General features: G+C 68.5%; 333 protein-coding genes, 9 tRNA genes and 4 pseudogenes. 173 read left to right on the forward strand and 173 right to left on the reverse strand.

Going from position 1 to position 375,527, the window contains the following annotated elements:
• Window positions 1-223: 223 nt before the first annotated feature.
• Window positions 224-721: a MarR family transcriptional regulator gene (locus tag ASG72_RS14475; RefSeq protein WP_056713380.1), complete on the reverse strand. Its 498-nt coding sequence runs from the start codon at window positions 719-721 to the stop codon at window positions 224-226.
• Between the two features lie 133 nt (window positions 722-854).
• Here ASG72_RS14475 and ASG72_RS14480 point away from each other — a divergent pair, with 133 nt between their 5' ends.
• The 3 genes from ASG72_RS14480 to ASG72_RS14490 all read left to right on the forward strand — a co-directional run bounded on the left by ASG72_RS14480 (window position 855) and on the right by ASG72_RS14490 (window position 3,425).
• Window positions 855-2,051 (forward strand): amidohydrolase family protein, encoded by a 1,197-nt coding sequence (locus ASG72_RS14480; protein WP_056714736.1) that lies wholly within the window; start codon window positions 855-857, stop codon window positions 2,049-2,051.
• Between the two features lie 14 nt (window positions 2,052-2,065).
• A complete protein-coding gene (locus tag ASG72_RS14485; RefSeq protein WP_200939945.1) occupies window positions 2,066-2,653 on the forward strand; it encodes an amino acid synthesis family protein in 588 nt (195 codons plus the stop codon).
• 187 nt (window positions 2,654-2,840) lie between these two features.
• Window positions 2,841-3,425 (forward strand): amino acid synthesis family protein, encoded by a 585-nt coding sequence (locus ASG72_RS14490; RefSeq protein ID WP_056713382.1) that lies wholly within the window; start codon window positions 2,841-2,843, stop codon window positions 3,423-3,425.
• A 31-nt stretch (window positions 3,426-3,456) separates the two neighbouring features.
• Here ASG72_RS14490 and ASG72_RS14495 read toward each other — a convergent pair whose 3' ends face one another.
• Window positions 3,457-4,878 carry a M20 family metallopeptidase gene (locus ASG72_RS14495; RefSeq protein ID WP_056713384.1) on the reverse strand — a complete coding sequence of 474 codons (1,422 nt, stop codon included), beginning with the start codon at window positions 4,876-4,878 and terminating at the stop codon, window positions 3,457-3,459.
• Between the two features lie 206 nt (window positions 4,879-5,084).
• On the opposite strand from ASG72_RS14495, the gene ASG72_RS14500 reads away from it, so the two are divergent.
• A complete protein-coding gene (locus tag ASG72_RS14500; RefSeq protein ID WP_056713386.1) occupies window positions 5,085-5,297 on the forward strand; it encodes a heavy-metal-associated domain-containing protein in 213 nt (70 codons plus the stop codon).
• Here the strand turns inward: ASG72_RS14500 and ASG72_RS14505 are convergent.
• The 5 genes from ASG72_RS14505 to ASG72_RS14525 form a co-directional block, all read right to left on the reverse strand.
• Complete coding sequence (locus ASG72_RS14505) at window positions 5,276-5,677, reverse strand: LysR family transcriptional regulator (RefSeq protein ID WP_056713388.1); 402 nt, start codon at window positions 5,675-5,677, stop codon at window positions 5,276-5,278. The genes ASG72_RS14500 and ASG72_RS14505 overlap by 22 nt on opposite strands.
• A gap of 20 nt (window positions 5,678-5,697) precedes the next feature.
• Complete coding sequence (gene modC, locus ASG72_RS14510) at window positions 5,698-6,786, reverse strand: molybdenum ABC transporter ATP-binding protein (protein WP_056713391.1); 1,089 nt, start codon at window positions 6,784-6,786, stop codon at window positions 5,698-5,700.
• Window positions 6,783-7,478: a molybdate ABC transporter permease subunit gene (gene modB / locus ASG72_RS14515; RefSeq protein WP_056713393.1), complete on the reverse strand. Its 696-nt coding sequence runs from the start codon at window positions 7,476-7,478 to the stop codon at window positions 6,783-6,785. The genes modC and modB overlap by 4 nt, the downstream gene beginning before the upstream one ends.
• Window positions 7,475-8,266, reverse strand: a complete 792-nt coding sequence (modA, locus tag ASG72_RS14520; RefSeq protein ID WP_244488809.1) for a molybdate ABC transporter substrate-binding protein — start codon at window positions 8,264-8,266, stop codon at window positions 7,475-7,477. The genes modB and modA overlap by 4 nt, the downstream gene beginning before the upstream one ends.
• Before the next feature lie 142 nt (window positions 8,267-8,408).
• Window positions 8,409-9,647 carry an amidohydrolase family protein gene (locus tag ASG72_RS14525; protein WP_056713396.1) on the reverse strand — a complete coding sequence of 413 codons (1,239 nt, stop codon included), beginning with the start codon at window positions 9,645-9,647 and terminating at the stop codon, window positions 8,409-8,411.
• A gap of 322 nt (window positions 9,648-9,969) precedes the next feature.
• Here ASG72_RS14525 and ASG72_RS14530 point away from each other — a divergent pair, with 322 nt between their 5' ends.
• The 4 genes from ASG72_RS14530 to ASG72_RS14545 all read left to right on the forward strand — a co-directional run bounded on the left by ASG72_RS14530 (window position 9,970) and on the right by ASG72_RS14545 (window position 16,675).
• A complete protein-coding gene (locus ASG72_RS14530; RefSeq protein ID WP_056713398.1) occupies window positions 9,970-10,848 on the forward strand; it encodes a hypothetical protein in 879 nt (292 codons plus the stop codon).
• Window positions 10,757-12,349 (forward strand): DNA polymerase Y family protein, encoded by a 1,593-nt coding sequence (locus tag ASG72_RS14535; RefSeq protein WP_200939946.1) that lies wholly within the window; start codon window positions 10,757-10,759, stop codon window positions 12,347-12,349. The genes ASG72_RS14530 and ASG72_RS14535 overlap by 92 nt, the downstream gene beginning before the upstream one ends.
• Complete coding sequence (locus ASG72_RS14540; RefSeq protein WP_056713400.1) at window positions 12,346-15,768, forward strand: error-prone DNA polymerase; 3,423 nt, start codon at window positions 12,346-12,348, stop codon at window positions 15,766-15,768. Before ASG72_RS14535 ends, ASG72_RS14540 begins: the two co-directional genes overlap by 4 nt.
• Window positions 15,769-15,889: 121 nt before the next feature.
• The gene (locus ASG72_RS14545; protein WP_056714746.1) at window positions 15,890-16,675 is read left to right on the forward strand and encodes an SDR family oxidoreductase; all 786 of its coding nucleotides are present in this window, start codon (window positions 15,890-15,892) and stop codon (window positions 16,673-16,675) included.
• A gap of 84 nt (window positions 16,676-16,759) precedes the next feature.
• On the opposite strand, the gene ASG72_RS14550 is transcribed toward ASG72_RS14545, so the two are convergent.
• Window positions 16,760-17,800 carry a PAS domain-containing protein gene (locus tag ASG72_RS14550; RefSeq protein ID WP_056713402.1) on the reverse strand — a complete coding sequence of 347 codons (1,041 nt, stop codon included), beginning with the start codon at window positions 17,798-17,800 and terminating at the stop codon, window positions 16,760-16,762.
• 134 nt (window positions 17,801-17,934) lie between these two features.
• Complete coding sequence (locus ASG72_RS14555; RefSeq protein WP_056713405.1) at window positions 17,935-18,201, reverse strand: hypothetical protein; 267 nt, start codon at window positions 18,199-18,201, stop codon at window positions 17,935-17,937.
• Between the two features lie 129 nt (window positions 18,202-18,330).
• Here ASG72_RS14555 and ASG72_RS14560 point away from each other — a divergent pair, with 129 nt between their 5' ends.
• From ASG72_RS14560 to ASG72_RS14580, 5 genes are all read left to right on the forward strand, one after another.
• A complete protein-coding gene (locus tag ASG72_RS14560; RefSeq protein WP_082540356.1) occupies window positions 18,331-19,137 on the forward strand; it encodes a DUF2189 domain-containing protein in 807 nt (268 codons plus the stop codon).
• Between the two features lie 168 nt (window positions 19,138-19,305).
• Entirely contained in the window at window positions 19,306-20,325 is a 1,020-nt protein-coding gene (locus ASG72_RS14565) for an ABC transporter substrate-binding protein (protein WP_244488810.1), read from the forward strand.
• Window positions 20,322-21,194 carry an ABC transporter permease subunit gene (locus tag ASG72_RS14570; RefSeq protein WP_056713407.1) on the forward strand — a complete coding sequence of 291 codons (873 nt, stop codon included), beginning with the start codon at window positions 20,322-20,324 and terminating at the stop codon, window positions 21,192-21,194. The genes ASG72_RS14565 and ASG72_RS14570 overlap by 4 nt, the downstream gene beginning before the upstream one ends.
• A gap of 141 nt (window positions 21,195-21,335) precedes the next feature.
• Entirely contained in the window at window positions 21,336-21,878 is a 543-nt protein-coding gene (gene ssb / locus ASG72_RS14575; protein WP_056714756.1) for a single-stranded DNA-binding protein, read from the forward strand.
• Between the two features lie 235 nt (window positions 21,879-22,113).
• A complete protein-coding gene (locus tag ASG72_RS14580) occupies window positions 22,114-23,232 on the forward strand; it encodes a M20 family metallopeptidase (RefSeq protein ID WP_156395975.1) in 1,119 nt (372 codons plus the stop codon).
• A gap of 124 nt (window positions 23,233-23,356) precedes the next feature.
• Here ASG72_RS14580 and gyrA read toward each other — a convergent pair whose 3' ends face one another.
• Window positions 23,357-26,152, reverse strand: coding sequence for a DNA gyrase subunit A (gene gyrA / locus ASG72_RS14585; protein ID WP_056713408.1), 2,796 nt, complete (start codon window positions 26,150-26,152; stop codon window positions 23,357-23,359).
• Window positions 26,153-26,490: 338 nt separating this feature from the next.
• Here gyrA and ASG72_RS14590 point away from each other — a divergent pair, with 338 nt between their 5' ends.
• Both ASG72_RS14590 and ASG72_RS14595 read left to right on the forward strand, forming a co-directional pair.
• Window positions 26,491-27,123 (forward strand): MarC family protein, encoded by a 633-nt coding sequence (locus ASG72_RS14590; protein ID WP_056713411.1) that lies wholly within the window; start codon window positions 26,491-26,493, stop codon window positions 27,121-27,123.
• Between the two features lie 72 nt (window positions 27,124-27,195).
• Complete coding sequence (locus ASG72_RS14595; protein ID WP_082540358.1) at window positions 27,196-28,503, forward strand: mechanosensitive ion channel domain-containing protein; 1,308 nt, start codon at window positions 27,196-27,198, stop codon at window positions 28,501-28,503.
• 24 nt (window positions 28,504-28,527) lie between these two features.
• Here ASG72_RS14595 and ASG72_RS14600 read toward each other — a convergent pair whose 3' ends face one another.
• The 7 genes from ASG72_RS14600 to guaB form a co-directional block, all read right to left on the reverse strand.
• Complete coding sequence (locus tag ASG72_RS14600) at window positions 28,528-29,706, reverse strand: homoserine O-acetyltransferase (RefSeq protein ID WP_056713413.1); 1,179 nt, start codon at window positions 29,704-29,706, stop codon at window positions 28,528-28,530.
• Between the two features lie 146 nt (window positions 29,707-29,852).
• Window positions 29,853-31,610, reverse strand: coding sequence for an AsmA-like C-terminal region-containing protein (locus ASG72_RS14605; protein WP_056713415.1), 1,758 nt, complete (start codon window positions 31,608-31,610; stop codon window positions 29,853-29,855).
• A 126-nt stretch (window positions 31,611-31,736) separates the two neighbouring features.
• Complete coding sequence (locus ASG72_RS14610) at window positions 31,737-33,389, reverse strand: iron ABC transporter permease (protein ID WP_056713417.1); 1,653 nt, start codon at window positions 33,387-33,389, stop codon at window positions 31,737-31,739.
• Window positions 33,390-33,415: 26 nt separating this feature from the next.
• Window positions 33,416-34,429 (reverse strand): extracellular solute-binding protein, encoded by a 1,014-nt coding sequence (locus ASG72_RS14615; protein WP_056713419.1) that lies wholly within the window; start codon window positions 34,427-34,429, stop codon window positions 33,416-33,418.
• 180 nt (window positions 34,430-34,609) lie between these two features.
• Entirely contained in the window at window positions 34,610-35,680 is a 1,071-nt protein-coding gene (locus ASG72_RS14620; RefSeq protein ID WP_056713422.1) for a DUF2865 domain-containing protein, read from the reverse strand.
• Between the two features lie 216 nt (window positions 35,681-35,896).
• Entirely contained in the window at window positions 35,897-36,307 is a 411-nt protein-coding gene (locus ASG72_RS14625) for an MAPEG family protein (protein WP_056713424.1), read from the reverse strand.
• Between the two features lie 37 nt (window positions 36,308-36,344).
• Window positions 36,345-37,832: an IMP dehydrogenase gene (gene guaB / locus ASG72_RS14630; protein ID WP_056713426.1), complete on the reverse strand. Its 1,488-nt coding sequence runs from the start codon at window positions 37,830-37,832 to the stop codon at window positions 36,345-36,347.
• 281 nt (window positions 37,833-38,113) lie between these two features.
• On the opposite strand from guaB, the gene ASG72_RS14635 reads away from it, so the two are divergent.
• The 3 genes from ASG72_RS14635 to ASG72_RS14645 all read left to right on the forward strand — a co-directional run bounded on the left by ASG72_RS14635 (window position 38,114) and on the right by ASG72_RS14645 (window position 40,194).
• Window positions 38,114-39,553: an MFS transporter gene (locus ASG72_RS14635; RefSeq protein ID WP_082540360.1), complete on the forward strand. Its 1,440-nt coding sequence runs from the start codon at window positions 38,114-38,116 to the stop codon at window positions 39,551-39,553.
• A gap of 72 nt (window positions 39,554-39,625) precedes the next feature.
• Window positions 39,626-39,913, forward strand: coding sequence for a hypothetical protein (locus ASG72_RS14640; protein WP_056713428.1), 288 nt, complete (start codon window positions 39,626-39,628; stop codon window positions 39,911-39,913).
• On the forward strand, window positions 39,910-40,194 hold the full coding sequence (locus tag ASG72_RS14645; protein WP_056713430.1) for a type II toxin-antitoxin system mRNA interferase toxin, RelE/StbE family: 285 nt from the start codon (window positions 39,910-39,912) through the stop codon (window positions 40,192-40,194). Before ASG72_RS14640 ends, ASG72_RS14645 begins: the two co-directional genes overlap by 4 nt.
• Here the strand turns inward: ASG72_RS14645 and ASG72_RS14650 are convergent.
• Together ASG72_RS14650 and ASG72_RS14655 are read right to left on the reverse strand one after the other, a co-directional pair.
• Window positions 40,191-40,946: an RlmE family RNA methyltransferase gene (locus ASG72_RS14650; RefSeq protein WP_056713432.1), complete on the reverse strand. Its 756-nt coding sequence runs from the start codon at window positions 40,944-40,946 to the stop codon at window positions 40,191-40,193. The two genes, ASG72_RS14645 and ASG72_RS14650, sit on opposite strands and share 4 nt — an antisense overlap.
• A gap of 62 nt (window positions 40,947-41,008) precedes the next feature.
• Window positions 41,009-42,157 carry a Ppx/GppA phosphatase family protein gene (locus ASG72_RS14655; RefSeq protein ID WP_244488811.1) on the reverse strand — a complete coding sequence of 383 codons (1,149 nt, stop codon included), beginning with the start codon at window positions 42,155-42,157 and terminating at the stop codon, window positions 41,009-41,011.
• Between the two features lie 220 nt (window positions 42,158-42,377).
• Here ASG72_RS14655 and glpK point away from each other — a divergent pair, with 220 nt between their 5' ends.
• A complete protein-coding gene (gene glpK / locus ASG72_RS14660; RefSeq protein ID WP_056713435.1) occupies window positions 42,378-43,880 on the forward strand; it encodes a glycerol kinase GlpK in 1,503 nt (500 codons plus the stop codon).
• Between the two features lie 321 nt (window positions 43,881-44,201).
• Window positions 44,202-44,275 (forward strand) — tRNA-Gln (locus ASG72_RS14665).
• A 146-nt stretch (window positions 44,276-44,421) separates the two neighbouring features.
• On the opposite strand, the gene ASG72_RS14670 is transcribed toward ASG72_RS14665, so the two are convergent.
• Both ASG72_RS14670 and motA read right to left on the reverse strand, forming a co-directional pair.
• Window positions 44,422-45,288 (reverse strand): flagellar motor protein MotB, encoded by an 867-nt coding sequence (locus tag ASG72_RS14670; RefSeq protein ID WP_056713437.1) that lies wholly within the window; start codon window positions 45,286-45,288, stop codon window positions 44,422-44,424.
• A 22-nt stretch (window positions 45,289-45,310) separates the two neighbouring features.
• On the reverse strand, window positions 45,311-46,174 hold the full coding sequence (gene motA, locus ASG72_RS14675) for a flagellar motor stator protein MotA (RefSeq protein ID WP_056713439.1): 864 nt from the start codon (window positions 46,172-46,174) through the stop codon (window positions 45,311-45,313).
• 260 nt (window positions 46,175-46,434) lie between these two features.
• Between motA and ASG72_RS14680 the strand changes: the two genes are divergently transcribed.
• The 5 genes from ASG72_RS14680 (at window position 46,435) to ASG72_RS14700 (ending at window position 53,293) form a co-directional block, all read left to right on the forward strand.
• Window positions 46,435-46,905: a hypothetical protein gene (locus tag ASG72_RS14680; protein WP_156395977.1), complete on the forward strand. Its 471-nt coding sequence runs from the start codon at window positions 46,435-46,437 to the stop codon at window positions 46,903-46,905.
• A gap of 62 nt (window positions 46,906-46,967) precedes the next feature.
• Window positions 46,968-48,665 carry an HlyD family efflux transporter periplasmic adaptor subunit gene (locus ASG72_RS14685; RefSeq protein ID WP_056713444.1) on the forward strand — a complete coding sequence of 566 codons (1,698 nt, stop codon included), beginning with the start codon at window positions 46,968-46,970 and terminating at the stop codon, window positions 48,663-48,665.
• A 12-nt stretch (window positions 48,666-48,677) separates the two neighbouring features.
• Window positions 48,678-51,803: an efflux RND transporter permease subunit gene (locus ASG72_RS14690; protein WP_056713445.1), complete on the forward strand. Its 3,126-nt coding sequence runs from the start codon at window positions 48,678-48,680 to the stop codon at window positions 51,801-51,803.
• A 20-nt stretch (window positions 51,804-51,823) separates the two neighbouring features.
• Window positions 51,824-52,198, forward strand: a complete 375-nt coding sequence (locus tag ASG72_RS14695; RefSeq protein ID WP_056713448.1) for a hypothetical protein — start codon at window positions 51,824-51,826, stop codon at window positions 52,196-52,198.
• Window positions 52,199-52,363: 165 nt separating this feature from the next.
• Window positions 52,364-53,293 carry an acetamidase/formamidase family protein gene (locus tag ASG72_RS14700; RefSeq protein WP_056713450.1) on the forward strand — a complete coding sequence of 310 codons (930 nt, stop codon included), beginning with the start codon at window positions 52,364-52,366 and terminating at the stop codon, window positions 53,291-53,293.
• 32 nt (window positions 53,294-53,325) lie between these two features.
• On the opposite strand, the gene ASG72_RS14705 is transcribed toward ASG72_RS14700, so the two are convergent.
• On the reverse strand, window positions 53,326-53,646 hold the full coding sequence (locus tag ASG72_RS14705; RefSeq protein ID WP_156395978.1) for a hypothetical protein: 321 nt from the start codon (window positions 53,644-53,646) through the stop codon (window positions 53,326-53,328).
• Between the two features lie 183 nt (window positions 53,647-53,829).
• Here ASG72_RS14705 and ASG72_RS14710 point away from each other — a divergent pair, with 183 nt between their 5' ends.
• Window positions 53,830-55,806, forward strand: a complete 1,977-nt coding sequence (locus tag ASG72_RS14710; RefSeq protein ID WP_056713454.1) for an AI-2E family transporter — start codon at window positions 53,830-53,832, stop codon at window positions 55,804-55,806.
• Here ASG72_RS14710 and ASG72_RS14715 read toward each other — a convergent pair whose 3' ends face one another.
• The 3 genes from ASG72_RS14715 to ASG72_RS14725 are packed head-to-tail and all read right to left on the reverse strand — an operon-like array spanning window position 55,807 to window position 58,142.
• Window positions 55,807-56,253, reverse strand: a complete 447-nt coding sequence (locus tag ASG72_RS14715) for an RbsD/FucU domain-containing protein (protein WP_056713456.1) — start codon at window positions 56,251-56,253, stop codon at window positions 55,807-55,809.
• Between the two features lie 10 nt (window positions 56,254-56,263).
• On the reverse strand, window positions 56,264-57,103 hold the full coding sequence (locus ASG72_RS14720; protein ID WP_056713458.1) for an amidohydrolase family protein: 840 nt from the start codon (window positions 57,101-57,103) through the stop codon (window positions 56,264-56,266).
• A gap of 4 nt (window positions 57,104-57,107) precedes the next feature.
• The gene (locus ASG72_RS14725) at window positions 57,108-58,142 is read right to left on the reverse strand and encodes an aldo/keto reductase (RefSeq protein WP_056713459.1); all 1,035 of its coding nucleotides are present in this window, start codon (window positions 58,140-58,142) and stop codon (window positions 57,108-57,110) included.
• A 163-nt stretch (window positions 58,143-58,305) separates the two neighbouring features.
• On the opposite strand from ASG72_RS14725, the gene ASG72_RS14730 reads away from it, so the two are divergent.
• From ASG72_RS14730 to ASG72_RS14750, 5 genes are all read left to right on the forward strand, one after another.
• Complete coding sequence (locus tag ASG72_RS14730; RefSeq protein ID WP_056713461.1) at window positions 58,306-59,202, forward strand: dihydrodipicolinate synthase family protein; 897 nt, start codon at window positions 58,306-58,308, stop codon at window positions 59,200-59,202.
• Between the two features lie 13 nt (window positions 59,203-59,215).
• The gene (locus ASG72_RS14735) at window positions 59,216-59,893 is read left to right on the forward strand and encodes a GntR family transcriptional regulator (RefSeq protein WP_056713464.1); all 678 of its coding nucleotides are present in this window, start codon (window positions 59,216-59,218) and stop codon (window positions 59,891-59,893) included.
• A 172-nt stretch (window positions 59,894-60,065) separates the two neighbouring features.
• Window positions 60,066-61,052 carry a sialic acid TRAP transporter substrate-binding protein SiaP gene (locus ASG72_RS14740; protein ID WP_056713467.1) on the forward strand — a complete coding sequence of 329 codons (987 nt, stop codon included), beginning with the start codon at window positions 60,066-60,068 and terminating at the stop codon, window positions 61,050-61,052.
• 154 nt (window positions 61,053-61,206) lie between these two features.
• Complete coding sequence (locus ASG72_RS14745; protein ID WP_056713469.1) at window positions 61,207-61,704, forward strand: TRAP transporter small permease; 498 nt, start codon at window positions 61,207-61,209, stop codon at window positions 61,702-61,704.
• A complete protein-coding gene (locus tag ASG72_RS14750; RefSeq protein WP_056713471.1) occupies window positions 61,701-62,987 on the forward strand; it encodes a TRAP transporter large permease in 1,287 nt (428 codons plus the stop codon). The genes ASG72_RS14745 and ASG72_RS14750 overlap by 4 nt, the downstream gene beginning before the upstream one ends.
• 15 nt (window positions 62,988-63,002) lie before the next feature.
• Here the strand turns inward: ASG72_RS14750 and ASG72_RS14755 are convergent, their stop codons facing one another.
• On the reverse strand, window positions 63,003-64,142 hold the full coding sequence (locus ASG72_RS14755) for a serine hydrolase (protein ID WP_244488812.1): 1,140 nt from the start codon (window positions 64,140-64,142) through the stop codon (window positions 63,003-63,005).
• Window positions 64,143-64,380: 238 nt separating this feature from the next.
• On the opposite strand from ASG72_RS14755, the gene ASG72_RS14760 reads away from it, so the two are divergent.
• Window positions 64,381-65,397: an MBL fold metallo-hydrolase gene (locus ASG72_RS14760; RefSeq protein ID WP_056713474.1), complete on the forward strand. Its 1,017-nt coding sequence runs from the start codon at window positions 64,381-64,383 to the stop codon at window positions 65,395-65,397.
• Window positions 65,398-65,462: 65 nt separating this feature from the next.
• Here the strand turns inward: ASG72_RS14760 and cueR are convergent, their stop codons facing one another.
• The 5 genes from cueR to ASG72_RS14785 all read right to left on the reverse strand — a co-directional run bounded on the left by cueR (window position 65,463) and on the right by ASG72_RS14785 (window position 70,670).
• Window positions 65,463-65,894, reverse strand: coding sequence for a Cu(I)-responsive transcriptional regulator (gene cueR / locus ASG72_RS14765; protein WP_056713476.1), 432 nt, complete (start codon window positions 65,892-65,894; stop codon window positions 65,463-65,465).
• Window positions 65,895-65,897: 3 nt separating this feature from the next.
• Window positions 65,898-68,423 (reverse strand): heavy metal translocating P-type ATPase, encoded by a 2,526-nt coding sequence (locus ASG72_RS14770; RefSeq protein ID WP_200939947.1) that lies wholly within the window; start codon window positions 68,421-68,423, stop codon window positions 65,898-65,900.
• 96 nt (window positions 68,424-68,519) lie between these two features.
• Window positions 68,520-69,047 carry a cupin domain-containing protein gene (locus ASG72_RS14775; protein WP_056713480.1) on the reverse strand — a complete coding sequence of 176 codons (528 nt, stop codon included), beginning with the start codon at window positions 69,045-69,047 and terminating at the stop codon, window positions 68,520-68,522.
• 5 nt (window positions 69,048-69,052) lie between these two features.
• Window positions 69,053-69,910, reverse strand: coding sequence for a 3-mercaptopyruvate sulfurtransferase (sseA, locus tag ASG72_RS14780; RefSeq protein ID WP_056713482.1), 858 nt, complete (start codon window positions 69,908-69,910; stop codon window positions 69,053-69,055).
• Window positions 69,911-69,953: 43 nt separating this feature from the next.
• On the reverse strand, window positions 69,954-70,670 hold the full coding sequence (locus ASG72_RS14785; RefSeq protein WP_056713484.1) for an alanyl-tRNA editing protein: 717 nt from the start codon (window positions 70,668-70,670) through the stop codon (window positions 69,954-69,956).
• Between the two features lie 218 nt (window positions 70,671-70,888).
• Here ASG72_RS14785 and ASG72_RS14790 point away from each other — a divergent pair, with 218 nt between their 5' ends.
• The 3 genes from ASG72_RS14790 to ASG72_RS14800 all read left to right on the forward strand — a co-directional run bounded on the left by ASG72_RS14790 (window position 70,889) and on the right by ASG72_RS14800 (window position 74,007).
• On the forward strand, window positions 70,889-71,542 hold the full coding sequence (locus ASG72_RS14790; protein WP_244488813.1) for a ChrR family anti-sigma-E factor: 654 nt from the start codon (window positions 70,889-70,891) through the stop codon (window positions 71,540-71,542).
• Window positions 71,543-71,578: 36 nt separating this feature from the next.
• Window positions 71,579-73,144, forward strand: coding sequence for a cryptochrome/photolyase family protein (locus ASG72_RS14795; protein ID WP_056713487.1), 1,566 nt, complete (start codon window positions 71,579-71,581; stop codon window positions 73,142-73,144).
• A gap of 68 nt (window positions 73,145-73,212) precedes the next feature.
• Window positions 73,213-74,007, forward strand: coding sequence for an SDR family NAD(P)-dependent oxidoreductase (locus tag ASG72_RS14800; protein ID WP_056713489.1), 795 nt, complete (start codon window positions 73,213-73,215; stop codon window positions 74,005-74,007).
• Here the strand turns inward: ASG72_RS14800 and ASG72_RS14805 are convergent.
• The 6 genes from ASG72_RS14805 to ASG72_RS14830 all read right to left on the reverse strand — a co-directional run bounded on the left by ASG72_RS14805 (window position 74,004) and on the right by ASG72_RS14830 (window position 80,460).
• The gene (locus ASG72_RS14805; RefSeq protein ID WP_056713492.1) at window positions 74,004-75,332 is read right to left on the reverse strand and encodes an MFS transporter; all 1,329 of its coding nucleotides are present in this window, start codon (window positions 75,330-75,332) and stop codon (window positions 74,004-74,006) included. The genes ASG72_RS14800 and ASG72_RS14805 overlap by 4 nt on opposite strands.
• Window positions 75,329-76,603: a cyclopropane-fatty-acyl-phospholipid synthase family protein gene (locus tag ASG72_RS14810; RefSeq protein WP_244488814.1), complete on the reverse strand. Its 1,275-nt coding sequence runs from the start codon at window positions 76,601-76,603 to the stop codon at window positions 75,329-75,331. The genes ASG72_RS14805 and ASG72_RS14810 overlap by 4 nt, the downstream gene beginning before the upstream one ends.
• Window positions 76,600-77,460, reverse strand: coding sequence for a DUF1365 domain-containing protein (locus ASG72_RS14815; protein WP_056713493.1), 861 nt, complete (start codon window positions 77,458-77,460; stop codon window positions 76,600-76,602). The genes ASG72_RS14810 and ASG72_RS14815 overlap by 4 nt, the downstream gene beginning before the upstream one ends.
• The gene (locus ASG72_RS14820; RefSeq protein WP_056713495.1) at window positions 77,457-78,758 is read right to left on the reverse strand and encodes an FAD-dependent oxidoreductase; all 1,302 of its coding nucleotides are present in this window, start codon (window positions 78,756-78,758) and stop codon (window positions 77,457-77,459) included. The genes ASG72_RS14815 and ASG72_RS14820 overlap by 4 nt, the downstream gene beginning before the upstream one ends.
• Before the next feature lie 53 nt (window positions 78,759-78,811).
• On the reverse strand, window positions 78,812-80,257 hold the full coding sequence (locus ASG72_RS14825; RefSeq protein WP_056713497.1) for a deoxyribodipyrimidine photo-lyase: 1,446 nt from the start codon (window positions 80,255-80,257) through the stop codon (window positions 78,812-78,814).
• Window positions 80,258-80,385: 128 nt separating this feature from the next.
• Window positions 80,386-80,460: transfer RNA gene (locus ASG72_RS14830), tRNA-Asn, on the reverse strand.
• Between the two features lie 186 nt (window positions 80,461-80,646).
• On the opposite strand from ASG72_RS14830, the gene ASG72_RS14835 reads away from it, so the two are divergent.
• Window positions 80,647-80,720, forward strand: a tRNA-Cys gene (locus tag ASG72_RS14835).
• A 114-nt stretch (window positions 80,721-80,834) separates the two neighbouring features.
• Here the strand turns inward: ASG72_RS14835 and ASG72_RS21175 are convergent.
• Both ASG72_RS21175 and ASG72_RS20830 read right to left on the reverse strand, forming a co-directional pair.
• On the reverse strand, window positions 80,835-81,176 hold the full coding sequence (locus tag ASG72_RS21175; protein WP_156395980.1) for a hypothetical protein: 342 nt from the start codon (window positions 81,174-81,176) through the stop codon (window positions 80,835-80,837).
• A 240-nt stretch (window positions 81,177-81,416) separates the two neighbouring features.
• Window positions 81,417-81,659 carry a DUF6719 family protein gene (locus ASG72_RS20830; RefSeq protein ID WP_156395981.1) on the reverse strand — a complete coding sequence of 81 codons (243 nt, stop codon included), beginning with the start codon at window positions 81,657-81,659 and terminating at the stop codon, window positions 81,417-81,419.
• Window positions 81,660-81,909: 250 nt separating this feature from the next.
• Here ASG72_RS20830 and ASG72_RS14840 point away from each other — a divergent pair, with 250 nt between their 5' ends.
• From ASG72_RS14840 to ASG72_RS21305, 6 genes are all read left to right on the forward strand, one after another.
• Window positions 81,910-82,230 (forward strand): YdeI/OmpD-associated family protein, encoded by a 321-nt coding sequence (locus tag ASG72_RS14840; protein ID WP_056713499.1) that lies wholly within the window; start codon window positions 81,910-81,912, stop codon window positions 82,228-82,230.
• Window positions 82,231-82,325: 95 nt separating this feature from the next.
• Entirely contained in the window at window positions 82,326-83,312 is a 987-nt protein-coding gene (locus ASG72_RS14845; RefSeq protein ID WP_056713500.1) for a L,D-transpeptidase, read from the forward strand.
• A gap of 166 nt (window positions 83,313-83,478) precedes the next feature.
• On the forward strand, window positions 83,479-84,201 hold the full coding sequence (locus ASG72_RS14850; protein ID WP_162246254.1) for an extensin family protein: 723 nt from the start codon (window positions 83,479-83,481) through the stop codon (window positions 84,199-84,201).
• A gap of 136 nt (window positions 84,202-84,337) precedes the next feature.
• Window positions 84,338-84,976: a hypothetical protein gene (locus ASG72_RS14855; protein WP_056713504.1), complete on the forward strand. Its 639-nt coding sequence runs from the start codon at window positions 84,338-84,340 to the stop codon at window positions 84,974-84,976.
• A gap of 171 nt (window positions 84,977-85,147) precedes the next feature.
• A complete protein-coding gene (locus ASG72_RS14860) occupies window positions 85,148-86,560 on the forward strand; it encodes a TolC family outer membrane protein (protein WP_056714779.1) in 1,413 nt (470 codons plus the stop codon).
• A gap of 597 nt (window positions 86,561-87,157) precedes the next feature.
• Entirely contained in the window at window positions 87,158-87,379 is a 222-nt protein-coding gene (locus ASG72_RS21305) for a DUF2497 domain-containing protein (protein WP_244488841.1), read from the forward strand.
• Window positions 87,380-87,467: 88 nt separating this feature from the next.
• Here the strand turns inward: ASG72_RS21305 and ASG72_RS14870 are convergent, their stop codons facing one another.
• Window positions 87,468-87,692, reverse strand: coding sequence for a hypothetical protein (locus tag ASG72_RS14870; protein ID WP_056713508.1), 225 nt, complete (start codon window positions 87,690-87,692; stop codon window positions 87,468-87,470).
• Window positions 87,693-87,726: 34 nt separating this feature from the next.
• Window positions 87,727-88,212 carry a pyridoxamine 5'-phosphate oxidase family protein gene (locus tag ASG72_RS14875; protein WP_056713510.1) on the reverse strand — a complete coding sequence of 162 codons (486 nt, stop codon included), beginning with the start codon at window positions 88,210-88,212 and terminating at the stop codon, window positions 87,727-87,729.
• A 202-nt stretch (window positions 88,213-88,414) separates the two neighbouring features.
• Between ASG72_RS14875 and ASG72_RS14880 the strand changes: the two genes are divergently transcribed.
• The 13 genes from ASG72_RS14880 to ASG72_RS14940 all read left to right on the forward strand — a co-directional run bounded on the left by ASG72_RS14880 (window position 88,415) and on the right by ASG72_RS14940 (window position 103,434).
• A complete protein-coding gene (locus tag ASG72_RS14880) occupies window positions 88,415-91,231 on the forward strand; it encodes a valine--tRNA ligase (RefSeq protein WP_056713512.1) in 2,817 nt (938 codons plus the stop codon).
• 208 nt (window positions 91,232-91,439) lie between these two features.
• On the forward strand, window positions 91,440-92,021 hold the full coding sequence (locus ASG72_RS14885) for a DedA family protein (RefSeq protein ID WP_056713514.1): 582 nt from the start codon (window positions 91,440-91,442) through the stop codon (window positions 92,019-92,021).
• Window positions 92,022-92,301: 280 nt separating this feature from the next.
• Entirely contained in the window at window positions 92,302-94,032 is a 1,731-nt protein-coding gene (gene ilvD / locus ASG72_RS14890; protein WP_056713516.1) for a dihydroxy-acid dehydratase, read from the forward strand.
• A complete protein-coding gene (locus ASG72_RS14895; RefSeq protein ID WP_244488815.1) occupies window positions 94,019-94,969 on the forward strand; it encodes a tetratricopeptide repeat protein in 951 nt (316 codons plus the stop codon). Before ilvD ends, ASG72_RS14895 begins: the two co-directional genes overlap by 14 nt.
• Window positions 94,970-95,037: 68 nt before the next feature.
• Window positions 95,038-95,403 carry a hypothetical protein gene (locus ASG72_RS14900; protein ID WP_156395983.1) on the forward strand — a complete coding sequence of 122 codons (366 nt, stop codon included), beginning with the start codon at window positions 95,038-95,040 and terminating at the stop codon, window positions 95,401-95,403.
• A gap of 99 nt (window positions 95,404-95,502) precedes the next feature.
• Window positions 95,503-95,871, forward strand: a complete 369-nt coding sequence (locus tag ASG72_RS14905; protein WP_056713522.1) for a hypothetical protein — start codon at window positions 95,503-95,505, stop codon at window positions 95,869-95,871.
• A gap of 321 nt (window positions 95,872-96,192) precedes the next feature.
• Window positions 96,193-97,251 carry a septal ring lytic transglycosylase RlpA family protein gene (locus tag ASG72_RS21425; protein WP_082540365.1) on the forward strand — a complete coding sequence of 353 codons (1,059 nt, stop codon included), beginning with the start codon at window positions 96,193-96,195 and terminating at the stop codon, window positions 97,249-97,251.
• Between the two features lie 90 nt (window positions 97,252-97,341).
• The gene (locus tag ASG72_RS21315; RefSeq protein WP_056713523.1) at window positions 97,342-98,514 is read left to right on the forward strand and encodes a D-alanyl-D-alanine carboxypeptidase family protein; all 1,173 of its coding nucleotides are present in this window, start codon (window positions 97,342-97,344) and stop codon (window positions 98,512-98,514) included.
• A gap of 11 nt (window positions 98,515-98,525) precedes the next feature.
• Window positions 98,526-99,173: a dTMP kinase gene (gene tmk / locus ASG72_RS21320; protein WP_244488842.1), complete on the forward strand. Its 648-nt coding sequence runs from the start codon at window positions 98,526-98,528 to the stop codon at window positions 99,171-99,173.
• Window positions 99,173-100,243 carry a DNA polymerase III subunit delta' gene (locus ASG72_RS14925; protein WP_056713526.1) on the forward strand — a complete coding sequence of 357 codons (1,071 nt, stop codon included), beginning with the start codon at window positions 99,173-99,175 and terminating at the stop codon, window positions 100,241-100,243. Before tmk ends, ASG72_RS14925 begins: the two co-directional genes overlap by 1 nt.
• A 20-nt stretch (window positions 100,244-100,263) precedes the next feature.
• Window positions 100,264-101,823, forward strand: coding sequence for a methionine--tRNA ligase (gene metG / locus ASG72_RS14930; protein ID WP_056713528.1), 1,560 nt, complete (start codon window positions 100,264-100,266; stop codon window positions 101,821-101,823).
• Window positions 101,823-102,623 carry a TatD family hydrolase gene (locus tag ASG72_RS14935; protein ID WP_056713530.1) on the forward strand — a complete coding sequence of 267 codons (801 nt, stop codon included), beginning with the start codon at window positions 101,823-101,825 and terminating at the stop codon, window positions 102,621-102,623. The genes metG and ASG72_RS14935 overlap by 1 nt, the downstream gene beginning before the upstream one ends.
• A gap of 13 nt (window positions 102,624-102,636) precedes the next feature.
• Window positions 102,637-103,434 (forward strand): MBL fold metallo-hydrolase, encoded by a 798-nt coding sequence (locus ASG72_RS14940; RefSeq protein WP_056713532.1) that lies wholly within the window; start codon window positions 102,637-102,639, stop codon window positions 103,432-103,434.
• A gap of 15 nt (window positions 103,435-103,449) precedes the next feature.
• On the opposite strand, the gene ASG72_RS14945 is transcribed toward ASG72_RS14940, so the two are convergent.
• Window positions 103,450-104,085 (reverse strand): isochorismatase family protein, encoded by a 636-nt coding sequence (locus ASG72_RS14945; protein ID WP_056713534.1) that lies wholly within the window; start codon window positions 104,083-104,085, stop codon window positions 103,450-103,452.
• A 112-nt stretch (window positions 104,086-104,197) separates the two neighbouring features.
• Here ASG72_RS14945 and ASG72_RS14950 point away from each other — a divergent pair, with 112 nt between their 5' ends.
• The 3 genes from ASG72_RS14950 to ASG72_RS14960 all read left to right on the forward strand — a co-directional run bounded on the left by ASG72_RS14950 (window position 104,198) and on the right by ASG72_RS14960 (window position 106,063).
• Entirely contained in the window at window positions 104,198-104,848 is a 651-nt protein-coding gene (locus ASG72_RS14950) for a TetR/AcrR family transcriptional regulator (RefSeq protein ID WP_056713536.1), read from the forward strand.
• A 247-nt stretch (window positions 104,849-105,095) separates the two neighbouring features.
• The gene (locus ASG72_RS14955; RefSeq protein ID WP_056713537.1) at window positions 105,096-105,575 is read left to right on the forward strand and encodes an antitoxin Xre/MbcA/ParS toxin-binding domain-containing protein; all 480 of its coding nucleotides are present in this window, start codon (window positions 105,096-105,098) and stop codon (window positions 105,573-105,575) included.
• Entirely contained in the window at window positions 105,572-106,063 is a 492-nt protein-coding gene (locus tag ASG72_RS14960) for an RES family NAD+ phosphorylase (RefSeq protein WP_082540368.1), read from the forward strand. The genes ASG72_RS14955 and ASG72_RS14960 overlap by 4 nt, the downstream gene beginning before the upstream one ends.
• Window positions 106,064-106,117: 54 nt before the next feature.
• Here the strand turns inward: ASG72_RS14960 and ASG72_RS14965 are convergent, their stop codons facing one another.
• The gene (locus ASG72_RS14965) at window positions 106,118-106,612 is read right to left on the reverse strand and encodes a class I SAM-dependent methyltransferase (RefSeq protein WP_056713540.1); all 495 of its coding nucleotides are present in this window, start codon (window positions 106,610-106,612) and stop codon (window positions 106,118-106,120) included.
• Window positions 106,613-106,933: 321 nt separating this feature from the next.
• On the opposite strand from ASG72_RS14965, the gene ASG72_RS14970 reads away from it, so the two are divergent.
• A complete protein-coding gene (locus ASG72_RS14970) occupies window positions 106,934-107,842 on the forward strand; it encodes a tripartite tricarboxylate transporter substrate binding protein (protein ID WP_244488816.1) in 909 nt (302 codons plus the stop codon).
• 7 nt (window positions 107,843-107,849) lie between these two features.
• Here ASG72_RS14970 and ASG72_RS14975 read toward each other — a convergent pair whose 3' ends face one another.
• Both ASG72_RS14975 and arfB read right to left on the reverse strand, forming a co-directional pair.
• Window positions 107,850-108,413 (reverse strand): regulatory protein RecX, encoded by a 564-nt coding sequence (locus tag ASG72_RS14975; protein ID WP_056713542.1) that lies wholly within the window; start codon window positions 108,411-108,413, stop codon window positions 107,850-107,852.
• A gap of 2 nt (window positions 108,414-108,415) precedes the next feature.
• A complete protein-coding gene (arfB, locus tag ASG72_RS14980) occupies window positions 108,416-108,835 on the reverse strand; it encodes an alternative ribosome rescue aminoacyl-tRNA hydrolase ArfB (protein WP_056713545.1) in 420 nt (139 codons plus the stop codon).
• A 36-nt stretch (window positions 108,836-108,871) separates the two neighbouring features.
• On the opposite strand from arfB, the gene mazG reads away from it, so the two are divergent.
• The gene (mazG, locus tag ASG72_RS14985; protein WP_056714793.1) at window positions 108,872-109,726 is read left to right on the forward strand and encodes a nucleoside triphosphate pyrophosphohydrolase; all 855 of its coding nucleotides are present in this window, start codon (window positions 108,872-108,874) and stop codon (window positions 109,724-109,726) included.
• Between the two features lie 24 nt (window positions 109,727-109,750).
• Here mazG and hflX read toward each other — a convergent pair whose 3' ends face one another.
• The 7 genes from hflX to dusB all read right to left on the reverse strand — a co-directional run bounded on the left by hflX (window position 109,751) and on the right by dusB (window position 119,080).
• Entirely contained in the window at window positions 109,751-111,139 is a 1,389-nt protein-coding gene (gene hflX / locus ASG72_RS14990) for a GTPase HflX (protein ID WP_056713548.1), read from the reverse strand.
• 5 nt (window positions 111,140-111,144) lie between these two features.
• Window positions 111,145-111,393 (reverse strand): RNA chaperone Hfq, encoded by a 249-nt coding sequence (gene hfq / locus ASG72_RS14995; RefSeq protein WP_056713550.1) that lies wholly within the window; start codon window positions 111,391-111,393, stop codon window positions 111,145-111,147.
• Between the two features lie 210 nt (window positions 111,394-111,603).
• Window positions 111,604-112,971 (reverse strand): sigma-54 dependent transcriptional regulator, encoded by a 1,368-nt coding sequence (locus ASG72_RS15000; RefSeq protein WP_056713552.1) that lies wholly within the window; start codon window positions 112,969-112,971, stop codon window positions 111,604-111,606.
• Entirely contained in the window at window positions 112,968-115,265 is a 2,298-nt protein-coding gene (locus tag ASG72_RS15005; RefSeq protein WP_244488817.1) for a PAS domain-containing sensor histidine kinase, read from the reverse strand. The genes ASG72_RS15000 and ASG72_RS15005 overlap by 4 nt, the downstream gene beginning before the upstream one ends.
• Before the next feature lie 147 nt (window positions 115,266-115,412).
• Entirely contained in the window at window positions 115,413-116,861 is a 1,449-nt protein-coding gene (ntrC, locus tag ASG72_RS15010; protein WP_056713554.1) for a nitrogen regulation protein NR(I), read from the reverse strand.
• A gap of 19 nt (window positions 116,862-116,880) precedes the next feature.
• Complete coding sequence (locus ASG72_RS15015; protein ID WP_156396025.1) at window positions 116,881-117,990, reverse strand: ATP-binding protein; 1,110 nt, start codon at window positions 117,988-117,990, stop codon at window positions 116,881-116,883.
• A 46-nt stretch (window positions 117,991-118,036) separates the two neighbouring features.
• Window positions 118,037-119,080, reverse strand: a complete 1,044-nt coding sequence (gene dusB, locus ASG72_RS15020; RefSeq protein WP_082540369.1) for a tRNA dihydrouridine synthase DusB — start codon at window positions 119,078-119,080, stop codon at window positions 118,037-118,039.
• A gap of 167 nt (window positions 119,081-119,247) precedes the next feature.
• On the opposite strand from dusB, the gene ASG72_RS15025 reads away from it, so the two are divergent.
• Window positions 119,248-120,444, forward strand: a complete 1,197-nt coding sequence (locus ASG72_RS15025; protein WP_056713558.1) for a bifunctional 2-C-methyl-D-erythritol 4-phosphate cytidylyltransferase/2-C-methyl-D-erythritol 2,4-cyclodiphosphate synthase — start codon at window positions 119,248-119,250, stop codon at window positions 120,442-120,444.
• A 3-nt stretch (window positions 120,445-120,447) separates the two neighbouring features.
• Window positions 120,448-120,939 (forward strand): CinA family protein, encoded by a 492-nt coding sequence (locus tag ASG72_RS15030; protein WP_056713561.1) that lies wholly within the window; start codon window positions 120,448-120,450, stop codon window positions 120,937-120,939.
• 34 nt (window positions 120,940-120,973) lie between these two features.
• Here ASG72_RS15030 and ASG72_RS15035 read toward each other — a convergent pair whose 3' ends face one another.
• The 10 genes from ASG72_RS15035 to ASG72_RS15080 all read right to left on the reverse strand — a co-directional run bounded on the left by ASG72_RS15035 (window position 120,974) and on the right by ASG72_RS15080 (window position 130,440).
• On the reverse strand, window positions 120,974-121,432 hold the full coding sequence (locus ASG72_RS15035) for a type II toxin-antitoxin system RatA family toxin (protein ID WP_056713563.1): 459 nt from the start codon (window positions 121,430-121,432) through the stop codon (window positions 120,974-120,976).
• A gap of 13 nt (window positions 121,433-121,445) precedes the next feature.
• Entirely contained in the window at window positions 121,446-122,444 is a 999-nt protein-coding gene (lipA, locus tag ASG72_RS15040) for a lipoyl synthase (RefSeq protein ID WP_056713566.1), read from the reverse strand.
• 113 nt (window positions 122,445-122,557) lie between these two features.
• A complete protein-coding gene (locus ASG72_RS15045; protein WP_056713570.1) occupies window positions 122,558-122,830 on the reverse strand; it encodes a GlsB/YeaQ/YmgE family stress response membrane protein in 273 nt (90 codons plus the stop codon).
• A gap of 72 nt (window positions 122,831-122,902) precedes the next feature.
• Window positions 122,903-123,295 carry a hypothetical protein gene (locus ASG72_RS15050; RefSeq protein ID WP_056713572.1) on the reverse strand — a complete coding sequence of 131 codons (393 nt, stop codon included), beginning with the start codon at window positions 123,293-123,295 and terminating at the stop codon, window positions 122,903-122,905.
• Between the two features lie 51 nt (window positions 123,296-123,346).
• Complete coding sequence (gene lpdA, locus ASG72_RS15055; RefSeq protein WP_056713575.1) at window positions 123,347-124,786, reverse strand: dihydrolipoyl dehydrogenase; 1,440 nt, start codon at window positions 124,784-124,786, stop codon at window positions 123,347-123,349.
• Window positions 124,787-124,877: 91 nt separating this feature from the next.
• On the reverse strand, window positions 124,878-126,254 hold the full coding sequence (locus tag ASG72_RS15060) for a pyruvate dehydrogenase complex dihydrolipoamide acetyltransferase (RefSeq protein WP_056713577.1): 1,377 nt from the start codon (window positions 126,252-126,254) through the stop codon (window positions 124,878-124,880).
• Window positions 126,255-126,266: 12 nt separating this feature from the next.
• Window positions 126,267-127,688, reverse strand: a complete 1,422-nt coding sequence (locus tag ASG72_RS15065; RefSeq protein WP_056713580.1) for a pyruvate dehydrogenase complex E1 component subunit beta — start codon at window positions 127,686-127,688, stop codon at window positions 126,267-126,269.
• 57 nt (window positions 127,689-127,745) lie between these two features.
• Window positions 127,746-128,726 (reverse strand): pyruvate dehydrogenase (acetyl-transferring) E1 component subunit alpha, encoded by a 981-nt coding sequence (gene pdhA / locus ASG72_RS15070; RefSeq protein ID WP_244488819.1) that lies wholly within the window; start codon window positions 128,724-128,726, stop codon window positions 127,746-127,748.
• Window positions 128,727-128,993: 267 nt separating this feature from the next.
• On the reverse strand, window positions 128,994-129,305 hold the full coding sequence (locus ASG72_RS15075) for a septum formation initiator family protein (RefSeq protein ID WP_056713585.1): 312 nt from the start codon (window positions 129,303-129,305) through the stop codon (window positions 128,994-128,996).
• Window positions 129,306-129,339: 34 nt separating this feature from the next.
• Window positions 129,340-130,440: a hypothetical protein gene (locus ASG72_RS15080; RefSeq protein ID WP_056713587.1), complete on the reverse strand. Its 1,101-nt coding sequence runs from the start codon at window positions 130,438-130,440 to the stop codon at window positions 129,340-129,342.
• Window positions 130,441-130,519: 79 nt separating this feature from the next.
• Here ASG72_RS15080 and ASG72_RS15085 point away from each other — a divergent pair.
• Window positions 130,520-130,594, forward strand: a tRNA-Lys gene (locus tag ASG72_RS15085).
• 220 nt (window positions 130,595-130,814) lie between these two features.
• On the opposite strand, the gene ASG72_RS15090 is transcribed toward ASG72_RS15085, so the two are convergent.
• Window positions 130,815-131,240 carry a YidB family protein gene (locus tag ASG72_RS15090; RefSeq protein WP_244488820.1) on the reverse strand — a complete coding sequence of 142 codons (426 nt, stop codon included), beginning with the start codon at window positions 131,238-131,240 and terminating at the stop codon, window positions 130,815-130,817.
• 206 nt (window positions 131,241-131,446) lie between these two features.
• Between ASG72_RS15090 and ASG72_RS15095 the strand changes: the two genes are divergently transcribed.
• The 3 genes from ASG72_RS15095 to ASG72_RS15105 all read left to right on the forward strand — a co-directional run bounded on the left by ASG72_RS15095 (window position 131,447) and on the right by ASG72_RS15105 (window position 132,616).
• Window positions 131,447-131,635 (forward strand): DUF3606 domain-containing protein, encoded by a 189-nt coding sequence (locus ASG72_RS15095; protein WP_056713593.1) that lies wholly within the window; start codon window positions 131,447-131,449, stop codon window positions 131,633-131,635.
• Window positions 131,636-131,817: 182 nt separating this feature from the next.
• A complete protein-coding gene (locus tag ASG72_RS15100; RefSeq protein WP_056713595.1) occupies window positions 131,818-132,243 on the forward strand; it encodes a DUF1236 domain-containing protein in 426 nt (141 codons plus the stop codon).
• Between the two features lie 94 nt (window positions 132,244-132,337).
• Entirely contained in the window at window positions 132,338-132,616 is a 279-nt protein-coding gene (locus tag ASG72_RS15105) for a hypothetical protein (RefSeq protein WP_156395985.1), read from the forward strand.
• Between the two features lie 45 nt (window positions 132,617-132,661).
• Here the strand turns inward: ASG72_RS15105 and ASG72_RS15110 are convergent, their stop codons facing one another.
• From ASG72_RS15110 to ASG72_RS15130, 5 genes are all read right to left on the reverse strand, one after another.
• Window positions 132,662-133,831 carry a Gfo/Idh/MocA family oxidoreductase gene (locus ASG72_RS15110; RefSeq protein ID WP_056713601.1) on the reverse strand — a complete coding sequence of 390 codons (1,170 nt, stop codon included), beginning with the start codon at window positions 133,829-133,831 and terminating at the stop codon, window positions 132,662-132,664.
• Window positions 133,832-133,901: 70 nt separating this feature from the next.
• Window positions 133,902-134,867, reverse strand: a complete 966-nt coding sequence (locus ASG72_RS15115; RefSeq protein ID WP_056713604.1) for a substrate-binding domain-containing protein — start codon at window positions 134,865-134,867, stop codon at window positions 133,902-133,904.
• A 27-nt stretch (window positions 134,868-134,894) separates the two neighbouring features.
• A complete protein-coding gene (locus ASG72_RS15120) occupies window positions 134,895-135,908 on the reverse strand; it encodes an ABC transporter permease (protein WP_056713606.1) in 1,014 nt (337 codons plus the stop codon).
• Window positions 135,895-137,400, reverse strand: coding sequence for a sugar ABC transporter ATP-binding protein (locus ASG72_RS15125; RefSeq protein WP_056713609.1), 1,506 nt, complete (start codon window positions 137,398-137,400; stop codon window positions 135,895-135,897). Before ASG72_RS15125 ends, ASG72_RS15120 begins: the two co-directional genes overlap by 14 nt.
• Window positions 137,397-138,572, reverse strand: a complete 1,176-nt coding sequence (locus ASG72_RS15130; protein WP_056714799.1) for an ROK family protein — start codon at window positions 138,570-138,572, stop codon at window positions 137,397-137,399. The genes ASG72_RS15125 and ASG72_RS15130 overlap by 4 nt, the downstream gene beginning before the upstream one ends.
• 245 nt (window positions 138,573-138,817) lie before the next feature.
• On the opposite strand from ASG72_RS15130, the gene ASG72_RS15135 reads away from it, so the two are divergent.
• The gene (locus ASG72_RS15135) at window positions 138,818-139,873 is read left to right on the forward strand and encodes a sugar phosphate isomerase/epimerase (protein WP_056713612.1); all 1,056 of its coding nucleotides are present in this window, start codon (window positions 138,818-138,820) and stop codon (window positions 139,871-139,873) included.
• Between the two features lie 16 nt (window positions 139,874-139,889).
• On the opposite strand, the gene ASG72_RS15140 is transcribed toward ASG72_RS15135, so the two are convergent.
• Entirely contained in the window at window positions 139,890-140,225 is a 336-nt protein-coding gene (locus tag ASG72_RS15140) for a hypothetical protein (protein WP_056713616.1), read from the reverse strand.
• A 351-nt stretch (window positions 140,226-140,576) separates the two neighbouring features.
• On the opposite strand from ASG72_RS15140, the gene ASG72_RS15145 reads away from it, so the two are divergent.
• Entirely contained in the window at window positions 140,577-141,218 is a 642-nt protein-coding gene (locus tag ASG72_RS15145) for a PRC-barrel domain-containing protein (RefSeq protein ID WP_056713618.1), read from the forward strand.
• Between the two features lie 51 nt (window positions 141,219-141,269).
• Here ASG72_RS15145 and ASG72_RS15150 read toward each other — a convergent pair whose 3' ends face one another.
• Entirely contained in the window at window positions 141,270-142,796 is a 1,527-nt protein-coding gene (locus ASG72_RS15150; RefSeq protein WP_348271590.1) for an NAD(P)H-hydrate dehydratase, read from the reverse strand.
• Window positions 142,797-143,054: 258 nt separating this feature from the next.
• On the opposite strand from ASG72_RS15150, the gene ASG72_RS15155 reads away from it, so the two are divergent.
• From ASG72_RS15155 to ASG72_RS15165, 3 genes are all read left to right on the forward strand, one after another.
• Entirely contained in the window at window positions 143,055-143,393 is a 339-nt protein-coding gene (locus ASG72_RS15155) for a P-II family nitrogen regulator (RefSeq protein ID WP_056713621.1), read from the forward strand.
• Between the two features lie 96 nt (window positions 143,394-143,489).
• On the forward strand, window positions 143,490-144,899 hold the full coding sequence (gene glnA / locus ASG72_RS15160; protein WP_056713625.1) for a type I glutamate--ammonia ligase: 1,410 nt from the start codon (window positions 143,490-143,492) through the stop codon (window positions 144,897-144,899).
• A gap of 263 nt (window positions 144,900-145,162) precedes the next feature.
• Window positions 145,163-146,299 carry a glycosyltransferase gene (locus tag ASG72_RS15165; protein WP_056713629.1) on the forward strand — a complete coding sequence of 379 codons (1,137 nt, stop codon included), beginning with the start codon at window positions 145,163-145,165 and terminating at the stop codon, window positions 146,297-146,299.
• A 26-nt stretch (window positions 146,300-146,325) separates the two neighbouring features.
• On the opposite strand, the gene ASG72_RS15170 is transcribed toward ASG72_RS15165, so the two are convergent.
• Window positions 146,326-147,735 carry a hypothetical protein gene (locus ASG72_RS15170; RefSeq protein WP_156395986.1) on the reverse strand — a complete coding sequence of 470 codons (1,410 nt, stop codon included), beginning with the start codon at window positions 147,733-147,735 and terminating at the stop codon, window positions 146,326-146,328.
• A 111-nt stretch (window positions 147,736-147,846) separates the two neighbouring features.
• Window positions 147,847-148,044, reverse strand: coding sequence for a hypothetical protein (locus tag ASG72_RS15175; protein WP_156395987.1), 198 nt, complete (start codon window positions 148,042-148,044; stop codon window positions 147,847-147,849).
• Window positions 148,045-148,310: 266 nt separating this feature from the next.
• On the opposite strand from ASG72_RS15175, the gene parE reads away from it, so the two are divergent.
• Together parE and ASG72_RS15185 are read left to right on the forward strand one after the other, a co-directional pair.
• Complete coding sequence (parE, locus tag ASG72_RS15180; protein ID WP_082540371.1) at window positions 148,311-150,419, forward strand: DNA topoisomerase IV subunit B; 2,109 nt, start codon at window positions 148,311-148,313, stop codon at window positions 150,417-150,419.
• A 145-nt stretch (window positions 150,420-150,564) separates the two neighbouring features.
• Entirely contained in the window at window positions 150,565-150,825 is a 261-nt protein-coding gene (locus ASG72_RS15185) for a hypothetical protein (RefSeq protein WP_056713637.1), read from the forward strand.
• A gap of 15 nt (window positions 150,826-150,840) precedes the next feature.
• Here the strand turns inward: ASG72_RS15185 and ASG72_RS15190 are convergent, their stop codons facing one another.
• Window positions 150,841-151,536, reverse strand: a complete 696-nt coding sequence (locus ASG72_RS15190; RefSeq protein ID WP_056713640.1) for an alpha/beta fold hydrolase — start codon at window positions 151,534-151,536, stop codon at window positions 150,841-150,843.
• A gap of 162 nt (window positions 151,537-151,698) precedes the next feature.
• Between ASG72_RS15190 and ASG72_RS15195 the strand changes: the two genes are divergently transcribed.
• Window positions 151,699-153,297 carry a DEAD/DEAH box helicase gene (locus ASG72_RS15195; protein ID WP_056713643.1) on the forward strand — a complete coding sequence of 533 codons (1,599 nt, stop codon included), beginning with the start codon at window positions 151,699-151,701 and terminating at the stop codon, window positions 153,295-153,297.
• A 176-nt stretch (window positions 153,298-153,473) separates the two neighbouring features.
• Complete coding sequence (locus ASG72_RS15200; RefSeq protein WP_156395988.1) at window positions 153,474-154,535, forward strand: GGDEF domain-containing protein; 1,062 nt, start codon at window positions 153,474-153,476, stop codon at window positions 154,533-154,535.
• Between the two features lie 63 nt (window positions 154,536-154,598).
• Here ASG72_RS15200 and ASG72_RS15205 read toward each other — a convergent pair whose 3' ends face one another.
• Complete coding sequence (locus ASG72_RS15205) at window positions 154,599-154,982, reverse strand: iron-sulfur cluster assembly accessory protein (RefSeq protein WP_056713647.1); 384 nt, start codon at window positions 154,980-154,982, stop codon at window positions 154,599-154,601.
• Window positions 154,983-155,169: 187 nt separating this feature from the next.
• Between ASG72_RS15205 and ASG72_RS15210 the strand changes: the two genes are divergently transcribed.
• Window positions 155,170-156,246 (forward strand): malate/lactate/ureidoglycolate dehydrogenase, encoded by a 1,077-nt coding sequence (locus ASG72_RS15210; RefSeq protein ID WP_056713650.1) that lies wholly within the window; start codon window positions 155,170-155,172, stop codon window positions 156,244-156,246.
• Window positions 156,247-156,280: 34 nt separating this feature from the next.
• Here ASG72_RS15210 and ASG72_RS15215 read toward each other — a convergent pair whose 3' ends face one another.
• The 8 genes from ASG72_RS15215 to ASG72_RS15250 all read right to left on the reverse strand — a co-directional run bounded on the left by ASG72_RS15215 (window position 156,281) and on the right by ASG72_RS15250 (window position 164,115).
• Window positions 156,281-157,171 (reverse strand): PhzF family phenazine biosynthesis protein, encoded by an 891-nt coding sequence (locus ASG72_RS15215; RefSeq protein WP_056713652.1) that lies wholly within the window; start codon window positions 157,169-157,171, stop codon window positions 156,281-156,283.
• A 119-nt stretch (window positions 157,172-157,290) separates the two neighbouring features.
• The gene (locus tag ASG72_RS15220; RefSeq protein WP_244488843.1) at window positions 157,291-157,629 is read right to left on the reverse strand and encodes an SUF system Fe-S cluster assembly protein; all 339 of its coding nucleotides are present in this window, start codon (window positions 157,627-157,629) and stop codon (window positions 157,291-157,293) included.
• 76 nt (window positions 157,630-157,705) lie between these two features.
• On the reverse strand, window positions 157,706-158,959 hold the full coding sequence (locus tag ASG72_RS15225; protein WP_244488822.1) for a cysteine desulfurase: 1,254 nt from the start codon (window positions 158,957-158,959) through the stop codon (window positions 157,706-157,708).
• On the reverse strand, window positions 158,956-159,162 hold the full coding sequence (locus ASG72_RS15230; RefSeq protein WP_056713663.1) for a 4-oxalocrotonate tautomerase family protein: 207 nt from the start codon (window positions 159,160-159,162) through the stop codon (window positions 158,956-158,958). The genes ASG72_RS15225 and ASG72_RS15230 overlap by 4 nt, the downstream gene beginning before the upstream one ends.
• Window positions 159,162-160,514: a Fe-S cluster assembly protein SufD gene (gene sufD, locus ASG72_RS15235; protein ID WP_056713665.1), complete on the reverse strand. Its 1,353-nt coding sequence runs from the start codon at window positions 160,512-160,514 to the stop codon at window positions 159,162-159,164. Before sufD ends, ASG72_RS15230 begins: the two co-directional genes overlap by 1 nt.
• On the reverse strand, window positions 160,514-161,266 hold the full coding sequence (gene sufC / locus ASG72_RS15240; RefSeq protein ID WP_056713666.1) for a Fe-S cluster assembly ATPase SufC: 753 nt from the start codon (window positions 161,264-161,266) through the stop codon (window positions 160,514-160,516). Before sufC ends, sufD begins: the two co-directional genes overlap by 1 nt.
• Before the next feature lie 104 nt (window positions 161,267-161,370).
• On the reverse strand, window positions 161,371-162,843 hold the full coding sequence (gene sufB, locus ASG72_RS15245; RefSeq protein WP_056713668.1) for a Fe-S cluster assembly protein SufB: 1,473 nt from the start codon (window positions 162,841-162,843) through the stop codon (window positions 161,371-161,373).
• Window positions 162,844-162,909: 66 nt separating this feature from the next.
• On the reverse strand, window positions 162,910-164,115 hold the full coding sequence (locus ASG72_RS15250; RefSeq protein ID WP_056713670.1) for a cysteine desulfurase family protein: 1,206 nt from the start codon (window positions 164,113-164,115) through the stop codon (window positions 162,910-162,912).
• A 301-nt stretch (window positions 164,116-164,416) separates the two neighbouring features.
• Here ASG72_RS15250 and ASG72_RS15255 point away from each other — a divergent pair, with 301 nt between their 5' ends.
• Entirely contained in the window at window positions 164,417-165,088 is a 672-nt protein-coding gene (locus ASG72_RS15255) for an alpha/beta hydrolase (RefSeq protein WP_056713672.1), read from the forward strand.
• A 132-nt stretch (window positions 165,089-165,220) separates the two neighbouring features.
• Window positions 165,221-166,471, forward strand: a complete 1,251-nt coding sequence (gene tyrS / locus ASG72_RS15260) for a tyrosine--tRNA ligase (RefSeq protein WP_056713673.1) — start codon at window positions 165,221-165,223, stop codon at window positions 166,469-166,471.
• 51 nt (window positions 166,472-166,522) lie between these two features.
• Here the strand turns inward: tyrS and ASG72_RS15265 are convergent, their stop codons facing one another.
• Window positions 166,523-169,981: a hypothetical protein gene (locus tag ASG72_RS15265; RefSeq protein ID WP_056713675.1), complete on the reverse strand. Its 3,459-nt coding sequence runs from the start codon at window positions 169,979-169,981 to the stop codon at window positions 166,523-166,525.
• Window positions 169,982-170,273: 292 nt separating this feature from the next.
• Between ASG72_RS15265 and ASG72_RS15270 the strand changes: the two genes are divergently transcribed.
• Together ASG72_RS15270 and ASG72_RS15275 are read left to right on the forward strand one after the other, a co-directional pair.
• Window positions 170,274-170,744, forward strand: coding sequence for a peroxiredoxin (locus ASG72_RS15270; protein WP_056713678.1), 471 nt, complete (start codon window positions 170,274-170,276; stop codon window positions 170,742-170,744).
• Between the two features lie 178 nt (window positions 170,745-170,922).
• On the forward strand, window positions 170,923-172,185 hold the full coding sequence (locus tag ASG72_RS15275; protein WP_056713681.1) for a M23 family metallopeptidase: 1,263 nt from the start codon (window positions 170,923-170,925) through the stop codon (window positions 172,183-172,185).
• A 38-nt stretch (window positions 172,186-172,223) separates the two neighbouring features.
• Here ASG72_RS15275 and prfB read toward each other — a convergent pair.
• The 3 genes from prfB to ASG72_RS15290 all read right to left on the reverse strand — a co-directional run bounded on the left by prfB (window position 172,224) and on the right by ASG72_RS15290 (window position 177,327).
• A protein-coding gene (gene prfB, locus ASG72_RS15280; RefSeq protein WP_156395989.1) for a peptide chain release factor 2 occupies window positions 172,224-173,352 on the reverse strand; the annotation gives its coding sequence in 2 pieces (ribosomal slippage) (window positions 172,224-173,282 and window positions 173,284-173,352; 1,128 coding nt in all).
• Between the two features lie 122 nt (window positions 173,353-173,474).
• Window positions 173,475-175,922 carry a penicillin-binding protein 1A gene (locus tag ASG72_RS15285; protein WP_056713687.1) on the reverse strand — a complete coding sequence of 816 codons (2,448 nt, stop codon included), beginning with the start codon at window positions 175,920-175,922 and terminating at the stop codon, window positions 173,475-173,477.
• A 133-nt stretch (window positions 175,923-176,055) separates the two neighbouring features.
• Complete coding sequence (locus ASG72_RS15290; RefSeq protein WP_156395990.1) at window positions 176,056-177,327, reverse strand: N-acetylmuramoyl-L-alanine amidase; 1,272 nt, start codon at window positions 177,325-177,327, stop codon at window positions 176,056-176,058.
• A gap of 636 nt (window positions 177,328-177,963) precedes the next feature.
• Here ASG72_RS15290 and ASG72_RS15295 point away from each other — a divergent pair.
• Window positions 177,964-180,837 carry a ribonuclease E/G gene (locus ASG72_RS15295; protein WP_056713692.1) on the forward strand — a complete coding sequence of 958 codons (2,874 nt, stop codon included), beginning with the start codon at window positions 177,964-177,966 and terminating at the stop codon, window positions 180,835-180,837.
• A gap of 115 nt (window positions 180,838-180,952) precedes the next feature.
• Here ASG72_RS15295 and ASG72_RS15300 read toward each other — a convergent pair whose 3' ends face one another.
• A complete protein-coding gene (locus tag ASG72_RS15300; RefSeq protein WP_244488844.1) occupies window positions 180,953-182,080 on the reverse strand; it encodes an aminotransferase class I/II-fold pyridoxal phosphate-dependent enzyme in 1,128 nt (375 codons plus the stop codon).
• Window positions 182,081-182,352: 272 nt separating this feature from the next.
• Here ASG72_RS15300 and ASG72_RS15305 point away from each other — a divergent pair, with 272 nt between their 5' ends.
• From ASG72_RS15305 to aat, 5 genes are all read left to right on the forward strand, one after another.
• Window positions 182,353-183,168 (forward strand): DsbA family protein, encoded by an 816-nt coding sequence (locus tag ASG72_RS15305; protein WP_156395991.1) that lies wholly within the window; start codon window positions 182,353-182,355, stop codon window positions 183,166-183,168.
• Window positions 183,169-183,276: 108 nt separating this feature from the next.
• Window positions 183,277-183,735 (forward strand): type II 3-dehydroquinate dehydratase, encoded by a 459-nt coding sequence (gene aroQ / locus ASG72_RS15310; RefSeq protein WP_056714811.1) that lies wholly within the window; start codon window positions 183,277-183,279, stop codon window positions 183,733-183,735.
• 72 nt (window positions 183,736-183,807) lie between these two features.
• Window positions 183,808-184,275: an acetyl-CoA carboxylase biotin carboxyl carrier protein gene (gene accB, locus ASG72_RS15315; RefSeq protein WP_056714814.1), complete on the forward strand. Its 468-nt coding sequence runs from the start codon at window positions 183,808-183,810 to the stop codon at window positions 184,273-184,275.
• A 41-nt stretch (window positions 184,276-184,316) separates the two neighbouring features.
• A complete protein-coding gene (gene accC, locus ASG72_RS15320) occupies window positions 184,317-185,666 on the forward strand; it encodes an acetyl-CoA carboxylase biotin carboxylase subunit (protein WP_056714817.1) in 1,350 nt (449 codons plus the stop codon).
• A gap of 114 nt (window positions 185,667-185,780) precedes the next feature.
• A complete protein-coding gene (aat, locus tag ASG72_RS15325; RefSeq protein WP_056713699.1) occupies window positions 185,781-186,455 on the forward strand; it encodes a leucyl/phenylalanyl-tRNA--protein transferase in 675 nt (224 codons plus the stop codon).
• A 32-nt stretch (window positions 186,456-186,487) separates the two neighbouring features.
• On the opposite strand, the gene ASG72_RS15330 is transcribed toward aat, so the two are convergent.
• Together ASG72_RS15330 and ASG72_RS15335 are read right to left on the reverse strand one after the other, a co-directional pair.
• Complete coding sequence (locus ASG72_RS15330) at window positions 186,488-187,081, reverse strand: DUF2155 domain-containing protein (RefSeq protein WP_244488845.1); 594 nt, start codon at window positions 187,079-187,081, stop codon at window positions 186,488-186,490.
• A gap of 345 nt (window positions 187,082-187,426) precedes the next feature.
• Window positions 187,427-187,837 carry an NADH:ubiquinone oxidoreductase subunit NDUFA12 gene (locus tag ASG72_RS15335; protein WP_056714821.1) on the reverse strand — a complete coding sequence of 137 codons (411 nt, stop codon included), beginning with the start codon at window positions 187,835-187,837 and terminating at the stop codon, window positions 187,427-187,429.
• 711 nt (window positions 187,838-188,548) lie between these two features.
• Between ASG72_RS15335 and ASG72_RS15340 the strand changes: the two genes are divergently transcribed.
• The gene (locus ASG72_RS15340) at window positions 188,549-192,274 is read left to right on the forward strand and encodes a vitamin B12-dependent ribonucleotide reductase (RefSeq protein ID WP_056713704.1); all 3,726 of its coding nucleotides are present in this window, start codon (window positions 188,549-188,551) and stop codon (window positions 192,272-192,274) included.
• A 183-nt stretch (window positions 192,275-192,457) separates the two neighbouring features.
• On the opposite strand, the pseudogene ASG72_RS21470 reads toward ASG72_RS15340, so the two are convergent.
• Window positions 192,458-192,779: pseudogene (locus ASG72_RS21470) on the reverse strand (integrase); the annotation flags it as partial.
• A 211-nt stretch (window positions 192,780-192,990) separates the two neighbouring features.
• On the opposite strand from ASG72_RS21470, the gene ASG72_RS20835 reads away from it, so the two are divergent.
• From ASG72_RS20835 to ASG72_RS15360, 6 genes are read left to right on the forward strand one after another with little or no spacing between them, the layout of a single operon-like run.
• A complete protein-coding gene (locus ASG72_RS20835) occupies window positions 192,991-193,158 on the forward strand; it encodes a hypothetical protein (RefSeq protein ID WP_156395992.1) in 168 nt (55 codons plus the stop codon).
• 8 nt (window positions 193,159-193,166) lie between these two features.
• Window positions 193,167-193,256, forward strand: a complete 90-nt coding sequence (locus tag ASG72_RS20395) for a potassium-transporting ATPase subunit F (protein ID WP_082540375.1) — start codon at window positions 193,167-193,169, stop codon at window positions 193,254-193,256.
• Window positions 193,257-193,271: 15 nt separating this feature from the next.
• Window positions 193,272-194,963 carry a potassium-transporting ATPase subunit KdpA gene (kdpA, locus tag ASG72_RS15345; protein ID WP_056713706.1) on the forward strand — a complete coding sequence of 564 codons (1,692 nt, stop codon included), beginning with the start codon at window positions 193,272-193,274 and terminating at the stop codon, window positions 194,961-194,963.
• Window positions 194,964-194,971: 8 nt separating this feature from the next.
• Window positions 194,972-197,014 (forward strand): potassium-transporting ATPase subunit KdpB, encoded by a 2,043-nt coding sequence (kdpB, locus tag ASG72_RS15350; protein ID WP_056713709.1) that lies wholly within the window; start codon window positions 194,972-194,974, stop codon window positions 197,012-197,014.
• A 9-nt stretch (window positions 197,015-197,023) separates the two neighbouring features.
• Window positions 197,024-197,614, forward strand: a complete 591-nt coding sequence (kdpC, locus tag ASG72_RS15355) for a potassium-transporting ATPase subunit KdpC (RefSeq protein ID WP_056713711.1) — start codon at window positions 197,024-197,026, stop codon at window positions 197,612-197,614.
• 18 nt (window positions 197,615-197,632) lie between these two features.
• Window positions 197,633-201,019, forward strand: a complete 3,387-nt coding sequence (locus ASG72_RS15360) for an ATP-binding protein (protein WP_082540376.1) — start codon at window positions 197,633-197,635, stop codon at window positions 201,017-201,019.
• A gap of 378 nt (window positions 201,020-201,397) precedes the next feature.
• On the opposite strand, the gene ASG72_RS15365 is transcribed toward ASG72_RS15360, so the two are convergent.
• Window positions 201,398-202,189 carry a phytanoyl-CoA dioxygenase family protein gene (locus ASG72_RS15365; RefSeq protein WP_056714827.1) on the reverse strand — a complete coding sequence of 264 codons (792 nt, stop codon included), beginning with the start codon at window positions 202,187-202,189 and terminating at the stop codon, window positions 201,398-201,400.
• Window positions 202,190-202,562: 373 nt separating this feature from the next.
• Between ASG72_RS15365 and ASG72_RS15370 the strand changes: the two genes are divergently transcribed.
• The 4 genes from ASG72_RS15370 to ASG72_RS20405 are packed head-to-tail and all read left to right on the forward strand — an operon-like array spanning window position 202,563 to window position 204,481.
• On the forward strand, window positions 202,563-202,910 hold the full coding sequence (locus ASG72_RS15370; protein ID WP_056713712.1) for a metalloregulator ArsR/SmtB family transcription factor: 348 nt from the start codon (window positions 202,563-202,565) through the stop codon (window positions 202,908-202,910).
• Window positions 202,907-203,380 (forward strand): SRPBCC family protein, encoded by a 474-nt coding sequence (locus ASG72_RS20400; RefSeq protein WP_082540377.1) that lies wholly within the window; start codon window positions 202,907-202,909, stop codon window positions 203,378-203,380. Before ASG72_RS15370 ends, ASG72_RS20400 begins: the two co-directional genes overlap by 4 nt.
• Window positions 203,377-204,030 (forward strand): glutathione S-transferase family protein, encoded by a 654-nt coding sequence (locus tag ASG72_RS15380; RefSeq protein WP_056713718.1) that lies wholly within the window; start codon window positions 203,377-203,379, stop codon window positions 204,028-204,030. Before ASG72_RS20400 ends, ASG72_RS15380 begins: the two co-directional genes overlap by 4 nt.
• 49 nt (window positions 204,031-204,079) lie before the next feature.
• Window positions 204,080-204,481, forward strand: coding sequence for a cupin domain-containing protein (locus ASG72_RS20405; RefSeq protein ID WP_082540378.1), 402 nt, complete (start codon window positions 204,080-204,082; stop codon window positions 204,479-204,481).
• A 105-nt stretch (window positions 204,482-204,586) separates the two neighbouring features.
• Here ASG72_RS20405 and ASG72_RS15390 read toward each other — a convergent pair whose 3' ends face one another.
• The gene (locus ASG72_RS15390) at window positions 204,587-205,474 is read right to left on the reverse strand and encodes a LysR family transcriptional regulator (RefSeq protein WP_056713725.1); all 888 of its coding nucleotides are present in this window, start codon (window positions 205,472-205,474) and stop codon (window positions 204,587-204,589) included.
• A gap of 88 nt (window positions 205,475-205,562) precedes the next feature.
• On the opposite strand from ASG72_RS15390, the gene ASG72_RS15395 reads away from it, so the two are divergent.
• Both ASG72_RS15395 and ASG72_RS15400 read left to right on the forward strand, forming a co-directional pair.
• A complete protein-coding gene (locus ASG72_RS15395; RefSeq protein WP_056713727.1) occupies window positions 205,563-206,573 on the forward strand; it encodes an NAD-dependent epimerase/dehydratase family protein in 1,011 nt (336 codons plus the stop codon).
• Window positions 206,574-206,610: 37 nt separating this feature from the next.
• Entirely contained in the window at window positions 206,611-207,378 is a 768-nt protein-coding gene (locus ASG72_RS15400) for a DUF4386 family protein (protein WP_056713729.1), read from the forward strand.
• Here the strand turns inward: ASG72_RS15400 and ASG72_RS15405 are convergent.
• The 7 genes and pseudogenes from ASG72_RS15405 to ASG72_RS15430 form a co-directional block, all read right to left on the reverse strand.
• Window positions 207,350-208,483: an ABC transporter permease gene (locus tag ASG72_RS15405; protein ID WP_056713733.1), complete on the reverse strand. Its 1,134-nt coding sequence runs from the start codon at window positions 208,481-208,483 to the stop codon at window positions 207,350-207,352. The two genes, ASG72_RS15400 and ASG72_RS15405, sit on opposite strands and share 29 nt — an antisense overlap.
• Window position 208,484: 1 nt before the next feature.
• A complete protein-coding gene (rbbA, locus tag ASG72_RS15410) occupies window positions 208,485-211,229 on the reverse strand; it encodes a ribosome-associated ATPase/putative transporter RbbA (protein WP_244488823.1) in 2,745 nt (914 codons plus the stop codon).
• Window positions 211,219-212,319 carry an HlyD family efflux transporter periplasmic adaptor subunit gene (locus ASG72_RS15415; RefSeq protein WP_244488824.1) on the reverse strand — a complete coding sequence of 367 codons (1,101 nt, stop codon included), beginning with the start codon at window positions 212,317-212,319 and terminating at the stop codon, window positions 211,219-211,221. The genes rbbA and ASG72_RS15415 overlap by 11 nt, the downstream gene beginning before the upstream one ends.
• A gap of 8 nt (window positions 212,320-212,327) precedes the next feature.
• Window positions 212,328-212,984 (reverse strand): DUF6629 family protein, encoded by a 657-nt coding sequence (locus tag ASG72_RS15420; protein ID WP_056713742.1) that lies wholly within the window; start codon window positions 212,982-212,984, stop codon window positions 212,328-212,330.
• A 17-nt stretch (window positions 212,985-213,001) separates the two neighbouring features.
• Window positions 213,002-215,442: pseudogene (locus ASG72_RS15425) on the reverse strand (phosphoketolase family protein).
• 34 nt (window positions 215,443-215,476) lie between these two features.
• A complete protein-coding gene (locus tag ASG72_RS20840) occupies window positions 215,477-215,779 on the reverse strand; it encodes a hypothetical protein (RefSeq protein ID WP_156395993.1) in 303 nt (100 codons plus the stop codon).
• Between the two features lie 70 nt (window positions 215,780-215,849).
• Window positions 215,850-216,149 carry a SemiSWEET transporter gene (locus ASG72_RS15430; RefSeq protein ID WP_056713745.1) on the reverse strand — a complete coding sequence of 100 codons (300 nt, stop codon included), beginning with the start codon at window positions 216,147-216,149 and terminating at the stop codon, window positions 215,850-215,852.
• 182 nt (window positions 216,150-216,331) lie between these two features.
• Here ASG72_RS15430 and ASG72_RS15435 point away from each other — a divergent pair, with 182 nt between their 5' ends.
• The 4 genes from ASG72_RS15435 to ASG72_RS15450 all read left to right on the forward strand — a co-directional run bounded on the left by ASG72_RS15435 (window position 216,332) and on the right by ASG72_RS15450 (window position 220,621).
• Window positions 216,332-217,618 carry an FAD-binding oxidoreductase gene (locus tag ASG72_RS15435; RefSeq protein WP_056713748.1) on the forward strand — a complete coding sequence of 429 codons (1,287 nt, stop codon included), beginning with the start codon at window positions 216,332-216,334 and terminating at the stop codon, window positions 217,616-217,618.
• A gap of 33 nt (window positions 217,619-217,651) precedes the next feature.
• The gene (locus ASG72_RS15440; protein WP_056713751.1) at window positions 217,652-218,635 is read left to right on the forward strand and encodes a Gfo/Idh/MocA family oxidoreductase; all 984 of its coding nucleotides are present in this window, start codon (window positions 217,652-217,654) and stop codon (window positions 218,633-218,635) included.
• An 81-nt stretch (window positions 218,636-218,716) separates the two neighbouring features.
• Window positions 218,717-218,974, forward strand: a complete 258-nt coding sequence (locus tag ASG72_RS15445) for a YARHG domain-containing protein (protein WP_244488846.1) — start codon at window positions 218,717-218,719, stop codon at window positions 218,972-218,974.
• Between the two features lie 135 nt (window positions 218,975-219,109).
• On the forward strand, window positions 219,110-220,621 hold the full coding sequence (locus ASG72_RS15450) for an ATP-binding protein (protein ID WP_056713756.1): 1,512 nt from the start codon (window positions 219,110-219,112) through the stop codon (window positions 220,619-220,621).
• Window positions 220,622-220,664: 43 nt separating this feature from the next.
• On the opposite strand, the gene ASG72_RS15455 is transcribed toward ASG72_RS15450, so the two are convergent.
• A complete protein-coding gene (locus tag ASG72_RS15455; RefSeq protein ID WP_056713758.1) occupies window positions 220,665-221,237 on the reverse strand; it encodes a TIGR00645 family protein in 573 nt (190 codons plus the stop codon).
• 281 nt (window positions 221,238-221,518) lie between these two features.
• Here ASG72_RS15455 and ASG72_RS15460 point away from each other — a divergent pair, with 281 nt between their 5' ends.
• The 5 genes and pseudogenes from ASG72_RS15460 to ASG72_RS21475 form a co-directional block, all read left to right on the forward strand.
• Entirely contained in the window at window positions 221,519-221,974 is a 456-nt protein-coding gene (locus ASG72_RS15460; RefSeq protein ID WP_056713761.1) for a BA14K family protein, read from the forward strand.
• Between the two features lie 146 nt (window positions 221,975-222,120).
• Window positions 222,121-222,507 (forward strand): CidA/LrgA family protein, encoded by a 387-nt coding sequence (locus ASG72_RS15465; protein ID WP_056713764.1) that lies wholly within the window; start codon window positions 222,121-222,123, stop codon window positions 222,505-222,507.
• Complete coding sequence (locus ASG72_RS15470; RefSeq protein ID WP_056713768.1) at window positions 222,504-223,232, forward strand: LrgB family protein; 729 nt, start codon at window positions 222,504-222,506, stop codon at window positions 223,230-223,232. Before ASG72_RS15465 ends, ASG72_RS15470 begins: the two co-directional genes overlap by 4 nt.
• 14 nt (window positions 223,233-223,246) lie before the next feature.
• On the forward strand, window positions 223,247-224,029 hold the full coding sequence (xth, locus tag ASG72_RS15475; RefSeq protein WP_056713770.1) for an exodeoxyribonuclease III: 783 nt from the start codon (window positions 223,247-223,249) through the stop codon (window positions 224,027-224,029).
• A 169-nt stretch (window positions 224,030-224,198) separates the two neighbouring features.
• Window positions 224,199-224,753: pseudogene (locus ASG72_RS21475) on the forward strand (cell wall hydrolase); the annotation flags it as partial.
• A gap of 424 nt (window positions 224,754-225,177) precedes the next feature.
• Here ASG72_RS21475 and ASG72_RS15485 read toward each other — a convergent pair.
• Window positions 225,178-225,570 (reverse strand): hypothetical protein, encoded by a 393-nt coding sequence (locus tag ASG72_RS15485; RefSeq protein ID WP_056713776.1) that lies wholly within the window; start codon window positions 225,568-225,570, stop codon window positions 225,178-225,180.
• Window positions 225,571-225,823: 253 nt separating this feature from the next.
• Window positions 225,824-225,913: transfer RNA gene (locus tag ASG72_RS15490), tRNA-Ser, on the reverse strand.
• 347 nt (window positions 225,914-226,260) lie between these two features.
• Between ASG72_RS15490 and pepT the strand changes: the two genes are divergently transcribed.
• Window positions 226,261-227,508 (forward strand): peptidase T, encoded by a 1,248-nt coding sequence (gene pepT, locus ASG72_RS15495; RefSeq protein WP_056713777.1) that lies wholly within the window; start codon window positions 226,261-226,263, stop codon window positions 227,506-227,508.
• On the opposite strand, the gene ASG72_RS15500 is transcribed toward pepT, so the two are convergent.
• From ASG72_RS15500 to ASG72_RS15530, 7 genes are all read right to left on the reverse strand, one after another.
• Window positions 227,502-228,593 (reverse strand): alpha-hydroxy acid oxidase, encoded by a 1,092-nt coding sequence (locus tag ASG72_RS15500; protein ID WP_056713779.1) that lies wholly within the window; start codon window positions 228,591-228,593, stop codon window positions 227,502-227,504. The two genes, pepT and ASG72_RS15500, sit on opposite strands and share 7 nt — an antisense overlap.
• Entirely contained in the window at window positions 228,590-229,414 is an 825-nt protein-coding gene (locus ASG72_RS15505) for an energy transducer TonB (RefSeq protein WP_056713782.1), read from the reverse strand. The genes ASG72_RS15500 and ASG72_RS15505 overlap by 4 nt, the downstream gene beginning before the upstream one ends.
• The gene (gene exbD, locus ASG72_RS15510) at window positions 229,411-229,884 is read right to left on the reverse strand and encodes a TonB system transport protein ExbD (protein ID WP_056713785.1); all 474 of its coding nucleotides are present in this window, start codon (window positions 229,882-229,884) and stop codon (window positions 229,411-229,413) included. The genes ASG72_RS15505 and exbD overlap by 4 nt, the downstream gene beginning before the upstream one ends.
• A 4-nt stretch (window positions 229,885-229,888) precedes the next feature.
• Window positions 229,889-230,677 carry a tonB-system energizer ExbB gene (gene exbB, locus ASG72_RS15515; protein ID WP_056713790.1) on the reverse strand — a complete coding sequence of 263 codons (789 nt, stop codon included), beginning with the start codon at window positions 230,675-230,677 and terminating at the stop codon, window positions 229,889-229,891.
• 3 nt (window positions 230,678-230,680) lie between these two features.
• Entirely contained in the window at window positions 230,681-231,364 is a 684-nt protein-coding gene (locus ASG72_RS15520) for a Fe2+-dependent dioxygenase (protein ID WP_056713793.1), read from the reverse strand.
• 58 nt (window positions 231,365-231,422) lie between these two features.
• Window positions 231,423-233,783: a TonB-dependent siderophore receptor gene (locus ASG72_RS15525; protein ID WP_056713795.1), complete on the reverse strand. Its 2,361-nt coding sequence runs from the start codon at window positions 233,781-233,783 to the stop codon at window positions 231,423-231,425.
• A gap of 373 nt (window positions 233,784-234,156) precedes the next feature.
• The gene (locus ASG72_RS15530; protein WP_082540380.1) at window positions 234,157-235,017 is read right to left on the reverse strand and encodes a Ku protein; all 861 of its coding nucleotides are present in this window, start codon (window positions 235,015-235,017) and stop codon (window positions 234,157-234,159) included.
• 140 nt (window positions 235,018-235,157) lie between these two features.
• Here ASG72_RS15530 and ASG72_RS15535 point away from each other — a divergent pair, with 140 nt between their 5' ends.
• Window positions 235,158-236,123 carry a Ku protein gene (locus ASG72_RS15535; RefSeq protein WP_082540381.1) on the forward strand — a complete coding sequence of 322 codons (966 nt, stop codon included), beginning with the start codon at window positions 235,158-235,160 and terminating at the stop codon, window positions 236,121-236,123.
• Window positions 236,124-236,162: 39 nt separating this feature from the next.
• Here the strand turns inward: ASG72_RS15535 and ASG72_RS15540 are convergent, their stop codons facing one another.
• Window positions 236,163-236,456: a hypothetical protein gene (locus ASG72_RS15540; RefSeq protein ID WP_156395994.1), complete on the reverse strand. Its 294-nt coding sequence runs from the start codon at window positions 236,454-236,456 to the stop codon at window positions 236,163-236,165.
• Window positions 236,457-236,643: 187 nt separating this feature from the next.
• Here ASG72_RS15540 and ASG72_RS15545 point away from each other — a divergent pair, with 187 nt between their 5' ends.
• Window positions 236,644-237,528: a DUF6551 family protein gene (locus tag ASG72_RS15545; RefSeq protein WP_056713802.1), complete on the forward strand. Its 885-nt coding sequence runs from the start codon at window positions 236,644-236,646 to the stop codon at window positions 237,526-237,528.
• A gap of 82 nt (window positions 237,529-237,610) precedes the next feature.
• Entirely contained in the window at window positions 237,611-237,832 is a 222-nt protein-coding gene (locus ASG72_RS15550) for a hypothetical protein (protein WP_156395995.1), read from the forward strand.
• Window positions 237,833-237,844: 12 nt separating this feature from the next.
• Here ASG72_RS15550 and ASG72_RS15555 read toward each other — a convergent pair whose 3' ends face one another.
• Window positions 237,845-238,780, reverse strand: coding sequence for an NAD(P)/FAD-dependent oxidoreductase (locus ASG72_RS15555; protein ID WP_056713808.1), 936 nt, complete (start codon window positions 238,778-238,780; stop codon window positions 237,845-237,847).
• 281 nt (window positions 238,781-239,061) lie between these two features.
• On the opposite strand from ASG72_RS15555, the pseudogene ASG72_RS20855 reads away from it, so the two are divergent.
• The 3 genes and pseudogenes from ASG72_RS20855 to ASG72_RS15560 all read left to right on the forward strand — a co-directional run.
• Window positions 239,062-239,187: pseudogene (locus ASG72_RS20855) on the forward strand (TIGR04290 family methyltransferase); the annotation flags it as partial.
• Between the two features lie 63 nt (window positions 239,188-239,250).
• Entirely contained in the window at window positions 239,251-239,451 is a 201-nt protein-coding gene (locus ASG72_RS20860; RefSeq protein ID WP_156395997.1) for a hypothetical protein, read from the forward strand.
• On the forward strand, window positions 239,438-239,743 hold the full coding sequence (locus ASG72_RS15560) for a hypothetical protein (RefSeq protein WP_056713810.1): 306 nt from the start codon (window positions 239,438-239,440) through the stop codon (window positions 239,741-239,743). The genes ASG72_RS20860 and ASG72_RS15560 overlap by 14 nt, the downstream gene beginning before the upstream one ends.
• Window positions 239,744-239,745: 2 nt before the next feature.
• Here the strand turns inward: ASG72_RS15560 and ASG72_RS15565 are convergent, their stop codons facing one another.
• Genes ASG72_RS15565 through ASG72_RS21325 form a run of 3 tightly spaced genes read right to left on the reverse strand, consistent with a single transcriptional unit; the run spans window position 239,746 to window position 241,938 of the window.
• On the reverse strand, window positions 239,746-240,234 hold the full coding sequence (locus tag ASG72_RS15565; protein WP_056713813.1) for a DUF2269 domain-containing protein: 489 nt from the start codon (window positions 240,232-240,234) through the stop codon (window positions 239,746-239,748).
• Window positions 240,231-241,523 (reverse strand): SDR family oxidoreductase, encoded by a 1,293-nt coding sequence (locus tag ASG72_RS15570; protein WP_056713815.1) that lies wholly within the window; start codon window positions 241,521-241,523, stop codon window positions 240,231-240,233. Before ASG72_RS15570 ends, ASG72_RS15565 begins: the two co-directional genes overlap by 4 nt.
• Entirely contained in the window at window positions 241,456-241,938 is a 483-nt protein-coding gene (locus ASG72_RS21325) for a hypothetical protein (protein WP_056713818.1), read from the reverse strand. Before ASG72_RS21325 ends, ASG72_RS15570 begins: the two co-directional genes overlap by 68 nt.
• 359 nt (window positions 241,939-242,297) lie before the next feature.
• On the opposite strand from ASG72_RS21325, the gene ASG72_RS15580 reads away from it, so the two are divergent.
• Window positions 242,298-243,026 carry a Crp/Fnr family transcriptional regulator gene (locus tag ASG72_RS15580; RefSeq protein WP_056713820.1) on the forward strand — a complete coding sequence of 243 codons (729 nt, stop codon included), beginning with the start codon at window positions 242,298-242,300 and terminating at the stop codon, window positions 243,024-243,026.
• Window positions 243,027-243,074: 48 nt separating this feature from the next.
• Window positions 243,075-243,323 carry a hypothetical protein gene (locus ASG72_RS15585; protein WP_056713822.1) on the forward strand — a complete coding sequence of 83 codons (249 nt, stop codon included), beginning with the start codon at window positions 243,075-243,077 and terminating at the stop codon, window positions 243,321-243,323.
• Between the two features lie 52 nt (window positions 243,324-243,375).
• Here ASG72_RS15585 and ASG72_RS15590 read toward each other — a convergent pair whose 3' ends face one another.
• The gene (locus tag ASG72_RS15590; protein WP_156395998.1) at window positions 243,376-243,663 is read right to left on the reverse strand and encodes a hypothetical protein; all 288 of its coding nucleotides are present in this window, start codon (window positions 243,661-243,663) and stop codon (window positions 243,376-243,378) included.
• A 352-nt stretch (window positions 243,664-244,015) separates the two neighbouring features.
• Between ASG72_RS15590 and ASG72_RS15595 the strand changes: the two genes are divergently transcribed.
• The 5 genes from ASG72_RS15595 (at window position 244,016) to rimO (ending at window position 250,185) form a co-directional block, all read left to right on the forward strand.
• Complete coding sequence (locus ASG72_RS15595) at window positions 244,016-245,743, forward strand: Na/Pi cotransporter family protein (protein WP_056713828.1); 1,728 nt, start codon at window positions 244,016-244,018, stop codon at window positions 245,741-245,743.
• 125 nt (window positions 245,744-245,868) lie between these two features.
• Window positions 245,869-247,320 carry a siroheme synthase CysG gene (gene cysG, locus ASG72_RS15600; protein WP_056713830.1) on the forward strand — a complete coding sequence of 484 codons (1,452 nt, stop codon included), beginning with the start codon at window positions 245,869-245,871 and terminating at the stop codon, window positions 247,318-247,320.
• A 97-nt stretch (window positions 247,321-247,417) separates the two neighbouring features.
• Window positions 247,418-247,855 carry an OsmC family protein gene (locus tag ASG72_RS15605; RefSeq protein WP_056713831.1) on the forward strand — a complete coding sequence of 146 codons (438 nt, stop codon included), beginning with the start codon at window positions 247,418-247,420 and terminating at the stop codon, window positions 247,853-247,855.
• Window positions 247,852-248,718 (forward strand): sulfurtransferase, encoded by an 867-nt coding sequence (locus tag ASG72_RS15610; RefSeq protein WP_056713834.1) that lies wholly within the window; start codon window positions 247,852-247,854, stop codon window positions 248,716-248,718. Before ASG72_RS15605 ends, ASG72_RS15610 begins: the two co-directional genes overlap by 4 nt.
• A 147-nt stretch (window positions 248,719-248,865) precedes the next feature.
• Window positions 248,866-250,185, forward strand: a complete 1,320-nt coding sequence (gene rimO, locus ASG72_RS15615) for a 30S ribosomal protein S12 methylthiotransferase RimO (protein WP_056713836.1) — start codon at window positions 248,866-248,868, stop codon at window positions 250,183-250,185.
• Between the two features lie 4 nt (window positions 250,186-250,189).
• Here rimO and ASG72_RS15620 read toward each other — a convergent pair whose 3' ends face one another.
• The 3 genes from ASG72_RS15620 to ASG72_RS15630 all read right to left on the reverse strand — a co-directional run bounded on the left by ASG72_RS15620 (window position 250,190) and on the right by ASG72_RS15630 (window position 252,740).
• A complete protein-coding gene (locus tag ASG72_RS15620) occupies window positions 250,190-250,519 on the reverse strand; it encodes a hypothetical protein (protein WP_056713839.1) in 330 nt (109 codons plus the stop codon).
• A gap of 88 nt (window positions 250,520-250,607) precedes the next feature.
• Window positions 250,608-251,672 (reverse strand): hypothetical protein, encoded by a 1,065-nt coding sequence (locus ASG72_RS15625; RefSeq protein ID WP_056713842.1) that lies wholly within the window; start codon window positions 251,670-251,672, stop codon window positions 250,608-250,610.
• A gap of 93 nt (window positions 251,673-251,765) precedes the next feature.
• Window positions 251,766-252,740: a quinone oxidoreductase gene (locus ASG72_RS15630; protein ID WP_056713845.1), complete on the reverse strand. Its 975-nt coding sequence runs from the start codon at window positions 252,738-252,740 to the stop codon at window positions 251,766-251,768.
• A 160-nt stretch (window positions 252,741-252,900) separates the two neighbouring features.
• On the opposite strand from ASG72_RS15630, the gene ASG72_RS15635 reads away from it, so the two are divergent.
• Window positions 252,901-254,073 (forward strand): UbiH/UbiF family hydroxylase, encoded by a 1,173-nt coding sequence (locus tag ASG72_RS15635; protein ID WP_056713848.1) that lies wholly within the window; start codon window positions 252,901-252,903, stop codon window positions 254,071-254,073.
• Between the two features lie 27 nt (window positions 254,074-254,100).
• On the opposite strand, the gene ASG72_RS15640 is transcribed toward ASG72_RS15635, so the two are convergent.
• The 5 genes from ASG72_RS15640 to ASG72_RS15660 all read right to left on the reverse strand — a co-directional run bounded on the left by ASG72_RS15640 (window position 254,101) and on the right by ASG72_RS15660 (window position 258,896).
• Window positions 254,101-255,417 (reverse strand): FtsX-like permease family protein, encoded by a 1,317-nt coding sequence (locus tag ASG72_RS15640; RefSeq protein ID WP_056713851.1) that lies wholly within the window; start codon window positions 255,415-255,417, stop codon window positions 254,101-254,103.
• On the reverse strand, window positions 255,414-256,100 hold the full coding sequence (locus ASG72_RS15645) for an ATP-binding cassette domain-containing protein (protein ID WP_056713854.1): 687 nt from the start codon (window positions 256,098-256,100) through the stop codon (window positions 255,414-255,416). The genes ASG72_RS15640 and ASG72_RS15645 overlap by 4 nt, the downstream gene beginning before the upstream one ends.
• A gap of 3 nt (window positions 256,101-256,103) precedes the next feature.
• On the reverse strand, window positions 256,104-256,604 hold the full coding sequence (locus ASG72_RS15650) for a hypothetical protein (protein WP_056713856.1): 501 nt from the start codon (window positions 256,602-256,604) through the stop codon (window positions 256,104-256,106).
• Between the two features lie 90 nt (window positions 256,605-256,694).
• Entirely contained in the window at window positions 256,695-257,891 is a 1,197-nt protein-coding gene (locus ASG72_RS15655) for a CaiB/BaiF CoA-transferase family protein (protein ID WP_082540382.1), read from the reverse strand.
• 33 nt (window positions 257,892-257,924) lie between these two features.
• Window positions 257,925-258,896 (reverse strand): AEC family transporter, encoded by a 972-nt coding sequence (locus tag ASG72_RS15660; protein WP_056713859.1) that lies wholly within the window; start codon window positions 258,894-258,896, stop codon window positions 257,925-257,927.
• Between the two features lie 313 nt (window positions 258,897-259,209).
• Between ASG72_RS15660 and ASG72_RS15665 the strand changes: the two genes are divergently transcribed.
• Together ASG72_RS15665 and hspQ are read left to right on the forward strand one after the other, a co-directional pair.
• A complete protein-coding gene (locus ASG72_RS15665) occupies window positions 259,210-260,262 on the forward strand; it encodes a CoA ester lyase (protein WP_056713879.1) in 1,053 nt (350 codons plus the stop codon).
• Window positions 260,263-260,475: 213 nt separating this feature from the next.
• Window positions 260,476-260,805, forward strand: a complete 330-nt coding sequence (gene hspQ / locus ASG72_RS15670) for a heat shock protein HspQ (RefSeq protein WP_056713882.1) — start codon at window positions 260,476-260,478, stop codon at window positions 260,803-260,805.
• Window positions 260,806-260,913: 108 nt separating this feature from the next.
• Here the strand turns inward: hspQ and ASG72_RS15675 are convergent, their stop codons facing one another.
• Window positions 260,914-261,660, reverse strand: a complete 747-nt coding sequence (locus ASG72_RS15675; RefSeq protein WP_244488826.1) for an invasion associated locus B family protein — start codon at window positions 261,658-261,660, stop codon at window positions 260,914-260,916.
• Window positions 261,661-262,006: 346 nt separating this feature from the next.
• Here ASG72_RS15675 and ASG72_RS15680 point away from each other — a divergent pair, with 346 nt between their 5' ends.
• Together ASG72_RS15680 and ASG72_RS15685 are read left to right on the forward strand one after the other, a co-directional pair.
• Entirely contained in the window at window positions 262,007-263,857 is a 1,851-nt protein-coding gene (locus ASG72_RS15680) for an extracellular solute-binding protein (RefSeq protein ID WP_056713887.1), read from the forward strand.
• Between the two features lie 9 nt (window positions 263,858-263,866).
• Window positions 263,867-264,883 (forward strand): AMP-binding protein, encoded by a 1,017-nt coding sequence (locus ASG72_RS15685; RefSeq protein ID WP_056713889.1) that lies wholly within the window; start codon window positions 263,867-263,869, stop codon window positions 264,881-264,883.
• Between the two features lie 26 nt (window positions 264,884-264,909).
• Here the strand turns inward: ASG72_RS15685 and ASG72_RS15690 are convergent, their stop codons facing one another.
• The 4 genes from ASG72_RS15690 to ASG72_RS15705 all read right to left on the reverse strand — a co-directional run bounded on the left by ASG72_RS15690 (window position 264,910) and on the right by ASG72_RS15705 (window position 279,828).
• Window positions 264,910-266,259 (reverse strand): HlyD family type I secretion periplasmic adaptor subunit, encoded by a 1,350-nt coding sequence (locus tag ASG72_RS15690; protein ID WP_056713892.1) that lies wholly within the window; start codon window positions 266,257-266,259, stop codon window positions 264,910-264,912.
• Window positions 266,260-266,286: 27 nt separating this feature from the next.
• Complete coding sequence (locus ASG72_RS15695) at window positions 266,287-268,725, reverse strand: cadherin-like domain-containing protein (RefSeq protein WP_056713895.1); 2,439 nt, start codon at window positions 268,723-268,725, stop codon at window positions 266,287-266,289.
• The gene (locus ASG72_RS15700) at window positions 268,722-270,524 is read right to left on the reverse strand and encodes a type I secretion system permease/ATPase (protein ID WP_056713898.1); all 1,803 of its coding nucleotides are present in this window, start codon (window positions 270,522-270,524) and stop codon (window positions 268,722-268,724) included. Before ASG72_RS15700 ends, ASG72_RS15695 begins: the two co-directional genes overlap by 4 nt.
• Window positions 270,525-270,609: 85 nt before the next feature.
• On the reverse strand, window positions 270,610-279,828 hold the full coding sequence (locus ASG72_RS15705; RefSeq protein WP_082540383.1) for a peroxidase family protein: 9,219 nt from the start codon (window positions 279,826-279,828) through the stop codon (window positions 270,610-270,612).
• 368 nt (window positions 279,829-280,196) lie between these two features.
• Between ASG72_RS15705 and ASG72_RS15710 the strand changes: the two genes are divergently transcribed.
• On the forward strand, window positions 280,197-281,543 hold the full coding sequence (locus ASG72_RS15710; protein ID WP_156395999.1) for an ATP-binding protein: 1,347 nt from the start codon (window positions 280,197-280,199) through the stop codon (window positions 281,541-281,543).
• Window positions 281,544-281,576: 33 nt separating this feature from the next.
• On the opposite strand, the gene ASG72_RS15715 is transcribed toward ASG72_RS15710, so the two are convergent.
• A complete protein-coding gene (locus ASG72_RS15715) occupies window positions 281,577-282,239 on the reverse strand; it encodes a response regulator transcription factor (protein WP_056713906.1) in 663 nt (220 codons plus the stop codon).
• 410 nt (window positions 282,240-282,649) lie between these two features.
• Here ASG72_RS15715 and ASG72_RS15720 point away from each other — a divergent pair, with 410 nt between their 5' ends.
• From ASG72_RS15720 to ASG72_RS15750, 7 genes are all read left to right on the forward strand, one after another.
• Complete coding sequence (locus ASG72_RS15720) at window positions 282,650-284,110, forward strand: M81 family metallopeptidase (protein ID WP_162246255.1); 1,461 nt, start codon at window positions 282,650-282,652, stop codon at window positions 284,108-284,110.
• A gap of 43 nt (window positions 284,111-284,153) precedes the next feature.
• Window positions 284,154-285,779 (forward strand): amidohydrolase, encoded by a 1,626-nt coding sequence (locus tag ASG72_RS15725; protein ID WP_056713911.1) that lies wholly within the window; start codon window positions 284,154-284,156, stop codon window positions 285,777-285,779.
• A 152-nt stretch (window positions 285,780-285,931) separates the two neighbouring features.
• Window positions 285,932-287,515 carry an ABC transporter substrate-binding protein gene (locus ASG72_RS15730; protein ID WP_244488847.1) on the forward strand — a complete coding sequence of 528 codons (1,584 nt, stop codon included), beginning with the start codon at window positions 285,932-285,934 and terminating at the stop codon, window positions 287,513-287,515.
• 140 nt (window positions 287,516-287,655) lie between these two features.
• A complete protein-coding gene (locus ASG72_RS15735) occupies window positions 287,656-288,591 on the forward strand; it encodes an ABC transporter permease (protein WP_056713917.1) in 936 nt (311 codons plus the stop codon).
• A gap of 8 nt (window positions 288,592-288,599) precedes the next feature.
• Window positions 288,600-289,421 (forward strand): ABC transporter permease, encoded by an 822-nt coding sequence (locus ASG72_RS15740; protein WP_056713920.1) that lies wholly within the window; start codon window positions 288,600-288,602, stop codon window positions 289,419-289,421.
• Window positions 289,422-289,443: 22 nt separating this feature from the next.
• Window positions 289,444-290,952 carry a serine hydrolase domain-containing protein gene (locus ASG72_RS15745; RefSeq protein WP_056713923.1) on the forward strand — a complete coding sequence of 503 codons (1,509 nt, stop codon included), beginning with the start codon at window positions 289,444-289,446 and terminating at the stop codon, window positions 290,950-290,952.
• 13 nt (window positions 290,953-290,965) lie between these two features.
• The gene (locus ASG72_RS15750) at window positions 290,966-291,817 is read left to right on the forward strand and encodes a GNAT family N-acetyltransferase (RefSeq protein WP_056713925.1); all 852 of its coding nucleotides are present in this window, start codon (window positions 290,966-290,968) and stop codon (window positions 291,815-291,817) included.
• A gap of 78 nt (window positions 291,818-291,895) precedes the next feature.
• Here ASG72_RS15750 and ASG72_RS15755 read toward each other — a convergent pair whose 3' ends face one another.
• Complete coding sequence (locus tag ASG72_RS15755) at window positions 291,896-292,804, reverse strand: LysR substrate-binding domain-containing protein (RefSeq protein WP_056713929.1); 909 nt, start codon at window positions 292,802-292,804, stop codon at window positions 291,896-291,898.
• Between the two features lie 120 nt (window positions 292,805-292,924).
• On the opposite strand from ASG72_RS15755, the gene ASG72_RS15760 reads away from it, so the two are divergent.
• The 5 genes from ASG72_RS15760 (at window position 292,925) to ASG72_RS15780 (ending at window position 297,810) form a co-directional block, all read left to right on the forward strand.
• A complete protein-coding gene (locus ASG72_RS15760; RefSeq protein WP_056713933.1) occupies window positions 292,925-294,019 on the forward strand; it encodes an ABC transporter ATP-binding protein in 1,095 nt (364 codons plus the stop codon).
• Window positions 294,016-294,870 carry an ABC transporter permease gene (locus tag ASG72_RS15765; protein WP_056713937.1) on the forward strand — a complete coding sequence of 285 codons (855 nt, stop codon included), beginning with the start codon at window positions 294,016-294,018 and terminating at the stop codon, window positions 294,868-294,870. The genes ASG72_RS15760 and ASG72_RS15765 overlap by 4 nt, the downstream gene beginning before the upstream one ends.
• 2 nt (window positions 294,871-294,872) lie before the next feature.
• The gene (locus tag ASG72_RS15770; RefSeq protein ID WP_056713939.1) at window positions 294,873-295,676 is read left to right on the forward strand and encodes an ABC transporter permease; all 804 of its coding nucleotides are present in this window, start codon (window positions 294,873-294,875) and stop codon (window positions 295,674-295,676) included.
• A gap of 18 nt (window positions 295,677-295,694) precedes the next feature.
• The gene (locus ASG72_RS15775) at window positions 295,695-296,813 is read left to right on the forward strand and encodes an ABC transporter substrate-binding protein (protein ID WP_056713942.1); all 1,119 of its coding nucleotides are present in this window, start codon (window positions 295,695-295,697) and stop codon (window positions 296,811-296,813) included.
• A 67-nt stretch (window positions 296,814-296,880) separates the two neighbouring features.
• The gene (locus ASG72_RS15780; RefSeq protein WP_056713946.1) at window positions 296,881-297,810 is read left to right on the forward strand and encodes an arginase family protein; all 930 of its coding nucleotides are present in this window, start codon (window positions 296,881-296,883) and stop codon (window positions 297,808-297,810) included.
• A gap of 585 nt (window positions 297,811-298,395) precedes the next feature.
• Here ASG72_RS15780 and ASG72_RS15785 read toward each other — a convergent pair.
• The 7 genes from ASG72_RS15785 to ASG72_RS15815 all read right to left on the reverse strand — a co-directional run bounded on the left by ASG72_RS15785 (window position 298,396) and on the right by ASG72_RS15815 (window position 305,907).
• Window positions 298,396-298,472 (reverse strand) — tRNA-Asp (locus ASG72_RS15785).
• A 265-nt stretch (window positions 298,473-298,737) separates the two neighbouring features.
• A tRNA-Val gene (locus tag ASG72_RS15790) sits at window positions 298,738-298,813 on the reverse strand.
• A gap of 435 nt (window positions 298,814-299,248) precedes the next feature.
• Window positions 299,249-301,672 carry an endopeptidase La gene (gene lon / locus ASG72_RS15795; protein WP_056713948.1) on the reverse strand — a complete coding sequence of 808 codons (2,424 nt, stop codon included), beginning with the start codon at window positions 301,670-301,672 and terminating at the stop codon, window positions 299,249-299,251.
• Window positions 301,673-301,975: 303 nt separating this feature from the next.
• Window positions 301,976-303,244 carry an ATP-dependent Clp protease ATP-binding subunit ClpX gene (gene clpX, locus ASG72_RS15800; RefSeq protein ID WP_056713952.1) on the reverse strand — a complete coding sequence of 423 codons (1,269 nt, stop codon included), beginning with the start codon at window positions 303,242-303,244 and terminating at the stop codon, window positions 301,976-301,978.
• A gap of 285 nt (window positions 303,245-303,529) precedes the next feature.
• Complete coding sequence (locus tag ASG72_RS15805; protein ID WP_056713955.1) at window positions 303,530-304,153, reverse strand: ATP-dependent Clp protease proteolytic subunit; 624 nt, start codon at window positions 304,151-304,153, stop codon at window positions 303,530-303,532.
• Window positions 304,154-304,305: 152 nt separating this feature from the next.
• Window positions 304,306-305,736, reverse strand: a complete 1,431-nt coding sequence (tig, locus tag ASG72_RS15810) for a trigger factor (protein ID WP_056713958.1) — start codon at window positions 305,734-305,736, stop codon at window positions 304,306-304,308.
• 86 nt (window positions 305,737-305,822) lie between these two features.
• Window positions 305,823-305,907, reverse strand: a tRNA-Leu gene (locus tag ASG72_RS15815).
• 190 nt (window positions 305,908-306,097) lie between these two features.
• Here ASG72_RS15815 and ASG72_RS15820 point away from each other — a divergent pair.
• Window positions 306,098-307,510 carry a multicopper oxidase family protein gene (locus ASG72_RS15820; protein ID WP_056713961.1) on the forward strand — a complete coding sequence of 471 codons (1,413 nt, stop codon included), beginning with the start codon at window positions 306,098-306,100 and terminating at the stop codon, window positions 307,508-307,510.
• Window positions 307,507-307,905, forward strand: coding sequence for a DoxX family protein (locus ASG72_RS15825; protein WP_056713964.1), 399 nt, complete (start codon window positions 307,507-307,509; stop codon window positions 307,903-307,905). The genes ASG72_RS15820 and ASG72_RS15825 overlap by 4 nt, the downstream gene beginning before the upstream one ends.
• Here ASG72_RS15825 and ASG72_RS15830 read toward each other — a convergent pair.
• The 8 genes from ASG72_RS15830 to pstS form a co-directional block, all read right to left on the reverse strand.
• Window positions 307,902-308,429 carry a gluconokinase gene (locus ASG72_RS15830; RefSeq protein ID WP_056713967.1) on the reverse strand — a complete coding sequence of 176 codons (528 nt, stop codon included), beginning with the start codon at window positions 308,427-308,429 and terminating at the stop codon, window positions 307,902-307,904. The genes ASG72_RS15825 and ASG72_RS15830 overlap by 4 nt on opposite strands.
• Window positions 308,429-309,415: a phosphogluconate dehydrogenase (NAD(+)-dependent, decarboxylating) gene (gene gnd, locus ASG72_RS15835; protein WP_056714834.1), complete on the reverse strand. Its 987-nt coding sequence runs from the start codon at window positions 309,413-309,415 to the stop codon at window positions 308,429-308,431. Before gnd ends, ASG72_RS15830 begins: the two co-directional genes overlap by 1 nt.
• 513 nt (window positions 309,416-309,928) lie before the next feature.
• Window positions 309,929-310,648, reverse strand: coding sequence for a phosphate regulon transcriptional regulator PhoB (gene phoB / locus ASG72_RS15845; protein WP_056713973.1), 720 nt, complete (start codon window positions 310,646-310,648; stop codon window positions 309,929-309,931).
• 29 nt (window positions 310,649-310,677) lie between these two features.
• Complete coding sequence (gene phoU / locus ASG72_RS15850; RefSeq protein ID WP_056713976.1) at window positions 310,678-311,397, reverse strand: phosphate signaling complex protein PhoU; 720 nt, start codon at window positions 311,395-311,397, stop codon at window positions 310,678-310,680.
• Window positions 311,398-311,445: 48 nt separating this feature from the next.
• A complete protein-coding gene (gene pstB / locus ASG72_RS15855; RefSeq protein WP_056713980.1) occupies window positions 311,446-312,246 on the reverse strand; it encodes a phosphate ABC transporter ATP-binding protein PstB in 801 nt (266 codons plus the stop codon).
• Between the two features lie 44 nt (window positions 312,247-312,290).
• Window positions 312,291-313,175, reverse strand: coding sequence for a phosphate ABC transporter permease PstA (gene pstA, locus ASG72_RS15860; protein ID WP_082540431.1), 885 nt, complete (start codon window positions 313,173-313,175; stop codon window positions 312,291-312,293).
• Window positions 313,176-313,193: 18 nt separating this feature from the next.
• Complete coding sequence (pstC, locus tag ASG72_RS15865) at window positions 313,194-314,165, reverse strand: phosphate ABC transporter permease subunit PstC (protein ID WP_056713985.1); 972 nt, start codon at window positions 314,163-314,165, stop codon at window positions 313,194-313,196.
• Window positions 314,166-314,260: 95 nt separating this feature from the next.
• The gene (gene pstS / locus ASG72_RS15870; protein ID WP_056713988.1) at window positions 314,261-315,286 is read right to left on the reverse strand and encodes a phosphate ABC transporter substrate-binding protein PstS; all 1,026 of its coding nucleotides are present in this window, start codon (window positions 315,284-315,286) and stop codon (window positions 314,261-314,263) included.
• Window positions 315,287-315,740: 454 nt separating this feature from the next.
• Between pstS and htpG the strand changes: the two genes are divergently transcribed.
• Window positions 315,741-317,630, forward strand: a complete 1,890-nt coding sequence (gene htpG, locus ASG72_RS15875; RefSeq protein WP_056713989.1) for a molecular chaperone HtpG — start codon at window positions 315,741-315,743, stop codon at window positions 317,628-317,630.
• Between the two features lie 34 nt (window positions 317,631-317,664).
• Here htpG and ASG72_RS15880 read toward each other — a convergent pair whose 3' ends face one another.
• The 9 genes from ASG72_RS15880 to ASG72_RS15920 all read right to left on the reverse strand — a co-directional run bounded on the left by ASG72_RS15880 (window position 317,665) and on the right by ASG72_RS15920 (window position 325,808).
• Window positions 317,665-318,012, reverse strand: a complete 348-nt coding sequence (locus ASG72_RS15880) for a RidA family protein (protein WP_056713992.1) — start codon at window positions 318,010-318,012, stop codon at window positions 317,665-317,667.
• Window positions 318,009-319,154, reverse strand: coding sequence for an FAD-dependent oxidoreductase (locus tag ASG72_RS15885; RefSeq protein WP_056713995.1), 1,146 nt, complete (start codon window positions 319,152-319,154; stop codon window positions 318,009-318,011). Before ASG72_RS15885 ends, ASG72_RS15880 begins: the two co-directional genes overlap by 4 nt.
• Window positions 319,151-320,602, reverse strand: coding sequence for an NAD(P)/FAD-dependent oxidoreductase (locus tag ASG72_RS15890; protein WP_056713998.1), 1,452 nt, complete (start codon window positions 320,600-320,602; stop codon window positions 319,151-319,153). Before ASG72_RS15890 ends, ASG72_RS15885 begins: the two co-directional genes overlap by 4 nt.
• Complete coding sequence (locus ASG72_RS15895; protein ID WP_056714000.1) at window positions 320,599-320,907, reverse strand: (2Fe-2S)-binding protein; 309 nt, start codon at window positions 320,905-320,907, stop codon at window positions 320,599-320,601. The genes ASG72_RS15890 and ASG72_RS15895 overlap by 4 nt, the downstream gene beginning before the upstream one ends.
• Window positions 320,888-322,018, reverse strand: a complete 1,131-nt coding sequence (locus ASG72_RS15900; protein ID WP_056714003.1) for an FAD-dependent oxidoreductase — start codon at window positions 322,016-322,018, stop codon at window positions 320,888-320,890. The genes ASG72_RS15895 and ASG72_RS15900 overlap by 20 nt, the downstream gene beginning before the upstream one ends.
• Before the next feature lie 6 nt (window positions 322,019-322,024).
• On the reverse strand, window positions 322,025-322,825 hold the full coding sequence (locus tag ASG72_RS15905; RefSeq protein WP_056714006.1) for an ABC transporter permease: 801 nt from the start codon (window positions 322,823-322,825) through the stop codon (window positions 322,025-322,027).
• A gap of 73 nt (window positions 322,826-322,898) precedes the next feature.
• A complete protein-coding gene (locus tag ASG72_RS15910; RefSeq protein ID WP_056714009.1) occupies window positions 322,899-323,765 on the reverse strand; it encodes an ABC transporter permease in 867 nt (288 codons plus the stop codon).
• Window positions 323,762-324,796, reverse strand: coding sequence for an ABC transporter ATP-binding protein (locus tag ASG72_RS15915; RefSeq protein ID WP_056714013.1), 1,035 nt, complete (start codon window positions 324,794-324,796; stop codon window positions 323,762-323,764). The genes ASG72_RS15910 and ASG72_RS15915 overlap by 4 nt, the downstream gene beginning before the upstream one ends.
• 37 nt (window positions 324,797-324,833) lie before the next feature.
• Window positions 324,834-325,808, reverse strand: a complete 975-nt coding sequence (locus ASG72_RS15920) for an ABC transporter substrate-binding protein (protein ID WP_244488848.1) — start codon at window positions 325,806-325,808, stop codon at window positions 324,834-324,836.
• A gap of 181 nt (window positions 325,809-325,989) precedes the next feature.
• Between ASG72_RS15920 and ASG72_RS15925 the strand changes: the two genes are divergently transcribed.
• On the forward strand, window positions 325,990-326,901 hold the full coding sequence (locus ASG72_RS15925) for a LysR substrate-binding domain-containing protein (protein WP_082540388.1): 912 nt from the start codon (window positions 325,990-325,992) through the stop codon (window positions 326,899-326,901).
• A gap of 79 nt (window positions 326,902-326,980) precedes the next feature.
• Window positions 326,981-327,508 carry an isoprenylcysteine carboxylmethyltransferase family protein gene (locus ASG72_RS15930; RefSeq protein WP_056714020.1) on the forward strand — a complete coding sequence of 176 codons (528 nt, stop codon included), beginning with the start codon at window positions 326,981-326,983 and terminating at the stop codon, window positions 327,506-327,508.
• A gap of 6 nt (window positions 327,509-327,514) precedes the next feature.
• Here ASG72_RS15930 and ASG72_RS15935 read toward each other — a convergent pair whose 3' ends face one another.
• The 3 genes from ASG72_RS15935 to ASG72_RS15945 are packed head-to-tail and all read right to left on the reverse strand — an operon-like array spanning window position 327,515 to window position 329,407.
• The gene (locus ASG72_RS15935; protein ID WP_056714023.1) at window positions 327,515-328,585 is read right to left on the reverse strand and encodes a YeeE/YedE family protein; all 1,071 of its coding nucleotides are present in this window, start codon (window positions 328,583-328,585) and stop codon (window positions 327,515-327,517) included.
• A 31-nt stretch (window positions 328,586-328,616) separates the two neighbouring features.
• On the reverse strand, window positions 328,617-328,994 hold the full coding sequence (locus tag ASG72_RS15940; RefSeq protein ID WP_056714026.1) for a metalloregulator ArsR/SmtB family transcription factor: 378 nt from the start codon (window positions 328,992-328,994) through the stop codon (window positions 328,617-328,619).
• Window positions 328,991-329,407 (reverse strand): thioredoxin family protein, encoded by a 417-nt coding sequence (locus tag ASG72_RS15945; RefSeq protein ID WP_056714838.1) that lies wholly within the window; start codon window positions 329,405-329,407, stop codon window positions 328,991-328,993. Before ASG72_RS15945 ends, ASG72_RS15940 begins: the two co-directional genes overlap by 4 nt.
• Before the next feature lie 85 nt (window positions 329,408-329,492).
• Here ASG72_RS15945 and ASG72_RS15950 point away from each other — a divergent pair, with 85 nt between their 5' ends.
• Window positions 329,493-330,053, forward strand: a complete 561-nt coding sequence (locus tag ASG72_RS15950; RefSeq protein WP_056714027.1) for a thioredoxin family protein — start codon at window positions 329,493-329,495, stop codon at window positions 330,051-330,053.
• An 84-nt stretch (window positions 330,054-330,137) separates the two neighbouring features.
• Here the strand turns inward: ASG72_RS15950 and soxX are convergent, their stop codons facing one another.
• Window positions 330,138-330,752: a sulfur oxidation c-type cytochrome SoxX gene (soxX, locus tag ASG72_RS15955; protein WP_056714030.1), complete on the reverse strand. Its 615-nt coding sequence runs from the start codon at window positions 330,750-330,752 to the stop codon at window positions 330,138-330,140.
• Between the two features lie 12 nt (window positions 330,753-330,764).
• On the reverse strand, window positions 330,765-331,556 hold the full coding sequence (soxA, locus tag ASG72_RS15960) for a sulfur oxidation c-type cytochrome SoxA (RefSeq protein ID WP_056714842.1): 792 nt from the start codon (window positions 331,554-331,556) through the stop codon (window positions 330,765-330,767).
• A gap of 215 nt (window positions 331,557-331,771) precedes the next feature.
• Here soxA and soxY point away from each other — a divergent pair, with 215 nt between their 5' ends.
• The 8 genes from soxY (at window position 331,772) to ASG72_RS16000 (ending at window position 338,644) form a co-directional block, all read left to right on the forward strand.
• Window positions 331,772-332,236, forward strand: coding sequence for a thiosulfate oxidation carrier protein SoxY (gene soxY / locus ASG72_RS15965; protein ID WP_056714033.1), 465 nt, complete (start codon window positions 331,772-331,774; stop codon window positions 332,234-332,236).
• Between the two features lie 43 nt (window positions 332,237-332,279).
• Window positions 332,280-332,609, forward strand: coding sequence for a thiosulfate oxidation carrier complex protein SoxZ (soxZ, locus tag ASG72_RS15970; RefSeq protein WP_056714036.1), 330 nt, complete (start codon window positions 332,280-332,282; stop codon window positions 332,607-332,609).
• 103 nt (window positions 332,610-332,712) lie between these two features.
• A complete protein-coding gene (gene soxB, locus ASG72_RS15975) occupies window positions 332,713-334,410 on the forward strand; it encodes a thiosulfohydrolase SoxB (RefSeq protein ID WP_056714039.1) in 1,698 nt (565 codons plus the stop codon).
• 40 nt (window positions 334,411-334,450) lie between these two features.
• Window positions 334,451-335,716: a sulfite dehydrogenase gene (soxC, locus tag ASG72_RS15980; protein WP_056714042.1), complete on the forward strand. Its 1,266-nt coding sequence runs from the start codon at window positions 334,451-334,453 to the stop codon at window positions 335,714-335,716.
• Window positions 335,700-336,413 carry a cytochrome c gene (locus tag ASG72_RS15985; protein WP_056714044.1) on the forward strand — a complete coding sequence of 238 codons (714 nt, stop codon included), beginning with the start codon at window positions 335,700-335,702 and terminating at the stop codon, window positions 336,411-336,413. Before soxC ends, ASG72_RS15985 begins: the two co-directional genes overlap by 17 nt.
• A complete protein-coding gene (locus ASG72_RS15990) occupies window positions 336,413-336,763 on the forward strand; it encodes a c-type cytochrome (RefSeq protein ID WP_200939948.1) in 351 nt (116 codons plus the stop codon). Before ASG72_RS15985 ends, ASG72_RS15990 begins: the two co-directional genes overlap by 1 nt.
• Before the next feature lie 59 nt (window positions 336,764-336,822).
• Window positions 336,823-338,100 carry an NAD(P)/FAD-dependent oxidoreductase gene (locus ASG72_RS15995; protein WP_056714047.1) on the forward strand — a complete coding sequence of 426 codons (1,278 nt, stop codon included), beginning with the start codon at window positions 336,823-336,825 and terminating at the stop codon, window positions 338,098-338,100.
• Window positions 338,101-338,254: 154 nt separating this feature from the next.
• Window positions 338,255-338,644, forward strand: coding sequence for a cytochrome c family protein (locus ASG72_RS16000; RefSeq protein WP_056714049.1), 390 nt, complete (start codon window positions 338,255-338,257; stop codon window positions 338,642-338,644).
• Between the two features lie 63 nt (window positions 338,645-338,707).
• On the opposite strand, the gene ASG72_RS16005 is transcribed toward ASG72_RS16000, so the two are convergent.
• Window positions 338,708-339,379, reverse strand: a complete 672-nt coding sequence (locus ASG72_RS16005) for a hypothetical protein (protein WP_056714052.1) — start codon at window positions 339,377-339,379, stop codon at window positions 338,708-338,710.
• Between the two features lie 289 nt (window positions 339,380-339,668).
• Here ASG72_RS16005 and ASG72_RS16010 point away from each other — a divergent pair, with 289 nt between their 5' ends.
• From ASG72_RS16010 to ASG72_RS16030, 5 genes are all read left to right on the forward strand, one after another.
• The gene (locus tag ASG72_RS16010; RefSeq protein WP_056714055.1) at window positions 339,669-340,856 is read left to right on the forward strand and encodes an amidase; all 1,188 of its coding nucleotides are present in this window, start codon (window positions 339,669-339,671) and stop codon (window positions 340,854-340,856) included.
• On the forward strand, window positions 340,853-341,257 hold the full coding sequence (locus tag ASG72_RS16015) for an AtzH-like domain-containing protein (RefSeq protein ID WP_056714058.1): 405 nt from the start codon (window positions 340,853-340,855) through the stop codon (window positions 341,255-341,257). The genes ASG72_RS16010 and ASG72_RS16015 overlap by 4 nt, the downstream gene beginning before the upstream one ends.
• 66 nt (window positions 341,258-341,323) lie before the next feature.
• On the forward strand, window positions 341,324-341,638 hold the full coding sequence (locus ASG72_RS16020) for a metalloregulator ArsR/SmtB family transcription factor (protein ID WP_056714060.1): 315 nt from the start codon (window positions 341,324-341,326) through the stop codon (window positions 341,636-341,638).
• 44 nt (window positions 341,639-341,682) lie between these two features.
• Window positions 341,683-343,083 carry an NAD(P)-binding domain-containing protein gene (locus ASG72_RS16025; protein ID WP_056714064.1) on the forward strand — a complete coding sequence of 467 codons (1,401 nt, stop codon included), beginning with the start codon at window positions 341,683-341,685 and terminating at the stop codon, window positions 343,081-343,083.
• On the forward strand, window positions 343,083-344,333 hold the full coding sequence (locus ASG72_RS16030; RefSeq protein WP_056714066.1) for an MFS transporter: 1,251 nt from the start codon (window positions 343,083-343,085) through the stop codon (window positions 344,331-344,333). Before ASG72_RS16025 ends, ASG72_RS16030 begins: the two co-directional genes overlap by 1 nt.
• Window positions 344,334-344,351: 18 nt before the next feature.
• Here ASG72_RS16030 and ASG72_RS16035 read toward each other — a convergent pair whose 3' ends face one another.
• Entirely contained in the window at window positions 344,352-345,245 is an 894-nt protein-coding gene (locus ASG72_RS16035) for a helix-turn-helix domain-containing protein (RefSeq protein WP_056714069.1), read from the reverse strand.
• A gap of 142 nt (window positions 345,246-345,387) precedes the next feature.
• Here ASG72_RS16035 and ASG72_RS16040 point away from each other — a divergent pair, with 142 nt between their 5' ends.
• The 8 genes from ASG72_RS16040 to ASG72_RS16075 all read left to right on the forward strand — a co-directional run bounded on the left by ASG72_RS16040 (window position 345,388) and on the right by ASG72_RS16075 (window position 357,575).
• A complete protein-coding gene (locus ASG72_RS16040; RefSeq protein ID WP_244488827.1) occupies window positions 345,388-346,446 on the forward strand; it encodes an ArsJ-associated glyceraldehyde-3-phosphate dehydrogenase in 1,059 nt (352 codons plus the stop codon).
• Window positions 346,447-346,449: 3 nt separating this feature from the next.
• Window positions 346,450-347,697, forward strand: a complete 1,248-nt coding sequence (gene arsJ, locus ASG72_RS16045) for an organoarsenical effux MFS transporter ArsJ (RefSeq protein WP_056714071.1) — start codon at window positions 346,450-346,452, stop codon at window positions 347,695-347,697.
• A gap of 44 nt (window positions 347,698-347,741) precedes the next feature.
• On the forward strand, window positions 347,742-348,170 hold the full coding sequence (locus ASG72_RS16050) for a DUF1810 domain-containing protein (protein ID WP_056714075.1): 429 nt from the start codon (window positions 347,742-347,744) through the stop codon (window positions 348,168-348,170).
• A 100-nt stretch (window positions 348,171-348,270) separates the two neighbouring features.
• Window positions 348,271-351,504, forward strand: a complete 3,234-nt coding sequence (locus tag ASG72_RS16055) for an alpha-1,4-glucan--maltose-1-phosphate maltosyltransferase (protein WP_082540433.1) — start codon at window positions 348,271-348,273, stop codon at window positions 351,502-351,504.
• Window positions 351,501-354,773, forward strand: a complete 3,273-nt coding sequence (treS, locus tag ASG72_RS16060) for a maltose alpha-D-glucosyltransferase (RefSeq protein ID WP_056714078.1) — start codon at window positions 351,501-351,503, stop codon at window positions 354,771-354,773. Before ASG72_RS16055 ends, treS begins: the two co-directional genes overlap by 4 nt.
• Window positions 354,770-356,962, forward strand: coding sequence for a 1,4-alpha-glucan branching protein GlgB (gene glgB, locus ASG72_RS16065; protein ID WP_056714081.1), 2,193 nt, complete (start codon window positions 354,770-354,772; stop codon window positions 356,960-356,962). Before treS ends, glgB begins: the two co-directional genes overlap by 4 nt.
• A gap of 60 nt (window positions 356,963-357,022) precedes the next feature.
• A complete protein-coding gene (locus ASG72_RS16070; RefSeq protein WP_056714084.1) occupies window positions 357,023-357,298 on the forward strand; it encodes a hypothetical protein in 276 nt (91 codons plus the stop codon).
• Window positions 357,285-357,575: a GNAT family N-acetyltransferase gene (locus ASG72_RS16075; protein WP_056714087.1), complete on the forward strand. Its 291-nt coding sequence runs from the start codon at window positions 357,285-357,287 to the stop codon at window positions 357,573-357,575. The genes ASG72_RS16070 and ASG72_RS16075 overlap by 14 nt, the downstream gene beginning before the upstream one ends.
• Here ASG72_RS16075 and ASG72_RS16080 read toward each other — a convergent pair.
• The 3 genes from ASG72_RS16080 to ASG72_RS16090 form a co-directional block, all read right to left on the reverse strand.
• Complete coding sequence (locus ASG72_RS16080; protein WP_156396001.1) at window positions 357,572-358,078, reverse strand: MgtC/SapB family protein; 507 nt, start codon at window positions 358,076-358,078, stop codon at window positions 357,572-357,574. The two genes, ASG72_RS16075 and ASG72_RS16080, sit on opposite strands and share 4 nt — an antisense overlap.
• Window positions 358,079-358,163: 85 nt before the next feature.
• Window positions 358,164-358,376: a hypothetical protein gene (locus ASG72_RS16085; protein WP_056714092.1), complete on the reverse strand. Its 213-nt coding sequence runs from the start codon at window positions 358,374-358,376 to the stop codon at window positions 358,164-358,166.
• Window positions 358,377-358,581: 205 nt separating this feature from the next.
• The gene (locus tag ASG72_RS16090) at window positions 358,582-358,968 is read right to left on the reverse strand and encodes a hypothetical protein (protein ID WP_156396002.1); all 387 of its coding nucleotides are present in this window, start codon (window positions 358,966-358,968) and stop codon (window positions 358,582-358,584) included.
• 155 nt (window positions 358,969-359,123) lie between these two features.
• Between ASG72_RS16090 and ASG72_RS16095 the strand changes: the two genes are divergently transcribed.
• From ASG72_RS16095 to ASG72_RS16105, 3 genes are all read left to right on the forward strand, one after another.
• Complete coding sequence (locus tag ASG72_RS16095; RefSeq protein ID WP_056714098.1) at window positions 359,124-359,786, forward strand: flavin reductase family protein; 663 nt, start codon at window positions 359,124-359,126, stop codon at window positions 359,784-359,786.
• Window positions 359,787-359,950: 164 nt separating this feature from the next.
• A complete protein-coding gene (locus ASG72_RS16100) occupies window positions 359,951-361,678 on the forward strand; it encodes a type I secretion system permease/ATPase (protein WP_056714101.1) in 1,728 nt (575 codons plus the stop codon).
• An 11-nt stretch (window positions 361,679-361,689) separates the two neighbouring features.
• Window positions 361,690-363,027 carry an HlyD family type I secretion periplasmic adaptor subunit gene (locus ASG72_RS16105; protein ID WP_082540389.1) on the forward strand — a complete coding sequence of 446 codons (1,338 nt, stop codon included), beginning with the start codon at window positions 361,690-361,692 and terminating at the stop codon, window positions 363,025-363,027.
• 309 nt (window positions 363,028-363,336) lie between these two features.
• Here the strand turns inward: ASG72_RS16105 and ASG72_RS16110 are convergent.
• Both ASG72_RS16110 and recJ read right to left on the reverse strand, forming a co-directional pair.
• A tRNA-Glu gene (locus tag ASG72_RS16110) sits at window positions 363,337-363,411 on the reverse strand.
• A gap of 203 nt (window positions 363,412-363,614) precedes the next feature.
• Window positions 363,615-365,414, reverse strand: coding sequence for a single-stranded-DNA-specific exonuclease RecJ (gene recJ / locus ASG72_RS16115; protein ID WP_056714105.1), 1,800 nt, complete (start codon window positions 365,412-365,414; stop codon window positions 363,615-363,617).
• 381 nt (window positions 365,415-365,795) lie between these two features.
• On the opposite strand from recJ, the gene ASG72_RS20415 reads away from it, so the two are divergent.
• On the forward strand, window positions 365,796-365,951 hold the full coding sequence (locus ASG72_RS20415) for a DUF1127 domain-containing protein (RefSeq protein WP_156396003.1): 156 nt from the start codon (window positions 365,796-365,798) through the stop codon (window positions 365,949-365,951).
• Window positions 365,952-366,110: 159 nt separating this feature from the next.
• Window positions 366,111-367,520, forward strand: coding sequence for a methylenetetrahydrofolate--tRNA-(uracil(54)-C(5))-methyltransferase (FADH(2)-oxidizing) TrmFO (trmFO, locus tag ASG72_RS16120; protein ID WP_056714856.1), 1,410 nt, complete (start codon window positions 366,111-366,113; stop codon window positions 367,518-367,520).
• 62 nt (window positions 367,521-367,582) lie between these two features.
• Here trmFO and ASG72_RS16125 read toward each other — a convergent pair whose 3' ends face one another.
• From ASG72_RS16125 to yajC, 5 genes are all read right to left on the reverse strand, one after another.
• A complete protein-coding gene (locus tag ASG72_RS16125; protein WP_056714109.1) occupies window positions 367,583-368,470 on the reverse strand; it encodes a phytoene/squalene synthase family protein in 888 nt (295 codons plus the stop codon).
• A gap of 175 nt (window positions 368,471-368,645) precedes the next feature.
• Window positions 368,646-369,023 (reverse strand): MTH938/NDUFAF3 family protein, encoded by a 378-nt coding sequence (locus ASG72_RS16130; RefSeq protein WP_056714859.1) that lies wholly within the window; start codon window positions 369,021-369,023, stop codon window positions 368,646-368,648.
• 38 nt (window positions 369,024-369,061) lie between these two features.
• A complete protein-coding gene (gene secF / locus ASG72_RS16135; RefSeq protein WP_056714112.1) occupies window positions 369,062-370,015 on the reverse strand; it encodes a protein translocase subunit SecF in 954 nt (317 codons plus the stop codon).
• 25 nt (window positions 370,016-370,040) lie between these two features.
• Window positions 370,041-371,651: a protein translocase subunit SecD gene (gene secD, locus ASG72_RS16140; RefSeq protein WP_056714114.1), complete on the reverse strand. Its 1,611-nt coding sequence runs from the start codon at window positions 371,649-371,651 to the stop codon at window positions 370,041-370,043.
• 54 nt (window positions 371,652-371,705) lie between these two features.
• On the reverse strand, window positions 371,706-371,990 hold the full coding sequence (gene yajC, locus ASG72_RS16145; protein WP_056714117.1) for a preprotein translocase subunit YajC: 285 nt from the start codon (window positions 371,988-371,990) through the stop codon (window positions 371,706-371,708).
• A gap of 238 nt (window positions 371,991-372,228) precedes the next feature.
• Between yajC and ASG72_RS16150 the strand changes: the two genes are divergently transcribed.
• On the forward strand, window positions 372,229-373,116 hold the full coding sequence (locus tag ASG72_RS16150) for an ATP-binding protein (RefSeq protein WP_056714863.1): 888 nt from the start codon (window positions 372,229-372,231) through the stop codon (window positions 373,114-373,116).
• A 100-nt stretch (window positions 373,117-373,216) separates the two neighbouring features.
• On the opposite strand, the gene ASG72_RS16155 is transcribed toward ASG72_RS16150, so the two are convergent.
• Both ASG72_RS16155 and ASG72_RS16160 read right to left on the reverse strand, forming a co-directional pair.
• The gene (locus ASG72_RS16155) at window positions 373,217-374,554 is read right to left on the reverse strand and encodes a LysM peptidoglycan-binding domain-containing M23 family metallopeptidase (protein ID WP_056714119.1); all 1,338 of its coding nucleotides are present in this window, start codon (window positions 374,552-374,554) and stop codon (window positions 373,217-373,219) included.
• Window positions 374,555-374,770: 216 nt separating this feature from the next.
• Entirely contained in the window at window positions 374,771-375,433 is a 663-nt protein-coding gene (locus ASG72_RS16160; protein ID WP_056714122.1) for a methyltransferase domain-containing protein, read from the reverse strand.
• Window positions 375,434-375,527: the final 94 nt, after the last annotated feature.

Below are 375,527 nucleotides of genomic sequence, written 5' to 3' on the forward strand. Positions count from 1 at the left end.
GAGATGCGCCTTGATGTCGAGCAGCCCCAGCTCGAACACCGCGAACAACCCGCACGGACCCGCACCGACGATCACGACGTCGGTCTGGATGGCGTTGTCGTTGGTCATGGCCGCTCCGTCCTGCTCGCCGCCGCCCGGCAGATGCTGGCGGGGTCAAAACCGTCGCTGATTATTGTTAGTATACAAACAAGATAGCGCAAGCGGATTTTGCAGGCGGAGCGGCCTAGTCGAGCCGAGCCAGCAGCGCCAGCAGACGCTCCGCCTCTTCCCGCGACAGGGGCGCGAGCGTCGCCGCCGTGATCGCCTTGGCCTTGTCGATCAGGGCCGGCATCGCCTCCAGCCCCCGGGCGCTGAGCCGCACCCGCACGCGGCGCTGGTCGTCCGGATCGGGCAGGCGCTCGACCAGCCCGCGCTCGGCCAGCCGCGCGATCACGCCCTTGATCGTGGCGGGGTCCATCGCGGTCATGCGGCCCAGGAGATTCTGCGAAATCTCTTCGCCGCCCGCGAGTTTCGACATGGCCGCAAATTGCGTCGGCGTCGGCCCGTCATCGCCCATGATCCGCTGGAAGATCGCGATGTGGCGCTGCTGGGCCCGGCGCATCAGAAACCCGACCTGCTCGTCGAGGCGGTAGGCCGGCAGGGGCGCCGCCGCGGGCTTGCGCGGCCGCGAGGCCGGTTTCGCTATCCGCTCGGCCGCCCGCTCCTCGCTGCTCCCGCCCATTCTCCGCACTGCCCTCACGCCGCTCTCATCAGCTCTTGCCAGCGCTGAAAACGCTGTCCATGATTGTTATTACACATTCAATCGGCGCCTGTCTCGATCTTCGATCCGGCGGCGCCTTCCGGCGGAGATGACGATGGCTCATGATGTCGCGGCGGGCCCGGCCAAGGGGAAGCTCGTCATCCGCAATCTCGGCCTGATCCTTTCGGGAGAGCTGGAGCGCCCGCTGCTCGACGGCGACGCGATCATCGTGGTCGATGGGCGCATCCAGGCGATCGGCCGCGCGGCCGAGCTCGACCTCGCCGGCGCGGATCTGGAGATTGACGCGAAGGGCTCCGCCGTCTCGCCCGGGCTGATCGATTCTCATTGCCATCCTGTCTTCGGCGACTGGACGCCGCGGCAGAACCAGCTCGGCTGGATCGAGATGGGCGTGAATGGCGGGGTCACCACGCTGGTCTCGGCAGGGGAGGTGCATCTGCCGGGCCGGCCGAAGGACGCCCTCGGCGTCAAGGCGCTCGCCATCACGGCGCAGCGCTGCTTCCAGAATTTTCGCCCGGCCGGCGCCAAGGTCATCGCCGGCGCGCCGGTGCCGGAGCTGGATTTCGGCCGCGAGGTCTATGCCGACATCAAGGCCTCCGGCATCCGCCATATCGGCGAGATCGGCCTCGGCACGGTGGCCAAGGGCCGGGACGCCAGACGCGTCACCGATTGGTGCCGCGAACTGGGGCTCGAGAGCATCATGCACACCGGCGGCCCCTCCATCGCCGGCTCGCATTTCGTCGACAAGGACGATGTGCTGGAGGCGCAGCCCGACGTCGTCAGCCACATCAATGGCGGCCCGACCTCGATCGCCCATGCCGATGTCCGCGCGCTCTGCGAGAAGGCGACTGGCGCGCTCGAAGTCGTCCATAACGGCAATGAGCGTTCGGCGCTGGTGGCGCTGGAGGCGGCGCAGGAGGCGGGGCGACTGGCCGATCTGCTGATCGGCACCGATGCGCCGGCCGGATCGGGCGTGCAGCCCAATGGCGTGCTGCGCATGATCACGCTGCTTTCCAGCCTCGGCGGGCTGAAGGCCGAGCTCGCCTTCTGCCTGGCGACCGGCAACATCGCCCGCCGGCGCAGCCTCGATGCGGGGCTGATCAAGGCAGGTATGCCGGCCGATTTCGTCTTCCTCGACAAGCCGCAGCATTCCTCGGGCCGGGATCTGCTGGAGGCCGTGTCCTTCGGCGATATTCCCGGCATCGGCATGGTCATGATCGACGGCATCGTCCGCACCGGGCGCTCGCGCTCCACCCCGCCTTCGCACAGCGCGCCCGTCGTGCTCGGCCATTGAGGAGCGCGGGGCCGATGAGCACGCTGATCGACATCCGCCGCATCCAGACCAGCGTGGAAGAGATCTTCCACGAGTTCGGACCGCTTCCGGGACGGACCGAGCGCATCGCCTCGGTCTGCGCCGTGCTCACCAACCCCTATGCCGGCCGCTATGAGCCCGACATCATGCCGATGATGGAGGCGCTGAAGCCGGCCGGGCTGGAGATGGCGACGCGCTGCCTGCAGGCGCTCGGCGGCGATCCCGCCAGCGTCGAGGGCTATGGCAAGGGCGCCATCGTGGGCGCGGCCGGCGAACTCGAACATGGCGCTCTCTGGCACGTGCCCGGCGGCTATGCGATGCGCGAGATCCTCGGCAATGCCAAGGCGATCGTGCCCTCGACCAAGAAGGTGGCGGGGCCGGGGGCGCGCATCGACATCCCCGTGACCCATATCAACGCAGCTTATGTCCGCAGCCATTTCGGCGCGGTCGAGATCGGGGTGCCGGGCTCGCCTCAGGCCGACGAGATGGTGCTGATCCTGGTGATGACCACCGGCGCCCGCATCCATGAGCGGGTCGGCGGGCTGCGTGCCGACCAGATCAGCGTCTGGGACGGGCAGCGGTGAAGCTCTTGCCCTGCGCCCCCTCCCGCCCGGGCCCCGCCAGCGGCGCATCCACGCTCACGGCCCTCATCGCGAGCAGACCGCGGCACCCGATGCGTTTCACCGGTCGAACGGCCGACACATCACCCCTGCCCCTCTCCTCGCCGGAGAGGGGTTCCCCGCGCTTTCCTGCCCGCGTCGGAGCCACGCCATGACTGCCGAGATCCGCAAGATCCTGACGCAAGTCGATGAAACCCTTGTCGAATCCGGCAAGGCCGTGACACCGCCGACACGCCGCGCCGTTGCGGTGGCCGTGATCGCCAACCCCTTCGCCGGGCGTTATCAGGAGGATCTGTCGGCGCTGACCGAGATCGGCGTCGAGCTCGGCGATCTCCTGACGAAACGTTGCCTGGCGGCGCTCGGCATCGCTCCGGACCAGGCGGAAAGCTTCGGCAAGGCCGCCATCGTCGGCGAGGGCGGCGAGCTCGAACATGCCGCCGCCATCCTGCATCCCAAAATGGGCACGCCGGTCCGCGCGGCGCTGGGCAAGGGCCCGGCGCTGATCCCCTCGGCCAAGAAGCGCGGCGGGCTCGGCACGCCGATCGACGTGCCGCTCGGCCATAAGGACGCGGCCTATGTCCGCTCGCATTTCGATGCGGTGGAGGTGCGGGTGACCGACGCGCCGCGCGCCGGGGAAATCCTGGTCGCCATCGCCGTGACCGATTCGGGCCGCCCGCTGCCGCGCATCGGCGGCCTGACCAAGCACGAGATCAAGGGCGAGGACGGGCTGCGCTGAGGCCGCCCGTCATCGGTCGACGTGGGCCGGTTCAGCCGCCGAGCGACATGGTCAGCGGCGGCATCACCTCCGGCGGCAGCGGCGAGACATAGCCGTCCTTGCCGATCCGTGCGCGGTGATCGGCCTTCGCCGCCTCCATCAGCGCGGGGTCGGAGAGCACGGCCGCGCCCGTGGCGGCCATCGCCTTGGCGACATGCACCATCGCCTTGTGTGCCGCCGGCTGCTTGCCCTGCGAGACCACCTGCCAGGTGTGGAACGGCGTGCCGATCGCCACCGTCGGCGCATGCGCCTGCACCGTCGGCACCGCCCAGGAGACGTCGCCGACATCGGTCGAGCCGATGGCCGGGTTGCGCTTGGCATCGAGCGGCACCAGAAAATCCGCCAGCGGCGCGCCGCTATCCGGCATGCCGATGGTGCGCCAGATCGAGGCGATCTCCTGCGGCGACAGCGTCTTGCGGATCTCCTCGGCGAAGGCCTTGTCGGCCTCGTCGAAATGCGGCGGGCCGAGCTCCGCCATGACGGCGTGCAGCGCCTGCTCCAGCGGCTCGTTGGCGACGAGATCGGAGACCGCGCTGACGATGCGCATCTCCATCTTCGTCTCGGTCATCAGCGCCGCGCCTTCCGCGATCTTGCGGACGCGCTGCACCAGTTCCAGCATGCCGCGCAGATCGCGGGCGCGGATCGAATAGCGCACGCGGGCATGGGCTTGGACGACATTGGGGGCGATGCCGCCGGTATCGAGCAGCGCATAATGCACGCGCGCATCGCTGGGCATGTGCTCGCGCATGTAATTGACGCCGACATTCATCAGCTCGACCGCATCGAGCGCGCTGCGCCCGAGATGCGGCGAGGCGGCGGCATGGGCGGCGCGGCCGGTGAAGACGAAATCGGCGCGAGTATTGGCGAGCGCCAGCGCCGGCGCGACCTCCCAGAAGCTGGACGGATGCCAGGTGATGGCGACGTCGGCATCGGAGAAGGCGCCTTCCCGGACCATGAAGGCCTTGGCGGCGCCGCCTTCTTCCGCCGGGCAGCCATAATAGCGGACGCGGCCGGCGATGCCGTTCTCGGCCAGCCAGTTCTTCATCGCCACAGCCGCGAGCAAGGCGGCCGAGCCGAGCAGATTATGCCCGCAGCCATGACCGTGGCCGCCGGCCTCGATCTCGCGATGCTCGGCGATCCCGGCCTCCTGGCTGAGGCCGGGCAGGGCGTCGTATTCGCCGAGGAACGCGATGACCGGCCCGCCTTCTCCCGCCTCGCCCATCACCGCCGTCGGGATGCCCGCCAGGTTCTCGGTGACGCGGAAACCCTGATGCTTCAGCTCCGCGACATGCTCGGCGCAGGAGCGCGCCTCGGTGTAGCAGACCTCCGGCATGCCCCAGACCCTGTCGCTGAGCGCGATCAGCCGGTCCTTGCTCGCATCGACGTGGCGCCAGAGATCGTTTCGATTGTCCATAGTCGGTCCGCCTTGGTTTGAGGCGGGCATATGACCAATCCATGCCCCGGGCGTCCAGTTGCCAGGCGCATGGCGGATCAGCGATGGAGCCGGCTGGACCCCGGCGCCGCGCCGCATCGTGTCTCGTGCCGATCGAGCCCGACGGATGAGCCTTGACCTTGCCATGATGGCAATGTCCAGACTGGGTGAAACCCCAGGAGTCCAGCATGTCCCAGGCCAGTCAGATCACGCTCCGCGTTCCCGACATGAATTGCGGCCATTGCGCCGGCACCATCACCCAGGCGGTGGAGAACGGCGTGCCCGGCGCCCGCGTCGTGGCCGATCCGGCGACCAAGCTCGTCTCGGTCGACGGGGCGAGCGATGCCGGTGCGGTCAAGGCGCTGATCAAGGCCGCGGGCTATACGCCCGGCGACGCCTGAGCCTCGCCCGGCGCGTCCTGGATCGCGGCCTCCTCCAGCGCCCGCAGATGCAGGCCGGCGGCGCTGGCGATGCGGGCCTCGATCGCCCGGTAATGCGCGACGACCTCGCGGCCCAGCGGCGTGAGCGCGGCGCCGCCCCCCTTCGCGCCACCGCTCGCGGCCTCGACCAGAGGCTGGCGAAACATGCCGTTGAGACTGTCGATCAGCAGCCAGGCCCGGCGATAGGACATGCCCATCGCCCGGCCGGCCGCCGAGATCGAGCCCGTATCCTCGATCGCCTCGAGCAGGTCGATCTTGCCGGGGCCGAGCCGCCCCGCCGGATGGATGTCGATCCTGAGGCTCAGCCGCGTCCGCGGCCTGCCAGGCTCGGGTTTCGCCATGTCCGCAACTCCCCTGCCGCTCACGGCGCCTCGACCGATACGGATTTGACGATGGCGTGAATCCCGAGGCCGGGGACGAGCCCGAGCTCCGCGACCGATTTCGCCGTCACCCGGCTCAGCAGCGGCGCACCCCCGCAATCGATCCGCAGGGTGACCGCGCCGCGCCCATCGCCTTCGCCGATCTCTGCCACCGTTCCCGCCAGGATGTTGAGGGCGCTGAGGCCCTGCGGCCGGCCGAGGCTCAGCATCACGTCGCGCGCCAAAATGCGCACGCGCAGCCGCGCTCCCTGAGAGCGCGGCGGACCCGGGACCTGCAGCAGCCCGGCCCGGCTGCGCAGCGTCGTCAGCCCATAATGCGGATCATGCGCCAGGACCTCGCCCTCCAGCACCGAGCCGGCCTCGCGCAGCCCGGAGAGCCCGGCGATGTCGAGCCGCGTCATCACCTCGGCGCCCGGCCCCGCCACTACGACGCGGCCTTGCTCCATCACCGCGAGCGTCGTCGCCAGCCGCGCCACCTCGGCGACGGCATGCGAGACATAGATGATCGGGATGTGGAGCTCGTCGCGCAGCCGCTCGATATGCGGCAGGATCTCGGCTTTGCGCGCCTCGTCGAGCGAGGCGAGCGGCTCGTCCATCAGCAGCAGGCGGGGCTTGGCGAGCAGCGCCCGGCCGATCGCGACGCGCTGCTTCTCGCCGCCGGACAGACCCGCCGGCCGCCTCGCCAGGAGATGGCCGATGCCCAGCAGCTCCAGCACCGCATCGAGCTCGGTGGTCGCCGGCGCCAGCCGCGGCGCGAACCAGCGCCCGAACAGAAGATTCTGGCGCACGGTGAGATGCGGAAACAGCCTCGCCTCCTGGAAGACATAGCCGATCCGGCGCCGGTGGCTCGGCAGATCGATGCCGGCCTGCGTGTCCAGCAGAACCTGGCCGTCGACCACCACCCGCCCGTGCTCCGGCCGGATCAGCCCGCCGATGATATTGACGAGGCTGGTCTTGCCCGAGCCGGAGGGGCCGAACAGCGCCGTCAGCCCGCCATCCGAGCCGAACTGCGCCTGCAGGGCGAAGCCGCCGAGCCGGTGCCGGACATCGACCTGCAGCGCCGGGTTCATCCGGCCACGCGCCGGCTGACCCGCCGCGCCAGCGCCTCCGAGGCGAAGAGCGCGGTGACGGAGAGGGCGATCGAGATCAGGGTCAGCCGCATCGCCCCCGCCTCGCCGCCGGGGACCTGGGTGAAGGTGTAGATCGCGGAAGGCAGCGTCTGGGTCTCGCCGGGAATATTCGAGACGAAGGTGATCGTCGCGCCGAATTCGCCCATCGCCTTGGCGAAACACAGGATCATCCCGGCCAGGATGCCGGGCAGGCAGAGCGGCAGCGTCACCACCAGGAAGACCTGGAAGGGGCCGGCGCCGAGCGTGCCGGCCGCATCCTCGAGCTTGCGGTCGACGGCCTCGATCGACAGGCGGATGGCGCGGACCAGCAGCGGAAAACCCATGATCGCGCTGGCCAGCACCGCCCCGGTCCAGCGGAAGGACAGGACCACCCCGAACCATGCCTCCAGCCAGGCGCCGATCGGCCCCTTCCGGCCGAAGGAGAGCAGAAGCAGATAGCCGGTGACGACGGGCGGCAGGATCAGCGGCAGATGCACAGCCGCATCGAGCAGCGACTTGCCCCAGAAGCGGCCGCGCGCCAGCAGCCAGGCGATCGCGATGCCAAAGGGCAGGCTCACGAGCATCGCCGTGCTGGCGACGAGCAGGCTCAGCCGGACCGCGACCCATTCATCCGGGGACAGCCAGCCGCTCACGAAGCGTTGGCGGGCTCGGCCAGCAGGGTGAAGCCCTGCGCGGTGAAGGCGCTCCTGGCCTTGGCGGAGCGGAGAAACCGCAGGAAGGGCAGGGCGTCGGCATGGGCGGAACCGGCCACCGCTGCGACGGGGTAGATGATCGGCGGGTGGCTGTCGCGCGGGAAGCTGGCGATGACCGTGACATTGGGCTCGGCCGCGGCATCGGTGGCGTAGACGATGCCGAGCGGTGCCTCGCCGCGCGCCACCAGCAAAAGCGCCGCCCGGACATTCTCGGCCTGCGCGACGCGATCCTTGACCCTGTCCCAGGCACGCAGCCGCTCCAGCGCCGCCTTCCCGTATTTTCCCGCCGGCACGGCCTCGACATTCGCCATCGCCAGCCGGCCGGAGCCGAGGGCAGGCGAGAGATCGACGCCATCCGCCAGATCCAGCCTGGCCTGCGAGCCCTTCGGCGCGATCAGCACGATCGCATTGCCGAGCAGGTTCAGCCGCGTCTCCTTGCGGATCAGCCCCCTGGTGTCGAGATGATCCATCCAGTCGAGATCGGCGGAGAGAAACAGATCGGCCGGCGCGCCCTGCTCGATCTGGCGGGCGAGGCTGCTGCTGCCGGCATAGGAGATCTTGGGAGGGGGCCTGCCGGTCTCGCGGGCCCAGCGCGTCGCGGCCTCGTCGAGCGCGTTCTTCAGGCTCGCGGCGGCGAAGACCACCAGATCCTTCGATTGCGCCAGCGCCGGCGTGGCGAGGAGGGGCAGCGCCGCGAGAGCGATGATCAGCCGTCGGGACATCCGCATCGCGCGACTCCTAGCCATTGCGTCGTTCCCGTAGGAATATAACGCAACGTCGCCTCTGTCGAGTCTCCGGCGATGCCGCCGGCGGAGTTTCGGTTGCTTCCTGCGGGCAGCGGCCCTCGATCACGGGCGCGTCAGGGGGCGGTCAATCCGGCCGGTGCAGCGTCGCGGCCGGGCGGGAAAAACTCCGGCGGCCGTTCTTGAAACCCATCACCGGTTCGGCCAGCGCCGCCAAGGCCGTCTCGGCGGTCTCGGCATCGAGGACGATCAGGTCGGCCGGCTTGCCCAGCGCGATCCCGTAATCGCTCAGCCGCATCAGCTGCGCCGGGAGCGTCGTAATCATCGATATACAGCGCGCGAAATCCTCCGGACCGACTTGCGCGGCATTGGCGTAGAGATTGGCCATGCGCAGCAGCGAGCCGTCGCCGAAGGGCGTGAAAGGGTTGAGGACGTTGTTGGTGGCGACCGAGCAGACGACCCCGCTCTCCACCAGCCGATGCGCAGGGGCGAGCCCGCGCGGCACGGCATGGCTGGCGTCCCGGCCCATCAGATAGAGATCCGTCGCCGGCAGCACGGTCACCGCCACGCCGGCCTCCCTCAGCCTGGTGGCGACGCGGGCGAGGGCGTCCGGCGCCAGCATCGAGAGCTTCGTGACGTGGCCGATGGTGACGCGCCCCTCATAGCCCTGCGCGATGGTCTGGCGGCAGACCTCGTCGAGATGCATCCAGGCAGGATCGAGGTCGAAATCGAGATGGAAGTCGAGATCGACATCGTAGCGCCGCGCGAGCTCGAACAGGATCGCGATCTGCCGGTGCGGGTCGGTATCGGTATAGGGGCAGCCGCCGAGCAGATCCGCCCCGCGCTCCAGCGCCTCGACCAGCAGCGCCTCGGTGCCGGGATCATTGGTGAGCCCCTCCTGCGGGAAGACGCAGATCGAGAGGTCGAGCCCCCAGGCATAATCGCGCCTGAGCGCCGTCACCGCCTCGAAACCACGCAGGCCGATGCGCGGATCGAGCTCGACATGGGTGCGCATCCGGGTCGTGCCCCGGGCGATGGCGCTATCCAGCACCTGCGCCCCGCGGGCATAGATATCCGCGACGGTGAAATCGCGCTTCATCGCCGAGACGGCGGCGATGGCCTGTTTCAGCCCGCCGCGGGCATGGCCGCAGCGGCCGAGCAGGCAGGCCTTGTCGAGATGGACATGGCTGTCGACGAAGCCCGGCAGCACCGCCCGCCCGCCGAGCATCACCTCCGGCGCATCCGCCGCGAGATCGGGCTCGATGGCGACGAAGCGCCCGGAGCGGACGCCGAGATCCATCGGCCGCGAGGCGCCGGGCAGGCTGGCCTGGCGAAAGATCAGGTCGAGAGGGGCGGATTCGGCCATGGGCGGGTCAGAGGGCCCGGCGCGCCGGGCGGGCGGCCGGCTGGGTCACCTTCCCGGCGGGGCAGGTGTCGCCGAGCGCGGCGGGAAGCGTGGCGGAGGCTATGGTCATCGCGGCCTGGTACCGGTCGGGTTCGGCGGGGATCATGGCCGATGGGCGAGGGGGGAGGATAGGCCCTCGCTGCGGACGGGGCCATGTCGGCGGGTTCTGGTGCGCGGCCATGACGGCCGGGATAAACGGCCCATACCCTCCTGACGCGACTCGCCTTCCGCAGAGTCTCTCTCTATAAAAGAACAAAGAAAGAACATTGGCGTTGGGGCCTTCATGATGTCAGCTGCCCATACCCTGGCCGATCTGCGCCGCAGCCTCGCCGAGGCGGCGTTGCGCAGCGCGCCTGCGGCCAGGGGACGGGTGAGCTTCGGCCCGGCCGGGCTCGACGAGGTGCTGGGGGGCGGGCTGGTCCGGGCCGCGCTGCACGAGGTCTATGCGCCCGGCTCGCCCGATATCGCCGCCGCGACCGGCTTCGCGGTCGGCCTCGCCATTCGCGCGGCGGGGCGGCGGCCGATTCTGTGGGTGCGGCAGGATTATCTCGATTCCGAGACCGGCGCGCTGCATCCGCCGGGCCTGTCGGAGCTGGGGCTCGACCCCGCCCGCGTGCTTCTGGTGCGGGCGCGCGATGCCGAGGGCGTGCTGCGCGCCGGGGCGGAGGCCGCCCGCTGCGGCGCGCTGGGGGCGGCGCTGATCGAGCCCTGGGGCGATCCGCGCCTGTTCGACCTGACGGCGACGCGCCGGCTCGCTCTGGCGGCGGAAGGCTCCGGCGTCGCCACCCTGCTGCTGCGGGCGAGCGCCTCGCAATCGCCCAGCGCGGCGCGGACGCGCTGGCTGGTGCAGGCGCTGCCGTCGCGGGCGCTGGAGGCGAATGCGCCGGGCGATCCGGCTTTCAGAATCAGGCTGCTGCGCCAGCGCGGTGGCCTCAGTGAGTGTGAGTGGCGTGTGGAGTGGAGCCGTGACCGACAATGCTTTGCGGAGAGACCGGGCTTTGCGGAAAGACCCGGATATCCGGAACGACCCGCCTTGCCCGACAAACCCGATCAGACCCGGCACAGCCCCGATGTCGCGCCGCTACCTCGCCCTCTGGTTTCCCTTCCTGCCGACGGACAGGTTGCGGCGGGAGAAGCGGGCCCCCGCCGCCGCGCCGGCTAGCGCGCGCATGGAAGACGGCGGCGGCCCTGCAGGCCAGGCGCCGGCCCCGCCGCCGCCGCTCGTCCTGGTCGAGATGCAGCGCGGGGCGCTGCGGATCACCGCCTGCGACCGGCCGGCGCTGGATCAGGGCCTGGCGCCCGGGCTCACCTTGGCCGATGCGCGCGCCCGCATTCCCGGCCTGGTCTCGGTCGAGGCCGATCCCGAGGCCGACCGGCGCCAGATCGAGCGACTGGCCGCTTTCTGCGACCGCTTCACCCCGCTGGTGGCGCTCGACCCGCCCCATGGGCTGATGCTGGACGTCACCGGCTGCGCCCATCTGTTCGGGGGCGAGGCGGCCCTGATCGCTCTGATCGGCCGGCGCCTGTCGGCGGGCGGCCTCGCCCATCGCGCCTGCATCGCCGGCACGCCGGAGGCGGCCCATGCGCTCGCCCGCTTCACCCAGGGCGGCATCGTGCCTCCGGGCGGGGACGAGGCGGCGACCCGGACCCTGCCCCTGGCGGCGCTGCGCCTGCCGCCGGAGACCGCGCTGGCGCTCTCCCGCGCCGGGCTGAAGACCCTGGCCGATCTGGCGGAGCGGCCGAGCGCCGCGCTCTCCGCCCGTTTCGGGGAGGGGCTGGCGGCGAGGCTGCGGCGCACCCTCGGCCGCGAGGATATCCGCATCACGCCGCTGCGTCCGCCGCCCGATTGCGTGGTGGAGCGGCATTTCGCCGAGCCGCTGCTGGCCATGGAGAGCCTCGAGGCGGTGGTCGTGCGGCTGGTCGAGGAGGCGGCGCGCGTGCTGGAACAGCGCGGCGAGGGCGGGCGCACCTTCGAGTTCAGCATCTTCCGCAGCGACGGGGCGGTGCGCCGCATCAGGGTCGAGACCGGGCGGCCCTCGCGGGATGCGGGAGCGGTGCTGCGCCTCTATCGCGAGCGGCTGGACACCCTGGCCGATCCGCTCGATCCCGGCTTCGGCTTCGATGCGGTGCGCCTCGCCGTTCCCGTCTGCGAGGCTTTAAATACGCATCAGCCCCAGCTCGACGGCCGTGCCGTGGAGGAGGAGGCGGTGGCCGATCTGGTCGACCGGCTGGTGGCCCGCTTCGGCCGCGACCGGGTGCTGCGCTTCATCGGCCAGGACACGCATGATCCCCGGCGCGAGGCCCGGATGATCCCGGCCACTTCGCCGCCCGGTGGGGTGCGATGGCCTGCGCCGCAGCCGCATGATCCGCCGACGCGCCCGCTGCAGCTCTTCGATCCGCCGCAGCCGATCGAGACCCTGGCCGAGGTGCCGGACGGGCCGCCCTTGCGCTTCCGCTGGCGCCGCGTGCTGCACGAGATCGCGCGGGCGGAGGGTCCGGAGCGGATCGCGCCGGAATGGTGGCGCGACGGCCCGGCCGAGCCGGCGCGCGACTATTACCGCATCGAGGATGCGCAGGGGCGCCGGTTCTGGGTGTTCCGCGCCGGGTTCTACGAGGCCGAATCCGCGCCGCCGCGCTGGTACCTGCACGGACTCTTCGCATGAGCTTTTACGCCGAACCTGTTGCAGCCTCTAACTTCTCCTTCCTGCGCGGTGCCTCGCCCGGGCCCGATATGGTGCTGACCGCGCTGCTGCTCGGCCATGCCGGGCTGGGTCTCGCCGACCGCAACACGCTGGCCGGTGTGGTCAGGGCCTATGGTGCGCTGAAGGAGCTGCGCGAGGACGGTTTGCCCGCGCCGGAAAAGCTGCGCGACGGCTCGGGGCCGGGCGAGCATGTCTGGATCGAGCATGAGCGGGTGCGCGACGGCAGCCTCGGTGCCGACGAGGCGCTCCAGGCGCATGTCAAGGCGCGGGCGCGGGCGTTCCGGCTGATCACCGGCAGCCGCCTCGTCTTCAGCGACGGCACGCCCGACATCGTCGCCTATCCCGCCAATCGCGCCGGCTGGGGCCGGCTCTGCCGGCTGCTCAGCCTCGGCAATCTCCGGGCGCAGAAGGGCGAGTGCATCCTGCACCTCGCCGATCTCGTCGGGGACACCCGCGACCTGCTGCTGATCATCATGCCCGACAGGCGGCTGGAGCCGCTGCCGGCGCTGATCGAGACGCTGGCGCAGGCGGCGCCCGGCGCGGTCTGGCTCGGCGCCTGCATGCATCGCAAGGGCGATGATCGGCGCAGGCTCGCGAGGCTCAAGGCGCTGGCCGCCGCGGGCCGCATTCCCCTCATCGCCAGCAATGACGCGCTCTATGATGCGCCGGGCCAACGCGACCTGCAGGACGTGCTGAGCTGCATCCGCGAGGGCGTCACCATCGAGCGTGCCGGCCGCCTGCTCGAGGCCAATGCCGAGCGCCATCTCAAGCCGCCCCAGGAAATGCACAGGCTGTTTCGCGATGCGCCCGAGGCCATCGCCGAAATCGCGCATCTGCTGGCGCGGGTCGAATTCGATCTCGGCCAGCTGCGCTACGAATACCCAGACGAGCCGACGCCGCCGGGCTGGACGCCGCAGGCCTGGCTGGAGGAGCTGGTGCGCCGCCGCGCCCCGATGCGCTACCCCGAGGGCGTGCCCGAAAAGGTCCAGAAACAGCTCGATGCCGAGCTCGTCCTGATCGAGAAGCTCGATTACGCCCGCTATTTCCTGACCATCCGCGACATCGTCGATTTCGCCGAGAGCCGCGGCATCCTCTGCCAGGGCCGGGGCTCGGCCGCCAATTCGGCCGTCTGCTTCGTGCTCGGGATCACCGCGGTCGATCCGGCCGAGAACGATTTGCTCTTCGCCCGCTTCATCTCGGAGGAGCGTCGCGAACCGCCCGATATCGACGTCGATTTCGAGCATGAACGGCGCGAGGAGGTGATCCAGCACATCTATGAGCGCTTCGGGCGCGAGCGCGCCGGCATCGCCGCCACGGTGATCCGCTATCGCCCGCGCAGCGCGATCCGCGACGTCGGCAAGGCGCTGGGGCTGACGGAGGACGTCACGGCCAGGCTCGCCGGCACGCAATGGGGCAGCTGGGGCAGCGACATCGCCGCGACCCATGTCCGGCAGGCCGGGCTCGATCCGGACAACCCGGTGATCGCGCGCGCGGTCGACTTCGCCATCCGGCTGCTCGGCTTTCCCCGCCATCTCTCGCAGCATGTCGGCGGCTTCGTGCTGGCCCGCGGCCGGCTGGACGAGATGGTGCCGATCGGCAATGCGGCGATGGAAAAGCGCACCTTCATCGAATGGGACAAGGACGATATCGACACGCTCGGCCTGATGAAGATCGATGTGCTGGCGCTCGGCATGCTGACCTGCATCCGCAAGGCCTTCGATCTGATGCACAGGCACCGCGGCATCGATTGGGGGCTGGCCGACGTCCCGCGCGACGATCCGGCGACCTACGACATGCTCTGCCGCGGCCATTCGCTCGGCGTCTTCCAGGTCGAGAGCCGGGCGCAGATGAACATGCTGCCGCGCCTCAAGCCGCGCGAATTCTACGATCTCGTCATCCAGGTCGCGATCGTCAGGCCGGGGCCGATCCAGGGCGACATGGTCCATCCCTATCTGCGGCGGCGCGCCGGGCTGGAGGAGGTGAGTTTCCCTTCGCCCGCGCCGCCGCACGATCCCGACGAGCTCTACACCGTGCTCCGCCGCACCTGCGGCGTGCCGCTGTTCCAGGAACAGGCGATGAAGATCGCCATGGTCGCGGCCGAATTCAGCGACCGCGAGGCCAATGGTCTGCGCCGCGCCATGGCGACCTTCCGTAATGTCGGCACCATCGGCAATTTCGAGACGATGATGGTGGAGCGCATGGTGCTGCGCGGCTATGAGCGCGACTTCGCCGCGCGCTGCTTCGAGCAGATCAAGGGCTTCGGCAGCTATGGCTTTCCGGAGAGCCATGCCGCCTCCTTCGCAAAACTGGTCTATGTCTCCTCCTGGCTGAAATGCCACCATCCCGAGATCTTCGCCTGCGCCCTGCTCAACGCCCAGCCCATGGGCTTCTACGCTCCCGCCCAGATCGTCCGCGAGGCGCAGGAGATCGGCCGCGTCCCGGTGCGGCCGATCGACGTGAATGCGAGCGACTGGGACAATACTTTGGACGATTCGGCAGTGGGCAGTCGGCAGTCGGCACTCGAAGCAGACCCGAATGCCGACTGCCCATTGCCGACTGCCCGTCTCCCGTTGCGCCTCGGCTTCCGCCAGATCGACGGGTTCCACGAGGAATGGGGGCGGCGGATCGCGGCCTTGCGTGGCGCCGGCTGGCGCTCGGTCGAGGATCTCGCCTGGAAGGCGCGGCTGCCGGCGCGCGCCATGCGCCTGCTCGCCGATGCCGATGCCTTCCGCTCGATCGGGCTCGATCGGCGCGAGGCGCTCTGGGCCGTGCGCCGGCTGCCCGATGACGAGGCCCTGCCGCTGTTCGCCGCGGCCCAGGCGCAGGAGCTGGGGCAGGAAGCCGACATGGCGCTGCCGGAGATGACGCTGCCCGAGCATGTGGTGGCGGATTACCAGACCCACCGGCTGTCGCTGAAGGGCCACCCCATGGGGATCCTGCGCCCGCTCTTCCGGCGCGAGCGCATTCTGAGCTGCGCCGAGACCGAACTGAAGCCGGACGCGACCTATGCCCGCACCGCCGGCGTGGTGCTGGTGCGCCAGCGTCCCGGCAACGGCAAGGCGATCTTCATCACGATCGAGGACGAGACCGGCATCGTCAACATCGTGCTCTGGGCCAGCCTGTTCGAACGCTATCGCCGCGAGGTGATGGGGGCGCGGCTGTTGCTGATCGAGGGCCGGGTGCAGCGCAGCCCGGAAGGCGTGACGCATCTGATGGCGCAGAAGGTGATCGACCGCACCGGCGATCTGCACCGGCTCTCGGAGACGCATCGCGCCACCATCACCCTGACGCGGGCGGACGAGTTCCTGCACCCGCAGGTCCAGCGCGGCCGCCATCCGCGCGATGTCCGCATCCTGCCGAAATCCCGGGATTTCCAATAGGCCCGCCCGCTCCGGTCATGCGCCCCTCCGGCCGGTGCCCGTTTCCATCCGTGCCGCTGCAGGCTATCAGCAGGACGATCGAAGCGGCGCATCGGCGCCCGAGCGAAAGATGGACACGGCCATGGATCTCGGACTTCACAACAAGCGCGCCCTCGTCCTCGGCGCCAGCCGCGGGCTCGGCGCCGCCATCGCCCGCACCCTCGCCAGCGAAGGCGCGACCGTCATCGCCGCCGCCCGCAACACCGGCGCCATCGCCCAATGGGCGGATGAGTGCCCGGCCGAGGTCAAGGCAAGGATCACGGCCGAAAGCCTGGATCTCGGCGATTTCGCCTCGGTCGAGGCCTTGCTGGCCAAGCTCGCCGGCCAGGGCGGCGTCGACATCCTGATCGGCAATTCCGGCGGCCCGCCGCCATCCGAGGCGCGCGAGGCCAAGCGCCAGGATTGGCTCACGCATTTCGAGGCGATGGCCGCCAATCTCTTCCATGTCGCGCAGGCGCTGCTGCCCGGCATGACCCAGCGCGGCTTCGGCCGGATCATCACCATCACCTCCTCGGGCGTCGAGCAGCCGATCCCGCGGCTGGCGCTGTCGAACGGCATCCGCTCCGCCGTGGTCGGCTGGTCGAAGACCCTGGCGTCGGAAGTCGCCGCGCAGGGCGTCACCGTGAACATCGTGATGCCGGGCCGCATCCATACCGAGCGCGTCAACCAGCTCGACAAGGCCGCGGCCGACCGCACCGGCACCACGGCCGAGGAGGCGGCGAAGGCCTCGCGCGCCACGATTCCCGCCGGCCGCTACGGCACGCCGCAGGAATTCGCCGATGTCGTCGCCTTCCTCGCCAGCGAGCGGGCGAGCTATGTCACCGGCGCCAAGATCCGCATCGACGGCGGCGCGACCCGCAGCATCTGAGGGCGGGGTACCGGGCGGGCGGGGCAAATCGCCCCGCCGGCCCGATGAGGATGAGAGGTCGAAGCGAGGGGGGCGCCCCCGCCTTCAGCTATCCGCGCGCGAGAGGCGGCTGCAGGCGATCGCGATGTCGACCGTCAGCCCCTCGGTCAGCCATTGCTTGGAGAGCTCGCCGCCGAGCTGCTGCACCACGCTGATTTCCGCGAGCCGGCTGCCGAAGCCGACGCGCTCCGGTTCGCCCGGTACGGCCGGACCGCCGCTCTCCGCCCAGCGGATGCGCAGCAGGTCGGCCGCCGGATCGATCGCCAGCGTCAGCGCCACCCGGCCGTCGCCGGTCGACAGGGCCCCGTATTTCGTCGCATTCGTCGCCAGCTCGTGGAAGAGCAGGGCGAGCGGCGTCGCGCCACGGTCGTCGACCGGGCAATCATCGCCGCGCAGCGTCATCCGGCCCTCCGACCAGGCGGGGTAGGGGCTGAACAGCTCCGACAACATGCCCTGGACCGTGGTCGCGCCCAGCACCGGCCGCGATTCGTCGCTATGGGGGCGCACGAATTCATGCGCCCGGCCGAGCGCCGCCACCCGGTCGCGGAGCTGCGACGCAAACGCCTTCGCCTCGGGGAATTGCCGCGCGGACAGCGCGATCAGCCCCGACACGACGGCAAAAATGTTCTTGATGCGGTGGCTCAGCTCGCGGCTGAGCAGCGTGTTGAGCTCGGCGGTGCGCTTGGCCTCGTGGATATCGGTGCAGGTGCCGATCCAGCGGATGATCCGGCCGGCCTCGTCGCGCACCGGCAAGGCTCGCCCGAGCGTCCAGCGATACTCGCCGCTGTGATGGCGCAACCTGTACTCGATCTCGTAGGGTTCGCCGGTTTCCAGGCTCTCGCGCCAGCGCTGCCAGGCCAGCTCCTGGTCCTCGGGATGGAACATGCCGTTCCAGCCCTCGCCATCGGTGGAGCCCGGCGGCATGCCGGTGAATTCGTACCAGCGCGCATTGTAGTAATCGTGGAAGCCGTCCGGCAAAGTCGACCAGACCATCTGCGGCATCGCATCGGTCAGCGTCTCGAATTTCGCCTCGGTCGCCGACAGCGCCTGTTCGAGCGGAAGGCTGGGATCTCGTCTCAGTAGCACGCGGTGATGTCCGTGGAAGTCTGGAACCGGGGGGTGTTGGCAGAAACCCGGATCATCTGGAATGTCTTATGACATGTGTACTGCGTCATGGTCACGCTGTCATGGCGGGAGCCGGATCGTGCGGGGGCCTGACACTATCGGTCCCGCGCCAGGAGCTTGACGGTCGTCAGGAAAAGCGGCCCGGCCTCGTCGCGCACGGTGATCGCGAGCTCCTCCCGCACCGAGGCGACATCGCGGTCCCGGAGCATGTCCGGCAGGGCCGCGAGCGCCGCGCGCAGCGCCGCCTCGCTGTCTTCGAGATCCAGCCCGTCCTCGTCGGGAGCGGCGGCCTGGTCGCCGGTGTCGAAATAATAGCGCGTCATGATCAGATAAGCCGCACCGCGCCATCCGGTTCCCATCATGGGAGGCGCGCGAGCGCGAGCGAACGGCGAAGCGCGCTTGATCTCGGCCAATGCAGCCGCGCGAGTCCGGTCTTATGCCTCGTCTCGAGCTGCGGGCGAAACCGCGGCCGCCATGGAGGAGGAGAGACGATGACGCAGATGGACGCAGCCCCGCAGCCGGCCCCGCGCCGGCTTGATCCGCAGATCGGCCGGATCGGCGTCGCCGATGTCGTCGAGGCCTTCGCCGCCGGGCTGCGGGACTTCCAGGCGGCGCCGCTCTACGGCCTTTTCTTCGGCGGGATCTACGCGCTGGGCGGCCTGTTCATCCTGATGTCGGTGACGCGGCTGGGCATGCCCTATCTCGCCTATCCCCTGGCGGCGGGCTTCGTCCTGATCGGCCCCTTCGTCGCGGTCGGGCTCTATGAGGTGTCGCGCCGTCGGGAACGGCAGGAGGCGCTGCGCTGGAGCGGGATCCTCGGCGTCGTCCTGGCGCAGGGCCGCCGCGAATTGAGCTGGATGGCCTTCGTCGCGCTCTTCTTGATGATGATCTGGCTGTATCAGGTGCGGCTGCTGCTCGCGCTCTTCCTCGGCTTCCAGTCCTTCGCGAGTTTCGGCGGCTTCCTGACCGTGCTCGCGACGACGCCGGAAGGGCTGATGTTCCTCGCCGTCGGCAATCTCGTCGGCGCGGTGCTGGCGACCGTGCTGTTCTCGCTGACGGTGGTCTCCTTTCCGCTGCTGCTCGATCGCGAGGTCGATTTCATCACCGCGATGATCACCAGCGTCCGCGCCGTGGCGCTGAACCCCGTGCCGATGCTGGGTTTCGCCGCCGCCATCGTCGCGCTGTCGGTGGTGGCGATGCTGCCCGCCTTCCTCGGCCTCGTGGTGATCCTGCCGGTGCTCGGCCATGCCACCTGGCATCTCTACCGCCGGGTCGTGCTGCCGCCCGCACCCTGCTGACGCGTCCTGTCCGCCCGCCATGAAGAGTACGCCAGCGAAATCGTGAGGCGGCGCAGATGCACTGTGCTGCCACAATGCCTGGAGCGGGTCGGCGGCGGGATCATTCCGCAGTGACCGGCGTTGGGCAGGGCAGCGCCAGCAGGCGCGGGCGAATCGAGGGAGGCGGGGATGCGCGAGGCGGGCATGGTGAGCGGGCGCAAGAGCCTGGGCGGTCTGGTTCTGGCGGGGGCGCTGGCGCTGTTCGCGGCTCCGTCTCAAGCCTGCGAGCTGGATCGGCCGCTGAAGATCGCCGGGCTGGATTACGATTCCGCCGCTTTCCACGCCGCCGTGGCCACGGCCATCGTCGAGCGCGGCTATGGCTGCAAGGTCGAGCGCGTGCCGGGTGCGATCGCGCCGCTGGTGAACGGGCTGGCTCGCGGCGATGTCGACATCGTCATGGAGATCTGGATGGCCAATCCCGTCGAGGCCTGGAGCAAGGCGGCGGAGGCCGGCCGGGTGACGCCGCTCGGCACCACCTTCCCGGACGCCAATGAGGGCTGGTACGTGCCGCGCTATCTGGTGGAGGGGCCCGACGCCAAGGCGCCCGACCTCAAATCCGTATCCGACCTCAAGCGCTACAAGGCGCTGTTCACCGATCCGGAGGAGCCGGCCAAGGGCCGTTTCTACAATTGCGTCGCCGGCTGGGTCTGCGAAGGCGTCAACACCAAGAAGCTCGCGGCCTATGGGCTCGACAACGACTTCACCAACACCCGCGGCGGCTCCGGCGAGGCGACGGTCGCGGTGATCGAGGCGGCGCTGAAGCGCAAGCGCCCGGTGCTGTTCTATTATTGGAGCCCGAGCTGGCTGGTCGGCGCCTATGACCTCGTCAAGCTGGAGGAGCCGGCCTTCGACCAGGCGGTCTGGGACCAGCTGAAGACGACGGACCGGCCGAGCCGCGCCACCGCCTATCCCGTCAGCAAGGTGGTGATCGGCGCCCATGTCGATTTCCCGAAACAGGCGCCGCAGCTCGCGACCTTCTTCCGGCAATACGGGATGAGCAGCGCCACCACCTCGCAGATGCTGGCCCAGGCGCGTGAGAAGGGCATCGCGCCGGAGCAGCAGGCGCTGGTCTTCCTCAAGAGCCAGCCCGATGCCTGGAAGGCCTGGGTGCCGGCCGAGATCGCCGGCAAGGTGACTGCGGGCCTGTGACGCCGGCGCTCCTGCCCGATCTCGGCAAGGCGCTGCAAGGCGCGGTCAATCGCGCCGTCGATGCCGTCGTCATCGGGCTGGGCGAGGATCTCGACGGGCTGGCGCGGGTGCTGACCGCGCCGGTCAGGCTGGTCGAGACCCTGCTCCAGCCGCTCACTCCGGAGCTCGCCGTCCTGCTGGTCTTCGGGCTCGGCTATCTCGCGCGGCGAAGCCTTCGCTTTGCCGCGGCGATGGCGGCGCTCGTCGCCGGGCTTGGGCTGCTCGGCGTCTGGGCGGCGGCGATGCAGACGCTCGCGCTGATCATCGTCTCGGTTCTGTTCATCGTCGGCCTCGGCCTGCCGCTCGGCATTCTGGCGGCGCGGCTGCCGCGGCTCTCGCGGCTGCTCACCCCGGTCTACGACCTGATGCAGACCATTCCGAGCTTCGTCTACCTCATTCCGGTAGCGATGATCCTGGGGCTCGGCCGCGCGCCGGCCCTGGTCGCGACGCTGATCTATGCGCTGCCGCCCTTCGCCAGGCTGACCGAACTCGGCCTGCGCGAGATCGACCGCGGCGCGGTCGAGGCGGCCCGGGCGCTGGGGCTCAACCGCCGCCAGACGCTGCTGCTGATCGAGCTGCCTTTGGCGCGCCCGGCCATTCTGCAGGGGCTGAACCAGTCGATCATGATGGCTCTGGCCATGGTGGTGGTCGCCTCGATGATCGGCGCCAAGGGCCTCGGCGAGACGGTGCTGCTCGGCCTGCAGCGGGCCGATGCCGGGCTCGGCTTCGTCGGCGGCCTCGCCATCGTCCTGCTCGCGGTGCTGCTCGACCGGCTGACGCAGGCGCTGCTGCGCGGGCAGGGACCGCGCCGCGGCCAGGGTGCGGGCTGACGAATCAGCGGGGGAAAACTCGCTGTTTCCGACTTGAACAAACAGGGAACATCATTGATAGTGGCGGTGCGGGCCGGTAGGGTCCGCCTCCGGTCGAGATCCCTGAGGCCGGGTGTCAGTGCGCAGGAAATGGAGCCTCTCATGGCTGGTAGCGTCAACAAGGTCATTCTCGTCGGCAATCTCGGGCGCGATCCCGAGGTGCGGCGCCTCGGCAGCGGCGAGCCTGTCGTCAATCTGCGCATCGCGACCTCCGAGACCTGGCGCGACAAGCAGTCGGGCGAGAAGAAGGAGCGCACCGAATGGCACTCCGTGGTGATCTTCAACGAGAACCTCGCCAAGGTCGCCGAGCAATATCTGCGCAAGGGCTCGAAGGTCTATATCGAGGGCCAGCTCCAGACCCGGAAATGGCAGGACCAGTCGGGCGTCGAGAAATACACGACCGAGATCGTGCTGCAGCGCTTCCGCGGCGAGCTCACCATCCTCGACAGCCGCCAGCAGGGCGGAGGTGACGAATACGGCGAGAGCGGCGGCGCGATGGAGGATCGCTCCGGCGGTGGCGGCGGCTCCTTCGGCCGGTCCGGCCCGATGGGCGGCGGCGGGGGCGGGGGCTCGCGCCAGCCGGCCATGTCCGGCGGCGGCGGTCGCTCGAGCGCGACCCATCTCGACGACGACATCCCCTTCTAGGGCGATCGCAGCCACAGCCCGGCGTCGCCGTTGCTACGGCGCGAAGTCGTTCCGCCGTCCCGGCTCCTCGCGCCGCGGCTCGGACCAGGGCAGGCGGGGCGGGTGACGCCTCGCCTCGCTCGCGTTGGCGATGCGCCGCCGCGTCGGTAGCCCGATCTCAGCCATGCGCAGGCCAGGGGCCCCGCATGCCGGAGCCGGCTTGTTCCGGGCCGGCTTCCCGCCGACACTGCCGCCCATGAACGCTCAAGACACACCCGATCTCGCCGCTCTCTCCGCCTGGCTCGCCACGGAGAGCCCGACCCATCATCCGGACGGCGTCAACCGCATGATGGACCTCGTCGCGGAGGAGGTCGCGGCGCTGCCCATCGCCGTCGAGCGCATTCCCGGGCGCGACGGGCTGGGCGACAGCCTGATCCTGCGGGCCGGCCCGGCCAATGGAGCCAGCGGCGCGGCGGTGATGTCGCATCTCGACACGGTTCATCCGGTCGGCACCGCGGCCAGGGATCTGCCCGTGCGGATCGAGGGCGACAGGCTCTACGGCCCCGGTGTCTACGACATGAAGGGCGGCGCCTGGCTAGCTCTGCAGGCCTTCAAGCAGGTCGCGGCCGCAGGCACAGCCCGGCGCCCGATCAGCTTCCTGTTCACGCCAGACGAGGAAATCGGATCGCCGACGACCCGCGCGCTGATCGAGACGATCGGCCGGGAATCCATGGCCGTGCTGATCACCGAACCGGCGCGCGAGGGCGGCAAGATCGTCACCGCGCGCAAGGGCGTCGGCCGGTTCGATGTCCGTTTCGAAGGCCGCCCCGCCCATTCCGGCGCGCGCCATGCCGATGGCCGCAGCGCGATCCGCGAGGCGGCCCACCAGATCCTCGCGGTCGAGGCGATGACCGATTACGACCGCGGCATCACCACCTCGGTGGCCCTGGTCGGCGGCGGCACCGCCGCCAACGTCATTCCGCAGCATGCCTGGTTCAGCATCGACCTGCGGGTCACCACCGCCGCCGACGGCGTCGCGATGGAGCAGCGCATCCATGGGCTGAAGGCGCATGATCCGGATGTGCGGATCTCCGTCACCGGCGGCATGAACCGGCCGCCCTATGAGAAGACGGCGGAGGTCGCCGCGCTCTACGAGATTGCGCGCGGCGTCGCCGCCGGCATCGGCCTCGATCTCCAGGATTGCGCGATGACGGGCGGCGGCTCCGACGGCAATTTCACCGCCGCGCTCGGCATTCCGACGCTGGACGGGCTGGGCATCGACGGGGCCGGGGCGCATACGCTTGAGGAGCATGCGCTGATCTCGTCGATCCTGCCGCGCCAGGCCCTGATGAGAGGTCTTCTGGAGACGCTGTGAGCGGCTCCTCGTCGGCAGGCGCTGCGAGCGACGTCGCCCGCGCCGGCCTCCGGCCTCCGGCCCGCCTGAACGCGGACCGTCACCGCACCGACCCTCTCCGACGCGGAGAGGGTCTTGCGCGCGCTCAGCCGGCGGTGCCGCCGCTCTCCTCGGCTGCCGGGCCGGCCTCGGCCTCCTCGCCCTCGCCATCGTCGCTGACGCATTCGACCGAGACCACCTTCTCGCCGGCGGCGGTGTCGAAGATCGTCACCCCTTGCGTCGAGCGGCCGGCGATCCGGATGCGGTTGCCCGCCCCGGCATCGACGGGCACGCGGATCACCTGCCCGCCATCCGTCACCAGCATGATCTGGTCGGTCTCGCTGACCGGGAAGGAGGCGACGAGCTTGCCGTTGCGCTCGTTGACGACCATGGCGACGATGCCCTTGCCGCCGCGCCCGGTCACCCGATACTCGAAGGAGGAGCTGCGCTTGCCATAGCCCTTCTCCGACACGGTCAGGATGAACTGCTCGGCCGCGTCCATCTGCGCATAGCGCTCGAGCCCGAGCTCGATGTCGCTGGCGGCCTCCTCGGCATCGACCGGGGCGGCGGCCTCCGCCACATCCTCGCCTTCGCCGTTGAAGGCTTTGCGGGCCGCGGCGGAGCGCTTGAGATAGGCGGCGCGCTCGTCGGGCGTCGCGTCGAGATGGTGCAGGATCGCCAGCGAGATCACCGTATCGCCCTTGGCGAGGTTGATGCCGCGCACGCCGGTGGAGTCGCGCCCCTTGAAGACGCGGACCTCGGGGACCGGGAAGCGGATGCACTGGCCCGCGGCCGTGGTCAGCAGCACATCATCGTTCTCGGAGCAGATCTGCACGTCGACGATGCTGTCGCCCTCGTCGAGCTTCATCGCGATCTTGCCGTTGCGATTGACGTTGACGAAATCCGACAGCTTGTTGCGGCGGACATTGCCGCTGGCGGTCGCGAACATCACGTCCAGCCGGTCCCAATCCTCCTCGTTCTCCGGCAGCGGCATCACCGTGGTGATGCGCTCCTGCGGATCGAGCGGCAGCATGTTGTTGAGGAATTTGCCACGCGCATTCGGCGCCGCCAGCGGCAGGCGCCAGACCTTCTCCTTATAGGCCTGGCCCAGCGAGGAGAAGAAGATGATCGGCGTATGGGTGTTGGCGACGAACAGCCGGGTGACGAAATCCTCGTCCCGCGTCGCCATGCCGGAGCGGCCCTTGCCGCCGCGCTTCTGCGCCCGATAGGTCGAGAGCGGCACGCGCTTGATGTAGCCGGCATGCGAGACGGTGACGACCATGTCCTCGCGCGCGATCAGATCCTCGTCGTCGAGGTCGGAGCCCCAATCCTGGATCTCGGTGCGGCGCGGCGTGGCGAAGGCCGCCTTCACCTCGGCGAGCTCCGTCTTGATGATCCCCTGGATGCGCTGGCGCGAACGCAGGATGTCGAGATAGTCGGCGATCTCCTTGGCGAGCTTCTCGAGCTCGTCGCCGATCTCGTCGCGGCCCAGGGCGGTCAGGCGGGCGAGGCGCAGCTCCAGGATCGCCTTCGCCTGCGCGTCGGAGAGCCGGTAAGTGCCGTCGGGATTGATCGGGTGGCGCGGATCGTCGACGAGCGCGATCAGCGGGGCGATGTCGTCGGCCGGCCAGTCCCGATCCATCAGCGCCGCATGGGCACTGGCCGGTGTCGGGGCGGTGCGGATCAGGCGGATCACCTCGTCGATATTGGCGACCGCCGTCGCCAGCCCGCACAGCACATGGGCGCGCTCGCGGGCCTTGTTGAGCAGGTAGCGCGTGCGCCGGGAGACGACCTCCTCGCGGAACTCGACGAAGGCGACGATGAAGTCCCGCAGGTTCAGCACCTCGGGCCGCCCGCCGGTCAGCGCCACCATGTTGCAGCCGAAGGAGGTCTGCAGCTGGGTGAAGCGGTAGAGCTGGTTCAGCACCACGTCCGAGAGCGCGTCGCGCTTCAGCTCGATGACGACGCGCACGCCTTCGCGGCTGGATTCGTCGCGCAGGTCGGAAATGCCTTCGATGCGCTTCTCGCGCACCATATCGGCGATCTTCTCGACCATCGACGCCTTGTTCACCTGGTAGGGCACCTCGGTGACGATGATCGCCTCGCGCTCCTTGCGCAGCTCCTCGATATGCGTCTTCGAGCGCATCACGATCGAGCCGCGCCCGGTGTGATAGGCGGCGTGGATGCCGCTGCGCCCCATGATCATCGCGCCGGTCGGGAAATCCGGCCCCGGCACATGCTCGATCAGCTCGTCGATGGTGATCTCGGGATTGTCGATCAGCGCGATGCAGGCATCGATCACCTCGCCGAGATTATGTGGCGGGATGTTCGTCGCCATGCCGACCGCGATGCCGCCGGCGCCGTTGACCAGCAGATTGGGGAAGCGCGCCGGCAGGACCGTCGGCTCCTGCTCCTTGCCGTCATAGTTCGGCTGGAACGCGACGGTGTCGAGGTCGAGATCCTCGAGCAGCGACATCGCCGCCTTGTCGAGCCGCGCCTCGGTATAGCGATCGGCCGCCGGGGAATCGCCGTCCATCGAGCCGAAATTGCCCTGGCCGTCGATCAGCGGCAGGCGCAGCGAGAAATCCTGGGCCATGCGGACCAGCGCGTCATACACCGCGAGATTGCCGTGCGGATGGTACTTGCCCATCGTGTCGCCGACGATGCGGGCGCATTTCGTATAGGGCCGGTCCGGCGTGTTCTTGTTCTCGTGCATCGAGAACAGGATGCGCCGATGCACCGGCTTCAACCCGTCGCGCACATCCGGCAGAGCGCGGCTCACGATCACGCTCATCGCGTAATCGAGATAGCTCTTCTTCATCTCGTCGGTGATCGAGATCGGCTTGATGTCGCCGCCGAAATGCGGCTCGTCCGGGCGCTTGCTGTCGTCGTCTTCGCTCAAGGGATGATGTCCCGATTTCCGAGGTTTTTCAGGCTTCTGGCTATCCGATTCCGGCCGCCGAGGCCAGCCGCCGCGCCCGCTTTTCAGGGGAAAATAAAAACAATGATTTCAGGGGCTTGGGCGCAGATCGCCGATCGGCTCCCGAACCGCTCCACATTCCCGCCTTGATTGGGCGCCGGCAACGGGAAAAAGCGCCCTGCCACTCGCACGCTGATCGCGGCTGAGGGCGGCGACATTACGGGCCGGAGCGACCTTCGCGATGGTGCCGCCGCGCCTCCGACGCCTGAAAACGCGCGCGAGCTCTTCCGGCACGGGCCCGGTCATGGCTTACTGCCGCCATGACGCTGGATTACCTCACCTCCGCCCTGGTCACGCTGCTGGTGACGCTGGACCCGCCCGGCCTCGCGCCGATCTTCCTGTCGCTGACGCGGGGCATGTCGGATGCCGAGCGCCGGCAGGTGGCGGTGCGAGCCTGCATCATCGCCTTCGGCATCATGGCGTTCTTCGGCCTGGCGGGCGATGTGGTCCTGAAGGCACTCGGCGTCTCGCTCCCGGCCTTCCGCATCGCGGGCGGGCTGCTGCTGTTCTGGATCTCGTTCGAGATGGTGTTCGAGCGCCGCAACGAGCGCAAGGCGCAGACGGCGCAGATCGCCATCACCCAGGACCATATCCGCAATGTCGCCGCCTTCCCGCTCGCCATCCCGCTGATGGCGGGGCCTGGCGCGCTGACGGCGATGATGCTGCTCGCGGGCCGGGCGGAGGGCAGCTGGCTGCAATTCGGAGCGCTGGCGGCGATCACCGCGCTGGTCATCCTATCCTGCCTGGTCGTGTTCCTGCTGGCGACGCCGATCGCCCGGCTGCTCGGCGTCACCGGCAATGTCGTGCTGACGCGGCTGCTCGGCGTGATTCTGGCCGCGCTGGCCGTGCAATTCGTCATCGACGGGGTGAGGGCGGTGATCCGGGCGGGCTAGGCGCGCCGGCGAGGGATCGTTGCGGAGCTTCGGGCGTTACGCCTGTCATCCGCCGGAGCCGCTCCACACCCGATGTCCGCCAATCTCGCCAATGCCAGCCTCGCCGCCCACCAGCTCCTGGCGGCGCTGAACGACGCGCTGTCGGATCGCTGGCTGCTGTCGCAGCTGGCCGCCATCCTCCTCGGCTTTCCCGTCGCGATCTGGCTGGCGGCGCGGCTGGAACCGCGGCTCGAACAGGCCGCCCGCCGCATCAAGGGCAATCCCGACCTGCTGCGCGTCATCATCGCCTTCATGCGGCGCCTGCGCTGGCTGCTCTATGCGCTCTGGCTCTATGTCTGCCAGCTCGCGCTGACGCTTGCGGCCGGCCCCTTCGAGGCGCAGCTGCTCGCGGCGGCGAGTACCCTGGCCGCGGCCTGGTTCTTCATCTCGGCGCTGACCCGGATCATCCGCTCGGTCACCATCGCCCGCATCGTCGCCATCGCCGGCTGGAGCTATGTGGCGCTGATGGTGGTGGGGCTGGACGCGCCGGTCCTGGCCGCTTTCGACCGGGCCGCGATCACGCTCGGCGCGGTCCGGATCTCGCTGCTGCTGGTGCTGAAGCTGCTCGTCGCGCTGGTCTCGCTGATCTGGTTCGCGGTGCTGCTCGGCAGCGTGCTGTCGCATTCGGTGCAGCGCTCGCAGGATCTCTCGCCATCCTTCAAGGTGCTGATCGCGAAGCTCATCAAGATCGCGCTGATCATCGTCGCCGGGGCGACGGCACTGGCCGCGACGGGCATCGATCTCACGGCAATCACGGTGTTCTCCGGGGCCGTCGGCGTCGGCATCGGCTTCGGCCTGCAGAAGGTCGTCTCGAACTTCATCTCCGGGATCATCATCCTGCTCGACAAGTCGATCAAGCCCGGCGACACCATCTCGCTCGGTGATACCTTCGGCTCGATCCGCGATCTGCGCTCCCGCTTCGTCTCCGTCATCACCCGCGACGGGCGCGAATATCTGATCCCCAACGAGCAGATGATCACCAACCAGGTGGTGAACTGGTCCTTCTCCAGCGATTATGTCCGCATCGATGTCGCGTTCGGCACCTCCTATGACAGCGACCCGCACGAGGTCAGCCGCATCGCGATCGAGACGGCCAAGCAGGTCGCGCGCGTCAGCACTCATATCGCGCCGGTCTGCTGGCTGACCGGTTTCGGTGCCTCCTCGCTCGATTTCAAGCTGCGCTTCTGGATCGCCGATCCCAGCAACGGCCTGACCAATGTCAGGGGTCAGGTGCTGCTGGGGCTGTGGGACGCGTTCAAGGCCGCCGGCATCGCGATACCCTTCCCGCATCGCGAGATCATCATGCGCACCCCGGTGGAGGTGAGGGGGGTAGAGCGCTGATGCGTCCCGCGCCGGCTCCCTCCGCTATTTCTCCAGGAAGGCTTTGATCGCGCCTTCCGCCTGCTTCATCGAGATCACCCCGTCGAGATGCCCGCGCGAGCCTTCGATGGTCACCTGGGTCACGCTGCCGCCGCTCGTCTTCAGCCCCTCCGCTGTGCGCGCGATCATGTCGGGAGTGAAGACCAGATCCTCCGGCTGGCTGATCAGCAGCACCGGCATGCGCATCTTGGCGACGCCGTCGGCCAGGGATTTGCCGCCGGCGGCGAAGAGCTGGTTCGCCTTGACGAGATAGAGGAAGTGGTTGGCGTCCGAGACCTTGGCGCGCGCCTCGCCGGCATTGTCCAGCACGCTCTGCACCTGGAACTTCGCCGAAAGCGTCTTCGCCGGGTCGTCGCCCTCCTTGGCCGGACGGCGGCCGAAGGTCCCATTGGTCCATTTGCCGTGATTGGCCTGCAGCGTCACCACGGTCAGCGCCTTGGCGAGCCCGGCATTCGGCGGCGTCTTGCCGTAGTAATCGCCCTTGTTCCAGTTGGGGTCGACCAGGATCGGCGCCGCCCAGACATCGAGCCAGGCGATCAGCTGCGCATCGGCCTCCGCGGCGCCGATCACCGGCATCGCCTTGGCCACCATATCGGGATGGCTCGCCGCCCACTCATAGGTCTGCAGCGCCCCCATCGAGGGTCCGGCGACGAGGGCAAGCTTGCGGATGCCGAGGCTCTCCACCAGCGCCTTCTGAACCTCGACGAAATCGCGGATGGTCACCACGGGGAAGTCGAGCCCATAGGGCTTGCCGGTGTCGGGATCGAGGCTGGCGGGGCCGGTGGTCGTCGTCTTCGGATCGCCGGTGTTGAGGTTGACCAGCGTGTCGGAGGCCAGCACGAAATATTTGTTGGTGTCGATCGCCTTGCCCGGGCCGATGATCGCGTCCCAATAGCCCGGCGCCGCATCCGCCGCGGCGTATTTGCCGGCCGCATGCGAATTGCCGGAGAAGAAATGGCAGATCAGGATCGCGTTCGACTTCTCGGCATTCAGCGTCCCGTAGCTTTCCCAGCCGATCTTGACCGATTTCAGCGTGCGACCCGATTGGGTGGTGAAGCTCGGAAGCTCGAATACCTTCTTCTCGACGATGAGGTCCTGCGCCTGCACGATCCCGCCCATGACGAATTGAAGGGCGCAGACCGCGCCCGCGAGCCACGATTTCATGCGACATCCCTCCCTGCGCGACCGTCGACGCGGCCCTTGGCGGCATCAGAGCCGAAATGCGGGACGAAGAAAAGCGGCATTTGCGGCAGCTGCGCCGCGGCTGTGATCGGGGCCGGCCGGAGATCGCCACCCGCGGCGCCCGCGGCTCAGCGCAGCCCGTCTCCCAGCGGCAGCGCCGCGCCATTGGCCCGCGGCGCGGCGGCGCGATCGAGCTCCAGAACCGGCGCATCGAGCGGTCCGCGCAGAGTGAAGGGCAGCCGCACCGCGCCTGAGGGCGGGGCCAGCGACAGCCCCATCTCGATCTCGCGCCGGGGCAGCGAGGCCTGGCCCGCCAGCGACAGGCGATAGCTCGGCCCGCTCATCAGGCCTTCGGTGACGGTCGCCTCGCCATTGCTGATGGTGAGGGAGAGCAGCGCGGATTCGAATCCGGTGCGGCCCTGCCGCCACTCGCCCGCGGGCGAGGCCGGCATGCGGTCGGCCCGGCGCAGCATCTCGGCGAAGGCGAAACCCGCCAGCTCGCCCTGGCGCAGCGACAGCACGGCCTTGCCGTTCAGCGTCGCCAGAATATCCTCGGCGGTAGTGCCCGTGCCTTCGAGCGACAGCTGCCCGGAGGCCGTTCCGCTGAGCCGCGGCAGCGCGGGCATGGCCGCGGCGGCCTGGCCGAGCGCCAGCTTGTCGAAGCCGGCCTGCAGCTTCAGCTCCACCCCGCCGGGTGCCGCGACCGCGAGGATCCGCCCCTTGCCGCTGCCGCCATAGGCGCCGGCCCGGAGCAGGCCGGCCTCGAAGCGCCCGCGCTTCACCAGCAGGTAGAGCGCCGCGTCGCTGAGGCGTGCGCCGTTGAAACGGGCGGCCTCCACCGATACGCGCAGATCGACGTCGTGCCCGGTCCATTCCGAGAAGTTGAGCGGGTCCCGCTCGTTCTGCGCCGTCACCGGCGCCGCCTGCAGCCGCGTCAGCAGCCGGCCGAGATCGAGCGACGACCCCGCCAGCGTGCCCGACAGCGCCAGCCGCTCCCCCGCATCGCCGAGCTTGATCGCCCCGATCAGCGTCTCGCCATCCAGCGACACGGTGACCGTGCTCAGCGAGGCCTCGTTCGGCTTGATCTGCGCATCGGCTTTCAGCGAGAGCTCGCCGACCGCCGAGGCGAGGCGCGGCCGCTCGCCGAACCAGGCCAGCAGATCCTCGAAGGAGCGGGTGGAGAGGGCGAGGTCGCCCTGGATCACCGGCTCGCTCGGCGATGCGCGCTGGCCGGAAAACTGCAGGTTCATCAGCGGCGAGGCCGCCGACAGCATCAGCTTGCCGACGCCCGTCCCCAGCGGCCAGAGGAGGCTGAGCTCATTGGGCACGCCGCGCCAATTAACCGTTCCCGAAAGCTCCAGCGGGTCGTCCCGATCGCGCTCGCCGACGACGATGTTGACCTCGCGCAGGATGGTCTGGATGGCGCCGCCGGCGCGCATGAACACGGCGCCCCCGCTGATCACGATCCGCGCATTGCCGTTCATGCCGGAGAGGGCCGCGACCGGTGCGGCCAGCCAGTCGGCGAAGCCGTTGGAGGGGCCGTTGACGGCGACGTCGATCTGCGGGCCGACGAAATCGATCCGGTCGAAGCCGAAGCGGCCGAGCAGCAGCGGCAGCAATTGCACCGTGGCCCTGACGCGCAGGGCGGTGCCGGCCAAGGCGCCGCCCTCGTGCCGGAATTCGACATTGGACAGGCTGATCCGCGGCAGCGGCAGCAGCGCGATCTCGGCCCGCTCCTGCCGCGTCACCACCAGCCCGGTCCGTGCCGCGATCGCGGCGACGACGCTCTGCTCGATGCGCGCCACCGCGATGCTCCAGGACTGCAGGCCCAGGAGCAGGATGACGATGGCGAGGCAATAGGCCAGTATCGAGGCGCGTCGTGTCATGAGCCCTTGCGCGGTCGTGGAGCCGGCTCCCGCCGGGTCCCAGGCGCGAACCGGTTTATGACGCCGCCGCCGCCTTGTCGAGTTTGGCCGGATTTGGCGTGTGGATCGCGCCTTGCCCGCGAGCCGCTAATCGCGCCCGCCGCTCGCGCGGGCCAGCACGAAGACCGGATAGAGCCCCGCCAGCACGATCAGCAGCGCGGCGAGGGCGCCGTCCTCGAAGGCGCCGCGCGAGGCGTGGCCGTAGACGATCGTCGCCAGCGTCTCGACGTTGAGCGGCCGCAGCAGCAGGGTCGCCGGCAGCTCCTTCAGGCAATCGACGAAGACCAAGAGGCCCGCCGCGGCGATGGCCGGCCGTATCATCGGCCCATGGATCCGCCGCAGCAGCTCCGGCGTGCCGGCGCCCAGCATGCGCGCGGCATCGTCGATTCGGTTGGAGACGCGGGCATAGCCGCTCTGCACCCCGGTGACCGCGATGGAGAGGAAGCGGGCGGTATAGGCGATGACCAGCGCCGCGCCGGACCCGATCAGGATCAGCCCGGTGGCGAGGCCGAACCAGGCGCGCGCCGCATCGGCGACGAGATTGTCCAGCGCCGCCAACGGTGCCAGCACACCCAGCGCCAGAACCGTGCCCGGCACGGCGTAGCCGAGCGAGGCGATGCGCGCCAGCAGGCCGAGCCAGGACTCGCGCCCGAGCCGCAGCGCCACCACGATCGACAGCCCGAGCCCGACGACGCAGAGCGTCGCGGCGAGCGCCAGCAGCAGCGCGTTCGCCAGCTGCCGCAGCAGCGCGGCATCGATCTGCCCCAGCAGGTCGCGCATCCAGACCTGCCCGATCAGGAAACCGAGCGGCACGATCGCCCCGAACACGACCGGCAGCGCGCAGGCCAGCGCCGCCAGCGCCGCCTGGCGTCCCTGCAGGCGCAGCCGTCCCGCCGCGCGCGGCTGCCGGACGGGCAGGGCGAAGCGGCGCTGGCCGCGCAGCCTCGCCTCGAGCAGGATCAGCCCGACCACCAGCAGCAGCATCACGCAGGCGATCTGCGCCGCGCCGGCGAGCGAATTCCGGTTCAGCCAGGTCGTGTAGATCGACAAGGTCAGCGATTGCACGCCGAGATATTCGCTGGCGCCGATGTCGTTCAGCGTCTCCAAGAGAGCCAGGGTCAGCCCCGCCGCCAAGGCCGGCCGGGCCATCGGCAGGGCGATGCGCCAGAAGCGCGTGCGGCCGCTGGCGCCGAGCGTGCGCGCCGCTTCCATGATCGTCGCGCCCTGCACCCCGAACAGCGCCCGCACGCTGAGATAGACGTAAGGATACAGCACCAGCGACAGGATCAGGATCGCGCCCGGGAGGTTGCGCGGATCGGGGAACCAGTACTCCCGCAGCGAGCGCCAGCCCGTCAAGGCGCGCAGCGCGCTCTGCAGCGGACCCTGGAAGCCCATGACCTCCACATAGATATAGGCGGTGATGTAGGTCGGCACGGCGAGCGGCAGCACCAGCAGCCATTCCAGCGCGCGCCGCCCCGGAAATTCGTACTGCGTCACCAGCCAGGCCGTGGCCACCCCGATGACGCCGCAGACGCCGCCGACGCCGATGAGCAGCAGCACGGTCTGGCCGAGCGCGCGGGGAATGACGTTCGCCGCCAGATGCGGCCAGATCGATGCCGCCTGTGGCGACAAAGCGAGCAGCGCCAGCGCCACGATCGGCATTGCCACCAGCGCCGCGCCCAGCCCGGCGGCATAGGCGAAACGCGTCGACGGCCGCCACAGGCGTGGCGGCCGTCGCAAGGCGTCCTGTGAGGACGTCGCAGAGGTCAATTGTCGAAGCCGACCTTGTCGACGAGATCGGCCGCCGCCTTGCGGTTCTTGGCGATATCGGAGAGCGGGATCCGGTCGGGCGTGATCGTGCCGAGCAGCTTCACGGCGGCGCTTTCCTTGACGTCGGGGTTGACCGGGAACTCGAAATTACCATCCGCATAGAGCGTCTGGGCCTTCTCGCTCAACATATATTCGATCAGCTTGACGGCATTCTCCTTGTTCGGCGCGTGCTTGGCGATCGCCGCGGCGGAGACGTTCACATGCGTGCCGCCATCCTTGAAGCTGCTCTTCAGCGGCTTGATGGCGTCGTACCAGCCCTTCTGCTCGTTCTTCGCCTGGCTCATCAGCCCGATGTAATAGGTGTTGATCAGGCCGATGTCGCACTGGCCGGACTGGATGTCGCGCGCCACTTCCCTGTCGCCGCCGCCGGGCTTGCGCGCCGTGTTGGCCTTGACGCCCTTCAGGAAGGCTTCCGTCTTCTCCGCGCCGTAATGGGCGAGATAGGCGGCGAAGAACGCGTTGTTATAGGGGTGCTGGCCGGCGCGGATGCAGAGCTTGCCCTTCCATTTGGGGTCGGCGAGATCCTCGTAGCCGATCGAATCCTGCTTCACGCGCTCCTTCGAGACGATGACGACGCGGGCGCGCTGGGTCAGCGTGACCCAGTTGTTGTCGGCGCCGCGCAGCTGCTTCGGCACGATCTTGTCGACGGTGGCGGAGCTCACCGGCTGCGTCACGCCCGCGGCGGCGGCGGCGTCGATCTGCCCGACATCGACCATCAACATCACGTCGGCGGGGCTGTTGGAGCCCTCGGCCTTGACGCGCTCCTGCAGCCCGTCCTTCAGGAAGACTGCGTTGACCTTGATGCCGGTGTCTTTGGTGAAGGATTCGAGCACCGGGTTGAGCAGGCCGGGCTCGCGTGTGGTGTAGAGGTTGACGCTCTGGGCGAGGGCCGGCACGGCCATCAGCGAGGACGTCAGCGCCAGCGCGCACAGGCGGGTCGTGGGGGTCATGCTTCGCTCCTTCACAAGCGCGAGCCAGAACCGAGGCTTCGCATGGAGGGAACCGGTAGAGGCGGCGCTTGCGGCAGTCAACCGAAAACGCCGTGATTTCAAAGGCTTATAGTCGTTCTAAATAAGCTCCAAGATTAGGATAATTCTAATCTCGGCGAGGCGGCCTGACGCCGCTCCCGCTCACCGGCCGGTCGCGGAAATCGCGATGATGCGCACCGGTCCGCGGACCGTCGGGCCGAGCGAGCCGCGCAGCGGCAGCGCATCGCTGGCGATGGTCGGGTCCTGGAGGCTCGCCTCCTGCAGCGCCGGCTCCTGCAGGCTCGCCTCGCGCAGCGCCATGCGGCGCCGGAGCGAACGTGCATCGGCCTCGCGGCGCGAGAGACCGACCCGCTCGTCGATCTCGCGACGCTCGCTCTGGCTCAACTCGCTGGCGGTCCGGAAATCGCGAAAATCCCGCGGGCTGTAGGGCCAGCGCGAGCCGCCGACGAAGGTCTTGACCTTGCCGTCCAGCACGACGCTGTCCCCGGGGCGCAACGTGAAATCGCGCAGCAGCGACACCCGCCGCTCGCCCTCCTTCACGATGGCGGGGCGGCAGGCCGGGTCGGCGGCCTTCTCGTAACCGAAGGCGACCGGCATGGTGTTGTAGCGCTTGCCGTCCAGCGTCTGCGCCCCGTCGATCGACTCGACGCCGGCCGGCACGCGGAACACCTGGACCGGGACGCCCGGATTCATCGCCCGGCAGAGCTCGTCATGCGCCTTCATGTCGGCGCTGGTCCGGACCAGCCCGATCGGCGCGTGGAAACCGTCGCAGAGGCGCACGCAGATGCTGCGCGCCGCGGATGAGGCGGGCGCCAGCCCGGCCTGCCGGAGCTTCGGCTTGCCGCGTGGCGCGGCGCCGGCCGCGGTTTCGGCGCGGGCGAAGGGGTTGAGGGCGACCGGCGGATGGGCGATGCGGCCATCGCCGCGGGTCTGGAACAGCGGCAGGGACAGGCCGGGCCGGCTCGGCGCATAGGCCGTCGCGGCCGGGGCGCTCTGATGCAGGCTGGCGCGGCGACTGGCGGCCTCCTGCAGGTGGAAGGCCCGGACGCCGGCATCGTCGCCGGCCTGGACCATCGACACCGCCAGAACGGCGCCGCCGGCTCCCAGAGCCATGCCGACGCCGGCCATCGCAGCCAGCCGCGAAACGCGCGAGGGGGAGGGCAGCGGCGACGCTGCGGCCACCGGCTCGCGAACGCGCGTGCCGCGCCTCATGGGATGATCGTCATTACGGACACGCAACATGCGCCTACTCCACCCACGCCTGCTTCACTTGTCCGCCGCAATTTTCGTGTAGTTTACCTTTTGTTAGGATTCAATCTTGGCGCCTCGCCGCCAACAGAAAAGCGGCGCGATGCTTAACGCGCCGCGCCGCTATGACTAGGTGGCGTCTGACAAGCCGGGACGGCGAGTAGGCAAGTCGCCGAGACGTCAGACGATCGTCACCACCACCAGGATCCACATCACCAGCAATGCCAGCACGCCGAGGCCGAAGACGGAGGCACGCAGCCGCAGATCGTTCGATCCGGTATGGATCAACGTATGGACCACCCGCGTCGCGACGAAGGCCCAGGCCAGCAGCGTCATCAGGAAGCCGGTCGCCCCGACCTCCATCGCGATCATGATCAGCGCGAAGAACAGGACCGGCGTCTCGAACTGATTGGTGAAATTGGCGGCCGCCAGCCGCGCATCCTGCGGGTAGCGTTCGGTGGAGACCGCGACATCGGCCATGCGCACCTCCTTGCTCATCAGAGCGCGGCGCCGGCGGGCGAAGGTGATGCCGAGCACCACGAAGGTCCAGAGAATCTGGGCGAGGGCGGGGTAGAGCAGCTTGAGCGTCATCGCCGATCCTTGATGGAGCGAGGGGCGGGAAGGGGGTTCAGGAACGCGTGGGATAGTTCGGGCTCTCGCGCACGATCGTCACGTCATGGACGTGGCTCTCGCGCAGCCCGGCGCTCGAGATGCGGATGAAGCGCGCCTTGCTCTGGTAATCCGCGAGATCGCGCCCGCCGACATAGCCCATCGCCGCCCGCAGCCCGCCCGCGAGCTGGTGCAGCACGCTCGACACCGGGCCCTTATAGGCGACCTGCCCCTCGACGCCTTCCGGCACCAGCTTCAGCGCATCCTTGATGTCCTGCTGAAAATAGCGGTCGGCCGAGCCGCGCGCCATGGCGCCGACGGAGCCCATCCCGCGATAGGATTTGTAGGAGCGGCCCTGATAGAGGAAGGTCTCGCCGGGAGTCTCGTCCGTGCCGGCGAGCAGCGAGCCGACCATGGCGCAGGAGGCGCCGGCGGCGAGCGCCTTGGCGAGGTCGCCGGAATATTTGATGCCGCCATCGGCGATCACCGGGATGCCGGATTTCGCCGCGGCGGAGGCGGCGTCCAGCACCGCGGTGAGCTGCGGCACGCCGACGCCCGCGACGATGCGCGTGGTGCAGATCGAGCCGGGGCCGATGCCGACCTTGACCGCATCCGCACCGGCATCGATCAGCGCCTGCGCGCCGCCGGCGGTGGCGACGTTGCCGGCGATCACCTGCACCGCATTGGACAGCTTCTTCACCCGCGTCACCGCCTCGAGCACCATGGCGGAATGGCCATGGGCAGTATCGACGACGATGATGTCGACCCCGGCATCGACCAGCAGCTCCGAGCGCTCGAAGCCGAGCTCGCCGGTGGTGGTCGCAGCCGCCACCAGCAGGCGCCCCTGCGAATCCTTGGCGGCATGGGGATGGGCGACCTGCTTCTCCATGTCCTTGACGGTGATCAGCCCGATGCAGCGATAGTGATCGTCGACCACCAGCAGCTTCTCGATGCGGAACTGGTGCAGCAGGCGGCGGGCCTCGTCCTGCGACACGCCCTCGCGCACCGTGATCAGCCTGTCCTTGGTCATGATCTCGGAGACCGGCTGCTCCGGATTGGCGGCGAAGCGCACGTCGCGATTGGTCAGGATGCCGACCAGCTTGCCCTTGTGGCCCTGCGGCCCGCGCTCGACCACCGGGATGCCGGAGATCGCATTGTGCTTCATGATCGCCAGCGCGTCGCCCAGCGTCTCGTCCGGGAAAATGGTGATCGGATTGGCGACCATCCCCGATTCGAACTTCTTCACCAGCCGCACCTGCGCCGCCTGCTGGTCGGCTTCCAGATTGCGGTGGACGACGCCGAGGCCGCCGGCCTGCGCCATGGCGATCGCCATGCGCGCCTCGGTCACCGTATCCATGGCCGAGGCGATGATCGGCAGGTTGAGCGAGATCGTCTTGGTCAGCTGCGTCCGGATGTCGACTTGCGAGGGCAGCACGTCCGATGGGCCGGGCTCGAGCAGCACGTCGTCGAAGGTCAGCCCTTCGCGGATCAGGCCGTCGCGGATCATGCCATGTGTGTCGATTGCCATCGTCAACTCCGGGGGCCGGATATGCGGCCGGTTCGAAAGCGGGCGGAACGAGCCCGTGATCGGGTTGACGAGGCCCGTTATCACGCGTGTGACATCGCCGCTAGAGGCCGCGCTGCGAATCTTTGTGCAGCGCGACAATAGCCGGCCGCCGCCATGTCCCCGGAGCAGAGCGGCCCCTGCGCCGGAGCCCCGTGCCGCGCCTCGCCTTCGCCGCCGTGCCGGCCTAGATCGGCAGCATCTCCCGCCGAGAATCGCCCGCCTTGCACCGCGCCAAGCTCCTTCCCCTGATCGTCGCCTGCGCGCTGTTCATGGAGAACACCGATTCCACGGTGATCGCGACATCCCTGCCGGTGATCGCCGCCGCTCTGGGGGAGGATCCGATCGCGCTGAAGCTGGCGCTGACCTCCTATCTCGTCAGCCTCGCCGTCTTCATCCCTGTCTCCGGCTGGATGGCCGACCGCTATGGCGCCCGCACCATCTTCCGTGCCGCGCTCGCCGTCTTCATGCTGGGCTCGCTCTGCTGCGCCGTCTCCAATTCGCTCGGGGCCTTCGTCGGCGCGCGCTTCCTGCAGGGCATGGGCGGGGCGATGATGGTCCCGGTCGGCCGGCTGGTGATCCTGCGCAGCGTCGAGAAATCCGAGCTCGTCGGCGCGCTCGCCTATCTCACGGTTCCCGCGCTGGTCGGACCCGTCGTCGGCCCGCCGCTCGGCGGCTTCATCACCACCTATTTCGACTGGCGCTGGATCTTCCTGATCAACATCCCGATCGGGATCGTCGGCATCGTGCTGGCGACGCTGTATTTCGACGATATCCGCGAGGATGACGTCGCGCCGCTCGACGTCACGGGCTTCCTGCTGACCGGGTTCGGCTTCGCGGCGCTGATGCTGGGGCTGGCGACGGGCGGGCGCCATCTCGTGCCGCTCGCGATCTCCTATGGCGCCGTCGCCGCCGGCCTCATCGCGCTGATCGCCTATGGCTTCCACGCCAGGCGCGTCGCCCATCCCGTGCTCGATTTCAGCCTGCTGCGCATCCCGACCTACCGGATCGGCGTGATCGGCGGGTCGATCTTCCGGACCGGGATCGGCGCACTGCCGTTCCTGCTGCCCTTGATGCTGCAGCTCGGCTTCGGCATGAACGCGCTGCAATCGGGCCTCGTCACCTTCGCCTCCGCCGCCGGCGCGCTGATCATGAAGACCTTGGCGCGGCGGATCCTGGCCCGGTTCGGCTTCCGGCGGGTGCTGGCGGTCAATGCCGTGATCGGCTCGGGCCTGCTCGCTCTGTCCGGCTTCTTCACCCCGGCGACGCCCTATTGGCTGATGCTCGGCATCCTGCTCATCGGCGGCTGCTTCCGTTCGCTGCAATTCACCGGCCTCAACGCGCTCAGCTATGCCGATGTCGGCAAGCGCGAAATGTCCGGCGCCACCAGCCTGTCCAGCGTCGCGCAGCAGCTCTCGCTCAGCCTCGGCGTCACCATCGGCGCCTTCGCGCTGGAAGCCGCCAACGCCTATCATGGCGGGCAGGCATTGGGCGCCGGCGATTTCTGGCCGGCCTTCGTCTTGGTCGGGCTGGTCTCCGCCTCCTCGGTCTTCATCATGGCGCGGCTCGCCCCCGATGCCGGCGCCGAAGTGTCGGGCCACGGCCAGCCCCGCGCCGCCGCCGCGACGGCCGAAGCGATCGCGGACCAGAAGCCGCCGGGGTGAGGGGGGCGGACGATTTCGGTTCGCGAAGACAGGTGCTATTGTACTACGGATGTAACACGGAGCACGACGTCCATGAGCGAGGCGACGTTTACCTTCCGCGTCGAGGAAAGCCTGAAGAGTGCCTTCGCGACGGCGGCGAAAGCGCAGGACCGCTCCAGCGCGCAGCTTCTACGCGACTTCATGCGGGATTTCGTCCGGCAGCAGAAGCAGGCTGCCGAATATGACGACTGGTTTCGACGGCAGGTCGAAACCGGCATCGCAGCCGCCGAAACCGGTGATGTCGTCAGCGCTGCCGATGTCGAAGCGCATTTCGAGCGCCGTCGGGAGGCGACGCGCCAGGGTCTGACGCCGCGCAAATGACACAGGTCGTCTGGACCCGGCCGGCACTGCGCGACCGGGAGACGATCTACGATCATATCGAGCGCGACAATGCGGCCGCCGCGGTGACGCTGGATCTGCTCTTCAGCGATGCGGCGCAGCGTCTGGCTGTCCACCCCGAGCTCGGGCGGGTGGGTCGGGTCGACAAAACCCGAGAGCTCGTCGTGCACCCGAATTACATCCTCGTCTACGATCTCTCGGTTGATCGGATCCGCATTCTCCGCGTGCTCCATGCCGCGAGACAATGGCCGCAGCCTCGCTAGGCGCTGTCGTCCTGCGAGCTGCCGATGCTCAAGCTCCCAGCCTCCCCAGGCTTGCGCCGATATCCCGTCGCCAGCACATAGAGCTCCGAGGAATCGGGCCGGCTGGCGGCGGGCTTCACATTGCGCACGGTGACGAAATCGCGCTTCAGCTCGGCGAGCAGCGCCGCGCTCTCTCCGCCCTGGAACAGCTTGGCCAGGAAGAACCCGCCCGGCGCCAGGATCGTATGCGCGAATTCCAGCGCCGCCTCGGCGAGCCCGATGATCTTGAGGTGGTCGGTCTTCTTGTGACCCGTGGTGTTGGCCGCCATGTCGGACATCACCCCGTCGGCGCGTCCGCCGAGCCGCTGCGTCAGCAGGGCAGGGGCGGCCTCGTCCATGAAATCCATCTCGATCAGTTCGACGCCGGGGATCGGATCGACCGGCAGCAGGTCGATGCCGACGATCCGCCCCTTGCCCTGCTCCAGCCCGATGCGCTTCGCCGCGATCTGGCACCAGCCGCCCGGCGCGCAGCCGAGGTCGATCAGCTTCTGGCCCGGCTTCAGGAATTTGTAGCGGTCGTCCATCTCCTCGAGCTTGAAGGCGGCGCGGGAGCGATGGCCGAGTTCGCGCGCCCGCTTGACATAGGGGTCGTTGAGCTGGCGCTCGAGCCAGAGCTGCGAGGAATGCTTGAGCTTCCCCGCCTTCTTCACCTTCACCCGGAGATCCCGGGCTCCGGCGACTTTCGATTTGCCGCCCGATTTGCCGACGCTCATGCCTGGTCCATTCCTGTCGGGCTCACGCCTGTGCGACGCCGCTCACGCCGCTGACGCGGGGCTCATGCCGGCCTGCGCCGCCACCAGGCCCGGTCCTCATGCATCATCCGCAGCAAAATGCCTTCGCGCAGGCCCCGATCGGCGATGCGGACGCGGTCGCTGGGAAAGGCGCGCCTGATCGCCTCGAAGATCGCGCAGCCCGCCAGCACGAGATCGGCCCGTTCCCGCCCGATGCAGGCATTGGCCGCCCGTGCGGCATAGTCCATATCGATCAGCCGGTCGATGACCGAGCAGATATCCTCCTGGCGCATCCACAGCCCGTCCACCACGCGGCGGTCGTAGCGGGGCAGGTCGAGATGGATGCCGGCCACGGTGGTGACGGTGCCGGAGGTCCCGAGCAGGTGGAAATTCCGCGCCCCGCGCGCGCCCGCCGCCTTCTTGACGAAGGGCTCCAGCGCCTGCGCGCAATCCTCGACCATGCGCTCGAACAGCTCGCGCCCGACCTCGAAGCCGCCATAGCGCTCCGCCACGGTCACCACGCCGATCGGCAGCGACGCCCATTCCTTGATCCGCGCCGCCGGATCGCGCGCCTCGTTGCGCCCGCCCATCCAGATGATCTCGGTGGAGCCGCCGCCGATGTCGAAGACGATCACCCCTTCCGCGGCGGGGTCGGCCAGCGCGGCACATCCCGACACCGCGAGCGAGGCTTCCGTGCGCTGGTCGACGATCTCGAGTTCGAGCTCCGCCTCCCGGGCCACGCGCCGCACGAATTCGAGCCCATTGGTCGCGGCGCGGCAGGCTTCGGTGGTCACCAGCCTGGCGCGGGTGACGCCGCGCTGCACCATCTTGACCTGGCAGATTTTGAGCGCCTCGACGGCGCGATCCATCGCCGCCTCGTTCAGCCGCCCGCTGGCGGCGAGCCCTTCGCCGAGGCGCACGATCCGCGAAAACGCGTCGACGACCCGAAACCCATGCTGCGCCGGGCGCGCGATCAGCAGCCGGCAATTATTGGTGCCGAGATCCAGCGCCGCATAGGTCGCGGCCGGCGGCCGGGGCGCATAATCCGGGGCCGCATAGGCTTGCTGCGGGCGGGGCAGGGCGGACAGCGACAGGCCGGCGAGGGGAGCCGCACCGGATGGGGCGGTATCGCCATGGCTCCCCTTGGGCGCCGCATGCGCGACGCCACTGTCGTGCCGATCCTCGACGGCCACCGCGTCCATCCTCTCGGCAGCCGCGGATCCTGCGACCCTGCGGCGAGGCCGGACGACATGTCCGGCTGCCTGTTCGGGACAGAGCGTAACAACAGCTTGACGCCGGTGCCAAGCGGAAACCTCCGGCGGGGCGGCGGCGTCTTGCGGCGCGGGGCGTGGATCGGCCAGTCTGGCGGCAGGGCCGCGCCGAGCCGGCCGATCAGGGCAGGACGACGCCATCATGGCCGCAAACCGCTATCTTCTCGCGATCGACCAGGGCACCACCTCGTCGCGCGCCATCGTCTTCGATGCCGGGCTCAAGCCCGTCGCCTCGGCCCAGCAGGAATATCAACAGCATTTTCCTGCCTCCGGCTGGGTGGAGCACGAGCCGGAGGACATCTGGTCCAGCGTCGTCGCCACCTGTCGCGCCGCCCTCGACAAGGCCGGGCTGGACGCCAAAGCCATCGCCGCGATCGGCATCACCAACCAGCGCGAGACGACGCTGCTCTGGGACCGCCGCACCGGCCGTGCCGTCCACCGCGCCATCGTCTGGCAGGATCGGCGCACCGCCCCGCTCTGCGCCGAGCTCGTCGCGGCGGGGCACGAGGCCTTGGTGGCCGAGCGCACCGGCCTGCGCATCGACCCCTATTTCTCCGGCACAAAAATCGCCTGGCTGCTCGATCACGTGCCGGGCGCGCGGCGCCGCGCCGAGGCGGGCGAGCTCGCCTTCGGCACCGTCGACAGTTTCCTGCTCTGGCGCCTGACCGGCGGAGCGGTCCACGCCACCGACGCCACCAATGCCGCCCGCACCCTGCTCTTCGACATCAGGCGCGGCGTCTGGGACCAGGATCTCCTGGCCCTGCTCGGCATCCCCGCCGCGATCCTGCCGGAGGTCCGCGACTGCGCCTGCCATTTCGGCGACACCACCCCCGACCTCTTCGGCACGGCGATCCCGATTCGCGGCATGGCGGGCGACCAGCAGGCGGCGACGATCGGCCAGGCCTGTTTCACCCCCGGCATGGTCAAATCGACCTATGGCACCGGCTGCTTCGCGCTGCTCAACACCGGCTCCACCGCCGTCGCCTCGAAGAACCGCCTGCTCAGCACCATCGCCTATCAGCTGAACGGCGAGCGCAGCTACGCCCTCGAAGGCTCGATCTTCATCGCCGGCGCGGCGGTGCAATGGCTGCGCGACGGGCTCGGCCTGATCGCCCATGCCAGCGAGACCGGCCCGCTGGCGGAGGCGGCGGACCCGGCGCAGGAGGTCTATCTCGTGCCGGCCTTCGTCGGCCTCGGCGCGCCGCATTGGGATGCGCAGGCGCGCGGCGCGATGTTCGGGCTGACGCGCAATACCGGCCCCCGCGAATTCGCCCGCGCGGCGCTGGAGAGCGTCTGCTACCAGACGCTCGACCTGATCGAGGCGATGCAGGCCGATTGGCCCGACGCCAGGCATGGCCGCGCGATCCTGCGCGTCGATGGCGGCATGGTCGCCTCCGACTGGACGATGCAGCGCCTCGCCGACATTCTCGGCCTGCCGATCGACCGCCCCTCCGTGCTGGAGACGACGGCGCTGGGCGCGGCCTATCTGGCCGGGCTCGACGCCGGGCTGCTGCCCGAGCCCGAGCGTTTCGCCGATCTCTGGCGCTTGGAGCGCCGCTTCAGCCCGGCTATGGCGGAGGCGGAGCGCGGCCGCAAGGTGGCCGGCTGGCGCGACAGCGTGCGCCGGACGCTGACCGGCACCTGAGCCGACGCGTCGCAGCGGGGCCGGGACGCGGCGGGCAAAGCGGCGCGGGCGGGCGGCAGGCCGACGGGCGCCTCCGGCGAGACCCGGCTCGACCGGCGTTTCGCGCCAAGCCTTTTCGCTCGGAGCTCGGAAAGCCTTTTCGCAGACGGACGGCGGCGTGGCGCGCCCAAGGCTCGGCGTTCAGTGTTTTGCCCGGCGGGAGTGGGGCAGGGGTGTCGTCAAAGTTTCATCATCCCTGCAATCGGGGCTTGCCATCCGCGCAGCCATTGATTAGACCGCGCCACACCAACGCGAGCGCCGCAAACCAGCGCAAAGCACCGTTGGGGGATCGTCTAACGGTAGGACCCCAGACTCTGACTCTGGTTGTCTAGGTTCGAATCCTAGTCCCCCAGCCACTCGCGTGGCTCCGCTGCAAATTCTCGCTCTTTCGTCCATTGCCCCGCTGCGCGATCGTATCCGATCGCCCGCGCCGCCCGCGTCTCGGCCAGCTCGTTCGCCCGCAACCTCTCATCCGCCCTGTCGGACCAGCCCGCCTTCCGCCTCAGCGCAGGCCGCCGGGGGGCAGCGGCGGCTCTTCGTTGAGCAGGGTGATCGTCACGCGGCGGTTCTGGGGGACATAAGGGTTGTCGGGGAAGACCGGCTCGGTGTCGGCGCGGCCCACCACGGAAGCGAAGCGGTCATTGGGCATGCCCGCCGACGACAGCACCTCGCGCACCGCCAGCGCACGGCCGGCGGTGAGGTTCCAGGAATCGACGCTTTGCACGGAGCCGGGGCGCGCGGCGGCGGTGTGGCCGGTGACGGAGAGCCGGTTCGGCAGCCGGCGCAGGGTCGGCGCCAGCGCCTTCAGCACCAGCCTTGTGCGCTCATAGGGCTGGACGGAATTTTCCGGAAACATCGACCGCCCCTGCTCGTCGACGAGGGAGACGTTGATCCCGTCCTTGGTCACCTCGATGACGATGTTGCGGGACAATTCGGCGACCTCCGGCAGGGTCTGCAGCGCCTGCCGCAGGCTGGCGACGGCGCTGTGGTCGGCCTGCGAACCGGAGGCCGGGCGGCTCGCCTCGCGGTCGCTGGCGCGCCCCGAGGTCCGGCGCGAGCCGTCCTGCTTGCTGGTGCCCATCGCCGTGTCGCGCGGCACCGAGGATCTGTTGCCCGAGCTGTCGAGCGCGGTACCCATCAAGATGCCGCCGGCGCCGCTGTTGCTGGGGCTGAGCGCCGCCGGCGCGAAATACTCCGCCAGCCCGACCTTCTGCTCCTGGGTGGTCATGCTGATCAGCCACATCAACAGGAAGAACGCCATCATCGCGGTCACGAAATCCGCATAGGCGATCTTCCAGGCCCCGCCATGATGGGCGTGAGCGGCCTTCTTGACCTTCTTGATGATGATCGGCTGGATCGGATTGGCCATTGGGTGCCTTCTGGCGAATGGGTCAGATATTGGCGGGCAGGTTCGCGGTCGCCGCCTCAACCTCGCTGAAGCTCGGGCGGACGTCGCTCATCAGCGCCTTGCGCGCGAATTCCACCGCCATCACCGGGGGCTGGCCGCTGATATGCGCGAGCAGCCCGGCCTTGAGCGACAGATAATATTTCGATTCCGCCTCGAAGATGCCTTTGAGCGACTGCGCCATCGGGCCGAAGAAGCCATAGGCGACGAAGACGCCGAAGAAGGTGCCGACGAGCGCGCCGCCGATCAGATGCCCGAGAACCTCCGGCGGCTCGGTGATCGAGCCCATCGTCTTGATCACGCCGAGCACGGCGGCGACGATGCCCAGCGCCGGGGTGCCGTCGGCGATCGACTGCATCGAGGCGACGATGCGCTCCTGCTCCTGGTGATGCGTCTCCAGCTCCTCGTCCATCAGCGCGTCCATCTCATGGACGTTGTTGGCGCCCATCGTCACCATGCGCATGTAATCGCAGACGAATTCCACGGCGTGGTGGTTGGCGGCGAAGGTCGGGAAGGCGTTGAACAGCGTCGACTGGCTGGGATTCTCGATATGCTGCTCGACGGCGAGCAGGCCCTTCTGCTTGACGAGCTTGTACAGCGAGTACTGCATCCCGAGCAGCTCGACATAGCATTCCTGCTTGTATTTCGGTCCCTTCACCAGCGTGCCCAGCATGGCGGGTACGGCCTTGAGCACCGGAGCGGGGTTGCCGATGATGAAGGCTCCGATGGCAGCGCCGAGGATGATGACGAACTCGAAGGGCTGCCACAGGACGAGAAGTTTGCCGCCCATCGCCGCATAGCCGCCGAAGACGCAGACAAAGACGATGATTGTGCCGACGATCAGCCGCATGAATTGCCACCCCCGGGGCCGCGGCGGATAAGGCCCGCGCGACGCCATTCTCAATCCGACGAAATGACCGATCGAGGTTAAGGTCACGTTTAGGGCAGGGGGTCTGCAGGCCGCGCAGCGTCGTTTTCCGCCTTCGGAGGCCGGGATCGGCCGCGGCAAGGCAGCGCAGGGCAGGCCGGCACGCCCCGCCTCGGCGCCGATTCGCGGGGAGCGCCTGACGCTGCGGCGCATCCTCTTGACCTTCCCGCATGGGAGGCTCCATGTCATCCGCCGCAACGGCGGAATCGACGGGACATCACGTGATCGCGCACCCGATCCTGGGCAGGGCATGGAAGGCGGCGGCTCTCGTCGTCCTCCTGATGCTCGCCTGGGCCGCGCCCGCTCAGGCCCATGCCGGCCATGGCGCGAGGACCGCCGTCGCCGCCGCCGCAAAACCGGCGGCCGCGGCTCAGCCGGACTTCGCCGCCGCGCGCCCGACGGAAGCGGCGGCCCAGTGCCGCGAGCTTCCATCCGCCGCCCCGGAGGCGCCGCGCGCGCCGCAAGGCGAGGGGCTGCACGGCCAGGCCTGCTGCGGCACCATCTGCACGAGCGCGCTCATCCTGCGCGAGATGGCGTCCCTGCCACCGCGAACGGCGCATCGCATCAGGCTCGGCCTGCCGGCGCAGACCGGTGCCGCCCCGGCCACGCCCGGCCCGCATGCGCGGCCTCCACGAACCACCGACATCGCCTGAGCGTCGGCCGGCTCCTCAGCCGCGCCGCCAATTGTTCATGCCGATCGTGATGGGTTCCTCCGATGTTGTCCCTCGTCCGCAGCCTCGCGCGCTGCCTGATCGCGCCCCTGGCGCTGTCGATCTTTGCCACGCCACTCGCCGCCCATGAGGGCCACGACCATGGCGCCCCCGCCGCTCCCGCCGCTGCCGCGACCGACGGCTCCGCGCGCATCAGCCTGCATTCCGACAGCTATGAGCTGGTCGGCATCCTGCGCGGCGACCGGCTGACGCTGTTTCTGGACCGCTATGCCGGCAACGAACCGGTGACCGATGCCGGGCTGGCGGTGACGATCGGCACCGGCGGCGAGGTCGCCGCCACGCCGACGCCGGAGGGGACCTATCTCGTCGCGTCGCCGCTGCTGCCGGGGGCGGGGCCGCTCGAGCTCGTCTTCGCCATCACCCATCCCGGTGGCGACGATCTGCTGATCGGCACGCTCGAGCGTCCGGCCGCCGCCCCGCCGGCCGCTTCCTCCGCGACGGCGGGCGCGATGGCGCCGGGCGCGAGCCTCGCCATCGCCGGGCGACAGGTCCCGGTCCTCTATCTCGCCACCGGCGGCGCGCTGGCCTTCGGCCTGCTGTTCGGGGCGGGGCTGCGCAGCAGCCGGCGGATCGTGCCGACCATGGCCGTTATGGCGCTGATGCTGCTCGCCGGCACGGTGATCGCGACGGCCCATGAGGGCCATGATCACGGGGAGGCGAAGGCCGCCCTGCCCAGCGGGGACACGCCGCGCCGGCTCGCCGACGGAGCGGTCTTCGCGCCGAAGCCGACGCAGCGTCTGCTCGAGATCCGCACCCAGGTGACGCGGCCGGAGGAGGCGCGCAGGACCATCGGCTTCGTCGGCCGGGTGATCGCCGATCCCAACCGCTCCGGCCAGGTCCAGAGCATCACCGGCGGCCGCGTCCTCGCCCCCGCCGGCGGGCTGCCGCGCCTCGGCCAGGCGGTGAAGCGCGGCGATCTCCTGGCCTCCGTCGAGCAGGCGGTGCCGCAGGCCGACCGCACCACCATCGCGGAGCGCGTCGGCGAGATCGAGCAGCAGATCGCGATGGTCGAGGCGAAGCTGAAACGCTCGCGCGGGCTCGCCGAGCGCGCCATCGCGCCGCAGAGCCAGGTGATCGACGCGGAGATCGAGCTCGCTGGGCTGATGCGGCGCCGCGAGATCGTCGGGCGCATCCGCATCGAACCGGAAGAATTGCGCGCGCCGCTCGACGGTGTCGTCTCCGCCGTCCGGGTCGTGGCCGGCCAGGTCGTCGGCTCGCAGGACATCCTCTTCCAGATCGTCGATCCCGCCGGTTTCTGGGTCGAGGCCCTGTCCTATGGCGAGGCCGAGCTGTCGTCGCTCGGCGCCGCCTCGGCCGTCCTGCCCGACGGCAAGCCGCTTGCTCTGTCCTTCCGCGGCGTCGGGCGGGCGCTGCAGCAGCAGGCGACGCTGGTGCAGTTCGCGATCGAAAACGCCCCTGCCGCCATCGCCGTCGGCCAGCCGGTGCGGGTGACTGCGCAGACCGGCACCGTCACCAGCGGCATCATCCTGCCGCGCGGCGCCGTGGTGCGCGGCGCCAATGGCGAGGCCCTGGTCTGGCGCCATACCGATCCCGAGCGCTTCGACGCACGCCCGGTCCGCACCGAGCCCTTCGACGCGACGCGGCTGGTGATCCGCGCCGGAATCGCGCCGGGCGAGCGCATCGTGGTGCGCGGCGCCGAACACCTCAACCAGATCCGCTGAGGCCGGCCGCCCATGTTCAATCTTCTCGTCTCGGCCAGCCTGCGCAACCGGCTCTTCGTCATCGCCGCCGCGCTCGTCCTCGTCGCCTATGGCAGCTTCGTGCTGCCGCGCATCCCGGTGGACGTCTTCCCCGATCTCAACCGCCCGACCGTCACGCTGATGACGGAGGCGGAGGGACTCGCCCCGCAGGAGGTCGAGCAGCTCGTCACCTACCCGCTGGAAACGGCGATGAACGGCATGCCCGGCGTGCTGCGCGTGCGCTCCGTCTCGGGCGTCGGCCTCTCGATCACCTATGTCGAATTCGATTGGGGGACCGACATCTACCGCTCGCGCCAGCTGGTCGCCGAGCGGCTCTCGCTCGTCCGCGAGCAGCTGCCGCGCGGCGTCAACCCGCAGATGGGCCCGGTCTCCTCGATCATGGGCGAGATCATGCTGGTCGCGGTGACGGGAGAGCAGGCCTCGCCGATGGAGGTGCGCGAAATCGCCGATTTCGTGATCCGACCGCAATTGCTCACCCTGTCCGGCGTCTCCCAGGTGATCCCGATCGGCGGCGAGGTCCGCCAGTACCGCATCACCCCGGATCTCGCTGCGATGCAGGCGCTCGACGTCAGCCATGAGCAGATCGAGGCGGCGGTGACGCGCTTCGGCACCAATACCGGCGGCGGCTTCGTCGACCAGCAGGGGCGCGAATATCTGATCCGCAATCTCGGCCTGACGCAGAAGCTCGAGGATCTCAGGAACACGGTGGTGGCGCCGCGCCAGGGCCAGCCGATCCTGCTGCACCAGATCGCCCGGGTCGATTTCGCGGCGCGGGTCAAGCGCGGCGATGCCGGCTATCAGGGCAAGCCGGCGGTGATCATCGGCATCCAGAAGCAGCCGGAGGCGGATACGGTCAAGCTGACGCAGCGCATCGAGGCGGCGTTGGCCGAGGTGCAGAAGACGCTGCCGCCCGGCCTCTCCGCGACCAATGTCCAGTTCCGCCAGGCCAGCTTCATCGAGACCTCGATCGCCAATGTCGAGCGCGTCCTGCTGGAGGCGGCGGCCGTGGTCGCCGTCATCCTGCTGCTCTTCCTGATGAACATCCGCGCCACGCTGATCTCGCTGACGGCGATCCCGGTCTCGATCCTGACGACGGTGCTGGTCTTCCAGGCCTTCGGCCTGACCATCAACACGATGACGCTGGGCGGGCTGGCCATCGCCATCGGCGAGCTCGTCGACGATGCCGTGGTCGATGTCGAGAACATTCTGCGGCGGCTGAAGCAGAACCGCGAGAGCCAGGCGCCGCAGCCGGTGCTGGCGGTGATCGCGGCCGCCTCGCAGGAGGTACGCTCCGGCATCGTCTACGCCACGGCGATCATCATTCTGGTCTTCATCCCGCTCTTCGCCCTCTCGGGGATCGAGGGCCGGCTCTTCGCGCCGCTCGGCATCGCCTATATCGTCTCGATCCTGGCCTCGCTGATCGTCTCGATCACGCTCACCCCGGTGATGGCCTATTACCTGCTCTCGGGCGCAGGCAGCGCGCATCGCCGCGAGAGCTTCGTCGTGCGGCAGCTGAAGCGCGGCAATGCGGCGCTGCTGCGCTTCGCCTTCGCCGGCCGCAACGCGCTGTTCCTGCTGGTCGGGCTGGGCGTGGCCCTGGCCGTCTATGGCGCGACGCTGCTGCCGCGCACCTTCCTGCCGCCCTTCAACGAGGGCACGCTGGTGGTCTCGCTGCAGTACAATCCCGGCATTTCGCTGGCCGAGAGCCACCGGCTCGGGCTGCTGGCCGAGAGGCTCGCCTTGCAGGTCCCGGAGGTGAAATCGATCGGCCGCCGCACCGGCCGCGCCGAGCTCGACGAGCACGCCGAAGGTGTCCATTCCTCCGAGGTCGATATCGACCTGCATCGCTCGGACCGCCCCAAGGAGGCGGTCCATGCCGATATCCGCGCGGCGCTCAGTGTGCTGCCGGTCTCGGTCAATATCGGCCAGCCGATCAGCCACAGGCTCGACCACATGCTCTCGGGCGTGCGCGCGCAGATCGCCCTGAAGGTCTATGGCGACGATCTCGATACCATCCGCAGCCTGGCGGAAACGCTGCGCGAGCGGCTCGCGGCGGTGCCAGGCCTCGTCGATCTGCAGATCGAGCGGCAGGTCCGCATCCCGCAGCTGCGCATAGACGTCGACCACGACAAGGCGGCGCTCTACGGCCTCACCCCGGCGAGCGTCACCCAGGCGCTGGAGACCCTGTCGAACGGCCGCACCGTGTCGCAGATCGTCGACGGCAACCGGCGCTACGACGTGGTGCTGCGGCTCGCCGACCAGGACCGCTCCACCACGGGGCTGGAGGATCTGCTGATCGCCACCCCGAACGGACACATCCCCCTGCGCCTGATCGCTGCCGTGTCGGAGACCGACGGCCCCAACCAGATCCAGCGCGAGAACGGCCAGCGCCGCATCGCGGTCTACGGCAATGGCGACGGGCAGCGCGACATGACGGCGATCATCGCCGATATCCGCCGCATCGTCGCGCAGACCCCCCTGCCGCAGGGCTATGTCACGCGCCTCGAAGGCACGTTCCAGGCGCAGGAGGAGGCGACCTTGCGCATAGGCCTGCTCAGCCTGGTGTCGCTGGCGCTGATCTTCGTCGTGCTGTTCACCCGCTACCAATCGGCGGTGCTGGCGCTGATCGTCATGGGCAACATCCCGCTGGCGCTGATCGGCAGCGTGGTGGCGCTGCACCTCGCGGGCCAGCCTCTGTCGGTGGCGTCGATGGTCGGCTTCATCACCCTCGCCGGCATCTCCGCCCGCAACGGCATCCTGAAAATCTCCCACTACATCAACCTCGTTCTCTACGAGGGCGAGCGCTTCGGGCGCGATCTCGTCATCCGCGGCAGTCTGGAACGGCTCACCCCCGTGCTGATGACCGCGCTCTCGGCCGGGCTCGCGCTGATTCCGCTGCTCTACGGCGCCGATGAACCGGGCCGCGAGATCCTGCACCCGGTCGCGGTGACCATCTTCGGCGGGCTGATCTCGGCGACGATCATCGACACCGTGCTGACCCCGGTGCTGTTCCTGAGCTTCGGCCGGCGCCCGCTGGAACGCATCGTCGCCGGCCGGGCGCAGGCCACCGGCCCTCTGTCCCCCACAGAAGCCTTCTGACCCCGCAAAGGAGAGTACCCATGCTCAAGCTGTTGTCGTCGCTCGCTCTGTTCGCCATGGCGACCGCGGCGTCCGCCCATGAACTCGCCAAGGGCCCCAATGGCGGGCCGATGGTCGACGTCGCCGGGCATCACGTCGAGATGGTGGCCAAGGGCACCGAGCTCGTCCTCTATCTCAGCGATGCCGCGGACAAGCCGCTGGCCTCGGCCGGGACCAAGGCGGCGCGTGCCATCATCCAGGACAGCGGCCGGACGGCGACGGTGGCGCTCGCGGCGGTGGCGCCCAACAAGCTCGTGGGAACGCTCGCCCAGCCGCTGGGGACGGGCGCCAAGATCGTCGTCTCCGCGACGCTGGCGGACGGTCACGCGCTGCAGGCCCGCTTCACCGCGAACTGAGCCGGCCGGCGGGGCAGGGCGGCCGGCCTGCGTCCGCTCCGCGGGCGGTTGCGGATCGCCGCCGCTTGCGCTGCTATGCGCCGGCCGCGACGCCGCGGCTGCCGGCCTCGGCCCCGATCCGGCACGACCTCCCGCCCTCGATCTCTCGCCGCCAGGACAGCCGCCATGCCCCATCTCGCCGCCTCACCCGAGACCTGCCATTGGGGCTATTTCGACGCGTCTGTGCAGCCCGTCCTCAGCATACGCAGCGGCGACACGGTGACGATCGACACGGTCAGCGGCAGCGCCGAGGTGCTGCCGCCCGAGGGCTTCCACATCCCGCCGGAACTGCTCGCCATCCATGCCGCGCAGCAGGGCATCCCGTTCGGCCCGCATATCCTGACCGGGCCGGTGCATGTCGAAGGCGCCGAACCCGGCGACGTGCTCGAGGTCGCCATCGAGGCGATCGAGCTCCGGCAGGATTGGGGCTTCAATTTCAGCCGGCCGCTGGCCGGCACGCTGCCCGATGATTTCCCGGATTATCACCTGATGACGATCCCGCTCGATCGGCAGCGCAATCTGGCGACGATGCCCTGGGGGCTCGAACTCCCGCTGCAACCCTTCTTCGGGGTCCTGGGGGTCGCGCCGCCGGCTAGCTGGCGGCGCTGCACCTCGATCATCCCCCGCGCCTTCGGCGGCAATATCGACAACAAGGAACTCGTCGCCGGAACCACGCTGTTCCTGCCGGTCTTCGCGAAGGGGGCGCTGTTCTCCTGCGGCGACGGACATGGGCGGCAGGGCGATGGCGAGGTCAACGTCACCGCCATCGAGACCGCGCTGTCGGGCCGCTTCCGGCTGACCGTCCGCAAGGACCTGTCCTTCACCTATCCGCGCGCGGAGACGCCGACGCATCTGATCACCTTCGGCATGGATCCCGATCTCGACCGCTGCGCCGAGATCGCCCTGCGCGACATGATCGCGTTGATCGTCGAGCGCGTCGGCATCACCCGCGAACAGGCCTATGCCTTGTGCAGCATCGCCGCCGATCTGCGCATCACGCAGACGGTCAACCAGCACAAGGGCGTCCATTGCATGCTGGACAAATCGCTGGTCTGACCGGGATGGGGCCGGGGGCTCTCGGGAGCGCGCTAGCAGGCGGTCCTGAGCGGGGCCGCGTCCTCGCTTTTCTGCGAGGCGAGCAGCAGCGCCCGTCGCGCGCGCTCGATGATCGCCGCCTGCTGCCGCGCGGCGCTCGCCTCCGAAATATCGCCGATCAGGCGCAGCGCCTCGACCGCGACGGCGGCGGCGCGGGCCGCCTGGGCGGCGCTGGCGGCGCCAGCCATGGAGGGCTGTTCCTGCGCCAGCCGCGCCACCGAATCCTCCTGCTGGAGGATGGTGCGCAGCGCGCTGGCGGCGATGCTGAGGCGCTCGAAATCCGTGGTGATCGTGTTCATAGCCAAGGTCTGCATGGATTTAGCCGGCCTGTCCTTGACGCCGATCAAGTTGTACAGATTTGCCGACACAGGAACGCGCGGCCGCGCCGGAACCTTTCGGTCCGGCGGGGGGTTGTGCTTGGCCGAACTCGCGCACGGACATGGTTGGCTCCCAAGCCAGGCGGGCGGCGTGCTGCACCATCCGCCGGAGCCGACTGAATGCGCAGGCCGATCATTTCCTCATCGTCGCGCGATGGGCTCGTCCTCCCGGCCGGCCCGAGCTTCGGCGCGCTCGGCGTCGCGGCGCTGATCATCACCGGGCTCTATGTCGGCCGCGAGGTCTTCATCCCCGTCGCGCTGGCGATCCTGCTGAGCTTCGTTCTGGCACCGCTGGTGCGTGGCCTGCGCAAGCTGCGGGTGCCGCGGTCGCTGGCGGTGGTGCTCGTCGTGCTCGTGGCCTTCGCCGCCTTGTCGGCGCTCGCCGTGTTGATGGCGACGCAGGTCGCGCAGCTCGCCGGAGAATTGCCGCGCTACCAGATGACGATGCGCGAGAAGATCGCCTCGCTGCGGGGATCGACGGCCGGTAGCGGCGCTCTCGAACGCGCCTCCGAGATGCTGCAGGATCTCGGCAAGGAGCTGGACAGGCCGAAATCGGCGACGGAGCTGACCGGTCCGCCGCCGGGCGAGCCCGGCGCCGAAGCCAAGCCGATCCCGGTCGAGGTCAGGCCGCCGGAGCCGACCTCGCTGCAGACGCTCGGCTCGTTCCTGAGGCCGCTGGTCCACCCGCTGACCACCACCGGCATCGTGCTGGTCTTCGTGATCTTCATCCTGCTGCAGCGCGAGGATCTGCGAAACCGCTTCATCCGCCTCGCCGGAACCTATGACCTGCAGAAGACCACCGCCGCGCTCGACGATGCGGCGGCGCGGCTCAGCCGGCTCTTCGTCAGCCAGCTGCTGCTCAACTCCGGTTTCGGACTGGGCATTGGCATCGGGCTCTGGATCATTGGCGTGCCCAATCCGGCGCTGTGGGGCGTGCTCACCGGCATCATGCGCTTCGTCCCCTATGTCGGGGCGATCATCTCGGCCGCCTTTCCGCTGGCGCTGGCGGCGGCGGTCGATCCGGGCTGGACCATGCTGCTCTGGGCCGGGCTGCTCTTCCTCGTCGCCGAGCCGCTGGCCGCCCATGTGCTGGAGCCGCTGGTCTATGGCCGCTCGACCGGGCTGTCTCCCGTCGCCGTCGTCGCCTCCGCGACCTTCTGGACCTGGCTCTGGGGACCGATCGGCCTGGTGCTCGCCATGCCGCTGACCATCTGCCTCGTCGTCCTCGGCCGCCATGTCGAGAAGCTCGAATTTCTGGACGTGCTGCTCGGCGACAGGCCGGCCCTCTCGCCTCCGGAAATCTTCTATCAGCGCGTCCTCTCCGGCGATCCGGCCGAGACCGCCGACAAGGCCGAGGAGGTGCTGAAGGAACGCTCGCTCTCGGCCTATTACGACGAGGTCGCGCTGGAAGGGCTGCGGCTCGCCAAGGCCGATCTGGTGCGCGGCGTGCTCGACGAGGAGCGCGTCGCCCGCATTCTCGAGACCGTGCGCGAAGTCGTCGAGGATCTCGCCGATCATGACGACCGCGCCCCGCAGCCGGGCGACGCGACCACCGATGCCGAAGCCGTCGACGCGGTCGAATCGACCGATGACCGCGAAGGCGCATCCGATCTGCCGGTGCTTGCGCCCGAGGAGATGGCGCCGCCCTTCAGGAACGAGGACAGCGTCGTCTGCATCGCCGGGCAGGGGCCGCTGGACGAGGCGGCCGCGATCATGCTGGCGCAGCTGCTGGACAAGCACGGCATCCGCACGGCGGTGGAATCGCCGGAGGCGCTGGCCCGGCCCAACGTCGTCGATCTCCAGGCGCGGAAATACGCGCTGGTCTGCCTCTGCTATATCGACGCCGGCAGCCCGGCCCATATGCGCTATAATCTGCGCCGCCTGCGCCGGCGGCTGCCCGATGCCAGCCTGATGCTGGCCTGCCTGAGCCTGCCGGCCGGCGCGACGAGTTCCGTGCTCGGCGACGACACCCGGGCGGATCTGGTGGCGGGCAGCCTGCGCGAGGCGGTGAAGCTCTGCATCGACGCGGTCCGCTTGCCGCCGACCGCGGGCGAGACCGCGGCGCTCGACGCGCCGAAGGCCGCCAACCTCGCCTGATCAGCCGGCGATAACGCCCTTGCGCAGCAGGAAACAGCCATAGGGGCGAGGATCGCCGACCTGCACGACCGCGAAGGCCGCCCGGGCGGCGTCGTAGAAGGCGAAGCGCTCGATGCCGACGAGCGGCATCGGCCTGCCGGCCGCGCTGTCGAGCTCCTCCTGCACCGCGATCTGCACAGGCGGAATCTGCGCGGGCTCGTCGACCACCAGCATGCGCCGCACCGGCTCCGGCTCGAAATCATCGATCGGCAGCACCGAGAGGATGGCCTTGGCCGCGCGCTGCATCGTCAGCCCGGGCAGGCGGACCAGCCGGCCGCTCGTCGTGGCGCGGGCGATCGTCTCGGCCGGATGATTGGCGTCGACGAGAGCGAGATCGTCGCCATGCCCCATGGCGGCGAGCAGCCAGAGCAGATCGGCGGAGAGGACGGGATCGAGGCCCTTCAGCATGGCGGTTTCCTCAGGCGCGGCCGCGCCGTTCCAGATAGATGCGTCGCGCGGTGCCGCCCATGATCGCTGTCCGCGCCGCCATGTCCAGCGGGGCGAGCAGCTCCTCCACCGCTTCCACCCAGCGGGAATAGCTGCTGCGCAGGGTCAGCACCGGCCAGTCGCTGCCCCAGATCAGCCGATCCGGCCCGAATTGCGCGAGGAGATGGTCGAAGACCGGACGCAGCGTCTCCAGCGTCCAGTCTTCCGCCGCCTCCGTCACCAGCCCCGACAGCTTGCAGCAGACGTTCGGATGGGCCGCCAGGGCCGCGATGCCGGAGCGCCATCCCTCCAGCCGCCCGCCGACCAGATCGGGCTTGGCGGCGTGATCGACGACGCAGACCAGCCCGGGGCTGCGCGCCAGCCGTCGCAGCAGCGGCGCGATATGATGCGGCCGCAGCAGCGCGTCGAAGACCAGGCCATGGCGGGACAGAGCGGCGAAGGCCGGGTCGAGCGCCGCGCGTTCCAGCCAGAGCGGATCGGCTATGTCATGCACCATCGGCCGCAAGCCGACGAGCAGGGGTTCTTCGGCGAGCCTTTCGATCCGCTCCGCGGCATCGGGCGCGTCGAAATCGCTCCAACCGACGACGCCGGCGACGAAGCCGGTATGCCGCGCCGTCTCCAGCAGGAACTCCGTCTCGGCCTCGGTCGGCGCGGCCTGCACGAGGATGGTGCGGTCGATGCGATGGGCGGCGAGCAGAGGCGCCAGGTCATCGGGGCCGAAATCCCGGAAGATCGCCCCGAGCTCGGGCGTCAGCCAGCCATAATCGCCGCGTGCGAGCCGCCAGACATGCTGATGCGCATCGATCCGCATGGCGTCAGCCCGGCACCGGCACATCGGCCCCGAGCAGGCCCTGCGCCTTCAGCGCCTCCCAGAGCGCGGCCGGCACCGGCGTCGCCAGCTCGGCGATCTGATCCGCCACTTCCGCCGGCGACACCGCGCCCATCACCAGGCTGCTGACCGCCGGATGGCCCAGCGGGAAATGCAGCGCGGCGCGCCGCAGCGGCACGTCATGATGCCGACAAACCGCCTCGATCGCGGCGACGCGCGCCAGGACCGCGGGCGACGCGGGGGCGTAATTATACTTCGCGCCAGCGACCGCTCCCGTCGCGAGAATGCCGGAGTTGAATACTCCGCCCAGCATCAGCCCGATCCGCTTCTCCAGCGCGAGCGGCATGAAGCCCGCGAGCGCCGGCTGTTCGAGCAGCGAATAGCGCCCGGCGAGCAGCATCGTGTCGAAATCGCCCGCGCGTGCGAAACGCTCGCACATCTCCGCCTCGTTCACCCCGACGCCGATGGCCTTCACCGTCCCGGCCGTCCGCAGCCGCTCTAGCGCCCGGTAGGCGCCGTCCATCGCCTCGCGGAAGCGGCTCTCGATCCGCTCCGCCCCATGCGTCCAGACATCGACATCATGGATCAGCACGATGTCGAAGCGATCGACTCCCAGCCGCAGCGCCGATTGTTCGAGCGAGCGCATGGCGCCATCATGCGAATAGTCGAAGCGCAGAGCGTGAGGCAGGCCGCCATGATAGCCCGAGCCGTCGCCGCGGCCGGCGAAAGGCTCTGCCACGCGCCCGATCTTGGTCGAGATCACCACCCCGTCCCGCCGCGCCCGGCGCAGCGCCGCGCCGATCCGATGCTCGGAGAGCCCATGCCCGTAGAGCGGCGAGGTGTCGATCAGCGTCACCCCGCCGGCCAGCGCGGCCTCGACGGTCGCCACGGCCTCGGCCTCGTCCAGCCGCGCATAGAGATCCCCAAGCGGCGCCCCGCCGAAGCCGAGCACCGAGACGGGACGGCCGCTGCGTCCGAGCCGGCGGGTGGCGATGGTCGAAGGCGGGGAGGGATGAGGCATGGCATCGCGTCCGGGACAGGCTGCCTCAGTATGTGCATCCCAACATGTTAGCTTGCAACCGCTAAAGTTCGGTCCTAGTCTTATCGAATTGGTGGTCGCTGCTGCAGGCCTGCATGCCGCTCCCGCCACGCTCCTCCGCCGCCTCTCTGCGAAAGCCCGTTTCATGGCCCTCGATCCCAACCGCTTCGGCCTCTCCTGCGCCATCACCACACCGATGCGGGAGGGTGGAGCCGTCGACCTGCCGCGCCTCGTCCATCATGCGCGGCATGTGCTGGCCAATGGCTGCGACAGCATCACCCTGTTCGGCACCACGGGGGAGGGCGCGGCTTTGGGACCGCAGGCGCGCATCGCCATGCTCGGCGCGGTGATCGGGGCGGGGATCGATCCGGCGCGGCAGGTCTATGCCGGCGTGGCCGCCTCCTCCCTGCACGAAGCGGTCGAACAGGCGCGCCAGGCGCTGCATGCCGGCGTCAAGGGGCTGCTCGTGGCGCCGCCCTTCTACTTCAAGGGCGTCGGCGATGACGGGCTGTTCCAATGGTTCTCGCAGCTCTTCGAGACCGTCGGCCCGTCGATGCGCAACGTCATCCTCTACCACATCCCTTCGGTGACCGCGGTCCCGATCAGCATCGAGCTGGTGCAGCGCCTCAAGACGGCCTTTCCCGGCGTCGTCACCGGCATCAAGGATTCCTCCGGCGACTATGCCAGCACCGAGGCCTTCCTCGAGGCGCATGGCGAGCTCGCGATCCTGGTCGGCGACGAGCGCCAGCTCGCCCGCGCCGTCCGCGCCGGCGCCGAGGGCTCGATCTGCGGCGTGGCCAATCTGGTGCCGCATCTGCTGCGGCCGCTGGTCTATGAGGGCACGGAGAACGCCGTGGTGAACACGCTGGTCGACGAGATCGTCAGCTACCCCGTGATGGCGGCGGTCAAGGCGCTGACCGGCCATGTCCATCGCGACGACGGCTATGGCGCGATGCGCGCCCCGCTGCAGGCCTTGGAGCCGGCGGCGCGGGCGAGGCTCTTCGCCGCCTTCGACCGGATCACCATGGCCAGGGCCGCCTGAGCCGGAGGGCGCGATGACGAACGCCGACGACAGCGAGCGCGAAGGCGAGCCGCTGAAGCTGCGGGAGCGGGCCTATGCCAGCTTCACGGAGAAGCTTCTGGCCCGCGACATCAAGCCCGGCCAGTTCGTCACCCAGCGCGAGCTGGTCTCGATGACCGGCATGCCGCTCGGCGCCATCCGCGAATTGATCCCGCGGCTCGAGGCGGAAGGGCTGATCAAGACGGTGCCGCAGCGCGGCATGCAGGTCGCCCATGTCGATCTCAACCTGATCCGCAACGCCTTCCAGTTCAGGCTCTTCCTCGAAAAGGAGGCGACGGCGCTGTTCACGCAGAACGCGACCGACGCCGAAATCGCCGAGCAGCGCGAGCGGCACGAGGCGATCATCCGCCGGGCCGAAGCGGGCGGCGACCCCGATCTCATCGAGGATGCGGAGGATGTCGACCGGCTGATGCATGAGGCGATCATCGATCATCTCGACAACGACATCGTCTCCAAGGCCTTCCGGGTCACCTGGCTGAAGATCAGGCTGATCCGTCAGTATGAGACCAGGATCCAGAACCACATCCTGCTGCCGGTGATGCAGGACCACATGACCATCATCGCGGCGATCGAAAGCCGCGACCCGCAGGCAGCCGCGGAGGCGATGAGCCTGCATATCGGCAACGCCCGCAACCGGGCGATGAGCTACTGAACGAGACATCTGCGCTGCCGAGGCGGTGGAACCGGGCCGCCCGACCGACAGGACGAGCGAGGCAAAACGAGCCGGAAAACCGGCCGTATCGAGGGAGGAGCCCCCGCCGACATCCAGCCCCGCGCCGGGCTGGCGATGCCGACGATGGTTCGCACAAAGAGGGACCAGAAAAATGACCATCATCAGCAAACGCGACTTTCTCGCCGGCTCGGCCGCAGCGGCGATCTTCATGCCGAGCGTGCTGCGCGCCCAGGCGACGGTGCTGCGCTGGGGCGAGATGCTGCCCGCCACCCATCCGCAGGTGCAGATGGTCGATCGCATCGCCCGTGAGGTGAAGGAGAAGACCGGCGGCCGCATCGACATCCAGTCCTTCCCGGCCGGCCAGCTCGGCTCCGGCAAGGACATGATGGAATCGGTGGCCTCGGGCGCGCTGACCATGACGACGGACGGCGCCGCCGCGCTCGGCTCCTTCCTGCCGCAGCTCTCGGTGATCGAGGCGCCTTATCTCTGGCGCGACGCGGCACATATGGGGCGCGTCGCGAAGGCCCCGGTCTTCACCCAGATGAACGCCGATCTCGAGAAGAAGCGCGGCATGCGCATGGCGGCGGTGACCTATTACGGCAAGCGCCACCTCACCACCGGCTCCAAGCCGGTGAAGAGCGTCGCCGACGTCGCCGGGCTGAAGCTGCGGGTGCCGCCCGTCGACACCTTCCGCGCCATGGTCGAGGCCTGGGGCGCCAAGGCCACCCCGGTCAATTTCAACGAGCTCTATCTCGCGCTGAGCCAGGGCGCAGTCGACGGTCAGGAAAACCCGCTGCCGACGATCCACAGCGCCAAGCTGCAGGAGGTGCAGAAGCATCTCATCCTGACCGGCCACATCATCACGCCGCGCCTCGTCATCGTGAACGGCGAGTTTTGGAAGGGGCTGAAGGAGGCCGATCGCAGCATCCTCGAGGCGGCGATCGCCAATGGCGCGATCTGGCAGGACGAGGAGCTGGGCAGGCAGGAAGGCGCGCTGGTGGCGACGCTGAAGAGCGCCGGCATGTCCGTCACCGAGCCGGATTTGGACTCCTTCCGCAAGCCGGTGCTCGACAGCCTGCCCAAGCAGTTCGAGAGCAAATGGGGCAAGGGCACCTGGGATGCGCTGGCGGCGCTGTGAGCCGCGCGCGCCGGAAGGGCCGCATCGCCGTGGCCGGGCCCGTCCCGGCCATTCCGCTCCTCCCGCGAGAGGCGCGGTGCCGGGGGGCGCGGAAGCGCGCCGTCACGACCGGCCGCTACCCGGCCTTTCCATCCCATTTATCGTCGCGTGAGCCATGACAGCTGTTCTGCAATTCTGTGATCGCCTGGTGCGGGTTGCGGCGGTGGTGCTGCTGCTGACCCTGCTGGTCTGCGTGGTGCTCGGCGTGATCTCGCGCCAGCTCAACGCGCCGCTGGCCTGGACGGACGAGCTCGCCCAGTATCTGCTGGTCTGGACCGGCTTCGTCGGCTGGATCATCGCCGCCCGCCGGCGCTCGCATATCCGCATCACGGTGATCGCCGACCGGCTGCCGACGATCGCCGGGCAGGGGCTGGAGATCGTGACGCAGCTCGCGGTGATATTGTTCGCCGGCGTCCTGGTTCGCTATTCCTTCGCGCTGATCGAGCGCAACTGGGACGTCGAGTCCATCGCCCTGCCGGTGTCGTCGGCCGCGCTCTACATCGTCATGCCGCTCGCCGGGCTGGCGCTGATCCTGCAGGCGCTGGCCGATATCGCCGCGGTGGTGGCGGGGCGCCGTCCGCAGCCGGCCCCGGTGGAGGCGCAGCCGCTATGACGACGCTGATGCTGCAGATCCTGCCGGTCTGGTTCGCCGCGCTGCTGCTCGGCGTCCCGCTCTTCGTCTCGATGGGGCTGGCGGCCATCGCCTTCGCCGCGCTGGGCGGCTTTCCGCTCGGCATCGTGCCGCAGAAGATCGCCCAATCCGCCAATTCCTTCCCGCTGCTGGCGGCGCCGCTCTTCATCCTGATGGGCAACATCATGAATTCGGCGGGGATCACCGACCGGATCTTCGCCTTCGCCACTGCCTGCGTCGGCTGGCTGCGCGGCGGCCTCTGCCACGCCAACATCGTCGCCAGCGTGATCTTCGCCGGCATGTCCGGCTCGGCCGTGGCCGATGCCGGCGGCGTCGGCACACTCGAAATCAAGGCGATGAAGGATGAGGGCTACGACGCCGAGACGGCGGCTGCGATCACCGCGGCCTCGGCGACGATCGGCCCGATCATCCCGCCCTCGCTGCCGATGGTGATCTACGGCGTCTCCGCCGATGTCTCGATCGGCGGGCTGTTCCTGGCCGGCGTGATCCCGGGTCTGCTGATGGCGGGCGCGCTGATGGCCATGGTCACGGTGGTGGCGCGGCGGCGCGATCTGCCGCGTCATCCCTTCCCCGGGGCGGCGCAGCTCTGGGCCGCCTACAAGGATGCGCATTGGGCGCTGATGACGCCGGTGATCCTGTTCGGCGGCATGATGGCCGGGATCTTCACCCCGACCGAGGCCGCCGCCATCGCCACCGCCTATGCGCTCGTGCTCGGCCTCTTCGTCTATCGCAGCTTCTCGCTGCGGGATCTGCCGGAGCTCGTGGTGCAGACGGTTGAGACCACCGGCGTGGTGCTGGCGCTGGTGATGACGGCCGCGGCGCTCGGCTGGTGCCTGTCCATCTCGCGGATTCCGCAGACGGTCGGGCCGATCCTGGTCGATCTCGCCGGCAATCCGCTCGCCTTCCTGCTGATCGTCAACCTGCTGCTGCTCTTCATCGGCTGCTTCATGGAAGCGCTGGCGGCGATGCTGATCCTGATCCCGATCCTGACGCCGGCCGCGGCGCAGTTCGGCATCGACCCCGTGCAGTTCGGGCTGATCTTCGTGCTGAACCTGATGATCGGCACGATCACGCCGCCGGTCGGCGTCGTGCTCTTCGTCACCTCGAAAATCGCCAATATCAGCTTCGAGGCGATGTCGCGGGCGATCATACCCTGGCTGATGCCCCTGCTGGCCGTGCTGGTGGCGGTGACGCTCTGGCCACCGCTGACGACCTGGCTCCCCTCCGTCGTGATGGGCCGCTAGCGCCGCGGCCGCGCTTCAGCCGCGCCGCGCCGCCAGCATCCGGTCGACGAAACCGTCGAGCGCGCTCTTGTCGATCCAGCGCAGCACCGCGACGAGCTGCTGCGCGGGGTCGATCCAGATCACGTTGACGCCGGCGCCGAGCGCGAAGACCGCGGTCTCGGGCACATGCGGCCGCGCCTGCGGCCCGCGGTTCAGCCACCAGAGATAGCCGTAATTCGGCAGGGTCGGGGAGGGCGTCATCATCGCCGTGATCCAGGAGGCCGGGATCAGCTGGCGCCCGCCCCATGCGCCGCCGTTGGCGATCAGCAGGCCGAGCCGGGCATGGTCGCGCGCGCTGATGAAGATGCCGCCGCCCCAATGGCAACCGCCCGGCACCGACTGCATGCGCTTGCCGTCGATCTCGACGAAGGAGGTGCTGTAGCCATGCCATTCCCAGCTGTCGGAGGCGCCGATCGGGTCCATGATGCGCTCGCGCAGCACCTCGGGCAGCGGACGGCGGAACAGCCGGAGCAGGCAATAGGCCAGCAAATTCACCCGCACGTCATTGTATTCGTAGAAGCTGCCGGGCTGCTGCAGGTCCCGCTTCTGGCCCTTGCGGCTGTTGTCCGCGCCGGGGCCGATCTGGCGGTTATGGTCGACCTGGTCGGATTTGCCGAAGAGCTCGCCCTGCCATTCGCTGGATTGCTGCAGAAGATGGCGCCAGCTGATCTGCGCGTTGTGGGCGCTCGCGAACCAGGGCCCGTCGATGCTGCGCCCCACCGGCTCGTCGACATCGGCGATCAGCCCGTCGGCGACGGCGAGGCCGGCGAGGATGGCGATATAGCTCTTGGCGACCGAGAAGGTCATGTCGACCCGGTCGATCTCGCCCCACTGGCTGACGATGCGCCCGTTTTTCAGGATCAGCCCCGCCGGGCCGCCGCGCGGCTTCACCGGCCCGGAAATATCGCTCCACGGCCCGCTCTCGTTCCATTCGACGAGCCCGACATAGCGGCCGTCGGGATAATACAGGCTGCGCGGCCAGCTGCTCTCCTGGGCGATCGCGAAATCCACGGCCTGCTGCAGAGCCTGCGGATCGAAACCGGCCTCGGCCGGCGCGATTTCGGCCCATGCGCCGGTGCCGGCGGGCGGAAGCTGGGGGTTGTCGGATGGCGACACGGGGCTCGTCCTCACGCGATGCGATGCTCTGCCATACAGAACCGCGTGCCGCCCGGCCATGGCCCTGGGGCTGGCCCGGCATGCGACAGCTTTCGGTTATGCCGGATAGAGCGAAGCCCTATTGGCAGCGCGCGCTGCCGCTGTGCATCCTCCTCGCGAGCAACGGCCAGCTGGCCCCGGCGCGCCCTTGCCCAGACTCGGCCGTCGATGCCGCGCTCTGTCTTCAGGAGGACACGCCATGTCTCACGATTTCAGCTCCCGTGACGATCATTCGCTTCTGCCGCCGACGAGCCGGCGCGGCTTCCTGGCGGCTGCCGCGGGCCTGGCTGCCGGCGCCGCTTTGCCGGCGGCGACCCCGTCTTTGGCCAAGGCGCCGCTCTCGCGCAGCCAGCCCGGCTATTTCTACCGCTTCATGCTCGGTACGGCCGAGGTGACGGTCGTCTCCGACGGGCCTCTGCCCCTCGGCGACCCCGGCGACAGCTTCCTCGGCGTTCCCAAGGACACGGTCTACGGCATGCTGGAGAGCAATTTCCTGCCCAAGACCAATGTCGTGCTGGAGCAGAACATCCCGATCGTGAATTTCGGCGACCGGCTGGTGATGTTCGACACCGGCATGGGGTTCTCCAAGGCCTTCGGCCCCACCACCGGGCGGCTCCTGAAGAGCATGGAGGAGGCCGGGATGAAGCCCGGCGACATCGACGCCATCGTCTGCAGCCACGCCCATATCGACCATATCGGCGGGATCTGCAGCGCCGACGGCAAGCCGCTCTTCCCCAATGCCCAGATCTATATCAGCCAGGCCGATTTCGACTTCTGGACCGATGAGAGCAAGATGGGCGGCCCGCTCAAGGCCTTCGTCGCCCATGCCCGCGCCAATCTGATGCCGGTGCGCGACAAGATCGTGTTTTTCAAGGACCAGCAGGAGTTCCTGCCGGGTGTCCAGGCCATCGCGGCGCCGGGCCACACCATCGGCCACCACATCTTCCAGGTCGCCTCGGCCGGCAAATCCTTCGCCTTCCTCGGCGATCTCACCCACCACGCCGTGCTGCTGACCGAGAACCCGCGGCTCGAATTCGCCTATGACAGCGACCCCAAGCAGGCGGTGCAGTCGCGCGTCAGGCTTTTGACCTCGCTGGCCGAGAACAAGACGCCGGTGATGTCCTACCACTTCGCCTGGCCGGGCTTCGGCAATCTCGCCAAGGCCGGGGAGGGCTTCCGCTACTACCCCGCGCCGATGGAGCTGGTGAAGGTCTGACGCGCCCCCCGGACGCCGCCCGAGAGCCGCTTCACGGCCGGTTTGGCCGCGAAGCGAGCGCGGCGTCAGCCGCTCCGCCCCGCGCTCTGCCGGCCCTTCGGCGGCGTCTCGGTGCCGGCGAGATCGGCCAGGATCGGGCAATCGGGCCTGCCGTCGCCATGGCAGGTCTGGGCGAGATGGCGCAGCGTCCCGGCCATGGCCTGCAGCTCCGCGATCTTGGCCTCGAGCTCCGCGACATGGTTGAGCGCGAAGCGTTTGACGTCGGCGCTGGCCCGGCTCTTGTCGCGCCAGAGCGCCAGGAGCTCGCGTGTCTCGTCGATGGAGAAGCCGAGATTGCGGGCGCGCTTGATGAAGCGCAGCGTGTGCACCTCCTCCGGCGCATAGATCCTGTAGCCGGATTCGCTGCGCAAAGGCGCGCCGATCAGCCCGATGCTCTCGTAGTAGCGGATCATCTTGGCGCTGACGCCGGATGAGTCCGCGGCCTGTCCGATATTCATCGCTCAGCTCCTCGAGACCGGCTGCCTGCCGAAGCGCCGCAGCCTGAGCGCATTGGCGAGCACGCTCACGCTGGACAAAGCCATCGCCGCCCCGGCGACCATCGGCGAGAGCAGCACGCCGAAGGCCGGATAGAGCGCCCCGGCGGCCACCGGGATCAGCAGCACATTATAGCCGAAGGCCCAGACCAGGTTCTGGCGGATATTGGCGATGGTCGCCTTCGACAGAGCGATGGCGCGGGGAACGCCGTTGAGATCCCCCGACATCAGCACGACATCGGCGCTCTCGATGGCGATGTCGGTACCGGTGCCGATCGCCAGCCCGATATCGGCCTGGGCGAGCGCTGGCGCGTCGTTGATGCCGTCGCCGACGAAGGCGACGCGCTCGCCGCCCGCCTGCAGCTGCTTGATCACCTCGGCCTTGCCCGTCGGCAGCACCTCCGCCACCACCTCGTCGATCCCCAGCCGCCGCGCGATGGCCTGGGCGGTGCGGCTGTTGTCCCCGGTGATCATCACCACCCGGAGGCCCTGTGCCTGCAGCGCGGCGATAGCCTCCGGCGTCGTCTCCTTCATCGGGTCGGCGACGGCGATGATCGCCGCGAGCTCCCCGTCCAGCGCGACATAGAGCGGCGTCTTGCCGGCATCGCCCATCGCCGCCGCTTCCTTGCCGAAGGCCGCGAGATTGAGCCCGGCGCGGCGCATCATCCGGTCGGCGCCCACCATGACGGCGCGGCCCGAAACCTGAGCCCGCACACCGAAGCCGGGATCGGAACCGAAGCCGGAGACGGGAGCGAGCGCCAATCCCCGTTCCGTCGCCGCCGCCACGATCGCCTTGGCCACCGGATGTTCCGAGCGGCTTTCCACCGAGGCGACGAGGCGCAGCACCTCCTGCTCCTCATGGCCTTCGAGCACGGCGAGGTCGGTCAGCGCCGGGCTGCCCTTGGTCAGCGTGCCGGTCTTGTCGAGCGCCACCACCTCGACCTCGCGCAGCGCCTGCAGCGCCTGGCCCTGGCGGAAGAGGATGCCGAGCTCCGCGCCGCGGCCGGTGCCGACCATGATCGAGGTCGGCGTCGCCAGCCCCATCGCGCAGGGGCAGGCGATGATCAGCACCGCGACGGCGTTGACGAGCGCGAAGGACAGGGCCGGGGAGGGGCCGAAGGCGAGCCAGATGGCGAAGGTCGCCAGCGACAGCGCCATCACCGCCGGGACGAACCACATCGTCACCCTGTCGACCAGCGCCTGGATCGGCAGCTTCGCGCCCTGCGCGGCTTCCACCGTCCGCACGATCTGCGCCAGCACCGTATCCGCACCGACCTTCAGCGCCCTGAACTGGAAGGCTCCGGAGCCGTTGAGCGTGGCGCCCGTCACCATGGCGCCGGGCTCTTTCAGCACCGGCGCCGGCTCTCCGGTCAGCATGGATTCATCGACATAGGACTGGCCTTCGACGACTTCGCCATCGACCGGGATGGCCTCGCCCGGCCTGACCAGCACGATGTCGCCGGGCTGCACCCGCTCGATCGCGACATCGCTCTCGACCCCGTCGCGCAGGATTCGCGCCGATTTGACCTGCAGCGACATCAGCCGGCGGATCGCCTCGCTGGTGCGGCCCTTGGCCTTGGCCTCGAACCAGCGCCCGGCCAGGATCAGCGTGATGATCACGGCGCCGGCCTCGAAATAGGTGAAATCGGTACCCGCCGGCAGGAGGCCGGGCGCGAAGGTCGCGACGGTGGAGTAGAGATAGGCCGCGCCCGCCCCGAGCATCACCAGGCTGTTCATGTCGGGCGCGCCGCGCAGCAGCGCCGGCCAGCCCTTCTGCAGGAAGCGCAGCCCCGGCCCGAACTGCACCAGGCTCGCCAGCGCGAAGGCGACCAGCTTGACGGTGAAGGCGCCGAAGGTCCCGGCCAGCCAGTGATGCAGCGGATCGACGAGATGCGACCCCATCTCCAGCACCAGCAGCGGGGCGGTGGCGATGGCCGCGATGGTCACCGCGCGGCGCAGCGCCGCCAGCTCATCCGCACGGGCCTTTTGCTCGCGATCGTCGCCGCGCTCGCCGCCGACGACCGGCTCGGCCTCGTATCCGGCCTTGGCTACGGCTGCCGTGAGCCGGCTCGTCACCGCCTCCTCGCCCAGCACCGAGACTTGCGCGCGCCCCGTCGCCAGATTGACGCTGGCCGCGATCACGCCCGGCACGGCTTTCAGAGCGGCCTCGACGCGCCCGACGCAGGAGGCGCAGCTCATCCCGGAAATGGCGAGCTCGACCTGCCGTATCGCCGGCTCGTAACCCGCCTCGCGGATCGCGGCGGCGATCGCCGCGGCTTCAGCGGGCTCGCGGTCCAGCGTGATGCGGGCGCGTTCGCTGGCGAGATTGACCGAGACCTCGGCGACGCCGGGCACAGAAGCGAGCGCTCGCTCGACACGGCCGACGCAGGAGGCGCAGCTCATCCCCCCGATGCCGATATCGAGGTCGGGGCGCGGTGCCGCAGGACCCGGCGGAGCGGCGGCGGATGGTTCAATGAGAAGGGTCGACATCATGGCTCTCCGAGCTGATGCCGACACATATGGTCCTTCCCATCATGGGAAGGTCAAGGGCTGCCGGAAGCCGGCTCAGCCATCGAGATCCGGGACGCCTCAGCCCTGCGGGTGCTTATGCGTCGGATCGACCCAATACACCGTCTCGGGCGGCTCGATCGGATCGACATCGGTGATGTTGACCACCACCGCCTCATTATCCGAGCGCACCAGAACGCATTCCAGCACCTCGTCGGGATTGGCGTTGATCTCCTGATGCGGGACATAGGGCGGCACATAGATGAAATCGCCCGGCCCGGCCTCGGCCACGAATTCCAGGCGCTCGCCCCAGCGCAGCCTGGCCCGGCCGCGCACGACATAGATCACGCTTTCCAGGGCGCCATGGTGATGCACCCCGGTCTTGGCATTGGGCTGGATCGAGACCGTCCCGGCCCAGATCTTCTGCGCCCCGACCCGGGCATGGTTGATCGCCGCCTGCCGGAACATGCCCGGCGTCTGCGCCGTATTGGGGTCGAGTCTGTCGCCGGTGATGACGCGCACGCCGTCATGTTTCCAGCGCGGCTCGTGATCATGGCCGTGCCCGTGCCCGTGGTCGTGCCTGTGATCCTGCGAATGATCGCCGCTCATCGCCCTCAGCCCTTCTTCGCCGGCCCGGTGGCCATCGGCCGGTCGCTGGTGCCCCAATCCGCCCAGGAGCCGTCATAGAGCGCCCGCGCCGGCTTGCCGATGGTCTCGAGCGCGGCCGACAGGATCGCGGCCGAGACGCCCGAACCGCAGCTCGTGATCAGCGGCTTGTCCAGATCGACGCCCGCCTCCTGGAAGGCGGATCTGATCGCCTCGGGGGATTTCAGCGCGCCGGCCTCCATGATCGCGGGGAAGGGCAGGTTGAGCGAGCCGGGGATATGGCCGGAGCGGACGCCGGCGCGCGGCTCCGGCGCCTCGCCGCGGAAGCGGTCGGCCGGGCGGGCGTCGACCACCTGGATCTGCCCACTGGCGATGGCGCGGGTGACGTCGTCGCCATCGACCACGGCCGAATGATCGAGCCTGGCGGTGAAGCTGCGCGCGGCGCGGGCACGCGGCAGGCCTTCCTCGACCGGGCGCCCCTCCGCCTGCCATTTTGGAAACCCGCCCTCGAGGATCACGACGTCCTTGGCGCCGAAGGTCTTGAAAGTCCAGCGCACGCGCGGCGCGGAGAACAGGCCGAGCCCGTCATAGACGACGATGCGCATGCCGTCGCCGATGCCCATCGCGCCGACGGCCGCCGCGAAGGCCTCCGGCCGCGGCAGCATGTGAGGCAGGGTCGATTGCGGATCCTTCACCGTGTCGATGTCGAAGCGCAGCGCCCCCGGAATCCGCCGCTCGGCATAGTCGGCATGCGGGTCCTTCTGATGCACGGGCAGGTACCAGGAACCGTCGACCACCACGACATCGGGCGCGTTCAGCCGCTGCGCCAGCCATTCGGTCGTGACGAAGACATCATCGTAAGCCATTGATTGAATTCCTCCCTCGGCCGCTCTGCGGCGGCCCGCATGATCAGGCGAGCGCGATCCGGACGCGCCGGTTCTGCTTGCCCTTCTTCTCGATATCGGTGACCGCGACAAGGCCGATCTCGGCGGTGTTGCGGACATGGGTGCCGCCGCAGGGCTGCAGGTCGATATCGCCGATCGCCACCAGCCTGACCCGTCCGGAGCCACGCGGCGGCTTCACCGACATGGTCTTCACCAGCCCCGGATTCGCGTCGAGCTCGGCATCGGTGATCCAGCGCTCGGTCACCTCGGCATGGCGGGCGATCAGCGCGTTCAGCGCGTCGCCGATCGCGGCCCTGTCGAGCCCGCCATCGGGAATGTCGAAATCCAGCCGGCCCTCGCCATCGCCGATCGATCCGCCGGTGACGGGATAGGGCAGGGTGACGCTGAGCAGATGAAGCGCTGTGTGGATTCGCATCCGCTTCAGCCGCTTGTCCCAGTCCAGCACCAGCTCGACGGTCTCGCCCGGTTCGGGCAGGTCCTGGCCCTCGGCGGGGACATGCAGCACGCGGCTCTTGTCCTCGGGGTCGTAAATCGCGGTCGCGATCGTGATCTCGCTTCCGTCGGCCCTGCGCAGCGTGCCGGAATCGCCGGGCTGGCCGCCTCCGGTCGCATAGAACACCGTCCGGTCCAGGATGATCGCGCCGCGCTCGGTCACCGCCTCGACACGGGCGGCGTTGCGGTCGATATAGGCGTCCTGGCGGAACAGTAATTCGGTCGGCATGGCTGGCTCTCTGACACCTCGTTCGCGCCGGAGATTGCACGCTTCGTCGCGGCTGCGCCACTGCCGGGGCGGCCCATGGCGACGTTTTGACGGCTTGGGCGCGGTCGCATTTGCGATTAGATAATTCTCGCGCAGAATTGATCCGATTCAGGAGCCCTGCCGTAGAACTGACAAGGCGGGCTGACAGCCAGCCGCGTCGACATTGAGGACAGATCGTCTTGATCCTGAACCAGGCTGATTCTCCCCAGGCGAAGCCGCTGGACGCCCTGCTCGCGAGCTACGCGGCCGGCGGGCTGAACGCGCCGCTGCATGCGCTCGTAGGCTCCCATCTCGCGCTGTCCGGGCAGAACCGGGGTTTCGTCGCGGCGCTGGAGGAGCTGGCGAGCCAGTCCATCACCGAGGCCGCGCCGCGTCCGCTGGTGACGCGGGACGCGATGCTCGCCCGGATCTTCGGGGCCGAGCCTGTGGTCCGGTCCGTCCTGCCGGAGGATCCGGTGTTTCCGCGGCCGCTGCAGCAGCTCGTCGGACGGGCGTCGCGGGACGTGCCCTGGCGCTTCAAGCTGCCGGGCATCAAGGAGTACAAGATCGCGGAGACGGATGCCGGCGAGGCCGTGCTGTATTGGGTCAAGGCGGGGCGCCGCCTGCCCTCGCATACGCATGAAGGCGACGAGGTCACCCTGCTGCTCAAGGGCGGCTTCACCGATCCGCTGGGCCATTACCGCCGCGGCGACATCGCCATCGCCGATGCCGAGGTCGATCACACGCCGGTCGCCGACAGGGACGAGGATTGCCTTTGCTTCGCCGTCACCGACGCACCGCTGCAGCTGACCGGCCCGGTGATGCGGCTGCTGCGCAAAGTCTTCCATCACTGATCCCGTCCGGCTGACGGCTGCCGGGAGGTCGCGCTTGTGAAGACGCTCGTCCTCGTCCTCGGCGACCAGCTCAGCCGCGACCTCGCCTCGCTCGACGGGTTCGATCCGGCGCGCGACGTCGTGCTGATGGTCGAGGTCGCCGAGGAGACGACCTATGTCCGGCACCACCGGCAGAAGATCGCCTTCATCCTCTCCGCCATGCGTCATTTCGCCGAGGCGCTGCGGCTGGAAGGGCTGCAGGTGGATTATGTGCGCCTCGACGATCCCGGGAACAGCGGCAGCTTCACCGGCGAGCTGAAGCGCGCCGTGCTGCGCCACGCGCCCGACCGGGTGGTGGTGACGGAGCCCGGTGAATGGCGGGTCAGGCGGATGATGGATGATTGGCCGCAGCAGCTCGGGCTGCCGGTCGTCATCCGCGAGGATGACCGCTTCCTGTGCTCGCGCAGCGATTTCCGCGCCTGGGCCGATGGCCGCAAGAGCTATCGCATGGAGTTCTTCTACCGCGAGATGCGCCGGCGCACCGGCCTTCTCATGGAGGGCGACGATCCCGCCGGCAGGCGCTGGAACTTCGACGCCGAGAATCGCAAGCGACTTCCGCCCGGGACGCGCCCGCCCGAGCGCCTGCGCTTCGAGCCGGATGCGGTGACGGACGAGGTCATCGCGCTGGTCGCGGCGCGCTTCCAGGATCATTTCGGCGATCTCGACGGCTTCAACTGGGCGGTCACGCGGGAGGATGCGCTGGCGGCGCTGGCCCTGTTCGTCGAGCGGGCGCTGCCGCGCTTCGGCGATTATCAGGACGCCATGGCGCAGGACGAGCCCTTCCTCTTCCATGCGCTGATATCGCCCTATCTCAATGCCGGGCTGCTCCTGCCGCGCGAGGTCTGCCTCGCCGCCAAGCGCGCCTGGCGGGCCGGGACCGCGCCGCTCAACGCGGTCGAGGGCTTCATCCGCCAGATCCTGGGCTGGCGCGAATATGTGCGCGGCATCTATTGGCTGGAGATGCCGGCCTATGCCGAGACCAACCGTCTCGGTGCCGATCGCCCGCTGCCCTGGTTCTACTGGTCGGGCGAGACGGCGATGAACTGCCTCGCCTGTGCGATCGACGATACAAGGCGCCACGCCTATGCGCATCACATCCAGCGGCTGATGGTGACCGGCAATTTCGCGCTGCTGGCGGGGGTGAGGCCGGCCGAGATCGAGGAATGGTACCTCGCCGTCTATGCCGACGCCTATGAATGGGTCGAGTTGCCCAATGTCCATGGCATGGTGATGTTCGCCGATGGCGGGCTTTTGGCGTCCAAGCCCTATGCCGCCTCGGGCGCCTATATCGACCGCATGTCGAATTACTGCGAAGCCTGCGTCTATGATCCCGCGATCAAGACGGGCGAGGGGGCCTGCCCGTTCAACCTGCTCTACTGGCATTTCCTCAGCGAGAACCGGGCCGCGCTCCAGAATAATCCCCGCATGGCGATGCCCTATCGCACGCTGGACAGGATGAACGCCGCGCGCCGCGAGACGATCCTGCGCGAGGCCGGCGCCTTTCTCGCGGCGCTGGATTCGGGGGAGCCGGTCCAGCGGGTCCAGCCCGATCTGTTCGGATGATGGCCTGACGCTTGCCTCGCCGCGCCGGCCCCGCCGGCGCCCGTTTCGAAACCAGGAGGATGACCCGCATGGCCCTGCCGAGCATGACGCCGAAGGATGGCGTCGCCTGGATCACCGGCGCGAGCTCCGGCATCGGGGAAGCCGTCGCGCTCGAACTCGCCCGTCGCGGCTGGACCGTGGCGATCACGGCGCGCCGCCTGGAGCAGCTCGAGGATCTGGCGCGCCGGGCGGAGGGCCTGCCCGGCCGGCTGGTCGCCCATGCCGGCGACGTCACCGATTCCGCCTCGATGGAGCATGTGGTCGACACGATCGAGCATGTGCACGGGCCGATCGCGCTGGCCTTCTTCAATGCCGGGATCGCACCCTATGTCCGGGCCGGCGCGCTCGATATCGCGGCCTTCGAACAGGCCTTCGCAGTCAATACATTGGGCGTCGCCAGGGGGCTGGCCGCCGTGCTGGAGCGGATGAAGGCGCGGGGCCGCGGGCAGATCGCGGTGAACGCCTCGACCGCGGGCTATGGCGGCCTGCCCAAGGCTGCGGCCTATGGCGCCTCGAAAGCCGCCGCGATCCATCTCTGCGAGGCGTTGAAGTTCGATTGCGACAGGCTCGGCATCAAGCTGCAGCTGGTCAATCCGGGCTTCATCGACACGCCGCTGACCCGCAAGAACGATTTCCCGATGCCCTTCCTGATGACGATGGAGGAGGCGGCGCGCCGCACGGTCGACGGTTTCGCAGGCGGCGGCTTCGAGATCGTGTTTCCGCGGCGCCTCGCCTGGATCATCAAGACGGTCAATCTCCTGCCCTATCCCCTGTATTTCTGGCTGGTCGCCAAGGCCACCGGCTGGGACAAGCGCACGGATTAGGCCGGCGCCTGCGTTCCGGCCGCGATCCGCGTCTCGACCGCGCCGAGCGCCGCCCGGTCGAACGGAAAATTCCAGACCAAGGCGATCGCCACGAGCTTCAGCAGCACCGGCAGCCCGGCATAGAGCAGGCCCAGCATGAGAAGGCCGCTCTCCGTCCTGACGCCGGCCGCCGGGTCGAAGCCGGCCGCGCTGAGCAGGGGAAAGGCGAGGCCGACCGCGCCGGCGAAGGCGAGCTTGGTCGCCAGCGCCCAGAGCCCGAGATAGAGCCCGGCGCGCTCATTGCCGGTGGCGGCGGTGTCGATGTCGATCACATCGGCCTGGATCGAGGCGGGCAGCACCACATCGGCGCCGAGCGCCAGCCCGGTCAGGATGCAGATCAGCCCGAAGGCGATGACGTCGCCTTCGCCCAGCAGCACGGCGAAGCCGAAGCAGAGCACCGCCAGCAGCATGCCCCAGCTCCAGGCGCGATGCTTCGAGCTGCGTCCGGCGAGCCAGAGCCAGAACGGCACGCCGAGCACCCCGCACAGGAAATACAGCACCAGAAGCGGCCCGGCCGCATCGCGCTGGCCCAGCCGCTCCGCCACGAAGAACAGGAAGAGCGTTGCCGGCAGGCCATTGGCGAAGCTGTTGATGAAGAAGGCGGCCAGCAGCCGCCGGAACGGGCGATTGCCGGTCAGCGCGGCCAGCCCCCTGCGAAAATCCAGCGGCACCCGGCTGCGCTCGCGCGGCTCCGGCGTGGACGCGACGGCGATCCAGGCGAAGAGCGGCAGGCCGAGCCCGATCAGCAGCGCCAGCGCCAGCAGCCCGTCGCGGCTGCCGCCGCCCTGGAGCTGCACCACCGCCGGGATCAGCAGGGCGAGCAGGGTGCCGATCACCGTGCCGCTCTCGCGGAAGGCCGCGACGCGGGTGCGGCCGGCATAGGAGCGCGAGAGCTCGGCGCCCCAGGCGCCATAGGGCACCTGCGCCGCGGTCCAGGCCAGGGACAGAAGGCTCGCCCAGAGCAGCAGATAGCCGGCGCCCGCCTGTTGCGGCGGGGCGAGCACGAACCAGGCGGAGATGGCGACGAGCGGCGCCGACAGCGCCATCCACAGCCTGCGCCGGCCGAAGCCGGGGCGGAAGCGATCGGCGGCCCAGCCGGCGACGGGGTCGCTCACCGCATCGAGCAGCCGCACGATCAGCAGGACATAGCCGACGGTCGCGATCGGCAGGCCGATCTCGCGCGCGTAGAATTCCGGCACCATCACGTAGAAGGGCAGGCTCAGCGCCGCCAGCGGGATCGCCGGCAGCGCATAGGCGAGCAGGACGGGGCGTGACGGTTCGCTCACGCGGTCTTCGCGAACACCATCTGCCGCACGTCGATATTGCCGGAGCGGAATCCGGCCTCGCAATAGGCGAGGTAATATTCCCACATCCGCCGGAAGCGCTCGTCGAAGCCCAGCGGCTTGAGCTGCGGCCAGGCCGCCCTGAAGCGGTCTCGCCAGCTCGCCAGCGTCGTCGCGTAATCCAGGCCGAAGATCAGCTCATGGGCGAGCGGCACGCCGAACCGGTCGCCCAGCTTGCGCATGATCGTCGGCGTCGGCAGCATCCCGCCGGGGAAGATATAGGCGCGGATGAAATCGAGCTCGCGGCGATAGACCTTGAAGCTCTCGTCGCGGATCGTGATCACCTGGAGACCGGCCGTCCCGCCCGGGCGCAGCCGGTCGCGCAGCTGCTCGAAATAGACCGGCCAGAAGGCTTCGCCCACTGCCTCGAACATCTCGATCGAGGCGATCCTGTCATAGGTGCCGGTCTCGTCGCGATAATCCTGCAGCTTGATCGTCACGCGATCCTGCAGCCCGGCATCCCGGATGCGCTGCTGCGCGAAGTCGAACTGTTCCTGGCTGATGGTGAGCCCGGTGACGCGGCAGCCGATCTCGCGGGCGGCGTATTCGGCGAAGCCGCCCCAGCCGCAGCCGATCTCGAGAACATGGTCCTCGGGACCGATGCCGGTCTGCTCGGCGAGGGCACGGTATTTGCGCGTCTGCGCCGCGGCGAGATCGCTGTCTCCCGGCGCGAAGATGCCGGAGGAATAGGTCATGGTGCGGTCGAGCCAGGCGCCGTAGAAACGGTTGCCGAGGTCGTAATGCGCGTGGATGTTCTTGCGGGCCTGCGCCTTGGTGTTGCGGCGGCGGAAATGCTGCAGCATCTGCCAGAGCCGCACCAGCGGCTTGCCGGGCAGCAGCGTCTGGATCACCGGGTAGTTCGCGGCGAACAGCTCGAGGAAGCGCGCCAGATCCGGCGTGTCCCATTCCCGGCGCAGATAGGCCTCCGCGAAACCGAGATCGCCGCCGCCGGAGAGGCGCGAGGCGAAGCCGAAATCATGGATGATCAGCTGCGCCTCCGGGCCGGGCTCGCTGCCCCTGAACAGCAGGCTGCGGCCATCCGGCAGCGTCACGGTCAAGGCACCGAGCCTGATCCGCGCCGCGAGCTTCAGCGCCTGGCGCGTGGCGAAGGACAGGCCCTTCGTCACCTCCGCGACGCTGGCGGCGTCGACGAGCAGGGGCTCGGATGGGGTCTGGTCCGGCATGGTGGTCATGGCATTGGACGGCGCATTCATGGGATCCGCACCCCGCTCAGCGGCCGGGCTTCGGCCCAGTCGGCCGCGCTTTGATAACTCGCGGCGACCGGTGGCGGTGCCGGGCGGGCCTGCAGGCCGATCCCTTTCAGCCAGAGCTTCAGCGCCTCCCAATGGATGCCGGCCACGACCTTCAGGGTCATCAGCGGCATGGCGAGGCAGGCACGGACCAGGCTGGCCGATGTCAGCGCCCGGCGCGTGCCGGCGAAGCTCGCGGCCAGGATCGGCCCATCGCGATCGGTTTCCAGAATGCGCACCTTCACCGTCTCCCCCGGCGGCAGCACCCTGAAATGATAGCGCATCGGCATGTCGAGGAAAGGGGAAACGTAGAAGAGCTTGTCGCGCACCTGGCGCAGGCCGGCTTCAGTCAGTTCGCCCGGCGCGACCGGGGCGACATAGCTGTGCATCTCGCCGAAGGTGTTGCGGACCTCGTAGATCAGCGCCTGCAGCCGCGCCTCGCGATCATAGCAGAAATAGATCGAGATCGGATTGAAGACGAAGCCGAGGATCCGGGGATAGCAGAGCAGCAGGATGCGGCCGCCGGAGAGATCGAGTCCGGCCGGGGCGAGCAGGCGCTCGACATGGTGGCGCAGCGGCGTCCGCCCATCGCCATGGTCGCTTTCGCGGAAGCTCGCCAGGCTCCAGCCCGGGCCGATCCGGAACAGAGGGCTCGCACGCCCGGCCTGGGCCAGGCGGTCGAGATCGATGAGCAGGTTGAAGACGCGGTACTGGAACCGGTGCGGCTTCGGCTTCATCCGGGCATGCATCACCTTGCCCGGCACCAGCGAGACGGCGGCATCGGGCGGTGGGAAGTCTGACGGCGCAGGGATGGCACTCATTCCGCGGCCTCGACGAGGGCCGGCATGGCCGCGCGCCACGGCACCTGGGCGCCCAGCGCCTCGGCCGCGGTCAGCCCTGCCTTCAGCCCATCCTCATGGAAACCATAGCCCGTCCATGCCCCGGTGAACCAGATGCGATTGCGGCCCTGGATGCCGGGCAGCCGCGCCTGGGCGGCGAGAGCCGCCCGGTCATATTGCGGGTGGCTGTAATTGAAGCGGCCGAAGGTCAGCTCGGGCCGTGGCGGGGTCGGCGGGTTGAGCGTGACGAAGACGGGCTTGCGCTTGTCGATGCCCTGCAGCGCGTTCATCCAATAGGTCAGGGTCAGCTCGGCCTCGGGATCGTCGCTCGCCAGCACGTTCCAGGCCGACCAGGCCGCCTTGCGCCGGGGCATCAGCGCCGGGTCGCGGTGCAGGAAGACGTCGTTGGGGCGGTAGCGGATATCGCCGAGCACCTGCCGCTCCAGCGGCGAGGCATCGTCCAGCAAAGCGAGCGCCTGGTCGGAATGCGTGGCCATGATCACCTGGTCGAAGCGCTCGGCCCGGCCGGTCGCGTCGCGCACCGTCACGCCGGAGACGTCGCGGCTGATCCCGGTGACCGCGACGCCGGCCCTGATCCGCTCGCGGAAGGGCGCCGTCAGCCGTTCGACATAGCGGCGGCTGCCGCCGCTCACCGTGCGCCAGCTCGGCCGGTCCCAATGCAGCAGCCGGTGATTGTCGAAGAAGGCGATGAAGCTGGCGGCGGGAAAGCCGAGAAGCCGGGCAGGGGGCATCGACCAGATCGCCGCCCCCATCGGCGCGAGATAGGAATCGCGGAACACCGGGGAATAGCGGCCGGCCTCGAGATACTCGCCGATCGTCATGCCGCCGAGCCGGTTCGCCCGATAATCCGCGACCGCGCTCTTGTTGAAGCGGAACATCTCGCGGATCATCCTGTAATGGGCCAGCGAGACGATGTTGCGGCGGCGTGCGAACAGCCCGTCGAGCATCGCCTCGCCGCGGCCCGCCCATTCGCGCCTGCCGCCCTGGGCAGAGACTGCGAAGCCCATGTCGGACAGCTGCGTCTGCACGCCGAGATGCGCGAACAGCGCGGTGAGATTGGGGTAGTTCAGCTCGTTATAGACGATGAAGCCGGTATCGACGGGGATTTTCGTCCCATCATAGTCGATATCGACCGTCGCCGAATGCCCGCCCAGCCGCTGCTCCTTCTCGTAGACGACGATCTCGTGCGCGGATCCCGTGGCGAGGGCCCAGGCGGCCGAGTTTCCGGCGATGCCGGACCCGATGATAGCAATGCGCATGCGGCTGATGGTCCTCAGAAGGCTTGGTCCGTGGCTGGTGTACGCTGCGAAACTCAAACTGGTTTCAACGAGGCGAGCGCCGCCAGAGCGCGCTCGCGCCCGGCATCGAGCGCCACCACCGGCTTCGGATAATCCTGCGCCCCGGCATCCCGGCGCTCCGCCGCCGAAGCGGTCCAGGGCTCGTGGATGACGCCGTCGTCGAGCCCGGCGATCTCCGGCACCCAGCGCCGCACATATCCCCCCTGCGGATCGAATTTCCGGCCCTGGGTGACGGGGTTGAAGATCCGGTAATAGGGCGAGGCATCGGCACCGGAGCCCGCGACCCATTGCCAGCTCGCGGCGTTGTTGGCCGGATCGGCATCGACCAGCGTGTCCCAGAACCAGCGCTCGCCCTCGCGCCAATCGATCAGCAGATGCTTGATCAGGAAGGAGGCGACGATCATCCGGACGCGGTTATGCATCCAGCCGGTGGTCCAGAGCTCGCGCATCCCGGCATCGACGATCGGGTAGCCCGTCCGGCCGCGCTGCCAGGCCGTCAGGGCCGGCGGGTCGCTCTGCCAGGGAAAGGCGTCGAAGCGCCGGTTGTAGTTCTGCCGCGCCAGCTCCGGATTGTAGTAGAGCAAATGGTAGGAGAATTCGCGCCAGCCGATCTCCGACAGGAATTTCTCGGCATCGGAGGCGCCGGCCGAGATCGCGCCGGAATCGCGGGCCGCCTGCGTGGCGTGCCAGATCTGCCGCGGCCCGATCTCGCCGAAGCGCAGATGCGGCGAGAGGCGCGAGGTCGTCACCGAATCGGGCCGGTTGCGCCCCTCGCCATAGCCGTCGAGCGGCCCGTCCAGAAAATCGTGCAGCCGGGTCTTCGCGCCCTCCTCGCCGGGCGTCCATTCCTCGCGCAGACCCCCCGCCCAATCGGGCCTGGTCGGTTCCAGGGCGAGCTCCTCGAGCGCGAGCGTCTGCCGGCGCAGATCCGGCGGCAAGGCCGGATTCGCCAGCCGCGCCGGCGCCGGGAGGGGGGCGTCGGGCTCACCCCGGGCACGCGCCGCCCGCCAATAGGGGGTGAAGACCTTCATCGGCTCGCCGATCTTGCTCTTCACCTGCCAGGGCTCGTTGAGCAGAGCCGTATTGCCGGTCTTCACCGTGCAGCCGGCGGCCGTCAGCTCCGCTTTCAGCGCCGTGTCGAGCGCGATGCTTTCGGCCTCGTAGCGCCGGTTCCAGGTCACCGTGCCGATTCCGCCGGCGCTGACCAGCGCCGGAATCAGGGCGGCGGGATCGCCCTTCAGCAGATGCAACGCACCGCCGCGCCGCGCGATCGCCCGCGACAGCGCGCGCAGCGACTGCGCCAGCCACCAGCGTGACGCCGCCCCGAGCGGCCGCCGCTCCGGCCCGTCATCCAGGATATAGACGAGAATGGCCGGGCCGGCCTCGAGCGCGGCGGTGAGCGCGGGATTATCGGCCAGCCGCAGATCGTCGCGGAACCAGTGCAGGGCAGGAGCTGTCATCCGGCCTAGCTAGGGCGAAGCGAGGGGGAAGGCCAGCCGTCCCCGGCCGCGTTGGCCGAATGCCGCGCCCGGCCTGCGCCCATGCGAAAAGGGCCCGGGCGATACACGCCCAGGCCCTTCGAAAATGCTGGCTCCCGGAGCAGGATTCGAACCTGCGACCAATCGATTAACAGTCGATTGCTCTACCGCTGAGCTATCCGGGATCGGTGGCCGCGTATACCCAGCGCGCCTTGATGGCGCAACCCCTTTCCGGCATTGCCGGGCCAGGAAATTGTGCCGGGCAATATTCTCGACCGATCCCGCGGGTTGCGCGCCGGATTATGTTGCAGCCTGCCGCCGCTTGTGGTTATACGCCCTCCACGGGTTCACGGCAGCGTGAGCCTGCGGAAGGCCTCGTGGCGGAGTGGTTACGCAGAGGACTGCAAATCCTTGCACCCCGGTTCGATTCCGGGCGAGGCCTCCAAGCACTTCGTGCTCGACCGATCTCACCGATCTCTCTCGTTTTTCATGCGGTCGCGCCTCCATTTCAGGGATGGGCGCCGGCCGGCTGCGACGCTCCCCGGCACCCCGCCCGGCCTCAGGGCGGGAAATAGGGCGGCACATAGCCCACGCAGCGGGCCTCCCCGCGCTTCGGGTTCAAGACCTCGAAGGCCAGCACCGCGCAATTATTGGGAGGGGCGGCCTTCCGCAATCCGGCGATATGCTCCGGCTCCGGGCGCAGCCATCTGAACGTCGTGACACTGCCGCCGGCATCATAGCGCGTGGTTCTCTGCCAATCCTGGGCGCCGGCATGGCCTGACAGGGCAGGCAGGAGCGCAGCCGCCCATAGACATTGCTTCAGTCGCGTTCCGGGACGGCGGGTCGCTTTCGCCCCGCCTCGGCTGTCCCATGTTAAAACATTCAGTGTCATCTCGAGCATCCCAAGGCCTCCGATGAGGCTCGCGGCGCAATCATCGCGCCAGCTCCGGGGAGCGACGGAGGCATGGGTGGCTGCAGCCGCAGGAGCCGGCCGGCCCGGCGCCGATACGGGCGGGCCTGACATTTCGTCCCAGTCGCCTATTCTCCCGGCCGAGCGAGGTGGACGGCACCAGGCTGGTCTCCGGCTATTTCGAAGCCGGAGACCAGGTCTAGGAACGATGCGGGCCCGGTCTGCCGGTGGCTAGCGCGGCACGCAGCGTCGCGATCGCGATCTCGCGGCATCCGTGCTGCGGCTGTCGCGGCTCGGCATGCGGCCGCCGGTCACCTCCATGACGTGGCCGGCGGGGCAGCGACGGCTCTCGACCAGCACGGTCTGGGGATAGCGGAGGGCGCCCTGCGCGGGCTCTTCCTTCAAAATGGTCTGGGCAGCTGCGGGAGCGGCGAGCCAGACAGAAGCGGCAATCGCGACAATCAGGGATCTCATCACCACTCCTGAGAAGACGAGTTTCGCAGACGCGACCGTATCTCATCGCGAGCCGGACAGGCTGCGACGCTCGCAAGCATTGCACCGATCGGCCTGAGGAACCACGGTTTTTCGCCTGGCCGGCCGTCAGCGCGCAGTCGCTCCCGGAGGCCGCAGCGCGGAGGCTGGACAGCTGGCGCCGGAGCCATCACCATCCGCGGGCCGCTCACATGCCGCGATCCCTTTGCGGACGATCCTTTGCGAGGTTGTCGTGACCCCATTCCCCCATGGCACCGTCCATCAGGCCGGCGAGGATCTGCAGGCGGCGGTGCTGGCCGATCCGGCGCTGCTGCAACTCTGGCAGGGCCTCACCCCGCTCGGCCGCAACGAGTTCATCTGCTGGGTCGATGACGCGAAGCAGGCGGCGACGCGCGAACGTCGGATCCGCAGGACCTGCGAGGAGGTGCTCGAGGGCAAGACGCGCCCCTGCTGCTGGGCGGGCTGCATCCACCGCACCGACAAGGCGCCGAGCCCCTGGCAGCAGGCGGTTTTGGTCGAGGGTCGGCGCCGGACCGGGCGGCGGAGCGGCTGACCGCTCGCCAGCCCGTCGCCTGAAGCGGAACCAACGCGCTCTCTCCCGGTATAGTCGGTAGCGCGCCCCGGGCGTGCGCCGGACCAGGGGATGAGATGAGCATTCGATACCTATCGGCCGCGATGCTCGCGGCCTGGCTGGCAGCGTTCCTGCCGCAGACCGCGCTGGCGCTGACGCCCGAGGCGGTCAATGCCGCGACGTTCGCCGATAGCGGCGCCAAGCCCGCCACCGGGCCGGACCCCTTCATCGTCAAGCTCCAGGTGCTGCTCAGCCGCCGCTCCATCTCGCCGGGGGTGATCGACGGGCTCGACGGCGAGAACGTCCGCAAGGCGGTGGCGCAGTTCCGCCGCCAGGAGCGGCTGGCGCCGGGTGACGAGATCGACGAGCAGGCCTGGGCGATCCTGGCCGGAGATAAGGTCGACGACGTGATCGGTGCCTATCGCGTGTCGGACAAGGACAGCGCCTATGAATTCGCCGACAGCATCCCGCGCGATTACGCGAAACAGGCGGAGATGAAGCGCCTCGCCTATGTCTCGCCGCAGGAGATGCTGGCCGAGCGCTTCCATATGAGCGAGGGGCTGCTCTCCGCGCTGAACCCCTCGGCCGATTTCGGCAAGACCGGCGAGGCGCTCGCCGTCGTCAATGTCCGGCGCGCGCTCGAGAAGGGCAGTGCGCGGCGGCTGGAGGCGGTGAAGAGCACCGGCATGCTGGTCGTCTATGGCGAGGGCGACGCGATCATCGCCAGCTACCCCGCCACGATCGGCAGCGAGGCGACACCGTCTCCCAGCGGCGACCACGAGATCGAGCGCATCGCGCGCAATCCGAACTACACCTATGATCCCGAGAAGAACTTCCAGCAGGGGCGCAATACGGAGCGGATGATCCTGCCGCCCGGTCCCAATGGCCCGGTCGGCACGATCTGGATCGCGCTCTCCAAGCCGACCTTCGGCATCCATGGCACGCCGGAGCCGTCCAAGGTCAGCAAGACCAGCTCGCATGGCTGCGTGCGGCTGACCAATTGGGATGCCGAGGAACTGGCCCAGCTGGTCGCCCCCGGGGTCCCCGTCCGCTTTGTCGATTGACCGCTCGCGCCGCTGCCTGCCGCTCCTGCCGGGCCTGATGCTGGCTCTGCTCTGCGGCCTGGCGCCGGACGCGTCGGAGGGGCGTGAGCGGGCTCGGACCCGTCCGCAGCCGGCGGCGGCGGAAAAGCCGGTCAGCGCACCACTGCCGCCTCGGCGCCCCTCCGCCTTGCGACCTGCGACCGCGCGCCCGGCCATCGTGCCGCCGGCCCGCGCCGACCAGGCCGTGAAACCCGTGGCGCGTGCCGCCGAGGCCTCGGAGCCGGGGCGCGCCGGCGATGCCACGGGCAGCCCCGCCGATCCGGCCGGACCCTTCCCGATGGGCTCGCCCTTGCCACCGCCCTCGGCCTGCCTCGCGGATTTCGCCGAAAGTGGCGCCGAGATCCTGCCCAACCCGGCCGATACCGGCAGTGGCGACTGCGAAGTCGAGGAGCCGGTGACCTTCAAGGCGATCAGGACCGCCGATGGCACGGTCACGCTGGACAATGCCGTCACCTTGCGCTGCGGCTTCGCGCTGGAGGTCGTGCGCTGGGTCCGGGAGGATCTCGTCGCCATCGCTGCCACGGACGGCCGCAAGCTGTCGAAGCTCGTCAGCACGGGCGGCCATGCCTGCCGCGGACGCAACCGGGTCGCGGGGGCGAAGCTCAGCGAACACGCCACCGGCAACGCGCTCGATCTCGGCCAGCTGCTGATGCAGGATGGCCGCGCCGTCCCGCTCTATGACCGCGAGCCCGCGACCAAAGCGCTGCGCGAGAGCGTCCGCCGGAGCGCCTGCGCCCGCTTCACCACCGTGCTCGGCCCCGGCGCCGACGCCTCGCATCAGGACCATCTCCATGTCGACCTGCGCCAGCGCGGGGGCGGCTACAAGATGTGCCAATGGACGGTGGAGTAGGGCGCGCGATCGCCTTCGGGGCCTGATCGCGGCAGCATCCAGTCTTGCCTTTTGCCGCCGCCTCCAACAAAAGCTGCTCATGGTCGCGAGGCCGTGCGGCAACGGTCCGGCGCGCCCTCTGACGGAGAGAGTGCTGATGGACAGTTTCGCTGCGCTGCGCCGCATGATGGTCGATTGCCAGCTGCGCACCTATGACGTCACCGACCGTGCCGTCCTGGCCGCCGCCGATACCGTTCCGCGCGAGGCCTTTTTGCCGCCGGACCTGTCGCATCTGGCCTATCTCGACCGTTCCGTCGCGATCCCGGGCACCGGCCGCACCTTGATGGCGCCGATGGTGGTGGCGCGGATGATCCAGTTTCTCGAATTGCAGCCGGGCGAGACCGTGCTGGAATATGGTGGTGGCACCGGCTACGGCGCCGCGCTGATGGCGCTGATGGGGATGGAAGCGACGCTGTACGAGCCCGACGAGGCCGCCCGGGCCCTCGCCGGCCCGGCGCTCGCAGCCGCCGGCGCCGCCGTGACGATCACCGGCACCGCCCCCGCGCCGCAGCGCTTCGATGCGGTGCTGGTCTCCGGCGCCTGCGAGATTGTGCCCGAGCCGCTGTTCGGGCTGATCAAGGAAGAGGGCCGGCTGATCGTGGTCGAGGGGGTCGGGCGCGCGGCACGCGTACGTCTTTACCAGAAGACCGGAGCCTCGATCGCGGCCCGTACCGTTTTCGACGCGGCCGCGCCAATTCTGTCGGAGTTCAAAAAGGTTCCCGGCTTCGTATTTTAGGTGGCAGGTGTCGCATTTTTGCGGCAGTGTCCCAAAGAAAAGCCTGCCGCCGGCCATTGCCATTGGCTGCCGCGCCCACTGCCGCTATCAATTGGGGCGAGATTCGAAGCCGAGGCTAGGGCGATGCCTGGGCGTGACTGTCGTTCGCGCAAGAGGCGTCCAGTGAAGCAGATGAGAAGCGGGAAGACCTCGAAGGGCCTGAGTGGCGGTACCGCGCTGGTTGCGCTGGTGCTCGCGTTCTCGGCTTCCGGCGCAGGCGCCCAGACCATGGACGCCGCGCTGGCGCGCGCCTATTCCGCCAATCCCACGCTCAACGCCCAGCGCGCCGCCGTCCGCGTCACCAATGAAAACGTGCCGCAGGCTCTCTCCGGCTATCGTCCGCGCATCACCGCATCCGCCGATATCGGCGCCAGCATCACGGAAGCGGATACGCCCGCCAACGCCACCGCCTCGGGCCGGCACAGCCGCAACGTGGCGCGGCTGAACCCGCGCGGCGCCGGCATTCAGATCGACCAGAACATTTTTGACAGCGGCAAGACGCGCAGCTCGGTCAGCCAGGCGGAATCACAGGTGCTCGGCGCCCGCGCCACTCTGCGCAATACCGAGCAGAACGTGCTGCTCGACGCGGCCACCTCCTATATGAACGTGCTGCGCGACACGGCGATCCTGACCCTCAACCGCAACAACGTCGAGGTGCTGGAGGAGCAGCTGCGCCAGACGCGGGATCGATTTCAGGTCGGGGAGGTGACGCGGACCGACGTCGCCCAGGCCGAGGCGCGCCTGTCGCAGTCGCAATCCCAGGCGATCCTGGCGGAATCGAACCTGAAAACCTCGATCGCGCGCTTTCGGCAGAATGTCGGCGCCGAGCCCAAGAGCCTCGCTCCCGGCCGGCCTGTCGAGAACCTCCTGCCCAGGAGCTTGCCTGCCGCGCTGGAAACGGCGCTGACCGGGCATCCCGCGATCCTCGCCTCGCTGCATGGCGTCGATGCGGCCGAGCTGCAGGTCAAGGTCGTCGAGGCCGATCTCTATCCGGTCATCGGCGTGCGCGGCGCCGTGCAGCAGCGCTATGACAGCACCTCCTTCGGCGACAACCGGACGAGCGCCAGCCTCGTCGGCACGCTGACCATCCCGATCTACGAGGGCGGCCAGGTCTATTCCCGCACCCGCCAGGCCAAGGAGACGGCCGGGCAGAGGCGCATCGAGGTCGATACGCAGCGCGACACCGTGCGCGCCGCGGTGGTCTCCGCCTGGGGCTCGCTCGAAGCCGCCAAGGCGCAGATCGTCGCCGCGCAGGCGCAGGTCCAGGCCGCCGAGACGGCGCTCTCGGGCGTGCGCGAGGAGGCCAAGGTCGGCCAGCGCACGACGCTCGACGTGCTGAACGCCCAGCAGGAGCTGGTCAGCGCGCGCTCGTCGCTCGTCGCCGCCCAGCGCGACCGGGTGGTCGCCTCCTATGCCGTGCTATCGGCCACCGGGCGGCTGTCGGCCGAGGTGCTGAAGCTGCGGACCGATATCTATGACGCGCGCCGCCATTACGATCAGGTCAAGGGCCTGGCCTGGGGCACGCAGACGCCCGACGGGCGCTGAGCGGGCATGGGCGGCCCGCTCCGGCGGTCCGCCATGGACAGCCCGCTCGCTAGCTGGCGACATTCCGGCAACACAAGCGAATCTCCTGTGGGCCGGCCCCGTCCGCGCCTTGTGCGATTCGGCACGAATGGAATACTCGCCAATGGCGTATCCGGTGATTCTGAGATGCGCCGTGTCGAGTGATCCGGACCCCAGATGAGCGCGCAGCCGAAGCCAAACGAACCGTCCATGGAGGAGATTCTCGCCTCCATCAGACGGATCATCTCGGATGACGACAAGCCGGCCGAACCGCCGCCGCCGGCTCCGGACGATGATCTGCGCTCGCTGCTCGCCGGTGCCGCCTCGCTCCAGCCCGCCAATGAGCCCGCGCCGGTCGAGGACGAGGACGTGCTCGATCTCGGCGCCGAGGCTCAGCCGCTCGCAGCTGTCGAAGCCGAGCCCGCTCCGCCGGAAATGCAGGATATCGAATTTCTCGAGCCGGAGCTGACGGAGCCTGCCCCGCAACCGGCGCCCGAGCCCGTCGCCGCGGCCTTCATGCCGCCGCCCCAACCGGAGCCTCAGCGGGATCCGCCGCAAACGCAGCCGCAGGCCTTCGACATGGCGCAGCTGCTCTCGGACCAGACCAGCCACGCCGTGACCAGCGCCTTCGGCCAGCTCGCCCACACCGTGCTCACCAACAACGCACGGACGCTGGAGGATCTGGTCAAGGACATGCTGAAGCCGATGCTGAAGACCTGGCTGGACGATAATCTGCCGACGATGGTCGAGCGGCTGGTGCGCGCCGAGATCGAGCGCGTCGCCCGCGGCGGCCGAAGCTAGCGCGCCGCGCGCCTGCCGGTCAGGCGAGGCGCACGGCGGAAGTCAACAGCCAAGCGTCCGGATCGGCCGTGCCGCCGGACGCTCATCCTCAGTCGCGGCGCTGGCCGCGGTTCTGCCCGGCGGCGGTGTTGCCCTCGAAGGCGCCGGCCTCACGCAGCTTCTTGAAGGCGAAACCGGCGATCGCGAGCGCAGCCGTCGGGGCGCCGAGGCGCGAAACCAGCATGGCGAGCCCGACCGCGACGGGGCGGGGATAGCGCCCGGAGGCGGCTTCCGTAGCCAGCCAGGCGCCGAGTGCATGGACGATCAAATTCATCGGGACTTCCCTTTCCTGCTGATGATCAGCCGCTTTACAGCGAGACTTTGCGATTGGTTCCGAGATCGGGCTTCCCGCCGGTCACGGCCGCGACCGCCATCTTGACGCTGGTCACGATCTTGCCGGGGCTGTCCCAGAATTCCGCCATGGAGGGCCGCACGCGCAGCACGCGGATCGACGGATCGTCCTTGCTGTCCCAGAACGCCTTGGCGGCGGGGGACCAGAGCTCCTCGACCTTGCGGCGGTCGTCCATGACATTGGCGGTGCCGGTCACGGAGACATAGCGATAGCCGCCATTATCCGCGAAGGTCAGGCAGACATTGTCGTTGATCGCGACCTCGTCGTCTTTGTGGTCGCGGGCATCGGTGAGGAAATAGATCGCATCCTCGTCGCGGCTCGGATGAGCGCTCATCGGCCGCGCGCGCAATTCATCGCCCGAGCCGTCGTGAGTCACCAGCATGCACAGGCCGATATCCTCGATCAGCGTCCAGACCCGGTCCTGATCAGTATGGTGTGTCATCGTCTATCCTCCGCTTTCGGGGGTTAGAACGAGCGGACGCTGCGCGTGTTCCCTGCGGTTGCACCGGCCGTGCCCGGGGCCGGCGGACAGATACGGAGATTGACGGGCGGGTATCGCTTGGGCTCTTAAGGCGGCAGACCTTTTGGCCCGTGATGAGTGGCCGGGGCGGGCACCCCGGCCCTTTTTGCGTTCGAGCGAAGCGATGATGGACAAGACATTCGAGCCTGCAGCCGTCGAGGCGCGCATCAGCCTGGCCTGGGAGAAGGCCGAGGCGTTCAAGGCCGGGCGCGGGGCCGCCGCCGGGGCCGAGCCCTATTGCATCGTCATCCCGCCACCGAACGTCACCGGCTCGCTGCATATGGGCCACGCGCTCAACAACACCCTGCAGGACGTGCTGTGCCGTTTCGAGCGGATGCGCGGCAAGGACGTGCTCTGGCAGCCCGGGACCGACCATGCCGGCATCGCCACGCAGATGGTGGTGGAGCGCAAGCTCGCGGCGGAAAACCGCAGCGACCGCCGGACCATGGGCCGCGAAGCCTTTCTGGAGGAGGTCTGGCGCTGGAAGGAGGAATCCGGCGGGACCATCGTCAACCAGCTGAAGCGGCTCGGCGCCTCCTGTGACTGGTCGCGCGAACGTTTCACCATGGATGAGGGGCTGAGCGCGGCCGTCCTCAAGGTCTTCGTCGCCCTGCACAAGCAGGGGCTGATCTATCGCGCCAAGCGCCTGGTCAATTGGGACCCGAAATTCCAGACAGCCATCTCCGACCTCGAAGTGCTGCAGGTCGAGGCGTCGGGCACCTTCAAATGGCAGAGCGGCGGGGAGGAGGCGTTCGACGCCGCCAAGCTCGACAAGGCGCTGAACCGCAATCCCGGCGGGCACCTCTATTACTTCAACTATCCCCTGGAAGGCGTCACCTACGACGCCGGCGACCCCTCCACTTTCATCCAGGTGGCGACGACGCGGCCGGAGACCATGCTCGGGGACAGCGGCGTCGCGGTCCATCCGGAAAATCCGACGCTCGCGCATCTCATCGGCCGCAACGCAGTCCTGCCGCTGGTCGGAAGGCTGATCCCGATCGTGCCGGACGCCTATGCCGACCCGGAGAAGGGCACCGGCGCGGTCAAGATCACGCCCGCGCATGATTTCAACGATTTCGAGGTCGGCAAGCGCCACAAGCTGGCGATCATCAACATGCTCGATGCCGAGGCCCGGATCCTGCTCTCGGACAATGAGGATTTCCTGGAGGGGGCGTCGCCGGAGCCGGAGACGCTCGCTTTGCACGGGCTCGACCGCTTCGCCGCGCGCCGGGCCGTCGTCGCCTTGATGGCGGCCCGCGGCCATCTCGCGAAGATCGAGCCGCATGCCCATACCGTTCCGCATGGCGACCGTTCGGACGTCGTGATCGAGCCCTGGCTGACCGACCAATGGTATGTCGACGTGAAGCCGCTGGCGCAGCGCGCCCTGCAGGCGGTCCGTGACGGCCGCACCAAATTCACCCCCGAGAGTTGGACGAAGGTCTATTACGACTGGCTCGAGAATATCGAGCCCTGGTGCGTCTCGCGCCAGCTCTGGTGGGGCCACCAGATCCCGGCCTGGTATGGGCCGGATGGCGAGGTCTTCGTCGCGGAATCGGAGGCGGCGGCCCAGGCATCGGCGCTGTCTCACTATGGCGGGACGGTGCAGCTGACGCGTGACGAGGACGTGCTCGACACCTGGTTCTCCTCGGCGCTCTGGCCGTTCTCGACGCTGGGCTGGCCGGAGGAGACGGCCGAGCTGCAGCGCTATTACCCCACCGCCACCCTCGTCACCGCCTTCGACATCATCTTCTTCTGGGTCGCCCGGATGATGATGATGGGCCTCAACTTCATGGATGAGGTGCCGTTCAGGGACGTTTACATCCACGCCATCGTTCGCGACGAGAAGGGCGCGAAGATGTCGAAGTCCAAGGGCAACGTCATCGACCCGCTGACCCTGGTCGACAAATACGGGGCCGATGCGCTGCGCTTCACGCTGGCGGCCATGGCGGCGCAGGGCCGCGACATCAAGCTCAGCACGGCGCGGGTCGAGGGCTATCGCAATTTCGCGACCAAGATCTGGAACGCCGCCCGCTTCGCCGAGATGAATGGCTGCGCCAGGGCGGAGGGCTTCGACCCGGCCGCCGTCGAGCAGCCGCTCAATCGCTGGATCCTCAGCGAGGCGGCGCGCGCGGCCGAGGAGATCGCCGCCGGCATCCCGAGTTTCCGCTTCAACGATGCCGCGGGCGCCGCCTATCGCTTCGTCTGGAACCAGTTCTGCGACTGGTATCTGGAGCTCGCCAAGCCCGTCCTGCAGGGGGAGGGCGTCGATCCCGCGGAGAAAGCGGAGACCCAGGCCACGGTCGCCCATCTGCTCGATTTGATCTGCCAGCTTCTCCATCCGTTCATGCCGTTCCTCACCGAGGAGCTCTGGGCGCAGAAGGCCGGGATCGGGGCGCCGCGCCGGCAGGCGGCGGATGTCGATCTCGTCTGCCTGACCCGCTGGCCCGATCTCTCCGGGCTGGCCGACGCGGAAGCGGAAGCCGAGATCGGCTTCGTCGTCGATCTCATCTCCGACATCCGATCGGTCCGCTCCGAGGTGAACGTCCCGGCCGGGACGCAGGCGCCGCTCGTCCTCGTCAACGCATCGGCCGCGACTCGGACGATCATCGAGACCTGGCGGCCGATGATCGAGCGGCTGGCGCGCATCGCCGGCATCAGCTTCGAGAGCGTGGTGCCCGGGCAATCGGCCCAGATCATCGTGCGCGGCGAGGTGGCGGCGCTGCCGCTGTCGGGCATCATCGATCTCGAGGTCGAGCGGGCGCGCCTGACCAAGGAGGCCGCCAAGCTCGACCAGGACATCGCGACGGTCGACCGCAAGCTCGGCAATCCCGATTTCATGGCGCGCGCGCCCGAAGAGATCGTCGAGGAGAACCGCGAGCGCCGGGCCGCCGCCGAGGCGCGCAAGCTCAAGGTGGCGGAGGCGCTGGCGCGGCTGGCCTGAGGCCCCACCGGGCTTCCGCTGCGCCCGTAGCGGAGGGAAGAGTCTCATCCTCGCCACGGCAGCGCCCAGAAATTGACCTTCCTGTAAGAGAGCTCTGGCATTCTCATCGCGGGACCGCTAGATGCGCGTGAGGCGCAACGCTGCCATGCAGCGCCGCCTCATGCTGCTCTATCAGTCGCCGAAATCCAGGACGGGTTGACCCTTCGCCATGCTGAAGCGCGCTTATGACGGGCTGGTATCCTACGCATCCCACCCGGCGGCACCCTGGCTTCTGTTTTTCCTGACCTTCGTCGAGAGCTCGGTCAGCCCGCTTCCGCCCCTGCCGCTGCTGCTGCCGATGTGCATCGCCCGGCCCGACCGCGCCTGGTTCTATGCCGGCGTCTGCTCTCTCGGCGCCGTTTTGGGCGGCTATCTCGGCTATGCGATCGGCGCGCTGCTCTACGATTCCCTCGGCTCCTGGCTGATCGGCATCTACGGGCTGCAGGACAAGGCCGCCGAGCTGATCGCCACCTCGCAGGATTTCTGGTTCTGGGTGCTGGTCACCAAGGGGCTGACGCCGATCCCGTTCAAGATCGTCACGATCATGTCCGGCTTCCTGCATTTCGACATCTGGAAGTTCACGGTCGGCATGGTCGTCTCGCGCGTCACCTTCTTCGCGATAATCGCCGTCGCACTGCGCTTCTACGGCGACGACATCCGCATCTTCATCGAGAAGCATCTGCCGATGACGGCGCTGGCGCTGGTCGTGATCATCGTCGGCGGCTTCTTCGTCCTGCCCGCCGTTCTCTGAGCCGGACCGGCGGCGGCTGTGGCGCCGCCGCAACAGCTCCCACGCATTCTGTCCGGCAGGCTGCGAGGAGATGGAACCGCCCCGATCCCGCCACAAACAGGCCTCAGCTGAAAGAGGCGATAAATGACTGAGATCTTGAGGAATTAAGATCTGGAACGAGCGGTCCGGAGAGCCCTTGTGGCGCGCCGGATCGGTGTCGGGGAACGTTGCGTCCGCCTCGCGCCGCGTGGCAGAGCAGCCTCGCGCCGGACCGAGCGCAGGGTGGACAGGGGCAAGAAAAATGGACGCGCGGGTATTCGATAAGTCCAGGCTGCCGAGCCGGCATGTCAGCGTCGGCCCGGCCCGTGCGCCGCACCGCTCCTATTACTACGCCATGGGCATGACCGCCCGGCAGATCGCGCAGCCCTTCGTCGGCGTCGCCTCCTGCTGGAACGAGGCCGCGCCCTGCAACATCGCCCTGATGCGCCAGGCGCAGGCGGTGAAGAAGGGCGTCGCCTCGGCCAATGGCACGCCCCGGGAATTCTGCACCATCTCGGTCACCGACGGCATCGCCATGGGGCATCAGGGGATGAAATCCTCGCTCGCCTCGCGCGAATGCATCGCCGATTCCGTCGAGCTCACCATGCGCGGCCATTGCTATGACGCGCTCGTCGGCCTCGCCGGCTGCGACAAATCCCTGCCCGGCATGATGATGGCGATGGTGCGGCTGAACGTGCCGTCGATCTTCATCTATGGCGGGTCGATCCTGCCCGGCACCTTCAAGGGCAAGCCGGTCACGGTTCAGGATGTGTTCGAGGCGGTCGGAAAGCATTCGGTCGGCGCGATGTCGGACGAGGATCTGCAGGAGTTGGAGGAGGCGGCCTGCCCGTCCTCGGGCTCGTGCGGCGCGCAATTTACCGCCAACACCATGGCGACCGTCGCCGAGGCGATCGGCCTGGCGCTGCCCTATAGCTGCGGCGCGCCGGCGCCCTACGACATGCGCGACACCTTCTGCTACACCGCCGGCGAGATGGTGATGGAGCTGGTCGCGCGCAACATCCGCCCGCGCGACATCGTCACCCGCAAGGCGCTGGAGAACGCCGCCACCGTCGTCGCGGCCTCCGGGGGCTCGACCAATGCCGCGCTCCACCTGCCGGCGATCGCCCATGAATGCGGCATCGATTTCGATCTCTTCGCCGTCGCCGAGATCTTCAAGAAGACGCCCTATATCGCCGATCTCAAGCCGGGCGGGAAATACGTCGCCAAGGACATGTTCGAGGTCGGCGGCATCCCGCTGCTGATGAAGACCCTGCTCGATCAGGGCTATCTCCATGGCGACTGCATGACGGTCACCGGCCGGACGATCGCGGAGAACCTCGCCGCGGTGAAATGGAACGATCAGCAGGACGTGGTGCGCGCCGCCGACAAGCCGCTCTCGCCGAATGGCGGCGTGGTCGGGCTGCAGGGCAATCTCGCTCCCGAAGGCGCGATCGTGAAGATCGCCGGCATGACAACGGAACAGCTGACCTTCACCGGTCCCGCCCGCTGCTTCGATTGCGAGGAAGACGCCTTCGAGGCCGTCACCAACCGGCGCTACGAGATCGGCGACGTCATCGTCATCCGCTATGAGGGGCCCAAGGGCGGCCCCGGCATGCGCGAGATGCTGTCCACCACCGCCGCCCTTTACGGGCAGGGCATGGGCGACAAGGTCGCGCTGATCACCGATGGCCGCTTTTCCGGCGCCACCCGCGGCTTCTGCGTCGGCCATGTCGGGCCGGAGGCCGCCGTCGGCGGGCCGATCGCCCTGCTGCGCGACGGCGACATCATCGAGCTCGACGCCATCACAGGAAAGCTCGCATGCCGCCTTTCTGATGCCGAACTTGCGGAGCGACGTAAGGCCTGGGAGCCGCGCAAGACCGACTACACCTCCGGCGCGCTCTGGAAATATGCCCAGACCGTCGGCTCAGCCAAGGGCGGGGCTGTGACCCATCCCGGAGGAGCGGCCGAGATTCAGTGCTATGCGGATATCTGACACCATTCTTGCAGCCGCTTTCGTGATCCTGGGCAGCCATCAGGCCGCCTGGGCGCAGGCGGCTGGGGATGGCCGCCCCGTGCCGCCGCTGCCGATTCCCGGCGTCGCGCTGCCGGAGCCGGATGTCGAGGTCGCCGCCCCCGCGCCCGGCGCACGGGTGATCGCCCCCGCGCCCCAGGGCCCGGCGGCGCATATGGCGCTTCCGCTCGCGCCCTTCACCAATACCCGCGACGCGATCCGCGCCTGGATGCGCGATTCGACGGCGGGCAATCACCGCGGCGCCGTGCGCGCGCTGGAATATGCCGCCGCCCAGGGCAACCTCACCGCTCAGTTCAAGCTGGCCAAGATGTATGCCGGCGGGGAGGGCGTTCCCGCCAGCGATCTCAAGGCCTTCGAGTATTTTTCGAAGATCGCGGACGAGAATGCCGACGTGATCCCCGGCACGGCCGATGGGCGAATCGTCGGCAGCGCCTTCGTCGCGCTGGGCAGCTATTTCGTCGACGGCATCAAGGGCACCTATGTCCGGCCCAACCCCGAACGCGCCTTCGACATGTTCCATTACGCCGCCACCTATTTCGGCGAGCCGGAGGGCCAGTACAATCTCGCCCGGCTCTATCTGAAGGGTGAGGGCGCCGTGCGCGATCCGCGCCAGGCCGCGCGCTGGATGAAGCTCGCCGCCGAGAAGGGCCATGCGCCGGCCCGCGCCGTCTTCGGCGACATGCTGATCCGGGGCGGCGAGGGGGTTCCGCGCCATCCGGTGATCGGCCTGATGTGGCTCTCGCTCGCCCGGGAAGGCGCCGATCCCGCCCGCGACGGCTGGATTCTCGAGCGCTACGACGCGGCCTTCGCCGCCGCCAGCCCCGCCGACCGCACCGCCGCTCTGGCGCTGGCCGAGCGCCAGAGCGCGACGCTCGGCCGGACCGCCGCGAGCCGCTGACGGGCGGCGGCTGCATCCGGAGGCGAGGCTCCCGCGTAGCCGGAGAACCCGCCGCCGGAGCCATAACGATGCGCCTCGTTCTCCTGATCCCTCTCCTCATGGCGGCGCTGCCCGCCGCCGCCCAGGCTCCCGCCTCGGAGGATTACGAGCGATGGGCGCCGCTGACCGATCCCTTTCCCAGCACCGGGGGCGGCGGCATCATGATCCATGATTATGATCCGGTGGTCGCCGACGGGCGGTGCAGCACGCGCTTCCGGGCGATCGAGCCGAACGGCACCGTCTATCGCAACAGCATCGTCTTCGAGGCCACCCAGGTCCAGGGCGGCGTGCTCTGCAGCCAGGGCCGCTGGCGCTCCGAGGACGGCACAGCCGCGGGGACCACGCCCTTCCGGGTGTTCATCAAGGACGGGATCAAGCGCGGCAGCCCCGATTGACCGCGAATGCGGCGCTCGCTCATCCGATCGCAAACGACCGGCGTAGACAGCACCAGACCCATGGTCACGAGGAGCTCAGGGATGCCGACGAGAATTTTGATGTCTGCCGGCCTGCTGATCGGCCTGGCCGGCGCCGCCCACGCCAACACGCAGCTGCAGGGAGGCGAGATCAAGCAGCTCGTCTCCGGCAAGCGGATCTATCTCGCCGCACCGATCGGCGGCGAATTCCCGCTCTTCTACCGGCCGGACGGGCAGGTCGACGGCTCCGGCGAAGCGATCGGCCTCGGCCGCTTCCTGAAGCCCAAGGATAAGGGGCGCTGGTGGGTGAGGGGCGATTCGCTCTGCCAGAAATGGGAGACCTGGTATGAGGGCCGCACCATGTGCTTCACCCTCACCGATCTCGGTGGCAACCGCCTGCGCTGGGTCCAGGACAATGGCGATAGCGGCGTCGCCCGCATCGGCCGCTGACCAGCCTGTGCCGGCAGCGCCACACCCGGCCGAAATCGGTTCAAAACAAGGCAGCGGTTGACTTTCGCCGCATTTTCGACACCTTGTGCCCGCCCAACAGGGGCGCGGCCTCGGTGTCGGCGGAGCGATCCGCCTGCATTAACGGCCGCTTAATCGGATTGCCCGTTAATCGTACGAGGCAGGCAGAAGCCTGTCGCGCGCGAGCAGGCCGATTGTGGTTCGTGGCTGAAAAGGCGGAATGACGGCATGACGAGAGGCGCAACCTCCCCGGCTCCGGACACGCAGTGCAGCGCGAGCGGAGCGATCGATGGGCCGTCGACCATGACAACGCGGATCCTCAGGGTTGGTTGCATCGCGCTGACGGGTCTGTTCCTGGCGAATTGCGCCAATGACCAGGTCGCCCGGCGCAAATCCAAGGAAATCGGCGCCTTCCCCGAGTCGAAATACGGCCCCGCCAGCCGCCGCGTCATCGCCGAGGGGCAGGAAGTGCCCAAGGGCGGCGGACGCCAGCTGGTCGGGAAGAGCTATTCCGTCGCCGGCAAGCGCTACACCCCCTATGAGAAGCCGACCGGCTACACCGCGGTTGGCACCGCCTCCTGGTATGGCGAGGCCTTCCATGGCCGCCGCACCGCCAATGGCGAGATCTATGACCGCCACGGCATCAGCGCCGCCCATCCCACCATGCCGCTCCCGGCCTATGCCCGCGTCACCAACATGCTGAACGGGCGTTCGATCATCGTGCGCGTCAACGACCGCGGCCCCTATCATGGCGGCCGGGTCATGGACGTCTCGCAGAAGACCGCCGATGCGCTGGCCTTCCGCCATCTCGGCACGGCCCGCATCAAGCTCGAATATCTCGGCCAGGCCTCGCTGGCCGGCTCCGACGACAGGCTGCTCCTGGCGACGTTGCGGACCGACGGCCAGCCGGCCGCGATCCCCGGCACCAGCGCCCGCACCATGGTCGCGAGCAACGCGCCGCCCGCCACCGCGCGGCAGGCCAGCGCCGATCTCGACGAGGATGTGCCGGCTCCGGTACAGCAGCCCGCTCCCACGGTCCGCGCCTATGCCCCGGCTCCGGTGATCGCCCCGCAGGCCCCGGTCGCCGCGGCCGTGATGTCGACCGCGACGCCCGGCGGCGTGCCGGTCCGCGCGGCCCTGCCGCCGAGCCGCCCCTTCGATCTCGACACCATCGCCAATGCGGGCTCGCCCGTCCTGCTGCGCAGCGGCCTGCCGGCGGCACGGCCCGCGGTGCGCGGCAGCGGCAGCGTCGCCAGCCTGTTCGCGGCGCCGGAGCAGCATCCGACCGCCCGCTTCGCGCGCAACCATCCGCTCTCGGCGAGCGTGGTGCCGCAGGCCTTCCAGCCGCTGTCGCGCAATTGACGTGAAGCGGGCTTGACCGCCCGCCTGGCTCTGCCTCACATCGGGGCCATGACCGTTCCCGCGCCGTCTCCACGCCCGCTATCTCGGCCGATGCGCCTGCTCGCCGCGCTTCTGGCGGCGTTGGCGCTGGCCCTGCCGCTCGCGGGGACCGCGCAGGCCCAGGCGTTCCAGTCGCAGGCGCCCCACGCGATCCTGCTCGACGCTGAAAGCGGGACGGTTCTCTACGAGAAAGCCGCCGACGAGCTGATGGCGCCCGCCAGCCTCGCAAAAATCGCGACGGCGGTCGTGGCGTTCGAGGAGATCGCGCAGGGGCGGTTGAGCCTCGACAGCGAGATCACCATTTCCGAGAACGCCTGGCGCAAGGGCGGTGGCGTCTCCGGCGGCTCGACCATGTTCGCCCAGCTGAACAGCCGGGTGAAGCTCTCCGACATTCTGATGGGGCTGATCGTCCAGTCCGGCAATGATGCGGCCATCGCGCTGGCCGAGGCGATCGCCGGCGACGAGGCCACTTTCGCGCGGCTGATGACGGAACGGGTGCGGGCGCTCGGCCTGAGCAAATCCGTCTTCCGGAACGCCACGGGCATGGGCGACCCGCAGCAGCGCGTCACGGCGCGCGAATTGGCGCTGCTGTCGAACCACATCATCAGGACCTATCCCGAACTCTACAAAATGTTCGGCCAGCGCGACTTCACCTGGAACAAGATCCGCCAGCAGAACCGCAACCCGCTGCTGACCATGGATATCGGCGCCGACGGGCTGAAGACCGGCAATATCGACGAATCCGGCTATGGCCTCGTCGGCTCGGCGGTGCAGAACGGGCAGAGACTGATCGTCGTCGTCAACGGGCTGAAGACTGCACGCGACCGCGCCTCGGAGGCGCGCAAGCTGCTGGAATGGGGGTTCCGCGCCTTCGAGCCGCGCGCCATCTTCCAGCCCGGCGAGGTCGTCGGCGAGGCCAGCGTCTTCGGCGGGGCCAAGGGACGCGTCGCGCTGAAGGCGAAGAGCGGCATCAGCCTGCTCCTGCCGCGCGGGTCGAGCGACCGGCTGAGCGCGCGGATCGTCTATCGCGGCCCGCTGATGGCGCCGGTCCAGGAAGGCGCGGAGGTGGCGAAGCTGCAGGTCATGCGCGGCACGCTCAATGCGCTGGAAGTCCCGCTCTACGCGGCCGAATCCGTCCCGCAGGGCCCGCTGCAGAGCCGGGCGCTCGACGCGCTGCTCGAGGCTTCGACCGGCTGGATCCGCAAAGCCCTCAAGGGAAGCTGAGCGGTCCCGTGCTGCGATCCCGTTTCATCACGCTGGAAGGCGGCGAAGGCGCCGGCAAATCGACGCTGGCGCGCGCCCTGGCCGAGCGTCTCCGGGCCATGGGCGTTTCCGTGGAGCTGACGCGCGAGCCCGGCGGCTCGGCCCGCGCCGAGGCGATCCGCGAGGCGATCCTCGCGGGAGCGATCAAGCCGCATGGCGCCTTCGCCGAAGCGCTGATGTTCTCGGCCGCGCGGATTGACCATATCGACACGCTGATCCGCCCGGCGCTGATGCGCGGCAGCTGGGTGATCTGCGACCGCTTTCTCGATTCGACGCGGGTCTATCAGGGCGCCTCCGGCGGGGTCGATGCGACATTGCTCGCCGAACTCGAAGCGGTGACCGTCGACGGCCTCCTGCCCGATCTGACGCTGATCCTGGATCTCGACCCCGAAATCGGCCTGAGGCGTGCCGCGAGCCGCCGCCATCCGGGAGAGGCGAGTGATCGTTTCGAAAGCGAAACGCTCGACTTCCACCGTCGGCTGCGCGACGCCTATCTCGCCATCGCGGCGCAGGAGCCCGAGCGCTGCCTCGTGCTCGACGCCACGCTGTCGCCCGATGCGCTGGCGGATGCGGCCTGGCGGGCGATCGGCGAGCGGCTGCTGCAGCCGGCGGAGGTGTGATGCTGCAGACCAGCGACGAGCCCGACCGCCTGCCCAGCGCGCCGCATCCGCGCGAGACGCTGGCGCTGATCGGGCACCAGACCCAGGAACAGGCCTTCCTCGACGCCTTGCGCTCGGGGCGGATGCATCATGCCTGGCTGCTCGGCGGGCCCGACGGAATCGGCAAGGCGAGCTTCGCCTATCGCGCCGCGCGCTTCATGCTGGCGGCCGGAGAGCCGACCGCGCGGGCCTCCCGGGCGACGAGCCTCGCCATGCCGGAGGAAGACCCCGCGACGCGGCGGATCATGGCGCAATCGCATCCGGATCTGCATGTGCTGCGCCGTGTGCCCAAGCCCGACGGCAAGGGCTGGAGCAGCAACATCCCGGTCCCGGCGGTGCGGCGCGTGCTGGATCGTTTCGGCTCCAGCGCGGCGGAGGGCGGCTGGCGCATCTGCATCGTCGATTCCGTCGAGGATATGGAACGCCCCTCGGCCAACGCCTTCCTGAAGCTGCTGGAGGAGCCGCCGCCGCGCGCGCTCTTCCTGCTCGTCGCCCATGCGCCCGGCCGGATGCTGCCGACCATCCGCTCCCGCTGCCGCCTGCTCGGCTTCCAGGCGCTGTCGCAGGCGGATGTCGCGGAGGCCGGCCGCATCGCACTGGAGCGCATGGGCGGGCCCTTCGACGCCTCGGCGCTCGGCCGCGCCGCCGGCCTATCCGACGGCTCGGTGCGCCGGGCGCTGACCTATGTCGATCCGGAAACGCTGGCCCTGGTCGAGGCCGTGCGCGCCAGGCTCGACGCGCTGCCGGGGCTCGACGTCACGGCGCTGCTGGCGCTGGCCGAGGATGTCGCGGGCAAGACGGGCGAGGGCGATTTCTGGATCATGATCGACGCCATCCAGAGCTGGATCGGCGACCATCTCCACGCCCATGCCGGCGCCGGCCCGGCGCGCCTTGCACCGCTTGCGGAGGTATGGGAAAAGCTTGCGCGCGCGGCCCGGGAGGTCGAGACTTACAATCTCGACCGCAGGCCGCTCGTCCTATCGATGTTTCATGATCTGTCGGATGCGGTTCGCCGGTCGCGCGCAGCGTGAATCGAACCAACCGGACAGCCATGGCCACGGCCCCCAAATTCTACCTGACCACCGCGATCCATTACACCAATGGGCCGCCGCATATCGGCCACGCCTATGAGATGGTGGCGTCGGACGCGATCGCCCGCTTCAAGCGGCTGGACGGGTACGACGTCTTCGCCATGACCGGCACGGACGAGCATGGCCAGAAGGTGCAGCGCACCGCGGCGCAGGCGGGGCTCGCGCCAAAGGCCTATGTCGACGGCATCGCCGCCCGCTTCCAGGAGATGGAGCAGCGGCTGGGCTGCGCCTTCGACCGCTTCATCCGCACCACCGATGCCGACCATCTGCCCTCGACCCAGGAGCTCTGGCGCCGGATGGAGGCCAATGGCGACATCTACCTCGCCAAATATTCCGGCTGGTATTCCGTCCGCGACGAGGCCTTCTACGGCGAGGAGGAGACCACGCTCCAGCCCGACGGCACGCGCCTCGGCGGCCAAGGCACGCCGGTGGAATGGGTCGAGGAGGAGAGCTATTTCTTCAAGCTGAAATCCTATCAGGACCGCCTGCTCGCGCTGTATGAGGCGGTGCCGGACTTCATCTCCCCGGAGACGCGCCGCAACGAGATCGTCAGCTTCGTCAAGGGCGGGCTCGAGGACCTCTCGATCAGCCGCACCACCTTCGATTGGGGCCTGCCGGTCCCGGGCGACCCGAAGCATGTGATGTATGTCTGGGTCGATGCGCTGAACAATTACGTCACCGGCACCGGCTTTCCCGATCCCGAAGATCCGCGCGCGCATTACTGGCCGGCCGACGTCCACATCATCGGCAAGGACATCGTGCGCTTCCATACCGTGTACTGGCCGGCTTTCCTGATGTCGGCCGGGCTGCCTCTGCCCAAACGCGTCTTCGGCCATGGCTTCCTGCTCAACAAGGGCGCCAAGATGTCGAAATCGGTCGGCAACGTGGTCGACCCCTTCGCGCTTGCCGAGGCCTATGGCGTCGACCAGCTGCGCTATTTCTTCCTGCGCGAGGTCTCCTTCGGCCAGGACGGCAATTACAGCCATGAGGCGATCGTCGGGCGCATCAATGCCGATCTCGCCAATGATCTCGGCAACCTCGCGCAGCGCTCGCTGTCGATGATCGCCAAGAATTGCGAGGGCAGGGTGCCGCCCTGCGCCGCGCTGACGCCCGCCGACGACGCGCTGCTGGCTCTCGCCGACGGTGCGCTCGGCAAGGCGCGGGAGGCGATGCGGGATTTCGCCCTGCACACGCTGCTCGCGGAGATCTGGAGCGTGGTGGCGGAGGCCAATCGCTACTTCGCCGCCCATGAGCCCTGGCGGCTGAGCAAGAGCGATCCGGCCCGGCGCGACACGGTGCTCTATGTGACGGCCGAGGTGCTGCGCCAGGTCGCGATCCTGGTGCAGCCGGTGATGCCTGCCTCCATGGCCAAGCTGCTCGATCTGCTCGGCATCGACCCCGGTTCTCGCGATTTCTCGGCTCTGGGCCAGGGCGGCCGCCTGGTTTCCGGCACGGCGCTGCCGACGCCCAGCGGCGTCTTCCCGCGCTATGTCGAGCCCGAGGGCGGCGAGGTCGCGTGATGCTGATCGATACGCATTGTCATCTCGACTTCCCGGATTTCACCGAGGCGCTCGCTGAATTCGTCGCCCGGGCCGAGGCGGCGGGCGTCGGCCGGATGGTGACGATCTCCACCCGCGTCGCGCGCTTTGCCAGCTACACCGCCATTGCCGAGCGGTTTCCCTCGGTCTGGTGCAGCGTCGGCACCCATCCCCATGGCGCGCATGAGGAGCTCGACGTGACGGCCGACCAGCTGGTGGCGCTGTCGCGTCATCCGCGCTGCGTCGCCATCGGCGAGGCCGGGCTCGACTATCACTACGACAAGAGCCCGCGCGCGGCGCAGGCGCAGGGCCTGCGCACCCATATCGCCGCGGCACGGATCACCCAACTGCCCCTCGTGATCCATGCCCGCCAGGCCGATGAGGACATGATCGCGATCCTGCGCGAGGAGATGGGGAAGGGCGCCTTCCCCGCCATCCTTCACTGCTTCACCGCGGGGGAGGCTCTTGCGCTCGCCGGCGTCGAGATGGGGCTCTACGTCTCATTTTCCGGGATCCTGACCTTCAAGACCTCCGAGGAGCTGCGGCGGATCGCCCGGCTGGTGCCGCGCGAGCGACTGCTGGTCGAGACCGACGCGCCCTATCTCGCCCCCGTGCCCTTCCGCGGCAAGCGCAACGAGCCGGCCTATGTCGTCGAGACGGCGAGGGTCCTGGGCGAGACGCTCGGGCTGAGCTTTGACGAGATCGCCCGCATCACCACCGAGAATGCGCGGCGCTGCTACTGGAAGATGGACCGCGCCACGCCGCTCTCGCAGGTCGCATGAGAGATCGCCCTCGATGCGCCTGACGGTCACGATCCTGGGCTGCGGCTCGTCCGGCGGCGTGCCCCGTCCGGGCGCCGGCTGGGGCGCCTGCGATCCCGACAATCCGCGCAACCGTCGCCGGCGCTGCTCGATCCTGGTGGAGGCTGGAAGCGGCGGCGCCAGCACCAGCCTGCTGGTGGACACCTCGCCGGATCTTCGCGAGCAGCTGCTCGATGCGGATGTGCGCCGGCTCGATGCCGTGCTCTACACCCATGACCATGCCGACCATACCCATGGCATCGACGACCTCCGGGCGCTGGTGCTGCATATGCGCCGCAAGCTGCCGGTCCATGCCGACAGCCGGACCATGGACTCGCTGCGCAGCCGCTTCGGCTATGTCTTCGAGACGCCGCCCGGCAGCACCTATCCGCCGATCCTCGACCTCCATCACCTGCGCGTCGGCGACAGGCTGACGATCGAAGGCGAGGGGCCTCCGATCGAGGCGCTGCCCTTCACGGTGGAGCATGGGCCGGGCTACGATGCGCTGGGCTTCCGCTTCGGCGCCTTCGCCTATCTGCCGGATGTCAGCCTCCTGCCCGCCACCGCGCGCGAGGTGCTCACCGGGCTCGACCTGCTGATCCTGGACTGCCTGCGCGACACGCCGCACCCGACGCATTTCCACGTCGCGGAATCGCTGGCGACGATCGAGGAGCTGGCCCCGCGCCGGGCCATCCTCACCAATCTGCACTCCGATCTCGACTATGACGCGCTCAGCTCGCGCGTCCCCCGGGGCGTCGAAGTCGCCTATGACGGGATGATCGTCCAAATCTGAGGCCGGGGCGGGCGCTCAATCGGCGTTCTGCCTGTGCCAGCTCTCGATCTGGCCGAGGACCGTCTCGAGATTGGAGACATCGACATAGCGCCGGCCGAGATCGCGCAGATTGTCCCGGTGCGGCTGCTCCTCGATGTCCCCGACGCAATCCTCCGGAACGATCGTCCGGTAGCGATAGCTGAAACTGTCGATCGAGCTGGCGCGGATGCAGCCGCTGGTGTTGCAGCCCGTGATGATCACCGTATCGACCCGCTCCTTGGTGAAATAGTCGCTCACCCCGGTGTTGAAGAAGATCGACGGGCCCTTCTTGCAAACGACGAGATCGTAATCGGCGTCGTAGATCCGCGGGTCGAGCGCGATGCTGGGATGCCCTTCCAGAAAGGTCTCGCGCACGGCGGTGATCTTCCAATAGGGCATTTCCCGCTCGTTCTTATAGGCGGTGTAGCAGCTGGCGACCGGGATGTCGTAGCGGCGCGCCACATCGAGCAGCTTCGCGGTGTTTTCGACCGCGCGCATCACCAAAGGCGCACCGCCGAGCGGATATTGGGGGTCGGTGAAGCCGGTCTGGAAATCCACGACGACGATGCCCGGCTTCTTGCCGAAGCCGACCGGAATCTCACCATAGCTGCGATTGGCGTAATCATCCGACATGGGCTGCTCCTGACGATGCTAGGGCTTCAGGATGCGCCAGATATAAAATCATGCAAGCTTGTTTTTTTAGCTCGCACTTTTTACTCTGGGCCGAACCAGCGGAGGATCGAGCATGGAAGAGCCAGGCCTGCGGCGCAAGCAGCTGCGCAGCGTCGCGACGCGCGACAGGCTGATCCGCTCGGCGCTCGACGAGATTTTCGAGGTCGGCTACCACGCCGCGACGACCCAGGGCATCGCGCTGCGGGCCAGTGTCTCGCGCGGCGCCTTGCTGCATCATTTCCCGAACCGGGCCGACATCGTCATCGCCGCGATGGAGGCGCTGCTCGATGACGGCACCCGCCAGATCAAGGCCGTCACAAACGAGCTGCAGAGCGGCAGCGCCTCGCTGGCGGATTTCGTCGAGTTTCTCTGGCGGCTGTTCTCGGGACGGTTCTTCTATCTGTCGCTGGAGATGATCACCGAATCCCGCAACGATCCCGAGCTGCGCCTGCGCATGATCCCGGTGGTGCGCCGCTTCCACGAAGCGCTGGACGAGATCTGGACGCAGTTCTGTGCCGGCTCGGAGCGGACGCCGCAGCAGGCGCGGCTGATCCTCAATCTCACGGTCTGCCTGATGCGCGGCATGGGCGTCCAGACCGTGCTGCGGCCCGAACCCGGCTACTACCGGGAAATGGTCGACGCCTGGAAGGCCTTGCTGCCGCATCTGATCGACGGCGCGCCGGGCGACATCCTTTTCACCGGCGAGACTTCACCGCAGACGTGAGCGTCCGTACGCAAGTCACTCGCTGATCGAGGGTTTTCGGCCTGTGCCGCCGGGCTCGGGGATGGCACCTGCAGCAAACCTGGGATAGGCTTCAGTTCCATAATATGTCTTATGCGAATCACTCTTGCCATTGTTCAGGAGCCTGCGCCTGCTTCCCGCGGTATCTGTCTCGTCGCCGTCCCGCCGGCCGACACAGCCTTGCGCCGCTGCTCAAATGATCTATCTTGCCGCTCAAAGGAGCGACGCCATGACTAGTACCGCCACTCCGCGCAAGAAGCTGCACGAGAGCAAGGCCGAAGCCTTCCCCTTCATCGACCTGTACCGCGCTTCCCCGCTAGCGCGCATCGGCGTGATCAAGGCGGGCATTCCGGCCCGGGACGTCAAGGAACTGTCCGCGGCCCTGCATTTCGACCAGCAGGTGATGTTCGACGCCCTCAACCTGAAGACCGCCACCGTGAACAGGAAGGCCGCCCGCGACGAAATGCTGTCGATCGAGGATGGGGAGCGCGTCGTCGGCCTCGCCAAGCTCGTGGGACAGCTCGAGGCCATGCTCGAAGATGCCGGACAATCCGAGGGTTTCGACGCCCCCTCCTGGATGTCGCGCTGGTTGCGAGAGCCCCTTCCGGCACTCGGCGGGGGCAAGCCGATCGACCTCCTGGACACGATGGAAGGGCAAGCTCTGGTCTCGCGCGCCCTCTCGCAAATCCAGAGCGGGGCCTATGCGTGAGTCGTTTGCTCTGGCGGATCGCGACCGACACCAGGACCTATACCGCCGACGACATGTCGGGAACCGGAGCCAAGATCTCCGGCGGCCGGTGGAACGATCTCGGTGAAAACCTGGTCTATGCGTCGGAAAGCCGGGCATTGGCCTGCCTCGAGACGATCGTCCATCTGAACGCCGGAGGGCTGCCGTTCAATCGCTATCTCGTCGAGATCGAGGTCCCCGACGAGGTCTGGCAGGCCGCGCAGATTGCCGATGCATCGGCATTGCCTGTGGGCTGGGACGCGGAACCGGCGGGGTTGGAGAGCATCCGCTACGGCTCCGCCTGGATTGCCGGCGCGGGCTCGGCATTGCTGCTGGTGCCCTCGGTCATCGTGCCGGAGGAGCGCAACGCATTGATCAATCCCCTCCACCCCGATGCGTCGCGCATCAAGGCGCGCAAGCGTCGCAGATGGCTCTATGACCCGCGGCTCGATCGGAGATCGACGCCCTAGGACGGCCGGACGCTTCGGCAATTCCGTCAAAGACTTGTCGCGGGCGGCCAGCCCTCAGCCCGAGGCACGCCGATACGCGTAGTAGCGGCCGGCCGGCACCCCTTCCGGCAAGGGCGTGGCGATCAGCAGCGGGTGTTCCAGCGCCGAACCGCTGACGATCAGCGCATCATCGGCCGCCAGCGCCGCGACATGGCCCGGCAGCCAGGCCAGCGCCACCGCGTCCCGCTCCGGCTGGCCCGTGGTCGCGTCGACATGCAGCAGCACCGCGCTGCGGCCATGGCGCGCCGCGAACGCCGGCAGCGTCTGCTCCATATCGCCCAGAACCAGCAGCGGCGCCTCCGGCATCGAGCGCGGATTGGCCTTGGCCTGCCTGTCGAAGGCATGGATCGCCCGTCCCGGCAGGATGTCGCGGAGATGGTCATAGGTCCGGCCATTGCCCAGGCCGAGTTCCAGCACCGGCCCCTCGCGCCCGGCGATGGCGGCGGCGGCCCAGTTCAGCACGGTGCGCTGGGCTTCGAGACGGCGGATGAAACTGTCGAGGCGGCTCATGCCTGCTGATCCATGCTGGCGAGCCCGCTGTCAATGCGCAGCTTCGGCAGGCGGGCCGGGACAGCGGCCGCGAGGACGCCACGTCCGGCGATCTCGGCACGCGCGAGCGAGTGACGCGGCGCTTGCGCTCTCTTGCCAAAGCCTGCGCCCGCTGTCCTAATCAGCGGCGAAGGCAGATTGAATCTGCGGCTTCATCTTCAAGGCGGCCATCAAGAGCCTGTTATCATTCACTTTGGGAGGAATTGCATGTCGAGCCTGTCACGTCGTTCATGGCTGCTGGTTGCCGCCGCAAGCGCTGCCGTTCTGGGAGCCGCCCCGGCCTTGGCGCAAACCTGGCCGGCGCGCAACATCACCTGGATCGTGCCCTTCCCGGCCGGCGGCGGCACCGATGCCTTCGCGCGGCCGCTGGCGGCGCAGCTGGAGCAGCAGCTCGGCCAGCGCATCATCCTGGAGAACCGCGCCGGAGCCGGCGGCACGGTCGGTGCCGCCGCCGCCGCCAAGGCCGCGCCCGACGGCTATACCTTCTTCGTCGGAGCCGCCCACCACACCATCGCGCCGGCGCTCTACCCCCGGCTCGACTATAATATCGAGAAGGACTTCATCCCCGTCGCAGTCATCGCGCAGCCGCCCCAGGTGATCGTCGCCCATCCCGAGAAGGTGCAGGCGAAGACGCTGAAGGAGCTGATCGATTTCGCCACCAAGAACCCGGACAAGCTGAACTACGCCTCCGCCGGCAACGGCACCACCCATCATCTGGCTGGCGAATTGTTCAAGCTGTCGAGCAAATCCAGCCTGACCCATGTGCCCTATCGCGGCGCCGGCCCGGCCATGCAGGATCTCCTGGCCGGCCAGGTCGACCTGATGTTCGACGGGCTCGGCACCTCGGCGCCGCAGATCCAGGGCGGCCGCCTGCGCGGCCTCGCGGTGGCGGCGGCGGAGCGGTCGCCGGCCATCCCGGACGTGCCGACGGCGAAGGAGGCCGGGCTCGAAGGCTATGAGGTCTCGACCTGGTACGCGCTCTGGGCGCCGAAAGGCACCCCCGCCGAGGTGGTGACCAAGATGCGGGCGGAGGTCGCCAAGGCGCTGCAGTCGCCGATGATCGACGCTGCCTGGCAGAAGAGCGGCTCGCCGATCCCGACGCTCTCCGGCGATGAATTCGGCAAATTCGTCAGCTCCGAGGTCGCGCGCTGGGGCAAGGTCGTCAGCGAGGCCAAGGTCAAGCTCGACTGAGCCTGCCTCACCCCGAGAGGTGATCGTCCCCCTCGCCCGTGCCGTCGATGACGGCGCGGGCGATCTGCATGGAGAAGCCGGCGCGGGCCATGGCGGCGAGGTGCTTCTGGCGGTTCGCCGTCCTGTCCTTGCCGCTCCAGGGGCCGAGCCGCTTGCGCTGGGCGGCCCTGCGCGCTGCCGCCAGCTCCTCCTCCGGCGTCGCGGCGCTATGGGCCTCGACGAGTTCGCGTGAGACCCCCTTGGCGCCGAGCTTGGCCGCCACCGCCCGCGAGGATTGCCCGCGCCGGCGCAGGCTTGCAGCCCTTGCTTCGGCGAAGCGCCGATCGTCGACCAGGCCGGACGAGACGCAGCGCGCGACCACCTCGTCGAGCAGCGCGTCGAATTCGCCGGGCTCGCCGCCGTGATGGCGGCAGCTCGCCACCACCTTGCGCCGCAGCACGCTGCGCAGCTGGGCGGCGGGCGCGGCATAGCGTTCGAGATAATGCAGCGCCGCCCTCTGCAGGTAATCGGCGGTGATCCGCCGCGGCGCCTTGCGCTGGCGCGGCCCCTGTGGCGCCTCCCCGCCCTCCACCGTCAATCCTCGGCCGGCCGCGTGCCGCGCAGACCCTTGTCGCGGCTGCGCTTCGCCTTGGATTCCAGCCGCCGCTGCTGCGAGCCATAGGTCGGCTTCGTCGGCCGGCGCGGCTTCGGCCGCTCCGCCGCCTCGCGCAGGATGCCGAGCAGCCGTTCCAGCGCATCGGCGCGGTTGCGCTCCTGGTCCCGGAAGCGCTGCGCGACGATGACGATCACCCCGTCCTTGGTGAGTTTTTGCCCAGCGACCCGCGGCAGTTTCTCGCGGAGATGGTCCGGCAGTGCGGCGGCGGCGGCGTTGAAGCGCAGCTGCACCGCGGACGAGACCTTGTTGACGTTCTGGCCGCCCGGACCGGAGGCACGCACGAAGACCTCCTCGATCAGGCCCTCGTCGATGGCGATGGACGGCGTCACTTGAATCATGGGAGGACGCTAGCTCACTTGCCGGAGAAAAGCAGCGTGCAGCCATCCCGCGACATCCGCCGCCTGCTCGAGATCATGGCCGCCCTGCGCACGCCCGGGACCGGCTGTCCCTGGGATCTGGAGCAGGATTTCGCGTCGATCGCACCCTATACGGTGGAGGAGGCCTATGAGGTGGCCGACGCCATCGCCCGCGGCGACCGGGTCGATCTGCGCGACGAGCTCGGCGATCTGCTGCTGCAGGTGGTGTATCACGCCAGGCTGGCGGAGGAGGAAGGCGCCTTCGCCTTCGCCGACGTCGTCGAGGGCATCACCGCCAAGATGATCCGCCGCCACCCGCATGTCTTCGGCGCGGCGCGGGATCTGACGCCGCTGCAGGTCAAGGCGCTGTGGCACGAGATCAAGGCGCAGGAGAAAGCCGGCAAGGCGCAGGCGCGAGCCCAGGCCGGCCTGCCGCCGAAGGCGGAGGAGACGGGCGTGCTGGCCGGCGTGCCGACCGCCCTGCCCGCCCTCACCCGCGCCTGGAAGCTGCAGGCCAAGGCGGCGACGGTCGGATTCGACTGGCAGGATGCCCGCCTCGTCCTCGACAAGATCAGGGAGGAGACGGCCGAGATCGAGGAGGCGCTGGACTCCAGGGAGATCTCGGCGATCCGCGAGGAAATCGGCGATCTGCTCTTCGTCGTCGCCAATCTCGCCCGCCATGTCGGGGCCGATCCGGAGGGCTGCCTGCAGGCCGCCAACCTGAAATTCGAACGTCGCTTCAAGGGCATCGAGCAGGCGCTGGAGGCCCAGGGGCGGAGTCCGGCGCAGGCCGGGCTGGAGGAGCTGGAGGCGCTCTGGCAGGCGGTCAAGCGCGCGGAGAAGCGCGACCGCGAGACGCCGGCCGCGACCTGAGCGGCGCCCTGCGGGAGGCTTTCGTCACTCCTGCCGGATCGCCTGGGCGAAACGCGCGCCGAACGCCCCTTCCCGCTCCGGCGGCAAGCGCACCAGCAGGTCGAGCGCACCGTCCTCCGCATCCTCGCGCGCCAGGATCTCGCCATTGGCATGCAGCCACGCCAGGGATTGCCCGTCGCCGGGATCGAGCCTGAGCCGGTAGACCGGGCGGCTGCGCGCGATCCGGCTCTCGATCGCATCGGTGAGCCGCGCGATGCCGTCGCCGGTCAGCGCCGAGACGAGCACCGGCCGCGACGCCTCCGGCTTGAGCGCGGCGAGGCCGAGCTGCCGCTCGCGCTCGGGCCCGTCCAGCAGGTCGGATTTGTTCCAGACCTCGATCACCCGTTGCCCGTCATCGGGATCGATGCCGAGGTCGCGCAGGATCGCCTGGACATCGGCGGCCTGGGCCTGCGTATCCTCATGCGAGACATCGCGGACATGCAGCAGCACATCGGCTTCGATCGCGTCTTCCAGCGTGGCGCGGAAGGCCGCGACGAGCTGCGTCGGCAGATCGGAGATGAAGCCGACCGTGTCCGACAGCATGATCCGCGCGCCATGCGGCAGCTTGATCGCGCGCGCCGTCGGGTCGAGCGTGGCGAACAGCATGTCCTGCGCCAGGACCTCGGCCGATGTCAGGCGGTTGAACAGGGTCGATTTGCCGGCATTGGTGTAGCCGACCAGCGCCACCACCGGATAGGGCACGCGCTTGCGGCTGGCGCGATGCAGCGAGCGCGTCCGCTTGACGCTGTCGAGGTCGCGCTCGATCTTCGACATGCGCTCCTGGATGATGCGCCGGTCGGCCTCGATCTGCGTCTCGCCGGGACCGCCGAGAAAGCCGAAGCCGCCGCGCTGGCGCTCCAGATGGGTCCAGGACCGGACCAGCCGGCTCTTCTGGTAGTTGAGATGGGCGAGCTCGACCTGCAGCGCGCCCTCGCGCGTGCGGGCACGGCGGCCGAAGATTTCGAGGATCAGCCCGGTCCGGTCGATGACCTTGCAGCCGAACGCCTTTTCCAGGTTGCGCTGCTGCACCGGCGAGAGCGCGCAATCCATCACGACCAGGCCGATCTCCTCGATCCTGATGCGTTCGGCCAGCTCCTCGACCTTGCCCTTGCCGAGATAGGTCGCGGGGCGCAGCGCCGTGAGCAGGACCTGGATCGGCTCGACCACGGTCAGGTCGATCGCGGCCGCGAGGCCGACCGCCTCGTCCAGCCGCGCGGCGAAGGAGCGCTGATTGGTGTCGGAGGCGGCGGCTGGGCTGCGGCGCTGGACATAGGGGCCGACGACATAGGCGCGCGTATTGGCGGCGATGTCCCGTTCGATCTCGTCCAGCGGCTTGGCCGCCGGCGTCTCGCCCCCCCGGCTCTTGCCGGCCATGCGCGTCAGGCCTTGTCCTGTTCCTCGGGCTCGAAGAGCTGCACCGGATGGCCCGGCATGATCGTCGAGATGGCGTGCTTGTAGACCAGCTGCGAATGCCCGTCGCGGCGCAGCAGCACGCAGAAATTATCGAACCAGGTGACGACGCCCTGCAGCTTGACGCCGTTGACGAGGAAGATCGTCAGCGGGATTTTCTGCTTCCGGACGTGGTTGAGGAAGGTATCCTGTAGGTTTTGAGCCCGCTCTGCGGCCATGATGAACCCCTGTTGTTGGGACCGCTCGTCGCTTGCGAGCCGCGGTCCAATTCGCCCCGTTGACGCTACCGCTTTGCGGCGCGCGGTCGGAGCACCGACACGCCCTATTAGATCGTGGTGTCGCACCACAAAGCAAGGCCGTTCCGGGCCGCAGCGCAGCCCGCAACCCCGCGTATTGTGCAGGTGCACATGCGCGCCAGGCTTGGCGGCTCAGCCGACGCCGAGCGATTTCAGTTTGCGGTGCAGCGCCGAGCGCTCCATGCCGATGAACTCGGCGGTGCGCGAGATGTTGCCCGAGAACCGCGCGATCTGCGCCATCAGATATTCGCGCTCGAAGATCTCGCGGGCATCGCGCAGGGGCAGGCTCATCAGCCGCTCGCCGCCGGAGCCCGACGGGGTGCTCGGCACCATGGCGCCGACCTCGGCCGGCAGCATGTCGATGGTGATCTCCGCATTGGGATCGCCATGGGTGAGGATCATCAGCCTCTCCACATTGTTGCGCAGCTCGCGAACGTTGCCCGGCCATTCATGCGACTGCAGTACCGCCATGGCGTCCGAGCCGATCCGCCGCTTCGGCAGGCCGGTGGCGACCGAGATCTGGTCCATGAAGAAATCGATCAGCTCCGGCACGTCCTCGCGCCGCTCCGACAGCGCCGGCACGCGGATCGGGACGACGCTGAGGCGGTGGTAGAGATCCTCGCGGAAATGGCCGTCGGCGATCAGCCTGGCGAGGTCGCGGCTGCTCGACGAGATGATCCGGACATCGACATGGACGCGCGTGACGCCGCCGACGCGCTGGAAATTCTGGTCGACCAGAACGCGCAGGATGCGGTTCTGCGTCTCGCGCGGCATGTCGCCGATCTCGTCGATGTAGAGCGAGCCGCCATGCGCCTCCTCGAGCGCGCCGACGCGGCGCGAACGCCCCTCCCCGCCCTCGATGCCGAACAGCTCCTCCTCCATCGTCTCGGGCGTGATGGTGGCGGCGTTGATGACGATGAACGGCGCGGAAGAACGGCTCGAGGCCTCGTGCAGCGTGCGCGCCGCCAGCTCCTTGCCGCAGCCGGGCTCGCCCGTGATCAGCACACGGGCATTGGTCGGCGCCACCCGCTCGATGGTCTGGCGCAGCTGGTTGACCGTGGTCGAGCGGCCGACGATCCGGCTGGCCTGGACCGAGCGCGTCTTCAGCTCGCGCACCTCGCGGCGCAGGCGCGAGGCCTCCAGCGCCCGCTCCGCCACGAGGACGAGCCGGTCCGCCTTGAACGGCTTCTCGATGAAGTCATAGGCGCCGCTCTTGATCGCCGAGACCGCGGTCTCGATGTTGCCGTGGCCGGAGATCATCACCACGGCGAGATCGGGATGGCTTTCCTTGATCAGCTCCAGCACCTGCAGCCCGTCGAGCCGGCTGCCCTGCAGCCAGATGTCCAGGAAAACGAGGTTCGGCCGGCGCGCCGCGATGGCGGCGAGCGCCTCGTCGGCGGAGCCCGCCTTGCGCGTGCGGTAGCCTTCGTCCTCGAGCAGGCCTGCGACCAGTTCGCGGATATCGGCCTCGTCGTCCACGACAAGAATATCGGCGCTCATGCGGTAACCCCATCCTGCTTGTTCGTGCTGCCCCGGCCGGCGAGGCGCTCATCGCCCGTGCGGGCGTCTGCGGCGCCGTCCGCGGCGTCTTCGGGTCCATCTTCGGGGAACCAGAGGCGGACCCGGGCACCGCGGCCGCCCTTGTCGGCATCGGGCCTGTCGAGCAGGTCGATGCCGCCCCCATGATCCTCGAGAATCTTGCCGACGATGGCGAGACCGAGCCCGGTGCCGCCTTCCCGCGTCGTCATATAGGGCTCCAGCAGCTTCTGCCGTTGGTCGGCCGGCAGGCCTTTGCCATTGTCGATCACGTCGATGACGATCCGGCCATTGGCGCGGCGCTCGAACACCACGTCGATGCGGCCCTCGCCGCGCTCCTCCATGGGGATCGCCGCGATCGCCTCGGTCGCGTTCTTGATGACGTTGGTCAGCGCCTGCGACATCAGGCGCCGGTCGAACTGCGCCCGCACCGGCTCCGCCGGCAGGTTCTCGGTGATCGTCAGCTCGGGATTGCCGACCCGCATCAGGAAGATGATCTGGCGCACCGTCTCGACGATGTCGTCGCGCTCCAGCGAGGGCTTGGGCATCCGCGCGAAGGAGGAGAACTCGTCGACCATCCGCCGGATATCCTCGACCTGGCGGACGATGGTCGCGGTACACTGGTCGAAGATCTCCTTGTCGTCGACGATGACGCGGCCGAATTTGCGGCGGATGCGCTCGGCCGAGAGCTGGATCGGCGTCAGCGGATTCTTGATCTCATGCGCGATGCGCCGCGCGACATCGGCCCAGGCCGCGGTGCGCTGCGCCGAGACGAGATCGGTGATGTCGTCGAGCGTTACGACCAGCCCGCCGCCGGAGCCCTCGCCCTCGCGCACCGCCCGGACATTGACCATGCGGTCCTGCCCGTCGCGGGTGATGGCGATCTGGCCCGCGCTCTGGCGCTGGCGCCCATGCAGCGCCTCCGCCACGAAGACCGCGATCTCCGGCGCGACCTCGCCGATCGGCTCGCCCAAGATGCGGCCGCCCGCCCCCAGCAGCAGCTCGGCCGAGCGGTTGATGATGGTGATATGCCCGTCGCCATCCAGGCTGAGGACGCCCGACGACACGCCCGAGAGCACCGTCTCGGTGAAGCGACGCCGCCGGTCGATCACCTCGCTCGCCGTCACCAGCCCGTCGCGCTGGCGGCGCAGCTCCGCGGTCATCTTGTTGAAGGTCTCGCCGAGATGGGCGAGGTCGCCCTCCGCCCGCCGGATCGGCACCTGGACGTAGAAATTGCCGCTGGAGACCTGGTCGGTCGCGTGGATCATCCGGCGGATCGGCGCCACCAGCCCGTTCGCGAAGCTCAGGCCGAGCCAGACGGCCGACAGCAGCAGGATCACCGCGATCAGCGCATACATCGAGGCGAAGGCGATCTGCACGCCCTTGCGGCGGGCGTCGATGGCGAGATATTCGACCGCCGCGCCGCGCGCCACCGCGGGGAAGTCGACCGCCAGCGGGTCGACCTCGCGGGCGATGTGGAGATAGCCGTTCTCATAGGCCGGCAGTTTCACCAGCGCCCCGAAGATCCGGCCGGATTCCGGCACGATGCAGATCGGCTCCGGCGCCGATTGCGCGTCGCTGAAGGCGGCTTCGTCGGGTTTGGGCGCATCCCGCAGCACGTCGATATTGGCGCGCACGATCACCGTGTCCGGCGGGCTCATGATCGCCGCGACCGGTACGCCGAGCGCCGTGGCGCGCACGGTCATGAAATTCTCGAACCATTTCCGGTCGACGTCGAAGGCCGGCTTGGCGCGCGTCAGATCATCGGCCAGCAGCCGGATCTCGCGGCCGAGCGATTTGCACTGGCCGGCGGCATAGGCATCGGCGACCTCGACCGATTTGAAGATCGCATCGCGCATCCGGTCGGAGAACCAGGGCTCCAGCCCGCGCTCGATCGTCACCGTGGCGATGACGGCGACGAGGATCGCCGGCAGCGTCGCGATGATGCTGAACAGCCCGACGATGCGCACATGCAGCCCCGCCGCGGCCGCCCCCGCCCGGCGCGCCCGGATCAGCACGGCGGTCTCCAGCGCGACGATGATCAGCAGCAGGAGAATCAGCAGCGCGTTGAGGATGAAGACGCCGACGACGACCTCATGCACCGGCGCGATCGGCGTGACGCCCGACAGCACCAGGAAGGTGACCAGCGCCGAAACCAGCGCGAAGGTGACGACCGTGGCGCCGACCCAGCCGGAAACGCGCCGCGGCGTCTCGTCGCCGCGCGGCATGATCCGGCCATCGGTGGCATTGCTCGTCACGGTCCAGAACCACTCCTCGGGCAACTCCGGGACTCGGAGCCGCTGCGCGCGCCACTGATGCGCCGCCGCAACGGTGTTGTCAAAATATGACATGCCCAAGGCAGCATCCGGCCTCGGCCTCTCCTCCCCTTCGAGAGGGCGCCCTCCTCAGCGCGGCGAGCGGACGACCTGCATGTCGAGCTCGCGGATCTTCTTGCGCAGCGTGTTACGGTTCAGGCCCAGGAGCTCGGCGGCGCGGATCTGGTTGCCGCGCGTCGCCGCCAGCGCCGCGGCGATCAGCGGCGGCTCGACCTCGCGCAGGATGCGGTGATACAGACCCGGCGGCGGGATGTTGTCGCCGAAACCGACGAAATACTGCCCGAGATGACGCTCCACCGAGCCCGACAGGGTCTCCGAGCGTTCCGGCGCCGTCGCCCCCGAAAAGCTCGCAGGGGCCGAGGCCGGCTGCAGTTCCGCCTCGACGATCGGCGCGGTGATCGTCTCCTGCGGGTAGAGCGCGGCGAGGCGGCGCACCAGATTTTCGAGCTCGCGGACATTGCCGGGCCAGCGATACCGCCGCATCACGTCCATCGCCTCGGAATCGACCTGCTTGCGCGGCAAGCCCTCCTTCTCGACCAGCTGGAAGAAATGCCGGACGAGATCGGGAATATCCTCGACGCGCTCGCGCAGGGGCGGCAGGCGGATCGGCACCACGTTCAGCCGGAAGAACAGATCCTCGCGGAACAGCCCCTGGGCGATCGAGATGCGCAGGTCCTTGTTGGTCGCCGCGACGATCCGGACATTGGTCTTGATCGGGGTGCGGCCGCCCACCGTGGTGTATTCGCCCTGCTGCAGCACGCGCAGCAGCCGCGTCTGGGCCTCCATCGGCATGTCGCCGATCTCGTCCAGGAACAGCGTTCCGCCCTCGGCCTGCTCGAAGCGCCCGGAGGAGCGGGTCAGTGCCCCGGTGAAAGCGCCCTTCTCATGGCCGAACAATTCGGACTCGATCAGGTCCTTCGGGATCGCCGCCATGTTGATCGCGACGAAGGGCCCGTTCTTGCGCTTGCCGTAATCATGCAGCGCGCGGGCGACCAGCTCCTTGCCGGTCCCGGATTCGCCGTTGATCATCACCGTCAGGTCGATCGGCATCAGCCGCGCCAGAGCGCGATAGACGTCCTGCATCGCCTGCGACCGGCCGATCAGCGGGATGTCGTCCGGCTCGCTCGCATTTGCGCGTCCGCCATCGCCGCGCGGGCGGGACAAGGCGCGGCCGACGATGGCGACGAGCTCCTTCAGGTCGAAGGGCTTCGGCAGATATTCATAGGCACCGCGCTCCGAGGCCTTGATCGCGGTCATGAAGGTGTTCTGCGCGCTCATCACGATGATCGGCAGATCGGGCCGGACGCGCTTGATCCGGGGCAGGAGATCGAAGGCATTGCCGTCCGGCATCACCACATCGGTGATGATCAGGTCGCCGAGCCCCTGCGCCGCCCAGGTCCACAGCGTCGCCGCCTGGCCCGTGGTGCGCACCTCATATCCCGCCCGGGCCAGGGCCTGGTTGAGGACGGTCCGGATCGCCGCATCATCATCCGCGACAAGAATGTTTCCGCTCGGCATTCACTCTGTCCTGTAGGCCTCACGCCGCCGCGCCATCAACCCGCGGCTGGTGGAGCGGCAGCAGAATTCGAAAGGTCGTCCGGCGCGGGACGGATTCGCATTCGACGATTCCGCCATGGTCGCCGATCACCTTGGCGACGAGTGCAAGACCAAGGCCACTGCCCTGCGCCTTTGTGGTGACGAAGGGATCGAAGAGATGCGGCAGCAGATCGGAGGGCACCCCCGCGCCATTGTCGCGGATGCCGATCTCGAGCGGCAGGGCGATGCGGCCGGGCGAGCCGGCATGCTGCATCCGGATGCCGGGGCGATAGGCGGTGGTCAGCGTGATCTCGCCGTCGATCGCCGCCTCGCCGATCGCCTCCGAGGCGTTCTTCACCAGATTGAGCAGCACCTGCACCAGCTGGTCGCGATTGCCCGCGACCGGCGGCAGGGACGGGTCATAGACCTCGTTGAAGCGGATGTGCCGGGCGAAGCCCGATTGTGCCAGCCGCTTCACATGGTCGAGAACGTCATGGACGTTGACGGCGTCGCGCTCGGCCGGCCGCTCGTCCCCGAACAGCTCGACCCGCTCGACCAGTTTCACGATCCGGTCGGTCTCGTCGCAGATCAGCTGCGTCAGCAGCCGATCGGCATCGGGCACCGAAGCCTCGAGCAGCTGCGCCGCGCCGCGAATGCCCGATAGCGGGTTCTTGATCTCATGGGCGAGCATCGCGCCCAGCGCCGTGATCGACCGCGCCGCCCCGCGATGGGTCAGCTGCCTGTCCATTTTTTCGGCAATTGTCCGTTCTTGCAGCATAAGCACCACAGCATCGCCCTGACTCGGCAGGGGCGAGGCGAAGACATCGACGATGCGCTCGCCGGCGAGGCGCGGCGAGCCGAGATCGAGCCGGTATTCCGTGACGCTGGCGCCGCGGCGCTGCACCTCCTCGACCAGCGCCAGAACCGGCGAGGCGAAGGACAGGATGTCGTCGATCCGCTGGCGCTTCAGCACTACCGCGCTGGACTGGAACAGGTCCTCGGCGGCGGCATTGGCATAGAGCAGGCTGCGATGCTCGCCGACGACCAGCACCGGCATCGGCAGCACGTTGAGGGCCTGGACCTCCAGCGGATCGAGCAGGTAATCGGCCATGCCCTCGCCTTCGATGAACGCCATTGCCATACGCGGTACCTTCGACTCAGGCTGCAACCCGGTTGCAGCGATCGGAAAACAGCGCCTCCAGAGCCGCGATCACCGGCTGCGGCTGGTCGGCGGTCAGGAGCGTGCGGCGCAATTCGGCGTCGGGCGCCGCGCCGCTCGCCATGGCGTCGTCGGCATAGGCGGCGAGGTGCTTGCGGGCATGCCGCACCCCATGCGCCACGCCCATCAGGCTCAGCAGCCCCTCGTAATGCTCGCGCGCCACGGCCAGCTTCTCCGCCAGCGTCAGGGTCTTCGCCTCGCGCCCGGCGAGTTCGGCCCCGATCGCACCGACCAGCCAGGGCCGGCCGAGCGCCGCCCGCCCGATCATCACGCAATCGGCGCCGGATTGGGCGAGGCAGGCGCGCGCATCGGCGCCGGTATGGATGTCGCCATTGGCGACCAGCGGGAACGACCCCTGCTCGCGCACCGCGCGGATCGCGGCCCAATCGGCCTGGCCCTTGTAGAATTGCTGGCGCGTGCGGCCATGGACGGTGATCATGGCGGCGCCGGCATCGACCGCGCGGCGGGCGAGCTCCGGCGCGTTCAGGGAGGCCGCGTCCCAGCCCAGCCGCATCTTCACCGTCACCGGGATCGACACCGCCTTCACCGCCGCATGGACCAGCGACAGGGCGTGGTCGAGATCGCGCATCAGCGCCGAGCCGGCCCAGCCGCCCGTCACCTTCTTGGCCGGGCAGCCCATATTGATGTCGACGATCGCCGCGCCATTGGCCTCGGCCAGCCGCGCCGCCTCGCCCAGCCAATGCGGATCGCAGCCGGCGAGCTGCACGACATGCGGCGAGATGCCCGCCCCTTCGGCCCGGATCCGCGCCTCTTCGCTGCCGCGCACGAATTCGTCCGAGGCGACCATTTCTGAGATCACCAGGCCGGCCCCGAACCGCGCCGCGATCCGACGCATGACGATGTCGGTCACCCCCGACATCGGCGCCAGAAACGCCCGGGAGCCGAAGGACGCAGCCAGGGGCGCCTCGGCGGGCGCTTCTACGGGCGCGGCCTGTCCGCCTGAGTTTGAGGCAATTACCATGCTGCATATTTATTAGACATTGCTGCAGTTGCGCAAGCGATGATTGCGCCATGCGGCATCGCATCATTTTTCCGGGGCCATCTGGCCGGCGGGCGCTCTGGCCCGCCGCTTGGCGAAACGGCGCTTCGCGCCTATCACAGCGGCATCGCAGGACTTAATCGCTCGTCATGAACCCTGACCCCTCTCCGCCGGCCATCGCCTGCATCATCGTCGCGGCGGGCCGCGGGCTGCGGGCGGGCGGCGACATCCCCAAGCAATATCGCGAGATCGGCGGGCGCTCCGTCCTGGCCCGGACGCTCTCCGTCTTCCTCGGCGAAGCGGAGCTGGCGCAGCTCGTCGTCGTGATCGGTGCCGACGACGCCGATCTCTTCGCCCAGGCGATCGCGGATCTGCCGCGGGCGCGGCTCGGCGCGGCGGTGATCGGCGGCGAGACGCGCCAGGATTCGGTGCGGGCCGGCTTGCAGGCGCTGGCGGCGCAGGGTTTCGACGGCATCGTGCTGGTCCATGACGCGGCGCGGCCCTTCGTGACCGGGGAGCTGATCCGACGGGCGATCGCGGCCGTCGCCCATGTCCCGGGCGCCGTTCCTGCCCTGCCCGTCACCGACACGATCAAGCGCACCGACGGGCAGGGCCGCGTCGTCGAGACGCCCCGCCGCGAGACGCTGATCAGCGTGCAGACGCCGCAGGCCTTCGCCTTCGCCCCCCTGCTCGCGGCGCATGACGCAGCCGCCGCCGGCGGCCAGCACGGCTTCACCGACGATGCGGCGCTGCTGGAATGGGCCGGCCATCCCGTCGCGATATTCCCCGGCGATCCGGCCAATGTGAAACTGACCCATCCGCAGGATTTCGCCGTGCCGCCAGCCCCTTCCTCGCCGCTCGGCGTCCGTGTCGCGACGGGCTATGACGTCCACGCCTTCGCGGACGGCGACCACATCTGGCTCGGCGGCGTCCGCATTCCCCATGAGCGCGGCGTGCTCGCCCATTCCGATGGCGATGTCGCGCTCCATGCACTGACGGACGCCCTGCTCGGGGCGCTGGCGGAGGGCGATATCGGCACGCATTTCCCGCCGAGCGATCCGCGCTGGAAAGGCGCCGCCTCGGACCAGTTTCTGGCTTTCGCCGCCGAGCGCCTGCGTTTGCGCGGCGGACGGATCGATTTCCTCGATCTCACCATCGTCTGCGAAGCGCCGCGCATCGGCCCGCATCGCGACGCGATCCGGGCCCGCATCGCCGAGATCGCGGGGATTCGACCCGATCAGGTGGCGATCAAGGCGACGACCTCGGAGGCGATGGGCTTCACCGGCCGGCGCGAGGGGCTCGCCGCGCTCGCCACCGCGACGTTGCGCCTGCCGGAAACGGAGTGAGCCATGTTCGATGACGAGATCAGGGAACTGGCGAGCGCGGTGCTGGCCGCCTGCCGGGCGCGGCAGCTGACGGTCGCCACCGTCGAATCCTGCACCGGAGGCCTGGTCTGCGGAGCGCTCACCGCCATCGCCGGCTCCTCGGATGTCGTGAATGGCGGGCTCGTCACCTATTCCAACGCCGCCAAGACGGCGCTCGCCGACGTGGCCGACACGCTCCTCGCCGCGCATGGCGCGGTGAGCGAGCCGGTAGCGAGGGCGATGGCCGAGGGCGGGCGCCTGCGTCTCGCTTCATCCCTGGCGGTGTCGATCACCGGCGTCGCCGGCCCGGGCGGCGGCAGTGATGCGAAGCCGGTCGGCCTCGTGCATGTCGCCTGTGCGGGACCGGATACGGTGCGGCATGCGGAGATGCGGTTCGGGCCGCTCTCGCGCGACGAGATCCGCCGCCGCTCGGTCATCAGGGCACTGGAGATGCTGCTGGCGGCGGCGCAGGACTGACGTTCGGCGCGTCCGCAATAGCGCGCCGAGGCGCTCAGACCTTCTGCACCCCATAGACCAGATCCGCCCGGCGCTCGAAGGCCTCGGCGAATTTGCGGAAGGCCTTGTCGAACATCGCGCCCATCAGCAGGCCGAGCATCCGGCTGGCGAATTCATAGGAGATGAAGAAGCCGACCTCGCAGCCGCTGCCATCCGGCCGGAAGGTCCAGCGATTCTCGAGATAGCGGAAGGGCCCGTCGACATATTCGACGAGGATCTTGAGGTTGTCCGGATCGAGCGTCACCCGGCTGGTGAAGGTCTCGCGCACCGCCTTGTAGCCGACCGACATATCGGCCAGCAGCACCTCCCCGCCGCCCTCCCGCGGGGTGCGGCGGCGCACCACCAGCCCCTCGCAGAGCGGCAGGAATTCCGGGTATTTCTCGACATCGGCGACCAGAGCGAACATCTGCTCCGGCGAATGCCGCACCCGCCTGGTGCTGTTGAACATCGGCATGGGCGGCGCCGGCTCAGCCGAGTTTCGCCGCGCGCGCGGCGCGGAGCCTGGCGAAGTCCTCGCCCGCATGATGGGAGGAGCGGGTCAGCGGCGTCGAGGAGACCATCAGGAAGCCTTTGACATAGGCGATCGCCTCGAAACTCTTGAACTCCTCCGGCGTCACGAAGCGGATCACCGCATGGTGCTTGCGCGACGGCGCGAGATATTGCCCGATCGTGATGAAGTCGACATCGGCCGAGCGCAGATCATCCATCAGCTGCAGGACCTCGTTCCGCTCCTCGCCCAGCCCGACCATGATCCCGGATTTGGTGAAGATGCTGGAATCGAGTTCCTTCACCCGCTGCAGCAGCCGCAACGAATGGAAATAGCGGGCGCCCGGCCGCACCGTCAGATATTTCCCCGGCACGGTCTCCAGATTATGGTTGAACACGTCGGGCCGCGCCGCGACCACCACCTCGAGCGCCCCCGGCTTGCGCAGGAAATCCGGCGTCAGGATCTCGATCGTCGTGCCGGGCGAGGCCGCGCGGATCGCGCGGATCACCTGGGCGAAATGCTCCGCACCGCCATCGGCGAGATCGTCGCGATCGACCGAGGTGATGACGACATGCTCGAGCCCGAGCTTGGCGACGGCCTCCGCGACCTTGCGCGGCTCCTCGTGATCAAGCGGCTCCGGCACGCCGGTCTTCACATTGCAGAAGGCGCAGGCCCGCGTGCAGGTGTCGCCCATGATCATGAAGGTGGCGTGCTTCTTCTCCCAGCACTCGCCGATATTCGGGCAGCCGGCCTCCTCGCAGACCGTGACCAGGCTGTTCTGCTTCACGATCTTCTGCGTCTCGGCCCATTTCGGCGAGCCGGGCGCCTTCACCCGAATCCAGTCCGGCTTGCGCAGGATCGGGTTTTCCGGCCGTTTCTGCTTTTCCGGATGACGCGGCAGAGCGGCCGGGCTCTCGGCCTTGGGATTGCCGATATTCGGCCGCGGATCGCGGTTGAGCAGATCGAGAACGAGGGCCATTGCAGCGTCCCATGCGTGGCTCGCGCAGCCGGCGCCGCGCACCAGCCCTAGCTAATGCGCAAGACGCATGAGGGCAACCGGTCCGGTCGCCGCGCCTGGTCCGCCCGGCGAAGTTAGCGCCGCGCGGCGTTCCAGATGGCGATCACCACGACCGCCCCGGCCACCGCCGCCACCATCGTGCCGACGAAGCCGCGGATGGGGATGTCCAGGAGCTCCGCCACCCGCGCGCCCAGGAAAGAGCCGGCGATGCCGACCAGGATGTTGGTCAGCAGCCCATGGCTCGACGAGGTGATGCGTTCGGCGATCCAGCCGGCGATGAGGCCGATGAAGATCGTCGCGAAGAACCCATAGCTCGGCGCGGCCATGGCGGCGTTGATCGTATCCACTGTCAATTCCCTCCAGCCCGGATCGGACCCTGTGGAAACGCCGGCTGGCGGAGCCGGTTCCGTTACGAAAGATCAGGCGATGAAACGGGCCAGCAGCACCACGAGGATGGCACCGATCACCGCCATCGCCGCCTCGTCCAGGATGCGATAGCCGGTGCGCACCCGCCAGCCGGTGACGCGCACCAGCCCCTGCCCGACCAGCATCCCGAGCAGCCCGACCACGGCGTGGCGCAGCAGCCCGCCCCCGCCCACGATGAGGCTCGCCGCGAAGCCGGTCGCCGTGCCCAGGGCGATGGTCGGCGCGAGCCTGCGCCAGTCGATCACCGGCGGGCGCTGCGGCGGCAGGATCTCGATCCGGTCGGCCGGGATCGCATCGGCCTCGCGCGCCGCGGCCTTGCGCGGCGCGCGCTTGCGCGGAGCGGCGCGGCGGGTTTCTGGCTTGTCCGGATCGGGAGGCATCGTCATGCGGCTGCATATGCCCCCGCAGCGGTCGAACTTCCAGCCCGCTCGCCGGGCTCAGGCGTTCAGCGCCTTGCCATAGGCGTCGAGCACGCTTTCCTTCAACATTTCCGACAGGGTCGGATGCGGGAAGATCGTGTGCATCAGCTCTTCCTCGGTGGTCTCGAGGTTCATCGCCACCACGAATCCCTGGATCAGCTCCGTCACCTCCGCACCGACCATATGGGCGCCGAGCAGCTTGCCGGTCTTGGCGTCGAAGATCGTCTTGACCATCCCGGAATCCTCGCCCAGCGCCACCGCCTTGCCATTGGCGACGAAGGGGAACCGGCCGACTTTCAGATCGTAGCCGGCTTCCTTGGCCTTGGCCTCGGTCAGCCCCACGCTGGCGATCTGCGGATGGCAATAGGTGCAGCCCGGAATCATCAGCTTGTCCATGGGATGCGGATGCAGCCCCTTGATCGCCTCGACGCAGATCACGCCCTCATGCTCGGCCTTGTGGGCGAGCAGCGGCGGACCGGCGACGTCGCCGATCGCGTAGATGCCTTTCACATTGGTGCGGCACAGCCCGTCGATGGCGATGAAGCCGCGATCGGTCTTCACGCCCACCGCCTCGAGCCCGATATTCTCGATATTGGCGACGACGCCGACCGCGGAGATCATGCGCTCCGCCGTGATCGTCTGCTTGCCGCCCTTGTCGTCCTCGATATGGGCGGTGACGGCGTCGGCGCTCTTCTCGACCTTGGTGACCTTCGAGCCGGTCAGGATCCTGATGCCCTGCTTCTCGAAGGCCTTGCGGGCGAAGGCGCCGATCTCGGCATCCTCGATCGGCACGACCTGCTGCATCACCTCGACGACGGTGACCTCGACGCCCATCGTCCGGTAGAAGGAGGCGAATTCGATGCCGATCGCGCCGGACCCCATCACCAGCAGGGATTTGGGCATGGTCTTCGGCACCATCGCCTCGAAATAGGTCCAGATCAGCTTGCCGTCGGGCTCGAGCCCGGGCAGCGCGCGCGGCCGCGCCCCGGTCGCGACGATGATGTGGTCAGCGGTGTAGCTGCCCTCGCCCTTGACGTTCTTGGGCGGCGGGACCTGCGGCTGCACCGGCGGCTTGCGCGTCGGCACGACGGAAATGGCGCCGGGCTTGGTGATCGTAGCCTCGCCCCAGATCACGTCGACCTTGTTCTTCTTCATCAGGAACTGCACGCCATTGTTCATCCGCGCCGCGATCCCGCGCGACCGCTTCACGATCGCCTCGAGATCGGCCTTGAACGAACCCTCCAGCACCAGCCCGTAATCCTTGGCGTGCTGGCCGTAATGCATGATCTCGGCCGAGCGCAGCAGCGCTTTGGTCGGGATGCAGCCCCAGTTAGAGCAGATGCCGGCGAGATGTTCGCGCTCGACGATCGCGGTCCTGAAGCCGAGCTGCGCGGCACGGATCGCGGCGACATAGCCGCCGGGGCCGGAGCCGATGATGATGATGTCGTAATCAGCCATGGATCACCTGAACTCCTCCCCTCCCGCCGCTGGGGAGAGGCTGGGGATGGGGGGCGGGCGACTGCGCGCCCAGCCCCGGATCAGCGTCGCGTCAGACCAGCATCGCCATGGGCTTTTCGATAAAGCCCTTGAACGCCGCCAGCAGCTCGGCACCGAGCGCGCCGTCGACGGCGCGATGGTCGGTCGAGAGCGTCACCGACATCACCGTCGCGACCGCCAGCTGGCCGCCCTTCACCACCGCCCGCTGCTCCCCGGCTCCGACCGCCAGGATCGTCGCATGCGGCGGGTTGACCACGGCCGCGAAATCCTTGACCCCGAACATGCCGAGGTTGGACACGGCGGTGGTGCCGCCCTGATATTCTTCCGGCTTGAGCTTGCGCGCCTTCGCCCGGGCCGCGAGATCCTTCATCTCGTTGGAGATCTGCGACAGCGTCTTGTGGCAGGCGTCGCGGATGATCGGGGTGATCAGCCCGCCCGGGATCGACACGGCGACGCCGACATCGGCGTGCTTGTGCTTCAGCATCGTGTTCTCGGTCCAGCTGACATTGGCGTCGGGCACCGCCCGCAGCGCGAGCGCCAGCGCCTTGATCACCATGTCGTTGACCGAGAGCTTGTAGGCCGGCTTGCCGTCCTTCTCCGGCGCGGCGGCGTTCAGCTCCGCGCGCAGCTTCAGCAGCGCGTCGAGCTCGCAATCCACCGTGACGTAGAAATGCGGTATGGTCTGCTTCGACTCGGTCAGGCGGCGCGCGATGGTCTTGCGCATGCCGTCATGCGGGATCTCCTCGAAGGAGCCGGCGGGGAAGAGCTTCTTGACCATATCGTCGGGCATGCCGGCCGGCATCGCGGCCGCGGCGGGCTTGGCTGCGGCAGCGGCCGGGGCGCCCTGCGCCGAGGCGGCAGGCGCGGCCTTGGCGCCGCCACCGGCCTTGGCGGCCTCGACGTCCTTCTCGACGATCCGGCCATGCGGACCAGAACCCTTGATGGCGGCGAGGTCGAGCCCGGCCTCCTTCGCCAGCCGCCTCGCCAGCGGCGACGCGAAGGCGCGCTCACCCGAGGCGGCTGCGGCGGCCGGCTTCGGCGCCTCGGCCCTGGCGGGCTGCGCCTGGGGCGCTTCGGTCTTCGGAGCGTCCGCCTTGGGGGCCTCGGCCTTGGGCGCCTCGGTCTTGGGTGCCTCGGTCTTGGCAGTAGCGGGCTTGGCCGGCGCGCTGGCCGCGCTCGCATCCTCGCCCTCGGCCGCGATCACGCCGATGATCTCGTTGACGGCGACGTCGGAGGTGCCTTCCGGCACCACGATCTTGGCCAGGATGCCCTCGTCGACGGCCTCGACCTCCATCGTCGCCTTGTCGGTCTCGATCTCGGCGATGATGTCGCCGGATTTGATCGTGTCGCCTTCCTTCTTCAGCCATTTCGCCAGATTGCCCTTCTCCATGGTCGGAGAGAGCGCGGGCATCAGGATGTTGGTCGCCATCGATCAACCCTCTCAGCGATAGCAGACGGCCTTGGCCGCCTGGATGACTTCGCCGACATTCGGCAGGGCGAGCTTTTCGAGATTGGCGGCATAGGGCATCGGCACGTCCTTGCCGGTGACGCGGGCGACCGGCGCGTCGAGATAGTCGAACGCCGCCTCCATGATCCGCATGCCGATCTCGGCCGTCACCCCCGATTGCGGGAAGCCTTCCTCGACCGCGACGCAGCGATGCGTCTTCTGCACCGAGGCGATCACCGTCTCGATATCCATCGGCCGGATCGTCCGGAGGTCGATCACCTCGGCCTCGATGCCCTCCTTCGCCAGCTCCTCGGCGGCGGCGAGCGAATAGGTCATGCCGATGCCGAAGGAGACGATGGTGACGTCCTTGCCGGCGCGCGCGACCTTCGCCTTGCCGATCGGCACCAGGAAATCATCGCCCTTCGGCACCTCGAAGGAGCGGCCGTAGAGGATTTCGTTCTCGAGGAAGATGATCGGGTTGGGATCGCGGATCGCGCTCTTCAGGAGCCCCTTCGCATCGGCTGCGCTGTAGGGCATCACCACCTTCAGCCCGGGCACGTTCGAGTACCAGGCGGCATAATCATGGCTGTGCTGCGCGCCGACGCGGGCGGCGGCGCCGTTGGGGCCGCGGAACACGATCGGGCAGCCCATCTGGCCACCCGACATGTAGAGCGTCTTGGCGGCGGAGTTGATGATCTGGTCGATCGCCTGCATGGCGAAGTTGAAGGTCATGAACTCGACGATCGGCCGCAGCCCGGTCAGCGCGGCGCCGACGCCGATGCCGGCGAAGCCATGCTCGGTGATCGGCGTATCGATGACCCGCTTCGGCCCGAATTCCTGCAGCAGCCCCTGGGTGACCTTGTAGGCGCCCTGATATTCCGCGACCTCCTCGCCCATCACGAAGACGTCGCCGTCGCGCCGCATCTCCTCGGCCATGGCGTCCCGCAGAGCCTCGCGCACCGTCATCGTCACGAGTTCGGCGCCGGCCGGGAATTCGGCGGAGGCGTCGTAGCTCTTCGGCGTCGCCGGTGGATTGGCCACCGCCGATTCCGCCTTCGGCGCAGCCGCGGTCTGGGGCGCTTCGCCGGTCGCGGCGGGCGGCGCCGATTCGGCCATCTTCGGGTCGCTCGCGGGCTTCGCCGCTCCGCCGGCCGCGGCCGCGCTCGCATCCTCGCCCTCGGCCGCGATGATCCCGATCGGCGTGTTCACGGCGACGTTGTCGGTGCCGTCGGCGATCAGGATCTTGGCCAGGATGCCCTCGTCCACCGCCTCGACTTCCATCGTCGCCTTGTCGGTCTCGATTTCGGCGATGATGTCGCCGGCCTTCACCGTGTCGCCCTCGGCCTTGAGCCATTTGGCGAGCTTGCCTTGCTCCATGGTCGGAGACAGCGCAGGCATGAGAATGTCGATCGGCATGAACGCACCCGGATGTGAAACTGGGAATGGACGGTGTGGATGGGGCGTCAGGGCGGATCAGCCCTGCGCCGGCTCCAGCAGGATGTCGGTGAAGAGCTCCGAGACATCGGGCTCCGGGTCATGCGTCGCGAATTCCGCGGCGTCGTTGACGATCTCGCGCACCTTGGCGTCGATCGCCTTGAGCTCGTCCTCGCCGACCTTGAAGTCGCGCGTCAGGCGGCCCCTCACCTGCTCGATCGGATCATGCTCCTCGCGCATGCGCTGGACCTCGTCCTTCGAGCGGTATTTCGCGGGGTCGGACATGGAATGGCCGCGATAGCGATAGGTCTGCATTTCCAGGATGTAGGGCCCCTTGCCGGAGCGGGCATGCTCGATGGCGCGGGCCCCCGCGGCGCGCACCGCCCGCACATCCATGCCGTCGACCTGCTCGCCCGGAATGCCGAAAGACAGGCCGCGCTTGGAGAAATCGGTCTGGGCCGAGGCGCGGTTGACCGAGGTGCCCATCGCGTAGCGGTTGTTCTCGATCACGAAGACGACCGGCAGCTTCCAGAGCTGGGCCATGTTGAAGCTCTCATAGACCTGGCCCTGATTGGCCGCCCCGTCGCCGAAATAGGCGAGCGACACCCGCCCATCCTCGCGATACCAGTTGGCGAAGCCGAGCCCCGCGCCGAGCGAGACCTGCGCGCCGACGATGCCGTGGCCGCCGTAAAAATTCTTCTCGCGGGAGAACATGTGCATCGAGCCGCCCTTGCCGCGGGAATAGCCGCCGCGCCGCCCGGTGAGCTCGGCCATCACGCCGCGCGATTCCATGCCGCAGGCCAGCATATGGCCGTGGTCGCGATAGCCGGTGATGACCTGGTCGCCCTCCTTCGAGGCCATCTGCATGCCGATCACCACGGCTTCCTGCCCGATATAGAGGTGGCAGAAGCCGCCGATCAGCCCCATGCCGTACATCTGCCCGGCCTTCTCCTCGAAGCGGCGGATCAGCAGCATCTCGCGATAGGCGTGCAGCTCCTCGTCCTTGCTGAAGCCCGGCATGTTGCTCAAGCCCGGCGCGCTCTTATCCGCCCTGGCGGAGCCTGATTTGACCGCGGATTTGGCGGGGGCTGGGCTTTTCGTCTTGCGCGCGGCAATGGCCATCGGCGGTCCTCCAGAGAACTTCGCCTTTGGTTGTAGAGGATCGCAAAACGCTTGGCGAGGGAGCCATCTCGCAGTGCAGCATTAGTTAACCGGCTGAAAGTACAGCCGATTTAGTGATTAACTCGATTTCAGTTAATCGGACCGTCCGTGACTATTGCGGGGCGCTCAGCGCCCCATGATCACGACGTCGTTCTTGTGCAGGCGGCCGAGGCTGCTGCGGGCGTTCTCTTCCAGCAGGTCACGATCCACCGCATCGTCGCGGACCAGCGCCAGGCGCTGCTCCCACAGCGAACGCTCGGCGGTCAGCGCCGCGAGCTCGCCATGCAGCGTCCGGATATCTTCCTTCAGCGTGTCGCGGGCGGCGATGCCGCGGGCGCCATGCTGGGCATGGAACATGAAATAGCTCACCGCCGCCCCCGAGACGAGATAGAGCGCGAGGGTGACGAGCAGGGAGCGGACGCCGCGGCGAATGACCATTCCGCGACGCTAGGCGAAGGTGGTTTCCGGCTCGTTAACGCAGCCGGCCGCTGACCACCATCGTCGCGGCGTCGCTTGCCTGCCGGTCGGCCGCGATGGCGGCCAGATCCGCCTCGATCCGCCGCGCCGTCGGCAGGCGGTAATGCACCGCGTCCCAGAATTTCTCGTCGGGGCGGGTCAGCGGCGAGGCGAAGGCGTAATCGGCGAGGACGAGGCCGCGCCGGCTCGCCAGGCCGGCGATCTCCGCCTTGCAGGCCGCCAGGCGCTGCCAGCCCGCCGTGCCCTGGCGCGGATATTGGCCGGCATGGATCGGCGGCATCACGAGAATGCCCCGCGTGCCCTGCGAAAACCCGTCCAGCGCCCGCTCCAGCCAGGCCAGGGCCGGGAAGCGCCAGCTGGCCCGCAGCGCGGCGGGCACCGTCTCGGGCTCGGGCAAGGGGGTGGTGTCGGCCGGTACGCCGCCATGGGAGGCGTAGATATGTGCCCGGGCCCGGGCGATGTCGTAGAACGGCTCGGGCGGGGTGAAGACCTCGTAGCCGTCGCCGCGGATCCGCTCCGGCATCAGGCCCAGCCGGTGGGCCAGCAGCCTCGTCGCGATCTCGATCGTCGTCAGGTTCAGCTGGCGCGGGATATCGGTCAGCGAAGCCTCGTCATAGAGCCAGGGCGGGAAGGCGCGCGGCGTCAGGCGGCGGGCGGGATCGGTCGCATCCGCATCGCACCAGAAGGTATCGATGCCCCAGATGAAGAAGCGCGGCGTCGGGACCTGGCGCTGGAACAGCTTCACCATCTCGATCTGTTCCCAGGGCGTCGCGGCGTTCATGGCGAGATTGGCGAAGCGCCCGCCGATGCCGCCCGACAGCGCCTGGGGATCGAGCAGGCGCAGGGTCGAGGTGCCGAAGACGGCGGCATCGAAGGCGCCGGAGCGGACCAGCTGCGGATACATGAAGCGCTGGTTGATATCCATGATCGGCCGCGCCCGCTGGCCCGGGCCGATGCGGATGCCGAACGGGTCGAGGATCGCGACATAGCCGAGCAGCAGCAAGACCAGCGCGGCGCCGGTGGCCAGGAACGCCATCGTCCAGCGTCGCCAGCCGGCGGCCGCCGCGAAAGCGGCTGGAGGATCGGACAGGGTCATGGCGCGCTTCTGCCACAGCCTCTTAAGACGAACAATGTTGACCCGCCCGCGGCACCTGCCTATGTGAGCGCACCGGTGAGGGCGGGTAGCTCAGTGGTAGAGCACGTGACTTTTAATCATGTGGTCGAGGGTTCGATCCCCTCCCCGCTCACCATCTCCCGCCGATCAGCAGGCCATCGAGGGTTTTGCGCGAGCTGGAGAGAGCTGCGCCAGAGAGGCGGGCCGCGCCGTTCGAATCGGATCCTCTCCTCAGGCAGAAGCATCCGCGGATCCGTCCCGCATCCCGGCCACCCCATCGCAAAAAAGGCCCCGTCGCAGGACGGGGCCCTCTGATGTCGCTCGACCGAAGATCGAGACCGTTAGCCTGACCTCTCTCAGCCCGGCATGCGGCCATCGGGCGTGTAGCGGTCGACGGCGTCCGGCAGGCGCGTCGCCAGGCGCCTGGTCAGCTCCTCGCGGCTGAGCCCGGTCTGGGCCACCAGCTTCTCCATCACATCCGGACCGATGGCCTGTTCCAGGTCGCGATCGTCGATCGGCTGGTTCGGCCCCGAACGCACCCAGGAATCGGCGGCGTCACCGCGATTGGCCTGTTTGAACCGTTCGATCAGCTCCTGGATCCCGCTGCCCAGCATGCCGCCGATCCCGCCAGCCGCAGGCGCACCCGCGCCGCCCAGCACGCCATCGAGCCCGGCCGGGGCGCCCTGCGGCTGCCGGCCCTGCTGCATGCCGCCGAACCACTCCGCGAGCTTGTCGCGGTTCTGATAGCCGGCCACGGCCAGGAGCCCGAGAAGAGCCGTCATGGACGGCAGCCCGTTCGAATTCGCCATTGTCATCTCCCATAATGCGCGCTGTGGCGGCCGGCTCACCGAGAGCCCACCGGGCTTCAGTGAAGCGCCCGCGCCGATCGTGGGGGACAACCTGTCGATCGGTTCCCGGTTCCGGGGCCGGCGGCGCGGAACCAAGCGGCGTTCCCGGAGATTCCTTAGGCGGCAAGAGGAGATCGACCATGGCAGACGACAAGACGAATCGCGGACCGCAGGACCGCTCGCGCATCAATCTCGGCGAGGATTACGAGGTGCGCTATTGGACCGACAGGCTCGGCGTCTCGAAATCGCAGCTGGAAGAGGTGGTGCGCCAGGTCGGCCCCTCGGCGAAGGCAGTCGAGGACGCCTTGCGTAAGCAGACCCTCGGCTGAACGCGAGTGTCGCATTCTCTCGGCGGGCGGGATCGGCCGCGGACGCCCGCTGCCGGCCCGTGCGCCGGTGGCTTCTTCGGTTAGCCTTTGATTATGAACGCTTATTCATGGAACTGGCGCGGCGGTCACGCCGTTGTGAGTGGGTCTGGGGGGATCCACTTCAGTTCAGGGAAGAGAAGGTCATGATCAAGAATCTCGTTCTCGCCACCGCGCTGACCCTCGCTCCGGCAGCCGCTTTCGCCCAGTCCAGTTCGGGTGCGGCCGGCGGCGCGGCCAGCGGCGCAGCCACGGGTGCTGTCGGTGGAGCCATCGTCGGCGGGCCCGCGGGAGCCGCGGTCGGCGCAGCCGGCGGTGCCGTGGCCGGAGCCGTCGTGGGCGGCATCGCCGCCGATCAGCGCCAGGAATTCCGCACCTATGTGACCGAGCAGAAGGTTCCCTCCGCCACCTATCGCGAGCAGGTCGTGGTCGGCGCGACCCTGCCGGAGACGATCACCTATCGCGAGGTCCCGGCGAAATACGGCAAAACCGAATATCGCTACACGGTCGTGAACAACAAGACCGTGCTGGTCGAGCCGAAGACCCGCAAGATCGTCCAGATCATCGAGTGATCCCGCGAAGCTCACCCTCCAGGGGGTGAGCTTCCCCTCCCGCATCTTCGCTCGCCGAGCGCAAGATTGTCGCTCGCCGAGCGAATTCCACAGCATGAAGGATGAAGTAATGATCAGGACGTTTCTGATGGCTGCCGGCATCGCAGCCACCGCTCTCATCGCCGCCCCTGCCCAGTCGCAGGTCACGGTCGAGACCCGCATCGACCGCCCCGGCTTTGACGGCCCGCGCTATCGGGATCGGCCTGGCTACGAGGTTCGGCGCGTCGAGCGCCGCGTCGTGCGCGAACGGCCCCGCGACTGCCGTATCATCGAGAAGCGCCGGATCAACCGCTTCGGCGAACGCGTGATCACCCGCAGCCGCGTTTGCGGCTGACGCTCCTGCGGTGGGGTTCGCCCCACCGCATCCTCCGCCCGCCGATCACTCAGATCTGAGGCTGCGCCAGCCGCGCGATGCGGCCGACGCCACCGCACATTCCAGAAAATGCACCCCCCGCGCGCCGTCTTCGACGCGAGGGTAGTCGGCATCGAGCGGATCGGCGATAAGCCCCGCCTGCCGCGCGCCGATATCGGCAAAGATGCCGCGATAGAGGTTGGCGAAGGCCTCGATGAACCCCTCGGGATGACCGCTCGGCAGCCGCGTAGCGCGCCGCGCCGCTTCGCCCAGCCAGGGCGAGCCCCGGGTCCAGATCTGCGCTGGGCCATCGCTGCGGAAATGCCCGAGCCGGTTGGGCTCCTCCTGCCGCCACTCCAGGGTGCCAGCCTCGCCCGCGATGCGCAGCCGCAAGTCGTTCTCCATCCCCGCATTGATCTGCGAAGCCACGAGCACGCCGCGCGCGCCGCCCTTGAAGCGCAGCAGCAGGCTGGCGTCGTCGTCGAGCATGCGTCCGGGAACCAGGGCGCCGAGATCGGCGACCAGTTCCTCGATCTCGAGGCCGGTCACCGTCGCCACCAGATTCTCCGCATGGGAGCCGATATCGCCGAGCGCCCCGGCGATCCCGCTGCGCGCCGGATCGGTGCGCCATCCCGCCTGCTTGTTGCCGGTGCTCTCCAGCGCCGTCGCCAGCCAGCCCTGATTATACTCGACCACCACCTTGCGGATCGCGCCCAGCGCGCCCGACCGGACCATCTCCCGCGCCTGCCGGACCAGGGGGTAGCCGGTGTAGTTGTAGGTCACGCCGAAGACCGTGCCCCGGGCGGCGACGGCCGCGACGAGCGCCTCCGCCTGTTCGCCATTATGCACCAGTGGCTTGTCGCAGACGACGTTGAACCCGGCCTCGGTGAAGGCCTGGGCGATCGGGAAATGGCTGTCCGTCGGCGTGACGATGACCACGGCGTCGACGCGCTCGGCGGGCGCGCGCTTCAGCTCGGCCTCCAGGAGCCGCTGCCAGCTCGGATGATTGTGCCGGTCGGGAATGCCGAGCGCACGGCCCGAGTCCAGCGCCCGCTCGGGTGTCGAGGAGAAGGCGCCGGCCGCGAGCACGGCGAGGCCGTCCAGCGCGATGGCATGGCGATGCACCGCGCCGATGAAGGCGCCCTGCCCGCCGCCGACCATGGCGTAGCGCAGCCGCCGCGGGGTCTGCTCGATCATCCGGACGTCTCCAGCCTGGCTTGGGGGCTGCCACCCTCGGGCGCGAGGGCGGCAGCCGGTCGATCCGCCGTCAGAACGGCGAGTCGGGGAAGTGGAAGTCCTTGGCGTTGGACTTGTCGATCAGCACCGAGGGGATGATCGTCGTGGCCGGCAGCTTCTCGCCCTTCAGCCGGGCTTCCGCGGTCAGGGTGATCGCGTCGTAGATGAACTTGGGGGAATAGCTGACATTGGCCTGGATCCGCGGATCCTTGCCGTCGATGATCAGCTTGACCATGTCCTTGGCCCCGGCGCCGCCGAAGATGATCTTGATGTCCTTGCGGCCGGCCTGCTCGATCGCCCGCATCGCGCCGAAGGCCATGTCGTCATCGGCCGCCCAGAACGCGTCGATCTCCTTGAAGCGGGTCAGGAAATCCTGCGTCACCTTATAGGCGTCGTCCCGGTTCCAATTGGCGAATTTCGCGTCGAGCAGCTTCACGTCCGGATGGGCCTTGAGCACCGCGTTGAAGGCGTCCATGCGCTCGGTGTCGAGCGTGGTCGGAATGCCGCGCAGCGCCACGACATTGCCCTTCCCGCCCAGCGTCTTGACGATGTACTCCGCCGGGATCCTGCCGAAGGCGGTGTTGTCGCCGGCGACATAGGCATCCTGCGCGGCCGTGTCGGTGAGGCCGCGATCGACCACGGTGACATAGGCGCCCTTGGCCTTCACATTGGCCACCGGCCGCGTCAGCGCCGCGGATTCGAAGGGGAAGACGACGAGCGCGTTGATCCTGTTGACCGTGCTGAGATCCTGCAGCTGGTTGGCCTGCTCGGTGGCGTTGGCGGCGGTGCGGATGGTGATCTTGAGGTCCTTGTGCTTGGCCTCGAGATCCTTCTTCGCCTGGTTGGCCCAGTAGTTGATGCCGCCCATGAAGCTGTGCGTGGCGGCCGGGATCGAGACGCCGAGATTGACGGGTTCGGCGGCCGCCCCCGTGGCGGTGAAGGCGAGGCTCACGGCCGCGGCGGCGAGCAGAAGGCTGCGTCTGGTCTTCGTCTGCATCGGTTCTCTCCCTGTATCGGCCGTCCTCTAGCGGCGGCCTTTCTGCAAAAACGCGACGATGATGATGACGAAGCCCTGCACCGCGGCGTTGAGATAGACGCTGATCAGGCTCGTCAGATTGAGGATGTTGCTGATGACCGAGAGCAGGATCGCGCCGACGACCGTGCCGATGATGCTGCCCTGCCCGCCCTTCAGCGCCGCGCCGCCGACGATCACCGCGGCGATCGCCTCGAGCTCCCACAGCAGGCCGGTGGTCGGTGAGGCCGAGGCCAGGCGCGGCACGTAGAACAGCGTGGCGACGCCGACGCAGATGCCGAGCAGCATATAGGTCGCGATCTTGACGCCCTCGACATTCACCGCGGCGTAGCGCGCGACGGTCTCGTTCGAGCCGATCGCCTGCACATGCCGGCCATAGGCCGTCTTGTTGAGGATCGTGGCGCCGATCAGCGCCACCGCGAGGAAGGCGATGACCGGGATCGGCACGCCGAGGACGCTGCCGTAATAGACCGGCGCATAGAGGTCGGCGAGATCGTTCTGCAGCGTCAGCGCGCCGCCATCGGCGAAATAGGTGAGATAGGCCCGGTAGATGCCGAGCGTGCCGAGCGTCACGATGAAGGGCTCGATCCGCCCTTTGGCGATCAGCACGCCATGGGCGAGGCCGAAGGCCGCGCCGAGCAGCACCGCCAGCGCGGCCCCGGCCGCCACCGCGAGCAGCGGGGAGCCGCCGAGGCCGGCCGCCCAGTTGATGAACATGATCACGCAACCGGCGATCAGCGCCGCCATCGAGCCCACCGACAGGTCGATCCCGCCGAGGATGATGACGAAGCACATGCCGACGGCGATGATCCCGATGAAGGCGGTCCGCGTCAGCACGTTGAGCGCGTTGTCGAGCGTGGCGAAATCGCCGTTCAGCGCGGCTCCGACCAGGCAGAGCAGCACCAGGCCCAGCACCGGGCCGATCGTGGCGAGCCGCTCCGACCACGGTGTCGTGGCCGGGCGACGCTGGTCGGCGGCGACGCCTGCAGGCTCAGGCTGCGACATGGCGGCTCCCCGTGGCATGAGCGATGATCTCGACTTCAGTCATCTCGGCGCCGGCGACGGTGGCGACGAGCCGCCCGCCGCGCATCACCGCGACGCGATGCGCGAGCCCGATCAGCTCGATCAGCTCCGACGAGATCACCACGACCGCCAGCCCCTGCCGGGCGAGCGTCTGGATCAGGAAATAGATCTCGCGCTTGGCGCCGACATCGACGCCGCGCGTCGGCTCGTCGAGCACGACCACCCGCGGCTCGGGATGCAGCACTTTCGCCAGAGCGAGCTTCTGCTGGTTGCCGCCGGAAAGCGAGGCGGCCCGCATCGCCGGGGAGCCGGCGCGGATGCCGAACGTATCCATGGCGCGCTCCATCGCCCGGCGCTCGGCGGCCTGGTCGAGCCAGGGCCTGGCATAGAGCTCCAGCGCCATCAGCGTCAGGTTCGGCGCCAGCGGGAATTGCACATGCAGGCCCTTGCCCTTGCGATCCTCGCTGAGATAGCTGAGCCCGTGCCGGGTAGCGTCCCGCAGGGTGCGCAAATCCACCGCCTGGCCGGCGATCTCGACTTGGCCGCTGCCCGGCCTCAGGCCGAGCACGCCCTCGAATAATTCGGTGCGGCCGGCGCCGACGAGCCCGGCGAAGCCCAGGATCTCGCCCGGGCGCACCGCGAAGGAGACGTCCTGCGCCCAACCGGGAACGGTGAAGCCCTCGACCTTCAGCACCGGCTGCGCCGCCTCGTCGAACGGCACCTTCTCGGGGAACAGATCCGCGATCTCGCGGCCGACCATCTTGGTCGCCATGTCGTGGCGCGTCAGCGATGCGGTCGGGGCCCGGTCGACCAGCCGCCCGTCCCGCATCACGATCACCTCGTCGGTGATGCGCTCGACCTCGTCGAGCTTGTGCGAGATGTAGACGATGGTGACGCCGTCGGCGCGCATCCGCTCGATCAGCGCGAACAGGCGCTCCACCTCGGACGGCGTCAGCGTCGCCGTCGGCTCGTCCATGATCAGCAGGCGGGCCTTGCGCGACAGCGCCTTGGCGATCTCGACGAGCTGCTTCTCGGCGACGATCAGCCGCCGCACGGGCGTATCCGCCGCCCGCGCCAGGCCGACCTGCGACAGCGCCGCCTCGGCCTCCGCGCGCATGGCGGCCTCGTCCAGAAACCAGCCTTTGCGGCGCTCATGGCCGAGGAAGATGTTGCCGGCGATCGTCAGATCCTCGGCCAGGTTGAACTCCTGATGGATCAGGACGATGCCCAGCGCCTCCGCCTCGCGCGAACCGGAGAAGGCGACGGGGCGACCCTGGACCAGAAGCCGCCCCTCGCTCGGCTGCTCATAGCCGGCCAGGATCTTCATCAGCGTCGATTTGCCGGCGCCGTTCTCGCCGAGCAGCCCGTAGACCCGCCCCGGCTCCAGCGCGAACGACACGCCATGCAGCACCTGCACCGGGCCGAAGCGCTTGACCACGCCTTCGAAGGCGACGGAGAGCCCGGCCTCGCTCATCGCGTCACCCCGCTGCTCGCGCTGCGGCTGCGCATAGCCTCGCGCATCGCCAGCACGCCGGCGCCGATCAGCCCCGTCTCCGGCCCGAGCGGCGCGCCCGTGATCTCGAGATGGCGCGTCGACAGGGCCAGCGAGCGCTGGTTGACGCTCTGGCGGATAGCCGCGAGGAACATCGGGCCGATCTGCGAGACTCCGCCGCCGATGAAGATGTGCGAGGGGTTGTAGAAGTTCACCAGCGCCGCCAGCACCTGTCCGATCAGCTGGCCCGAACGCCGGACGATCGCGTCGGCCTCGGGATCGCCGGCGCGGCAGGCGGCCCCGATATCGCTCGCCTCGAGCCGACCGGTCTCGGCGAGCCGCCCGGCCAGCGCCGCGCTGCGCCCGCTATCGGCGGCCTCGCGCCCCATCGCGACGATGGCCGGTGCGGCCGCCATCGCCTCGACGCAGCCGCGATTGCCGCAGCGGCACAGAGGCCCCTCCGGATCGACGCAGATATGCCCGACATCGCCGGCCGAGCCGCTGGCGCCGCGATAGAGCTCGCCATGGCAGACGATGCCGCAGCCAATGCCGGTGCCGACCTTGATGACCAGGAAATTCTCGATCTGCCGGCGCTGCCGCCAGAGCACGCCGAGCGCCATCAGGTTGACGTCGTTGTCGACGAAGATCGGCGCATCGGTCATCTCGCAGAGATCCTCGCGGATCGCGTAGCTGTCCCAGCCCGGCATCAAGGGCGGATTGACGAGCTGGCCGATGGCGAAATTGACCGGGCCGGGCACGCCGATGCCGACGGCCAGCACCCGGTCGCGCGCGATCCCGTGCTGCGCCAGCATGGCCGGCACCAGGCTGCGCAGCCTCGCCATGATCGGCCCCGGACCGGCCTGGACATCGGCCTCCTGCGCATGGCGGGCGATGACGCTGAGATCGGGCCGCAGCAAAGCCACATCCAGACTGGTCGCACCGATATCGACGCCGACGAGCACCCCGATGCGGCCATGCACGCGCAAGGTCTCCGGGCGCCGCCCGCCGGTGGAGTGCTGGACCCCGGCCTCGTTCAAGAGCCCCTGGTCGAGCAGACCGGCGGCGAGCGCATTGGTCTTGCTGCGCGAGAACTGCAATGTGTCGGCGAGAGCGTGGCGCGCGATGCCGCCCGCCCAGAAGGCGGCTTCCAGCATCGCGAGCTCGTCTGGGCTCAAGGCGTGCCAGGGCAGTGCGATCGCGGCCTCCTGCGCTTCCTCGGTCGGCCTTGTCGCGGCCGTTGCCGAAAGCTGATCATGAACCCGAGGCCCTCTCAAGGCCGAACATCGGCCGATATCAGGCAAAACTTCGGATGAAGCGCGGGCCTTCCGACGCGCCCTGCCCTCTGGACCGGGCCACCTCTCCCGCGCCATGCTGCGGGCGCGACGAAAGGGATGAGACCATGCCGGCGACGATGAAGGGACCCGCGATCTTTCTGGCGCAGTTCGCGGGAGATGCGGCGCCCTTCGACAGCTGGGACGCGATCACCGCCTGGGCGGCCGGGCTCGGCTATCGCGGCGTGCAGCTGCCGAGCTGGGACAGCCGCTTCATCGACCTGGCAAAAGCGGCGCAGTCGCAGGATTATTGCGACGAGCTGCTGGGCGTCGCGGCGGCGAACAAGGTCGCGATCACCGAGCTGTCGACCCATCTGCAGGGCCAGCTGGTCGCGGTGAACCCGGCCTATGACGCCGCCTTCGACGCCTTCGCGCCATCGGCGCTGCATGGGCGCCCCCGAGAGAGGCAGGCCTGGGCCGTCGAACAGCTGGCGCTCGCGGCCAAGGCCTCGCGAAGGCTCGGCCTCACCGGATCGGTCAGCTTCACCGGCGGGCTGGCCTGGCCCTTCGTCTATCCCTGGCCGCAGCGGCCCGCCGGGCTGGTGAACGAGGCTTTCCAGGAGCTGGCGCGGCGCTGGCGGCCGATCCTCGACATCTATGAGGAAAACGGGGTCGATATCGGCTTCGAGATCCATCCGGGCGAGGACGTCTTCGACGGCGCGACCTTCGAGCTCTTCCTGGAGCGGCTGGGTGGGCATCGGCGCTGCCGGATCAATTACGACCCGTCGCATTTCCTGCTGCAGCAGCTCGACTACCTCGCCTTCATCGACATCTATCACGAGCGCATCAGCGCCTTTCATGTGAAGGATGCCGAGTTTCGCCCCAATGGCCGGCAGGGCGTCTATTCCGGCTTCGCCTCCTGGATCGAACGGGCCGGCCGTTTCCGTTCGCTCGGCGACGGGCAGGTCGATTTCAAGGCGATCTTCTCGAAGCTGGCTCAATACGGCTTCGATGGCTGGGCCGTGCTCGAATGGGAATGTGCGCTGAAACATGCCGAGGACGGGGCGCGCGAGGGCGCGCCCTTCATCGCCGACCAGATCATCCGCGTCACCGATACCGCCTTCGACGATTTCGCGGGCGGCGGCGACGCGACGCTCGGCCGGCGGATGCTGGGTCTCGCCTAGCGCCTGCGCGGCGCCCTCAGCCATCCCCGCCGCCGGACTCCAGAGCGGCGGCCCAGGCGGCGTAGGGCGTATTCTTGGCCATGTGCCGGTTGAAATCGGGCGCGCCATCGCTCCACCAGACCGGGCCGCGTTCGCCCAGGGCGATCTTCGCGGCATTCACCCGCTCGCGCGCGGCAGCCAGCTCGCCTCGCCCGCGCTTGGCCTCCTTCACGGCGCGGCGCGCATCCATCAATTCGGTCACGAGCCGCTGCCGGCGATCCTCGGGAATGGACGGGTCGCTCGATCGCCAGAGCCGGCCGGACACCAGGAAGTAGCGGCCATCGGGCGTGGTCGGATAGGGCGCGCGGCTCATTCCGTGTGGCCTGCGATCGCCGTGGCCGCGACGCGGACCGCATGATCGCAAAACGCCTCCGCCATCGCCCGGCTCTTCCCCTCGATCGCCCCCGCCGGCAGCTTCTCGCAGGCGGCCGGCCCGGGCAAGCCCGCTGTCCCCTCCCCGCGGAGACGCAGGAGAACCCTCGGGAGCGGCCAGTCTTGCCGCGAGCTGCCGTAGCGTGCGCCTTGCTGCGTTCCTGCGCCGGGGCCTCGTGGCGATGCGCGGCGAAACACGCCGATTTCGCGCGTCGCCGTGAAACAAATTCCGATCTCGCATGTTCTTCCGGCAAGCCGCAGCTGAGCGGTTCACCTAGAGGAGAGCACGAACATGATGAAGCGTCGCATCGCATTCACGACCGTCGGCTGCGCCATGCTGGCCGCCACCGCTTTGGCCCAGACCACCGCTCCGGGCTCGACGGCTCCGGCCGCGCCCTCGACGGCCGCTCCCTCCACCGCGGCGCCTTCGACGGCCGCCGGCTCGACCGGCGCGCAGAACACGCTCGCCACCCAGAACCAGTCGATGCAGGGCCATTGGCGCGCCTCGAAGCTGATGGGCGTCGACATCTACGGCCCCGACAATGAGAAGGTCGGTGACGTGACCGAAGTCCTCGTCGACAAGAACGGCAAGATCACCGCCGTGACGGTCGGTGTCGGCGGCTTCCTCGGCATCGGCGCCAAGGACGTGGCCGTGAAGTTCGAGGAAGTGACCTGGAGCATGGAGCCGATGGCTTCGACCGCGTCGGGCACCGCCGCGACCGGCACCAGCGCCACCACCAACACGGCTGCGACCGGCACGGCGGCTCCGCGCGCCACCGGCACCGCCGCCACCGGCACCGGCACGGCCAACACCAATGCCGCCGCCAACAACAACGCCGACCGGATGAACCAGATGTATCCGGATCACGGCAAGATCAACATGACCAAGGATCAGCTCAAGGCCGCTCCGGCCGTGACCTATTCCAACTCCTGATTGATCTCCGATCGGAGTGAACGGCCCGCCTTCTTCGGAAGGCGGGCTTTTTCATGCCTGCTCGAGCCGCCAATCGCGGTTCAGCCGCCCCAACGCCTCCGGCAGATCATCCGCGATCAACCCGCGCCCGAGCGCCTCGCCGGCCCGGCCATGCAGCCAGACCGCGGCACAGGAGGCGGCGAAGGCGGGCATGCCCTGCGCCAGCAATCCGGCGATCGCCCCGGCCAGCACATCGCCCGACCCGGCCGTCGCCAGTGCCGGACAGCCGCTGCCATTGATCGCCGCGAGCCCTCCCGGCTCCGCGATCACCGTATCGGCGCCCTTCAGCACGATCACCGCCCCGGTCGTCGCGGCGGCGAGCCGCGCCCGCTCGAGCTTCGACGGCGCCGCGCGCACCGCCTCGTTCCCGGCGAAGAGACGCGCGAATTCGCCCTCATGCGGTGTCAGCACCCGCGGCGCGCCGGGCCTTGTCCCCAAGGCGCCGAGTCGTCCCGGCTGGCGCGCCAGCAGGGTCAGCGCGTCGGCGTCCAGCACCAGCGGGACGGGCCGGCGCAGCAGAGCGCGCAGATGCAGGCTCGCCGCCTCGCCGAGACCGAGAGCCGGCCCGGCCACGACGGCACCGAGCCGCGGATCCGACAGCAGCGCGTCGAGCTCTCCCGGTTCCGCGACGGCGCGCTGCATCAGCGCATCCGGGCCACGCGCGGCATGGGCGGCCAGGGCGTCGGGACGGCATGCGATGGTGACGAGTCCGGCGCCGATGCGCAAAGCCGCCCGCGCCGAGAGGCGCGGCGCCCCGACACCCTCCAGCCCCCCGGCCAGGACGAGCACGGCCCCGCGCCGGTATTTATGCGTCTCACTGGCGAGCTCGGGCCAATCGGCGCGCCACAGACAAGGCCCGTTCTCGAACTGCCGGGGCGCGATCGCGCCCACCCCAAAAACCCGCTCGGCCTCGATGCTGATCTCCGCCGTCGTGACCAGGCCGCAGAGCGCGCGGCCTGGATGCAGCAGATGGCCAGGCTTACGGCGAAAGAAGGTGACGGTCTCGGTCGCGCGGATCACCGGACCGTCTGCGAGCCCGGTATCGCCGGAGAGCCCGCTGGGCACGTCTACGGCCACGACGGGGCGCCCGCTTTCATTCACCGCCGCGACGGCGGCGGCCGCCTCGCCGGCGAGAGGCCGGCTGAGCCCGGCGCCGAACAGCGCGTCGACGATGATGTCGTGCTGCTGCGGCAGGACCGCCGCGAGGGGAGCGACGGCGCCGGGCCAGCCGGAGGCCGCCTTCGCCGCATCGCCCGTCAGTCGCTGCCTGTCGCCCGCGAGCGCCAGGGTGACGCCATAGCCGCGCTCGCGCAGCAGCCGCGCGGCGACGAAGCCGTCCCCGCCATTATTGCCCGGTCCGCACAGCACCAGCACGGCCTGCCCCGCCCGGACCCGCCGGCTGACCGCATCGGCCACGGCGCGGCCGGCGCGCTCCATCAGCCGCTCGCCGGCAAGGCCCGACGCGATCGTCAGCCGATCCGCCTCGGCCATCTCGGCGACGGTCAGCAGGGCATGGTCGAGGCTGGGTGCGGCGGTCACGCCCGCATCATCCGGCAGCGCAGGCAGCGGGGCAAGAGCCGCGACGCGAAGCTCATGAGGCCTTCACAATAGGCAGATGCTCATTTTTTGTGCTGTTTTCTGCCTCACGATCAGGCTGTTCTGCGCAGTGTTGCGCATGGCTTGGTGCAGGCGCCGATGCTATGAGCATGATCGGGCGGGCAGGCGCGAGGCCAGCGCCGAACGCCCGCGGCCGGGCTCGCTACCGGCCGGTGTCAGGTCAAGGAGGCGGGTCGGCGCATGAAGAAGATCGAGGCGATCATCAAGCCGTTCAAGCTGGACGAGGTGAAGGAGGCTCTGCAGGAGGTCGGCCTGCAGGGGATCACCGTGCTCGAGGCGAAGGGGTTCGGTCGGCAGAAGGGCCATACCGAGCTGTATCGCGGCGCCGAATACGTGGTCGACTTCCTGCCCAAGGTCAAAATCGAGATCGTCCTCGCCGATGAAATGGTCGAGGGCGCCATCGAGGCCATCAAGAAGGCGGCGCAGACCGGCCGGATCGGCGATGGCAAGATTTTTGTATCGTCGGTCGAAGGGGCGATCCGCATCCGCACCGGCGAAACCGGTTCGGACGCCATCTGAGGGCGTCATCCCGAACATCGAAGGTCCCGCGCCCCGGCTCCGAGCAAGGCCGCGGCGCGTCAAACACGAACGACTGCTTGCGAGAGGAATGCAGAGATGAATAACGCCAAGGACGTCCTCAAGGCGATCAAGGACAACGACGTCAAGTATGTCGACTTCCGCTTCACCGACCCGCGCGGCAAGTGGCAGCACGTGACCTTCGACGTCACCATGATCGACGAGGATATCTTCGCCGAGGGCACGATGTTCGACGGCTCGTCGATCGCCGGCTGGAAGGCGATCAACGAATCCGACATGCTGCTGATGCCCGATCCGACGACGGCGGTCATGGATCCGTTCTTCTCCGCCGCGACGATGTCGATCACCTGCGACGTGCTCGAGCCCGGCACCGGCGAGCCCTATAACCGCGATCCGCGCGGCATCGCCCGCAAGGCCGAAGCCTATCTGAAGTCGACCGGCATCGGCGACACCATCTATGTCGGCCCTGAGGCCGAGTTCTTCGTCTTCGACGACGTCAAGATCGCCGCCGACCCCTACAACACCGGTTTCAAGCTGGACAATGTCGAGCTGCCGATCAACGGCATGACCGATTACGAGGGCGGCAATCTCGGCCACCGCATCGCCACCAAGGGCGGCTATTTCCCCGTCCCGCCGCAGGATTCCGCCCAGGACATGCGCGGCGAGATGCTGGCGGCCATGGCGGCCATGGGCGTCAAGGTCGAGAAGCACCACCACGAAGTCGCCTCCGCGCAGCACGAACTCGGCATGAAGTTCGACACGCTCACGCATATGGCCGACCAGATGCAGATCTATAAATATGCGATCCACAACGTCGCGCACAGCTACGGCAAGACCGCGACCTTCATGCCGAAGCCGATCTATGGCGACAATGGCTCGGGCATGCACGTCCACCAGTCGATCTGGAAGGCCGGCAAGCCGATCATGGCCGGCAACAAATATGCCGACCTGTCGCAGGAGTGCCTGTGGTACATCGGCGGCATCATCAAGCACGCCAAGTCGCTGAACGCCTTCACCAACCCCTCGACCAACTCCTATAAGCGGCTGGTCCCGGGCTATGAGGCGCCGGTGCTGCTCGCCTATTCCGCGCGCAACCGCTCGGCCTCCTGCCGCATCCCGTGGACGACCTCGCCCAAGGCCAAGCGCGTCGAGGTCCGCTTCCCCGATCCGATGGCGAACCCCTATCTCGCCTTCGCCGCCATGCTGATGGCCGGCCTCGACGGCATCGTGAACAAGATCGATCCCGGCCCGGCCATGGACAAGGATCTCTATGACCTCCCCCCGAAGGAGCTGAAGAAGATCCCGACGGTCTGCGGTTCGCTGCGCGAGGCGCTGGATTCGCTGAAGAAGGACAACGCCTATCTCAAGGCCGGCGGCGTCTTCAACGACGACTTCATCGAGAGCTATATCGAGCTGAAGATGCAGGATGTGGCGCGTTTCGAAATGACGCCGCACCCGGTCGAGTTCGCGATGTACTACTCCTACTGAGGGTTTCGGCCGGCCTGGCGCCGGCCGTCATCATCCTCCCGGCCGCGCGTGTCGCGGTCCGACGTCCGAGCCGGGGTGGCGACACCCCGGCTTTTTCGCGTTTGCGACCCGCGAGCGACGGCTGACGCGATTTAAGGGTTCCGTAGCGGAATGTTGCTAGCGTTCGGTGCCCCCGCTGGAGACGGCCGCCTGCCACAACGCAAGTTTAGGAAAACTGTGCGACAGGCTGTGACCGCTCACTCCTCCGCACGGCACGGATGCGCATGCACGCCCTCACCTCCCCCACCCCCGTCGTCATCTTCGGCTCGGCGAAACCCGTCACCTGCGCCGTGATGGATTATGCGCGGCGGCTGAGCGAGGCGGTCAATGCGCAGCGGCCCGGTTTCGTCAGCCTGCGCATGGTCGAGCCCGACAGCCCCGCCGCCTTCATCGGCGCCATCGCCGAGGTGCTGCGGGCCGGCAGCATCGCGCATTTCCAACTCCCGATCGAAGGCTGGGGCAATGCCATCCTGCCCGGCTCGGCGCTGATGGCGGCCCGCCTGACGACCCGCCGCGGCCGCATCGTCACCACCCTGCATGAATGGCAGTCGCTGAACCGGCTGCGCCATCTCTCGATGATCCCCGACGTGCTCGCCACCGACGGGTTCATCCTGGTGTCGCGGCAGCAACGCGAGAGCTTTCTGACAACGCCGCTGGTCGGCGCGGCCAAAAAGGCGGCGGCGCCGGTCATCCCGATCGGCCCCAACATCATGCCGCCGCGGATCGACCCGCAGCGCGTCGCCGAGGAACGGCTGCGGCTGCGCGGCTCCGGCCCGGCGCAGGCCGAGCTGGTGATCGGCTTCTTCGGCGTCCTCTATGCCAGCAAGCGGCCGGACATTCTGTTGCGGACGCTGGCCGCGCTGCACCGCACCGGCACCAAGGCGCGGCTGCTGGTCTGCGGCGATTTCCTCTGGGACAAGCCGCATGACCGCGAGGCGTTCCTCAGCCTGGCGCGCGAGCTCGACGTGGTCGAATGGCTCGATTTCCGCGGCCGCATCGACGATGAGAGCGAGCTGATGGCGACGCTCTCGGCGGCCGACGTCTTCCTGCTGCCCTTCACCGACGGGATCAGCACCCGCCGCGGCAGTTTCCTCGCTGTCAGCCAGATCGCCAGGCCCCTCGTCTCCACCCTGCCCGAGCGTGCCGACGAATTCGCCGCCTCGCCCTCTCTGCGCGCCAAGATCGACAGCCCCGCCACCGTGCTCTGTCCGGTCGACGCCACGCCGGAGATGTTCGCCGACGCCGTGCTCGCGGCCCATGCCCATCAGGCCGAGGCTGTGAGCGTCGATCTCAGCGCGAGCTGGACGGAAGCGGCGGCGGCGCATCTCGCCTTCTATGACGGCATCGCGGCGGGCGCCTAGCCGCCCTCCCCGAGCCGGCACGCTCCTCAGAGCGGCGTGGCCGGCTCGCCGATCCGCGCCTCGCGCAGGCCGCGCAGCAGCAGAAACAGCGCAGGCGCGCTGAACAGCGCGACCGACAGGATCGCCACCGCGCTCTGCAAGGGCGTGGGCGCGCGCGACCCCGCCAGCAAGGCGGCGGCGGCGAGCCCCGTCGCCGCCAGAAGGAGCGGCGCATAGGGTAGGCGGAACGGCAGGGTCTTCAGCAGGAACAGCCCCGGCAATGCGGCGAGTCCGGCGCCCGCCGCCGCGCCGGCCAGAAGAACCGCATCACTGCTTCCGAAGATCAGCATGGCGGCGGCCGCGGCGGCGTTGAGCAGCAGGCAATCCGCCACGGCGAGGAAGCCGATGGTCGAGAGCCGCCGCGAGAGATGGGCGGGGGTCGGCAGCATCGTCTGGCTCAGCGCCCTGATGGCGGCGATCGCGACGATATAGGGCGCGGCCCGCAGGAAGCCCGGCTGCAGCGCGGGCGACACCAGGAACAGCGTCGCAGGCCCGAGCACGGCCAGCAGCCCCGCCGCCGTCATCAGCGTCAGCCCGGTCTGCAGCCCGTAATAATGCCCGAGCCGGACCGAGAGATTCTGCGAGCCGGGCACCCGGTCATAGAGATGCACGATCTGGGGATAGCAGGCGCCCTGCACCGCCTGGACCACCATCATCGCCGGGCGCTGCACGAGATCGATCGCAAGCAGCGCGCCGGCCGCCCCGGAAGCGCCGAGCACCGAAGTCAGCAGCGTCTTCAGCCCGATCGGCGCCAGCAGAGTGGCGATCGAGGCGCCGGTCGAGACCCCGCCATAGACCAGATGCTTGCGCACCAGCGCCAGGCGCGGCATCGGCGCGAGACTTCCGAAGCCGCGTGAGACGATCATCGCCGCGACGACATAGGCGAGATAACCGCAGACCAGCCCCAGCGCCGCAGCCTCGGCGCTCTGGCCGAGGATCGCGCCGGCGAGCGTGGCGCCGGCAGTGACCACAGAACGCAGGCTCTGCAGCCAGGAGAAGGCCTGGAACTGCAGCCTGAACCGCAGCATCGCCAGATGCAGGTCGCTCGCCCCCTGCATGATCGTGACACAGGTCCCGAGCAGGGCGAGCGTGGCCGGCAATCCCGCCGCGAAGGCCGCCGCGCCAGCCGCAGTCGTCAGCAGCGCGCTCGCCAGCCCGCCGAAGCGCAGCGCCCGCCCCTCCTCCGCCTCGCTCGCAGCTGTGGCGCCGGGGTAGAAGCGGCTGCAGGCCGAGCGCAGCCATTCGAAGCCGGCGATGGCGCCGAGCTGGGTGATCGCGATGAAGAAGGAATAGACGGTGAAGTGTTCGGGCGGCAGGATCCGCGAGACCGCGAGCACCAGCCCCAGCGCGACGGCGGCCTGGAAGAAATACGCGGCCATCGCAGCCAGTTGCGCCATCGCGTCTCATCCACTCGCCGAGGCAGCCTGCGGGCGGCAGGGAGCGGTGCCCCGGCGGCCCAGCAGTGGCGAAGAAAGGTTGAGATTCCGCTACGGCGAGGTGCGGGCCGCTCAGACCAGCGTGGAGATCCCGATGCCGAGCAGCACCAGCCCGAACCCGATCAGCGCCGGCAGGCGCAGGCGCAGCAAGGCGTCGCGCCAGCCGCCCGGACCCGAAAACTCCTCATGCCCGAAGGCCTCGCCCGCGAAGCGGGCCCTGCGCTCGAGACCAGCGAGCCTGACGCTCGGCAGCAAAGGTCCATAAGCCACGGCTATTCCCCCCAATCGCAGCCAGCATAGCGAAGCCGGGCGCGATGCCCAGATGCGATGCGTGACCCAGTCTCGCCCTGCGCCACTTAATGCGGGCTGAACGATTCGGTTCCAATCCACCTCGCCTTTCCCGCGTGACAAGCCGGTGACAAGTTCCGCGCAACGGTTCCCTCCGGACGGCCATGGCTGTAGGAAGAGCCGCAGCGCGCAGGCCGCGCCATCTGGGCTATCATTTGCAGTCACGAATCAGGAGCCTCGCGGACACGATGGTGGAGAACGGCGATCTGTTCGGCACGGAACCGGAGCGGCCGGAGACGCCGGCGCCCCGGCCCGGGCGCGCCAGGCCGGGCCTTCCGCATGTCGAGCCCGCCTCGGCCGCGACCCGCCTGCCGCAGCCGGCGGCCGCGCCGCCGCCCCGCAACGGCACCCTGTCCGAGACCAGCTACGACGCCTCGGCCATCGAGGTGCTCGAAGGGCTGGAGCCGGTGCGGCGCCGGCCGGGGATGTATATCGGCGGCACCGACGAGCGCGCGCTGCACCATCTCTTCGCCGAGGTGATCGACAATGCGATGGACGAGGCCGTGGCCGGCCATGCCAGCTTCATCGATGTCGAGCTGCTCGAGGACGGCTCGATCGCGGTTACGGATAATGGCCGCGGCATCCCGATCGATCCGCATCCGAAATTCCCGGGCAAATCGGCGCTCGAAGTCATCATGACTACGCTGCACGCCGGCGGCAAATTCGACTCCAAGGCCTATGAGACCTCCGGCGGCCTGCACGGCGTCGGCGTCTCCGTGGTGAACGCGCTGTCGGACCGGCTCGAGGTCGAGGTCGCCCGCGGCAAGATGCTGTACCGGCAGCTGTTTTCGCGCGGACTGCCGCAGGGACCGCTGGAGACCGTCGGCCAGGTCGCCAACCGCCGCGGCACCCGCGTCCGCTTTCACCCCGATGCGCAGATCTTCGGCGAGGGCGCGCAGTTCGTGCCGGCGCGGCTGTTCCGCATGGCGCGCTCGAAGGCCTATCTGTTCGGCGGGGTCGAGATCCGCTGGCGCTGCGCGCCCGCTCTGCTGAAGCCGGAAGGCGATGTCGCGCCCGAGGCCGTGTTCAAATTCCCCGGCGGCCTGCGCGACTATCTCGCCCGCGAGATCGAGGGCAAGGACCTGGTGGCGGAGCCGATCTTCTCCGGCAAGATCACCCGCGACGGCAGCCATGGCTCGCTGGAATGGGCGATCGCCTGGCTCGCCACCGGCGAGGACGGTTTTTCCTCCTCCTATTGCAACACCATCCCGACCCCCGAGGGCGGCACCCATGAGCAGGGCCTGCGCATCGCGCTGCTGCGCGGCCTGCGCGACCATGCCGAGCGGATCGGCCAGAGCAAGCGCATGGCGCAGGTGACCTCCGACGACGTCATGGCGACCTGCGCCGCGATGCTCTCGGTCTTCATCCGCGAGCCGGAATTCCAGGGCCAGACCAAGGACAAGCTGGCGACGCTGGAGGCGGCGCGCATCGTCGAGAACGCCGTGCGCGACGCCTTCGACCATTGGCTCGCCGCCGCCCCCCAGCAGGCGCTGCGCCTGCTCGACTGGTCGGTGGACCGGGCGGAGGAGCGCCTGCGCCGCCGCCTCGAGAAGGAGGTCTCGCGCAAGACCGCGACGCGCAAGCTGCGCCTGCCCGGCAAGCTCGCCGATTGCAGCAATGCCGGCGCGAAAGGCTCGGAGCTCTTCATCGTCGAGGGCGATTCCGCCGGCGGCTCGGCCAAGCAGGCGCGCAACCGCGCGACCCAGGCGATCCTGCCGCTGCGCGGCAAGATCCTGAACGTCGCCAATGCGACGCGCGACAAGCTCAACCAGAACCAGCAGCTCGCCGACCTGATCCTGGCGCTGGGCTGCGGGATCGGCAGCCAGTTCCGCGAGGATGATCTGCGTTACGAGAAGATCATCGTGATGACCGACGCCGATGTCGACGGCGCCCATATCGCCTCGCTGCTCGTCACCTTCTTCTGGCGCCAGATGCCGCGGCTGATCGAGAAGGGGCATCTCTATCTCGCCGTACCGCCGCTCTACCGGCTGCAGCAGGGCGGCAAGAGCGTCTATGCCCGCAACGACGCCCATAAGGACGAGCTGATCGCCTCGATCTTCAAGGGCAAGAAGCCGGAGATCAGCCGCTTCAAGGGCCTGGGCGAGATGATGCCGGCGCAGCTCAAGGAGACCACCATGGATCCCGCCAAGCGGATCCTGCTGAAGGTCATGGTCGAGCACGAGGCCCGCGACGAGACCTCCGACACGGTGGAGCGACTGATGGGCAACAAGCCCGAGGCCCGCTTCGTCTTCATCCAGGAGCGCGCCGCATTCGCCGGCGAACTGATCGACCTGTGATCCGGCCGCGCCGGCGATCAGCGCCGGCGATCACCACAAATCCGGCAATGGCGTCGGCTTCGGCAAGGCTTCGCTAACCATCTTTTTACGGCTGATCCGCGATACTGCCGCAAGGTCGACTTGGCCTTGGATTGCGGAGAGCCCGATGCGGCTGATCGACAGGTTCTTCAGGGATGAGCGCGGCGGTTTCGCCGGGGATATCGCAAAGGCCGCGGTCGCGATCGCCTTCCTCTCGGTGATCGCCGCGAATTTCGTCTCCCAGCAGGCGGCGACGCTCGACTCCGATCGGCTGACGCAGCTCGCCTCCGCCGCCTCGCAGGGCAAGCCGACGGATCCGATGATCACCGGCTCGCTGCAGAAGCGCGCCGGCGAGACGAGGCTCGATCCCTGCGTGGCGACGCGCTGACAGCGGCCCGGCCGCTCAGCCCAGCCAATCCACCAGCTCGCGCGTCAGCGCCTCCGGCGCCTCGATCGTCGAGAGATGGCCGCAGCCGGGCACGACGCGTAGTCGCGCCGCCGCGCCGATCCCATCCGCGATCTCCCGCGCCTCCGCCACCGGCGTGATCAGATCCTCCTCCCCCACCAGCACCAGCGTCGGGACCGCGATCCCCGCCAGCACGGGGCGCGAATCCGGCCGGCCCATGATCGCCCGCTGCTGGCGGACGAACCCATCCGGCCCCACCTCCTCCGCCATCTGCCGGACCCGCAGCCGCAGCGCCTCGTCGGTGAGGCGGGAGGGCGCGACCAGGCGCTGCCAGAGCAGCGTCGTCACATTGTCGAAGGCCCCCTTCTCCGCCAGCGCGATCATCTGCTCCCGCGGCTGATTGGTCTCGGGCGTCGCCGGCTTGGCGCTGGTATCGAGCAGGGCCAGCCGCGTCACCCGCTCCGGCGCCTGCCGCATCACCTCGAAGGCGATGTAGCCGCCCATCGACAGGCCGCACAGCGCGAAACGCGGGGGAGCGGCCGCGAGCAGGCGCGAGACGATCGCGCTGAGCGTCTCGTCGGCGCGGTGATCGGCGACCAGGATCATGCGTCCGGGCGCGAGCGCCGGCCATTGCGGAGCATAGAGATCGGCCGTGCAGTTCAGGCCGGGGATCAAGACGAGCGGTTCGAGCATGGGGCGTTACGGTCCATCCTGTTCTAGTTTATTGACTTAGCCGCGCTTTTTCTGCATTGGACGGAAGTCCGAAGGCGCGCTGGAAAGAGATGTCGCGCCACCGTCGCGGTTGATCAGGTCATCCCGCCACGCGTAACCGACCCTGAAGAAGCGCATCATTCTATGTCATTTGCCGAACTCGGCCTCAGCGATAAGGTTCTCACCGCGGTCACCACCGCAGGTTACACCACGCCGACCCCAATCCAAGCCCAGGCTATTCCCCACGTTCTGGCCCGCCGCGACGTCCTCGGCATCGCCCAGACCGGCACCGGCAAGACCGCCGCCTTTACTCTGCCGATGCTGACGATCCTGGAGAACGGCCGCGCCCGCGCGAGAATGCCGCGCACGCTGATCCTGGAGCCGACACGCGAATTGGCGGCGCAGGTCGAGGAGAATTTCTCCCGCTACGGCGTCAACCAGAAGCTCTCGGTCGCCCTGCTGATCGGCGGCGTCTCCTTCGGCGATCAGGACGCCAAGATCACCCGCGGCGTCGACGTGCTGATCGCCACGCCGGGCCGGCTGCTCGATCATGTCGAACGCGGCAAGCTGCTGCTGACCGGCGTCGAACTGCTCGTCATCGACGAGGCCGACCGCATGCTCGACATGGGCTTCATCCCGGATATCGAGCGCGTCTGCAAGCTGGTGCCCTTCACCCGCCAGACGCTGTTCTTCACCGCCACCATGCCGCCCGAGATCACGCGGATCAGCGAGCAGTTCCTGCACAACCCGGTCCGTATCGAGGCGTCGCGTCCCGCCACCGCGGCCGCCACCATCACCCAGCGGCTGATCGCCACCAACAGCCAGGATTTCGAGAAGCGCGAAACGCTGCGCCGGCTCATCAACGAGGCGAAGGAGCTGCAGAACGCGATCGTGTTCTGCAACCGCAAGCGCGATGTAGCGACCTTGCACAAATCACTGGTCAAGCACGGTTTTCCGGCCGTGGCCCTGCATGGCGACATGGACCAGTACGCCCGCATGGCGGCGCTGGATTCGTTCCGCACCGGCGAATTCCCGATCCTCGTGGCGAGCGACGTCGCCGCCCGCGGTCTCGACATCCCGGCCGTGAGCCATGTCTTCAATTTCGACGTGCCGACCCATGCCGAGGATTACGTCCACCGCATCGGACGCACCGGCCGCGCGGGACGTGAGGGCGCCGCCTTCACCATCGTGACGAGACATGACGACAAGCTGCTGTCCGCCATCGAGAAACTGATCGGCAAGCCGATCCCCTGGGAAGGGCCGGGGCTGGCCGATCTGCCGCCCGGCGCCCCGCGCGAGGAGCGCAGCGGACGTCGCGGCGACGATCGCAAGCCGGCCCGCGGCGGCCGCGGCCGTCCCGAGCGCGGAGCCCGTGCCGAGGAAGAGCGCGCACCCCGCCCGATCAAGATCGAGATGACCGCGGATGCCGAGCCGGCGCCGCGCCGCCGCAGCGCCGGACAGGATGCGCCGGTGAAGACCAAGATCAGGGGCGAGGCCCCCGCCCCGCGCGACTCGGCTCCCCGCGATCCCGCCCCGCGCGATTCCGCGCCGCGTGAATCGTCGAAGCGCGAATCCTCCCAGCGCGAGCCGGCCGCACGCCAGGCCGCGTCCAAGGCCGCTCCCGTCCGCAATGGCGCGCCCCGGCCCGAGCCGCGCCGGCGCGACGATGACGAGGGACCGAAGGTCAAGGGGCTGGGCGACCATGTTCCGGCCTTCCTGATGCGCCCCGTCAAGATCGGATAATCTGTCGCATCAACTTCAAATTAACGCGTTAAGGACGAAACTCTGTCTCGACGCTGCGGCAAGCAGCGGCTGACGAAACGGCGAACGCCACCGTACTCCGGACAGGATGTCCCGATTCGCAGATGTTGCGGGGTCGACACGGCGCGCCGTGCGAGCCCCGGTTCGGGCGGTGGTGCATGAGCGACTCTACGCAGGTTTCGAACGCGTCTTGCGACATAGCCGACCGGGTCGTGGCGGCGATGCGCCGGCATGGTTCGCCCGGCTACCCACGGGCCTTCGAGGTCTGGTACGCCCATATCAGCGGTGAGATGCCGGCGGTCAGCATGGCGATGAACGCGATCATCGCCAGCAGCGACGGCGTGGTCGGCATGGCCGATATCGACAATCTCTACGAGCGCTTCATCGGCACCGAGCGCCTGGCGCGCCAGGCCGAGCGGACCAGCCTGCAGGTGCTGGGCGAGATCGACGGGCTGATGGCGCTGGTCGACAAGGCGCTCGATTCCAGCGAGCGCTATCATGGTCGCCTCGCCGCGATGTCGGAGGAGGTGCCGCCCGCGGCCGACCGGCAGAAGCTGCGCGAATGGGTCGAGGCGCTGGTGATGTCGACGCGAGAGGAGGTGACGCGCAAGACCCAGCTCGAAAGCCAGCTGCGTGATTCCTCCAGCGAGATCCGCAATCTCCGCGAGGCGCTCGAGACGACGCGCGCCGAAGCGCTGACCGATCCGCTGACGGGCCTGGCCAACCGCCGGCATTTCGAGGAGATGCTGCAGAAATCGATCGATCAGGCGACCTTGCGGCGCGAGCCCTTCGCGCTGGTCATGGCCGATATCGACTTCTTCAAGAAGTTCAACGATGCCCATGGCCACCTCACTGGCGACCAGGTGCTGCGCCTGGTAGCGCGCACCATGAAGGACAAGTTCAAGGACAAGGCGGTCATCACCCGCTTCGGCGGCGAGGAATTCGCGATCATCCTGCCGGAATCCGATGTGGTCGCCGGCAAGTTCGGGGCCGAGACCGTGCGCCAGGCGCTGCTGACCCGCGAGCTGATCAAGCGCTCCACCAACGAGAATCTCGGCCGCATCACCATTTCGCTCGGCGTCGCCGGCTATCGTCGCGGCGATACTGCGAGCTCCCTGGTCGAGCGGGCCGACCAGGCGCTGATGCAGGCCAAGCGCGAAGGCCGCAACCGCACCGTCACCGAGGATGCGCTGGATTCCGCCCTCGGCCGGGTCGCCTGACCGCGACGTCCGAACGCTTCACGACATCGCAGGCGCTCGGGCGCCCGCCGCAGGCGAAGCCGCTCAGGCGGTCGCCGCGCGCGGCTTGATCTCGACCGATTCGCCGCAACCGCAGGCCGAGACCTGGTTCGGGTTGTTGAAGACGAAGGTCGAGGAGAATTTGTCCGATCGGAAATCGAGCTCGGTGCCGAGCAGGAACAGCACGGCCTTGGCGTCGACGATCACGGTCGCATCCTTTTCGGTCACGACCTCATCGCCGCGATTCGCCTCGCGCGCGACCTCGAACGTGTATTCCATGCCGGCGCAGCCGCCCTTCTTCACGCCGACCCGCAGGCCGAGCGCCGGGGCCGCGTCCGCATCGGCTGCGGAATGCGCCATGATCTCGCGAATGCGCGCCGCCGCCGCATCCGTCAGCGAGACGACTTTCAAGCCGGGTACAGAAAACATCCTCGTCCTTCCTCACTCGGGTTCAAGGCCCGATGAAACAGGATTGCGCCCCTAACATAGTGATCCCCAAGGGAAAGGTCGAGGGAGCGCATCGCATTCCCGCCTCCCGGCTCCGCTGCTTTGCAGGCCGTACGGGCTGGGGCACTGTGACGCCCTGTCACAAAGCACTCCAGCCACGGCCGAGCCCATGACCTACCGACTGCACCGCGCGCAATCCGTCCAGGCGCTCGTCCATGCGATGATCGTCAAGGCCGGCTGGACGGAAGCCGAGGCGCGCGAGACTGCGCATCATCTTGTGCTGGCCAATCTCAGCGGCCATGACAGCCATGGCGTCGGCATGCTGCCGCTCTATTTCCAGTCGCTGCTCGACGGCAATCTCTCGCCCTCCTCGCAGCCCCTCGCGCGCAATACCCTGGCGCCGTTCCTGATCGTCGACGCCCATGTCGCGCTCGGCCAGCCGGCCGCGCGCCAGGCGGTGGAGCAGGCCTGCACCATGGCGCAGGCCGGCGGCGTCGCCATACTGAACCTGCTCGACGCGCATCATATCGGGCGGATCGGCCATTATGCCGAGGTCGCGGCCGAGGCCGGGCTGCTCTCGATGTTCTGGGTCAATGTCGCCGGCCGCCCGCCGATCGTCGCTCCTTTCGCGGCGAAGGAAGCGCGCTTCGGCACCAACCCCCACGCCATCGGCATCCCGGTGCCGGAGAGCGACCCGATCATCCTGGATTTCGCCACCAGCCGCATGGCTCACGGCAAGGCGCGGGTCGCGCTGAACAAGGGCGAGCCGGTGCCCGAGGGCTATATCATCGATGGCGAGGGCCGGCCGACCACCGAGCCGCGCCACGTCTTCCAGCACGGGATCCATGGCGATGAGCGGCTGGGCGCGCTGCTGCCCTTCGGCGACCATAAGGGCGCGGGCCTGTCGCTGATCGCGGAGCTGCTCTCGGCCGGGCTGATGGGCGCCGCACGCATCGACCAGAAGCCACAGAAGAGCTGGATCATCAACTCGCTCTTCGCCGTGCTGATCGACCCGGCCCGGCTCGAGCCGGACGCGGCGCAGCGCAAGCAGCGCATCGAGAGCTACCTGGCTTTCGTGCGCGCCGCCGCGCCCCAGGACCCGGCGAACCCGGTGCTGGCGCCCGGCGACAAGGAGCGTGCCATGCGCCTCGCCCGGGGTCGCGACGGCATCCCGCTCGATGACGAGACCTGGTCGCAGATCGCCGCCGCCGCAAGGCGCTACGGCATCGATGCCGAGGCCTTCTGAGACGCGGCCAGGCTATTCGGCGAGGCCCCGCCCCTCAGAGCAGCGCTTCCCCGCGCAGCACCGCCACGCAATCGCCGCCCACGCTGGCGCGGATGCCGTCTTCGCTGCGCCAGGCGGTCAGGTCGAGCTTACTCGGCCGCTTCATCTCGACGCCCTGGATCAGCGAAAACACTGCCGCGTCGCCACCGTCCAGCGACAGCAGCAGCGCGGCGAGCGTGGCGCTGGCGCTGCCGGTCGCCGGATCTTCCCAGGTGCCGCCCAGCGGCGCGAACATCCGGGCGCGGATCGTGGTGTCGCTGTCGCGCACATAGAGGAAGAGCGAGAAGCGGCCCTCCAGCGCCGGGGTCGCCTGCAGCACCGAGCGGAACTGGCCGAGATCGGGCGTCGCCCGGGACAGCGCCTCGGGCCGCAGCTGGGCCAGCACGAAATGCACGCCGACGGAGGCGCGGATCGGCCTGTGGGCGTCGATCAGGATATCGGAGGGGTCGAGACCGGCACAGGCGGCGATCGCCTCCGGCGGCAGCTCCACGCTCGTCGAGAGCGGTTGCGGCGCGTCGATCACCGCGCCCCGGACCTCGCCGCCGGCATCGGCCTTGACCTTCACCGTCACGAGCCCGGCCATCTCCTCGAAGCGCAGAACACCGGCGTCGTCGCGGCCATGTCTCGCCAGCACGAAGGCGGTGCCGACATTGGGATGCCCGGCGAAGGGCATTTCATGGCTGCGCGTGAAGATCCGCACCCGGGCCGTATTGGCCGGGTCCGAAGGCGGCAGGACGAAGGTCGTCTCGCTGTAGTTCATCTCCGCCGCGAGCGATTGCATCTCGCTGTCGCTCAGGCCCCGCGCATCGGTGAAGACGGCGAGCTGGTTGCCGCCGAAGCGGGTCCCGGTGAAGACATCGACGGTCTCAAAGGCGAATTTGCGCATCGCAGGCTCCGGCGGCGCGGCCCCCCGCGCATCGCCCTATCCATGCCGCGTCGCGGCGCCTGCGGATAATCAACTGTGGTGATGGCAGGCATCACCGATGGCGAAGCGCCGCGCCGGCGCTACCACATGTCGAGGGCGACGCGCGCCTCGTCCGACATGCGCGACTGGTCCCAGGGCGGATCGAACGTCATGTTGACGCTCACCGCGGCGACGCCCGGGACGGCGCCGACGGCGTTCTCGACCCAGCCCGGCATCTCGCCCGCCACCGGGCAGCCCGGCGCGGTCAGCGTCATGTCGATCGTCACTACGCGGTCATCGGCGATGTCGACGCGGTAGATCAGCCCGAGCTCGTAGATGTCGGAGGGGATCTCGGGATCGTAGACCGTCTTCAGCGCGGCGATGATATCGTCGGTCAGGCGGTCGATCTCCTCGGGCGGCAGGCCGGCGCTCGCTCCCATCGTCGGGGCGTTCGGCTTCAGCTCGTCGGCGGCAGTGTCGGTCATCGGCTTTTCCGTCTCGTCGTCCGGGTGCCGTTCAGGCGAACAGGCTCTCGGCCTTGCGAAGGGCTTCGACCAGCCTATCCACTTCCTCGAGCGTGTTGTAGAGGCCGAAGGAGGCGCGACAGGTCGATGTCACTCCATATCGGGCCAGAAGCGGCATAGCGCAATGGGTGCCAGCCCTTACGGCGACGCCGGACCGATCGATCACGGTCGCGACATCATGCGCATGCGCCCCCTTCATCTCGAAGGCGATGATCGCGCCCTTCTCCTCGGCCTTGCCGAAGATCCGGATCGAGTTCATCTCGCCGAGCCGCTGCATGGCGTAGTCGCGCAAGGACGCCTCATGGGCGGCGATCCGGTCGCGGCCCAGCGCCATCATGTAGTCGAGCCCGGCGCCCAGCCCGACCGCCTCGATGATCGCCGGCGTACCGGCCTCGAAGCGATGCGGCGGGTCGTTATAGGTCACCGTGTCTTCGCTGACCGTGACGATCATCTCGCCGCCGCCCTCATAGGGCGGCAGGACCTCCAGCCATTCGCGCTTGCCCCAGAGCACGCCCGATCCGGTGGGCCCATAGGTTTTGTGGCCGGTGAAGCAGAAGAAGTCGCAGCCCAGCGCCTGCACGTCGACCGGCAGATGCACGGCGCTCTGGCTGCCGTCGACGACGAGCGGGATCTTGTAGCTCTGGCAGATCCGGGCGATCTCGGCGATCGGCAGGATCGTGCCGATGGCGTTCGACATATGCGTGAGCGACACCACCTTGGTGCGCGGCGAGATCAGCTTCTCGAATTCCTCGAGCAGGAAATTGCCGTCCTCGTCGACCGGCGCCCAGCGGATGACGGCGCCATGCGCCTCCCGCCAGTAATGCCAGGGCACGATGTTGGAATGATGCTCGAGGATGGAGAGGATGATCTCGTCACCCTCCTGGATCTTGAGATGGCGCCCGAGCGAGGAGGCGACCGTGTTCAGCGCCCCGGTCGAGGAGCGCGTGAAGACGATCTCCTCGATATGCGCGGCGTTGAGGAATGTCCGGGCGCTTTCGCGCGCGCCCTCATAGGCCTCGGTCGAGGCGTTGGCGAGGTAGTGCAGCCCGCGATGGACATTGGCGTAATCCTCGCGCATCAGCCGCGTCATCGCCTCGATCACCGCCTCCGGCTTTTGCGCGGACGCGGCATTGTCGAGATAGACCAGCGGCTTGCCATAGACCGAGCGCGACAAGATCGGGAAATCCCGGCGCACGGCCGCGACGTCATAGGGCATTGCCGCGGGCGCGCCGTCCGTCATCGTCATTCCCTTTTTCCCGCCTCGCGCGGCTCGTCGACAAGAGCGCCGGCATGGCCCCAATCCGAGCGCTCGATCTCCTGGATCACGATATGCGTCGTCTCCGGGTTCTTGCCGAGGACGCGCACCAGCGTCGCGGTGAACTCCTTGACGATCTCGGCCTTCTGCTCGCGCGAGGCGCCCTTCGTGATCTGGAGATTGACATAGGGCATCAGCCGGCTTCTCCCACCGACACGGTGTCGCGGCGGCCCTGCAGCCAGCGCTCGATCTCGGCCATCACCAGCTCGCGCAGCGTCTCGTCCTGCACGAACTCCACCGCCTCGCCGGCGAAGGCCTGCAGCACCAGCGCCTCGGCCTGCTGCCGCGGCAGGCCGCGGGCCATCAGATAGAACAGCTGATCGGCATCCATCTGCGCAACGGTGGCGCCATGGCCGCAGACCACGTCGTCGGCGAAGATCTCGAGCTCCGGCTTGTTGAACATCGTTGCGCCGTCGTTCAGCAGCAGCGTGTTGCTCTTCATGCCGCCATCGGTCTTCTGCGCGTATTGCCGCACGATCACCTTGCCTTGGAAGACGCCGGTGCCCTCCCCGCCGATGATCGTCTTGAACAATTCGCGGCTGGTGCCATGCGGCACGGCATGGTCCATGACCAGCGTCACATCGGTGTGCTCGGTGCGATCGATCAGGTTGACGCCGCGCAGCCCGATCTCGCTGTGCTCGCCGGCATAGCGCACGAAATGCTGCTGGCGCAGCGTCGCCGCGTCGCAGGCCAGCGCGAAACTGTCGAATTTCGCCTGGGCGCCGACGGTCGCCAGCAGGCTCAGCACCTGCACGCTCTGCTCGGCCTGGCGGGTGACCAGGCGCAGATGCTGCACCTCGCTGCCATCGCCCGTCTCGAAGATCAGCGCGCCGTTGATCTGCGCCGCCTTCGCTCCCAGGCTTTCGCTGATCTCGACGATCGTCGCCTTGGCATGGGCGCCCACCAGCACCACCGAACGGTGGAAGAAGGCCGCCTCGGCCTCGCCGCTGGAGAGCGAGACGATCGCGATCGGCTCGGCGAGGTCGACCCCGTCGGCGATCTCGATGAAGACGCCGTCGCGCATCAGCGCCGTGTTCAGCATCAGCCCGGCATCGCCCTCGGCGACCACCGGCCCGGTCAGGATGCGCGGCAGGTCGCTGCGGGCCGAGACCAGCGCCTCGGTCAGCGGCTGGATGACGATCCCCGCCGGCAATTCGGCCAGAGTCGATAGGGCCGGCGCGAAATTGCCGTCGACCAGCACCAGCCGGACCCCGGGCAGGTTCAGCTCGGCGAGCCGGGCGCGCGCCGCGGCGTTGTCGGCGGCGGGCCGGGCCAGCGGCTTGGCCTCGCGCAGCAGGCCGCGCAGATCGGTATAGCGCCAGGCTTCGAGCCGGCGATTGGGCAGGCCCTTGGCCTCGAAGCCGGCGAAGGCGGCCTCGCGCAGCCGGCGGACCGAGGGAGCGCCCGGCAGCTCCGCCTTCACATTGGCGAACTGCTCGACCAGCTGCTGTTCGGCAGCGGTCCTGAGCGGCGTGACGATGGCCATCAGGCGGCCTCCGCATAGGCGGCGTAGCCGTTCTTCTCGAGCTCGAGCGCCAGTTCCTTGCCGCCCGTCTTCACGATCCGCCCCCGCGACATGACATGCACGGTATCGGGCACGATATGGTCGAGCAGGCGCTGGTAATGCGTGATCACCAGGAAGCCGCGGCTCTTGTCGCGCAGCGCGTTGACGCCCTCGGAGACGATGCGCAGCGCGTCGATGTCGAGGCCGGAATCGGTCTCGTCCAGGATGCACATGGACGGCGCCAGCAGCGCCATCTGCAAAATTTCCATCCGCTTCTTCTCGCCGCCGGAGAAGCCGACATTGAGCGGCCGGCGCAGCATGTCCTTGGCGATCCCGAGCCGGTCGGCCGCGGCGTTGACGCGCTTGATGAAGTCCGGCGTCAGCAGCTCGGCCTCGCCGCGCGCCTTGCGCTGGGCGTTCATCGCCGCCTTCAGGAAGGTCATGGTGGCGACGCCCGGGATTTCCAGCGGATACTGGAAGGCCAGGAAGATGCCGGCGGCGGCGCGCTGATCGGCCTCCATCTCCAGCACGTTCTCGCCATTGAGCAGGATCTCGCCGTCCAGGACCTCGTAATCCTCCTTGCCGGCGATGACATAGCTCAGCGTCGACTTGCCGGAGCCGTTCGGCCCCATGATCGCGGCGACCTCGCCATCGTTCACGGTGAGGTTGAGGCCATTGAGGATCTGCTTGTCCTCATCGGCGATCTTGACGACGAGATTGCGAATTTCGAGCATGGTTTGGTTCTTTCGTGAGCCCTCACCCTGAGAAGCGCCTGCGCGTCTCGAAGGGTGCTTCCAGTGCGACCCCCATCCGTCCCGCGGATGGGGGCTGGTTCAAATCAGCCGACCGAGCCTTCCAGCGAGATCGTGATCAGCTTCTGCGCCTCGACGGCGAATTCCATCGGCAGCTGCTGCAGCACTTCCTTGACGAAGCCGTTGACGATCAGCGCCACCGCCTCTTCCTCGGACAGGCCGCGCTGTTGGCAATAGAACAGCTGGTCCTCGCCGATCTTCGAGGTCGTCGCCTCATGCTCGAAGATCGCCGAGCCGGTCTTGGCCTCGATATAGGGGACCGTATGCGCACCGCATTGGTCGCCGATCAGCAGCGAGTCGCAATTGGTGAAGTTGCGGGCGCCGGTCGCCTTGCGATGGGCGGAGACCATGCCGCGATAGGTCGAGTCGGATTTGCCCGCCGCGATGCCCTTGGCGATGATCTTGGAGGTGGTGTTGCGGCCGAGATGGATCATCTTCGTGCCGGAATCGACCTGCTGCGCACCGTTCGACACCGCGATCGAGTAGAACTCGCCGCGCGAACCGTCGCCGCGCAGGATGCAGGACGGGTATTTCCAGGTGATCGCCGAGCCGGTCTCGACCTGCGTCCAGGAGATCTTCGAGTTCCGCCCGCGGCAATCGCCGCGCTTGGTGACGAAATTATAGATGCCGCCCTTGCCCTCGGCATCGCCGGGGTACCAGTTCTGCACGGTCGAATATTTGATCTCGGCATCGTCGAGCGCGATCAGCTCGACCACCGCGGCGTGCAGCTGGTTCTCGTCGCGCTTCGGGGCCGTGCAGCCCTCGAGATAGCTGACATAGGAGCCTTCATCCGCGATGATCAGCGTGCGCTCGAACTGCCCGGTATTCTGCTCGTTGATGCGGAAATAGGTGGAGAGCTCCATCGGGCAGCGGACGCCCTTCGGGATGTAGACGAATGAGCCGTCGGTGAAGACGGCGCAGTTCAGCGTCGCGAAATAATTGTCGGTCACCGGCACCACGGTGGCGAGATATTTCCTGACCAGCTCCGGATGCTCGTGGATGGCGTCCGAGATCGAGCAGAAGATCACGCCGGCCTCGGCCAGCTCCTTCTTGAAAGTGGTCACGACCGAGACCGAATCGAACACCGCATCGACCGCGACGCGGTTCTCCGGAGCCACGCCGGCCAAGATCTCCTGCTCGCGCAGCGGGATGCCGAGCTTCTTGTAGGTCTCGAGAATCGCGGGATCGACCTCGTCCAGCGATTTGGGCGAGCCGCCGCTCTTGGGCGCGGCGTAATAATAGATGTCCTGATAGTCGATCGGCGGATAGTTGACCCGCGCCCAGTTCGGCTCGGTCATGGTCTTCCAGCGGCGGAAGGCGTCGAGCCGCCATTCCAGCATCCAGTCCGGCTCGTTCTTGCGGGCCGAGATGTAGCGAACCGTGTCCTCGGTCAGCCCCTTGGCCGGCTTCTCCATCTCGATATCGGTGACGAAGCCGTATTTGTACTCGGTCACGTCGATCGACTTGACCTGATCGATGGTCTCCTGGACCGCTGCCATCTGCCTACTCTCCAGTCGCGGGTTCAAGGCCCGCCGGTGTGTCTACGTCTCGTTGGGTTATCCGGTTCAGGCTGCCGCCCGGGCCGTCCCCCCTGTCGCGCCGGCCGCCGCTTTCGCATAGGCCGCCAGAACCCGTTCGATGTCTTCCCCCGAGGTGGTCCAGCCGAGGCTCGCGCGCAAGGCCCCTCTGCTCATGGCAGGGTCGATTCCCATGGCGTCCAGCACATGCGAGCGCCTGACCTTGCCGGATGAGCAGGCCGAGCCGGAGGACAGCGCGATCCCCGCGAGGTCGAGCTTGATCAGCACCGTCTCGGCGCTCAGCCCCGGCGTCGCGAAGGCGCTGGTGTTCGGCAGGCGCGGAGCGCCCTCGCCGAACACGACCGTGCCCGGCGCCACGCTCTTCAGCCCCGCCTCGAGCCGATCCCGCAAGGGCCGCAGGCGCTGCGTCTCCTGAGACAAGGCTTGGCCCGCCATCTCGGCGGCGACGCCCATGCCGACGATCCCCGGCACGTTCTCCGTGCCCGCGCGCCAGCCGCGCTCCTGGCCGCCGCCGCGCAGCAGCCGGTCGGCGAGCTCGAGCGCGCCGCTGCGCAGGATGACGGCGCCGACGCCCTTGGGGCCGCCGAACTTATGCGCGGACAGCGTCAGCGCGTCGATGCCGAGCGCCGTGATGTCGATCGCAATCTTGCCGGCGGCCTGGACGGCGTCGCTATGGACCAGCGCCCCGAACCGCCGCGCCAGCGCCACGACCGCGGCGAGCGGCTGGATCACGCCGGTCTCGTTATTGGCCAGATGCAGCGAGACCAGGGCCCGGGCGCCCGGCGCCTCGCGCTGCAGCCTCGTCAGCCTGGCCTCGAGCCAGTCGAGCCGGACCAGGCCGTCGCCATCGACCGGGATCGCCTCGGCCGCGGAAGCTGCGAAACGATGGCCTTCGCGAACGCAGGCATGTTCGGTGGCCCCGTGCAGCAGCAGGCTCGACGGCACGCGCACGCAGTCGCGCCCGCCATCGCAATCCATCAGCGCAGGCGACAGGATCATGGCGTTCGCCTCGGTCCCGCCGCTGGTGAACACCACCTCGCCAGCCCGCGCGCCGACCAGCGCCGCGACCCGCTCTCGCGCCTGTTCGATCGCGGCCCGCGCCGCACGACCCTCGCCATGCACGGAGGAGGCGTTGCCGGGCAGATCGGTCAGGGCGCGCGCCATCGCCTGCGCGACCTCGGGACGAACCGGGGTCGTGGCATTATGGTCGAGATAGGCGCGCGCAGCAGCCATGGCTTGGATCTGAGGCTCCGGTCCGTTCATGCCAGGGCGGCCAGGCAGGAAAAGCTTGAAATTGCTCCCCTGCGCCGTGCTATAGCCCGCCCTCCGAGCCATCGCGGCCGGGAGCCGACAGCGCCAGATGTGCAGGCGGCGTCACTGTTCCCGGTCCGTTCACGGCTGTTAGAACTATTCTAAGCGCTTGATGTAGGGCGCGAGCGGCGGGGCCGTCAAGGGCGAGCGGGCAAACGCGATGGCGATTTCGCGCCATTTTGCCTCTCGTCGCGGCCCAGCCTCAGCAAAAGGCGACCAGACGATGCCAGAGGTGATCTTCAACGGGCCCGCAGGCCGGATCGAGGGGCGCTACCAGCCCGCCAAGAAGCGCGGCGCGCCGCTGGCGATCATCCTGCATCCCCACCCGCAATTCGGCGGGACGATGAACAACCAGATCGTCTACAACCTGTTCTATACGTTCGTGAATCGCGGCTTCTCGGCGTTGCGCTTCAATTTTCGCGGGGTCGGCCGCAGCCAGGGTCATTTCGACCATGGCGCGGGTGAGCTGTCCGATGCCGCGGCGGCGCTGGACTGGATGCAGGCGCTCAACCCCGAGGCCAAGAGCTGCTGGATCACCGGCGTCTCCTTCGGCGCCTGGATCGGCATGCAGCTGCTGATGCGCCGCCCCGAGATCGAGGGTTTCCTGTCGGTGGCGGCGATGGCCAACCGCTATGATTTCTCCTTCCTGGCGCCCTGCCCCTCCTCGGGCCTGTTCGTGCACGGCTCGGAGGATCGCGTCGCCCCGGTCAAGGAGGTGATGGCGGTGATCGAGAAGGTGAAGACCCAGAAGGGCATCCAGATCGAGCACACCGTGGTCGAGGGCGCGAACCATTTCTTCGACGGCAAGGTCGATGTGCTGATGAGCCAGGTCGGCGCCTATCTCGACCGCATGGTCGGCCCCGAAACCCTGAAATCCGAGCAGGAGCAGGTCTGAGCCGCCGGCCCAGCCCTGCCTGCCGGGGCGCCGTACCCTGCGGCGTCGCCGGCGAGCTCCAGCGCCCTCCTGCGCGATCGGGCCTCGCCCGGCGCGCCGAGCGAGGGACCCGAGAGACGAACGAGCCAAGCCATGACCGCCTTCAAATCCGACTTCCTGCGCGTGCTCGACGAGCGTGGCCTGATCCATCAGGTCGCCGATCCCGAGGGGCTCGATGCGCTCTGCCGCCAGGGCGTGCAGACCGCCTATGTCGGCTATGACGCCACGGCGACCTCGATCCATATCGGCAATCTGATCACCGTCACCCTGCTCTACTGGTTCCAGGAGACCGGGCACCGGCCGATCACGCTGATGGGCGGCGGCACCTCCATGGTCGGCGATCCCTCCTTCCGCGACGAGCAGCGCAAGCTGCTCTCGGTCGAGGAGATCGCGGCCAATATCGAGAGCATCAAGCGGGTCTTCGGCCGGATCCTGCGCTATGGCGACGGCCCCACCGATGCGCTGATGGTCAACAACGCCGATTGGCTGCTGAAGCTGAACTATGTCGAGTTCCTGCGCGATGTCGGCCGGCACTTCTCGGTCAACCGCATGCTCTCCTTCGATTCGGTGAAGCTGCGGCTGGACCGCGACCAGTCGCTGTCCTTCCTCGAATTCAACTACATGATCATGCAGGGCTACGACTTCGTCGAGCTCAACCGGCGCTATGGCTGCCGGCTGCAGATGGGCGGCTCCGATCAATGGGGCAACATCATCAACGGCGTCGATCTCTCGCACCGCATGGGCGGGCCGCAGCTCTATGCGGTGACGACGCCGCTGCTGACCACGGCCTCCGGCCAGAAGATGGGGAAGACCGCCAATGGCGCGGTCTGGCTGAACGGCGACGTCTTCAGCCCCTATGATTTCTGGCAATATTTCCGCAACACCGAGGACGCCGATGTCGGCCGCTTCCTGAAGGTGTTCACCCGGATGCCGCTCGCTGAGATCGCGAAGCTCGCCGCGCTCGGCGGCGCCGAGATCAACGAGGCCAAGAAGATCCTGGCGACCGAGATCACCGCCATCGTCCATGGCCGCGCGGCGGCCGAGGCTGCGGCGGAGACCGCCCGCAAGACCTTCGAGGACGGGGCGATGGCCGAGGATCTGCCGAGCATCGGCCTGCCGCGCGCGGAGCTCTCCGGGCTCGGCGTGCTCACCGCCTTCGTCAAGGCCGGGCTCGTGCCGTCGACCGGCGAGGCGCGCCGCCAGGTCAAGGCGGGCGGCCTGCGGGTCAACGACGTCGCCGTCGCCGATGAGCGCGCGCTGCTCGGCGAGGCCGATCTGACGAAGGAGGGCGTGATCAAGCTCTCCTTCGGCAAGAAGAAGCACGTGCTGCTGCGCCCGGAATAAGGCTGCCGGGCCGGAGCGCGCATCGCTCGCGCCCGGGCACCCGGCTCGGCGTCAGCGCTGCGGCGTCGGCTGGATCGGCCGCTGATTGGGCGAGCCGCCGAGCGGATCGACGAAACGGCGCAGAATGCCGGGCGCGATCGCCGAGAGCGGGTTGACCGACATGGTCGGCGCGCTGGCGGCGCCGGTGATGCGGAAATTCATCGCGAACAACCCGCCATATTGGCTGCCCCCGCCGAGCAGCCCGCCCAAAATCGGCACCTGGGCGAAAGCGTTGTTGAAGGCGTAGCTCGGGACGAAAGTGCCGCCGATATCGACCTTGTCGCGCCCGTAATCGACGGTGCCGCGCAGGGTGAAGCCGATCTGCCGGCCCCAGATCACCATGTCCGAGACGTCGAGCCGGCTGGCGGAACGGGTGAATTCGGCGCGGAGCTTGGTGAACTCGGCCTCGTCGGCGCTCACGCCCGCGACCGGGCCCGGCACGCCGACGCGATCCCCGGAGGGCAGCGGCGTCAGGGTGGGTTGCGTCCCCAGCACGCGGCGCAGCGCCGGCTCGTCGCGCACCACGAAATTCCGGAACAGCAGCTCGCCGCTCTGGCGCGCATCGCCCGGCCCGAGATTCAGGATCAGATCGCCGCCATGGGCGCGGCGGTAGAGATCGAAGAAGCGCAGCAGCGAGCCGCCATTCTCCGACTGCACCACCAGCGCGCCCCCGCCCTCGCCCTGCCGCCCCTGGCGCGCCACCACATCGGCGCGGCCGATGCGCCCCTGGAAGGTCAGGGCCCTGATGTCGCCGCCGCGCCGCGAGAGCTTCAGATTGGCGTTGCTGATCGTCTCGTTGTTGAACCCCGTGACGATCGGCACGTCGAGATCGATGTCGAGATCGGCGCCCGGCTCCGCCGGCTTCGCGCCGGCCGCGGCCGGTCCCGAGGCCGCCTGAAGGTCCCGCACGAAGGGGCGCGCATCCATCACCGCGCCGCGAATCGTGACCTTGCGCAGATTGCCGTCGCGCTGGACGTCGACCTTGAGATTATCGCCGGGCGACACCCGGAACTGCGAGAAGCGCGCGGATTCGAACGCGTTCTGCCGGTCGAGCTCGACCCGCCCCTTCAGCGCGGTCGTGCCGATGTCGAGGCTGAAATCCTCGAGCCGCGGCCCGCCTTCCGACTGGGCCCAGGAGAAGCTGACCTTGCCGGGCTTGCCGGCCGCCTTGCTGAGCCCGGGGATCGGCCCCTCCAGCGCCGCCTTGGCGAGGTCGAGATCGACATGGGCGGGAGCCTCGCCGCCCTTGCCCATCGCCTTGGCCACGCGCAGCTGGACGACGCCGTTGATGCCGGCTTCCGGCCCCAGCCCGCGCTTCTGCCGCGCCGCATTGTCGAGCGCCATGGTCAGCACGGCCTCGCCCTGGCCGTTGCGGTTCTGCCGGACCTCGATCTGCCCCTTCTCGCCGCCGATCCGCGCCTCGCCCTTCAGCGCCAGTCCGGCGCGGTCATAGCTCACCGTGAGATTGCCCTGGTCCAGCCGCTCCTGGCCGAGCAGCGTGTCGGCGGCGAGGTTGCTCAGCGCGCCCGTGCTCTGCACCACCACCTCCTCGGGCTGGACCTCGTCGGCGAGCGGCAGCTTGATTACCGTGCGGAGGTCCGAGGCGCCCTTGTACAGCGCCGGATCGAGCGTCGCCGGGGCGAAGCCGCGCAGCGCCGGGAACTGGAACAGACTCGCCAGCGCCGCGACCGGACCCGTCGAGCGGAAGGCGATTCGCGCCGGAGGGCGCGGCAGCCAGGTGTTGGGGATCTCGAAGCTGCCTTCCGACAGCGCCAGCCTGCGGCCGTTTCCGAGCTCGGCCTGCGCGCTCTCGATCGCCAGCTGGACCGTCCGCCCGGTGGCGCGGCCGGTGACCCTGCCCTCGACCAGCAGCGGCAGGCCGGGACCCGGGGCATAGACGACGTCGCGCCCGGTGACGGAGACGGCGAGCGCGGCGTCCGGCATGCCGGCGCCTTCCATCAGCCGCGCATGATCCTCGGCCGAGAGATCGAGCTCGACGGTGACGCGCTCGGCGCGGCCGGATTTCAGCTGCCTGGACAGCTCGCTGTGCAGATCGGGCGATGACCAGCGCGGCCAGGCCGCCAGCGCCGCCCGCACATCGGTATCGACCGCCTGGATGGTCAGCCGCTGGGAGGGCGAGGGCCCGATCTTCTGCAGCACCCCGGTCATGCCGGCATCGAGGCCCGGCCCCTTCAGCGCGAGCCGGTCGATCCGGATCTCGTTGCTGCGCGGGTCGAGCAGCAGATTGCTCTCGAGCCCGGTGACCTGGACCGGGGGATCGCCCTCGACTCCGGCGATCTGCCCGCTGCCGTCGATCTGCAGGCGCCAGGCGCCCTGCTCTTCGCGCAGCGTGCCCTGGCCCGACAGATTGAGCCCGCCGGCGGCGATTCTGCCGCTCGTCATCCGCAGCAGGCTCAGATCATTTTCGGCCGAGACCTCGAAGGCCGCGGAATCGATGGTCAGCGTCTCCAGCGGACCGCCGGGAAAGGCGATCTCGCCCGCCGCGATCTGGATCGAGGCGGCGATGCTGCGCTGGCCGTCCGCCTTCTGGACGAGCGTGGCGCGCCCCTTGATCGGCAGGCCCTTCAGCGAGACCGTGCCGCTGCCCATGGCGAGGGCGACGATTTCGGAGGGCTCGAAGCGAACGATCTCGATCTCGGCGCGCTGCGTCCCCGCCTCGTCCGCCGAGAGATCGATGATCAGCTCCTTCCAGCGCGGGCCGGTGCGGCCCTGCATGGTCAGCCGCGTGACGCGCGCCGATTGCCTGGAGAGGCTGATGCCGACATCCTCGAAACCAGCGCGCTGGCGGCCGTCTGGATCGACCAGCGTCAGCCGTGCGCCCTGCATGCCGGCGGTTTCGAGCGAGCCGAGCAGCCCCTCCCCCTGGGCCAGCGAGGCGACCGCGCCCATCAGCCCGGTGAAGGCGTTCCATTGCGCGGCATCCGGCAGCGTCGAGGGCGGGCGGATCTCGGCGGGGGCCGAATCGGCATTGACGACGAGCGCGCCTTCGCGCGTCACCCCGAGCCGCACATTGACGCCGCGCAGATCGACAGAGACCAGCCTGATCTCGCCGCGCAGCAGCGCCAGCGGATCATAGCCCAGCGTCGCCTCGGGCGCGCGGATGCTGGCACCGCTGCGATGCCTGAACAGCACCTGCCGGATCTGCAGCTGCGAGCGCCCGTCGATGCGGCGCAGTTCCGCCGTCCCGGCCTCGACCGTCCAGCCCTCGCCCAGCCGCGATTCCATCGCCCTTGTGATCCTGTCCTCCAGGCCGGGCAAAGGCACGAAGCCGGTGAGCAGCAGCGTGCCGGCGGCACCGGCCAAAGTCAGGACGGCGACGCAGATGGCGACGGCCATGGTAAGCAGCCCGGCCTTGGCCCGCTTCGCGACCACGGCCTCGCAAGCCTCCGGCGCGTCTGCATCGACACTGGCTGCGACGGTCGCGGCGGGGTTGGGCTCCTGGGTCCGCAAGTTCGTCCTATTGTCCGCTCATGGCAGAAACATCATCGGCGCGCGTCCGGCAGGAGCAGAGCGGGCGTTCCTGCGAATCGCCAGCCCGTGCCGAACACGACGCTAGAGCTTCGGCAGCCGTGCTGCCATCGGCTCCAGCCGCCGCATCCAACGCCTTCGTCGAGACGGCTGTTCCGGTCTTCCCAAGGGGAACGCGCGCACCATATCACCATCGCCACCGCTTGCACGATGCCGGTGCGCTTATGGAGCCGGACGCTCTTGCAAGGCGAAGGCGACGAAAGGAAGGCAGATCATGGTGCTTAAAGAAGGCGATTTGGCGCCCGATTTCACGCTCGCCCGCGATGGTGGCGGCTCGCTCTCCCTCGCCGCGCTCAAAGGGCGGCTGGTGGTGCTCTACGCCTATCCCAAGGACGACACCCCCGGCTGCACCAAGGAGGCCATCGCCTTCAACGCGCTGCGCCGGGATTTCGAGGCCGTCGGCGCCGAGATCATCGGCATCTCGCCGGATCCGGTGAAGAGCCATGACCGCTTCAAAGCCAAGCACGGCCTCGACTTCCCGCTGGTCGCGGACGAGACCCAAGAGGTGCTGCAGGCCTATGGGCTCTGGGTCGAGAAGAGCATGTATGGCCGCAGCTATATGGGGGTTGAGCGCACGACCTTCCTGATCGACCGCGACGGCCGCATCGCGCGGATCTGGCCGAAGGTGAAGGTGCCGGGCCATGCCGAGGAGGTGCTCGCGGCGGCCCGCGCCCTGCCGGCCTAGGCCATTCGAAAGATTCCGGTTTTTTCGGCCGAGGGCGGCGCGATCTCCCGGATTTGGCCGCCGGATTTGCGAAGGGTTAACCTTAACCGTCTCTAGTGGCTGGCATCGGCAGCGTTCAATCCGGTCCCAGCCTATGAAGCGTACCTCCTCGCCTGCGTCCACCCTCCCGGTCTCCGGGTTGGTCACACGGAAGACCTATGCGGTGGGGCGCGCCACCGCGCTCTTCGGCCTCGCCTGGCTGGCGACCACAACGGCCGGATGCGGCGGTGCGATCTGGTACGTGCTGAGCAAGGACGATCTCGCCGCCCGGCTGATCGCCCGCGAGACCTCGCGGCAATACGCCTATGAGGATCGCATCGCCTCGCTGCGCGCCGATATCGACAGGCTCGCGAGCAAGGCGCTGCTCGAACAGGATACCGTGGAATCGCGGGTCGACGAGCTGGCCACCCGCCAGGCGGAGCTGGAATCCCGGCATTCCCTGGTCGCCGCCCTCACCGACACCTTGCAGAGCGGCGGGCTGATGCCGGCCGCCAAACCGGCCATGCGGGTGCGGTCGATCAAGCCGGAAGAGCCGGTGCGCGCCTCCGGCGTCACCAGCTTCGCGCCGATCATGCCGACCAAGCCGACGCCCGCGCCCGATACCCCGCCTTTGCGCGGCGCCGAAGGCGGCCGCCCGGCGCCCTGGCAGTCCGGCGAGGCGGCGCCGGCGCCCGCCCCCGCCCAGCGCGTCGCCGCGGTGCTCGACAGGCTGGAGACGGCGATCGCCACGACCTCGGCCGAGCAGATCGAGACGCTCAAGGAGATGGACCAGAGCCTCGCCGCCTCGCAGAAGCATCTGCGCGCCGCGCTGGCCGAGACCGGGCTCGACATCAACCACATCAACCCCGTCGCGAGCGCTGGCGGGACCGGCGGGCCCTTCGTGCCGTTCAAGGTCGATCCCTCGGCCGGCCCGTTCGAGGCCTCCCTCAGCGCGCTGCAGCCGCGCATCGCCGCGGTGTTCCGCCTGCGCAGCCTGTCGGAGCAATTGCCGCTGGCCCGGCCCATGGCCGGAGAGGCCGATTTCACCTCGAATTTCGGCTACCGCGTCGATCCCTTCACCCGCGCGCCGGCGATGCATACCGGCGTCGATTTCCGCGGCGAGACCGGGGCGCCGATCCGCGCCACCGCGCCCGGCAAGGTCGTCACCGCCGAATATTCCGGCGGCTACGGCAATATGGTCGAGATCGAGCATGCCAATGGCATCACCACCCGCTACGCCCATATGTCGGCGATGCAGGTCAGCGTCGGCCAGATGGTGAAGACCGGGCAGCAGCTCGGCCGCGTCGGTTCGACGGGCCGCTCGACCGGGCCGCATCTGCATTACGAGACCCGCATCGACGACGAGCCGGTCGATCCCACGCGCTTCCTGCGGGCCGGCGCGAAGCTCGCCCCGGCCGGCTGATCCGGAAATTTGTGCCGGGCGCCGCCGCCCGGCGCGCCTCAGTCGATATCCTCGACCTCGACTTCCGTGCCGTAGACCCGCTGCGCCAGCGACGCCTCCATGAAGGGGTCGAGCGCGCCGTCCAGCACCTCCGACGGATCGGTCGAGCTGACGCCCGTCCTCAGATCCTTCACAAGCTGATAGGGCTGGAGCACATAGGAGCGGATCTGGTGGCCCCAGCCGATATCGGTCTTGGAGGCCTGCTCGGCATTCGCCTTCTCCTCGCGCTTCTTCAGCTCGATCTCGTAGAGGCGGGCGCGCAGCATGTCCCAGGCCTTGGCCCGGTTCTTGTGCTGGGAGCGCTCCTGCTGGCAGGTGACCGCGATCCCGGTCGGGATATGCGTGATCCGCACCGCCGAATCGGTGGTGTTGATGTGCTGCCCGCCGGCGCCCTGCGCGCGGTAGGTATCGATGCGGCAATCCGATTCCTTGACGTCGATGACGATCCGATCGTCGACGACCGGATAGATCCAGACCGAGGCGAAGGAGGTCTGCCGCCGCGCATTGGAATCGAAGGGCGAAATCCGGACCAGCCGGTGCACGCCCGATTCCGTCTTGAGCCAGCCATAGGCGTTATGGCCCTTGAAGACGAGCGTCGCCGATTTGATGCCGGCGGTGTCGCCATCCTGATAGTCCAGCGTCTCGACCTTGAACTTCCGCCTTTCGCCCCAGCGCCTGTACATGCGCAGCAGCATCTCGGCCCAGTCCTGGCTCTCGGTGCCGCCGGCTCCGGGATGGATTTCGAGATAGGTGTCGAGCTGGTCGGCCTCGCCCGAGAGCAGGGTCTCGACCTGCAGCCGCGCCGCCTCGACCTCGACCGCCTTGATCGCGGCCTCGCCCTCGCGGATCGAGGCCTCGTCCTCCTCCATCTCGCCGAGCTCGATCAGCGTCATCGCATCGTCGAGATCGCGCTCGAGCTTGCCGATGCCGTTGATCTGCTCTTCCAGGGAGGTGCGCTCGCGCATCAGCTTCTGCGCGGCGTCGGCGTCGTTCCAGAAATCGGGGCCCTCCGAGAGGGCGTTCAGTTCGGCGAGACGGCGCTGTGCGACATCCCAGTCAAAGATGCCTCCTCAGCAGTCCGATCGACTGCTTGGCGTTGTCGAGCTGGGTCTGGATTTCAGGACGCATGGTCTGGCACGGTCTTTCTGCAAAACGCGGGTGAGGCGCCGCTGAGATAGGGGCGAATCCCCGCGATGTAAATGATCGCGGGCGGAGTGGGAGCGACGGCGCGTGCGCGCCGGCGCGCGCGCTCAGTACAGTCCGCCGGTGCCCGAGCCGACACCGCGGCCGCCGCCCGGGCCGACGCCGAGCGGGACCGAGCCGTCGCCGGCCACGCCGATCACGGAATAGCTGTCGGGCGGCGCCGTGCCGGGCTTGAACGCCTCGAGAATGCCGCCCTCGCCGCCGCTGCGCATGCCGGTCTTCGGATCGACGCGGATCAGCTTGATGCCGGCGGGGACGCGGAACGGCGTCGCCGGCTTGTCCTTCAGCGCGGCCATCATGAAGTCGCGGAAGATCGGCGCCGCATATTGACCCGCCGTCGCCGAGCTGCCGAGCGATTTCGGCTTGTCGAAGCCCATATAGACGCCGACGGCGAGATCCGGCGAGAAGCCGACGAACCAGACGTCCTTGGCGTCGTTGGTGGTGCCTGTCTTGCCGGCGAGCGGCTTGCCGACGCTCTTGACCACCGTCGCCGTGCCGGACTGCACGACGCTCTCCATGATCGAGACCATCTGATAGGCGGTCAGCGGGTCGATGACCTGGTCGCGATTGTCGACCAGGCGCGGCTCCGGCTGGTTGGTCCATTTATCGGCGTTGCAGCCCTCGCAGACGCGCTGGTCGTGCCGGTAGATGGTCGAGCCCCAGCGATCCTGGATGCGGTCGATCAGCGTCGGCCGGATGCGCTTGCCGCCATTGACGAGCATGGCGTAGCCCGCGGTCATCCGCATCACCGTGGTCTCGCCGGCGCCCAGCGACATCGAGAGCACGGGCAGCATGTCGTCATAGACGCCGAAGCGGCGCGCATATTCCGCGATCAGCGGCATGCCGACATCCTTGGCCAGGCGCACCGTCATCAGGTTCTTCGAGAACTGGATGCCGTAGCGCAGGGTGCGGGGCCCGGTCGGCTTGCCGTCGTAATTCTCCGGCCGCCACATGCCGAGGCCGCCGCCCTGGTCGATCTCGACCGGGGCGTCGAGGATGATGCTGGACGGGGTGTAGCCATTGTCGAGCGCCGTCGCATAGACGAAGGGCTTGAAGGACGAGCCGGGCTGCCGCATCGCCTGCGTCGCGCGGTTGAACTCGGACTGGTCGTGCGAGAAGCCGCCGACCATCGCCAGCACGCGGCCGGAGAACGGGTCCATCACGGTGATGGCGCCGTTGACCTCAGGCAGCTGGCGCAGGCGCGCCTGGCCGGAGCGGCCGTCGGTCGGCTCGACATAGACGACGTCCCCCACCGAGACGACCTGGGAGACGCGGGCGCGCCGCGTCCATTTGATCCCTTCGGCGCCGAGCGTGACCGTCTGCCGGTCGCTCTTCAGCTGGCCGGACGGCTCGCGCAGCGGGTGCAGGCCGAGGCGGGCCGTGTCGCCGACGACCTCGAGCACGACGGCCAGGCGCCAGGGCGCGACATCGCCCAGCACGGGCAGATCGCCGATGGCGAGCCCCCAATCGCGCGCGCCGAGATCGAGCTTCTGGATCGCGCCGCGCCAGCCGCGCGCCTCGTCGAAGCGCACCAGCCCGTCGACCAGCGCCTTGCGGGCCATCAGCTGCATCTTGGGATCGACGGTCGAGCGCACCGAGAGCCCGCCCTCGAGCAGCTTCTTCTCGCCGTAACGGTCCTGCAGCTCGCGCCGGATCTCCTCGGCGAAATAGCCGGCGGCGATGTTGTTCGGCGAGACCGTGCGCGGATTGACGCCGAGCGGCTGCTTCTTCGCCTGCTCGCCCTGCTCGCGCGGGACATAGCCGTTCTCGATCATGCGATCGATGACGTAGTTTCGCCGCTCGATCGCGCGTTCGCGGTTGCGGAACGGGTGCAGGTCGGTCGGCGCCTTGGGCAGCGCCGCGAGATAGGCGGCCTCCTGCAGGTTCAGCTCATGCACCGACTTGCCGAAATAATTCAGCGCCGCGGCGGCGATGCCATAGCTGCCCTGCCCCGGCGCCGGCGCGCCGAGATAGATCTCGTTGAGATAGAGCTCGAGGATCTTGTCCTTGGAATAGGTCGTCTCGATTCGCAGCGCGACCAGCGCCTCGCGAATCTTGCGCTCCATGTTCTGGTCGGATCCGACCAGGAAGTTCTTCGCCACCTGCTGCGTGATGGTCGAGGCGCCCTGCGGCCGGCGGCCCGCCGCGCGGTTGCGGAAATTGGTGATCGCGGCGCGGACCAGACCCTCGGGATCGACGCCGATATGCTTGTAGAAATTCTTGTCCTCGGCCGAGAGATAGGCCTCGACGATCAGCTTCGGAACGGCCTGGATCGGCAGGTAGAGCCGCCTTTCCCGGGCGAATTCGGCGATCAGGCTGCCATCGCCCGCATGCACGCGGGTCATCACCGGCGGCTCGTAGTTCCGCAGCTGCGCCGAATCGGGCAGGTCCTTCGAGTAGTGCCAGATCAGACCGGCCGCGCCGATCGCGCCGAGCACGAAGACGATGGCACCAGCCGCGAAAGCCCAGCCGAATAATCTCAGAACAAACCGCATCAGGAGCCCCTGGCCCTCGCAAAATCGTGCCGACGCCGCTGCGTCTCCAACGCCTCAGCCGCAACCGTATATCACCGCCGAGATGGCGGAAGCGTGGCCTTGCACCACATTTTAGCGACCGGGGCCAATCCGTTTACCGCCGATTGAGGACGGCCTTGCCCGCGGGGGCGCGCTCACGCAGGAAATAATCGTCGATCGCCGCGCTCACGGCCCCGACCGCCTGCCGCCGCCAGGCCTCGGAATTCAGGAGCTCCGCATCCTTCGGGCTGGACATGTAGCCGAGCTCGATCAGCACGGAGGGAACGTCCGGCGCGCCCAGGACCTTGAAGCCGGCGGAGCGGAGCGGCACCTTGTGCATCTTCACCGAAGCGCCGAGCTTCTCGACCAGATTGCGGGCGAAGACCGAGGAAAAGGTCCGTGTCTCGCGCTTGGCGAGGTCCATCAGGATGCCGGCGACATCCTGCACCTCCTCGGCCATTTCGAGCCCGCCGACCGCGTCGGCCTGGTTCTCCTTGGCCGCCAGACGGGCCGATTCGGCGTCGGTCGCCCGTTCCGAGCCGGTATAGACGGTGGCGCCGCGGACCTCCTGCGCCTGGGTCAGCGAATCCGCGTGGATCGAGACGAACAGATCAGCCCCGGCCGCCCGCGCGACCTTCACCCGGTCGCCCAGCGAGACGAATCGGTCGTCGTCGCGCGTCATCAGCACGCGGTAGCGGCCGCTCGCCTCGAGCGTCTCCTTCAGGCGCTGGCCGAAGGAGAGAACCACGGCCTTCTCGGCGATGGCGGCGACGACGGCGCCCGGATCGATGCCGCCATGGCCGGGATCGATCACCACCAGCTGGCGGCTATCCGCCGGCGCGGCGGCGGGGGCCGGCGGCGCGACCGCCGGCTCCGCCTGCTGCGGGCGCCCGCGCGCGACCGCGGCCTGGAATTCGCCACGGCTGGCGCGCGTCATCTCGACCACGAGCTCGCCGAAACCGCCCCGCCGCTGGCGCATCTCCGCCTTGGTGACGAGCGCCGGATTCGACAGGTCGATGATGATGCGGGCCCGGTCGGCCGTGAACAGTCCGAAGCGGAAGGCGCTGACGAAGCCGGCGCTCTTGCGGGAGGCGGCGGGCTGGACCTGGAAATTCACGGATGGCAGGTCGATGACGATGCGGTCGGGCCCGGCGATCACGCTGGTCTCGATCGGCACCGGCTGGGACAGGGCCAGCGTCAGGCGCACCACCTCGCCCGCCTGTTCGAGCCTGGCATCGGTGGCGACGGGCAGTTCGGATGCGGGTCTGGAGGTGGCGGCGGCGCCCCCGCAACAGGCCAAGGCGAGGAAGGCGCCCGCGAGCAGCCGCTGCGTCCATCGCCGCGCCAGCTTGATCCGATCCGTCGAGGCTGAGCGCAAGCGGTGCAAGGAGCGAATTTCCCGTATGGCGTCACCGAATGCTTAACCATAAGCCGGGCGACGCCTTAACAGGGCGTTACCACGCCACCGCGCCCCGGGTGAACCGGCCAGCCGGTCGCAGCGCCATCTTCGGCGGAGGATGTGACTTGCAAAACACTATCACCTGTCTGTAATGGGATTGGTTGCATTGCAGGCCTCCCATGGTGCGCATCCGGATCCGAGGATCCGTCGGCGTCCGGGGTCAAGCGAGGCGGCCGGTCCTCCCGGTCCGGTCGCGGCGGCGCAGCCATCAACGGATCGTCCGCAGACGGCCGGCGTCAGGCACGAAAGTTCGACGCATGGCAGGGTCTCGCGAGCGTGCAACGCGACGGGCTCGCCGGTTTCGGCGGGCGCGGCGCAGGTCAGGACAGATGTCGGGGCATACGACACCGCAAACGTTTTCGGTGACTCGTTCGAACCTGCGGGACTGCGCCGGGCTGTTCGCCCCAGCCGGTTTCCCGAGCCGCATCCCTGTCCGGATCGATTGTTTCCCCCTCCTGCAACATGCCGGCCCTGCCCGGCTTTCGCGCGGCGTCCCTGCCCGCGGCGACGGATCGTTGTCCGCCGCCCGGCTCGTGTCGGCGGCTGCGCCCATGGAAGATTCTAATGGCCAACAAGATGCTCATCGATGCCACCCACCCGGAGGAGACCCGGGTCGTGGTGGTTCGCGGATCCCGCGTCGAGGAATTTGATTTCGAATCCGCCAGCCGCAAACCCCTGCGTGGCAACATCTATCTGGCGAAGGTGACGCGGGTCGAACCCTCGCTCCAGGCCGCCTTCGTCGAATATGGCGGCAACCGCCACGGCTTCCTCGCCTTCTCCGAAATCCACCCCGATTACTACCAGATCCCGGTCGCCGACCGGCAGGCGCTGATCGCCGAGGAGGCCCGCGCCGATCGCGAGGAAGAGCGCGACGAGGAGCGCCGCGAGAAGCGCGGCCGCCGCGACCGCGGCCGCAGGGGCGATCGCGACGGCCGCGCCAAGCGGGCGGCGACGGACGAGACCGTCTCGGCCGAGATCGAGGCGACGGGCGAGCCGGAGAACGGCGTCGACACCGACGGCAAGGACGCCGCGATGGTCAATGAGGGCGCTCCCGCATTCGGCCAGGAATTCGCCCCGGCGGTCACCGAGGAGGCCGGCGAGCATGCCGCCGAGAACCACGCGCCGCTGACCTTCGAGACCACATCGGACGAGGCCGGCTCGGACGAGGCCGGCGAGGCGCAGGGCGACGCGTCGGATTCCGCCTCCGAAAGCGAGGCCGAGCCGCAGGAGGCCCGGCGCCGCTCCGAGGACGAGGGCGACCAGGACGAGGATGGCGAGGAGGCCGAGGAGGCTCCCGAGCAGCTCGGCGGCGGCGACGCCCTCGACGACATGCCGGAGCGCGCGCCGCGCCATCACCGCCGCCAGTACAAGATCCAGGAGGTGATCAAGCGCCGCCAGATCATCCTGGTGCAGGTCGTCAAGGAGGAGCGCGGCAACAAGGGCGCCGCCCTGACCACCTATCTCTCGCTCGCCGGCCGCTATTCCGTGCTGATGCCGAACACCGGCAAGGGCGGCGGCATCTCGCGCAAGATCACCAATGCCGAGGATCGCAAGCGCCTGAAGGAAGTTGCCCAGGAGCTGGAGGTGCCGGATGGGATGGGCATCATCCTGCGCACCGCCGGGGCCTCGCGTACCAAGGTCGAGATCAAGCGCGACTACGAATATCTGATGCGGATGTGGGAGAGCGTGCGCGAGCTGACGCTGGCCTCCGTCGCCCCGGCGCTGGTCTATGAGGAGGGCAACCTCGTCAAGCGCTCGATCCGCGACCTCTACAACAAGGATATCGACGAGGTTCACGTCGCCGGCGACGAGGCCTATCGCGAGGCCAAGGACTTCATGCGCATGCTCATGCCGAGCCATGCCAAGAGCGTGAAGCCCTATCGCGACCAGACCCCGCTCTTCGCCGCCTTCGGCGTCGAGAGCCAGCTCGACGCGATGTTCTCCAACACCGTGACGCTGAAATCCGGCGGCTACATCGTCATCAACCAGACCGAGGCGCTGGTCGCGATCGACATCAATTCCGGCCGTTCGACCCGCGAGCACAATATCGAGGACACCGCCCTCAAGACCAATCTCGAAGCGGCGGAGGAGATCTCCCGCCAGCTCCGCCTGCGCGACCTCGCCGGCCTCATCGTGATCGATTTCATCGACATGGAGGAGAACCGCAACAACCGCGCCGTCGAGAAGAAGCTGAAGGATTGCCTGAAGGACGACCGTGCCCGCATCCAGGTCGGCCGGATCTCGGCCTTCGGCCTGCTGGAGATGTCGCGCCAGCGCATCCGCACCGGCGTGCTCGAAAGCTCCTCCGTGCCCTGCCCGCATTGCGCCGGCGCCGGCATGATCCGCTCCACCCCCTCCGTCGCGCTGCAGATCCTGCGCGCGCTCGAGGAGACGCTGATCAAGAGCGCCTCGCATAATCTCAACGTCCGGACGCGGCCCGAGGTGGCGCTTTACGTCCTGAACCAGAAGCGGCTGCATCTCAGCGATCTCGAGACCCGCTTCGGCATCGCGATCAGCATCTCGGTCGACGCCGCCCTGCTCGGCACGCGCTATTTCGAGGTCGAGCGCGGCGAGTTCGTCGGCAATGAGGGCCGGGTGATCCCGGTCAGCAGCATCAAGGCGGAAGCCGTCGCGGCCGATATCGACGACGAGGCGCTCGACGCGGCCGCCGAAGCCGAGGCGCTGGGCGCCGAGGCGCCGATCGCCGCGACCATGGCGGCCGATGACGGCGAAGCGGCCGAGCGCGGCGATGGTGAAGGCCGTGGCGAAGGTGGCCGCAAGCGTCGCCGTCGCCGGCGGCGGCGGCGTGGCGGCGAGCGTGACGCCAATGGCCAGCGCCTCGACAATGGCGGCGACGAGGATGGCGAGGACGATGCGGAGGGCGAGGCCGATCCGTCGGATCGCGCCGAGGAGCCTGCCATGGCTTCCGATGCCGCCGAAGCGCCTGCCGCGGAGCTCGGCGCCGATGAACCCGCTGGCGAGGAGCCCGCTGCCGCCCCGGCCGAGAAGCCCAAGCGCGCCCGCGGTGGCCGCCGCAAGCCCAAATCTGCCGACGAGGCGGGGTCCGAGGTCGTCGCCGAGGTGAGCGAGGCGGCCCCGCCGGCGGCCGAAGCCGCCGCGACGGCAGCGGCCGAGCCCGAGCCCGAAGCGGAGGTCGCCAAGCCGAAGCGCAGCCGCGCCCGCAAGAAGATCGTCCCGATCACCGAGGATGGCGCCGCCGCCGAGACAGCGGCCGATGCCGGTCCGGCCGCTCCGGCCGAAGCCACGGCACCGGCTGCGCCCGCCGATGGGCAGGCCGCTCCGGCGCCCGAGCCCGAGCCCGCGCCGGCTCCGGCGCCCCGGGTGGTGGAAGAGCCCGTCGCCGTCGTGCTCACCCCTCCCGATCCGGACCGCCCCAAGCGCGGCGGCTGGTGGAACAAGCTGACCAACCGGGGCTGAACACAAAAAGGCCCGCCGCAGGAGACTGCGGCGGGCCTTTTTCATGGGAAGCTGCGAGCCGGTGCGAAGCGCTCCGAACGGAGCTGAGCGGCGGCCGGGCCCTCGCCTGCGAGCCTCAGCCGCGCTGGCCCGTCCTCTCCTGCAGCCAGGTGCCCAGCCGCGCCACCGCCTCCTGGCATTCCGCCAGAGAGCCGGCGAAGGACAGCCTGACCGTGCGCGCGCCACGCGCCTCGTCGAAATCGAGCCCGGGCGTGATCGCGACCCCGGCCTCGACCAGAGCTTCGCGGCAGAAGCTCATGGAATCGTTCGAGTGCCGGCCGATGTCGATATAGATGTAGAAGGCGCCGTCGACGGGCAGGAAATCGCCGAGCCCGATCTCCGGCAGGGCCTGCAGCAGATAGGCCCGGTTGGCGGCATAGCCCGCCTTGATCGCCTCGCATTCCGCCGTCGCGTCGAAGGCCGCCTCCCCCGCGATCTGGCTGAGGAAGGGCACCGAGATCGAGAAATTCTGCTGCAGCCGCTCGATCGGCCGCACCAGGCGCTCCGGCACCACGAGCCAGCCGACCCGCCAGCCGGTCATGCAATAGTATTTCGAGAAGGAGTTGACGATGATCGCCTCGGGATCGGCGGCGAGCGCGGTCGTCGCGGGCGTATCATAGGTCAGGCCGTGATAGATTTCGTCGGAAATGTACCAGAGCCCTAGGCGGCGGCACGCCTCCGCCACGGCCGCGATCGCCTCCGGCGCCATCACCACGCCGGTCGGATTGGCCGGGCTCATGGTCAGCACCCCCGCCAGGGGCTTCTCGGCATGGGCGCGCGCGATCAGCTCTGGCGTCAGCGCGAAGCGCGTCTGCGGTCCGACCTCGATGGCGACCGGCTCCAGCCCGAGCGCGATCAGGATGTTGCGATAGGCGGGATAGCCCGGAGCGGTGATCGCGACGCGGTCGCCCGGCTGGAAACAGGCGAGGAAGGCGAGGATGAAGCCGCCCGAGGAGCCGGTGGTGACGACGACGCGCTCCGGCGGGACGGCGACGCCATAGGCCTCGCGATAATGCCTGGCGATCCGCTGGCGCAGCGAATCGGTGCCCAGCGCCTGGGTGTAGCCTATGCGCCCATCCTCCAGCGCCCGGCCGGCGGCGGCGCGGATCAAGGCCGGCGTCGGCGCCGAGGGCTGGCCGACCTCCATATGCACGACCGTTCCGCCGGCGCGCTCGATCTCCGCGGCCTGGTTCATCACATCCATAACGATGAAGGGCGAGACCCGTTCGGCCCGCGCCGCGACCTGCGGCGGGCGGATGGCGGGGGCGGTGGCGGCGGCTTTCTTGTCCATGGCGGCTGCCCTAGCCGAGCCGCAATGCGGCTGCAACATGGCTCCCGCTCCCGGTCCCGATTCGATCGGGTGGCGCGCTCGTGCCCGCCGCCACAATGCCCGAGCTGTGATTTGACGCGGCGGCGCGAAGGGCGGAGAAGCGCTGTCTGAAGCTGCCGCGACGTCGCCCGCCTGAAAGGATGATGATGATCTCCCTGCCCCTGTTCGGACACGCCCTGCGGCCCGCAGCCCGTCTCGGCCTCGCCTGCGCCGGCGCGCTCGTCGCCGCCGGCCTCGCGATCGCTCCCGCCGCCGCCCAGACCGCCGCGCTGACCCCGGAGCAGCGCAAGGCCGTCACCGACATCGTGCGCGAGACGCTGCTGAAGAACCCCGAGATCATCCAGGAGGCGCTGGTCGAGCTCGAGAAGCGCAATGCCGCCGAACAGGCCCAGGCCCAGGCCAATGCCGTGGCCGCCGAGAAGGCGCGCCTCTCCGACCCCGCGACCTCCGTCATCATCGGCAACCCGCAGGGTGACGTCACCCTCGTCGAGTTCATGGATTACAATTGCGGCTTCTGCAAAAGGGCGATGGAGGATGTCCGCGCCCTCGCCAAGGACGATCCCAAGCTGAAGATCGTGATCAAGGATTTTCCCATCCTCGGGCCTGATTCGGTCGAGGCCAGCCGCGTCGCGGTCGCCGCCAAGAACCAGCTCTCCGGCCAGAAATATTTCGATTTCCACGTCAAGCTGATGGCGACCAAGGGGCGCATCAACGCCGCCAAGGCGCTCGAGGTCGCCAAGGAATCCGGCATCGACCTGGCGCGGCTGCAGAAGGACATGGAGGCGCCCGCCACCCGCGCCGCCATCGAGGACACAGTCGCGCTCGGCGACAGGCTCGGCCTGACCGGCACCCCCGCCTTCATCCTCGGCGACGAGGTGGTGTTCGGTGCCGTCGGCCAGGCCGCCCTGAAGCAGAAGATCGAATCCGTCCGCAAATGCGGCAAGGCGACCTGCAGCGGCTGAGCGCTCCATTCGCCGAGTTTGCCGCCGCGGCGGGCTTCCCCTGCTGAGCCGCAGGGGCTATGAGGACGGCCTCTGCCGCCATGGGCGGTGCTGGAAACCACGCGCGCCATGGTCGCCGTCCACGTTCTCAACGGACCCAACCTCAATCTTCTCGGCACCCGCGAACCCGCCACCTATGGGGCGGTGACGCTGGCCGGGGTCGAGGAGCGGCTGCGGGCCCGGGCCGATGCCGCCGGCGTCGCGCTGAGTTTCCACCAGACCAATTTCGAGGGCGAGCTCGTCGGGCTGATCCAGCAGGCGGGACTGGCCGGCGCGGGCATCATCATCAATGCCGGCGCCTATACGCACACATCGGTGGCGCTGCGCGACGCGATCAAGGGCACGGAGGCGCTCGCGATCGAGGTCCACGTCTCGAATGTCCATGCGCGCGAGGAGTTCCGGCACCATTCCTACATGGCGCCGGTCTGCGTCGGCGTGATCTGCGGTTTCGGCGTCGCGAGCTATGATCTTGCTTTCGACGCGATCGTACCGCTTCTGCACAAGCGCGCTGCCCCCTCCGCAGGCTGACGCATCCCTCTCACCCGGATGAGGCGGGCTTCGCCCTGCCTCTCCCAGACCCACGAAGACGGTGAAACCGCCATGGCGACCAAGAGCCCGATCGACCCCGAAATGGTGCGCGAACTCGCGCAGCTGCTCAACGAGACCGATCTGACGGAGATCGAGGTCGAGAAGGGCGATCTGCGCGTGCGCGTGGCGCGGACGATCTCGCAGACCGTGCTGGCGCCGATGTCGGCCGCCCCGGCGGCTCCCGCCGCGCAGGCCGCGCCCGTCGCGCTCGCCGCACCGAGCGACCCGGCCGCCGCAGCCGCCCATCCCGGTGCCGTTCCCTCGCCGATGGTCGGCACGGCCTATCGCCGCCCCTCGCCCGACGCCAAGCCCTTCGTCGAAATCGGCAGCGTGGTGAAGGCGGGCGAGCGCCTGCTGCTGGTCGAGGCGATGAAGACCTTCAACGACATCGTCGCGCCGCGCGCGGGCACGGTCATCGCCATCATGGTCGAGGATGGGCAGCCGGTGGAATATGGCGAGCCGCTCCTGGTGATCGAGTGAGCGCGGCGTCGGGCGGCAGCAATTCGGGCAAGCCAATCAAGATGTTCGACAAGATCCTGATCGCCAACCGGGGGGAGATCGCGCTGCGCGTCCTGCGTGCCGCGAAGGAGCTCGGTATCGCCACCGTCGCGGTTCATTCCACCGCCGACGCCAACGCCATGCATGTGCGCCTCGCCGATGAGAGCGTCTGCATCGGCCCGCCCTCGGCGCGCGAAAGCTACCTCAACATCCCGGCCCTGATCGCCGCCTGCGAGATCACCGGCGCCGACGCGGTCCATCCCGGCTACGGTTTTCTCTCGGAGAATGCCCGCTTCGCCGAGATTCTGGACCAGCACAACATCACCTTCATCGGCCCCAAGGCGGAGCATATCCGCAGCATGGGCGACAAGATCGAGGCCAAGCGCACCGCTAAGCGCCTCGGCATCCCCTGCGTGCCCGGCTCCGAGGGCGGCATCACCGATGATGACGAGGCCAGGCGGATCTGCCAGGAGATCGGCTTCCCCGTGATCATCAAGGCCGCCTCCGGCGGCGGCGGCAAGGGCATGAAGGTCGTGCGCGACGAGGCGGATCTCTCCGTCGCGCTCTCGACCGCCCGGACCGAAGCCAAGGCCAATTTCGGCGACGACGCGGTCTATATCGAGAAATATCTGGAGAAGCCGCGGCATATCGAGATCCAGTTGCTGGGCGACGGCAAGGGCCACGCCATCCATCTCGGCGAGCGCGACTGCTCGCTGCAGCGCCGCCACCAGAAGGTCTGGGAGGAAGGGCCCTCGCCCGCCCTCAACGCCGGCGAGCGCGACGCGATCGGCAAGGTCTGCGCCGAGGCCATGGCCAAGCTCGGCTATCTCGGCGCCGGCACCATCGAGTTCCTCTATGAGGACGGCGCCTTCTATTTCATCGAGATGAATACCCGCATCCAGGTCGAGCATCCCGTCACCGAGATGATCACCGGCATCGATCTGGTCAATGAGCAGATCCGGATCGCGGCCGGCGCCCCGCTCTCGATCCGGCAGGAGGATGTGGTGATCGAGGGCCATGCCATCGAATGCCGCGTCAATGCCGAGCACCACGCCAGCTTCCGCCCCTCGCCCGGGCGCATCGCCTCCTTCCACACGCCGGGCGGCCTCGGCGTCCGCGTCGATTCCGCGGTGTATCAGGGCTATGTCATCCCGCCGCATTACGATTCGCTGGTCGGCAAGCTGATCGTCCATGGCCGCAACCGGGCGGAGTGCCTGATGCGGCTGCGCCGCTCGCTCGACGAATTCGTCGTCGACGGGGTCGACACCACCCTGCCGCTGTTCCGCACGCTGGTACGCAATCCCGACATTCTGAACGGCGACTACAACATCCATTGGCTCGAGAAATTCCTGGCCGCCGGCGGCATGGAATGAGCCCGGCGCCGGCCGCGCGGCCGGCCCCGCCCTGCTCCCGCGATCGGCCCACCCGGGCCGGAGCGGGCCCGGGCCGCAATTGACAGCCCGCCGCTCACACGGTCCCATCCCCGCATGAAGGCTCGCTCGACCCCGATCCGCATGCCCGCCATCACCAGCGAGATCATGCTGCGCGCCTATGCCGCCGGGATTTTCCCGATGGCGGAGAGCGCCGACGATCCAGGCCTGTTCTGGGTCGAGCCGGAGCTGCGCGGCGTGATCCCGCTCGACCGGTTCCATCTGCCCTCGCGGCTGGCGCGCACGGTGCGGGCCGATCGGTTCGAAATCCGCATCGACCGCGAATTCGACCACGTCATCGCCGCCTGCGCGGAATCCAAGCCGGACCGGCCCGAGACCTGGATCAACGGCCGCATCCGGCAGATCTTCCGCGAGCTCTTCGCGCTCGGCCATGTCCACACCGTCGAATGCTGGCGCGACCACCGGCTCGTCGGCGGGCTCTACGGCCTCTCGCTGGGCGGCGCCTTCTTCGGCGAAAGCATGTTCCACCGCGAGACCGACGCCTCGAAGGTCGCGCTGGTGCATCTCGTCGCGCGGCTGCGGCGCGGCGGCTACCGGCTGCTCGACGCCCAGTTCCAGACCAGCCATCTCGCGCAATTTGGCACGCAGGAGGTGCCGCGCGCCGCCTATCAGGGGCTGCTGGAACAGGCCGTCCAGGCGCAGGCGCAATGGTGGTCCTGGCCCAAGGGCGAGAGCGTCAGCGGCGCGCAGGCGCTGGCCGAGCTCGCCTAGCGCGGCGGCCCACTCTCGGCCGCCGGCAGGCTTTAGCGGCCGCCGCCGGCGGGATCGGGCGCACCGCCGCGGCTGCCGCCCGGATTGGTCGGGAAGAAGCGCTGGGAGGGCGCCTGGCGCGGCGCGACCGGCACGCCTTGGGGCGGCTGGACGTCGATGCGCCCGGAGGGAGCCGGCTGCTGCTCCAGCGGCGGCAGGCCGGGCTGCTGGTTGACGTCGCGCGACGGGTTGCGCGGCCGGCGCGGCTCTTCCGGTGGCGGCGGCGGCTCCGGCTCCTTGGGATCGACGACCAGCTCGGTGCCGCCTTTGCAGTCGGTCAGCCAGACATCGTAGATCGCATGCTCGACGCCATGGAGCCCGGGGCTGGCCGCATACATCCAGCCGGTGAAGATGCGCCGGTATTCATTGTTGAAGGTGACCTCGTCGACCTCGGTGAAGGCCGTGGTCTGGGGCGCCTCGGTCGGCGGCCTGGTCCAGCAGACGCGCGGCGTCAGCTGCAGGGCGCCGAACTGCACGGTCTCGTCGATCGCGACCTCGAACGAGATGATCCGGCCGGTGATCTTGTCCAGCCCGGCGAAGACCGCGGTCGGGTTGCGGATGCGATCGGCGGCGGCGGGCCCGGCCATGGCGAGCAGCGCGAGGCCGGATGCGGCGAGGCAGGTGACGGAGGACGTGGAGAGGCTGCGGAGCGGCGACATGTTGATCGTCTGCGAATCCCAAGCGCGGACGTTCCGCGACGGCGGGCAGTAACACGGCAAAGGCAGCGGAAAAAGGGCGCGCGAAACCGCCGGACCCGTGAGGCTGTCGTGACGGGGGCGGCAGCCGCCCTGCCCGCCTCTCGCGACATGGCTGGTCGATCAGATCCGGCGGTACGAGCCCGCACGGCAGCGCCGAGCCCTGCGGGCCGCGACAGGATCAGGGTTCCGGAAAAACCATAGAGCGCGACGAAGCGGCCCGCCTGGTGGAGCGGCTCAGCGGCCGGGAGTCCAGGGCTCGTAATCGCCGGTCGCCGGCGGGCGCTCGCCCTCGGCCAGGATCGAGCCCTTGGGACGATAGGCCAGCGGCGTGCCGGTGAGGTTCGGCTTGTGCGGCTTCTGCCAGTCGCGCGGCTGATAGGCTTCCTCGGAGGGCGCGACATCGACCGTGTGCTGCAGCCAGCCCTTCCAGCCCGGCGGCACGCGGGAGGCCTCCGCTTCGCCGTTGAAGACCACCCAGCGGCGCTGGACGCCGAGCGCCTTGTCCTTCGCCCCGCCCTTGGTGCGGTAATAGACGTTTCCAAGCTCGTCCTCGCCCACCCGCTCGCCGAAACGCCAGGTGTGGAAGCGCGTGCCGATGGTCTGGCCGTTCCACCAGGTGAAGATCTGCAGCAGCCAAGGCTTCATGGACATGCGCCCGTCGCGGTTCGTCTCGGATCGCGCTGCTTATGCGACTGCGAGGCGTCCATGTCCAGTCTCCGGCTGGTCGCGGCGCCCCCTTAACCCATGCCTTGATTCGGCCATGATTCGGACGGGGTCTGCGGCTGAAGCCGAGCCGGCAGCATCGGCAGATTCAACCACTTGCAGCGATCTCTGCAGGCGCAGGATCGAACGGGCCCCGCGAGCCCTGCATTTGCAATTCGTCAACCCTGAACGACGCGATTCAGCGGCCCGCAGAGTTCCGGAGACTGTGGCAATCCTGCCGCTCCGCTTCGATTCCCACGCGATTCCGAGGGGTTAGCGGCGGGCTTGCAACTTATCCCCACTACTCACATATCCCTACCACATCTCGTGTCCACAGCCCCTGCCTCGCACTAATCCTTGACGGGTCGGCTCATTCGGGACTAGTTTTTGACGGTCGCATGACGGCTGGCGGGAACGCCTCTCGACACCTGCGAATGAGTTTCCAGTCGGTCGGAGCGGTCAGCGCGGCATGTCGGCAACGGCAGTCGTGGCCGGCCGTCTGCGGGCCTGCTGGCCGCAACCGGACGAGCGAGGCGGGACACAACGCCGCGACGTCCACGGGGCATCAAACCGAGTTGGGCTGACATCAGGAGCCGGTGATCAATCGGCCGCGCGCGGCGTGTCGCCCGCGCCTTTTGTAAGGGACGTGGAACCATGCGCATCGAGCGCCGCTATACCGCAGCCGGCCAATCGCCCTATGCGGCGATTCCGTTCCGTTCCGCCGTCAGCGAGATTCGCAATCCCGATGGCTCGATCGTCTTCCGGCTGGAGGGCATCGAGGTGCCGGAATCCTGGTCGCAGGTCGCCAGCGACGTGCTCGCGCAGAAATATTTCCGCAAGGCCGGCGTCCCGGCCAGGCTGAAGCGCGTCGAGGAGAACGACGTGCCGAGCTTCCTCTGGCGCTCGGTGCCGGACGAGGCGGCGCTGGCGGCCCTGCCCGAGGCGCAGCGCTATGTCTCCGAGATCTCCTCCAAGCAGGTCTTCGACCGGCTCGCCGGCTGCTGGACCTATTGGGGCTGGAAGGGCGGCTATTTCACCGCGGAAGAGGATGCGCAGGCCTTCCATGACGAATTGCGCTACATGCTGGCCACGCAGCGCGTCGCGCCGAACTCGCCGCAATGGTTCAATACCGGCCTGCACTGGGCCTATGGCATCGACGGGCCGAGCCAGGGCCATTTCTACGTCGACTTCAAGACCGGCAAGCTGACCAAGTCGAAGTCGAGCTACGAGCACCCGCAGCCGCATGCCTGCTTCATCCAGGGCGTGCAGGACGACCTCGTCAACGAGGGCGGCATCATGGATCTCTGGGTGCGCGAGGCGCGCCTGTTCAAATACGGCTCCGGCACCGGCTCGAACTTCTCGATGCTGCGCGGCGAGGGCGAGAAGCTCGCCGGCGGCGGCCGTTCCTCCGGGCTGATGTCCTTCCTGAAGATCGGCGACCGTGCGGCGGGCGCGATCAAATCCGGCGGCACCACGCGCCGCGCCGCCAAGATGGTGGTGGTCGACGTCGATCACCCCGATATCGAGACCTATATCGAGTGGAAGGTGAAGGAGGAGCAGAAGGTCGCGGCTCTCGTCACCGGCTCGAAGGTCGTGCAGAAGCACATGAAGGCCGTGATGAAGGCCTGCGTGAACTGCGAGGGCGATGGCGACGCCTGCTTCGACCCGGAGAAGAACCCGGCGCTGAAGCGCGAGGTCAAGCTCGCCCGCAAGGCGCTGGTCCCGGACAATTACATCAAGCGGGTCATCCAGTTCGCCCGGCAGGGCTACACCGACATCCAGTTCGACGTCTACGACACCGATTGGGATTCCGAGGCCTATCTCACCGTCTCCGGCCAGAACTCCAATAATTCGGTCTCGCTGACCGACGACTTCCTGCGGGCGGTCGAGACCGATGGCGACTGGAACCTGGTCGGCCGCACCACGGGCAAGGTGACGAAGACGCTGAAGGCGCGCGAGCTCTGGGAAAAGATCGGCTACGCCGCCTGGGCGAGCGCCGATCCCGGCCTGCATTTCAACACGACGATGAACGATTGGCACACCTGCCCGGCCTCGGGACGCATCCGCGCCTCGAATCCGTGCTCGGAATACATGTTCCTCGACGATACCGCCTGCAATCTGGCCTCGGCCAACCTGCTGCAATTCTACGATCGCGAGGCCAAGGCCTTCGACGTCGCCGCCTATGAGCATCTCTGCCGGCTCTGGACCGTGGTGCTCGAGATCTCGGTGACGATGGCGCAGTTCCCGTCGCGGGAAATCGCCGAACTCTCCTATGAATATCGCACGCTCGGCCTCGGCTACGCCAATATCGGCGGGCTGCTGATGACCATGGGCCTCGGCTATGATTCAGACGAGGGCCGCGCTCTGGCCGGCGCGCTCACCGCCGTGATGACCGGCGTCGCCTATGCCACCTCGGCCGAGATGGCGGCCGAGCTCGGCCCCTTCCCCGGCTACAAGAAGAACGCGAGCCACATGCTGCGCGTCATCCGCAACCACCGCACCGCCGCCCATGGCATGGCGACCGGCTATGAGGGGCTGCAGGTCACCCCGGTTCCGCTCGACCATGGCACGCTGGCCCGGCTCGGCGGCTCCTCGACCCTTCTGTCGGAGCGCGCCCGCATCGCCTGGGACAGGGCGCTGGAGCTCGGCGAGCAGCATGGCTACCGCAACGCCCAGGCGACGGTGATCGCGCCCACCGGCACGATCGGCCTGGTGATGGATTGCGACACCACCGGCATCGAGCCCGATTTCGCGCTGGTGAAGTTCAAGAAACTGGCCGGCGGCGGCTATTTCAAGATCATCAACGCGGCCGCCCCCGATGCGCTGCGCGCGCTCGGCTATCGCGAGAGCGAGATCGCCGAGATCGAGGCCTATGCGGTCGGCCACGGCTCGCTCGCCCAGGCGCCCGGCGTCAACCATGGCAGCCTGCGCGCCAAGGGTTTCACCCAGGACAAGATCGACGCGATCGAGAAGGACCTGAAGGCGGCCTTCGACATCAAGTTCGTCTTCAACAAATGGACGCTGGGCGAAGATTTCCTGCTCAACACGCTGAAGGTCCCGGCCGAGAAACTGGCCGACATGTCCTTCGAGCTGCTGCCCTTCCTCGGCTTCGGCAAGGCCGAGATCGAGGCCGCCAACGTCCATGTCTGCGGAGCGATGACGCTGGAAGGCGCGCCGCATCTGAAGCTCGAACATTACCATGTCTTCGACTGCGCCAACCCCTGCGGGCGCGTCGGCAAGCGCTACCTCTCGGTCGAGAGCCATATCCGGATGATGGCGGCCGCCCAGCCCTTCATCTCGGGGGCGATCTCCAAGACCATCAACATGCCCAACGACGCCACCGTCGAGGATTGCAAGAGCGCCTATATGCTCTCCTGGAAGCTGGCGCTGAAGGCCAACGCCCTCTACCGCGACGGCTCGAAACTGTCGCAGCCGCTGAATTCGGCGCTGATCAGCGACGATGACGAGGAGGAGGATGCGGTCGAGGCGCATTACCAGCAGCCGATGACGGCCCGCGCCACCCAGGTCGCGGAGAAGATCGTCGAGCGCATCGTCGAGAAGGTGGTGCGCGAGCGCGAGAAGATGCCCGCCCGCCGCACCGGCTACATCCAGAAGGCCGTGGTCGGCGGACACAAGGTCTATGTCCATACCGGGGAATATGCCGATGGACGCCTCGGCGAGATCTTCATCGACATGCACAAGGAGGGCGCTGCCTTCCGGGCGATGATGAACAACTTCGCCATCGCGGTCTCGCTCGGCCTGCAATATGGCGTGCCGCTGGAGGAATATGTCGAGGCCTTCACCTTCACGCGCTTCGAGCCCTCGGGCTTCGTGCAGGGCAACCAGTCGATCAAGAACGCCACCTCGATCCTCGACTACGTCTTCCGCGAGCTGGCCATCTCCTATCTCGGCCGGCACGACCTCGCCCATATCGACCCGAGCGAGATCGGCCATGACGTGATCGGCGGCGGCGTCGGCCAGGACAAGGCGCCGGAGACGGCGGCTCCCGTCTCGCTCTCGCCGCTGGCCTCGACCGGGTTCCGCCGTGGCAAGCCGATGAATTTTCACGCGATCCAGGGCGGCGGCGGCAGCCCGGCCACGGAGACCGTGGCCAGGGGCGGCGCCAATGTCACCGCCTTCGGCACCATCGGCGCCACGGCGCTGAAGGAAGAGCCGGAGCAGGCCTATGGCGAGGCCGAGATGGCCAAGCTCGGCTTCTCCGCCCCCGCCGCGCAGCCGACCCAGTCGGAGCGCCGGGCGGAGGCGATCATGAAGGGCTATGTCGGCGACAGCTGCGGCGAATGCGGCAACTTCACGCTGGTCCGCAACGGCACCTGCCTGAAGTGCAACACCTGCGGAAGCACGACGGGCTGCTCGTGAAGCGGTGACGGGGGCTGTCGACTGAAATGAGAGGCGAAGTTCCCCGTTTTTGAGCTTCGACTTCCGCGTGTGGCCCGATCTTTGGGGCCCGACTGACACGGTCATGGCGGCGAGGTTTCCCTCGCCGCCAAGAGGCAAGCTGGCCTGCTGAAGGTCCTGTGGATGCGCGGTTAGTCGACGCCGGAGCCGAGCGGTCCGTGCTTCACGCATCGGCTCTGTCAGTTCGAAGGGCACTGGTCGGCCCGTCTTCTGCTGGATGATCGAGGTTCGCGGTCTTACCGTTCCGCCGAGCAGATATCGGTGATCCGAAGCCGAACCAGGTCGCGACCTCGCGACTTGCTGTCGATCGCCATGTTGAACATGGCGAGATCGCGTATGCGATGATCATGCTGAGCCGGGTCCGAATAGCCCAGATGTGACGGGGCTTCGGCGGGGGCTTGGGGCCAATCAGGCGCCCGGTGTTCCAGGCAGGACGTCGAGCGATTTTTTCCTGTTCGATACGCATGGTGCATCCTCCTCAGGAGGCAGCATCCATCCCATCCTATCGGCTCGCGATGCTCCTGCCGCGCCTCATGGCTGGCTGATCGTTTGAGCGTCACGCCAGATGCCGCCGCGGGCCATGGCTGGGCTGGCAGAGCCGGCTATGGCGACTCGGCGCAACAAAATTGCCTCTGACCAACCCGGAGAGGTCCACTTCGTCACTTTACGCGGACGTTATGTCGAACCCCCTCAATCGACATGGCGGCCTTACGGGCATCGCCTCTAGCTCCGATCGAGCACGCGATCGGAGCATCATCATGATCATCGATACCCTGTTCTTCCTCGGCGGCCTTGGCCTGTTTGCGCTCGCGGGCGCCGCGGCCGCGGCCGCTGACCGGCTGTGAGGCGCATCATGCCCCTCGACATCATCCTCGGGTTGACGGCGGCCGCGCTGCTGCTGGTCTACCTGCTCAAGGCGCTGCTGCGCCCCGAATCCTTTTGAGAGGGCTCACTCCCCATGACCCTCGATCTGATCCAGTTTCTGATCTTCGCGACCCTGCTGCTGGCCCTCGCCTGGCCGCTGGGCCATTACATGGCCCGCGTCTTCACGGGGGAGGCGCAGTTCCTCGCGCCGGTCGAGAACGCGATCCTGCGCCTGGCCGGCCAGGGCCAGCCACAGCCGCAGCGTTGGCAGACCTATATGTTCTCGCTGCTCGCCTTCAACGCGGCGGGCTTCGCCCTTCTGTTCCTGATCCTGCGCTTCCAGCACCTGCTGCCGCTCAATCCGCAGGGTTTCGACGGGCTTTCGGCACATCTTGCGTTCAACACTGCGATTTCCTTCGTCACCAACACCAACTGGCAGTCCTATGGCGGCGAGACGACGCTCTCGCACCTCAGCCAGATGTTCGGCCTGACGACGCAGAACTTCGTCTCGGCCGCGACGGGAGCAGCGGTGGCAGCCGCCGTCGCGCGTGGCTTTGCGGCGAAGCAGACCAGGCTGCTCGGCAATTTCTGGGCGGATCTGACCCGCACCACGCTCTACATCCTGCTGCCGGCCGCGCTTGTTCTGGCCCTGGTGCTGGTCGCGCTCGGGCTGCCGCAGACGCTCGCCGGATCCTTCGAGGCCACGACCCTGGAGGGCGCGAAGCAAAGCATCGCGATCGGCCCCGTCGCTAGCCAGATCGCGATCAAACAGCTCGGCACCAATGGCGGCGGCTTCTTCAACGTCAACTCGTCCCATCCCTTCGAGAATCCCAATGCGCTGAGCAATCTGCTGACGACGATCTCGATTCTGCTGATCCCCGTCGCCTTCTGCTTCACCTATGGCCGCCTCGTCGGCGACCGGCGCCAGGGCCGCGCGCTGTTTGCCGCTATGGCGGTGCTGTTCCTCGTCGGATTTGCCGCGATCTATGGCGCGGAGCGGCTGGGCAACCCTCTTCATGCCGGCTTGGTCGACCCGGCGTCCGGCAACATGGAGGGCAAGGAGGTTCGCTTCGGGATTCTCGCCTCGTCGCTCTGGGCCGCCGCGACGACGGCGGCCTCGAACGGCTCGGTCAACGCAATGCACGATTCCTTCACGCCGCTGGGTGGGCTCGTCGCCATGCTGAACATGCAGCTCGGCGAGGTCGTGTTCGGTGGCGTCGGCGTCGGCCTCACCGGCATGCTGCTCTTCGTCATCATCACCGTCTTCCTGGCGGGGCTGATGGTCGGCCGCACGCCGGAATATCTCGGCAAGAAGATCGAGGCGAAAGAGATCAAGCTGGCGGCGCTGACTTTGCTGGTCATGCCACTCGGCATCCTTGTCCTGGCCGCGCTCGCCATCGTCACCGGCCATGCGCAGGCGTCCGTGCAGGATGCCGGCCCGCACGGGCTCTCTGAGCTGCTCTATGCCTACACCTCGGCGACCGGCAACAATGGTTCGGCCTTCGCCGGTTTCACGGCCAACACGCTTTGGCACAACAGCTTCCTCGGCATCGCCATGATGCTCGGCCGCTTCGGCTACATCGTCCCGATCCTCGCGATCGCCGGCAGCCTCGCCGCCAAGCGCCCCGCGGCCGAGACCGCGGGCACCTTCCCCACCCATGGGCCGCTTTTCGTCACGCTGCTGGTGGCGACGATCCTGATCGTCGGCGCGCTCACCTTCCTCCCCGTCCTCGCTCTGGGCCCGATCGCCGAACACGTGTCGATCCTGGCCGGGCAGAGCTTCTAGAGGTCAACATGAGCAAACATGCTCCCGCCGAGATGGGCCTGTTCTCGCCCGTCATCCTTCGGCCCGCGATCCTGCAGGCCTTCCGCAAGCTCGATCCGCGCAGCCTGGCGCGCAACCCGGTCATCTTCTCGACCGCGCTGGTCTCGGTCCTCGCCACCGGCCTCGTCATCCGCGAGGGGCTGACCGGGGGGCCGGTCTTCTGGATCGGGCTTCAGATCGCGATCTGGCTGTGGTTCACCGTGCTCTTCGCCAACTTCGCCGAGGCGGTCGCCGAAGGCCGCGGCAAGGCGCGGGCCGATGCCTTCCGCTCGACGCGATCCTCGGCGCTCGCCAAGGTGCTGGTCGATCCCGCGAACCGCGTCGTCTACGGCACCAAGGAGGTCGAGCTCGTCGAGCCCGGCGAGGTCATCCTGATCGAGGCCGGCGACATCGTGCCGACCGATGGCGAGATCATCGAGGGCGTCGCCTCGGTCGACGAGAGCGCCATCACCGGCGAATCCGCTCCGGTGATCCGCGAGTCAGGCGGCGACCGCTCCTCGCTCACCGGCGGCACGCGGCTGGTGTCGGATTGGCTCGTGGTGCGCGTCACGGCCCGCCAGGGCGAGACCTTCCTCGACCGCATGATCGCGCTGGTCGAAGGCGCCAAGCGCCAGAAGACGCCCAACGAGATCGCGCTCGACATCCTGCTGGCGGCGCTGACGCTGGTCTTCCTTTTCGTCGTGGTGACGCTGCCTGTCTTCGCCTCCTGGTCCGGCACGACGCTGCCTGTGATCTATCTCGCTGCGCTGTTCGTGACGCTGATCCCGACCACGATCGGTGGGCTGCTCTCGGCCATCGGCATCGCCGGCATGGACCGGTTGGTGAAGGCCAACGTCATCGCGAAATCCGGCCGCGCGGTCGAGGCGGCCGGCGATATCGACGTGCTGCTGCTCGACAAGACCGGCACGATCACCTTCGGCAACCGCATGGCCCATGCCTTCGAGCCGGCGGCGCAGGTCAGCGAGCGCGAGCTGGCCGAGGCCGCCTTCCTGGCCTCGCTGTCGGACGATACGCCGGAGGGCAAGTCGATCGTCGATCTCGCCGCCAGGCGCTTCGGCTTCGATGCCGCGGCCGGCGCCGGGGCAGTCTTCGTGCCCTTCACCGCCCAGACCCGCATGTCCGGTGTCGACCTTCCGGACGGCCGCGCCTTGCGCAAAGGTGCCTCCGACACCATGGCGAAGCTCACCGGCGGCGCGCTACCGGTCACCGTCGAGCAGGCGGTGCGAAAGATCGCCTCCTCGGGCGGCACGCCGCTGGTGGTGGCGCGCGACAACGACGTGCTCGGCGTCGTCCATCTCAAGGACGTGGTGAAGCCCGGCATTCGCGAGCGCTTCGCGGAACTTCGCCGCATGGGCATTCGCACGGTGATGATCACCGGCGACAACCCGCTGACGGCGGCCGCCATCGCGGCCGAAGCCGGCGTCGACGATTTCCTGGCCGAGGCGACGCCGGAAGCCAAGCTCGCCCTGATCCGCAAGGAGCAGGCGGAGGGTCGCCTCGTGGCGATGTGCGGCGACGGCTCCAACGACGCGCCGGCGCTGGCGCAGGCGGATGTCGGGGTCGCCATGAATTCGGGCACGCCCGCCGCCAAGGAGGCCGGCAACCTGATCGATCTCGACAGCGACCCGACCAAGCTGATCGAGATCGTCATGGTCGGCAAGCAGCTGCTGATTTCGCGCGGCGCGTTGACGACCTTCTCGATCGCCAATGACGTAGCGAAGTATTTCGCGATCCTGCCGGCGCTGTTCATCACCGCCTATCCGGGGCTCGCGGTGCTCGATGTGATGGGGTTGGGCAGCCCGCAATCGGCGATCCTGTCCGCGATCATCTTCAACGCGCTCGTCATTATCGCGCTGATCCCGATCGCGCTGAAGGGCGTGCGCTACGCCCCGGCTTCGGCGGCCTCGCTGCTCGGGCGCAACCTGCTCGTCTATGGGCTGGGCGGGCTGATCGTTCCCTTCATCGGCATCAAGGCGATCGACCTGATCGTCGATCTGCTGCACCTCGCCTGAGGAGATTTCATGACCAATCATCTGCGTCCCTCGCTCGCCCTGCTCGGTGTCTTCAGTCTGCTGACCGGCGCGGCCTATCCGCTGGCCGTCACCGGCGTCGCCCAGGCCGTGTTCCCGGCCAACGCCAATGGCTCGCCGGTGATGAAGGACGGCGCCGTCATCGGCTCGGTGCTGATCGGCCAGTCCTTCACTTCGGATCGGTACTTCCAGCGCCGCCCCTCGGCGACCTCGGCAACCGATCCGCAGGACCCATCGAAGCCGGTGGAGAGCCCCTACAATGCTGCGAACTCGACCGGCTCGAATCTCGGACCAAGCTCTGCGGCGCTGGTGGCCGCGATCAAGGAGCGTGTCGAAGCGCTCGGTGGCGGGCAGCAGCCGGCCGATCTCGTGACGGCATCAGGCTCAGGACTCGATCCGCACATCTCGCCGGCGGCCGCCCTGATCCAGATCGGTCGCGTCGCCTCGGCGCGCGGCCTCGCCGAGGATCGTCTCCGGCAACTGGTGCGGGCGCAGGTCGAGCCGCCGCTGCTCGGCGTCCTCGGAGAGCCCCGCGTCAACGTCCTGGCGCTCAATCTCGCGCTCGACAGGCTGGCGCGCTGATGCTCTGGTCGGTGGCCCATGCCGAGCGCGCCTGACGAGAGACCGACGCCCGAATCCTTCCTCGCCGAGGCGCGCGGCGAGGTCGAAAGGAACGTCGGTCGGCTCAAGATCTTCCTCGGTGCCTCCCCCGGCGTCGGCAAGACCTTCGCGATGATCGAGGAGGCTCGCATGCGGCTGCGCGCGGGCCTCGACGTCGTGGTGGCGCTGGTCGAGACCCATGGCCGCGCAGAGACCGCCGCTCTGCTCCATGGCCTGGAGCAGTTGCCGCGCCGGCCGGTCGTCTATCGCGAGCAGGATCTCAGCGAACTCGATGTCGATGCTCTGCTCGCGCGGCGGCCTGCGATCGCGCTGATCGACGAACTCGCTCACACCAACGCGCCGGGCTCGCGCCACCCCAAGCGCTGGCAGGATGTTGTCGAGGTGCTGGACGCCGGCATCGACGTCGTCACCACGCTGAACATCCAGCACGTCGAGAGCCTCAACGATATCGTCGCCCGGATCACGGGCGTGCGCGTGCAGGAGACGGTGCCCGATCACATCCTGCAGCGGGCGGACGCGATCGAGCTGATTGATTTGCCGCCCGAAGAGCTGATCAAGCGCCTGCAGGACGGCAAGGTCTATGTGCCGGAGCAGATCGGTCGGGCGCTCGATAATTTCTTCGGCAAGGGCAAGCTCACGGCGCTGCGCGAACTCGCCTTGCGCACGGCCGCCAGCCGGGTCGACGCCGAGATGCTGGCATGGATGCAGGACCATGCCGTCAAGGGCCCCTGGCCGGCCGAGGAGCGCCTGCTGGTGTGTATCAACGAGGCGCCTTCCGCGCGCAGCCTGGTGCGGGCCGGGAAGCGCATGGCCGATCGCGCGCGCCTGCCCTGGATCGTCGCGACCGTGACGACGCCGCGTCATGAAGCGATGCCGGCCGAGACCCGTGCCGTCACCACCGAGGCCTTGCGGCTTGCGGAAACCCTCGGCGCCGAGTCGGTGGTACTGCGGGCGGAGACGGATGCCGCCGGCGAAATCCTACGCTATGCCCGACAGCGCAATGTCTCGCGTCTGGTGATCGGGCGCCCACGCTCGCAGCGCTCCTGGTGGCAGCGGCTGGCCGGGGCCTTCCGCGAACCCGTCGCGGACCGCCTGCTCGACGACGCCACCGATTTCGAGATCACGGTCGTGACGCCGCATGCCCGGATCGAGCGGCGCAAGGCTGTCGCCGGGCCTTGGCTGCACGGTCCCTGGCAGGGCTACGCCACGGCCTTCGGCGCGATCGCGCTGGCGAGCCTGCTGGCCTTGCCGATCTCGATCTGGGATGCCGTGCCGGGCGGCGCGATCTCGGCGATCTATCTCATCAGCGTTCTGATGGTCGGCGCCCGCTGGGGGCTCGGTCCTTCGCTGGCGGCGGGGGCACTTGGCTCGCTGGCCTACAACTTCTTCTACACGCCGCCCTATTACTCGCTGAATATCAGCCGATCCGAAGACATCATTTCGATCGCGGTCTATCTCCTCGGCGCAATGTTCACCGGCACGCTGGCCGGGCGCCTCAAGGCCCAGGTCGAGGCGATGCGTGCCGCCCAGCGCCGCACCGAAACCCTCTATGATTTCGCCCGCAAGATCGCCACGGCTACCGGAACGGACGATGTGCTCTGGGCGGCGGCCTTCCACATCGCGGCGACCCTCGACTGCCGGTCGCTGATCCTGATGCCCGATGTGACGGGCGCGCTGCAGCAGGTGCAGGGCCACCCTACGATCGAGGATCTCGATGCCCGTGCCGAGGGCGCCGCGCGGTGGGCGTTCGAGAAGAACGAACCGGCCGGAGCGGGCACGGCGACGCTGCCGATGGCCGAATGGCTGTTCGTCCCTCTCGCGACAGCCAGCAGCATTCTCGGCGTCATCGGCGTGCGCTTCCGCGACCGGCAGCGCGGGCTCGACCCGGAGACGCGGCGTCTGCTGCTGGCCGTCGAGGATCAGGTCGCCGTCGCGGTTGAGCGGACGCGGCTCGCCGGAGAACTGGCGAATGCCCGTGTTTCGGCGGAGGGTGAGAAGTTGCGCGGGGCGCTGCTCAATTCGGTGAGCCACGATCTGCGGACGCCGCTGGTCACCGTGATCGGCGCCGTCTCGAGCCTCGCCGAGAGCGACGGCGTGCTCGGCGCCGCCGACCGGCGAGCCTTGACGGTGACGGCGCTCGACGAGGCACGTCGCCTCGACCGCTATGTTCAGAACCTGCTCGACATGACGCGGCTCGGCCATGGCGCGCTCGCACCCAAGCGCGCGGCGGTCGATTTGCGCGAGATCCTCGGCGTGGTGCGAAACGATCTCGAGCGCGTGCTCGCGAGCCATGGCCTCGTCATCGACACACCGCGCGACCTGCCGCCGCTCCATGTCGACCCGGTGCTGACAGGGCAGGCCATCGCCAACATCGTCGAGAACGCCGCGAAATACGCGCCGGTCGGCACGTCGATCACGATCACGGCCCGCGCCGATGGCGACATGGCCGAGATCGCCGTGACCGATGAGGGGCCCGGCATCCCCGAGGCCGAGCGGGAGCGCGTCTTCGATCTGTTCCACCGCGTCGCGGAAGGCGATGCCAGGCCGGCCGGCACGGGTCTGGGGCTTTCCATCGTGCGGGGGCTGGTCGAGGCGCATGGCGGCACGGCCCGGGCCGAAGCCGGGCCAGGTGGACGCGGCGCGGCGATCGTGATCAGGCTGCCCGTCGCCCCCGCCTGCATTCTGGTGATCGACGACGAGGCGCCGATCCGGCGCTTCCTCGCCATCGTGCTCGGCGCCGGCGGCTTCGAGATGCTGGAGGCCGACCGCGGGCGACTGGGAATCGAGCGCGCCGCGACCCTGGCGCCCGACGCCGTGCTGCTCGATCTCGGCCTGCCCGATATGGACGGCAAGGCGGTGATCGAGGCGATCCGTGAATGGTCCGGCGTGCCGATCCTGGTCCTCTCCGTGCGCGATGCAGAGACCGAAAAGATCGCCGCGCTCGATGCCGGCGCGGACGACTACGTCACCAAGCCGTTCGCGACCGGTGAACTGCTGGCCAGGCTGCGAGCCCTGCTGCGCAGCCGCCGCGACCGCGCCGCCGAGCCGGCAGAGATCCGTATCGGCGGGCTCGCAATCGACCTGGCGAGCCGTTCGGTCGTCGTCGATGGCGCGGCCGTCAAGCTGACGCGCAAAGAATTCGATGTCATCGCATTGCTGGCCCGCAACGCCGGCAAGCTGGTGGGACACAAGCAGTTGCTGACGACGATCTGGGGACCGGCCCATGCGGCCGACACCCATTACCTGCGGATCGCGGTGGGCCACATCCGCGAGAAAATCGGCGACGACGCGGCCGATCCCCGCTTCATCGTCACCGAGCCCGGCGTTGGATATCGGCTCGTCGATGCCTGTAACCCGATCAATTGAGTGATTATTTGGACGAGACGCAATGATCATGGCCGGGCGAGATGCGCCAGGTTCGGACATTAGGCGCTTGTCTTGAACCGGACACTTGGCGGGCGGTGGCGTTCAACGGGCTGAGGCAATCTGATCTCCTTCGCCGAGGCCGTCCTACCGGACAAGCTGAGCATCACGTCTCCCGCTGATCCACCTTCGCAGAACGGGCCCTCGATGTCGGAGGGCTCGCGCGTTGCCCGAGAGCAGACTTCGCTCAGACCTCTTGAGCTTGCGACGGCGCCATCACAGCCACGCTGGCACATTGCAGCGGCGGCTCGAGGCTGATCGAGGCCCACCGTTTGCGCCGTCGATCGATCCGGGGCCGCGACGCGGCCCCGGATGCTATTGTCAGACCCTCAGCCCGCATGCCTGGCGGATAGCGATCTGCACCGGCGATGGCGGAAGCGTGGGATCGAACTCGACGCGCGGCAGCAGCGGAGGCTGTGCCATGAAGCGCGGCTGTCGACCTCGATGAGGCTGCGCGGCATGGACAAGGAACGGGTGGCAAAGAAAAACCGTTCCCGCTGCACCGACCGCTAGATCGACCGGGCAGTCAGCCGTGGAGGCATAGTCATTCGCCGATAGCTGCCGCAGCGTTGCTCCCTGTTCGCCATAGGGCAGTAGCTCTCTGGCTATGGTCAAATGCGAGCCCCTTCGGATCCGCGTCGGCGCATCATCGGGTCCGACATCGGACAGCAGGAAGAGCAGAAGCAGGGATCTTCCGCGGCTCTTGCTGTTTGCCCGCCATTCCATGAAGTCGGGGACGTCGAAGCCGAAGCTCACATCGACGTGCCAGCCATCGTCGCCCGGAGCGTCCGGCGAAGGGAACCGTATCGGGAAGGTTCCGAGTCCGGTCGGAGCCATCCACCGCCCCTCTCCGACAAGCTGATTGTAAGCCACGTGAAGGGCCGGCGTGTTGGATGCCTCGACAAAGGCTATAGTCGACTTCGATCCGACCCGAATGACGGGTTTCGTCCACGCTTCTGGCCTGTTCGGCGACAGGCCTATTTCGGCCCACAACTCATCTCGGCATCGCCGCGCAAGGTCATCGTCAAAGGCGTGATCCAACGCGACGTAACCGTCGTCAATGAAGGACCGCACCTGACTTTCAGTCAGGCCGAGAGCATCACTATTGGGCATGTCACATATCTCCGCTCGGCTGTCGCTCATGCGACGCCGGTTTGATCTGATCGGCGCCAGGGCGCCGTGCTGCGTCAGCGGTCAGATCAGCGGAAAGAATGTGGAGAAGTACATCATTACGACATTGCTTATCATGAGAGCATCACTGCCTCAAGCTTTCGGCACTCAGCAGCCCTGCCAATTAGCTCGTATGACAGTCGCGCCACAAACAGGCGTTGGCGCATGCGCCTCGAGCGGACTTTGGCCTCTTGCTCATTGAACGCCCGCTTCGCCGCCCTCCGGGAGGATCAGAGCTTAAAACAATCGCCGCGTGAACACCGGTAGTCGCCTTCACGCACTTGACAAGCCGCTGGTTGTCCGAACACTTAAGTGAATGCTACAGTATGCGTCGCACCCTCTCGACCGGGCGTTTCACGCTCTTTCCGATCCTAGCCGCAGGGCGATGGTCGAGCGGCTATGTCGCGCGCCCGCATCAGTGAGCGAGCTTGCCGAACCCCTGCCCATGACCCTCTCGGCGGTGACCCAGCATCTGAAGGTGCTCGAACAGGCCGGGCTAATCAAAACCAGTAAGGCGGGGCGGATTCGGACTTGCGCGCTCGATGTGGAAGCCATGGCTCGGATCGAACTCTGGATCGCGCAGCGTAAGCAGTTCTGGGAACGACAATACGATCAGCTGGAGGCCTACCTGGCCTCGACCTCACCAACGGAGGGAACGGAATGACCGTCACGAATGCGACCTTCGTCATTGATCGGCAGGTCAGTGCGTCGCCTCAGCGTGTATTTGCGGCCTTCAAAACGCTTGAGGCGAAAAGCGCGTGGTTCAAAACTCCAACTGAGTGCGAGGTTCTAGTCCGCAAACTCGACTTCCGAGTGGGAGGTGAAGAGCGTTTCCGCGCTCGTTGGCCGAGCGGTTTGATTACCGACTTTCACGCCACCTACCATGACATCGTAGAAAACGAGCGGATCGTCCTCGTCTATGACCTGTTTCACGGCGACGAGAAGCTTTCCGTTTCGCTGCAGACGATCGAGATCAAGCCTGAAGGCGACAAGACCCGCCTGCTTCACACCGAGCAGGGCTCCTATTTCAGCGGAGGATTGGAGGCCGTGCAAGGCCGCGAGCATGGCACGGGCTGGCATGTCGACAATCTGGTCGCAAATCTCGAAGGCCGAGAAGGGAGGCCATTCTCGTGACCCTCGAACTTTTCGCCCATCCATTCTCGTCCTACTGTCAGAAGGCACTCATCGCCTTCTATGAAAACGATATTCCGTTCACCTACCGCTTCATGGAGGACGACGGCGTCGGAGAAGAACTCGCTTCACTCTGGCCTCTTCGCAAGTTCCCCATCCTGCGCGACGATGGGCGGGTGATCATGGAAGCTTCGATCATCATCGAGCATCTGCACGTTCGCCATCCCGGCGCCGTTCGGCTTGTCCCCGACGATCCTGCCGAAGCTGTCGAGGTCCGAATGCTCGACCGATTTTTCGACAACTACGTCATGACGCCGCAGGGCAAATTCGTATTGGACGCACTGCGGCCGCCCGAGAGCCGGGACTCCTACGGCGTCGAGGAGGCACGCAAGATGCTGGATGTGAGCTACGCCTGGCTGGACGAACGCCTGAAAGGGCGCATATGGGCTGTCGGTAATGCGTTTTCGCTTGCCGACTGCGCCGCGGCACCCTCCCTATTCTATGCCGACTGGACGTATCGAATTCCCGCCCGATTTCAGACGCTCACCGCGTACCGAGCTCGTCTCCTGGCCAGACCATCATTCGCGCGCGCCGTTGATGAGGCGCGCCGCTTTCGCCACTATTTCCCGCTTGGAGCCCCTGACCGCGACTGAGCAATGCGGCCCAGTTCAGACGACAGTCTCACCAAGGAGATCGATAGAGATGCGAAGCGATTTCGACCTATCAGTGATCGAAGCGAATGGGCGCAGCGCGGCAAAAGCCCAGCTGTTCGAACCCCAACCGAAAGGGCCTTGGCGCGGAAACGTCGAAGGCGCCAGACTCGACGCGCCGCTCACCATCCTCGCCTATGGCAACGAGACGCCCGGTGAGGGACCCCTGCTTCACGTTCATCCATACGACGAGGTCTTCATCGTTGTGGCGGGGAACGCGCGCTTCTTCGTCGGCGACGAGGTCATCGATGCGACAGCAGGAGATATCGTGCTCGGACCGGCAGGCGTTCCGCATCGCTTCGAAAACCTGGGGCCCGGACGCTTGCAAACAATCGACATACACCACTCGCCGAAGTGGCTGCAGGTCGACATCGGTACAGAGCAGCCTTCTTGAAGCGATTGGCGGCAGGCCCGCGCCAAAAGCCGACCCTGGCACAACGCCCGAAACCTGACGTTCGTGCCGCCGCGATGAAGCACTTTCCGCCCGTCGCATCATTTCTCAGCTAACCCAGCCCCGCAGACCCTCCGCCAGGGCTGCAAAGGCCAGCCTGACCGGTCGATTGGCGCGTTGGTCCTCGTGCATGACGAGCCAGACGTCCAGCTTGAAGGCAATCGCAGCCGGCAGGACCGGCCGAAGCTCGGGATGCCGCGCGGCTAAGCCATGTTGAACCGCGCCGATCCCGAGCCCTGCGCGGACAGCGGCGTACTGCGCAAGATCGCTGTCGGCCCGAAAGCTGAACAGGGATCGGTCAAGCGCGATCGTCCCTGCTGCCAGCGATCGGGCGGAGCGGTCCTCGCGATCGAAGCCGATTATGTGGAAGGTCTTCAGAGCCTCGATCGTCTCCGGCATCCCATAGCGAGCCAGATAGCGCTCATGAGCGAACAATCCCAGCCTGACCTCGCCGAGACGTTGCGCCAACAGAGCCTCTTGCGTCGGCCGGTTCATTCGGACCGCGATATCGGCATCCCTGCGCAACAGGTCGTCGTTGCGATTGCTCAGCACGAGTTCGAGCGTAATGCCCGGATGGTCCTCGCGAAATCCGGCCAGTATCATGGGTAGCACCTCCGCGCCCATGATCTCGCTGGCCGTGATCCGCACCGTCCCGCCGGTGTCGCTGCGCGCGCCGTCTGCGCTCCTCTGGAGCCCAGCCGCCGCGGCTTCCATGGCCTCGGCCGATGCCACCAGCGTCGAGGCGGCGGCTGTCGGCTGAAGGCCGCCTTGCGAACGCGTGAAAAGAGACAGCCCGAGCGCTGTCTCCAACGTTTCGATATGGCGCCCCATGGTCGGCTGCGTTGTGCCGAGAGCCCGCGCTGCGCCCGATAGACTGCCTTGTCTGAAAACAGCAAGGAAGGAGCGGTACAGGTCCCAGCCGATCTGGTCAGTCATACGAAAACGTATAACAGATCCACAGGTCTGGGCAATTTCCGTTTGTCATGGCCACGGGCATCCTCCGCTCATCACAACGGAGGTGTCCATGACCCAGCCTGCTTCGTCTTCGCGCATCGCACTCGTCCTCGGCGTCACGGGCGGCCTCGGCCGCGCGCTGGCTGTCGCCCTACACGGCCGCGGCTACATCATTCGCGCTTTGTCGCGCGATCCTGCCAAAGCCGCCGCCTCAGCCAGACTGCCCTTTGCTGTCGACTGGCGCCGAGGTGACGCCCTCGACCGCGGCGCGGTGCTCCGTGCCGCGGCCGGCGCGGCCGTCATCGCGCATGCAGTCAATCCGCCAGGCTACGCCAAATGGCGTGAGAAGGCGGTGCCGATGCTGACCAACAGCATCGTCGCAGCCCAGCACTCCGGTGCGCGCATTCTTTTTCCTGGCAACATCTACGCGTTCGGCCCCGAGGCCGGTGCGCTCATCAACGAGGACAGCCCGCAGAACCCCCATACGGTGAAGGGCGCAGTCCGGATGGACATGGAGGCCATGCTGCGGCACGCCGCCGGCGATGGCGTCCGGTCGCTCATCGTTCGAGCTGGCGACTTCTTCGGTCCAGATGTCCCGAGCTCCTGGTTCAGCCAGGCCGTGGTCAAGAACGGACGCACAGCCAAGGTGATCCAGGATTTGGGTGCCACCGGTGTCGGTCATTCATGGGCCTATGTTCCTGACCTGGCCGAAACCTTCATGTGCCTTCTCGACCGGCAGGATAGCCTCACCAACCACGACGTCTTCCACTTCCAGGGACACTGGGTCCCCGATGGCCGCGGCATGGCGGAGGCGGTCCAGCGCGCGCTTGGAGGCACCATTCCGATCCGACGGTTCTTCTGGCCGCAGATCTACCTGATCGCGCCGTTCATGACCTTCTTCCGCGAGTTGATCGAGATGCGTTGGCTCTGGCGCGAAAGCGTCCGGCTCGACAATCGAAAGCTCGAAGCAGCGATCGGGCCGGAGCCGCATACGCCGCTCGCGCTCGCGATCGAAACATGTCTGGGGCCGGCGCGGGTCCCCGCGCGCCCGATCTCCGCTGCCCGTCCGCGCGCCGTCTGAACGCCCCCATCAGATTCGAATTCGACAGGACATCGTCATGTCATCCTCTGCCGTTCCCAGCCTTGCTCTGCAAGGTGATGCCGCCGCCTCGTCCCAAAACATTGCCCGAGCGGCGGCGGCTCTCGCCGCTCTTCAGACCGTGCTCTTCCTCGTGCCGATGGCCGTGCTGGGCCAAGCCATCGGTTGGCCGGCTTCTCTAAGGCTCCCCGCGACGGAAGTCCTGCCCTTGATCGCAGGGCAGACGAATGCCGTTCTCATCGGCTACGGGGCTTACCTCACGGTCTCCTTGGCCCTGATCCCACTCGCCTTCGTCATGCGGACTTGGCTCGCGACAAAGGGCGTTATCGGCTGGCATGTGGATGCAGCCGCTTTCATCGGTGCCGGCGCCGGCCTGTTCAAGACGCTCGGCATCGTGCGCTGGCTCTCCGTCATGCCGATGCTCGCCGCCGAGTACAAAGCGGCTGATCAGTCGGCACGCCAGGTGATCGAGCTGAGCTACCGCACGATCAACGCCTATGCCGGAGCTGTCGGCGAACTCCTCGGTGTCCAGCTCCTCAGTGGGATCTGGCTCGTCGCGATCGGCTTCGCCCTGAGGCAGGCGGACAAGAGCTGGCTCGGCATCGCCGGGATTGCCCTGGGATCGATGTTCTTGGCCACGGCGCTGCGGGTCGCATTTCCGGTTGCCGCTCTGATCCAAAGTGCGGCCGTGCCACTCGCGCTGCTCTGGTTCGCCGGGCTGGCGGTCATGCTTTGGCGCGACATGGTGCTCGGCGGGCTCAACCTCCGGTCGACCGCTCCAGCATGACACGGAAACGACGCAGCGCGATGAGGCTATAGAGGACGCCCAATATCGCCATCCAAGCCAATTCGGGCCAGACCACGTCCAATTCCGCGTCTCGAAACAGAACGCTCAGCGAAAATTTGACGTAATGGGTCGAGGGAACCGCCGTCATGATCATCTGCAGATAAGCTGGCATACTCTCGATCGGGGTCATGCCGCCTGAAAGCACCTCCATCACGATAATGACAGGGAACGCGAGAAGCGCGAACTGCGGCATGGCGGGCGTCAGCGTCGCCAGCATCACACCGAGTGCCATCACCGAGAACAGGAAGATGCCGGCCCCAACCATGTAGAGCGCGATCGAGCCGCTGATGGTGATGCCCAACGCGCCTCGAGCTACCAGAACGAGCGACAAAACCACTGCCAGCAGAACGACCGCACCATTTGCCAGGATCTTGGCGAAGACGATCTCGGCTGCGCCCACTGGCATCACCAGGAGATGCTCGATCGTACTATGCTCACGCTCCCGCACCACCGCGGCGCCGACAAGTATAATCGACAGCATGCAAACATTGTTGACGATCTCCATGACTGCCATATGGCGCTTGTCGTCGAGATTGGGGTTGAAGAACGCGCGGACGGTGAAGGAGAGCGGAGGCGCTGCATCGACGCCACGTTCCGAAAGGAACCTCCGCGTCTCGCGGGTCAGGATTTCGGCGATATAGCCGGTGCCGATCCCCGCCTGCGTCATCGCCGTCGCATCGACCATGAGCTGGATCGCCGGACTGTGACCGGCCAGCAGGTCCTGCTCCAACCGGGGTGGGATGACCATGATGAAGGTGAAGCGCGCAGCATCCATCGCGCTGTCGATGGAAGCCTGATCGAGCGTGACCGGCGCCGCGAAATCCGGCGGTCGCAGCGCATCCCTGATGCCGGCCGAGAGCTGCGAGCCATCACTGTCGACGAAGCCGACGCTGGCGTTGCGCATCTCGATATTGGCGCCGGAGGCCACGAGATAGATCGCACCCGTGAAAGCCCAGACCATGAAGATCATCATGCCCCGGTCGCGCCAGATGCTGGCGAACTCCTTCAGCGAAAGATAAACGACATTGGCGAGTCTGCGGGCCATGTCAGCGCTCCTGCTTGGGGAGCAGGAGCTGCGCCGCCATCACGTAGACCAGCGGAAACAGCGTCAGCGCCAGGAACGCGTTGGTGAAGGCGATGAGCGGCAGCCCCTTGGCGAAGACGCCTATGCTGATCTGCTGGAACCAGGACGAGGGGAAGGCAAGCCCGATAACTTGCGCCGCAGGCGACAGGTTGGAGACCGGTTGCAGGAAGCCGGAGAAGTTCAAGGCCGGCATCAGGGTCAGTAGCGCGCAGGCGAAGATGGCCGCGACTTGGGAGCGGACGAGGCTCGACACCAGAATGCCAAAGCTCGCGGCCGTGATCACATAGAGCACGCCGCCGACCAGGAGCGCGGCCAGCGAACCCTTGATGACCAGCCCCAGTCCGAACACGGCCAGCCCGACCATCATCAGCAGGGTCACTGTGCCGATCGCCACATAGGGCAGCAGTTTCCCGATCAGGAAGGTCAGCGTCGTCGCCGGCGAGACCGCCAGGTTGATGATCGAACCGATCTCGCGCTCGCGCACCACTCCGAGCGCAGTCATCATCGACACGATCATCATCAGCAGGAACATGATGACGCCCGGGGTCATCGCATACACACTGGCAAAGTCCTGATTGTAGACGAAGCGCGGCTCCAGCGTGATCAGGGCTTGCGCCGCGGGCCGTTGCCGTGAACCCCGACCCTGCTCCAGTGCGGCGACAAAGGATTGTGCCACGCCCTCGGCATAGCCGCGCGCGGTGTTGGCGCGGGCGGGATTGGCGCCATCCAGCCAAAGGCCGATGGTCGGGCTGTACCCGCGAAGCAGATCGCGCCCAAACCCCGGAGGAATCTCGACCACCAGCGCGGCGTCGCCCGATTGCAGCCGCCTGTCGACGTCGGCGTCGTCCTGGATCGGCGGACGTTCTGCAAAATAGCGCGACCCCGTCAGGTGCCGCGTCAGAGACAGGCTCTGGCTCGACCGGTCTCGGTCGTAGATCGCGAAGGGCAGAGCCTCGATGTCGAAAGAGATACCCTTGGCGAAGGTCAGCATCAGGATGAGCGGCGCGATCAGCGCGAAGCTCAGGCGGATCGGATCACGCAGGAGCTCGCGCATCTCACGAGCGGCGAAGGCGCCGACCCAGCGCAGCCAGTCATGCTGGCCAACCGTATGGTTCGTGCCCGTGGGGATCCAATCGCCGGCGGGCGCCGGAGACGGGGTTCCAGGCGGCGCTTGCCGTTGCAGGCATGCGACGAAAGCGTCCTCGAGCCCCTGGCCGTCCTTACGCAGCTCCGCCGGGGCGCCGACTGCGAGGACCTTTCCCGCATGCATGAAGGAGACGCGGTCGCAGCGCTCGGCCTCGTTCATGAAATGCGTGGAGATGAAGATGGTGACGCCGTCGCGCCGGGAGAGTTCACCGAGATAGCGCCAGAACGCGTCGCGCGCCTCCGGATCGACGCCCGAAGTGGGCTCGTCCAGGATCAGCACCTCGGGCCGGTGCAAGCAGGCAGCTGCAAGTTGCAGGCGCTGTCGCACGCCAAGCGGTAGCGCAGCCGGATAGGCGTTGCGCAGCGCGTCCAGATCGAAGCGCTGCAGAGTCTTGCGGATCCGCTCGTCCCGCTCCGCCATCGGTAGGTGGTAGAGCCGAGCATGCAGCAGCAGGTTGCCGAGGACCGTCAGTTCTCCGTAGAGCGAGAAGGACTGCGACATGTAGCCGACGCGTTGCCTCGTCTCGACATTGCTCGCGTCGACGGGGGTTCCCAGCAATTCGGCACGGCCCGAACTGGCGGGAAGCAGGCCGGTCAGCATTTTCATTGTCGTGGTCTTGCCGCAGCCGTTCGAGCCGAGGAAGCCGAAGATTTCGCCCCGCTCGATGCGAAAGCTCACCGAGTCTACGGCGGTGAAGTCGCCAAAGAGGCGCGTCAGGTCTTCCGCAACGATAGCCGGCGGACCGGTATAAGAGGTCCGTACAGGCAGGGTAGGCGCAGCCCTCCGGACGGAGCCGTCACCGGGATGGAGCAGGTTCAGGTAGGCAGTCTCGACCGTGGCGGCGCCGGCTCGCGCCAGTACAGCCTGCCGGAGCCCCGCAGCCAGGACGCGGCCGGAATCCATCGCCACCAGGCGACTGAATCGTTCCGCCTCCTCCATATACGCCGTGGCCACGATCAGGGTCAGCTCCGGTCGGGCAGCTCTGATCTCGTCGATCAGCTGCCAGAACTGACGACGCGAGAGAGGGTCGATACCCGTCGTCGGCTCGTCCAGGATCAGCAGATCGGGGTCGTGAACCAGCGCGCAGCAAAGAGAGAGCTTCTGCCGCATCCCGCCTGACAGCTTCCCCGCCGGTCGATCGGCGAAAGGGGCAAGGCCAGTGGCCTGGAGCAGGCGTTGCATCCGCGCATGCCGGCCGACCACGGAGGTGGCGTAGAGGCTGGCGAAGAAGGCGATGTTTTCGGCGACGGAAAGCGCGGGGTAGAGGTTCTTGCCCAAACCCTGCGGCATGAAGGCGATCCGCTTGGCGACGCGCGAGCGGTGAACCGGATCGGCCATGTCGCCCGAGAGCGTCTCGACCCTGCCCCTCTGGATGACGCGGGCACCTGCCAGAAGGCCAAGCAGCGTTGATTTACCCACACCGTCAGGCCCGATGATCGCCGTATCGGACCCGGTCGGGACGACGAGCGAAACATTCTGCAGCGCTGCCACCTCGCGATAGAGGTGGCCGACACCGGACAACTGCGCGGCAGGGCCTGCGCTCGTGGTATCAGGGCGCACGACCATCCCCCGGAGGCTGCGGTAGACGCGGCTGCAGCGCCGGTGGAAAGGCGATGTCAGGACTGAGCCTCACGGTGCCCGTGCCAGTCAGACCGGCGCGGACATAGTCGCGATAGCTCGCAAGCAGCTCGGGCGCGACCTTCAGCTTGACGCGGTACATCAACTTTTCCCGCTCGTTCTTGGTCTCCACATATTTCGGGGTGAACTGCGCCTCACCGGCGACGAACGAGACCGTAGCGGGGAAGACGAATCTAGGCGCGGCATCCAACACGATTCGCGCTTCCGAGCCGAGGGCGACCCTGCCCATGGCGGCGGTCGGCAGAAAAATCGTCATGAAGACATCGGAGACGTCGAGTAGGGTCACCACCCGCCCGCCTGCGGCAATCACCTCTCCGGGCTGCGCCAGCCGGTATTCCACCCGGCCCGCCATCGGCGCCTGCAGGGTCATGTCGTCGATCGTCACCTGGATCAGGTCGAGCTGAGCCTGCGCTGCGTCGCGCGCCGCTTCGGCGTCGGCAATGCCGGCCTTTGCAACCGTCACGGCTGCGCTCGCGACATCGCGTTGCGCCTGGCGCCTGTCGGCCTCGGCCTGGCTCATGATGTGGCGTCCGAGATCGAGGGCGCGGCGGAGTTCCAGTTCGTGCAGCTTCAGGTCGGCCTCCCGGCTGCCCAGTTCCGCCTTCGTCTTCTCGATACTGACCTCGCTCCGCCGGAGCGAAGCCTGGGCTGCGGCGCGCTGCGCCATCAGCTCTGCGACGTCCATCCTGGCGATGATCGCACCTTTGGCGACGAACTCGCCCTCCTTAACCAGGATCTCGGCGACGCGGCCTGCAAGCCTGGTGGCTACATCGACGCGTTCGACCTCGACCCGGCCATTCGCTTGCAGCAGCCCCGCCGGCAACGCCACGTCCTTGGGCCGCACCGCGTAGAGATAGGCGCCGACCGCGGCGGCAAGGCCCAGCGCGATGATCGTTGGTGAGAGGCGCATCGGCATCACGGCCCAAGTGAATGGATGCCGCCCCTTTGCGGAGAACGCGCGGCTCGACGAGAGATGCTCGGAATGATTGCGCGGCGCCTTGATCCTGCTCAACAGAGGCTTCAGCCAGTCCCGGCAGCGACACGGTACCGAGCCAGTTTCTCGAAATGCAGGAGGATCACCGTGCTCGCCGCCGCGGCGAAGAAACACCAGACCGAGACCAAGGCCTCCCAGTAGAAGAAATAGGCTGTCGCCCAGCCTGCCAGCACAACCGTGCCGAAGAGCCCGATGACGCGCTGCGTCGAGAGCACGAAAGGGATCGCGATGACGCCGACATAGGCGACCCCTGCCGCGAACGAGAATTTGTTATCGGTGACGTAGACGACATGCTCTCCAAGGATGCTGGCGCCGAGAGGCCGAGTCAGTATGCCCCAGGCTAGATAGGTGGCGACAGCTGCGCCCAAGGCGAGCCAGGGCAGCATCAGCGTCCTGCGTCGAGCATCGGGCTCGATCAGCAGGACCGCCAGCGGCATGTAGACGGGCCAGAGCACCTCGGCGAACAGCAGGAACAGCAGCGTCAGCGTCGAAACGCCCGCCCTATCGGAAGCCATTGGAAGGTTGAGCCATAACAACCCCTCGATGACCTGCTGCGTGCCGAAGACAACGGGCACCGCAGCCAGCAGCAGCTGCGACCTGTCCGATGCTCTCATTAGCGACGCGATCCCGATAATTCCCGTCACTCCTGCGGTGACGAAGCTGGCCGTCGCTGAGAAGCACATCGGGTGCTACAGCCCTTTCACAGAGGACGAACCGGCACGTCTTCGACCGGCTGGCGCGGACCATTTGTGATTCCAAACGGCCACCGCCAGGCTTTGATCTCGGGCATATCCTCGCCATGGGCGCGAATGTACTGGGCATGAGCCGCCAGCCTGCCGCAAAATGCCTGCTTCGCTGCGGCCGCATCCTCCCCGAGATGCGGCAGCCGGTCTAGGGCCGCGATGGCCAGGTGGAAGCGGTCAAGTCGGTTGAGGACCAGCATGTCGAAAGGTGTCGTGGTGGTGCCCTCCTCCTGATAGCCATGGACATGTAGCCCGGCATGGTTGGTCCGGTTGTAGGTCAGCCGGTGGATGAGCTGGGGTAGCCGTGAAAGGCGAAGATCACCGGCCGATCGCGCGTGAACAGCGTGTCGAATGCAGCGTCGTCGAGACCATGGTGATGCTGCTTGCGCCCTTGCAGAACCATGAGGTCGACGATGTTGACCACGCGGATGCCCAGACCCGGCTGCACTTCCTGCAACAACGCGACGGCTGCCAAAGTCTCGATGGTCGGCACGTCTCCGGCGCACGCCATGACGATGTCGGGATCAGAGCCTGGCCGTTCGGAGCCGGCCCATTCCCAGATTCCGGCACCCGCGGCGCAATGCGTCGCCGCCTGTTCGATCGACAGCCATTGCGGCGCCGCCTGCTTGCCGGCGACGATGGCGTTGATACGATCATAGGTTCCCAGGCAATGGTCGATGACCCAGAGCAGGCAGTTCCCGTCCGGTGGCAGATAGATGCGGCCGATATCGGCCTTCTTGTTGGCGATCAGGTCGAGGAAGCCGGGGTCTTGATGGCTGAATCCATTATGGTCCTGCTGCCAGACATGCGAGGTCAGGAGGTAGTTGAGCGAGGCAATCGGTTTCCGCCACGGGATTTCGCGCGACACTTTCAGCCATTTGGCGTGCTGGTTCACCATGGAATCGACGATGTGGATGAAGGCTTCGTAGCAGGAAAACAGCCCGTGCCGGCCGGTCAGGAGATAGCCCTCCAGCCAGCCCTGGCAGAGATGTTCACTCAGCACCTCCATCACCCGCCCGTCCCGCGCGAGATGGACATCAAAGGGCTCGATCGGCCCCATCCACACCCGCTCGGTCGCATCGAACACGGCGTCGATCCTGTTCGAGGCTGTCTCGTCAGGTCCCATGATGCGGAAGTTCCGGCTGGCGGCGTTCAGCCTGACCACCTCCGCGAGATAAGCGCCCATCATCCGCGTCGCTTCGGCCTTGACGCTTCCAGGCTGCGTCAATTCCAAGCCGAAGGGACGATAATCCGGCAGGGTGAGCTCGCGCTTGAGGAGCCCGCCATTCCCGTGCTGGCTCGCACCCATGCGGAGGCGGCCTTGCGGAGCCAGCGCCTGCAGTTCGGGAAGCAAGCCTCCCGCAGCATCGAACAGCGTTTCGGACCCATAGCTGCGCAGCCATTCTTCCAGCAGCGCCAGATGAGCCGGATCGCCATGCGCATTGCTGATCGGCACCTGATGGGACCGCCAGGATCCCTCGACCTTCTTGCCGTCGACGATCTTCGGCCCCGTCCACCCTTTCGGGCTCCGCAGGATGATCATCGGCCAGCGCGGCTGCCCGGCCTGCCCCCTGCTGCGCCGCGCCTCGGCCTGGATCGCGCGGATCTGGTCAAAGGCTGTGTCGAGCGCCGCCGCCATCGCCTGGTGCATCGTGGCGGGGTCGCTGCCCGAGACCAGCAGCGGGCTGTAGCCATAGCCGATGAAAAGGCTGCGCAACTGCGCCTCGTCCATCCGCGCCAGCAGGGTCGGATTGGCGATCTTGTAGCCGTTGAGGTGCAGGATCGGCAGGACCGCCCCGTCATGCGCCGGATTGATGAACATGCTGGAATGCCATGAGGCCGCCAGCGGGCCGGTTTCCGCCTCGCCATCACCGACGACGCAGGCGGCGATCAGCTCGGGATTGTCGAGAACCGCGCCGAAGGCGTGAACCAGCGCATAGCCGAGTTCACCGCCCTCATGGATTGAGCCGGGCGTCTCCGGCGCCGCATGGCTGGGAATGCCGCCGGGGAACGAGAACTGCCGAAACAACCGGCGCAGGCCGTCAACATCCCTGCCGATATCGGGGTAGACCTCGCTATACGACCCTTCGAGATAGGTGTTGGCGACAACGGCCGGGCCGCCATGGCCAGGCCCGCAGATGAAGAGCATCTCCAGATCCCGCATCCTGATGCTGCGGTTGAGGTGCGCATAGATGAAGTTCAAGCCCGGCGTCGTGCCCCAATGGCCGAGCAGCCTCGGCTTGACATGCTCCGGTCGCAGTGGTTCGCGCAGCAGCGGATTGTCCAGCAGGTAGATCTGGCCGACCGAGAGATAATTGGCGGCGCTCCAGTAGCGCTGGATCAGGTTCAGCTCGTCGGCGGCAAGCGGACCGGCCGGGCCTTCTGCGGATGCACTCATGGCACGATCCCATTCGAAGTCGGACGGGAGCTGATCACGCGGCGCTGCGCCAAACCCTGATCCATCGCAAGCCACGGTGCATAGGGAGCGCCGAGCCGAGCATGCCCCAGCGCTGCGCCAGGCGATCTCGATGTAAGCATGCGCCCGGCATGATCGGACCGGGGTCGGCGCGTCGACAGGTCAGCGCCAGCACGCGCTCCCCCTGCGCGGCGATCTCGTCGGCCGTGTGACGCCAATGTTCTGTATCGAGAGGGCCTGCACCGTCGGGGCGCCATTGGTCGGCGCACATCTCCAGCACGCGCTCCGGCGCGCTTTTGACGTGCAGCAGCGCCCTCACAGCCCTCCGTCGCCCCGGCCGGCGCCGCGCCTCGCCCGGGCGTCTCGGCTGAACACCCGCTGTCGCGTCCCTATTCCTTCTCCGCCCCCAGCGCCTCTGCTATCGCTTCCTTGCGCCGGCGGGGGGCCAGCTTCATCACCAGGATGAAGGCGGCGAAGAGCAGGCAGATCCCGTTGGTCAGGATCAGCGGCCATTGCCCCAGCGCCAGCCCGTAACCCAGCCAGAGCGCGAAGCCGACCGTGGTGATCGCATACATCGGCGCCGAGAGCGCCGAGGTGTCGCGGGTCTTCACCACGCGCCAGGCCTGCGGCACGAAACTGACGGTGGAACACAGGGCGGCGGCGAAGCCCAGCGCGGCGATCCAGTTCATCTGCGGCGCTCTCCAGCCCGGCGGTTGCGTGGGCTCAATGCGGCGCGCCGCGCGATGTTCCCGCCTCTCGCGCCGGCCACGCCCCGGCCCGGCGCCGCCGGCGGTTTACTCGCGGCCTCGGCTCGGCCAATGCTGCGGTGATTCCGGCGCATCTTGCGCGTTTCGTCAGGGCCTGTTCCGCCATGCCACGCTATCCCGACACCTTCTACGCCCGCACGGCCGAGACCGATGCCGCCCGCCCCGCCCTCGACGGCGCGATCGAGGCCGAGATCTGCATCGTCGGCGCCGGGCTCGCCGGGCTGAGCTGCGCCTATGAACTCGCCAGGGCCGGGCGCTCGGTCGTCGTGCTGGAGGCCCAGGCCGTCGGCTGGGGCGCCTCGGGGCGCAATGGCGGCTTCGTCGGCCCGGGCTATGCGCGCGGCTATGCCTCGATCGCGGCGGCGATCGGCGAGGATGCGGCGCGGCGGCTGTTCGACCTGTCGATCGAGGGCATGGGCTTCGTCGCCGACGCGATCCGCGATCTCGGCATCGCCGGCGCCCGGCCGGTCCACGGCAAGATCAGCGCCTTGCGCTATGACGGTGCCGAGGCGCTGAAGCGCAATCAGGAGCGCCTGGCGCGCGACCATGGCTATGCCGTCTCCTTCATGCCGACCGAGGAGGTCCGCGCCGTTCTGCGCTCGCAGAAATACCATCAGGCGCTGCATGATCCGCAATCCTTCCACATCCACCCGCTGAACTATGCCCGCGCGCTGGCCGCCGGGGTGGAGGCGCTGGGCGGGCGGATCTTCGAGGGCTCGCAGGTGGTCTCGGCCGCGCTCGACGGGGCGCAGAAGAGGCTCGCGACCGCCGGCGGCACGATCTCCTGCCGGCACGTCGTCTTCGCCGCCGGCGGCTATACCGACCGGCTGGTGCCGCGCCTGCGGATGAGCCAGCTGCCGATCGCCACCTATGTGCTGACCACGGAGGTGGCGCCGGAGCTGATCGGCTCCGTCATCCGCACCCGCTGCGCGATCAGCGACAACCGCCGCGCCGGCGACTACTACCGGCTGGTCGAGGACGGACAGCGGCTGCTCTGGGGCGGGCGCATCACCACCCGCACCGCCGAGCCGCGCGATCTGGCGGCGCTGCTGCGCCGGACCATGATCTCGACCTATCCGGAGCTGGCGCCGCTGAAGATCGAGATGGCCTGGTCCGGGCTAATGTCCTATGCGCGCCATCTGATGCCGCAGATCGGCACGCTCGGCCCCGGCATCTGGCATTGCCTCGGCTTCGGCGGCCATGGTCTCAACACCACCGCGATCGGCGGGCGCGTCGTCGCCGAGGGCATTCTGGGCACGAGCGAGCGCTACCGGCTCTTCGCCCCCTTCGGCCTGAACTGGAATGGCGGGCCCTTCGGCGTCGCAGCGGTCCAGGCGACCTATTGGTATCTCCAGCTCAACGACTGGCTGAAAGAGCGCAAGGCGGCCTGAGGCCGTCCCCGCCAGACCCGAGGAAGGATCGCCATGCCCGAGTCACCCGTCGCCATCGGCCTCATCGGTGCCGGCATCATGGGCGAGCGGCTGCTGCGCGCCATCACCGAGCAGCCGCCCGGGCTGCTGCGGGCCGGCGGCATCTGGGACCCCTCGCCCCAGGCCATGGCGCGCATCGCGGCCGCTTTCCCGATGGTGCCGGCCGCCGCCGACGCGGCCGCGCTGATCGATCGCAGCGACTGCGTCTACATCGCCTCGCCGCCCGCCTCGCATCTCGGCCATGCCCGCGCCGCCATCGCGGCGGGCAAGGCGGTGTTCTGCGAGAAGCCGCTCGCGGTCGACGTCGCGCAGGCACGCGACTTCGTGGCGGAGGCCGGGGGCCGCGGCGCGGTCAATTTCCCCTTCGCCTCCTCGCCCGCCATCGCCACGCTGCGCGGCTGGATCGAGAGCGGCGCGGTCGGCGCCGCCCCACGCCTCGAAATCAGCGTCGCCTTCGCGAAATGGCCGCGCTCCTGGCAGGTCGATGCCGCGGGCTGGCTCGACGGGCCGGCCGAGGGCGGCTTTACGCGGGAGGTCGTCTCGCATTTCCTGTTTCTGGCGCGGCGCTGCTTCGGAGCACTGCACGGCCTCGAAGCGCAGGCGACCTTCTCCGAGCCCGGCCGCTCCGAACGCGCCATCGCGGCCCGGCTGATGGCGGGCGAGGTGCCGGTGACGCTGACCGGCAGCGTCGGCACCACGAGCAAGGACGATCACAATATCTGGCAGCTGGAGGGCGATGCCGGTGCCGTGCGCCTCTACGACTGGTCGCATGCGGAGCGGCGCCAGCCCGATGGCAGCTGGCGGCGCGCCGACGTAGCGCTGCCGCAGGACCAGGCGCGGCCGCTGGCCCTGAAGCGGCAGCTCGAAGGCGTCGTCAGGCTGGTCCGCGGCGAGCCGCACCACCTCGCCACGCTGGAGGAGGCGCTGGACGTGCAGGAAATCGTCGAGGCGATCCTGAAGAGCGGCCGGCCGGGCTGAGGGGGCGGCCCGGACAGGGCCGGCCGAGACGAGATGGTGCGAGCGCGAGGGAGGATGCCGATGCGGAGCCTTTTATGGATGATGTGCCTCGGATGGCTGCTCGTGGGGCTCGGTGCCCCGGCGCGCGCCCAGCCGCAGAGCTGCGAGGATCTCTGGTTCGCCCGCAACGAGATCTACAAGGCGCAGGGCTACTGCTTCAGGACCAGGCGCGGCATCGCCGCCTTCGGCAATGCCGGCTGCGTCTATGACGAGGTCGGCGACGTGCCGCTCTCGGCCGCACAGCGCCGCGAGATCGCCGCGATCCAGCGTGAGGAGCGGGCCCGCGGCTGCCCGCGCTGAGCCCCGGCCGGTCCTCCCGCGCCCAGAGGTCGCGGGCATTAGCTGTGGAAGGCTGGGCGGAGATCCGCCTGGCCCGGGGGCTGGCGTGCTAGAAGCGCCCTCCATCCGCTCGGCAAGAGGCGACGCGACACCGGCATGACCACGGCTATCGACATGGGGACCGCCCAGGGCGGCGAACCGGCCTTGCTCGATCTCGCCGAATTGCTGGCGACGCGGCTCCTGGTGCAGGGAAATTCCGGCTCCGGAAAATCGCATCTGCTGCGCCGCCTGCTCGAGCAGAGCGCGCCGCTGGTGCAGCAGGCGGTGATCGATCCGGAAGGCGATTTCGTCTCGCTCGCCCAGCAATTCGGCCATGTCGTGGTCGATGCCGCCTGCGGCGAGGCGGAGCTGCAGCGTGTCGCGCTGCGCGTTCGCCAGCACCGGGTCTCGGTGGTGCTCAATCTCGAAAACCTCGAAGCGGACGAACAGCTGCGGGCGACCGCGGCCTTCCTCGGCGGCCTGTTCGACGTCGATCGCAGCCTGTGGTTCCCCATGCTGATCGTGGTCGACGAGGCCCAGCTCTTCGCACCGGTGATGGCGGGCGAGGTCTCCGACGAGGCGCGGCGCCTCTCGCTCGGCGCGATGACCAATCTGATGTGCCGCGGGCGCAAGCGCGGGCTGGCGGGCGTCATCGCCACCCAGCGCCTCGCCAAGCTCGCCAAGAACGTCGCCGCCGAGGCGTCGAACTTCCTGATGGGCCGCACCTTCCTCGACATCGACATGGCCCGCGCCGCCGATCTGCTCGGCATGGACCGCAAGCAGGCCGAGATGTTCCGGGATCTCGAGCGCGGCCAGTTCGTTGCGCTCGGACCCGCCCTGTCCAAGCGCCCGCTGCCGCTGCGGATCGGCCCCGCCACCTCGGTCGACCGCGGCGGCGCACCCGGGCTGATGCCCCTGCCGGAGCAGGCGCCGGAGGAAGCCGGGCGGCTGATCTTCACCGCCGGCGCCGACGAGCTGCCGGTCGTGAGCTACATGCCGCGCCCTGCCCCGCGCCCGCGCCCGGCCGCCAACGACGTGCTGCGCCAGATCGAGAGCTACCGCCCGGCGCCGTCGCCCGAGCCGGAGCCCGAAATCCCGATGGAGCCGGAGGAGCGCGAGGCCGTCATGGCCGAGATCCTGCGCGAGCTGATGGCGGATCCGGACGCGCGCCAGCGCCAGATCGCGGTGCTCTACCAGGATTTCACGGTGCGCTGCCGGATGCGCCGGCTCGGCCGCCAGAGCCTCAGCCTCGACGAGTTCCGCCGCAGGCTCGCCGTGGCCCGCGCCGGGGCGAGCGAGGAGGTCGCCGCCTCGCAGGCCTGGCAGCAGGCGCTGGACGCCTCGGCCGGCCTGCCGGAGGATCTGCAGGGGCTGTTCCTCTACATCGCCCGCGCCGCGATCGAGCGCCAGCCCTGCCCGGGCGATGCGGAGCTCGCCGGCGTCTATGGCAGCCATTCGCCGAGCCGCGCGCGTCGCCTGATCGGCTATATCGAGGAGCGCGGGCTGATCGTCTGCCATGTCGATTTCCGCGGCCAGCGCACTTTGGCGCTGCCCACGCTCGGGCTGGAGACGATGCCGGGGCTGGCGCAGCCGCGCCTCGCCGGCATGCCGCGCGGCCTGCGCGGCTAAGTTGGCGGAATTGGCGCGCGGCCTGCGCGGCTAAACCGCCGCCTCAGTGATGGTCCTTCGCGGGGATATGCGCGGTCATCTTGTCGACCCAGGCGATGCCGATGGCCGAGAGGATGAAGACCACATGGATCATGGTCTGCAGCAGCACGCCGGTCGTCGTATAGGTGGTCGCCGTCGCGCCGCCGATATTGCCGGCCTCGATGAAGGTGCGCAGCAGATGGATCGAGGAAATGCCGATGATCGCCATCGCCAGCTTGATCTTCAGCACGCTGGCATTGACGTGGCTGAGCCATTCCGGCTGGTCGGGATGGCCCTCCAGCCGCAGCCGCGAGACGAAGGTCTCGTAGCCGCCGACGATGACCATGATCAGCAGGTTCGAGATCATCACCACGTCGATCAGGCCGAGCACCACCAGCATGATCTGCTGCTCGCCGAAGGAGGTGGCATGGCTCAGCAGATGCCACAGCTCCTTGATGAAGAGGAAGACATAGACGCATTGCGCCACGATCAGCCCGAGATAGAGCGGCACCTGCAGCCAGCGTGAGCCGAAGATGATGAAGGGCAGCGGCTTCATCGCGGCGGTTTCGACGCGGACGGGATCGAGGGGCGTTGTCATGGCTGGATATCCGGTGGGATGCTGCGCCGCAGCGTCTGGCGTGAGCTAGATGGGCGGGCCGCGTCGCGAGCGCAAGCATCTTCTTCACCCGGCGGCGCTCCGTCGCGGGAACGGACGCAATTTCAGTGCGTTGCTGACGCATATGGCCCCGAGACCGCCTCATTCCGGCGGGAGAGTGGACCGTGACGTCCTTCCGGATCGGAAGGACAGTGATTAGGATGGTCGGGCGTGCCCGGAGCAGCCGATAAATCGCTCTCGCCCGGAGAGGAAAGGACCAAGCCATGAAGACGAAGTTCACCCTAGCTGCGGCCCTGATCGGCGGCGCGCTGTTCGCCGGGCCGGTCACCGCCGCCCCGATGGGCGCCGCCCATGCCGGCTTCCAGGCCCTCGGCGCCGCATCGCCGGATCTCGTGGAGACGGTGCAGTACCGCCGCTACGGCTATGGCCCGCGCTATGGCTACGGCCCGCGCTACGGCTATCGCGGCTATTACCGCGGCAATCGCGGCGCCGCGGTCGGTGCCGGCATCGCGGCCGGCGCGCTCGGTGCGCTGGCTGTCGGTGCGCTCGCCGCCCAGCCCCGCTATTACGAGCCCGTCCCGGTCTATCCGGCGCCGGCCCCGGTCTATGCCGCGCCCGATTCCGACGCGATCGCCTATTGCTCGCGCCGCTTCCGCACCTACGATCCGGAGACCGGCACCTATATCGCCAATGGCGGCGTCGTACGCGCCTGCCCCTGATGTGGGGCTGAGATCGGCCGCGTCTCCTGCCCCGGTCTGACACCAGGCGATGAGATCACTCCCCGCAGCGATGCGGGGAGTTTTTTGTGGGCTTTGTCGGCGGCATTGCTACTGTTCCGCATCCCGCCCGGAGCTCCGAATCCGAGATGATCCCAGCGCTGTCGCTTCTCCTGGGCTGCCAGCTCGCCGGCGAGATCCTGGCGCGGCTGCTCGCTCTGCCGGTGCCGGGGCCGGTGCTGGGCCTGGCTTTGCTGTTTCTGGCGCTGCAGCTCCGCACCCGGCTGCGTCCTGACGCGGCCGCCATCGAGACCCTGCCGCTCGGCGCCGTCTCCGGCGTGCTGCTGGCGCATCTCTCGCTGCTCTTCGTGCCGGCCGGCGCCGGCATCGTCCGCCATGCCGGCACGGTGCTGGCGCATGGGCCGAGCCTGCTGGCGGCGCTGCTGCTGTCGACGGCGCTGACCCTGATCGTCACCGCCTTCGTCTTCGTGAAGGTCGCCGCCCTCGTCGGCAGCCCGGCGGAGCCCGACAGGTGACCCCGCTCGATCTCGCCCGCATCGAGACGCTTTGGGTCTACCTCGCCGCCGACCCGCTGCTCTGGCTGACCGTGACGCTGCTGGCCTACGGGCTGGCGGACAGGTTCTCGGCCGCCTGCGGCCGCCATCCCCTCGCCAATCCGGTGCTGATCGCCGTCGCGCTGATCGCTGCTCTGCTCACCGCCACCGGCACCGGCTTCGACGCCTATTTCCAGGGCGCGCAATTCGTGCATTTCCTGCTCGGGCCGGCGACCGTCGCCCTGGCGGTGCCGCTGCACAGGCATTGGCCGCTGGTCCGCAAGGCGGCGCTGCCGATCCTGGCGGCGCTGCTGGCCGGCGCCGTGACGGCGGTGGTCAGCGCCGTCGCCATCGCGGCCCTGCTCGGCGCGCCCTACCCCGTCCTGGCCGCGCTGGCGCCGAAATCCGTCACCGCCGCCATCGCCATGGGCGTGGCGCGCGAGATCGGCGGCGAACCCTCGCTGACCGCGACTCTGGTCATCGCCACCGGCATCCTCGGCGCCGTGATGGTCACCCCGCTGATGCGGCTCTGCCGCATCAGCGACTGGCGCGCCCGCGGCTTCGCGGCCGGGCTCGCCTCGCATGGCATCGGCACCGCCCGCGCCTTCCAGGTCAACCCCGTCGCCGGCGCCTTCGCCGGCATCGCCATGGGCCTGAACGGACTTGTCACGGCCGCGCTGGTGCCGCTTATCCTCGCCCTCTTCTGATCCGGAGCCGTCCCTTGCGTATCGCCACCTGGAACGTCAATTCCGTCCGCCAGCGGCTCGGCCATCTCCTCGACTTCCTGCGCGAGGCCGAGCCCGACGCGCTCTGCCTGCAGGAGCTGAAATGCACCGATGCGGATTTTCCGCGGGCCGAGCTCGAGGCCGCCGGCTGGCAGGTGGCGACCCATGGCCAGAAGACCTTCAACGGCGTCGCGATCATCAGCCGGAGCCCGCTGGAGGATGTCCGCCGCGGCCTGCCGGGCGATGATGGCGACGAGCAGGCGCGCTATATCGAGGGCGTCCTGCCGTTCGGCACCCGGGTGCTGCGCGTCGCCTCGATCTATCTGCCCAACGGCAACCCGGTGAACACCGAGAAATACCCGTATAAGCTCGGCTTCATGCGCCGGCTCAAGAACCACGCGCAGGAGCTGCTGCAGCATGAGGAAGCGCTGGTGCTGGCGGGGGATTACAACGTCATCCCCGACAGCCGCGACGCGCGCGATCCCGCGGCCTGGGTGCATGACGCGCTGTTCCTGCCGCAGACCCGCAGCGCCTTCCAGGAACTGCTGAACATCGGGCTCACGGAGGCGCTGCGCGCCACCACCGACGCGGCCGGGCTCTACACCTTCTGGGATTATCAGGCCGGCGCCTGGCAGCGGAACAACGGCATCCGCATCGACCATCTGCTGCTCTCGCCCCAGGCGGCGGATCGTCTGGAGGGGGTGACGATCGCCAAACATGTGCGCGGCTGGGACAAGCCCTCCGACCATGTCCCGGTGATGCTGGCGCTGAAGGCCTGAGCCGGCTCCGGCCCGCCCGGCCCGCGGCGGCCAGAACTGAAGTCTCGCCGTCAGGCTTCTTTGCCTCTTTCCCCGGATGGTAAGATTCTGTTAAGGGATTCCGGCTTCCTTTCCGGCCATCGGTTTCGTCCGCCGTGACGACCCGGTCCCGCCAAACGGAGATTGCTGCATGAAGCGGATCCAAGCCGTCGCAAAGTCCCGCAGCATGGGCGGCAGGAGCCGCAAGGCCGTCCCCCTCCTGATCGGGCTCTGCGCCCCGGCCTTGGCCGCCTGCAGCTCGGCCTCGGTCGAGACCGCATCGACGGCGGCCTGGTCGGCGAAGACGCCGCATGAGGCCGGCAAGCGCGCCATCGCTCTGGCGAAATCCGATCCGCGCGAGCGCGACTGCCTGGTGCGCGCGATGTATTTCGAATCGAACCGTTCCAGCACCTCCGGCCTGCTCGGCGTCGGCACCGTGGTGATGAACCGGGTCGAATCCGGCCGCTATCCCCAGACCATCTGCGGTGTCGTCGGCGCGCCGCGCCAATTCGCCGCCGGCGTGCTGAGCCGTCCGATGTCGCCGCGCGACCTGCCGAAGGTCGAGGCCGTGGCGGAGGATATTTTGAACGGCCGCCGCAGCGAGGCCGTCGGCAACGCCAAGCATTTCCATATGGCGGGCCTGCGCTTCTCCTATCCGAACATGCATTATGTGACGGTCGCGGGCGGCAACGCCTTCTACGTCAAGGGCGAGCGTCCGGAGCGCCGCCCGGCGGAGCCGAGCTACCAGCTCGCCGCGGTCTCCACCCCGGCGCCGGCCGAGACGCCCGCGCCGAGCCCGGCCGCGAGCTTCGCTTCCGTGCTGGCCTTCGCGACGCAGTCGCAGCCGGCCGAGCCGCAAGCCACCCCCGCGACGGCCGAGGCGCCGCAGCGCCTGGCTCTGGCGATGCTGCCGCCGAGCCGTCCGATCGACCTCGGTCTCGGCCTGCCGCGCAAGTCGATCCGGGCCTTCGTGCCGCCGCCGAAGACCGGCACGCGCCTCGCCGCGCTTTCGCCCGGCCTGCGCGGCCCGGTCGCGCAGGACTGAGCGCGCGGGCCGCACGTCGCGGCCCTCTGTCCCGACTGCGAGCGCGGCCCCGGCCGCGCCGGGGCGGACCCCTCTCCCGCCCCGCTCACGACCCGTCTCCGCCCACGCGGCGGCGCGCCGGCTTCGCCCTGCGCTCGGCCGGCAGCAGCTCGGCCTTGCCGCCATCGATCAGCGTGAGCCCGCCCATCGCCGGCGGCAGGTCGGGCGGCCCGCTGCGCCCGATATCCGGGCAATAGGCCCCGCATTTCATCCCGTATTTCTGCGGCTTGCGCAGCGGGCTGTGCGGGTTCCAGGGGCAGCGGCCGACGAAGATATCCAGCAGCTCGCCGAGCGTGGTGTTCATGCCGTAGCGCGCCGCCAGCGCCGCGAGCCGGCTATCCCCGGCCCGCTCGCAATAATGACAGCGAAACCGCACCACGATCCACGGGTAATGCAGGAGCGTGGTCTCGGTCGAGGGCGTGGTCGGGGGCGGAATCATGCCCCAGCCAAGCGCGAGACGCGCCGGCAGAGCAAGTGGTTTGTTCTGGTTATGTTCTGTTTTGCGGGTGCGGCGGCATGGGGCCGGAGAGCGCTGAAATAGCGGCATCCGTCGGCGAGGCGCGCGCTCTGGGCCGGGCCCAGCGCAACGGCGATCGAGGCTGGACATCACGCGTGGTCGGAGAGCGGCCATGCGACGGTGACGGCAGCATCATCGGGTGTATGCTTCGCTGAAGCGGTGCATGACACGCGTTTGGCGGAAGGGGTGGGATTCGAACCCACGGTGGGCTTGCACCCACGGCGGTTTTCAAGACCGCTGCCTTAAACCACTCGGCCACCCTTCCAGCACCGACCGCTGCCGATCTTCCTCGCCGCCACAAAGGGCTCGCGTCCATTCGGCGCCGGGCCGGTCGATCCCGGCCCTGCTGGTGCCGCCAGTCATTGCCGGTCTCGCGCCGCTTTGGCAAGCCTGCACGCCATGCCGGCGGCGGATGGCCCGGGCCGGCAGGCTGCTCAGCCGGCGCCGGAGCGGCGCGCGGACTCCCCCGCGACAGGCCATTCGGCCTAGTCCGTTCGGCAGGTCTAACACCTTGTTTTACAGTGAGAATAACCTGTGCCGCATTTCCCGCGGCCGGTCCTTGGTCTAGATGTCGGCGAAGCGGGCGATTCAGCGTCCGACCGGGACCTGGATATGAGCCTCCGCGAGCAGTTGATCGAGCGCTTCTTCCGCTACCTCGCGGTGGAGAGCCAGAGCGACGGCAAGGCCGTGCGCCTGCCGAGCACGCAGGGGCAGCAGCGCCTGGCCGCCCTGCTGGCGCAGGAGCTGCGCGCGCTCGGCCTCTCCGACGTCGTCGTCGATCAGCAGGCGACCGTGACGGCGGTCAAGCGCGGCACCTGCCGGAAGGCTCCGAAGATCGGCTTCATCGCCCATCTCGACACCGTCGATACCGGACTTTCGCCGGCGATCAGGCCGCAGATCTTGCGTTTCGACGGCCGCGATCTCTGCCTGAACCGCGAGGCGGGCATCTGGCTGCGCGTCGCCGAGCATCCGGAGATCGCGCCCTGGTCCGGTCAGGACATCATCTTCAGCGACGGCACCAGCGTGCTCGGCGCCGACAACAAGGCGGCGATCGCGGTGATCATGACGCTGCTCGCGGAGCTCGGTCCGGACGAGGCGCATGGCGACATCCACATCGCCTTCGTGCCGGATGAGGAGATCGGGCTGCGCGGCGCCAAGGCGCTGGACCTCACCCGATTCGCCTGCGACTTCGCCTATACGATCGATTGCTGCGAGATCGGCGAGGTGGTCATCGAGAATTTCAATGCAGCCTCGGCCGAGCTGGTCTTCACCGGGGTCAGCGCCCATCCGATGTCGGCGAAGGGGGTGATGGTCAATCCGCTGCTGATGGCCTGCGACTACATCGCGCAATTCGACCGGGCCCAGACCCCGGAGCGCACCGAGGGGCGCGAGGGATATTTCTGGTTCAGCGAGATCGCCGCCGGGCCGAGCGAGGCGCGGCTGCGCGTGCTGATCCGCGATTTCGACCGGAGCAGTTTCGCGGCGCGCAAGCAGCGCCTGCAGCAGGCCGCCGAGACCATCGCCGCGCGCTATCCGACCGGCCGGGTCAGCTGCTCGTTGTCGGATACCTATGGCAACATCGCCGACAGCCTGGGCGGCGAGCATCGGGCGGTCGACCTCCTGTTCGGGGCCATGGCCGCCCTGCAGATCCAGCCGCGGCAGATCCCGATGCGCGGCGGGACGGATGGCGCCGCCCTGTCGGCGCGCGGCCTGCCGACGCCGAACTTCTTCACCGGCGCCTACAACTTCCATTCCCGCTTCGAATTCCTGCCGGTGGCGGCGTTCGAGAAATCCTACGAGACGGCGCGGATGATCTGCCTGATGGCCGCCGAGGCCGAGCCCGCGGTGGCGGCTCAATAGACCAGATCGCGCGGGATCTCGCGCAGGTCCCGGATGCCGGTCAGCGCCATGGCGACGCAAAGCTCCTCCACCAGGAGTTTCAGGCCATGGGCGACGCCGAGCGGGCCGGCCGCCGCCAGCGCCTGGGCGATCGGGCGCCCGACCAGCACCGCGCGGGCCCCCAGCGCCAGCGCCTTCAGCACATCCGTGCCGCGCCGGACGCCGCCATCGAGCAAAAGCGGGATCTCGCCGGCCACGGCCTCGGCGCAGCGCGGCAGAGCGGCGATGCTCGGCGGCAGCGTATCCAGCGTCCTGCCGCCATGGTTGGAGACGATGATCGCCTTCGCCCCCTGCGCGACCGCCTCGCGCGCATCTTCGGGGTGAAGGATGCCTTTCAGAATGAGCGGCAGGCTCGTCTGCCCCAGAAGCCAGGCGACGTCGCTCCAGAGCGGCGCATGCGCCATCGCGACGTCGAAGACCGGATGGCCCTCCCCGCGCGGCGGCGGCGCCCGCCCGGCGAGATTGGCGGCGACGACGCCCGGCGGCAGGGCGAAGCCGGCCCGCTGCTCGTGATTGCGAAGCCCGTTGATCGGCGCGTCGACGGTGAGGACCAGCCCGGCAAAGCCGGCCGCCTCGGCGCGCCGCACCAGATCGAGGGTCAGCCCGCGATCGGGCTGGAGATAGAGCTGGAACCATTGCGGCACGCCCTCGGCCTGCGCCGCGATCGCTTCCAGCGGCACGCTCGACAGGGTGGAAGCGACCATCAGCGCCTCGACCGCCGAAGCCGCCATGGCGATGGCCGCCTCGCCCTCGGGGTGGAACAGCCGCTGATAGGCGAGCGGCGCCACGATCACCGGATGAGCGAGATCGAGCCCGAGCAGCGAAATCCGCGTCGTCGCACCGGCGGAGCCGCGCAGCAGGCGCGGCCACAGCCGCAGCGCATCGAAGGCGGAACGGTTCGCGGCCTGCGTCAGCCCGTCCCCCGCCCCGCCCGCGAGATAGGACCAGGCCTGGTCTCCGAGCCTGGCGCGCGCTTGCGGCTCGTAATCGGCGAGGCAGGCGATCTCGCGCGGAATCCGCTCGAGCGGCGGCAGGAGCCCGGTCATTTCAGACGGTAATTGATCGGCACGACCAGCTCGACCTGCTCGCCCTTGACCTGCGTCGGCAGGGACGGCAGCGGCTGGGCGCGCACCAGCATGGCCAGCGCCTCGGCGTCCAGGATAGGGGTGCCGGAGGGTTTGGTGAGGCTGGCGCTGCGGATCTTGCCGGTCCGGTCCATGACGAAGCGCAGCAGCACCTCCCCTTCCAGCCGCTTCTGCCGCGCCTCGACGGGATAGCGCTTGTGCCGGCCGAGATGGGCCATCACCGCCTTCTGCCAGCCCGGCGGCAGGGTCTGCGCCTCGCTGACGCTGCCCTCGGCCGGTGCTGCGGCCCGCTCGTCGGTCGCCAGCGCCATCGGCGCTGCGGCGGCGGCGGCCGCGGCCGCGGCCGCCTGGCTCGGCGCGGCCTCCTGGGGACGCGCATCCATCGCCTCGGTCGGCTGCCCGTCCTCGGCCTCTTCCTGGCGCTTCTGCGTCTGCTGCTGCGAGAGCTGCAGATCCGGCGGCGCTTCCACGGGCGCGGCCTCGGCGCTGGGCAGGTCGGTCTCCTTGGGGGCCGACAGCTTCTCAGTCACCTCCTGGGCCGCGGCGGCCGCCTCCATCTCCTCGGCCGGCGTCGCATCCGCCTGTTCCGCCTCGGGCGCCACGGGCAGCGCGTCGAACTCGACGACCATCGGCGCGCCGACATCCTCCATCGACTGCTCCGGCGGCGTCGCGGTCACCAGCGCCAGCGCCACGCCGCCGCCATGCATGGCGACGACGACGAGCGCCGCCGCCGCCAGCCGCAGCCCGCGCAGCCGGCCGCTCTCATGGACGACGCCGCTCATGGCTGCGCGGCCGGCGGATCGGAGGCCGGAGGCCGGCCATCGCCGCCGCCTTCCAGCCCGACTAGCGCGATCTTGAGATAGCCCGCGGCACGCAGAGCGTTCATCAGCCGCACCACCGCGCCATAGGAGACCGATTGATCGGCACGGACATAGATGCGCTGCTCGCGATCGAGCCGCGTCTGCATGTCGATGGCCGAGGCCAGCCCTTCCGGCGTCACCGGCTGCTCGCCGATCAGGAGCGACAGATCGGCCTTCAGCGTCAGGAAAACCGGCTTGTCCGGGCGCGGCTGCGGCTTCGCCGTCGAGACCGGGAGCTCCACCGGCGCGTCGACCGTCGAGAGCGGCGCCGCCACCATGAAGATGATCAGCAGCACCAGGATCACGTCGATGAAGGGCGTGACGTTGATCTCGCTGTTCTCGGCCAGATCATCGCCGCCGATGCCGCTGGATTGGTTGATGCCGCCGGCCATGCGCCTACTCCGCCGCCGACCGCAGGGGCGGGCCGCCCCGGTCGAGATCGCGCGAGACGAGCTGCGCCACCGAGGCGGCCGCGTCGCCGACCTCGCCGCGATAGGCGGCGATGCCGCGGCTGAAGATGTTGTAGATGATCACCGCCGGGATCGCCGCGACGAGACCGATGGCGGTGGCGAGCAGCGCTTCCGCGATGCCGGGCGCGACCACGGCGAGATTGGTGGTCTGCGCCTTCGATATGCCGATGAAGCTGTTCATGATGCCCCAAACCGTGCCGAACAGCCCGACGAAGGGCGCCGTCGAGCCGATGGTGGCGAGCCAGCCCGTGCCGCGGGCGATATCCCGGCTGGCGGCGAGCTCGATCCGGTTCAGCCGCGAGACCACCCGCTCCTTGATGCCGTCCTTGTCGCTCAGCTGGTCGGAGAGCCGCATCTCGGCCAGCGCCGCCTCGACCAGTTGCCGCCCGAGCCGATGCGTCTTGCCGAGCGCCACCGAGGCTTCCGCCAGGGTGCCGCGGGCGGTGAGGATCGTCGTCGCCTGGCGCAGGCGGCGCTTGGCGGCGCGCAGCTCGAGCGCCTTGGCCAGCCAGATCGTCCAGGTGACGACGGAGGCGAAGGCCAGCCCGATCATCACCGCCTTCACGACGATGTCGGCCGCCATGAACATGCCCCAGGGCGACAGCTCGTGCGGGATGGTGGGCGCTTGCTGTGCGAAGGCCGCGCCCGGCGAGAGAACCAGCGCGGCAAGGCAGCCGGCCAGGGCGCGGCTGCGGATCGGTCGTGTCGGAGTCATCGTCTACGTCTCGGCCCAGTGGCGGATGAGGTTGTGGTAGATGCCGGTGAGGCGCACGCTCTGCGGATCGTCCAGCCCGCGCTCGGCCTGGAGTTCCTGGATGGTGCGGTCGAGGTCGAACAGCATGGTGCGGGCGCCCTCCTCCCGGATCATGCTCTGGATCCAGAAGAACGAGGCGCGCCGCAGCCCCGCCGTCACGGGCGTGACGCAATGCAGGCTGGTGGCGGGATAGAGCACGAGATGGCCGGCCGGCAGCTTGACCGCGTTCGAGCCGTAGAGCGTCTCGATCATCAGCTCGCCGCCCTCATATTCCTCGGGATCGGCGAGGAAGAGCGTGGCCGAGAGATCCGTCCGGATCCGGACGGGCGAGCCGGGCACGTTGCGGATCGCGTTGTCGACATGGACGCCGAAGGTCTGGCCGCCGGAATAGCTGTTGAACATCGGCGGGAGGATACGCAGCGGCAGCGCCGCCGACAGGAACAGCGGGCTGCGCGAGAGCGCGTCGAGCACGATGTCGCCCAGCTCATGCGCGGCCGCCGAGCCGACCGGCAGCTGGCTGTTGAGCTTCACCTGCGCCGATTGCGCGCCGGCCGTCTCGCGCCCGTCCTGCCAGGCGGCAGCGTCCATCACCGCGCGGCAATGGGCCACCTGATCGGGGGTCAGAACATCGGGAACGCAAAGCAACATGCGGTCGGCTCTTTCGGTGTGGCCGGGGCACGAGCAAACGCGCCCCGGCTCTGGCGGATCAGTATTTGAAGGCGAGCGAGAACTGCGCGGAGCGTCCCGGCGCGAGATACACGTAAGGCGAGCCGCTGCGGTAGAACGCGTCGTACAGCACCTCGTTGGTGAGGTTCAGGACCTGGACCTTGGCGGAGATGGTCGGGGTGAATTTGTACTCGGCCAGCGCATCGAAACGCCAACCCGCCGGCAGCACATTGTTGTTCGCCGCGAGCGTCCCGCCATATTGCTTGCCGGTATAGGTCGCCTGGACGCCGACTGCGAGCTTGTCGGTGACGTCGTATTTCGCGAGGATATTGAAGGATTCATGCGCCACATTGGCGAGCTTGCGCCCGATATTGGCGGCGGTGACCGATTTCGTCACCTCCGAGGTCATGAACACGGCGCCACCGAACAGGCTGAGCCGATCCATGACCTTGCCGCCGACGCTGAACTCGACGCCTTCGACCTTGTATTCGCCGCCGCCGACGATGCTGCCGCCGAAGCTTTCGCGGGCATTGTTCTTCTCGGTCCGGAACAGGGCCGCGGTCATCAGCAGGCGGCGGTCGAACGCCTCCCATTTCGCGCCGACCTCGTAGGATTTGTTCTTCTCCGGGCCGATCGTCGCGTTCTGCGCGGTGAGGCCGCCATAATCATTGCCGCCGCCGTCGAGCTCGGCGCCGGAGGGGTTGGAGGAGGTGCCGTAGGCGGCGTAGATCGCGAGCTCCGGCAGCAGCTTGTAGGTCGCGCCGAGATTGTAGTTGACCAGCGTATCGTCGCGGCTGAGCGTGGTGACGACGCCGTTCGTCGCCGTCGAGCTCGCCGTGGTGTCGTAATGCTCGACGCGCACGCCGCCGCTCAGATAGAGCCGGTCCTGGATGTTGATCGTGTCGAGCGCATAGAGGCTCGCCGTATCGACCTTCACCTGCGTCGGGCGCCCGGTCTTGATGAACTGGCCGGTCCAGGGGATGTCGACCCCGCGCGGATTCCACAGGTTCAGGGTCGAGCCCGGGATATTGGTGACGCCGAACGCCTCCGTCGCCAAAGCGAGATAGGTGTCGCGCGAGAGATCCTCGCGGCTGAATTCGGCGCCGGTGACCAGCGTGTGCTTCCAGCCGAAGGTCTCGAACTTGAAGGTGGCGTTGGTCTGGTTGGCGTAGGTCTCGACCTCCTGATAGCGGCTCTTGGCGGTCGATGGCACGGTCCAGAGCAGCGGATTGGCCGCGGTGCGCACCGGCGTGCCCGGCGCACCCGCGACATAGTCCAGCACCGAGAAGCCGTAGCGCGAGATGTTGGTGACGTTGAACCAGGGCGTCACGTCCCATTCGACCTTGGCCGAGGCGATGTCCTGCTTCGCCTTCTGGAAATCGCGATTGGGCAGGCCGTAGAAATTCGAGCGCCGCAGCCCGTTCTCGGTGAAGGGCCGCAGATTGGTGGTGTCGAACGGCACGCCCCAATCGGGCAGCTGGTCGATATCGGTGTGGGAGTAGCTCAGCGTGACCTTGAAGGTCTCGAGCGGGCGATAGGTGACCGCGAAGGCACCGCCCCAGCGATTGTCGAAGACCTCGTCGCGCCCGGCGACATCGGCGAGCTGGCCCATGCCGTTGATGCGGATGGCGAGGTCGGGATTGACGACGTAATTGGTGTCGAGCGTGGCGCGGCGGGTCGCATCCGTGCCGAGCTGCACCCCGGCATTCATGAAGTTGACGAAGGACGGGGCCTTGGTGACGACGTTGACGGCGCCGCCCGACGAGCCGCGCCCGCCGACCGTGCCGGACGGACCCTTCAGGATCTCGACCTGCTCGGTGTTGAAGTTCTCGCGGATATTGACGCCGGCATCGCGGACGCCGTCGACATAGATGTCGTTGCGGGCGTCGAAACCCCGGATCGAGACGCGGTCGCCATAGGCATTGCCGCCCTCGCCCGTTCCCAGCGTCAGGCCGGGGGTGGTGCGCACCAGTTCACGGAAGGAGGTCGCGCCCTTGTCGGCGATCACCTCCTTGGGGATCGTGGTGACGGTGCGGGGGGTGTTCAGCAGCGGCTCGGTGAGCTTGCCGGAGGCCGAGCGGTCGACCTTGTAGGGGGCGGCGGCATCGGCATAGGGGTTGGCGCCCGGTGCGGCGGGCGCCGGGCCGGCCGGTGCCGGCGCGGCGGTGGCGACGGGGCGCGCGGCCCGCGGCCGGGCGGCCGCCCGGCTCGGCGCGCGGGCTGGCGTGGCACGGGCCCTGGCGGGCTGGGCGCGGCGCACCTCCGCGGGAGCCTCGACATTCAGCGCCGGCAGCTGTCCTGACGCCGATTGGGCGCGGGCCTCGTCCAGCGGCGCGGTGGAGGCGATGCAGGCCGCGGCGAAGACGCCGAGCGCCGCCGGATGGGACGCGGCCGAGGCCACACGATTGGCAGCGGGAAGTTTGGCAGTGGGAAGTTTGGCAGTGAGAATCGATGTCGGCTCTGCGCCTCGCAAGGAAAACGGAATCTTTGTGTTGCTCATGACAGCCCCTGGCACGGCGCAACGGCGCCGTGCATGCCCGAAATGTGAGTGATGAACGAGCTGGGTTGCCGTTCGAGGGGGCTGCCTGTCGTCTGGCGGCTTTTTGCGGCGCAGAATGCCGAGCGTCAATGACGAATTGGCAACACTAATGTGAAAATCTCGATCAATATCAATAACTTAGAAGTATTCTAATGAAGAACTGCGGGCCTTCCTCCCCTGCCCGGCTGCCGCTCCGGACCCTGTATCCCGCCATGGCGAAAGGCGCGCCGGCCGCTCAGCCGGCCTTGCGGCGCGGGGCCTCGGCGGCCGGTGCGGACGCCTTCTTGCGCTTGCTCGGCTTGGCCTCGGCAGCCGCCGCGGCCTGGCCGGCGCTGGCGCGCAGCGCTTCCATGAGATCGACCACCTTGGAGGGCGCGGGCGGCTTGCGCGCCTTCAGGGTGCGGCCTTCCTGCTTGGCCCTGACCAGCTCGGCGAGCGCCGCCTCATAGCGGTCGTCGAAGGCGGCCGGGTCGAATTCGCCGCGCTTGGTGTTGATGATGTGCTTGGCGAGGTCGAGCATCTCGCCCTTCAGCTTCAGCTTTGGCAGATCCGAGAAGGCGGTGTCGGAGGAGCGGACCTCGTAATCATAGTTCAGCGTATGCGCGACCAGCCCCTGCCCCTGGGCGCGGATCATCACCGTGCGGTGGCGGCGAAACAGCACCGCCTGTGCGACGGCCGCCGCCTGGCTCTCCCGCAGCGCCTCGCGGATCACGGCGAAGGGCTCGGCCGCGATCTTCTCCGCGGGAGCGAGGTAATAGGGTTTGTCGAAATAGACGGTGTCGATGTCGCCGCAGGGGACGAAGGCCGTCACGTCGAGCTTCTTGTCGCTGACCGGCATGATCTTGGCGACCTCGTCGGGCTCGATCAGCACGTAGCGCCCATCGCCGACCTCGAAGCCCTTGACCTGGTCGTCGCGCTCGACCGGCTTGTTGGTGACGGGATCGATGAATTCGCGGCGTACACGATGGCCGGTGGCGCGGTTCAGCGTGTGGAAGGAGATACGCTCGGCGGTGCTCGCCCCGGTATAGAGCGCGACCGGGCAAGACAATTCGCCGAAGCTCAGAAAGCCTTTCCAGACTGCACGGATCCCGGCCATCGACGCTCCTCCCCGCACCCTCACGCTGGCGCCGCAGCGCTTCAACGCCCGCGGCAGGGACACGTTCCGCCGGGCCGGCGGCGGAATCAGGAACCGCCTGCGAACTGGCGCATTGTCCTGAGGTCGTCACGGAGACCCTCATGGCCCAGCGCACCTTCTGGAAGGGCTACCTCAAGCTGTCGCTGGTGACCTGCCCGGTGGCGATGTCGCCCGCCACCAGCGAGAGCGAGAAGGTCCGCTTCCACACCGTCAACCGGGCGACCGGCAACCGCATCGTCAGCCGCTATGTCGATCTCGAGACCGGCAAGCCGGTCCGCGACGAGGAGGAGGCGAAGGGCTACCAGACGGGCGACGACAGCTTCGTCATCCTCGAGGACGAGGATCTCGACACGGTGGCGCTAGAAAGCACCCGCACCATCGATATCGACATGTTCGTGCCGCGCGACAGCATCCCCTGGGTCTATCTCGACAGCCCGCATTACCTCGTGCCGAACGATCAGGTCGGCGAAGAGGCTTTCGCCGTGATCCGGGAGGCGATGGCGGCGACCAAGATGGTCGGCATCTCGCGGGTAGTTCTCTATCGGCGCGAGCGGGCGGTGATGCTGGAGCCGCGCGATAAGGGCATCGTGCTCTGGACGCTGCGCTATGGCGACGAGGTCCGCGATCAGAAGGCCTATTTCGCCGGTATCGACAAGGCGAAGCCGGAGCCGGAGATGCTGCAGCTCGCCACCCGCTTCATCGAGCAGAAGCGCGAGGCCTGGTCGCCCGAGATGGTCCAGGACCCGCTGCAGGAGAAGCTGCTCCAGCTGATCGCCACCAAGAAGAAGAGAAAGCCGAAGCCGTCCGCTTCCGGCGAGCCTGCGGAGCGCAAGGACAATGTCATCAACCTGTTCGATGCGCTGAAGAAGAGCCTGGCCCAGGACAAATCCGAGGCGGGCTCCGCCAAATCCTCTGCCAAGACGGGCGATGCCAAGACGAGCGCCGCCAAGACGGCCGCGTCCAAAGCCGACGCGAAGAAGAGCGACGCGAAGAAGAGTGCTGCCGCCGAAGCGGGAGAGAAGAAGGCCACGCGCAAGCCCGCCGCCAAATCGAAGCGCAGCTCCTGAAGCCTGCAGCCCGCATCGGACCGTAGCAGGCGCCTAGTCTCAGTCCGCCTTGAGTTTCCCGAGATTGCCCGGCAGCCCGGCGAAGGGCAGCTCGTCCGGCGCCACGTCGCCGACCGGCGCGTCAACGCTGCCGCGCTTCTCCCCGAGAAGCCGCTGGGCCGCGTCGGAAATCGCGGCCGGCGGCGCCATCTCCTCCTGCAGATGCCATTCGACCGTGTTGCGATCCCAGCCCGAGGCCCGGACCAGCGCGTCCACCCAATCCTGCTGCGGGAATTCCTGCTGCATCGTCAAGGCGAGCTGGCGGCCGGTCTGCATGCTGTCGGTTCCCTGCATGATCATCATCTCCCTGAGCGGAGAACCCGGGCCGCGGAGCGTGGTTCCGGCCGCCGCCCCCGGCTTGCGTCCGCGTCGGCTTTTCCGGAAGGAGGCTTATCAAAGGTTAATGATCGCGAATGGCGACGACCTAGCCTTGTGCGTTTGCAGCCGCACACGCGCTGCGACAGGTATTGGGAGTGCCCGCATGGACAAGGCTCTGGCGAGAACCATCCGCCCGCTCGAACAATCCCGGGACTGGATCCGTGGCGAGATCGGCCCCAAGCCCAGCATGGCCCTGCTGCGTCCGCAGGATCTCTCGGTCGACGCCGCCTATCAGCGAGACCTCTCGCCGAAATCGCTCAAGCTGATCCGCAAGCTGGTCGAGGAATGGGACTGGCGCAAATACAAGGTGCCGGTGGTTACCCGGGTCGGCGACGCCTGGCACGTCATCGACGGGCAGCATACGGCGATCGCCGCCGTCAGCCATGGCGGCATCGATGAGCTCGAGGTGCTGGTGGTCGAGGCCGGCAGCCAGCAGGACCGCGCCAGCGCCTTCATCGGCCACAACAAGGACCGGGTGCAGATCACCAACAGCCAGCTGTTCTTCGCCGCCGCGGCGAGCGGCGACGAGGACGCGCTGACGGCGCTGCAGATCTGCGAGCGGGCCGGCGCCACCGTGCTGCGCAACCCCTCTCCCGGCCGCCCCTTCCGCGAAGGCGAGCTGATCGCGGTGGCGGCGCTGGTGCAGCTCGTGCGCCGGCGCTCCGCGGTGAAGGCGCGCATCGTCATCGAGACCCTGGTCAAGGCCCGCGCCGCGCCGATCACCGCCGATCTGATCCGCGCCGTCGACATGGTGCTGAACGACAAGAATTACGGCGATGTCGAGCCCGACGACATCGTCACCGCCTTCGACCGCTTCGGCCCGGCGCTCTCGACCAAGGCGATCGAGCTCGCCATGGCCAAGAGCCTGCAGCGCTCGCGGGCGCTCGGCATCGTGCTCTACCAGCATCTGCGCAAGCGCAAGCCGGTCCGCACCCCCGACGAATCCCGTGTCCACATGGCAGCGGCGCTGGCCCAGCCGGAGCGCTGATCGCGTCTCCCGCGCCAAAGCCTGAAGATTGGACACGCGGGAACCCGGTCGCCGCACCCCGATTTCAACGGCATTGCGGGAGGTGGCCAAGAGCCGTTCGCGTGTCCTGACCGATCACGAGGCGATCCGCGGCTGGGCGACCGATCGCGGCGGACGGGCCTGCGACGACCCCGTCATCCGTTCCTGTGCCGCTGCCGGGCTTCTGGCGGCCGTACTCGACGCGCTCAACTCCGGCGTGCCCCGGATCGTCGCCGCCGAGACCTCGAAGGAGGCGCCGGCGGAGCTGGAGGCCCTGCCCTCCTGAGCGCAGGCACCGTCACAGCGGCGGCTGCGGCGCGGGGGCGCGTGGCAGGCTGTTGTGGATGGACGTCGCCGCCACGGCCGCATGGCCGATCGCGACGGAGATCTGGTGGATGTCCGAGACCACGTCGCCCGCGGCATAGAGGCCTGGCACGCTCGTCGCATATCTCTCATCGACGAGGAGGCAGCCGGCCTCATCCACCTCGGCGCCCAAGGCGCCCGCCAGAGCGGAGCCGGGCGTCGCCCCGAGCGCCGGATAGACCCCGTCGAAGGCCTCGCTGTCGCCGGTCCGATAGCTCACCACCAGCGTGTTCCCCCTGCGCAGCAGCGGCCGCGTCGGTGCCAGTTCCCGCACGGCGACGCCGAGCTCCGCCAGTTCGCGGGCGGTCGCTTCGCTCAGCGCATCGGCGGCATCCGTGGTGGCGAGCGTGACGCTGGCCGTGAAACTGCGCAGAAACAGCGCCTTTCCAGCCGCTTTTTCGGCCGGGCCGATCACGCAGAGGCGCTGGTCGCGCCCCTCATAGCCGTCGCAGATCGGGCAGTAGCGCAGCAGCCCGTCGATCACCGCGGGGTCATGCGGCTCGAATTCCGGCCGGTGATCCTTGATTCCTGTGGCGAGCAGGATGCTGCGCGCGGCGAGGCGCCGGTCGTTCACGGTCACCGCGAAACCCGCCTCCTCGCGGCTGAGTTCTGTGGCGAGGCCCCGCCGCATCTCCACCGGATAGGCGCGGAGCTGGGCATCGAGCGCAGCCAGCAGCGTTTGCCCCGACACGCCCTCGCTCGCGCCGGGATAATTATGGGAATGGGGCGCGAGCCGCGCGCGGCTGTCGCCGTCATCGACCAGCAGGATGCGACGCCGGTAGCGCGCGAGATAGAGCGCGGCCGTCTTTCCCGCCGGACCACCGCCGATGATCACGCAATCGAAGGCCGGTCCTGAACCAAGATCTGTCATCCCCGGCCAACGCGGGCGCGCTCCGCCTGTTCATTCCGGCCGTTCGCCGGCCGGTCGGCCGCTACAGCTCTGGCGAGGGCGAGGCCCCGTGGATGCCTCCGAACGGCCCGGCCGGGCGCCGGTTTCCTCCTCCCCCGCTGCAAGCCGCCGTCGCACGCTCGCGAATGCAATGCTCTGGAGGCCGCAATGGCAGCGAATTACTTGGTGACAGGTGGTGCAGGATTCATTGGGCGGTATCTCTGCAAGGAATTGCTGTCCGAGGGGTGGCGCGGGACCAGAATTTCGCCGGCGACCGCACCAATTGGTGGATCCCGAACCGGGCCTGCATAGAGGCGATGCTGCGCAGCGCGGGCCTCGCCGTGCTCGAGCGGCCGGCCGACGACGTCTATCTCTGCCGCGTCCGCTGAGCGGGAACCGCGACCCGCGAGCCGCGTTGCCGCTGTGGCCGGATGGCGCGCAGGAGACCCGACATGGATCGACGTACTCTCGACCCGACCCTCGGCAGCGCCCCGCCGGCGCGTCCGGACCAGGCGCTCGAACGGGCCTCGCTCGCTCTGTCGCGCATGGACCAGGCGCTGTCCGCGCTGCGCAGCCGCTCCGCCCAATCCCAGCCGGGCTCGTCCGGCCACCCGACCGCCTCATCCTCCGGAGCCCGGCATGAACACCGCTAATCTGCAGCTCGAAGGGCTGCTCGTCGTCATGGCCCAGCTGGTGCGGCAGGTCGCCGAGGCAGGCCCTGGCGCGCGCCAGGCGGTGGAGAAGGCGCTGAACGCGGCCGAGGCGACGATCCTCTCCGACGAACAGCGCCGCCGGCAGCTCAGCGACAGCCAGATGGAAGCGATGCTGTTTCCGGTGCGCTATCTCGCCTCGACGCTCGATTCACCGGGTGGCGAGCGCAATTTCTCGCAGACCGCCGCCGATATCGGCCGCAGCAAGAACGGCGCTGCGACGCGGGCTGACTGACTTCACAGCCAGCCTTCGAGCAGCCCCGGCGGCCGGGCGATCATCAGCCAGACGATCGCGAGAACCGCGGCGAAGGCGGGAAAACCGCAGGCGAACCAGGTCCAGAACAGGCGGTGATAGCTGCGCGGCAGCTCCGTGCCGGCCGCCACGGCCGCCTCCGAGAGGTCGCGCAGCCGCATCTGGATCCATACCACCGGCAGCCAGAACAGGCCGGTGACGATATAGAGCACGATCGACAGGACGATCCAGCCCTCCGTCAGGGGGTAGCCGACCGTCCAGGCGAGGCCGACCCCGGTGAGCGGCTGCGCCACCACCGCCGTGGCGGTGAAGACGAAATCCGCCAGCACGACGATCCGCGCCACGGCGGCGATCTTGACGGCCGAGCCGGTGAGATGGGCGATCAGCATGAAGAAGGCGATGCCCGCGCCAGTGCCCAACAGCACGCAGGCGCCGATGATGTGCAGGAATTTCAGCAGGTAATAGCTGGTCATCGGTCCCTCAGCAGCGCCAATGCGACGAGGTTGAGCATGATGATCGGCCAGATCTTCAAGAGCGGCCCCAGCGGCTCGATCCAGAGCCGCGGCAGCAGGATCGATCCGGCCAGCGCATAGAACAGCGAGATCGCCAGCGCCGCATAGAGCCCCCAGCGGCTGGTGCGCCTGATCGCGATGGCGATCCCGATGGCGAGATCGGCGAGCCCGCCCGCTATGACCGCGGGGCCGGACAATGGCCCCGCCCCGCCCTCCAGCATCAAATCGACGCCGATCTGATACCCCGGGCCGATCGAGACCAGCCCGGTGGCGATCCAGAAACCGGCGAAGATCACGAAGATCAGCGGCTTCAGCACATAGAGATCGGCGAACCATTTTTCCTGGACGGAGGCCGGTTCCGCCGCCAGCATCGCCGGCAGGGAGCGCGGCGTGATCCCGGTCGTGCGGGCCCAGGCCTCCGGCTGCTCGCTCGTCGCGCCCCTGACGATCTCCTGCCCGGCGGTCGAGCGCAGCGGCGGCTTCCAGCCGAGGCGCCCGGCGAAATCGCCGAGCCGGTAGAGCAGCGTCGCGAGCCCGAGCGGCAGGACCGTCTCGCGGGCTTTCGGCCGCCCGAGCCAGCGCCGGAAGGCCGCCACCACATCCGGCATGGAGAGCCGGTCCGGCCCCGCCAGATCGAGCGCCACCGGGCCCGCGAAATCCGGCCGCACCGCCCGCGCCACGGTCTCGACCACATCATCCAGCGCGACGACCTGCAGCGGGCCCGTCTGCGGCATCACCGGCAGCAGAGGCAGCGAGGCGAGCCCGCGAAACAGCGCGCTGCCGCCGTAGGCGGGCCGCCCGATCACGACCGATGGCCGCAGGATCACCCAGTCGAGAGCGCTCTCCATCAATGCCAATTCGGCGGCGCGCTTGCTCCCGGAGAATGCCGTCGGCGTCTGCCGGTCGACGCCTATCGCCGAGAGCTGGACGAAGCGCGAGACACCGGCCTGCTCGCAGGCGGCGAAGAGCCGGCGCGGCCCGGCATCCTGCACGGCTTCGACGTCGTCCGCCGGCCCGTCCTGCAGCACGCCGGCGCAGTTGACGACGCAATCGCATCCGGCCAGCACGCCGGCCCAATCCGTAGTTTCGGCTATCGCCAGATCGATGCGGCGCCAGTCGATCCGCGGCGCGGCAAGGCTCGCCTCGCCGATCGCCCGCGCGACGCCTATGACCTCATGCCCGTCAGTCAGCAGCCTGGCGGCGACTGCCGATCCGATCAGCCCCGTGGCTCCGATCACCGTGATGCGCACCCTGCCCTCCCCGCGGTCGGCGCCGAAGCGGCTCCGCTGACAGGCCAATGACGGGGGCGGGTCGCAGTTCCGGGCGGCTCGGCGCCGTCGCCTGGCCCGGCGCCGCAGCCATGATACGCCCGCCGAACTGGATTTGGAAGGCATGGGCATGCGCGGCTTCGGGGAAGCTGACGGCGATCTGCAACGCGGAGGCGGTACGCCCGATATCGAGCCGGTGCGGCATTTGCCAGTCCAGCAGCCAGGCCCGGATGGTCCGCAGCCGCTTCTGCAGGGCCTCGGGCGAGCAGTTCAGGCGGACGGTGAAGGATCCCTCCTCGCCGACGAGGGCGATCGGCAGGGACAGCGCCGAGAGGGGGTCGAAAGTGAAGTGAAGCGTCATCGTCAGGGTCTCCAGGCCGGCCGGCCCGATCGGCATCGGGCAGGCCGCGAGGAGAAATGCGCCGGCCGGCTCGCGGTTCCGCGCGCCGCTCAGAATGCGTCGTCGTCGCGCGCCGACTGGGCCAGAAGCCCGCCCGCGGCCAGGCCGAGCGCCATCGCCACGAAACCGCCGACGACCGAGCGTGTCGACACCGCGAGCTCCCAGCCGGGCGTCAGCCGCTTCGGCACCAGGGCGAAGGCGGCCTGCACAGCAGGACGTAACGCAGGGTCATGAGCGGTCTCCGATCGGCTCCTGATTGGGCTGAACCGCAAAGGCGGCCCGACGTTCCGCGGAACGGGCCCGACCGCCCGGCGTTGATCCCCGACCTTCACACCGCGTGAACAGGCGGAGCGCATTTGTCAGGCCCATACCAGTCCTTCATCCGCAATCTCGAGCAGCGGGACGAACTGACGTCGCAGGAGCGTGCTCTCATCGAGTCCCTGCCGGCCAATATGCGCAGCTTCGAGCGGGGCGAGGAGCTGGTGGTCGAGAACAGCCGGCCGAACCATAGCTGCCTGCTGCTGAGCGGCTTCGCCGGACGCGAGATCATCCTGCGCGACGGCAAGCGGCAGATCGCGGCCGTCAACATCCCGGGCGATTTCGTCGACCTGCACGCGATGCTGCTCAAGGTGATGGACCACACCGTCGTGGCGCTGACGCCGTGCCGCGCCGCCTTCGTCCCGCATGAGGATCTGCGGCGGGTCGTCGCCGAATCCCTGCATCTCGGCCGGCTGCTCTGGCTGATGACCGTCATCGATGCCGCCATCCACCGCGCCTGGATCGCCTCCATCGGCCGACGTCACGCGGGGGCACGCGTCGGCCATCTCGTCTGCGAATTGTTCCTGCGCCTCCAGGCGGTGGGCCTCTCCGAACCCAACCGCCTCGATTTCCCCGTCACCCAATCGGAGCTCGCCGATATGCTGGGGCTCTCGGTGGTCCATGTGAACCGGTCGCTGCGCGAATTGCGCGAGAAGAACCTGCTGGTCTGGCGCGGCAACAAGATCGAGATTCCCGATTTCGCCGCGCTGTCCGGCGCCTGCGGCTTCGAGCCGACCTATCTGAACCTGCACAAGGAGCCGCGCTGAGGCGCGATCTTCGTGAAACCATCCGGCAGCCGCGTGATTTCAGGAATCATGCCGCGCTACTTCTTCGATACGACCAATGGCGAGACGGCCTACGTCGATACGGACGGGATGCATCTCGCCGACGACGAGGAGGCGCGCCGGCACGCGCTGGACGCGCTGCCCGACATGGCGAGCGACGACATGCCCAATGGCGACGACCGCCGGCTGGTCGTGACCGTGCGCGGCGAGGACGGTGCCATGGTCTATACCGCGAGCCTGACCCTGCGCGGCCGCTGGACCCATCGGAAAAGAGGGTGAACGGAGCCGGCGGCGGCGCGCGCCCCAAAGCTTTGTCCCCGACGAGCCGCCGTCAGGCGCCCGCGGACAGCGCCGCGATATAGCGCAGGCGCGCATCGCCATTATCCGCGAGGCCCCGCTTGGCGATCCAGGCGCGGTAGCGCTCGGGCCTGACCGATACGATCTCGACGGCATGGCCGCTGGCGAGCTGTCGATAGACCTCGGAGGACGCCGCCCGGCGCCAGTTTTCATAGGATAGCGCGACCCGGGCGTCGGGCCGGGCGGGCTGCAACTGCTGGAAATCGCTTTCGTGGTACCAGGGCAGCACGACCACGCAGCCCTCGGAGGTACGACCAGGCATGATGCGGTTCCTCCGGCCGGCGATCCCGGCCGAAGCCGCAACCTCATGCTGCGGGGCGCGGTCCGCATTAACAAAAGAGAAGGGAACCTTTCTTCGCCTGCGCGCGAGCACCACATCTTTGACATCCGGACAGGCGAGATTGAGCCGATCCCGCGGCCGTTTCACAGGTTGTCGAAGGTCGCCCGAGGCCGCGTGCGGCGCGACCGCGACCTCCTCCATCCCGCCGCGGCCGACCGCGCTATTCTAGTTGGCTGGCTAAACAAAATCGGCCTATGCTGGACACCGCGAGACCGGCGAAAGCTGCCCCGATTCCGCGAGCCTGACGAGGGCCAACTGACGAGGAACGCCTGGAATGATCACCGCCTCCGCGAGCGCCACCGCGATCCTGGTCCATCTGGCCGGTAGCGTGGCGCTGCTGATCTGGGCCGTGCGGCTGGTGCGCACCGGTGCGATGCGGGCCTTCGGCAGCTCGCTGCGCCAGACGCTGCAGAGCTTCACGGGCAATCGCTTCAGCGCCTTCGGCAGCGGTGTCGGCGTGACGCTCGTCCTGCAGAGCTCGACCGCGACGACGTTGCTGATCTCCTCCTTCGCCGGGCGCAATCTGATCGGCGCCGGAATGGCGCTTTCCGTGCTGCTCGGCGCCAATCTCGGCACGGCGCTCGCGGCCTTCGTCATCTCGCTGGATCTGGGCTGGCTCTGGGGGCTCTGCACGGCCGTCGGCGTCGCGCTCTATCTGGCGCATGACGCCATGGACCGGGCCCGCAATATCGGCCGGATCATCGTCGGGATCGGGCTGATCCTGCTCTCCCTGATCGAGCTCGGCAGCACCGCCTCGGTGCTGGCGCAGTCGCCGACCTTCCGCACGCTGCTCGGCGCGCTCGGCCAGGAGCCCGTGCTCATCCTGCTCGTCGCGGTGGCGGCGACCTGGCTCACCCATTCGAGCATCGCCATCATCCTGCTGATCGCGACCTTCGCGGGCGCGGGAGTGTTTCCGCCCGCGACGGCGCTGGTCCTGGTGATCGGCGCCAATCTCGGCAATGCGCTGATCCCGGTGCTGGCGCAGCTCGGGGCGCCGGCCGCGCAGCGCCGCCCCGCCATCGGCAATCTGCTGACGCGGCTGCTGCTGACCGCCTTGCTGGTGCCGCTGGTCGCGCCGATCAGCGGCTGGATGCTGGCGCTGCCGCTGGACGATGCGCGGCTGGCGCTCGAATTCCATCTGCTGCTGAATCTGGTCGGCGCCCTCGCCTTCCTGCCCTTCGTCGAGCCGATCGCGCGGCTGGCGAAGCGGATCCTGCCGGCCGGCGACATCGCCGAGGTCGCGGCCAGGCCGCGCCATCTCGATCCCGCGGTGCTGGACAGCCCCTCGGAAGCGCTGGCCTGTGCGATGCGCGAAGCGCTGAGCCTCGGCGAGCGCGTGCAATCCATGCTGCAGGATACGCTGACGCTGATCGCGACCAACGAGCTGAAGCTGTCGCGCAGCATCGCCGCCGCGGATGACAGCGTCGATGCCATCCACGAATCGATCAAGCTCTATCTCGTGCGGCTCTCCCGCAACGAGCTCGGCGAGGAGGACAGCCGACGCCTCTACGAGCTGATCGCGGTGATCACCAATCTCGAGCATATCGGCGACATCATCGACAATAATCTGCGCGATCTCGCGGAGAAGAAGATCCGCAAGGGCTACACCTTCTCGGCCGAGGGGCTGGCTGAAATCCGGGATTTCCACGGCCGCGTCTATGCCGGGCTCGTCCTCGCGCTCAACGTCTTCGCCAGCCGCGATCTCGCCCTCGCGCGCCAGCTCTTCGCGGAGAAGGCGGTGATCAGGGATGCCGACCGGCGCGCCACCGAGAGCCATTTCCTGCGGCTGCGCAGCGGCCGGCCCGAATCGATCGAGACCAGCGCGATTCATCTCGACATCATCCGCGACCTCAAGCGCATCCATGGCCATGCCGCGGCGATCGCCTATCCGATCCTCGAAAGCGCCGACGCCCTGCGCGAGAGCCGCCTGAAGGACGGCAAGGACAGCCGCGCCGCACCGGCACAGGATTTGCTAGTCACGACCGGTGGCTCGCGCGGGTGAAGCGCTCCGCGGCGCGCCGCGACGCCTTGCCGGCGACGGCCTGATCTGATTGTTGACGCGGCCGGGCCGCGTCACGCAGGCTGCCCGGCAGGACGGGTGCCGCCCGGAGGTCCGACGAAGACGCGATGAGCCAGAGACGCCCCGAACCCACACCGGCCCGGCGCATCGAGCCGCTGGCGACCCTGCCGCTGTTCCACAAGCTGGACGGGCGACGCGTGGTGCTGGCCGGCTCCGGCGAGGGCGCGGTCTGGAAGGCGGAGCTCCTGGCTGCGGCCGGGGCGCAGCTGCATGTCTTCGCCGGCGACCTCGGGGCGGATTTCGCGGGACTCGCGGCGGACCCGCCGGCGGGGACGGTGATCGTCCACCACCGCGGCTGGGAGCCTCGCGATCTCGCCGGTGCGGCGCTGGCGATCGGCGATCTCGCCGATGAGAGCGACGCCGCCGCCTTCGCCGCCGCCGGCCGCGCGGCCGGCTGCCCGGTCAACGTCGTCGACAAGCCGGCCTATTGCGACGTCTCCTTCGGATCGCTGGTCAACCGGTCGCCGCTGATCGTCGCGATTTCCACCGATGGCGCCGCGCCGGTCTTCGGCCAGGCGATCCGCGCCAAGATCGAGGCGCTGCTGCCCGGCCGGCTCAAATCCTGGGCCGAGGCGGCGCGGGCGTGGCGGCCGGCCGTCCAGGCGCGCGAGCTGCCCTTCGCGCTGCGCCGCGCCTTCTGGGAAGGCTTCACCCGCCGCGCCTTCGAGGCGGAGCATGCGCCCGAGGAGAGCGACCGCACCGCCCTCTTCGCTTCGCTGGAGCGGCTGGAGACCGCGCGATCCGGCACCGGGCGGGTCTCGCTTGTCGGTGCCGGTCCGGGCGATCCCGATCTCCTGACGCTGAAGGCGATCCGCGCTCTGCAGAGCGCCGACATCATCCTCTATGACGATCTGGTCTCGGCCGGCGTGCTCGAGCTGGCGCGGCGCGAGGCCAAGCGCATGCTCGTCGGCAAGACCGGCCACGGCCCGTCCTGCAAGCAGAGCGACATCAACGCGATGCTGGTCCAGCTCGCCGGCCAGGGCAAGCATGTGGTGCGGCTGAAGAGCGGCGATCCCGGGATTTTCGGCCGCGCGGGCGAGGAGCTCGACGCCTGCGCCGCCGCCGGCATCCCCGTCGCGATCATTCCCGGCATCTCGGCCGCGCAGGGTGCGGCTGCGGCGCTCGGCCTCTCCCTCACCCATCGCGACCATGCCAGGCGGCTGCAATTCGTCACGGGCCATGCCCGCGACGGGCAGCTGCCGGCCGATCTCGACTGGCAGGCGCTGGCCGATCCCGCCGCGACGACGGTAATCTACATGCCGCGCGCCACGCTCGCGCTGTTCCGCGAGAAGGCGCTCGCGGCGGGGCTGAGCCCGGAGACGCCCGCCATCGCGGTGCTGGCCGCGACCCGGCCCGACGAGATCAGGCTCGCCGCCACGATCGCCACGCTGCCGGAGCGCCTGGACGAGCTGCCGGCGAAAGGTCCTCTTCTCGTCCTGATCGGCTGGAGCATGAACCCGGCCGCCGCGCTCGCCGCCGCCAGCCGCCTCAGCGCCTGAACCGCTGCGCCCGAAGCAGGCTGGTTCTGCGCCCCGCCGTCTCGCGCTCGCCATGTGGAGACGCTAGACAGGCGCTTCGCAGCCGGAGGATGAGCCGATGAAAGCACGCGCGAAATGGGTCGAAGGCATGGCCTTCATGGGCGAGGCCGGCAGCGGCCATGCCGTCATCATGGATGGTGCGCCTGAATATGGCGGGCGCAATCTCGGCATCCGCCCCATGGAGATGCTGCTGATCGGGCTGGCCGGCTGCACCGGTTTCGACGTCGTGCAGATCCTCAAGAAGGGCCGCGAACCCGTCACCGGCTGCGAGGTCGAGGTCGAGGCCGAACGCGCCACCGAGGATCCGAAGGTCTTTACCAAGATCCATCTCGCCTATCGGATCAGCGGGCGCGGGCTGTCCCCGGCCAAGGCCGAGCGCGCGGTCTCGCTGTCGAAGGAGAAATACTGCTCCGCCTCGATCATGCTCGGCGCCACCGCCGAGATGAGCTACGCGATCGAGATCGTCGACGACTTGCAGAAGGTGGCGGCGGAATGAGCGACACCACCCTGTCCGGCCTGATCACGGCCGAGGCCCTGGCGGAGCATCTGGCGACGCCCGACCTCGTCATCCTCGACATTCGCTCCAGCGTCGATGGCGGCGGCAAGGCGGCCTTCGAGGCCGGCCATCTGCCCGGCGCGGTCCATACCGATTATGTCGCCGATGGCTGGCGCGCCAAGGTCGGCGCCGCGCCCGGCCTGCTGCCGCCGCTCGATCATCTCGCCGGGCTCGCGGGGCGGCTCGGCATCCGCCCGCAGAGCCAGGTGGTCATCGTCCCCGCCGGGGTCAGCGCCATGGATTACGCCGCCGCGGCGCGGGTCTACTGGACGCTGAAGACGATGGGCCATGGCCAGCAGGCCATTCTGGACGGCGGCTTCAAGGGCTGGAGCGACCAGGGCCGCCCGGTCGAGGCCGGAGCCTCGAGCCCCGTCGCGGCCGCGCCCTATCCGGTGGTGATGCAGCAGCGCCTGCGCAGCACGGCCGATGCGACGCTGGTCGCCTCACGCTCGCGCCTCGCCACCCTGGTCGATGCTCGCGCCGCCAGCTATTTCGAGGGCCGCGAGAAATCGCCCGATGCCGCCCGCCCGGGCCGCATTCCGGGCGCCGTCTCCCGCGACTACACCCAGGCCTTCGACCCCGATACCGGCCGGCTGAAGCCGGCCGCGACCCTGGAGGCGATTTTCGGCAGCGTGCCCAAGGGTCCGGTGATCAGCTATTGCAACACCGGCCATACCGCCGCCCTCGCCTGGTTCGTCCTGTCGGAGGTGCTGGGGCGCGAGGAGGTCGCGCTCTATGACGGCTCGATGAGCGACTGGACGCAGGATCCCGACCGGCCGGTGCAGACAGGACCCGCCGGCTGACCGGCGGCGCGGCGCCCCATCCGCGAGGCGGGCGCCGCGCTATCCGCCTCCGGATTTGCAAAATCGCCGAAAAACCGTCAAAGGAAGCCGCATCAGCGCAGGCCTGATGCCGCGCCTTCCCGTTCCCGATCCCCAGGTCTGCCGCCGATGAACGCTGTCGCGCCGAAAATCTCGTTCGTCTCGCTCGGCTGCCCCAAGGCGCTGGTCGATTCCGAGCGCATCATCACCTCGCTGCGCTCCGAGGGCTACGAGCTCAGCAAGAGCCATGCGGGCGCCGACCTCGTCATCGTCAACACCTGCGGCTTCCTCGACTCGGCCAAGGCGGAGTCGCTGGAGGCGATCGGCGCTGCCATGGCCGAGAACGGCAAGGTCATCGTCACCGGCTGCATGGGCGCCGAGCCGGAGCAGATCCGCGAGGCCTTCCCCAATATCCTCGCGATCACCGGCCCGCAGGCCTATGAGAGCGTCGTCTCAGCCGTGCATCAGGCCGCGCCGCCGCGCCACGACCCCTTCGTCGATCTCGTCCCCGACCAGGGCATCAAGCTGACGCCGCGCCACTACGCCTATCTCAAGATCTCGGAGGGCTGCAATAATCGCTGCAGCTTCTGCATCATCCCGAAGTTGCGCGGCGATCTGGTCTCGCGGCCGATCGCGGATGTGCTGCGCGAGGCCGAGAAGTTGGTGAAGGCCGGCGTCAAGGAGCTGCTGGTGATCTCGCAGGACACCAGCGCCTATGGTCTCGACATCCGCTATGCGCCCTCGCTCTGGAAGGACCGCGAGGTGCGCACCCGCTTCTTCGAGCTGGCGCGCGAGCTCGGCCAGATGGGGGTCTGGGTGCGGATGCACTATGTCTACCCCTACCCGCATGTCGACGAGGTCATCCCGCTGATGCAGGAAGGCCTGATCCTGCCCTATCTCGACATCCCCTTCCAGCACGCATCTCCCAATGTTCTCAAGGCGATGAAACGCCCTGCTCATCAGGACAGGACGCTGGAGCGCATCCAGAAATGGCGCTCGATCTGCCCCGACCTCGCCATCCGCTCGACCTTCATCGTCGGCTTCCCCGGCGAGACGGAGGAGGATGTGCAGTTCCTGATCGACTGGCTGAAGGAGGCCAGGCTGGAGCGCGTCGGCTGCTTCAAATACGAGCCGGTGAAGGGCGCGCCGGCCAATGATCTCGGACTGCCGCTGGTCCCGGAGGAGGAGAAGGAGGCGCGCTGGCACCGCTTCATGAAGGCCCAGGCCGAGATCAGCACGCGCATCATCCGCAACCGCGTCGGCAAGCGTCTGCAGGTGATCATCGACGAGGCCGGCCCGACCGTCGCGAAGGGCCGCTCGAAATGGGACGCGCCGGAGATCGACGGCGCCGTCTATGTCGCCAGCCGCCGGCCGCTGCGGCCGGGCGACATGGTGACGGTGAAGATCGAGCGCGCCGACGCCTATGATCTGCACGGCGTGGCCGTCTGAGACATCAGGGCTTGCGGCAGAGATAGCGGACCTGCCGGCCATCGGCCCGGGCGATCAGCAGCGTGTCGCCCGCCGAGCAATCCGCATCGAACTGCACCCGTCGCGGCTGTTCGCAGACCGAGCCGGCGCATTGCTCGTAGCGCTGGCTGCTCGCCGCCACGGCCCGGCCGAGCCTGGCCTGGCGTTCGGCATCGGCGCGGATCACCGCCAGGACCGAGGGATCGCCGCCACCGCCGCCCTGCCCGCCATTGCCGCCGCTCTGCTGGGCGAGCGCGACCGTGGCGATGGTGAGCGAAGCGAGGGCGAAGCCGACAAAACGAATGCTGCGGATCATGACATCTCTCCCGATGGACGTCAGCACGCGCTGACCCCCATTGGTCGCGGCAGCCCGCGAGCAGGTTCACAGTCGGGAGCGGAAAATTTCAGCGCGGCCGCGGAGCCGCCGGACCGGGCATCAGCCGCCGCCCCAGCCACCAGCCGAGACGCTGCGCCAGCATCGCCAGCGCCAGCGCGTAGCCGAGCAGCGCCAGCATCCAGCTCAGCGCCGTCAGGCTCAGCGCCCCCAGCACCAGGGCGCCGCGGCCGAGCAGGGCCAGGGTCGCCCGGGCGCTCTTGCCCTTCGCCGTGACCAGCCGCGCGGCGCGGCCGAGATCGGCGGGATGATCGGCCACAGCGAGGACCTGGCGCAGGCCGCGCTGGCCGATGCGTCGATGCAGTTGCGCCGCATCCTGCCCGAGCGCAGCGAGGCGCGAGATCGCGACCGGGCGGAGGATGGTCGAGGCCGCGCCGCGCGCCGCCGCGAGCTCCAGGCGCCCCGCCGCCGCCAGGGTCGCCTGCAGCGCCGGCCGATCGATCGCGTCGACCGCCGCCCGGCCGAGGCTGGCGCCGAGCCGCGGCGACAGCCATTTCGCCTTGGTCGCCGCCTTGACCAGGCTCAGCCCGTTGCGAGCCGGCAGGGCGCCGCCCAGGCTGACCCAGGTCGCGGCGCTGATCGCCAGGCCACCGGCCGCGAGCAGCAGCACCGTCATGTCCGTCGCCTCGCCGCCGAGCCATTTGCGGCCCTCCCCGGCGAGGTCGCGCAGATCGCCGAAGCCGGTGAGATCGCCCGCCAGCGCTCCGGCGAGCGCCGCGCCGCTGTCGCGCTGCCCGCCCCAGAAACCCTGGCCGAAATCCCGGATCGCGATGTCGTTTGCACGCGCCTCGAGCTCCGCCAGGCCTCGGCGCTGCGCATCGGCCACGGCGCTGCCGCGCTCCTCGGCCAGCGCGATGAAGCTGCGGGCGAGATCGGCGTCTCCGGCCGCCAGCGCCGCGTCGATCTCGCCGGCGAGCCGCGCCGGCGTCGCCACATTCTCCAGCCGCAGGGAAGACAGCGCCGCGGGATCCTCCGCCGCCGCCAGCAGCTGCCAGTGGCGCAGGCCCTGCGGCACGAGCAGGAGCCCGCCGGCGATGCCGAAGGCGAGCGCGAAAGCGACAGCGATGGCCTTCACGATGGGCTGGTCCCGGTGAGATGACGGCTCCGGCGGGCGGAACCGTCCCGCCCTAGCGGGCAAAGGCGGCGCAATTGCGCTGCCGGACGCAGCTCAGGGGATCAGCACCGTCGAGCCGGTGGTGCTGCGGCCCTCGAGCGCGATCTGCGCCTGCGCCGCCTCCTTCAGCGGGTAGGTCGCGTTCACCGGCACGGTGACCTTGCCCGAGGCGACGGTGGCGAAGAGATTGGCCGCCATCTCGACCATGGTCTCGCGCCTGGCGATATGGGTGAACAGCGTCGGCCGCGTCACATAGAGCGAGCCCTTGGGGCCGAGCAGGCCGAGATTGAACGGCTCGACCGCGCCGGACGCATTGCCGAAGCTGGCGAGCAGGCCGAAGGGCCGCAGCGTGTCGAGCGACTTCAGGAAGGTGTCCTTGCCGACGCCGTCATAGACGACGTCGCAGAGCTTGCCGCCGGTGATCTCCTTGACCCGCGCCACGAAATCCTCCTCGCGATAGAGGATCGTGTGATGCGCGCCATGAGCGGCGGCGAGCTCGGCCTTCTCCTGCGAGCCGACCGTGCCGATCACCGTCGCGCCCAGCGCCTTGCCCCATTGGCAGAGGATCAGCCCGGTGCCGCCCGCTGCCGCATGGACGAGGATGGTGTCGCCGGGATTCACCTTATAGGTGCGGTGGAGCAGGTATTCCGCCGTCAGCCCCTTCAGCATCATGCTCGCGGCCGCCTCGTAGGACACGGCCTCCGGCAGCGCCACCACCGAATTCACGGCGACGATCCGCTCCTCGGCATAGGAGCCGAGCGTCGCGACATAGGCGACGCGGTCGCCGGGCTTGAACTCCGTGACGTTGGGCCCGACCGCCAGCACCTCGCCCGCCGCCTCATTGCCGGGGACGAAGGGCATTTGCGGCACGGGATAGAGGCCGGTGCGGAAATAGGTGTCGATGAAGTTCAGCCCGATGGCGCGGTTGCGGATGCGCACCTCGCCCGGCCCCGGCGGCGGCAGGGTGATCTCCTCCCATTGCAGCACCTCGGGCCCACCATGCTTGTGGATGCGAATGGCCTTGACCATGATCTCGTCCTCTCTGTTTCGGGCGCGACCATAGGCAATTCCCCCGCCGCCCGCCACAGCGCCCTGCCATGCAGCCCGATCCCAGGCCCTGGCTCTTGGGCGCATGGGAGCGGCGACGTGGACCATGGCCAAGCCCCGCATTCTCGGCTAGCCCAGAACCATGGACAGCACGGAACAGAAGACCGAGGTCGCGATCGTCGGGGCCGGTGCGGTGGGGCTGGCAGCGGCGCTGCTGCTGGCGCGGGATGGGCGGCGGGTGACGCTGCTGGGCAGCCCCTTCGTCCCGCGCGACGGGCGCACCGTCGCCCTGCTCGACGGCTCCTGGCGGCTGCTGGAAGAGCTCGGCGTCACGCCGGCGCTCGCCGAGAACGCCGCGCCGCTGGCGGTGATGCGGCTGGTCGACGATACCGGCAGCCTGTTCCGCCAGCCCCCGGTCGAGTTCCGGGCGACGGAGGTCGGGCTGCCCGCCTTCGGCTGGAATGTCGAGAATGCCGAACTGGTCGCGGCGCTCGCCGCCAGAGTGGAGGCGACGCCGGGAATCGTCGTGCGGCCCGCCATGGTCGAGACCGTGACCCTGGGCAACGACGCCGTCACCCTCGCTGGTCCCGAACTCGCGCCGATTCGCGCCGCGCTGGTGGTCGGGGCCGATGGCCGCCAGTCGCGCATGCGCCAGGCCGCCGGAATCGCGGCGCAGGAATGGCGCTACCCCCAGATCGCGCTGACGGCGATCCTCGGCCATCGCCGCGACCATCACGACACCTCGACCGAATTCCACACCCGCGCCGGCCCCTGCACGCTGGTGCCGCTGCCGGGCCGGCGCTCCTCGCTGGTCTGGATGATGGCGCCGGAGGCCGCCGAACGACGCGCCGCGCTGGACGATGCGGCTTTCGCCCGGGCCGTCGAGACGCAGACGCATTCCCTGCTCGGCGCGATGACGGTGATCGGCGCGCGCGGGCGCATCCCGATGGGAGGGCTCGGCGTCGCGCATTTCGCGGCGTCGCGCATCGCGCTCGTCGGCGAGGCCGCGCATGTGTTCCCGCCGATCGGCGCGCAGGGCCTCAATCTCGGCCTGCGCGACGTGATGGCGCTGCGCGACGCGCTGCGCGCGGCAGACGATCCCGGCAGCGCCGCGGCGATGGCGGCCTATGACCGCTCGCGGCAGGGCGATGTCCGGCTGCGGACGGGTGCGGTCGACATGCTCAACCGCACCTTGCTCACCGATCTCGTGCCGGCCGATCTGCTGCGCGGGGCCGGTCTCCTCGCCCTGTCGCGTCTCGGCCCGCTGCGGCGGCTGGTGATGAAGCAGGGGCTCGCCGGCGGCGGGCGGCGCTAGCTCCGGCGCACAAGCTCGCGGGCCGGCTCAGGCGCGCAGGCCGGCGGCGGGGCTGTCGCGGAGCACGGCCAGCGCGGGGATCAGCGAGAGCAGCGCGGCGAGGCCCAGGAAACCCAGCAGCAGCCGCGCATCCTCGCCGGCCCAGCCGAGCTCCATGGCGATGCCGGTCGCCGCGGCGAGATGGCCGGAGACGAGACGGGCGATCGCGATGCCGAGGCCTATACCCAGACCGAGCCCGGCCAGGAACAGCAAAAACATCTCGCCCCAGATGATGGCGATCACGGCGCGCAACGGGGCGCCGATGGCACGCAGCGCCGCGATCTGGCGCCGGCGCGAGCCGATATGGATGATCGCCACCAGCAGGATCGCGGCCAGGACGAGCCCCTGCGTCGCCATGGCGAAACCCAGCAGGATGCGGCGGCCATCGCCCAGCGTACGGTAGAGACGCGTGAGAACCTCGGCCGGAAACACAGCCAGCGTCGTCTCGCTGCGGTATTCGCGGCGCAGCCGATAGGCGTCGGCGACGTTGCGCGGCTTCACCACCACCGCCGGGACCGGCGGCGTCTGCGCATCGAAGCGCTCGTCCAGCGCGGCGTCGCGATCGATCGGCCCATGGCGGTGAAGCTGCCTGCGCTGCTCCGCCACGGTCGCCGCCAGCGGCTCGCGCAGCCTCGCCGGAAAGCCGGCACCGCCGCCACCGTCACGCCGGCCATACCCCTCCTCCAGCGTTATTCCCGGCCGCTCCAGCCCATGCAGCGCCCAGACGGCGCGGATCGGCACCAGGATCGCCCTGTCCCAGGCCGTGCCGCTCGGGCTCATCCTGCCGGTCACGGTATAGGCGATGGCGGTATGGGTCTCGCTCGCGCTGCCGGGCGCGCCATGCAGCGGCTTGATCTCGGCGCCGACGGACAGCGGCACATCCGCGCCGACCACCGCCTCTCCGAGCCGGGCGAAGAGCGCGCCCTCCGCCAGTCGCGGCGACAAGGCTTCGACGAGCGCCGTCGTCGTGCCGACGATCGGATGTCCGAGGCTGGAATCGCCGAAACCGACGGGCGCCGCCCAGGCGACACGCGGATCCGCCGCCAGCTTCGCGAATACCGCCCCCGGCATCAGGGGCAGCGGCGCCGGCTGCAGGAAAACCACTGACAGCGCCAATTGCGTCTCGCTGCCCGCCGCGCCCACCAGCAGATCGAATCGGTCCGCCGCCCGCGCGCTGCCTTGCCTGACGGCGCGCTCCTGCAGCGTGACGGCGACCGACAGCGCGACCGAGAGGCCGATCAGCGCGATCACCGCGAGGGCGCCAGCCGCAAACCGCCTGAGATCGGCGAGGATGAAGCCGATCACGCCGCGCGATCCTGCACGGGATCGGCCAACACCCGGCCGGCGTCGAGGCGGATCTGCCGGCCGAGCCGCTCGGCCAGCGCGGCATCATGGGTGACGACGATCAGCGTCGCCCCGCACTCCTCCGCCAGGCCCAGCAGCATCTGCGCCACGTCCCGGCCGGCGCTGCGGTCGAGGCTGGCGGTCGGCTCGTCGGCGAGGACGATCTGGGGGCGGCCGAGCAGCGCGCGCGCCACCGCCACGCGCTGCATCTCGCCGCGCGACATCGTCTCGACCGCCTGCCGCGGCCGCGCGATCCGCGCGATGTCGAGCAGCGAGCGCGCCCGCTCCGCCTCCTCTCCGCTCAGGCGCCGGGAGAGGCGGATCGGCAGCACGACATTGTCGAAGGCGGAGAGCCCCGGGAACAAATGAAACTCCTGCAGCACGAGGCCGATGCTGCGGGCCCGGAACCGGTCGCGCTGCAGCGCCGAGAGCCGGGCGAGGTCGGTGCCGCCCCAGCTCAGCCTGCCCCGGGTGATCGGCGCCAGCCCGGCCAGCACGTTGACCAGCGTGCTCTTGCCGCTGCCGGAGCCGCCGGTGACGGCGAGGCTCGCCCCTTTGGGGAGATGCAGCCGCGCGATCGACAGCGCCGCCGCGTCGAGCCCGGGGAAGCGGACCTCCAGCCCCTCGATCTCCAGCGCCGGCATCGCTCAGACCGGAGCCACGCTGGCGTCGCGCAGCCGCAGCTGGCTGGCGAAGCCGGTATCGGGATCGGTCCAGGCGCCGCATTCGAGCCGGCCTCGCGCCAGCACCACCATATCCACCGGAACGACGGCGAGCGCACGCCGGAGATAGACCACGATGATGTTGTCCGGCCAGGAGGCGTCCGTCTCGCAGAACGGGCATGTCGCCATCGGGCTCTGGGTCAGGACGAAGAAGGCCGCCTCCGCCTTCAGCGGCGGCGCCATGAACCCCCTGACCGCGACCTCGCGCCCGACGAGCCGCGCGACCTTCGCCGAGAACTCCAGCTGCATCGCGCCGAAATCCTTGTAGAGCTCCTCGAAATCGAGATCCTCCGCTGCTGGAGCCCAGCCTGCTTGAGCCCGGCCCGCCAGAGCAGACGCCGGCAGCGCCGCCAGCGCCAGCAGCGTCTGGCGGCGGGTCGCAGCCGCCCCGAGAACCCGGCGCACATGGCTGGCCGTCCCGATCATGAGATCATCGCACCCGATCCCGCGCCGCCCGCCTCCTGCAAGCGCGCTGTCATTGCCGTCGGGCTCTAGACGGGGTCGATGACGCTGGTGTTACAGCGCCGCGTCGCCGCCGGCCGGGCGGCTGATGACGGTTTCCTCGATCGACCCTGGAGCTGGTAAAGCCTCCTCGCTCCCGCCCAGAAGCCGCTGCGTATCGGCCCCGCTCGCCGGCACGGGGCGCAGGCGTTCGGCCTGCTCGCGAAACAGCGGCGCCAGCGGCAGCGGCGTCGAGACGAGGCGGCGCCCTCCCGGCTCCTCGGCCTGCGCGTCGAAGAGGCCGCGCAAGGTGCCATGCGGATCCGCCACCGCCTCCGCCAGCGTTCGGACGACGGTGCAGCAGCAATCCAGCGGCTCCAGCAGCGCGCGCCAATGCTGCGCCGTCCGGCCGGCGATGATCGCGGTGACGGCCTGGCGGGTCGCCTGCGCATCGCGGCGATCGTCGCGCAGCGCGCCGTCCAGCCCGATCGCCTCGCAGAAGACCTCCCAGAATTTCGGCTCCAGCGCGCCCACGGCGAGGAACCAGCCATCCTGCGTCGGATACAGCCCGTAGCGCGGGCTGGCGCCGGTCAGCAGCCCCTCGCCGCCCGCGGGATAGCGGCCGCTCGCCTGGCCCTGCGCCAGCCCGTACCAGGCGAAACAGGCCATGGCGTCGGTCATCGCGATGTCGAGATGGCAGCCGCGCCCGCTGCGCTCGCGCTGGCGCAGCGCCAGCAGGATGTTCATCACCGCCGGCATCGCCCCGCCCGCGATATCGGCGACCAAAGGCGGCGGCAAAGGCGCCGGCCCGCCCTGTTGCAGGCCCTGCCCCAGGAGCCCGCCGATCGCCTGGTAGTTGATGTCGTGGCCCGCCTGCTGCGCGCGCGGGCCGGTCTGGCCATAGCCGCTGATCGAGACCTGGATCAGCCGCGGGTTCAGCGCCGACAGCACCTCCGGGCCGAAGCCCAGCCGTGCCATCACCCCGGGCCTGAACTGCTCGATCAGAATATCCGCCTTCTCGATGAGCGGGGTCAGCCGGCCGAGCGCGTCACCGGCCTTGAGATCGATCTCGACGCTCTCCTTGCCGCGGTTGAGCACGGCGAAGGGGGCCGAGCTCTCGCCGAAACGCGGCGGGAAGCGGCGCATATCCTCGCCGCCCGGCCGCTCGACCCGGATGACCCGCGCCCCCGCCTCGGCCAGGAACAGGCTCGCCATCGGTCCGGGCAGCAGCGTCGAGAAATCGAGGACCAGCAGATCGTCCAGCGGCAGCATCGCGGCCCTCTCGGATGCGGCCGGCGGCGGCCGTCAGGGAAACAGATCGGCGCTCATCGTGCCCGTCTTCACCAGCCAGAGAAAGCCCGTCAGCGTCACCATCGAGACGATGGTCCCGACCAGGATGCAGGCCGAGGCCCGCTCGATGCCGATCCGGTACTGGGTCGCGATCATGAAGATGTTCAGGGCCGGCGGCAGCGCTGCCATGATCACCGCCGCGAAGATCCAGTTGTCGGGGAAATCGCCGATGGCCGAGACCAGCACCCAGACCAGCAGCGGGTGCAGGATCAGCTTGATCACCACCAGCGCCGGAACCTCGCCCGGCATCTTGCGGATCGGCCGCAGCGCTACGGTCACGCCGAGCAGGAACAGCGCGCAGGGCGCGGCGGCCTGCGAGAGCCACAGCGTCATCTTGTCGACGGCCGTGGGCAGAGCGAGGCCGAGATAGGCGGCGATCACCCCCGCCACGGTGGCGACGTTGAACGGATGCGTCACCACCTTCCAGACCACCTCGCCGGCCGTCGACAGGAAGCTCTTGTTGGAGACGCCCGCCACGCCCATCAGGAACGGGATCAGCGAGAACAGCAGGATGTTGTCGAAGACGAAGATCAGCACCACCGGCGCGCTGGCGGAGGGGCCGAGCGCCGCCAGGATGAGCGGCGGCCCCATATAGCCGATATTCGAATAGGAGCCCGCGACCCCCTGCATCACCGCCTGCGGCATGTCTCCGCCGGTATGCTTCAGCCCCACCGCGAAGGACAAGGCGAAGGCGCAATAGGTGGAGAGCGTGGTCGCGATGACGAAGCCCCAATTGCTGAGCTCGCTCAGCGGCTTGTCGGCGATCAGCCGGTAGAACAGGCAGGGCAGCGCGATGTAGATCAGGAAATATTGCAGCCAGGCCAGCCCCTCCTCCGGGAGGCGCTTGTAGCGGCCGATGACATAGCCGAGCAGGATCAGCCCGAAGAAGGGCGCGACCAGATTGAACAGGCTGACGAGATCGGCCATGCGGCGAGCGGGCCTCGAAGCGGCGGAGCATCCGGCCTGCGAGGCCCGACGGAAATGGCGTTCCCCGAAGCCTCTAGCGATTTGCCGGGCGGAAGCAAAGGCCCGGCGATGGCAGGTAGGGGGCCGCTTCGTCGCATGCGGTGCGATCGCGCCGTCAAGTGCGCGCAAAGCGCGAGGACAGGATGCCTAGGACAAAAATCCTCGATGGCTGACTAGGCAGAAATCCCTATCCGGCCACCTCCCCCCAAAAAGACGCGGTGGACGCGGCAGTGCCGCTCCGCCAGATTGCGGCGATGCAGCATGGAGCCGCGCCGTGACCGTCAAAACACCCCGCCAGTTCTTCCGCCCGCTCGCCATCGGCGCGCCGGAGCCCTATCGCGAGCTGCCGCTGCGTCTCGAACGGATGATCCATTTCGTGCCGCCGCATCTGGAAAAGCTGCGCGCCAAGGTCGGGGAGCTGGCGGGCCAGGTCGATGTCGTGCTCGGCAATCTCGAGGATGCGATCCCGGTCGAGGCCAAGCAGGCGGCCCGCGACGGCTTCATCGCCATGGGTCGGGCGGTGGATTTCGGCCGCACCGGGCTGTGGACCCGGGTCAATGCGCTGAACTCGCCATGGTTTCTCGACGATATCGACGCGATCCTCTCCAGCATCGGCGGCAAGCTCGACGTGGTGATGGTGCCGAAGGTCGAGGGGCCCTGGGACATCCATTATGTCGACCAGCTGCTGGCGCAATACGAGGCGCGCTGCCAGCTGCCCAAGCCGATCCTGATCCACGCCATTCTGGAAACCGCGGAGGGGGTGAAGAATGTCGAGGCGATCGCCACCGCCTCGCCGCGCATGCATGGCATGAGCCTGGGCCCGGCCGATCTCGCGGCCTCGCGCGCGATGAAGACCACCAGGGTCGGCGGCGGCCATCCGGAGTACAAGGTCCTCGCCGATCCCGGCCTCGAGGGCGCGCCCCGCGCCGTCGCCCAGCAGGATCTCTGGCATTACACTCTGGCCAAGATGGTGGATGCCTGCGCCGCGGCCGGGATCAAGCCCTTCTACGGCCCCTTCGGCGACTTCGCCGACGGTGCGGCCTGCGAGGCGCAGTTCCGCAATGCCTTCCTGCTCGGCTGTGCCGGCGCCTGGACCCTGCACCCCTCGCAGATCGCGATCGCCAAGCGGGTCTTCAGCCCCGATCCCGACGAGGTCGCCTTCGCCCGCCGCATCGTCGAGGCCATGCCCGACGGTTCGGGCGCCGTCATGCTCGACGGCAAGATGCAGGATGACGCGACCTGGAAACAGGCGAAGGTGATGCTCGACCTCGCCCGCCAGGTCGCCGAGCGCGATCCGGAGCTGGCCGCGCGCTACGGCTTCGGCTGAGGCTGCCGCGGCTGCCGACGCGTCCCGGCCCGGAGCGCCGCTTCGCGGCCACCCCGTTGTTCCCGCAGCGAAACCGGCTGCTTCATGCCTTCCAGGCCAGCCGCTTGCGCCCGCGCCGATTTCGACGCAATTGGAACGCAATCCTCAAGCAAGCGATTGCTTGACATGGCCCCCGCCCCGGGGGCCGCTACAGCAGGATGGATTCGCATCGACATGGAAGCCCGCTCGGCCAAGTTCAGGATCGGCCAGGTAGTCAAGCATCGCGTCTATCCGTTTCGCGGTGTGATCTTCGACGTCGATCCGGTTTTCGCCAATACCGAGGAATGGTGGCTCGCCATTCCCGAGCATCTCAGGCCCTCGAAGGACCAGCCCTTCTACCATCTCTTCGCCGAGAACGAGGAGGCGGAATATGTGGCCTATGTCTCCGAGCAGAATCTCGTGATCGACGATTCCGGCCAGCCGATCCGCCACCCCCAGGCCAAGGAGTATTTCCGGCGCGACCGCAAGGGCCGCTACACGCTGGACCGCGCCGGGCTGAACTGAGCCGAGGCCGCTTCGCAGCCGCCGCGCGCCCATCCTTCTGTGCGACGAAAAAGGCCGGCCCCTCGCAGGGCCGGCCTTTTCGTATCGTGCCGTGCGCGGCGCCGTGGCTCAGGGCTTGGGAGCCGCGCCGGGGGCCGGGGCCGGAGTAGCGGGGGCCGGAGCGGCCGCGCCGGCATCCGCGCCGCCGCCGCCGAGCCGCTTGCGCAGCTCCTCCTGGCGCTTGGCCAGCTCGTCCTGCAGCGCCTTCTGCTGGTCTTCCAGCACCTTCGGGTCGATCGGCGCTCCGTCGAAGCCCTTGGCGAAATCGGCCAGCGGGATCTGGAACGAGACTTCGCGCGCGCCCTGGTTCTGGACGCTGACGCTCAGCGTGCTGCCCTTCTTCATCTGGTTGATGAAGTCGTTGTTGACCTGCGCTTCGGCGAAGCAGCCATTGGGGAAGCAGATCGCGTATTTGCCCGGCATCGGCGAGCCGTTGTCGACGCCGAAGCGGATACCCGGATTGATCAGCAGGCCGAGCGGCATCAGGAAGCGGACGATGCGGTTGGCGTCGCCCTTGACGTCGTAGATCGCGACCGCCAGCACGGGCTGGCCCTGATCCGAGACGAAATCGCGGGTGGTGTAGCAGATTTCCTTGTTGGCGGCCTGGTCCTTGCCGCAGACCTTGGTCCAGCTGGTCTGCGAGGGCTCCGGCTTCACCTGCACGACGGAGGGGCCCGTCGGCTGCTGCTGCTGCTGGGCCGGCGCCTGCTGGGCGGGCTGCTGCTGGGCCGGGCGCTGCGCCGGGCGCTGCTGTGGCTGCTGGGCGAGCGCGGCGAAGGGGGCGAGGCCGACCGCGGCGCTGAGAACCACGCTCATCGCGCGCAACGGCATACGAACAGAAGCGGACATCATCTCTTATCCTTACCAGGCGAATCCGGAGTCACGACTTCGGAGAGCCGCGCGCGTCACCAACGACAGCCCCATCGCATATCTGGACCGGCCATCGCAAGCCGCGCAGTTCAACGCCGATTGAGGCCTGAGCATGACGCCGGGCGCGAAACCCCGCAAAACGCATTGTTTTGATGCAGTTGCCGCTGCGGCAGGCTGGCAGCACGAGGCATTCGCTTTGCCAGCCGCGGCGCGGCGCCCTACGCCGCAGGGATTGGCTAGCGTGCTTCGCGCCGGCGCGTGATATCCTCCCCGCCGGGAATCAGGTTCGACGATGCAGTTGCTACGATACCGCCAGCCGGCGCGCCTGCGGGCCGCCCTCCTGATCTGCGTCGCGGCCGCGCTCGCTCTGGCCGGGGCGCCGGCCCCGCGCGCCGAGACCCGTGCCGCCGACCACGCCATCGCCATGCATGGCGAGCCGGCCCTGCCCAAGGGCTTCCGCCATCTCCCCTATGCCGATCCCGATGCGCCGCGCGGCGGCCGCATCGTCTTCGCGCTGCAGGGTACCTTCGACAGCCTGAACCCGCTGGTGGTGATCGGCGTCGCGCCGGACGCCGTGCCGCGCTATGTCCAGCAGAGCCTGCTCTACCGCTCGGCCGACGAGCCCTTCACCGCCTATGGGCTGCTCGCCGCCCGCGTCGAGCTCGACGAGGCGCGCACCCGCCTCGCCTTCGAGATCGACGAGCGGGCGCGCTTCTCGGATGGGCGGCCCGTCACCGCCGACGACGTCGTGTTCACCTATGAGATGCTCAGGAGCAAGGGCAAGCCCTTCCACCGCTCCAGCCTCGGCCGCGTGACGCGGGCGGCGGCGGTCTCGGAGCGGCGCGTCGAATTCGACCTGGGCGACGGCTCCAACCGCGAGCTGCCGCTGGTCATCGGCGCCATGCCGATCTTCGCCCGGCACGCCACCAATGCCGAGACCTTCGGCGAGACGAGCTTCAAGCCGGCGCTGGGCTCGGGTCCCTATCTCGTCTCCGAGGTGCGGCCGGGAGAGAGCCTGACCCTGAAGCGGCGCAAGGATTTCTGGGCCGAGGACCACGCCTTGACGCGCGGGCTCTTCAATGCGGAGGAGATCCGCTATGATTTCTACCGCGACGCCAACGCCCTTTTCGAGGCGTTCAAGGCCGGGCTCTACGATATCCGGCTGGAGGGGGATCCGACGCGCTGGATGACCGGCTACGACGTGCCGGCGGTGCGGGACGGGCGCATCACGCGCGAAGCCGTGCGCTTCGAGGCGCCCAAGGGCATGACGGGCCTGGTCTTCAACACGCGCCGGCCGGTCTTCGCCGACATCAGGGTGCGCGAGGCGCTCGGCATGTTGTTCGACTTCGAATGGGTCAATCGCAACCTGTTCTTCGGGGTCTATCGCCGGGCCGGCAGCTTCTTTTCCGATTCCGATCTGTCGGCGCTCGGCCGCCCGGCGGATGCGCGCGAACGGGCGCTGCTCGCGCCCTTCCCGGGCAGCGTCCGTGCCGATCTGCTCGAGGGGCAATGGGCCCCGCCCGCCTCGGACGGCTCGGGCCGCGACCGTGACACGGCGCGCCGCGCGCTCGACCTGTTCAACCAGGCCGGCTACCGGCTCAGGGACGGGCTGCTGCGCAAGGAGGCGACAGGCGAGGCCTTCACCTTCGAGATCACGGTGACCAGCCGCCCGCAGGAGCGGCTCGCTTTGAACTACGCTTCGGCGCTCGCCAGGCTCGGCATCACCGCCCAGGTCAGGCTGATCGACGACGTGCAGTATTGGCGCCGGCTCTCGGCTTTCGATTTCGACATGATCCAGTGGACATGGCCGGCCACAGCCTCGCCGGGCAATGAGCAGATCGGTCGCTGGGGCTCCGCCAACGCGCCGCGCAAGGGCGCACTCAACTATGCCGGCGTCGCTTCCCCGGCCGTGGATGCTGCGCTGCAGGCGATGCTGGCCGCGCGCGAGCGCGAGGATTTCGTCGCTGCGGTGCGGGCGCTGGACCGGCTCCTGCTCTCGGGCTTCTACGTCGTGCCGCTCTACTATCTGCCGGAGACCTGGCTGGCGCTGCAGCGCGACGTCCATTTCCCCGGCCGCATGCCGAAATATTTCCTCGCGACCGAGGCCCTGGCGCGTGCGCCGGCGCCGGCGCCGGCGAATTGAGAGACCGTCATGCAGGCCGAAACCGACGCCTCCACTCTGCTCGATGGGCTCGATTTCGACGCTTTGCTGAAGGCGCTCGCATCGGGCCGCGGCTATGACGCGGCGCTGCGCGACCCGCCGGGCCGGCGCAGCTGGAGCGACACGATCCCGACCTCGCTCAGCTTTATGCAGCTCAACGAGCGCGTCGACCAACTCGCCAGGCTGCTGGCGATCAACCATGCCCAGCCGGGCTCGGGCGTCGCCATCCTGGCGCCGATGGGACCGGAGGCCGTGATCTCGATCTTCGCCAGCCTGCGCGCCGGCTTCTCGCCGGTGCTGCTGCCGCTGCATGCGGATGAGGCGGAGCTGCTGCGCATCATGGACGCCGCCAATGCGGTGATGGCGCTGGGCGTCGGCCGCGTCGGCCCGCTGCGGCCGCTGCTGACCCTGCGCAATCTCGCCATGCGCGCCTTCGGCACCCGCTTCGTCGGCGGGTTTGGGCCGGATATCCCCGATGGCGTGGCACCGCTGGATTCGCTGACCAACAGCGCCGGGCTGAACGCCCTGCCCGAGCAGGCGACCCGCGCCGCGATCCGGGTCGTCGACGCGCTGACGCTGGCGGGGCCGGTGGCGGTGACGGAGAAGACCGTGCTGGCGCGCTCGCTCGAGATTTCGCGCCTGCTGAAGCCTCTGGCCTCGTCGCGCATCGTCACCACCTTGGTCGGCGGCGATCTCGCGGCGCTGGCCGCGGGCCCGGGCATGGCGATGCTGACCGGTGTCGAGCTACTCTCCCTCGGCCTGTTCAGCCTGGGCGATCTGCAGGCCTGCATGGCGGGCGGGCGCAATATCCATCTCGTCATCCCCGGCGCGATGGAGCCGGCCCTGGCGCATTCGCGCCTGGCGGGCGATCCGGCGCTGGCGAGCCTGGTGCTGGTCCACAGGCCTGGCGCCGAGCGCGCCCTGCCGGCCCTCATCCGCCCCGACCTCGCCATCGTCGACATCGAAGTGAGGGGCGCGGCGGAGATCGAGGTGACCCGCCGGAGCTGAGCCCGCCTCGCGGCGCGCCGGCGGCCTCAACGCTCCCGGAAGATCCGGCTGGCGTGATCGGTGAAGGGCTTGGCGAGATAGGACAGGGCCGTGCGCTGTTCGGTGGAGACGAAGACCTCTACCGGCATCCCCGGCAGGAGCTTGCGGTCGCCGAGCACCGAGACCTCGCCGTCGAGCTGGACGTCGCCGACGTAATAGGTTGCGCCGGTCGCCGGATCGCGGCTGGTCGCCGGCGAGACATGCACGACCTTGCCGGGATATTCCGGCGTGGTGTTGCGGTTGAAGGCGGAGAACCGCATCCGCGCCGGCTGGCCCGGCTTGATCTGGTCGATATCGGCGGGCGCGATCCGGATTTCCACGGTCAGCTTCGCATCATGCGGCACGATCGTGGCGAGCCGTGCGGCGGGGGTGATGACGCCGCCGATCGTGAAGACCGAGAGCTCGTTGACGGTACCGTCGATCGGCGAGCGGATCTCGGTGCGCGAGAGCCTGTCCTCGGTCGAGATCCGGCGGTCGCTCAGCTCCGACAGCTTGGCCTCGACCTGGCGCAATTCGCGCTGGGCCTCGGTGCGGGCGGTCTCGTCGATCGCGATGATCTGCAGCCGGCTGTCGCTGATCCGCAGCTTGGCGCGGGCGAGCGTCGCTTCGATCTCGCCGCGCTCGCCCAGCAGCCTGGCCCATTCGCGGTTGATGTTGAAGACCTTGGTGCCGTCGATATAGCCCTTCTCGAACAGCCCGAGATATTTGTTGCGCTCGAGCTCGACCAGGCGGAGCTCCTCGGATTTCGCGATCTTGCGGGCTTCGAGCCCCTTCACCTCTTCCCCGGACTGGACGATGCCGATCTCCAGCTGCTCCTTGCGGCTGTCGCGATTGGTCTTGTTGCCGTCGAACAGCCTGGTCTCGCCCGCCATGATCTGGGTAGCGTCCTCGGAGAGGGTCGCGAGCTCGGCCGGATAGGTCACGCCCGGCAGATTGTCGCGCTCGGCAACGAGGCGGGCGCGGCGGCCGAGATGCTCGGCGAGTTGCGAGCGGATGATCGAGAGTTCCGCGCGGGTCTGCACGTCGTCGAGCTGGAACAGCACCTGCCCGGCGCGGACGCCGTCGCCCTGACGGACCGCGATCGCCTGGACGATGCCGCCATCGCGATGCTGCACCTCCTTCAGGTTCTGGTCGACCTTCACCGCCCCCTGCGCGATGATCGCGCCGTTGAGACTGGCCGTGGCGGCCCAGCCGCCGAAGCCGAGGATCAGCACCAGCGCCAGCGTCGAGCCGGCGACGACATGCGGGCCGAGGCGGAAGCTGGAGCGGCGCTCCTCCCGCTTCGCCTGCTTCTCGGCATGGGCGAAGGCCGCCCTGTCGAAACTATGCGCATTCATGATGATCACTCCGGGCGCGGCTCGGGCTCAGCAATAATAGAGCTTGTGGTTGCCGTAGATCTCGATCGAGAAGTCCTTGACCTCCTCGGAGTCGACATAGACGTCGACGAAGGTGCGGTCCTCGTCGTCGATCTTCTCGATGCGGAAGCGGAAGGGCCGGCTGTCCCCGGCATCCTCGCCATAGATGCGGGCGAAGCCGTCATCATCCTCGGCGGCGGCGTCATCCGCCTGATCCTCATCCGCGTCATCCTGCTTGCGCAGGCTGTACTGCTTGACGACGATGCGGTCGCCGACCTCGAGATCGAGGATCTCGTGGATCAGCTCGCGGGCGTCGTCGTGGCCGCTTTCGCCATCCTCGTCGTCATCTTCTCCCGAGCCCTGCTGGCTGGCGTCCTCGGGCGCATCGGCCTCGTCGTCGTCATCGTCATGGCCGGCGTCGTGCGCGTCATCCTCTTGGCCATCATCCTCATGCCCGTCATCGTGATCGCTTTCGTCCGCGCCCATCAGGAAACGGAAGACGTCGTTGCCCTTGCCGCCGGTCAGCGTCACCGCCGTCTCGCCGATCAGGAAGCAATCGTCGCCCTCGCCTCCGACGAAGGCTTCAAAGCTGCGGATCATATCCTCGCCGATCTCGGTGCCGGCCGCCCGGCCCGCATCGAGATTGACGGTGACGCCCTGCCGCGTGCCGGAGAAATCGAGCGTGTCGCGGCCGGAGCCGCCATCATAGCAATCCGCGCTGGCATCGGCCGTGGCGATGACATGATCAGACTCGGCGCCGCCCATGACGTGATCATGCCCCGTGCCGCCGTCCAGCACATCCGATCCGGCACCGCCGCGCAGTACATCGGCACCCGCCTCGCCCTGCAGCACGTCGTTGCCGGCGCCGCCGACCAGGCAATCGTCGCCCTCGCCGCCGCGCAGCGTGTCGTTGCCCGCCTCGCCGAAGATCCGATCCGCGCCGGCGCCGCCCAGCGCGATGTCCGTGCCTTCGCCGGCCTTGATCAGATCGGCGCCTTCTCCGCCATCCAGCGTGTCGTCGCCGGCATCGCCATACAGGACATCGTCCCCGGCCCCGCCGGCGAGGCTGTCATTGCCGTCGCCGCCATGCAGCGTGTCGCGCCCCTCGCCGCCGGAGAGATGATCATTGCCCTCCCCGCCGACCAGGAGATCGTCGCCGGCCTCGCCGTATAGTTCATCGTCGCCGGCATCGCCGAACAGCCTGTCGTCGCCGGCGCCGCCGAAGATCCTGTCGTTGCCAGCGCCGCCGAAGACGATGTCGTTGCCCTCGCCCGCCTGGATCAGATCGTCGCCCGCCCCGGCCACCACGATGTCGTGGCCGGCGCCGGCGCGGATGATGTCGGCGCCGCCGCGCGCATCGATCATGTCGTCGCCCTGCAGCCCCTCGACGACGTCGCGGCATTCGGTGCCGACCAGCATGTCGTCCGCGGCCGTGCCGGTGATCTCGGTGAACTCGACGACGGCGAAATGCGCGGTCTGCGCTACCGAGACCGTGCCGTCGCTGATCTCGTAGCGCAATGTCACGGGGCCGTACTGGCCTGGCGTCGGGCTGAACAGCCAGCCCTCCGCGACCCGGGTGAGCTCGCCGCCGGTGACACGCAGATTGGTCACGGTCAGCGTATCGGCATCGGCATCGCTGGCCCCTGCGAGCAGCGCGGCGACGGTCAAGAGCAGCGTCTGGCAGCCCGCGAGATCATGCAGCCAGACCGGGCCGGCGACCCGGGGCGCGCGGTTCTGGCGCGGCTCGTCGGGGCCGGGCTCCTGCGGCCCCTCATCGTCGCCATCCTCCTCCTCGTCTCCGCCGCCGTCGGGCGGCAGCACGACCACCGGATTGAAGGGGGCGATGATGCTGGGCAGCCCGGCCAGCGGGGCTTCGATCCGCGCCAGCTGCTCAGCCTCGGCGGTGGCGCTGCCACCCCCGCCACCCTCGGATCCGCCCGAACCGAAAGCGACGGCCCGGCCGTTATCGTTGCTCTGGCGGCCGACACCCTGCTCGAACTCGGCCGGGCGGAAGCGCGGCAGCGGCAATTGATCGTAATCGATCGCCGGCGAATCGATGCCGAGGAAATCGGGAAGGCCCGGCACCGCCTGGAACGGGCTGCCCGAGCCGATCGCCCGCTGCGGCCCGGCATCGGCCGGCGCCTGCTTGTTGCCGATCGAGCCGGTCTCGTCCTCCGGCGCGGGAGCCTCGTCCGGCTCCGTCTCGGCCAGCTTGCGCGCGGCCGCAGGCGCCCCGGTCGCCTCCTCCTCCTGCTGCCCGGCCTCCGCCGGCACGGAGGTGGCATGGCTCGGGAACAGGCTCTTGATGTAGAGGGCGATCGCGGTGACCGCGAGCGCCAGCACGCCGGGCAGGCGCGAGCGCTGCGGCTCGGCATCCGGCTGGCGGTAGATCTCCTCGGTGGAGAGGGTCCGGTTGTCCTGGGGGCGAAGCGCCTTGACCGCGATCATGCCGAGACCCTCGCGCGGTTCTGGAGTGCGTGGAGCGCCGCCGCCTCGGTGGCCTGCGGCATCCGCACCTCTGACTGTGGGGCTGCCGCGGGGGTCGGTGCCGGCGCCTTCGCCTGCGGCAGGATCTCGGATTTCGGACCGAAGGCCGCGAGCTTGCCGGCCTGGATCACCGCGACGTAATCGACCGCCGACAGCGCGCTGGGCCGGTGCGCGACCACGACGGCGATGCCGCCGCGCGCCTTCACCGCCTCGATCGCCCGGGTCAGTGCCGCCTCGCCCTCGCCGTCGAGATTGGCGTTGGGCTCGTCCATCACGATCATGAAGGGATTGCCGTAGAGCGCGCGCGCCAGGCCGATGCGCTGGCGCTGGCCGGCCGAGAGCGCCGTGCCCTGCGGCCCGAGCTGGGTCTGGTACCCGTCCGGCAGCCGCACGATCATCTCGTGGATGCCGGCCGCGCTCGCCGCGGCGACAACGCCGGCCGGATCGGGCTCGTCGCGCAGGCGGGCGATATTGTCCTCGACCGAGGCGTCGAGCAGCGAGACCTCCTGCGGGAGATAGCCGATATGGCTGCCGATGCTCGCTTCCGGCCATTGCGACAGCTCGGCCCCGTCGAGCCGCACCGAGCCGCGCAGCCCCGGCCAGATCCCGGTCAGCGCCCGGACCAGCGTGGTCTTGCCGCCGCCGCTCGGGCCGATGATGCCGACGGCCTTGCCGGCGACGAGCTCGAAGGAAACGTCGCTGAGCAGCACCTGCCCCGAGCCGGGAGCCGAGACCGTCAGCTTGTCGACCTTCAGGTATTTGAACGGACCCGGCAGCTCCATCGGCTCCACCGCCTTGCTCAGCGCGACGACCGTGTCGCGCAGCCGGGCGAAGGCGAGCCGCGCCGCCACGAAGGACTTCCAATTGGCGATCGCCTGGTCGACCGGGGCCAAGGCCCGCGAGGAGGCGATCGTGGCGGCGATGATCGCGCCGGCCGAGAGCTCGCCCTTGATGGTGAGATAGGCGGCAAGCCCCAGCGTCGCCGATTGCAGCACCATGCGCAGCACCCGCGAGACCGCGGCCAATGTCCCGCCGAGATCATTGCTCTTCGTCTGCAGGATGAGGTGCTCGCGATTGGCCGCGGTGAACCGCGCCACCGCACGGTCGGCGAAGCCCATCGCCTTCAGCACCTCGGCGTTGCGCGCATTGGAATCGGCGATCGTGTTGCGCGTGATCGCCGCCTGCCGCGTGGTGGCGCTGAGCCCGCGCGTCGCCAGTTCGCTGGCGATGGTCAGGAAGGTCAGCACCACGGCCCCGCCCAGGGTGAGTGCCCCGAGCCAGGGATGCAGGAAGTAGACGAAGGCCAGGTAGAGCGGGATCCAGGGCAGGTCGAACAGGGCCCCCGGTCCCTGGCTGCCGAGAAAGCCGCGGACGGTGTCGACGTCGCGGCCGCGCTCCAGCGCCTCGCTGCTGGAGAAGCCGAAGCGCGGCATGTCGATGGCGACGCGATGGGCGATCGGCGCGATCGCCTTGTCGAGCCGCGCCCCGACCCTGACCAGCACCTGGGTGCGGATCACGTCGAAGCCGCCCTGGAACAGATAGAGCCCGATCGCCAGCACGGAGAGCGCGGCGAGGGTCTGCACGCTGCCGCTGGTCAGCGCCCGGTCATAGACCTGCAGCATGTAGAACGAGCCGGTCAGTGCCAGCACGTTGATCACGCCGGAAATGGCGAAGAGGAAGATGAAGACGCTGCGGAAGCCCTCTGTCAGCTTGGCTGCATCGCGCTTGCGGGCCGAGGCGAGGCTTTTTGACGGGGTCATGGTGCAAAACCGACGGTTGTCGAGAACCGGATGAAGGCGGTGGAGGGAGGCCGGCCACCGGGCCGGCCTCCCCTGAACTTCACGCTCAAAGCGAGAAGTTGGCTCCGGTCAGCGCATGGCTGCCCTTCAGGTTGATCTGGAACTCGGCATCGGGCGTGGCGTCGACATTGCCCGAGACCACCGTGTAATCGCCATCGGCTCTGGTCTCGTAGGTCACGCTCAGCTGGGCCGCGGTCGAGAAGGCCTGGCCGCTCGCCAGCAGGGTGAAGGACTGGTTGCCCGCCACGCCCGCATTGGCGTCGATGCCGCCGAGGTCGAGCTTGTCGCCCGGCTCGAAGTCCAGGATCGTGTCGCCATCCGCCGCCTCCTTGCTCAGGAAGCGGAAGGTGTCGGTGCCGGCCCCGCCCTCCATCACGTTCACGGCCGCGCTCGCCGTGATCGTGTCGTTGCCCGATCCGGTGGCGACGTTCTCGATGCTCCACAGCGTATCGGTGCCGCTCTGGCTGCTCATGGCCGAACCGCGCCCGCCGAGCCCATTGCCGAGATCGACGGTGAGATTGGCCGTGATCGCCGAGAGATCGAGCGTGTCGACGCCGGTCCCGCCATCCATCTCGTCGCCGAAATAGCTGTCGTCGCCGTCGCTCTTGGCGCCGAGGATCAGATCGTCCCCCGCCCCGGCCACGACCGTATCGTCGCCGGACCCGGCATCGATCAGATCGTTGCCGGCACCGCCGAACAGCCGATCCGCACCCGCCTCGCCATAGACCATGTCGTTGCCGCCGCCGGCGAAGACCTGGTCGTCGCCTGCTCCGGCGAAGATCACGTCGCGGCCGTCTCCGGCATCGGCGAAATCCTGGCCCTCGCCGGCCGACAGCGCGTCGTCACCGCCCTCGCCGACCAGCACGTCGTCGCCGGCCAGAGCCACCAGATTATCGGCCGCCGCGGTCCCGACCAGGACATCGGCCAGGAGCGTGCCGGTGCGCAGGGCGCCGGTGCCGCCGGCGGGCGGCGGGACTGGCGTGCCCGTCCCCTCGCCATCGCCGTCCTCGTCGCAGCCGCAATCCTCGTCGTCTTCGTCTTCGTCCTCGTCGTCCTCGTCGTCGCCACCGGTCTCGCCCGTGGTGTCGTCGTCATCCTCGTCGTCGCCACCGCCCGTGCCGACGCCGTCATCATCCTCGTCATCCTCGTCCTCGCCGGTGCCGACACCCGTGCCGTCATCCTCGTCGGAGATTTCGAAGACGCGCTCCGGCAGGCCGGTGAGGCCGGTGTTGCGCGCGATGATGTCGGCGAAGCTCTGGCCGTCGATGATGTTCTCGTAGAGGTCGAAATTGTCGAGCCGGTCGATGTAGTAGAAGCGGTCGGCCTCCTGCAGCCGGTCGAACTGCTCGTGCAGGACGATCCAGAAGGTCTGGCCGACCATGCCGTCCATGATGTGCTTCTCGGCGAGGCCGCCGACCCAGAGATCGACCCGGTCGATGCCCTTCACGGTATTGCCGTTCACCAGCTCGATGTCGGGGTTGACCGCCTGGAACGCGGCGATCTCCTCTGGCGCCAGCACGAGATCCGGATAGGCCTGCTTGAACTGCGCGATGATGGCGTCGCTCAGCCCGTTGCGCTGCTGGAAATCCTCCCAGGAGGCGTAGGGGTCGAGATTGCCGGCATAGCTCAGCGCCTCCCGGATATAGGGGTCGGTCGAGTCCCGCAGATCGGCCCGCACCTGGTTCAGCGTGCCCAGGCCGACATCGCGGCCGCGGGCGACGTTGAAGGCGAAGAGATCGGCGTTGATCCGCACCAGATCGCTGCGCACCGCGTTGACGATGTTGAAATCCGCCTCCTCGGCCTGCTGGCCGATCGTGCCCGCCACCACACCGGAGACCCCGACCTGGGCGAAGCCCGGCTGCGGGAAATATCCGAACTGGTTGAGCTGCGCGACCGGCAGGGTGAAGGCCGCATCGGCATTGGTCGGGTTCAGGAAGGCATCGTAGAGCGCGACCTGGCGGGGCTGCCCGTCGGGGCCGATCACCGTCAGCGTATCCGAGATCAGCGAATGGCCGAAGCGATAGACCGCCGCGGCGAATTCATGGGAGATCCCGGCCGTCGCATCGGGGTTGTAGGCCTCGAAGCCGTGGCTGCCATTGCCCTGGATGCCTCCGAGCAGCTTGTCGGCGAATTCGGTGAAGACGACGCGGGCATATTCCGCCTCGTTGATCACCTTGGCGGCCTGGAAGACCTCCTCCGGCGTGCCCTCGAAGCCCGCATTGAGCAGGTTCTCGACATGGAAATTGTGGTTGCGCGCCCAGACCGTGTGGATCGCGGTCAGCGAGATGTTCTCGTTGGCGCGGCCGTCGCCGGCGACGAAATGGTCGAGCAGGTTGATGTAGGGGTTGGCGTCCAGGAGCAGCGCATGGCCCGAACCCATGAAGTTCGAGGCGAGGCCCGGCACCATAGCTTGGTTGATGACGCCGCTCTCATTGACCAGCCCGGCGAAATAGGTCCGGAAGGTGGTCGGTCCCCCCGGCAGGCCGGTGAAGCTCGTATCATTGGCCCAGTGATGCTCGATCAGCTCGCGCAGCGTGGGCAGCAGGTTGAAGCCGGGGCTCGACGGATCGGGAGCGCCCGAGAGCAGCCTGGCGCCGACACCGCCCTGCCCGTCCGTCTCGCGCAGGAACTGGCCGACCAGCCCGTTCGAGCCATAGGCCTGGTTCTGGTCGACATAGGGCGAGGTCAGGTTGAGGTGCTGCGGCACCCCGTTCTCGTCGATCTCGTGCACCGCGCCGCGGGTGAGATCGGCCGGGTTGTCGGTCCCGGGCGCGCGCCCGGAGCCGGGGCCGCCGATCTCGATGATGCCGTTGGCCGCGCTCTTGGGCAGGAAGTCCAGCCCATGGTCGAAATACTGCCCGAACGCCATGAAGAAGATGTTGGACTCGTTGGCGGCCTTCGGCAGGTCGGCTTCCTGGCTCCCCAGGATGTTGCTGATGGCGCGGGCGTCGAGACCGTCGAAGATCGGGTTGATCTTGTTGTTGCCGATGGTCGGGTCGAACTCGCCATAGCGCGCTTCGGTCAGGCGGATGAACGGCACGTCGGCCGAGCCGCGCGTCGGATCGCCCTCGTTGTTGCCGAAGCCGCTGAGCTCGCGCACGCCGAGCACGGCCTCGAATTCGCCGTCGCCCGTGGGTCCGCCGGCGACGATCGCCTTCAACCCGGCGAGGTCGCTGGCGGTGAGGGTGAAGCTCGAGGGCTGCGACACCTTCAGCTCCGGCATCGCGCCGAGGAAGGTCACGGAATGGCTGCCATTGGAGAGGGTGGTGGTGCCGTTGCCGTTCTGGGTCGGCGTATAGCTCGCGGGGTCGGAGCCGAAGGGCAGCTCGATCCGGTCCTGCGCCCGCAGCGTCCCGACGATCGTGTCGTTGCCGCCATTGCTGCGGAAGACGATGCGATGCGCCGAGTCGAGGCCGTTGATGTCGACGATGTCGTTCCCGGCGGTGCCGTTGATCGTGATCGTGTTGAGATCGAGATCGGTGGCGGTGAAGTTGCCGATCACCTCGATCTGGTCGCCATTGCTCGTGCCGCCATTGATGCCGCCAGGGCTGGAGACATTGGAGGTGTTGACGATGATCTCGTCGATATTGTTGAGCTCGGCGATGACGGCCGTGGTGGTCACGTTGTTGACCGTGACGGAACGCGTCACGACGATTTGGGTCGTGGCATCGAAACTGGCGCCGAGCGAGGCCGCCAGGCCGGCGTTCTGCCCATTGGTCATGGCGTAGATGCGGAAGGTCTCGGTTTCGCCATTGCCGGAGATCGTCATCGTGTCGATGTCGCCGCCGCCATCGACGAGGTCGCGTCCGTCGCCGGCCGACCAGAAGATGTTGTCGGAGCCGGTGCCGCCATTGATCGTGTCGTTGCCTTCGCCACCGACGAGGATGTCGTTGCCCGTACCGCCATTCAGCGAGTCGGCTCCCGCCAGGCCGAACACCGCCTGGTTGTTGGCCGTGCCGGCGGCGCCGTTGAGTGTGGCGTCGGCCTGGGTGGTGCCGGTGACGACGGCGTAGTTCGCCCCGCCGAAGCGCAAGGTCTCGACACCGTTCACCGTGTCCACACCTTGATTGCCGACGATGTCGCCGACGACGATGTTGCCGCCGACGGAAGCGATGGCGAAATTGCCGGGCCCCCCGGCGAAGACCGCGGTATCGTTGCCGCCGCCGCCGGACAGCGTGTCGTTACCGGCGCCGCCGGTCAGGATGTCGTTGCCGCCATTGCCGTTGAGGATGTCGTCTCCGCCATTGCCGTTCAGCGTGTCGTTGCCTCCTAAAAATCCAAAGGCAGGGCTGACGCCATCGGCGACGTCATTGCCGGAGGTCCCATTGAAGGTGTTGTTGACGGCAGGGAATCCGTCCCAATCCACACCCACCGGACCTGTCGGCGCGGAAATGACGCTTTCAGGATTGCCGCGTCCATCGGTGAAGCTGACGACGACGCGCAGCTGCAGGCCGGCCTGAGGACCGAAGGCCGTCAGCAGAAGATTGGTCGGCGCGAAGCTCGCAGAGGTGCCGCCGAGCTGCGTCGGGACATTGGTCCAGGTGGTGCCGTTCGGCGAGGTCTGCCACTGATAGGTGAAATCGCCGGCGATACCGCCGTTCAAATCCTGGATGCTGCTGGTGTCGACGGTCAGGACCTGCCCCTCGGTCGGGGTCTGGTCGCTGATCACGGGCACGCCGGTCGCCGGCACGTTGAAGAGCTCGGCGAGGTTGAAATCGACCGTGCCGTTCGCGCCGTCCCAGAAGCGCAGCTTCTCGATGTTCCAGAGCTTGTCCTGGCCGTCCGAGAAGACGCCGACCGGGGTGTTGTCCGGGTCGAAGCCGTTATGGGTGACCATGTAGGAGCCGTCGACCCCGCGGGTGAAGCTGTAATTGTCGACGACGTCGTTGAACACGGCGAGGTCGGTATCGCCCACCCCGTCATCCTCGACGATCTCGCGGATGATGTTCAGCTGCTGGGGCACGATGACACGGTCGATCATCAGCTCGAACAGCGACTTGCCGCGCCAGGCTTCCGGCACCGAAGCGTCGGAGGCGAAGACGTGCCGCAGGCTGTCGATCGTGGCGATCTCCTGGGTCTGGCCCTCCTCGCGGATGCTGATCCGGACGTTCAGCCAGGCGTCGCCGTCGATGACGTCGTCACCGCCGCGCCCCTGGATGATGTCGCTGCCGCCGCCGCCGAGCAGGATGTTGCCGCGGTCGAAGGCGATGATCGCCTCGCGCTGCTGCGCGGTCAGCGCCGGAGCGACCGGAGCCGCCCAATCGCCGAGCACGGCGCGCAGCCCGGAGATCCGGTCGACGCCGGCCTGGGTCAGCTCATGATTGACCATAGTGCCTTCGGCACCCGCCAGGACAGGACCGCCGGTCCCGCCATCGGCGTCGCCGCCGCGGTCGTCGCCCCAGAGCTTGTCGTCGCGCTCCCAGCCCGACAGCGCCTCCACCGCATCGAAACGGTCGCGCAAGATGTCGGCCGCGTCGGTGGTGAAGATCGGCTTGGTCAGGTCGGAATCGGCATTCTCGGTATTGCCCTTGTGGATCGCCCAGTCGAAGCCGAACATGCCTTCGCTGCGCATTACGCTCGGGCCCTGGACCATGATGTCGTCGCCGGATTCGGCGTCGAAATCATGCTCTTCCGAGCCGGCGAACATCACGTCATGGCCGATGATCGTCGAGTTGAAGAACAGCTCGGAATTGTCGCCGGCCGTGGTGTCGAAGCCGCCGCCGCCCTCCAGCCAGTCGTCGCCCTCCCCGCCGATCAGCATGTCGACGCCGTCGCCGCCGGCCACGAAGTCATTGCCCTCGCCGGCGAACACCTCGGTATCGTCGACGCCGACGAAGACCACGTCGTTGCCGGTGCCGCCCATCAGGATGTCGAGGCCGTTGGAATTGGCGATGACGTCGTTGCCGGCGTCGCCCTTCAGGAAGTCGCCGCTGTCGCCGCTGTCGGTGATGATGTCGTCGCCGGCACCGCCATTGACCAGGTCGACGCCCGCGCCGGATTCGATGCGGTCATTGCCCGCATCGCCCCAAATGCCGTCATCGCCGAAATCGGTGATGATGGTGTCGTTGCCGGACGTGCCGCCGACGACGACGTGCTCGCCCCCGAAGACGCGGAGATAATTGGCATCCGCTCCGGGCGTACCGGGATCGTTACGGATGACCTTGCCGAGGCCGAGTGCCTCCAGAACCGGATCGTTGCCGAGCGGATCCACCCCCGCCGCGTTACCGTTGTAATCGGCCTGGTTCGCCGCATTGACCTCGAGCACATAATCATAGGCGGCGAAGGAATCGACGCCGATATGGCGCGTCACCACGTCGTCATCGGTGCCGCGGATACCGTCTGCGCCGGGCTGGGAGATGTCGGTATTCGCCATGATCATCTTGGCGAAGGAGTTCTGCTCCAGTTCGGTCAGGAAGTTCTGACCCTGGGTGCGGGTCAGGTAATAGAAGCGGTCGCCATCCTGCAGCGCTTCCATCTGCGCTTCGAACACGGCGTTGAAGGTGGAGCCGAGGAAGCCGCCGAAGGGCATCTTCTTCTCGGCCAGCCCGCCGATCCAGAGATCGATCAGGTTGAGCCCGGTCTCCGCCGTCGCCCAGCCTCCGGTGGAATTCAGGAAGGCGAGGCGATCAGCGGGGCTGTCTTCGGTCTCGAAGACCAGAGCAAAGGCCGCTTCGCGCTTGCCCGCCACCGTGGTCTCGCTGGTGATCGAGGCATGGGTGCCGTAGGCGGCGATGAAATTCACCACCGACATCGGGTTCTTCAGATTGGCGGCGAATTCGACCCAGCTCGTATAGGGCGTGAGGAAGCTCGAGCCGGACGCGGCGAAGAGCTGCTGGCGCGCCTCGTTGAGCGTCGGCATGCCGGTGTCGCGGCCGCGGGCGATATTGATCGCCGCGAGGTCGAGCGGCAGTCCGAGCAGGGTGTTGCGCAGCGCGCCGGTGACGAATTCGTCGATCTCGTTGCCGCGCTCGATCGTCATGCCGCGCACGATGGCGCCCGCCGCCTGCTCGGCGCTGATGGTACCGCCGAGCTGGTTCTGGTTGAAGGCCAGCGGGTTGAGGAAGGAGGCGATCAGCCCCTTGTCATCCGTGCCGGAGATCTGCCCGTTCGTGTCGATGAAGATGCGCGGCATCGTGTCGGTCAGCATGGAATGCCCGAACCGATACACGACATTGGCGAATTCGGCGAAGATCGCCGGGTTGATGTCGGTCACCGAATTGAAGACGAAGGGGTCGATCGCCGGCTGGATCTTGCGGCCGAACTCCTCGAAGACGAGGTGCTGGTACTGCATCTCCGTGGCGAAGCGGCCCGACTGGAAGAGGCGCTCGCCGTCCCAGGCATTGCCATTGAAGAGATTGCTGGCCGCGAGGTAGGCCCCCTTATTGGAAGCGGCGTCGTACCCGGCGTTGAAGGCGGCCAGTGTCGCGGCGTCGATATTGGCAGTCAGCCATTCATTGACGAAGGTGAGGTCGCCGCTGCGCAGGATGGTCAGCTTGTGAGAGTCGACCTGGCGGTTGTGCTCGGAATGGAAGACGTGGTGCACCGCAGTGAGGCCGATATTCTCGTTGCCGCGGCCGTCGCCGGTGATGAAATGCTTGTCGAGCAGCTCGTTGTCATAGGCGGTGGGGGTGCCACGGGCATCGACGCCGCCGGAATAGCCGACGACGGTGTCGCTATCCGCCTGCAGGACCCCGCCGACCGCCACCGGCGCTGCGTTATGCGCGATATCGTCGAGGAAGGCGTTGGCGGTGCGGGCCGCGCCGACCAGCCAGGAATTGACCGGGAGGCCTCCATTGGTCGTCTTCGAGACGACGCTGTCATCGGCCGTGTTGGGGATCCCGTCGGGGCCGATATCGGTGATGACCTGGGCGAAGCCGTTCGCATCGGGGATGAAATTGCCATAGGCGTCGGTGCGCAGCAGCGGCACGCTATTCACGTCGAGATCGGTCAGCTCGATGCCCAGCATCAGGGCCTGGGCCTTGATGTCGGCCCAGGTCGGCAGCCCGTTCTTCTGGCCGTTCACGGTGCCGTCGAGCAGCTTGCCGGTCGCGACCGGCTTGCCGTCGACGAGCGTGTACTCGCGCAGGAAGACCTGGTGCGAGGCATGGGAGGTATAGGTCTGGTTCTGGTCGACCCAGGGGGTGGTGACGTTGCGCTGGGTCTCCTGGCCATCCTCGTTGGTGAAGGTTGTCGAGCGCGTCACCACCATGAAGTTGGTGGGGCTGCCTGGCCGGTACAGCGGATCGTCGGGCTGCAGCGGAATATAGATCTTGCCGGCGTCGCCCTTCGAGATCAGGTCGAGGCCGTGATCGAAGAACTGGCCGAAGAAGGTCATCCACGAATTGAACGGGGCCGAAAGCCCTTCATCCGGCGCGACATTGGGGATGATGAGCGATCCGGTCTGGTCAAATTCGAGGCCCAGTTCCGCAGCCTTCGCCTTGAAGGCGGCCAGCGGATTGGCCGCGACGGCCGTTGCCTCCTCGAGCGCCGCCTCGGCGTCGGAGAGCGCGGCGGCTCGTGTCTGGATGGTATCGATGGCGTCGGTGAGCTGGTCCTGATCGGGAGCGCTGGCGAGCAGGCTCGTATAGGCCGCGATCGCATCTGCCAGGTCTGAATTGGCGCCGGCGACCACATCTTGCGCCGCCACCAGCGCCTCATCGGCGTCGTCCTGCGTGACACGCGCCGCCATCAGCGCGGCGATGTCGGACATCGGATCTTCTGAGCCGGCAAAGGTGAGCGCTGCGACCAGCGCCGCGGGATTGTTGATGCTCATGTCGACGATCAGGTTCGAAATCGTCCGGGGATCGGCATCGACGACCGAGCCCGTGGTCAGCATCGGGCCCGCCGGGGTTCCCGGGGTGTAATTGCCCTGGCTCGCGGTCACGCCGCCGCCGAAGCCGATGACATCATTGTCGGTCTCGTTGAGATAGCCGAAATCATCGAAGAGCCGCGGCATCGGCTGGCCGGCTGCGCCCCATGTCTCCTGGCCCGGCACCAGATTATTGTAGGTGCCGTCGACGGTGCGCAGCCCGAACGGCGTCTGCGCATCCGGCACGGCGCGCGGCTGCAGCGGGTTCAGCGGCTCGAAGGTGCCCGCCGCGTAGTAGCGCTGGTTGTTTGCGTCGACCGCATTCGGATCCGTGATGACCTCGCCCTGCGCGTCGAGCAGGATCTTGGTCAGCGGGATGCCATTGGCGTTGGCTTCCGCGATCTTGATCTGCTTGAGGACGAATTCGAGATCGGCTTGGTTGAGAGTGAAGGCCATCACGCTATTCCTTCCACGAAGCACAAGTATTGGCGTTCCACGAAACGCATGTTTCGCAGATCAAGACGGATGCGGGTTCAGGAGGCAGGCCATTCTTCTGGCCATCGCCCCAGCTTTGTTCTATTCAGACGGATGGCAAATCGCTCAACGTCGCCGTTAACGCAGAATTTACGGACCGCCTTGATGATCATGATGCGCGATCCCGCATTTTGCCGACAGGTTTGAAAGTCGTGCAAAAATCAGAACCAAAAGACGGCGACGGACGGCCATCATCCGTCGGTAAGCGCTACAGACCTTTGTCCGGGTCACGCCCCAACTTTCGGTGGTTTCGCTGGCGTCACCTGACGTTGGAGCGCCAGTTTTTCATTATGGCTGCCGTTGCGGTCTGCCTGTCGATGGCGCTGCTCGGCTTCTGGGTCGAGCGGCGGATCCGGGCGAGCTGGGTGCAGAGCATGGCGGAGGCCGCCGCCGTCTATCTCGAGAGTTTCCTCTCGCCCCATATCCAGGACGTCGACCTCTCCGCCCCCCTGCCGCCGGACTCCGCCCAGGCGATCGGCGATCTTCTGGCGCATCGCAATCTGAGCCGGCGCGTCGCCGCGATCCGGATCTGGAACCTCGAAGGCAAGCTGCTCTACAGCACCCCCGGCACCGCCCTGCACGGCACGCTGAAGCAGGATTACCTGAACCGGGTCCGCAACCGCGAGACCCTGATCGAGATGGACGATGACGGGCATGACGGCCATGTCGACCATGCCGCCGCCCATCCGGACGACAGCCGCCTGATCGAGATCTACGCGCCGATCTTCGAGAAGAACACGCGCAATGTCATCGCCGTCGGCGAATTCTACGAGTTCAGCAGTTTTCTGCACGCCGAGGTCGACCGCGCGAAATATTCGACCTGGCTGATCGTGGCCATCGTCGCCTCGCTGCTGATGGTGATGATCTATTTCACCATGCGCCGGGCGAGCCGCGTGGTCACCGAGCAGCGCAGCCTGCTGGAGCGCAATATCGAGCGCGCCTCGTCCATGGCGCGCCGCGACAACACCCGGCGCCGCGCGGTGGAGCGGGCCAGGCTGGACGCCTCGCTGCTCAACGAGACCTATTTGGCGAGCGTCGGCGCCGATCTCCATGACGGGCCGATCCAGCTGCTCAGCCTGCTGATGCTGAAGATGCCGCAGCGCGACGAGCCGGTCTGGCGGTCGCCGGGCGCCGCGGCGGACCCCTCCTTCCGGGACGAGCTGGAGAAGCTGATCCAGCTCGCCCTCGCCGATCTGCGCAACCTCTCGGCCGGGCTCGTCCTGCCCGAGACCCAGCATCTCTCGCTGACCGAGACGCTCGACCTCGCCATCCGCCGCCATGAGGAGAACACCGGGACCAGGGTGCGCCGCTCGATCGGCCCCATGCCCTCCGAAGCCTCGGACGCGGTGCGCATCTGCCTCTATCGCGTGGTGCAGGAGGCGCTGACCAACGCCTATAAGCATGCCGGCGGCGTCGGCCAGACGGTCACGGCCCGGCACGAGAACGGCAGCATCGATCTGGCGATCAGCAATGCGGCGGGCCGGCAGATCAGCCGGCCGCAGGCGCCGGCCCATCAGCAGAAGCTCGGGCTGAAAGCTTTGGAGAGCCGGGTCGGAGCCCTGGGCGGCACCGTCTCGATCCGAACCCTGGAGGATGGCGGCACCCGCGTCGAGGTGACGATCCCGCTCGCGGAGTAGCGCGGCCGCCGGCGGGGCCGGCGGCGGTCCGGCTCAGTTCGGCCAGTCGGGCCCGGTGCGGGCGCTGATCTTCTGCGCCGCGATCACGACTTCCAGCCGGTTGCGCACGTTCAGCTTCTGCATGAGGTTCGTCATGTAGCTCTTCACGGTCTTTTCGCTCAGCGACAGCGTCCGGGCGATTTCCCGGTTCTGCTTGCCGCAGAGCAGAAGACGCACGATCTGGTCTTCGCGGGCACTGAGGCGGATCTTCTCCGCCGCGCGCTTCTCCAGCGCCTTGCTCTGCAGGGCGCCGATCACCTTCGCCGCGAAAACCGGCGTGATATGCACTTCGCCGCGCAGCGCCGCCGCGATCGCGTCGAACAGCTCCTCCGAGGCGCTGCCCTTCAGCACATAGGCGCTGGCGCCGGCATTCAGCGCCTTGACCGCATGTTCGGCGCTGGTCGAGGCGGTGAAAACCACGATCTTCATCTCCGGCGAGGCGGCCAGCGCGCGCGACGTCGAGACGAAAATGTCGCCGGGCATGTTCAAATCGACGACTAGTACATCCGGCCTATGCCGTTCGGCTATGTCATAGACATCCTCAGCAACTTTGCCGGTCGCGACCAGCCGAAAGCCACCACGACGGTTGAGGATGGACGCAATGCCTTCCGCCATCAGTGGATGATCGTCGACGATAGCGATCGCACAGTCGTCCATAACACCCCCTCCCGCTCTAAATCTTGGCGGCGGGGTATAAATGAACTAATCGTTTAAAAGTGTAAACTGGCTACTACACAATTAGTTAACTCAATTGCGGGGCTGCCACAGTTGAGGGTTACCTGACGGCAGGTCGATCGAGAAATGCTCTCGCCTGCCGCTCTTCGGGGCAGCACAGGCGCGACCCGGCGGGGTCGTCGCGGGCCCCGTTTCATCCCTCAGCACCCTGCTCGGCCGGTCCCTGAGACATCGGCGAGCCGGACTACGGCGCACACAAGATGCTGCGCCGGCAAGACTCGCAATGCACGCGCCCTATGCAATTTTCGCCAGTGGTCTCGCGCGCCGGGCCGGTGAAGGATGCGGCTGTCCGGATTCAGGGACGAACAGGGGTCGGCTCAATGGCGTCGCGCGTGCTCATCGCGGAATTCATGCACGAGACCAACACGTTCAGCGTGCAGCTGACCGGCAGCGAGGCGTTCGAGGCGCATGGGGTCTATCGCGACAATGCGATCCCCGCGGCATTTCGCGGCACGCGATCCTCGATGGGCGCCGCCTTCGAGGCCGCGGATGAATTCGGCTGGACCCTGGTCCACCCGCTGGTCACCGGCGCCAACCCCTCGGGGCGGGTCACGACGGAGGCCTTCGAACGTTTTGCCGGCTTGATCCTCGATGCCTGCCAGGGGCTCGACGGCGTGCTGCTGCATCTCCACGGCGCGATGGCGACGGAGGACTCCGACGATGGCGAGGGCGAGCTCCTGGCCCGGATGCGCAGCCGTCTGGGTCCTGCGATCCCGATCGTGGCGGTGCTCGATCTCCACGCCACGCTCACCCAGGCGATGGCCGACAACGCCAATGCACTGATCTCCTACCGCACCTACCCGCATATCGACCAGTATGAGCGGACCTGGCAGGCCGCCCGGCTGCTGCAGCGGGCCATGGCCGGCGAGATCAGGCCGCGCGTCGCGGTGGCCCGCCGGCCGATCCTCTACGCGCTGGATGGCGGGCGCACCACCTCCCCGCCCTTCCTGGAATTGCTGCGCCGGGGCGATGAGCTGGAAGCATCCGGCAAGGCGCTGGTCGTCAGCATCCAGGCCGGTTTCTCCTCCGCCGACGTCCACGATATCGGCCCCTCCGTCGCGGTGACCGCCGATGATCGTGCCGCCGGCCAGGCGATCGCCGAGGAGCTGATGGATTACGCCTGGGAGCAGCGGCATTTCTCCTCGATCAGCTTCACCCCCCTGAAGGAGGCGATGGCCCGCGTCAAGGCCGGCGAAGGCCGGCACGACAAGCCGCTGCTGATCTCGGATTATTCGGATAATCCCGGCTCGGGCGCCTATGGCGACGCCACCAATCTGCTGCGCGCCGTGCTCGATGCCGGCCTCGCCAATGTCGGCTTCCACGCGATCTGCGATCCCGAGGCGGCGCTCGCCGCGCAGGCGGCCGGCGTCGGCAATTCCGTCCGGCTGACGCTCGGCGGCAAGGTCGATCCCACGACCGGCGGCGGGCCCCTGACGCTCGACGCCCATGTGGTGGCGCTCACCGACGGCCGCTTCATCGCCTATGGCCCGATGGGCGGGGGCACCTGGCGCAATTACGGGCTGTCCGCGCTGCTGCGCGTCGACGGCGTCGAGATCATCGTCATCACGCATAACGGCCAGGCGACGGATCTGGCGCAGTTCACCTCGCTCGGTCTCGATCCCACCCGGAAATCCACGCTGATCGTCAAGTCGATGCAGCATTTCCGGGCCGCCTTCCAGCCGATCGCCCGGGAGGTGCTGGAGGTCGATACCGGCGCGCTCTCCACCCGCAATTTCAAGGAGCGGCCCTACAAGGCCGTGCGCCGGCCGATCTTCCCGCTCGACGATATCTGAGCCGATCCGGCGGCCTTCCATCATAACTCAGGAGAGAGAAGACATGAGCGTCCACGCCGATATCGTCTTGCGCAACGGACCGATCTGGTGCGGCCGCGAGGATGGGGTGAAGGAGGCGTTGGCGATCTGGCAGGGCCGCGTGCTCGCCACCGGCAGCGATGGCGAGATCGCGCCGCTGATCGGGCCGCGGACGCAGGTGATCGATCTCGCCGGGCGTCTGGCGACGCCGGGGCTGAACGACAGCCATCTCCACCTGATCTCGCTCGGCCTGACGATGGATTGGGTCGATTCCAAGCCGGATGCCGCCCCCACCCTCGATGCGCTGCTCGGCGCCATCGCCGCCCGCGCCGCGCAGACGAAGCCGGGCGAGTGGATCCTCTCGCGCGGCTATGACCAGACCAAGCTCGACACCGGCCGCCATCCCTTCCGCGAGGAGCTCGACCGGGCCGCGCCGAACAATCCGGTGATGCTGGTGCGCACCTGCGGCCATATCGCCATCTGCAACTCGGCGGCGCTGGCCCTGGGCGGCATCGACGAAAGCTCGGTCGCGCCGCAGGGCGGGCTGATCGAGCAGCAGAACGGGCGGCTGACCGGGCTGCTGGCGGAAAACGCGCGGGCGCCGGTGCAGGCGGCGATCCCCCAGCCCAGCGAGGCCGAGCTCGTGGCGGCGATCGAACGCGCCGGCCGCTATCTGCTCTCGCTCGGCATCACCAGCTGCATGGACGCCGCGGTCGGCCAAAAGGCCGGCTTCGCCGAGATCGCCGCCTATCACCGCGCCAAGCGCGAGGGGCGGCTGCCGGTGCGGACCTGGCTGACGCTGCTCGGCGACGAGAGCCGCACGATCGTGCCGCAATGCCATGCCGCGGGCCTGATCTCCGGCACCGGCGACGACATGCTGATGATCGGCGCGGTGAAACTCTTCCTCGACGGCTCGGCCGGCGGGCGCACCGCCTGGATGACGCAGCCCTATCTCGGCGAGGACCAGACGACCGGCGTCTGGATGCTCGACGACGCGGAATGCGAGCGGCTGGTGCTGGATGCGCATGTGAAGGGCTACCAGCTCGCCTGCCACGCCATCGGTGATGCGGCGATCGAGCAGCTGATCACCGCCTATGAGAAGGCGCTGAAGGCCCATCCCGATCCGGACCGCCGCCACCGCATCGAGCATTGCGGGTTCTCGACGCCGCAGCAGCATGAGCGGATGGTCGCCGCCGGCATCTATCCCTGCCCGCAGCAGGTCTTCATCCATGATTTCGGCGACGCCTATGTGAAGGTGCTCGGCGCCGAACGCGCCAAGCCGAGCTACCCGCTGCGGACCTGGTTCGATCTGGGGCTGAAGCCGGCGACGGGCAGCGACGCGCCGGTCTGCGATCCCGACCCCTTCCCGAATTTCCACGCCATGCTGACGCGCCGGACCTGGCGCGGCACCGTGATGGATGCCGGCCAATGCGTCTCGATCGAGGAGGCGCTGCAGGCCTATACGGAATATGGCGCGTTTTCGCAGAAGCAGGAGACCGTGAAGGGCCGCCTCGCCCCGGGCTTTCTGGCCGATGTCGCGGTGTTCTCCCGCGATCTCCTGACCGCCGATCCCGAAGCGATCTGGAAGGATACGCGCTGCGATCTGACGATCCTGGATGGTCGGATCGTTCACGAAGCCGAGCCGAATTGAAATTATCTGTTCAGTTTTGCTGATTTTTGGCGAGAAGCTTCGTCGGAAACTGGCTAGGCTCATCGCAATAAGACAAAAATGAGGTCGCGGATCCTCCGATGAGCGGGGGATTGGGGACGGCACGCTACGGGAGAACGACCGTGTTCAAGAAACTGGCTTTCACCACCGCACTGACCATCGCGGCCTTCGCCGTGCAGGGGGTCGCGCAGGCGCAGGAGCCGCGTCGCGGCGGCACCATCCGCTTCACGGCGCCTTATGCCGCATCCTTCGTCAGCAATGACAGCCATGTGTCGAACCAGATCCAGGACGACATCTATGGCAAGGCGCTGCATCGCACCCTCTACAAATGGGATTCCGCCAGCAACAAGCCGGTGCCCGAGCTGTTCACCAGCGTCACGGTCTCCGGGGACGGGCTGGTCCACACCTTCAAGCTGCGCGACGACGCGCTCTTCCATAATGGCCGCAAGATGGTGGCCGATGACGTGATCTGGTCGCTGACCCGCATCATGGACGGCACCAAGAGCTATCCCGCCGCGCGCTATGTCCGGCTGATCAAGGGCGCCGTCGACGTCGAGAAGAACGGCGCCAAGGAGATCTCGGGCCTGAAGAAGATCGACGACCACACCGTCGAGATGACCTTCAACGAGCGCACCGAGCCAGGCTTCCTGTTCCACGCGGCGACCACCTCGATCTACCCGGCCAAGGAGGCGCAGGCGCCGGACTTCTTCAACAAGCCGATCGGCCTCGGCCCGTTCAAATTCGTCGAGCACGTGCCGGGTTCGCGCATGGTGTTCGAGCGCTGGGAGAAGTTCTACCAGGCCGGCAAACCCTATGCCGACAAGCTGATCATCTCGCCCATGGGCGAGGCCGCGGCGCGCGACGTCGCCTTCCGCAACAAGGAGATCGACGTCTCGATCCTCGGCCCGACGCAATATGTCGCCTACAAGGCCGATCCGAACCTGTCCAAGGGCATTCTCGAAGTGGCCGAGGTGTTCACCCGCAACATGGGCATGAACCCGAACCACAAGCCTTTCGCCGACAAGCGCGTCCGCCAGGCGATCAACCACGCCATCGATGCCGAGCTGATCATCAAGCGGCTGGTGCGCGACAAGGCCTATCGCGCCACCGGCTGGCTGCCGCTGTCCTCCCCCGCCTATGACAAGGACATGAAGCCCTACGACTTCAATCCCGAGAAGGCGAAGAAGCTCTTGACCGAGGCCGGCTATCCCGACGGTTTCGAGTTCGAATGGACCGCGTCCCCGAATGAGAGCTGGGGTATGCCGATCGTCGAGGCGACCATCCCGATGCTGGCCAAGGTCGGCATCAAGGTGAAGGCCAAGCCGGTCGAGGGTTCGGCGCTCGGCGGCATCGTCGCCAAGGGTGACTACCAGGCCTATATCTGGTCCAACACCTCCGGCCCCGACCCGCTGACCGCGATGAAGTGCTTCCACTCCGCGACGCCGCAGAGCGCCTGCAACTACACCACCTACAAGAACCCCGAGGTCGACAAGCTGCTCGACGAGGCCGGCAAGACGGCCGACGCCGCCAAGCGCCTCGATCTCGTGAAGAAGGCGAACGCGATCGTCTATGACGACGCGCCAGTCTGGTTCTTCAACTACAACAAGGCGGTGATGGCCTATCAGCCCTGGCTGCGCGGCCTGCAGCCCAACGCGACCGAACTCGCGCTGCAATACTACGAGGACCTCTGGGTCGACGCCTCCTCCCCCGCCAAATGAGCCGCGGGGCGTGACGGCAGGATCCGTCACGCCCTGNNAGCCGGGCTCCAGGGAAGGCGGCTCGCGCCGCGCCTCGGCCGGGGCGCCTCGGCTCGCCGGCCGGGCGCCCCCTTCCCCGCGCCCGCAGCCCGGAGTGTCGCATGCTGCCCTTCGTCTTTCGCCGGCTGTTGCAGGCGGTCCCGATCCTGTTCGCGGTCGCGGCGCTGATCTTCCTGCTGTTCAGCGTCATCCCCGGCAGCTTCGCCACCACGCAGATGTCGGATGGCCGCAGCGTCATGGATGCCGAGCAGGTGGCGCGCATGAACACGCAATTCGGCCTGGACGACCCGCTGCCGCTGCGCTTCGCGAAATATATCGGCAATCTCGTCACGCTCGATCTCGGCACCTCCTACCGCACCCGCCAGCCGGTGACGCATTCGCTGTCGGAGCGGCTCTGGCCGAGCCTGCAGCTCGCCATCGCGGCGATGCTCTTCGCCATGCTGATCGGCGTGCCGCTCGGCTTCCTCGCGGCGCTGAAGCCCGGCAGCTGGCTCGACACGCTGTCGATGATCATCGCCGTCTCCGGTCTGTCGCTGCCGAAATTCTGGCTAGGCCTGCTGCTGATGTACGGCTTCGCCCTCTCCCTCGGCTGGTTCCCGAGCTTCGGCTATGGCGATGGCGATCTGCGCTACATCGTGCTGCCGGCCGTGGCGCTCGGCGTGGCGCCGCTCGCGCTGCTGGCACGGACCTCGCGCGCCGCGGTGCTGGAGGTGATGCATGCCGATTTCATCCGCACCGCCCGGGCCAAGGGCGCCGGCGAAATCCGGGTGATGCGCTGGCACGTCGCCCGCAACGCGATGGTGATCGTGCTAACCACGCTCGGCCTGCAATTCGGGTCGGTGATCGGCCAGGCCGTCGTCATCGAGAAGCTCTTCGCCTGGCCGGGCCTCGGCTCGCTCCTGGTCGACAGCGTCTCGCTGCGCGACATTCCGGTCGTCCAGGGCTGCATCCTGGTGATCGTCCTGTTCTTCCTCGTCGTGAACATCATCGTCGACGTGCTCTGCGCGATGATCGATCCGCGCATCTCCTACAGCTAGGGCGAGTGATGAAGTTCCGCGCAAATCTCTGGATCGGCACCGGCCTCTTCGCCATCGTCGTCATCGGCGGGGCGCTCGCGCCCTGGCTCGCCCATACCGATCCGGTCATGGACGCCAATCTGATGAATGCCGAAGTCCCGCCCGGCGCCGAATTCTGGTTCGGCACCGATGCGCAGGGCCGCGACATCTACAGCCGCGTCCTCTACGGCGCGCGCATCTCGCTGACCGTCGGCATCGTCTCCCAGCTGATCAACACCGTCATCGGCGTCTGCCTCGGCCTCTCGGCCGCCTATTGGGGCGGCTGGTGGGACGATGTGGTGAACGGCCTGACCAATCTGATGCTCGCCATCCCCTCGCTGATCTTCGCTTTGGCGATCATGGCGATCCTGACGCCTGGCCTCACCAGCCTGCTGATCGCGCTCGGCCTGACGAACTGGTCCTTCACCTGCCGGCTGACCCGCGCCGCCACCCTTTCGGTCAAGTCGCAGGGCTATGTCGAAGCGGCGCGTGCCCTCGGCTACGGCAATATCCGCATCATGCTGACGCAGATCCTGCCCAACATCGCCGGGCCGATCATCGTCATCGGCACGCTCGGCATGGGCGGCGCCGTGCTGGCGGAAGCCTCGCTCTCCTTCCTCGGGCTGGGCATCCGCCCGCCCTTCCCGAGCTGGGGCAGCATGCTCTCCGACGCGCGCGACCAGATCACCACCGCGCCCTGGATTTCGATCTTCCCCGGTCTCGCGATCTTCATGACCGTGCTCGGCCTCAATCTGCTCGGCGACGGCATGCGGGATATTCTCGACCCGCAATCGCAATCGCGCCGGACCTGACCGGCCGGACCAGGAGGACATCATGCTCGACTGGGCGGCGGCCAAGGCTGCGGCGACGGCGCTCGCGCAGGGCTGGCAGGCGCAGGCCGGGCCCGGCGGCGCGATCCTGCTGTTCGACCGGGACGGGATCCGCGCGAGCGTCGGCGGCGGCTTCGCCAGCATGACGCACCGGGTCGCCTTCACCCCCGACACGCCGACGCGCTACGCCTCGATCAGCAAGCATATTCTGGCCGTCGCCCTGCTCCAGGCCGGCCTGGCGCTCGACCGCCCGCTCGGCAGCTGGCTGGAGGATCTGCCCGCGGCGATCGCCGCCGTGCCGCTCGGCCGCGCGCTCGACATGTCGGGCGCGCTCCCGGACATGATGGAGGTGCTCTGGCAGCAGGGCGTGCCCTTCACCGCCACCCTCACCTGCGCCGAGATCGGCACGGTGCTGCGCCGCCTGCCGGGGCTCAACGGCGCGCCCGGCGAGGAGATGGCCTATTCCAACACAGGCTGGCGCCTCGCCCAGGCGGTGATCGAGCGTTGCAGCGGCCAGGACTATGCGCAGCTGGTGGCGCGGCTGGCCGGAACGGTCGATCCCTCCATCCGCTTCTGCGCCGATGAATCGCAGACCGTGCCGGGCCTCGCGACGGGTTATTGGCAGGATGGCGAGATCTGGCGGCGCGGCCGCTACGGCTTCCATTTCTCGGCCTCCGGCGGGATCGCCGGCAGCGCGGCCGGGCTCGCCCGCTGGTGCATGGCGCTGCTGGCGGAAGACGGCCCGCTCGCCGGGCTGCTGCCACGGCTCGCCGCCCCGCGGGTGTTCGCCGACGGCAGCGACAGCGCCTATCGCCTCGGGCTGGTCGCGGCGCGGCTCGGGCAAACCGCGCTGCTCGGCCATGGCGGCTCTTTGCCCGGCTATCGCAACCACATGCTGCTGGCGCCCGAGGCCGGCGTCGGCGTGGTGCTGGTGAGCAACCGCGAGGAGGACGCGCATTTGCCGGCGCTGACGGTGCTGGCGGCGCTGCTCGGCGAGACGCTTCCGCAGACCGCCGAGGACGCTCCGACAGGGCTCTTCGCCGAGGAGGCGGGGCCGTTCTGGGCCGAGCTCTCGCCGGGCACGATCAGCGTGATGGGCGGCTATGAGAGGCTGGTCGCGGCCGAGGGGGGCGGCTGGCGCAGCCTGCCCGCCTATCTCGCGCTTCACCTGCGCCCGGGCCGCGACGGCGCGCTCGAGGGCCGCATCGGCGGCCGCGCGCGCAGGCTCGTGCCGGTCGCGCCCGACACGCCGCTGGACGCCCGCCTGACGGGAAGCTGGCGCGAGCGCGGCACCGGCGTCGTGCTGACCATCCGCGGCGACGGCGGCGCGCTGATGCCCTGGGCCGGCACGATCGGCCGGGAGACAAGGCTGACGCCGCTGCCGGGCGCGCGGGCGCTCGCCGATCTCGGCCATGGCCCCTGGCGCCACCGCCCCTGCCTGTGGCTGCGGCCGGACGGAGCGCTGGCGCTGGCGAGCCACCGCGCCCGCGTCCATATTTTCGAGCGCGGGTAGTGGGGGGAGCGAGATGCAGCAGGACGGGATCGCACTCGTCGCCTTCGACGACAGCCATCTCGACGGCGCGCTTCGTCTGTCGCAGGAGGCGGGCTGGCCGCATCGGCGCGAGGAGTGGGCAATGCTGCTGGCCCTCGGCCAGGGCTTCGTCGCGCTGGATGGCGCGACCGTGGTCGGCACGGCGATACTGACCCCCTTCGGCAACGACCATGCGGCGATCAGCATGGTGATCGTGGCGGGCGCGATGCGCGGGCGCGGGCTCGGCCGTCAGTTGATGGATACGGCGCTGCGCCATGCCGGCCGGCGTGAATGCCGCCTCACGGCGACGGCGGCGGGGCTGCCGCTGTACGAGAAGCTCGGCTTCCGGCCGACGCATGAGATCAGGCAGCACCAGGGCGTGCCCACCGCGTTGCCGGAGCCGGCGCTGCCGGACGGGATGGCGCTGGATTGGGCCGGCAGCGAGGCCCTGCCCGCCTTGGCCGCGCTCGACGCGCAGGCGCTCGGTCTCGATCGCCGCCCGCTGCTGCGGCTGCTGGCGCAAGTGGGGCGGGTCTTTCTGCTCAGGGAGGCCGGCCGCATCGCTGGTTACGGGGTGCTGCGCCGCTTCGGCCGCGGCGAGGTCATCGGCCCGGTCGTCGCGGCAAGCCCGGACCAGGCGCGCTGCCTGCTGAGCGCCCTGATCGGCGCGAGCGCGGGCGATTTCCTGCGGGTGGATACGCCGGAATGGGACGTGCTCTCGCCCTGGCTGGCGGCTCGCGGCCTTGTCGGCGTCGGCGGCGGCATCGCCATGCGCCGCCAGGCCAGGCAGGCGAGCCCCACCGGCCCGGCAAAGCCCTTCGCGCTGGCCAGCCAGGGGCTCGGATAGGCGGGCGCTTCGTCGGATCGATCCCGCTCGGCGGTCGATGTCGTCTGCTGGCGGATATCGGGGGCGGACGCCCCCGCATCAATCGCCATACGGGCTGTTTTCGCGGATCAGCGCGGCATTGTGCTCGAGGAAGGCGTCGACGAAGTCACGCCCGATGCGCGACAGCGGCCGGGGCGCCGGCTGGAACATCGCGTAGCGATAGGACAGGCGTGGTGCGAAGGGCCTCGCCACCAACCCCATCTTCCTAAAATGCAGGCTGGTGACGACGTCGACGATCGTCACCCCCACTCCCTCCATCACCAAGGCGCAGGCGGTCCCGAAGAACTCGACATGCACCGCCATGCGTAGTCGGGCGTTCTGCTCGGCGAAGGCGCGTTCGACCGCCTCGTGCAGAAAGTGATCCGCATACAGCGAGATGAAAGGCGCATCGTCGAGATGAGCCGGCGTGATCACCGGCTCGGCGGCGAGCCGGTGAGAGGCCGGAACCATGCAGACGCAGGGGACCTCTATCGTCTCGATGATCGAGGCGGGGCTGTCGATCGGATGTTCGGCGAAGCCGATGTCGAAGGCCTCGATCCGGCCGAGGTCGCGCACGGTCGGCGACGAGCGGGTGATGAAGCGCACCGTTCCCTCCGGCCAGCGCTTTAGCAGGCGGGCGATGATCGGCGGCAGGGCATAGGTGGCGAGGCCGGGCTGGCTGGCCAGCGAGAGCGTGCCCGAGCGCAGGCCCTTGAGATCCCGCGCGACCTGGCGCGTGCGTTCCAGCACACCGAGCGTGCGTCGCGCCTCCTCGTAGAACAGGGTCGCTTCCGGCGTGACCTGCAGCCTGCCCTTCTTGCGCTCGAACAGGGATACTCCGAGTTCATCCTCGAGCCGGGTGATCAAGTTGCTGACCGCGGGTTGCGACTTGGCCAGCAGGATCGCGGCCGCGCTCATCGATCCCGTTTCGATCACCGCGCGGAAGGCTTCGAGATGCCGCGTGTCCAACTCTGCCCCGCCCAAAGTTATAGCCTGAAGCTATAGGTTTTAACTCATTTCCTTTTTGACGTCAGCGCCGAAAACGGGACCACTCCAAGCCTGAACGGTAAGAGGAATGGGACCAACGCGGTGAAAGACTCGCTCGTCCTCGACAAGGTCGAGAAGCGCTATGGCGATTTCATAGCGCTTGAACCGACTGATCTGACGATCAAGGCAGGCGAGTTCATCACCCTGCTCGGGCCGTCCGGCTCGGGCAAGACGACGATCCTGATGAGCATAGCAGGCTTCGTCTCTCCCAGCGGCGGGCGCCTGCTGCTCGACGGCCGCGACGTGACGGCACTGTCGCCGGAGCGCCGGAATTTCGGCGTGGTCTTCCAGGGCTATGCGCTTTTTCCTCATCTCAGCGTCTACGACAACGTCGCCTTCCCGTTGAGGGCTCGCGGCATCACCGGCGACGCCGCCCGGCCGAAGATCCTGGCCGCGCTGGCGATGGCCAAGCTCCAGGCCTTCGCGCATCGGTATCCCCGCCAATTATCGGGCGGGCAGCAGCAGCGCGTCGCGCTCGCCCGCTCGCTCGTCTTCGCGCCAGAACTGCTGCTGCTCGACGAGCCGCTGAGCGCGCTCGATAAGGCGCTGCGCAAGGAGTTCCAGACGGAGTTCCGCTCGATCCATCGCGAGGTCGGCTCGACCTTCATCTATGTCACGCATGACCAGGAAGAGGCGCTGACGATGTCGGACCGCATCGTCATCCTCGATCACGGCCGCATCCTGCAGATCGCGCCGCCGGCCGAGCTCTACGAGAAACCGGCCACCGAATTCGTGGCGGGCTTCCTCGGCAAGAGCAATTTCCTGCGCGGCAAGATCTCCGCGACAGGCGGCGGGCAGGTCGAGATCGAGGTGCCGGGCTTCGTCACCTCGGCCGACGCCAACGGGATCGCGGCACAGGCGGGCCAGGCGGCCGTCGCCGCGCTCCGGCCGGAGAAGATCCGGCTGACGCCGCCCGCGGTTGCAACGACCGCGGCCCCCTGCCGGGTCGGCGGACATGTCGGCGATATCACCTATCTCGGCTCCTCCATCGAGGTCGAGATAAGGCTGGCCGGTGGCGAGACGCTGCTGGCGACGGTGCCGGCGGGGCAGCGCGGTTTCACGGCGGGCGAAGCGATCGTCGCCTCCTGGGCGCCGGACGCCGCGATCCTGGTGCGTGGCGACGAGGCCTCGTCATGAGCACGGCCGCCGCCACCAGCACCGGCGGAAGCGAGCGGCTCTACTGGTTGATGCTGCTGGCGCCTTGCGTGTTCCTGGCGGTCTTCTACCTCGTTCCCGTGCTGAACGTGCTGGTGCTGAGCTTCACCGTGCCCAAGCCAGGCCTCGCGAACTATGCCGAACTCGCCAGCAACGGCGCGGTGCAGCGCGTGCTCTGGACGACGCTCAGGATCGGCGCGATCACCACGGTTCTGGCTCTCGGGATCGGCTATGTCGTGGCCTATGCCCTGCTGCAATGCGGCCCGCGCGAGCGTCAGATCCTGCTGGGAATCGTCGTCGCGAGCTTCTGGATCAGCGCCCTCATCCGTGCATTCGCCTGGGTCGCGCTACTGCAATCCAAGGGGCTGGTCAATTCCATCCTGATCTCGACCGGCATGATCGATACCCCGCTCAGCCTTGTGCGCAACGAACTCGGCGTCATCATCGGCATGACCCATTACATGCTGCCCTATGCGATCCTGCCGCTCTATACGAGCCTGCGTGGCATCGACGACCGGCTGGTGCCGGCGGCGCGCGCGCTCGGTGCCACGCCGGGCCAGGCCTTTCGCTGGGTGTTCCTGCCGCTGAGCCTGCCCGGACTGATCGGGGCGGGCGTGATCGTGATGATCTTCTCGCTCGGTTTCTACATTACCCCGGCCATCCTGGGTGGCGGGCGCACCATCATGGTCGCCGAATTCATCAGCGTGCAGATCTCCGAGACCTTGCGCTGGGGGCTGGCGGCGATGCTAGCGACGGTGCTGCTCGCCGCCGTGCTGCTCCTCGTGATGTGGCTCAGCCGCTTCATGGATGTCGAACAGGCGCTGAGGAAATAGCCATGGCAGCGCCCGCCACTCCCTCGGCCCCTAGCGGCCTATCGCTCAACCGGATCATCGCCTGGCTCGCGGCGGCGTTCCTGCTGCTGCCGATCCTGGTGGTGATCCCGATCTCGCTGACGCCGGAGCGCTATCTGTCGCTGCCGAAGACGTCGATCTCGTTTCGCCATTATGGCAGTCTGGTGACCGATGGGCGCTGGTCTAAGAGCATCCTCGACAGCCTCGTCGTCGGCATCGGCGCGACCGTGCTGGCGACCGTGCTGGGAGTCGCCTTCGCGGTGGGGGCCTGGCGCCTGGGCGCGCCGCTCGCACGGCGCCTGCGCCTGCTGCTGCTGGCGCCGATCATCGTGCCGCCGATCGTGCATGCGGTCGCCTTCTACCGCGCCTGGGCAGCGCTCGGCTTGCTCGACACCTATCTCGGACTGATCCTCATCCATGCGATGAAGGGCCTGCCCTTCGTCGTCCTGACGGTCGCCGGCGCGCTCGCCAATGTCGATCCTCGGCTGGAGCAGGCGGCGCGCAGCCTCGGCGCCACTCCGCGGCAGGCGATGGGCTGGGTCGTGCTGCCGCAGATCCGGGCCGGCATCGTTGCCGGCGCCGCCTTCGCCTTCATCACCTCCTGGGACGAGACGATCGTTGCGCTGTTCGTGACCAGCCGCGCCGTCACCACCCTGCCCCGCCGGATCTGGGAGGGTCTTGCCGACAACATCGATCCGGCCATCGCCGCGCTCGGCACGGTGATGATCGTCCTCACCTTCGCAGTCGTCGCGATCTCGACGCTGCGCAGCGCCTCCGCAAAAGCCTGACGACAAGGGGAACATGGCATGACCAGAGAGCATCAGCAATTTCGTGACGACTGCCTGGCGATCCTGCGCCGGGAGACCGAGGGCAAGCGCGTGCATCGCCGCCGCTTCCTGCAGGCGCTGGCCATGCTGGGAGCGATCCCGGCGAGCCTGCGCCTGACGCCGGCCCATGCCCAGACCGGCGAGATCGTCGTGGTCAATTGGGGCGGCGATGCCGTGCCGGCCTATGACGCGATCTGGGCGCAGCCCTTCAATGCCGCCAATCCCGGAGGCAAGGCCCTGATCAACGGCTCGGGGCCGAGCTCCGGCAAGATCAAGGCGATGGTCGAGAGCGGCGCCGTGACCTGGGATGTCTGCGACCGCACCGTGCCGGCGTCGATCGAGCTCGGCCGCCAGAACCTGCTGGAAAAGGTCGACTGGTCGATCGTCTCGCAGGACAAGGTCCGGGCCGCACATCGCTCCGACTGGGGCGTGGGCGCCTATCTCTATTCCTTCGTGCTGACCTATGACACCAAGGCGCTGAAGGGACCCGCGCCGACGAACTGGATAGATTTCTGGAACGTCAAGGACTTCCCGGGCAAGCGCACCTTGCGCAACAATATCGAGGGCATGCTCGAAGCGGCTTTGCTCGCCGACGGGGTCAGCCGCGACAAGATCTACCCGATCGATGTCGACCGGGCGCTGGCCAAGATCAAGGAGATCAAGCCGCACACGATCTTCTGGACCACTGGCGCGGAGAGCCAGCAGCTCTTTCGGAACCAGGAGGTCGTGATGGGCAACCTCTGGCACACGCGCTCGATGCTGCTCGCCAAGGAGGTCGGCGACAACATCAGGTTCACCTTCGAGGATGGCATCCTGTTCCCCGGAGCCTGGATCGTGCCGAAGGGCAACCCGGCCAAGGCCGGTGCCTGGAAATTCATCGCGTCGGCACAGGATCCGAAGAGCCAGGTCGAACTGTTCAAGCGCGTCGGCAACGGGCCGGTCAACCCGGCAGCCGCAGCGATGGTGCCGCCCGAGATGAAAGCGCTCGACTGCGGTTCCCCGGAGAATTTCGCGCGCCAGGTCGCCGTCGACAATGAATGGTACGCCCAGCACTACGCCACGATTCTCGCCCGCTACATGGACGCCATCGCGTCCTGAGCCTGATCCCGGCGGGCGGCCCGACGCCGCCCGCCCCTGTCTCTGCGACCAGAACCCAGGATATTCGATGACCACGGCGCCGTATTCGCTCGCCCAGACCTTCATGGGCGTCCCGCACCGCACCGAGATCGGCGACGCCAAGGCCGTCGTCCTCGGCCTGCCCTTCGACTGCGGCACCCATCCGCAGCGCGTCGGCTCGCGGCTCGGGCCCTCCTCAATCCGCGAGCAGTCGCTGCTGCTGCGGGCCTTCGACTTCTTCAACGGGATCAATCCCCTGGAGGCGCTCGGCGTGGTTGATGTCGGCGACGCCAGGGTCAGTCCCGGGGACCTCGAAGGATCTTATGCCGCGATCGAGGCGGCGGTCGGTGCCATAGCCGAAACGCGCGCCGTCCCGGTGACGCTCGGCGGCGACGGCGCGATCGCGCTGCCTGAGATGCGGGCGCTGCACAAAATCTATCCCGATCTCGTCACCATCCATATCGATGCCCATACCGACGCCTATCCGATCGAGGGCTACAACACCGCGACGGCCTTCGGCCGCGCCGCCGAGGAAGGGCTCGTCGACGCGACGCGCTCCTACCAGATCGGCATGCGCGGCACGACGATGCTGCCCGGCGTCGGCGAATATGGCCGCAGCCTCGGCTACAACGTGATCCCGCTCGCCGAATTGCTGGACCGCGGCATCGCGACGGTCTTCGCCGAGATCCGCGCGCATATCGGGGACCGGCCGGTCTATCTCTCCTATGACATGGATTTCTTCGACCCCTCCGTCGCGCCGGGTGTCTGCACGCCGACCTGGGGCGGGGCGACCTCCCGCGAGGGCCTCGCCGTGTTGGAGGCCTGTGCCGGGCTCAACCTCGTCGGCGTCAACATCAACACCGTCAGCCCGCCGCATGATGTCGGGGGCATGTCGGCGCTGCTCGCGGCGCAGGTTACGCTGAACGCACTGAACCTCATCGCACGGCAGCATCAATCGAAGGCCGCCGATCGGAGGTGACCGTCAGGGGGCGGCTCGCGCCGCAGATTTGTGCAGGCGCCAGGTCGTGCTCTCGCCGGCCACCAACGCCCACATCGGCGCCGAGCGGACGTCCCGCAGCCGGGATCGTCGAGGACAACGGCGTGGTGAGACATTGTTTCGCCGCCGCCGTCTCGGCCTCGCTGGATCATGCTGTCCTGCCGCCCCGGCGCGACCGCCAGCGCTACAGGCAGCACGCCGAGCAGTTTCTCGCTAATTTCGCTTGGGCCGCGGCAGGCGGACGCCGCCGAGCGGCTGCGGGTGCGCTAGTTCTACACCATTGAAGATATCAGCCTGAACAGGCCTCTGCTCGGCAGCTGATCGCTCCAGCCCTCCGTACAGGCAGCGTCCATCCGGCACCGCATCGCCGGCGGGAACGGCTGGGCTTGGTGGCTACCACCTTCGGCAGACATGTCATCCAGCCCATCGGCAATGCCGGAGACGTCGATGCCAATCGTTGCGAGGGCCGCGCCGAAATCAAGCGACGAGCGCGGCAGGCGACGGGCATCGGACACCGGCGAACATGCAGCGGCGCGCGAGGTTTTCGAGATAAGCATCTGAATTGAATGGCGCGGGCGACGGGGCTCGAACCCGCGACCTCCGGCGTGACAGGCCGGCACTCTAACCAACTGAGCTACGCCCGCGCAGGGCTTCCGGGGACATCAGTCCCTCAGCGGGGTTTCGATTATGGCGCTGAGCCGGAAGTGTCAAGCGCTCGCTGCCCGCTAAATGAAGATGATGTGAAATGATGAGCGGAGCCTGCAATTCCGTCGAAAAAATCGCCACTCTGCCGGGCGCGACGTTCAGGGGTCGCCGGCGCGCGGCGAATCGGCGGGAGGATCTAAAGGCCGGCGCGGCGGGCTTCCGGCGAGGGCCGTCAGGCCGAAGGCCGATGCGGGCGAAGGCACTTGGTGGGCGGTGACGGGCTCGAACCGCCGACCCTCTCGGTGTAAACGAGATGCTCTACCGACTGAGCTAACCGCCCCTGCAGTGCCGCACGGGTTTAAGCGGTCCAGGCCCGGCCATCAAGCGGCCTTGTAAAGCGGCGCCTCGCCTGCGAAGTCACAGGCTCCTTCATCGAATGCAGGCATGGCGAGATCGCACTCCGCGGCGGCGGCGCACTGCGCCACCCTCCTAGCGCATCGTCGCGATCTCTCGAGCGGCCCGCCTGACAGCGCCGCGAGCCCGTAGAGCGGGGCCCGCGGGCTCCGCTCATGCGCCGCCAGGCTCGGCCGCCCGCGGTCCCGGAAGCCGCTCTGGACTGGCCCTCTGCCCCGGCACATCCTGCCAGGCCCACAGAGGCTCACCGACGCTCACCCGCCCAGCGGCGAGGCAGGGCTCCCGGCGCGCCGGCGCGGTTCATCAACGAAAAGAGCCGCCGGCGGGGGCCGGCGGCTCGTTGGTCGACGATGCCTGGAGGTCAGTGAGCGACGAGGCCCATGGTTTCGTCCTCGCTCTTGGCGCGTGGGGTCGAGAGGTCCTCCTCCCAGGCGATCGGCACGGGCTGGCGCGTCAGAGCGTGCTCCAGCACCTGGTCCATGCGCGAAACCGGGATGATCTCCATGCCGTCCTTCACCGATTTCGGCAGGTCCGCCAGATCCTTGGCGTTGTCTTCCGGGATCAGCACCTTCTTGATGCCGCCGCGCAGCGCCGCCAAGAGCTTCTCCTTGAGACCGCCGATCGGCAGCACCCTGCCCCGCAGCGTCACCTCGCCGGTCATGGCGACATCGCGATGCGTCGGGATGCCGGTCAGGATCGAGACGATGGTGGTCGCCATCGCGATGCCTGCCGAAGGCCCGTCCTTCGGGGTCGCCCCCTCGGGAACATGGACGTGGATGTCGCGCCGGTCGAACAGGGGCGGCTCGATGCCGAAATCGATGGCGCGCGAGCGGACATAGGAGGCCGCCGCCGAGATCGATTCCTTCATCACGTCCTTGAGGTTGCCGGTGACGGTCATCTTGCCCTTGCCGGGCATCATCACGCCTTCGATCGTCAGAAGCTCGCCACCCACCTCGGTCCAGGCGAGGCCGGTCACGACGCCCACCTGATCCTCGGTCTCGGCCATGCCATAGCGGAATTTCGGCGGGCCGAGATATTCTTCCAGAACGGGCGGCGTGATCGCGATCTTCTTCTTCTTGGTGAGGACGATCTCCTTCACGGCCTTGCGGACCGTGTTGGACAGCTCGCGCTCGAGATTGCGGACGCCGGCCTCGCGGGTGTAGCGCCGGATCAGCGTCATCAAGGCCTCGTCGTCGATCGACCATTCCTTGGAATCGAGGCCGTGCTTCTTGATCGCACCCGGGATCAGGTGGCGACGCGAAATCTCGACCTTCTCATCCTCGGTGTAGCCGGCGATGCGGATCACCTCCATCCGGTCCAGCAGGGCCGGCGGGATGTTCAGCGTATTGGCCGTGGTCACGAACATCACGTTCGACAGGTCGTAATCGACCTCGAGGTAATGATCGTTGAAGGTGCTGTTCTGCTCGGGATCGAGCACCTCCAGCAGGGCCGCCGACGGATCGCCGCGGAAGTCCTGGCCCATCTTGTCGATCTCGTCGAGCAGGATCAGCGGGTTGGCCGTCTTCGCCTTCTTCATCGACTGGATGATCTTGCCGGGCATCGAGCCGATATAGGTGCGGCGGTGACCGCGGATCTCGGCCTCGTCGCGCACGCCGCCCAGCGACATGCGCACGAACTCACGGCCGGTCGCCTTGGCGATCGACTTGCCGAGCGAGGTCTTGCCGACGCCCGGAGGGCCGACCAGGCAGAGGATCGGGCCGGCGAGCCGGTTGGCCCGCTGCTGCACCGCGAGATATTCGACGATGCGGTCCTTGACCTTGTCGAGGCCGAAATGATCGTCGTCGAGCACCGCCTGGGCCGCAGGCAGGTCCTTCTTGATCTTCGACTTCTTGCCCCAGGGGATGCCGAGCATCCAGTCGAGATAATTGCGCACCACCGTCGCTTCGGCGGACATGGGCGACATCTGGCGCAGCTTCTTCATCTCCGCGACGGCCTTGTCGCGGGCTTCCTTGGAGAGCTTGGTGCGGGCGATGCGCTCTTCCAGCTCGGCCAGCTCGTCGCGGCCTTCCTCGCCGTCGCCCAGCTCCTTCTGGATCGCCTTCATCTGCTCGTTGAGGTAGTATTCGCGCTGGGTCTTCTCCATCTGGCGCTTGACGCGCGAGCGGATGCGCTTCTCCACCTGCAGCACCGACATCTCGCTTTCCATCAGCGAGAGAACCTTCTCCAGCCGATGCGCGACATGGGTGATCTCCAGCACCGCCTGGCGATCGGCGATCTTCACCGCGAGATGCGAGGCGACGGTGTCGGCGAGCTTAGACGGCTCGTCGATCTGCGAGACGGCGGCAACGACCTCCGGAGAGATCTTCTTGTTGAGCTTCACATAGCTCTCGAACTCGCTGACCACCGAACGGCCGAGCGCCTCGAGCTCCACCTTCTTGCCGTCCTCCTCGGCGAGGCCGACGGCCTCCGCCTGGTAGAACGCGTCATCGGCGACATAGGCGGTGGCGCGGGCCCGGCCGACACCTTCGACCAGCACCTTCACCGTGGAATCCGGCAGCTTCAGCAGCTGCAGCACGCGCGCCAGCGTGCCGATCTCATAGATGTCCTTGGCGGCCGGATCATCGTCGCCGGCGTTCTTCTGGGTGGCGAGCAGGATCAGCCCGTCGGTCTTGACGACCTCCTCGAGCGCGCGGATGGACTTTTCGCGGCCGACGAAGAGCGGCACGATCATGTGGGGGAATACGACGATATCGCGCAGAGGCAGGACCGGATAGAGACCGGTTTCGCCTGGGACGAAGGGAGCGCGGGGCGCCGAACCTGTCATAATCAATCCTTCATGGTTGCGCCCGGAATCCCCCCGGATGGGCGGGCCTCTCGGACGTAAGCGAAACCGGAACGACCATCGCTCCGTCCGCCCCGGCGCATCCCACCCTGGATAGGCATGCGACTCTCGCCGGTGACGATAAGGTGGAGACTTCCGAACCGGCTTTCAAGCAACCGGAGGGCCGCTTTGCACGGCTGATTGTCGCGGGCCGACACACGGAGACCCTGCGCCGGCGCGCCGGCCGAGGCCCTGGAAGCAAAACGCGCGCCGGAGCGCGCGTGATGCAGAGGAGGCATGGCCCGCTCAGGCCGAGGCGGATTTCGCCTCGTCCTCGCGTTCCGAATAGATGAAGAGCGGCCGCGATTTCGATTCCACCGCCTCGGGCCCGATCACCACCTGCTCGACGCCTTCCAGCCCCGGCAGCTCGTACATCGTCTCGAGCAGGATCCCCTCCATGATCGAGCGCAGGCCGCGCGCGCCGGTCTTCCGGTCGATCGCCTTGCGGGCGATCAGGCTGACCGCCTCGTCGGTGAAGGTGAGCTCGGTGTCCTCCATCTCGAACAGCCGCTGATACTGCTTCACCAGCGCGTTCTTCGGCTCGGTCAGGATGGTCTTCAGCGCGGCTTCGTCGAGATCCTCGAGCGTCGCCAGAACCGGCAGGCGGCCGACGAATTCCGGGATCAGGCCGAATTTCAGCAGATCCTCGGGCTCGACCTCGCGGAAGATCGCCCCGGTGCGGCGGTCGTCCGGAGCCTTGACGCTGGCGCCGAAGCCGATCGAGGTCCCCTTGCCGCGGCCCGAGATGATCTTGTCCAGGCCGGCGAAGGCGCCGCCGCAGATGAACAGGATGTTGGTGGTGTCGACCTGCAGGAATTCCTGCTGCGGATGCTTGCGGCCGCCCTGCGGCGGCACGGAGGCGACGGTGCCCTCCATGATCTTCAGCAGCGCCTGCTGCACGCCCTCGCCCGAGACGTCGCGGGTGATCGAGGGATTGTCGGATTTGCGGCTGATCTTGTCGATCTCGTCGATATAGACGATGCCGCGCTGCGCCCGCTCGACATTGTAGTCAGAGGCCTGCAGCAGCTTCAGGATGATGTTCTCGACATCCTCGCCGACATAGCCCGCTTCGGTCAGCGTCGTCGCATCGGCCATGGTGAAGGGCACGTCGAGGATGCGGGCCAGCGTCTGGGCGAGCAACGTCTTGCCGGAGCCGGTCGGCCCGATCAGCAGGATGTTGGATTTCGCCAGCTCGACGTCATTGTGCTTGGTCGCGTGCGACAACCGCTTGTAATGGTTGTGGACCGCGACGGAGAGCACCTTCTTGGCGTGATCCTGGCCGATGACGTAGTCGTCCAGCACCTTGCGGATCTCGCGCGGCGTCGGCACCCCGTCCTTCGATTTCACCAGCGCGGATTTGGATTCCTCGCGGATGATGTCCATGCACAGCTCGACGCATTCGTCGCAGATGAACACGGTGGGGCCCGCAATGAGCTTGCGGACCTCGTGCTGGCTCTTGCCGCAGAAAGAGCAGTAGAGCGTGCTCTTGGAATCGCCGCCGCTGACCTTACTCATCGTCCATCTCCATTCTCGGAGCCGGAGACCACACCAGCCGGGGGCAGATGCAACCGTCGTCTCTCCGTCACAATAGACGCCCAGATCACGATTATTAGGTTAATGCCCCGAACCGACACGCGCGGCTTTCAGGGCGACCCAAAACCGGACCGCTTGCGAGCGCCAGTCCGTTCATCCGTCACCCCATGCAATCATGGGGCCGGTTCTCACGCAATATGGCCCCTGCGAGCCGCTTCGCCAAGTCGTGCCGTTCGGCTGCATGGCCGCAGTCTCTGTATGCAGCCCTCAGGGCGTCGCATCCTCGGGGCGCTTGTCGATCACCTTGTCGATCAGGCCGAAATCGCGCGCGGCCTCGGCGGTCATGAAGTTGTCGCGCTCCAGCGCCTGCTCGATCTCGGCATAGGAGCGGCCGGTATGCTTCACATAGATCTCGTTCAGGCGGCGCTTCAGGCTCTCGACCTCGCGCGCATGGATCAGGATATCGGTGACCTGGCCCTGGAATCCGCCGGAGGGCTGGTGGACCATGATCCGCGCATTCGGCAAGGCGAAGCGCATGTCCTTGGCGCCGGCCGTCAGCAGCAGCGAGCCCATCGAGGCGGCCTGGCCGACGCAGAGCGTCGTCACCGGGCAGCGGATGAACTGCATCGTGTCGTAGATCGACATGCCGGAGGTGACCACGCCGCCCGGCGAATTGATGTAGAAGGAGATCTCCTTCTTCGGGTTCTCGGCCTCGAGGAAGAGCAGCTGCGCCACGATCAGCGACGCCGAATAATCCTCGACCGGACCGGTCAGGAAGATGATTCGCTCGCGCAGCAGGCGGGAATAGATGTCGAAGGCGCGCTCGCCGCGGCTCGACTGCTCGACCACCATCGGGACGAGATTGTTATAGGTCTCGATCGGATCGCGCATGAAAATCAGTCCTCGGATGGTCGGAGCCGGTGCCGGCAGAGAATCAGTGTCGTGGAATGCAACCACATAAGCACGTCAATGGCGGCTGAAAAGAGAAACGCCGCCGGGTCGCTGACCCGACGGCGGAATGTTCGGAATAAGGTTTCCGGGAATCAGGCCGAAGCGTCCTCGGCCTTCTCCTCGGCCTTCTTGGACTTCTTGGCCGCCTTCTTCGGCTTCTCCTCGGAAGCGGCGATTTCTGCGTCGTCATCGGCGTAGAGCGCCTCGCGGGAGACCGTCTGCTCCTCGATCTTCACCTGTGTCAGCAGGTGATCGACGACCTTCTCCTCGAAGATCGGCGCGCGGATCTCGGCCAGCGCCTGCGGGTTCTTGCGGTAGAACTCCCAGACCTGCTTCTCCTGGCCGGGGAACTGGCGGGCGCGCTCGACCAGGGCCTGCGTCACTTCGTCATCCGAGATCTGCACCTTGGCCTGCTCGCCGATCTCGGCCAGCACCAGCCCGAGACGGACGCGGCGCTCGGCGATCTTGCGGTAATCGGCGCGGGCGGCATCCTCGGTGGTGCCTTCGTCCTCGAAGCTCTTCTTGGCGTCCTTCATGTCGGCTTCGACATGGCTCCAGACGCTGGCGAACTCCTGCTCGACCAGGGTCGGCGGCAGCTCGAAGGTGTATTTGCCGTCCAGCGCGTCGAGCAGGCTCTTCTTCAGCTTGCGGCGCGACTGGGTGGCGAAATCGCGGCCGATCTGCTCGCGGATGGCGCTCTTCAGCGCGTCCAGCGACTCCATGCCGAAGGATTTCGCCAGCTCGTCGTCGATCTTGACGGGCTCCGGCGCCTGGACCTCGGTCACCGTGACCTCGAACTCGGCCGGCTTCCCGGCGAGATGCGTCGCCGTATAGTTCTCGGGGAAGGTCACCTTGACGGTGCGGGTCTCGCCCGCCTTCGCGCCTTCCAGCTGCTCCTCGAAACCAGGGATGAACTGGCCAGCGCCGAGATCGAGCGGGATGCCCTCGCCGGTGCCACCGTCGAAGGGCTTGCCTTCCAGCGTGCCGACGAAGGAGATCATCAGCCGGTCGCCGGAGACGGCGGTGGCGCCCTCGCCCTTGTCGCTGAAGCTGCGGTTCTGGCCGGCCATGCGCTCCAGCGCCGCGTCGACATCGGCATCCGGCACGTCGGCGACGGGCTTGCTCAGCGAGACGTCGGAAATATCGGCGAGCTCGATCTTGGGCAGGACTTCGAGCGCCACCGTGAAGGCGAGATCGCCCTTGGCCTCCATCGCGGCCTCGATCTCGTCCTTGTTCTCGGGGAACTTGATCTGCGGCTCGAAAGCCAGCTTCAGCCCGTTATCGGCGACGATCTTCTGGTTGGCCTCGTTGACCGCGTTCTGCACGACATCGGCCATGACCGAGCGGCCATAGAGCCGGCGCAGATGCTCGACCGGCACCTTGCCCGGGCGGAAGCCGTTGATCCGCGCCTTGCCCTGCAGACCCTGGAGGCCGTCATCGAGCCTGGTCTTCAGGTCGGTGGCGTTCAGCACCACCTGAAATTCGCGCTTGAGGCCCTGCGAGAGGGTTTCGGTCACGTTCATCGTTCTGATCCGCCAACAGCTCGTGTTACTTCAATATCCAAAGCGCGACGCCGGGTGCCCGCCGCCGCGCTCGCGAAAGCTCGTACTGGTGCGGGCGGAGGGACTCGAACCCCCACGACATCAGCCGCTGGTACCTAAAACCAGTGCGTCTACCAATTCCGCCACGCCCGCCGACCCGATGCCGCGCACGCAAGGCTTCGCGCAGCGCCGCCATCATGAGGCCGCGGTGCTATACGCATTTCGACGGGTCCATGCAGCAAAAAAATGCGACGTTTCTGCGAAGGCACGGCGCAACGGCGATCTCCCGCTGCGCCCGGGGGGCCACTCGCCAGATCGGGGACCAGGCTTTATGCCCTTGCGGATGAACCAGACCACGAAGCCCTGCCCGCCCTCCCCGACGCGCCGGAGCCTGCTCGGCGCGGCGGCGGCGCTGCCGGTCGTCGCCTTGCCCCTGCCCGTCCGGGCGCAGGCCACAGGGCCGATATCGCGCCGGCTGGTGATCGCCGCCGGCAAGGCGCGGCTCCGCCCCGCCCCGGCGGCCGAGACCGAGATCTGGACGCTGGACGGGTCGATGCCAGGCCCGGCGCTGCGAATCAGGCACGGCGAGACCTTGCGGCTCACCGTCGAAAATCGGATCGGCCTGCCGGTCGCGTTGCATTGGCACGGGCTGCGCGGCGCGGCCGCGATGGATGGCGTCGGCGGCTTCAGCCAGGCTCCGATCGCGCCCGGCGCGAGCTTCGACTATGAGCTCACCCCGCCGGACAGCGGCACCGTCCTCTATCGCGCGCTGGTCGTCGGAGGCGCTTCCGAACCCGCGGGTCGCGGGCTCTCCGGCCTGCTGATCGTCGAGGAGCGAACGCCGCTCGCCGTCGCGCAGGACATCCCGCTGCTGGTCCAGGACTGGCTGCTCGACGAGCGCCAGCTGCTGGCGCCTTTCGGCCGCGGCCCCGAGACCGCAGCGGCCGGCCGCCTCGGCTCCTGGCTCACAGTCAACGGCGCCGCCCCGCCGCACCGCGTCGCGGTCGCGCCGGGGGCGCGGGTGCGCCTGCGGCTCGCCAATGCCTGCAATGCCAGGCTGATGCGGCTGCGCTTCGACGGGGTGAAGGCGGTGGTCGTCGCGGTGGACGGGCAGCCGACCGACACATTCGAGCCGGTGCGGGCGCAGTTGCCCTTCGCGCCCGGCAGCCGCTACGATCTGGTGGTCGACATGCCCTCCGAACCCGGCGCCACCGCGGTGGTCACCGCCCTGATCGGCTCCGGCCTGCCGCTCGTGCGCCTGGTCGCGGAGGGTCCGGCTGAGCCCGCCGCGACGGCGCCGGCCGCGCTGCAGCCCAACCCGGCCCTGCCGGCCGCCGTCAGGCTGCAGGATGCGCGCCGCGTCGAGATGAGGATCGAGGGCGGCGCGCGCGTCACCCCCGCCTTCAAGCTCGATCTCGGCGGGGTCGATCCGGAGCGGCCCTGGCGCGTCAATGGCGACACCGGCTCGGTGGAGGGCAAGCCGCTGTTCAGCGTCAGGCGCGGCACGCCGATCGTGCTGGCGATCGACAACCGCACGGCCTTCATCCAGCCCTTCCATGTGCACGGCCACGCCTTCCGGCTGCTGCACCCGCTCGACGATGGCTGGGAGCCCTATTTCCTCGATACCGTCCAGATTCCCGAGGGCAAGAAGCTGCACATCGCCTTCATCGCCGATAATCCCGGCCGCTGGCTGGTCTCCTCGACGGTGCTCGACCGTTTCGATGCCGGACTCTGGAGCTGGTTCGAGGTGACATGAGCCTGTGCCGCGCCTCGCGCTGGCTGCTGGCGGCCTTCTACCTTGCCGCCGGCATGCTGCATCTGCGCCGGCCCGAGGCGTTCCTGCCGATCATGCCGGGCTGGGTGCCGGCGCCGCGCGAGATCGTACTGCTGACCGGCTGGGCGGAGCTCGCCGGAGCCTGCGGCCTGCTGATCCCGCAGCTGCGCAAAGCGGCGGGGATCGGCCTGGCGCTCTACGCGCTCTGCGTCTTCCCGGCCAATATCAAGCATGCCTTCGAAGGCGTCGCGATCCCGTCCCTGCCGCAGAGCTGGTGGTATCACGGCCCGCGCCTGGCGTTTCAGCCCGTGCTGATCTGGTGGGCGCTGTTCGCGGCCGGCGTGATCGACTGGCCGGCGCGACGCCTGCGCCGCTAGCCCAGCCCGACCCGCTCCAGCACGGTGCGCGTCACCGCATCCTTGGCCAGTTCGACGGAGACCACGAGCGGATTCTCCTCCGGCCCCGGCTCCTCCAATGTCGCGAACTGGCTGTCCAGCAGGGCGGGCGGCATGAAATGATGCTGGCGCGCCGCCATCCGCGCTCCGATCAACTCCCGCGAACCCCGGAGATAGACCAGGGCCACATCCGGCCGGTCGCCGATGATGACGCGGCGATAGGCGCGCTTCAGCGCCGAGCAGGTGACGATGCCGTGCCGGCCCTGGCTGCGCAGATCGTCGATCCAGGCGGCGATGGCGGCGAGCCAGGGGCCGCGATCGGCATCGTTCAGCGGCTGCCCGCTCGACATTTTCGCGACATTGGCCGGCGGGTGGAAGGAATCGGCATCCCTGAACGGCCAATCCAGATGGGCCGCCAGCCGCTCGCCCAGCGAGGTCTTGCCGGAGCTGGCGACGCCCATCACGACGATGACGGCGGGCGGCCGGCCATGCTGCGCGGTCCACATCAGAGCGGCTTCTTCGGTTCGACATGGCCGCCGAAGCCGGCGCGCATCGCCGAGAGGATCTTCTCCGCATAGGTATGGTCCTTGCGGGAACGGAAGCGGGTATAGAGCGAGGAGGTCAGGACTTCGGCGGGGGTGGCGGTCTCGATCGCCGCCTGCACGGTCCAGCGCCCCTCGCCGGAATCGGAGACATGTCCGGAATAGGCGCCGAGCTCCTCATCCGCGGCGAGCGCCTCGGCGGTGAGATCGAGCAGCCAGGAGGTGACGACCGAGCCGCGGCGCCAGACTTCGGCGATCTCCGCCAGGTCGAAATCGAAGCCGTATTCCGGCGGCAGCCCCTGCTTCGACGAAGCGTTGCGCAGCAGGTCGAACCCCTCGGCGAAGGCCTGCATCATCCCGTATTCGATGCCGTTATGCACCATCTTGACGAAATGCCCGGCACCGACCGGGCCGCAATGCAGATAGCCCTGCTCGCTGGCGGGGTTGCGCCCGTCGCGGAACCGCGTCGGCTCGATCGCACCCTTGCCCGGCGCCAGCGCCTGGAACAACGGCTCGAGCCGCGCGAAACTCGCGGGATCTCCGCCGATCATCAGGCAATAGCCGCGGTCGAGCCCATGCACCCCGCCGCTGGTCCCGACATCGTGATAGGTCAGGCCGCGCGCCGCCAGCTCCCGCCCCCGGCGGACATCGTCCTTCCAGAAGGCGTTGCCGCCATCGATCAGCGTGTCGCCCGGCTCCAGCAGATCGGCCAGCTGCGCCAGCGTCGCTTCGGTGATCTCTCCGGCCGGCAGCATCACCCAGATCGCGCGGGGCGCGGCGAGCGCCGCCACCATCCCGGCGAGATCGGCGACGTTCACGGCCCCCTCGCCCGCCAGCGCCCGGCCCGGCGCGGGATCGCGGTCATAGACGACGCAGTGATGGCCTGCGCGCATCAGACGGCGCACGATATTGGCGCCCATCCGCCCGAGACCGACCATTCCAAGCTGCATCACGGCCTCTCCCATCCAGGCTGCGGGACAGTTCGCGCAGCGTCGGAAGGGTTTCTGCCTCGTTGTCGCGGCCACGACAAGCCGCCCCCGCGATGCGAAGGCTCGGGGATCAGGTGCGGCGCCTGCGGGCGCGGGGCGCGAGCTGCGGGTCGGCGAAGTTGCGGCTCGTCGGAGCGGGGCTTTCGGGACGGACCTTGTCGGACAGGGCTTGCCGGCTGCGCGCCCTGTCGTCAGCGCAGCCGACCGCCGAGAGCTCTCTCACCGTGCCGTCCGGCCCGGCGCGCGCGAGCTCTTCCCGGGCCACTGTTTGCTTAGGCTAGCCCGCTCGGAATGGCCCGCGCGGCCAGTCGCGCTCTGGTTTACCGGCGCGATCTGGTCCCGACCGGCCTGTCGCACTCGAGCTGGCGCGCTCGACCTGTGCCGGCGCGCGCGAGGGCCTCGTCTAACTCAGCGCCGCCGAAGCGGCGCGCCCTGTCGCAAGAGGCGCTGCGGGACGGAGCCGGCCCATCCCGCTCAGGCGGCCGAGCCCTTCAGCGGCGCGGCCGCGAAATTCTCGTCGAAGGAATAGCCGGCGCCCCTGACCGTGCGGATCGGATCATCGGCATGATCGGGCGTGATCGCCTTGCGCAGCCGCCCGACATGCACGTCGACCGTGCGCTCGTCGATATAGACGTCGCGCCCCCAGACCGCATCGAGAAGCTGCGAGCGCGAATAGACGCGGCCGGGCGCCTGCATCAGAAATTCGAGCAGGCGGAACTCGGTGGGGCCGAGATGGATCTCGGCGCCGGCGCGGCGGACCCGACGCGTCGTCCGGTCGAGCTCGAGATCCCCCGCCGCCAGGATGCCGGCGACATGCCCCGGCTTGGCGCGGCGCAGCAGCGCCTGGATGCGGGCGATGAGCTCCGGCAGGGAGAAGGGCTTGACGACGTAGTCATCGGCGCCGGTGGCGAGGCCGCGCACCCGCTCCGTCTCCTCGCCGCGCGCCGTCAGCATGATGATCGGCACGCGCTCGGTGTCGCGCCGCGCCCGCAGACGGCGGCAGAGCTCGATGCCGGACAGCCCCGGCAGCATCCAGTCCAGCAGGACGAGATCGGGGGTGTGGTCGCGCAGATGCAGCTCCGCATCATCGCCCCGCGCCACGCTGTCCACCTCGAAGCCCTCGGCCTCGAGATTATAGCGCAGCAGCAGGGTGAGCGGCTCTTCGTCCTCGACGATCAGGATGCGTGCGGCCATGCTTCTGTCCCAGGCGATCGACCGGCCGATTATTTGCCGCTGATCGAATCCATGACGATGTTGGTGGTGTCGAGCTTCGGCCGGCTCGCATCCAGCGTCTCGCCGGTGACGAGGTAATGGATGGTCTCGGCGATGTTGGTGGTGTGGTCGCCGATCCGCTCGACATTCTTGGCGCAGAACAGAAGATGCGTGCAGAAGGTGATGTTGCGCGGATCTTCCATCATATAGGTCAGCAGCTCGCGGAAGAGCGAGGTGTAGAGCGCGTCGATCTCGTCGTCGCGGCGCCAGACCTCCAGCGCCTTCTGCTCGTTGCTGGCGGCATAGGCGTCGAGCACGTCCTTGAGCTGCGCCTGCACCAACCGGCTCATATGCTCCAGCCCGACCACGGCCCGGTGCGGCGGCTGGAACTGGCCGGAAATCGCCACCGCCCGCTTGGCGATGTTCTTGGCGAGATCGCCGACGCGCTCGATATCGGCGGCGATGCGGATCGCCGAGATCAGCTCGCGCAGATCATTGGCGAGGGGCTGGCGGCGGGCGATGGTCAGGACCGCCCGCTCCTCGACGTCGCGCTGCAGATTGTCGAGCCGCTGGTCGGCGGAGATCACCTTCTGCGCCAGCGAGGTGTCGCGCCGCACCAGCGCCACGGTCGAATCCCCGAGCATGCGTTCGGACATGCCGCCCATCTCGGCCAGGCTGCGGCGCAGCGCCTCCAATTCGGCATCATAGGAGCGGACGATGTGTTCGGTCATCTGCGAGGTCCTTTGCAAGCGTGTCAGGCACGTCGGCCCTGGCGCGGTTCAGCCGAAGCGGCCGGTGACGTAATCCTGCGTCTGCTTCTTGTTGGGGTTCATGAAGATCGTATTGGTCGGCGCGAATTCGATGACCTCGCCGAGATACATGAAGGCGGTGTACTGAGAGATGCGCGCCGCCTGCTGCATGTTGTGGGTGACGATGACGATGGTGAAATCGGTCTTCAGCTGCTCCAGCAGATCCTCGATCTTGCCGGTCGAGATCGGGTCGAGCGCCGAGGTCGGCTCGTCGAACAGGATCACCTCGGGCTTCTGGGCGATGGTGCGGGCGATGCACAGCCGCTGCTGCTGCCCGCCGGACAGGCCCATGCCGGAGGTCCTGAGCTTGTCCTTGACCTCGTCCCAGAGCGCCGAGCGGCGCAAGGCACCCTCGACCCGGTCGTCGAGCTCGGATTTCGGCGGCTTCTCATAGAGCCGGATGCCGAAGGCGACATTGTCGTAGATCGACATCGGAAACGGCGTCGGCTTCTGGAAGACCATGCCGACGCGGGAGCGCAGCTCGTTCACATCGATGTCGTTGCCGATGATGTTGCGCCCGTCGAGCAGGATCTCGCCGGTGGCGCGCTGCTCGGGATAGAGCGAATAGATGCGGTTGAAGATCCGCAGCAGGGTCGACTTGCCGCAGCCGGAAGGCCCGATCAGCGCCGTCACATGCCGGTCGCGGAAATCCAGGTTGATGTCCTTCAGCGCCTTGTGCTGCCCATAGTAGAAATCGAGGTTCTTGACGGCGATCCGGACGGGAGCGTCGGCGTCGAGGGCCTGAGGGCTGAGTTCCAGGGTGGAGAGCATCGAAGCGTTCCTTCGGATCTGACGCGACGGTTGAGAGGCTGCGGTCACTTGCCGCCGCGCACGATGCGGCGGGCGATCAGCGAGAGCAGCAGGATCGACAGGGTGATGATCAGCGAGCCGGCCCAGGCCAGCTGCTGCCAGTTCTCATAGGGCGCCGAGGCGAATTGATAGATCGTCACCGGCAGGTTCGAGACGCCGCCGAGCAGCGTCGGCGAGAACCAGAAGGAGTTGTTCAGCGCGGTGAAGATCAGCGGCGCGGTCTCGCCCGCGATGCGCGCCAGCGCCAGCAGGATGCCGGTCACCATGCCGGCCTTGGCCGCCCGCCAGGTGATCGAGGTGATCACCACCGAAGGCGGCGCGCCGAGCGCCGCCCCGGCCTCGCGCAGCGGCCCCGGCACCAGCCGCAGCATGTCCTCGGTGGTGCGCACGATCACCGGGATCGCGATGATCCCCAGCGCGATGCCGCCGGCCCAGCCGGAATAGCCGCCGAGCGGCTCGACCAGGATGACATAGACGAACAGGCCGATCAGGATCGACGGCGCCGAGAGCAGGATGTCGTTGATGAAGCGGATCAGCCCGGCCAGCTGCGAGGTCTTGCCATATTCCGCGAGATAGGTGCCGGCGAGCACGCCGATCGGCGTGGCCAGGGCGATGCCGAGGAAGGTCAGCACGATGGAGCCGACGATGGCGTTGGCGAGGCCGCCGCCCTCCGAGCCCGGGCCCGGCATGGTCTGGGTGAAGGTCGCGACGGAGAGCCCGCCTATGCCCTTCACCAGCAGCATGCCGAGGATCCAGAACAGCACCGAGATCGCCAGCATGGTGAAGCCCGCCGCGATGATCTTCATCGCCCGGTCGGCGGTGCGGCGCGACTGCCGGACCCGGCCCCAATTGGAGGGCGGGAGGGCGCGCACGGTCGAGGGTGTCGTCATGCTCATGGGCGCTGATCCTCAGAAGGCTTTGACGCGCGAGACGAGGATGCGCGCGATGACGAGGACGACGAAGGTGACGAAGAACAGGATGCAGCCGAGCGCGATCAGCGCGTTGAGCTGCAGCCCGATCGCCTCGTTGAACTCATTGGCGATCCGCGAGGCGATGGTCGAGCCCGGATCCATGATCGAGCTCGACAGCCGGTTGGCGTTGCCGACGACGAAGGTCACCGCCATGGTCTCGCCCAAGGCCCGGCCGAGGCCGAGCATGCAGGCGCCGATGATCGAGACGCCGGCCTGCGGCACCAGCACATGGCGCACCACCTCCCAGGTCGTCGCGCCGATGCCATAGGCGCTCTCGCGCAGCACCGAGGGGATCTGGTCGAGCATGTCGCGCACGATCGAGGCGATGAAGGGGATGATCATGAAGGCGAGGATGATGCCCGCCGAGAGGATGCCCAGCCCCGACGGCGAGGCGGCGTAGAGGATGGTGCCGACGATCGGCATGCCCTCGACGACGCGCGAAACGGGCTGCTGCACATAGGCGGCGAAGAGCGGCACGAAGACGAAGAGCCCCCACATGCCGTAGATGATCGAGGGCACGGCCGCGAGCAGCTCGATGGCGGTCGAGACCGGCTGCTTGAACCAGGGCGGCGCGAGCTGGGTCAGGAAGACGGCGATGCCGAGCGAGAGCGGGACGCCGATCAGCAGCGCCAGGAAAGCCGTGGTCAGCGTGCCGACGATGGCGGGCCAGGCGCCGTACTGGTCGTTCTGCGTGTCCCAGATGCTGGAGGTGATGAAGCCGAGCCCCATCTCGCGGAAGGCCGGCCAGCCGCCGATGATCATCGAGGCCATGATGCCCGCGAGCAGGACCAGCACCAGCAGGGCCGAGCCGAAGCTCGCATTGCGGAAGACGATGTCGAAGGTGCCCTTCGGGGTCTTGCGCATGGCGGGTGCCCTGGGCACGTCCACCTGGTCGGTCACGGCAGCCATCCGTGGTACTCCGGTCGCGGTCTTTGAAATCGGTGATTGAAATCGGTGGCAGGCGGAAAGCGGGGGTCGAAGGACCCCCGCTTCAGGTACGATGATCAGAAGATCGGCTTGCTGGAGGCGTCGACGATGCCCTTCCAGCTGGCGCGGATCTGATCCTTCACATTGGCCGGCATCGGCACATATTCGAGATCGGTGGCCAGCTTGTCGCCATTCTTGAAGGCCCAGTCGAAGAAGGCCAGCGCCGCCTTGGACTGCTCGGGCTTCTCGGCCTTCTTGTGCATCAGGATGAAGGTGGCCGAGGTGATCGGCCAGGCCTCGGCGCCGGGCTGGTTGTTGAGGATGATGCCGAAGCCGGGCGCCTCGTTCCAGTTGGCGTTGGCGGCGGCGGCCTGGAAGGAGCTGTCGTCGGGCATCGGGAACTTGCCGTCGCGATTCTCGATCAGGCCGTAGGACAGCTTGTTCTGCTTGGCATAGGCGTATTCGACATAGCCGATCGAGTTGGCGATCTGCTTGACCGAGGCCGAGACGCCCTCATTCCCCTTGCCGCCCACGCCGACCGGGAACTGGACCGAGGTGTTGGCGCCGATCTTGGACTTCCACTCCGGCGAGACGCGCGAGAGATAATCCGTCCAGACGAAGGTGGTGCCCGATCCGTCCGAGCGGTAGACGACGGTGATGTTGGCGTCGGGCAGCTTCAGCCCGGGGTTCAGCGCCGTCAGCTTCGGATCGTTCCACTTCTTGATCTCGCCCTGATAGATGGCGGAGAGGATCGGGCCGGTGAATTTCAGCTGGCGGGCCTCGATGCCGGCGATGTTGATGGCGGGAACGAGCGCGCCCATCACGGCCGGGAACTGCAGCAGCCCGTCCTTCTCCAGATCCTCGCCCTTCAGGGGCATGTCGGAGGCGCCGAAATCGACGGTCTTCGACTTGATCTGGCGGATGCCGCCGCCGGAACCGATCGACTGGTAGTTCAGGCCGATCCCGGTCTCCTTCTTGTAGGCCTCGGCCCATTTCGCATAGATCGGGAAGGGGAAGGTGGCGCCGGCGCCGGTGATGTCGGCGGCCTGGGCGAAGCCCGCCAGGCCGAAGGTCGCGGCGGCGACGAGAATGATTTTGCGCATGAGATGTCCTCTCTGGATGCAGCTTCTGGCGCGCCTTCCAAACACCCCTTCTATGACAATGAAGTGACAAATTCCGCCGATTTTAAGCGACCTGAAGTTTTGTCGCATTCTGGCGCTCGGAGTAAGGCGCTGAAAATAAAGGAATATCCGCGCTGACGCCGGCACACCGTCCACAGGGCATTCCGTGCGATAATTTATGACAACCTGTCACAGAGCCGCATGTCGTCTTTCAAGAGCCGTCTGTTCCCTCCGCGTCGCTTCCCCACCCCGACCTAGCTCAAACGAGTCCGTACGGTGGACCGCGCGTGCGCCACAGACACCCGAGCGATGCGGCCGCGCCGGCGCACACGCCGCAAGCCCTCCCCGGCCCTCGTCTCGCGGCCGGCCGACCCTTGAAAAACGCCGCCGACGCGTCCAAATCGCGCGCCTGGATTCCCCCTGCCGAGAACCCGCCATGAGCTCAGCCACGACGACCTCCGCCACCACCGAGAACCGCGTCTTCGAAGCCGATGTCTCCCGCCTGCTGCACATGATGGTGCACTCGGTCTATTCCGACCGGGACGTCTTCCTGCGCGAGCTGATCTCGAACGCCGCCGATGCCTGCGAGAAGCTCCGCTACGAGGCGATCGCCAGGCCCGAGCTGCTCGGCGAGGATGCGCGCCTTTCCATCACCATCGCCGCCGATCCCGATGCCGCGATGCTGGCGATCGCCGATAACGGCATCGGCATGAGCCGCGACGAGATGATCGAGGCGCTCGGCACCATCGCCCGCTCCGGCACGCGCGCCTTCATGGAGCAGGTCGAGGCCGCGAAGGGCAAGGAGGGCGCCCAGCTGATCGGCCAGTTCGGCGTCGGCTTCTATTCAGCCTTCATGGTCGCCGGGCAGGTCAGCGTCGTCAGCCGCCGCGCCGGCAGCGACGAGGCCTGGCGCTGGACCTCCGACGGCAAGGGCGAATTCAGCGTCGCCCCGGCCGCGCTGGACGAGGCTCCGGCCCGCGGCACCACCGTGACCCTGACCCTGCTCGAGGACGCCAAGACCTATGCCGAGCGCTGGACGCTGGAGCGCATCGTCAAGGCGCAATCCGGCCATGTCCCGGTGCCGATCAGCCTGATCGAGAAGCCCGGGGCGGAGCCCGCCTCCCTCGCCGATGGCGCGGCGCTGTGGACGCGTGCGAAGAGCGAGATCAAGCCCGAGGAATACACCGATTTCTACCGCAGCGTCGCCGCGCAATATGACGAGCCGGCAGCGACCGTGCATTTCCGCGCCGAGGGCCGCCATGAATATACGGCTTTGGCCTTCATCCCCGGCAGCAAGCCGTTCGATCTCTTCGACGCCGACCGCAAGGGTCGGATGAAGCTCTATGTGAAGCGCGTCTTCATCACCGACGAGGCGGAGCTGCTGCCGCGCTATCTGCGCTTCGTCCGCGGCCTGGTCGACACGGCCGACCTGCCGCTCAACGTCTCGCGCGAGATGATCCAGGACAGCCCGCTGCTGGCGGCGATCAAGAAGGGGGTCACCAACCGCATCCTCTCCGATCTCGGCAAGCTGGCCGAGAAGGAGCCGGAGGCCTTCGCCGGCATCTGGGGGCATTTCGGCCCGGTCATCAAGGAAGGTCTCTACGAGGATTACGAGCGCCGCGAGCAGCTTCTCGGCCTCGCCCGCTTCACCACCACCGCCTCCGGCGAGGGGCTGCGCAGCCTCAAGGATTATCTCGCCGCGCTGAAGCCGAACCAGACGGCGATCTATTACATCACCGGCGACGATGCCGAGCGCATCAAGGCCTCGCCCCAGCTCGAAGGGTTCCGGGCGCGCGGCATCGAGGTGCTTCTGCTGAGCGACGCGGTCGACAGTTTCTGGGTGTCGAGCGCCCCGGATTTCGAGGGCAAGCCGTTCAAATCCGTCACCCAGGGCAGTGCCGATCTCGGGCTGATCCCGCTGCTCGACGGCGCGACCGAGGCCGGTGCGGAAGCGACGCCTGAGGTGACGGCGCTGATCGAGGCGCTCAAGACGGCGCTGGCGAGCGAGGTCGCCGACGTCCGCGCCTCGGACCGGCTCACCGACAGCGCTGTCTGCCTCGTCGCCGCCGATCGCGGGCCGGATCGCCAGTTCGAAAAGCTGCTGGCGGCGGCCGGGCGGCTCGACACCGCGGCGAAGCCGATCCTCGAGCTCAACCCGCAGCATGCGCTGATCGGCCGGCTCGCGGCCGTGCAGGACGAGGCGCTGCGCGACGACGTCGCCCATCTCCTGCTGGACGAGGCCCGCATCCTCGACGGGGAGCGCCCCGCGGATGCCAAGGCTTTCGCCGAGCGCATGGGCCGGGTGCTGGCCCGCACGCTGGGCTAGAGCCGGGCCAGGCCCGGCCGCGATCGCATGCGGCTCAGCCTCTGACGGCGGTGACGACGATCTCGATCATCGCGCCGCCGCCCAGATCTGCGACGCCGACGGTCGCCCTCGTCGGCAGCGCATCGCCGAAGAAGCCGGTCCAGACCGCGTCCATCTCGGCCTTGGCGGAGAGATCCGTGACGAAGATGCTCGAGGCGACGATCGCCTTGCGGTCGAGCCCGACCTCCCCGAGATAGGCCTCGATCTTGGTCAGGATATTCTGCGTCTGCGGGCCCATGCCCTGCGTGGTGTCGTCGGCGATGCAGCCGCCGACGAAGACGAGGCCGTTGGCCTCGACGACGCGGTGCTGGATGGGCGTGCGGATGGAGCGTCTGATCGTCATGCTTGTGTCCTGCTGGCTGGGGTTTGGGTGAAGCGGGCGATGCCGAGGCCGTCGATCGGCACGTTGCTGTGGCCGGTGGCGATGATCTCGGCCATCACCGCCCCGGCTCCGGGACCGAGCTGGAAGCCATGGGCGGAGAAGCCGAACTGGTGATAGACGCCCTCATGCCGGGCGCTGGGGCCGAACACCGGCAGATCATCGGGCATTCGCGCCTCGATGCCGGCCCAGGCGCGCAGGATCGGCGCGCCGCGCATGATCGGGAACAGGTCCCAGACCGTCTTCGCATTGGCCGCCAGCTTGCCCCAGTCGAGCACCGTGCGGTTCTCGTCGCGGATCGCCCGGCCGAGATAGCCGCCGCCGATCAGCACCGTGCCGTTGGCGAATTGCTTGAAGGAGAGCTTGCGCCCGCGCAGGATCACCACCGGCTTGATGAAGGCGGGCATCCGCGCGGTGATCATCAGCATCGGCGCGATCACCTCGAGCGGCACCGGCTCGCCGAGATCGGCCGCGATCCGGTCGGCCCAGGCGCCGGCGGCGTTGACGATGCGCGGCGCGACAAAATCGCCGGCGCCGGTCTCCACCCGCCACTGCGCGCCATCGCGGGCGACCCGCGTGACCTGCACGCCCTCGCGGATATCGGCGCCGAGGCTCGCCGCCTTGCGCTTGAACGCCTGCGTGGCGCGCAAAGGGATCGCCGCGCCGTCCCGCCGCGACACCACGCCGCCGGGACAGCTCTCCGCGACGGCCGGCACCAGCCGGCGCAGCTCGGCGGCGTCGATCATTTCCTCGTGGTGGAAACCGCGCAGCGCGAGATCATCGACCCGCGCCCTGCAGCCCGCGAGATCGGCCTCGTCCTCCGCCACCAGGACCTGGCCGTCGCTGGTGAAGCCGCAATCATCGTCGACCAGATCGCCGATGGCGTGCCACAGCGCCATCGAGGCGTTGGAGAGCGGGATTTCGGCGATGTGCCGCGCCAGCTGGCGCACCCCGCCGGCATTGACGCCGGAGGCGTGGCGCCCGGCATGGTCCTTCTCCAGCAGGATCACCGACAGGCCGCGCCGCGCGCAATGCAGCGCCGTCGAGCAGCCATGGATGCCGCCGCCGATGATGATCACATCGGCGCTGCCGGCCGGAGCCCTCACCGCACCACCGCTTTGACGGCGGCGTCGCTCTGCGGCAGCGCCGCGAGCTCGCCCAGCGTGATCGGCTTCACCGGCGGGCGCAGGCGGTAATAGCCCACCTCCGCCGGGCTCAGCCCCTGCGCCTGCGCGATCAGCTCGACCACCGTCGGGCCGCACAGCCTGCCCTGGCAGGGACCCATGCCGCAGCGCAGGAAAGCCTTCATCTGGTTGGGACCGGTGACGCCGAGCCGGCTCGCCGTATCGCGGATCTGCCCAGCCGTGACCTCCTCGCAGCGGCAGACGATGGTGGCGTCGTCCGGCGGGGCGAGGAACCGCGCCGCGGGCTTGTAGAGCAGGTCGAGGAAGCGCCGGCCGCGCAGGCTGCGCGCCAGCGCGGCGCGGATCGGCGCCGCCTGCGCGTCCCGCTGCTCGCGCGACAGCCGGCCGAGCCTTTGCGCCGCGCCGAGCGCCGCGATCTCGCCCCGCAGCGCAGCGCTCTCGGCGCCACCGATCCCCGCCCCGTCACCGGCGATCGCGACCGCCGGGACCGAGGACGCGAACCATTGGTCGACCTGCGGCACCCAGCAATGCTGGTCCTCGTCGAATTCATGGGCGCAGCCGATGGCGTTGGAGAGGTTGACCCCGGGAATCACGCCCTGATGCAGCAGCAGCGTATCGCAGGCGATCGTCTCCGAGGCCCCTCCCCGCGTTACCCGCACCCCCGTCACCCGGTCCTCGCCCTCGGCCGATAGATCGGTCACACCGTTGCGGAACGGCAGCCGCGCCCGCGCTTTGGCCATCAGCGCCAGCCCCTTGGCCAGATAGGGCGAGCGCAGGAAATCGGGAAAGGCGGCGATGGCGGCGCGCCAGTTGCGGCGCGGGGTCGTGTCCAGCACCGCGACGATGGTCGCACCCGCCGCGGCCAGCTGCCCGGCCAGGAGATAGAGCAAGGGCCCGCAGCCAGCGAGAACGATGCGGCCGGCCGGCACCAGCCCCGAGCTCTTCAGCGCGATCTGCGCGGCGCCGGCGGTCATCACCCCGGGCAGCGTCCAGCCCGGGATCGGGAATGGCCGCTCCTGCGCACCCGTCGCCAGGATCACCTCCGCCGCCTCGATCAGCCGGGCCCGGCCATCCAGCGACACGCCGATCTCGACCGAGCCGACCGCAGCATCGGGCGCGACTGACCAGACCGTGCAGGACGGCGCAAGCACCGCCCGGCTCTGCGCCAGCCGGGTCAGCAGCGCCCCGCCCTTCCAATACTCCGCGCCGAGCACCGCCGGCCGGGTGACCGGGGTGGTGCCGACCGCGCGATAGATCTGGCCGCCGGGCGCCGGGTTCTCGTCGGCCAGCAGCACGGAGAGCCCGCAATCGGCGGCGCGTGCGGCCGCGGCCAGGCCCGCCGGACCGGCGCCCACCACGAGGAGGTCGTAGCGATCGGCGAGATCGGTGATGTTTCGGGCGATGCTCATGCCGGGATCTCCTCGGGCTGGCGCCGGCCGGCCTGGGTCTCGACCCGCATGCCCTCGCGCAGCGGCACCAGGCAGCCCTGGCGGTTGCCGACGCCGTCGATCACGACGAGACATTCGAAGCAGACGCCCATCATGCAATAGGGGCCGCGCGGCGCGCCCGAGACCGGCGTCTGCCGGCAGGCCTGGACGCCATTGGCGAGCAGCGCCGCCGCCACCGTGTCGCCGGCGCGCCCCCGCATGGCGCGGCCATCGAAGGAGAAATTGAGACTGGCGCCGCTATCGGCGTCAGTGATGGGCCGGAACATGGAACCTCCGCGCGGAAAAGGCGTCGAGCGACGGCGGCAGCGTCCCCGACAGGATGGCGGGCGCCAATGTCAGCGCGTGATTGGCCGCGAGCGTCACGCCGGAATGGCAGGTCACCAGGAAGGCGCCGGGATGGCTCGCCGACTGATCGTAGATCGGAAACCCGTCCGGGCTCATCACCCGCAGCGCCGACCAGCTGCGCACCACGTTCAGCCCGGCCAGCCGCGGAAACATCTTCACCGCGCGCTCGGCCATGACCGACAGGATCGGCTGGCCGACGACGGTGTCGAAGCCGCGATCCTCCTGGCTGTCGCCGATCATCACGCCGCCCTCGTCGGTCTGGCGGATGGTGACCATCGGATTGTGCAGGAAGGGGGCGGTCTTCTCGGTGACGATGATCTGGCCCTTGCTCGGCTTCACCGGGGCGTCGAGCCCGACCATCGGCGCGAGCCTGGCATTGCCGAGCCCGGCCGCCAGCACGATCTTCCCCGCGGCGATCTCGCCGAAGGCGCCGCTCAGCAAAAAGCCGCCATCGCGCGCGGCGATCCGGTCGACCGTGCAGTTCGGCCGGTAGACCACCCCGCGCCGCTCCGTCGCCTCGCGCAGCGCCCGGAACAGCTTCAGCGAATTCACATGGCCGTCGAGCGGGCTGTAGACCGAGCCGACGACATCCCTGCCGATATCGGGCAGGCGCCGCTTCGTCTCGGCATGGTCGAGGATCTCATAGGGAAAATCGGCGAGCGAGGTCTGGTTGTGCAGCCTGTGCATCGCCTGCCGGCGCTGCTCGAGCTCGGCCTCCGACAGGCAGAGCATGAAGCCGCCGGGCTGGCTATGGGCGACGTCGAGACCCGCCTCCTCCTGCAGCACATCGGCCAAAACGCTCCATTGATCGGCCGAGCGGCGCGACCACATCGCGTATTCCGGCATGCCCAGCCCCTTGGACTGGACCCAGACCAGCGCGAAATTGCCACGCGAGGCGCGGAAGGCGACATCGCCCTCGTCGAGGATGGTGACCCGGGCCCCGTTGCGCGCCAGGCCGAGCGCGATCGCGCCCCCGACCACGCCGCCGCCGATGACGACGATATCCGATTGCGATGACGAATGCGCAGCCACGGCCTCTCAGCCCTTTCCACTACCGACGAACAGGCGGTCGAGCCCGAACAGCCGGTCCAGCGCCAGCAGCAGCAGCGCCGTCATGACGATCAGGCAGGCCGATACCGCCGCGATCAGCGGATCGATATTGTCCTGGATGTAGAGGAACATCCGTACCGGCAGCGTCACCGTCGCCGGCGAGGCGATGAACACCGTCATCGTCACCTCGTCGAAGGAGTTGATCGCCGCCAGCAGCCAGCCCGAGACCACGCCGGGCAGGATCAGCGGCAGCGTCACCCGGCGGAACACGGTCGCGGTATCGGCGCCGAGCGAGATCGCCGCGTGCTCTATGCGCCGGTCGATGCCGTAGGAGGCCGCCAGCACCAGCCTGAGCGCGAAGGGAATGACCACGATGATGTGGCTTAGCACCAGCCCGGTAAAAGTCCCGGAAATGCCGATCTGCGTGAAGAAGCGCAGGAAGGCGATGCCAAGCACGACATGCGGCACCATCAGCGGCGACATGAACAGCGTCGTCATTGCTTCGCGGCCGGGGAAGCGATAGCGCGCGATCGCCAGCGCCGCCGGCACCGCCAGCAGGATCGCCACGGTGGAGGACAGGGCCGCGAGCCAGAGCGAATCCCAGAAGGCGCGGACGAATTCGGGATAGTTCAGGATAGCCCGGAACCAGCGCAGGCTCGGCCCGCGCGTCGGCAGCGAGAGATAGCCCTCCGGCGTGAAGGCGACGATGCAGACGATCAGCAGCGGCGCCAGCATGAACAGGACGAACAGCGCGTGGAAGACGAGGGCGGCGGGACCGTTGCGTCTCATCGGCCGCCCCTCCGGGCCGCGGCGCCCATCGCGGGGATCGGCGCGGCCGCCGCCAGATATCCGATGAGGCGGCTCATTCGAACACCTGCGCGTAGCGGCGCTCGATCAGCCGGTTCGAGCCGACGGTGATCAGCACCAGCGCGATCAGCAGCAGGCTCGCCACCGCCGCGCCCAGCGGCCAGTTCAGCGTGTTCAGGAACTCGTCATAGGCCAGCGTCGCGGCGACCTTGAGCCGCCGGCCGCCGATGATGGCGGGCGAGGCGAAGGCGCTGGCGGCGAGCGAGAAGACGATGATCGCGCCCGAGAGAATGCCCGGCACGATCTGCGGCAGGATCACGCGCCGCCAGATCGTCAGCGTGCCGGCACCGAGCGAGAGCGCCGCATTCTCGATCTGCGGATCGAGCCGCTGCAGCGAGGCCCAGACCGCCAGGATCATGAACGGCATCAGCACATGCACCAGCGCGATCACGACGCCGGTCTCGGTGAACATGAAGGGCAGCGGCTGGGCGATCAGCCCCATCCCGATCAGCGCCTGGTTGACGATCCCGGTGGAGCCGAGCAGCAGCGCCCAGCCGAGCGTGCGCGCCACCACCGAGACCAGCAGCGGGCCGATCACCACCAGCAGGAAGCCGCTGCGCCAGGCCGGCGACATCCGGTTGAGGATATAGGCCTCGGGCACGCCGATCAGCATGGTCGCCAGCGTGACCAGCAGCGCGATGCGGAAGGTCCGCAGGAAGATCTCGAAGAAGTAGGAATCGGTGAAGACCTCGATCCAGTTCTTCAGCGTGAATTCCGGGACGATGCCCTTGTACTGCCCCCAATCATAGAAGGAGAGCAGCACGGTCATGCCGAGCGGGACGATCACCAGCCCGAGGAAGACCATCAGGGCCGGGCCGGTCAGCAGGAACGGCGCCGATCGCTCCGAGGAGGCCAGGCTCATGCCGAGACTCCGCCCGGCAGCAGTGCCGCATCCGCGGGCGCGAAGCGCAGATGCACGGCCTCGCCCTCCTTGGGCACGGGCAGCCCGTCATTGGCGCGCATCAGCATGACCGGGCCCGCCGCACTCTCGGCGCCGAGCAGCCAATGCGTGCCCTGGAAGACGCGGCTGGTGATGCGCGCGCCCAGCCCCTGTTCGGCCAGCACCAGCCGTTCCGGCCGCACCGCCAGCTGCACCGGGCCGGATCCGGCCCCCGCCAGCGCCAGGACGAGATCGCCGATCGCCACCGCGCCTCGCCCATCCGCCGTGCCGCGCAGCACGTTCGTCTTGCCGAGGAAGCTCGCGACGAAGGCGCTGGCCGGCCGGTCATAGACGGCGTCGGGCGCGCCGATCTGCTCGATGCGCCCCTGGTTCATCAGCACGATGCGGTCGGACAGGGCCATCGCCTCGTGCTGGTCATGGGTGACGAGGATCGTCGTGGTGCCGACCGAGCGCTGGATCTGGCGCAGCTCGCCCTGCATCTCCTCGCGCAGCTTGGCGTCGAGATTGGACAGGGGCTCGTCCAGCAGCAGCAGCGCCGGCCTGATCACCAGAGCGCGGGCCAGCGCCACGCGCTGCTGCTGCCCGCCGGACATGCGCCGGGGATAGCGGTCGGCGAAGCCCTTGAGCCCGACGAGCTCCATCGCCGCGCGGGTGCGCGCATCACGCTCAGCCCGGGGCACGTCCCGCATTTCGAGGCCGAAGGCGATGTTCTCCGCCACCGTCATGTGCGGGAACAGCGCATAGCTCTGGAAGACGATGCCGAGCCCGCGCCTGTTGGGCGCGACCGGGCCGAGATCGCTCCCGTCGAGGCGGATCGTGCCGCTATCGACGGGAACGAAGCCGGCGATCATCTGCAGCGTCGTGGTCTTGCCGCAGCCGGAGGGGCCGAGCAGGGAGACGAACTCCCCCCGCTCGACCGAGAGGTCCATGGCTTCGACGGCGGTGAAGCTGCCGAAGCGCTTGGTCAGGCCATCGAGGACGAGATGCGACATGGGTGACGACCTGCAGGAGGGTTCGGCTCGGCCGGGCTCAGCGCTCGACTTCGCGGTTCCAGCGCTTGGTCCAATCCTCGCGCTTGGCGTTGACGATGTCCCAGTCGACGGCCTTCAGCTTCTTCACCTCCTCGCCATAGGGCAGGCCCTTCTGCTCCTCGGCGGTCAGCGTCACCGTGGTGTTGGCCGGGCCGAAGCCGGCGCCGGTCGCCATCACCTTCTGGATCGGCGGCGACAGCATGAACTGGATGAAGGCGTTGGCCTCGGCCGCGTTCTTGGAGCCCTCGACGGGACAGGCGGCGACGCCGAGCGCGAAGCTGCCCTCCTTCGGGTAGACGAAGGCCGCGGGGAAGCCGGTATCGGCGAAGGCCTTGACCCGGCCCGAGCCCCAGACGCCGAGCACCGCCTGGCCGTTCTGGAACAGCTCGGTCATCTTGGCGGGTGACGGCTCATAGGCCAGGATATTGGGGTTGATATCCTCCTTGAAGGCCTTGAAGCCCGGCTCGATATTGCCCTCGCCGCCGCCGCCGAGCTGCGCCATGGCGATCAGCGCATGCAGCCCGTAGGTGTTGTTGATCGGCGGGGTGACGATCTTCTTGCCGTAGGTCTTCGCCTTCAGATCGTTCCAGGAGGTCGGCGCCGGCCAGTTGTTCTCGGCAAAGACCTTGGTGTTGTAGAACAGCCCCGTGGCGACGAGGCCGAGGCCGACGCCCTTGTTGGATTTGAAGCGCATCACCGGCGCCACATCCTTGTAGATCGGCGCGTCGGTCAGCGTGCCGCAGAAGCCCAGCGCCACCGCCTGATAGGCCGGGCCGTCATCGACGATCGCCACGTCGATCTGCTGGTTGCCCTTCTGCGCCTGCAGCTTGGCGAGGGTGTCGGTGGAATTGCCGGCGACGTATTCGATCTTCACATTCGCCTGTTTCTCGAAGACCGGCAGGATGTCCTTGCGCATGGTCTGTTCGAAGGAGCCGCCATAGCCGGCGACATAGATCGTCTTCTGCTGGGCCATGGCCGCATCGGCGGCACCCAACGCGGTCGTCGTCAGCAGCAATCCTACCCAGGCAAGCTTCATGGACCCCTCCTCTTTTGCGAGTGATGCGTCAGGGTCTGCGACAGATCAGCACTGGTCAAATCGAAAGATCGGTGCAAGCCATGCCGAAATGTTATGGTCCGCCGGAGAGGGGCCCGCCATGCTGAACCCGCGCCAGATCGAAGCGTTTCGCACCGTCATCGTCACCGGCGGGGTCACGGCCGCCGCCCGCGCGCTGAATATCACCCAGCCGGCGGTGACGCGGCTGGTGCAGGACCTGCAATATGCGCTGGGGCTGACCCTGTTCGAGCGCCGCGGAAACAGGCTGGTGCCCACCAATGAGGCGCTTTCCTTATACCGCGAGGTCGAGCGCCAGTTCGTCGGGCTCGACCGCATCCACAGCGCCGCCCGCAGCCTGCGCGACGGGCTGTCGGGGAGCCTGAGGATCGCCGCCCTGCCCGCCTTCAGCATCGGTTTCCTGCCGCAACTCACCGGAGAATATCTGAAGGAGAAGCCGGGGCTGGAATTGGCGCTCTATGGCAGCATCTCCTCCCAGGTCGCGGAATGGGTGGCCTCCGGCTTCTGCGATCTCGGCTTCGCGCAGCTGCCGCTCGATTTTCCGAGCGTCGAGGTCGAGCTCCTGCCGGCGGTGGCGGCCGTCGCGGTCATGCCCGCCGGGCACAGGCTGGCGGCGCGCGACAGCCTCGTGCCGGAGGATTTCGTCGGCGAAGCTTTCGTCTCCCTGGAGCAGACCACGCAGCTGCGCTACCGGATCGACGCGATCTTCGCGACGGCGCGCATCGCGCGCGAGACCCGCATCGAGACGCCGCTGTCGATGATCGCCTGCTCGCTCGTCGCCGCCGGCGCCGGCGTCAGCATCGTCGACCCGTTCACCGCCCAGGAATATCGCGGACGCGGCATCGAGCTGCGCCCTTTCGAGCCGCAGATCCGTTTCCATATCGGCGTGGTCTGGCCCGCCGGCCGCGGCCGTTCGGCGCTCGCCCTCGGCTTCGCCGACAAGATCCGCGCCGCCGTCACGCGCTTCGCCGAATCCGGCTCGCTGCAGGGCTGAGCGCGCTGGCGCCGAGGCTTCCAAGCGGCGCCCGAGGCCCCTAGACTGCCGGGGAGCGGCGGCGAGAGACGGGCAGCACATGGCCGAAGACACCCGGACCGGCACCAGACCGGCGGATGCGGCCGCGCAGGCCCCCAATCGCTGGCCCTGGCCGCCCCTCATCTATGGCGCTGCCATCCTGATCGGGATCGCCGGCCATTACATCCTGCCGCTGCCGGACCCCGGCCATGGGCCGGAATTGAGCGCGGCGCTGCATGGGTTCGGCTGGGCGCTGCTCGTCACCGGCGCCGCCTTCGATCTCAGCGCGATGATCACCATGCGGCGGGCGAGCGCCAACATCCTGCCGCACCGCGCCGCGACGGCGCTGGTGACCTGGGGCCCCTTCGCGATCAGCCGCAACCCGATCTATCTCGGCAATACCCTGATGATGCTGGGCGCCGGCATCGCCTTCGGCAATGGCTGGCTGATCCTGACCGGGCTCGCCGCCGCCGCGCTCGTCCAGCCGCTGGCGATCCGGCGCGAGGAAGCGCATCTCGCGGCGCTGTTCGGGCCGGCCTGGCTGGACTATGCCGGGCGCGTGAGGCGCTGGTTGGGGCGCCGCCGCTGAGCCGGTTCAGTGCCGGAACATCTGCCGGATCGACCCTTCCATCAGGAAGGCGATGCCGAGCCGCGCGCCGATCATCATCCCGGCGATCGCCAGCGGCCAGGACAGCGCCATCATCGAGCCGGCCGAGATGCCCTGGCCGATCGTGCAGCCGCCGGCCAGGATGCCACCGCCGCCCATCAGCCCCGCCCCGAGCAGATGCCGGCGCATCTCGTGATGATCGTCGAAGGCCTCCCAGCGGAACTCGCCGTCGAACAGCGCCGAGGCGAAGGAGCCGGCCACGACGCCGAAGACGGTGCCGATGCCGAAATCGAACAGCCCCTCCGGCGTCGTCAGCACGGCATAGAGGGCGCGCCCCACCGGCGAGACGAAGGTCAGGCTCTGGGCCCGCGGGCTGACGGCGAATTCGTCGATCGCCACCCCGGTTACCCACCAGCCCGCGACCACGCCGAGGCCGAGCGTCAGCCCCGCCAGCAGCAGGCGCGGCGAGCGTCGCAGGCGCCTGTCGAGGAGCACGGCGAGCCCGAGCCCGGATGCGGCGAGACAGGCGATGGCGAGGCGCAGATCGCCGAGGCCGAGCCAGGCCAGCACCGAGGGAAGATCGCCCTGCACAGCGCCCGGAACCGGCAGCGCGATCCGCTCCAGCCCGTCGATCCGCAGCGGCGCCAGCATGCCGCGCAGCGTGGCATAGGCCACCGCGCCGAACACCATCATCACGATCAGGCTGCGCAGGTCGCCGGCGCCCAGCCGGATCAGCGATCCGAAGCCGCAGGTGCCGACCAGCGCCATGCCGAGCCCGAACGCCAGCGCGCCGAGCAGGATCGCCAGCCATGGCATGGCGCTCGGCACATAGGTGGTGAAGGCGGGCGAGAGCGCGCCGCTCCAGACGAGCAGCTGGGTGCCGAGCAGCGCGACCGCCAGAGCGAGGCCGAAGATCCGGATGCGACGCGTATCGCCGCCGATCCAGACATCCTCGATGGCGCCGAAGGAGCATAAGCGGGCGCGCCTGACAGTGAAGCCGCAGACGGCCCCGATGCCGGCGCCCGCCAATGGCACGGCCCAGGCCGGCAGCGGCGTCATCGGGCCGGCCGTCGCCCGCGCGGCGCGCGCATCAACTGTCCGCAGCCGGTTTCGTCGGGCCGCAGAAGATGTCGTAGATCACCGAGATCATCCGCCGGACATCGTCATTGGCGAGGCTGTAATAGATCGCCTTGCCGTCGCGGCGCGTCGTCACCAGCTGGTCGAGCCGCAGCCTGGCCAGCTGCTGCGAGACCATGGGCTGGCGCAGCGAGAGAATGTTCTCGAGCTCCGTCACCGTGCGTTCGCGCTCCGCCAGCAGGCAGAGCAGCAGCAGGCGGTTCTCATGCGACAGCGCCTTCAGGAAATCGCTGGCCTTGCGCGCCTTGCGCATCAGCATGTCGAGCTCGGCCGAGAACTCCTCGCCGTCCCGCAATTCGGTTTCGAGTGCCTTGGAAACGATCGCGCTCATCTCAGTCCCATCTGGCGGGGCTCGCCGCCGTCCTTGTGATCCGCGGATGCCAGCCCTGCAAGCATTTTGCCAAGCAGCCCCCAAAACGCATCATCGCCGAGATAGCCGGTGATGCGGCCGATCTCCCGGCCATCCTCGATGAGGACGAAGGTCGGCGCGGCGAAGACCCGCTCCTTCAGCCCGGGCCAGGCGACGCCGCCGGGCTCCAGCCAGACCCGCCGCAGCGGCGCCTGCCGCCCCTCATCCGTCCGCTCATAGACCGGACCGACCTCGCGCTCGAAGCGCGCGCACCAGGGGCAGCCGTCGCGGGTGAACATCACGAGCTCGGCGGCCTCGCTCGCCGCGCCATGCACAAGCAGTCCCAGCCCCGCGGCGCCGGACGCCAGCAGGCGGCGAAGGCTTCGGTTGATCATCGACATCCGGATAATATAGTCGTATTCAGATGTTTGCGCCAGTCAGCCCGGGCGCGACCCTCTCCGGCCATTCTGGGGACGCCACATGCCGACGCGCCGTTCCGTCCTCATCGCCGGGCTCGCAGCCGCGGTCGCATCCCCGGCCGGAGCGCGTGCCAGGCTCGGCGAGGACGGGCTCTACCATTTCGACTGGTATCTCGAGAGCTTCCTCGACATCGCCGACGACATCGCCGCCGCGAGCGCGGCGGGCAAGCGCTTCGTCATTCTCTGGGGCCTGAAAGGCTGCCCCGCCTGCCGGCGCCTGCACGAGGTCCATCTCGCCGATCCGCAGACAGAGGCCTTCATCCGCGCCAATTTCGAGGTTCTCCACCTCAACATCCTCGGCCAGCGGCCGGTCACGGATGTCGACGGCGCGAAGCTCGGCGAGAAGGCCTTCGCGGCCCGCTACGGCATTCTGGGCACGCCGAGCCTGCAATTCTTCCCGGAGACGGCGGAGGGCCTGGCGGCCAAGGCTCCGGCCGCGCGCGAGGTGCTGCGCATCCCGGGGCTGCCGGAACCGGCCGCCTTCCTGCAGATGTTCAAATTCGTCCGCGAAAAAGCCTATGAGCGCGGCGATTTCGCGCAATGGGCCGCCGGCAGGAGCTGATGTTTCGCGCCCGCCTTTAACCGCAAACATGGACGGCGCCGGCCGGAGCCGACGCCGCTGGAGAGGGCTTTCCGCCGCGATCGCCTATTTGTTCACCGGCGATTCTGGATCGAACAGATAGGCCAGCACATCCTTGATCTGCTGCTCGTCCAGCACCTTGTTCGTGCCGAAGCGCGGCATGTTCGAGCAGGGCACCACGGCCATCGAATTGTAGATCTTGGTATAGGCTTCCTTGATCGCGTCGGGATCGTATTTGCGGTCCTTGCCATAGGCGGCGAGGCTCGGGCCGAGCGTGCCATAGCTGACCTCCTTGGGGTCGAGCTGATGGCAGGCGAAGCAATTGCCCCCGGCGACCGTGCCCGGCGGATCGGAGAACTGCCCGCCGCGGCCGTTATTGGCGACCTTGTAGCCCTCTTTCCAGTTGCCGAGCAGCTTGCCGTCGGCGGGAAAGCCGACCTTGGCCAGCTCGCGCTTGATGATGGCGTCGGCCTCCGCGGAGGGAACGGCGTTGCGGTGCAGGTTGCACGCGGCCAGGGATTCGTCCGGCGTGATCCGCGCCTGCCATTCCGGCGAGGCCTTGCCGAAGGTCGCTTTGACATAGCTGTCGATCGTCGCCTGGCTCGGCTTGTCCTGGGCCTGCGCCGCAGCGCCGGCGAGCAGGGAAGCGAGGGCGAGGGTGATGAAGGGAAGTCGCGTCATCGTCTCGTCCTCTCAGCGCTTGATCGAAGGCACGGCGATCTCGCCGCCCGCGGCCTGCTTCTGCAGGAACATCGTCAGCGCGGTCAGCGCGTCGGAGCCGTAATCCGGGACCGGCCAGCGCTGCTGGCGGTAACAATCCCAGAGCCTGTGCTGCATGGTGCGCAGCGCGCTCTGCGACACCCGGTAGGTCGGCCAGGAGGCCATGGTCGCCTGCGCGGCCGGGCCTGGAACGGAGAGGTTCGGCAGGCCCTGCAGGCGGATGCGCTTGCCCTCGTCGGCATGGCAGGTGGCGCAGGAGAAATCCATGACGCCGCCACGGCGATAGAACAGCTCCTCGCCCACCGCCGCCATCTCCAGCTCCTTGGCGTGCTTGAGCTGCGGCTCGATCTTCATGCCGCTCGACTTGTTGGCGATGAAGGCCGTCAGATCCTCGAGATCCGAGGCACGGCCGGGACCCGAGAAGCGGCGGGCGAGGACGTCCTTGGTGTCGAGCCCCTGGAGCTTGTCCATGCACCAGAGCAGCCGCTGCTCGGTGTCCATCACCCGGTCGGCATCGGCGAAATAGCGCGGCAGCTTGGCGAAGGCGCCGTCGAGCTTGCCCGGTCCCTCGCCGAGATCGCAGGCCTCGAGCGAGGCGCTCTTGGTGCCGCGCTTCTCGCTCCACAGCACCTCGCCGCGGTCGACCGCCAGGAAGCCCGGATTGGAGAAGGGGTCGGACAGCATCTGCCGGTAGCGCTCGATCTCCTTCTCGCTGTCGTCGAGCGGCGGCGCCTGCGCGGTCAGGTGACCGGCCGCGAGCGTCATGGCGGCCGCCAGCACGGCCGCCCCTAAGATGGGGAGCTTCATCCCTAGCCCTTTCGTTTCCTCGATGGCCGCATTGGCTGCGGCCTTGTTCGGCATCCCTCTCATTGGAGGGACTTTACATTCACAGAAAACAATATCACGATACGTGCAAATGATGATCGCGACTGGGCGCTGGCGTCAAGTGCGAACAAGAACAATTCGAAGGAGGAAACCCGATGAACTCACCCACCACGGGGCTGACGCGCCGCGCCACGATCACCGCCGGCGCGATCGCGGCCCTCGCCGGTCTGCTGGCGCCGCGCATGGCCTTCGCCGACGAGAAGCAGGTCGCGGACGAGATCAAGAAGCTCTATGGCGACAAGGCGATGGCCGAGGGCAAGATCCGGCTCGACGTGCCGGAGATCGCCGAGAACGGTCTGGTCGTCCCGATCAACATCGAGGTCGACAGCCCGATGACCGAGGCCGACCACGTCAAGGCGGTGCATGTCTTCGCCGATGGCAATCCGCTGCCCGGGATCGTCAGCTACAGCTTCACCCCGGCCTGCGGCAAAGCCTCGGCCGCCACGCGCATGCGCCTCGCCCAGACGCAGAACATCATCTGCATCGCCGAGATGTCGAACGGCACGCTGCACACGGCCAAGGCCAATGTGAAGGTGACGATCGGCGGCTGCGGCGGCTGAGACCACGACGCGCGACAACGAGACTCAAGGTGAGGATGACGCCATGACCACCAAACCGACGCCCCGCGTGCGTGTGCCGGCCAAGGCCGCCGCCGGCGAGCTGATCGAGATCAAGACGCTGATCTCGCACGAGATGGAATCCGGCCAGCGCAAGGATGCGCAGGGCAAGACGATCCCGCGCAAGATCATCAACAAATTCTCCGCGAGCTTCAACGGCAAGCCGATCTTCTCGGCCGATTGGCACCCCGCGATCTCGGCCAATCCCTATCAGTCCTTCTTCTACAAGGCGGCCGAATCCGGCGAATTCACCTTCAGCTGGAAGGATGATGACGGCCAGGAATACACCGCCCGGAACAAGCTGACCGTCGGCTGATCGTCGCCGGCCGGGCCGGCCGGCGTTTCACCTCCCTTGCGAGAGTCGCGGCCCCCTTGGAGCCGCGCATGGACGGCTGCGACGCCTGTCCAGAGGACAAGTCATGATCTCACGGCGCGAGTTCCTACAGGCCACGGCGGCGGCGGCCGCCATCACGACGGGCTCCGGCCTCGGCCCGCTCGGGCGGGCTGCGGCGCAGCAGCGTCTGTCGCAATCGGACATCCTGCGCTTCGATCCGCTGGGCACGGTGACGATCCTGCACATCACCGACATCCACGCCCAGCTGATGCCGCTGCATTTCCGCGAGCCCTCGATCAATCTCGGCGTCGGCGACGCCAAGGGCAAGCCGCCGCATCTGGTCGACCAGGCCTTCCGCGAGCATTTCCGCATCGCCGCCGGCTCGCCCGAGGCCTTCGCCCTGACCTCGGATGATTTCGTCGCGCTGGCCCGCAACTACGGCAAGATGGGCGGGATCGACCGCATCGCGACCCTGGTCAAGGCGATCCGCGCCGAGCGCGGCGCGGACAAGGTGCTGCTGCTCGACGGCGGCGACACCTGGCAGGGCAGCTGGAGCGCTCTGCAGAGCAAGGGCCAGGACATGGTCGAGGTCATGTCCTTGCTCGGCACCGACGCGATGACCTCGCATTGGGAATTCACCCTCGGCGCCGAGCGCGTCAAGGAGATCGCCGAGAGCGCCTCCTTCGCCTTCCTGGCCCAGAACATCCGCGACCGCGAATGGAACGAGCCGGTTTTCGCCCCGCGCAAGCTGTTCGAGAAGGGCGGCGTCAAGGTCGGGGTCATCGGCCAGGCGCTGCCGCGCACCGCCATCGCCAATCCGCGCTGGATGTTCCCGGAATGGGAATTCGGCATCCGCGAGGACGAGCTGCAGAAGCAGGTCGACGAGGTCAGGGCGGACGGTGCGGCCATCGTCGTGCTGCTTTCGCATAACGGCTTCGATGTCGACCGCAAGCTCGCCTCCCGCGTCAAGGGCATCGACATCATCCTCACCGCCCATACCCATGACGCGATGCCCGGCATGATGCGCGTCGGCGAGACGGTGCTGGTCGCCTCCGGCTCGCATGGCAAATTCCTGTCGCGGCTCGACATCGCGACCAGGGACGGCAAGGTCTCCGACATCCGCTTCAAGCTGATGCCGGTCTTCTCCGACGCCGTCGCCGCCGATGCGGAGATGGCGGCGCTGGTGGCCAGGCACCGCGCGCCCCATGCCGCCGAGCTCGCCAAGGAGATCGGCCGCACCGAGTCGCTGCTCTATCGCCGCGGCAATTTCAACGGCACCTTCGACGATCTGATCTGCGACGCCATGCTGAGCGAACGCGACGCCGAGATCGCGCTGTCGCCCGGTTTCCGCTGGGGCGGCACGCTGCTCCCGGGCGAGGCGATCACCTGGGAAGCGATCACCAACGCGACCGCGATCACCTATCCCGCCTGCTACCGCAACGAGATGACCGGCGCGCAGCTCAAGGAGATCCTGGAGGATGTCGCCGACAACATCTTCCACCCCGATCCCTATTTCCAGGGCGGCGGCGACATGGTCCGGATCGGCGGCATGGGCTACGCCATCGACGTCTCGCGGCCGATGGGCAGCCGCATCTCCGGCCTGACCCATCTGAAGACCGGCAAGCCGATCGAGGCCGGGAAGAGCTATGTCGTCTCTGGCTGGGCCAGCGTCAACGAGGCGACGCAGGGCCCGCCGATCTGGGACGTCGTGCGCGACCATGTCGCCCGCAGCAAGACAGTCACCATCACGCCAAACGACGCGGTGAAGGTCAGCGGCGCATGAGCCGCCCTCGCCTTCGTCGCCATCAGGAGGAGATGAGCCGATGACATCGGACATCAAGCAGAGCCCGCTCAGCCGCCGCCGCTTCCTCGGCGCGGCCGGGGCGGCGGGGCTGGCGGGCGCCGCCCTGCCCGCTCGGGCGCAGACGCCGGACCCGCTGATCACCGACGTGCAGGACTGGCATCGCATGCTGGGCGAAGGGGTCGACGCCCACCCCTATGGCTCGCCCTCGAAATTCGAGAAGCATGTGGTGCGCCGGGACGTGGCCTGGCTGACCGCCTCGCCGGTCTCCTCGGTCAATTTCACGCCGCTGCACGAGCTCGACGGGATCATCACCCCCTCCGGCCTCTGCTTCGAGCGCCACCATGCCGGCATCGCCGAAATCGATCCCGCCCGGCACCGGCTGATGATCCATGGGCTGGTCGACAAGCCGCTGGTCTTCACCATGGAAGACATCAGGCGCATGCCGCGCGAGAACCATGTCCACTTCCTGGAATGCGCCGCCAATTCCGGCATGGAATGGCGCGGCGCCCAGCTCAATGGCTGCCAGTTCACCCACGGCATGGTCCATAACGTGATGTATACCGGCGTGAAGCTGAAGCATCTGCTCGCCGAGGCCGGGCTGAAGCCCAACGCCAAATGGCTGATGCTGGAAGGCGCCGACGCCTCCGGCATGAACCGCTCCTTGCCGGTCGAGAAGGCGCTGGACGATGTGCTGATCGCCTTCGCGATGAATGGCGAGGCGCTGCGGCCCGAGCAGGGCTATCCGCTGCGCGCCGTCATCCCCGGCTGGGAGGGCAATCTCTGGGTCAAATGGCTGCGGCGCATCGAGGTCGGCGACATGCCCTGGCAGGCGCGCGAGGAGACCTCGAAATACACCGATCTCCTGGCCGATGGCCGCTCGCGGCGCTTCACCTTCATCATGGACGCCAAATCCGTGGTGACCAACCCTTCGCCCCAGGCCCCGCTGAAGCACAAGGGCCGCAATGTGCTGAGCGGCATCGCCTGGTCCGGCCGCGGCACCATCTCCCGCGTCGACGTCACCCTCGACGGCGGCAAAAACTGGCGCCATGCCCGCATCGACGGCCCCGTCCTCGAGAAGTCGCTGACCCGGTTCTATGTCGATTTCGACTGGGCCGGCGAGGAGCTCCTGATCCAGTCGCGCGCCATGGATTCCACCGGCTATGTCCAGCCGACCAAGGACGAGCTGCGCAAGGTCCGCGGCGTCAACTCGATCTACCATAACAACGGCATTCAGACCTGGCATGTCCGCTCCAACGGGGAGACCGAGAATGTCGAAATCGCTTAAGCCGCTGCTGCTGGCCGGCGCCGCCGCCGTGCTGGTCTTGGGCGCCGCGCCCCTGATCGCGCAGACGACCAAACCGGCTCCCGCGCAACGCGCCGCAGCACCCGCCCATGCCTCGCTCGGGCTCGGCCGCCTCGCTCTGCCCGAGGAGATCAAGGCCTGGGACATCGATGTCCGGCCGGACGGCCAGGGCCTGCCGCCCGGCAAGGGCACGGTGAAGCGCGGCGACGAGATCTTCCAGGAGCAATGCGCCGCCTGCCATGGCGAATTCGGCCAGGGCAATGGCCGCTGGCCGGTGCTGGCCGGCGGCCAGGGCACGCTGAAGGCGGACCGGCCGGAGAAGACGATCGGCTCCTTCTGGCCCTATCTCTCCACCGTCTACGACTACATCAATCGCGCCATGCCCTTCGGCAACGCGCAATCCCTGTCGCCGGACGATGTCTACGCCCTCACCGCCTATCTGCTCTATCTCAACGACATCGTGAAGGACGAGGATTTCGAGCTGTCACGGGAGAATTTCACCGCGGTGAAGCTCCCCAATGGCGACGCCTTCTACGATGACGACCGCGAGACGGCGGAAAAATCCTTCTGGCGCAAGGAACCCTGCATGACAAATTGCAAGGCCGAGGTGAAGATAACCGGCCGGGCCGCCATCCTGGACGTGACGCCCGATTCCAAGAGCGCCCCGAAGGTCGACTGATGCCTGAGCCTCTGATCCGGACCGGCCGCGCCCTTGCCTGCATCGCCACCCTCGCCTTCGGTGTCGCGGGCGAAGGCAGCTTCGCCGTCCGCGCCCATGCGGCCGGCGACAGGGCGCTGGGGGAATATCTCTCCTCGGAATGCGCGACCTGCCACCAGACCAGCGGCGGCCAGCAGGGCGGCATCCCCGCCATCGTCGGGCTGCCGCAGGACCAGTTCATCGCGCTGATGGGCGCCTACAAGGACAGGCATCGCGACAACCAGGTGATGCAGGCGATCGCCGGCCGCCTGGCGCCCGATGAGATCGAGGCGCTCGCCGCCTATTACGGAAGTCTGAAATCCACCCATTGAACGGCCCGGAGAAGGTCGTGCGGTTTGTCGCAGCCACAATGATGAAGCGGGAGAGAGACATGCCCATCGATCGCCGGATCTTTCTGAGGACGGGCCTCGCCGCCGGGGCGGTGCTGGGGCTCGGTGCGCCCGCCTTGCTGGGGCAGGCCAAGCCCCGCGTCGTGGTGATCGGCGGCGGGGCGGGCGGCGCGACGGCCGCGCGCTACATCGCCAAGGACAGCCAGGGCGCGATCGCGGTGACGCTCGTCGAGGAGAACGAGCGCTACCAGACCTGCTTCCACTCCAATCTCTATCTCGGCGGCTTCAAGGCCTATGACGAGATCGTCCATGGCTACGACGCGCTGCAGAAGAACCACGGCGTCACCCTCGCCCGCGCCCGCGCCACCCAGATCGACCGCGACAAGAAGGAGGTCGTGCTCGCCTCGGGGCAGCGCCTGCCCTATGACCGGCTGGTCGTCTCCCCCGGCATCGACCTGAAATATGATTCCGTCCCCGGCTGGTCGCAGGCGGCGGAAGAGCAGATGCCGCATGGCTGGAAGCCGGGCCGCCAGACGCAGCTGGTCAAGCAGCGCCTCGACGCCGTGCCCAATGGCGGCGTGATCGTGATGATCGCCCCGCCCAACCCTTTTCGCTGCCCGCCCGGCCCCTATGAACGCGCCTCGATGTTCGCGCATGCGCTGAAGAAGGCCGGGAAGGGCGAAGCCAGGATCATCATCCTCGATCCCAAGGAGTCCTTCTCGAAACAGGGCGTCTTCCAGGCGGATTGGGAGAAGCGCTATCCCGGCATGATCGAATGGCTCGGGCCGAAGGTGCATGACGGCATCAAATCGGTCGATCCCAAGACGAACACCGTGGTCACCGGCTTCGAGACCTATAAGGACTGCGCCTTCGTCAACGTCATCCCGGGGCAGATGGCCGGCGAGATCGCCCGCTCGGCCGGTCTGGCGCCCGCCGGCGGCTATTGCGCCATCGACCCGGCCAGCATGAAATCGACCGCCGACCCCGCGATCTTCGTGCTCGGCGATGCCTGCATCGCCGGCGACATGCCGAAATCGGCCTTCTCCGCCAATAGCCAGGCCAAGGTCGCGGCGATGGTCATCAGGCACGAGCTGACCAACAGCCGCGCCTTCCCGGCCCGCTACGTCAACACCTGCTGGAGCCTGGTCGACACCGACAATGCGATCAAGGTCGGCGGGCGATACGAGCCGAAGGACGGCAAGATCGGCGCCACCGAGACCTTCGTCTCGCAGCCCGGCGAGAGCGACGCGCTCCGCAAGGAGACCCAGGCGGAAAATCTCGGCTGGTACGCCGGCATCACCGCCGACATGTTCAGCTGAGGCGCGGCTATGGCCGGGGTTGAACCCGGCCACCGTTCCGGCGTTATCGCCAGACGCTCCACTTCACCGCCGGCGGCGCAGGCTGCCGGCGTGTCGCACGGTCCCGCGGGGCCGGGCCGCGACGACCGATCCGAGATCAGACAAGGGACGACGCATGACCAGACTTGCCACCACCGCCTTCCTCGCCGCCATGCTCGCCGCCGGCTCCGCCGCCGCACAGGACATCGCGGCGGGCGAAAAATCCTGGAACAAGTGCCGCGCCTGCCATCAGATCGGCGAGACCGCCCGCAACGGCGTCGGCCCGCATCTGAACGGGCTGTTCGGCCGCACGGCCGGCACCGTCGAGGGCTATTCCTACTCGGCCGCCAACAAGAATTCCGGCATCGTCTGGGACGAGGCCGTCTTCGCCGAGTACATCAAGGATCCCCGCGCCAAGATTCCGGGCACCAAGATGGTCTTCCCCGGCATCAAGAACGAGCAGGAGATCAAGGATCTCACCGCCTATCTCAAGCAGTTCGACAAGAGCGGCAAGAAGGGCTCCTGACCTCGCTGCACAGCCGGTCCGGGCGCTCGGTGCACCCGGACCGCGCAGGCGGGCGCGCGAGGCCTATCGGCCAGGAGAGGGCGCCGCCGGGCGCTGCCGCCCCTCCAGCCGCTCGAACACCAGCACCGCGACCGCGCCGTAGATGACATGGCCGACGAAGCTCATATAGGAGAGCTCGCCCCCCTCCCCGAGCAGGTAGAATGACAGCCCGCCGAGCGGGGCCATCAGCCCGAGCGCGTTGAACCAGGTGAAGTTCCCCCAGCTGATCGCATCGGCGAGGCGGCTGTCCCGGTTGATCCAGCGCGTCGCGATCAAGCCCATCGCGGCCGTCCAGAATATGAAATGGATCGGCGCGAAGCTTCCGGCCCGGATCAGCGCCGCGACGCCGGCGGTGAAACTCACCGCGACGATCGCGTCCAGCACCAGCGGCCAGCGCGGCACGAAGCGGGACAGGACGAGATAGGCGATGGGATAGCCGACGATCCCGACGCCGTAATGCAGCGCCTCCCTCGGCAGATACGGCACCGACAGGCCGAGCCGATGCTGCGCGAGCGCGTCGATCAGCCCGGCCGGCTCGAGCGGATATCCCAGCACCGCTCGCGTCAGCACCCGGGCCCAGATCTCCCAGATCAGCAGCCCGGCGAGCCCGCCGGCAAACAGATTGCGTAAACTCCGGAGGAGCGCGGCCGTCTCTCCGGCGCGGCCTCCGCCAGCCATGGCCATGGTCATCGCCATCCCCCCTTCGCTGATCAACCGCCCGACGCGGATCGCGGCGCCGATGAAGCCGGCGCCGGATTTGACTTTAAGGCAGCGGAGAAGACCCTTCAGTACACGCTTCCGGCAAAACCGGTCACGGCTGGGTGGCGGCGGGCTCTCGTCTCGACACGGCCGCGTGATCGACGTCCGCATACTTGGCCGGCATGGCGACCGCGTGGAATCGGTTTGCCGGCGCTTTCGCCATGCTAGGCTGCGCGCTTGGCAAGGGGGTTGCAGCATGCACAGGCCGGCGGAAGACGATCAGGGGATGACGGGAGCGGAGGCGGCCGACCGCGTCAACGCCTTCGTGCCGGGGCCGCGCATCCGGATCGCGGGCAAGGCCGGCGGGCCGCTCAGCGGCCTGAGCTTCGCCGCCAAGGACCTGTTCGACGTCGCCGGCGTGCCGACCGCCGGCGGCAATCATGATTTCGCCCGCTTCAACCCGGTGCCCGATCGCCACGGCTTCGCCGTGCAGACCCTGCTCGACGCCGGCGCCGATCTGGTGGGCAAGACCATCACCGACGAGGTCTCGCTCGGCATCCTCGGCGAGAACCCGTTCGACGGGACGCCGCTCAATTCCGCGGCGCCGGAGCGTGTGCCCGGCGGCTCCTCATCCGGCTCGGCGGCTGCCGTGGCCGCGGGGCTTTGCGACATCGCGTTGGGCACCGATACCGGCGGCTCGGTGCGCGTGCCCGCGAGCTTCTGCGGGCTCTACGGCATCAGGCCGACGCATGGGCGCGTCAGCGTCGAGGGCATGCTGCCGCAGGCGCCGAGCTCCGACACCACCGGCTGGTTCGCCCGCGACGCCGAGACCTTCGCCCGCGTCAGCACGATCATGCTCGGCGAGGCGCCGGGCGCGCTGCCGACCAGGCTGATCATCGCCAGCGACGCTTTCGGCTTCGCCGATCCCGAGGTCGCGCAGGCCCTGAGGCCGATGGTCGCGCGGCTGGAAGCGATCGTCGGGCCGGCGAGCGAGGCGCTGATGGCGCCACAGGGCCTGTCGGTCTGGGCCCGGGCGCAGCGCACCCTGCAGCCGGTCGAGGCGTGGCAGACATTTCAGCGCTGGATCGAGAGCGACAACCCGCGCCTCGCCTTCAGCGTCGCGGCCGGCCTGGTCGCCGGCGCGCAGATGCCGGCCGGCGAGCGCAACTGGGCCGCCATGATGCGGCTGGAGGCGCAGGCGCGCCTGCGCCATCTGCTGCCGCCGGGCACGATACTCTGCCTGCCGACGACGCCCTTCCCCGCGCCGCTGCGCGGCCTGCCCCTGCCCGTGCTCCAGCCGCTGCGCGATCGGATCTCCTGCCTCTGCGCCCAGGGCGGCCTGACGGGCTGCCCGCAGCTCAACCTGCCCGGTGCGAGCGTCGCGGGCGCGCCGGTCGGCCTCTCGATCATCGCCGGGCGCGGCGAGGATGCGAGCCTGATCGCCACAGCCCTCGCCATGGAGAACGCCGCGTGACCGACCTCACCCCCAACCGCCCCGAGATCGTCGCGGAAATCGCGGCTGTGTTCGAGCGCTATGAGCAGGCGCTGATCGACAAGAATGTCGATGTGCTGGACGCCACCTTCTGGGACAGCCCCCACACCATCCGCTACGCCCTGCACGAGAACGGCTATGGCTTTTCCGAAATCCATGCCCATCGCGTCGCCCGGCCGCCCGGCCCCGGCATCAAGGAGAAGCGGCTCAGGCTCGAGATCCTGACGCTCGGGCGCAACATCGCCACCGTCAATCTCGAGTTCAAGGTGCGGGGCCGCGACGTCGTCGGCCGCCAGACGCAGATGTTCGTGCGCTTCCCCGAGCTGGGCTGGAAGGTGATCTCGGCGCATGTCTCGACGATGGAAGGCCCGGCCCCCTGGTGATCCCATATATCGATAAAACCAGAAATATCGATTGACGGCCGATCCGGCTTGCGGCAGGCTCGCGCCATGGACACCGATGACGCCGCCGCCAAACTCGAATCGCTCGGCAATCCCACGCGCCTGGCGTTGTACCGCCTTCTGGTGCGCGCCGGGCATGGCGGCCTGCCGGTCGGCGAGATCCAGCAGCGGCTGCAGCTGGCGCAGTCGACTTTATCCTTCCATCTCAAGGCGTTGATCGTAGCGGGTCTGGTGACGCAGGAGCGCCGGAGCCGCAGCCTGATCTGCCGCGCGAATTTCGAACGGATGCAGGCGCTGCTGCAGTTCCTCGTCGCCGAATGCTGCGCCGAGGAGCGCTGCACGCCCCGCACCGACGCCGCCTGACCCCTCGCCGGATCACCTATCTCACCAGAGCACCGGACCCAGCCATGACAGACCCGAAAACCCTCGCGATCATCGGCGCCGGCCCGGTCGGGCTGGCAGCGGCCGCCCATGCGATCGAGCGCGGGCTGACCCCCGTCATCCTGGAGGCCGGTCCCGCCATCGGCCATGCGCTCCGCCAATGGGCGCATGTGCCAATGTTCTCGCCCTGGGCCTATAATATCGACGCGGCCGCCGCGCGGCTGCTGCAGGAGACCGTCTGGGTGCGGCCTGATCCCGCCGCCCATCCCACGGGGGGCGACCTCGTCTGCGCCTATCTTGAGCCGCTGGCGGAGCGGACGCGGCTGCGCGACGCGATCCGCCTCGGATGCACCGTCACCTCCGTCTCGCGGCTCGGCCATGACAAGGTGAAGAGCGCCGGGCGCGAGCAGGCGCCCTTCCTGCTGCGCTATCGCGATGCGGCGGGCGGTGGCAGCCTGCTTGCCGATGCGGTGATCGACGCCTCCGGCACCTGGTTCTCGCCCAATCCGGCGGGGTCGGGCGGCGTCCCCGCCATCGGCGAGGCGGAAGCCTCGTCCCGGATCGGCTACGGCATGCCGGATGTCGCCGGCGCCGCCCGGGCGCGCTATGCCGGCCGGCGCATCGCTGTGCTCGGCGGCGGCCATTCCGCCATCGGCAATCTGATCGCGCTGGCGGCGCTGAAGCGGACCGACCCGGAAACGCGCATCCTCTGGCTGTATCGCGGGCCGGTGCTCGCCAAGGCCTTCGGCGGCGGCGCGGCCGACCAGCTCTCCGCCCGCGGCGAGCTCGGCCTGCGCATCGAGGCGCTGGTCGCAGACGGCACGATTGCGGTCGAGACGGGCTTCCGTCTCGAGGAGATCGTCCGGGACGCCGACGCGCTCGGCCTGCGCTCCGATGACGGCCGCCTCGTCGCCGCCGATGAACTCCTGGTCGCCACCGGCTTCCGCCCCGAGCTCGGCCTGCTCAGGGAGGTGCGGATCGCGCTCGATCCGGCGCTGGAATGCCCGCCGGTCCTGGCGCCGCTGATCGACCCCAATCTGCATTCCTGCGGCACGGTGCGGCCGCATGGCGCGGCGGAGCTCGCCCATCCCGAGCCGGGCTTCTACATCGCGGGGATGAAATCCTACGGCCGCGCGCCGACCTTCCTGCTCGCCACCGGCCATGAACAGGTGCGCTCCATCGTGGCGGCGATCGCCGGGGATGACGAGGCGGCGCGGCGGGTCGAGCTCGTCCTGCCGGAGACCGGTGTGTGCAGTACCGCCCCGGGCGGCCGCGGCCAGGCGGCGGCTGCGGGCGGCTGCTGCGGCGGCCCTGCCCCGGCCGAAATCGCGGCCTGCTGCGCGCAGGATGCCGAGGCCAAGGCGGCGGGCGCGGAAGGCTGCGGCTGCGGCACGCGGGCCCGCGCTCCCGAGCACGAGCCGGCCTGATGGCGACGACCATTCCGGGCCCCCTGTCCGGCCCGCGCCAGGATCTGCGGCTGATCCTCGCCCTCGGCGTGACGCAGGTCGCCGGCTATGGCGCGCTCTATTACGCCTTCGCGGTGCTCGCGCCCGAAATGACCAAAAGCCTCGGCTGGGCCCCGGAATGGACCTATGGGGCTTTCGCCACGGGGCTGCTGGCCGGGGGGCTGGTGGCCCCCTTCGCGGGCCGCATGATCGACCGCTTCGGCACCCGCGTGATGATGAGCCTCGGCTCCATCCTGGCCGCCGCCTCGCTCTATGCCCTGTCGCAGGCGCGCGACCCGGTCAGCTATTTCGGCGCGATGATCGCGCTCGAAATGGTCTCGACGCTGGTTCTGTACGATGCGGCCTTCACGGCGCTGACCGAGGCGCATGGCAAGACGGCCCGGCGCGCCATCAGCAAGCTCACCCTGATCGGCGGCTTCGCCTCCACCCTCTTCTGGCCCTTGACCACCGGGCTGCTGACGATCGTCGACTGGCGCATGATCTACCAGCTCTACGCGCTGGGCTATCTCGTCCTGTGCCTGCCTTTGCACCTCCTGCTGCTGCCGAGGCGCAGGCCGGTTCAGGCGGCCGAGGCGGGACCCGTGGACAAGGCGGCACCGGCCGCGGCGGAGACCTATCTCACCGGCCCGGCCCGCACCCGTGCCTTCCTGCTGCTCGCCCTGGCGTTTTCGCTGCAGGGCTTCGTCGTCTCGGCCATGTCGGTCCATATGCTCACCATGCTGCAGGGTTTCGGCCTCAGCGCCGCGGTGGCGGTCGGCATCGGCGCCATGGTCGGCCCGTCGCAGGTCGCCGGCCGGCTGGTCGAGATGCTGTTCGGCATGAACCTCGAGCCGACGACGACGGCCTGGGTCAGCGCCACGCTGATGCCGGTCGGCTTCGCTCTGCTGCTGCTCGGCAGCACGACGGCGAGCCTGGCCGGGCTGTTCGCGATCGCCTATGGCATCAGCATGGGGCTGGGCTCGATCGTAAGGGGCACGGTCCCGCTACGGCTGTTCGGCCCGGCCGGCTATGGCGCCATGCTCGGGAAATTATCGGCGCCCGGCCTGCTGATCAGGGCCGCTGCGCCCCTGGCCTTCGCGGTGATGGTCGAGCGGGCGGGCTCGCTGCCCAGCACTCTGCTGCTGGTGGCGCTCTCGGCCGCCGCGGCATCGGCCCTCTTCGCCCTGTCCCGCTTCCACGCCGCCACGCTCGCTCCCGCGCCCCGGCCCTAGCGAGGTTCGCGGGCCGGGTCAGGCCGCCTGGAACAGGGTCTTCTCCGTCGCCCCGTCCATCCGTCCGATGGCGCTCAGCACGGGGCGCAGCTCCTCCAGCCGCATCGATTCGAAGGGCAGGTTGACGAAGGCGGAGACACGCGCCGTCAGATTGCGATAGCTCTGCAGGAAGGCCGCACGCTGCGCCGCCTGCGGCCCCGCCACCGCGGCCGGATCTTCCAGCCCCCAATGCACCCGCATCGGCGCGCCGGGAAAGTCCGGGCAACTCGCCTCCGCCGCATCGTCGCAGACCGTGATCACCAGATCGAGCGGCGGCGCGCCGAGCTGCAGAAACTCGTCCCAGGATTTCGAGCGCATCGATGCGGTGTCGTAGCCGAGCTCGGCCAAAAGCCCGAGCGCCAGCGGATGCGGCGCCTCCTGCGGCCGGCTGCCGGCGGAGACGGCGCTGATGCGGCCCATGCCTTCCCGGTTGAGCACGGCCTCCGCCATGATCGAGCGCGCCGAATTGCCGGTGCAGACCACCAGCACGCGCAGCGGGTCGTCGCTATCGACGGGGTCGCGTCGGGCCGGCACGGACGCGGCGCGCGGGGCGCAGCCGCCCGGCAGCTGCGTGCAGCAGGCATTTGCGAGAAAGCCGAGCAATGCGTCGGCCCGGCCCGGCTGGGCCGCGAAGATGATGTGCCGGCCCTCGCGGCGCAAGGCCAGCAGTCCGACCTGTTCCAGCGCCGCCAGATGCGACGACAGGGTGTTATGGGCGACGGCGAGAAGGCGGCCGATATCGCCCGCCGCCAGCCCATGCGGCCGGTAGCGCATCAACAGGCGGAAAATGTCGAGCCGCGTCGGCTGAGCCAGCGCGCCGAGCAGCGCCACCGCATCCACTGATGCCAGCGGCGCCTCCTGTCGCACTGTCACGACGCGACCCGTGCCTTCGGAGAAGCCTCGTCCATGACAATCATCCCTCTGTCATTCCCACGTCATGCATCCTGGCCATACCACATGTCGGTGTCAATCGACATATTGACATGTCGTCTGGCGGGCGCGATGGATGCCGCGGATGGAGGGAAACGCCATGCGGGTCGGGATCAACGGAATGGGGCGGATCGGGCGCCTCGCGCTGAGGGCGGCATCGGGCGCGGCCGAGCGCCCCGCCGATGATCCCCGCGCCGGCAACAGGCTGGAGGTCGTCCACCTCAACGAGATCAAGGGCGGAGCGGCGGCGATCGCGCATCTGCTCGAATTCGACAGCATGCAGGGGCGTTGGCGCGGCGCGATCGATGCCGATGGCGAGGACGCGCTGACCGTGGACGGCCGGCGCCTGGGCTTCTCCAGCCATGGCCAGCCCGGCGACATCCCCTGGGGCGATCTCGGCGTCGATCTGGTGCTGGAATGTACCGGCAAGTTCCTGACGCCGGCGACGCTGGAGGGGCATCTGAAGCGCGGTGCGAAGCGTGTCATCGTCGCCGCTCCTGTCAAGGACGCCACGGTCCTCAACGTCGTCGTCGGCGTCAACGAGCATCTCTACGATCCCGCGCGCCACCCGATCGTCACCGCCGCCTCCTGCACCACCAATTGCCTGGCGCCGGTTGTGAAGGTGGTGCATGAGGCGCTCGGCATCCGCCACGGGCAGATCACCACCATCCACGACCCGACCAACACCAATGTCGTGGTCGATGCGCCGCATAAGGATCTGCGCCGCGCCCGCTCCGCCATGCTCTCGCTGCAGCCGACGACCACGGGCAGCGCCACCGCGATCGCGCTGATCTATCCCGAGCTCAGGGGCAAGCTCGACGGCCATGCCGTGCGCGCCCCGGTGCTCAACGCCTCGCTGACCGATTGCGTCTTCGAACTGGAACGGCCCACCAGGGCGGACGAGGTCAACGCTCTGTTCGAAGACGCAGGCCGGGGTGCGCTCGCCGGGATTCTGGGCTTCGAGGCCAAGCCGCTCGTCTCCGTCGACTATCGCGGCGACACGCGCTCGGCGGTGATCGACGGGCTCTCGACGCTCGTCACCGACGGCACCATGCTCAAGGTCTATGCCTGGTACGACAACGAGATGGGCTATGCCTGCCGCATGGTCGATCTCGCCTGCCATCTCGACCGGGCGGGCCTCTGAAGCATGACCGCGGCCGCCCGCCATTACGCCATCGTCACCGCCGCCTATTGGGGGTTCACCCTCACGGACGGCGCCCTGCGCATGCTGGTGCTGCTGCATTTCTTCCGTCTGGGCTATTCGCCTTTCACCCTCGCCTTCCTCTTCCTGCTCTATGAGGCGGCCGGGATCGCGGCCAATCTGCTCGGCGGCTGGCTCGCCGTCCGCTACGGCATCCCGCGGATGCTCGCGATCGGCCTCGCCACGCAGATCGCCGGCTTCCTGCTGCTGTCGGGCCTGTCGCCGGGCTGGACGGCCGCGGCCTCCGTCGCCTGGGTGGTCCTGGCGCAAGGCGTCTGCGGCGTCGCCAAGGACCTGACCAAGACGGCCTCGAAATCGGCGATCAAGATCGCCGAGGCCGCTGCCCGCAGCGAAGACGCAAAGGGCCGGCTGTTCCGATGGGTGGCCTGGTTCACCGGCTCCAAGAACGCGATGAAGGGTGTCGGCTTCTTCCTCGGCGGGCTCCTGCTGGAGGCGCTGGGCTTCCGCGGGGCGCTCTGGGCGATGGCGGCCATGCTCGGGCTGATCATGCTCGGCGTCGTCACCGCTTTGCCGGCGATGATGGGCAAGGCCAAGGCGAGCCGGAGCGCCCGCGAGCTCTTCGCCAGGAACCGCGCCGTCAACCTGCTGGCGCTGGCGCGCGTCGCGCTGTTCGGGGCTCGCGACGTCTGGTTCGTCGTCGGCGTGCCGGTGTTTCTCTACGCCTCGGGCTGGACCTTCACTAGGGTCGGCACCTTCCTGGCGCTCTGGACGATCGGCTACGGCCTCGTCCAGGCAGCGGCGCCCGCCTTCATCGCCCGGAGCCCGGACGGGCTCTCGTCGGAGGTACCTGCCGCGCGGCTCTGGGCGGCGGCGCTGGCAGCGATCCCCTTCGCCATCGCCGCGCTGCTGGCGAGCGGCGCCGGACTGCGGCCCGATCTCGTCCTCGTCGCGGGACTGGGCGTGTTCGGCTTCGCCTTCGCGGTCAATTCCTCGCTCCATTCCTATCTGATCCTGGCCTATGCGGGCTCGGAGAAATCGGCCGAGGATGTCGGCTTTTACTACGCCGCCAATGCGCTCGGTCGCTTCACGGGGACGCTGCTCTCGGGCCTGCTCTACCAGGCGGCCGGGCTCGGCGCCTGCCTGGTCGGTTCCGGCCTGCTGCTGGCGGCCTGCTGGCTCGCCACCCTCGCCCTCCCCGCCCGGCGGGAGGCCACCGCCGCGGCCGGCCCCTGAGCACCGGCCTTGCAAGGGCGCGGCGCCATGCCCAGTCTCAGGCTATGAGCGACGCTTTCGATCTCACCCGTTTCGTCGAGGCCCAGGCCGGCGCCTATGCCGCGGCTCTCGCCGAGTTGCAGGCGGGCACCAAGCGCAGCCATTGGATGTGGTTCGTCTTCCCGCAGCTGCGCGGCCTCGGCAGCTCCGCCATGGCGCAGCGCTACGGCCTGACGGGGCTCGACGAGGCGCGCGCCTATCTCGAGCATCCGCTGCTCGGGCCGCGGCTCCTCACCTGCACCCAGGCGGTGCTGCAGCATTCGCAGCGCAGCCTGCGCGAGATCTTCGGGTTGCCCGACGATCTCAAATATCGCTCCTCGATGACGCTGTTCGCCGCCGCGGCGGGCGAGGAACCGAGCCTGTTCCGCCAGGCGCTCGCGGTGCATTGCGGCGGCGAGGCGGATGGCCGGACGCTGGCGCTGCTGAAGCCCTGACCGTCGCCCGCCGGTCTTTTGCGGCGCAACAAATTTGGAACCCATCCCAGCGCGCCCCGTTCCCCTCAGGAGGCGGCAAGGGAGCGGGTCGACAGTGGCGATGGTCGAGGCTGGAGTATCGGGAGCGGCGGGCGCCGGCTCCTGCGCGGAAGGTGGCGTCGGCACTCCGCGCATCTATTACCTGCATCCGAGGATCGGCGGCGGCGCTGAAGCCTGGCCCGATCATGTCGCGAGGGCGGCGTCGCTCGGCTTCTCCGAGCTGCTGCTCGCCTGGCCCTTCTCCTCGGCCGCGGATCTCTTCCTGACCGACGACGTCGGGCGCATCGAGGGCCGTGACGCGTTGCAGGTGCTGAGCGAGCTCGCGGCCGCCTGCCGGGATCACGGCCTCTCCCTGTGGATGGATCTGGCGCCGGCCCGGGCCGCGGGCGACGGCGCGCTGGCGCAATCGCAGCAGGGCCTGTGGCTGCGGCCGCAGACCCAGGGCATCGACCCGCGAACCCTGCACCGGACGCCCGTGCTCCAGGCCGATTTCGCCGGGGCCGAGAGCCGGCACCTCGCCTTCTGGCGGCAGCAGCTGCGGCAATGGCAGGGGCTGGGCGTCTCCGGCCTGCGCTGCCATGAGGCCGCAGCCGTGCCGCTCTCCTTCTGGCGTGATCTGCTGGCCACCGCCCGCGAGAGCGACCCGCTCTTCGCGGCGCTGGCCTGGATGCCCGGCGCGCCCCGCGAGCACGTGCTGGCGGCCGCCGAGATCTTCGATTTCCTGCCATCCTCCGTCGCCTGGTGGGACGGGCACGGCGCCTGGCTGCTGGATGAGTACAACGCCATCGCCGACCGCGCCGCGCTGGTCGGCTTCCCCGTCGATCCCTTCGCCTTGCGCGCCGCCGGTCCGACGGCGGTTCCCCCTGCCCGCACGCGCCAGATGGCGCTCCATGCCGCTACGCTGCTGGCCGATGGCTGGCTGATGCCGATGGGCTTCGAATACGGCATGGAGGCCCCTTTCGCGCTCGCCACCGAAGAGGATTTCGCCGCAGCGTCGCAGCGCACCGGCGACGTCCAGGCCGACATCGAGGCGGCCAACCGCCGCATCGGAGAGCTCGTCGGATCGGCCGGGCGCTCGCTGCGGGCCCTGGCGCTGCAGGGCGACCAGCCGGTCATCCTGCGCCAGTCGCGCCGCGGCGCCGAGCATCTCGTCGTGCTCAACCGCGACCCGGTCAATGTCTGCCGCCCCGATATCGGCCTGATGGCGGCCCGGATCGGCCGGCGGCCATCCGATGCCGACGATGCGCTCCTGCAGCCGGCCGCCGGCACGGCCTTTCGCCTGGTCGAGCCGCAGCCCATCGTCGGCGCGCCGCCGCCCCGGCCCGACGATGCCGCGCTGCTCTCGGGCGAGCGCATCGCCATCGAGGCGGTCAGCCCTGCGATCGAGGGCGGGCGCTTCGCCGTGAAGCGCTCGGCGGGCGAGCACGTCACCGTCGAGGCCGATATTTTCAGCGACGGCCATGACGTGCTGCGCGCCGATCTGCTGTGGCGCGCGGTCGACGAGGATGATTGGTCGCGCGCGCCACTCCAGCTCGTGGCGAACGACCGCTGGCGCGGCCGCTTCCCGCTGCTGCGCCCGGGGCTGCATCTCTTCGCCATCGAGGCCTGGTGGGGCGAATTCCAGACCTATCGCCGCGACCTCGTGAAGAAGCGCGAGGCCGGGCTCGACGTGACACTGGAAATCGCCGAGGGCCGGCTGATGCTGGAGCGCTTCGCCGCCGGCGCCGAGGCCGGCATCGCCGAGCCGATCAATCGCTATCTGGCCAGGCTCGACGGGCAATCCGGCGAGGAGGCGGCCGAGCTCCTGCTCACCGACGAACTCCTCCACGCCATGGAGCGGGCCGACCCGCGGCCGCACGCCACCGGAGCCGACAGCGTCTACCCCGTCGAGGCCGATCGCGAGGCCGCCTCCTTCTCGAGCTGGTACGAGCTCTTCCCGCGCTCGATCACCGATGATCCGGCCCGCCACGGCACGTTGCTCGATGTCATCGGGCGGCTGCCGGCGATCCGCGAGATGGGCTTCGACGTCCTGTATTTCCCGCCGATCCATCCGATCGGCCGGACCAATCGCAAGGGCCGCAACAACACGCTGACGCCGGCGCCGGACGATCCCGGCAGCCCCTATGCGATCGGTTCGGCCGAGGGCGGGCATGACGCGCTGCATCCCGAGCTCGGGACCTTCGAGGATTTCCAGACGCTGGTGCGCCAGGCGGCGGAGCACGGTCTGGAACTCGCGCTGGATTTCGCGATCCAGTGCTCGCCCGACCATCCCTGGCTGAAGCAGCACCCGGACTGGTTCCAATGGCGGCCGGACGGCTCGATGCGCTACGCCGAGAACCCGCCCAAGAAGTACCAGGACATCGTCAATGTCGATTTCTACGGCCCGGGCGCCATTCCCGAGCTCTGGCTGGCGCTGCGCGACGTCGTGCAGTTCTGGGTCGACGAGGGAGTCCGGATCTTCCGGGTCGACAACCCTCACACCAAGCCCTTCCCCTTCTGGGAGTGGCTGATCGCCGATATCCGCTCGCGCGATCCCGGGGTGATCTTCCTGGCCGAGGCATTCACCCGCCCCAAGATCATGTATCGGCTCGGCAAGATCGGCTTCTCGCAATCCTACACCTACTTCACCTGGCGCAACAGCAAGGCGGAGCTGACGGAGTATCTCACCGAGCTGAACGAGGCGCCGGCGCGCGACCTGTTCCGCCCGCATTTCTTCGTCAACACGCCCGATATTAACCCGGTCTTCCTGCAGAGCTCCGGCCGCCCCGGTTTCCTGATCCGGGCCGCGCTGGCCGCGACGCTGTCGGGGCTATGGGGCGTCTATTCCGGCTTCGAACTCTGCGAATCCGCCGCCATACCGGGGAAGGAGGAATATCTCGACAGCGAGAAATACGAGATCAAGCCGCGCGACTGGCAGGCTCCCGGCAACATCATCGCCGAGATCGCCCAGCTCAACCGGATCAGGCGCAGCCACCCCGCCCTGCAGAGCCATCTCGGGCTGCGCTTCTACCAGGCCGGCAACGACAACATCCTGTTCTTCGGCAAGCGGGCGCAGGGCACGAGCGACATCATCCTCGTCGCCGTGAACCTCGACCCGTTCAGCGCGCAGAGCGCCGGCATCGAGATCCCGCTCTGGGAGCTCGGCCTGCCGGACCATGCCAGCGTAGCTGTCCAGGACCTGATGCGCGGGCATCGCTTCAGCTGGCACGGCAAGCACCAGACCATTCGGCTCGACCCGCACGACACCCCCTTCTCGATCTGGCGCATCGCCGCCACCGAAAGCACCAGCCTATGACCATCCAGACCCCGCCCGACGTCCACCCTGCGGATCCGCAATGGTACAAGGACGCGATCATCTACCAGCTGCATGTGAAGTCGTTCTTCGACGCCAATAACGACGGCATCGGCGATTTCGCGGGGGTGATGGCGAAGCTCGACTATATCGTCTCGCTAGGGGTGACGGCGATCTGGCTGTTGCCCTTCTACCCCTCGCCCCGGCTCGACGACGGCTACGACATCTCGGAATACAAGGGCGTGCATCCCGATTACGGGACGGCGGCCGATGTGAAGCGCTTCATCAGGGCGGCGCATGAGCGCGGCATCCGCGTGATCACCGAGCTCGTCATCAACCACACCTCCGACCAGCACCCCTGGTTCCAGCGGGCGCGGCTCGCAAAGCCCGGCTCGCCGCATCGGAATTTCTATGTCTGGTCGGATAACGACCAGCTCTACTCCGGCACGCGGATCATCTTCCTCGACACCGAGCGCTCGAACTGGACCTGGGATTCCGTCGCCGGCGCCTATTTCTGGCACCGCTTCTATTCGCACCAGCCCGATCTGAACTTCGAGAATCCCGCCGTGCTGAAGGCGGTCCTCGGCGTGATGCGCTTCTGGCTCGATCTCGGCGTCGACGGGCTCAGGCTCGATGCGGTGCCCTATCTGATCGAGCGCGACGGCACCTCCAACGAGAACCTGCCCGAGACCCACCTGGTCCTGAAGCAGATCCGCGCCGAGCTGGATAAATCCTACAGCGGCAGGATGTTGCTGGCCGAAGCGAATATGTGGCCCGAGGATACCCAGGCGTATTTCGGCGAAGGCGACGAATGCCACATGGCCTTCCATTTCCCGCTGATGCCGCGGATGTACATGGCGATCGCCAAGGAGGATCGTTTCCCGATCACCGACATCATGCGGCAGACGCCGGATATCCCGGAGAACTGCCAATGGGCGATCTTCCTGCGCAATCATGACGAGCTGACGCTCGAAATGGTCACCGACAGCGAGCGCGACTATCTCTGGAGCTTCTACGCCTCCGACAAGCGCGCCCGCATCAATCTCGGCATCCGGCGCCGGCTGGCGCCGCTGCTCGAGCGCGATCGCCGCCGCATCGAGCTGATGAACAGCCTGCTGCTCTCGATGCCGGGCACGCCCGTGATCTATTACGGCGACGAGCTCGGCATGGGCGACAACATCTTCCTGGGCGATCGCGACGGCGTGCGCACGCCGATGCAATGGTCGCCGGACCGCAATGGCGGCTTCTCCCGCGCCGACCCGGCGAGCCTGGTGCTGCCGCCGATCATGGACCCGCTCTACGGCTTCGAGGCGGTGAATGTCGAAGCGCAGACCCGCGATTCCCATTCCCTGCTGAACTGGACGCGGCGCATCCTGGCCGTGCGCAAGGAACATCAGGCGTTCGGCCGCGGCAGCCTCCGGTTCCTCTATCCGCAGAACCGCAAGGCCTTCGCCTATCTCCGCGAATATGAAGGCGAGACCATCCTGTGCGTCGCCAATCTCTCGCGGTCGGCGCAGGCCTTCGAGCTGGATCTGTCGGAATATGCGGGCCGCCACCCGATCGAGATGCTCGGCAATGCCGTCTTCCCGGCCATCGGGCAGCTGACCTATCTGCTGACGCTGCCGCCCTATGGCTTCTACTGGTTCCAGCTCGCCGAAGGCACGACCTCGCCCTCCTGGCACGCGCAGACGCCGGAGCCGATGCCCGACTACACCACCTTCGTGCTGCGCGGCGGCCCGGACGAGATGATCACGCCGCAATACCGGCGCGAATTCGAGACCAGCATCCTGCCGCCCTATCTCGCCAAGCGCCGCTGGTTTGGCGGCAAGGACCAGAAGCTCGACACTGCGCGGGTGGCGGTGACGGCGCGCCTCGGCTCCGATCGCGAAATGGCGCTGGTGCTGGTCGAGGCCATCCATCAGGGCACTACCGGGCGCTATCTCCTGCCGCTCGGCATCGGCTGGGACGATGCGATCACCGCGGCGCTGCCACAGCAGCTCGCACTGGCGCGGGTCCGGCGCGGCCGCCGCACCGGCTTCCTCACCGATGCCTTCGCCCTGCCGGCCTTCGTGCACGAGCTGCTGGCGCAGCTGCGCGGCGCCGGGCAGATCAGGAGCACGGCCGGGCAGGTCTCGTTCCGGCCCACGGCGGCCTTCGACGCCGTCGAGGTGACCGGCGACGCACCGGTGCGCTGGCTCTCGGCCGATCAGTCCAATTCCTCCGTGATCATCGACCACAAGATCATGCTGAAGCTGTTCCGACGCGTGGCGCCGGGCCAGCATCCGGAAGCGGAGATGACGAGGGTGCTGACCGAGCGCGGCTTCCGCAACGCGCCGCCGCTGCTGGGCGAGATCGTCCATGTCCCGGAGCAGGGCGAGGAGGAGGTTCTCGCCGTCGTGCAGGCCTTCATCCCGGGCGAAGGCGATGCCTGGGAATGGACGCTTTCCTATCTCGGCCGCACGCTCGACGAGATGACCCGCGAGGATGTCGATCTGGACGATCTGCTCTCGATCTATGAGAGCTTCGTCACCACCCTCGGCCAGCGTCTGGCGGAGATGCACCAGATCCTGGCGCAGCCGAGCAGCGACGAGGCTTTCGCGCCCGTGGCGGCCGACCAGGCGCAGATCGGGCGCTGGGCCAGCCGCATCGGCGACAGGGTAACCGCGGCGCTCGACGCGCTGGCGCGCCACCGCGACAGCCTCACCGGCGCCGAGCAGGAGCTCGCCGACGGGGTGCTCTCCCGGCGCAAGGCCTTGCTGAAGACGGTCGAGACGCTCTGCCGGGTGGGCAAGGGCAGCCTGCTGCACCGGGTGCATGGCGATTTCCATCTCGGACAGACCCTGGTCGCCAGCGGCGATGTGATGATCATCGACTTCGAGGGCGAGCCGGCGCAGCCTCTCGCCGAGCGGCGCGCGAAGGATAGCGGCTGGCGCGACGTGGCCGGGATCCTCCGCTCGCTCGATTATGGACTGGCGGCGGCGCGGGGCCTGAGTGCCGCGGCGCTTCAGGACGGGCGCTACGACCGGCTGGCGGATGGGTTCCGCCAGCGCATGCCGCAGGCCCTGCTCGCCGCCTATGGCCGGACGCTGGATGGCGACCGGGCCGAGCCGGCGGTCGGCTCCGACAGGGAGGCGCTGCTTTCGCTCTTCATGATCGAGAAAGCCGCCTATGAAGTGACATATGAGGTCGGCAATCGGCCGGACTGGCTGGGCGTGCCCCTGCGCGGGCTGGCCGAGCTCTGCGACCGCCTGCTGAATGAGGAGAGCAAATGACCGACGGCACGAGCGAGCATATCCCCGCGCTGGAGCCGCATGTCGCCACGGCGCTGGCGTCCGGCCAGTTCGGCGATCCCTTCGCCGTGCTCGGCCCGCATCAGGGTCCGCAGGGCCGCTTCGTCAGGGTGTATCTGCCCGGCGCGCAGGGCGTGAGCCTGCTCCAGGACGGGCAGGAGCTGCCGCTGTCGCCCTCGGCGCCGTCCGGCCTGTTCGTCGGCGCGATCGGCAAGGGGGGCTACAGCCTGAAGATCGCCTGGCCGGGCGGGGAACAGCTGACCGAGGATCCCTACAGCTACGGGCCCCTGCTCGGCGATCTCGACCTGCACCTGATCGGCGAGGGCCGCCATCTGCATCTTCCGGACGTGCTCGGCGCCAATCCGGTGGAGATCGACGGCGTGCGCGGGGTGCGCTTCGCCGTCTGGGCGCCGAATGCGCGCCGCGTCTCGGTGATCGGGACGTTCAACAGCTGGGATGGCCGGCGCCATGTCATGCGCCGGCGCGGCGACAGCGGTATCTGGGAGCTGTTCGTGCCGCGGCTCGCCAGCGGCGAGCTCTACAAATACGAGCTGGTCGACAGCCACGGCCATCTCCTGCCGCAGAAGGCCGATCCGGTCGGCCGTGCGGCCGAGCTGCCGCCCGGCACCGCCTCGATCGTGCCGCGCGCGGTCTCGCATGGCTGGCAGGACCAGGCCTGGATGGCCTCGCGCCGGAGCCGCCAGAGCCCCACGGCGCCGATCTCGATCTACGAGGTCCATGCCGGCTCCTGGGTCCGGGGCGAGGACGGTGCCTCGCTCGACTGGCGCGGGCTCGCCGACCGGCTGGTGCCCTATGTCAAGCAGCTCGGCTTCACCCATATCGAGTTGCTGCCGGTCGCCGAACATCCCTTCACCGGCTCATGGGGCTACCAGCCGCTCGGCCTGTTCGCGCCGACCCATCGCTTTGGCGAACCGGAGGATTTCGCGCTCTTCGTCGATGCCTGCCATCAGCAGGATGTCGGCGTCATCGTCGACTGGGTGCCGGCGCATTTTCCGTCCGACGCCTATGGCCTCGCCCGCTTCGACGGCACGGCGCTCTACGAGCACGAGGATCCCAGCGAGGGCTTCCACAAGGATTGGAACACGCTGATCTATAATTTCGGGCGCCGGGAGGTGATGGGCTTCCTGATCGCCAGCGCCCTGCACTGGCTCGAGCATTTCCATGTCGACGGCCTGCGCGTCGACGCGGTCGCCTCGATGCTCTACCGCGACTACAGCCGCAATCCCGGCGAATGGCGCCCCAACATCCATGGCGGCCGCGAGAACCTCGAGGCCGTGGCCTTCCTGCAGCAGCTCAACCAGCTGGTCCGCGAGCGGCAGCCGGGCGCGATCATGATCGCCGAGGAATCGACCGCCTGGCCGGGCGTGACGCGCAGCGTCGGCGAAGGCGGGCTCGGCTTCGACTTCAAATGGAACATGGGCTGGATGCACGATACGCTGCAATACATGCAGCGCGATCCGCTCTATCGGCGCCATCACCACCATGAGATGACCTTCGGCCTGCATTACGCCTTCTCCGAACATTTCATGCTGCCGCTCTCGCATGACGAGGTGGTCCACGGAAAAGGCTCGCTGCTCAACAAGATGCCGGGCGACAGCTGGTCCCGTTTCGCGGGGCTGCGCGCCTATCTCGCCTTCATGTGGGCCCATCCCGGCAAGAAGCTGCTGTTCATGGGCGGCGAGATCGCCCAGGAGCGGGAATGGAACCATGATGGCGAGATCGACTGGGACCTGCTGAAGAACCCGCGCCATGCCGGTGTCCAGGCGCTGGTGGGCGATCTCAACCGGCTCTATCGCGACCTCGCCGCGCTCCATGAGAGCGACGGCACGGCCGGCGATTTCCGCTGGCTGATCCAGGACGACGCCGCCAACAGCGTCTTCGCCTTCCTGCGCAGCCGCCATGGCCGCGCCCCCGTGCTGGTGGTGGCCAATATGACGCCGGTCCCGCGCCATGGCTACCGCATCGGCGTCCCGCATCGCGGCTTCTGGCGCGAGGTGCTGAACACCGATTCCGCGCATTATGGCGGATCGGGCGTCGGCAATGCCGGCGGGGTCCATGCGCATGACGGGTCTCATGGCGGCGAATCCGCCATGGTCGAGCTGGTGCTGCCGCCGCTGGCGGCGCTGGTCTTCAGTTTCGAAGGCGGCTGACGCGAGAGCGAGCCGATCCGCAGCCGAGAAAGGCGCGCCTGAGCGCCGGGAGGAGACCGCGTGGATATCGTCGTCAAACCGAATGGCGCTGCGGGCTGGAGCCTGGTCGATCTGCTGGGCCGCGAGATGGGCACGGTGAGCGAGGTCGCGCCCGGCGAGTTCAGGATCAGGCCCGAGGCCCGCATCGCCGAAACCATGCAGAGCATGAAGCACGGCCCCTATCCCGGGCTCGACGCGGCGCTCTCCGCCATCGAAACCCATACGCGGGCGACATGCCGGATGGCGGCGGAAGAGCCCGCCGACACTGCGAAGGACGTTAGCGATGACAGGGACTGAGACGGAGATCGTCGAGCGGCCGGAGCAGAACCGCTTCGAGCTCGCCTTCGAGGGCGGCATCGCCTTCGCCAGCTTCCGCCGCGACGGTGACAGGCTGGTGGTGACGCATACAGAGGTCCCGGCCCGCTTCAATGGCAGGGGGATCGGCTCGCGCCTCGCGCAGGGCCTGTTCGACAATGCGCGCCGGACGGGGCGCAAGATCGTGCCGGCCTGCTCCTTCATCGCCGATTGGGCGCGCCGCCACCCCGATTACCAGGACGTGCTTGCCGCGCGCTAGGTCTGCTCGCTGCGGCCCGACAGCTTGACCGGGGCCTCATGCCCGCCCGCATGCTCCGCCGGCGCCTCGACGCTGCGGCCGGCCCAGCGCTCGATCGAATGATCGATGACCAGCAGCACCAGCGCGAGCCCCGTCGCCGTCAGCACGATCGCCCAATCGCCACGCCCCGCCGCACAGCCCAGAGCCGCCGTCACCCAGACCGCGGCGGCGGTGGTCAGGCCGCGCGGTGTGTTCTCTGACTTGCCGAGCGTGATCACCCCGGCGCCGAGAAAGCCGATGCCGGTCAGCACGCCCTGCACGACGCGGCTGGCGGCGTCGGCATCGCCGGGATCGGTGAAGATCGCCGCGGCCGTGGCCGTGCCCAGCCCGACGAGGCCGAAGGTGCGGATGCCAGCGCTCTTCTGCTTGAGCGTGCGTTCCCAGCCGACGATGACCCCCGCCGCCATGCCGGCCACGAGCCGCAGGATCAGATCGAACTCCATCCAGACGAAAGCATCCATCATCCGCTCGCATATCCTCCGCTGCGCCGGCTCCGCGAGGCTCTTCTTGCCGCGCGGCCGCTCCTGGCCGGCCGTTCCTGCAGCGGCCTCAACCCAGCTGCCCCCGCGGCCGCTCCGGCTCGTCCTGCGCGGCGACGACCTGCGTCGTCGGGCGCCGCAGGCGCCAGGCCAGGACCGCCTCGAGCCAGGCCCGGTACTCCGGATCCTGCTCGGACCATCCCGGCGCCGCCTTGAGCGCGTCGATGCGGTCATAGGCGGCGTTGAGATCCGCCTCGGAAGCGATGCTGATGCTCTGTTCCACCCGTCCGTCCCCTGTTCGCGTGGGTTCTGCCGCAGCAGGGCAGCCATGTCCGATGGTCAAACCCGCGAGCGGCCGAAAGGCTCCCTCGGAGCCGCCGCCCGCCCCGCCCGGACGCGCCACGAGAGCATCCCGAACGCGAAAACGGCCCCGCGAAGGGGCCGTTCCGCGATCACTGACGCTGCGGTCCCGATAGGGACGGCGGAGCTCAGTTCATTTTCTTGGAGCTTTGCTTGTCCGGGCTCGCGGGATCGTTGATCGCCGCGTTGGCCCCGGCGCGATTGCCGCTCCTGACGGCACCGGTGGTCGCGGCATCGGATTTGCCGCCGGCCTTCATCCGATCGGGACGGGCCGGATCGTCAATCGCGCCCGTCGCGCCCGCCCGGGTGCCGGTGGTCACAGTCCCGGCCTGACCGGTCCCGGCGCCCATGGTGGCGGCACCCGCCTTGCCTCCGGCCTGATTACGGTCCGGGCTCGCGGGATCGGTCACGGCCGAGGAATTCGGGGCGTTCGGGCCCGAAGTCGTCTGCGCGAGCGCGACCGATGCCGACAGCAGAAAGGTTGACGAGGCGATGGCGATCAATGTCTTGTTCATGGAAATCTCCTTGCTGATTGACATGAGGAACCGAGCCGGATGCATTGTTGTTCCAGATTATTCCTGTCCGGACCGGTCAACAAAACCGTGATCGCGAGTCGTTTCTGCTGCGGCGGCGTGGCTGAAATCTTGTCTCGGAGCGGCGAGATCCAGCCGTGACAACACAGTCTCCGCACGCCGAAAAACCCGGAACCGTCACCTTCGATTTCGCCGCCTTGTCCGGCCGGGAACGCTATAAATTGCTGATCGGGGCGGTGGTGCCGCGGCCGATCGCGCTGGTGACCAGCGTCGACGCGCAAGGCCGGGTCAACGCCGCCCCCTTCTCCTTCTTCAACTGCCTCTCGGCCGATCCGGCGATCCTGGCGCTCGGCGTCGAATACCGGCCGAGCGGCGCCCAGAAGGATACCGGACGCAATATCCGCGAGACGCTGGCCTTCACCGTCAACATCGTCTCGGAAGCGTTGCTGGAGGGGATGAACATCTGCGCCGTGCCCTTCCCGCCCGGCACCGACGAACTCGCCGAGGCCGGCCTCACCGCCCGGCCGGGGGTGCGGGTGCCCTGCCCCTGGATCGCGGAGGCGCCCGCCGCCTTCGAATGCCGGCACCACACCACGCTCGGCATCGGCAATTCCCGCGAGATCATCCTCGGCGAGGTGCTCTACGCGCATTTCCGCGAAGGCATCGTCGATGATCGGCTGCATGTCGATCCGGCGGCGCTCGATGCCGTCGGCCGGATGGGCGGCCATGGCTATGCCACGACCCGCGAGCGTTTCGACCTGCCGACCATGACGCTCGAGGAGTTCACCGCCCGGCGCTGATCCGCCCGCCGGGGTCACGATCCTCCGGGATGACGCAGAGGTCGGTCTGATGTCGACCTCGACTGCGCTTATTCCGCATGATGTCACAAAATTGAATCACCGGCTCTCTAGAAGGCGATCGGTCCGCGTCATGCGTTCGATCTGTCATTCCGTTGAGTTTTCCGATGCGCGGGCGCGATACCGAGGTGATGAAGTCTGCATTGGCTTCCTGCCGGACCGGCTTTGCCGCCGTCGCCCTGTTCTCGGCCGTCGTCAACATCCTGATGCTGACCGGCTCCATCTATATGCTGCAGGTCTATGACCGGGTGCTGCCGTCGCGCAGCATCCCGACACTGGTGTCGCTCTCGCTGATCGCCGCAGCGCTCTACATCCTGCTCGGCACCTTCGACTGGCTGCGCACCCGCCTGCTGGCCCGCATCGGCATCGCGCTCGACCGGGCGCTGTCGGCTCCGGCCGTGCTGGCGATCCTGCGGCTCTCCCCGCAGGCCCAGCCCGGCACCCAGCTGATGCGCGATCTCGACAGCGTCAGGACCTTCCTCTCGGGCCCCGGCCCCACCACCTTCTTCGACCTGCCCTGGATCCCGCTCTATGGCGGGCTCTGCTTCCTGCTCCATCCCCTTCTCGGCTGGACCCTCGTCGCCGGCGCGGTCGTCCTGGCACTGCTGGCTCTGCTGACGGAAGTGCTGACGAGGCGCCCCAGCGCCGAATCCGCCCGCATCGGCGCGCGGCGAATGGCGATGCTCGAGACCGCGCGGCGAAACAGCGAGCTGATCGCCGCGCTCGGCATGGAGCGCCGCGTGCTGGCGGGATTTGCCGGGCTGAACGATCGTTATATCGGCCATGGCCTGGCAGCGGCGGAGATCGGCAGCGGCCTCGGCGCCCTGTCGCGTGTGGTCCGCTTCATGCTGCAATCGGCGCTGATCGGCATCGGCGCGCTGCTGGTCGTCAACGACCAGGCGACGGCGGGCGTCACCATAGCCGCCTCGATCCTCGGCAGCCGCGCCCTCGCCCCGGTCGAGCTCGCCATCGCGCATTGGCGGCCCTTCATCGCCGCGCGCCAGGCCTGGGGCCGGCTCGGCGAGGCGCTCGGCGTGCCCACCCATCACCCCGCCGTCGCGCCCGAGCCTCCGGCCCGCACGCTGGCGCTCAAACAGGTTTTCGCCTGCGCACCGGGCGGCAGCCTGCCGGTGCTCAGGGATGTCAGCCTCGCCTTGAAGGCCGGGGACGGGCTCGCGGTGATCGGCCCCTCCGCCTCGGGAAAATCGACGCTGGCGCGGGTGATCACCGGGGTCTGGCCGACGGCGCGGGGCGAGCTGCGGCTCGACGGGGCGACGCTCGACCAATGGAGCGCCGAGCAGCGCGGCAGCACGATCGGCTATCTCCCGCAGGATGTGCAGCTCTTCGACGGCAGCATCGCCGAGAACATCGCCCGGATGGATCCGGAGATGACGGAAGCGGCGGTGATTGCCGCCGCCAAGGCCGCCGGCGCCTATGAGATGATCCTGTCGCTGCCGCAGGGCTTCGAGACGCCGATCGGCGAGCAGGGCGGCCATCTCTCGGGCGGCCAGCGCCAGCGCATCGCGCTCGCCCGCGCGCTCTACCGCGACCCGTTTCTGGTGGTGCTCGACGAGCCCAACGCCAATCTCGACGCGGAGGGCGACAGCGCCCTCGCCCAGGCCGTCAGCGGCGTGCGCAAGCGCGGCGGCATCGTCATCGTCATCGCCCACCGCCCATCCGCCCTGGTCGGGATCGACCTCGTCATGGTCCTCTCGGCCGGCGCGGTCCAGGCGCTCGGCCCGAAGGAGGAGGTCTTGCGGATGAGCCTGGCCCCGCGGGCCGCGCCGCTCGCCAGCCCCCCGGGCCGGGCGCAGGTCGCGGCGTCCCGCCCCTAGAGGTCACGCCGATGCCGCTCGCCCTGCCCTCGCCTGCCACCACGCCGCCCGGGCGCCCGCTCGCCGATCCCTGGCGCTCGATCCGCCGCATGGCCCTGGCCGGGATCGCGACGCTGATGATCCTGTTCGGCACCATCGGCATCTGGGCCGCGACGGCACCCTTGTCGAGCGCCGTGATCGCCTGGGGCCGGGTCGTGCTGGAGCATAATCTGCGCCGGATCCAGCACCCCGCCGGCGGCGTGGTCGCCGCCATCCATGTCCGCGACGGCGACCATGTCGAGGCCGGCGCCGTGCTCGTCCGGCTCGACGCGACCAATGCAAGGGCCGCGCTCTCGCTGATCGAGATCGAGCTCGGCCGCCTGATCATCCGCAAGGCGCGGCTCGAGGCCGAGCGCGCGGGTCAGGATGGCTTCGCCCCGCCGATGCCGGCGATCGCCGACGCGGTCCCGGCGATCGCCGAGGCGCTGGCGACCGAGCAGGGCGTGTTCCGGGCGCGGCGCGAGGCAATGGCGGGCCAGGTCGCGCAATTGCGCGAGCGGATCGAGCAGGCGCGCCGCGAGATCGAAGGGGTGGCGGCCCAGGCCGGCGCCAAGCGCGACCAGGCGCAGCTGATCGGGCACGAGCTGGAGGGGGTGCAGAAGCTCTTCGACCAGAATCTCGTCTCGCTCTCGCGTCTGACGACTTTGCAGCGCGAGGCCGCGCGGCTCTCCGGCGAGGAAGGCAGCCTGGTCGCCGAGCTCGCCCGAATCCGCGGGCGCATCGCGGAGACCGAGCTGCAGATCCTGCAGGTCTCGCAGGATCTGCGCCGCACCGTCTCCGAGGAGCTGCGCGATGTCGAGGGCCGGATCGCCGATCTGTCGGAGCGGCGCGTCGCGGCGCTGGACCAGCTCGCGCGCATCGAGATCCGCGCGCCGCAGGCGGGGATCGTGCATCAGAGCACGGTGCACACGGTCGGTGGCGTCATCGCCGCCGGCGAGCAGATCATGCTGATCGTGCCGGAGAGCGACGGGCTGCTGGTCGAGGCGCGGGTCGATCCGGCGATGATCGACCGCCTCCGCCCCGGGCAGGACGTGCTAGTCCGCTTCACCGCCTTCGACGCCGCCACCACCCCCAGCCTGACCGGTCAGCTGCAGCACATCGCGGCCGAGCTGACGACGGACCAGCCCTCCGGCGTCAGCTACTACACCGTCCGCATTCAGCTGGAGCGCACCGAACTCGACAGGCTCGGCGGCAAGGCGCTGGTGCCGGGCATGCCGGCGGAGGCCTTCATCCAGACGGGCGCACGAACCGCCCTCGCCTATATCGCCAAGCCGATCCAGGACCAGCTGTCCCGCGCCTTCCGCTATTGAGCCGAGGCCGTTCGGCGCAGGGGGGGCGCGGATGCGGGGGGCCTGAGGCATGATCGAGGGCCGAACGACTGCGCGGGAAGGCGCGCGAACAGGCCGGCTGCTGCCGGATCGGCGGACGGCCCGCGGGCCGCAAAGGCCGGAAATTGAGCACGCGACGAATTGCGATCAGCAGCCTGCGAACCAGCCGCGCGCGAACAGGCGAGGATTGCTCACATCGATGACGGGATTGACGAGATTGGACAGTCGACTGGGCTAAGGCTCCAGCCGCCACTCGGCGGCCTCGCCGGCACTCGCAGTTCTGTGCGGAAATGGCGCGACCTACGGGAGTCGAACCCGTCTCCCCAGCGTGAAAGGCTGGTGTCCTAACCGATAGACGAAGGTCGCAGGCTTCGGCTGCCGGGGCGAGGCCCCTGCGAAGCGGCCCGACGTATAGTGGCAGCCTCGGCGCTTCGCAAGCGTCAGTTCGGCCCGCGCCACCATCTATTTTGCCGCATCATGCTTTTCCGCCTGAAGCCACCAGGCCGATCCGACCGGCCGGAGCGGCGCCGGCCGGCCCCGTCGCCGCCGAGCTCGGCCGTCGCGGCGGCTCAGACGGGCTTGGCCATGTCCAGCACCCGCAGCTCCGCCTTCTCCTGGCCGCCCCAGCGGTTGAGCGTCAATGTCGCGGCGAGATGCAGCGGCTCGCCCCGGGCGGCCAGCAGCGCCCGGCCCAGCGGTTCCTGGGCGCAGCGAAAGGCGATGCCGCCGACGCTGGCGCCGTCGCCGCTGCGCAGCTTCACCCGGACATGGCCGCCGCTGCCGATCTCCTGCGCCTCGATCAGCCGATGCGCCGGCAGCACGAAGACCGGCTCGGGACTGCCGGAACCGAAGGGGCCGGCGCGGTCGATCTCGGCCAGGAGCTTCGGCGTGCAGCCGCCGGCGCTGAGCGCGGCGTCGATCATCAGCGCCTCCGCCTCTTCCGCCGCCGCCACCTGCTCCGCCAGATGCGCCATGATGAAATGATGGAAATCCTGCTGCTGTCCGGCCGCCAGGGTGATGCCCGCCGCCATGGCGTGGCCGCCGCCCTTCACCGCATGGCCCGCATCCACCGCCGCCCGCACGGCGCGCCCGAGATCGACCCCCTGGATCGAACGGCCCGAGCCCGTGGCCCCGCCGGAAGGGTTCAGCGCCAGCGCGAAGGCGGGCCGCCGGAAGCGCTCCTTCAGCCTCGCGGCGACGAGGCCGACGATGCCGGGATGCCAGTCGGCGGAGGCGGCCATCAGCACCGGCTGCTCCGGGCTGCGCATCAAAGCGTGCTCGGCCTCGGCGGTCGCCTCCAGCACCGCCTGCCGCTCGATCTCCTGCCGCTCCTGGTTCAGCCGGTTCAGCTCTTGGGCGATCGCCCGCGCCTCGATCTCGTCCTGCGTCAGCAGCAGCCGCGCCCCCAGCGCGGCATCGCCGATCCGGCCGCCGGCATTGATCCGCGGGCCGAGCAGGAAGCCGAGATGCCAGGGCTGCACCGGCCCGTCGAGCCCGGCGCAATCCATCAGCGCGGCGAGGCCCGGCCGCGTCCGCCCGCGCAGAATGGCCAGGCCCTGGCGGACGAAGGCGCGGTTCAGCCCGAGCAGCGGCACGACATCGGCCACCGTGGCCAGCGCCACCAGATCGAGCGCCTCCAGCAGATCGGGCTCCGGCCGGCTTTGCCAGAAGCCGCGGCGGCGCAGCTCGCCGCGCGTGGCGACCAGCGTCAGGAAGACGACGCCCGCGGCGCAGAGATGGCCGAGCCCGGTGAGATCGTCCTGGCGGTTGGGGTTCACCAGCGCCGCGACCGAAGGCAGCTCCTCCGGCGCCTGGTGGTGATCGAGCACCACCACATCGAGCCCGAGCGCGCCTGCCTGCGCCAGCGGCTCATGGCTGGTGGTGCCGCAATCCACCGTCACCAGCAGGCTGGCACCCTCGCCCGCCAGCATGCGGATCGCCTCGGTATTGGGCCCATAGCCTTCGATCAGCCGGTCCGGGATATGGATGCGCGGCCGCGCCCCCGCCTGCGTCAGGAAACCGGCGAGCAGCGCCGCCGAACAGGCGCCGTCGACATCGTAATCGCCGAAAATGGCGACGGCTTCGCCGCGCTGCACGGCATCGGCCAGGCGCGCCGCCGCAGCCGCCATCCCGGTCAGCGAGAGCGGATCCGGCAGGAGATCGCGCAATTTCGGAGCCAGGAACGCCTCCGCCTGATCGGGCTCGACGCCCCTGCCCGCCAGCAGCCGGGCGAGCAGCTCCGGCGTCCCCTCGCGCTGCGCCAGCGATTCGGCCCGGCCGAGCCCTGCCGCATCCAGCCGGTCGCGCCAGGGACGGCCGAGGACGGAGCGGGAAACCCCCAGAAACAGGCGATGAGGCGATGTCGGCATGCGTCCACCGGTCGCCGATGCGGCGGTCCAGGTCAACCGAATCGTCGTCTGACGGCCGGTGCGGCTCCGTCACGCTTCCCATGCAACTCGTGAGCGCCTGCAACATGCCCATTATAGGAGCAGTTTTCCAGGGAGACTCTGACGCACCTCGCCAATGATGAATTTTAAGGCAGTTATTCGGAGCGAAACGCGGGCATGCACGGCGCCAGGAGCGGGCGACACCGGATAAGTGACGTTTTTCTTAATTCGTCATGCTTACGATGCATAACGGAACTGATTATGAGCCTCTGTGAGGGGCACGGGGCCTGACTTATATGCAGTGCACAACGAATTCATCGCTGTCGGGGCTTTTCCCCCCGTCAAAGACCTGGAGACCCAACCATGTTCCTCACCATGATCGCCGCCAAGATCCGCAGCTATTTCCGCTATCGCGAGACCGTTCGCGAGCTCTCGCGCCTCACCGATCGCGAGCTCGATGATCTCGGCCTGTCGCGCTCGGAGATCCCCTTCGTCGCGCGGACCCACGCCGCCATCTAAGCCGATCCTCGGCCGAACCGTTTCTCCCGGGCTCGTGTCCTCCCCGCGAACCCGGTCGAAGAGCGAATGCCCGCCGCGAGGCGGGCATTTTGCGTTTTGGGGCGGCGATCTCGGGCGCGCCCCTTGACCTCGGCGCAGGCTGCGGACACATCGCAATCCATGACAAACCCCGTTCACATCATCGGCGGCGGGCTCGCCGGCTCCGAGGCGGCCTGGCAGGTCGCGCAGGCCGGCGTCCCCGTCGTGCTGCACGAGATGCGCCCTGTCCGCGGCACCGACGCCCACAAGACCGAGGGGCTGGCGGAGCTGGTCTGCTCCAACTCCTTCCGCTCCGACGATTCGCTCGGCAATGCTGTGGGCCAGCTGCATTGGGAGATGCGCCGGCTCGGCTCGCTGATCATGGCGAAGGGCGACCAGCACCAGGTCCCCGCCGGCGGCGCGCTGGCGGTCGACCGCGACGGGTTCTCGCAGGCGGTGACCGCGGCGCTCGCGGCGCATCCGCTCGTCACCATCGATCGCGGCGAGATCGCGGGGCTGCCGCCGGCCGCCTGGGACAACGTCATCATCGCGACCGGCCCGCTGACCTCTCCCGCCTTGGCGCAGGGGATCCAGTCGCTCACCGGCGAGGATGCGCTCGCCTTCTTCGACGCCATCGCGCCGATCGTGCATTTCGACTCGATCGACATGGACCAGGCCTGGTTCCAGTCGCGCTACGACAAGGCCGGTCCCGGCGGCACCGGCGCCGACTACATCAATTGCCCGCTCGACCGCGACCAGTACGAGGCCTTCATCGACGCGCTGCTCGCGGCCGAGAAGACCGAGTTCAAGGAATGGGAGGGCACGCCCTATTTCGATGGCTGCCTGCCGATCGAGGTGATGGCCGAGCGCGGCCGCGAGACGCTGCGTTGGGGCCCGATGAAGCCGGTCGGCCTGACCAACAGGCATAATCCCACGGTCAAGGCCTATGCGGTGGTGCAGCTGCGCCAGGACAATGCGCTGGGTACCCTGTTCAACATGACGGGCTTCCAGACCAAGCTGAAATATGGCGAGCAGGCCGCGATCTTCCGGATGATTCCGGGGCTGCAGAACGCCGAATTCGCGCGGCTCGGCGGCATTCACCGCAACACCTATCTCAACTCGCCGAAGCTGCTGGATGAGCGGCTGCGGCTGAAGGCGGAGCCGCGCCTGCGCTTCGCCGGGCAGATCACCGGCTGCGAGGGCTATGTCGAGAGCGCCGCCATCGGCCTGCTCGCCGGGCGGATGGCGGCGTCGGAGCGGCTCGGCGCGGAACTGACGCTGCCGCCGGCGACCACCGCGCTCGGCGCGCTGGTCAACCACATCACCGGCGGCCATATCGTCACCATCGACGAGGGACCGCGCTCCTTTCAGCCGATGAACATCAATTTCGGGCTGTTTCCGCCGATCGAGGGCCAGGCGACGCATGGGCCGGACGGCAAGAGGCTGAAGGGCCCGGCCAAGAGCCTCGCGCGCAAACATGCGCTGACGGCGCGCGCCAAGGCCGAGATGGAGGCCTGGGCGGGCGGAATCGCCGCGCAGGCGGCCGAATGAGCGCGCGCAGGCGCTGACCATGCCGGCCGCCGGGCCGGCGGCATCGCTCCCGGCGAGTCGGCTCAGCGGCGCGCGGCGCGCCAGATCGTCCATTGCCGCTGCCAGGATGGCAGGGTGATGATCGTGCGGTAGGGGTCGTAGCCCGGCCGCTCCATCCGCCGGAGATAGGGCTCGACCAGCGCGACCGGCAGGAAGGCCGGCGCGGCGCTGCTCGGAACGCTGTCGCGCAGTTCGCGCAGCCGGCGCAGATGGTCGCGGGCGATCTCGCGCAACTCCTTGAGCGTGTAGAGCACGCCCGGCCCGCCACGGCCGCGCACGATATCGTCACGGATGACGCCGTTGCGCCCGAGCAGATCGCCCGGCAGATAGACCTGGCCTGCCGCCGCATGCCAGGGAAAGGCACGCATCAGCCCGCACAGCGCATAGGCGACACCGGCATGGCCACAGGCCGCCGCGCCGCCGGAATCGCCGCCATTGGCCAGGATCAGCGTCGCCAGCCTGATCAGCGCGCTCGAGGTCTCCCCGGCATAGCCTTCGAGATCCCGCAGCGAGGGCATCGGATCATCGTAGAGATCGAAGATGCGCGCCTCGATCAGCCCGGTCAGCGGCGCGATCGGCAGCCGATAGCGCGCCACCGTGTCGAGCAGCGCGGCGGCGACGGGGTGCGATTGCGCATCGCCGCGCGCCTGCCCCTCCAGCAGGTCGCGCCACCATTGCATCCGCACCTCGCCCGGCAGCGGCTCGCTGACCAGGGCCCGGACCCGAGCGATCTCATGGCTGAAGGCGTAGAGCGCGAAGAGCGAGGGGCGCTGCGATTCCGGCGCGTAGAGCGTCGCGATATAGCGGTCGTGATCATGCTCGCGCACCAGCGCCGCGCAATGCGCATAGGCCTCCGGCAGCGCGGTCGGCGCGGCGTCGGGGCGGTGGTCGGTTTGCGTCGTGTCTGGCATCGCAGCTCTCGGCGGCCGGTTTCGGATCAGCCGGTGGTGCAGGCCAGTCTAGGCCAAGGCGGGCCCGGCTGGCTATGCCTGAAGCGACCGGCGCATATGCCCGGCACCGCGTGCCGCAGCTGCGGGAGCGCCGGAGGCGGCACCCGGCTCTCGCGCAGAGATGACGGCCGCCGCGTCAATCGACCGCGATCAGCGCGGCGGCCACCCGCCGGTCTTCCGCGACCAGGACGTTGTAGGTGCGCGCCGCGGCGCCGGTGGCCATGCCCTCGACGGTGATGCCCAGCGCCTTCAACCCCTCGCGCAGGGCGGGCGGAACGAAGGCGATGTCGGCGCCGGTGCCGATCAGCAGGAAATCGATGCCGGCCGCTTCGTCCAGCACCGGCTGGAGGCTCTGCAGGTCGATCTCGGCGAAACGCGTCACGGGCCAAATCCTGATCCCGGCGGGGGTCACCAGGATCGAGCCGCGATGGCTCATATCGGCGAAGCGGAACCCGCCGGCGCCGAAACTGTCGATCTGGTAGCGGCCCGGTACAAAACCGTCGAAGACCGGCATGGCGATCACCCGCTGCGGCGCAGAGGCATCGGCGAGGCTCAGGCGCTCGCCTTGGCCTTGGCCTTGATCTCGGCCTCGTCCTCGGCCTGGTCCAGCCGTCCCGCCCGCACATCGAGATAGAGCAGCACGGGCGTCGAGACGAACATCGCGGAATAGGTGCAGATCACCACGCCGAACAGCATGACCAGAGCGAAATCCTCGATCGCGGTGCCGCCGAACAGCACCAGCGCCACCAGCGCCAGGACCGTGGTGGTCGAGGTGATGGCGGTGCGCGACAAGGTCGTGTTCACCGAGAGATCGAGCAGATCCGGGATCGACATCGTCTTGTAGCGGCGCAGCAATTCGCGCGTCCGGTCGAACACCACCACCGTCTCGTTCAGGGAATAGCCGACGATGGTCAGGATCGCCGCGATCGAGGTCAGGTTGAATTCGAGCTGGGTGATCAGGAAGAATCCGACCGTCAGCACGATATCGTGCAGCGTCCCGAGGATCGCGCCGATGGCGAGCTGCATCTCGAAGCGGAACCAGAGATAGATCAGCACGCCCAGGATCGCGAGCACGACGCCGAGCGTGCCGGCCTGCACCAGCTCGCCGGAGACGCGCGGCCCCACCGTCTCGACCCGCCGGAAATCGTAATTGGGCAGGAAGGCCTCGCGCGCCTTGACGACGACCGCCTGCTGCGCCGCCTCGCCGCCGGCCTGAAGCGCGAAGCGCATCGAGATCTCGCCGGCGCTGCCGAATTCCTGCACCTCGACCTCGCCGAAGCCGAGGGAATTGGCGGTCTGCCGCACCTGGGAAATCTCCGGCCGGCCGCTCTTGGCCTGCATCTCGATCAGCGTGCCGCCCCGGAAATCAATGCCGAAATTCAGCCCGACCGTCAGGAACAGGAACAGGGTCAGCAGGCTGTAGGCCGCCGAGAACGGATAGCTGAAGCGCCTGAAGCGGACGATCTTGAAGCGGGTATTGTCGGGAACGATGCGAAGCAGACGCATGCGCTATTCTCCTGGAGTGGCAGCGTCAGAACGGAAGGCTCTTGGGCTTCGCCCAACGATACCACAGCGCGATCAGCATCCGCGTCAGCGTCACGGCGGTGATCACGGTCGTCAGAATGCCGAGGATGAAGACGACGGCGAAGCCGCGCACCGGGCCGGAGCCCAGCGCGAACAGCGCCAGCGCCGCGATCAGCATGGTGACGTTGGAATCGACGATCGTCGCGAAGGCGCGCTGGAAGCCGGCCTCGAGAGCCGAGATCAGCGAGCGTCCCTGCTGCGATTCCTCGCGCATGCGCTCATAGATCAGCACGTTGGAATCGACCGCCGTGCCGATCGTCAGCACGATGCCGGCGATGCCGGGCAGCGTCATCGTCGCGCCCAGCACCGACATCAGCCCGAAGATCAGGCAGACATGGACGAGCAGCGCGATGCTGGCGATCAGCCCGAACATCCCATAGGTGCCGATCATGTAGAGGATCACCAGCAGCGTGGCGATCAGGGTCGCCATCTTGCCGGCCTGGATCGAGTCGGCGCCGAGTCCGGGCCCGACCGTGCGCTCCTCGACGATGGTCATCTTCGCCGGCAGCGCGCCGGCCCGCAGCAGGATGGCGAGGTTGTTCACCGATTCCACGGTGAAATTGCCGGAGATCTGCCCCGAGCCGCCGGTGATCGGCGATTGGATGACGGGCGAGGAGATCACCTTGTTGTCGAGCACGATCGCCAGGGGCCGGCCGAGATTCTCGGTGGTCGCCTGGCCGAAGCGCTGCGCGCCGCGGATGTTGAAGCGGAAATTCACGATCGGCTGCGAGGTCCGCGAATCGAAGGCCGGCTGGGCGTCGATCAGATCCTCGCCCTCGACGATGACGCGCCGCTCGACCGGCACCAGCGAACCGCCGGCATCCTGCGAGGGCAGCATGTCGACATCGCCGCCCTGCCCCTCCGCCACCATGCGGAATTGCAGCTTCGCGGTCTGTCCCAGAATATCCTTCAGGCGCTGCGGGTCCTGCAGGCCCGGCACCTGCACCAGGATGCGGTCGAGACCCTGGCGCTGGATGTTGGGCTCCGTGGTGCCGAGCGCGTCGACGCGGCGGCGCAGCACCTCCATCGCCTGCTCGACGGCGCGGCGCACCCGCTCATTGGCGCCGGCCTCGGTGACGGAGACCTGGATCAGCCCGTCCGGCTGCTCGACGATGTCGAGCGTGCTGTTGCCGGAGGGGCCGAAGGCGCCGAGCGTCCCGACCGGCTGGGCGAGCTCGCGCAGCTTCGGCAGCAGCCTGGCGCGGTCCGCGGCCTCGGCGACGCGCAGCTGCACGCCGCGCGGCGTGGTGCCGATTCCACCCTGGATGCCGACCCGCTCGTCGCGCAGAATGCGCCTGACGTCGTCGCGCAGCTGCAGGACCTGGCTGCGGACGAGTTCCGCCCGGTCGATCTCCAGCAGCACATGCGAGCCGCCCTGCAGATCGAGCCCGAGCACCACCGCATGGATCGGCAGCAGGATGCGCGGGATCCAGGACGGCGCATTCGCCTCGATCGCCTTGCGGGTCTCGGGCGAGAACAGGTTCGGCAGCGCGAAGCCGCAGCCGAAGAGCAGCACGAGCAGGACGACGACGACCTTGCGGGTCTGGAAACGGAGCATCTGCGTGTAAAGCCTTGTTGTCGCGCTTCGGCCCCCTGCGAGGCCGTGGCCTCGTTAGCTCTTGGCCGTCTCGGCCTTGACCGGTTCCGTCTTGGAGCGGACATCCGTGATCATGCCCTTCACCAGGCGGACCCGGACGCCATCGGCGATCTCGGCCTCGATCTCGCCATCGTCGATCACCTTCGAGACCTTGGCGACGATGCCGCCCGAGGTCACGACCGTGTCGCCACGCCGCACGTTCTTGATCATCTCCTGATGCGCCTTCACCCGCCTCTGCTGCGGGCGGATGATCAGGAACCACATGATCACGAAAATCAGCACGAAGGGCACGAGCGACATCAGGATGTCGTTGGTGCCGCCGCCGGCGGCTTGAGCAAAGGCAGGGGTGATCACGAAATAGCTCCTCGGTCGCGGCGGCGTTTCCAGGCCACCTGCCGCCCGGAGGCGGCGAAATTCGGTTCGGGCCGGAAATTCGCGCGGACTATAGCCAGCGACGCCGGTAAATCAATTGCAGGCGCCCGAGATGGACCACCAGCGCGCCATCACCTATGAGCTTGGCGACCTTCGCGCAATGGCCATGGCTGAGATGACTGCTCCATCCCGAGATCTGAAGCTCGACACCCTGCTCCGCATCGCCGCCGCGCTCGAGCGGCTGGCCCCGCCGGAGCGCCGGCCGGCCGATCTCGCCGCCGCCGACGCCTTCGTCTGGCAGCCGGCCGCCCATGAGCTCAGTCCCGTCCCGCGCGTCAACCGGGTGGAGCTGTCGCTGCTGCGCGGGGTCGACCGGGTGCGCGATACCCTGGCCGAGAATACCGAGCGCTTCGCCCGCGGCCTGCCGGCCAACAACGTGCTGCTCTGGGGCGCGCGCGGCATGGGCAAATCCTCGCTGGTCAAATCGGTCCATGCCGACACCAACCGGCGGCTTTCAGGCGCGGCCCTGCCGCTGAAGCTGATCGAGATCCACCGCGAGGACATCGAATCCCTGCCGGCGCTGATGGGGCTGCTGCGGCCGGACCGGCACCGCGCCATCGTCTTCTGCGACGATCTCTCCTTCGACGGGCAGGACACCTCCTATAAATCGCTGAAGGCGGCGCTGGATGGCGGCGTCGAAGGGCGTCCCGACAATGTCGTGTTCTACGCCACCTCGAACCGTCGGCATCTGCTGCCGCGCGACATGATGGAAAACGAGCGCTCGACCGCGATCAACCCGGGCGAAGCCGTCGAGGAGAAGGTCTCGCTGTCGGATCGCTTCGGCCTCTGGCTCGGCTTCCACAAATGCAGCCAGGACGAATATCTCGCGATGATCGAAGGCTATGTCGGGCATTTCGGCCTGGAGATCGCCCCAGATGCCTGGCGCCGGGAGGCGCTGGAATGGGCGACGACGCGGGGCTCGCGCTCGGGCCGCACCGCCTGGCAATACATCCAGGACCTGGCCGGGCGGCTCGGCAAGCGGCTGGAGGGCTGAGCCCCAGGCCTCCAGACAAATGGAACGGGGCGGCCTTTCCTGGGACCGCCCCGCCTTGTTCCGATCGGTGGGGTCTCGCGGGTACCGATCGAATGCCGGATCAGTTGTTGAGATAGGGCGTCGGGTCGACCGGCGAGGCGCCCTTGCGCAGTTCGAAATGCAGCTGCGGCGAGGAGACATTGCCGGACTGGCCGGAATTCGCCACGACCTGGCCGCGCTTCACCGTATCGCCGCGCTTCACCTTCAGCTCGCCATTATGGGCATAGGCCGAAACATAGCCGTTGGGGTGGCGGATCAGGACGAGATTGCCGTAACCCTTCAGCTCGTTGCCGGCATAGGCGACGGTCCCGCCCTCGGCGGCCTTGATCGGGGTGCCCTCGGGCACGGCGATGTTGATGCCCTCGTTCCCGCCCTTGCCGCTGAAGCCGGCGATGACGCGGCCACGGGCCGGCCACCGGAAATCGGCGCGCTCGGACGCGTCCTCCTGCGGCTGCGCCTTCGGCAGGCTCGCCGTGGTCCGCGGCTCCTCGGCCGGAGCCGGCGCAGCCTTCGGCGCGACGGTCACGGGGGTGGCGGGGGCGCTGGCGACGACGGTCGGCGCCGGCTTGGCCGGGGCCGGGGCGGGCTGCACGGCGACGGCCTGCGCCGCGGGGCGCTTGACCTCGGCGACGGCCGGAGCGGCCGGGGCCTTGGCGGCAGCCGTCTTTTTGGCTTCGGCCTTGGCCTTCGCCTCGGCCGCGAATTTGGCGCGGGCCTCGCGCATGGCGGCGGCATCGGCCGCGGCCTTCGCCTTGGCCTCGGCGGCGGCCTGGGCCTTGGCCTCGGCGGCGGTGGTCTTGGCCTCCGCAGCGGTCTTGGCCCTGGCCTCGGCCACGGCCTTGGCGCGGCTCGTCGCATCCGGCGTGGCGGCCACCTGCCGCTGCGGCGCGACCTGCGGCGCCTGGGCGACGACGGTGCGGCGCGCCGGCTCCGGCCTTGCGTCGCTCTGGACCTGCGCGACCTGGGCGCTGCGGGCCGGAGCCGGCGCAGCGGCACCGGAGGCGTTGTAGACGGGAATGGTCAGGCGCGAGCCAGGCGCGACCTCCGGGCTGGAGAGGCCATTGGCCGAGATCAGCGCCGCGCGCGGCACGCCGTAGCGCGACGAGATCACGTCGAGGGTCTCGCCTTCGGCGATCACGATCGGGGTTCCGCCCTGGGCCGACCAGCCGCCGGCGGAGCCTGCGACGGGCGTGACCGGCGCGCTGCGCAGGGCGACGGCCGATTGCGGCGGCGGCAGAGGCTGGGAGCGCACCGCGGTGGCGCTGGCCGGCGCGGCATAGGAGCCGCCGACCGGCGCGGCCGGAGCGCGGTTGATCGAGCCCGTGGTCGCGGGATCACGCGCGGCCGGCGCCTGGGCCGTCTTGAAGGGGTTGGCGAAGGGAGCTTCGGTGAAGCGCATCGTATCCGATGAGCAACCGCTGACGCCCAGCGCTAGCAGGCAGACCGTCGACACTCGCAGGACGACGCTGGGCTGGCACGATCCGACTTTGCTACGCATGGATGGGGCACTCGCGAACAACGCAACTCGATGAAGGCATTAAAGCCCCGTTCAGGTTACGAAACCGTTTCGCGTCATGGCCTGCTCTTCATTTTCCGCACAGTTCGCCACAATTCTTTACAGGGCCCGCGCCAGCCCGGGCGCCAGCGGCGGCAGGCGCAGGGGCGGGCCGAGCGCGTGATCGACCGAACCATCCGCCAGCCGCGTCACCACCACCCGGCGCGCCGCGCCCTCGACCCTGAGCGCACCGACCAGCCTCCCGCCGGGCGAGAGCCGCGCGAGCAGCGCCTCGGGGATCGATTGCGCGACGCCATTGACCAGGATGCGGTCGAAGCGGCCGAGCGTCCTGTCGGGCTGGAAACCGTCGGCATGGCGCAGATCGACGCGCTGCTCCTGCCCGCTGCCGGTGATTCGCTCATGCGCCGCCAGCGCCAGGGTGCGATAGCGCTCCAGCGAGACCACCTCCCCGCCCATCGCGGCGAGCAGCGCCGTGACATAGCCCGAGCCGGTGCCGATCTCGAGCACGCGCACCGCCTGCTGCATGTCGAGCGCACCGAGCATGGCCGCCACCGTATGTGGCGCGGTCATGGTCTGGCCGCAGGGCAAGGGCACCGACACGTCCTGCCGGGCGAGATCGGCGAAGCGCGTCGGCGCAAAGCGCTCGCGCGAGACGCGCTCCATCGCCCTGAGCACGGTGAGGTCGCGCACCCCCTGCGCCCGCAGCGACAGCAGGAAGGCGACGGTGCGCTCGCCGGCGCTGGAAGCTTCATCCGCGCTCATGCTGTCTCCACCGGCTGTTGGGGCTGCGCCGCCCGATTTCGACCTGACACGACATCACCCGTCATTGCGAGCGCAGCGAAGCAACCCAGGGGGC

It is taken from the genome of Allobosea sp. Leaf344, assembly GCF_001426225.1.
In the GTDB taxonomy this organism is placed as follows: domain Bacteria; phylum Pseudomonadota; class Alphaproteobacteria; order Rhizobiales; family Beijerinckiaceae; genus Allobosea.

Excerpts from the sequence above, each read along its gene's own strand:
- ASG72_RS14475 (WP_056713380.1), bottom strand. The coding sequence starts at position 721 with ATGGGCGGGAGCAGCGAGGAGCGGGCGGCCGAGCGGATAGCGAAACCG.
- ASG72_RS14480 (WP_056714736.1), top strand. The coding sequence starts at position 855 with ATGGCTCATGATGTCGCGGCGGGCCCGGCCAAGGGGAAGCTCGTCATC.
- ASG72_RS14485 (WP_200939945.1), top strand. The coding sequence starts at position 2,066 with ATGAGCACGCTGATCGACATCCGCCGCATCCAGACCAGCGTGGAAGAG.
- ASG72_RS14490 (WP_056713382.1), top strand. The coding sequence starts at position 2,841 with ATGACTGCCGAGATCCGCAAGATCCTGACGCAAGTCGATGAAACCCTT.
- ASG72_RS14495 (WP_056713384.1), bottom strand. The coding sequence starts at position 4,878 with ATGGACAATCGAAACGATCTCTGGCGCCACGTCGATGCGAGCAAGGAC.
- ASG72_RS14500 (WP_056713386.1), top strand. The coding sequence starts at position 5,085 with ATGTCCCAGGCCAGTCAGATCACGCTCCGCGTTCCCGACATGAATTGC.
- ASG72_RS14505 (WP_056713388.1), bottom strand. The coding sequence starts at position 5,677 with ATGGCGAAACCCGAGCCTGGCAGGCCGCGGACGCGGCTGAGCCTCAGG.
- modC (WP_056713391.1), bottom strand. The coding sequence starts at position 6,786 with ATGAACCCGGCGCTGCAGGTCGATGTCCGGCACCGGCTCGGCGGCTTC.
- modA (WP_244488809.1), bottom strand. The coding sequence starts at position 8,266 with ATGCGGATGTCCCGACGGCTGATCATCGCTCTCGCGGCGCTGCCCCTC.
- ASG72_RS14525 (WP_056713396.1), bottom strand. The coding sequence starts at position 9,647 with ATGGCCGAATCCGCCCCTCTCGACCTGATCTTTCGCCAGGCCAGCCTG.
- ASG72_RS14530 (WP_056713398.1), top strand. The coding sequence starts at position 9,970 with ATGATGTCAGCTGCCCATACCCTGGCCGATCTGCGCCGCAGCCTCGCC.
- ASG72_RS14535 (WP_200939946.1), top strand. The coding sequence starts at position 10,757 with ATGTCGCGCCGCTACCTCGCCCTCTGGTTTCCCTTCCTGCCGACGGAC.
- ASG72_RS14540 (WP_056713400.1), top strand. The coding sequence starts at position 12,346 with ATGAGCTTTTACGCCGAACCTGTTGCAGCCTCTAACTTCTCCTTCCTG.
- ASG72_RS14545 (WP_056714746.1), top strand. The coding sequence starts at position 15,890 with ATGGATCTCGGACTTCACAACAAGCGCGCCCTCGTCCTCGGCGCCAGC.
- ASG72_RS14555 (WP_056713405.1), bottom strand. The coding sequence starts at position 18,201 with ATGATGGGAACCGGATGGCGCGGTGCGGCTTATCTGATCATGACGCGC.
- ASG72_RS14560 (WP_082540356.1), top strand. The coding sequence starts at position 18,331 with ATGACGCAGATGGACGCAGCCCCGCAGCCGGCCCCGCGCCGGCTTGAT.
- ASG72_RS14565 (WP_244488810.1), top strand. The coding sequence starts at position 19,306 with ATGCGCGAGGCGGGCATGGTGAGCGGGCGCAAGAGCCTGGGCGGTCTG.
- ssb (WP_056714756.1), top strand. The coding sequence starts at position 21,336 with ATGGCTGGTAGCGTCAACAAGGTCATTCTCGTCGGCAATCTCGGGCGC.
- ASG72_RS14580 (WP_156395975.1), top strand. The coding sequence starts at position 22,114 with ATGAACGCTCAAGACACACCCGATCTCGCCGCTCTCTCCGCCTGGCTC.
- ASG72_RS14590 (WP_056713411.1), top strand. The coding sequence starts at position 26,491 with ATGACGCTGGATTACCTCACCTCCGCCCTGGTCACGCTGCTGGTGACG.
- ASG72_RS14595 (WP_082540358.1), top strand. The coding sequence starts at position 27,196 with ATGTCCGCCAATCTCGCCAATGCCAGCCTCGCCGCCCACCAGCTCCTG.
- ASG72_RS14600 (WP_056713413.1), bottom strand. The coding sequence starts at position 29,706 with ATGAAATCGTGGCTCGCGGGCGCGGTCTGCGCCCTTCAATTCGTCATG.
- ASG72_RS14605 (WP_056713415.1), bottom strand. The coding sequence starts at position 31,610 with ATGACACGACGCGCCTCGATACTGGCCTATTGCCTCGCCATCGTCATC.
- ASG72_RS14615 (WP_056713419.1), bottom strand. The coding sequence starts at position 34,429 with ATGACCCCCACGACCCGCCTGTGCGCGCTGGCGCTGACGTCCTCGCTG.
- ASG72_RS14620 (WP_056713422.1), bottom strand. The coding sequence starts at position 35,680 with ATGAGGCGCGGCACGCGCGTTCGCGAGCCGGTGGCCGCAGCGTCGCCG.
- ASG72_RS14625 (WP_056713424.1), bottom strand. The coding sequence starts at position 36,307 with ATGACGCTCAAGCTGCTCTACCCCGCCCTCGCCCAGATTCTCTGGACC.
- guaB (WP_056713426.1), bottom strand. The coding sequence starts at position 37,832 with ATGATCCGCGACGGCCTGATCCGCGAAGGGCTGACCTTCGACGACGTG.
- ASG72_RS14640 (WP_056713428.1), top strand. The coding sequence starts at position 39,626 with ATGAGCGAGGCGACGTTTACCTTCCGCGTCGAGGAAAGCCTGAAGAGT.
- ASG72_RS14645 (WP_056713430.1), top strand. The coding sequence starts at position 39,910 with ATGACACAGGTCGTCTGGACCCGGCCGGCACTGCGCGACCGGGAGACG.
- ASG72_RS14650 (WP_056713432.1), bottom strand. The coding sequence starts at position 40,946 with ATGAGCGTCGGCAAATCGGGCGGCAAATCGAAAGTCGCCGGAGCCCGG.
- glpK (WP_056713435.1), top strand. The coding sequence starts at position 42,378 with ATGGCCGCAAACCGCTATCTTCTCGCGATCGACCAGGGCACCACCTCG.
- ASG72_RS14670 (WP_056713437.1), bottom strand. The coding sequence starts at position 45,288 with ATGGCCAATCCGATCCAGCCGATCATCATCAAGAAGGTCAAGAAGGCC.
- motA (WP_056713439.1), bottom strand. The coding sequence starts at position 46,174 with ATGCGGCTGATCGTCGGCACAATCATCGTCTTTGTCTGCGTCTTCGGC.
- ASG72_RS14680 (WP_156395977.1), top strand. The coding sequence starts at position 46,435 with ATGTCATCCGCCGCAACGGCGGAATCGACGGGACATCACGTGATCGCG.
- ASG72_RS14685 (WP_056713444.1), top strand. The coding sequence starts at position 46,968 with ATGTTGTCCCTCGTCCGCAGCCTCGCGCGCTGCCTGATCGCGCCCCTG.
- ASG72_RS14690 (WP_056713445.1), top strand. The coding sequence starts at position 48,678 with ATGTTCAATCTTCTCGTCTCGGCCAGCCTGCGCAACCGGCTCTTCGTC.
- ASG72_RS14695 (WP_056713448.1), top strand. The coding sequence starts at position 51,824 with ATGCTCAAGCTGTTGTCGTCGCTCGCTCTGTTCGCCATGGCGACCGCG.
- ASG72_RS14700 (WP_056713450.1), top strand. The coding sequence starts at position 52,364 with ATGCCCCATCTCGCCGCCTCACCCGAGACCTGCCATTGGGGCTATTTC.
- ASG72_RS14705 (WP_156395978.1), bottom strand. The coding sequence starts at position 53,646 with ATGCAGACCTTGGCTATGAACACGATCACCACGGATTTCGAGCGCCTC.
- ASG72_RS14710 (WP_056713454.1), top strand. The coding sequence starts at position 53,830 with ATGCGCAGGCCGATCATTTCCTCATCGTCGCGCGATGGGCTCGTCCTC.
- ASG72_RS14715 (WP_056713456.1), bottom strand. The coding sequence starts at position 56,253 with ATGCTGAAGGGCCTCGATCCCGTCCTCTCCGCCGATCTGCTCTGGCTG.
- ASG72_RS14720 (WP_056713458.1), bottom strand. The coding sequence starts at position 57,103 with ATGCGGATCGATGCGCATCAGCATGTCTGGCGGCTCGCACGCGGCGAT.
- ASG72_RS14725 (WP_056713459.1), bottom strand. The coding sequence starts at position 58,142 with ATGCCTCATCCCTCCCCGCCTTCGACCATCGCCACCCGCCGGCTCGGA.
- ASG72_RS14730 (WP_056713461.1), top strand. The coding sequence starts at position 58,306 with ATGGCCCTCGATCCCAACCGCTTCGGCCTCTCCTGCGCCATCACCACA.
- ASG72_RS14735 (WP_056713464.1), top strand. The coding sequence starts at position 59,216 with ATGACGAACGCCGACGACAGCGAGCGCGAAGGCGAGCCGCTGAAGCTG.
- ASG72_RS14740 (WP_056713467.1), top strand. The coding sequence starts at position 60,066 with ATGACCATCATCAGCAAACGCGACTTTCTCGCCGGCTCGGCCGCAGCG.
- ASG72_RS14745 (WP_056713469.1), top strand. The coding sequence starts at position 61,207 with ATGACAGCTGTTCTGCAATTCTGTGATCGCCTGGTGCGGGTTGCGGCG.
- ASG72_RS14750 (WP_056713471.1), top strand. The coding sequence starts at position 61,701 with ATGACGACGCTGATGCTGCAGATCCTGCCGGTCTGGTTCGCCGCGCTG.
- ASG72_RS14760 (WP_056713474.1), top strand. The coding sequence starts at position 64,381 with ATGTCTCACGATTTCAGCTCCCGTGACGATCATTCGCTTCTGCCGCCG.
- cueR (WP_056713476.1), bottom strand. The coding sequence starts at position 65,894 with ATGAATATCGGACAGGCCGCGGACTCATCCGGCGTCAGCGCCAAGATG.
- ASG72_RS14770 (WP_200939947.1), bottom strand. The coding sequence starts at position 68,423 with ATGATGTCGACCCTTCTCATTGAACCATCCGCCGCCGCTCCGCCGGGT.
- ASG72_RS14775 (WP_056713480.1), bottom strand. The coding sequence starts at position 69,047 with ATGAGCGGCGATCATTCGCAGGATCACAGGCACGACCACGGGCACGGG.
- sseA (WP_056713482.1), bottom strand. The coding sequence starts at position 69,910 with ATGGCTTACGATGATGTCTTCGTCACGACCGAATGGCTGGCGCAGCGG.
- ASG72_RS14785 (WP_056713484.1), bottom strand. The coding sequence starts at position 70,670 with ATGCCGACCGAATTACTGTTCCGCCAGGACGCCTATATCGACCGCAAC.
- ASG72_RS14800 (WP_056713489.1), top strand. The coding sequence starts at position 73,213 with ATGGCCCTGCCGAGCATGACGCCGAAGGATGGCGTCGCCTGGATCACC.
- ASG72_RS14810 (WP_244488814.1), bottom strand. The coding sequence starts at position 76,603 with ATGAATGCGCCGTCCAATGCCATGACCACCATGCCGGACCAGACCCCA.
- ASG72_RS14815 (WP_056713493.1), bottom strand. The coding sequence starts at position 77,460 with ATGAGTGCCATCCCTGCGCCGTCAGACTTCCCACCGCCCGATGCCGCC.
- ASG72_RS14820 (WP_056713495.1), bottom strand. The coding sequence starts at position 78,758 with ATGCGCATTGCTATCATCGGGTCCGGCATCGCCGGAAACTCGGCCGCC.
- ASG72_RS14825 (WP_056713497.1), bottom strand. The coding sequence starts at position 80,257 with ATGACAGCTCCTGCCCTGCACTGGTTCCGCGACGATCTGCGGCTGGCC.
- ASG72_RS21175 (WP_156395980.1), bottom strand. The coding sequence starts at position 81,176 with ATGCTCGAGATGACACTGAATGTTTTAACATGGGACAGCCGAGGCGGG.
- ASG72_RS20830 (WP_156395981.1), bottom strand. The coding sequence starts at position 81,659 with ATGAGATCCCTGATTGTCGCGATTGCCGCTTCTGTCTGGCTCGCCGCT.
- ASG72_RS14845 (WP_056713500.1), top strand. The coding sequence starts at position 82,326 with ATGAGCATTCGATACCTATCGGCCGCGATGCTCGCGGCCTGGCTGGCA.
- ASG72_RS14855 (WP_056713504.1), top strand. The coding sequence starts at position 84,338 with ATGGACAGTTTCGCTGCGCTGCGCCGCATGATGGTCGATTGCCAGCTG.
- ASG72_RS14860 (WP_056714779.1), top strand. The coding sequence starts at position 85,148 with ATGAGAAGCGGGAAGACCTCGAAGGGCCTGAGTGGCGGTACCGCGCTG.
- ASG72_RS21305 (WP_244488841.1), top strand. The coding sequence starts at position 87,158 with ATGGCGCAGCTGCTCTCGGACCAGACCAGCCACGCCGTGACCAGCGCC.
- ASG72_RS14870 (WP_056713508.1), bottom strand. The coding sequence starts at position 87,692 with ATGAATTTGATCGTCCATGCACTCGGCGCCTGGCTGGCTACGGAAGCC.
- ASG72_RS14875 (WP_056713510.1), bottom strand. The coding sequence starts at position 88,212 with ATGACACACCATACTGATCAGGACCGGGTCTGGACGCTGATCGAGGAT.
- ASG72_RS14880 (WP_056713512.1), top strand. The coding sequence starts at position 88,415 with ATGATGGACAAGACATTCGAGCCTGCAGCCGTCGAGGCGCGCATCAGC.
- ASG72_RS14885 (WP_056713514.1), top strand. The coding sequence starts at position 91,440 with ATGCTGAAGCGCGCTTATGACGGGCTGGTATCCTACGCATCCCACCCG.
- ilvD (WP_056713516.1), top strand. The coding sequence starts at position 92,302 with ATGGACGCGCGGGTATTCGATAAGTCCAGGCTGCCGAGCCGGCATGTC.
- ASG72_RS14895 (WP_244488815.1), top strand. The coding sequence starts at position 94,019 with ATGCGGATATCTGACACCATTCTTGCAGCCGCTTTCGTGATCCTGGGC.
- ASG72_RS14900 (WP_156395983.1), top strand. The coding sequence starts at position 95,038 with ATGCGCCTCGTTCTCCTGATCCCTCTCCTCATGGCGGCGCTGCCCGCC.
- ASG72_RS14905 (WP_056713522.1), top strand. The coding sequence starts at position 95,503 with ATGTCTGCCGGCCTGCTGATCGGCCTGGCCGGCGCCGCCCACGCCAAC.
- ASG72_RS21425 (WP_082540365.1), top strand. The coding sequence starts at position 96,193 with ATGACAACGCGGATCCTCAGGGTTGGTTGCATCGCGCTGACGGGTCTG.
- ASG72_RS21315 (WP_056713523.1), top strand. The coding sequence starts at position 97,342 with ATGCGCCTGCTCGCCGCGCTTCTGGCGGCGTTGGCGCTGGCCCTGCCG.
- ASG72_RS14925 (WP_056713526.1), top strand. The coding sequence starts at position 99,173 with ATGCTGCAGACCAGCGACGAGCCCGACCGCCTGCCCAGCGCGCCGCAT.
- metG (WP_056713528.1), top strand. The coding sequence starts at position 100,264 with ATGGCCACGGCCCCCAAATTCTACCTGACCACCGCGATCCATTACACC.
- ASG72_RS14935 (WP_056713530.1), top strand. The coding sequence starts at position 101,823 with ATGCTGATCGATACGCATTGTCATCTCGACTTCCCGGATTTCACCGAG.
- ASG72_RS14940 (WP_056713532.1), top strand. The coding sequence starts at position 102,637 with ATGCGCCTGACGGTCACGATCCTGGGCTGCGGCTCGTCCGGCGGCGTG.
- ASG72_RS14945 (WP_056713534.1), bottom strand. The coding sequence starts at position 104,085 with ATGTCGGATGATTACGCCAATCGCAGCTATGGTGAGATTCCGGTCGGC.
- ASG72_RS14950 (WP_056713536.1), top strand. The coding sequence starts at position 104,198 with ATGGAAGAGCCAGGCCTGCGGCGCAAGCAGCTGCGCAGCGTCGCGACG.
- ASG72_RS14955 (WP_056713537.1), top strand. The coding sequence starts at position 105,096 with ATGACTAGTACCGCCACTCCGCGCAAGAAGCTGCACGAGAGCAAGGCC.
- ASG72_RS14965 (WP_056713540.1), bottom strand. The coding sequence starts at position 106,612 with ATGAGCCGCCTCGACAGTTTCATCCGCCGTCTCGAAGCCCAGCGCACC.
- arfB (WP_056713545.1), bottom strand. The coding sequence starts at position 108,835 with ATGATTCAAGTGACGCCGTCCATCGCCATCGACGAGGGCCTGATCGAG.
- hflX (WP_056713548.1), bottom strand. The coding sequence starts at position 111,139 with ATGGCCGGCAAGAGCCGGGGGGGCGAGACGCCGGCGGCCAAGCCGCTG.
- hfq (WP_056713550.1), bottom strand. The coding sequence starts at position 111,393 with ATGGCCGCAGAGCGGGCTCAAAACCTACAGGATACCTTCCTCAACCAC.
- ASG72_RS15000 (WP_056713552.1), bottom strand. The coding sequence starts at position 112,971 with ATGAGCGCCGATATTCTTGTCGTGGACGACGAGGCCGATATCCGCGAA.
- ntrC (WP_056713554.1), bottom strand. The coding sequence starts at position 116,861 with ATGCCGAGCGGAAACATTCTTGTCGCGGATGATGATGCGGCGATCCGG.
- ASG72_RS15015 (WP_156396025.1), bottom strand. The coding sequence starts at position 117,990 with ATGGCCGATTACCTGCTCGATCCGCTGGAGGTCCAGGCCCTCAACGTG.
- dusB (WP_082540369.1), bottom strand. The coding sequence starts at position 119,080 with ATGGTAATTGCCTCAAACTCAGGCGGACAGGCCGCGCCCGTAGAAGCG.
- ASG72_RS15025 (WP_056713558.1), top strand. The coding sequence starts at position 119,248 with ATGAACCCTGACCCCTCTCCGCCGGCCATCGCCTGCATCATCGTCGCG.
- ASG72_RS15030 (WP_056713561.1), top strand. The coding sequence starts at position 120,448 with ATGTTCGATGACGAGATCAGGGAACTGGCGAGCGCGGTGCTGGCCGCC.
- ASG72_RS15035 (WP_056713563.1), bottom strand. The coding sequence starts at position 121,432 with ATGCCGATGTTCAACAGCACCAGGCGGGTGCGGCATTCGCCGGAGCAG.
- lipA (WP_056713566.1), bottom strand. The coding sequence starts at position 122,444 with ATGGCCCTCGTTCTCGATCTGCTCAACCGCGATCCGCGGCCGAATATC.
- ASG72_RS15050 (WP_056713572.1), bottom strand. The coding sequence starts at position 123,295 with ATGACGATGCCTCCCGATCCGGACAAGCCAGAAACCCGCCGCGCCGCT.
- lpdA (WP_056713575.1), bottom strand. The coding sequence starts at position 124,786 with ATGGCTGATTACGACATCATCATCATCGGCTCCGGCCCCGGCGGCTAT.
- ASG72_RS15060 (WP_056713577.1), bottom strand. The coding sequence starts at position 126,254 with ATGGCGACCAACATCCTGATGCCCGCGCTCTCTCCGACCATGGAGAAG.
- ASG72_RS15065 (WP_056713580.1), bottom strand. The coding sequence starts at position 127,688 with ATGCCGATCGACATTCTCATGCCTGCGCTGTCTCCGACCATGGAGCAA.
- pdhA (WP_244488819.1), bottom strand. The coding sequence starts at position 128,726 with ATGCCGGGCTTCAGCAAGGACGAGGAGCTGCACGCCTATCGCGAGATG.
- ASG72_RS15075 (WP_056713585.1), bottom strand. The coding sequence starts at position 129,305 with ATGGTCATTCGCCGCGGCGTCCGCTCCCTGCTCGTCACCCTCGCGCTC.
- ASG72_RS15080 (WP_056713587.1), bottom strand. The coding sequence starts at position 130,440 with ATGACCCTGTCCGATCCTCCAGCCGCTTTCGCGGCGGCCGCCGGCTGG.
- ASG72_RS15090 (WP_244488820.1), bottom strand. The coding sequence starts at position 131,240 with ATGACGGCTCTTCTCGGGCTCCTGGCCGTGGCCGGCTATCAGAACCGC.
- ASG72_RS15095 (WP_056713593.1), top strand. The coding sequence starts at position 131,447 with ATGGCAGACGACAAGACGAATCGCGGACCGCAGGACCGCTCGCGCATC.
- ASG72_RS15100 (WP_056713595.1), top strand. The coding sequence starts at position 131,818 with ATGATCAAGAATCTCGTTCTCGCCACCGCGCTGACCCTCGCTCCGGCA.
- ASG72_RS15105 (WP_156395985.1), top strand. The coding sequence starts at position 132,338 with ATGAAGGATGAAGTAATGATCAGGACGTTTCTGATGGCTGCCGGCATC.
- ASG72_RS15110 (WP_056713601.1), bottom strand. The coding sequence starts at position 133,831 with ATGATCGAGCAGACCCCGCGGCGGCTGCGCTACGCCATGGTCGGCGGC.
- ASG72_RS15115 (WP_056713604.1), bottom strand. The coding sequence starts at position 134,867 with ATGCAGACGAAGACCAGACGCAGCCTTCTGCTCGCCGCCGCGGCCGTG.
- ASG72_RS15120 (WP_056713606.1), bottom strand. The coding sequence starts at position 135,908 with ATGTCGCAGCCTGAGCCTGCAGGCGTCGCCGCCGACCAGCGTCGCCCG.
- ASG72_RS15125 (WP_056713609.1), bottom strand. The coding sequence starts at position 137,400 with ATGAGCGAGGCCGGGCTCTCCGTCGCCTTCGAAGGCGTGGTCAAGCGC.
- ASG72_RS15130 (WP_056714799.1), bottom strand. The coding sequence starts at position 138,572 with ATGCTGGAAGCCGCCTTCTGGGCGGGCGGCATCGCGCGCCACGCTCTC.
- ASG72_RS15135 (WP_056713612.1), top strand. The coding sequence starts at position 138,818 with ATGCCGGCGACGATGAAGGGACCCGCGATCTTTCTGGCGCAGTTCGCG.
- ASG72_RS15140 (WP_056713616.1), bottom strand. The coding sequence starts at position 140,225 with ATGAGCCGCGCGCCCTATCCGACCACGCCCGATGGCCGCTACTTCCTG.
- ASG72_RS15145 (WP_056713618.1), top strand. The coding sequence starts at position 140,577 with ATGATGAAGCGTCGCATCGCATTCACGACCGTCGGCTGCGCCATGCTG.
- ASG72_RS15155 (WP_056713621.1), top strand. The coding sequence starts at position 143,055 with ATGAAGAAGATCGAGGCGATCATCAAGCCGTTCAAGCTGGACGAGGTG.
- glnA (WP_056713625.1), top strand. The coding sequence starts at position 143,490 with ATGAATAACGCCAAGGACGTCCTCAAGGCGATCAAGGACAACGACGTC.
- ASG72_RS15165 (WP_056713629.1), top strand. The coding sequence starts at position 145,163 with ATGCACGCCCTCACCTCCCCCACCCCCGTCGTCATCTTCGGCTCGGCG.
- ASG72_RS15170 (WP_156395986.1), bottom strand. The coding sequence starts at position 147,735 with ATGGCGCAACTGGCTGCGATGGCCGCGTATTTCTTCCAGGCCGCCGTC.
- parE (WP_082540371.1), top strand. The coding sequence starts at position 148,311 with ATGGTGGAGAACGGCGATCTGTTCGGCACGGAACCGGAGCGGCCGGAG.
- ASG72_RS15185 (WP_056713637.1), top strand. The coding sequence starts at position 150,565 with ATGCGGCTGATCGACAGGTTCTTCAGGGATGAGCGCGGCGGTTTCGCC.
- ASG72_RS15190 (WP_056713640.1), bottom strand. The coding sequence starts at position 151,536 with ATGCTCGAACCGCTCGTCTTGATCCCCGGCCTGAACTGCACGGCCGAT.
- ASG72_RS15195 (WP_056713643.1), top strand. The coding sequence starts at position 151,699 with ATGTCATTTGCCGAACTCGGCCTCAGCGATAAGGTTCTCACCGCGGTC.
- ASG72_RS15200 (WP_156395988.1), top strand. The coding sequence starts at position 153,474 with ATGAGCGACTCTACGCAGGTTTCGAACGCGTCTTGCGACATAGCCGAC.
- ASG72_RS15205 (WP_056713647.1), bottom strand. The coding sequence starts at position 154,982 with ATGTTTTCTGTACCCGGCTTGAAAGTCGTCTCGCTGACGGATGCGGCG.
- ASG72_RS15210 (WP_056713650.1), top strand. The coding sequence starts at position 155,170 with ATGACCTACCGACTGCACCGCGCGCAATCCGTCCAGGCGCTCGTCCAT.
- ASG72_RS15215 (WP_056713652.1), bottom strand. The coding sequence starts at position 157,171 with ATGCGCAAATTCGCCTTTGAGACCGTCGATGTCTTCACCGGGACCCGC.
- ASG72_RS15220 (WP_244488843.1), bottom strand. The coding sequence starts at position 157,629 with ATGGGAGCGAGCGCCGGCCTGCCGCCCGAGGAGATCGACCGCCTGACC.
- ASG72_RS15225 (WP_244488822.1), bottom strand. The coding sequence starts at position 158,959 with ATGACGATGACGGACGGCGCGCCCGCGGCAATGCCCTATGACGTCGCG.
- ASG72_RS15230 (WP_056713663.1), bottom strand. The coding sequence starts at position 159,162 with ATGCCCTATGTCAATCTCCAGATCACGAAGGGCGCCTCGCGCGAGCAG.
- sufD (WP_056713665.1), bottom strand. The coding sequence starts at position 160,514 with ATGGCCATCGTCACGCCGCTCAGGACCGCTGCCGAACAGCAGCTGGTC.
- sufC (WP_056713666.1), bottom strand. The coding sequence starts at position 161,266 with ATGCTCGAAATTCGCAATCTCGTCGTCAAGATCGCCGATGAGGACAAG.
- sufB (WP_056713668.1), bottom strand. The coding sequence starts at position 162,843 with ATGGCAGCGGTCCAGGAGACCATCGATCAGGTCAAGTCGATCGACGTG.
- ASG72_RS15250 (WP_056713670.1), bottom strand. The coding sequence starts at position 164,115 with ATGGCTGCTGCGCGCGCCTATCTCGACCATAATGCCACGACCCCGGTT.
- ASG72_RS15255 (WP_056713672.1), top strand. The coding sequence starts at position 164,417 with ATGCCAGAGGTGATCTTCAACGGGCCCGCAGGCCGGATCGAGGGGCGC.
- tyrS (WP_056713673.1), top strand. The coding sequence starts at position 165,221 with ATGACCGCCTTCAAATCCGACTTCCTGCGCGTGCTCGACGAGCGTGGC.
- ASG72_RS15270 (WP_056713678.1), top strand. The coding sequence starts at position 170,274 with ATGGTGCTTAAAGAAGGCGATTTGGCGCCCGATTTCACGCTCGCCCGC.
- ASG72_RS15285 (WP_056713687.1), bottom strand. The coding sequence starts at position 175,922 with ATGCGGTTTGTTCTGAGATTATTCGGCTGGGCTTTCGCGGCTGGTGCC.
- ASG72_RS15295 (WP_056713692.1), top strand. The coding sequence starts at position 177,964 with ATGGCCAACAAGATGCTCATCGATGCCACCCACCCGGAGGAGACCCGG.
- ASG72_RS15300 (WP_244488844.1), bottom strand. The coding sequence starts at position 182,080 with ATGGATGTGATGAACCAGGCCGCGGAGATCGAGCGCGCCGGCGGAACG.
- ASG72_RS15305 (WP_156395991.1), top strand. The coding sequence starts at position 182,353 with ATGATCTCCCTGCCCCTGTTCGGACACGCCCTGCGGCCCGCAGCCCGT.
- aroQ (WP_056714811.1), top strand. The coding sequence starts at position 183,277 with ATGGTCGCCGTCCACGTTCTCAACGGACCCAACCTCAATCTTCTCGGC.
- accB (WP_056714814.1), top strand. The coding sequence starts at position 183,808 with ATGGCGACCAAGAGCCCGATCGACCCCGAAATGGTGCGCGAACTCGCG.
- accC (WP_056714817.1), top strand. The coding sequence starts at position 184,317 with ATGTTCGACAAGATCCTGATCGCCAACCGGGGGGAGATCGCGCTGCGC.
- aat (WP_056713699.1), top strand. The coding sequence starts at position 185,781 with ATGAAGGCTCGCTCGACCCCGATCCGCATGCCCGCCATCACCAGCGAG.
- ASG72_RS15330 (WP_244488845.1), bottom strand. The coding sequence starts at position 187,081 with ATGGCCGGGCCCGCCGCCGCCGATCGCATCCGCAACCCGACCGCGGTC.
- ASG72_RS15335 (WP_056714821.1), bottom strand. The coding sequence starts at position 187,837 with ATGAAGCCTTGGCTGCTGCAGATCTTCACCTGGTGGAACGGCCAGACC.
- ASG72_RS15340 (WP_056713704.1), top strand. The coding sequence starts at position 188,549 with ATGCGCATCGAGCGCCGCTATACCGCAGCCGGCCAATCGCCCTATGCG.
- ASG72_RS20835 (WP_156395992.1), top strand. The coding sequence starts at position 192,991 with ATGTCGAACCCCCTCAATCGACATGGCGGCCTTACGGGCATCGCCTCT.
- ASG72_RS20395 (WP_082540375.1), top strand. The coding sequence starts at position 193,167 with ATGCCCCTCGACATCATCCTCGGGTTGACGGCGGCCGCGCTGCTGCTG.
- kdpA (WP_056713706.1), top strand. The coding sequence starts at position 193,272 with ATGACCCTCGATCTGATCCAGTTTCTGATCTTCGCGACCCTGCTGCTG.
- kdpB (WP_056713709.1), top strand. The coding sequence starts at position 194,972 with ATGAGCAAACATGCTCCCGCCGAGATGGGCCTGTTCTCGCCCGTCATC.
- kdpC (WP_056713711.1), top strand. The coding sequence starts at position 197,024 with ATGACCAATCATCTGCGTCCCTCGCTCGCCCTGCTCGGTGTCTTCAGT.
- ASG72_RS15360 (WP_082540376.1), top strand. The coding sequence starts at position 197,633 with ATGCCGAGCGCGCCTGACGAGAGACCGACGCCCGAATCCTTCCTCGCC.
- ASG72_RS15365 (WP_056714827.1), bottom strand. The coding sequence starts at position 202,189 with ATGCCCAATAGTGATGCTCTCGGCCTGACTGAAAGTCAGGTGCGGTCC.
- ASG72_RS15370 (WP_056713712.1), top strand. The coding sequence starts at position 202,563 with ATGCTACAGTATGCGTCGCACCCTCTCGACCGGGCGTTTCACGCTCTT.
- ASG72_RS20400 (WP_082540377.1), top strand. The coding sequence starts at position 202,907 with ATGACCGTCACGAATGCGACCTTCGTCATTGATCGGCAGGTCAGTGCG.
- ASG72_RS20405 (WP_082540378.1), top strand. The coding sequence starts at position 204,080 with ATGCGAAGCGATTTCGACCTATCAGTGATCGAAGCGAATGGGCGCAGC.
- ASG72_RS15390 (WP_056713725.1), bottom strand. The coding sequence starts at position 205,474 with ATGACTGACCAGATCGGCTGGGACCTGTACCGCTCCTTCCTTGCTGTT.
- ASG72_RS15395 (WP_056713727.1), top strand. The coding sequence starts at position 205,563 with ATGACCCAGCCTGCTTCGTCTTCGCGCATCGCACTCGTCCTCGGCGTC.
- ASG72_RS15400 (WP_056713729.1), top strand. The coding sequence starts at position 206,611 with ATGTCATCCTCTGCCGTTCCCAGCCTTGCTCTGCAAGGTGATGCCGCC.
- ASG72_RS15405 (WP_056713733.1), bottom strand. The coding sequence starts at position 208,483 with ATGGCCCGCAGACTCGCCAATGTCGTTTATCTTTCGCTGAAGGAGTTC.
- ASG72_RS15420 (WP_056713742.1), bottom strand. The coding sequence starts at position 212,984 with ATGTGCTTCTCAGCGACGGCCAGCTTCGTCACCGCAGGAGTGACGGGA.
- ASG72_RS15430 (WP_056713745.1), bottom strand. The coding sequence starts at position 216,149 with ATGAACTGGATCGCCGCGCTGGGCTTCGCCGCCGCCCTGTGTTCCACC.
- ASG72_RS15435 (WP_056713748.1), top strand. The coding sequence starts at position 216,332 with ATGCCACGCTATCCCGACACCTTCTACGCCCGCACGGCCGAGACCGAT.
- ASG72_RS15440 (WP_056713751.1), top strand. The coding sequence starts at position 217,652 with ATGCCCGAGTCACCCGTCGCCATCGGCCTCATCGGTGCCGGCATCATG.
- ASG72_RS15445 (WP_244488846.1), top strand. The coding sequence starts at position 218,717 with ATGTGCCTCGGATGGCTGCTCGTGGGGCTCGGTGCCCCGGCGCGCGCC.
- ASG72_RS15450 (WP_056713756.1), top strand. The coding sequence starts at position 219,110 with ATGACCACGGCTATCGACATGGGGACCGCCCAGGGCGGCGAACCGGCC.
- ASG72_RS15455 (WP_056713758.1), bottom strand. The coding sequence starts at position 221,237 with ATGACAACGCCCCTCGATCCCGTCCGCGTCGAAACCGCCGCGATGAAG.
- ASG72_RS15460 (WP_056713761.1), top strand. The coding sequence starts at position 221,519 with ATGAAGACGAAGTTCACCCTAGCTGCGGCCCTGATCGGCGGCGCGCTG.
- ASG72_RS15465 (WP_056713764.1), top strand. The coding sequence starts at position 222,121 with ATGATCCCAGCGCTGTCGCTTCTCCTGGGCTGCCAGCTCGCCGGCGAG.
- ASG72_RS15485 (WP_056713776.1), bottom strand. The coding sequence starts at position 225,570 with ATGATTCCGCCCCCGACCACGCCCTCGACCGAGACCACGCTCCTGCAT.
- pepT (WP_056713777.1), top strand. The coding sequence starts at position 226,261 with ATGAGCCTCCGCGAGCAGTTGATCGAGCGCTTCTTCCGCTACCTCGCG.
- ASG72_RS15500 (WP_056713779.1), bottom strand. The coding sequence starts at position 228,593 with ATGACCGGGCTCCTGCCGCCGCTCGAGCGGATTCCGCGCGAGATCGCC.
- ASG72_RS15505 (WP_056713782.1), bottom strand. The coding sequence starts at position 229,414 with ATGAGCGGCGTCGTCCATGAGAGCGGCCGGCTGCGCGGGCTGCGGCTG.
- exbD (WP_056713785.1), bottom strand. The coding sequence starts at position 229,884 with ATGGCCGGCGGCATCAACCAATCCAGCGGCATCGGCGGCGATGATCTG.
- exbB (WP_056713790.1), bottom strand. The coding sequence starts at position 230,677 with ATGACTCCGACACGACCGATCCGCAGCCGCGCCCTGGCCGGCTGCCTT.
- ASG72_RS15520 (WP_056713793.1), bottom strand. The coding sequence starts at position 231,364 with ATGTTGCTTTGCGTTCCCGATGTTCTGACCCCCGATCAGGTGGCCCAT.
- ASG72_RS15530 (WP_082540380.1), bottom strand. The coding sequence starts at position 235,017 with ATGGCCGGGATCCGTGCAGTCTGGAAAGGCTTTCTGAGCTTCGGCGAA.
- ASG72_RS15535 (WP_082540381.1), top strand. The coding sequence starts at position 235,158 with ATGGCCCAGCGCACCTTCTGGAAGGGCTACCTCAAGCTGTCGCTGGTG.
- ASG72_RS15540 (WP_156395994.1), bottom strand. The coding sequence starts at position 236,456 with ATGCAGGGAACCGACAGCATGCAGACCGGCCGCCAGCTCGCCTTGACG.
- ASG72_RS15545 (WP_056713802.1), top strand. The coding sequence starts at position 236,644 with ATGGACAAGGCTCTGGCGAGAACCATCCGCCCGCTCGAACAATCCCGG.
- ASG72_RS15555 (WP_056713808.1), bottom strand. The coding sequence starts at position 238,780 with ATGACAGATCTTGGTTCAGGACCGGCCTTCGATTGCGTGATCATCGGC.
- ASG72_RS20860 (WP_156395997.1), top strand. The coding sequence starts at position 239,251 with ATGGATCGACGTACTCTCGACCCGACCCTCGGCAGCGCCCCGCCGGCG.
- ASG72_RS15560 (WP_056713810.1), top strand. The coding sequence starts at position 239,438 with ATGAACACCGCTAATCTGCAGCTCGAAGGGCTGCTCGTCGTCATGGCC.
- ASG72_RS15565 (WP_056713813.1), bottom strand. The coding sequence starts at position 240,234 with ATGACCAGCTATTACCTGCTGAAATTCCTGCACATCATCGGCGCCTGC.
- ASG72_RS21325 (WP_056713818.1), bottom strand. The coding sequence starts at position 241,938 with ATGCCGATCGGGCCGGCCGGCCTGGAGACCCTGACGATGACGCTTCAC.
- ASG72_RS15585 (WP_056713822.1), top strand. The coding sequence starts at position 243,075 with ATGCCGCGCTACTTCTTCGATACGACCAATGGCGAGACGGCCTACGTC.
- ASG72_RS15590 (WP_156395998.1), bottom strand. The coding sequence starts at position 243,663 with ATGCCTGGTCGTACCTCCGAGGGCTGCGTGGTCGTGCTGCCCTGGTAC.
- ASG72_RS15595 (WP_056713828.1), top strand. The coding sequence starts at position 244,016 with ATGATCACCGCCTCCGCGAGCGCCACCGCGATCCTGGTCCATCTGGCC.
- cysG (WP_056713830.1), top strand. The coding sequence starts at position 245,869 with ATGAGCCAGAGACGCCCCGAACCCACACCGGCCCGGCGCATCGAGCCG.
- ASG72_RS15605 (WP_056713831.1), top strand. The coding sequence starts at position 247,418 with ATGAAAGCACGCGCGAAATGGGTCGAAGGCATGGCCTTCATGGGCGAG.
- ASG72_RS15610 (WP_056713834.1), top strand. The coding sequence starts at position 247,852 with ATGAGCGACACCACCCTGTCCGGCCTGATCACGGCCGAGGCCCTGGCG.
- rimO (WP_056713836.1), top strand. The coding sequence starts at position 248,866 with ATGAACGCTGTCGCGCCGAAAATCTCGTTCGTCTCGCTCGGCTGCCCC.
- ASG72_RS15620 (WP_056713839.1), bottom strand. The coding sequence starts at position 250,519 with ATGATCCGCAGCATTCGTTTTGTCGGCTTCGCCCTCGCTTCGCTCACC.
- ASG72_RS15630 (WP_056713845.1), bottom strand. The coding sequence starts at position 252,740 with ATGGTCAAGGCCATTCGCATCCACAAGCATGGTGGGCCCGAGGTGCTG.
- ASG72_RS15635 (WP_056713848.1), top strand. The coding sequence starts at position 252,901 with ATGGACAGCACGGAACAGAAGACCGAGGTCGCGATCGTCGGGGCCGGT.
- ASG72_RS15645 (WP_056713854.1), bottom strand. The coding sequence starts at position 256,100 with ATGCCGGCGCTGGAGATCGAGGGGCTGGAGGTCCGCTTCCCCGGGCTC.
- ASG72_RS15650 (WP_056713856.1), bottom strand. The coding sequence starts at position 256,604 with ATGATCGGGACGGCCAGCCATGTGCGCCGGGTTCTCGGGGCGGCTGCG.
- ASG72_RS15655 (WP_082540382.1), bottom strand. The coding sequence starts at position 257,891 with ATGCTGCCGCTGGACGATCTGCTGGTCCTCGATTTCTCGACGCTGCTG.
- ASG72_RS15660 (WP_056713859.1), bottom strand. The coding sequence starts at position 258,896 with ATGGCCGATCTCGTCAGCCTGTTCAATCTGGTCGCGCCCTTCTTCGGG.
- hspQ (WP_056713882.1), top strand. The coding sequence starts at position 260,476 with ATGGAAGCCCGCTCGGCCAAGTTCAGGATCGGCCAGGTAGTCAAGCAT.
- ASG72_RS15675 (WP_244488826.1), bottom strand. The coding sequence starts at position 261,660 with ATGAGCGTGGTTCTCAGCGCCGCGGTCGGCCTCGCCCCCTTCGCCGCG.
- ASG72_RS15680 (WP_056713887.1), top strand. The coding sequence starts at position 262,007 with ATGCAGTTGCTACGATACCGCCAGCCGGCGCGCCTGCGGGCCGCCCTC.
- ASG72_RS15685 (WP_056713889.1), top strand. The coding sequence starts at position 263,867 with ATGCAGGCCGAAACCGACGCCTCCACTCTGCTCGATGGGCTCGATTTC.
- ASG72_RS15690 (WP_056713892.1), bottom strand. The coding sequence starts at position 266,259 with ATGAATGCGCATAGTTTCGACAGGGCGGCCTTCGCCCATGCCGAGAAG.
- ASG72_RS15695 (WP_056713895.1), bottom strand. The coding sequence starts at position 268,725 with ATGATCGCGGTCAAGGCGCTTCGCCCCCAGGACAACCGGACCCTCTCC.
- ASG72_RS15700 (WP_056713898.1), bottom strand. The coding sequence starts at position 270,524 with ATGACCCCGTCAAAAAGCCTCGCCTCGGCCCGCAAGCGCGATGCAGCC.
- ASG72_RS15705 (WP_082540383.1), bottom strand. The coding sequence starts at position 279,828 with ATGGCCTTCACTCTCAACCAAGCCGATCTCGAATTCGTCCTCAAGCAG.
- ASG72_RS15710 (WP_156395999.1), top strand. The coding sequence starts at position 280,197 with ATGGCTGCCGTTGCGGTCTGCCTGTCGATGGCGCTGCTCGGCTTCTGG.
- ASG72_RS15715 (WP_056713906.1), bottom strand. The coding sequence starts at position 282,239 with ATGGACGACTGTGCGATCGCTATCGTCGACGATCATCCACTGATGGCG.
- ASG72_RS15725 (WP_056713911.1), top strand. The coding sequence starts at position 284,154 with ATGAGCGTCCACGCCGATATCGTCTTGCGCAACGGACCGATCTGGTGC.
- ASG72_RS15735 (WP_056713917.1), top strand. The coding sequence starts at position 287,656 with ATGCTGCCCTTCGTCTTTCGCCGGCTGTTGCAGGCGGTCCCGATCCTG.
- ASG72_RS15740 (WP_056713920.1), top strand. The coding sequence starts at position 288,600 with ATGAAGTTCCGCGCAAATCTCTGGATCGGCACCGGCCTCTTCGCCATC.
- ASG72_RS15745 (WP_056713923.1), top strand. The coding sequence starts at position 289,444 with ATGCTCGACTGGGCGGCGGCCAAGGCTGCGGCGACGGCGCTCGCGCAG.
- ASG72_RS15750 (WP_056713925.1), top strand. The coding sequence starts at position 290,966 with ATGCAGCAGGACGGGATCGCACTCGTCGCCTTCGACGACAGCCATCTC.
- ASG72_RS15765 (WP_056713937.1), top strand. The coding sequence starts at position 294,016 with ATGAGCACGGCCGCCGCCACCAGCACCGGCGGAAGCGAGCGGCTCTAC.
- ASG72_RS15770 (WP_056713939.1), top strand. The coding sequence starts at position 294,873 with ATGGCAGCGCCCGCCACTCCCTCGGCCCCTAGCGGCCTATCGCTCAAC.
- ASG72_RS15775 (WP_056713942.1), top strand. The coding sequence starts at position 295,695 with ATGACCAGAGAGCATCAGCAATTTCGTGACGACTGCCTGGCGATCCTG.
- ASG72_RS15780 (WP_056713946.1), top strand. The coding sequence starts at position 296,881 with ATGACCACGGCGCCGTATTCGCTCGCCCAGACCTTCATGGGCGTCCCG.
- lon (WP_056713948.1), bottom strand. The coding sequence starts at position 301,672 with ATGACAGGTTCGGCGCCCCGCGCTCCCTTCGTCCCAGGCGAAACCGGT.
- clpX (WP_056713952.1), bottom strand. The coding sequence starts at position 303,244 with ATGAGTAAGGTCAGCGGCGGCGATTCCAAGAGCACGCTCTACTGCTCT.
- ASG72_RS15805 (WP_056713955.1), bottom strand. The coding sequence starts at position 304,153 with ATGCGCGATCCGATCGAGACCTATAACAATCTCGTCCCGATGGTGGTC.
- tig (WP_056713958.1), bottom strand. The coding sequence starts at position 305,736 with ATGAACGTGACCGAAACCCTCTCGCAGGGCCTCAAGCGCGAATTTCAG.
- ASG72_RS15820 (WP_056713961.1), top strand. The coding sequence starts at position 306,098 with ATGAACCAGACCACGAAGCCCTGCCCGCCCTCCCCGACGCGCCGGAGC.
- ASG72_RS15825 (WP_056713964.1), top strand. The coding sequence starts at position 307,507 with ATGAGCCTGTGCCGCGCCTCGCGCTGGCTGCTGGCGGCCTTCTACCTT.
- ASG72_RS15830 (WP_056713967.1), bottom strand. The coding sequence starts at position 308,429 with ATGTGGACCGCGCAGCATGGCCGGCCGCCCGCCGTCATCGTCGTGATG.
- gnd (WP_056714834.1), bottom strand. The coding sequence starts at position 309,415 with ATGCAGCTTGGAATGGTCGGTCTCGGGCGGATGGGCGCCAATATCGTG.
- phoB (WP_056713973.1), bottom strand. The coding sequence starts at position 310,648 with ATGGCCGCACGCATCCTGATCGTCGAGGACGAAGAGCCGCTCACCCTG.
- phoU (WP_056713976.1), bottom strand. The coding sequence starts at position 311,397 with ATGACCGAACACATCGTCCGCTCCTATGATGCCGAATTGGAGGCGCTG.
- pstB (WP_056713980.1), bottom strand. The coding sequence starts at position 312,246 with ATGCTCTCCACCCTGGAACTCAGCCCTCAGGCCCTCGACGCCGACGCT.
- pstA (WP_082540431.1), bottom strand. The coding sequence starts at position 313,175 with ATGACGACACCCTCGACCGTGCGCGCCCTCCCGCCCTCCAATTGGGGC.
- pstC (WP_056713985.1), bottom strand. The coding sequence starts at position 314,165 with ATGGCTGCCGTGACCGACCAGGTGGACGTGCCCAGGGCACCCGCCATG.
- pstS (WP_056713988.1), bottom strand. The coding sequence starts at position 315,286 with ATGCGCAAAATCATTCTCGTCGCCGCCGCGACCTTCGGCCTGGCGGGC.
- htpG (WP_056713989.1), top strand. The coding sequence starts at position 315,741 with ATGAGCTCAGCCACGACGACCTCCGCCACCACCGAGAACCGCGTCTTC.
- ASG72_RS15880 (WP_056713992.1), bottom strand. The coding sequence starts at position 318,012 with ATGACGATCAGACGCTCCATCCGCACGCCCATCCAGCACCGCGTCGTC.
- ASG72_RS15890 (WP_056713998.1), bottom strand. The coding sequence starts at position 320,602 with ATGAGCATCGCCCGAAACATCACCGATCTCGCCGATCGCTACGACCTC.
- ASG72_RS15895 (WP_056714000.1), bottom strand. The coding sequence starts at position 320,907 with ATGTTCCGGCCCATCACTGACGCCGATAGCGGCGCCAGTCTCAATTTC.
- ASG72_RS15905 (WP_056714006.1), bottom strand. The coding sequence starts at position 322,825 with ATGAGACGCAACGGTCCCGCCGCCCTCGTCTTCCACGCGCTGTTCGTC.
- ASG72_RS15910 (WP_056714009.1), bottom strand. The coding sequence starts at position 323,765 with ATGAGCCTGGCCTCCTCGGAGCGATCGGCGCCGTTCCTGCTGACCGGC.
- ASG72_RS15915 (WP_056714013.1), bottom strand. The coding sequence starts at position 324,796 with ATGTCGCATCTCGTCCTCGATGGCCTGACCAAGCGCTTCGGCAGCTTC.
- ASG72_RS15920 (WP_244488848.1), bottom strand. The coding sequence starts at position 325,808 with ATGGCCCAGCAGAAGACGATCTATGTCGCCGGCTATGGCGGCTCCTTC.
- ASG72_RS15925 (WP_082540388.1), top strand. The coding sequence starts at position 325,990 with ATGCTGAACCCGCGCCAGATCGAAGCGTTTCGCACCGTCATCGTCACC.
- ASG72_RS15930 (WP_056714020.1), top strand. The coding sequence starts at position 326,981 with ATGGCCGAAGACACCCGGACCGGCACCAGACCGGCGGATGCGGCCGCG.
- ASG72_RS15935 (WP_056714023.1), bottom strand. The coding sequence starts at position 328,585 with ATGACGCCGCTGCCGGCCTGGGCCGTGCCATTGGCGGGCGCCGGCATC.
- ASG72_RS15940 (WP_056714026.1), bottom strand. The coding sequence starts at position 328,994 with ATGAGCGCGATCGTTTCCAAGGCACTCGAAACCGAATTGCGGGACGGC.
- ASG72_RS15945 (WP_056714838.1), bottom strand. The coding sequence starts at position 329,407 with ATGATCAACCGAAGCCTTCGCCGCCTGCTGGCGTCCGGCGCCGCGGGG.
- ASG72_RS15950 (WP_056714027.1), top strand. The coding sequence starts at position 329,493 with ATGCCGACGCGCCGTTCCGTCCTCATCGCCGGGCTCGCAGCCGCGGTC.
- soxX (WP_056714030.1), bottom strand. The coding sequence starts at position 330,752 with ATGACGCGACTTCCCTTCATCACCCTCGCCCTCGCTTCCCTGCTCGCC.
- soxA (WP_056714842.1), bottom strand. The coding sequence starts at position 331,556 with ATGACGCTCGCGGCCGGTCACCTGACCGCGCAGGCGCCGCCGCTCGAC.
- soxY (WP_056714033.1), top strand. The coding sequence starts at position 331,772 with ATGAACTCACCCACCACGGGGCTGACGCGCCGCGCCACGATCACCGCC.
- soxZ (WP_056714036.1), top strand. The coding sequence starts at position 332,280 with ATGACCACCAAACCGACGCCCCGCGTGCGTGTGCCGGCCAAGGCCGCC.
- soxB (WP_056714039.1), top strand. The coding sequence starts at position 332,713 with ATGATCTCACGGCGCGAGTTCCTACAGGCCACGGCGGCGGCGGCCGCC.
- soxC (WP_056714042.1), top strand. The coding sequence starts at position 334,451 with ATGACATCGGACATCAAGCAGAGCCCGCTCAGCCGCCGCCGCTTCCTC.
- ASG72_RS15985 (WP_056714044.1), top strand. The coding sequence starts at position 335,700 with ATGTCGAAATCGCTTAAGCCGCTGCTGCTGGCCGGCGCCGCCGCCGTG.
- ASG72_RS15990 (WP_200939948.1), top strand. The coding sequence starts at position 336,413 with ATGCCTGAGCCTCTGATCCGGACCGGCCGCGCCCTTGCCTGCATCGCC.
- ASG72_RS15995 (WP_056714047.1), top strand. The coding sequence starts at position 336,823 with ATGCCCATCGATCGCCGGATCTTTCTGAGGACGGGCCTCGCCGCCGGG.
- ASG72_RS16000 (WP_056714049.1), top strand. The coding sequence starts at position 338,255 with ATGACCAGACTTGCCACCACCGCCTTCCTCGCCGCCATGCTCGCCGCC.
- ASG72_RS16005 (WP_056714052.1), bottom strand. The coding sequence starts at position 339,379 with ATGGCGATGACCATGGCCATGGCTGGCGGAGGCCGCGCCGGAGAGACG.
- ASG72_RS16010 (WP_056714055.1), top strand. The coding sequence starts at position 339,669 with ATGACGGGAGCGGAGGCGGCCGACCGCGTCAACGCCTTCGTGCCGGGG.
- ASG72_RS16020 (WP_056714060.1), top strand. The coding sequence starts at position 341,324 with ATGGACACCGATGACGCCGCCGCCAAACTCGAATCGCTCGGCAATCCC.
- ASG72_RS16025 (WP_056714064.1), top strand. The coding sequence starts at position 341,683 with ATGACAGACCCGAAAACCCTCGCGATCATCGGCGCCGGCCCGGTCGGG.
- ASG72_RS16030 (WP_056714066.1), top strand. The coding sequence starts at position 343,083 with ATGGCGACGACCATTCCGGGCCCCCTGTCCGGCCCGCGCCAGGATCTG.
- ASG72_RS16040 (WP_244488827.1), top strand. The coding sequence starts at position 345,388 with ATGGAGGGAAACGCCATGCGGGTCGGGATCAACGGAATGGGGCGGATC.
- arsJ (WP_056714071.1), top strand. The coding sequence starts at position 346,450 with ATGACCGCGGCCGCCCGCCATTACGCCATCGTCACCGCCGCCTATTGG.
- ASG72_RS16050 (WP_056714075.1), top strand. The coding sequence starts at position 347,742 with ATGAGCGACGCTTTCGATCTCACCCGTTTCGTCGAGGCCCAGGCCGGC.
- ASG72_RS16055 (WP_082540433.1), top strand. The coding sequence starts at position 348,271 with ATGGTCGAGGCTGGAGTATCGGGAGCGGCGGGCGCCGGCTCCTGCGCG.
- treS (WP_056714078.1), top strand. The coding sequence starts at position 351,501 with ATGACCATCCAGACCCCGCCCGACGTCCACCCTGCGGATCCGCAATGG.
- glgB (WP_056714081.1), top strand. The coding sequence starts at position 354,770 with ATGACCGACGGCACGAGCGAGCATATCCCCGCGCTGGAGCCGCATGTC.
- ASG72_RS16075 (WP_056714087.1), top strand. The coding sequence starts at position 357,285 with ATGACAGGGACTGAGACGGAGATCGTCGAGCGGCCGGAGCAGAACCGC.
- ASG72_RS16080 (WP_156396001.1), bottom strand. The coding sequence starts at position 358,078 with ATGATGGATGCTTTCGTCTGGATGGAGTTCGATCTGATCCTGCGGCTC.
- ASG72_RS16090 (WP_156396002.1), bottom strand. The coding sequence starts at position 358,968 with ATGAACAAGACATTGATCGCCATCGCCTCGTCAACCTTTCTGCTGTCG.
- ASG72_RS16100 (WP_056714101.1), top strand. The coding sequence starts at position 359,951 with ATGCGCGGGCGCGATACCGAGGTGATGAAGTCTGCATTGGCTTCCTGC.
- ASG72_RS16105 (WP_082540389.1), top strand. The coding sequence starts at position 361,690 with ATGCCGCTCGCCCTGCCCTCGCCTGCCACCACGCCGCCCGGGCGCCCG.
- recJ (WP_056714105.1), bottom strand. The coding sequence starts at position 365,414 with ATGCCGACATCGCCTCATCGCCTGTTTCTGGGGGTTTCCCGCTCCGTC.
- ASG72_RS20415 (WP_156396003.1), top strand. The coding sequence starts at position 365,796 with ATGTTCCTCACCATGATCGCCGCCAAGATCCGCAGCTATTTCCGCTAT.
- trmFO (WP_056714856.1), top strand. The coding sequence starts at position 366,111 with ATGACAAACCCCGTTCACATCATCGGCGGCGGGCTCGCCGGCTCCGAG.
- ASG72_RS16125 (WP_056714109.1), bottom strand. The coding sequence starts at position 368,470 with ATGCCAGACACGACGCAAACCGACCACCGCCCCGACGCCGCGCCGACC.
- ASG72_RS16130 (WP_056714859.1), bottom strand. The coding sequence starts at position 369,023 with ATGCCGGTCTTCGACGGTTTTGTACCGGGCCGCTACCAGATCGACAGT.
- secF (WP_056714112.1), bottom strand. The coding sequence starts at position 370,015 with ATGCGTCTGCTTCGCATCGTTCCCGACAATACCCGCTTCAAGATCGTC.
- secD (WP_056714114.1), bottom strand. The coding sequence starts at position 371,651 with ATGCTCCGTTTCCAGACCCGCAAGGTCGTCGTCGTCCTGCTCGTGCTG.
- yajC (WP_056714117.1), bottom strand. The coding sequence starts at position 371,990 with ATGTCGCTCGTGCCCTTCGTGCTGATTTTCGTGATCATGTGGTTCCTG.
- ASG72_RS16150 (WP_056714863.1), top strand. The coding sequence starts at position 372,229 with ATGGCTGAGATGACTGCTCCATCCCGAGATCTGAAGCTCGACACCCTG.
- ASG72_RS16155 (WP_056714119.1), bottom strand. The coding sequence starts at position 374,554 with ATGCGCTTCACCGAAGCTCCCTTCGCCAACCCCTTCAAGACGGCCCAG.
- ASG72_RS16160 (WP_056714122.1), bottom strand. The coding sequence starts at position 375,433 with ATGAGCGCGGATGAAGCTTCCAGCGCCGGCGAGCGCACCGTCGCCTTC.